General features: G+C 69.1%; 443 protein-coding genes, 8 tRNA genes, 16 pseudogenes and 2 riboswitches (1 of these 469 running past the window's edge). Of the genes and pseudogenes, 201 read left to right on the top strand and 266 right to left on the bottom strand.

Translation table 11 applies throughout. From position 1 onward, the window contains the following. Window positions 1-86 precede the first annotated feature (86 nt). From QRX50_RS49700 to QRX50_RS24485, 4 genes are all read right to left on the bottom strand, one after another. A complete protein-coding gene (locus QRX50_RS49700) occupies window positions 87-512 on the bottom strand; it encodes an alpha/beta fold hydrolase (RefSeq protein ID WP_353074139.1) in 426 nt (141 codons plus the stop codon). 214 nt (window positions 513-726) lie between these two features. Beyond that, the gene (locus QRX50_RS24495; protein ID WP_285974235.1) at window positions 727-1,374 is read right to left on the bottom strand and encodes a nitroreductase family protein; all 648 of its coding nucleotides are present in this window, start codon (window positions 1,372-1,374) and stop codon (window positions 727-729) included. A 59-nt stretch (window positions 1,375-1,433) separates the two neighbouring features. Beyond that, complete coding sequence (locus tag QRX50_RS24490) at window positions 1,434-2,228, bottom strand: isocitrate lyase/PEP mutase family protein (protein ID WP_285974234.1); 795 nt, start codon at window positions 2,226-2,228, stop codon at window positions 1,434-1,436. A gap of 110 nt (window positions 2,229-2,338) precedes the next feature. After that, window positions 2,339-2,887, bottom strand: coding sequence for a carboxymuconolactone decarboxylase family protein (locus tag QRX50_RS24485; RefSeq protein WP_285974233.1), 549 nt, complete (start codon window positions 2,885-2,887; stop codon window positions 2,339-2,341). A 370-nt stretch (window positions 2,888-3,257) separates the two neighbouring features. Between QRX50_RS24485 and QRX50_RS24480 the strand changes: the two genes are divergently transcribed. Continuing rightward, entirely contained in the window at window positions 3,258-4,172 is a 915-nt protein-coding gene (locus QRX50_RS24480) for a DNA-3-methyladenine glycosylase family protein (protein WP_285974232.1), read from the top strand. A gap of 567 nt (window positions 4,173-4,739) precedes the next feature. Here QRX50_RS24480 and QRX50_RS24475 read toward each other — a convergent pair. Further along, complete coding sequence (locus QRX50_RS24475; RefSeq protein ID WP_285974231.1) at window positions 4,740-5,972, bottom strand: MFS transporter; 1,233 nt, start codon at window positions 5,970-5,972, stop codon at window positions 4,740-4,742. A 409-nt stretch (window positions 5,973-6,381) separates the two neighbouring features. On the opposite strand from QRX50_RS24475, the gene QRX50_RS24470 reads away from it, so the two are divergent. Both QRX50_RS24470 and QRX50_RS24465 read left to right on the top strand, forming a co-directional pair. Then, window positions 6,382-6,912: a hypothetical protein gene (locus tag QRX50_RS24470; RefSeq protein ID WP_285974230.1), complete on the top strand. Its 531-nt coding sequence runs from the start codon at window positions 6,382-6,384 to the stop codon at window positions 6,910-6,912. A gap of 39 nt (window positions 6,913-6,951) precedes the next feature. Beyond that, window positions 6,952-7,386, top strand: coding sequence for a nuclear transport factor 2 family protein (locus tag QRX50_RS24465; RefSeq protein WP_285974229.1), 435 nt, complete (start codon window positions 6,952-6,954; stop codon window positions 7,384-7,386). Window positions 7,387-7,562: 176 nt separating this feature from the next. Here QRX50_RS24465 and QRX50_RS24460 read toward each other — a convergent pair whose 3' ends face one another. From QRX50_RS24460 to QRX50_RS24430, 7 genes are all read right to left on the bottom strand, one after another. Then, the gene (locus QRX50_RS24460) at window positions 7,563-9,440 is read right to left on the bottom strand and encodes a transketolase (protein WP_285974228.1); all 1,878 of its coding nucleotides are present in this window, start codon (window positions 9,438-9,440) and stop codon (window positions 7,563-7,565) included. Between the two features lie 146 nt (window positions 9,441-9,586). Further along, the gene (locus QRX50_RS24455; protein WP_285974227.1) at window positions 9,587-10,057 is read right to left on the bottom strand and encodes a cupin domain-containing protein; all 471 of its coding nucleotides are present in this window, start codon (window positions 10,055-10,057) and stop codon (window positions 9,587-9,589) included. A gap of 38 nt (window positions 10,058-10,095) precedes the next feature. Beyond that, a complete protein-coding gene (locus QRX50_RS24450; protein WP_285974226.1) occupies window positions 10,096-10,869 on the bottom strand; it encodes an SDR family NAD(P)-dependent oxidoreductase in 774 nt (257 codons plus the stop codon). Window positions 10,870-11,348: 479 nt separating this feature from the next. Then, on the bottom strand, window positions 11,349-11,975 hold the full coding sequence (locus tag QRX50_RS24445; protein WP_285974225.1) for a TetR/AcrR family transcriptional regulator: 627 nt from the start codon (window positions 11,973-11,975) through the stop codon (window positions 11,349-11,351). Between the two features lie 252 nt (window positions 11,976-12,227). After that, window positions 12,228-13,457: a hypothetical protein gene (locus QRX50_RS24440; protein ID WP_285974224.1), complete on the bottom strand. Its 1,230-nt coding sequence runs from the start codon at window positions 13,455-13,457 to the stop codon at window positions 12,228-12,230. A 490-nt stretch (window positions 13,458-13,947) separates the two neighbouring features. Next, window positions 13,948-15,483, bottom strand: a complete 1,536-nt coding sequence (locus tag QRX50_RS24435; RefSeq protein ID WP_285974223.1) for a GMC family oxidoreductase — start codon at window positions 15,481-15,483, stop codon at window positions 13,948-13,950. Then, entirely contained in the window at window positions 15,480-16,313 is an 834-nt protein-coding gene (locus QRX50_RS24430; RefSeq protein WP_285974222.1) for a DNA-3-methyladenine glycosylase family protein, read from the bottom strand. Before QRX50_RS24430 ends, QRX50_RS24435 begins: the two co-directional genes overlap by 4 nt. 204 nt (window positions 16,314-16,517) lie before the next feature. Here QRX50_RS24430 and QRX50_RS24425 point away from each other — a divergent pair, with 204 nt between their 5' ends. Next, window positions 16,518-17,264, top strand: a complete 747-nt coding sequence (locus QRX50_RS24425; protein WP_285974221.1) for an SDR family oxidoreductase — start codon at window positions 16,518-16,520, stop codon at window positions 17,262-17,264. 64 nt (window positions 17,265-17,328) lie between these two features. Here QRX50_RS24425 and QRX50_RS24420 read toward each other — a convergent pair whose 3' ends face one another. From QRX50_RS24420 to QRX50_RS24375, 10 genes are all read right to left on the bottom strand, one after another. Then, the gene (locus QRX50_RS24420) at window positions 17,329-18,699 is read right to left on the bottom strand and encodes a dihydrolipoyl dehydrogenase family protein (RefSeq protein WP_285974220.1); all 1,371 of its coding nucleotides are present in this window, start codon (window positions 18,697-18,699) and stop codon (window positions 17,329-17,331) included. Window positions 18,700-18,834: 135 nt separating this feature from the next. After that, window positions 18,835-20,193 (bottom strand): NAD(P)/FAD-dependent oxidoreductase, encoded by a 1,359-nt coding sequence (locus QRX50_RS24415; RefSeq protein WP_285974219.1) that lies wholly within the window; start codon window positions 20,191-20,193, stop codon window positions 18,835-18,837. A gap of 161 nt (window positions 20,194-20,354) precedes the next feature. Then, window positions 20,355-21,044: a DNA glycosylase family protein gene (locus QRX50_RS24410; protein ID WP_285974218.1), complete on the bottom strand. Its 690-nt coding sequence runs from the start codon at window positions 21,042-21,044 to the stop codon at window positions 20,355-20,357. Window positions 21,045-21,316: 272 nt separating this feature from the next. Continuing rightward, complete coding sequence (locus QRX50_RS24405) at window positions 21,317-21,478, bottom strand: hypothetical protein (protein WP_285974217.1); 162 nt, start codon at window positions 21,476-21,478, stop codon at window positions 21,317-21,319. Between the two features lie 61 nt (window positions 21,479-21,539). Then, window positions 21,540-21,923, bottom strand: a complete 384-nt coding sequence (locus QRX50_RS24400) for an MmcQ/YjbR family DNA-binding protein (RefSeq protein ID WP_285974216.1) — start codon at window positions 21,921-21,923, stop codon at window positions 21,540-21,542. A gap of 174 nt (window positions 21,924-22,097) precedes the next feature. Beyond that, a complete protein-coding gene (locus QRX50_RS24395) occupies window positions 22,098-23,495 on the bottom strand; it encodes an aldehyde dehydrogenase family protein (protein ID WP_285974545.1) in 1,398 nt (465 codons plus the stop codon). A 97-nt stretch (window positions 23,496-23,592) separates the two neighbouring features. After that, complete coding sequence (locus QRX50_RS24390; RefSeq protein WP_285974215.1) at window positions 23,593-24,354, bottom strand: SDR family NAD(P)-dependent oxidoreductase; 762 nt, start codon at window positions 24,352-24,354, stop codon at window positions 23,593-23,595. Further along, a complete protein-coding gene (locus tag QRX50_RS24385; RefSeq protein WP_285974214.1) occupies window positions 24,351-24,644 on the bottom strand; it encodes an acetone carboxylase subunit gamma in 294 nt (97 codons plus the stop codon). Before QRX50_RS24385 ends, QRX50_RS24390 begins: the two co-directional genes overlap by 4 nt. Beyond that, window positions 24,641-26,635: a hydantoinase B/oxoprolinase family protein gene (locus QRX50_RS24380; protein ID WP_285974213.1), complete on the bottom strand. Its 1,995-nt coding sequence runs from the start codon at window positions 26,633-26,635 to the stop codon at window positions 24,641-24,643. Before QRX50_RS24380 ends, QRX50_RS24385 begins: the two co-directional genes overlap by 4 nt. Before the next feature lie 13 nt (window positions 26,636-26,648). Then, window positions 26,649-28,748, bottom strand: coding sequence for a hydantoinase/oxoprolinase family protein (locus tag QRX50_RS24375; RefSeq protein WP_285974212.1), 2,100 nt, complete (start codon window positions 28,746-28,748; stop codon window positions 26,649-26,651). A 370-nt stretch (window positions 28,749-29,118) separates the two neighbouring features. Between QRX50_RS24375 and QRX50_RS24370 the strand changes: the two genes are divergently transcribed. Then, the gene (locus tag QRX50_RS24370; RefSeq protein WP_285974211.1) at window positions 29,119-29,247 is read left to right on the top strand and encodes a hypothetical protein; all 129 of its coding nucleotides are present in this window, start codon (window positions 29,119-29,121) and stop codon (window positions 29,245-29,247) included. A 218-nt stretch (window positions 29,248-29,465) separates the two neighbouring features. Here the strand turns inward: QRX50_RS24370 and QRX50_RS24365 are convergent, their stop codons facing one another. Next, window positions 29,466-30,083: a TetR/AcrR family transcriptional regulator gene (locus tag QRX50_RS24365; RefSeq protein ID WP_285974210.1), complete on the bottom strand. Its 618-nt coding sequence runs from the start codon at window positions 30,081-30,083 to the stop codon at window positions 29,466-29,468. 224 nt (window positions 30,084-30,307) lie between these two features. Between QRX50_RS24365 and QRX50_RS24360 the strand changes: the two genes are divergently transcribed. Next, window positions 30,308-31,252 (top strand): NADP-dependent oxidoreductase, encoded by a 945-nt coding sequence (locus QRX50_RS24360; protein ID WP_285974209.1) that lies wholly within the window; start codon window positions 30,308-30,310, stop codon window positions 31,250-31,252. Between the two features lie 135 nt (window positions 31,253-31,387). Here QRX50_RS24360 and QRX50_RS24355 read toward each other — a convergent pair whose 3' ends face one another. The 6 genes from QRX50_RS24355 to QRX50_RS24330 all read right to left on the bottom strand — a co-directional run bounded on the left by QRX50_RS24355 (window position 31,388) and on the right by QRX50_RS24330 (window position 37,776). After that, complete coding sequence (locus tag QRX50_RS24355; protein ID WP_285974208.1) at window positions 31,388-34,288, bottom strand: ATP-binding protein; 2,901 nt, start codon at window positions 34,286-34,288, stop codon at window positions 31,388-31,390. 36 nt (window positions 34,289-34,324) lie between these two features. Beyond that, window positions 34,325-35,023, bottom strand: a complete 699-nt coding sequence (locus QRX50_RS24350) for an FAD-binding oxidoreductase (protein WP_285974207.1) — start codon at window positions 35,021-35,023, stop codon at window positions 34,325-34,327. Further along, the gene (locus QRX50_RS24345) at window positions 35,023-35,631 is read right to left on the bottom strand and encodes a sulfite oxidase-like oxidoreductase (RefSeq protein ID WP_285974206.1); all 609 of its coding nucleotides are present in this window, start codon (window positions 35,629-35,631) and stop codon (window positions 35,023-35,025) included. The genes QRX50_RS24350 and QRX50_RS24345 overlap by 1 nt, the downstream gene beginning before the upstream one ends. Window positions 35,632-35,677: 46 nt before the next feature. After that, a complete protein-coding gene (locus QRX50_RS24340; protein ID WP_220242465.1) occupies window positions 35,678-36,112 on the bottom strand; it encodes a DUF5709 domain-containing protein in 435 nt (144 codons plus the stop codon). Between the two features lie 134 nt (window positions 36,113-36,246). Continuing rightward, window positions 36,247-36,894: an RNA polymerase sigma factor gene (locus tag QRX50_RS24335; RefSeq protein ID WP_285974205.1), complete on the bottom strand. Its 648-nt coding sequence runs from the start codon at window positions 36,892-36,894 to the stop codon at window positions 36,247-36,249. Between the two features lie 411 nt (window positions 36,895-37,305). Beyond that, a complete protein-coding gene (locus QRX50_RS24330; protein WP_285974204.1) occupies window positions 37,306-37,776 on the bottom strand; it encodes a hypothetical protein in 471 nt (156 codons plus the stop codon). 251 nt (window positions 37,777-38,027) lie between these two features. Between QRX50_RS24330 and qcrB the strand changes: the two genes are divergently transcribed. From qcrB to QRX50_RS24305, 5 genes are all read left to right on the top strand, one after another. Then, on the top strand, window positions 38,028-39,635 hold the full coding sequence (qcrB, locus tag QRX50_RS24325) for a cytochrome bc1 complex cytochrome b subunit (protein ID WP_285974203.1): 1,608 nt from the start codon (window positions 38,028-38,030) through the stop codon (window positions 39,633-39,635). Continuing rightward, window positions 39,632-40,735, top strand: coding sequence for a transaldolase (tal, locus tag QRX50_RS24320; RefSeq protein ID WP_285974202.1), 1,104 nt, complete (start codon window positions 39,632-39,634; stop codon window positions 40,733-40,735). The genes qcrB and tal overlap by 4 nt, the downstream gene beginning before the upstream one ends. 48 nt (window positions 40,736-40,783) lie before the next feature. Then, window positions 40,784-41,113 (top strand): hypothetical protein, encoded by a 330-nt coding sequence (locus tag QRX50_RS24315; RefSeq protein ID WP_285974201.1) that lies wholly within the window; start codon window positions 40,784-40,786, stop codon window positions 41,111-41,113. 203 nt (window positions 41,114-41,316) lie between these two features. After that, window positions 41,317-41,625: a DUF427 domain-containing protein gene (locus tag QRX50_RS24310; RefSeq protein ID WP_285974200.1), complete on the top strand. Its 309-nt coding sequence runs from the start codon at window positions 41,317-41,319 to the stop codon at window positions 41,623-41,625. Next, window positions 41,618-41,986 carry a WhiB family transcriptional regulator gene (locus QRX50_RS24305; RefSeq protein WP_434533314.1) on the top strand — a complete coding sequence of 123 codons (369 nt, stop codon included), beginning with the start codon at window positions 41,618-41,620 and terminating at the stop codon, window positions 41,984-41,986. The genes QRX50_RS24310 and QRX50_RS24305 overlap by 8 nt, the downstream gene beginning before the upstream one ends. A 19-nt stretch (window positions 41,987-42,005) precedes the next feature. Here QRX50_RS24305 and QRX50_RS24300 read toward each other — a convergent pair whose 3' ends face one another. From QRX50_RS24300 to QRX50_RS24265, 8 genes are all read right to left on the bottom strand, one after another. Continuing rightward, entirely contained in the window at window positions 42,006-42,104 is a 99-nt protein-coding gene (locus QRX50_RS24300) for a BBE domain-containing protein (RefSeq protein WP_285974199.1), read from the bottom strand. Between the two features lie 702 nt (window positions 42,105-42,806). Continuing rightward, window positions 42,807-43,286 (bottom strand): hypothetical protein, encoded by a 480-nt coding sequence (locus tag QRX50_RS24295; protein ID WP_285974198.1) that lies wholly within the window; start codon window positions 43,284-43,286, stop codon window positions 42,807-42,809. Beyond that, window positions 43,283-44,698, bottom strand: a complete 1,416-nt coding sequence (locus tag QRX50_RS24290; RefSeq protein ID WP_285974197.1) for an MFS transporter — start codon at window positions 44,696-44,698, stop codon at window positions 43,283-43,285. Before QRX50_RS24290 ends, QRX50_RS24295 begins: the two co-directional genes overlap by 4 nt. A gap of 200 nt (window positions 44,699-44,898) precedes the next feature. Continuing rightward, window positions 44,899-45,765, bottom strand: coding sequence for an aldo/keto reductase (locus QRX50_RS24285; RefSeq protein ID WP_285974196.1), 867 nt, complete (start codon window positions 45,763-45,765; stop codon window positions 44,899-44,901). A 48-nt stretch (window positions 45,766-45,813) separates the two neighbouring features. Further along, the gene (locus QRX50_RS24280) at window positions 45,814-46,353 is read right to left on the bottom strand and encodes a GNAT family N-acetyltransferase (RefSeq protein WP_285974195.1); all 540 of its coding nucleotides are present in this window, start codon (window positions 46,351-46,353) and stop codon (window positions 45,814-45,816) included. A 138-nt stretch (window positions 46,354-46,491) separates the two neighbouring features. Beyond that, window positions 46,492-46,866, bottom strand: coding sequence for a GNAT family N-acetyltransferase (locus tag QRX50_RS24275; protein WP_285974194.1), 375 nt, complete (start codon window positions 46,864-46,866; stop codon window positions 46,492-46,494). 83 nt (window positions 46,867-46,949) lie between these two features. After that, window positions 46,950-47,459 (bottom strand): hypothetical protein, encoded by a 510-nt coding sequence (locus QRX50_RS24270; protein WP_285974193.1) that lies wholly within the window; start codon window positions 47,457-47,459, stop codon window positions 46,950-46,952. A 395-nt stretch (window positions 47,460-47,854) separates the two neighbouring features. Continuing rightward, the gene (locus tag QRX50_RS24265) at window positions 47,855-48,403 is read right to left on the bottom strand and encodes a DsbA family protein (protein WP_285974192.1); all 549 of its coding nucleotides are present in this window, start codon (window positions 48,401-48,403) and stop codon (window positions 47,855-47,857) included. 86 nt (window positions 48,404-48,489) lie between these two features. Between QRX50_RS24265 and nhaA the strand changes: the two genes are divergently transcribed. The 3 genes from nhaA (at window position 48,490) to QRX50_RS24250 (ending at window position 51,321) form a co-directional block, all read left to right on the top strand. Continuing rightward, window positions 48,490-49,902, top strand: a complete 1,413-nt coding sequence (gene nhaA / locus QRX50_RS24260) for a Na+/H+ antiporter NhaA (protein ID WP_285974191.1) — start codon at window positions 48,490-48,492, stop codon at window positions 49,900-49,902. Between the two features lie 115 nt (window positions 49,903-50,017). Next, entirely contained in the window at window positions 50,018-50,608 is a 591-nt protein-coding gene (locus QRX50_RS24255; protein WP_285974190.1) for a uracil-DNA glycosylase family protein, read from the top strand. 86 nt (window positions 50,609-50,694) lie between these two features. Beyond that, window positions 50,695-51,321 carry a TetR/AcrR family transcriptional regulator gene (locus QRX50_RS24250; RefSeq protein ID WP_285974189.1) on the top strand — a complete coding sequence of 209 codons (627 nt, stop codon included), beginning with the start codon at window positions 50,695-50,697 and terminating at the stop codon, window positions 51,319-51,321. A gap of 46 nt (window positions 51,322-51,367) precedes the next feature. Here QRX50_RS24250 and ctaD read toward each other — a convergent pair whose 3' ends face one another. The 6 genes and pseudogenes from ctaD to QRX50_RS24220 all read right to left on the bottom strand — a co-directional run bounded on the left by ctaD (window position 51,368) and on the right by QRX50_RS24220 (window position 57,782). After that, complete coding sequence (ctaD, locus tag QRX50_RS24245; RefSeq protein WP_285974188.1) at window positions 51,368-53,140, bottom strand: aa3-type cytochrome oxidase subunit I; 1,773 nt, start codon at window positions 53,138-53,140, stop codon at window positions 51,368-51,370. A 276-nt stretch (window positions 53,141-53,416) separates the two neighbouring features. Further along, entirely contained in the window at window positions 53,417-53,743 is a 327-nt protein-coding gene (gene trxA / locus QRX50_RS24240; RefSeq protein ID WP_285971353.1) for a thioredoxin, read from the bottom strand. 102 nt (window positions 53,744-53,845) lie between these two features. Beyond that, window positions 53,846-54,481 carry an ABATE domain-containing protein gene (locus tag QRX50_RS24235; RefSeq protein ID WP_285974187.1) on the bottom strand — a complete coding sequence of 212 codons (636 nt, stop codon included), beginning with the start codon at window positions 54,479-54,481 and terminating at the stop codon, window positions 53,846-53,848. Between the two features lie 276 nt (window positions 54,482-54,757). Next, the gene (locus QRX50_RS24230; protein WP_285974186.1) at window positions 54,758-56,053 is read right to left on the bottom strand and encodes an MFS transporter; all 1,296 of its coding nucleotides are present in this window, start codon (window positions 56,051-56,053) and stop codon (window positions 54,758-54,760) included. 404 nt (window positions 56,054-56,457) lie between these two features. Then, a pseudogene (locus QRX50_RS24225) lies at window positions 56,458-56,615 on the bottom strand (aldo/keto reductase); the annotation flags it as partial. A 135-nt stretch (window positions 56,616-56,750) separates the two neighbouring features. Beyond that, on the bottom strand, window positions 56,751-57,782 hold the full coding sequence (locus QRX50_RS24220; RefSeq protein WP_285974185.1) for an alpha/beta fold hydrolase: 1,032 nt from the start codon (window positions 57,780-57,782) through the stop codon (window positions 56,751-56,753). Between the two features lie 575 nt (window positions 57,783-58,357). Between QRX50_RS24220 and QRX50_RS24215 the strand changes: the two genes are divergently transcribed. The 6 genes from QRX50_RS24215 to QRX50_RS24190 all read left to right on the top strand — a co-directional run bounded on the left by QRX50_RS24215 (window position 58,358) and on the right by QRX50_RS24190 (window position 65,920). Further along, window positions 58,358-58,612: a hypothetical protein gene (locus QRX50_RS24215; RefSeq protein ID WP_285974184.1), complete on the top strand. Its 255-nt coding sequence runs from the start codon at window positions 58,358-58,360 to the stop codon at window positions 58,610-58,612. 11 nt (window positions 58,613-58,623) lie between these two features. Further along, window positions 58,624-60,462 (top strand): hypothetical protein, encoded by a 1,839-nt coding sequence (locus tag QRX50_RS24210; protein ID WP_285974183.1) that lies wholly within the window; start codon window positions 58,624-58,626, stop codon window positions 60,460-60,462. Between the two features lie 748 nt (window positions 60,463-61,210). Then, entirely contained in the window at window positions 61,211-61,375 is a 165-nt protein-coding gene (locus QRX50_RS24205) for a hypothetical protein (RefSeq protein WP_285974182.1), read from the top strand. Window positions 61,376-61,809: 434 nt separating this feature from the next. Continuing rightward, the gene (locus QRX50_RS24200; protein WP_285974181.1) at window positions 61,810-62,217 is read left to right on the top strand and encodes a nuclear transport factor 2 family protein; all 408 of its coding nucleotides are present in this window, start codon (window positions 61,810-61,812) and stop codon (window positions 62,215-62,217) included. A 58-nt stretch (window positions 62,218-62,275) separates the two neighbouring features. Further along, the gene (locus QRX50_RS24195; protein ID WP_285974180.1) at window positions 62,276-63,097 is read left to right on the top strand and encodes an isocitrate lyase/PEP mutase family protein; all 822 of its coding nucleotides are present in this window, start codon (window positions 62,276-62,278) and stop codon (window positions 63,095-63,097) included. Between the two features lie 525 nt (window positions 63,098-63,622). Further along, window positions 63,623-65,920, top strand: a complete 2,298-nt coding sequence (locus QRX50_RS24190; protein WP_285974179.1) for a penicillin acylase family protein — start codon at window positions 63,623-63,625, stop codon at window positions 65,918-65,920. A 238-nt stretch (window positions 65,921-66,158) separates the two neighbouring features. On the opposite strand, the gene QRX50_RS24185 is transcribed toward QRX50_RS24190, so the two are convergent. Continuing rightward, window positions 66,159-67,574: an FAD-binding oxidoreductase gene (locus QRX50_RS24185; RefSeq protein WP_285974178.1), complete on the bottom strand. Its 1,416-nt coding sequence runs from the start codon at window positions 67,572-67,574 to the stop codon at window positions 66,159-66,161. A 762-nt stretch (window positions 67,575-68,336) separates the two neighbouring features. Here QRX50_RS24185 and QRX50_RS49695 point away from each other — a divergent pair. Further along, entirely contained in the window at window positions 68,337-68,564 is a 228-nt protein-coding gene (locus QRX50_RS49695) for a nuclear transport factor 2 family protein (RefSeq protein WP_353074168.1), read from the top strand. Here QRX50_RS49695 and QRX50_RS24180 read toward each other — a convergent pair. Further along, on the bottom strand, window positions 68,559-69,767 hold the full coding sequence (locus QRX50_RS24180) for a cytochrome P450 family protein (RefSeq protein ID WP_285974177.1): 1,209 nt from the start codon (window positions 69,765-69,767) through the stop codon (window positions 68,559-68,561). The two genes, QRX50_RS49695 and QRX50_RS24180, sit on opposite strands and share 6 nt — an antisense overlap. A 491-nt stretch (window positions 69,768-70,258) precedes the next feature. On the opposite strand from QRX50_RS24180, the gene QRX50_RS24175 reads away from it, so the two are divergent. Continuing rightward, window positions 70,259-71,029: a S1 family peptidase gene (locus QRX50_RS24175; RefSeq protein WP_285974176.1), complete on the top strand. Its 771-nt coding sequence runs from the start codon at window positions 70,259-70,261 to the stop codon at window positions 71,027-71,029. Between the two features lie 156 nt (window positions 71,030-71,185). Here QRX50_RS24175 and QRX50_RS50410 read toward each other — a convergent pair whose 3' ends face one another. Then, window positions 71,186-71,896 (bottom strand): hypothetical protein, encoded by a 711-nt coding sequence (locus QRX50_RS50410; RefSeq protein WP_434533312.1) that lies wholly within the window; start codon window positions 71,894-71,896, stop codon window positions 71,186-71,188. A gap of 519 nt (window positions 71,897-72,415) precedes the next feature. On the opposite strand from QRX50_RS50410, the gene QRX50_RS24165 reads away from it, so the two are divergent. The 4 genes from QRX50_RS24165 (at window position 72,416) to QRX50_RS24150 (ending at window position 75,970) form a co-directional block, all read left to right on the top strand. Continuing rightward, window positions 72,416-72,589, top strand: coding sequence for a hypothetical protein (locus QRX50_RS24165; RefSeq protein WP_353074137.1), 174 nt, complete (start codon window positions 72,416-72,418; stop codon window positions 72,587-72,589). 74 nt (window positions 72,590-72,663) lie between these two features. Continuing rightward, on the top strand, window positions 72,664-73,437 hold the full coding sequence (locus QRX50_RS24160; RefSeq protein ID WP_285974175.1) for an alpha/beta fold hydrolase: 774 nt from the start codon (window positions 72,664-72,666) through the stop codon (window positions 73,435-73,437). A gap of 332 nt (window positions 73,438-73,769) precedes the next feature. Then, window positions 73,770-74,852 carry a DUF418 domain-containing protein gene (locus QRX50_RS24155; RefSeq protein ID WP_285974174.1) on the top strand — a complete coding sequence of 361 codons (1,083 nt, stop codon included), beginning with the start codon at window positions 73,770-73,772 and terminating at the stop codon, window positions 74,850-74,852. 344 nt (window positions 74,853-75,196) lie between these two features. Beyond that, window positions 75,197-75,970, top strand: a complete 774-nt coding sequence (locus tag QRX50_RS24150) for a methyltransferase domain-containing protein (protein ID WP_285974173.1) — start codon at window positions 75,197-75,199, stop codon at window positions 75,968-75,970. Window positions 75,971-76,102: 132 nt separating this feature from the next. Here the strand turns inward: QRX50_RS24150 and QRX50_RS24145 are convergent, their stop codons facing one another. From QRX50_RS24145 to QRX50_RS24125, 5 genes are all read right to left on the bottom strand, one after another. After that, window positions 76,103-77,344, bottom strand: coding sequence for an FAD-dependent oxidoreductase (locus QRX50_RS24145; RefSeq protein WP_285974172.1), 1,242 nt, complete (start codon window positions 77,342-77,344; stop codon window positions 76,103-76,105). Window positions 77,345-77,445: 101 nt separating this feature from the next. Next, on the bottom strand, window positions 77,446-78,210 hold the full coding sequence (locus QRX50_RS24140; protein ID WP_285974171.1) for an SDR family NAD(P)-dependent oxidoreductase: 765 nt from the start codon (window positions 78,208-78,210) through the stop codon (window positions 77,446-77,448). Then, window positions 78,207-79,541, bottom strand: coding sequence for a cytochrome P450 (locus QRX50_RS24135; protein WP_285974170.1), 1,335 nt, complete (start codon window positions 79,539-79,541; stop codon window positions 78,207-78,209). The genes QRX50_RS24140 and QRX50_RS24135 overlap by 4 nt, the downstream gene beginning before the upstream one ends. Window positions 79,542-79,574: 33 nt before the next feature. Further along, window positions 79,575-80,588, bottom strand: coding sequence for a terpene synthase family protein (locus tag QRX50_RS24130; protein WP_285974169.1), 1,014 nt, complete (start codon window positions 80,586-80,588; stop codon window positions 79,575-79,577). After that, window positions 80,588-81,934, bottom strand: a complete 1,347-nt coding sequence (locus tag QRX50_RS24125) for a cytochrome P450 (RefSeq protein ID WP_285974168.1) — start codon at window positions 81,932-81,934, stop codon at window positions 80,588-80,590. Before QRX50_RS24125 ends, QRX50_RS24130 begins: the two co-directional genes overlap by 1 nt. A gap of 519 nt (window positions 81,935-82,453) precedes the next feature. On the opposite strand from QRX50_RS24125, the gene QRX50_RS24120 reads away from it, so the two are divergent. Continuing rightward, window positions 82,454-83,314 carry a DODA-type extradiol aromatic ring-opening family dioxygenase gene (locus QRX50_RS24120; RefSeq protein WP_285974167.1) on the top strand — a complete coding sequence of 287 codons (861 nt, stop codon included), beginning with the start codon at window positions 82,454-82,456 and terminating at the stop codon, window positions 83,312-83,314. Window positions 83,315-83,335: 21 nt separating this feature from the next. Here QRX50_RS24120 and QRX50_RS24115 read toward each other — a convergent pair whose 3' ends face one another. Both QRX50_RS24115 and QRX50_RS24105 read right to left on the bottom strand, forming a co-directional pair. Then, window positions 83,336-83,905 carry a TetR/AcrR family transcriptional regulator gene (locus QRX50_RS24115; RefSeq protein ID WP_285974166.1) on the bottom strand — a complete coding sequence of 190 codons (570 nt, stop codon included), beginning with the start codon at window positions 83,903-83,905 and terminating at the stop codon, window positions 83,336-83,338. A 615-nt stretch (window positions 83,906-84,520) separates the two neighbouring features. After that, a complete protein-coding gene (locus tag QRX50_RS24105; protein ID WP_285974165.1) occupies window positions 84,521-85,327 on the bottom strand; it encodes an alpha/beta fold hydrolase in 807 nt (268 codons plus the stop codon). A gap of 634 nt (window positions 85,328-85,961) precedes the next feature. On the opposite strand from QRX50_RS24105, the gene QRX50_RS24100 reads away from it, so the two are divergent. The 4 genes from QRX50_RS24100 (at window position 85,962) to QRX50_RS24085 (ending at window position 88,065) form a co-directional block, all read left to right on the top strand. Next, window positions 85,962-86,411 (top strand): nitroreductase family deazaflavin-dependent oxidoreductase, encoded by a 450-nt coding sequence (locus tag QRX50_RS24100; RefSeq protein WP_285974164.1) that lies wholly within the window; start codon window positions 85,962-85,964, stop codon window positions 86,409-86,411. A 306-nt stretch (window positions 86,412-86,717) separates the two neighbouring features. After that, window positions 86,718-86,915 carry a hypothetical protein gene (locus QRX50_RS24095; protein ID WP_285974163.1) on the top strand — a complete coding sequence of 66 codons (198 nt, stop codon included), beginning with the start codon at window positions 86,718-86,720 and terminating at the stop codon, window positions 86,913-86,915. A gap of 169 nt (window positions 86,916-87,084) precedes the next feature. Further along, entirely contained in the window at window positions 87,085-87,876 is a 792-nt protein-coding gene (locus tag QRX50_RS24090; RefSeq protein ID WP_434533358.1) for an aldo/keto reductase, read from the top strand. A 24-nt stretch (window positions 87,877-87,900) separates the two neighbouring features. Further along, complete coding sequence (locus QRX50_RS24085) at window positions 87,901-88,065, top strand: hypothetical protein (RefSeq protein WP_285974161.1); 165 nt, start codon at window positions 87,901-87,903, stop codon at window positions 88,063-88,065. A 677-nt stretch (window positions 88,066-88,742) separates the two neighbouring features. Here QRX50_RS24085 and QRX50_RS24080 read toward each other — a convergent pair. Next, window positions 88,743-90,206: a sensor histidine kinase gene (locus QRX50_RS24080; RefSeq protein WP_285974160.1), complete on the bottom strand. Its 1,464-nt coding sequence runs from the start codon at window positions 90,204-90,206 to the stop codon at window positions 88,743-88,745. Beyond that, window positions 90,199-90,891 carry a response regulator transcription factor gene (locus QRX50_RS24075; protein WP_285974159.1) on the bottom strand — a complete coding sequence of 231 codons (693 nt, stop codon included), beginning with the start codon at window positions 90,889-90,891 and terminating at the stop codon, window positions 90,199-90,201. Before QRX50_RS24075 ends, QRX50_RS24080 begins: the two co-directional genes overlap by 8 nt. A 134-nt stretch (window positions 90,892-91,025) precedes the next feature. Between QRX50_RS24075 and QRX50_RS24070 the strand changes: the two genes are divergently transcribed. From QRX50_RS24070 to QRX50_RS24060, 3 genes and pseudogenes are all read left to right on the top strand, one after another. Beyond that, entirely contained in the window at window positions 91,026-91,772 is a 747-nt protein-coding gene (locus tag QRX50_RS24070) for an ABC transporter ATP-binding protein (protein ID WP_285974158.1), read from the top strand. Further along, window positions 91,772-94,264, top strand: coding sequence for an FtsX-like permease family protein (locus tag QRX50_RS24065; protein WP_285974157.1), 2,493 nt, complete (start codon window positions 91,772-91,774; stop codon window positions 94,262-94,264). The genes QRX50_RS24070 and QRX50_RS24065 overlap by 1 nt, the downstream gene beginning before the upstream one ends. Window positions 94,265-94,274: 10 nt before the next feature. Beyond that, window positions 94,275-94,397 (top strand): annotated as a pseudogene (locus QRX50_RS24060) (IS701 family transposase); the annotation flags it as partial. Window positions 94,398-95,638: 1,241 nt separating this feature from the next. Here the strand turns inward: QRX50_RS24060 and QRX50_RS24055 are convergent. Both QRX50_RS24055 and QRX50_RS24050 read right to left on the bottom strand, forming a co-directional pair. Continuing rightward, a tRNA-Ile gene (locus QRX50_RS24055) sits at window positions 95,639-95,712 on the bottom strand. Window positions 95,713-96,210: 498 nt separating this feature from the next. After that, window positions 96,211-96,423 (bottom strand): DUF8691 family protein, encoded by a 213-nt coding sequence (locus QRX50_RS24050; RefSeq protein WP_220242519.1) that lies wholly within the window; start codon window positions 96,421-96,423, stop codon window positions 96,211-96,213. A gap of 146 nt (window positions 96,424-96,569) precedes the next feature. Between QRX50_RS24050 and QRX50_RS24045 the strand changes: the two genes are divergently transcribed. The 3 genes from QRX50_RS24045 (at window position 96,570) to QRX50_RS24035 (ending at window position 102,215) form a co-directional block, all read left to right on the top strand. After that, window positions 96,570-99,131, top strand: coding sequence for a winged helix-turn-helix domain-containing protein (locus tag QRX50_RS24045; RefSeq protein ID WP_285974156.1), 2,562 nt, complete (start codon window positions 96,570-96,572; stop codon window positions 99,129-99,131). Between the two features lie 111 nt (window positions 99,132-99,242). Further along, complete coding sequence (locus QRX50_RS24040; protein ID WP_285974155.1) at window positions 99,243-101,651, top strand: winged helix-turn-helix domain-containing protein; 2,409 nt, start codon at window positions 99,243-99,245, stop codon at window positions 101,649-101,651. Between the two features lie 102 nt (window positions 101,652-101,753). Beyond that, the gene (locus QRX50_RS24035; RefSeq protein WP_285974154.1) at window positions 101,754-102,215 is read left to right on the top strand and encodes a DUF7144 family membrane protein; all 462 of its coding nucleotides are present in this window, start codon (window positions 101,754-101,756) and stop codon (window positions 102,213-102,215) included. 8 nt (window positions 102,216-102,223) lie between these two features. Here the strand turns inward: QRX50_RS24035 and QRX50_RS24030 are convergent, their stop codons facing one another. From QRX50_RS24030 to QRX50_RS24010, 6 genes and pseudogenes are all read right to left on the bottom strand, one after another. Further along, on the bottom strand, window positions 102,224-103,492 hold the full coding sequence (locus QRX50_RS24030; protein WP_434533311.1) for an AI-2E family transporter: 1,269 nt from the start codon (window positions 103,490-103,492) through the stop codon (window positions 102,224-102,226). A 309-nt stretch (window positions 103,493-103,801) separates the two neighbouring features. After that, the gene (locus QRX50_RS24025; protein ID WP_285974153.1) at window positions 103,802-104,281 is read right to left on the bottom strand and encodes an ATP-binding protein; all 480 of its coding nucleotides are present in this window, start codon (window positions 104,279-104,281) and stop codon (window positions 103,802-103,804) included. Between the two features lie 122 nt (window positions 104,282-104,403). After that, window positions 104,404-104,739, bottom strand: a complete 336-nt coding sequence (locus tag QRX50_RS24020; RefSeq protein WP_285974152.1) for an MmyB family transcriptional regulator — start codon at window positions 104,737-104,739, stop codon at window positions 104,404-104,406. 79 nt (window positions 104,740-104,818) lie between these two features. Beyond that, window positions 104,819-105,226 (bottom strand): annotated as a pseudogene (locus QRX50_RS49690) (MFS transporter); the annotation flags it as partial. Beyond that, a complete protein-coding gene (locus QRX50_RS24015) occupies window positions 105,123-105,377 on the bottom strand; it encodes an MFS transporter (protein WP_285974151.1) in 255 nt (84 codons plus the stop codon). The pseudogene QRX50_RS49690 and the gene QRX50_RS24015, both read right to left, overlap by 104 nt. A gap of 295 nt (window positions 105,378-105,672) precedes the next feature. After that, window positions 105,673-106,485, bottom strand: a complete 813-nt coding sequence (locus tag QRX50_RS24010; protein ID WP_285974150.1) for a MerR family transcriptional regulator — start codon at window positions 106,483-106,485, stop codon at window positions 105,673-105,675. A 112-nt stretch (window positions 106,486-106,597) separates the two neighbouring features. Here QRX50_RS24010 and QRX50_RS24005 point away from each other — a divergent pair, with 112 nt between their 5' ends. From QRX50_RS24005 to QRX50_RS23995, 3 genes are all read left to right on the top strand, one after another. Next, window positions 106,598-106,930: a nuclear transport factor 2 family protein gene (locus QRX50_RS24005; protein WP_285974149.1), complete on the top strand. Its 333-nt coding sequence runs from the start codon at window positions 106,598-106,600 to the stop codon at window positions 106,928-106,930. A gap of 393 nt (window positions 106,931-107,323) precedes the next feature. After that, on the top strand, window positions 107,324-108,892 hold the full coding sequence (locus QRX50_RS24000; RefSeq protein ID WP_285974148.1) for a TROVE domain-containing protein: 1,569 nt from the start codon (window positions 107,324-107,326) through the stop codon (window positions 108,890-108,892). 135 nt (window positions 108,893-109,027) lie between these two features. After that, on the top strand, window positions 109,028-109,441 hold the full coding sequence (locus tag QRX50_RS23995) for a cupin domain-containing protein (RefSeq protein ID WP_285974147.1): 414 nt from the start codon (window positions 109,028-109,030) through the stop codon (window positions 109,439-109,441). Between the two features lie 64 nt (window positions 109,442-109,505). On the opposite strand, the gene QRX50_RS23990 is transcribed toward QRX50_RS23995, so the two are convergent. After that, window positions 109,506-109,982: an RrF2 family transcriptional regulator gene (locus QRX50_RS23990; protein WP_353074167.1), complete on the bottom strand. Its 477-nt coding sequence runs from the start codon at window positions 109,980-109,982 to the stop codon at window positions 109,506-109,508. A gap of 114 nt (window positions 109,983-110,096) precedes the next feature. Between QRX50_RS23990 and QRX50_RS23985 the strand changes: the two genes are divergently transcribed. Continuing rightward, the gene (locus QRX50_RS23985; RefSeq protein WP_285974145.1) at window positions 110,097-110,990 is read left to right on the top strand and encodes a sigma-70 family RNA polymerase sigma factor; all 894 of its coding nucleotides are present in this window, start codon (window positions 110,097-110,099) and stop codon (window positions 110,988-110,990) included. Beyond that, window positions 110,987-112,372 carry a MocR-like pyridoxine biosynthesis transcription factor PdxR gene (pdxR, locus tag QRX50_RS23980; RefSeq protein WP_285974144.1) on the top strand — a complete coding sequence of 462 codons (1,386 nt, stop codon included), beginning with the start codon at window positions 110,987-110,989 and terminating at the stop codon, window positions 112,370-112,372. Before QRX50_RS23985 ends, pdxR begins: the two co-directional genes overlap by 4 nt. A 451-nt stretch (window positions 112,373-112,823) precedes the next feature. Here pdxR and QRX50_RS23975 read toward each other — a convergent pair whose 3' ends face one another. Continuing rightward, window positions 112,824-113,675 carry an NAD-dependent epimerase/dehydratase family protein gene (locus QRX50_RS23975; RefSeq protein WP_285974143.1) on the bottom strand — a complete coding sequence of 284 codons (852 nt, stop codon included), beginning with the start codon at window positions 113,673-113,675 and terminating at the stop codon, window positions 112,824-112,826. 226 nt (window positions 113,676-113,901) lie between these two features. Here QRX50_RS23975 and QRX50_RS23970 point away from each other — a divergent pair, with 226 nt between their 5' ends. Further along, window positions 113,902-114,654: an SDR family oxidoreductase gene (locus QRX50_RS23970; protein ID WP_285974142.1), complete on the top strand. Its 753-nt coding sequence runs from the start codon at window positions 113,902-113,904 to the stop codon at window positions 114,652-114,654. A 10-nt stretch (window positions 114,655-114,664) separates the two neighbouring features. Continuing rightward, window positions 114,665-115,078: a hypothetical protein gene (locus QRX50_RS23965; RefSeq protein WP_285974141.1), complete on the top strand. Its 414-nt coding sequence runs from the start codon at window positions 114,665-114,667 to the stop codon at window positions 115,076-115,078. Here QRX50_RS23965 and QRX50_RS23960 read toward each other — a convergent pair. The 3 genes from QRX50_RS23960 to QRX50_RS23950 form a co-directional block, all read right to left on the bottom strand. Beyond that, on the bottom strand, window positions 114,987-116,060 hold the full coding sequence (locus tag QRX50_RS23960; RefSeq protein ID WP_285974140.1) for a hypothetical protein: 1,074 nt from the start codon (window positions 116,058-116,060) through the stop codon (window positions 114,987-114,989). The two genes, QRX50_RS23965 and QRX50_RS23960, sit on opposite strands and share 92 nt — an antisense overlap. A 3-nt stretch (window positions 116,061-116,063) precedes the next feature. Further along, complete coding sequence (locus tag QRX50_RS23955) at window positions 116,064-116,354, bottom strand: hypothetical protein (protein ID WP_285974139.1); 291 nt, start codon at window positions 116,352-116,354, stop codon at window positions 116,064-116,066. A 710-nt stretch (window positions 116,355-117,064) separates the two neighbouring features. Next, complete coding sequence (locus tag QRX50_RS23950; protein WP_285974138.1) at window positions 117,065-117,499, bottom strand: pyridoxamine 5'-phosphate oxidase family protein; 435 nt, start codon at window positions 117,497-117,499, stop codon at window positions 117,065-117,067. A gap of 211 nt (window positions 117,500-117,710) precedes the next feature. On the opposite strand from QRX50_RS23950, the gene QRX50_RS23945 reads away from it, so the two are divergent. Next, window positions 117,711-119,309: an FAD-dependent oxidoreductase gene (locus QRX50_RS23945; protein ID WP_285974137.1), complete on the top strand. Its 1,599-nt coding sequence runs from the start codon at window positions 117,711-117,713 to the stop codon at window positions 119,307-119,309. Here the strand turns inward: QRX50_RS23945 and QRX50_RS23940 are convergent. Beyond that, entirely contained in the window at window positions 119,270-119,551 is a 282-nt protein-coding gene (locus QRX50_RS23940) for a flavin reductase family protein (protein WP_285974136.1), read from the bottom strand. The two genes, QRX50_RS23945 and QRX50_RS23940, sit on opposite strands and share 40 nt — an antisense overlap. Before the next feature lie 941 nt (window positions 119,552-120,492). Between QRX50_RS23940 and QRX50_RS23935 the strand changes: the two genes are divergently transcribed. Next, a complete protein-coding gene (locus QRX50_RS23935; RefSeq protein WP_285974135.1) occupies window positions 120,493-120,699 on the top strand; it encodes a hypothetical protein in 207 nt (68 codons plus the stop codon). On the opposite strand, the gene QRX50_RS23930 is transcribed toward QRX50_RS23935, so the two are convergent. Then, on the bottom strand, window positions 120,677-121,861 hold the full coding sequence (locus QRX50_RS23930; protein WP_285974134.1) for a glycosyltransferase 87 family protein: 1,185 nt from the start codon (window positions 121,859-121,861) through the stop codon (window positions 120,677-120,679). The genes QRX50_RS23935 and QRX50_RS23930 overlap by 23 nt on opposite strands. Before the next feature lie 189 nt (window positions 121,862-122,050). Between QRX50_RS23930 and QRX50_RS23925 the strand changes: the two genes are divergently transcribed. Then, window positions 122,051-122,422, top strand: a complete 372-nt coding sequence (locus tag QRX50_RS23925; RefSeq protein ID WP_285974133.1) for a hypothetical protein — start codon at window positions 122,051-122,053, stop codon at window positions 122,420-122,422. Between the two features lie 13 nt (window positions 122,423-122,435). Here the strand turns inward: QRX50_RS23925 and QRX50_RS23920 are convergent, their stop codons facing one another. Both QRX50_RS23920 and QRX50_RS23915 read right to left on the bottom strand, forming a co-directional pair. Then, on the bottom strand, window positions 122,436-123,437 hold the full coding sequence (locus QRX50_RS23920; RefSeq protein WP_285974132.1) for an MBL fold metallo-hydrolase: 1,002 nt from the start codon (window positions 123,435-123,437) through the stop codon (window positions 122,436-122,438). A 20-nt stretch (window positions 123,438-123,457) separates the two neighbouring features. Then, on the bottom strand, window positions 123,458-123,811 hold the full coding sequence (locus tag QRX50_RS23915; protein ID WP_285974131.1) for a carboxymuconolactone decarboxylase family protein: 354 nt from the start codon (window positions 123,809-123,811) through the stop codon (window positions 123,458-123,460). Between the two features lie 82 nt (window positions 123,812-123,893). On the opposite strand from QRX50_RS23915, the gene QRX50_RS23910 reads away from it, so the two are divergent. Next, window positions 123,894-124,817: a LysR family transcriptional regulator gene (locus tag QRX50_RS23910; protein ID WP_285974130.1), complete on the top strand. Its 924-nt coding sequence runs from the start codon at window positions 123,894-123,896 to the stop codon at window positions 124,815-124,817. Between the two features lie 3 nt (window positions 124,818-124,820). On the opposite strand, the gene QRX50_RS23905 is transcribed toward QRX50_RS23910, so the two are convergent. Further along, a complete protein-coding gene (locus QRX50_RS23905; protein WP_285974129.1) occupies window positions 124,821-125,471 on the bottom strand; it encodes a TetR/AcrR family transcriptional regulator in 651 nt (216 codons plus the stop codon). A 159-nt stretch (window positions 125,472-125,630) separates the two neighbouring features. On the opposite strand from QRX50_RS23905, the gene QRX50_RS23900 reads away from it, so the two are divergent. The 3 genes from QRX50_RS23900 to QRX50_RS23890 all read left to right on the top strand — a co-directional run bounded on the left by QRX50_RS23900 (window position 125,631) and on the right by QRX50_RS23890 (window position 128,206). Continuing rightward, window positions 125,631-126,620: an LLM class flavin-dependent oxidoreductase gene (locus QRX50_RS23900; RefSeq protein ID WP_285974128.1), complete on the top strand. Its 990-nt coding sequence runs from the start codon at window positions 125,631-125,633 to the stop codon at window positions 126,618-126,620. A gap of 29 nt (window positions 126,621-126,649) precedes the next feature. After that, window positions 126,650-127,543: an SMP-30/gluconolactonase/LRE family protein gene (locus QRX50_RS23895; protein ID WP_285974127.1), complete on the top strand. Its 894-nt coding sequence runs from the start codon at window positions 126,650-126,652 to the stop codon at window positions 127,541-127,543. A gap of 177 nt (window positions 127,544-127,720) precedes the next feature. Continuing rightward, entirely contained in the window at window positions 127,721-128,206 is a 486-nt protein-coding gene (locus QRX50_RS23890) for a DUF6130 family protein (protein ID WP_285974126.1), read from the top strand. A gap of 8 nt (window positions 128,207-128,214) precedes the next feature. Here QRX50_RS23890 and QRX50_RS49685 read toward each other — a convergent pair whose 3' ends face one another. Next, on the bottom strand, window positions 128,215-128,517 hold the full coding sequence (locus QRX50_RS49685; protein WP_353074207.1) for an alpha/beta fold hydrolase: 303 nt from the start codon (window positions 128,515-128,517) through the stop codon (window positions 128,215-128,217). Between the two features lie 158 nt (window positions 128,518-128,675). Further along, a pseudogene (locus QRX50_RS49680) lies at window positions 128,676-129,053 on the bottom strand (alpha/beta fold hydrolase); the annotation flags it as partial. 423 nt (window positions 129,054-129,476) lie between these two features. On the opposite strand from QRX50_RS49680, the gene QRX50_RS23880 reads away from it, so the two are divergent. Continuing rightward, window positions 129,477-129,911 (top strand): hypothetical protein, encoded by a 435-nt coding sequence (locus tag QRX50_RS23880; protein ID WP_285974125.1) that lies wholly within the window; start codon window positions 129,477-129,479, stop codon window positions 129,909-129,911. Window positions 129,912-129,975: 64 nt separating this feature from the next. Here QRX50_RS23880 and QRX50_RS23875 read toward each other — a convergent pair whose 3' ends face one another. Together QRX50_RS23875 and QRX50_RS23870 are read right to left on the bottom strand one after the other, a co-directional pair. After that, window positions 129,976-130,812, bottom strand: a complete 837-nt coding sequence (locus QRX50_RS23875) for an amidohydrolase family protein (protein ID WP_285974124.1) — start codon at window positions 130,810-130,812, stop codon at window positions 129,976-129,978. 83 nt (window positions 130,813-130,895) lie between these two features. Continuing rightward, window positions 130,896-131,516, bottom strand: coding sequence for a TetR/AcrR family transcriptional regulator (locus QRX50_RS23870; protein WP_285974123.1), 621 nt, complete (start codon window positions 131,514-131,516; stop codon window positions 130,896-130,898). 123 nt (window positions 131,517-131,639) lie between these two features. Between QRX50_RS23870 and QRX50_RS23865 the strand changes: the two genes are divergently transcribed. Beyond that, entirely contained in the window at window positions 131,640-132,047 is a 408-nt protein-coding gene (locus QRX50_RS23865; RefSeq protein WP_285974122.1) for an FAD-dependent monooxygenase, read from the top strand. On the opposite strand, the gene QRX50_RS23860 is transcribed toward QRX50_RS23865, so the two are convergent. Beyond that, entirely contained in the window at window positions 132,037-132,606 is a 570-nt protein-coding gene (locus tag QRX50_RS23860) for a TetR/AcrR family transcriptional regulator (RefSeq protein ID WP_285974121.1), read from the bottom strand. The genes QRX50_RS23865 and QRX50_RS23860 overlap by 11 nt on opposite strands. 133 nt (window positions 132,607-132,739) lie before the next feature. Between QRX50_RS23860 and QRX50_RS23855 the strand changes: the two genes are divergently transcribed. Genes QRX50_RS23855 through QRX50_RS23845 form a run of 3 tightly spaced genes read left to right on the top strand, consistent with a single transcriptional unit; the run spans window position 132,740 to window position 135,725 of the window. Continuing rightward, the gene (locus QRX50_RS23855; protein ID WP_285974120.1) at window positions 132,740-133,930 is read left to right on the top strand and encodes an acyl-CoA dehydrogenase family protein; all 1,191 of its coding nucleotides are present in this window, start codon (window positions 132,740-132,742) and stop codon (window positions 133,928-133,930) included. Then, window positions 133,930-134,955, top strand: a complete 1,026-nt coding sequence (locus QRX50_RS23850) for a phosphotransferase family protein (RefSeq protein ID WP_285974542.1) — start codon at window positions 133,930-133,932, stop codon at window positions 134,953-134,955. Before QRX50_RS23855 ends, QRX50_RS23850 begins: the two co-directional genes overlap by 1 nt. Window positions 134,956-134,957: 2 nt before the next feature. Then, window positions 134,958-135,725 carry an SDR family NAD(P)-dependent oxidoreductase gene (locus QRX50_RS23845; RefSeq protein ID WP_285974541.1) on the top strand — a complete coding sequence of 256 codons (768 nt, stop codon included), beginning with the start codon at window positions 134,958-134,960 and terminating at the stop codon, window positions 135,723-135,725. 2 nt (window positions 135,726-135,727) lie between these two features. On the opposite strand, the gene QRX50_RS23840 is transcribed toward QRX50_RS23845, so the two are convergent. Both QRX50_RS23840 and QRX50_RS49675 read right to left on the bottom strand, forming a co-directional pair. Continuing rightward, window positions 135,728-136,351: a LysR family substrate-binding domain-containing protein gene (locus tag QRX50_RS23840; protein WP_285974119.1), complete on the bottom strand. Its 624-nt coding sequence runs from the start codon at window positions 136,349-136,351 to the stop codon at window positions 135,728-135,730. Window positions 136,352-136,499: 148 nt separating this feature from the next. After that, window positions 136,500-136,625: pseudogene (locus tag QRX50_RS49675) on the bottom strand (LysR family transcriptional regulator); the annotation flags it as partial. A gap of 127 nt (window positions 136,626-136,752) precedes the next feature. Here QRX50_RS49675 and QRX50_RS23835 point away from each other — a divergent pair. Both QRX50_RS23835 and QRX50_RS23830 read left to right on the top strand, forming a co-directional pair. Next, complete coding sequence (locus tag QRX50_RS23835) at window positions 136,753-137,247, top strand: hypothetical protein (RefSeq protein ID WP_285974118.1); 495 nt, start codon at window positions 136,753-136,755, stop codon at window positions 137,245-137,247. Between the two features lie 4 nt (window positions 137,248-137,251). Then, on the top strand, window positions 137,252-137,707 hold the full coding sequence (locus tag QRX50_RS23830) for a pyridoxamine 5'-phosphate oxidase family protein (protein ID WP_285974117.1): 456 nt from the start codon (window positions 137,252-137,254) through the stop codon (window positions 137,705-137,707). A gap of 180 nt (window positions 137,708-137,887) precedes the next feature. Here the strand turns inward: QRX50_RS23830 and QRX50_RS23825 are convergent, their stop codons facing one another. Next, window positions 137,888-138,640 carry a DUF4097 family beta strand repeat-containing protein gene (locus QRX50_RS23825; RefSeq protein ID WP_285974116.1) on the bottom strand — a complete coding sequence of 251 codons (753 nt, stop codon included), beginning with the start codon at window positions 138,638-138,640 and terminating at the stop codon, window positions 137,888-137,890. Window positions 138,641-138,702: 62 nt separating this feature from the next. Here QRX50_RS23825 and QRX50_RS23820 point away from each other — a divergent pair, with 62 nt between their 5' ends. From QRX50_RS23820 to QRX50_RS23785, 8 genes are all read left to right on the top strand, one after another. Then, a complete protein-coding gene (locus tag QRX50_RS23820) occupies window positions 138,703-139,152 on the top strand; it encodes a hypothetical protein (RefSeq protein WP_285974115.1) in 450 nt (149 codons plus the stop codon). Between the two features lie 72 nt (window positions 139,153-139,224). After that, the gene (locus QRX50_RS23815; protein WP_285974114.1) at window positions 139,225-140,115 is read left to right on the top strand and encodes a serine/threonine-protein kinase; all 891 of its coding nucleotides are present in this window, start codon (window positions 139,225-139,227) and stop codon (window positions 140,113-140,115) included. Next, a complete protein-coding gene (locus QRX50_RS23810) occupies window positions 140,048-141,004 on the top strand; it encodes a DUF3558 domain-containing protein (RefSeq protein WP_285974113.1) in 957 nt (318 codons plus the stop codon). The genes QRX50_RS23815 and QRX50_RS23810 overlap by 68 nt, the downstream gene beginning before the upstream one ends. Before the next feature lie 58 nt (window positions 141,005-141,062). Beyond that, window positions 141,063-141,512 (top strand): LD-carboxypeptidase, encoded by a 450-nt coding sequence (locus QRX50_RS23805; RefSeq protein WP_285974112.1) that lies wholly within the window; start codon window positions 141,063-141,065, stop codon window positions 141,510-141,512. 223 nt (window positions 141,513-141,735) lie between these two features. Beyond that, entirely contained in the window at window positions 141,736-141,867 is a 132-nt protein-coding gene (locus QRX50_RS23800; RefSeq protein ID WP_285974111.1) for a hypothetical protein, read from the top strand. A gap of 84 nt (window positions 141,868-141,951) precedes the next feature. Beyond that, complete coding sequence (gene sigJ / locus QRX50_RS23795; protein WP_285974110.1) at window positions 141,952-142,842, top strand: RNA polymerase sigma factor SigJ; 891 nt, start codon at window positions 141,952-141,954, stop codon at window positions 142,840-142,842. 97 nt (window positions 142,843-142,939) lie between these two features. Then, a complete protein-coding gene (locus tag QRX50_RS23790) occupies window positions 142,940-143,398 on the top strand; it encodes a carboxymuconolactone decarboxylase family protein (RefSeq protein WP_285974109.1) in 459 nt (152 codons plus the stop codon). A gap of 160 nt (window positions 143,399-143,558) precedes the next feature. Beyond that, the gene (locus QRX50_RS23785) at window positions 143,559-144,173 is read left to right on the top strand and encodes an FMN-dependent NADH-azoreductase (protein ID WP_285974108.1); all 615 of its coding nucleotides are present in this window, start codon (window positions 143,559-143,561) and stop codon (window positions 144,171-144,173) included. Window positions 144,174-144,192: 19 nt separating this feature from the next. Here the strand turns inward: QRX50_RS23785 and QRX50_RS23780 are convergent, their stop codons facing one another. Next, on the bottom strand, window positions 144,193-144,816 hold the full coding sequence (locus QRX50_RS23780) for a dihydrofolate reductase family protein (RefSeq protein ID WP_285974107.1): 624 nt from the start codon (window positions 144,814-144,816) through the stop codon (window positions 144,193-144,195). A 70-nt stretch (window positions 144,817-144,886) separates the two neighbouring features. Next, window positions 144,887-145,729, bottom strand: coding sequence for a helix-turn-helix domain-containing protein (locus QRX50_RS23775; RefSeq protein ID WP_285974106.1), 843 nt, complete (start codon window positions 145,727-145,729; stop codon window positions 144,887-144,889). A 247-nt stretch (window positions 145,730-145,976) separates the two neighbouring features. Here QRX50_RS23775 and QRX50_RS23770 point away from each other — a divergent pair, with 247 nt between their 5' ends. Next, window positions 145,977-146,732: a GntR family transcriptional regulator gene (locus QRX50_RS23770; protein WP_285974105.1), complete on the top strand. Its 756-nt coding sequence runs from the start codon at window positions 145,977-145,979 to the stop codon at window positions 146,730-146,732. A gap of 186 nt (window positions 146,733-146,918) precedes the next feature. Then, window positions 146,919-147,743, top strand: coding sequence for an alpha/beta fold hydrolase (locus QRX50_RS23765; protein WP_285974104.1), 825 nt, complete (start codon window positions 146,919-146,921; stop codon window positions 147,741-147,743). Window positions 147,744-147,819: 76 nt separating this feature from the next. Here QRX50_RS23765 and QRX50_RS23760 read toward each other — a convergent pair whose 3' ends face one another. Together QRX50_RS23760 and QRX50_RS23755 are read right to left on the bottom strand one after the other, a co-directional pair. After that, complete coding sequence (locus QRX50_RS23760) at window positions 147,820-150,924, bottom strand: discoidin domain-containing protein (protein WP_285974103.1); 3,105 nt, start codon at window positions 150,922-150,924, stop codon at window positions 147,820-147,822. Between the two features lie 106 nt (window positions 150,925-151,030). Beyond that, window positions 151,031-151,597: a hypothetical protein gene (locus tag QRX50_RS23755; protein ID WP_285974102.1), complete on the bottom strand. Its 567-nt coding sequence runs from the start codon at window positions 151,595-151,597 to the stop codon at window positions 151,031-151,033. Window positions 151,598-151,746: 149 nt separating this feature from the next. On the opposite strand from QRX50_RS23755, the gene QRX50_RS23750 reads away from it, so the two are divergent. From QRX50_RS23750 to QRX50_RS23720, 7 genes are all read left to right on the top strand, one after another. Then, a complete protein-coding gene (locus QRX50_RS23750) occupies window positions 151,747-152,340 on the top strand; it encodes a TetR/AcrR family transcriptional regulator (protein ID WP_285974101.1) in 594 nt (197 codons plus the stop codon). Between the two features lie 121 nt (window positions 152,341-152,461). Further along, window positions 152,462-153,388, top strand: coding sequence for an oxidoreductase (locus QRX50_RS23745; protein WP_285974100.1), 927 nt, complete (start codon window positions 152,462-152,464; stop codon window positions 153,386-153,388). 22 nt (window positions 153,389-153,410) lie between these two features. Further along, window positions 153,411-154,799: an alpha/beta hydrolase fold domain-containing protein gene (locus QRX50_RS23740; protein WP_285974099.1), complete on the top strand. Its 1,389-nt coding sequence runs from the start codon at window positions 153,411-153,413 to the stop codon at window positions 154,797-154,799. 4 nt (window positions 154,800-154,803) lie between these two features. Next, window positions 154,804-155,364 (top strand): TetR/AcrR family transcriptional regulator, encoded by a 561-nt coding sequence (locus tag QRX50_RS23735; protein WP_285974098.1) that lies wholly within the window; start codon window positions 154,804-154,806, stop codon window positions 155,362-155,364. 156 nt (window positions 155,365-155,520) lie between these two features. Then, window positions 155,521-155,967, top strand: a complete 447-nt coding sequence (locus QRX50_RS23730; protein ID WP_285974097.1) for a DUF6069 family protein — start codon at window positions 155,521-155,523, stop codon at window positions 155,965-155,967. A gap of 186 nt (window positions 155,968-156,153) precedes the next feature. After that, window positions 156,154-156,561: an SHOCT domain-containing protein gene (locus QRX50_RS23725; RefSeq protein WP_285974096.1), complete on the top strand. Its 408-nt coding sequence runs from the start codon at window positions 156,154-156,156 to the stop codon at window positions 156,559-156,561. 115 nt (window positions 156,562-156,676) lie between these two features. After that, entirely contained in the window at window positions 156,677-157,177 is a 501-nt protein-coding gene (locus tag QRX50_RS23720; protein ID WP_285974095.1) for a hypothetical protein, read from the top strand. A gap of 33 nt (window positions 157,178-157,210) precedes the next feature. On the opposite strand, the gene QRX50_RS23715 is transcribed toward QRX50_RS23720, so the two are convergent. From QRX50_RS23715 to QRX50_RS23700, 4 genes are all read right to left on the bottom strand, one after another. Further along, window positions 157,211-157,828, bottom strand: coding sequence for a TetR/AcrR family transcriptional regulator (locus tag QRX50_RS23715; protein WP_285974094.1), 618 nt, complete (start codon window positions 157,826-157,828; stop codon window positions 157,211-157,213). A 78-nt stretch (window positions 157,829-157,906) separates the two neighbouring features. After that, a complete protein-coding gene (locus tag QRX50_RS23710; protein WP_285974093.1) occupies window positions 157,907-158,569 on the bottom strand; it encodes a 3,4-dihydroxy-2-butanone-4-phosphate synthase in 663 nt (220 codons plus the stop codon). Between the two features lie 56 nt (window positions 158,570-158,625). Next, window positions 158,626-159,147 carry a flavin reductase family protein gene (locus tag QRX50_RS23705; protein WP_285974092.1) on the bottom strand — a complete coding sequence of 174 codons (522 nt, stop codon included), beginning with the start codon at window positions 159,145-159,147 and terminating at the stop codon, window positions 158,626-158,628. Continuing rightward, on the bottom strand, window positions 159,144-159,662 hold the full coding sequence (locus tag QRX50_RS23700; RefSeq protein WP_285974091.1) for an NADPH-dependent FMN reductase: 519 nt from the start codon (window positions 159,660-159,662) through the stop codon (window positions 159,144-159,146). Before QRX50_RS23700 ends, QRX50_RS23705 begins: the two co-directional genes overlap by 4 nt. A 334-nt stretch (window positions 159,663-159,996) precedes the next feature. On the opposite strand from QRX50_RS23700, the gene QRX50_RS23695 reads away from it, so the two are divergent. After that, window positions 159,997-161,052 carry an LLM class flavin-dependent oxidoreductase gene (locus tag QRX50_RS23695; RefSeq protein ID WP_285974090.1) on the top strand — a complete coding sequence of 352 codons (1,056 nt, stop codon included), beginning with the start codon at window positions 159,997-159,999 and terminating at the stop codon, window positions 161,050-161,052. A gap of 48 nt (window positions 161,053-161,100) precedes the next feature. Here the strand turns inward: QRX50_RS23695 and QRX50_RS23690 are convergent, their stop codons facing one another. The 3 genes from QRX50_RS23690 to QRX50_RS23680 form a co-directional block, all read right to left on the bottom strand. Then, complete coding sequence (locus QRX50_RS23690; protein ID WP_285974089.1) at window positions 161,101-161,934, bottom strand: helix-turn-helix transcriptional regulator; 834 nt, start codon at window positions 161,932-161,934, stop codon at window positions 161,101-161,103. A gap of 134 nt (window positions 161,935-162,068) precedes the next feature. Next, complete coding sequence (locus QRX50_RS23685) at window positions 162,069-163,712, bottom strand: thiamine pyrophosphate-binding protein (protein WP_285974540.1); 1,644 nt, start codon at window positions 163,710-163,712, stop codon at window positions 162,069-162,071. Window positions 163,713-163,714: 2 nt separating this feature from the next. Further along, window positions 163,715-164,515, bottom strand: coding sequence for a cyclase family protein (locus tag QRX50_RS23680; RefSeq protein WP_285974088.1), 801 nt, complete (start codon window positions 164,513-164,515; stop codon window positions 163,715-163,717). A gap of 117 nt (window positions 164,516-164,632) precedes the next feature. Between QRX50_RS23680 and QRX50_RS23675 the strand changes: the two genes are divergently transcribed. The 19 genes and pseudogenes from QRX50_RS23675 to QRX50_RS23585 all read left to right on the top strand — a co-directional run. Then, the gene (locus tag QRX50_RS23675; RefSeq protein ID WP_285974087.1) at window positions 164,633-165,580 is read left to right on the top strand and encodes a LysR substrate-binding domain-containing protein; all 948 of its coding nucleotides are present in this window, start codon (window positions 164,633-164,635) and stop codon (window positions 165,578-165,580) included. Between the two features lie 114 nt (window positions 165,581-165,694). Further along, window positions 165,695-165,955, top strand: a complete 261-nt coding sequence (locus tag QRX50_RS23670; RefSeq protein ID WP_285974086.1) for an imidazolonepropionase-like domain-containing protein — start codon at window positions 165,695-165,697, stop codon at window positions 165,953-165,955. Beyond that, on the top strand, window positions 165,933-166,397 hold the full coding sequence (locus QRX50_RS23665; RefSeq protein ID WP_285974085.1) for an amidohydrolase family protein: 465 nt from the start codon (window positions 165,933-165,935) through the stop codon (window positions 166,395-166,397). Before QRX50_RS23670 ends, QRX50_RS23665 begins: the two co-directional genes overlap by 23 nt. Continuing rightward, entirely contained in the window at window positions 166,391-166,537 is a 147-nt protein-coding gene (locus QRX50_RS23660; RefSeq protein ID WP_285974084.1) for a hypothetical protein, read from the top strand. Before QRX50_RS23665 ends, QRX50_RS23660 begins: the two co-directional genes overlap by 7 nt. 108 nt (window positions 166,538-166,645) lie before the next feature. After that, the gene (locus QRX50_RS23655; protein ID WP_285974083.1) at window positions 166,646-166,789 is read left to right on the top strand and encodes a hypothetical protein; all 144 of its coding nucleotides are present in this window, start codon (window positions 166,646-166,648) and stop codon (window positions 166,787-166,789) included. An 81-nt stretch (window positions 166,790-166,870) separates the two neighbouring features. Next, window positions 166,871-166,943 (top strand) — tRNA-Trp (locus tag QRX50_RS23650). Between the two features lie 85 nt (window positions 166,944-167,028). Further along, window positions 167,029-167,101: transfer RNA gene (locus QRX50_RS23645), tRNA-Gly, on the top strand. Between the two features lie 14 nt (window positions 167,102-167,115). Further along, window positions 167,116-167,187: transfer RNA gene (locus QRX50_RS23640), tRNA-Thr, on the top strand. Window positions 167,188-167,221: 34 nt separating this feature from the next. After that, window positions 167,222-167,293, top strand: a tRNA-Lys gene (locus QRX50_RS23635). Between the two features lie 35 nt (window positions 167,294-167,328). After that, a tRNA-Lys gene (locus QRX50_RS23630) sits at window positions 167,329-167,402 on the top strand. 4 nt (window positions 167,403-167,406) lie between these two features. Continuing rightward, a tRNA-Asn gene (locus tag QRX50_RS23625) sits at window positions 167,407-167,479 on the top strand. A 179-nt stretch (window positions 167,480-167,658) separates the two neighbouring features. Continuing rightward, window positions 167,659-167,946, top strand: a pseudogene (locus QRX50_RS23620) (AMP-binding protein); the annotation flags it as partial. A gap of 91 nt (window positions 167,947-168,037) precedes the next feature. After that, window positions 168,038-168,607, top strand: a pseudogene (locus QRX50_RS23615) (aldehyde dehydrogenase family protein); the annotation flags it as partial. A 203-nt stretch (window positions 168,608-168,810) separates the two neighbouring features. After that, window positions 168,811-169,656, top strand: a complete 846-nt coding sequence (locus QRX50_RS23610; RefSeq protein WP_285974082.1) for an ABC transporter permease — start codon at window positions 168,811-168,813, stop codon at window positions 169,654-169,656. A gap of 38 nt (window positions 169,657-169,694) precedes the next feature. Then, on the top strand, window positions 169,695-170,675 hold the full coding sequence (locus QRX50_RS23605; RefSeq protein WP_285974081.1) for an ABC transporter substrate-binding protein: 981 nt from the start codon (window positions 169,695-169,697) through the stop codon (window positions 170,673-170,675). Between the two features lie 14 nt (window positions 170,676-170,689). Next, a complete protein-coding gene (locus QRX50_RS23600; RefSeq protein WP_285974080.1) occupies window positions 170,690-171,502 on the top strand; it encodes an ABC transporter ATP-binding protein in 813 nt (270 codons plus the stop codon). Continuing rightward, on the top strand, window positions 171,499-172,551 hold the full coding sequence (locus tag QRX50_RS23595; RefSeq protein ID WP_285974079.1) for an amidohydrolase family protein: 1,053 nt from the start codon (window positions 171,499-171,501) through the stop codon (window positions 172,549-172,551). Before QRX50_RS23600 ends, QRX50_RS23595 begins: the two co-directional genes overlap by 4 nt. A gap of 145 nt (window positions 172,552-172,696) precedes the next feature. Continuing rightward, window positions 172,697-173,467, top strand: coding sequence for a GntR family transcriptional regulator (locus tag QRX50_RS23590; RefSeq protein WP_285974078.1), 771 nt, complete (start codon window positions 172,697-172,699; stop codon window positions 173,465-173,467). Between the two features lie 29 nt (window positions 173,468-173,496). Further along, window positions 173,497-173,610: pseudogene (locus tag QRX50_RS23585) on the top strand (carbonic anhydrase); the annotation flags it as partial. Between the two features lie 26 nt (window positions 173,611-173,636). Here QRX50_RS23585 and QRX50_RS23580 read toward each other — a convergent pair. The 6 genes from QRX50_RS23580 to QRX50_RS23555 all read right to left on the bottom strand — a co-directional run bounded on the left by QRX50_RS23580 (window position 173,637) and on the right by QRX50_RS23555 (window position 177,067). Beyond that, the gene (locus QRX50_RS23580; RefSeq protein WP_285974077.1) at window positions 173,637-173,828 is read right to left on the bottom strand and encodes a flavin reductase family protein; all 192 of its coding nucleotides are present in this window, start codon (window positions 173,826-173,828) and stop codon (window positions 173,637-173,639) included. A gap of 263 nt (window positions 173,829-174,091) precedes the next feature. Beyond that, window positions 174,092-174,748 carry a (2Fe-2S)-binding protein gene (locus QRX50_RS23575; protein ID WP_285974076.1) on the bottom strand — a complete coding sequence of 219 codons (657 nt, stop codon included), beginning with the start codon at window positions 174,746-174,748 and terminating at the stop codon, window positions 174,092-174,094. Next, complete coding sequence (locus QRX50_RS23570; RefSeq protein ID WP_285974075.1) at window positions 174,745-175,590, bottom strand: CbtA family protein; 846 nt, start codon at window positions 175,588-175,590, stop codon at window positions 174,745-174,747. Before QRX50_RS23570 ends, QRX50_RS23575 begins: the two co-directional genes overlap by 4 nt. Before the next feature lie 21 nt (window positions 175,591-175,611). Further along, on the bottom strand, window positions 175,612-175,821 hold the full coding sequence (locus QRX50_RS23565) for a CbtB domain-containing protein (RefSeq protein WP_285974074.1): 210 nt from the start codon (window positions 175,819-175,821) through the stop codon (window positions 175,612-175,614). Window positions 175,822-175,854: 33 nt separating this feature from the next. After that, window positions 175,855-175,976, bottom strand: a riboswitch (cobalamin riboswitch). Between the two features lie 165 nt (window positions 175,977-176,141). Further along, complete coding sequence (locus QRX50_RS23560; RefSeq protein ID WP_285974073.1) at window positions 176,142-176,663, bottom strand: hypothetical protein; 522 nt, start codon at window positions 176,661-176,663, stop codon at window positions 176,142-176,144. 206 nt (window positions 176,664-176,869) lie between these two features. Further along, a complete protein-coding gene (locus QRX50_RS23555) occupies window positions 176,870-177,067 on the bottom strand; it encodes a hypothetical protein (protein WP_285974072.1) in 198 nt (65 codons plus the stop codon). Window positions 177,068-177,226: 159 nt separating this feature from the next. On the opposite strand from QRX50_RS23555, the gene QRX50_RS23550 reads away from it, so the two are divergent. Continuing rightward, window positions 177,227-177,409 carry a nuclear transport factor 2 family protein gene (locus QRX50_RS23550; RefSeq protein ID WP_285974071.1) on the top strand — a complete coding sequence of 61 codons (183 nt, stop codon included), beginning with the start codon at window positions 177,227-177,229 and terminating at the stop codon, window positions 177,407-177,409. Window positions 177,410-177,418: 9 nt separating this feature from the next. Continuing rightward, on the top strand, window positions 177,419-177,592 hold the full coding sequence (locus QRX50_RS23545; RefSeq protein WP_285974070.1) for a Cif family virulence factor: 174 nt from the start codon (window positions 177,419-177,421) through the stop codon (window positions 177,590-177,592). 111 nt (window positions 177,593-177,703) lie between these two features. On the opposite strand, the gene QRX50_RS23540 is transcribed toward QRX50_RS23545, so the two are convergent. From QRX50_RS23540 to QRX50_RS23525, 4 genes are all read right to left on the bottom strand, one after another. Beyond that, on the bottom strand, window positions 177,704-178,402 hold the full coding sequence (locus tag QRX50_RS23540; protein ID WP_285974069.1) for an SDR family NAD(P)-dependent oxidoreductase: 699 nt from the start codon (window positions 178,400-178,402) through the stop codon (window positions 177,704-177,706). A gap of 164 nt (window positions 178,403-178,566) precedes the next feature. Then, window positions 178,567-179,085 (bottom strand): DUF1269 domain-containing protein, encoded by a 519-nt coding sequence (locus tag QRX50_RS23535; protein ID WP_285974068.1) that lies wholly within the window; start codon window positions 179,083-179,085, stop codon window positions 178,567-178,569. A gap of 79 nt (window positions 179,086-179,164) precedes the next feature. Continuing rightward, window positions 179,165-179,554: a hypothetical protein gene (locus tag QRX50_RS23530; RefSeq protein ID WP_285974067.1), complete on the bottom strand. Its 390-nt coding sequence runs from the start codon at window positions 179,552-179,554 to the stop codon at window positions 179,165-179,167. Beyond that, window positions 179,493-180,092: a hypothetical protein gene (locus QRX50_RS23525; protein ID WP_285974066.1), complete on the bottom strand. Its 600-nt coding sequence runs from the start codon at window positions 180,090-180,092 to the stop codon at window positions 179,493-179,495. Before QRX50_RS23525 ends, QRX50_RS23530 begins: the two co-directional genes overlap by 62 nt. Before the next feature lie 82 nt (window positions 180,093-180,174). On the opposite strand from QRX50_RS23525, the gene QRX50_RS23520 reads away from it, so the two are divergent. From QRX50_RS23520 to QRX50_RS23505, 4 genes are all read left to right on the top strand, one after another. Beyond that, window positions 180,175-181,827 carry a CotH kinase family protein gene (locus QRX50_RS23520; protein ID WP_285974065.1) on the top strand — a complete coding sequence of 551 codons (1,653 nt, stop codon included), beginning with the start codon at window positions 180,175-180,177 and terminating at the stop codon, window positions 181,825-181,827. Between the two features lie 353 nt (window positions 181,828-182,180). Continuing rightward, the gene (locus QRX50_RS23515; protein WP_285974064.1) at window positions 182,181-183,401 is read left to right on the top strand and encodes a phosphodiester glycosidase family protein; all 1,221 of its coding nucleotides are present in this window, start codon (window positions 182,181-182,183) and stop codon (window positions 183,399-183,401) included. Window positions 183,402-183,554: 153 nt separating this feature from the next. Continuing rightward, entirely contained in the window at window positions 183,555-183,992 is a 438-nt protein-coding gene (locus tag QRX50_RS23510; RefSeq protein ID WP_285974063.1) for a VOC family protein, read from the top strand. A gap of 119 nt (window positions 183,993-184,111) precedes the next feature. Then, the gene (locus QRX50_RS23505; RefSeq protein WP_285974062.1) at window positions 184,112-184,687 is read left to right on the top strand and encodes a hypothetical protein; all 576 of its coding nucleotides are present in this window, start codon (window positions 184,112-184,114) and stop codon (window positions 184,685-184,687) included. Between the two features lie 159 nt (window positions 184,688-184,846). Here the strand turns inward: QRX50_RS23505 and QRX50_RS23500 are convergent, their stop codons facing one another. Beyond that, window positions 184,847-185,794 (bottom strand): helix-turn-helix domain-containing protein, encoded by a 948-nt coding sequence (locus QRX50_RS23500; protein ID WP_285974061.1) that lies wholly within the window; start codon window positions 185,792-185,794, stop codon window positions 184,847-184,849. 285 nt (window positions 185,795-186,079) lie between these two features. Between QRX50_RS23500 and QRX50_RS23495 the strand changes: the two genes are divergently transcribed. The 3 genes from QRX50_RS23495 (at window position 186,080) to QRX50_RS23485 (ending at window position 188,510) form a co-directional block, all read left to right on the top strand. Next, window positions 186,080-186,694 (top strand): GntR family transcriptional regulator, encoded by a 615-nt coding sequence (locus QRX50_RS23495; protein ID WP_285974060.1) that lies wholly within the window; start codon window positions 186,080-186,082, stop codon window positions 186,692-186,694. Window positions 186,695-187,105: 411 nt separating this feature from the next. Next, a complete protein-coding gene (locus tag QRX50_RS23490; protein ID WP_285974059.1) occupies window positions 187,106-187,624 on the top strand; it encodes an MFS transporter in 519 nt (172 codons plus the stop codon). 52 nt (window positions 187,625-187,676) lie between these two features. Then, window positions 187,677-188,510, top strand: coding sequence for an AraC family transcriptional regulator (locus tag QRX50_RS23485; RefSeq protein WP_285974058.1), 834 nt, complete (start codon window positions 187,677-187,679; stop codon window positions 188,508-188,510). A gap of 34 nt (window positions 188,511-188,544) precedes the next feature. On the opposite strand, the gene QRX50_RS23480 is transcribed toward QRX50_RS23485, so the two are convergent. The 11 genes from QRX50_RS23480 to QRX50_RS23430 form a co-directional block, all read right to left on the bottom strand. Next, the gene (locus QRX50_RS23480; protein WP_285974057.1) at window positions 188,545-189,483 is read right to left on the bottom strand and encodes a sodium/calcium exchanger protein; all 939 of its coding nucleotides are present in this window, start codon (window positions 189,481-189,483) and stop codon (window positions 188,545-188,547) included. Between the two features lie 56 nt (window positions 189,484-189,539). Then, the gene (locus tag QRX50_RS23475; protein WP_285974056.1) at window positions 189,540-190,583 is read right to left on the bottom strand and encodes a HoxN/HupN/NixA family nickel/cobalt transporter; all 1,044 of its coding nucleotides are present in this window, start codon (window positions 190,581-190,583) and stop codon (window positions 189,540-189,542) included. Beyond that, entirely contained in the window at window positions 190,580-190,900 is a 321-nt protein-coding gene (locus QRX50_RS23470) for a hypothetical protein (RefSeq protein ID WP_285974055.1), read from the bottom strand. Before QRX50_RS23470 ends, QRX50_RS23475 begins: the two co-directional genes overlap by 4 nt. A gap of 2 nt (window positions 190,901-190,902) precedes the next feature. After that, the gene (locus QRX50_RS23465) at window positions 190,903-191,667 is read right to left on the bottom strand and encodes an MIP/aquaporin family protein (RefSeq protein WP_285974054.1); all 765 of its coding nucleotides are present in this window, start codon (window positions 191,665-191,667) and stop codon (window positions 190,903-190,905) included. After that, window positions 191,664-192,308 carry a nitrile hydratase subunit alpha gene (gene nthA / locus QRX50_RS23460; RefSeq protein ID WP_285974053.1) on the bottom strand — a complete coding sequence of 215 codons (645 nt, stop codon included), beginning with the start codon at window positions 192,306-192,308 and terminating at the stop codon, window positions 191,664-191,666. The genes QRX50_RS23465 and nthA overlap by 4 nt, the downstream gene beginning before the upstream one ends. A gap of 2 nt (window positions 192,309-192,310) precedes the next feature. Continuing rightward, a complete protein-coding gene (locus QRX50_RS23455; protein WP_285974052.1) occupies window positions 192,311-192,616 on the bottom strand; it encodes an SH3-like domain-containing protein in 306 nt (101 codons plus the stop codon). Next, window positions 192,613-192,945, bottom strand: coding sequence for an SH3-like domain-containing protein (locus tag QRX50_RS23450; RefSeq protein ID WP_285974051.1), 333 nt, complete (start codon window positions 192,943-192,945; stop codon window positions 192,613-192,615). Before QRX50_RS23450 ends, QRX50_RS23455 begins: the two co-directional genes overlap by 4 nt. 83 nt (window positions 192,946-193,028) lie before the next feature. Next, a complete protein-coding gene (locus tag QRX50_RS23445) occupies window positions 193,029-193,379 on the bottom strand; it encodes a UBP-type zinc finger domain-containing protein (RefSeq protein ID WP_285974050.1) in 351 nt (116 codons plus the stop codon). A 61-nt stretch (window positions 193,380-193,440) separates the two neighbouring features. After that, window positions 193,441-194,265, bottom strand: a complete 825-nt coding sequence (locus tag QRX50_RS23440) for an alpha/beta fold hydrolase (protein ID WP_285974049.1) — start codon at window positions 194,263-194,265, stop codon at window positions 193,441-193,443. A 221-nt stretch (window positions 194,266-194,486) separates the two neighbouring features. Then, complete coding sequence (locus tag QRX50_RS23435; RefSeq protein ID WP_285974048.1) at window positions 194,487-194,930, bottom strand: SRPBCC family protein; 444 nt, start codon at window positions 194,928-194,930, stop codon at window positions 194,487-194,489. 38 nt (window positions 194,931-194,968) lie between these two features. Beyond that, a complete protein-coding gene (locus QRX50_RS23430; protein ID WP_285974047.1) occupies window positions 194,969-197,731 on the bottom strand; it encodes an AAA family ATPase in 2,763 nt (920 codons plus the stop codon). A 374-nt stretch (window positions 197,732-198,105) separates the two neighbouring features. Between QRX50_RS23430 and QRX50_RS23425 the strand changes: the two genes are divergently transcribed. Further along, window positions 198,106-198,612 (top strand): VOC family protein, encoded by a 507-nt coding sequence (locus QRX50_RS23425; protein ID WP_285974046.1) that lies wholly within the window; start codon window positions 198,106-198,108, stop codon window positions 198,610-198,612. A 66-nt stretch (window positions 198,613-198,678) separates the two neighbouring features. Here QRX50_RS23425 and QRX50_RS23420 read toward each other — a convergent pair whose 3' ends face one another. From QRX50_RS23420 to mobA, 7 genes are all read right to left on the bottom strand, one after another. Next, window positions 198,679-200,211: a GMC family oxidoreductase gene (locus QRX50_RS23420; protein WP_285974045.1), complete on the bottom strand. Its 1,533-nt coding sequence runs from the start codon at window positions 200,209-200,211 to the stop codon at window positions 198,679-198,681. Between the two features lie 175 nt (window positions 200,212-200,386). Then, a complete protein-coding gene (locus tag QRX50_RS23415) occupies window positions 200,387-202,294 on the bottom strand; it encodes a molybdopterin biosynthesis protein (RefSeq protein ID WP_285974044.1) in 1,908 nt (635 codons plus the stop codon). Then, window positions 202,291-203,511: a molybdopterin molybdotransferase MoeA gene (locus tag QRX50_RS23410; protein WP_285974043.1), complete on the bottom strand. Its 1,221-nt coding sequence runs from the start codon at window positions 203,509-203,511 to the stop codon at window positions 202,291-202,293. Before QRX50_RS23410 ends, QRX50_RS23415 begins: the two co-directional genes overlap by 4 nt. Further along, window positions 203,508-205,238, bottom strand: coding sequence for an NAD(P)H-dependent oxidoreductase subunit E (locus QRX50_RS23405; protein WP_285974042.1), 1,731 nt, complete (start codon window positions 205,236-205,238; stop codon window positions 203,508-203,510). Before QRX50_RS23405 ends, QRX50_RS23410 begins: the two co-directional genes overlap by 4 nt. Further along, window positions 205,235-208,192 (bottom strand): formate dehydrogenase subunit alpha, encoded by a 2,958-nt coding sequence (gene fdhF, locus QRX50_RS23400; protein WP_285974041.1) that lies wholly within the window; start codon window positions 208,190-208,192, stop codon window positions 205,235-205,237. Before fdhF ends, QRX50_RS23405 begins: the two co-directional genes overlap by 4 nt. A 51-nt stretch (window positions 208,193-208,243) precedes the next feature. Then, a complete protein-coding gene (locus QRX50_RS23395; RefSeq protein ID WP_285974040.1) occupies window positions 208,244-210,046 on the bottom strand; it encodes an aldehyde ferredoxin oxidoreductase family protein in 1,803 nt (600 codons plus the stop codon). A gap of 38 nt (window positions 210,047-210,084) precedes the next feature. Then, window positions 210,085-210,933: a molybdenum cofactor guanylyltransferase gene (mobA, locus tag QRX50_RS23390; protein WP_285974039.1), complete on the bottom strand. Its 849-nt coding sequence runs from the start codon at window positions 210,931-210,933 to the stop codon at window positions 210,085-210,087. Between the two features lie 212 nt (window positions 210,934-211,145). Between mobA and QRX50_RS23385 the strand changes: the two genes are divergently transcribed. Together QRX50_RS23385 and QRX50_RS23380 are read left to right on the top strand one after the other, a co-directional pair. Continuing rightward, window positions 211,146-211,802, top strand: a complete 657-nt coding sequence (locus QRX50_RS23385) for a helix-turn-helix transcriptional regulator (RefSeq protein ID WP_285974038.1) — start codon at window positions 211,146-211,148, stop codon at window positions 211,800-211,802. A 31-nt stretch (window positions 211,803-211,833) separates the two neighbouring features. Then, complete coding sequence (locus QRX50_RS23380) at window positions 211,834-212,331, top strand: DUF3291 domain-containing protein (protein WP_285974037.1); 498 nt, start codon at window positions 211,834-211,836, stop codon at window positions 212,329-212,331. 825 nt (window positions 212,332-213,156) lie between these two features. On the opposite strand, the gene QRX50_RS23375 is transcribed toward QRX50_RS23380, so the two are convergent. Continuing rightward, entirely contained in the window at window positions 213,157-213,387 is a 231-nt protein-coding gene (locus tag QRX50_RS23375; protein ID WP_285974036.1) for a recombinase family protein, read from the bottom strand. A 38-nt stretch (window positions 213,388-213,425) separates the two neighbouring features. On the opposite strand from QRX50_RS23375, the gene QRX50_RS23370 reads away from it, so the two are divergent. The 3 genes from QRX50_RS23370 (at window position 213,426) to QRX50_RS23360 (ending at window position 217,401) form a co-directional block, all read left to right on the top strand. Further along, window positions 213,426-216,245, top strand: a complete 2,820-nt coding sequence (locus tag QRX50_RS23370) for a glycosyl hydrolase (RefSeq protein ID WP_285974035.1) — start codon at window positions 213,426-213,428, stop codon at window positions 216,243-216,245. 125 nt (window positions 216,246-216,370) lie between these two features. Then, on the top strand, window positions 216,371-216,817 hold the full coding sequence (locus QRX50_RS23365; RefSeq protein WP_285974034.1) for a glycosyl hydrolase 2 galactose-binding domain-containing protein: 447 nt from the start codon (window positions 216,371-216,373) through the stop codon (window positions 216,815-216,817). A gap of 398 nt (window positions 216,818-217,215) precedes the next feature. After that, window positions 217,216-217,401 (top strand): integrase core domain-containing protein, encoded by a 186-nt coding sequence (locus QRX50_RS23360; RefSeq protein WP_285974033.1) that lies wholly within the window; start codon window positions 217,216-217,218, stop codon window positions 217,399-217,401. A 131-nt stretch (window positions 217,402-217,532) separates the two neighbouring features. On the opposite strand, the gene QRX50_RS23355 is transcribed toward QRX50_RS23360, so the two are convergent. Further along, entirely contained in the window at window positions 217,533-218,096 is a 564-nt protein-coding gene (locus QRX50_RS23355; RefSeq protein WP_285974539.1) for a dihydrofolate reductase family protein, read from the bottom strand. Between the two features lie 560 nt (window positions 218,097-218,656). Between QRX50_RS23355 and QRX50_RS23350 the strand changes: the two genes are divergently transcribed. The 7 genes from QRX50_RS23350 (at window position 218,657) to QRX50_RS23320 (ending at window position 230,217) form a co-directional block, all read left to right on the top strand. Next, the gene (locus QRX50_RS23350) at window positions 218,657-219,745 is read left to right on the top strand and encodes an IS630 family transposase (RefSeq protein ID WP_285973446.1); all 1,089 of its coding nucleotides are present in this window, start codon (window positions 218,657-218,659) and stop codon (window positions 219,743-219,745) included. 383 nt (window positions 219,746-220,128) lie between these two features. Further along, window positions 220,129-221,724, top strand: a complete 1,596-nt coding sequence (locus QRX50_RS23345) for a DUF3375 domain-containing protein (RefSeq protein WP_285974032.1) — start codon at window positions 220,129-220,131, stop codon at window positions 221,722-221,724. Beyond that, a complete protein-coding gene (locus QRX50_RS23340; protein WP_285974031.1) occupies window positions 221,717-222,487 on the top strand; it encodes a DUF4194 domain-containing protein in 771 nt (256 codons plus the stop codon). Before QRX50_RS23345 ends, QRX50_RS23340 begins: the two co-directional genes overlap by 8 nt. Window positions 222,488-222,497: 10 nt before the next feature. Beyond that, the gene (locus QRX50_RS23335; RefSeq protein ID WP_285974030.1) at window positions 222,498-226,046 is read left to right on the top strand and encodes an ATP-binding protein; all 3,549 of its coding nucleotides are present in this window, start codon (window positions 222,498-222,500) and stop codon (window positions 226,044-226,046) included. Between the two features lie 201 nt (window positions 226,047-226,247). Further along, a complete protein-coding gene (locus QRX50_RS23330) occupies window positions 226,248-227,348 on the top strand; it encodes a DUF3322 and DUF2220 domain-containing protein (RefSeq protein WP_285974029.1) in 1,101 nt (366 codons plus the stop codon). 566 nt (window positions 227,349-227,914) lie between these two features. After that, window positions 227,915-228,082 carry a hypothetical protein gene (locus QRX50_RS23325; RefSeq protein WP_285974028.1) on the top strand — a complete coding sequence of 56 codons (168 nt, stop codon included), beginning with the start codon at window positions 227,915-227,917 and terminating at the stop codon, window positions 228,080-228,082. A gap of 206 nt (window positions 228,083-228,288) precedes the next feature. Continuing rightward, a complete protein-coding gene (locus tag QRX50_RS23320) occupies window positions 228,289-230,217 on the top strand; it encodes an ATP-dependent nuclease (protein WP_285974027.1) in 1,929 nt (642 codons plus the stop codon). Window positions 230,218-230,381: 164 nt separating this feature from the next. Here QRX50_RS23320 and QRX50_RS23315 read toward each other — a convergent pair whose 3' ends face one another. From QRX50_RS23315 to QRX50_RS23300, 6 genes are all read right to left on the bottom strand, one after another. Then, entirely contained in the window at window positions 230,382-231,491 is a 1,110-nt protein-coding gene (locus tag QRX50_RS23315) for a site-specific integrase (protein WP_285974026.1), read from the bottom strand. A gap of 163 nt (window positions 231,492-231,654) precedes the next feature. After that, window positions 231,655-231,879, bottom strand: a complete 225-nt coding sequence (locus QRX50_RS49670; protein WP_353074166.1) for an excisionase family DNA-binding protein — start codon at window positions 231,877-231,879, stop codon at window positions 231,655-231,657. Continuing rightward, a complete protein-coding gene (locus QRX50_RS23310; RefSeq protein ID WP_285974025.1) occupies window positions 231,879-232,415 on the bottom strand; it encodes a recombinase family protein in 537 nt (178 codons plus the stop codon). Before QRX50_RS23310 ends, QRX50_RS49670 begins: the two co-directional genes overlap by 1 nt. A 263-nt stretch (window positions 232,416-232,678) precedes the next feature. Then, complete coding sequence (locus tag QRX50_RS23305) at window positions 232,679-233,401, bottom strand: DNA cytosine methyltransferase (protein ID WP_434533310.1); 723 nt, start codon at window positions 233,399-233,401, stop codon at window positions 232,679-232,681. Continuing rightward, entirely contained in the window at window positions 233,398-233,772 is a 375-nt protein-coding gene (locus QRX50_RS50405) for a deazapurine DNA modification protein DpdA family protein (protein ID WP_434533357.1), read from the bottom strand. The genes QRX50_RS23305 and QRX50_RS50405 overlap by 4 nt, the downstream gene beginning before the upstream one ends. Window positions 233,773-233,935: 163 nt before the next feature. After that, window positions 233,936-235,057 carry a TRM11 family SAM-dependent methyltransferase gene (locus QRX50_RS23300; RefSeq protein WP_434533309.1) on the bottom strand — a complete coding sequence of 374 codons (1,122 nt, stop codon included), beginning with the start codon at window positions 235,055-235,057 and terminating at the stop codon, window positions 233,936-233,938. A gap of 265 nt (window positions 235,058-235,322) precedes the next feature. On the opposite strand from QRX50_RS23300, the gene QRX50_RS23295 reads away from it, so the two are divergent. The 6 genes from QRX50_RS23295 (at window position 235,323) to QRX50_RS23270 (ending at window position 238,425) form a co-directional block, all read left to right on the top strand. After that, complete coding sequence (locus QRX50_RS23295; protein ID WP_285974022.1) at window positions 235,323-235,634, top strand: hypothetical protein; 312 nt, start codon at window positions 235,323-235,325, stop codon at window positions 235,632-235,634. A 35-nt stretch (window positions 235,635-235,669) separates the two neighbouring features. Further along, the gene (locus QRX50_RS23290) at window positions 235,670-235,825 is read left to right on the top strand and encodes a hypothetical protein (protein ID WP_285974021.1); all 156 of its coding nucleotides are present in this window, start codon (window positions 235,670-235,672) and stop codon (window positions 235,823-235,825) included. A 159-nt stretch (window positions 235,826-235,984) separates the two neighbouring features. After that, window positions 235,985-236,236 (top strand): hypothetical protein, encoded by a 252-nt coding sequence (locus QRX50_RS23285; protein WP_285974020.1) that lies wholly within the window; start codon window positions 235,985-235,987, stop codon window positions 236,234-236,236. Window positions 236,237-236,254: 18 nt separating this feature from the next. Beyond that, on the top strand, window positions 236,255-236,389 hold the full coding sequence (locus QRX50_RS23280) for a hypothetical protein (protein WP_285974019.1): 135 nt from the start codon (window positions 236,255-236,257) through the stop codon (window positions 236,387-236,389). Between the two features lie 49 nt (window positions 236,390-236,438). Continuing rightward, window positions 236,439-236,984, top strand: coding sequence for a DoxX family protein (locus tag QRX50_RS23275; RefSeq protein WP_285974018.1), 546 nt, complete (start codon window positions 236,439-236,441; stop codon window positions 236,982-236,984). A 766-nt stretch (window positions 236,985-237,750) separates the two neighbouring features. After that, complete coding sequence (locus tag QRX50_RS23270) at window positions 237,751-238,425, top strand: ATP-dependent DNA ligase (RefSeq protein ID WP_285974017.1); 675 nt, start codon at window positions 237,751-237,753, stop codon at window positions 238,423-238,425. Between the two features lie 8 nt (window positions 238,426-238,433). Here QRX50_RS23270 and QRX50_RS23265 read toward each other — a convergent pair whose 3' ends face one another. The 4 genes from QRX50_RS23265 to QRX50_RS49665 form a co-directional block, all read right to left on the bottom strand. Then, window positions 238,434-238,619 carry a hypothetical protein gene (locus tag QRX50_RS23265; RefSeq protein ID WP_285974016.1) on the bottom strand — a complete coding sequence of 62 codons (186 nt, stop codon included), beginning with the start codon at window positions 238,617-238,619 and terminating at the stop codon, window positions 238,434-238,436. Between the two features lie 254 nt (window positions 238,620-238,873). Next, window positions 238,874-239,377, bottom strand: a complete 504-nt coding sequence (locus QRX50_RS23260) for a hypothetical protein (protein WP_285974015.1) — start codon at window positions 239,375-239,377, stop codon at window positions 238,874-238,876. 1,095 nt (window positions 239,378-240,472) lie between these two features. Further along, window positions 240,473-241,168 carry a hypothetical protein gene (locus QRX50_RS23255; protein ID WP_285974014.1) on the bottom strand — a complete coding sequence of 232 codons (696 nt, stop codon included), beginning with the start codon at window positions 241,166-241,168 and terminating at the stop codon, window positions 240,473-240,475. Next, window positions 241,081-241,629: a DUF3644 domain-containing protein gene (locus QRX50_RS49665; RefSeq protein WP_353074135.1), complete on the bottom strand. Its 549-nt coding sequence runs from the start codon at window positions 241,627-241,629 to the stop codon at window positions 241,081-241,083. Before QRX50_RS49665 ends, QRX50_RS23255 begins: the two co-directional genes overlap by 88 nt. A gap of 1,812 nt (window positions 241,630-243,441) precedes the next feature. Between QRX50_RS49665 and QRX50_RS49660 the strand changes: the two genes are divergently transcribed. The 4 genes and pseudogenes from QRX50_RS49660 (at window position 243,442) to QRX50_RS23235 (ending at window position 245,660) form a co-directional block, all read left to right on the top strand. Next, window positions 243,442-243,756, top strand: coding sequence for a dimethylsulfonioproprionate lyase family protein (locus tag QRX50_RS49660; RefSeq protein WP_353074134.1), 315 nt, complete (start codon window positions 243,442-243,444; stop codon window positions 243,754-243,756). A gap of 257 nt (window positions 243,757-244,013) precedes the next feature. Then, window positions 244,014-244,358, top strand: a complete 345-nt coding sequence (locus QRX50_RS23245) for a hypothetical protein (protein ID WP_285974012.1) — start codon at window positions 244,014-244,016, stop codon at window positions 244,356-244,358. Window positions 244,359-244,681: 323 nt separating this feature from the next. Continuing rightward, window positions 244,682-245,101, top strand: a pseudogene (locus tag QRX50_RS49655) (ATP-dependent DNA ligase); the annotation flags it as partial. A gap of 187 nt (window positions 245,102-245,288) precedes the next feature. Beyond that, the gene (locus QRX50_RS23235; RefSeq protein ID WP_285974010.1) at window positions 245,289-245,660 is read left to right on the top strand and encodes a hypothetical protein; all 372 of its coding nucleotides are present in this window, start codon (window positions 245,289-245,291) and stop codon (window positions 245,658-245,660) included. A gap of 115 nt (window positions 245,661-245,775) precedes the next feature. Here the strand turns inward: QRX50_RS23235 and QRX50_RS23230 are convergent, their stop codons facing one another. From QRX50_RS23230 to QRX50_RS23210, 5 genes are all read right to left on the bottom strand, one after another. After that, entirely contained in the window at window positions 245,776-246,444 is a 669-nt protein-coding gene (locus QRX50_RS23230) for a hypothetical protein (protein WP_285974009.1), read from the bottom strand. A gap of 1,113 nt (window positions 246,445-247,557) precedes the next feature. Then, window positions 247,558-248,250, bottom strand: a complete 693-nt coding sequence (locus QRX50_RS23225) for an alpha/beta fold hydrolase (protein ID WP_285974008.1) — start codon at window positions 248,248-248,250, stop codon at window positions 247,558-247,560. Further along, the gene (locus tag QRX50_RS23220; RefSeq protein WP_285974007.1) at window positions 248,240-248,887 is read right to left on the bottom strand and encodes an alpha/beta hydrolase; all 648 of its coding nucleotides are present in this window, start codon (window positions 248,885-248,887) and stop codon (window positions 248,240-248,242) included. The genes QRX50_RS23225 and QRX50_RS23220 overlap by 11 nt, the downstream gene beginning before the upstream one ends. 857 nt (window positions 248,888-249,744) lie before the next feature. Further along, window positions 249,745-249,954 (bottom strand): Lsr2 family DNA-binding protein, encoded by a 210-nt coding sequence (locus QRX50_RS23215; RefSeq protein WP_434533308.1) that lies wholly within the window; start codon window positions 249,952-249,954, stop codon window positions 249,745-249,747. A gap of 398 nt (window positions 249,955-250,352) precedes the next feature. Continuing rightward, window positions 250,353-250,425: transfer RNA gene (locus QRX50_RS23210), tRNA-Asn, on the bottom strand. 165 nt (window positions 250,426-250,590) lie between these two features. On the opposite strand from QRX50_RS23210, the gene QRX50_RS23205 reads away from it, so the two are divergent. Next, window positions 250,591-250,767, top strand: a complete 177-nt coding sequence (locus tag QRX50_RS23205) for a hypothetical protein (RefSeq protein ID WP_285974006.1) — start codon at window positions 250,591-250,593, stop codon at window positions 250,765-250,767. A gap of 46 nt (window positions 250,768-250,813) precedes the next feature. On the opposite strand, the gene QRX50_RS23200 is transcribed toward QRX50_RS23205, so the two are convergent. From QRX50_RS23200 to dnaG, 3 genes are read right to left on the bottom strand one after another with little or no spacing between them, the layout of a single operon-like run. Continuing rightward, the gene (locus tag QRX50_RS23200) at window positions 250,814-251,578 is read right to left on the bottom strand and encodes a trans-aconitate 2-methyltransferase (protein WP_285974005.1); all 765 of its coding nucleotides are present in this window, start codon (window positions 251,576-251,578) and stop codon (window positions 250,814-250,816) included. A 53-nt stretch (window positions 251,579-251,631) separates the two neighbouring features. Continuing rightward, complete coding sequence (locus QRX50_RS23195) at window positions 251,632-252,153, bottom strand: hypothetical protein (protein WP_285974004.1); 522 nt, start codon at window positions 252,151-252,153, stop codon at window positions 251,632-251,634. Between the two features lies 1 nt (window position 252,154). Next, the gene (gene dnaG, locus QRX50_RS23190; RefSeq protein WP_434533307.1) at window positions 252,155-254,119 is read right to left on the bottom strand and encodes a DNA primase; all 1,965 of its coding nucleotides are present in this window, start codon (window positions 254,117-254,119) and stop codon (window positions 252,155-252,157) included. Here dnaG and QRX50_RS23185 point away from each other — a divergent pair. Next, window positions 254,118-255,056, top strand: a complete 939-nt coding sequence (locus QRX50_RS23185) for a sigma-70 family RNA polymerase sigma factor (RefSeq protein WP_285974002.1) — start codon at window positions 254,118-254,120, stop codon at window positions 255,054-255,056. The two genes, dnaG and QRX50_RS23185, sit on opposite strands and share 2 nt — an antisense overlap. Window positions 255,057-255,060: 4 nt before the next feature. Here QRX50_RS23185 and QRX50_RS23180 read toward each other — a convergent pair whose 3' ends face one another. The 14 genes from QRX50_RS23180 to QRX50_RS23115 all read right to left on the bottom strand — a co-directional run bounded on the left by QRX50_RS23180 (window position 255,061) and on the right by QRX50_RS23115 (window position 268,872). Next, entirely contained in the window at window positions 255,061-255,627 is a 567-nt protein-coding gene (locus QRX50_RS23180) for a carboxymuconolactone decarboxylase family protein (protein WP_285974001.1), read from the bottom strand. A 67-nt stretch (window positions 255,628-255,694) separates the two neighbouring features. Further along, window positions 255,695-256,027 (bottom strand): CPCC family cysteine-rich protein, encoded by a 333-nt coding sequence (locus QRX50_RS23175; RefSeq protein ID WP_285974000.1) that lies wholly within the window; start codon window positions 256,025-256,027, stop codon window positions 255,695-255,697. Window positions 256,028-256,066: 39 nt separating this feature from the next. Further along, window positions 256,067-257,899 carry a glycosyl transferase gene (locus QRX50_RS23170; protein ID WP_434533306.1) on the bottom strand — a complete coding sequence of 611 codons (1,833 nt, stop codon included), beginning with the start codon at window positions 257,897-257,899 and terminating at the stop codon, window positions 256,067-256,069. Further along, a complete protein-coding gene (locus QRX50_RS23165) occupies window positions 257,899-258,987 on the bottom strand; it encodes a serpin family protein (protein ID WP_285973999.1) in 1,089 nt (362 codons plus the stop codon). The genes QRX50_RS23170 and QRX50_RS23165 overlap by 1 nt, the downstream gene beginning before the upstream one ends. Before the next feature lie 217 nt (window positions 258,988-259,204). Beyond that, on the bottom strand, window positions 259,205-260,482 hold the full coding sequence (locus tag QRX50_RS23160) for a deoxyguanosinetriphosphate triphosphohydrolase (protein ID WP_285973998.1): 1,278 nt from the start codon (window positions 260,480-260,482) through the stop codon (window positions 259,205-259,207). 43 nt (window positions 260,483-260,525) lie between these two features. Then, a complete protein-coding gene (locus tag QRX50_RS23155; RefSeq protein ID WP_434533305.1) occupies window positions 260,526-261,167 on the bottom strand; it encodes a YdcF family protein in 642 nt (213 codons plus the stop codon). Between the two features lie 51 nt (window positions 261,168-261,218). Further along, window positions 261,219-261,824, bottom strand: a complete 606-nt coding sequence (locus QRX50_RS23150) for a response regulator transcription factor (RefSeq protein WP_285973996.1) — start codon at window positions 261,822-261,824, stop codon at window positions 261,219-261,221. Next, window positions 261,821-262,954 (bottom strand): sensor histidine kinase, encoded by a 1,134-nt coding sequence (locus tag QRX50_RS23145; RefSeq protein ID WP_434533356.1) that lies wholly within the window; start codon window positions 262,952-262,954, stop codon window positions 261,821-261,823. Before QRX50_RS23145 ends, QRX50_RS23150 begins: the two co-directional genes overlap by 4 nt. Window positions 262,955-263,065: 111 nt before the next feature. Then, window positions 263,066-263,806 carry an ABC transporter permease gene (locus tag QRX50_RS23140; RefSeq protein ID WP_285973995.1) on the bottom strand — a complete coding sequence of 247 codons (741 nt, stop codon included), beginning with the start codon at window positions 263,804-263,806 and terminating at the stop codon, window positions 263,066-263,068. Next, window positions 263,803-264,765: an ABC transporter ATP-binding protein gene (locus QRX50_RS23135; protein WP_285973994.1), complete on the bottom strand. Its 963-nt coding sequence runs from the start codon at window positions 264,763-264,765 to the stop codon at window positions 263,803-263,805. Before QRX50_RS23135 ends, QRX50_RS23140 begins: the two co-directional genes overlap by 4 nt. Before the next feature lie 146 nt (window positions 264,766-264,911). Continuing rightward, window positions 264,912-266,300 (bottom strand): glycine--tRNA ligase, encoded by a 1,389-nt coding sequence (locus tag QRX50_RS23130; RefSeq protein WP_285974536.1) that lies wholly within the window; start codon window positions 266,298-266,300, stop codon window positions 264,912-264,914. Between the two features lie 94 nt (window positions 266,301-266,394). Next, complete coding sequence (locus tag QRX50_RS23125) at window positions 266,395-267,048, bottom strand: class F sortase (protein ID WP_285973993.1); 654 nt, start codon at window positions 267,046-267,048, stop codon at window positions 266,395-266,397. A 75-nt stretch (window positions 267,049-267,123) separates the two neighbouring features. Continuing rightward, the gene (locus QRX50_RS23120; protein ID WP_285973992.1) at window positions 267,124-267,762 is read right to left on the bottom strand and encodes a class F sortase; all 639 of its coding nucleotides are present in this window, start codon (window positions 267,760-267,762) and stop codon (window positions 267,124-267,126) included. 6 nt (window positions 267,763-267,768) lie between these two features. Continuing rightward, window positions 267,769-268,872: a hypothetical protein gene (locus QRX50_RS23115; RefSeq protein WP_285973991.1), complete on the bottom strand. Its 1,104-nt coding sequence runs from the start codon at window positions 268,870-268,872 to the stop codon at window positions 267,769-267,771. Window positions 268,873-269,151: 279 nt separating this feature from the next. Here QRX50_RS23115 and QRX50_RS23110 point away from each other — a divergent pair, with 279 nt between their 5' ends. Together QRX50_RS23110 and QRX50_RS23105 are read left to right on the top strand one after the other, a co-directional pair. Continuing rightward, window positions 269,152-269,547, top strand: coding sequence for an ArsR/SmtB family transcription factor (locus QRX50_RS23110; protein WP_285973990.1), 396 nt, complete (start codon window positions 269,152-269,154; stop codon window positions 269,545-269,547). A gap of 2 nt (window positions 269,548-269,549) precedes the next feature. Continuing rightward, on the top strand, window positions 269,550-269,999 hold the full coding sequence (locus QRX50_RS23105) for a Fur family transcriptional regulator (RefSeq protein ID WP_285973989.1): 450 nt from the start codon (window positions 269,550-269,552) through the stop codon (window positions 269,997-269,999). 7 nt (window positions 270,000-270,006) lie between these two features. Here QRX50_RS23105 and QRX50_RS23100 read toward each other — a convergent pair whose 3' ends face one another. The 18 genes from QRX50_RS23100 to hrcA form a co-directional block, all read right to left on the bottom strand. Further along, a complete protein-coding gene (locus tag QRX50_RS23100) occupies window positions 270,007-270,777 on the bottom strand; it encodes a TIGR03943 family putative permease subunit (RefSeq protein WP_285973988.1) in 771 nt (256 codons plus the stop codon). Further along, window positions 270,774-271,793, bottom strand: coding sequence for a permease (locus tag QRX50_RS23095; RefSeq protein ID WP_285973987.1), 1,020 nt, complete (start codon window positions 271,791-271,793; stop codon window positions 270,774-270,776). The genes QRX50_RS23100 and QRX50_RS23095 overlap by 4 nt, the downstream gene beginning before the upstream one ends. Window positions 271,794-271,922: 129 nt before the next feature. Further along, window positions 271,923-272,345 (bottom strand): YbjN domain-containing protein, encoded by a 423-nt coding sequence (locus tag QRX50_RS23090; protein WP_285973986.1) that lies wholly within the window; start codon window positions 272,343-272,345, stop codon window positions 271,923-271,925. Then, entirely contained in the window at window positions 272,342-273,178 is an 837-nt protein-coding gene (locus QRX50_RS23085; RefSeq protein WP_285973985.1) for an isoprenyl transferase, read from the bottom strand. Before QRX50_RS23085 ends, QRX50_RS23090 begins: the two co-directional genes overlap by 4 nt. Window positions 273,179-273,221: 43 nt before the next feature. Beyond that, window positions 273,222-273,983: a DNA repair protein RecO gene (recO, locus tag QRX50_RS23080; RefSeq protein WP_285973984.1), complete on the bottom strand. Its 762-nt coding sequence runs from the start codon at window positions 273,981-273,983 to the stop codon at window positions 273,222-273,224. A 57-nt stretch (window positions 273,984-274,040) separates the two neighbouring features. Beyond that, window positions 274,041-274,508, bottom strand: a complete 468-nt coding sequence (locus tag QRX50_RS23075; protein ID WP_285973983.1) for a CD225/dispanin family protein — start codon at window positions 274,506-274,508, stop codon at window positions 274,041-274,043. A gap of 121 nt (window positions 274,509-274,629) precedes the next feature. Further along, window positions 274,630-275,859 (bottom strand): RDD family protein, encoded by a 1,230-nt coding sequence (locus QRX50_RS23070; RefSeq protein WP_285973982.1) that lies wholly within the window; start codon window positions 275,857-275,859, stop codon window positions 274,630-274,632. A 195-nt stretch (window positions 275,860-276,054) separates the two neighbouring features. After that, complete coding sequence (locus QRX50_RS23065) at window positions 276,055-276,504, bottom strand: DUF2752 domain-containing protein (protein ID WP_285973981.1); 450 nt, start codon at window positions 276,502-276,504, stop codon at window positions 276,055-276,057. After that, window positions 276,501-276,860, bottom strand: coding sequence for a CD225/dispanin family protein (locus QRX50_RS23060; protein ID WP_285973980.1), 360 nt, complete (start codon window positions 276,858-276,860; stop codon window positions 276,501-276,503). Before QRX50_RS23060 ends, QRX50_RS23065 begins: the two co-directional genes overlap by 4 nt. Window positions 276,861-276,920: 60 nt before the next feature. Beyond that, window positions 276,921-277,820 (bottom strand): GTPase Era, encoded by a 900-nt coding sequence (era, locus tag QRX50_RS23055; RefSeq protein ID WP_285973979.1) that lies wholly within the window; start codon window positions 277,818-277,820, stop codon window positions 276,921-276,923. Next, window positions 277,820-278,155 carry a cytidine deaminase-like protein gene (locus tag QRX50_RS23050; RefSeq protein WP_285973978.1) on the bottom strand — a complete coding sequence of 112 codons (336 nt, stop codon included), beginning with the start codon at window positions 278,153-278,155 and terminating at the stop codon, window positions 277,820-277,822. Before QRX50_RS23050 ends, era begins: the two co-directional genes overlap by 1 nt. Continuing rightward, entirely contained in the window at window positions 278,148-279,497 is a 1,350-nt protein-coding gene (locus QRX50_RS23045) for a CNNM domain-containing protein (protein ID WP_285973977.1), read from the bottom strand. Before QRX50_RS23045 ends, QRX50_RS23050 begins: the two co-directional genes overlap by 8 nt. A 9-nt stretch (window positions 279,498-279,506) precedes the next feature. Further along, entirely contained in the window at window positions 279,507-280,088 is a 582-nt protein-coding gene (gene ybeY / locus QRX50_RS23040) for an rRNA maturation RNase YbeY (protein WP_285973976.1), read from the bottom strand. Then, on the bottom strand, window positions 280,085-281,164 hold the full coding sequence (locus QRX50_RS23035) for a PhoH family protein (RefSeq protein ID WP_285973975.1): 1,080 nt from the start codon (window positions 281,162-281,164) through the stop codon (window positions 280,085-280,087). Before QRX50_RS23035 ends, ybeY begins: the two co-directional genes overlap by 4 nt. A 90-nt stretch (window positions 281,165-281,254) precedes the next feature. Beyond that, a complete protein-coding gene (locus QRX50_RS23030) occupies window positions 281,255-281,611 on the bottom strand; it encodes a histidine triad nucleotide-binding protein (protein ID WP_285973974.1) in 357 nt (118 codons plus the stop codon). 633 nt (window positions 281,612-282,244) lie between these two features. Next, entirely contained in the window at window positions 282,245-282,997 is a 753-nt protein-coding gene (locus QRX50_RS23025) for a 16S rRNA (uracil(1498)-N(3))-methyltransferase (RefSeq protein WP_285973973.1), read from the bottom strand. A gap of 3 nt (window positions 282,998-283,000) precedes the next feature. After that, window positions 283,001-284,167, bottom strand: coding sequence for a molecular chaperone DnaJ (gene dnaJ / locus QRX50_RS23020; RefSeq protein ID WP_285973972.1), 1,167 nt, complete (start codon window positions 284,165-284,167; stop codon window positions 283,001-283,003). A 36-nt stretch (window positions 284,168-284,203) separates the two neighbouring features. Next, window positions 284,204-285,229 carry a heat-inducible transcriptional repressor HrcA gene (hrcA, locus tag QRX50_RS23015; RefSeq protein ID WP_285973971.1) on the bottom strand — a complete coding sequence of 342 codons (1,026 nt, stop codon included), beginning with the start codon at window positions 285,227-285,229 and terminating at the stop codon, window positions 284,204-284,206. 222 nt (window positions 285,230-285,451) lie between these two features. Between hrcA and QRX50_RS23010 the strand changes: the two genes are divergently transcribed. The 6 genes from QRX50_RS23010 to QRX50_RS22985 are packed head-to-tail and all read left to right on the top strand — an operon-like array spanning window position 285,452 to window position 289,076. After that, window positions 285,452-286,024, top strand: coding sequence for a YbaB/EbfC family nucleoid-associated protein (locus QRX50_RS23010; protein WP_285973970.1), 573 nt, complete (start codon window positions 285,452-285,454; stop codon window positions 286,022-286,024). Then, window positions 286,024-286,347, top strand: coding sequence for a type VII secretion target (locus QRX50_RS23005; protein WP_285973969.1), 324 nt, complete (start codon window positions 286,024-286,026; stop codon window positions 286,345-286,347). Before QRX50_RS23010 ends, QRX50_RS23005 begins: the two co-directional genes overlap by 1 nt. Next, a complete protein-coding gene (locus QRX50_RS23000; RefSeq protein ID WP_285973968.1) occupies window positions 286,344-287,597 on the top strand; it encodes a WXG100 family type VII secretion target in 1,254 nt (417 codons plus the stop codon). The genes QRX50_RS23005 and QRX50_RS23000 overlap by 4 nt, the downstream gene beginning before the upstream one ends. Then, the gene (locus tag QRX50_RS22995) at window positions 287,594-288,094 is read left to right on the top strand and encodes a hypothetical protein (protein ID WP_285973967.1); all 501 of its coding nucleotides are present in this window, start codon (window positions 287,594-287,596) and stop codon (window positions 288,092-288,094) included. Before QRX50_RS23000 ends, QRX50_RS22995 begins: the two co-directional genes overlap by 4 nt. Then, a complete protein-coding gene (locus QRX50_RS22990) occupies window positions 288,091-288,588 on the top strand; it encodes a hypothetical protein (protein ID WP_285973966.1) in 498 nt (165 codons plus the stop codon). The genes QRX50_RS22995 and QRX50_RS22990 overlap by 4 nt, the downstream gene beginning before the upstream one ends. Beyond that, window positions 288,585-289,076, top strand: a complete 492-nt coding sequence (locus tag QRX50_RS22985; RefSeq protein ID WP_285973965.1) for a hypothetical protein — start codon at window positions 288,585-288,587, stop codon at window positions 289,074-289,076. The genes QRX50_RS22990 and QRX50_RS22985 overlap by 4 nt, the downstream gene beginning before the upstream one ends. Here the strand turns inward: QRX50_RS22985 and QRX50_RS22980 are convergent. The 4 genes from QRX50_RS22980 to QRX50_RS22965 all read right to left on the bottom strand — a co-directional run bounded on the left by QRX50_RS22980 (window position 289,063) and on the right by QRX50_RS22965 (window position 292,939). Further along, window positions 289,063-289,650 carry a TetR/AcrR family transcriptional regulator gene (locus tag QRX50_RS22980; protein ID WP_285973964.1) on the bottom strand — a complete coding sequence of 196 codons (588 nt, stop codon included), beginning with the start codon at window positions 289,648-289,650 and terminating at the stop codon, window positions 289,063-289,065. The two genes, QRX50_RS22985 and QRX50_RS22980, sit on opposite strands and share 14 nt — an antisense overlap. After that, complete coding sequence (locus tag QRX50_RS22975; RefSeq protein WP_285973963.1) at window positions 289,643-290,470, bottom strand: oxidoreductase; 828 nt, start codon at window positions 290,468-290,470, stop codon at window positions 289,643-289,645. The genes QRX50_RS22980 and QRX50_RS22975 overlap by 8 nt, the downstream gene beginning before the upstream one ends. Beyond that, window positions 290,467-291,333: an aldo/keto reductase gene (locus QRX50_RS22970; protein ID WP_285973962.1), complete on the bottom strand. Its 867-nt coding sequence runs from the start codon at window positions 291,331-291,333 to the stop codon at window positions 290,467-290,469. Before QRX50_RS22970 ends, QRX50_RS22975 begins: the two co-directional genes overlap by 4 nt. Window positions 291,334-291,448: 115 nt before the next feature. Then, window positions 291,449-292,939, bottom strand: a complete 1,491-nt coding sequence (locus tag QRX50_RS22965) for a CoA-acylating methylmalonate-semialdehyde dehydrogenase (RefSeq protein ID WP_285973961.1) — start codon at window positions 292,937-292,939, stop codon at window positions 291,449-291,451. Between the two features lie 157 nt (window positions 292,940-293,096). Here QRX50_RS22965 and QRX50_RS22960 point away from each other — a divergent pair, with 157 nt between their 5' ends. After that, window positions 293,097-294,746 (top strand): PucR family transcriptional regulator, encoded by a 1,650-nt coding sequence (locus QRX50_RS22960; RefSeq protein WP_285974535.1) that lies wholly within the window; start codon window positions 293,097-293,099, stop codon window positions 294,744-294,746. Between the two features lie 28 nt (window positions 294,747-294,774). Then, entirely contained in the window at window positions 294,775-295,146 is a 372-nt protein-coding gene (locus QRX50_RS22955; RefSeq protein WP_285973960.1) for an SSI family serine proteinase inhibitor, read from the top strand. Here the strand turns inward: QRX50_RS22955 and QRX50_RS22950 are convergent. The 3 genes from QRX50_RS22950 to QRX50_RS22940 form a co-directional block, all read right to left on the bottom strand. Beyond that, window positions 295,143-296,705, bottom strand: a complete 1,563-nt coding sequence (locus tag QRX50_RS22950; RefSeq protein WP_285973959.1) for a DUF4153 domain-containing protein — start codon at window positions 296,703-296,705, stop codon at window positions 295,143-295,145. The genes QRX50_RS22955 and QRX50_RS22950 overlap by 4 nt on opposite strands. A 71-nt stretch (window positions 296,706-296,776) precedes the next feature. Continuing rightward, on the bottom strand, window positions 296,777-297,823 hold the full coding sequence (locus QRX50_RS22945) for a HAMP domain-containing sensor histidine kinase (RefSeq protein WP_285973958.1): 1,047 nt from the start codon (window positions 297,821-297,823) through the stop codon (window positions 296,777-296,779). Then, a complete protein-coding gene (locus QRX50_RS22940; RefSeq protein WP_285973957.1) occupies window positions 297,820-298,515 on the bottom strand; it encodes a response regulator transcription factor in 696 nt (231 codons plus the stop codon). The genes QRX50_RS22945 and QRX50_RS22940 overlap by 4 nt, the downstream gene beginning before the upstream one ends. A 230-nt stretch (window positions 298,516-298,745) precedes the next feature. Between QRX50_RS22940 and QRX50_RS22935 the strand changes: the two genes are divergently transcribed. The 5 genes from QRX50_RS22935 to QRX50_RS22915 are packed head-to-tail and all read left to right on the top strand — an operon-like array spanning window position 298,746 to window position 304,050. Continuing rightward, on the top strand, window positions 298,746-300,287 hold the full coding sequence (locus QRX50_RS22935) for an NCS1 family nucleobase:cation symporter-1 (protein ID WP_285973956.1): 1,542 nt from the start codon (window positions 298,746-298,748) through the stop codon (window positions 300,285-300,287). Beyond that, window positions 300,238-301,080, top strand: a complete 843-nt coding sequence (locus tag QRX50_RS22930; RefSeq protein WP_285973955.1) for a nitrilase-related carbon-nitrogen hydrolase — start codon at window positions 300,238-300,240, stop codon at window positions 301,078-301,080. Before QRX50_RS22935 ends, QRX50_RS22930 begins: the two co-directional genes overlap by 50 nt. After that, on the top strand, window positions 301,080-302,462 hold the full coding sequence (gene hydA, locus QRX50_RS22925) for a dihydropyrimidinase (RefSeq protein WP_285973954.1): 1,383 nt from the start codon (window positions 301,080-301,082) through the stop codon (window positions 302,460-302,462). Before QRX50_RS22930 ends, hydA begins: the two co-directional genes overlap by 1 nt. 7 nt (window positions 302,463-302,469) lie before the next feature. After that, window positions 302,470-303,468, top strand: coding sequence for a TIGR03842 family LLM class F420-dependent oxidoreductase (locus tag QRX50_RS22920; RefSeq protein ID WP_285973953.1), 999 nt, complete (start codon window positions 302,470-302,472; stop codon window positions 303,466-303,468). A 39-nt stretch (window positions 303,469-303,507) separates the two neighbouring features. Beyond that, entirely contained in the window at window positions 303,508-304,050 is a 543-nt protein-coding gene (locus QRX50_RS22915; RefSeq protein WP_285973952.1) for a pyridoxamine 5'-phosphate oxidase family protein, read from the top strand. 260 nt (window positions 304,051-304,310) lie between these two features. On the opposite strand, the gene QRX50_RS22910 is transcribed toward QRX50_RS22915, so the two are convergent. The 4 genes from QRX50_RS22910 to QRX50_RS22895 all read right to left on the bottom strand — a co-directional run bounded on the left by QRX50_RS22910 (window position 304,311) and on the right by QRX50_RS22895 (window position 307,358). After that, entirely contained in the window at window positions 304,311-305,531 is a 1,221-nt protein-coding gene (locus tag QRX50_RS22910) for a serine hydrolase domain-containing protein (RefSeq protein ID WP_285973951.1), read from the bottom strand. Between the two features lie 10 nt (window positions 305,532-305,541). After that, window positions 305,542-306,357, bottom strand: a complete 816-nt coding sequence (locus tag QRX50_RS22905) for a siderophore-interacting protein (RefSeq protein WP_285973950.1) — start codon at window positions 306,355-306,357, stop codon at window positions 305,542-305,544. 94 nt (window positions 306,358-306,451) lie between these two features. Continuing rightward, window positions 306,452-306,910 carry an amidohydrolase family protein gene (locus tag QRX50_RS22900; protein WP_285973949.1) on the bottom strand — a complete coding sequence of 153 codons (459 nt, stop codon included), beginning with the start codon at window positions 306,908-306,910 and terminating at the stop codon, window positions 306,452-306,454. A 40-nt stretch (window positions 306,911-306,950) separates the two neighbouring features. Continuing rightward, on the bottom strand, window positions 306,951-307,358 hold the full coding sequence (locus QRX50_RS22895) for an SgcJ/EcaC family oxidoreductase (protein WP_285973948.1): 408 nt from the start codon (window positions 307,356-307,358) through the stop codon (window positions 306,951-306,953). Between the two features lie 96 nt (window positions 307,359-307,454). Between QRX50_RS22895 and QRX50_RS22890 the strand changes: the two genes are divergently transcribed. Further along, window positions 307,455-308,162 (top strand): TetR/AcrR family transcriptional regulator, encoded by a 708-nt coding sequence (locus QRX50_RS22890; RefSeq protein ID WP_285973947.1) that lies wholly within the window; start codon window positions 307,455-307,457, stop codon window positions 308,160-308,162. Here QRX50_RS22890 and QRX50_RS22885 read toward each other — a convergent pair. After that, entirely contained in the window at window positions 308,152-309,072 is a 921-nt protein-coding gene (locus QRX50_RS22885; RefSeq protein ID WP_285973946.1) for an NADP-dependent oxidoreductase, read from the bottom strand. The genes QRX50_RS22890 and QRX50_RS22885 overlap by 11 nt on opposite strands. A gap of 72 nt (window positions 309,073-309,144) precedes the next feature. Next, on the bottom strand, window positions 309,145-310,353 hold the full coding sequence (gene hemW / locus QRX50_RS22880; protein ID WP_285973945.1) for a radical SAM family heme chaperone HemW: 1,209 nt from the start codon (window positions 310,351-310,353) through the stop codon (window positions 309,145-309,147). On the opposite strand from hemW, the gene QRX50_RS49650 reads away from it, so the two are divergent. The 9 genes and pseudogenes from QRX50_RS49650 to QRX50_RS22840 all read left to right on the top strand — a co-directional run bounded on the left by QRX50_RS49650 (window position 310,261) and on the right by QRX50_RS22840 (window position 317,489). Beyond that, entirely contained in the window at window positions 310,261-310,710 is a 450-nt protein-coding gene (locus QRX50_RS49650) for a putative leader peptide (RefSeq protein ID WP_353074133.1), read from the top strand. The genes hemW and QRX50_RS49650 overlap by 93 nt on opposite strands. A gap of 141 nt (window positions 310,711-310,851) precedes the next feature. Beyond that, on the top strand, window positions 310,852-312,543 hold the full coding sequence (locus QRX50_RS22875; RefSeq protein ID WP_285973944.1) for a nitrite/sulfite reductase: 1,692 nt from the start codon (window positions 310,852-310,854) through the stop codon (window positions 312,541-312,543). Then, window positions 312,540-312,698 (top strand): eL43 family ribosomal protein, encoded by a 159-nt coding sequence (locus QRX50_RS22870; protein WP_285973943.1) that lies wholly within the window; start codon window positions 312,540-312,542, stop codon window positions 312,696-312,698. Before QRX50_RS22875 ends, QRX50_RS22870 begins: the two co-directional genes overlap by 4 nt. Further along, window positions 312,695-313,390, top strand: coding sequence for a phosphoadenylyl-sulfate reductase (locus QRX50_RS22865; RefSeq protein ID WP_285973942.1), 696 nt, complete (start codon window positions 312,695-312,697; stop codon window positions 313,388-313,390). The genes QRX50_RS22870 and QRX50_RS22865 overlap by 4 nt, the downstream gene beginning before the upstream one ends. An 11-nt stretch (window positions 313,391-313,401) precedes the next feature. Next, window positions 313,402-314,346 (top strand): sulfate adenylyltransferase subunit CysD, encoded by a 945-nt coding sequence (gene cysD, locus QRX50_RS22860; RefSeq protein WP_285973941.1) that lies wholly within the window; start codon window positions 313,402-313,404, stop codon window positions 314,344-314,346. Next, entirely contained in the window at window positions 314,346-315,608 is a 1,263-nt protein-coding gene (locus QRX50_RS22855) for a sulfate adenylyltransferase subunit 1 (protein ID WP_285973940.1), read from the top strand. The genes cysD and QRX50_RS22855 overlap by 1 nt, the downstream gene beginning before the upstream one ends. Further along, a complete protein-coding gene (locus QRX50_RS22850) occupies window positions 315,605-316,333 on the top strand; it encodes a sirohydrochlorin chelatase (RefSeq protein ID WP_285973939.1) in 729 nt (242 codons plus the stop codon). Before QRX50_RS22855 ends, QRX50_RS22850 begins: the two co-directional genes overlap by 4 nt. 57 nt (window positions 316,334-316,390) lie before the next feature. After that, a pseudogene (locus QRX50_RS22845) lies at window positions 316,391-316,609 on the top strand (cyclase); the annotation flags it as partial. Window positions 316,610-316,706: 97 nt separating this feature from the next. Next, on the top strand, window positions 316,707-317,489 hold the full coding sequence (locus QRX50_RS22840) for an enoyl-CoA hydratase family protein (RefSeq protein WP_285973938.1): 783 nt from the start codon (window positions 316,707-316,709) through the stop codon (window positions 317,487-317,489). Between the two features lie 73 nt (window positions 317,490-317,562). Here QRX50_RS22840 and QRX50_RS22835 read toward each other — a convergent pair whose 3' ends face one another. From QRX50_RS22835 to QRX50_RS22825, 3 genes are read right to left on the bottom strand one after another with little or no spacing between them, the layout of a single operon-like run. Next, window positions 317,563-317,928, bottom strand: coding sequence for a barstar family protein (locus QRX50_RS22835; RefSeq protein WP_285973937.1), 366 nt, complete (start codon window positions 317,926-317,928; stop codon window positions 317,563-317,565). After that, the gene (locus QRX50_RS22830) at window positions 317,925-318,389 is read right to left on the bottom strand and encodes a guanyl-specific ribonuclease (protein WP_285973936.1); all 465 of its coding nucleotides are present in this window, start codon (window positions 318,387-318,389) and stop codon (window positions 317,925-317,927) included. The genes QRX50_RS22835 and QRX50_RS22830 overlap by 4 nt, the downstream gene beginning before the upstream one ends. 11 nt (window positions 318,390-318,400) lie before the next feature. Continuing rightward, entirely contained in the window at window positions 318,401-318,598 is a 198-nt protein-coding gene (locus QRX50_RS22825) for a hypothetical protein (protein ID WP_285973935.1), read from the bottom strand. A 60-nt stretch (window positions 318,599-318,658) separates the two neighbouring features. Here QRX50_RS22825 and QRX50_RS22820 point away from each other — a divergent pair, with 60 nt between their 5' ends. Both QRX50_RS22820 and QRX50_RS22815 read left to right on the top strand, forming a co-directional pair. Continuing rightward, the gene (locus tag QRX50_RS22820) at window positions 318,659-319,624 is read left to right on the top strand and encodes a quinone oxidoreductase family protein (protein WP_285973934.1); all 966 of its coding nucleotides are present in this window, start codon (window positions 318,659-318,661) and stop codon (window positions 319,622-319,624) included. Window positions 319,625-319,784: 160 nt separating this feature from the next. Continuing rightward, window positions 319,785-320,813 carry an alpha/beta fold hydrolase gene (locus QRX50_RS22815; protein WP_285973933.1) on the top strand — a complete coding sequence of 343 codons (1,029 nt, stop codon included), beginning with the start codon at window positions 319,785-319,787 and terminating at the stop codon, window positions 320,811-320,813. A 10-nt stretch (window positions 320,814-320,823) separates the two neighbouring features. Here the strand turns inward: QRX50_RS22815 and QRX50_RS22810 are convergent, their stop codons facing one another. Beyond that, on the bottom strand, window positions 320,824-321,030 hold the full coding sequence (locus tag QRX50_RS22810) for a tautomerase family protein (RefSeq protein ID WP_285973932.1): 207 nt from the start codon (window positions 321,028-321,030) through the stop codon (window positions 320,824-320,826). A gap of 193 nt (window positions 321,031-321,223) precedes the next feature. On the opposite strand from QRX50_RS22810, the gene QRX50_RS22805 reads away from it, so the two are divergent. Next, window positions 321,224-322,675: an amino acid permease gene (locus QRX50_RS22805; RefSeq protein ID WP_285973931.1), complete on the top strand. Its 1,452-nt coding sequence runs from the start codon at window positions 321,224-321,226 to the stop codon at window positions 322,673-322,675. 342 nt (window positions 322,676-323,017) lie between these two features. Here QRX50_RS22805 and QRX50_RS22800 read toward each other — a convergent pair whose 3' ends face one another. Continuing rightward, window positions 323,018-324,067, bottom strand: a complete 1,050-nt coding sequence (locus tag QRX50_RS22800) for an NAD(P)H-dependent flavin oxidoreductase (protein WP_285973930.1) — start codon at window positions 324,065-324,067, stop codon at window positions 323,018-323,020. A 63-nt stretch (window positions 324,068-324,130) separates the two neighbouring features. Between QRX50_RS22800 and QRX50_RS22795 the strand changes: the two genes are divergently transcribed. Then, window positions 324,131-324,577 (top strand): pyridoxamine 5'-phosphate oxidase family protein, encoded by a 447-nt coding sequence (locus QRX50_RS22795; RefSeq protein WP_285973929.1) that lies wholly within the window; start codon window positions 324,131-324,133, stop codon window positions 324,575-324,577. A 46-nt stretch (window positions 324,578-324,623) separates the two neighbouring features. Here QRX50_RS22795 and lepA read toward each other — a convergent pair whose 3' ends face one another. Then, window positions 324,624-326,474 (bottom strand): translation elongation factor 4, encoded by a 1,851-nt coding sequence (gene lepA, locus QRX50_RS22790; protein WP_285973928.1) that lies wholly within the window; start codon window positions 326,472-326,474, stop codon window positions 324,624-324,626. A gap of 117 nt (window positions 326,475-326,591) precedes the next feature. Between lepA and QRX50_RS22785 the strand changes: the two genes are divergently transcribed. Next, on the top strand, window positions 326,592-327,188 hold the full coding sequence (locus QRX50_RS22785) for a class I SAM-dependent methyltransferase (protein ID WP_285973927.1): 597 nt from the start codon (window positions 326,592-326,594) through the stop codon (window positions 327,186-327,188). Here QRX50_RS22785 and QRX50_RS22780 read toward each other — a convergent pair. Then, a complete protein-coding gene (locus tag QRX50_RS22780; RefSeq protein ID WP_285973926.1) occupies window positions 327,185-327,559 on the bottom strand; it encodes a VOC family protein in 375 nt (124 codons plus the stop codon). The genes QRX50_RS22785 and QRX50_RS22780 overlap by 4 nt on opposite strands. Before the next feature lie 22 nt (window positions 327,560-327,581). Beyond that, complete coding sequence (locus QRX50_RS22775) at window positions 327,582-328,445, bottom strand: EamA family transporter (protein ID WP_285973925.1); 864 nt, start codon at window positions 328,443-328,445, stop codon at window positions 327,582-327,584. Between the two features lie 378 nt (window positions 328,446-328,823). Here QRX50_RS22775 and rpsT point away from each other — a divergent pair, with 378 nt between their 5' ends. Continuing rightward, window positions 328,824-329,084, top strand: a complete 261-nt coding sequence (gene rpsT, locus QRX50_RS22770) for a 30S ribosomal protein S20 (RefSeq protein ID WP_285973924.1) — start codon at window positions 328,824-328,826, stop codon at window positions 329,082-329,084. A gap of 457 nt (window positions 329,085-329,541) precedes the next feature. On the opposite strand, the gene holA is transcribed toward rpsT, so the two are convergent. Further along, window positions 329,542-330,513: a DNA polymerase III subunit delta gene (holA, locus tag QRX50_RS22765; RefSeq protein WP_285973923.1), complete on the bottom strand. Its 972-nt coding sequence runs from the start codon at window positions 330,511-330,513 to the stop codon at window positions 329,542-329,544. 148 nt (window positions 330,514-330,661) lie between these two features. Further along, window positions 330,662-330,796, top strand: a riboswitch (SAM riboswitch). 13 nt (window positions 330,797-330,809) lie between these two features. On the opposite strand from holA, the gene thrC reads away from it, so the two are divergent. Further along, window positions 330,810-332,075, top strand: a complete 1,266-nt coding sequence (gene thrC / locus QRX50_RS22760; RefSeq protein WP_285973922.1) for a threonine synthase — start codon at window positions 330,810-330,812, stop codon at window positions 332,073-332,075. Between the two features lie 24 nt (window positions 332,076-332,099). Here thrC and QRX50_RS22755 read toward each other — a convergent pair whose 3' ends face one another. Together QRX50_RS22755 and QRX50_RS22750 are read right to left on the bottom strand one after the other, a co-directional pair. Further along, window positions 332,100-334,484, bottom strand: a complete 2,385-nt coding sequence (locus QRX50_RS22755; RefSeq protein ID WP_434533304.1) for a ComEC/Rec2 family competence protein — start codon at window positions 334,482-334,484, stop codon at window positions 332,100-332,102. After that, entirely contained in the window at window positions 334,481-335,230 is a 750-nt protein-coding gene (locus QRX50_RS22750) for a ComEA family DNA-binding protein (RefSeq protein ID WP_285973921.1), read from the bottom strand. The genes QRX50_RS22755 and QRX50_RS22750 overlap by 4 nt, the downstream gene beginning before the upstream one ends. A gap of 182 nt (window positions 335,231-335,412) precedes the next feature. On the opposite strand from QRX50_RS22750, the gene QRX50_RS22745 reads away from it, so the two are divergent. From QRX50_RS22745 to QRX50_RS22735, 3 genes and pseudogenes are all read left to right on the top strand, one after another. Continuing rightward, on the top strand, window positions 335,413-335,853 hold the full coding sequence (locus QRX50_RS22745) for a nuclear transport factor 2 family protein (protein ID WP_285973920.1): 441 nt from the start codon (window positions 335,413-335,415) through the stop codon (window positions 335,851-335,853). A 46-nt stretch (window positions 335,854-335,899) separates the two neighbouring features. After that, window positions 335,900-336,725, top strand: a pseudogene (locus QRX50_RS50400) (oxidoreductase). A gap of 13 nt (window positions 336,726-336,738) precedes the next feature. After that, window positions 336,739-337,302 (top strand): TetR/AcrR family transcriptional regulator, encoded by a 564-nt coding sequence (locus QRX50_RS22735; RefSeq protein ID WP_285973919.1) that lies wholly within the window; start codon window positions 336,739-336,741, stop codon window positions 337,300-337,302. Window positions 337,303-337,324: 22 nt separating this feature from the next. Here QRX50_RS22735 and QRX50_RS22730 read toward each other — a convergent pair whose 3' ends face one another. Genes QRX50_RS22730 through nadD form a run of 5 tightly spaced genes read right to left on the bottom strand, consistent with a single transcriptional unit; the run spans window position 337,325 to window position 340,558 of the window. Continuing rightward, window positions 337,325-338,173 carry a DegV family protein gene (locus tag QRX50_RS22730; protein ID WP_285973918.1) on the bottom strand — a complete coding sequence of 283 codons (849 nt, stop codon included), beginning with the start codon at window positions 338,171-338,173 and terminating at the stop codon, window positions 337,325-337,327. Window positions 338,174-338,177: 4 nt separating this feature from the next. Then, entirely contained in the window at window positions 338,178-338,906 is a 729-nt protein-coding gene (octT, locus tag QRX50_RS22725; protein ID WP_285973917.1) for a diglucosylglycerate octanoyltransferase, read from the bottom strand. A gap of 3 nt (window positions 338,907-338,909) precedes the next feature. Further along, complete coding sequence (locus tag QRX50_RS22720) at window positions 338,910-339,524, bottom strand: histidine phosphatase family protein (protein ID WP_285973916.1); 615 nt, start codon at window positions 339,522-339,524, stop codon at window positions 338,910-338,912. Next, window positions 339,521-339,937, bottom strand: coding sequence for a ribosome silencing factor (gene rsfS, locus QRX50_RS22715; RefSeq protein ID WP_285973915.1), 417 nt, complete (start codon window positions 339,935-339,937; stop codon window positions 339,521-339,523). The genes QRX50_RS22720 and rsfS overlap by 4 nt, the downstream gene beginning before the upstream one ends. A 45-nt stretch (window positions 339,938-339,982) precedes the next feature. Beyond that, the gene (gene nadD / locus QRX50_RS22710; protein ID WP_285974533.1) at window positions 339,983-340,558 is read right to left on the bottom strand and encodes a nicotinate-nucleotide adenylyltransferase; all 576 of its coding nucleotides are present in this window, start codon (window positions 340,556-340,558) and stop codon (window positions 339,983-339,985) included. Window positions 340,559-341,002: 444 nt separating this feature from the next. Between nadD and QRX50_RS22705 the strand changes: the two genes are divergently transcribed. From QRX50_RS22705 to argS, 3 genes are all read left to right on the top strand, one after another. Continuing rightward, complete coding sequence (locus QRX50_RS22705; RefSeq protein ID WP_285973914.1) at window positions 341,003-343,111, top strand: RecQ family ATP-dependent DNA helicase; 2,109 nt, start codon at window positions 341,003-341,005, stop codon at window positions 343,109-343,111. Window positions 343,112-343,597: 486 nt separating this feature from the next. After that, window positions 343,598-344,887, top strand: coding sequence for an MFS transporter (locus tag QRX50_RS22700; RefSeq protein ID WP_285973913.1), 1,290 nt, complete (start codon window positions 343,598-343,600; stop codon window positions 344,885-344,887). A gap of 70 nt (window positions 344,888-344,957) precedes the next feature. Then, entirely contained in the window at window positions 344,958-346,685 is a 1,728-nt protein-coding gene (gene argS, locus QRX50_RS22695) for an arginine--tRNA ligase (protein WP_285973912.1), read from the top strand. Window positions 346,686-346,740: 55 nt separating this feature from the next. On the opposite strand, the gene QRX50_RS22690 is transcribed toward argS, so the two are convergent. Then, window positions 346,741-347,418 carry an FAD-dependent oxidoreductase gene (locus QRX50_RS22690; RefSeq protein WP_285973911.1) on the bottom strand — a complete coding sequence of 226 codons (678 nt, stop codon included), beginning with the start codon at window positions 347,416-347,418 and terminating at the stop codon, window positions 346,741-346,743. Window positions 347,419-348,031: 613 nt separating this feature from the next. On the opposite strand from QRX50_RS22690, the gene QRX50_RS22685 reads away from it, so the two are divergent. Next, complete coding sequence (locus QRX50_RS22685; protein WP_285973910.1) at window positions 348,032-348,646, top strand: TetR/AcrR family transcriptional regulator; 615 nt, start codon at window positions 348,032-348,034, stop codon at window positions 348,644-348,646. Here QRX50_RS22685 and QRX50_RS22680 read toward each other — a convergent pair. Then, entirely contained in the window at window positions 348,636-349,220 is a 585-nt protein-coding gene (locus QRX50_RS22680; protein WP_285973909.1) for a TetR/AcrR family transcriptional regulator, read from the bottom strand. The two genes, QRX50_RS22685 and QRX50_RS22680, sit on opposite strands and share 11 nt — an antisense overlap. Window positions 349,221-349,278: 58 nt before the next feature. On the opposite strand from QRX50_RS22680, the gene QRX50_RS22675 reads away from it, so the two are divergent. Continuing rightward, complete coding sequence (locus tag QRX50_RS22675) at window positions 349,279-349,983, top strand: SDR family oxidoreductase (protein WP_285973908.1); 705 nt, start codon at window positions 349,279-349,281, stop codon at window positions 349,981-349,983. Between the two features lie 659 nt (window positions 349,984-350,642). On the opposite strand, the gene QRX50_RS22670 is transcribed toward QRX50_RS22675, so the two are convergent. Further along, window positions 350,643-350,957: a hypothetical protein gene (locus QRX50_RS22670; protein WP_285974800.1), complete on the bottom strand. Its 315-nt coding sequence runs from the start codon at window positions 350,955-350,957 to the stop codon at window positions 350,643-350,645. Here QRX50_RS22670 and QRX50_RS22665 point away from each other — a divergent pair. Then, window positions 350,874-351,293 (top strand): aldo/keto reductase, encoded by a 420-nt coding sequence (locus tag QRX50_RS22665; protein ID WP_353074165.1) that lies wholly within the window; start codon window positions 350,874-350,876, stop codon window positions 351,291-351,293. The genes QRX50_RS22670 and QRX50_RS22665 overlap by 84 nt on opposite strands. Here QRX50_RS22665 and proB read toward each other — a convergent pair. From proB to QRX50_RS22640, 5 genes are all read right to left on the bottom strand, one after another. Then, on the bottom strand, window positions 351,208-352,314 hold the full coding sequence (gene proB, locus QRX50_RS22660) for a glutamate 5-kinase (protein ID WP_285973907.1): 1,107 nt from the start codon (window positions 352,312-352,314) through the stop codon (window positions 351,208-351,210). The genes QRX50_RS22665 and proB overlap by 86 nt on opposite strands. Beyond that, entirely contained in the window at window positions 352,311-353,822 is a 1,512-nt protein-coding gene (gene obgE / locus QRX50_RS22655) for a GTPase ObgE (RefSeq protein ID WP_285973906.1), read from the bottom strand. The genes proB and obgE overlap by 4 nt, the downstream gene beginning before the upstream one ends. A gap of 187 nt (window positions 353,823-354,009) precedes the next feature. Beyond that, on the bottom strand, window positions 354,010-354,273 hold the full coding sequence (rpmA, locus tag QRX50_RS22650) for a 50S ribosomal protein L27 (RefSeq protein WP_285973905.1): 264 nt from the start codon (window positions 354,271-354,273) through the stop codon (window positions 354,010-354,012). A 40-nt stretch (window positions 354,274-354,313) separates the two neighbouring features. Beyond that, window positions 354,314-354,628, bottom strand: coding sequence for a 50S ribosomal protein L21 (gene rplU / locus QRX50_RS22645; protein ID WP_009081084.1), 315 nt, complete (start codon window positions 354,626-354,628; stop codon window positions 354,314-354,316). A gap of 181 nt (window positions 354,629-354,809) precedes the next feature. Then, on the bottom strand, window positions 354,810-357,893 hold the full coding sequence (locus QRX50_RS22640; RefSeq protein ID WP_285973904.1) for a translation initiation factor IF-2 N-terminal domain-containing protein: 3,084 nt from the start codon (window positions 357,891-357,893) through the stop codon (window positions 354,810-354,812). 507 nt (window positions 357,894-358,400) lie between these two features. Between QRX50_RS22640 and QRX50_RS22635 the strand changes: the two genes are divergently transcribed. Both QRX50_RS22635 and QRX50_RS22630 read left to right on the top strand, forming a co-directional pair. Beyond that, entirely contained in the window at window positions 358,401-359,843 is a 1,443-nt protein-coding gene (locus tag QRX50_RS22635; RefSeq protein ID WP_285973903.1) for a S8 family peptidase, read from the top strand. A 78-nt stretch (window positions 359,844-359,921) separates the two neighbouring features. Further along, window positions 359,922-360,884: a helix-turn-helix transcriptional regulator gene (locus QRX50_RS22630; RefSeq protein WP_285973902.1), complete on the top strand. Its 963-nt coding sequence runs from the start codon at window positions 359,922-359,924 to the stop codon at window positions 360,882-360,884. A gap of 55 nt (window positions 360,885-360,939) precedes the next feature. Here the strand turns inward: QRX50_RS22630 and QRX50_RS22625 are convergent, their stop codons facing one another. Next, window positions 360,940-362,880: a beta propeller repeat protein gene (locus QRX50_RS22625; protein WP_285973901.1), complete on the bottom strand. Its 1,941-nt coding sequence runs from the start codon at window positions 362,878-362,880 to the stop codon at window positions 360,940-360,942. An 85-nt stretch (window positions 362,881-362,965) separates the two neighbouring features. Beyond that, a pseudogene (locus tag QRX50_RS22620) lies at window positions 362,966-363,256 on the bottom strand (ABC transporter permease); the annotation flags it as partial. Between the two features lie 97 nt (window positions 363,257-363,353). On the opposite strand from QRX50_RS22620, the gene QRX50_RS22615 reads away from it, so the two are divergent. Next, window positions 363,354-364,442 (top strand): IS630 family transposase, encoded by a 1,089-nt coding sequence (locus QRX50_RS22615; protein ID WP_285973446.1) that lies wholly within the window; start codon window positions 363,354-363,356, stop codon window positions 364,440-364,442. 75 nt (window positions 364,443-364,517) lie between these two features. After that, window positions 364,518-364,676 (top strand): annotated as a pseudogene (locus QRX50_RS22610) (LLM class F420-dependent oxidoreductase); the annotation flags it as partial. Window positions 364,677-364,866: 190 nt separating this feature from the next. Here QRX50_RS22610 and QRX50_RS22600 read toward each other — a convergent pair. The 5 genes from QRX50_RS22600 to QRX50_RS22580 all read right to left on the bottom strand — a co-directional run bounded on the left by QRX50_RS22600 (window position 364,867) and on the right by QRX50_RS22580 (window position 370,016). Then, complete coding sequence (locus QRX50_RS22600) at window positions 364,867-365,685, bottom strand: hypothetical protein (RefSeq protein ID WP_285973900.1); 819 nt, start codon at window positions 365,683-365,685, stop codon at window positions 364,867-364,869. Beyond that, window positions 365,682-367,091, bottom strand: coding sequence for a molybdopterin-dependent oxidoreductase (locus QRX50_RS22595; RefSeq protein WP_285973899.1), 1,410 nt, complete (start codon window positions 367,089-367,091; stop codon window positions 365,682-365,684). Before QRX50_RS22595 ends, QRX50_RS22600 begins: the two co-directional genes overlap by 4 nt. A gap of 1,463 nt (window positions 367,092-368,554) precedes the next feature. Next, on the bottom strand, window positions 368,555-368,743 hold the full coding sequence (locus QRX50_RS22590; protein WP_285973898.1) for a hypothetical protein: 189 nt from the start codon (window positions 368,741-368,743) through the stop codon (window positions 368,555-368,557). A 110-nt stretch (window positions 368,744-368,853) separates the two neighbouring features. Further along, complete coding sequence (locus tag QRX50_RS22585; RefSeq protein WP_285973897.1) at window positions 368,854-369,276, bottom strand: site-specific integrase; 423 nt, start codon at window positions 369,274-369,276, stop codon at window positions 368,854-368,856. Between the two features lie 140 nt (window positions 369,277-369,416). Beyond that, a complete protein-coding gene (locus QRX50_RS22580; protein ID WP_285973896.1) occupies window positions 369,417-370,016 on the bottom strand; it encodes a VOC family protein in 600 nt (199 codons plus the stop codon). A 422-nt stretch (window positions 370,017-370,438) separates the two neighbouring features. On the opposite strand from QRX50_RS22580, the gene QRX50_RS22575 reads away from it, so the two are divergent. Then, a complete protein-coding gene (locus QRX50_RS22575) occupies window positions 370,439-370,927 on the top strand; it encodes a carboxymuconolactone decarboxylase family protein (RefSeq protein ID WP_285973895.1) in 489 nt (162 codons plus the stop codon). Between the two features lie 217 nt (window positions 370,928-371,144). Then, window positions 371,145-371,561 carry a tyrosine-type recombinase/integrase gene (locus tag QRX50_RS22570; protein WP_285973894.1) on the top strand — a complete coding sequence of 139 codons (417 nt, stop codon included), beginning with the start codon at window positions 371,145-371,147 and terminating at the stop codon, window positions 371,559-371,561. Window positions 371,562-371,778: 217 nt separating this feature from the next. On the opposite strand, the gene QRX50_RS50600 is transcribed toward QRX50_RS22570, so the two are convergent. Then, window positions 371,779-372,174, bottom strand: a complete 396-nt coding sequence (locus QRX50_RS50600) for a four-helix bundle copper-binding protein (protein ID WP_491700791.1) — start codon at window positions 372,172-372,174, stop codon at window positions 371,779-371,781. Between the two features lie 366 nt (window positions 372,175-372,540). Here QRX50_RS50600 and QRX50_RS22560 point away from each other — a divergent pair, with 366 nt between their 5' ends. Further along, window positions 372,541-373,185 (top strand): hypothetical protein, encoded by a 645-nt coding sequence (locus tag QRX50_RS22560; RefSeq protein WP_285973892.1) that lies wholly within the window; start codon window positions 372,541-372,543, stop codon window positions 373,183-373,185. Window positions 373,186-373,274: 89 nt separating this feature from the next. Here QRX50_RS22560 and QRX50_RS22555 read toward each other — a convergent pair whose 3' ends face one another. Continuing rightward, complete coding sequence (locus QRX50_RS22555) at window positions 373,275-374,093, bottom strand: SAM-dependent methyltransferase (RefSeq protein WP_285973891.1); 819 nt, start codon at window positions 374,091-374,093, stop codon at window positions 373,275-373,277. A gap of 197 nt (window positions 374,094-374,290) precedes the next feature. Then, entirely contained in the window at window positions 374,291-374,482 is a 192-nt protein-coding gene (locus QRX50_RS22550) for a helix-turn-helix domain-containing protein (RefSeq protein ID WP_285973890.1), read from the bottom strand. Window positions 374,483-374,587: 105 nt separating this feature from the next. Between QRX50_RS22550 and pip the strand changes: the two genes are divergently transcribed. Further along, window positions 374,588-375,556, top strand: coding sequence for a prolyl aminopeptidase (gene pip, locus QRX50_RS22545; RefSeq protein WP_285973889.1), 969 nt, complete (start codon window positions 374,588-374,590; stop codon window positions 375,554-375,556). 325 nt (window positions 375,557-375,881) lie between these two features. Here the strand turns inward: pip and QRX50_RS22540 are convergent, their stop codons facing one another. Continuing rightward, on the bottom strand, window positions 375,882-377,060 hold the full coding sequence (locus tag QRX50_RS22540) for a 1-aminocyclopropane-1-carboxylate deaminase/D-cysteine desulfhydrase (RefSeq protein ID WP_285973888.1): 1,179 nt from the start codon (window positions 377,058-377,060) through the stop codon (window positions 375,882-375,884). Between QRX50_RS22540 and QRX50_RS22535 the strand changes: the two genes are divergently transcribed. Next, window positions 377,034-377,936 carry a LysR family transcriptional regulator gene (locus tag QRX50_RS22535; protein ID WP_285973887.1) on the top strand — a complete coding sequence of 301 codons (903 nt, stop codon included), beginning with the start codon at window positions 377,034-377,036 and terminating at the stop codon, window positions 377,934-377,936. The two genes, QRX50_RS22540 and QRX50_RS22535, sit on opposite strands and share 27 nt — an antisense overlap. A gap of 199 nt (window positions 377,937-378,135) precedes the next feature. On the opposite strand, the gene QRX50_RS22530 is transcribed toward QRX50_RS22535, so the two are convergent. From QRX50_RS22530 to QRX50_RS22510, 5 genes are all read right to left on the bottom strand, one after another. Further along, window positions 378,136-378,639, bottom strand: a complete 504-nt coding sequence (locus QRX50_RS22530; RefSeq protein WP_285973886.1) for a DUF6998 domain-containing protein — start codon at window positions 378,637-378,639, stop codon at window positions 378,136-378,138. Window positions 378,640-378,804: 165 nt separating this feature from the next. After that, window positions 378,805-379,281 (bottom strand): recombinase family protein, encoded by a 477-nt coding sequence (locus tag QRX50_RS22525; protein WP_285973885.1) that lies wholly within the window; start codon window positions 379,279-379,281, stop codon window positions 378,805-378,807. A gap of 66 nt (window positions 379,282-379,347) precedes the next feature. Beyond that, a complete protein-coding gene (locus QRX50_RS22520; RefSeq protein WP_285973884.1) occupies window positions 379,348-380,001 on the bottom strand; it encodes a hypothetical protein in 654 nt (217 codons plus the stop codon). A 94-nt stretch (window positions 380,002-380,095) separates the two neighbouring features. Further along, the gene (locus tag QRX50_RS22515) at window positions 380,096-380,443 is read right to left on the bottom strand and encodes a hypothetical protein (RefSeq protein ID WP_285973883.1); all 348 of its coding nucleotides are present in this window, start codon (window positions 380,441-380,443) and stop codon (window positions 380,096-380,098) included. Window positions 380,444-380,928: 485 nt separating this feature from the next. Continuing rightward, window positions 380,929-381,939 (bottom strand): LacI family DNA-binding transcriptional regulator, encoded by a 1,011-nt coding sequence (locus QRX50_RS22510; protein ID WP_285973882.1) that lies wholly within the window; start codon window positions 381,937-381,939, stop codon window positions 380,929-380,931. Window positions 381,940-382,053: 114 nt separating this feature from the next. On the opposite strand from QRX50_RS22510, the gene QRX50_RS22505 reads away from it, so the two are divergent. Genes QRX50_RS22505 through QRX50_RS22495 form a run of 3 tightly spaced genes read left to right on the top strand, consistent with a single transcriptional unit; the run spans window position 382,054 to window position 386,170 of the window. Continuing rightward, window positions 382,054-383,409, top strand: a complete 1,356-nt coding sequence (locus tag QRX50_RS22505) for a lyase family protein (RefSeq protein ID WP_285973881.1) — start codon at window positions 382,054-382,056, stop codon at window positions 383,407-383,409. Then, complete coding sequence (locus tag QRX50_RS22500; protein ID WP_285973880.1) at window positions 383,388-384,758, top strand: cation:dicarboxylate symporter family transporter; 1,371 nt, start codon at window positions 383,388-383,390, stop codon at window positions 384,756-384,758. The genes QRX50_RS22505 and QRX50_RS22500 overlap by 22 nt, the downstream gene beginning before the upstream one ends. Further along, window positions 384,755-386,170: a class II fumarate hydratase gene (locus tag QRX50_RS22495; RefSeq protein ID WP_285973879.1), complete on the top strand. Its 1,416-nt coding sequence runs from the start codon at window positions 384,755-384,757 to the stop codon at window positions 386,168-386,170. The genes QRX50_RS22500 and QRX50_RS22495 overlap by 4 nt, the downstream gene beginning before the upstream one ends. Before the next feature lie 246 nt (window positions 386,171-386,416). Here QRX50_RS22495 and QRX50_RS22490 read toward each other — a convergent pair whose 3' ends face one another. From QRX50_RS22490 to QRX50_RS22460, 7 genes and pseudogenes are all read right to left on the bottom strand, one after another. Next, window positions 386,417-387,223: an IS5 family transposase gene (locus tag QRX50_RS22490; RefSeq protein ID WP_434533303.1), complete on the bottom strand. Its 807-nt coding sequence runs from the start codon at window positions 387,221-387,223 to the stop codon at window positions 386,417-386,419. Window positions 387,224-387,574: 351 nt separating this feature from the next. Continuing rightward, window positions 387,575-388,066 (bottom strand): GGDEF domain-containing protein, encoded by a 492-nt coding sequence (locus tag QRX50_RS22485; RefSeq protein ID WP_285974530.1) that lies wholly within the window; start codon window positions 388,064-388,066, stop codon window positions 387,575-387,577. A 296-nt stretch (window positions 388,067-388,362) separates the two neighbouring features. After that, window positions 388,363-388,713: pseudogene (locus QRX50_RS22480) on the bottom strand (ATP-binding cassette domain-containing protein); the annotation flags it as partial. Between the two features lie 53 nt (window positions 388,714-388,766). After that, window positions 388,767-392,141, bottom strand: a complete 3,375-nt coding sequence (locus QRX50_RS22475) for a phosphodiester glycosidase family protein (RefSeq protein WP_285973878.1) — start codon at window positions 392,139-392,141, stop codon at window positions 388,767-388,769. Between the two features lie 96 nt (window positions 392,142-392,237). Further along, on the bottom strand, window positions 392,238-392,954 hold the full coding sequence (locus QRX50_RS22470) for a maleylpyruvate isomerase family mycothiol-dependent enzyme (RefSeq protein ID WP_285973877.1): 717 nt from the start codon (window positions 392,952-392,954) through the stop codon (window positions 392,238-392,240). 78 nt (window positions 392,955-393,032) lie between these two features. Then, window positions 393,033-393,443 carry a nucleoside-diphosphate kinase gene (ndk, locus tag QRX50_RS22465; protein ID WP_285973876.1) on the bottom strand — a complete coding sequence of 137 codons (411 nt, stop codon included), beginning with the start codon at window positions 393,441-393,443 and terminating at the stop codon, window positions 393,033-393,035. Between the two features lie 79 nt (window positions 393,444-393,522). Further along, window positions 393,523-394,329, bottom strand: a pseudogene (locus QRX50_RS22460) (alkaline phosphatase D family protein); the annotation flags it as partial. Window positions 394,330-394,382: 53 nt separating this feature from the next. On the opposite strand from QRX50_RS22460, the gene QRX50_RS22455 reads away from it, so the two are divergent. Both QRX50_RS22455 and QRX50_RS22450 read left to right on the top strand, forming a co-directional pair. Further along, entirely contained in the window at window positions 394,383-395,981 is a 1,599-nt protein-coding gene (locus QRX50_RS22455) for a recombinase family protein (protein ID WP_285973875.1), read from the top strand. A gap of 359 nt (window positions 395,982-396,340) precedes the next feature. After that, entirely contained in the window at window positions 396,341-397,429 is a 1,089-nt protein-coding gene (locus tag QRX50_RS22450) for an IS630 family transposase (protein ID WP_285967553.1), read from the top strand. A gap of 201 nt (window positions 397,430-397,630) precedes the next feature. On the opposite strand, the gene QRX50_RS22445 is transcribed toward QRX50_RS22450, so the two are convergent. The 8 genes from QRX50_RS22445 to QRX50_RS22410 all read right to left on the bottom strand — a co-directional run bounded on the left by QRX50_RS22445 (window position 397,631) and on the right by QRX50_RS22410 (window position 408,482). Further along, entirely contained in the window at window positions 397,631-400,768 is a 3,138-nt protein-coding gene (locus tag QRX50_RS22445) for a type I restriction endonuclease subunit R (protein ID WP_285973874.1), read from the bottom strand. After that, window positions 400,768-401,928 (bottom strand): restriction endonuclease subunit S domain-containing protein, encoded by a 1,161-nt coding sequence (locus QRX50_RS22440; RefSeq protein WP_285973873.1) that lies wholly within the window; start codon window positions 401,926-401,928, stop codon window positions 400,768-400,770. Before QRX50_RS22440 ends, QRX50_RS22445 begins: the two co-directional genes overlap by 1 nt. A gap of 17 nt (window positions 401,929-401,945) precedes the next feature. After that, entirely contained in the window at window positions 401,946-403,691 is a 1,746-nt protein-coding gene (locus QRX50_RS22435) for a type I restriction-modification system subunit M (RefSeq protein WP_285973872.1), read from the bottom strand. A gap of 788 nt (window positions 403,692-404,479) precedes the next feature. Further along, complete coding sequence (locus QRX50_RS22430) at window positions 404,480-406,849, bottom strand: hypothetical protein (RefSeq protein WP_285973871.1); 2,370 nt, start codon at window positions 406,847-406,849, stop codon at window positions 404,480-404,482. Then, a complete protein-coding gene (locus tag QRX50_RS22425) occupies window positions 406,842-407,627 on the bottom strand; it encodes a hypothetical protein (protein WP_285973870.1) in 786 nt (261 codons plus the stop codon). The genes QRX50_RS22430 and QRX50_RS22425 overlap by 8 nt, the downstream gene beginning before the upstream one ends. Beyond that, window positions 407,624-407,959 carry a hypothetical protein gene (locus QRX50_RS22420; RefSeq protein WP_285973869.1) on the bottom strand — a complete coding sequence of 112 codons (336 nt, stop codon included), beginning with the start codon at window positions 407,957-407,959 and terminating at the stop codon, window positions 407,624-407,626. Before QRX50_RS22420 ends, QRX50_RS22425 begins: the two co-directional genes overlap by 4 nt. Continuing rightward, on the bottom strand, window positions 407,956-408,291 hold the full coding sequence (locus QRX50_RS22415) for a WhiB family transcriptional regulator (RefSeq protein ID WP_285973868.1): 336 nt from the start codon (window positions 408,289-408,291) through the stop codon (window positions 407,956-407,958). The genes QRX50_RS22420 and QRX50_RS22415 overlap by 4 nt, the downstream gene beginning before the upstream one ends. After that, complete coding sequence (locus QRX50_RS22410; protein ID WP_285973867.1) at window positions 408,288-408,482, bottom strand: helix-turn-helix domain-containing protein; 195 nt, start codon at window positions 408,480-408,482, stop codon at window positions 408,288-408,290. Before QRX50_RS22410 ends, QRX50_RS22415 begins: the two co-directional genes overlap by 4 nt. Before the next feature lie 170 nt (window positions 408,483-408,652). Between QRX50_RS22410 and QRX50_RS22405 the strand changes: the two genes are divergently transcribed. The 3 genes from QRX50_RS22405 (at window position 408,653) to QRX50_RS22395 (ending at window position 411,349) form a co-directional block, all read left to right on the top strand. Next, on the top strand, window positions 408,653-409,033 hold the full coding sequence (locus QRX50_RS22405; RefSeq protein ID WP_285973866.1) for a helix-turn-helix domain-containing protein: 381 nt from the start codon (window positions 408,653-408,655) through the stop codon (window positions 409,031-409,033). Between the two features lie 182 nt (window positions 409,034-409,215). Continuing rightward, on the top strand, window positions 409,216-410,349 hold the full coding sequence (locus QRX50_RS22400; RefSeq protein WP_285973865.1) for an NsdA family TPR-like regulatory protein: 1,134 nt from the start codon (window positions 409,216-409,218) through the stop codon (window positions 410,347-410,349). A 157-nt stretch (window positions 410,350-410,506) separates the two neighbouring features. Beyond that, window positions 410,507-411,349 (top strand): IS3 family transposase, encoded by an 843-nt coding sequence (locus QRX50_RS22395; protein ID WP_285973864.1) that lies wholly within the window; start codon window positions 410,507-410,509, stop codon window positions 411,347-411,349. Window positions 411,350-411,392: 43 nt separating this feature from the next. On the opposite strand, the gene QRX50_RS22390 is transcribed toward QRX50_RS22395, so the two are convergent. The 4 genes from QRX50_RS22390 to QRX50_RS22370 form a co-directional block, all read right to left on the bottom strand. Beyond that, a complete protein-coding gene (locus QRX50_RS22390) occupies window positions 411,393-413,708 on the bottom strand; it encodes a hypothetical protein (protein WP_285973863.1) in 2,316 nt (771 codons plus the stop codon). A 788-nt stretch (window positions 413,709-414,496) separates the two neighbouring features. Continuing rightward, window positions 414,497-416,179, bottom strand: a complete 1,683-nt coding sequence (locus QRX50_RS22385; RefSeq protein ID WP_285973862.1) for a GmrSD restriction endonuclease domain-containing protein — start codon at window positions 416,177-416,179, stop codon at window positions 414,497-414,499. Window positions 416,180-416,300: 121 nt separating this feature from the next. Next, window positions 416,301-417,080, bottom strand: a complete 780-nt coding sequence (locus tag QRX50_RS22380; RefSeq protein WP_285973861.1) for a transposase family protein — start codon at window positions 417,078-417,080, stop codon at window positions 416,301-416,303. A gap of 589 nt (window positions 417,081-417,669) precedes the next feature. Beyond that, the gene (locus tag QRX50_RS22370; RefSeq protein WP_285974529.1) at window positions 417,670-417,801 is read right to left on the bottom strand and encodes a MerR family transcriptional regulator; all 132 of its coding nucleotides are present in this window, start codon (window positions 417,799-417,801) and stop codon (window positions 417,670-417,672) included. Between the two features lie 425 nt (window positions 417,802-418,226). Between QRX50_RS22370 and QRX50_RS22365 the strand changes: the two genes are divergently transcribed. After that, on the top strand, window positions 418,227-418,598 hold the full coding sequence (locus QRX50_RS22365; RefSeq protein WP_285973859.1) for a hypothetical protein: 372 nt from the start codon (window positions 418,227-418,229) through the stop codon (window positions 418,596-418,598). A 116-nt stretch (window positions 418,599-418,714) separates the two neighbouring features. Beyond that, the gene (locus QRX50_RS22360; RefSeq protein ID WP_285973858.1) at window positions 418,715-418,840 is read left to right on the top strand and encodes a hypothetical protein; all 126 of its coding nucleotides are present in this window, start codon (window positions 418,715-418,717) and stop codon (window positions 418,838-418,840) included. Between the two features lie 725 nt (window positions 418,841-419,565). Here the strand turns inward: QRX50_RS22360 and QRX50_RS49635 are convergent. Next, entirely contained in the window at window positions 419,566-419,967 is a 402-nt protein-coding gene (locus QRX50_RS49635; RefSeq protein WP_353074164.1) for a transcriptional regulator, read from the bottom strand. Window positions 419,968-420,697: 730 nt separating this feature from the next. Between QRX50_RS49635 and QRX50_RS22350 the strand changes: the two genes are divergently transcribed. Further along, window positions 420,698-421,864 (top strand): NsdA family TPR-like regulatory protein, encoded by a 1,167-nt coding sequence (locus QRX50_RS22350; protein ID WP_285973856.1) that lies wholly within the window; start codon window positions 420,698-420,700, stop codon window positions 421,862-421,864. 12 nt (window positions 421,865-421,876) lie between these two features. Here QRX50_RS22350 and QRX50_RS22345 read toward each other — a convergent pair whose 3' ends face one another. Genes QRX50_RS22345 through QRX50_RS22330 form a run of 4 tightly spaced genes read right to left on the bottom strand, consistent with a single transcriptional unit; the run spans window position 421,877 to window position 424,942 of the window. Then, window positions 421,877-422,650 (bottom strand): ESX secretion-associated protein EspG, encoded by a 774-nt coding sequence (locus QRX50_RS22345; RefSeq protein ID WP_285973855.1) that lies wholly within the window; start codon window positions 422,648-422,650, stop codon window positions 421,877-421,879. 11 nt (window positions 422,651-422,661) lie between these two features. Continuing rightward, window positions 422,662-423,897: a hypothetical protein gene (locus tag QRX50_RS22340; protein WP_285973854.1), complete on the bottom strand. Its 1,236-nt coding sequence runs from the start codon at window positions 423,895-423,897 to the stop codon at window positions 422,662-422,664. 35 nt (window positions 423,898-423,932) lie between these two features. Continuing rightward, window positions 423,933-424,535, bottom strand: a complete 603-nt coding sequence (locus QRX50_RS22335) for a DUF3558 domain-containing protein (protein WP_285973853.1) — start codon at window positions 424,533-424,535, stop codon at window positions 423,933-423,935. Beyond that, complete coding sequence (locus QRX50_RS22330) at window positions 424,535-424,942, bottom strand: hypothetical protein (RefSeq protein ID WP_285973852.1); 408 nt, start codon at window positions 424,940-424,942, stop codon at window positions 424,535-424,537. Before QRX50_RS22330 ends, QRX50_RS22335 begins: the two co-directional genes overlap by 1 nt. 226 nt (window positions 424,943-425,168) lie before the next feature. Between QRX50_RS22330 and QRX50_RS22325 the strand changes: the two genes are divergently transcribed. Then, complete coding sequence (locus tag QRX50_RS22325; RefSeq protein WP_285973851.1) at window positions 425,169-425,756, top strand: NUDIX hydrolase; 588 nt, start codon at window positions 425,169-425,171, stop codon at window positions 425,754-425,756. A 74-nt stretch (window positions 425,757-425,830) separates the two neighbouring features. Here QRX50_RS22325 and QRX50_RS22320 read toward each other — a convergent pair. Then, window positions 425,831-426,598 (bottom strand): annotated as a pseudogene (locus QRX50_RS22320) (alkaline phosphatase D family protein); the annotation flags it as partial. A 106-nt stretch (window positions 426,599-426,704) separates the two neighbouring features. On the opposite strand from QRX50_RS22320, the gene QRX50_RS22315 reads away from it, so the two are divergent. Further along, a complete protein-coding gene (locus QRX50_RS22315) occupies window positions 426,705-427,082 on the top strand; it encodes a hypothetical protein (RefSeq protein ID WP_285973850.1) in 378 nt (125 codons plus the stop codon). A 16-nt stretch (window positions 427,083-427,098) separates the two neighbouring features. On the opposite strand, the gene QRX50_RS22310 is transcribed toward QRX50_RS22315, so the two are convergent. Beyond that, complete coding sequence (locus tag QRX50_RS22310; protein ID WP_285973849.1) at window positions 427,099-427,503, bottom strand: DUF4233 domain-containing protein; 405 nt, start codon at window positions 427,501-427,503, stop codon at window positions 427,099-427,101. Next, entirely contained in the window at window positions 427,500-429,152 is a 1,653-nt protein-coding gene (gene folC / locus QRX50_RS22305) for a bifunctional tetrahydrofolate synthase/dihydrofolate synthase (protein WP_285974528.1), read from the bottom strand. The genes QRX50_RS22310 and folC overlap by 4 nt, the downstream gene beginning before the upstream one ends. 180 nt (window positions 429,153-429,332) lie before the next feature. Between folC and QRX50_RS22300 the strand changes: the two genes are divergently transcribed. Next, window positions 429,333-429,950, top strand: a complete 618-nt coding sequence (locus tag QRX50_RS22300) for a class I SAM-dependent methyltransferase (protein WP_285973848.1) — start codon at window positions 429,333-429,335, stop codon at window positions 429,948-429,950. A gap of 136 nt (window positions 429,951-430,086) precedes the next feature. Next, on the top strand, window positions 430,087-430,971 hold the full coding sequence (locus QRX50_RS22295; RefSeq protein ID WP_285973847.1) for an SGNH/GDSL hydrolase family protein: 885 nt from the start codon (window positions 430,087-430,089) through the stop codon (window positions 430,969-430,971). Window positions 430,972-431,279: 308 nt separating this feature from the next. Here QRX50_RS22295 and QRX50_RS49630 read toward each other — a convergent pair whose 3' ends face one another. Together QRX50_RS49630 and QRX50_RS22280 are read right to left on the bottom strand one after the other, a co-directional pair. Then, window positions 431,280-431,891, bottom strand: coding sequence for an alpha/beta fold hydrolase (locus QRX50_RS49630; protein ID WP_353074163.1), 612 nt, complete (start codon window positions 431,889-431,891; stop codon window positions 431,280-431,282). A 122-nt stretch (window positions 431,892-432,013) separates the two neighbouring features. Continuing rightward, on the bottom strand, window positions 432,014-432,799 hold the full coding sequence (locus QRX50_RS22280; RefSeq protein ID WP_285973846.1) for an alpha/beta fold hydrolase: 786 nt from the start codon (window positions 432,797-432,799) through the stop codon (window positions 432,014-432,016). A 109-nt stretch (window positions 432,800-432,908) separates the two neighbouring features. Between QRX50_RS22280 and QRX50_RS22275 the strand changes: the two genes are divergently transcribed. Then, window positions 432,909-433,781, top strand: a complete 873-nt coding sequence (locus QRX50_RS22275; protein ID WP_285973845.1) for a LysR family transcriptional regulator — start codon at window positions 432,909-432,911, stop codon at window positions 433,779-433,781. A gap of 54 nt (window positions 433,782-433,835) precedes the next feature. Here the strand turns inward: QRX50_RS22275 and QRX50_RS22270 are convergent, their stop codons facing one another. Continuing rightward, window positions 433,836-436,469, bottom strand: coding sequence for a valine--tRNA ligase (locus tag QRX50_RS22270; protein ID WP_285973844.1), 2,634 nt, complete (start codon window positions 436,467-436,469; stop codon window positions 433,836-433,838). Window positions 436,470-436,529: 60 nt separating this feature from the next. On the opposite strand from QRX50_RS22270, the gene QRX50_RS22265 reads away from it, so the two are divergent. Continuing rightward, window positions 436,530-436,838 (top strand): hypothetical protein, encoded by a 309-nt coding sequence (locus QRX50_RS22265; protein ID WP_285973843.1) that lies wholly within the window; start codon window positions 436,530-436,532, stop codon window positions 436,836-436,838. 15 nt (window positions 436,839-436,853) lie between these two features. Here QRX50_RS22265 and QRX50_RS22260 read toward each other — a convergent pair whose 3' ends face one another. Further along, complete coding sequence (locus tag QRX50_RS22260; RefSeq protein ID WP_285973842.1) at window positions 436,854-440,090, bottom strand: bifunctional cytochrome P450/NADPH--P450 reductase; 3,237 nt, start codon at window positions 440,088-440,090, stop codon at window positions 436,854-436,856. A gap of 550 nt (window positions 440,091-440,640) precedes the next feature. Here QRX50_RS22260 and QRX50_RS22255 point away from each other — a divergent pair. From QRX50_RS22255 to QRX50_RS22245, 3 genes are all read left to right on the top strand, one after another. Then, the gene (locus QRX50_RS22255; protein ID WP_285973841.1) at window positions 440,641-441,078 is read left to right on the top strand and encodes a MarR family winged helix-turn-helix transcriptional regulator; all 438 of its coding nucleotides are present in this window, start codon (window positions 440,641-440,643) and stop codon (window positions 441,076-441,078) included. A 172-nt stretch (window positions 441,079-441,250) separates the two neighbouring features. Next, a complete protein-coding gene (locus tag QRX50_RS22250; RefSeq protein ID WP_285974527.1) occupies window positions 441,251-442,585 on the top strand; it encodes an MFS transporter in 1,335 nt (444 codons plus the stop codon). 64 nt (window positions 442,586-442,649) lie between these two features. Next, a complete protein-coding gene (locus tag QRX50_RS22245; protein WP_285973840.1) occupies window positions 442,650-444,962 on the top strand; it encodes an FdhF/YdeP family oxidoreductase in 2,313 nt (770 codons plus the stop codon). Between the two features lie 13 nt (window positions 444,963-444,975). On the opposite strand, the gene QRX50_RS22240 is transcribed toward QRX50_RS22245, so the two are convergent. The 4 genes from QRX50_RS22240 to QRX50_RS22225 form a co-directional block, all read right to left on the bottom strand. Then, the gene (locus QRX50_RS22240) at window positions 444,976-445,374 is read right to left on the bottom strand and encodes a VanZ family protein (protein WP_285973839.1); all 399 of its coding nucleotides are present in this window, start codon (window positions 445,372-445,374) and stop codon (window positions 444,976-444,978) included. A gap of 123 nt (window positions 445,375-445,497) precedes the next feature. Further along, window positions 445,498-446,916, bottom strand: a complete 1,419-nt coding sequence (locus QRX50_RS22235) for an LCP family protein (RefSeq protein WP_285973838.1) — start codon at window positions 446,914-446,916, stop codon at window positions 445,498-445,500. Between the two features lie 55 nt (window positions 446,917-446,971). Continuing rightward, window positions 446,972-447,715: an SDR family NAD(P)-dependent oxidoreductase gene (locus tag QRX50_RS22230; RefSeq protein WP_285973837.1), complete on the bottom strand. Its 744-nt coding sequence runs from the start codon at window positions 447,713-447,715 to the stop codon at window positions 446,972-446,974. Further along, window positions 447,712-448,128, bottom strand: a complete 417-nt coding sequence (locus tag QRX50_RS22225) for a VOC family protein (protein WP_285973836.1) — start codon at window positions 448,126-448,128, stop codon at window positions 447,712-447,714. Before QRX50_RS22225 ends, QRX50_RS22230 begins: the two co-directional genes overlap by 4 nt. Window positions 448,129-448,197: 69 nt before the next feature. Between QRX50_RS22225 and QRX50_RS22220 the strand changes: the two genes are divergently transcribed. Continuing rightward, window positions 448,198-448,860: a GntR family transcriptional regulator gene (locus tag QRX50_RS22220; protein WP_285973835.1), complete on the top strand. Its 663-nt coding sequence runs from the start codon at window positions 448,198-448,200 to the stop codon at window positions 448,858-448,860. Here QRX50_RS22220 and QRX50_RS22215 read toward each other — a convergent pair. From QRX50_RS22215 to QRX50_RS22200, 4 genes are all read right to left on the bottom strand, one after another. Beyond that, entirely contained in the window at window positions 448,857-450,122 is a 1,266-nt protein-coding gene (locus tag QRX50_RS22215; RefSeq protein ID WP_285973834.1) for an MFS transporter, read from the bottom strand. The two genes, QRX50_RS22220 and QRX50_RS22215, sit on opposite strands and share 4 nt — an antisense overlap. Continuing rightward, entirely contained in the window at window positions 450,119-450,649 is a 531-nt protein-coding gene (locus QRX50_RS22210; protein ID WP_285973833.1) for an ArsR/SmtB family transcription factor, read from the bottom strand. The genes QRX50_RS22215 and QRX50_RS22210 overlap by 4 nt, the downstream gene beginning before the upstream one ends. 94 nt (window positions 450,650-450,743) lie before the next feature. Next, window positions 450,744-450,881 carry an MFS transporter small subunit gene (locus QRX50_RS22205; RefSeq protein WP_285973832.1) on the bottom strand — a complete coding sequence of 46 codons (138 nt, stop codon included), beginning with the start codon at window positions 450,879-450,881 and terminating at the stop codon, window positions 450,744-450,746. Next, complete coding sequence (locus QRX50_RS22200; RefSeq protein WP_285973831.1) at window positions 450,881-452,233, bottom strand: L-lactate MFS transporter; 1,353 nt, start codon at window positions 452,231-452,233, stop codon at window positions 450,881-450,883. The genes QRX50_RS22205 and QRX50_RS22200 overlap by 1 nt, the downstream gene beginning before the upstream one ends. Before the next feature lie 122 nt (window positions 452,234-452,355). On the opposite strand from QRX50_RS22200, the gene fdhD reads away from it, so the two are divergent. Continuing rightward, window positions 452,356-453,180 carry a formate dehydrogenase accessory sulfurtransferase FdhD gene (gene fdhD / locus QRX50_RS22195; protein WP_285973830.1) on the top strand — a complete coding sequence of 275 codons (825 nt, stop codon included), beginning with the start codon at window positions 452,356-452,358 and terminating at the stop codon, window positions 453,178-453,180. A 10-nt stretch (window positions 453,181-453,190) separates the two neighbouring features. Here the strand turns inward: fdhD and QRX50_RS22190 are convergent, their stop codons facing one another. Continuing rightward, a protein-coding gene (locus QRX50_RS22190) for a carotenoid oxygenase family protein (RefSeq protein ID WP_285973829.1) crosses the window boundary here: on the bottom strand, window positions 453,191-453,240 show its final stretch. The gene runs 1,309 nt beyond the window's last position; only the last 50 of its 1,359 coding nucleotides appear in the window; the start codon falls outside the window, past its right edge — the gene reads right to left on this strand; the stop codon is at window positions 453,191-453,193.

Raw genomic sequence — 453,240 nt, 5'->3', positions numbered from 1 at the left:
ATACCGTGAAAGAATTTCAGGACAGTTTGACGCGGGGCGAGTCAGAGGTTGGCCGCGAATAGTCTCGTCCCTACACACCGATCCAGTCAGTTGCCGTTCTCCTCCATCATTCTGTTGGCGATGGTGAATGTAGTGTTGGCCGCGGGCACCCCGCAGTAGGTGGCCGATTGCAGCAGCACTTCCGTCGCCCAGAACGGCCCTGCGCACGGCGATGCCCGCGACATAGCGGGAGGCGCCGTCACCGGGGACCGTCGTGTCCCGTTTCGCGACCGGCGACCGCCAGAGTGGACGCGGTGGAACCGAGCCGACGTGGAGACGAGCATGAGCGAGGCGACGCGGTCGGGGTGGTACATCGCGAGCCACAAGCCCGCAGCCCCGCCCATCGAGATTCCGGCATACGCGAATCGCTCGATCCCGAGGTGGTCCGCGAGAGCGAGGACGAGGCCTGCGATGTCGCCGAGGGTGGCGTCGACGCGTAGCAGCTCGGCAGGAGAGCCGCCGTGCCCTGGCAAGTCTTACCGGATCACCCGACGGCCGCGACCCAGCCTCGATACCTGCGGTTCCCACACGGACAGCGAGCTACCGAGGGACGGTCCGAGGATCAAGGGGGGCGCACTGCCCGCACCGTCGCGTCGACGAGACCGAGCCTCGCCTTGGCGTGGTTCCGGATCTCGTCGACGCGTGGCGTAGGCACTTCCGTATCGCCAGGATTGCGGACGGGGATGCTCAGATGAAGGTGAACAGCCGGTCTGCTTCGAAGCGCGAAATCGGGCCCTTGTACGCCTTGGCTCGGTCGGGGTAGCCGAGAGCCAGCAGCACGGTCGTCGTGTGACCGGTTTCGCGGATCTTGAACGCCTTGTCGACGCTGGTCGGGTCGAACCCTTCGAGCGGTGTGGCGTCGACGCCCAGCTCGACGGCCGCCATCATGGTCATGCCGAGCACCATGTAGGTCTGCTTTTCCATCCAGTGGTTCAGATCCTTGTAGGCGTAGTTGCGCAGGTTCAGGAAGTCCCGCGTCATGTACTGCCACATCGCGTTCTTTTCCGGGTCGGGAAACCGGCCGTCGGCGGTCTCCTTGGCGAACACATCATCGAGGTGGCTGTCGGGCACATCCGCCCGCGTGGTGAGAATGATGGTGTGCGACGCGTTCAGGATCTTCGAGCCGTTGTCCTGGAATCGTTCGCCCAAGTTGTCCGCGAGCTGCTTCTTGGCTTCGGCCGAGGCGAGGACGTAGAAGTGGTTCGGCTGGATGTTCGTCGAGGTCGGCGCGGACCGCAGGAACCGCAGCAGTTGGTGAAGGGTTTCGTCCGGGATGGTCTTGCTGCCGTCGAAAGCCCTGGTGAGGTGTTGGCTCATGAGCTTTTCGAGATCCATGTCAATCTGCTTTCTTGTGGCAACCGATAGGTGAACAGCGGTGGTTCGGCGAGCTCGGGCTAGTTCTTGCCGCGGGCGATCAGTTCGCCGATCCGGTCGAAGCCCAGACCCGTGGTGGCGGCCGCGAGGTCTCCGGCGACGAGGGCCTTGGTGGCCTGTTCGAGTGCCGCCATCGCGTTGGCGTAGAGGAACGGCCCCAAACTGATGCGCTTGACGCCGGCTTTCTGCAGCTCAGCGACCGTCAGCACCTTGTCCGAAGGGGACACGAGGACGTTGACCGGCGTGGGCGCGACCGCGGTGACGATCGCCTCGAGTGCGTCGAGGTCGGGCGGGAACGGTGCGAAGACCACGTCCGCACCAACCTCGGCGAAAGCCGTGAGGCGCCGGATCGTGTCGTCGAGATCGGGTCGACCCTGGATGAAGTTGTCGGTGCGCCCGGTTACGGCGATGCGTCCCTTGGCCGCGTCGACGGCGCCGCGCACGCGATGGACCGCCTCGTCGAAGTCGCGGATCGGCTGGTCGGGATCACCCGAGGTGTCCTCGACGCCGATACCGGCCAGGCCGAACTCGACGGCGGCCTCGACGGTCGCCGCGACGTCTTCAGGCGTGTCGCCGTAACCGTCCTCGAAGTCCCCGTTCACGGGTAGTCCGGTGAGCCGGGCGAGCAGCCCCGCATGCTCGAGGTGCTCGCTGCGGGTGACTTCGTGGCGGCCATCGGGCCGGCCGAGCATGGCCGCGAGCGCTGCCGACGACGTCGCGATCGCCTCAAAACCGGCATCCGCCAGCATCAGCGCCGAGAGGCCGTCCCAGGCGTTGGGCATGACGAAGCCACCGTCGCGGGTGTGCAGCGCCATGAATCTCTCATAGAGCTCGGAGCCCGGCATATCGCACCTTTCGTGGATGATCATGGGGCCGTGAGGGGGTTACCGGGCTGTGTGCGCCGCCTTGACGGCGGCTGTGGCGATCAGCCGGGTGTGCCGGCGGCGTCGACCGCGGGGATGTCGATGTCGGTCTGGTTGACGTTGTTGATGAAGTTCGTGAGCAGCGCTTGCACCGCGACGGTGACGATCGCCAAGATCTGCGCATCGGTGTACCCGGCGTCTCGCACACCCGCGAGGTCCTCGTCACTGACCTGTCCGCGGCTGTCGACCACCCGTCGAGCGAAGTTGGCGGCCGCGGCGCGCTTGGGGTCGACCGAGCTCCCGGCGCGGCCCAGAGCGATGTCGTCGCGAGACATACCGCCGAACTCGGACGACACGTACGTGTGCATTGCCAGGCAGTAGTCGCAGCCGTTGGCTTCCGACACGGTCAGCGCGATGCTGTGCCGGGTCCTCGCGTCCAGGACACGGCTCAAGGTGCCTTGCAGGGTCGTGACGACTTCGAGGACAGTCGGGTTCGACGCGATGACCTTGAACATGTCCGGGACGAAGCCGAGCTGCGCACCAACCCCTTCGAGTATCTGCCGCGAGCCGGCGGGGACGTCTTCTGGAGCGGGCGCGTTCAGTCGTGACACAGCGAATCAACCTCCGGTAGGTATGTGAGTGGTCAGCGTCGCGCTCAAGTCGGCTCTTACTGCTCCGAGTTCCGCCACCGCGGTAACCCTGCGCTGCCTGCGGCGTGGCCGGTGGCGCCGGTTGCGTTGGACCTGGTGACGTGCGTTGCGAGGGGCGATTCCGTCGGCGCCGAGTTCCGGACCTTGTCGCGACGAAGAACCCTAGACTGGACTATACAGACCAGACACTCGTGCACGCACGCTCCCCGCTGAGTCGTTCTTACCGCTCAACTGCTCGCTGCTTGACAGTCAACGGACTTGTAAGTCCACTAGTGAGGACACCGCACACCTCATCAAGGACTTTGCTCCTGCGCACCCGAGGGAGGGGATCATGGAGCTGCCGCCGGACTGTTCCCTGCACTGGCAGCCCGCCTTTCCCGTGGATGCGAAGCTGACACTCAAGAACCTGAGGCGCGGCCGCCACGATCCGACCCACCGCGAGGAAGCCGACGGGACCCTGTGGCGGACAGCCCTGGCCCCGTCCGGGCCGGTCACCTACCGGATCCGGCAACAGCGCCTGGACGATCTGCACGTCGACGCGTGGGGGCCCGGTGCCGCGGAGCTCGTCGACAACATCCGTACCGAGCTCGGCGAACACGACAACCCCGAGGACTTCCGACCGGCACACCCCGTTCTGGAGCGGGCCTGGAGCAGGTTGCCCGGCCTCCGCGTTCCGCACACGGGACGGCTGTTCGAAGCCCTCGTCCCGGCAATCCTCGAACAGCGGGTGGTCGGTTTGGACGCTCAAGCCGCCTGGACCCGCCTCGTCGGCGCGCACGGCGGCCCGGCACCGGGTCCGGCGCCCGACCCGATGCGGGTGATGCCTTCGCCCGAGGTGTGGGCGAACCTTCCGATCTGGGAATGGCGGCGTGCCGGCGTCGACCTGCACCGCTCGAAGACCGTCATCTTCGCCGCACGGTACGCGGCCAAGCTCGATCGCGCGGCCGGCGACGCCGCTCGCGCCTACCAACTGATGGCAGCGATGCCGGGCGTCGGGGTGTGGACCTCGGCGCAGGTCGGACACCGCGCGCTCGGCGACGCCGACGCGCTGCCGCTCGGCGACTTCCACCTCGGCCGGATGACCGGCACGGCCCTGCTCGGCCATCCACTGGCGCAGCACGAGATCGAGGCGTTCTACCTGCCGTGGCGGCCGCACCGCTACCGGGTGGTTCGCCTCCTCGAGCTCACTCCGCGCGCGGCGCCGCGGCGCAGCCACCGCGCACCACGCGCCCGGCCGTTCCGCTGACGATTGGCGATTGGCGATTGGCGATTGGCGATTGGCGATTGGCGATGAACAGCCTACGTCAAATGCCGTGGGCACCTGCATTTGATGACTGAGTGACACCTGGGAAAACGACCGATTGCCGGGTTCTCCCGCGGCACCGTGGCCTCCGGAACGGTCCGTGGTGATGTCGATCCGCAAGTGGGTCGCCGAGGCGAGTCGCGACACCGATCTCACGGTGAAGGTCGGCGACACGGACCTGCTTTCCGGCATCGAGGGGAAATGTGGTGCCTCGTTCGTGAAGCGTTTCCCGGCCACGTGGGTTTGCTTTCGATGAGCGAACGCGCCGAGCGCCCCGGGGGGAAGATCACCATCGTGACCCGGCCCGGCAGCGGCACTGGACTCCGCGATCACCCGCTGACTGACCGGCCCGGCCGAACGAGGCGGCACCCACGTCAGCAACCTGTTCGCCAAGTTTGGGCGTCGGCTAACGGACACCAGCCGCACTGCTCGCCGTCCGCGAGGGTCTCACCTCGGAGTCGACCTGACCTGACCGACGGGGTGGGCCGGCCGCTCCGGCGAGATTGTTGGTCACCGTGCCGGCTGTGCACCGGTCGTGCCGGCGTGGGGATTGCGGGCGGCGAGGACGGTGAACACGGTGGCGATGAGGGCCAGGCCGCCGTACCCGAGAGCGATCTGCGGTAGCGACAAGGACGCGGAGAGCCGGCCGGCGATGAGGGCGGGGATCGTCGCGCCGCAGTAGGAGAGGATGTAGACGACCGTGAAGATCGGGGCCCGGTCGGTCACATCGCTGCCCTCCAGCAGGCCGCGGGTGGCGGAACTGATGGCGATGCCTTGGCTGGCGCCGGCAACGATCGTCGCGGCGAAGAACAGCACCAGCGCACCGGTCGCGATCGCCGTGATGATCCCGATCATCCCCGCCAGGAACCCGATCATGCCGACGCGCTGGGCCACCGCCGGCGTGAACCGGCCACCCAGCGGAGCGCCGAGAACACTCGGACCCATGTACGCGGCGAACACCAGCCCCAGAATGAGGGGGCTCTGACTGTGCAGCTGGTCTTCGACCAACGCCGGCACGAAGGCTTGAAAGAAGGCCCCGGTCGCCCAGGTCGCCAGGAGCACCGCCGCCGCGACGGGGAGCAGGTGCCTCACGCTGGCCGGAACGCGGACCCGGGGCCGCAGCGACCGCCAAGCGCCCGGCGTCGGAGTGACAGTTTCCGGACTCACGATGATGAGCGCGGCAGAGACGAGAAGCAGGCCGATCACCACCAGGTAGACGAGATCACGCGGCCACGGACCGAACTGGACCAGGGCGCCGGAACCGATGGCGCCGACGGCGAGGCCGAGCATCACTGTCTGGCTGGCGGCGACGGAGGCCAACCAAGCGGGCCTGGCCGGTGCGGCGTCGACGATGTAGGACGTGAGGCTGCTGCTGGCCACACCAGCACCGAAGCCCATCAGGAGCCGACCGGCGATCAAGATGCCAACGTGGTGCACGTTCAACAACAGCACACAGCCCAGCAGGAGCAGACCGAGGCTCGCGACGGAAGCGGGCCGTCGCCCCAGGTGGTTGGACACCCGTCCCAGCACCAGCAGTGTGCTGAGGGTGGCGACGGAGTAGGCGACGACGGTGATCGAGATGTCGGCGTTGGTGAACCCGTCCTCGGCCCGGTAGATGTTGAACAGCGGGATCGTCGAGCCCACCGCGGCGAACGACGCCACGAGCGCGACCACCGCGGACAAGAACGCCAGGGTGCGTGTTGTCCCCCGCTGCGCGACGCCGGTCTTTGACACGTTGGACATCGAGCCACGCCTTTCTCTTCGTCTGATGTTCTGAACCACGCCGCGGCTTCACCAGGCGTCTCGCTGTGTCTCGATCCAGGAGGGGCTCTCCCGATCCGTGCCGGACCGGTCTTCGACCCGAACGTCCACCCGCGGCGCCAGGATGACGCTGACTGCGGCAGCCGGCATCCCACCCGGCCGCGGATCAGGTAGCTCGACGTCCCTGACGTCGTCGAGCTCCCCCCACGCGCTTCCGGCAACGTCCGTCCATCACAACTTGGACTCTACAGTCCTCTTCACTGAGGCGGATCGGCCCGCGATGCACATGTGACGAGGTTCAAGATCAATTATCGCCGATCGGGGGTTTCGGTTCCGGCCGCGCCCTGCCTAGCATCGAGAGTGTCCGCAGATCGTCCACAAAGGAGACTTGATGGTTTCACAAACCGAGGAACAGTCCGGGTCACGGACACTACGGGGCACGCTGTCCCCGAACTCCATCGCCCGGAGGGAACGGGTGTGGCCGGCCGCCACCGTGTTCGCACGCCTCGCGTTGGCCGCCGGATTCCTCTCGGCCGTCGCTGACCGGTTCGGCGTGTGGGGCCCGCCGCACACCGGGCAGGTCGGGTGGGGCAATTTCGCCGCGTACACCGCCTACACGCACAGCCTTTCCCCCTACGTGCCCAACGGGCTCACCGGCGCGGCCGCGTGGGGCGCGACCGCCGCGGAATCGGTACTGGGCCTGACGTTGCTGGCCGGCGTCCTCGTGCGCTGGTCCGCCTGGGCGGCAACGGCGCTACTGGCGGTGTTCGGCGTGTCGATGGGGTTGTTCCTGGGCTGGGAAGCTCCACTGAGCGCCTCGGTCTTCGCCGCCGCGGCGGCGGCCCTGCTGCTGGCCCTCTCCCCCGTCGACACGTTCGCCTTCAGCTTCGACCGGCTTTTCCAGCGGAAGCGAACCGACTAGGGGACTATACAGTCCAGTCCGCCTGGGTAGGTTCGGATCGTGGCCGATTCACAAGTGAGGGTGGCACCCATGCCTGAGATCAAGACCAACATCTCCGTCGTAGACGACTTCTTTCGAGCAGTCGAACGTGGCGATATCGACACCGCGCGCGCCCTCTACGCCCAGGATGCCGTGATCTGGCACAACGACGGTGCCGGCGAACAAGACCGCGAAGCCAATCTCGCCGTCCTCCGGCTGTTCAGCACGGCCATCCGCGGCCTGCGCTTCGACGTGTCACGCCGGGTCGACGTCGGAGACGGGGTCTTCCAACAGCACGTCCTGCGCGGGCAGCTGCCCAACGGCGAGGAGTCCGCTCTCGACATCGCGATGTACCTCGCCGTCAGCGGCGGCAAGATCACCCGAATCGAAGAGTACTTCGACGTCGCCGGCGTGACCCACATCATCGCTGCTGCCGGCGAATCCGGAGGGGCATGAAACCCGGCTCCCTCACAGCGCTCCGGAGTGCTCCCCGGCGCACTTGGCGGGGCTGGGTTCTGCTCAACATCGCTGCGCCCGGTCGAGGCCGACCGCAGCGACGTTGAGCAGATCCTCCGGTACCCCCTGGCCGTCTCGGCGCATGCTCGAAGCAGCATCCACCTCCCGGCCCGCGTTCAGGCCAGCAGCGCCCGTACCGCGCGGGCGATGTGCGAGGCGGAGATCCCCACCGCTTCCAGCAGTTCGTGCGCCGCGCCGGAGCCGGGCAGTTCCCGCACTGCCAGGTGTTTCATCCGCAGCGGTGTCAGCCCGCTCGCCAAGAGCGCGTCGGCGACGGCGGACCCGAGCCCGCCCTCCGGGTGGTGGTCCTCGGAGACCACGATCCGTCCGCCGGTGGCGTCGGCCGCGGCAATCAGGGTCTCGGTGTCCACCGGCTTGACCGAGTAGAGGTCGATCACCCGCGCGGCGATGTTCTCCCGCGCCAGCTCGTCGGCCGCGGCCAGGCATTCGTGCAGAGTCACGCCGGCGCCGATCAGCGTCACCACGTCGTCGTCGGTGGAACGCAGCACTTTGGCGCCACCGATCGGAAACTCGTCGTCCTCCGAGTACAGCGTCGGGTATCCACCGCGCGTCGTGCGCAGGTAGGAGACGCCGGGACGGTCGGCCATCTCCTTGGTCAGTGCCACGGTGCTCGGGCCGTCGCTGGGGTACAGGACCGTCGAGCCCTGAACCGCGCGCATCATCGCGAGGTCCTCGAGCCCCATCTGCGAGGGACCATCGGCGCCGATCTCGACGCCGGCGTGCGAGCCGACCAGCCGGATGCTCGCGGCGGAGATCGCCGCCATGCGGATGAAGTCGTACGCCCTGGTGAAGAACGCGGCGAACGTCGACGCGAACGGCACGTAGTGGCGCACGCTCAGCCCGACAGCTGCAGCGATGAGCTGCTGTTCGGCGATGTACATCTCGAAGTAGCGCTCAGGGTAGGCGTGGGCGAACTCGTCGGTGTGCGTCGAGTTGCTGACCTCGCAGTCCATGGCGACGACGCGGGGATGGATGCCGCCCAGCCACTTCAGTGCGTCGCCGTAAGCCTTCCGGGTGGCCACCTTCTCGCCCAGTGCGTAAGCAGGTCTCGGTGCAGCAGCACTCGCCGGCCGCAATTCGGGTCGACGATCGAAGGCCGGCACCGGGCCGCGGACCAGCAGATTCCGCTCACCGCCCAGTTCGACGAGCGCGCGCTCGGCCATCTCGGCCGGCAGCGCCTTGCCGTGCCAGCCCTCGTGGTCCTCGACTTCGGAGAAGCCCTTGCCCTTGACGGTCTTGGCAAGGATCACTGTCGGCCGGTCGCCGCCCGCCCCCGCGGCGTGGAGCGCCAGGTCGATCGCCGGCAAGTCGTGGCCGTCCACGGAGATCACCTTCGCGCCGAACGACTCGGCGCGGCGGGCGTAGGCGTCGAGGTTCCAGCCGAGTTCCGTGGGCCCGCGCTGGCCGAGCCGGTTGACGTCGACCAGCGCCACGAGGTTGCCGAGCCGGTAATGACTCGCCTTGTCCAGCGCTTCCCAGATCGACCCTTCCGCCATCTCGCTGTCGCCGCATAACACCCATACGCGATAAGGCAGCTTGTCCAGGTACTTGCCGGCCAGGGCCACACCGACGGCGTCAGGCAGACCCTGCCCGAGCGAGCCGGTGGCGACGTCGACCCACGGCAGGATCGGCGTGGGGTGGCCTTGCAGACGTGAGCCGAAGCGCCGGTAACCGGTCATCAGCTCGTCGTCGGCGATGGCCCCGACAGCCTTGTACACCGAGTACAGCAGCGGGGAAGCGTGCCCCTTCGAGAAGATCAGGTGGTCGTTGGTGTCCGCTTCGGGACGATCCCAGTCGTAGCGCAGATGCCGGCCCACGAGCACCGCGAGCAGATCCGCCGCGGACATGCTGGAAGTGGGATGGCCGGAGCCCGCGCTGGTGCTGCTGCGGATCGAGTCGACCCGCAGCTGCGCGGACAGCTCGGCGACCTCGTCCAGGCTGAGGTCGGTGGCGGGTTGCCGGGTGTCGGTCACAATTCTCTCCCCTCTCCGGGCGGCGACTCGTCACCGACTGTGCTGTCGGTCGCCGTCCCGTGCTGACACACGAAGTCCTCCGTTAGCCGCACGGAGTGGGCAGATCTTCCTGCCGCTGGTGGCTCGCGTCGGGCCGGCACCGACGGCTACTGATGGGGATCGTTGGCCTGGAGCGGGTCTCCGGTGGTGGAGACGTAGACGACCAGCAGCTTGGCGGGCTTGGTCGTGCTCGGATTCGCCGCGACGACGTGGTGGGCGCCGGGCAGTTCGAACCAGTTTTGTCCCTGGTGGTACGTGGTCACTGCCTGGTCGTCGACCTGGCTTCGCACATCGCCTTCCAGCACGTAGGCGTACACGAAAGCCTGACCGTGGCGATGAGACGGCGCGGCGGAGCCCGGCGGGAAGTCTACGATCTGCGACGTGAACGTCTTGCCCTCAGCGTTCGGAAGGGCCTGTTGCAGCAACACACTCACCTGGGGCGACGACACTGCCGTGCTTGTCACCGCGGTGGTGCCCGTCACCGCGGCCGGCGTGCTCTGGGCAGCAGAGCTGCAGGCTGTCGCGCCGGCCAGCGCGGCGACAACCAAAAAACGACCTACGATCTGCGAGGGAACCATGAAAAACCTCCTAGCGCCGAATTTTCTGCTTCCGCGGTTCAGTTGCGCCCGGCCATGACACCGCCGTCGACGTCGACGATCGCGCCGGTCATCCAGCTCGCTTTTTCCGAGAGCAGAAATGACGTCATGTTCGCGACGTCTTCCACGGTTCCGACCCGGCCCAGCGGATGCATGCTCGCGAAGCTGTTCACGGGGTCCTCGAGGTGCGCCTCGGGAACCAACCGGTAGTACGGCGGGGTCCGCACCGCTGCGGGTGAGACCGCGTTGACCCGAATGGCATGCGGTGCCAGCTCGATCGCGAGTGCCTTCGTCAGGGAGTGCAGGCCGCCCTTCTGCACGGAGAAACCGGTGTGCGGCGTTGCCGCGATCCCCTGGTGCGCCCACATCGCGCCTATGTTGACGATCGACCCTCCGTTGCCCGCGGAGAGCATGCCGGCGACGACGGTTTGGGTGATGAAAAACATCGCACGGTTCAGTTCGTTGAATGAGTCGTAGAAGTCTTCGTCGTACTCGGTGAACGGTTTGGGGACGAAGATTCCGGCCCCGTTGACCAGCAAGCTGGCGTCGGCATGTTCATCGGCGATCCGGTTTCGTACTTCGGGAATCTGGGCGCGGTCGGTCAGCTCCGCGGCGATGCCCCATGCCTTACCGTGCTTCGACAGCGCTTCCACCGCCGCTTGCAGCTTATCCGGATTCCGACCGGTGATCACGGCGCTGCCGCCGCCGGCGATCACCTGTTCGGCCGTGGCGAAACCTATTCCACTACTACCGCCGACAACAACAAGCTTGCGGCCTTCGAAGTCTTCGCCCACGAAATATCTCCTTCATTGTCAAGGCGCAATATTGCGTTTACCGAGAGTCCCGAAGCTGACGGCTCAGATGAACCGGCACAAGACACCAGCCGACGCCGGGGCGGCAAACCTGCACCAAGCGAAATCGACGGCAACCGTCCACTCGAGACGGAGACGGTTTCAACGCGGACGGTCATCTCACCGTGCCGGGTACCGCCTACCCGGACGCCGACCGACGGCCAAGATGTCCGCACACTGGCGTCGCAGCCATCAATCGTGGTGACTCCGGCACCGAGCCAGGCGGCAAGCACAGCGTCGCAGCTGCCGGCCGGCAGAGGCTGTTGATCACAGTGTGGACTATACAGTCCTCTCTGCCGCGTGTCATCGAGGTCGTTTTTTTCTCACCGGTTCGGATGGCCGACAGGTCGGCCCGTACGTCGAGCTGACGACGTCAACTACCCACAGATCGTTCGTTTCCGAGGTATCCCGTTACTGGCGATTCACACTTCGAGAGTACGAATGTAGTCGATGGCCATGTCGAGCGCGATGCGCATGGACTTGATGTCCCCCTCGGTCTGCGCGAGCAAGTACCCGCCTTCGAGGGCGCCCATCAAGCCGATGGCGAGCCGTTCGGGATCGGCGTCACAGCGCAGTTTGCCCGCGTCGCGCATCCGCCGCAGACCATCCGCGATCAGGCCGCGCCAGGTTTCGAAGTGGCCGGCCAGAGCAGATCGAGCCCGCTCGTTCTGATCGGAAAGCTCACACGCCAGCGAGCCGAGTTGGCATCCATAAGCCCTGTTGCGCAGGGTGTTCCGCTGGATGATCGCATCACGCCACCGCTCGAGCCCACTGACCGAGTCCAGCCGGCGCAGCTGTTCCCCCTGCGCGGTCAGCAGGTCTTCGGCCTGATGTTCGATCACATCCCGGACCAGCGCGTCCTTGTCGGCATAGTGACGGTAGAGCTGTGACTTGCTGGTACTGCTCGCCGCGCGAACGTCGTCGAGCGTGGTGGCGGCCACCCCCTTGACCGTCATCACGTCCACGGCAGCGCGGACGATCCGAGCCCGGGTCGCCTCACCCCGCGCCGTCAGCCGGACAGGCTTCATTGTGCTCTCCGGTTCCACCACCGCGACAGATTATCGCACCTGCCTGTGCCTGCGTGCCCCGCGATGCAATTCGGCCAACCGCGCCGAAGTCAATCCGCTTCCTCACGCCGCAACCGTTAACCGCCGGGAAACCGACGTGGCGGAGAAGTCCTGCATCCCGACCGACTTACGCCATCAGAGTCCGGTCGAGAAGCGCCGCCTGACTGACTCGTCGAGTGAAGACATCGCCGCATTGTCATTTCCAAGAGATCGGTCTGACCCGCCGCATCGGAGTCAATCACCGCTGTCGACGTCGTCGGAAAGTGCCTTGCGGAGCTGGTTGACCGCCTGGCGGGTCATCCCGGCACGACGGCCCAGTTCGGCGTCGTTGTCACTGTGGTACCGCGCATCGCCCCAGCTGATGATCTGTGCGAGAAGTGCGGCACGGGCGGCTTTGGCACGTTGCAGCCGTTCGACGGCCTCGCGGGCTTGGGTCAGTTCGTCGTCGATCAGGCGGGACCGCAGTTCGTCCCGGTAGGCGTGCGCGACACTTTCGACCCCGACCAGTTTGACCCCGTCCCGCAAGGCGGCGGTGCGCTCGCGCTCGGCGAACATGGAGACGGCTTCGTCGTCGTGGTCCGCGGTCATCCGGCCGATCAGGGTGTGCGCGGGCTCGGCGAACCACCTGGCCGCATCCAGAATCGGCCGGTTGTCGGCCTCGTTGGCGCGGTAGGTGTAGAGCCACGCCCGCGCTCCGTACACCTTCAGCCCGATGCCACCGCCTTCGTCGCACGGCCTCCCGGACTCCTCCCGAAGCTGCGGGTCGAGGTGGTACCGAGACCTACTCAGCACGTCGGCCGCGTCGTCGAGCTGGGTGTCTTCCATCTCGGCCCACTCACCTCGGACCAACCCCGGCACTGCCACGACGGCATCAGCGAAATTGATCAGGCCCGCCAGCGACGTCTCGACACCCCGCGGACCCTGGTGGTATCGGCTGCACGCGGCATCGATCAACCGCACGGCCGCCACGGATTCGGCAGACCATTCGAGGTCGTCGGTGCCGGGCACTCGGAACAGGTTGTCAACCAACTGCTGCGCAAGCGGCACGAGCGAAGCCACGAACGCGTCGCCTTGCTCGCGAGTCAGGTACACCCACGCGGGCGTCGACGGACGCCCCGCAGCGGGGAAATCCACGCGCGTCCAGGTGTCGATGAAGAACATCAGCAACTCCGGAACCGGCCGGGTGGCCGCATTCATGGAGTTGATCGGACTCTCGCCGGGGTACTGCGACTTCCAGACCGCGCGATCCTCATCTCCGAGAACAGGCACGTACACCCGCCAGTCAGCGCAGAAAAACGACATCTCGCCGGTGCGGACATTGAGCAGGACACGCTGGTAATGCCCCACCCACGAATCCGCCTGGGTGGGCAGCGGAGGCAAATCCACATCTTCGGGAACCGGGATGTGCACAATCTCGACCGCATCGGCGTTGCGGGGCACGGCGAATGCGGGGGTGACGCGCATAGTGGGCTTCCTCCTCCCTCAGCGGCTCGGGCAATGAGCTTGTCGTGGAACCGAAAAGGCGCCAATCTGCTTGTCATCGCTCAGGCAAGACGTCAATTTACTTGACATCCACTGCGTGGTGGAGACAATTCCCGACCGCGAGCAGCGCTCACGGAAGAGCTTCCAGCTACAGGTCTCCGGCTGAAGGCTCGGCGTCGCTCATTCCCTTACCTCTCCTGTGTGCGGCTCAGCGGTCGCAGCGGGTGCGTGCGGCGACCCGCGTCATCGGGCAAGTGGTTGGTGTCGGTCCGTCTCGAAGTCTTACCGGCAGCGTTGCGACCTCGTTCGTTGCCCGACTGTCGACCTCGCGCCCAGCGAAGCCTCGCGGCTCGGCCGGCGTTGCGGAGTGAACAACCTCAGCCGACGCTCGCCACGGCCGGCCGCCGCAGTGCGCCGAGTCGACTGCCGGCGTCGCAGCGCTCCCTGTGCACGACCGATCGCGGCGAGAGCGTCAGGACACCGACCCGGCCACCTCGCGGCCGCGGACGAGGTCGGCGGCTTTTTCGCCGATCATGATCGTGGCCGCGTTGGTGTTGACGCAGACGATGCGCGGCATGACCGATGCGTCGGCGACCCGCAGGCCGCGCACACCGCGCAGACGCAGATCGAGGTCGACGACCGCGCCGGGGCCGGTGCCCATCGCGCAGGTGCCGACCGGGTGGAAGTACGTGCCGGTGGCACGGGTGACGAACTCGCGCAGGCTGTGCTGGTCGCGGGCATCCGGGCCAGGGTGCAGTTCCTTCCCGCGCCACGCGTCGAACGGGTGCGCGGCGGCGATCTCGCGAGCCACGGCGACGGCGTCGACGAGGCGCAGCACGTCGCGCTCGGCCCCCAGGTAGTTCGGGTCGATCAGTGGCTGTGCGCTCGGATCGGGCCCCGCGATGCGGACGGCGCCGCGGGCCTGCGGGACGGTCGCCAGTCCGAAGGTGAAGCTGTTCGGCGGAGCCGGCAGGGCCGGTGGGCCGAAGGGGACGTGCATGAACATCAGCTGCATGTCGGGCCCGGTGAGGCTCGGGTCGCTGCGCCACACCATCGAGGTCTCGGCGTGGTTGGTGTTGCCGGGCGGAATCGGCTGTGCGGCCTCGTAGACGACGTTGCACAGTGGGTGGTCGTGGAGGTTGCGACCGACGCCGGGCAGGTCGTGCACGACGTCGACGCCGGCGTATTCGAGGTCGGCGGCGGGGCCGACACCGGAGAGCAGCAACAGTCGCGGTGAGTCGACCGTGCCGGCGCTGAGGATGACCTCGCGGTCGGCGTACACGGTATGGCCGGCGCCGTCCTGCCGGTATTCCACACCGGTGCACTGGTCGGCGTCGAACAGCAGCCGGTGTGCGCGGGCACCGGTCGCCACGGTGAGGTTGGGCCGCGCGTCCCGGATCGGCCGCAGGTAAGCCGCGGCCGTGCTCTGTCGCATCCCGTCCGCGATCGAGAGGTCATGCCAGCCGGCACCTTCACCGTCGGCGCCGTTGAAGTCGTCGGCCCGCGGGTGTCCGGCGGCCACCGCGGCGTCGACGAACACCTGCGAGAGCGGGTTGGGTGCGGCCGAGGGTGCCGGGCGCAGCGGCCCGTCCGTGCCACGAAACCGGGCATCGCGGCCCGGCACGGATTCCATGCGCCGGAAGTACGGCAGGACCGAGTCGTAGTCCCAGCCCGTGCAGCCCATCCTCGCCCACTGGTCGAAGTCGCCGCGGTGCCCTCGCAGGTGCACCATCGCGTTGATGCTGTGCGACCCGCCGAGGGTGTGACCACGCGGCCAGTCGTGTGCGGCCCCGCCGGTGCCGGCCTGCGGGACGGTGCGGTAGCCGTAGTCGACTTCGGTGCCCCAGACAGAGGGCCACGCGGGTGGGTCGGAGATTTCCGCCTTGGAATCGGGGCCACCGGACTCGAGCAGCAGCACGCGACTGTCAGTGTCCTCTGACAGACGTGCGGCCACGACACACCCGGCCGTGCCCCCGCCGACGACCACATAGTCGTAGCGAGCACTCATGAGCCGGCCTCGACCGAGCGGCCGGCAGTCGGTTTCGGGCGTGCTCGAACGAAGCTGCTGTCCATGCCGGCTCCTTCATCTGTATGGTGCAGCTCCCACACGTAACCCCACAGGTACGCCGTCGCATACGACCGATACGGCCGCCATGGCTCACTACGCTGCTCCGCGGCCTTCGGCGTGATCCGCCTGTCCAGTCGATCGAATGTCGTGATCGCCGAGCGCACAGCGAGGTCGCCGGCCGGGAAGATGTCCGGTCGACGCAGGTACCGCATCATGAACATCTGCGCTGTCGAAGGACCGATACCCGCCACGGCCACGAGCTTGGTTTGAATTTCGGTATCCGACATCGCCGCGAGCTTGTCCGGGTCCAGCAGGCCGTCATCGGCGTGTTCGGCAACCTCGCGGATTGCCCTGGCTTTCCGGTGAGACAAGCCGGCTCCGCGCAGAATCCGTTCGTCGGCCGTGACGACCCGCTCCGTGGTGATGGAGCCACCCAGCTGCGTGACAAGCCGGTGGTAGATCGCCAAGGCGGTTGCCCTGCTGAGCTGCCGCGAGGCGATCGCGAACGACAACCATTCGAGCGGAGCGTGGACCTCGACCGGAAGGTGTGACTCGTAGGCATCGATCGGTCCTGTCGACCGCACCCACAGGGCGAGCGAGTCGCCGCGCGAGCCCAAGTACTCGTACGCGGCGCGCTGTTCCTTGGTTGCGCGCTTCCCCGTGCGAGTCATGGTCACGTCACCAGGGTCCCAAATATGGCCCACATAGTCCAGGAACAGGTCACATCGATCCAGCCGCACACCCTCGGGACGCGCAGTGATCCCGCTCATTCCCAAGCCCCCTTCAGCTGAGCCGGGGATGGCGGCAGCCCAGGTACCCGCCGCTGGTCGACCACGCGTGTGGACTATATGGTTCTCTTCGATAATGATGGATACGCGGGTAGCCGTCCTCTGGCACCTCGCGACACCGCCTGAGCTCGGCGCCATGTCGTCGGGCTGTCGTGTCAAGACACCAACTACTGTGGAGTGATCACCATGTCGGCACGTGCAGCCCTGATCACCGGCGGCACCAGCGGGATCGGGAAGGCGACCGCGCAGGTTCTGCACAGCCGTGGCTATCGCGTCGCGGTCACCGGACAACGTCCGGAAAGCGTCGCCCGGGCGCGCGAGGAGCTCCCCGAAGACGTCCTGGTCTTGCAAGCCGACGCGCGCTCGCTCGCTGACACCGACAGGGTGGTGTCCGAAGTCGGCGAACGATTCGGGAGTCTGACCACGCTGTACCTGAACGCCGGCGTCAGCCGGCCCGTGACTCTGGACGTCTGCGACGAAGCGGCCTTCGACGAGGTGTTCGCCGTCAACACCAAAGGGCAGTTCTTCACCCTGATCAAGGCGCTGCCGCTGCTGACCGACGGCGCTTCTGTCATTGTCACGGTGGGAATCGGAGCGACGCGAAGCCTGACCGGCAACAGCATCGCGGCCGGGTCGCACGGCGCGTTGCTGGCCATGATCCCGACGCTGGCCTTGGAGCTCGCCCCGCGCCGCATCCGGGTCAACGCCGTGAGCCCGGGATTCACCGACACCCCCATGACGCGGACCGCGCTCGGCACGGGATCTGACGACGTCCCCGCGACGATGGCGGAGATGGCGGAGAAGAACCCGTTCGGTCGCCTGGGCACGCCTGAAGACATCGCCGGGACCGTCGCGTTCCTGGCTTCGGACGAGGCCGCCTACGTCACCGGGCAGGAGATCGTGGTGTCCGGTGGCGCCGGGTTGGCCATCTGACCGAGCGCACGAGAAGACGAACCTTCAACGGCCGGCAGGATTCCGCATCTTGCCGGCCGTCTCATCACTGCAGCTGACTGACGAGTTTGTCGGCGGCGAGGGTGAGGGCTTCCGTGTAGCTGGGGAACTGGACGATGCCGTCGGCGAGATCGTCGATGGTGAGGTGGTGCCGGATGGCGAGGGCGGCGGTGTTGATCCACTCGCCGGCGAGCGGAGCGACGGCCCAGGCGCCGACGAGTGTGCGCCGCCGGCGGTCCGCGATCAGTGTGAAGGTGCCGTAGGGGTCCGTCTCGTAGGTGTAGGGGCGCGCGATCTCGTCGGCCAGCTGCAGGGTGGAGGCCACGATGTCGATCCCCTGGCCGCGGGCTGACGCGGGGGTGAGGCCCACGGCGGCGATCTCGGGCTGGGTGAACACCACGCGGGGGACGGCGGTGTAGTCGGCGACGCGTGGGCGGCCCAAGATGTTGTCGGCCACCACGCGGCCCTGGTAGGTGGCCACGTGGGTGAACAGCGCGACTCCGGTCACGTCTCCGACGGCCCACAGCCCGTCGCCGGCCCGGCAGTTTTCGTCTACTTCGATGTGCCCCCGGGACCCGGGCCGCACGCCGACGGCCTCCAGGTTCAGGGAGGCGGTGCAGGGAGTGCGACCGGTGGCGTTGACGAGGACATCCGTGTCCACAGTGGTGCCGTCATCCAGCTCGACGACGATCTCTTCGCCACGCCGGCCGGAAACGCGCCGGACGGTGTGCGCTCGGACGCCGGTCCGCACGTCGATTCCATCCGCGGTCAACAGCTCGGCGATCAAGTCGCCCAGTGCCGGATCTTCGCGGTCCAGCAAGCGCGAGCCGCGCTGCACGATGGTGACCTGGCTGCCCATGCGAGTCAGGAAATGGCCGAGTTCGATGCCGGTGGCGCCGCCGCCGAGGAAGGTCACTCGTTCCGGGATCCGGGTGAGGGTGGTCGTCTGGCGGTTGGTCCACACCGGCACGTCGGCCAGACCAGCGATCGACAGGTGGCTCGGAGCCGCGCCGGTGGCGATGACGACGTGGTCGGCGGTCAGCGTGCGGCCCTGGACCTCGACCTTGCCGGGCCCGACCAGGCGCGCGGTCGCCTTGATCACGGTGGCGCCGAGCTTGCGCAAACCGTCGACCTGGCCGGTGTCGTCGAGGTGGCGGACCATGAAGTCGCGGTAGTCACGCAACGTCGTCCACTCCAGACCCGGCCGCGTGAGCCCGGCGGTGCGCTCGGCTTCGGCGCGAGCTTCGGTGGAACGCAGCAGGGTCTTGGACGGGATGCAGGCCCAGTAGGCACATTCCCCGCCGATCAGCTCCTTTTCGATGACCGCGATCCGTTTTCCGCCGGCCAGGAGCCGGTAAGCGGTGGCTTCGCCGCCGGTGCCCATGCCGATCACGATCGCGTCGAAGTGTTCACTCATCAAGACCGCCATCCGATGGGTCTGTCCTGTCATTCCGGTCGTGGTCGAGGCGGGCTCCTCCCCCGTCGCACGAACCAGGCCCGAAAAGACTCGCGCAGCGGCGAACGGGCGATTCTCCGAGGAAAGGGAAACCGCTCAACACGGCGAGGTTCGGTCCTGAGACGTCCGGTTCAGCAGCGCCGCGGGTTCACCGCCGTCGACGAAAGCGTCGCGAGGGTGCTGCACCGACGCCAGCGAGAGGATGTCCCGGCCGAACAACCCGGCGGTCAGCCAGATCACGAGCACTCGGACCTTGCGTTCCCAGCTGGGCACGGCCAGCACGTGATAGCCACGATGCATCAGCCAGGCGATGGGCCCCTTGATCACGAGTCGCCGATACTGGAAGATCCCGTGACCGATGCCGAGCGTCGCGATGGAGCCGAGGCTGTGGTGACGGTAGTTCTTCGGCTTTCCGCTGCGCATGGTCGCGACGATGTTGCGCGCGAGCAGCTTGCCCTGGCGCACGGCGTGCTGGGCGTTGGGCACCGTGCGGGTGCCGGGGATCGGCGAGGTGAGGTCTTCGATCGCGGCGTCGTCGCCGGCGGCCCATGCGTCGGGTACTGGTTCGGCGTCGGTACCGACCCGCAGGTCCGGCCGGGCGACGACGAATCCACGCTCGTCCACCGGGAGGTCGGTGTGCTTTTCCACAACCGGGTTCGCCGCGTTGCCGGCCGTCCACACGATGAGCTCCGAATCGAACTCCTCGCCGGTGGAGAGCACCACGTGCCCACCGGTCATCGACCTGATCTGCGTGTCCAGGTGCACCTGCGCACCACGTCGTCGCAGGAAACGCACGACCCACCGTCCTGGCGAGTCGGTGACCTCGGGCAAGATCCGGCCCGACGCTTCGACGAGGTGGAACCGAAGCTCGTCGCGATGCAGTTCGGGATAGCGCTTCAGCAGCGCGGTCGCCAGCGACAGCAGCTCGGCGAAGCCCTCGACGCCGGAGAACCCGCCCCCGACGAAAGTGGCGGTGAGCAGCTTCTGCCGGTGCGGCCCCGGCGGCAGCACGGCCGCTCGGTCGAACGACGTCAGCAGCCGGTCGCGGATCGCGACCGCTTCCTCCACGTGCTTGAGGCCGATGGCCTGTTCGGCGATGCCCGGCACCGGGAACTTGCGGGTGACCGCGCCGGCGGTGACCACGACGACGTCGTAACCCTGTTCGAACGGGTCCCCGCCGGCGCGCCGGATCGTCACCGAACGGCGTTTGTGGTCGATCGCGTCGACCATCCCGGTGATGATCCGCGTGCGGTGGAGGTGGCGGCGCAGCGACACCGCGGCGTGCCGCGCCTCGATCGACCCGGCCACCACCTCGGGCAAAAACGGCTGATAGGTCATGTACGGCCGCGGGTCGACCACCGTCACTTCGGCCTCGTCCCGGCGCAGCTTCTTTTCGAGTTTCCATGCGGCGTAGAAGCCCGCGTAGCCGCCGCCGACGATCAAGATCTTGCGCATGAGGCCTCTGTTTCTCAAGTCCGCGGCCGAAGATGCCCTGGTCGAACTCGTTGCCCGGCAAGGCATCGAGCCATCGCACCCAGGCCGGGCATCGTGCGCACACCGCTCTGTTCGGGCTCAGTCGTGTTGCCCGATCCTCAGCGCCGTGCCGGCGACAGTTCTTACCCTGGATCTTGGATCTTCCAGCCGGCCTGTGGCGGCACCGCCTGCGACACCTCCCACAGCAGAGCCGCGGCATAGGTGCGGAACGGCGCCCACTGCCGGCCGAACCCTTCGTCCGCGCTGCCACACGCCCAAATCCGCCAGACAAGCTGGGCGAGCACCGGGTCGTCGACCGGCAGCACGTCGGGTCGGTGCAGGCGGCGGATCAGGAACAGGTCCGTCACATCACGGGGGATCCCGTACCGCGCAAGGATCTGCCGGACTTGGCAGTCGTTGCGCCCGACGAGGAGGTCCAGGTCGATGTCGCCGGCCAGCTGCGCCTGCGCGAGCCGCACCAGCCGCTCGGCGTCCGGCCGCGGCACACCCAGTGCGGTCAGCCGGCCGGCACCGAGGTCGGCGACCATCGCCGGAGACGGGTGGCCGCACGATGCACGGCAGATCTGCGTGTACACCGTGGAAGTCGAAGGCGCGCGGAACTGCCTCGCACCGAAGTAGCGAACCAGCGCCGGGAAATGGCCGCCGAGACCGGCTTCCTCCCGATGGCCGAACGGCTCCGGCCGGCCGAACCGGCGCACAAGACAGCGCATGACCGGGTCGCGCCCCGCCAGGTGGTCATAAGCGAGTTCCGACTCCGTGACAGCGGCACCGACCAAGACAGGTATATCCCGCGCGTGCAAACCGACCTTCATCGGACGCCTCCTGCTCACAGTTCAGTCCGTAGCCGGTGGACGTGGCGTTGTCCCACGCCTCGGCATGCCGAGCTCCGCGTTCCAGTCAGCCACACGAGCGCCCAGAACGGACCCGTACCGTCCCCGGGCCGCGCGGAACCCGTAAGTCACGCGGGGGCGCGGAGGACTCAGCCAGGTCCATATAGGACATCAGCGCGCCGGCATCGACACCGCGCGCCCGGATCCGCGCGCGCCGGATCCGGCGCCTCGCTGCTCAACCCGTCATCGCCGGGCTAGCTCCGAACGGTGTCCAGAAGCTCCAGCCACGCCCGGATGAACATCTCGAACCCGTCATCCTCGGCAGCGCGGTGCGCGGCGTCGGTCGCGGGCTCCTCCCCCGTGTCGCCGCAGCCGCCGATCGCGGCCGTTTGCCGGCCGGTGAAACTGTCGATCATAGCTCTCCGTCGCATGCCGAGAGTCGATGCTCGTTGATCCCCAGGAATTGACGGCAGCAGCTCAGGCGCGGCGGCCGTAGATCTGGGAATCCACGGGCCGCTCGGACTTCGGAAGCCCGCCGACCACGAGACGGTAGGAATCGATCACGAGCTCCTTCACCAGCTTCGCGCCGACGGTGCCCCCGCCTTCCACCGTGATCCAGTGCTTCTTGTTCATGTGGTAGCCGGGGGTGATGTCCGCGTGCTGCTCACGCAGGGCGGTGGCGTTGTCCGGATCTGCTTTCACGACCACCACCGGGTGCCCCGGCAGATCGGTCATGAGCATGAAGACCTTGCCGCACACCTTGTAGAGGTCCCAATCGGGGCCGAAACGATGCTCGAGGTCGGCGCCGGGCAGTTCCACACCGCAGTCGCCCGCGATCTTCTGCAGCTTGTCGCCGTCCAAGGTGACCAACTCCTTTGTCGATTCGGCTTCGATCGCCACGTACTCAGCTACCGCGACAGCGGAGGTTCTTACTGCGGAGGCCATCAACCGGGCAGCACCGCGAATTGGATCGGCCCGAGTCGGAGGTGGGCGGATGCGCTCACCCCCGACTCGGGCGCCGGGGTGGTGTCGGAGTCACTCCATCACGACGGTGACCGCTTTGGTCTGGGTGTAGGACAGCAACTCGTCCACTGACTCTTCACGGCCGACGCCGGATGCCTTGACACCGCCGAACGGGAGGCCCCAGTAGTGTCGTGAGCTCCCGTTGATCCACACGTAACCGGCCTCCAGCTCACGGGCGATCCGATGGGCACGGGTCACGTCGCTGGTGAAGACACCCGCGGTCAGTCCGTATTCGCTGCTGTTGGCGATGGCGACGGCCTCGGCTTCGTCTCGAAAGGTCAGCACCGTCAGGACCGGGCCGAAGATTTCGGCCACCGCCGCCGGGTTGTCGGGCGAAACACCCGCCAGCACCGTCGGAGAGAGGTACCACCCATCCGGACCGACGGTGTCGGGGCGACCGCCTCCGGCCAGCGCCTTGCCACCGGCGGTGGTCGCCGCGGTGATGGCGTCGACGGATTTGTCGTACTGGTTACCGGAGATCACGGGACCCATCTGCGTGTCCGCGTCCAGCGGATGGCCGACGCGAATCGACCGGACCTGGTCGACGACCGCGTCGATGACCTGATCGGCAACCGATTCGTGGAGCAGCAGCCGGCTGGTCGAACCGCAGGACTGGCCGGCGGTGGCCGTGTAGTTCATCCCGAACACCGCACTCTCGACCGCTCGATCGAGATCGGCGTCGGGCAGGACGATCAGTGCGTTCTTGCCACCGAGTTCGAGGCTGACGTACTTCACGCCGGCCTCCGCGGCGGAGCGCTGGATCATCCGACCGGTGTCGGGCGCGCCGATGAATCCGATACGCCGGATGAGAGGGTGCGCGACGAGCGCGGCGCCGCTGACCGACCCCCGGCCACTGATGACCGCACAAAGGTCGGGGCCGAAGACTTCGGCGGCCAGCTCCGCCATCCTCAGCGCGGACAGCGGCGTTTGATCGGGAGCCTTGAGCACAACCGCGTTGCCCGCGACCAGTGGCGCGGCGACTTTGGAGGCGGCGAAGAACAGCGGGTGATTGAACGGCACGATTCGGGCAACGACACCGTACGGCTCCTGCAGGCTGTAGTGCAGGTTGCCCGACAACGGGTAGGTGGATCCTCCGAGCTGCAGAGCGTGGTCGGCCATGATGTCCACGATCGTCGCCGCGGCGCCGACGTCAGCCCGCATCACAGGCAGCGGGAAGCCCGCGTCGATCGCGTCGATCGTCGCCAGCTCTTCCTCGTGCGCACGCAGGAGCTCGGCGAAGGCGCGAACCTTCGCCGCGCGGGCGCGCACGGGCAGCTTCGCCCATTGCAGCTGGGCTTCGGCCGCGGCGCGGACGATCTCGTCGACCTCCTCTGCCGAACAGTCGGGTGCGTCGGTCAGGCGCCGTCCGGTCGTGGGGTCTTCGATCTGGTATCGGTTCCGGGTCGGCATCGGGCGGCCGTGCAGGCGCACCTCCCACGCGCGGTCGACGACGGCGGAGAGCTGATCGTGCGGGCTCATGTGACGAGTCCTTTGCTGGTGGGAGAGATCATCGGTGGAGCAACCCGCCGCTGACCGACAGGACCTGTCCGGTCATGAAACGGCTGTCGTCCGAGAGCAGGAACGCGACCACACCGACCATGTCCTCGGGCCCGGCATCCCGGTGGAGGGCTTGCGCGGCGTGCATCGCCTCCTTTTGAGCGGCCGAGACGGTGCCGCGAGGGACCTCGGTGTAGGTGGGCCCGGGTGAGATCGCGTTCACGCGGATTCCGTCGGTGCCCAGTTCGCGGGACATCGAGTACGTCATTCCGGTGACGCCGGCCTTGCTCGCGGTGTAGTGCAGGTACCCGGCTCGCCCCAGCCAGACCGCGTCGGAAGCGACGTTGACGATGCTCGAATCACCGCCCAGGCGCAGGGCGGGAAGCAACGCGCTGGTCAGCAGGAACGGCCCGCGGAGGTTGACGGCCATCAGTCGGTCCCACTCCTCGATCGGGATCTCCCAGAACGGACGCATCACGATCGTGGAGAAGATGGCCGCGTTGTTCACCAGCCCGTGCAAGGCGCCGAACTCGCTGCTGACGAACCGGGCGAAGTCCGAACACGAAGCGGGATCAGCGACGTCCAGGTAGTGGAAGCAGGCCTTGCCGCCGGCGTCTGCGATCTCGGTAGCGACTCTTTCTCCGGCCTCGGCGTTGATGTCGGCGATGACGACGGTTCCTCCGTCCGTCGCGACCCGTTGGGCGTAGGCCCGACCGAGGCCCTGACCTCCGCCGGTGACCACGATCGTGCGGCCCGCCAGTCCTGCGTTCATGCGTCCACCGCCAGGGAGCGGTGCCGTGAAGACGGTTCGTCACCCGGCACGATCTCGGCTTGGAGCTGGGTCAGGCAGGTCGGGCAGAAGGTTTGCCGGAAGACCACCGGACGGTCGGTGAACCGGCTCGCGTTCTCCCGGACGGACGGTCCGGCGGTGGCCGGTGCTGTTTCCCGAACGCGGGCCTCGCGCAGCGGTTGTGCAGCGTCGCCGAGGACCTGCCCGCAGTGCCGGCAAACGACCCGCCCGTCGGGCAGCTGTTCGAGGTTGTCGTCGATGAAGAGTGTCACGCGGTGGCCTCCGTGCGATCGTCGTCCAGTCCGGCGCGGCTGCGCCGGAGTGCGCTGCGGCGGTTTCGGGTGCCCTCGTCGTCCACAGTGCCGTCCGGTCCGAGGACGACGCCGTAGACATCGGCGGCACCCGTCGGGGAGACTTTGTGTGCGAGAACGTCGGCCGAGACCGCGGAAGGGTCGCGCAGCAGTGGATCTCCGTATCCGCCGCCGCCCTGCCAGTGCGTGAAGTACACGTCCTCCTCGCCCAGTTCGGTCTCGTGGTGAGTCGGCAGCACATCAGGTGTACCGCCGAGGTCCGCGAGCGACGCCGGGATGTGTCCCCCGGCCAGGTCGGCGCGCACCGTGGTCGACCGCAGCAGGACGTCGTGCTGTGTTCCGGCGGGCAGTCCACCGGAGAGCCCCCCGGCCAGGGGCAGCGCTTTGCCTGGCGCGGAGACGACAAGATGCACGCCGCCGAGTGGGCTGTCATACGGGATGAAGCAACTCGAAGCGCCGACGCCGCCTCGGTACCGGCCCGGGCCGCCTGAGTCTGCCTCTTCGCGGCGCCACAGGTAGAGCATCGGAAAGCTGAACTCGTTCATCTCGACATCGGCGACGCGTCCCATGGGGATGCAGGCCAGACCGCCGGTGTCCACGCCGTCGGAGTGGGTTCGGGCGCCGAGGCCGCCCGCCATCGAATCGCAGAGCATGGTGACGAAGCCACCCCCGCGTTGGTCGACCCCGGCGAGCAGGGCGAAGTCCCAGGTGCCGCAACAGACGCTCATCAACCGCTCACGGTGCTGCGGGTGAGCGTCGAGCAGGCCGGCGAGACATTCGGTGACGACGTTGGTCGTGGCCCACGCGGAGGCGACCGATGCCTTGCCGATTCCCGCCGGGAAGGTGCAGTTGTTGATCGTGCCGGGTTCGCTGACGATCTCCAGGCATCGGTAGAGCCCGCCGGGTGCCCAGGGGATGTCGCCGCACAACGTGGTCAGCAGAACCGGCATGATGCCACCGCGCAGACCTGCGTACGTGCAGTTGATCAGTCCGTCGACCTGCGGATCGGTGCCGGTGAAGTCGAACGTGAGCCGGTCACCGGTCTTGGTGAGGGTGCACACGATCTTGTAGATGCCGCGGTCGCCGGATCGAGCGGAGTCCTGGTGCGCCACGGAAGTCCACGAACCGTCGGGAAGTTCGGACAGTTTTCTCCGCAGCCGGGTCTCGGCGTCGTTCAGCACGCGGCGCATGACGGCTTTGACCGTGGCGGCACCGTACTTCTCGCACAACGTCCGCAGACGCTCGTGCGCGACGTTGTTGGCGCCGATCTTGGCCCGCAAGTCGAGGGCGACCAGCTTGGGGACGCGCGAGCGTCGCAGGTACATGTCCTCGATGTCATCGCGGATCTCGCCGCCTTCGACGATCTTGACGGGAGGCGTCGGCACGGACTCCCAGAACACGTCGGTGGCGCCGACCGACCAGCTGCCCGGCGAGACGCCGCCGAGGTCGACCTGGTGCGCGACGGCCCCGGTCCAGGCGAACAGTTCACCGTCGATGAACAGCGGTGCGAACAGGCTCACGTCGTTCTGGTGCAGGCCGCCGCCGACCCAGGGGTCGTTGCACAGGAACATGTCACCGGGGCGGATCCCGGGGCGCGCGGCACGGTGACGTAGCGTCCAGTTGGCGGCCATGTCGAGGGAGGCGGCCAATTCCGTGTTGTAGAGACCGACCTGGACGACGTCACCGACCTCGTCCATGATCGCGGCGTCGAAGTCGTTGCAGTCGGTGACCACGACCGAGCCGGACATGCGTTTGAGGGCTTCCCCCATCTCCTCGGTGATCGAGGTGAGGCGGTGGCGGACTACCTCGTAGGTGAGGGGGTCGAGACCGTCCACCACGGACTGGTCGACGTCGTGCAGGCGCACGGCGTCGCCGACGACCCGGCGGGTCTCGGCGGGAGACGTGGGCAGGTTCGCGAATTCCTCGGAACCGGAAACGGGGATGACGGGCATCGGCGCGGTCCTCTCAGGCCTTGGTGTAGCTGATGACGAGGTTGCCGAGCCGGTCGACGCGGCCGATGCAGCCTTCGGGCAGGGCGACAGTCGTGGTCGGGGCCTCGACGATGGCGGGGCCCTTGAGTTCCTGACCGGCCGCGAGATCGCGGTAGTCGAAGATGTCGGCGGCCTGCCAACCGCGGCGCGCGTCGAGGAAAACCTGGCGGGTACTGGATGAGACGGGCGCTGCGGTGGCGACGCCGACCTCACCCAGCCGTGGGCGGATCGGCAGCTCACCGACCGCCTGCGTGCGGTAGGTGATCAGCTGCAATCCTGCCTCGGAGAACCCGGACCCCTTGCCGTACAAGCGTTCGTAGAGTTCACCGAAGGCAGTGGTGACATCCTCCAGGCCGGCGGTATCGACGGCCTCGGCCGGCACCGGTGTCGGGACCTCGGCGAGCTGCATCGTGTACCGGAGGTCGACTTCGTTGCGGTAGGTGACGTTGCCGAACCGCAGCTTCTGCGCGCCCAGCCGATCGTCCAGCTCCGAACGCAGCTGCGCGAACGCTCCGTTGAAGTCCTCGACGGGGTTGGGGAAGTTGCTCGGCGACGACAGCTCGGCGGTGAGCACGATGTCCGACGCGGCCAGGCCGTAGGCGGAAAACACCGCGGCGGTCGGCCCGAGCGGGACCACCACTTCCGCGACATCGAGGTCGGCCGCGTAGCTCGCGCAGTGCATGGGGCCGGCGCCGCCGAAGGCGTAAAGCGCGAAATCGCGCGGGTCCTGGCCGGAAGTGACGACGACTTTGCGGACGAGGTCGGCGGTCTGGGCGTTCTGGATGGCGTAGATCGCGGCCGCGGCGTCGTCGACGGACAGGCCCAGTGGCTCGGCGATGTGCGTCCGCACTGCCTCGGCCGCGAGGTCCTTGGACAGCTTTTTGCGGCCACCGAGGAAGTTGTCCGGGTTGATGATGCCGAGCAGCAGGTCGACGTCGCTGACGGTCGGTTCGGTACCGCCTTCGCCGTAGCACGCCGGGCCCGGCCGTGCGCCGGCGCTGCGCGGGCCCACCCGCAGGTTGAGTCCCGGGTCGACCCAGGCGATCGCGCCGCCGCCGGCTCCGATGGTGTGGACGTCGACCATCGGCACGTTCAGCTGGTACTGGTTGAGCACCGTGCTTGTCGTGGCCACCGGTTCACCGTCGACGACGAGGCCGGCGAGGAACGTGGTGCCGCCCATGTCGGTGGAGATCACGTTGCGATGGCCCAGCGCCTGAGCCAGGCGGGTGCAGCCCACCACTCCTCCGGTCAGGACGGAGCCGATCGTCGTGATCGCCCGCGACGGTGCGTCACCGGAATCGACGCAGCCGCCCGAACCCTGCATCACCAGCAGCGAACCGCCGAAGCCGCGATCGCGCAGCTCTGCCTCCAACGGCCGCAGGTAGTCCCGCAGTCGCGGGCCGACCTGGGTGTTCATGATGGTGGTGGCGCTGCGGGCGTACTCGCGGATCCGTGGGCTCACGTCGCAGGAGAGCGCCACGTACAGCTCGGGTGCCTCCTCGGCGATCAACTCACCCACCCGCCGCTCGTGCGCGTCGTTGCGGAAGCTCCACAGCAGCGAAACGGCGATCGCCTGTGCGCCGGCGGCGACGAGTTCGCGGATCGCGATCCGGGTTCCCGCTTCGTCGAGGGCCACGACCTCGTGTCCCTTGTGGTCGATGCGCTCGTCGATCTCCCGGATGAGCTGCGGCGGCACGAGCGGCTTGGGTTTGTTCGTCAGCACCATGTCCTGGACCTCGTCCGAGCCGAGCCCGGCGTAGCGCCCTTCCAGGTTCATGATGGCGATCGAGTCCGCGTGACCGCGGGTCGTGAGGAACCCGACGGTGGCGACATCTCCCGTGACCAACGCGTTCAACGTCGACGTTGTGCCGTGGACGATGTAGTGGGTGTTGGCGAGCAGAGCCGCGGTGTCGACCTCGAGCGCTCCGGCCAGTTCGTCCAGAACCGTGAGAAATCCCCGGGAGAAGTCCGGTGGGGTCGACGGAGTCTTGGTCGCGGCAACCCGTCCCGATTCGTCCGATGCGAAGGCGTCCGTGAACGTTCCTCCGATGTCGATGCCGATTACGTACGCCACGGAGCGCTCCCTCTACTCAACGTTGACTAGGGCCCCACATCTGGGTGGCTACACGGTAACTACGGTTGACTCTGCTGTCCAGTAACTGTCTCTGTCAGACAGAGTTATATTCGGGCTAGCGCACCCCTGGCGCATCCGGGTTGGCAGCCAAGTTGGTGAATGTCATCAATGGCATGCACTCAGTCAGTCGCTGCGACCGGATCCTCAATGCGGCTTGTGTGTCCACGAGACACGAACAGGTGAACTGCCCACGCCGGAGCTGTTCGGTCAGCGACAGTGTGCCCGGCAAGGCATTCAGGACAGGAGCGATGCGGCCTCGATAAGGTCGCGTTTGAGCCGTCCGCCGATTTGCCGAAGTTCATTGCGCGAAGTGCGACTCAGCGGTATCAAGACGTCCACGGCGAACCGGAAGGGCAAGTTCTTAGACGCGAGCGGCCGCCACGGACGCGTCACGAGCATCGCCTGCCCCGCCGAGGTGCGCCCCGCGGGCATCGCCTGACCCAGTCGGGACGCGCACTCCAAGATTTCCAGAGTCGACTTCTTCAAAGCAGAGCCCTGCGGGTCGCGTCAGCAGCCATTTACCGGCAGGCTGCGCCGCTCGAGCAACCACAGAGCAGGTGAAGGGCGGATCGAGGACTGACAGTGGCTACTGCCACTGACGAGTGACAGGGCTACGAGCAGGACGGCACTGCCCGACCTCTCGGGTTGTATCGCCCTTCACGTCGAGTGGAAGCGAACCTGGCCGAGGGCCATGTCGAGCGAGGCGCGCAATTGATCGGCGTCCTGAGTGGTATGCGCCAGCAGATAACCTCCTTGCAGGGCAGCGATGACGCCGACGGCAAGGACTTCCGGCGCCACATCGGAATCGAGCTCGCCGGCGGCCTGGATGCGCGACAAGGCCGAGGCGAGCAACCCCTGCCACCGGGAAAACGCTGTGGCGAGGGCGAGCCGGCCACGATCGTGGCGGTGAGCGAGGTGGTAGATGAGCGAGCCGAGAGGGCAACCGCCTTGCGCCGCGCACGAATCGAGCAGCCGCGACTGCCACTGTTCGAGGTCCGTGAGGCGTTCGACTGCGTTCAGACTGGGGCGCTGCGCCCGCAAGACGACCTCGAGCTGGGCCTCGACGATCGCCTCCACGATCCGGCCGGAGTCGGGAAACAGCTGGTTGAGCTCGGCCTGAGTCACGCGAGCGGCAGCATGAACACGCGCCGCGGTGAGCGAGCCGACGCCTTCGCGCAGCAGGAGCGTGGTCGCCGCTGCCACGACGCGCGCACGGGGTCCCGGCTCGGAATTGTCGCGACTCGGGCGGGGCCTGTCATACCAGTCGGCCGTCATGGTGGCAACAGTAGCCGCCCTCGTTCCAGTGGGGGACTTCCCCCTGAGCAATCAGGGTCCATATGGTCCACTTCTTACCCGCTGAGGGCAAGACAGTAGATTCGAACCCAACCTCGGCCGCGCGGCCGAGGCACCCGGTCGAGGTTGAGTTCCCCGCAATGGACTGTTAAGTCCACAAAGCGTGGACGTGATCCCAGCACACACAGAGAGGGAAGAGGTTCCGGATGAAGGCGATTGTGGTGACGGACGAGGCCGCGGGAAGGGCCGGGATGACACTGGTGGACCGGCCCGACCCCGACGTGGCGATGCTCGCCGACCTCGCCGGGGCGAACTACGGCGATGTCGTCGTCGAGGTTCACGCCTCGGGCTTCACCTGGGATGAGCTGTCGTGGCCCTCGACCTGGGTCGATCGCCGTGGCCGGGACCGGACGCCGTCGATCCCCGGACACGAGGTGGCCGGCGTGGTCACCGCGCTCAGCTACGGTGCCGCGGGATTGTCGGTCGGTCAACGGGTGTTCGGTCTCACGGACTGGACCCGCGACGGCACGCTGGCGGAGTACGCGATCGTTGAAGCACGCAATCTCGCGCCGCTGCCGGGCGACGTCGACTTCACGACCGGTGCAGGCCTTGTCATGGCGGGCCTCACCTCGTGGCAGGGGTTGTTCGTGCACGGCCGGCTGGAGGCGGGACAGAGCGTTCTGGTGCACGGCGCAGCCGGAGCGGTCGGGTCGATGGTGGCGCAGCTCGCGCGTGAGGCGGGTGCTTACGTTGTGGGCACGGGGCGCGAGGCCGACCGTGCGACGGCCCACGATTTCGGGGTGCAGGAGTTCGTCGATCTGGAGAACGACGCGCTGGAGGACGTCGGCAGTGTGGATCTGGTGTTCGATGTCTTCGGTGGTGACATCGGGTCGCGGTCGGCGGGTTTGGTTCGGGCCGGAGGCACGCTGGTGACGATCGCCGGCCCGCCGGAGACCCGGCCCGCCGACGGCCTGGCGGTCGACTTCGTCGTCGAGGCCGACCGTGCTCAGCTGGGTGAAATCGTGCAGCGGGTGCGAGACGGCCGGGTGCGCACGAACATCGGCACCGTGGCGAGCCTCGACGACGCCGTGGCCGCGTTCAACCCGACCGAGCGGAAAAAGGGCAAGACGATCATCCGCGTTCGCCCCTAACGAGCGCGGACGAAACCGGTTCCGACTCCCCTGCCGGCACCGTCAGCGACGCGACCTCGACGGTGTGGCCCCGCCAGCGTTCCCGCAGGACGTCCCGGCGACGGCTCGTGGTGAGACTCGCGGATCCGCCGAGCCTCACCACGAGCCCTGGCGTGCCCCGCTGCCCGCGAGCGAACCACTGAGTGCGGCCTTCAGCTTCCTTCTCGACGCGATGCCGAGCTTCCCGAAGATCTTGCCCATGTGCCACTCGACCGTGCGTGCGCTGAGGAACAGCTGCGCGGCGATTTCGGAATTGGTGCACCCTTCGGCCGCCAGCCGCGCGATGGTGACTTCCCGGCCGCTCAGCTGTTCCGCCGGCGACGCCACCCTCGCTTCCACGATGGCGCCGGCAGCGACGAGTTCGCGGCGCGCGCGTTCGGCGAAGCCGTCGGCGCGCACGCGCCGGAAGGTCGCCAAGGCCTGCCTCAGCTGGTCGGCTGCTTCGTCACGCCGGCGTTCCCGGTGCAGCCATTCGCCGTAGAGCAGCTGAGCTCTCGCCCGCAGCACGTCCACTTTGCCGCGCTCGAGGTGTTCGATGGCCGCGCGGTAGAGCCGGTCCGCGTGGGCGCCCTGGCTCAGCAAGGCCCGTGAGCGCGCCGCCACCCCGAGCGCCATCTCCGTACCGGTCGCGTCGGCCCGCGCCACGAGTTCCTCCATGGCGTCGGTGGCGATGCGGGTCTCGCCGCAGCGAGCCGCCGCTTCGACACGCTCGAGCAGGCCGTAGCCGTACATGCCGATGTCGTCGTACTCGACGGCCCAGTCGGTGGCGGCCAGCGCTTCGCGGTACTGCCCGAGGCTGTTGTGAAGCACGGCCGCGGCGTATTGCACGATCGGGATCACTCGGCCTTCACCCCGCGCATGGGCGCTGTGCAGGCTGGTCCGCACCAGCTCGAGCGTGTGCTCCTCCTGGCCGCGGTAGGCCGAGAGCACGGGCTCGATGTACTGCGGAGGCGGAGCACCGGTGGCCTGGGTGATGGCGTCGGACTCTTCGAGCAGCGTGGCCGCTTCGTCGAAGCGCCCTGCGTGCACGCACACGCCGGCGCGGTAGGCGAGTGCGACCGGCAGCAACCTCAGCACACCCTGCTCACGCAGGATCTGCACCTGCCTGGCGGCGAGGTCATCCCACGCCTGCTGATCCCACAGGTCCAAGGCGATTCGGCCGACGAGCCCGTACCAGCGCAGCCCCGCGTCCCCGGTGTCGGCGTCGTGGAGGAACTGGCGCACGGCCCGCATGAGCGACGGTGCCGCGGCTGTGTAGCCGTCGGTGAACCGCAGCACCAGTCCGTCGAGCAGCAGGTCGACGGCTCGAGGCGGAGACGGCGCGGGCGGGGCCGACCGCGCGGCGCAGGCCATCCCGGCTGGGCCGTCCTGTGCGCACGTGAGCCGACCGGCGAACACCGAAGCCACCATCGTCTCGAGGTAGGTTTCGCGCGAGAGCAACGGGTCGAGGTCTCGCAGGTGTTCCGCGGCAGACAGCAGCAACGCGGGCGCGTCGCGGCCACGGTTGAGGGAGAAGGCGATCTGCGCGCGAAGCAGCTCGACCTGGGCCTGCCGCATGAGGTCCGGCGGCGCCGCCTGCGCGTACGCGAGCAGCGTCAGCGCTTCGTTCGGAGCCCCGGCGTTGAGCTTCGTGCGTGCGGCCGCCAGTGCGCGGCGCCCGCGCTCGGCGGGATCCGGGGTCAGCTCGGTCGCCTGAGCCAGGAACGCCGACGCCGCGGACATCCCGCCGCGGGCTCGTGCCCGATCCGCCATCCGTTCCAGCTCGCCGGCGACCGCCTCATCGGGAACCGGCGTCGCCTGCCCGCGGTGCCACGCGCGATGCTCGCCATCCCCTCCCGGATCGATCGCGTCGGCAAGCGCCGCGTGCACCCGCCGGCGGTCGGTACGGCCGCCCGCCCCGTAGACGGCGGACCGGATCAGCGGGTGGCGGAACCGGACCCGAGGGCCGATGGTGATCAGCTCTGCCCTTTCCGCCGGTTCCGCCGCCGATTCCGGCACGCCGAGGAGTTCCGCGGCACGCCAGAGTACATCTGACTCCCCCACCGGGTCGGCCGAGGCGATGAGCAACAGGAGCCGGGTGTCCGCCGGTAGTACGGACAGCCGGGCGGCGAAGCTGCGTTCGATGCGTCGCGACATCGGTCGCTCTTCGCCCACCGATCCGAAACTTCCGGCGAACGCGGGCACGTTCGCCGAGCGCGGCAATTCCCGCAGCGCCAACGGGTTGCCCCGCGCCTCCGCGAGGATGCGCTCGCGCACCCGCTCGTCCATCGGACCGGGCACCGTCACTGCCAACAGTGCCCGTGCATCCCGGTCGCCAAGCCCGGTGAGCGCCAGGCCGGGCAGTCGCTCCAGGCCCGCCATGTCCGGATTCTGGTACCCGTCACGGATGGCGAAGATCATCGCCACCGGATCGACCCGCAGTCGGCGTGCGACGATCGACAGCGTCCGTATCGAGGCGCTGTCGAGCCACTGTGCGTCGTCGACCACACACACCAGCGGCTGCTCCGCAGCGACCTCTGCCAACAACGTCAGCACAGCCAGGCCCACCACGAACAAGTCCGGCGGGTTCCCGTTCGTCAGACCGAACGCAGTGGTCAGTGCCGCGCGTTGCGGAGCCGGCAGACGATCGAGCCGACCCAGATGCGGCGCACACACCTGGTGCAGTCCGGAGAAGGCGAACTCTGCCTCCGATTCGGCCCCGGCCACGTGGATGACCTGCAGATCGGCGGCCACCGCGACCGCGTGGTCCAGCAACGTGGTCTTGCCGACCCCCGCCTCGCCGCAAACCACGAGCACGGCGCTGCGTCCCCGCCTGACTTCGCCGACGACCTCGCCGACCACCTCGAGCTCGCGACGCCGGCCGAACAGCGTCGGAGCCGGATCGTCGCCCCTCACCGCGTCTCCCCAACGTCTGCTTCGAATCAGCATTTCGGTGTAGTCACGCACTCCGGTAGATATCGGTGCACAGCCGCGCCTCGTCAGTGATCGCCACGCCACGGCCCCTGGCACCACAACGCGTCGGCAACGGCCGGCTCAGCTGGTCGGACCCCACCTGCTGACGCGGATTCGCTGCACATCGACTCCGACCTCGAGAAGCAGGTTGGTGGCTCCGTCGCAAAAGCCCGCCGAGCCGCACACATAGACCTCGCGGTCGGACTCGACGAGAGGGCGAACATCCTCGGCCGTGAGGCGCCCCACGGGACGGGAGCTGCCCGCGGGCGCTTCGCGGGTGTAGACGACCGTCGTCTCCGGACCGGAGATCTCGTCCGCGTAGTACAGATCGGCGGGCGATCGGACGGACACGACAAGCCGCATCAGGTCGGGGCGGTTCGCGCGTCGCGCAAGCCGCAACATGGACATGAGCGGCACCACACCCGAGCCCCCGGCGAGGCCCAGGATCGGCGTGGCACCGTCCCACGAGAAGAACCTGCCGACCGGACCGCGGACCTCCAGGACGTCCCCGACTTCGACGACGTTGTGCAGAAACCCTGACACCTCACCGTCGGGCAGCATCTCGACCGTGATCTCGATGTCTTCCCCACCGGGGGAGCTCGCCACGGAGTAGTCGCGCTGGGCGTGGTAGCCGTCCGGCGCGGTCAGCCGGACGACGTAGAACTGGCCGGGCCGGTGTGTCCGCGGTTCGGTGAGCCGCAACCGGAAGGTCTTCGCGTGGGAAGCCTCCGGACCGATGGCGGCCACGACGGCGGTCTGCCAGGACGAAGAGGCCGGCATCAGTCCCCCTGGTAACGCTGCTCGAGCCACGGGTCACCGTGGTCGTGGTAGCCGTTTCGCTCCCAGAAGCCCTGCTCGTCCTCGGCCATGAACTTCAGTCCCGACACCCATTTGGCGCTCTTCCAGAAGTACAGGTGCGGCACCAGCAGCCGGGCCGGACCACCGTGGATGTCGTCCAGTGGCGCGCCGTTGACGTCCCACACCACCCAGGCTCGGCCGTCGACCACGTCCTCGATCGGCAGATTGGTGGTGTACCCGGTGTGCGAGCGCGCCATCACGTACGCCGCCTCGTCACGCACCCCGGTGATCTCCAGCAGGGTGTCGATGGAGACCCCGTCGAAGGTCATCCCGAACTTGGACCACGTCGTGACGCAGTGGATGGCGCCTTCGTACCGATCCGGTTCGAGTGCGTGGATCTCGTCCCAGGTCCAGCTGGTCGGCGTGTCGACGAGGCCGTCGATCGTGAAAGTCCAGTTCGCAGTGTCGATCGATGGAGTCGCCTCCGCGTGCAGCACCGGCCAGTCCTTGCCCGCGTCGTATTGACCCGGTGGCAGCCGAGGGTCTCGGCTGGACCGTTGACGCCCGATGAAGCCTCTCGTCGTTACCATGTCTGTCCACCTTTCTCATGCGTTCAGTGCCGGAGAGCTCCAGCACTCATTCCGGGACGATGTGAATGGCCGCTTCTTCGGCGGACGCCGCGGCGCCGTCCACACCCACGTCGGAGGCGAAGAGGTAGGGATACACCTCGTCGGCGTCCGGGTCTTCGACCAGCCGGCCCGCGCGCGCCTCTCCGACCTGGTCGTCGTACAGCTCCCCGTCCGTGTCGGACGCGTCCCCGAGCCCGTCACCCTCATCCGCGACGGGAAAGACGTCCGGCACTTCACGCCGGAGCCGCTTGCCGAGCTCCTCGTGGCCCGCGGCCTCCCGTGCCGTGAGCCCCCAGTCGAAGACCGCGGAGGGCCGTTCCGGCGGCGTGTACCCCTCGTCCAGGACGTCGGACACACCACGATCCACGAGGCTGTCCTCGGGATCCAGAACGCCGTCATCCAGGTCGACACCACCGTCGTACTCGTCAGTGTCGTCGCTCATGGAGTTCTCCCATCCGATCGGCCGCGCTGGTCGCGCGACCCTCACCGAGGTGGACTATATAGTCCGCATTGACGAACTGGCCGGCTTACCCGTGTGGGTCATCCGACAGCGTGTGGCCGCATCGAGCACTGCGGTCAGGAGATGAAGTCGTTGTCCACCAGGTAGGCGCGAATGTTGCGCCGGGCGTCGAACATCGCCTTGTAGATGGCGTTGCGGTTGGTTTCCAGTTTTGCAGCGAGGGCATCCATCGGGATGTTGTCGATGGCCACAGCGACGAAGACGCGGCGTTGGCGTTCGGTCAGTGCGCTCTCGATGGCATGAGCAAGGGCGGCCCGGAGTTCGATGGCCTGCACCTGGTGGGGCGGTTCGTCACCGACGGCGGCCCGAGCGCACTCGGCCGCGTCGTGGTCGAGAGACACTCGGTGGTCTCGCCAGAAGTGCCGGCCGACTTTCGTCGAGACCTCGAGAATGACGAATTTGAAGGCCCAGGTCTTGAACTGCGCGTCGCCGCGGAACTCACCGATCTTGCGGGTGATCCGCATGAGGGCGTCGGCGGCGGCCTGGTGGGCCAGGTCTTCGAGTTCGGGGCCGGTGAGCCGGAGGACCGGCGACCTGCGCGCGGCCTCCCTCCTGGCGATCTTGATGAGCATCGCGTGCAGCCGGCGACAGGCGTCTTCGAATGCCGGGCTGCCAGGACTCAACTCCCGGACCCAGACGGCGGACGCGGGATCGAAGCTCCGTCCATCGAGCAGGACTCGCTCGTCGACCTCCGAGGTGGTCACGTGAACCGGGGTTTCAGTCCGGTGTCAGCGGGGTATGTCGTCTGCACACGGGATACGGCCGGCGTCATGCCGCCCCACCCCCTCTCTCATGACCGTTATCAACATCTGAAATCCCCTGCCACGCCGTCACCGCTACTTGTCCGACAAGCACTGAACCGACTCGCACACCACGCACGGAGAGTCGGCAGACCGAGCCATGGCCTCGGTGTTCGAACCGCTTGGCGCGATGCCGTCAAGCCGGGCCGACGCCATGAGCGTTCGGACAGCTCGTGTTTCGAGGCGCGGCAAGGGCCGCTCCACCTACCCGCGAGCTGTCGGGACTGTCGCTACCTTCATAGCAAAACAGGACCATTAAGTCCAGAAGGTCTCCGACCCTGTGCCGAATGTCCATTGAGAACTGCGCGTTGGGCCTCACGCCGTTCGAAGCGACGACTGACTGTCGGTGTCCCAGCGACGCGGGACACCGCGGACACGGCGCCGTCGGGCCTCGCGCTTCGTGAGGATGCCGGCGGCGGCGAGCGCGCGGACCACCGACGAATGGCCGGCGTTGAGCCGGAACCGGTACCGGGACGCCGGGGTTCGAGCCGTGTCGAGATGTCCCCGAAGGAGTTGCGTCGCCGCCGTGCCGAGCCCGGTGCAGTCGGTCAGGTCGACGGTAACGATCCCGCGGCACAACTCGGTCGCGACGTCGAGCTCCGCGCAGAGCGCCTCGACGGCCGATCGTTCGATCAGGCCGCCGCTGACGAACAGGGTTATCGAGCCGTCGGAGACCACGGCCCTCAGAAGCTCCCTCGGATGATGCACCGCGATCGCGGTTCCCGTCATCAGTGAAGGCTTCTCCGATACCGTTCCCTCCGGAACGCTGTGCTGGCTTGCGAACACGAGGCCCCTCCCCTGTGGGTGATCACCTGTTGGCGGCGACCCCTGATCTCCCCTTACCGCGGCCCTGGGATCACGTCCGGTCGAATGCCCGCAGAGGAGACCGGCCACCCGAGCCGGTTGCGGTCTCAGGGCGGCCGGCCCCGCGGGGGTTCGGCCGTGAAACGGGTCCGGATCCGCGCGCGTAGTGGCAGCCACTCTTTTGGGTCCACCCCCGGGGGTAAGACGCGGCCGATCGCTGCCTCGAACACTGCATGAGCTCACTGACCACGCCGACCATGGGCACGGGCGTGCTCGCGAAGCGTCTCGGGCAGGCCGCGGACAACGCAGATCAGCGGTACAAGCTGGCCAAGGGCCTGCGGCACCAGATGAACAAGGTGTTCCCGACCCATTGGTCCTACCTGATCGGCGAGGTCTCGCTGTACAGCTTCATCGTCGTGATCGCGACGGGCGTGTACCTGACGCTGTTCTTCGATCCCTCGATGCAGGAAGTCACCTACCACGGCAGCTTCCAGAACCTGCAGGGCGTCGAGATGTCGCAGGCCTTCAAGACGACCCTGGACCTCTCGTTCGACGTGCGTGGCGGGCTGTTCGTGCGGCAGCTGCACCACTGGGGGGCGCTGATCTTCATCGCCGCGACGCTCCTGCACATGCTGCGGATCTTCTTCACCGGCGCGTTCCGCAAGCCGCGTGAGGCGAACTGGGTGATCGGCGTGATCCTGCTCCTGATCAGCATGTTCGAGGGGTTCTTCGGTTACTCGCTGCCGGACGACCTGCTTTCGGGCACGGGTGTCCGCGCGACCTTGTCGGGTATCGTCTTGTCGGTGCCGGTCATCGGCACCTGGATCCACTGGGCGCTGTTCGGCGGCGAGTTCCCGGGCGACCAGATCATCCCGCGCCTGTACACACTGCACATCCTCGTGCTGCCGGGGGTCCTGTTCGCCCTGATCGGCGTGCACCTGGTGCTGGTGTGGTTCCAGAAGCACACACAGTTCCCGGGCGTCCGAGCGAAGGAAGACAACGTCGTCGGCATCCGGATCGTGCCCGAGTTCGCGCTTCACGGCGGGTCGCTCGCCGTGGTTACCACGGGTGTCATCGCGTTGATGGCCGGTCTTTTCCAGATCAACCCGGTGTGGAACTTCGGGCCGTACAACCCGTCGATGGTGTCGGCCGGTTCGCAGCCGGACTGGTACATGGCCTGGGCCGACGGCATGCTGCGCATCTGGCCCGCGTGGGAGGTGTACCTCGGGAACTACACGATCCCGGCGGTGTTCTTCTCCGGCGCGATGGGCATGGGGCTGCTGATCAGCATGCTGACCGTCTACCCCTGGATCGAGGCGAAGCTGTCGAAGGACACCGTGCAGCACCACAACCTGCTGCAGCGGCCGCGCGACGCACCGGTCCGCACCGCGCTGGGCATGATGGCGCTCGGATTTTTCCTGGTCATCGAGCTGTCGGGCTTCAACGACATCATCGCCGACCAGTTCGACATCTCCCTGAACGCCACCACGTGGGCCGGCCGCATCGGCGTGCTGATCGTGCCGCCGATCGCCTACTACCTCACCTACCGGATCTGCCTGGGTCTGCAGCGGGCCGACCGCGAGGTGCTGGAGCACGGCGTGGAGACCGGCATCATCAAGCGCCTGCCGACCGGCGGGTTCATCGAGGTCCACCAGCCGCTGGGCGGCGTGGACAGCCACGGCCACGCAGTGCCGCTCGAGTACCAGGGCGCACCGGTGCCGAAGAAGATGAACAAGCTCGGTGCCGCGGGGCGCGCCGTCCCGGGCTCGCTCTGGACGCCGGACCCGCCCGAAGAGACCGCCGCCCTGGATCGGGCCGCCGAACAGGGGAAAACGACGTGACCGAAGGCGAGGACAACGGCCGGCTTCGTGCCCTCACCGAGGCCGGCGTGTCGATCTGGCTGGATGAGCTCTCCCGCGACATCCTGGAGAACGGCGAATTCGAACGCCTGGTGCGAAGCAGTTCAGTGGTGGGCGTCACCACGAACCCGACGATCTTCGCCAACGCCATCGCCCGGAGCAGTCGCTACGCCCTACAGCTGAAACGCCTGGCCGGGAACGGAATCGACGTGACGGAGTCCGTCCGGGCGTTGACGATCTGGGACGTTCAGCAAGCGGCGGACGTACTCCGTCCGATCTGGGAGAAGACCGACGGCGTTGATGGCAGGGTGTCGCTCGAGGTGAGTCCCGAGCTCGCCGGCGACACCGACGCGACCATCGCGGACGCGATCCAGCTGTGGGAGCTCGTCGACCGGCCCAACCTCCTGGTGAAGATCCCCGCCACCCGAGCGGGCGTCCGAGCTGTTTCCGGTGCGCTGGCGGCGGGCGTCAACGTGAATGTCACTCTGGTCTTCTCGCCGCGGCGCTGTGCTGAGGTTGGTGAGGCGTTCGTCGACGGGCTCGAGCGAGCTCGTGAGAACGGCCACGACCTCGCGGCGGTCCACTCGGTCTCTTCGCTGTTCGTGTCCAGGGTGGATACCGAAGTGGACAGACGGCTCGACATCAGGGGCGTCCCCGAAATGCGCGGCCGGGCTGCCCTGGCCAACGCGCGGCTCGCACATGAAGCCCTGGCTGCGGTGTGGGAATCCCCGCGGTGGCACAGCCTTGCCGCCGACGGAGCCCGCCCCCAGCGGTTGCTGTGGGCTTCGACCGGTGTCAAGGATCCGTCCTTTCCCGACACCAAGTACGTGACCGGCCTCGTCACGCACGGCACCGTGTCCACGATGCCGCCCACGACCCTCTCGGCGTTCGCCGATCACGGCGAGCTTGCCGGGGACCGAGTCGTCGGGCTCGGCAAGGAAGCCGCGGCCGACCTCGCGGCCCTCGCCGCTGCGGGTATCGATCTCGATGACGTGTACGACACGCTCGAGAGAGAGGGCGTCGCCAAGTTCGCGGCCAGCTGGCGAGCCCTCCACGCGTCAGCAAGTGCGTTTCTCGGCTGAGGGCCCGCATTCCTCGCTCACACCCACGGTTGTCTCGAAGGGAATCTCATGCCTCGATCGCTGGAGTCGCTCAGCCCGGCCGATGGCGAGCAGGTGGCCAACAAGAACCTGGTGGCCGCACTGACTGCCGGACGGATCGTTTACGACGACGGCGCCGAACAGGTCTTCGACCACGACGGTGCGACCACGTACACCGACCGCGGCCACCCCACACGCGGAGAGTGGTACATCGACGCCGACGGCCGTTTCGCCTCGTTCTGGCCGCCCACCTATCGTGCCTCGTACGACCTTCGCTGGGTTGTCGAGGCCGGCTCGATCGTCGGCCTGAGCTTCACGCATTGCGGAGACGGTTCACAGTTCACCGGGCGATACGCCTGACCGGCCGATCGTCATGATCTCAACCGCCGAACACCAGCGCGCGGAATGCAACCCAAGTTTCCGTCTGCGCGCTGGTGTCCATTGTGCTGCCCGTTTCCCGGCACACCACGACCTACGGGTGTCGCCCACACGGGATTGCCACGGGTGCGTTCATGGTGGCGGGTGTAGTTCACTTCAGTCCTCGACAACGAGAGGTGTGCGCAATGGTGAAAGCCGTCATCGGGGGAACCGTGATCGCCCAGGCAGAACGGGACGACCTGATCTCCCTCGAAGGAAATCTCTACTTCCCCCCTGCGGCGATCCGGCAGGGAAGCCTCCAACCGAGCTCGACTCGATACACCTGTCCGTGGAAGGGCGCGGCCCGCTACTACGACGTCATCACCGACGGATCACAGACCCACGACGCGGCCTGGTGCTACCCCCACCCGCACCAGTCCGCGGTCGACCGCGTCGGAACGGATTTCTCCGGCTATGTGGCGTTCGACTCGCGAGAGGCGGACATCCTTGACTGATCCGATCCTCGCCGCAATCCGTCTTCGGAACACCTGGCTGCGTCTGAACAACCTGACCGATTGGCAGACCACCGCGGCCTGCCGATCCGAAGATCCCGAGGTGTTCTTCCCCTCCCCCACCGCTACGCCGCAAATCCGGCACGCCAAGGCCATCTGCGCAGCGTGCCCGGTCCGCTTGCAATGCCTGTACCTCGCCCTCGGCAACGGGCTCGACCACGGCATCTTCGGCGGGTTCACCGAACACGAACGCAACAGTCTCCTCCGGCGCACTGCCGCCGTCACAGCGAACAAGTCCCTGGCGGCGCAGGCCACTTCCTCGTGCGTCGCCGGCCGTCGGAGGCGACCGCCCCGCTGTCCCTGAACTCGAGTCACGGACCCGGTCATCCGGCGGCGATGTTGTGGTTCAGCCGGAACAGGTTGATCGGATCGTAGGCCTTCTTGACCTCGACCAAACGCGGGTAGCGCTCAGTGCCGAACACTGAACCGGACTCGGGGCCGAGTACCCCGGTGAAGGCGTCCGCGGCTTCCCGCCGGGAACTCCCGCAGTGAGGTCGCCTGTCCCAGTACGGCATCGGGTCTTCGGGGTCATTGTGGATACGGCCGGAGGCTGTGAGGGCAGATCGGCCATCGCGTCGACGGCGGGGGCGACGGCACGCATCGGGGCCGGCAGGCGCTCAGCCTCCGGCTCGAGACCGAGTTGGGCGTAACGGAGGTGGACCACGTTCGCCCCGCGCAGAGGCGCCGGCAGCCCAAGCAGCGGAGGCAACCATTGCACAGCGATCGACGAGGTCGCTTCTTCCGGCAGGCCGCCGACCCATGCCCGCCAGGCGTGCAGGACTTCGACCAGGTGCGCGCCCGCGAAATACAGGGAACCACTGTAGAAGCGGCGGACGGGTAAGAGCTCGAACTCCAGCGCGGTGACCACCCCGAAGTTGCCCTTGCACCCACGCAGGACCCAGAACAAGTCGGGTTCGCTGTCACCGTACGCGGCCGCCGTCGGCCGTCGCTACGTCGACGATGTGGACGTGGTCGACCGCGTAGCCCAGGCTCCGGCCGAGGATCGGGCTTTGCCCCTCCCCCGAGGACGTACCCGGTCACCCCACCTTCGGGGCGGAGCCGCAGGTAACTGAGCGCGTGTACATTGCGTCGCCGAAGCAATCGGTGACGACGCCGTCGCGGGCCTACCCTGATATTCGGCCGATCGACAGAATCGACGTGCGGCGGCGGAATGCGAGTACGCCCAGCAGGACAGTGGCTGCGGCGGCAACCAAGTGGAGCGTCACGGAGGCTTCGAAGACTCGCGCCAAGACGGGTACGCCCGAACGCAGCGCGACCCGGATATTGCCGGGCCCGCCGAGCACGAAATGCCACAGGGCACCCAGGATGAGCGCACCGGCGGCCGAGACGATGACGAGGCCTGCCCCGTCTCGCGCGGCAACCCGGAGGTGGCGCGCGATACCGATCGCGGTGCCGATGATGCCGAACAAGACGAGGAACAACGGCTCCAGGAGAGGCACGCCTCCGGCGAGCAACCCCAGCAGTACGAAGTCCACCAGCACGAGCGCCGCCTGCACAGCGGCCACGGCCGCCATGGCCCGGTCGACTCGCGCGACCAGCCGTGGCAGGCGAAGCACCGCTTTGCCGTTGACTGCGTCAGTCACAGGTTCCTCCTCCAAAAGTCCGGACGGTGAGGGATCGAGAAGGTCGAAACAACTTTTGCGCCCCGCAGCTGTCGGGACAGCGGGTGCGGCAACGAACGGGCGACCAGAGGGCGCCGGTCGCAGGGGGTGTGGTTGCGGAAAACCGCGGCGGCAACCGCGCCGGCGACAAACAGCGCCGCAGCGCAGATCACGCAAGCCAGGCGATAGCCGGGCTGGAACGCCTCGGATTGGGCGTACGAAGCGCCGGTGAGACCGACGAGCGGCGGAAGCGCCGCGATCCACAGCAAGGCGGCACCGCGCGCGACAGCGTTGTTGACCGCGGACGCGACGCCGACGTGGCCTCCCGGTAGCGACGACAGCGCGACAGACGTCAGAGGTGCCACCATCGTGGCGGTACCGAGGCCGAACACGCACTCGAGCGGGATCACCCAACTCCAGTAACCCGTGTCGGGCTTGATCTGCAAGGCCATCAGCGCCGCTGCGCCGCACAACACGGGACCGATGGTCAGTTGCCAGCGGGGCCCGACCCGCGCAGCGAGTTTACCGCTGGAGGGAGACAGCGCGAGGCTGATGATCGTGATCGGCAGAAGAGTGCTGCCGGCCTCGGCCGGGCTGTACCCGGCGACGGTCTCCAGGGCGATCGTGAAGATCAGGGAGAACACGCCGAACGCACCGTAGACGATGAACGTGATCACGTTGATCGAGACGAACGACCTGGACTTCCTCAGCAGCGCCGGCAACATCGGCGATGTCGTTCGCTGTTCGTAGCACACGAACCCGATCCCCGCCGCGACGGCCACGAGCGCACTCGCCAGCGCCCCCGGCCCGCCCGGGTTCGCCGGTATCGCGGTCAACGCGTAGGTCGCCGCGGCCAGGGTCACGAGGGCCAACGCCGAGCCACCCCAGTCCATGCCGGACGACTCGTCGTCGCGGGTCTCCGGAATGTGGCGCATGGTCACCACCAGCACGATGACCGCCACGGGCACGTTGATCAGGAAGATCCACCGCCACGAACCCAGCGACAGCAGCCATCCGCCGACGAACGGGGCGAGAACTCCCGCGATCCCGGCGAACCCGGACCAGGTTCCGATCGCTCGCGGGCGATCACCAGGTGCGATCGTCGACTGCAGGATGGCCATGCTCGCCGGTGCCATCAACGCTCCACCGATGCCTTGCAGAATTCGCGCACCGATGAGCGTGCCCACGTCGGGGACAGCCGCGCACAGGACCGAGGCGAACGTGAACCCGGCGACGCCGAGGAGGAAGATCCGCTTGCGGCCGTACCGGTCTCCGAGCCCACCCGCCAGCAGGATGAGCGAGGCGAGGCTGAGGGTGTATCCGGTCACGGTCCACTGAAGGGACGCGAAGCTCGCACCCAAGTCCCGGCCGATGTCGGGAAGAGCGACGGTCACGACGCTTGAGTCGATACCCGCGATACTCGCGCCGAGGACCGTCGCGACCAGGATCCGTCGACCCTGCGCAGACCGAACCGGAAAGCCCACCGGTGGCGGTAGAGCGACGTCTGAACCGCCCACGGCGAGTACCCTCCCTGTACTGACAGCCAGAATTTTCCGAACCAGTTCACCCAGCGCTTTTCCGGAAGAGATCCCGCTTACGGCCTGGCCACCAGTCGGTCGAGATCATCGACTTCGGGTGCCGTCAGGGAAATGTCGACTGCAGAGACGTTTTCGTTCAGGTGCTGGATGCTCAGCGTGCCGGGAGTGGGGAGGATCGCGGGTGAGCGATTCAAGAGCCAGGCCAGAGCGAGCTGCGCCGGCGAGACACCGCGCCGTCGCGCCAGCTCCGCCAACGGCCCATCCTCACTGGCCAGCGTGCCGGTCGCCAGCGGAAGCCAAGGGACGAACCCGATGTTCGCCGCTTCCGCGTAGTTCAGCAACGGTTCGGCCGCGCGATCGATGAGGTTGTACTCAGCTTGGACCGTGGCGATCTCCGCAAACGTCCTTGCTTCTTCCAGCTCGGCCAACGTAACCTCCGCCAGCCCGATCTGCCCGATCTTTCCTTCACGCTGCATATCCGTGAGAAGCCCGAGTTGGTCGGCTATGGGAGTGTGCGGGCTGAACCCGTGCAGCTGGAACAACGGAACGCGATCGAGCTTCAGGTACCACAGCCGAGTCTCGATCTGTTTACGAAGGAACGAGGGCCGCGGCACCGGTTCCCACTGCCCGTTCGGCGATCGAAGAAGTCCGCCTTTGATCATCAGCAGCAAGTCTTCGGGGAACGGGCTGAGTGCCCGCACAATGAGTTCTTCGTAGTCGAAGGGTCCCGACGATTCGGCGATGTCGATGAGATTCACCCCGAGATCGACCGCTTCTCGGAGCACTCGTGCCGCTTCAGTGGCGTCCTTCGGATGACTCCAGACACCGGACTCACTTATCTGAGCGGTCCCGAGACCGAGCCGGGTGATCGCGTGTCCTCCGATCGTGAAGGTACCGCATCGATCAGGAAGGGTTCCAGGCATGGTCTCGTCTCTTTCACTGTCTTGTGGATTTGTGCCGACATGAATCGGTCAGATGTCCGTGAGCTCACCCGGCCGCTCTCCTTCCGGCGGCGCCACCCTGGCCGGCACGTCGAGGTCGTAACGCCGCAACCGGAACACGTCGAGCCTCGTGTCGTAGTACTTGCCGGTTTGGCCGACCCACTCCATCCCCATCCGCCGCGCGGCCGCCGCGGCGCGTTGGTTCGCCGGGCGTGACACGGCGAAGATCTCGTCCGTGCCGGCATCGAAGGCATAGTGAGCGATCGCGTCACCGACTTCACCGGCATAACCGTTCCCCCACCAGCCACGAGCGATCTGGACACCGATCTCGAAATCGATGTCGTCGGGCGGCAAGGGCAGCAACGAGACCGCACCCACGACGCGTCCACTCGCGAGATCGGTAGCCTTCCACCGACCGACCGGAGGCTCGGTTTCCAAGCCGTCCGCGACCCAGCCGGCAACCAGATCCTGCATGGCGGAGATGTCCGCGACTCGATCCATGGCCGGCGCGAGCCACCGAGAAACCTCTTCGTCGCCGAAGATGCCCAGAGCCGCTTCGACGTCGGGCATCGTCCACGGAGCAAGCTCCAGCCGGGTGGTCCGGATCAGTTCTCCGTCGATGTCGACCGAATGCGACCCCGGAATCAACTCTGCACTCCTCTTCCTCAGCGATTTCCCCGGTTCCGGGGCAGTTCGAGCTTCCGTTGATCAGCGGTCGCGTGGCACGCGATCCGGCACAGCCGCCCGGCCGGGGAAGCGGCTGTCGACAAGCTCTTTGTATTCGGGGTGGTCGGCAATGTAGTCGGCCACGAAGGTGCAATAATTCGTGAGTTTCAGATCTCGGGCTCGCAGATCATCCAAAGCGTGCTTCACCAGCCGCGTCGCGACACCTTGACCACGATGTCCGGGATCGACGATCGTGTGGCTGAACGTCACTCGCCGATCACCGCGCGGGGCGTGGTAGACGATCATGCCGACGACCTGCCCGTCAACCACGGCCTCATACGATCCGCTGTCGACGTTGCGCTGTACATCCATCTCAGAACTCACTTCATTTCTCCTGATGATTTTCTCGAGCAGCACGGCCTGCACCCTCGGTGCATGAAGACCGTTTCCGCGGCGTCAGACCGAGACGCGGCCCGATGAGGTGCGACGCGCGGAGGGTGTCACGACACGTGACGAGGGAGCGTGGACGGCGTCAAGGCGTGACTGAACGGCACGGTCAGGCGCCAGGTGGAGTCTGCGAGTGGCGAACGCGGAACGTCGAACGTCGTGCTCCACGAGCTCTCGGCTGTGCGCCCATCGGAGAAGGTCAACGTCAGCGTGTACGACTGCGCGTCGGCTCCATTGTGGTGCGTGCCGCCACCGCGGCCGGCGAGGTGAAGGATGTCCGGCATCGAACTCAGCAGGATGGCGTTGATGCGGAGCTCGCGCCCCTGCGCCGCCGAGTATTCCGCCGCACAGTTGGCAGCGCGTTCCCCACGCCCGTGGGTCGTGGCGAGCATGACTTCGATCTCGCCCAGCACGTGCGCACTGATCGAGAGCTCCAACCGCACCAGGCCGTCGGACGCGTGGTCGCGGGATCGGCTGCCGTCACCTGTGATGGTGGCGGAGGACAGCCTCAGCGGAAGGCCGGCAACCGACGACCCCGGCATGAAGCCCAGCTGCTCACTCACCGTAGCTGTACCTTTCGCATTTTTACGACGAAGTCCGCACATTCGGCAGCGTTGAGCACCCGACCAGCTCCGTCCTCCGGTCCGCTCATCATGCACCAAAGAGAACTATTTAGTCCAGTCAGGAAGGGGAGCAAGCGTCAGGCTCGCCGCCTTTGTCCAGGCCGCCGCCCGTCGGGACCGTCCGATGTGTGTCACCTGGAGGTCGGGATGCCGCATAGAACTGCGAAAATTGAAACCGGTTTCTCGCTGTTCACCCGAACGACATCTCAGCGACGACAGTGATCGTGTTGTCGATCACGGGGGGCGATCAAGCCCGGTATGGAACCGGACGGTCCACTCCTGGGAGGTGAACTCCGCCGGACGCCCACGGCGAACGCCGCGGCTGAGGCGCCGGGTCAGGAGTTCGGCCGCACAGCCGATCGGAGCGCCTGGTAGCTGACTCGGCCTCGGTACGCACGTCCGTCGATGAACAACGTCGGCGTGCCTCGGACAGCCAACTCGGCACCGGAGGTGTAGTCGGCCACGACGGCGGGACGGAACCGCTGCGCGACCTCACCGGTGACGTCGCGGGCGCCGATGCGAGCCGCGTATGCCTGCAGGTGGACATCCGTCAGCTCGCTCTGGTGGGTCAGCAGCAAGTCGTGCATCTCCCAGAACAGCTCACCCGATGCCTCGGCGGCAAGAGCCGCAGTGAGTGCGTACGGGTGGATCGTGAAGATCGGAAAATGACGGAACACCAGGCGGATCGTGCCAGCCGAGCTGTCGATCAACCTGCGCAGCTCGGGTGCCGCCGCAGCACAGTACGGGCACTCGAAATCCCCGTATTCCACCACCGTCACCGAAGCCGATGGATCGCCGTACACGTGCCGGTCCAGATTGAACTCACTGCGCGTCGTCACCCGCGATCCCTCCGTCACAGAACGGTCCACTCCGGACAGCGGCACTGCGAACCATGGCTGTCTCCAGGCCAACGCCCGATCTGATGGACCGTACACAACCGGATCGACTGCACGTCAGGCATACTCGGGCCGTGAAGGCCGACTCGAGCCGATTCAACGACGGACTCCTCCCCCACCTGCCGTCGACGACCCGTCAGGTGAGCATGCCGCTGCCGTACGTGACCGCCGGCTTCCGCCGGTTCCTGCTCACCGAAGCCGGCAGCGCTGTCCTGCTCCTCGCCGCCACGGTGGCCGCGCTGGTGTGGGCGAACGTCGCGGGCGCGGACTACGACGCGTTCTGGGGCTTGCACGCAGGCGTGGAAGCCGGCGGCGCGCACTTCTCACTGGACCTTCGTGAGTGGGTGAACGACGTCGCCATGGTCGTGTTCTTCACGGTGGTGGGGCTGGAGATCAGCCGCGAGGTGTCCGTCGGTGAGCTGCACGACGTGCGCTCGATCATAGTCCCGGCCTGCGGTGCGCTCGGCGGCCTGGCGTTGCCCGCGGTCCTCTACTTCGTGTTCAACAGTTCCGGCGCGGCCGCAGCAGGCTGGGGCATTCCGATGTCGAGTGACACCGCCTTCCTGATCGGCGTGCTGGCTCTGTTCGGCCCCCGCTGCCCTGATCAATTGCGGCTCTTCTTGCTCACCCTCGCGATCGGCGACGACATCGGCGCGATCACGGTGATGGCGGTGTTCTACACACACCACGTTTCCGTGGTGGCGATCGCGGTGGCGGCGGCACTGGTTCTCGTGCTGTTGGGCCTGCGGAGGCTGGGAGTGTGGCGATTGGCGCCGTACCTCTTGGTCGGCGCCGGGTTGTGGGCGGCCGTCGACGCGTCCGGGGTCCACCCGACGCTCGCCGGTGTACTCATCGGCTTGATCGTGCCGGCCGGCGAGGTCGACAGTCACGCCCGCGAGCGACTCCGCCTCTACGGGCGCGCTGTGATCGAGCGCGCGGACACCGTGCGCGTGCGACTCGCCACCACCGCGATGAAGGCGACACTGTCGGCGAACGAGCGACTGCAGGGAATTCTGCACCCGATGAGCGCGTTCGTCATCATCCCCGCCTTCGGCCTGGCGAACGCCGGCGTGCAGCTCGACGGCAGCGCGCTGCGGGCAGCGTCGACCTCCACCGTGACCCTCGGTGTCGCGGTCGGCCTGATCGCGGGCAACACCTTGGGCATCTCGCTCGGAGCCGGAATCGCGCTGCAGACCGGAATCGGCACTCTGCCCGGCCGCGTCCGCTACAGCCACCTCATCGGCGGAGCCATGCTGGCCGGCATCGGTTTCACGATCGCGTTGTTCATCACCGATCTCGCGTTCGCCGACCCCGGCCTCCAGCAGCAGGCCAAGGTGGGGGTTCTCGCAGGATCACTCTGTTCGGCGATCCTCGGGTCCGTCGTGTTGCGTTTCCTCGGCGAACGTCTCCCCCTGTGCTCCTTCGACGAGCGGTTCTCACTCCCGGAGCTGCCCGAAGGCCCGTGGCGGGACCCGAGCTTGGCCTGAGACGAAGGCATCTCGGTGCCGTCGACCCCCAGCTTGTTGGACCACATAGTCCATCTAGACTGTGGTCCCCGAAAGCCGGCGGCCCGGCCTTCCCGGCAACGAACCTGGAGTGCGGTTGATCGACGACTTGTGTGCGGTCGTGGACGAGTTGACGTCCGACCCGTCCAACGCGTGGGCACGCGACCTCGGCTACCGTCCCGTGTGGGCCGGTTCCCCGGCCTCACGGATCGCGATCATCGGCCAGGCGCCGGGCCGGCGAGCCCAGGAGAGCGGCATTCCGTGGGACGACGCCAGCGGCGTCCGGCTGCGCTCTTGGCTCGGCGTCCGCGACGAGGAATTCTACGACCCTTCGCTGTTCGCCATCGTGCCGATGGATTTCTACTTCCCCGGCAAAGGCAAGACGGGCGACTTGCCTCCGCGCAAAGAATTCGCGCCACGGTGGCATCCGCAGATCTTGTCGAGGATGCCGCACATCACTCTCCGGGTGCTCATCGGCGCGCACGCCCAGCGGTACTACCTCAAGGGCCGATCCGAGGCCACCCTCACCCAGACCGTGCGGTCCTACTGCGACTACCTCCCTGCCGAGTTCCCGCTGGTGCACCCGTCTCCACTGAATTACCGGTGGCACGTGAAAAACTCCTGGTTCACCGCCGAGGTCGTCCCTGAGCTGGCGCGCCGAGTGTCGATCGCACTGGGACGCGGATGATGGTCACGGGATGGCCGACCTGGGCTCGGCCGGCCGCGTCGCATCGCGTGACACCTCCGCGCACGCAGGTACGATAATCTGTCGCGGTGGTGGAACCGGAGAGCACAGAGAAGCCCGTCCGGCTGACGGCGCGCGGTGAAGCGACCCGGGCCCGAATCCTGCATGCTGCTGTGGACCTGATGACGGTCAAAGGGGTGGCCGCCACCACGCTCGACGATGTCCGCGCGGCAAGCGGCACCAGCAAGTCACAGCTCTACCATCACTACGCTGACAAGGACGCGCTCGTCCAAGACGTGATCGAATACCAGGCCGAAGACCTGCTGGCCTCGCAGGGGGAACAGCTGCGCCGGCTGAACTCGATCCGCGGGCTCGAGCGCTGGCGTGATGCGATCATCCAGCGGAACGCTCTCCGCAACGGGGCTTACGGATGCCAGCTCGGCTCCCTCGCGAGCGAGCTTTCGGACCAGAACGAACGGGCACGCTCTGCCCTGGCCGGCCACTTCGAAACCTGGCTCGGCCTGATCGCCGACGGTCTGCGGCGGATGCGTGACACGGGCAAACTGCGCCGTGACGCCGACCCCGAACGGCTCGCCATCGGCTTGATGGGCGCCCTCGAAGGCGGGTACCTGCTCGCGCAGACGGGGCACGACATCAAGCCGATGCGCATCGCGCTCGACATGGCCATCGACTACATCCGTACCTTCCAGGCGTGAGTCGCGGGTAGCGGAAGACCAAAGTGGACCGCCTCACCGGGCACGACTATTGCTCGCCCGAGTTGTCCTTGCTGTGGTCACCCGGCATGGTCGCGTCGACCAGCTTCTGCGAGGGCGCCGCGCCGTGGCGGGGCTTGCCGAAGAAGCCGATCTCGCCTTCGGCGTGCAGGCGCTCGATCATGTGCGGGTAGTGCAGCTCGAAGGCGGGGCGCTCGGAGCGGATCCGGGGCAGTTCGGTGAAGTTGTGCCGCGGCGGCGGGCAGGACGTGGCCCATTCGAGGGAGTTGCCGTAGCCCCACGGGTCGTCGACCGTGACGATCTCGCCGTAGCGGTAGCTCTTGAACACGTTCCAGATGAACGGCAGCGTGGACGCGCCGAGGATGTACGCGCCGATCGTGGAGATCGTGTTGAGCGTGGTGAACCCGTCCGAAGAGAGGTAGTCGGCGTAGCGGCGGGGCATGCCCTCGGCGCCGAGCCAGTGCTGGACCAGGAACGTGCCGTGGAAGCCGATGAACGTGGTCCAGAAGTGCCACTTGCCGAGCTTCTCGTCCATCATCCGGCCGGTGATCTTCGGGAACCAGAAGTAGATCCCGGCGAAGGTCGCGAAGGCGATGGTGCCGTAGAGGACGTAGTGGAAGTGCGCCACCACGAAGTAGCTGTCCGACACGTGGAAGTCGATGGCCGGGGCGGCCAGCAGGATGCCGGTCAGGCCACCGAGGAGGAACGTGACGATGAAGCCCATCGAGAAGATCATCGGCGTCTCGAAGGACAGCTGGCCCTTCCACATCGTGCCGATCCAGTTGAAGAACTTCACGCCGGTCGGGACCGCGATCAGGAAGGTCATGAAGGAGAAGAACGGCAGTAGCACGGCGCCGGTGGCATAGAGGTGGTGTGCCCACACGGAGACACTGAGCGCAGCGATGGCCAGGGTCGCGAAGATCAGCCCCTTGTAACCGTAGAGGGGCTTGCGGCTGAAGACCGGGAAGATCTCCGACACGATCCCGAAGAACGGCAGCGCGATGATGTACACCTCTGGGTGACCGAAGAACCAGAACAGGTGTTGCCAGAGGATCACCCCGCCGTTGGCCGGGTCGAACACGTGCGCGCCCAACCGACGGTCTGCCTCCAGGCCGAAGAGCGCGGCGGTGAGGATCGGGAAGGCGATGAGGATCAGAATGCTGGTGACGAGGATGTTCCAGGTGAAGATGGGCATCCGGTACATCGTCATGCCCGGCGCGCGGAGGCAGACCACGGTGGTGATCATGTTGACCGCGCCGAGGATCGTGCCCAGACCGGACACGATGAGGCCGCAGATCCACATGTCCGTGCCAGGGCCTGGAGTGTGGACGGCCTCCGACAGCGGCGTGTAGGCGGTCCAGCCGAACTCAGCCGCACCACCCGGTGTCAGGAAGCCGGAGACGACGATCAGGCTGCCGAAGAGGTAGAGCCAGTACGAGAACGCGTTGAGCCGCGGGAACGCCACGTCGGGCGAACCGATCTGCAGCGGCAGCACGAAGTTCGCGAACCCGAACAGCACAGGGGTCGCATACATCAGCAGCATGATCGTGCCGTGCATCGTGAACAGCTGGTTGTACTGCTCCTGCGACAAGAACTGGAGCCCGGGTCGAGCCAGCTCCGTGCGGATCAGCATCGCCATCGCCCCGCCGGCCATGAAGAAGGCGAACGCCGTGACCAGGTACATCACGCCGATCTGCTTGTGGTCCGTCGTCCGCATCAACCGAAGCAACGCCGTGCCCTTCGGGGCAACGCGCGCGGGATACGGCCGCGTCGCGATCGACCTGGGCGCAACGGTCCTCATGGTGTCCTCCGGCTGATTGCTGCACTGGCTGGCTTTTCGATCCTGGGCCCGGGGTCGGGCACCGTTCGACGGCACCCGCACCACCGGATCTCCCGGCAGAGCTCGCCTTTGTCGAATCCGGGCGGTCCGTGAGCCCCGGCTCCACTCAGGCGGACCTGCTTCGTCGCCGGGGTCACCACGACCTCGGCGTGACCATACGTGGACTAGATAGTCCTAATCAAGTCGGTGAGGCGACTCACGTAGGCCCGGGTTCTCGGCAGCAGGGCGCGGGCTCGATCAGAGGATGTCCTTCAGGTCGGCCAGCAGAGCCGCCTTCGGCTTCGCGCCGACGATCTGCTTCACCGGCTTGCCACCCTGGAACAGGATCAGGGTCGGGATGGACATCACCTGGTAGTCACGCGCCGTGTTCGGGTTCTCGTCGATGTCGAGCTTCGCGACGGTCAGCTTCTCGCCGTTCTCGGCCGCGATCTCCTCGAGTACCGGAGCGACCATCTTACAAGGGCCGCACCAGGTCGCCCAGAAGTCGACCAGGACCGGCTTCTCGCTGGTCAGGACGTCGTCCACGAACGACTTGTCGGTCACCTTGACGGTGTTGTTGCCCATGGTTTCTCCTTCGGGTGGTCGGTATCGGAGGGTAAGTGGTTGCCGGCGGAGTAGCCGCCGAGAGCGGTTCCGAGACGTTCCGATGTCGCGGACCCGCGCCGATCAGCCGATCACGTTCGACGACTGCTTGTTGTTGAACCGCGCGACGCGCGCCCTGTTTCCACAAGCCTGCGAGCACCACCTTCGCCGTCCGTGGCCGGACAGGTAGTAGTTCGCACAGCTCGGTGCGAGGCATGCCCGTAGGCGCTTCCGCTCTTCGCCGCCGAAAAGCCGCACGGCTTGGAGCGCCACGAGCGAACTCACCGCGATGCCGCCGGGCAGGTCGCCCTGGAGCGCGATCCTCGGCACGCCCGCACCGGGCCACACCAGTGCAGACGACGCGGCCGCACGGGCTGCGGTGTTGTTGAGCAGGTTCACCGCGGCCTGGCGGCCAGGCAAGTCGGACACCACCCCGGCCGGACGCTCGTCCGCTGTTGCATCGGCAGCGAGCCGTCTCAGCGCATCGCGAAGCCGACGCAGGTCGAACGCCGTCTCCTTCACGCTCAACGGGCTTGCACAAGGCAACCAGTGGTCGAGCGACCTCGGACGTTGTTCAAGACGGGGAACGATCTCCCGGATCCACTCGAGTGCACCGTCCGCGGTGGCGAGAGCATCGTCGATACCCTTGCCGCTCCCCCACACGGTGTTCATCAAGTCGATTGGCGGTTCCTGGCCGGCGACCCGTTCGCGGCGCGTCACAGCGCCCAACGCAACGCTGTGGTCGGAGTGTTCGACCAGGAGAACAGCTGGGAGGTCTCCACCTTCCACCGCGGCAGCAGTGGGTGTCGACGGAGACCCGCTGCACTTTTTGCGAGCAAAGCCTTGCCGGCGGAGTGCAATCGCGTGCTCGATGCCGCCATACACCTCTCTCCTCTGCGCTGGTCTTCTTGTCGGCGTCAGCCGATGGTCGGCTCTTACCGCCGACCGGCGCCGACACACCGGCGCCGACCATTCCCCGGCCTCGCCCTGAGGTCCTCATTCCCTGCGGGCGAGCGTCACGAACCGCGTCGCCGTCGCCGCGAGGACAGCGGCGGCCAGGATGATGAAGCCGGCCGTGAGGAACACTGTCGGCAAGCTCGCCGACGTAACCAGAACCGCGCCGAGACCAGACCCTGCCGCCAGGGCTATCTGAAGGTTCGTCACATTGACTGCCGACGCCGCCTCCGGAGTTTCCGCCGCCGCATCGAGTATCCAGACCAGCGTGCCCGGGTTCACGATTCCCCAGAATGAGCCCCACAGCACGAACAACAGCCCAGCCAGCCAGGGTAAGGTGCCCGTGCTCGCAAGCCCGATGACCAATGCGGCCACCACCACCGCAGCCCCGGCGAAGCTTCCGATCACATTGCGCTTGAACAGTGATCCGGCGATGAGCGAGCCAACGATGCCGCCGATGCCGTAGATGACGTACAGCAGGGAGATCACGCCGCTGGACAGATGGGTGTGGTCCATCAGGAACGGGGTGATGTACGTCCACGCGGTGAACTGTCCGATGAACACCAATGCGCCCGCCGCCATTCCCAGCTGTGCCGCCCGCCGTGTCACGACTCCCACGAGATCACGCAGATGCGTACGCCCGTCCGGCGGAATACCCGGCAGCACGAGCGTCTGCGCGATCACGACAAGCAGTGTCGCCGCCGCAGCGGTGGCGAAAGTGAGACGCCAGCCCACGAGGTTGCCGAGGAACTGTCCCGCCGGCAGCCCCACCACTGTCCCACCCGAAATACCCGCCGCGATGATGGTGATGGCGCGAGTGCCGCCAGCGGGGCCCACCAGCTTGGGGCCGACCGGTGAGACCACAGTCCAGAAAGCTCCGAGGGTGGCGCCAAAGAACATGCGGGCGATCAGCACCACGACGAAGTTCGGCGCCACCGCGACGATCGCGTTCGACACCAGCACCGTCAAACCCAGGACGAGGATGACCGAGCGCCGGTCAAATCGGCTGGAGCTGAGGAAGAACAGCGGCGCCGACAAAGCGGCACTGAAACCCGGCACGAGCACCATCAACCCCGCAAGGCCCAGCGAAACATGTAATCCATCTGCGATCCGCGGCAGCAGACCCACCGGCATCGTCTCCGTCATCACGACGATGAACGCACCAAGTGCAATGGCGGCGACTGCCGCCCAGCCTCGCTTGCTCCCTGGCTCTACAGCAGTGACGGCAGCGCGAGCGGCCGCAGGCTGAATCGGGACGGCCGCGGCACACGACGATGCCGACACCACACGCACCTGCGTTGCGCGACGCGTCGGCGTCTCCCCCTCGGTTTCCGTCATGATGCTCTCCCCACTCCTCAGCAGCTCAGCGCAGCTCGACTCCCCACCGGCAATCCCACCGGCGGAGGATCAACACAACTCTGGGGTCGCGCCTGTGCCGCGATCATGGGCTGCGACCGTGCCGCAGCCCATGAAGGAAAAAGAGAGCCGTCGTCCTGACTCGACGCCGGAGCGCGCGAGCTGTTGCCTGGACCTACGGAGTCTCGGTGCACGAGCGTTAGCCACGCCCGTCGCCCAAGATTGTGGGATCGCCAAGGGCCGCCGTGGTCCACACACGTCATGCACGTTCGTTGTCGACGTTGCTGCACAGGCGATCAGCGTCGAGCCCAAGTGGGGTCTTACCACTTCGAAGGAGAGTTCCCCTCGCGGGCGTTGAATACCGCTGCCGTCGTGGGTCCGCCTGGCGCGATGCCGGATTCGGCGAGCGCCTCGCCGACGGCGGCTTCGTTGCCGTACGCGTGGCGGCGTCGATGCTGCGGTAGCCGGCGCCCAGTGCGGTCTTGACCGCGGCCTTCGTCTCGGCGGGCGGTACCTGGAAGACGCCGAAGCCGAGCTGCGGCATTTCGACGCCGTTGTTCAAGGCCCACCCGCTGGTTCGCGCTGGTGGCGCTGCATTCGCCACCAGCGCGAACCTACCGATGTAGACGATTCTCGCAGGTTGCCGGGATCGTTGTCGTTCGTACCTTGGCGGTGAAAGCTACTTCTGCAGGAAGGACTGCAGCATAGCCGTCACTTCCTCCGGCCTCTCCTGCGTCACGAAGTGGCCCGAACCCTTCAGGACTCGTCCCTCGACGTTCACGGCGTACTCACGCCACTGATCGGGGACGAGTGAACCGAAGGAACGCTCACCACCGATCGCGAGGATGGGCATCTTCAACTTGCCCTGAGCCAGGAATTCCTTGTTCTGCTGAACATCTGTGCGGATCCCACGGTACATACTCATGAAGGCCGTCGTGCGGCCGGGCTCCTTCAGGAAGTGGGCGTAGTAGTCAAAGTCCGACGCCGTGAACGGCGACTTATCGCCCGCCACGTACTCAAGCATCATGTCGTGGACGAGGTCACGCTCGTTACCGGCGATGAGCTTTTCCGCGAGGGGCAGCTGGAACAAGCCGAAGTGCCACGCCGCCGGCTGGGCCGGGTCGGCGTTGAGGACGGGGTAACTGTACCAGCTATCATCCGGGATGGTGGCTTCCATCACGGCCATGCTCCGCACTTCCGACCGAAATTGCGCCCCGTAGGCGTAGGCGACCCACTCACCAACATCGTGGGCGATGACCTGGACACCCTTGTTGAGGTTAAGCTGCGTCAGGAGCTGATGCACGTCCCGCGCCAACTGCGCTGTATCATAACCACTCTTGGTGACCTCGGACTCACCAGCGCCACGCATGTCGACTGCGATCACGGTGTGGGTCTTGGAGAGCGCGACCATCTGCTGCCGCCACTCAGACCAATTCTCGGGGAACCCGTGGATCATCACCACAGGCGAGCCCTTGCCGCCCCGAACATAGTGCATACTAAAGCCATTTACTTCCGCGAACTTGGATTGAAAACCAGCAGGCGGTTGAGATTGCGGGTAAGGCGATAGTGACTGCGCCGCCAGGGCGGAATTCCCGTCGTTCTCGCTCCGTGCGGCGGAGCTCGAAGTCGCGGGAATCACGAGCAGTAAGGCCGCCAAAGCCGCAATGAACGCGAAGGGTCTGTTGACCTTTCCTATTTTGATGCCCATCATTCTCCTACTTGGAGTCGGTACTCGTTACGCGTCACCAGACGCACGGGACGATGAAGCGACACAGTCGGCCATGCACGTTCATGCTCGGAATCCGGCCGGACGGAAACGTGCCGTTGGACAAGGCGCCCCTCCCGTTCGTTCGACTGAAAGCTGGAGCCGGCCGCCAGCCGATACCTCGCTTCCACCCGATCGAGCTACAAGACTGCAACCCCATCGAGTTATGGCTCAGTAGATCGCTTCAGACAGTGAGCGCCTGGGGGTAGCGACTTCTTACCCTCAGAACTCGGGCAGCCGAGCCGGCCCGCCTCGGCCTCCATCCGCGACTCTGCGCGGCCGCGATCTTGCCGGCCTCATCGAGGTACCAAACGAAATGATCCGGACAGACCATCGCCACAGTCCGGCGTATCTCGGTCACGGAGGCGATCTGCAGTCAGAGTCAGGGATGCGAGCCGCCGGTGGCAGGAAGATCTGAGCTTTCCGTGCAGCTAACGAAGAGGATCTCACGTGTCAGCAAGGGTGTGGCGACTGGTATCGCACCAGGTCCGCAGTCGCCGCGCGGAGAAAGGGAGACAGTTGTGATCGAGACCCGGCAACCCGTGACTGGCGTCGACCTGGAACAGGTTGCCGAGCTGGCCGCGCAGCTGCGGCCCGACTCGATCCGGTCCAGCACCAGCACTGCGGCAGACCTGCTCGCGGTGCTCACGACGTCGCGCCTGTGCAACGACGGCACGGGCACGGCCCCCGAACTGCTCGCCACGGCGGGGATCGCGGCACCGCACATCCCACCGCAGCACGCGCCCTGCCGGCCTGAGCACGGGCCAAGAAGATGATGCCGCGTTCATTGACCGGAGCTTCCGATGGAATTGCTCCAGCACCGGCTCGGAACCATCCGCACACCCTGGCTCAGCTCGCCCGCCGAGCCGGAATCTCCGAAGGCCGAGCCCGTGGGCTCTACAACACCGACCGGTCGCGGCTGCCCCGCCCGGATCGGTTCGACGCCGATGGCAAGCCGCTGTGGTTCGGCCCCACCATCGACGCGTGGTCTGCGCACACCGGCCGCGCCGTGCCCGACGACTCGCTGTGGCTCTTCTCGGCGCCGGCCGCGACCGAACCCGCGGTCGAGCTGTTGCGGCGCGTCGTCACCGTCAACATCACCGGGCGCACGATGTTCGCAATAGTGTGGGACACCGACCGCGGCCACGTGATCTACCTGCAGCCCCTCGGCGACACTGACACAAACGACAAGGGCTGGATGGCCGTGGGTGCCGCCGACCTGATCGAACCTCTCTGGTGGTACACCGCCGCGGTGATCATGCCGGTGGAAGAACACCTGGCCCTCAACACGCGGTTCTCCCCCTCGGCCTACGTCTATCGGATCACGTCCCGGCCCGCCGTGGCCGGCGAGCCGCAAAGCGAGCTCCGTCGCCGGCAGCACCGCAGCATGGACCGGACGTCGGGCACCGCCGCGGACAGCGCCGTCGAGTGGCAGGCCCACCTCGACCTGGCGGACGTAGCCAAGGTGATCGGCCGGCCGATCCCGTTGTGGATCGAAGGCACTCGGACCGTCGAGAACGCCGAGCGCAGCCTCGCCTGCACCGCGACGTTCACCATCCCCGACACCGTCACCGAGTGGCCCGCCACGCAGAACCGCCTCGAGCGCGCGATCACCGCCAACGTGGCCGAACGGCATCCGGCCGCGTTCGCCGCGTTGACCGCCGACGCTGCCGACCGCCTGCGCACTTTGCGCACCGCCCACGAGAACACCCCGAGCAGTGGCGAGGGCTGGTACCTCGTAGCCCGCCCTGCCCAGCCCGCCCCGCCGGTCGAGCTGGAGCAAGCGCTGACCGCGGCCACCCCGGTCACCGATCTCGACGTCGTCGCCGGCGAGCTGACCGAGTTGCGCACCCTCGAGGGCGACCTCGACGTCGAGGACCCGCTCGGCGAAGTCTACGAGGAAGCCATCGATGCCCTGGGCCGCCAGCTGCGCCTCGCGGAGAAGGGAAACCCCGGCCGGTACACCGAGCTGACCGAGACCGGTACCGCGATCTACAGCGCACCGTGGCGTGGGCCGCTCGTCGACGCCTGGCGCGTCAACCTGACCACCGTCGAACTCGACCAGGCTCGCCACCTGCGCCGGGTGCAGCGCCTGCTCGCTGACGGGTTCGACGAAACCGTTCTGAACGCCTACCGCGATGCCGACGGCCGCTACATCGTCACCGTCCGGCTCACCGGTGGCGACACCTGGTTTCGTGCCGAGTGGCCCACCGCGCTCGACGTCGTCGACACCTGGACCGACGAGACGATCCTCGCCGGCGACGAATCCGGCTCCTCCACCGTGTTTCTTGCCCTCACCTTCACACCCGAGGGCCGGCTGCGCACCGCCCCGGTCCCGATGCAGCCTCGCAACGGGAACGAAGGATTCGGCTACGGCGACGGCTACGACTATGGCTACGGCGGCCCCGCCGGCACCTACATCGCTCTGCTGCGCTGCGCCCTCGGCATCACTGAAGACGAAGCCGGCCGGATCGCCCGCGCAAGCCACGCCACGCGCCGCACAGGCGATGAATCGACGAGCCGGCTGTGGGAGGCGATCTCCACCACGAAGGGGCCGCTGCGCCTTTCCTGGCCCTGGGTTGAGCAGTGTGCCCGCGACGATCGCGAGACTGCAGCCGAGGCATAAGCCGACCCGCGCCCGAACTGGCGATATGTCGCAAAGGCTCAGCGCTGCAGCGTCGTCACCGGGCAGGACAGCAGGGTGCTTGAGACCCGACACTCCCGCATCGAACTCCGCTGCAAAGCGCTGGAACCACTCTAGTTTCGCCTCACCGCAACGAAGTCCCACAAATAGCCCCACAGTCCCGACGTCACATGCGACCTGTAGCAGCTCGGCGAAGCCTTTGACGCCTGAGAAGCCGCCGCCGACGAAAGTCACGGTGAGCAACCTCCGCCGTCGCGACCCGGCGGTAGCATTGCCGCCCGGTCGAACGATGTCGGTAGCCGGTCGCGAATCGCGACTGCTTCCTCCACGTGCTTGAGGCCGATCGCCTGCTCGGCGATACCGGGACCACGCCGCGCCTACGGGGGTCGGTGGGAATGAGCGGGAGTTCTTTCGTGGCGAGGCTGGATGACTCCGCTCGGGCTGCGGCAGCGGAGTCCAGCGGCAAGAGCAGGAGGCACATGAGCCCGCCCCGCGCTGCCGTGCAGGCAGGGCGCAGCTGGGCGGGGTGGCTTGATGCCGGCGCGGGGGGCACCTCTCGGCGGGCTGCACGACCCGGGGCCGAAGACTCGCCGGTGCCCGGCGGGAAATTCCAGGGCAAGTTTTCGCCGAACCACCGAAAGATTCCCCCATGGGTTGACACCAATCGAGGTGACGACGGCGGCCGGCGGTAGAAGCCACGGCCCCTTGGTGATTGGAGCGTGGTAAGCCGGTGGAGAGCACCGAACGGCATTTCGACCCTGACGACCCGGAATACTTCATCGCCCAGCTCGCTCGCGACCGCGAAGCCGCGCCCGCTGAAGCGGCCTCGCCGTCGGTCGAGTCGGACGACGCCAGGATCCCGGCTGATGGCGGCCTGTCCCTGGATGAAAGCTGAGCGAATCCGGGCCCGGCCCGGCCATGATCATGTCTGAGGACCAGCCGTCACGCGGAAACCCGGCTCGGAACTCGGATCGAGGACTGCCGGCGCCGACCGGGCACCGTTTCTCATGCACAGCATCGTCGAAGACGCCGAACTGCCCGGACAGCGGCCCGTTACCGACCTGGCTGAACGGCTTCGCCGGAACCAGCTCGACACCGATGCCCTCGTGCTGAGGTTTTTGGCCGCCGCTGCCGTCGAGCGGGTCGGCCGCGTCTACACCTGGGTCAACAACGCGGGCGTCTACGTCTCCAAGCCATTCACCGGCCACACCGCCGAGGACTACACCACCGTCACCGAGATCAACAACCCCTTTCCCGTGTCCCGTCCCGTTCTCGCCTCGCTGCCCAAGGGCGGCTTGCACGCACCCACTGCTTCCGGGGAGCACCACCGTGAACCAGAACACCGCGAACAACGAGACGATCCTGCGCGGCGTCCTCGACGGCTGGAAGGCCGCCGTCGACAAGCACCAGCCCGACCAGGTGGCCGCCCACTTCACCGACGACGCCATCTTCCAGGGCCTGCACCCCTACAGCGTCGGACGTCCCGGCGTCGCCGCCTACTACGACTCCCAGCCCCCCGGCTTGACCGCCGAGTACCAGGTCCTGGAGACCAGGCGTCTCTCCGACGACGTCGTCCTCGGATACCTGAACGTCGACTTCTCCTTCACCGATCGCCCCACGGTCAACGTCTACCTCAGCATCCTGCTGAAACGGACCGGAACCGGCTGGGCCATCGCCTTCTACCAGGTCGCCAAGCTGGAGCAGAACACCACCGGCGAAGACCCCGACGGCCAGTAACGGCCGAGACCGGACATCGAACGACCGTCAAGCCGCAGAAAGAAGAAAGACCATCACGATGCCTGACACGACGCAACACGCCCGCTATGAACAGTTCCTCGAACTCCATCGCGGCCCCGAGGCGTTCATCATGCCCAACGCCTGGGACGCCCCGTCGGCCCTGCTCTTCAAGGAAGCCGGATTCGCCTCCGTCGCAACCTCCTCGGCGGCCTTCGCGGCGACACTGGGTCGACTCGACGGTATCCACGCCGTCAGCCGCGACAAGCACCTGGCTCATGCCGGGCTCCTCACGTCGGTGAGCGGCCTGCCGATCAACGGTGACTTTGAGGACGGCTACGGCGAGACTTCCGAGGACGTCCGGGCCACCGTCGATGCCGCTGTCGCCCACGGCCTGGCCGGCATCGGAATCGAAGACACCACCGGCGACCCCTCCCAGCCGATTCGCGAATTCGACGACGCGGTTCGCCGCATCGAGGCTGCAGCCGCAGCTGCGCGCGGACGGATCGTTCTGACCGGCCGTACGGACAACTTCTTGTGGGGGATTTCCGACATCGGTGACACCATCCGCCGGCTCTCCGCCTTCGCGGAGGCGGGAGCGGACGTTCTCTACGCACCGAACTTGCCGGACCGGGCCTCCATCACCGCGGTCATCGAGGCAGTCTCGCCCAAGCCGGTCAACGTCCTCGTCAGCCCCCAGGACAGGGCTACCCTCGCAGAACTCCAGACGATCGGTGTCCGCCGGATCAGCCTCGGGGTCGATCCCTACACACACGCCCTCGGAGCAACACAGGCGGCTGCGGCGAAGCTAGCGGAGGGAGACCTGACGGCGCTGGCATCGAATCTCGACTTCGGCCACATCATCGACCTCATCAAGGGTTGACACAGCCACGCAACCGGGCAGCTGCACACTTGCCTCATGCAGTCGGATCGCGACGTGACCTGTTCTGACTGCCCGAGTGACTCGCGCGGATACATCCGGGCGATTAGAGAGCAGAGCCCGGTCAGGCACATTCGATAAGTGGGGAAACACATGACCGAAACCGGTGAGGGGATGCCGACGCACCGCGCACAGCGCACAGCGGGCGCGTGTGGTCATGGCAACGTCGTGTGCTGCGGCCGGCCTGCCGCGACGGGCTGGCGGTGCCGGTGCCGCCGGCGGTGGCCTGCAACTACTCCGGCCGCCTACCGGATCGCCGGTCTCGAGCCCCTCTGCACCCTGCTGCACCCCGAGGTCGCGTGATGCCTCGACCACGTCTTGCACCATCAGCAGGCTCCACGAGGGTGTCGCCCGGCGGCTCGTAACACCGGGCGAATCCGCCGAGCAAGGTCGGAGACCATGCGTTGCAGACAGTCCACTGGCACACCTTCCCTGACAGAGCCGTAAACCCCTTGATGAGAGACAGCCGTGGCACCTGACCGAATTTCCCACACGCTGCCTGGGCTGACGGCGCCCGCGGAGATCGTGGTCGACCGCTGGGGTGTGCCGCACATCTACGCGGCCAGCACCTACGACGCGTTCCGCGCCCAGGGCTTCAACGCCGCCCGCGACCGGTTGTGGCAGATCGACTTCTGGCGCCGGCGCGGCCTCGGCCGGCTGGCCGAGGTCTTCGGGCCCGAGCACGCCGAGCGCGACCGCGCGGCGCGGTTGTTCCTCTACGGCGGCGACATGCACCGCGAGTGGCTCGCGTACGGCTCGGACACCAAGCGCGCGACGACCGCGTTCGTCGAAGGCGTCAACGCGTTCGTCGAGCTCACCCGCCAGGACCCCGAGCTGCTGCCGGCCGAGTTCCGCGAGCTCGGGTACGAGCCGGCGCTGTGGGCACCCGAAGACGTGGCGCGCATCCGCAGCCACGGGCTGTTCTACAACGTCCGCGAGGAGGTCGCCCGCGCTCGCACCCTGCGTGACCTGCCCGCGGACGCCGAAGAGCTGCGCCGGCGCCGCGAACCGTGGCGGCCCGTCGAGATTCCCGAAGGGCTCGACCTCACCGCGATCCCCGACGACGTGCTGCGCGTGTACGACCTCGCCACGACCGCGCCCGTGTTCGCGCCGCCCGCGCCACAGGACCCGCAGGGTGACGTGCTCCCGGAGGGCAGCAACAACTGGGTCCTCGCCGGTTCGCGCACCCGCTCGGGCCGGCCGCTGCTGGCCAACGACCCGCACCGCGCGGCCGCCGCGCTGCCCGGGCTGCGCTACATCGCGCACCTCAACGCGCCGGGCTTCAACGTGATCGGCGGCGGCGAGCCCGCGTTGCCCGGCATCTCCATCGGCCACAACGGCCGGATCGCCTTCGGCCTCACCATTTTCGCGATCGACCAGGAAGACCTCTACGTCTACGACACCGATCCCGCCGACCCGGCGAGCTACCGCTACGACGGCCGCTGGGAACCGATGCGGCGCGTCACCGACACGATCGCCGTGCGCGACGGCGACCCGGTCGAGGTCGAGCTGCTCTTCACCCGCCACGGCCCGGTCGTGTACCAGGACCCGGCCAAGCACACGGCGTTCGCGGTCCGCGCGGCCTGGCTCGAGCCCGGCATGGCGCCCTACCTCGGCGGCATGGACTACATGCGCGCACGGAACTGGGACGAGTTCTCGGCCGCCATGAACCGCTGGGGCGCACCGCCGGAGAACCAGGTCTACGCCGACCCGTCGGGCCGCATCGCCTGGCAGACCGGCGGTCTCACACCGATCCGGCCCAACTGGGACGGCACCCTGCCCGTGCCCGGCGACGGCCGCTACGAGTGGGCCGGCTTCTACGACACCGACCAGCTGCCCGGCGCCGTCGACCCGGAGGCGGGATTCCTGGCCACGGCCAACGAAATGAACCTGCCCGCCGACTACCCGCCCGACCGGCACATCACCTACGACTGGTACGCGCCCTACCGCAAGCACCGCATCGACGAGGTCCTCGCGCAGACCACCGACGCCACGCCGCAGAGCATGGTCGCGCTGCAGAGCGACTTCCTGTCCGTGCCCGCGCGCCGGATCGTGGCGCGGCTGCGGGAACTGCGGACCAACGTCGACGGCCTGGACCTGCTGACCGGCTGGGACGCCGTGCTCGCCCCCGACAGCGCGGCCGCCGCGCTGTTCGAGGTCTGGTACCGCCGGCACCTGCGGCCCGAGTTGCTGGCCCGGGCGCTGGAACCACTGGTCGGGGAGCAGGCCGCCGCGACGGCCACCCGCATCTCACCCGCCGAAGACCAGCTCGCCGACCCGCGCATCGACCTGCAGCTGATCGAAGATCCCGACATGTTCGCCGACGTCGCTGAGAAGACCCTGCCCGCCGCGGTGGCCGAGCTCGAAAAGTTGCTGGGCACGGACCGAAATGCGTGGGCGTGGGGAAAGTTACACGTGGCCCGCGCGCAGCACCCGCTGAAGGCACTGCTCCCTAACCTGTCCGAAGACCGGTTGGTCACGGAACCGCTTCCGCGCGGCGGCAGCGGCGACACCGTCGGGAGCACCGCGTACGGGCCGAACTTTGTGCAGTCGGCGGGCGCGACATTCCGGGTCGTGGTCGACGTCGGCGAGTGGGACTCGTCGCTCGCCATGAACGCGCCGGGCCAGTCCGGCCGCCTCGACGACCCGCACCTGACCGACCTGTTCGCCCCCTGGACGCGCGGCGAAGCCTTCCCCCTGCTCTACAGCCGGGAACGGATCGACGCCGAGGCGGAGACCGTGATCGAGCTGAACCCACCTGCGTGACTTCCCTACGCGAGGTGCGCGACGAAGCCGCCTCGCGTCGGGGTTTCCCGGTCCCCCGCGAGGGGTCAACCTCGCGAACGAAACGAAAGTGCGCGACTCCGTAGTCGCAGTTCAGAGGGCAAAGATCGCTTGACATCCATGGGGCATCAAACTCCCCGTCGTCTGTCGCTGCGAGGTCGTCCACGTCGTGAACACCAGGACCGAGGCTGTGCCCGACTCGCCCTAGCGGAACGCCCGGTCAGGCGGCCGGGATGTTGTGGTTCAGCCGGAACACGTTGGCCGGGTCGTGGGCTTTTTTGATCTCGACCAGGCGGGCGTAGCGTTCGGTACCGAACACCTTTTCCATTTCGGCCGGACTGGTGGCCTCGTCCCGGGAAAGGAAGTTGGCCATCCGGCGCTCCGCTGACCACGGGGCCAGCGCGTCGATCACCGCGGCCAGGCTGCCGCGCATCAGTTCGGCCTGATCAGGCCCGCCGACGCCGAAGCCGAACACGACGAACGGCACACCCCGCGTGGAGACGCTGTTGGCGACGGCCGGCTCCCGATCGAAGGCACCCCCCAGGTACCGGATTTCGACATTGACCAGCTGCGAACCAGACTCAGGACCGAGGACCCCCACGAAGGCCTCGACAGCCTCGGCGGAGAACTCCCGCAGTGAGGTCGTCCTGTCCCAGTACGGCATCGGGTCTTCGGGGTCGTTGTGAATCCGCCGCGAAGCCGTGTAGGGCAGCTCTGACATCGCGTCGAGGACCGCCGGTTCGACAGCGCGCATCGGGGCGAGCAGACGCTCGGCGTCCTGTTCGGACCCGAGGTGCGCGTAACGGAGGTGGACCACGTTCGCTCCCCTCAGCGGCTCCGGCAGCTCGGGAAGCACGGGCAATCGCTGCACGGCGATCGACGAAGTCGCCTCTACTGGCAAGCCGGTGACCCACACGCGCCAAGCGTGCAGAATTTCGGCCAGGTGCGCGCCCGCGAAATACAGGGAGCCCCCGTAGAACCGAGTGACGGGGAACAGCTCGAACTCCAGCGCCGTGACCACCCCGAAATTACCCTTGCAACCACGCAGCGCCCAGAACAGGTCGGGTTCGCTCTCGGCAGTCACCGTGCGCAGCTGCCCGTCGGCCGTCACAACGTCGAGGGAATGCACGTGGTCGGCCGCGTAGCCCAGGCTCCGACCGAGGACTGGGCTTTGCCCTCCGCCCAGCGTGTACCCGGTCACCCCCACGTCCGGCGCCGAACCGCTCAGCGGAGCCAGACCGTGCCGCGCCGCCTCGTCGATGACCTCCTGCCAAATCACACCGGCTGCCACGCGAGCCCTTCGGCGCGCTACGTCGATCGAGATGCCTTTCATCTGTCGCGTCGTGACCAGCACAGCGCCACGCGCAGAGGAAACCACCTGATGGCCCGAGTTCTTCACCGCAACAGGCAACCCCCGGGCCCCGGCAAACCTCACCGCCGCCGCGACATCCGCCGCGCGGGCCGCGCTGACCACAACCTCGGGCTCCAGGGCGGCCAACAAGTTGTACTGCCGGCATTCGTCCGCATAACGCGGCTGCCCCGGGACGAGAACCTCACCGATGACTTCTTGGCGAAGGACGGCCAGCTCCTCAGCTCGCGTGGACGAAAGGGCAGAATTCCAAAGAGTTTCGCGCATAGTTCTTCCGTTTCGTCGGATACCAGGGCGAACTAAATATCAGGGAAAACATTGCGAAATTTCACCGTGCATAAGGGAGGGCATCGAACGCCGAGGGCAGACCGCGCATTGTGCTGGACGACCGTCGTCTCGCGATGATCACGGCGTGTTGCGCCGACACGGAAGTGAACTCGTGTGGTCACTGTGGGCCTAGTTGATCAAGAGCTGACTGACAAAAAGAATACACTAATTCAGCAACAAGATCAGGGGGGGTACCAGGCCAAAGCTTCTACCGCCTACTACCTGCGGGCACTGCTTAAACGGAATTCGGCCGCAAATCGCTGAGACCACTCCGGCTTCCCCTCGCCCAACGACACCTCGACCACCGCACATGCTGAATCTCGGAGGTGCCCGCCGGGGAGCTAGAGGCGTGCACGACCGCACGGCGGCTCCGCTGTGGTGAACTCGACATGGAGCCCGACCCACTCACCATGGCAACCCTCCTCGCGAACTTACGTCAAAGTTCAGCGGACAGCGCCACTGAGCTCACCCAACGCACCGTTGTTCCCTCGGGACCATCATGCACCATAGAGGACCATCTAGTCCAACTAGCTGACCGGCGAGCGTCGGATACACCGTCCGTCGCGCGGCTCCGGGCAGTCTCGCTACTTCTACCGGCCCGACAAACGACCGGATCTGATCCCGGGAGGCGGTAAGAGGCAACCGCGGCCGGCCGCCAACAGTTGATCATCCACAGGGGAGGGATGCCGTGGGGTGTGAGTCATCGCGTATTACGCGGATCGCCGCACGCCAGCGGAACAGGCTGATCTGTTCGCCCCTGACGGCGTCGTCACGGTGTACGAGGGTGAACGGCAGCTTCGGGGTAGCGAAACACTCGCCGCGGGTTTCGCAAGCTTCGGCTGCTACGAAGCGACTACGCACTTCGTCGGGCTGCGGTCTCGGCCGAGGACCGGCCCAGTGTGTAATCGTCCGGTCCGGACACCATCATGAGCCCGTCCGGACCGGCAGGCTCTCCAGGCCGTGCATCAACGTGCTGTCGCGCCACCGGACCTCCGCCGGCGGGACGGCGAGCCGCAGGTGCGGAAACCGCGCGACCAGAGCGGCTATGGCGAGCCGGCCCTCCATCCGGGCCAGTGGCGCGCCCGGGCAGTAGTGGATGCCGTGTCCGAAGGCCAGGTGCCCGGCGGTCGACCGGGTGATGTCGAACCGGTCCGGGTCCGGGAACACCGATTCGTCGCGGTTGGCCGACAGCACCGACAGCAGCACCATCTCGCCTTCCGGAATGGTCCCGCCTGCCAGCTCGATCGCCGAGCCCGCGAACCGCGGCGGCAGGATGTTCACCGGGGACTCGTACCGCAGCACCTCTTCCACGACGTTGTCCACCAACGAAGGATCGGCGCGCAACGCGGCCAGCTGGTCCGGCGAAGTCAGCAGGCACAGCACCGCGTTGGCGATCAGGTGCACCGACGTGTCGTGGCCGGCGATCAACAGCAGCAGCGAAGTGGCGACCAGCTCGTCCGCGCTCAGCCGGTCACCGTCCTCATCGGACACTGCGATGAGTTCGGAGAGCAAGTCCGTCCCGGGGTTGGCCCGCTTGCGTTCGATCAGGGCGGTCAGGTATGCGACGGCTTCGGCGAGCGCTTCGTAGTACCCGTCGCCGAGTTCGGCGTCGTTGATCTCCTGCGACCAGCCCCAGAACGCGGCGCGTTCGTCCTGCGGGATCCCGAGCAGCTCACAGATCGCGAAGGTGGTCAGCGGCACGGCGAACTCGGCCACCAGGTCCACCGGCCGGCCCGGAGTGAACGCGGCGATCAGCTCGTCGATCACCGTCGACAGCGGCGGGCGGAGCCGTTCGACCGCTCGCGGGGTGAAGGCCCGGTTAACCAGCCTGCGCAGCCGCGTGTGGTCGGGCGGGTCGCGGTAGATCATGCTGATGCCCAGCGCCCGGTGCATCAGCTCTTCGCGCGGCGTGAGCTCCCGCTGCTCGGCCGCGGCCTCCTGTTCGGCCTTCGACCGGACGTCGTGGCGGACGCGGCCGTCACCGACGAGAGCGCGCACATCCTCGTAACGGGTGACGAGTACAGCCGCCGCCTGGCGGGCCTCCGAAGCCGGGCACACCGGCGCTGACGCGCGCAGCTTCGCCATGAAGCCGTGCGCGTCCTGCATCGCTTTACCATCCACAACGACCCGCATGCATCCCACCCTAAACTGGTGCACCGCATGATCAACTACCACAGAGGCGCCGTGACCCGATAAGACAGCACGCGAAGGTGATTTCGGGCAGCTCAGAACCGGCAATCGGGAACTATCGGTTATTAGGCCCGGCAGCAGATCAGTACGTTCCTGCGATGCTCTCCCCACGTCAATTCGTACCTCCCGTTACCAACGTCCAGTCAAATAAACCTAGTGCCGTGGACCGGTTGCAGCTCCTCCCCTCGTCACCGCGCCGCTACCCCCGACGCTGGTCGTGAACGACGGGGCGCCATCGTCACGCACGGCACTCTGAAAAGGGTCGGCGCCACCCTCATGTGCCTGACGGTCGAGCACAGCGCGTCTGCACCGCCGTGTGGGTCGGAATTATCGCGAACGGTTGCGCACATCCCTGAAGGCTTCCTCAGGTTGGTTCAGGATTCATTCAGCCACGCCCTGTTACGCTCGCGACCGAATCTGATGGAAGGAAACACATGAGGAAACGAACCCTGACCGCGTGCCTACTGATCGGCGTCACAGCAGCGCTCGAGCTCGCTACGCCGGCGAGTGCAGGCACGTCAATCGTGGGCGGCACTAACGCGACCGAGACCTACACTTTCATGGCGTCCATACAGACCAGGAACGGCGACCAGATTTGCGGTGCCAGCCTGATCGCCTCGCAGTGGCTAGTCACCGCCGGGCATTGCGTGAGTGATCCGCACACGCTCGATGTGGCGGACCCGGCACAATACCAATTCCGGGTCGGGTCGGCCGATCGCACACGTGGCGGGGAGGTAGTCGGGGCTGACCGGTTCATCCGGCACGAGAAGTGGGACACGGACTTGAACAATGATATCGCCTTGGTGCACCTCACGGAACCGGTCGTCGCGGCTCCGGTCGCGATCGGCGCCACACCGAAGGCCGGGACACCGATTCGCGAACTCGGCTGGGGCACGACGTGCGTGACGCATGGCTGCGATGCTCCCGTGATCCTGCAGCAACTGGACACTTCTATCGCCCGCGCGTCGGCCTGCAACGACCCTTTTTTCAATCCTGCACGCCAGCTCTGCACAGACAACAACGGAGGCACCGCTAACGCGTGCCGTGGAGACTCGGGCGGCCCGGCTCTGATCAACCGCGACGGCCGGTGGCTGCTGGTCGGCGCCACCAGCCACGGACAGACCGACGTGTGCACAGAAAAGGCCGGTATCTACACGGACGTGCCATTCTACCGAAATTGGATCAACCAGCGTATCCACTCATAGCGTTCAAGCAAAGAATGCCCTTACATCCATTGCAGACTCTACTTCCGGCGACTATCCCACCCCGCCGCTAAGACGATATCCCCGATGATCACCATCACGACCGACTTCTCACCACGATTCTCGCGATCCCCACCGCGCACCACTGGCAATGAGCAGTCAGTCACGGGGGCGCATTACCGACGCGAAGGCCGCGAGGTTGGCAGACGTGAATTCGCCGGCTGCGGAAACGTGGAGGCCGAGCATCGCGGTAAACGCGGTCAGAGCGTGTAGCGCGATCAGGTCTCCTGCCGAACCGTGGCCGAACGCGGTGGCCGCCGCGTAGATCCGCCCCTCGAAGAGGGCGTCCAACGCAGTCGACACTGCGAACTCATGGTGCGGTGGCACCGTCGCCCCCAGCCGCGACAGCACCCCTTTCCGGATCTGCTCGGCCCTGAGTCGGACGCCCGCGGCCCGAGCCTCGGCGGTGAGGTATGCGGTGAACCGGGTCGCCTCGGCGAGCACCTCACCCACCCGCCCGCTTGCGCCAACCTGACGAATGACCTGAGCGACCCGGTCGACATCGTCCTCGAGGTAGCCGCCGATTAGTTCGAACACCAGCGCCGCACACTGGCGGCGGCACGCCTGCTCACCGATCTTGGCGCCGCCCCCTCGGTCGTTGCCTTCGTCGGTGAGCAGCTCGCCGTCGACGCTACCGGTGACCGCGCCGCCCCCGCCGATTCCGGTCTCGCCCTGGGTATCGAGCAGAGGTTCCGTGCCGACCTGAAGGACCAACGGTTCAAGCTGCCCGCGCGTCCTGTGTACCGCGGCCGTGTAACCGCCGTGGTCCGATCCAAGGATGATCAGGTTCCTGATTTCCTGGGCAGCCACTCGTGAACCTCCGTTCGTAGTGCATCAGCCGGCCATCGACGGCGATGTGAGTCCTGACGCTGCAGAGCGCGGTTCCGAGGCACTCCGTTGCCGCGTTCCCTGCCGGTCAGTCGATCACTGCCGACGAATGTTCGTCGTCGACCCGCGCAAGGGGTCGCGGCCGATCACGACGAAGAAGCCAGTCACGCCAACTCCTCCATGCTCACCTTCTTGTCGGCGTCACTCCACGATCGGTTCTTACCGCCGGCTGACGCCAACGCACTGGGTTGAACCAGAAGCAGAGCCTCATCAGCGCCCGACCAGGCCATATGATTGGAGCGAGCCATGCGCCAGCTCGCACCGCAGATCGATGCCCTGAGCCGCCAACCGTCTCGTAGTGCCGATGGCGAACTCGTGCCGGCTGAAACCGGTCCGGATCTTCTGGTGTGGTGACGGCCACTCTTTTGGGTCTACCCCCGGAGGTAAGACGCGACTGATCGCTGCCTCGAACACTGCATGAGGTCACTGACCACGCCGACCATGGGCACGGGCGTGCTCGCGAAGCGTCTCGGGCAGGCCGCGGACAACGCAGATCAGCGGTACAAGCTCGCCAAGAGCCTGATCGGCGAGGTTTCGCTGTACAGCTTCAATGTCTTGATCGCGACAGGCGTGTACCCGACGCCCGAAAGACAAGACATCGTCCTCGGCGATTGAGTTAGGCCACAATTATAGGAATACCTCACTCAGTAATTTGAACGGAGCAGTTGTCGGTGGCACGACGGACTCTGTTGAGCTTCACCGCGCAAGGACCCGAGACGGAAACGACGATCGTCCTCGTGCACGGCCTCGGCGGACGGCGGGCACAAACCGCCGCTCTGGCAGACGAGCTGAGTCGCGACTCACACGTCGTCTCGGTCGACCTCCTCGGACACGGCTCCTCGCCGGCAGGGGAAGGCGCTCGCGGCATGACGGCACAGATCGAGGCACTCCGTCAGCTCATTGAAGACCTCTCGCCGGCACGCGTAGCACTTGTCGGCCACAGCGCGGGCGGAACGACAGCATTACGCATGACGAACGAGGCGCAGGAGATCGAGGCCGCCTTTCTGCTCGATTCCTCGCTCATTGTCAGCGACGCCGTCAAAGACTGGGCAGATCGCCTGGCGAGCTCACTCGATCGCGACGGCTTTCACAAGACTGTGAACGGCCTTCTCCGTGCCAATCTCGGGGACGAGGCCGAGGCAACGATCGCCGACGAGGTCGACCAAGCCGTCAAAGACACCGACCCCGAGGTCGGTGCCGCGCTCTTGCGCGACGCCGTGGCTTTCGACGCGCCCGATGAGATCCGCCGAAGCCCATCGCGAATATTCTACGTGAGGTCGTCCCGGCCAATCACCGCCGCCCAACTTCACGCCGTGCGACCAGACGTGGCCTTCCATCGCGTCGAGCACGCCGGGCACTGGGTCCAGATGGAGCAACCGAGAAAGGTCGCGGACATCATCCGCAGCCACGTATTCACCTCAACAGGGGCGCCAACTCACGTTGCCGTGCCAAAGCCAGGCTAGCCGTTATCGTAGGCGATGTTGAGAGGCATATTCCGCCGCGGACCAAATGCGGGCGCAGCATGCCTCGCGGTAGAGCCCGCGTGCCCAGCTTCATTCAAACCGGCCGACCCCCTCCGCGGTCCTCACCCCGTCTACCGCGGAGAGTATCGAATCCCTCGCGAACGTCCCTGAATTTCCTGCGCAAAAGCCACATCGATGCCAATTTGCACAAGGATTGCGCCAGGGCAGCCGAATGTACAACCCCGCGTCATCCCCGAGCATGATGTCTGCCCATTCAGGACAGTTGCATGCTGGCGCCGACACACCAAACCGGTCGCTCGGAAGGGAAATCCGTGAACACGACTTCGCCAACCCAGGGGCTCGCGACCCCGGTGATCCGTCAGCGGATCGAATCGATTGACATCATCCGCGCGATCTCCGTGATGGCGATCCTGCTGGTCAACATCGGCGCGTACTACACGAAGACCAGCCCCGGCCACCATCCCGCACCCGTGACGTCTGCGGTGGACACGTGGTCCGGCCGGCTCGTGGACCTGCTGGTGCTCGACAAGTTCCACCTCATCTTCGCCTTCCTTTTCGGAGTGAGTGCGGCGATCCAGTTCGGGAACATGTCTCGGCGCGGGAAGTTCTGGGCGCCGTATCTGCGCCGGATGGCCATCCTTCTCGTGTTCGGCCTGGCCAACGCGTTTCTGCTGCACGCGCCGGACGTACTCACGCTCTACGCGATCAACGGTGCCCTGCTCGCGCTGTTGTTCCGGGCTCCGCAGGGGGTTCTGCTCACCATCGGCTTGGTAGTCGGGCTCGGCGGCGACCTTGGCACTACGACCGTCGCGTTGACGGACCACTACGCGGGCACCGGCATGGGCCAGATGTCGTGGCTGGCGTCGGCGGTCGCGGTCCAGTCGTTCGGACACACGGTACTGGGCTGCTGGGCGCTGCGCGCCGGCCTCCTGACCGACGAACGACGCCTGCCGGTGGTGCGGGCGCTGTTCGCGGCAACGGCCGTCGGCACGGTCGCGCTGTGGGCCTGGACGTTGTCGTTGACCGACGGGAACCTGGCACACGTGCTCGAGGCGAACCTCGCCATCGTGCCGGCCGTCGCGTACCTGAGCGGTCTGGTGCTCCTGCTGCGCTCGGCCCGGCTGCGCGCGGCGCTGCTGCCGTTGCAGCGCTACGGCCGCATGGCGCTCACCAGCTACCTGACCCACGCGATCCTCGGTCTCGTCGTGGTGGGAGCGCTCGCTTCCGCGTGGACGATCCCCAGTTCGGTGCTCCTGCTTCTTTGCGTGCCAATCTGGCTGATCCAGCTGGTGTTCAGTCACGTGTGGCTGTCCCGCTTCGCCTACGGCCCTTTCGAATGGCTCTGGCGCGCGGGCACCTACCTCTCGCGTCCCGCACCAAAGCCCCGGAACTGACTCAGGCCTTGTCGTGCCGGCACTCGACATGGTCGCCGGCGTCGGTGACAGGCCCGTAGCAGTCGACGGTCTCGCGGCCCCGGCGAGCGTTCGACTTGAAGCCGAATGCGATCGGGTCCTGGAGCCTGTCGGTTGACCCGCAGCTCGCGGAAGCAGCGGCCCAAGAATCTCGCCGGTATCGCGGCGCCTGACCTGACCGATCTCTCCGCCGTCGTCAGTACTTCTTACGTCTCCGTGATGTCAACCCCATTGCACGAGAGCTGATCAGGCACGGTTGACCGCCGCTCCTCCCTCGCATCCGGTGCACCAAGATCGAGCGAGGTGAGCGGAGTTAGAGTCGCCAGATGATCACTTCTCCCGGCTACGCACTGACCAACGCGTGGGAGCGTGCCCAGCGCAGGCTCGCGGGCCTCGAACAGACCTACGACCCGACGACGCGCCGGCGCTTGAGTGCGCTCGGGCTCTCGCCGGGCTATAAGTGCCTGGAGGTCGGCGCGGGCGCCGGGTCGATCGCGCGGTGGCTCGGGGACCAAGTGGGCCCGCAGGGCTCCGTGAGCGCGGTGGACCTCGACGTCAGCGCTCTGCGAGACCTGCCGGCGAACGTGCAGGTGCGCCAGGCCGATGTGCGGTCCGACCCGCTGCCCGAGGCGGCGTTCGACCTCGTGCACGCGCGGCTGCTGCTCAACCACCTGACCGAGCGTGAGGTCGTGCTCGACCGGCTCGTCGCGGCGCTGCGCCCGGGTGGCTGGCTCCTGCTGGAGGAGGGCGACACGTTCTCCATCGGCGCGATCGACGAGGACACCGACCACGCCCTCGCGATGCGCGCCTGGTGCGACGTCCTCGCGACCGTCGCCGACGTCGACTTCGGCCGGAAACTGCCGCGGCTGGTGGTTTCGCGCGGGCTGACCGACGTCGGCGTCGAGTGCGAACTCCCGTACGCCGAGGGCGGTTCACTCGGGACGGAATGGCTGGCGCTCACGTTCGACCAGCTGAACGAGCGCGCGGGCGGACATATCCTGGACGCGAAGACGATCGAGCGCTGGAAGGACAAGCTGACGCAGCCCGGGCGGTGGTTCGCCTCGCTCGGCCTAGTGGCCGTACGCGCCCGCCGCCCCTAGAGGTTGGACAATGCTGTGGTCCAGGTGATCACGGCAGGCAGGACGACCGTGGAGCGGTAGACGATGGGCAATCTTGGCCCCCTTCCAAGCACCGCCGGGACATTGAGCAGGTTGAAGCCGAGTTCGACGACGTTAGTGGGTGAGCTCGATCGGCTCCGCTTCGCCGGGCCGGTCACGCTCGAGGCGGCCTTCCAAGGCCGCAAGTGCTTCGGCTTCGGCGTCGTAGTCGTGGAGCCAGGAGAGCGTGCCGGAGTGGGTGCGTAGTTGGGTGTTGCGCGTCGGGAGGGGGCCGGTGGCGTTGTAGAGGGTGCCGGCCGTGCGGGAGTGGCGTTGGATGCGCATGGTGCGAGGACGGCGTAACGACTCGTAGAGGGCGAGTGCAGCGGGCACGTCGGCTGGGGCCGCCTCGGCCAGGAGGAGGGCGAGGGCGTAGGCGTCCTCGATGGACTGGTTGGCCCCTTGGCCCAGGTGGGGCAGCATGGGGTGGGCGGCGTCGCCGAGGAGGGTGAGGTGGCCGGAAGTCCAGCGCGGCAAGGGGGTGCGGTCGTAGAGGCCCCAGCGGAACGTGGTGTCGACCTGAGCGAGTACGGCCGAGACCAAAGGATCCCAGCCGGCGAATTCGGTGCGGAGGGTGGACGGGTCACCCGGGGCGGACCAGGACTCGCGTGAACGAACACCCGGGACACATGAGGAATCCCCGGAGTGGTCACCGGCCGGGACGAAGGCGACGTAGTTCAGCAGGTGGCCGGCGCGGATCGGATAGACCAGGAAGTGCTTGCCGGCGCCCAGCCAGTTGCGGGCGGCGTTGCAGGGCCACTGCGGTACCCGTTCGCTGGGGATGACACCGCGGTAGGCGACGCTGCCGGAGAAGACCGGGGGCGCCGGGGTGGTGACGAATCGCTGGAGGGACGAGTGGATGCCGTCGGCGCCGATGATCGCGTCGGCGGCGACGCTGGGGCCGTGCGCGAAGTGGGCGGTGATGTGGTGGTCGTGCTGGGTGACGCCGACGCAGCGGTAGCCGGTGTGCACCACGTCGCCGGGTAGCTCTGCCGAGAGCGCCGCGATGAGGTCGGCGCGGTGCAGGCCGATGGTCGGGTTGGCGGAGTCTTCACCAATGGTCAGTTTCGTGACGGCCGTGCCGTCGGCTTGGCAGAAGAGGCCGTCGACCAAGGGGGTGCCGCAGTGGCCCAGCCGCAGGCCGAGGCGGTTGAGCAGGCGGTGGCCGTTCGGAGTGAGGCCGACGCCCGCGCCGACTTCGGTGAAGGCCGGGGCCTGTTCGTAGAGGCGGACGTCGAGGCCGCGGCGCAGCAGCGCGAGGGCGGCGGTGAGTCCGCCGATCCCGCCGCCCACCACCGCTACCCGCAGTGGGGTCATGGTTGTGTTCTCCTGAAGTCGATCGGCGCCGATCCCGCCGCAACCGGCAAGGCCATCACGGTTCTGTCCCGGCGTCGAAAGGCGGGCAGTCGAAAGGGGAACTACTGGGCGACGAGTCCGCCGTCGATCGCCCAGGCCTGGCCAGTGACGAAGGACGCGTGGTCGGACAGCAGCCAGGCGACGGCTTCGGCGATCTCGGCCGGGTCGCCCGGCCGGTTGATCGGTTGCATCGCCGCGATCTGTTCTTCGGTCACGACACCGGTCGCGACCACCTGGTGGTACATCCCGGTGCGGACAGTACCCGGGCACACGGCGTTGACCCTGATCCCCTGCGTCGCGTACTCCAGGGCGGCCGCCTTGGTGAGGCCTACCACGCCGTGTTTGGCGGCCACGTAGGCGGACAAGCCGAGACCCATCCCGACCAGGCCGCCGGTCGACGAGGTGTTCACGATCGACCCGCCTCCGGAGGCGAGCATCCGGCGGATCTCCGCCCGCAGGCACAGCCAGACGCCCTTGAGGTTGACGTCCGTGACGCGGTCCCAGTTCTCCACCGTGGACTCGGCGACCGACTCGAACGCGCCGTCGACGCCCGCGTTGTTGAACGCCCCGTCGAGCCGGCCGTACGCGCGGATCGCGGCCTCGACCATCGCGTCGGCATCGTCTTCTCGGGACACGTCGGCTACCACTGGCACTGCATTGCCGCCCTTGGCGGTGACGGATTCCGCGGTCTCGTGACAGGTGTCACCGTTGATGTCGGCCAGCACCAGGTCGGCGCCGTGCCCGGCCAGCACCTCAGCAGCGCTGCGGCCGATGCCCGAGCCGGCACCGGTCACGAGCACCGTCTTCCCCGTGAGCAATCCCGTCACCGGGCACCCACGATCATCGGGAGCTCGGCGAGGCGCACGACGCTCGTCGTCACGGTCTTGGGGCGGAACCCAGCGGGCAGGCTCAGCCGGCTACCCGCCGCGACTGCGGCGACGCTGATCTTCATCTGGATCATCGCGAACGCGTCACCCATGCACTGCCGCCGGCCCAGCCCGAAAGGAACGAACGCGCGCTGCATCTCGGGAGTCGGCCCGTCACCGAGCCAGCGTTCCGGGCGGATCCGCATCGGGTCCGGGAAGATGGCCGGGTCACGGTGCATGGCGGCAGGACTGTAGATCACCTCGGTGCCCGCCTCCAGGTGTACACCGCCGACCGTGACGGGGCGCACTGCTCGGCGCATGAGCATCCACAGTGGATGGTGCAGGCGCAGGTTCTCCAGCACGAACGCTTCCGTGACGCGGAGCTCGGCTAAATCGACGTCACCGTGGAACACCCGGTCAGCCTCTTCCTCGAGCTGCGCCCGCACCTCGGGCGCACTGGCCAGCTCGTAGAGGGCCCAAGCCAGAGTGGTCGCCGGGGTTTCAATCGCCGAGATCAGCAACGTCATGATCTGGTCCCGGATCTCGGTGTCCGTCGGTGCGACACCGGTTTTGGCATCGCGGGCTTCCATCAGCATGGACACGAAGTCACCTCGCCCGCCGCCGCCGCTCTCGCGGTAGGAGTCCACGAGCCGGCGGGCGGCGTCACGGAATTTCGCGCACGCGGCGTCGTAACGCCGGTTGACGGGAAGCGGCAGCTGCGTGAAGAAGTCGGGCAGCACCGTGCGCACCCCGAGGCCTTGCACCAGCGTCGGCAGTTCGTCGCTGCACAGCTGGATGACCTCCCGGGCCAGCGGCGACTGGAACATCGTCCGACCGATGATCTCGCTTGCCAGGACGTGCATCTCATGGTCAGCGTTGAGCGTGTCGCCCGGTTGCCACGCCGAGACGTGCCGACGGGCGATGTCGGCCATCATCCCGGCATAGCTGTCGAGGCGGGCGTGGTGGAAGGCGGGTTGAACTGACCGCCGCTGCCGGAGATGTTCGGTGCCCTGGGAGGTGAACAGGCCGTCGCCGACGTACGGGCGCGCCTTTTCGAAGATGCGGCCGCGGTCGAAGCTGCTCCCCTGTTCGAGCAGCGCGTCGCGAACCAGCTCAGGCGAGTTCAGCAACACGTACGGCCGCGCGCCGATCTTGATCTCCACGAGGTCGCCGATCGAGCGCAGCGCGGTGAAGTAGCCGACGCGATCGGGCCGCAGCAGGGAGAGCGAGTGACCGAGCACGGGCAGCTTGCCCGGAGCAGTCGGGGCTTTGCGGTTCAGGGCTGTGGTCATATCGGATCGCTCCGCGTTCGGAAGGTGGGGTGTTCAGTCGGCCAGGAGGTCTTCGACGTACGAGGCGGTCGTGCCGCGCGTGGGCACCTCGGAGTCGGCGAAGCGGATGGTGTCCGTGCGGTCCCACGTCTCCATGCCCGCGGCCCAGGACTGCTGGTCCCGCACGCACCACATGATGGCCTTCTGTGCTGAAGGTTCGAGGCCGTCCATGACCAGGGGGAGCTCACGCGCCGCGGTCAGGTGGTCTTGTACGCGGGCAGCGATGCGCGCAGCTACAGCGTCCATGGCCCGTTGGGTCTCCAGGTGCTCGTGGTGGGCGAGGACGGTGACGAAGTTGATCGGGTCGTCCTGTTCCATGTGCAACGAGTGGATGTCGTTGATCCAGCACATGATGTCCGCCGTCCCGAGTACCAGCGTCCGGTACTGCGGTGTCCGGTAGAGCTCGTCGGAGATCACAGCGCGTTCGGCCATTTCCACGAGGTCGAGCGTGGGCAGGACGGTGGATGCGTTGCGCCGCACCGAGATGTACTCCGATACCCGCGGGACGGTGCCGGACAACCGGTAGGAGTTCTCGGCCAGGTGCCCGGTGAGCCAGAGATCCAGGTTCGCCCGGAACCGCGCCAGCCAGTACGGAGGACGGCCGGGTAGCGTTCGGCACAGTAGGTCGCGTAGAGCCGCGACGATCGGGTGATCGTCGGCCGGCGTCGGGTGGGTGTCATCGGCGATGACGTGCCGCACGGCATCGACCAGATCCTCGTACCGCCCCACCCGGTTGGTCGTGATCGCGTTGTTCTGCTGGTCGTCGGCGATGAAAAAGAAGCTGTTCCAGTCGGTGATCAGGGACATCGTGTGGAGCGGGACGTACGGGCAAAGCGTGGCCATGATGCGGCCGTAGCCCAGAGCACTGAACTTGGTCACGACGTCAGGTGAGCGCAGCAGGCCGAACTCCTGGCACCACTGCTCGGTCAGCTTCTGCACGCGGTGGGCCTGCGGATGGGTTGCGGTGACGAACGGCAGGCACACGTCGGGCATCTGGTAGGTGTCCACTACGCCGCCGAAACTTCGCGTCGGTGGACCGTCATCGGCAGCTGGCTCGGTCGGATCAGGGCGCTGGCGACCTCACGGACGTCGGCGCCGGGCTCGAGCTGCATCCGCCACCGCGCGCAGATCGTGGCCGTGACCATGGTCAGTTCCGTGGTGGCGAACAACTTCCCGATGCACTGGAAAGCTCCCGCGGCGAACGGGATGTAGGCGCCCTTCGGGATCCGCTTCGCGTTCTCCGGCAGCCATCGGTCGGGATCGAAGCGCGCCGGATCGGGGAACCAGCGTGCGTCGTGGTGCAGCAGGAACGGGCTGTAGATGAGCTCCGCGTCGGCGGGGATGACCGAATTCCCGGCGCGGACTTCCCTCAGCGTGCGCCGGGAGAAGAGCATCGGCGTGCGCAGCCGGAGCACTTCGTCGATGACGCGGCCGAGGTAGGGCAGGTTCGCGAGGTCGTCGTAGGTCGGGGGCCGACCGCCGAGAACGGTGTCGAGCTCGGCGTTGACCCGCTCGGCCACCTCCCGGTTGCGGCCCATCTCGTACATCACCCAACCCAGAGTCGCCCCGGGCGCCTCGACCCCCGTCAACGCCAACGTCATGACCTGGGCGTGCACCTCCTGGTCGGTGAGCCCCTTGCCGTTGTCATCGCTCACGGAGAGCAGGGCGGACAGAACGTCACCCCGGTCTTCTCCGGATTCGCGATAGACGGTGATGGTCTCTTCGATGGCCCGGTTCATCCTCGCCATGGCCCGGTTGAACCGAAGATTGCCCGGCGTCGGCACCCGTTCCCAAGCCGCCGGCAGCACGATGCGCTTGAGCAGGCTGTGGGTGAGCAGCCGCATGCCGTGTTTGATCGCGTCGGCGGTATCGGGGTTGACCGTGAACTTGAACAGGCTGCGGGTCAGCGCAGTGAGGGCCAGGTCGTTCATGACCTCGTCGGCCTCGATGTGCCCGCCGTCGTGCCAGGACTGGGCGGTCTCCTCGGCGGCGGTCCGCATGATCGACGCGTATTCGATGATGCGCTCGCGGCTGAATACGGGCTGCAAGAGCCGGCGCAGCCGGTGGTGTTCCGCGCCGGACGCAGTCGCGATGCCCTTGCCCAGGCCCGGTTCGAGCTTCTCGAAGCACAGCCCGCGTTTGTAGGCGAGGTCACCGGGCACGAGCACGTCACGAGTGGCGTCGGGGTCGGTGACCACGTACACCGGAAACCGGCCGAAGCGCACCTTCACGACGTCACCGTGCCGGGCCAGCGACGGCAGGAATTCCAGGGGCCGGCGAAGAACCGGCACGATGTGACCGAGCAGCGGCCACGCGCCGGGCGCCTCGGGGACTTCACGTCCCGATGAGGTCACGTCCGCGACTGCGGCGCGTTGAGCGACGGAGGACATAGGACTCCCAGTGATCGGACCTTGCACGGAGTAGAGCCGGCTGCGTCATTCGGCAGCGCAGTTCCGCTTGCCCTGAGAATGGGGTTCGGATGGACCGAGTAAAGCAAACGATCACGTGCCCATGTCAAGCCTTTCGGGAGATTCATCAGGGTAAAACCGAACATCGACGCCTGGATTCGCACGGCTTCCCGGCTCGGAACTTGACTTGACATGCAGCCCCTTCCCTCCGATGGCGCCTCAATCACGCTGAGTAACAACACTTTTGGAGTAGCAACGCGTGTTCCACGGACACACAATTCCTTGGAGCCCACAGTTCCCTCCGGATTAATCGCGAAAAAAGTTGAGTTGACTGCGCGCAATGGCGGCCGTGATATCGTCTCCTGGTCTGGTCGGCAGCGCAGGTTCTGCCCGAATTGGCCGCAATGCGTTCTCCGTCACCACGAACCGCGCCTTCGGTTCACTCCCAGCGAGAAGGGATCGATCATGACCGGTTCGCCACCCGCCAAGGCCTACCACGAACTTGTGGCTCGCGTGCTGCCGCAGGCCCGGGCGCAGCGCACGTGGCGCAGCGACGACGGTCCACTGCCGGCGTTGTTCATCAGCCACGGCGCTCCGCCGACACTCGATCATCCGTTGTGGCTCAACGACCTCTACGCCTGGGGCCGGAGTTTTCCCAAGCCATGCGGCATTGTCGTCGTGTCTGCGCACTGGGACAGCGCGCCGCTCGCCATCAGTAATCCGGCCGCGGGAACACCGCTGTACTACGACTTCGGCGGATTCGACCGCCACTACTACACGTTGCCCTACGCAACGCCCGACGCCACCGCTTTGGCCCGGCGCGTCACCGGAGCCGCGGCCGACACCACCGAGGTGCACCAGCACCCGCGGCGCGGTCTCGACCACGGCGCGTTCATCCCGCTCATGGCGATGTACCCGGCGGCGGACGTCCCGGTCGTCCAGCTCAGCATGCCCAGCCTCGACCCGAAGGCGTTGTTCGACCTCGGACAGCGGCTGCGGCCGCTGCGCGAGGAGGGGATCCTCGTGATCGGCTCCGGTTTCATGACCCACAGCTTCGAGGCTGCACGCAACCCCGCACTGGCCGGCCACACCCGCGCCTTCGATGTCTGGGCCGCCGATGCCCTCGCCCGCGGCGACGTCGACGCCCTCATCGACTACCGCGGCAAAGCACCGAGCGCCGACATCGCACACCCGACCGCAGACCACTTCGTCCCGCTTCTGCTCACGCTCGGCGCCGCCGCCAACCCCGGCGCGACCGTCACCACCCGGGTAGAGCGAATGTTCAGCAACAACTCGACGCGTTCGGTGCAGATCGGAGGCGGTTGATGCCGTTCACCGCGACCGCGGCTATTCGCTGCGCTCCAGCAACGTCCGGATCGCCGGCCCCGTCAACCGAGCCACGTCCTCCACCGAAGCGCTCGCCAGTGGATCCTTCCGCGTCACCGCGCGGACCAGGCCGATGCCCAGCAGCCACGCCAACGCGAGGTCGGCGCGCAGCGCGGCATCGGGCTCGTCGGTAAGGGAGGCCAGCGCGTGGCCGTAGGCATCGCCGAGCTGGTCGCGCAGGGCGGCGCCCGCGCCACCGGTGCCGGTTGAGCGCAGGTAGGTCTCGAGGGAGCGGTCGCGGCGTTCGGAGGTGTCTTTGAGGAGGCCGCGCAGGGTTTCGGCGAACAGGTGCTCGGGTGGGATCGCGTCGAGCTGGGCGAAGCCGCCGTGGGTCATCGCGGCCTCGAAGACGGCTTCTTTGCTGCCGAAGTAGCGGAAGAGCAGCGCTTGGTTCGCGCCGGCGCGGCTCGCGATGTCACGCACGGTGGCGCGGTCGAAACCGCGCTCCGCGAACAGTTCTCGGGCGGCGTCGAGCAGCGCCGCTTTCGTGGCCGCGGCGTCCCGTTTCCGGGTGTGCGATTCTGCGGTCATGGCGCCTCCCGTTCGGCAGTGGCGATCACCCGGGCTCCACGCATGGCGGCGAGCTGCACACCCAACCACCCGGTCGTCCCGCCAGCGCCGTGAACGAGCAGCGTCTCGTTCTCCGCAACTTCGAGCAATTCAGAAAGCACCTGCTCCGCAGTCAGAGCCGGCGCCGGGAACGCCGCCGCCCTCCACACCAGGAACCATCGGCGGTGTCAGCCCGACGTCCCACGCCCCCGAACGGACAATGTCATCCCAGTTGCCGACGCCGGCCGCCACAACCTCGATCACCACTTCACCAGACAAGGGCCATCAGGCCCTGGGAGGTCCAACAACCGGACTCGACTACCGATTCACACACTCCAGCCGCAAGCACCATGTTTCTCCCTCTCACTTTGAACAACTTGGGATTCGTTGAAGGTTGCCAGCCTTCCCGCTCGGACAATCTTCTGCGCACGATATGCGGGTCCGTCATCCGTTCGTGCGGCCTTCACCACGTCCAGGGCGTGGACGTGGTCGGCCGCGTAACCCATGCTCCGGCCCAGGATCGGGCTCTGCCCGCCGCCCGGGGTGTACCCGGCCACCTCGACGTCCGGAGCGGAGCCGCTCAGAGGAGCCAGGCCCTCAGATCCGATTCAGGTGGTCCCGAATATTGGCGGCGACGAGTTCGGGACACTCCTCGGGGAGGTGGTGTCCTGCGGCATCGACCACTTCGACGCGCAGGTCTGCGGCGTGCGGTGTGGCAGCACCCAGCATTGCCGGAGGCGTGAACGGGTCGGCTCCGCCGGCGAGCAAGAGCGTGGGTGGCCGAAGCTTGCGGGTCTCCGCATGCCGCAGCATCGGGATGAACTCTTTGTATGCGAACTGGTACATGAGCTGTTCACCGGCGCGCGCGATGTCGGGTTGGCGGAGCACGTCCATGTACGCGGCGACGGCGTCGGCCGGCATCGACGCCCGGTCGGCGACACCGCGACGCAGCCAGGCACGGGTGAAGGACGGGATGTGCGCCAGGACGAAACGGCCGACCAACGGTGTCTCGACGAACGGTGTCCACAAATAGCGCCAGGCGTTGCGGACCATTCGTCGGACATCGAGGTAGGGGTGGAGTTCGTTCAGGGCGACCACGTGGGTTACGCGGTCCGGATCGTCCAGCGCGAGCTGGAAGGCCAGAGCGGCACCACGGTCGTGCCCGACGAGCGCGACCCTGCCCAGTCCCAAAGCGTCGAGAAGTGCCCTCAGATCGTCGACGAGCTCGGCGGTGCGGTAACCACTCCTCGGCGCGTCCGACCAGCCGGCCCCGCGCAGGTCGACCGCGATGAGCCGGTGCGAGTCGCTCAGGAGGGGCATGACGTGCCGCCACATGTACCAGTGCTTCGCCCAGCCGTGCAGCAGGAGGACAGGGGATCCGGCACCCGTCTCGGCGACGTGCATGCGCAGCCGCCCCGTGTCGATGTACCGGTGGCGGACACCCGGGACCTGCAGCGCTTCGGGGATACCTCGTGCCGTCGTGTCAGGCGCCGCGTGCCCTTCTGCGCTCATTCGTGTCCCCTGCCGGCCGGGTCGGCGACCATGAGCGGATCGCCGGTGCCGGAGACGAACGATCCCAGAGCCGTCCGCCCCTGTCCGCCACCGCACACAGCAGCGGACGAAGGACGGATGACAGGCGCCGTTGTGATCATGCCCCCGACTCTAGGAGGGAAGCAGCCCAAATGTGGGGCCACTTGCGCCCACTTCTTGGGGACCAATTACCTGACACCGGTCACCCCAGCCACACTCTTTGTCGCGGATGGCGCGTACGTCTTCATACTGACGGCGGCCTGGCCGGTGGGCGTATCAACTCCTCCTCGCGCAAGCCGACGCCGCCGGTAAGGCGACCGCCGGGCACTCCGTAGACGCCGGCCGCGCGCAAGCTGAAGGACCTCGTCGGCGTCCAGGTGCTCGTTTCCGGCGGCGCGAAAAGGCGCCGTGAGCACGATCTTGTGAGAAGGCCGGTAAGGACGACGCGTTGCGCTGCCGCTGTTACCGAGGGTCCGAAGATGTGTGACGACGAGGAAGGGATGGAACGGTGCCTCTCGAGGGCGAGTACGAGCCGAGCCCGGTGAAGTACGTGCGTGATCAGGTGGAGTTGTATGAGAGTTCCGGCGGGACCGAGGGGACCGTCTCGCCCGACGTCGGGTTGCCGGTCATCATCCTGACGACCCGGGGCGCGAAAAGTGGGAAAATTCGCAAGACGCCGCTGATGCGGGTGGCGCACGAGGGGACGTACATGACGGTTGCCTCGCAGGGTGGCGCGCCGAAGCATCCGGTGTGGTATTTCAATGTCAAGGCCGACCCGCACGTTGAACTGCAGGACGGCCCGGTCCGGCGGGACATGCGGGCGCGTGAGGTCACCGGAGCGGAGAAGGCCGAGTGGTGGGAGCGCGCCGTCGCGGTGTATCCGTCGTATGCGGAGTATCAGAGCAAGACCGACCGGGAGATCCCCGTGTTTGTGCTGGAACCGGTTGACGGCAGCTGACCGGTCTCCGCACGGTGATTTCCGGAACAGTCGCCGTGACGTTGGCGTGAAGCGACCGCCAGCGGCCGGCGATGCGGGGGCGTGCTGGGGCGCGACCCGCGACACCCTGCCCATGCCTCCGGCAGTCCGCGCGGGCCGACCTCCTCGGCGGTTTTCCGGCCGTCAACCCCGACCAGGCGCTGCGCGAGTTCCTACAAAGCACGAACCAGCCCGGATTGGACAGCGCTCCAGTCTACGAATCCACCCAAGCCGCGACCCGAGTGGCCGAGGGTCAAAAAGACACCTCGATGACGCTCAGGAGGAGCGATGGACGAGAAGCCCAGGCCCACGATCCACGAACTTCACGAACTGGTCGATCTCGAACTTGCCGAGGTCGCCAACAGCGTCGACCCCGACTGCGATGACGTGCCAGAACGTGAAGTCTACGAGGCGGAACTACGCAGCTTCCATGACGCTGTTGTGGTCGAGGAGAAGGCGGAGGAGGAACACACCTCCGAAAGTTGATCGTGCGGCACCTACGTTGCCTCCGACCAGGCCGCCGCGACCACCGGCGGTGCCCTGCGCGTCGCCGGCGGGGTTGCGAATTCGATTGTTCCGCGAGGTTTTTCGTTCCTGCAGAAGGGTTGTCGAGTTGACCAGCGTTCCCGTACTGAAGCTGAACAACGGAGTCGAGATGCCGCAGCTCGGCTTCGGCGTCTTCCAGGTACCGCCCGCCGAGACGAAGACCGCGGTCAAGACCGCACTGGGCGCCGGCTACCGCAGCATCGACACCGCCACCGCGTACGGCAACGAAGCCGCCGTCGGCGAGGCGCTCGCCGAATCCGGCATCACCCGCGACGAACTGTTCATCACCACCAAACTGTGGAACAGCGACCAGGGCTACGACCAGACGCTGCGCGCCTTCGACGCCAGCGTCGCCGCCCTCGGGCTCGAGCAGCTCGACCTCTACCTCATCCACTGGCCGCTGCCCGCCCGCGACAAGTACGTCGCCACGTGGAAAGCACTGGAGAAGCTGTACGCCGACGACCGCGTCCGCGCCATCGGCGTCTCCAACTTCCAGCCCGCGCACCTGCGCCGCATCCTCGACGAGGGCAGCGTGGTGCCGGCCGTGAACCAGATCGAGCTGCACCCCTACCTCGTGCAGTCACAAGTGCGCGCCTTCGACGCCGAGCACGGCATCGCCACCGAAGCCTGGAGCCCTCTCGCCAAGGGCGGCGACCTGCTGGCCGAATCCGTCGTCACCGACGTGGCCGCGCGGCACAGGCGCACGCCCGCCCAGGTGGTGCTGCGGTGGCACCTGCAACTGGGCAACGTGGTCATCCCGAAATCCGTCACACCCTCACGCGTGGCGGAAAACCTCGACGTCTTCGGCTTCACCCTCACCGACGACGACCTCGCCGCCCTCTCGGCCCTCGACCGCGACGGGCGCACCGGTCCAGACCCCGACACCTTCGACCTGGTGTGAGTTCTCTTGCCGAAGGGTGCCTGGATGTGGATCGATGTCCTGGTGCTCGCGAGCCTCGCCCGGCGGCCCGTGCACGGCTGCGAACTGCGCCGGAAGGTCGAGGAGACGGTCAGCAGGCGCTGGCGGCGCTGCACACCGGAGCGGTACTGGCTGGGCAGCTTCTGCGCGTTGGCGAGCGCGACGTCGTAGGCCAGCGGCGCGGTGGCGATCGATCTCCTGGACACAGCCCGGGCACAGCACCGTTAAGCGGACTTCGGGTGGGCCAAGGTCGGAGACGTGGCAGATCGCCGTAGATGTTTCATTGCGGTTTGATGCTGGACAGCGATCTACGCGGGCGGGGTAGCGATGGGTGGGCCTGGGAAAGGGCGCATGAACGAGCCGGTGTGGGCATCCATACGGGTTCGGTCACCGTGACCGTACAAGCGCTCGACACCGCACCTGACTCGGTCAACCTCGACGGCTGGGACGAAGTCGGCGAGGTGTCGGTGGATTCGGAGTACGGGGAACTCAGCAGGGTCGATTGGCGGAGCGGCCGAAACCGGCCGCCCCAGCAGGACGGGTGCCTGTGACACATCCGGAAGATTGGCGACGAAACGCGAACCATGGAACCTCGCCGGCCCAATCACTAGACAACACCGCCGAGACTGGGGTTGGCGCAGCCGGCGTTATGGATCCGTCGGTGGAACGGCGTGCCCACGCCAGTTCGAGCGTTGCACGCCGCCGACGGCGCGGGACGGCTCCTTGGCTCAGACCACCGGCCGAGAGCCCCCGGGGCGTCAAGTGATCCTCCTCGACGGGCATGACCACCCGCGGACACACATCGCCCGACCTGGAAATTGCGACGACATACCGACGGTCGGTTCCAATCAACGTGCTGGTCGCGCGGCGGGCAATCGCGCGACCAGGCGGGCGCCGGTTTCCGAGTCGGCCGCCGCCAGGGAACCGCCGTGGCGACGAGCGATTTCCCGTGCCAGCGTGAGGCCCAATCCGGAGCCGCCGGCGTCGCGGGTGCGGGCGTCGTCGAGGCGGGCGAAGCGGTCGAAGACGCGTTCCCGATCGGCCGGCGGAATGCCGGGGCCGTCGTCGAGCACCTCCAGCACCACAGAGGTGCCGTCGCGACCCACGGTGACGGTCACCGCGGAAGTCGCGTGGCGGACGGCGTTGTCGAGGAGGTTGCGCAGCAGGCGTTCGAGTTGCACGGGTTGACCGAGCACTCGCACGGGATCATCCACAAAGGATCGCACGGTCGGGCGGCCGAGCGCGGCCGAACGTTCGGCGACCTGCTCACGCACCACGTCCGCCAGGTCGACCTCCACCGGCGCGACGCGACCGGGGTCGACGGTGAGCTGCAGGAGGTCGGCCGTGATGCGGTGCAGGCGCCGGACGTCGAGCAACGAGCGTTCGGCGACGGCAGGCCAGTCGGCGCGCTCCGGATGTGTGAGGGCGACCTCCAGGCCGGTCCGCAGGTTCGCCAGGGGGCTGCGCAGCTCGTGGCTCGCGTCGGCGACAAATCGTTCCTGCTGTTCGTGGGCGTGCTGCAGGCGGTCGAGCGTGGCGTTGGTCGTGTGCGCCAGACGTGCGATCTCGTCACGCGAGCGCGGCACCGGCACGCGGCGGCCGAGCTGGCTGCCGCTCACTTCGGCGAGCTCGCCGCGGATCGCCTCCACGGGCCGCAGCGCGCGCCCGGCGGCGAACCACGCGACGAGGGCCGTGAGGAGCACGGCCAGCGGCACGAACACCTCGAGGGTGTCGTCGAACAGCGTCAGTGTGGTGAGCGTGTCCCACGGGAGCACGAACAGGTAAAGCGTCAACCGGTAGTGCGTGCTCGAGGCGGCACGCGACAAGCCGGTGTCCACAGTGGACCCCTCACGGCCGATCGGTTCCACCAGGTTGGCCGGCACATCGTCGACGACCGTGCCCACCACGGTGTAGGTGCGGTACTCGCGCCACTGCGGGTGGGTGCCCGGGTGCAGCGCGGCGGTCGTGGTCGTCGTCCACCCGTGCGGCGCGTCGCGAGGGGCCGGCGGCAGCGGCTGCCAAGCGGGATCCAGCCGGGTCAGGTTGCCGCTGTGGACCACGGCGCGGCCGTCGTCGGCGACCACCTCGAACATCGCATCGCCGTTGAGCGCCGCCGAGTCGATCACGCCCAGGCGGTACGCGTCGGCGACCCGATCGAGCTGCGCCCGGGTCGCCCGCACGGCGTTGCGCGACAGCTGCGTCGCCACGAACTGGCGGATCCCCCACCAGCCCAGCCCGAACACCAGCACGCTGAGCAGCACCGCCGCGAGCGCCGTGCTCCGCCGCACCGACTCGGGCCACCACCTACTCATGCGACGCGCCGGGTCCGTCGGCGACCAGCCGGTACCCCACGCCGCGCACGGTGGCGATCGTGCGCCGCCCGAACGGCGCGTCCAGCTTGCGCCGCAACGCGCTCACATAGACCTCCACGATGTTCGGATCCCCCTCGTACGCGACGTCCCACACCTGCCCGAGGATCTCGTGCTTCGCCACCACGTGCCCGTCGTGGCGCAGCAGGCATTCGAGCACGGCGAACTCCTTCGTGGTCAACGCGACCGGCGTACCGCCGCGCCGGCACGTGCGTTTCGCGGGATCCAGCACCAGGTCGCCGAACGCCAGGGCCGCCGCCGGACCCGCCCGGCCGCGGCGGACCAGCGCGCGCAGCCGGGCGGTGAGCACCACGTAGGAGAACGGCTTGCTCAGGAAGTCGTCGGCACCGGTGTCGAGAGCCTCCGCCTCGTCGTACTCGCCGTTCTTGGCCGTCAGCATGAGGATCGGCGTCGTCACCCCACGCTCGCGCAGCGCGGCGCACACCCGGTAGCCGTTGAGCTTCGGCAGCATGATGTCCAGCACGATCACCTGGTACGGGTGCAGCTGCCCCCATTCCAGCCCCGTCTCGCCATCGTGGGCCAGGTCCACGGCGTACCCGTCGGCCTCGAGCCCCCACCGCAACGTCTCGGCCAACCGCTTCTCGTCCTCGACCACGAGCACCCTCATGAACCCGATCTTCCCAGACCCCCGCGCGGGTTCCTGAAGCGATCTTCAGGGTTCTTCAGGACCGCTTCAGCACGGCCTCGCCAAGCTCGTGCCAAGGCACCGAGCGCGGTGCGACGAGGTCGGGGAGAAAACGGATGCAACCAGCCACAGTGGACAGTCCCGTCGCAGCGGGAGTGCGGCGGGTCGTCAAGATCCACGGACGCGGCGACACGGCGGTGCGGGCCTTGGACCACGTGACCCTCGACTTCCCGGCGCAGCGGTTCACGTCCGTGCTCGGCCCGTCGGGCTCCGGCAAATCGACGCTGATGCACTGCCTCGCCGGACTGGACACCGTGGACGCCGGCAGCGTCCGGATCGGACGGACCGAGCTCACCGGGCTCCCCGACTCGGCGCTCACCCGGCTGCGGCGCGACCACGTGGGGTTCGTGTTCCAGTCGTTCAACCTCCTGCCGACCATGACGGCCGAGGAGAACATCCTGCTCGGCCTGCGCCTGGCCGGCCGCAAGCCCGACCCGGCGTGGTTGCGTGTGGTCGTCGACGCGCTCGGCCTGCGGCAACGCCTGCGCCACCACCCCGGGGAACTGTCCGGCGGTCAGCAACAGCGCGTGGCGTGCGCACGAGCGCTGATCGGACGGCCGCAGGTCGTGTTCGCCGACGAGCCCACCGGCAACCTCGACTCGCGAGCCGGTGCCGAGGTACTCGGTTTCCTGCGCGCCTCCGTGCGCGAGCTGGGCCAGACGGTGGTGATGGTGACGCACGATCCCGTCGCCGCCTCCTACACCGACCACGGCGTGCTGCTGGCCGACGGTCGCGTCGCCGCACACGTGCCCCGCCCGACCGCCGACTCCGTGCTGGCCGCGCTGACCGGCCTGGGGGTGTGATGCTGCGCGTCGTCGCCGCGGGGGTCCGGGCCCGGCCCCTGCGTCTGCTGCTCTCCGCCGTCGCGATCGCCCTCGGCGTGGCGTTCGTGTCCGGTTCGTTCATCCTGTCCGGGGCCGTCGGCGCCGGTCTCCGCGACGCTGTGTCTGTCCACCTGCGCGGGGTCGACGCTGTCGTAAGCCAGACCCGCGGCGCGGACTTGGACGACGCGCTGCTCGCGAAGGTGCGTGCAGTGCCCGGCGTGGCCGCGGCGGAGGGCCGCGTGACCGTGAGCGCACCGATCCGCGACGCCTCCGGGCACGCGACCGACGCGGCCGCCACCGCGCTTCCCGCCGACGCCGCGTTGCGGCCGTTCGACCTGGCCGGTGGCCGATTCCCTCAGCAGCCAGGCGAGCTCGCGATGGAAGAAACCACCGCCCAAGGTTTCTCGCTCGGGCAGCAGGTAACGCTGTTCGATCAGCAGGGCAAAGAACACGCCTACACGCTCGTCGGCACCTTCAGCCGGCCGACGGACGCCGGGATCGGGGCCGACGACCTGGTCCTCACACCCGAGGGGCTGCGCCAGGTGGCACCCGGCGCGGAGTTCAGCGAGATTGTGGCGCGGGCGGCGCAGGGGGTCGCCCCGCCACGGCTCGTCGCCGACCTCGACCGGGCGGTGAGCGGCCAGGGCGTTTCTGTGGTCACGGGAAGCCAGGCCGCCGCCGGACTGCTGAGCACGACCGCGCCCGATTCGGCGGGCCTGACGAAGTTCTTCACCGCGTTCGCTGTGCTGGCGATGATCGTGGCCGCGATGGTGATCGCCAACGCGTTCACCATCCTGGTCGCGCAGCGCGCGAACGAGCTGGCACTGCTGAGGTGCGTGGGCGCCGGGAAACGGCAGGTCTTCGGCGCGGTGCTGACCGAAGCCGCCGTGGTCGGGGTGCTGGCGTCCGTCGTCGGACTGTTCGGCGGGCTCGGGGTCGCCGCCGCACTGCAGGCGATCACCGGCTCGCCCGGGGCGCCGGTGTACGTCCCGCTCACCGCGCGGACCGCGGTGCTGGCACTCGTCGTCGGTGTGCTGGTCACGGTGCTGGCAGCCGTGCCCCCGGCTCGGGCCGCGACGCGGGTGGCGCCCGTGGCAGCGTTGCGAAAGCCGGTCGAAGGCCGCCAGGCCCGCGCGGGACGGCCCCGCGCGATCGTCACGGCCGTGCTGTTCGTGGCCGGAGTCGGGGCGGCGGTGGCCGCGCTCGCGGCGGAGACCCAGGATGGCGCGGTGCTGGCCGTCGCCGCGATGGTCGCGTTGCTCGGCGCATTGCTCGCGGTCGGGCCGCTGCTGGCCGGACCCGCCGTGCGGGTACTGGGCGCCGTCACCGCGCCGGTGCTGGGTGAGCCGGCGAGGCTCGCGGCGCTCAACGCCGATCGCAACCCCCGTCGCACGGCCGCAACCGCTGCGGCGCTGACCATCGGACTGGCCGTCGTCGCCCTCGTGACCACGGTGACCGCAGGCGTCGAGGCCGGCCGCGACCAGGGCGTGGAGCAGCAGCTGCGAGCAGAGTTCACCGTGACGTCGGCGGTCAACGGGCAAGGACTACCCGCGGCCCTGCCTGCGACGCTTGCGGCGGTGCCGGGGGTCGCGGCCACGGCGTCGGTCACCGAGTTCACGGGCGATCTCGGCTCGCTCGGCGCGTACGGCATGACCGCTGTGCCCGGTGAAGCGCTCGGCTCGCTGCTGCGGCCGGTGGTCCTCTCGGGTGCGCTGGACCGGCTCCGCCCGGGCGAGCTGGCCGTGAGCCGGCAGCTGTCCGAAGAGACCGGGCTCACGGCGGGCGCGATCGTGCGCACGGATTCGGGGTCGTCGCTGCGCGTCGTGGCCGTCTACGACAGCGTCGACGCGCCGGGCGCCGACCTTGGCCTCGCGTTCGTAGACATCGGTGAGCTGCCGAAGATCGCGATGCCGGACACCGAACACGACGGCAGTGTCCTGGTGAAACTCGCTCCGGACGCCGACGCCGACCAGGCTGCGGCCACGCTTGACCGGGCACTGGAACCGACTCCGCTGGCGAAGCTGAACACGGTCGCGGACCTGGAAGACCAGCTGTCGGCGCCGCTGCGCAGCACGCTCGACCTGTTGTGGGCGCTGACCGCGCTCGCCGTGCTGATCGCGTTCGCCGGGATCGCCAACACGCTGTCGCTCTCGGTCCTCGAACGCACACGCGAATCGGCCCTGCTGCGTGCCCTCGGGCTGACGAGGGGTGGCCTGCGCGCGGCACTGGCAGCCGAGTCGGTGTTCGTCGCCGTGTTCGGCGCCGGCTGCGGACTGCTGCTCGGGATCGGCTCGGCGTGGCTGATCGCCCACGTGGCCTCGACCGACGCCGAGCCCGTGCTCTTCACGCTGCCCTGGGCCCGCCTCGCGGTGCTGCTGGCCGCCGCCGTGCTCGCGGCCCCGATCGCAGCGGCATTGCCGGCCCGGCGCGCCGCCCGGGGCCCGCTCATCGCCGGGATGGCCGAGCAGTGACCTTCGCTGTCCACTTTTCCGGGCTCGGGAGTATGTGTCCAGGCTGGTCGCGGAGCTGGTGCGGAAGAACGGCTCGACGCCGGCCGAACAGGCCGGCGACGTCTCGCCCGACGGGATGCAGCGGCTGTCGCGCCGGAGCGGGCTGAGACATCGACTGCCGCAGAGGGCGGGCGACGGAACAGCCGGAACTGCGCGACCTGTCTCGACGGTGGCCGGCGACGGCTGGTACCGGTGACTCACGCGGATGGCACCTTCGCGCGGCGGCGCTGGCAACTGATTGGTCACCTGGCCCCGGCCTGTGTGAGGAAGACCCATCTTCTTCGAAGAAGCCGCCGGACCAAAACCAGGATTGATTCGGCCCCGCCCCCAGTTCATTCAGCTTGTGCGAGTTTTTTGCATAGTTGCTGAAATCCGCGTAGCTGAAATCGGTGAAGCCACCGGAATTCTTGTCGACACCTGCGTATCCCGTCTGGGACCTTCGCCGATGGTTCGAGCTTGGCTGCGTCGCCGCCGCCGAGGGGGCGGTTCGGCGTTGTGGATGCGCCTCCGCAGGTACCTTGCAGCCCCAGTGGGTCGGCCGCGATGAGCGGCTCCGCAACATAGGCAACCGGGTTCGACGCGGGTCGCAATCCGAGCGGGTCCTGGCTGAGGTCGTCGTGGTACTGCCCGGGCAAGCCAAGGGCATCGGCACGGGTGCGATCGCGGATGGCGACCTCTCGCCCCAGAAACTCGTGCGCCCACCGGGCGGCCGTCTGCTGGATGCCGTTCCCAGGTGAGTACCCGGCAGAACCCGTCGTCGTGCAGCTCGACTTGCTCCACGAGGTGAGCGCCGCTCGAAATGAACCAGATCTCGGCGGTCTTTGTGCACTGGCCGTCCTGGCTGACCTCCCAGCGGCCTTTCGCTCACCAGATGGGACGGGGCTTCTCGGAACACTGGTGACGCCCGAGGCCAGGACTGGCAGGGCCGTGGTGCTGGTACACAGCGGCGGCGTGACGCGGCACGAAGCCGGCTTTTTCACCCGCCTGGCGGCCAGGCTCGCGGAATCCGGCATCAGTTCTCTGCGATTTCGAAGTAGCGTTCGAGTTCTCGCCGGTCGACGTCACGAGCCGGCATCGACGTGTTCTCGTCGTGGAGGTAGTTCACCAGCATGGCGACCCTGTCGAGGTAGGCATCGATCGTCGAGTCAGCGCGGTTCTTGGCCCCCAGATGCGTTCTCCAGTCTCCGACGAGCGCTCTGATGTCCTCGGGGGTCCAGCACCTCCTCGGGCGCCTCAGGCGCAGTGCTAGTTGTTGACACCCCAGCCAAGAGGCTCGCCAAGATCAACTGATTGCCGCGTTTACGCAGGCTGGAGGCACAAAGCAGAGTTGAGAAGTGGGCCGGGTCGGGCTCGAACCGACGGCCAAGGGATTATGAGTCCCCTGCTCTAACCAACTGAGCTACCGGCCCCTAGCTGGCACCCCGTTTGCATTAGCACATGAGCCCCAGTTCGATCCAAAATATCACAGCGCCCCGGGTGGGCCGGTGGAGCAGGCCGAACAGGTTGTGGTTGTGCCGGGCAGTGGGACGCGTCGTCCAGGTTGCGAGGACGTCGCCGCCACGACCCCGCCCCGGGAGGGGTGAGCAATGGACGGAGCACGCTGGGACGATCACTCTCGGGGTGCTCGTGACGAGCCGCCCCGGAGGCGGTCGCCTCGGCCGCGCCGAGGCTGTGCGTCGCCGGGCCAAAGCCGTCACCTTCCGTGACGCACCGGAACGCCGGGACGCCGGTGGCGGCCGGTGTCGGGGCCACAGCGAGCACCGCCGCGGTTCTTCTGCCGGACGTGGCGAAATTCCCTTCGTGAGGAGCAGAACCGGTACGTCGCGGCTCCACCACGGGGTGTCAGCCGGGTGCGCGAAGCTCCCCCGAACGCCGCCACGCGTGAAAAAGCCGTGGCGCCGGGAAAATCACGGGACTTGGTGCATGGAAACCACGTCGAGGCCCAGTACGCGGAACAGGCTCAGCAAGCGATGCAGGCGTTCCTCGTCGGTGACGTGGCAGTAGATGATCGTTTCCGGTGGGGCGGCGGCGACTTCCAGCTCGCCGAAGTCGACGACGGCGTGGGCGGCGCGGTCGGACAGACGGCCGGAGACGCGGAAGACGTAGCTGGACTGCGACACCTGAGCCTCCTGTCTGGCCCCTCGAGCGCCCCTCGCCGTCACGGTCGCGCGTGTGGGGGTGGGCGTCCTCGCCCGTGCCGGATGAGCTCGTGTTCGGGCGGTGGGCGTGCAACAGTGGGTGACGGCGGGGCCGGAGGGAGAACAGGGTGTCCTACAACGAAAAGCCGCGCGTGCCGCGGCGCAAGAGGACTGTGCCCGAGCTGCCGGACGGGTTCGTGTCCCGGCCGCGGCTGCTGAACGCGCTCGATCGCGCGGCGCCGGAAGCCGCCACGATGGTGTGCGCGCCCGCGGGGTCGGGCAAGACTCTGGTCCTCGCGGAATGGCTGCGTAGCGGCGGACTCGGTTCCGCGGCCTGGCTTTCGCTCGACGCCGCCGACAACAACGTGCACCGGTTCCGCTCCGGCCTCCTCGACGCGCTCGCCCCGGCGGCGCCCGGCCTGCACGACTTCGACGCGGACAGCCCGAGTTTCCTGGCCGACCTCGTCGACGCCCTCGACACCCTGCCCGAGCCGCTGCGCCTGGTCCTCGACGACGTGCACGAGCTCGTGGCAACGGAACCGTTGCGCGACGTGGAACAGCTGCTTCGCCTGCGCCCACGTGGGCTGCGGCTCGTGCTGTCGACGCGCTGGGATCCGCCGCTCCCCCTCGCCCGGCTGCGGCTTTCCGGTCGGCTCGCCGACCTGCGCTCCGAACAGCTGCAATTCCGCCCGGACGAAGCCGCGGCGCTTCTGACCGCCGAAGGCGTCACCATCGGTCCCGAGCAGGTCGACCGGCTCGTCACGCGCACGGAAGGCTGGGCGAGCGGGCTGCGCCTGGCGGCCGAAACCCTGAAGGGCGGCGCGGAGTTCACCGGCGCCGACCCGACGGTGAGCGCCTACCTCGTCGACGAGGTCCTCGCGCCGCTGTCCGAAGAGGAGCGTCAGTTCCTGCGCGAGATCAGCGTCTGCGAAAGCGTTTCCGCCTCGCTCGCCACTGCGCTCTCCGGTCGCGCCGACGCCGGCGAAGTGCTGACGCACCTGGAACACCGCACGGCGATGCTGTTCCGCACCGGTGCCGGGCGCCGGATCTACCGCCTGCACACGCTGCTGCGCGCCCACCTGCTCACCGACCTCATGCTGCGCACGCCCCGCCAGGTGCCCGCGCTGCACCGGCGCGCCGCCGAATGGTTGCGCGCGCGCCACCAGGCCGGCGACGCCGTCTCCCACGCGCTGGAGGCCGGCGACGCCGCACTCGTCGCGGACCTGCTGCGCCGCCACGCGCTCGACCTGCTGCTCGCCGGCGAACACGACGTGCTGCGCCGCGCCCGCGCCGCGCTCAGCGACGAGGTGGTCGGCGACGACCCGTGGCTCGCCCTGACCGGCGCCCTCGAATATCTCGACGCCGCCCGCCCCGGCGCCGCACGCGCCCAGGTCACGCTGGCCGAACGCGCGTGGCCCCGAGAGCCCTCGCGCGAGCTGCACGCGTTGCGCGGGCTCGTCGACTCCCGCTTCGCCCACGCCGCGGGCGCCCTCGAAGGCGACATCGACGCCGTCGCCGAGCAGGGTTCCGCGCTCAGCGCCATGACGCTGCTGGAGTCCGGCCAGGCGCTGCTCGCCGCGGGCCGCGCCGTCGAGGCCCGCCGGCCCGTGGAGTCGGCGCTGGCCTTCGCCCGCGCGCACGGCCACGGGCACCTGGAACAGCAGTGCCTCACCGCGCTCGCCGGTGTCGCCGCGGCCACGGGCGACTTCCGCGCCATGGCCGCCCTCGCCCACGACGCCGACCAGCTCGCCGAAACCCACGGCTGGCGCGACACCGTCGCCGGCGCGAAAACCTCGCTGCTCCTCGCCTGCGGCGCCCTGCTGCGCGCCGACGCGTCCGCCTGCCTCGCCCAGATCGACCGCGTCACGGGCGTGCTCGCCACCACCGACGCCCTCGGCCAGGCCGGCCTCACGCTCCTGACCGCCACCCTCGAAGGAACCGCGCGCTTCGACGGCGGGCAGCGCTCGGCCGGGCTGCGCCGCATGACCGACGCCCGCCTCGCCGAAGGCCCCGCTCCCCTGCCCGACGGCGTCGTCGCCCTTGCCGCCGTGTGCGAGCACGACGCCGCCACGCGCCTCGGCCGCGGCGAAACCGCCCGTGACGTGCTCACCTGGGCCCGCGAACGGATACCGTCGGCCGCCGAGATCCTCCTGATCCGCGCCGGCACGCAGGTCGTGCTCGGGCGCGACGGCCACGCGCGCAATCTGTTGCGCCCGCTGCTCGACGGCGCGGTCGACCCGGTGCTGACGTGGACACCGGTCACGGCCTGGCTGCTGGAGGCGGAGATCGCCCTGCGCTGCGGCGAGGACGTCCGTGCGCGCCGTGCCGTCGCGAAGGCGCTCGGCCCGGCCGAACGGCTCGGTGTCCTCCGCCCGCTCGTCACCGCGGCCCCGGAGGTGCTCGACCTGGCGCTGCTCGACGTGCCCGGCGGCCACCGCTTCACCACCGACCTGCGCCAGGCGCGGGCCGTCCGCGGCAGGCAGCCCGACGCCGTCGCGCTCACCGAACGTGAGCGGACGGTGCTGCGCCTCCTGCCGACGGTCCGCTCGCTCGACGAGATCGCCGGAGACCTCATGGTGTCGCCCAACACCGTGAAAACACACGTCCGCGCTTTGTACCGGAAGCTCGGCGTCGGCTCGCGACGGGAGGCCGTGCGTTCGGCCGTCCGGCGTGGTCTCGTGGACAGTTAGTTGGGACATTCGGCCCTTCCCTGGTCACAGCGACGCCTTACGGTCGAAGGCGTGAGTGGAGCCGGCCGGTCGGGGACCAACCGGTGGCGGGTGCCGGGCGCGAAGGTGACAATGCCCTTGCTGCCACCGGATTTCGTGACGCGCCCACGACTGCTCGAGGCGCTCGACGCGGCCGCCGCCAGTCCCGTCACGGCCGTCTGCGCGCCGGCCGGCTTCGGCAAGACCGCGCTGCTGGCCGAATGGGCCACGACCCGCCCGGTCGCGTGGGTCTCCCTGGACCCGGACGACAACGATCCGCACCGCTTCTGGTCCGCGATCCTCTGCGCGCTCGACAAGACGGTGCCCGCCGACAGCCGGGTCCACACCGTCGCGGCGCCGGAAGGCGACAGCCGCGCCGATTTCCTCGCCGAGCTCGTCGACGCCCTCGACGCGTTGCCCACCCCGGTGCGCCTGGTGCTCGACGACTTCCAGGAGATCGTGGACGCCGGCCCGCTGCACGACATGACCACGCTCATCCGCACCCCGCCCGCCGGACTGCGCCTCACGCTCGCGGCGCGCGCCGATCCGCGGCTGCAGCTCGCGCGCCTGCGGGTACAGGGTGACCTCGCCCGCGTCAGCGCGGACGACCTCCGGTTCACCACCGCGGAGACCGCGCAGCTGCTGCGGGTCACTGGCGTGCGCTGCGGCGAGGACGACGTGCGCCGGCTCGTCGAGCGCACGGCGGGCTGGACCGCCGCCGTGCACTGGGCCGCGGTGTCGCTGCGGACCGGGGCCGACGTCGACGCCTTCCTCACCCAGCTCGACGGCGACGACCGCTCCGTGGCCGGGTTCCTGGCCGACGAGGTGCTCGCCCGCCTGCCGGAAGGCGCGCCCGAGCTGCTGCGCCGCATCAGCGTGTGCGACGCCGTGCCGGCCGCCCTGGCCCGCGAGCTGGCCGCGCGCGAAGACGCCGGCGCCGTGCTGGCCGAGCTGGAGCGGCACACGTTCCTCGTCGCGCGCATCGACGACCCCAGCGCCTCCTACCGCGTGCAGCCGTTGCTGCGCTCCTACCTGCGCGCCGACCTCGACCTGCGCTACCCCGGCCTCGCGAGCGAGCTGCACGCCACGGCCGCGCGCTGGTTCGCGAACGAGGACCGCATCGGCGAGGCCCTGGAACACGCCGTCGCCGGCCTCGACCGCGACGGCATCGTCGAGCTCCTCCACGCCCATGCCATCCCGTGCCTGCTCGCCGGCGACGACCACGCCGTCCGCGAAACTCTGGCGCACCTGGATGACGACGTCGATCCCGGCCTGCGCGCCGCCCGCACGCTCGCCGCCATCCAGAGCGGCGATCCGACCAAACCGCCCGATGACCCCCTGCTGGCCCGCCACCGCGCGCTGGCCGAGGGCCGCCGTCCGGACGGGCCCGAACCCACCGAGCCGGGCACCTGGGCCGACCTCGACCGCGCGTGGTCCTCGCTCTACCGCGGCGCGTGGCGCGACGCCACCACGCGCGTCCGCGACGCCCTCGACACCGCGCGCGCCGAGGGCCAGGACTACCTCGTGCTCCACGGCCTGGCCGCGATCGCCGTGGCCGGCGCCTTCGACGGCCACCAGGACGCGGCCCGCGCGGCCGGCCAGGAAGCCGTCGAGCTCGCCGCCCGGCACGGCTGGCCGCGTTCGCCGTGGCTGGCCGTCTGCCGGCTCGTGCTCGCGGGCGACCACCTGCTCCGGCTCGATCCAGCGGCCGCCGCCCGCGAAGCGTGCGACGCGGCCACACCACTGGGCGCCTTCCTCGGCGGCGCGGCGCACTTCGACAGCGAGGACCGCCGCGACGGCCTCGAGACCATGCGCCGCGCCCGCCACGACCTCGGCGAGCTCGCCGCCGGCCCGGCCGCGCTCGTCGCCGTGCTGGAGCACCACGCAGCCGTGTTCCTCGGGGAACCCTTGCACGCCAACGAAGTGCTGCGGTGGGCCCGCGACCACCTCCCCCACACGCACGAGCTGGACCTGATGCAGGCGTGGACCCACCTCGGGGCCGACCGGCCCGACGAGGCCGCGGCCGCGGTGCGCACCCGCCGCGCGGCGCTGCTGCCGACCACCGCCGTCGACATCGAGCTCATCGAGGCCGCGCTCGCCCTGCGCGCCGGGCGCCGCACCGAGGCGCTGCGGACGCTGGAACACGCGCTGGGCCTGGCAGTCGGCGGTGACTTCGTGCGGCCGTTCGCGCTGGCCGACCCGGCCGTGCGGCACCTGCTCGTGGACCACTCGGGCGGCTTCGGGCGGCTCGACGGCTTCGCGGCGTCGGTCCGCGACCGCTTGCGCCGCTTCGACCCCGCTCCCGTGGACGACCGCCTCACCGAGCGCGAGCAGGTCGTGCTGCTGCGGCTGCCGTCACAACGCTCACTCGACGAGATCGCGGCGGACCTGACCGTGTCCGTCAACACCGTGAAAACCCACGTGCGCGCGATCTACGTGAAACTCGGCGTGACCAACCGCCGCGACGCCGTGCTCGTCGCCCGCGAACACGGTCTCGCGTGAGGCTTCATCCGCGACAGATGAGGCCGGACCCGCGCCTTAGTTCGACGCTTTCCGCAAGCCCGGCACGGGCACGGATCCCGCGGACACGAGAGGACTCTCACCATGACCGACACGGGAGCACGAGCGCCGCACACCGAGGCCGGCGGAACCACCGGCCGTTACCCGGACGGCCAGTCGATACCGAGCGGCTGGACCGGCTGGGTCGCCTTCGCCGCGACCATGATGATGCTGCTGGGCGCGTTCCAGGTGATCGAAGGGCTCGTCGCGCTGCTCAACACCCGCTATTTCGTGGTCGACGAGACGGGCCTCGTCGTCTCGGTCAACTACACCACGTGGGGCTGGGTGCACCTCGCGCTCGGGGCCCTGCTGATCGTCGTCGGCATCGGCGTCTTCATGGGCAACCGGGTCGCGCAGATCACCGGCATCGTCCTCGCGGGCCTGAGCGCGATCGTCAATCTCGCGTTCCTGCCGGCGTACCCGCTGTGGGCGATCATCGTCATCGCCGTCGACGTGCTCGTGATCTACGCACTCGCGGTGCACGGCAAGGAGATGCAGAAGCTCTGACGGGGCGGTCAGGCCGGTGCGGGCCCCGGTTCGCCGGGGTCCGCACCGGCGTCCGCACGCGGTTTCACCGTGGGCGGCGCTTCCGTGTCCACGACGGATTCGCCGTCCGTCGCCACCCCGGTTTCCTCGCTCACCGGCTCCGGAGCCGCCGGCGGGGGCCGTTTCCCGATCATGCGGATGAGTGCGTCGGCCCAGCCCGCCGTCGGATCGATGTCCACGAACAGCGCCTTGAGCAGCAGCGTCGCCGGCACCGCGAGGATGGCGCCCAGCGGCCCGAGCAGCCACGCCCAGAACACCAGGGACAGCACCGTCACCAGCGTCGAAAGCCCCACGGAGCCGGCCACGAACCTCGGCTGGATCAGCGACTGCACCACGAAATTCAGCGCCACGTACACCACGATGACGACCAGCATCTTCTTCCAGCCGCCGTCGAGCAGGCCCAGCAACGCGGGTGGGATCACCCCGATCACGAAGCCGACGTTCGGGATGTAGTTGGTGACGAACGCGAGCAGCCCCCACAGGATCGGCACCGGGATGCCGATGAGCGCCAGCGCCCCGCCGTCGAGCACCGCCACGATGAAGCCGAACACGGTGGTCACGAGGATGTAGCTGCGAGTGCCTTCGGCGAAGCGGTGGAACGCGGCGGTGACCCACGGCCGGTCGCTGTCGATGGCGTTCAGGCGCTGATCGGACCACGTGGCCTCGGTGCTGACGAACAGCAGCAGCGCCAGCAGGAACACGAGGTTGGTGAGCACACCGCCGATGCCGGACAGCAGGGAGCCGACGAAGCCCGCGAGCTTGCCGAGGTCCAGCGAAGACGCCACTTCCCGCAGCTGCTGCGGCCCGACCCCGAACTGGGCGAGCTGATCCGTCGCGGATCGCAGCAGTTCGCTCGCGCGCTCCGCGTACTGCGGCAGCAGCGTCGCGAGCTGTGCCAGCGACACGATCACCACGAACACCAGGCCCACCATCACGAGGTAGACCACCGTGACGAGCACGACCGTCGTGAGCCAGCGAGGCCAGCCCTTGCGCAGCAGCCAGACCTGCACGGGGCTCGCGGTGATCACGATGACCAGAGCCAGGAACACGGGACCGACGATGAACGCGATCGCCCGCACCCCGGCCAGCGTGATCACCACCGACGCGGCCCCCAGCATGATCACCAGCACTCGGGGCAGCACGCTCCCGGGCGGGAACGTCGCCGCCAGCGGCGTCGGTTCGGAGCGTTTGCGCTTCGGCTTCGACTCCGTGGCACCGGTTCGTCCGCGCAGCTTCACGAGACCACCTCACCCTCGTCCGGGTTGGGGTGCTGCGGCGGTGCCCCGCGTCGACGGGCGACTCCCCGATGTCACTCCGGTGTGGCCGGACCTGCGCGGCGGCTCCGGCCGGCGGGTCCCGAGGATACGGTCACCGTCCGCACACAGCTCGCGCTTCACCCGCGCAGGATGAGACCTGGGCCGACGCGACGGAAGCGTCGGCGGCGGGGCTCCCGCGGGCGGGTCCGCGGCGCCGCGACACGCGACAGCGACCACGGCGGCCAGGTCACCCTCGGGAGGTCAGTCCGTCCACAGGGGACAGTCGCGGCCTCAGCCGGCCAGCTCGCCGGACCCGCCGCCGTAGGTGGTCTCGCCCGTCCGCCCGGGCCGGGGACACCGGCCGAGGCACGGGATCTGCGCCCACACCGTCTTGCGCTCGAACTCGGTCTCGGGCAGCACACCCCACGTCACCGACAGGCGGTCGACGAGCAGGAGCCCACGGCCGCGCGGGCCGGGCAGGCGCGACAAGCCCATCGTCGGCTGCACGAGGTTGCGGTCGGCCACCTCGACCCGCACGGTGCACGGGCGCAGGCTGTGCCACAGCTGCAGGTGGCGCGGTCCGCCGCCGTGGTCGTGGGCGTTGGCCAGCAATTCGGTGGCGACGAGGAGCACGTCGTCGCGATGCTCGTCACCCAGCGTGTCCAAGTGCTGTGACACCCATCTGCGCATGGTCCGCACCGTCGCCGCCGTGGTGCCGTGCAGCGGCAGCACCCACGTGCCCGGACGGCCGGCACTTCGGGCCCCGGTCAACGCCACCACCTCCCCGATCCGCGGTAAGCGCGCTTCCTGTCGACTTACCCGATCGGGTCACGAATGAATCACTGCAGGTGGCTCCGGTCCCGCCAGGCCATGGCCCACTGTGCCCGCGAAGGTCAGCTCACCGGCACGTTTTCCCTGGCCAGGATCTTGTCGACCGCTTCCGCGGTACCTGTCCCGGGGCTGGGAACGAACGTGAAAAGGTTCTGCCCGCCGGCGCCCTGGGAGGCCAGGTGCTCGACGTAGGGGTTCAGCTCGCCCGCGACCGGGTGGAACATCCGGTTCGTCGAGCGCGGGGTCGCCTCCACGCGGTGGTCGGCCGAGACGCGGCGGAACGGGGAGCTGGTCGCCGACAGCTCGGTCACCAGCCGCCGGGCGAGCAAGTCTTCGGGGTCGCAGCCGACCGCGAGGCGCAGCAAGCCGATCACGAGCAGCACGCCGGAGACGGCCAAGGTCGCCGCCGCGCCCCGCGGCGGCGACCAGGCCCCAGATCAGCGCGCCGACACCCTGGCCGCCCAGGAAGATCATCAGGTACACCGCCGGCGCCCGCGCGCGGACCCACGCGGGCAGCGCGAGCTGCAGCGTGGCGTTCAATGTGGACAGACCCGCCAGCCAGCCGGCTCCGCCCAGCACGAGCAGCACCACGACCACCACCGCGCTCGGCAGCAACGCCGCGGCGAACACCCCGACCACGTACGCGATGGTAGCGGCCCCCAGCAGCGTGTTGCGGCCGAACCGCGCGCGCATCGGCCGCATCAGCACGGCACCGCCCACCGCTCCGAGGCCGAGGGCGTCGAGCAGCACGCCGTAGCCGCCGGAACCGAGGGCGAGCCGGTCAGAGGCCACGACCGGCAGCAGCCCCCCACAACGCTGACGCCGGCAATACGAACACCGAGGCACGCACCAAGATCCGGCGGACACCGGGCGCGTACCGCACATACCGGATTCCGGCCCGCAAGGCGGGCAGCAGAGGTTCCGCCGAGCCGGCCGGCTCGGCGGTGGTGCGCCGCCACCTCAGCACCGCGACCAGGATCAGCAGGTCCGACACGGCGTTGATGCCGAACACCACCGGCCCGGTCAGCGCCAGCACGAACCCGGCCAGCGCGGGCCCGATCGCGCGCGATGTTGACGTTGAGGCTGCCGAGGGGACCGGTCAACCCGCGAAGCCCGGACGGGGACGAGATCGACGCCACGTTCACCGCGCCGGGAGCGGTCCGCTGAACGATTCGCGCAGACTCGGGGCCCGGCCACGCGACGGAGCGCGGCGAGCTGCGGTCCCGGCAGCCGGTCGAGCAGCACGTCCCGCAGCAGCTCCTCGAGGACACCGCACTCCCGCAGGACCCCGTCCACGACTACTTCCCGCGGCCGACGCCACCCGCGTGGTCTCAGACCGGCGAAACCCGGAACACCGGCCAGCCGATCTCCGTGCGCCACGCCCGCGGGTCCGGGTCGTCGCGCGGGCCGCACAGGTAGGTCTCGTGCACGGGACCGGCCACCGCGAGCGCGTGCTCCACCACCCAGTTGCCCAGCCGGCCGTAGGCGACGTCGAGGTCGTCGTGGTCGCCGACGTGCACTGTCACGGCGAGGTCCGTGGCCGGAAGCGTGTGCGGCGCAACGCGGCCGACCGCCGGGGCGTCGGGCACCGGCCGGTAGGCCAGGGCCGTGCCCCGGCCGGACGTGAACAGCTCGTTGTCGTACAGCCCGCCCGGCGGCGTGAAGCCCTCGCGGCCGGCGACAGCGGCGTCCAGTTCGGACATCGCCACGTCGTACCACTGCAGCACGTGGTCGAGGTCCACAGTGGCCTCGATCGCCGCGACGGTCCGCGCGGGGACCGAGCGCAGCTCGACCGCCAGCTCCTCGACGTCGGGCTTCAGCAGCCGCCGCAACGACGTGACCGCGGCGCGCGTGCGGTCCAGCCGGTCCTCCAGCCGTCGCAGGTGGCCGGCGACGAGGTCGGCGCGCGTTCGCGGATCCCCCGCGGCGAGGATGTGTTTCACCTCGGCCAGCGGCACGTCGAGCTCGCGCAAGCGGTGGATCACCTGGGCGTTCGGGATCTGCTCGCGCGCGTAGTAGCGGTAGCCCGTGGCGTCGTCGACCGACGCGGGAGCCAGCAGCCCCGCCTCGTGGTACCGGCGCAGCGTGCGCACGCTCAAGCGCGTGAGCTGGGCGAACTCGCCGATCGTCAGGCCTGACCGCATACCGCCACTGTGCACCCTCTCCCGGGGAGAGGGTCAACTCGGGTTTGGCTCTCTCCCCGGGAGAGGGCCGACGGTGGTGCTGTCATCCCGATCCGAACGAATGAGGCCCAGCATGACCACCGCACTGCCGCAGACCGTCGTCGGCTACCTCGCCGCGCACGAAACCCGCGACGCCGACCGCGCGCTGCCGCACTTCACCCCCGACGCCACCGTCGCCGACGACGGCCGCACCTACCACGGCCCCGCCGAAATCCGCGGCTGGCTCGAGGGCGCCGCGAGCGAACACACCTACACCAGCACGCTCATCGCCACCGAGCAGATCGACGACGACCACGTCGTCGCCACGCACCACCTCGAAGGCGATTTCCCCGGCGGGCAGGTCGATCTGCACTTCCGCTTCACGCTCGACCACGGCCTGATCTCGCGGCTGGTCATCGAACCCTGAAGCCGGTACCGGAAAAACCCCGCGACACCACCGGATCCGCGCGGCTAGAGTAACCGTCAAGGTTCGAGTGTGCCCGGTGCGCAGGCAACGGTTACTTCACTGGTGCTCGCAGGTTCGATTCCTGTACACCGTGGCCGATCTTTCCCGGGCGCACCGAACCGGACCGAAAGCTTCTTCGGGAGCAACAATTTCAGGTGTGCCCGGTGCGCAGGTGACGGTTACTTCCGCTGTCAACGGGCAGGTTGCGGGTTCGAATCCCGTCACCCCGACATATCGGGGTGTAGCTCAATCCGGTAGAGCGGCTAAACGTACCGTGGCCGACTTTTTCTCGGGCACACCTGAAACTGTTGCTCCCTTCCCATGACCACACACACGAACAGAGGGGGTCGACCCATGGCCAAGTTCAACATCCTCGGCGCGCTGCGGGCGGCCCGCTCGCCGATCTCCAGCGAGGCCGTCGCGAGCGGGCACACCTACGAAGGCGGGCCCGGCTACGCACGCGATGCCAAGAGCGAGCTGTTCCTGCTCGCCGTGACCAACATGGTCGGCGAGCACACCTTCTACGAGAGCGCCGAACAGCGCGACACCCGCTACGCCGAGCTCGTGCGCGCCGCGACGCTGGCTGATCCCGAGTGGACGGTCCGCTTCCTCGCGTGGCTGCGCCGGGAAGCGAACCTGCGGACCGCGGCGCTGGTCGGCGCGGCCGAGTTCGCGGCGGCCCGGCGTGAGGCCGGCCTCGAAGGGCTGTCGCGCCAGGCCGTGAACAGCGTGCTCCAGCGGGCCGACGAGCCGGGTGAGCTGCTGGCCTACTGGACCGGCGTCCACGGCCGCGCCGTGCCCAAGCCGGTGAAGCGCGGTATCGCCGACGCCGCCCAGCGCCTCTACACCGAGAGCTCCTACCTCAAGTGGGACTCCGACGCGCGCGGGTTCCGGTTCGCCGACGTCCTCGGGCTGACGCACCCCGGCCCGCGCGTCGGCTGGCAGGACGCGCTGTTCGAGCACGTCCTCGACGTCCGTTTCCACGCCGACCGCGAGATCCCGGCCGCACTGGGGACTCTCGGCGCGCACCGGGAGCTGATGGCGTGGCCGGTCGAGCGACGGCGCGAGCTGGTCGAGTCCGCCACGGCGCCCGAGGCGCTGCGCCGCGCCGGGATGACGTGGGAGTCGCTCGCCGGGTGGCTCCAGGGGCCGCTGACCTCGGCCGCGTGGGAGTCGATGATCCCGTCCATGGGCTACATGGCGCTGCTGCGCAACCTGCGCAACTTCGACCAGGCCGGGGTTTCCGACGAGGTGGCGCAGGCCGTCGCCACGCGGCTCGCCGACCCGGAGCAAGTCGCGCGGTCGCGTCAGCTGCCGATGCGGTTCCTCTCGGCCTACCGCGCGGCCCCGTCGCTGCGGTGGGCGTGGGCGCTGGAACAGGCGATCACGCACTCGCTCGCCAACGTCCCGGTGCTGCCGGGCCGCACGCTGATCCTGGTGGACACCTCGTGGTCGATGACCTCGCGGTTCTCGAAGGACGGCACGCTGAAGAGGTGGGACGCGGCCGCGGTGTTCGGGCTCGCGCTCGGGCAGCGGTGCGAGAAGGCCGACATCGTGTCGTTCTCCGACGACACCCGCGAGTTCCCGCTGCGGCAGCGGGAGTCGCTGCTGAAGGCGGTGGACCGCTGGAGGGCCGACGGGTACTTCCTCGGCAACGGCACCGACACGCAGCTGGCCGTCGGGAAGCACGAGCGCGGCCACGACCGCGTCGTGATCCTCACCGACGAGCAGGCCGCGCACGGCGACGTCGGGCGGTCCGTGCCGGCGGCCACCCCGCTGTACACGTGGAACCTGGCCGGGTACGAGCGTGGCCACGCGCCCAGCGGCGGCCGTTACCGGCACACGTTCGGCGGCCTGACCGACCAGGCCTTCCGGATGATCCCGCTCCTGGAGGCCGGGCGCGACGCCGACTGGCCGTTCTGACTGTCGCGATCGGACGGTGGTCCCGGATGACCACCGTCCGATTGCGACAGTGCTTGTGGCGCGGCCCAACCGGTACAGGAAATCGGACTTCGACTGGACCGGTCACGCGCGCGGACGCGGACCTAACCTCGACGTATGATTCTTTCACCCGGCTCACGCAGCACCTACGACAACCTGCTCACGCGCACCCCGCCGTTCGTCCCGGAGGGCGCGCACTTCATGGTCGGCACCGTCTCGATCCCGCCCGGCGACCCAGGCAGCGGCCCGCACCGGCATTCCGGTCCCGTGTTCGGCTACGTGCTCGAAGGCGAGATCCTCTTCGAGCTCGAAGGCGAGGAGCCCTACCCGATCAAGGCCGGCGAGGCGTTCTGGGAGCCCGGCGGCGAGGTGGTGCACTACCAGGCCGGCAACCTGCGCGAGGACATCGAGAGCAAGTTCGTGGTCTGCATGGTCTGCGCGCCCGACGTACCGATGCTCACGTTCCTCGACGACGACGAGATCCGCGAACGCGACCACCTGCGGCACCCGAAGGCCCGCCGCTCGGCCTGACCGTCTGCGTGGCCTGCTGTCCCCGGCCTGCTGTCTCCGATTCGGAGGCGGCAGGCCTTTCTCGTCAGGCGCGTCCGTAGGCCTTGCGGGCGAGCCGGGCGGCCGAAGGAGCGTGGCTGTCGGCTTCGGCCCGGATGTCGGCGATCGTCTTGGCCGCCAGGGCTTTGCGCCACTGGAGCTCGGCGTGCTGCATGGCCGAGTCGACCGCGCACTTGCGGCGGAACGCGCTCTGCGGCGCCTCCTGGCCCATCCCGTGCTGCCGGATCTCGGTGCACTGGAACGCGAACTCCCGACCCTCGATGGCGGCGACCACGTCCATCAGCGTGATGTCCTCGGGCCGGCGCGCGAGCACGAATCCGCCGCGCGCGCCCGGGAGCGAACGCAGCAGCCCCGCGCGCACGAGGGCTTGCAGCTGTTTGTTCAGGTACGCCACAGGAAGCTCGTAGCTGGCCGCGAGGGACGCGGTGGACACCGGTTCGTCGTCGTCGAGCCACGCGAGCGACAGCAGGACGTGGACGGACCACTCGACACCCTGGTTCATCCGCACGGCCGCCACCCTAGACAATCTGGACCCTGGAAGTCAAGGTTCCGGTTGCGGGCACGGGAGCGCACCTGCCACCATCGGAATCCCCTGCAGCGCACGAGGAGCGGCGAAGTGACCGAAGTGGCCGGTGGTGGACTGACCGACGCGGTGGCGGCGTTCGAAGCCGCGCGCCCGCGCCTGTTCGGCATCGCCTACCGGCTGCTGGGCACGGCGGCCGACGCGGAGGACGTGGTGCAGGACACGTGGATCCGCTGGCAGAGCACGGATCGCGACGTGGTGCGCAACGCCGAGGCGTTCCTCGTCACCACCGCGAGCCGGCTGGCGCTGACCGCCGCGACCTCGGCCCGGGCGCGCCGCGAGCTCTACGTCGGCCCGTGGCTGCCCGAACCGATCCCCACCGCCGACGGCACCGACGTCACGGTGGAGCGCGGCGAGGCGCTCGAACTCGCCGTGCTGGTGTTGCTCGAACGGCTCACTCCGCAGGAGCGCGCGGTGTACGTGCTGAAGGAGGCCTTCGACTACCCGTACCGCGACATCGCCGGGTTCCTCGACATCAGCGAGCAGCACGCGCGCCAGCTGAGCCACCGGGCGCGGGGCCACGTGACCCGTGAACGCGGCGCGCGCGTGAGTCCCGCCGAGCGCGACCGGTTGCTGCGGGCGTTCCTCGCGGCGGCGCAGCAGGGTGATCTCGAAGGTCTGCAGAGCCTGCTGGCCGAGCACGCCGTCGCGTACTCGGACGGTGGCGGCGTGGTCACGGCCGCGCGCAAACCGATCGCCGGCCGCGAACGCGTGGCGCAGTACCTGGTGCGGACGGTCGGAATCCACGGGCAGCAGGTCGACACCTCCGTCGTGGCGGCGAACGGGCAGCACGTGGTGCTCGTCTCGCGCGCCGGCGAACCGCTCGCGGCGTGCTGGGTGGACGCGTCGCCGCTGGGCATCGACCAGGTCTGTTTCGTCGTGAACCCGGCGAAGCTCGCCCGGCTGGCCGCGGCGGTCGCGGGGTGAGCTCGCTCGGGATCGACCTGCACCTCGAGGCGGGCGGCGAACCGCGGGCCCGCTCGATCGAGGCCGCGCTGCGGGAGGCGGTGACGTCCGGGCGGCTGCCCGCCGGCACGCGCCTGCCCGGCACCCGCAGCCTGGCCGACGACCTCGGGATCGCGCGCGGCACCGTCGTCGAGGCCTACGCGCAGCTGGTGGCCGAGGGCTGGCTGGTGAGCACGACCGGGTCGGGCACCCGCGTCGCCGAAACCCGGCTCCCCGCGGCGAAGGCGGTGCCGGAGGTCGAGCCGCGCCTGCTCGACCTCCGGCCGGGGCGCCCGGATCTGAGCCTGTTCCCGCACACGCTGTGGTCGGCCAGCGTGAAACGCACCCTGGCGGCGGCGGGACCGTCCAGTTTGGACTACGGCGACCCGGCCGGTTCACGGCTGCTGCGCGAAGCCGTGGCCACGTACGTGTCACGAACGCGCGGTGTCCGCGCGGAAGCCGAGGCCGTCGTGATCACGACCGGCTTCACCCACGGCCTCGCCTTGCTGGCGCGGGCCCTGCGGGAGTCGGGGCTGTCCGTGATCGGCACGGAGGACCCCGGCCTCGTCCACCACCGGCGCCTCATCCACGGCGCCGGACTCGCGACCGCACCGCTTCCCGTGGGTCCTTTCGGCGCGGACCCTGCCGCGCTGGATCCGGACGTTCGCGCCGTGCTGCTCACGCCCGCCCACCAGCACCCGCGCGGTGTCGTCCTGAGCCCCGATCTGCGCACGGCCTTCCTCGACCGGGCCCGCGCCCGCGACGGCTTCGTCATCGAGGACGACTACGACGGCGAGTTCCGCTACGACAAACAGCCCGTGGGCGCGCTGCAGGCCCTGGACCCGTCCCGCGTGGTCTTCGCGGGCAGCACCAGCAAATCCCTGGCGCCCGGCCTGCGCCTCGGCTGGCTCGTGCTGCCGCCGCGGCTGCGCATCCCGGTCCTCGACGCGCTGGCCGTCACCGGCGCGTCCGTCGGCGCCCCCGGCCAGCTCGCCCTCGCCGACCTGCTCCGGCGCGGCGACTACGACCGCCACGTCCGCCGCGCCCGCGCCACCTACCAGAAGCGGCGCGCCGAACTGGCCACCCGCCTCGCCACCCTCACCGACGTCCCCCTCGACGGCGTCCCCGCCGGCCTCCACGCCCTGCTCCCCCTGGCGTCGTGGCAAGAGGAAAAGCGCCTCGTCGACACCGGCCTCCACGCGGGCGTCCGCCTGCTGGGCCTGCACACCTCGGGCTACTGGCACGGCACCGACCCCCGTGCCGGCCTGGTCCTCGGCTACGCCACCCCACCGCAACACTCGTGGCACCCAGCGCTGGACACCCTGGCCCGGCTGCTGGAGGGCGCCGAGATCGCCGCTTGGTGACCCGGCTGAGGTCGGCGATTCGGCCTGGCGACTCACGCCGGTCCTCACCCGGGGCTGTTGCCACCGGGCCGCGGACCACGCCTGTGCGCAGCGGCGACCGGCGGCCCCAGGGTGCAGCCCTCCGGCCGCGCTCCCGGACAGCGGTCTTTCGCCAGGTCACGCCGACGGGTCCTTCTCCACGCCGGACCGAGCGCACCGGGCCACGCCCTGCGGTGCCCCGCAAACGCCGGCCCGGCTTGAATCCCTCCGGCCAGGCCGGCCACCGGAACGCCAGGCCACACCAGCGCGCCCTTCGCCACGCCAGAGCCGAGCCCACCGGACCGCCCCTGGGCGCCGCCCCGGCGACCGACCCGGAGTTGAAGCCCTCCCCACCACGCTCACGCACAGCCACAGCCGACGCCGGGCCCTGCCGGACTCGAGCGCACCGGACCTCCGCACGCCGAGGCCGCCGTCAGCCCAGCTTGAAACCCTCCCGCCACGAAGGCCGGCTCGGCAGCCAGCCCAGGTCCTTGCGGGCGTGCGTGTTGTCCGCTCCCCGTGCCCACGGGGTGCGGTCACCGTCGGTCCGGGAAGCTGTCGGCGCCCCGACGGAGGCGCAGAACGCGGGGACCCACTCGTAGCCCGCCGCGGGCTCGTCGTCGCAGATGTTGACCGGGCCGGTGGGCCAGGTGAGGGCGGCGAGTGCGGCCGAGGCGGCATCGTCGAGGTGGAGGAAGCTGGTGACGTCGGCGGTGGCCGGGAGGTTGCCGGCCGCGGCGAGCTGGGCCATGAGGGCGCCGGCGGTGTACCAGGTGTCCGGGCCGTAGAGGGTGCCGTAGCGCAGGACCACCCACTCGGGCAGTTCCGACACCGCCGTCTCCAGGGCGGCGACGCCCGACACCGAGCCGAGCCGGTCGGGGGCGCCCGCCAGGTCGAGCGGTGTGTCCTCCGGTGCGGGCGCGGCGCCGGGCTCGTAGGCCCACGCGATGCTCTGCGCGACGATCCGCCGCACCCCGGCCGCCTTCGCCGCATCGACGAGGTTACGCGTGCCGACGGTGCGCACGTGGGCGTTCGCGGCGCGGTCGCCCGAGCCGAGGTCGGTCAGCTGGTGCATCACGACGTCCGGCGCGGCGGCGCGGACGATCTCGGCCAGCGCGGGCGCGTCGTACACGTCGCCGAGCACGGCCGTCGCGCCGAGTGCGGTGATCCGGTCGGCCGACCCGGCGCCGCGGGCCAGCCCGATCACCTCGTGGCCCTCCGCGAGCAGCGCCGGCACCACCCGGCGCCCGACAACGCCGGACGCACCGGCGAGGAAGATCCGCATCTTTCCCTCTCAACGATCTCGTGTGGACAACCCGGTGAGAACCAGTCAACCCGCGCCCACGCCGGACCGGTAGTCCACTTCGCCCCCACGCCGCTGGACCGGTTCACGGCGCCCGGAGGTGTGGATCACACGCCAGCCTGTCACGTTCGCCGGACCTGCGCGGTCTGGGCAGTGATCCACACCGAGACGATCCACACCCGAGACGAGACGAAATGAGGCAAGACCGATGCGAGTGGCTGTCGCCGGCGGGACCGGGCTGATCGGCGCGCTGGTGGTGCGGAAACTGACCACGGCCGGGCACGAGCCGGTGGTGCTGGCGCGTTCGCGGGGCGTCGACCTGACGACCGGCGCCGGGCTCGGCGGGAAGCTCGACGGCTGCGAAGAGGTCGTCGACGTCACCAACATCATGTCCGTGCGCAGGAAGCCCGCGGTCGGTTTCTTCGCCGCCGCCACGCGTAACCTCCTGGACGCCGCCGCGACGGCCGGGGCGCGGCACGTGATCGCGCTCTCGATCGTCGGCGTGGACGACGTCGACCTCGGCTACTACTTCGGCAAGCGCAAGCAGGAGGAGCTCGTGCGCAACGGCCCGGTGCCGTGGACGATCCTGCGGGCCACGCAGTTCCACGAGTTCCCGGAGCCCCTTGTGGACGGTGCCCGTGGGCCGTTCGTGGTGGTACCGCGGGAACTTTCCCAGCCGGTCTCGGCGGACGAGGTCGCGAGCGCCCTGGCCGCGCAGGTCGGGCAGGAGCCGGGCGGCTACGTGCGGCCGCTCGCCGGCCCCGAGCAGCTCCAGATGGCCGACATGGCCCGCCGGCTGGCCAAGGCCCGCGGATCCCGCAAGATCGTGCTGCCGGTATGCCTGCCGGGTGCGGTCGGCAAGGCCATGACCGGCGGCGCGCTGCTCCCGCGCGAAGACTACGCCCGGGGCGAGCGCACGTTCGCCGAGTACCTGCGCCGCGCCGCGAACCGACTGTCCTGAAAGGACTCCCATGAACACCCTCGCCATCCGGGCCACCCTGGTGATCCCATTCCTCGTCACAGTGGTCGTCGGCGGCTGGAACCAACTGTTCCCCGAAAGCTTCTACACGACCTTCCCCACGGTGGACCTGAACCCGCCGTTCAGCGAGCACTTCGCCCGCGACTTCGGCGGCGCGACGCTGGCCATCGCGCTGGTACTCGGCATCGCGCTCGTCAAGCCGAGGACGCACTACGTCGTGCCCGCCGCCGGCGCGTTCTCGCTCTTCGCCGTGCCGCACTTCTTTTTCCACCTGTTCGACACGCACCCGCCGGTGATGTGGCAGGCCGTCGTGCTCACCACCGCCAACGCCCTGGTCGCGATCCTCGGCCTGGCCGCGATCCTGCTGGCCGTGGTGCGCGACCGGCGCGCGGCTGCTCCGGCTTAGCGCGGTACGGGTCGAGTGCGTCGGTCGGCCCGGTGCCGACGAAGCCGACGGCCGCCCGCCACATCTCGCGTTCGTCCGCCAGCCGCGCGGGCAGCGTGAGCCCCATGGCGGTGGCGAGCGGCGCTCGGCCGAGGTCGACCATCGCGCGGACGGCGCCGGCCCACTCGTCCGTGGCCACCACGGCCACCCGGTACCAGACGACCGCCAGCACCAGCAGGCCCACCAGCGCCCCGGCCGTCACCCACGGCAGCTCCGCCCGCCCCACGACGAGGTCGACGGCGGCGGCCACCACGACGAGCACGTGACCGCAGAGCAGGCTGACGAAGAAGTCGACGTTGGTCCGCCCGTCCTCCACCTGCTTGCGGACGGGCTCGGCGACACCGGCGTTGAGCTCGTGCCAGAGCACCTGCGAATCGAGCCGGTACCGGTGGTGGCCGTACTCCTCGAACCGCCGGATCGCGTTGCCGAGCCGCGTGGCGGCGACCTGCTGGTCGTCGAGCGGGTAGCGGTGCAGGCGCTCGGCGAGCAGGGCGTGCCAGACCGGGCCCTTGCGGAGGTCGCGCTCGAGGTAGGGCCCGAGGTCCTCCTGCGCCCGGAACTTCGCCGGCGTCGCCCGATCCTCGGCGGGCAGCCGATCTTCCCGCCGGGCCAACGTCACCGCGTCGACCCGGTTGCGCAACAGGTGCAGCCGGGCGACTTGCCGACGGCGCCGCCGGCGCAAAAGCCAGCCCGGCCAGGCGAAGTAGCCCTCGAGGACGCGGTAGAGCGGCGTTTGCAGTGCCGCCAGCACCAGCCCGAGCACAGCCGTGGCCACCAGCCCCGCGACGGCCGCCCACCCCGCGTCCACGCTCAACGCCCCGATCCGCCTCGGCCCCGGCACCACCGCGAACCCGAACACCACGACGTTGATCAGGCTCGGCAGGATCCACCCGACGAGCAACGCCCGGGCGCCCCCGAGGGCGCCCTGAAGAACCCCGGTCATGCCTTACCCGCGCCCCCGCAGCCGGCGCAGCAACCGCCGCCACCCCGGCTCGCGCACGTCGTCGTAGGGCTCCGGCACGCTCGACCGCCCGCCGCCGCCCCTGCGATCGGCCGCCGCGCCGTACACGTCCGGCCCGAGTGGCGGGCCACCCCAAGGCTGCGGCTGGTCCCACGACGCCTGCTGCGCGAACGCCGGCCCCTCCGGCGGGGCACCAGACCCCGTCGGAGAGTTGTCGACGAACGCCGGCCCCGGCGGCGGCGAGCTCTCCGGCTCCAACCGCCCCTCGTCCCGCATCGGCCGCTGCGCGAACGCCGGCCCCGGCGGCGGTCCGCCGGACGTCGGGCCACCCTCGAAGAAGGCGGGCCCGGGTGGTGCACCACCCTGCTGGGGTTGCTGATACCACTCCCGCGACCTCGGCTCGCCACGCGAATCCGCCGCCTCGACCGGCGGAAAACTCGGCCCCGGCGGCGGCCCACCGTACTGATCCCACCCGCGAGAACTCGATTCGTCACGCCGACCCCCGTCGACCGACGAAAACGCCGGCCCCGGCGGCTGCGCACCGGCGACACCGCCTGCCATCCGTTCCGGCGGACCCGGAGCGGGCGGCTGGTGCGGGAAGACCGGCTCGCCGGGCTGAGTGTCGCGGCCGGAGTTTCCCGGCCACGACCGCGTGCGTGAAGCCTCGGACAGCCCGCCGGACGGAGGGTCGTCGAGGCATGGTGGACCCGGTGGCTGGACAGCCTGTTAACCGCCGCCGGACCACGACGTCGAACCGCCGAGAGGTTCGATGTCGGAGTGAAGCCCGCCAATGGAAGGGGAGCGGGCGTCGCTCCGGGGAATGCCCGACGGTGGTGTCGGCGCGTCAGGATCACCAAACTGCGGTGGGACCTCGTCAGGAACTCCGGAATCTGTGGAACCGTCGTCGTCAGACGTCGTCATCCGCCGCCCCCTGCCGTTCGCGCGAGACAGTTCACCATAGTGGGAAACATCCGCGCGGCCGAGGGTTATGGCGAACAGGCCGGACCCAGATCAGCCGAGAACCAGTGTTGCGGCCGCAGCGAAATCACGTGGTGCTCGCCGAGGTGGGTACGCTCGAACTCCAGGAAGGCCTCGACCTTGTCCGGGGGCAGGTAGCGCGCCACCATTTCGCGAGATTCGGCGTCGGTGCTCGGCTCGTACCGCCTCACCGGGCCTTCCACCGAAACGTATCGGACTGTCGGCGAGGTCCGTTGCGCCATCAGGGTGAAGCGCCCCGTTTCCCGGACCGCGCGGGCTTTCCGCGTGTCCGGTGGTGCGCGCACCCACAGCTCACCTCCTGGCGTGTACTGGTACCAGATGGGCACGACGAGGGGCGCGCGGTCGGGGCGTTCGACCACCGACAACGCGCCGATGTGCGGCTCGGCCAGGAACTGTTCGCGCATTTCCACTGTCAACACCATGACATCGCAGGGTACGCGGGGGGTCCGACAAAAACCGGCACACCGCACGTCGTGAGTCCATTGTGGACTCCATGAACAGTCCGATCGAGACAACCCTTGTAACGCTCATGAAAGCCGTCACGATGGAACTGGGGTAACCCTTTCGCGACGACGAGAGGAACGGGGAAATGACGCTGACCAAAACAGACGACCGCGACCTGACGCCCGCTTCGTGACCGCGTCCGGGCAGGACACCGTGCTGGTCGTGGGGGCCGGACCGGTGGGCTTGACCGCCGCCGCCGAGCTGGTGCGCCAGGGCGCGCGCGTGCGGGTGGTCGAGCAGCGGGCCGAGCCCACCACGCAGTCCCGCGCGGTCGTCGTGCACCCGCGCACGCAGGAGCACCTGGCCGCGATGGGAGTGCTCGCGCCGCTGGAGCGCGAGGCATCCGCCATCACCGCGCTGGAGATCTACGCCGGCCGAGACCCGAAGCAGCCCACCGTGCGGCTGGGCACCGAGCACCTCGCCACCCGCTACCGACGCATCCTCGACCTCGCCCAGCCGCGGACCGAGGCACTGCTCGCCGAACACGTGGCCAGCCTGGGCGTGCGGGTCGAACGCGGCGTGACGCTGGAGGGCCTCGAACAGGACTCGACGGGCGTCACGGCCACCTTCACCTCCGCGGCCGGGCGCGACCGGTCCCGCTACGCCTGGGTGGTCGGCGCCGACGGCGGGCACAGCACCACGCGCACGGCCGTCGGCACCCGAATCGAGGGCGTGTTCGAAGGTCAACATTTTTTGTTCGCCGACGTCGTCGCCGAGTCCGAACGCTCACCCGACACCGTGCGAATGTTCGCGCACCCCGACGGCATCGGCGGCGTGTTCCCGATGCCCGAGGGCCGCACCCGGCTGCTGTTCGAAGTCGAACCCCCGGCGGCCGGCGCGGTCCCGACGATCGCCCGGACGCAAGAGCTCGTCGACCAGCGCGCGGGCGGCGCGTGGCACGTGACGGACGCCCACTGGCTCGCCTACTTCGAGATCCACCACGGCCAGGTACCCCGCTACCGCCACGGCCGCGTGCTGCTGGCCGGCGACGCCGCGCACATCCACAGCCCCGCCGGCGGTCAGGGCATGAACACCGGCATCCACGACGCGGTCAACCTCGCGTGGAAGCTCGCCCTGGTCACCACCGGCCGCGCCGATCCGGCGCTGCTCGATTCCTACCACACCGAACGCCACCGGGTCGGCGCGTCGGTGGTCAAACAGACCACGCGCATGACCGACGTGATGACGGTCAACGGCCCCGAACGCGGGCTGCGCAACCTCGCGTTGTTCCTGGTCGGGCACCTCCCGCCCGTGCGCGAGGAGCTGATCGCCGGCATCGCCGAGGTCGACATCCACTACCGCGGCAGCCCCATCGTCACCGGCCGCGCGACCTCACGACGACACCCGCACCCCGGCGACCACGCACCCGACCTGCCCGGCCTGCGCACCGCCGACGGCACGCCGACCTCACTCGACGAGCTGCTCCGCCGGCCCGGCCACCTGCTCCTCACGAGCGTCCGGGACAACGCGGTGCTCGACGAATACCGCGCGGCCCTCGCCGGCTTCGGCACGGTCGTACCCCTCGGCTCCGGCGGCCTCCAAGACCCGGACGACTCCTTCACCGACCGCTACGGCACCGGCGACCACGGCCTCGCCCTCATCCGCCCCGACGGTTACCTCGGCCTCATCACCCGTGAGGGATCTCCCGAAAAGTTGTCCGAATACGCACAACGCCTGATGCACGGCACTCAGGCTTCGGTGCCCGGTGGTAAGTCCCGCACATCCTGAAACCCGAGCTGCCGGCCGCCACCCGGCGCGGCGGCGAACGGGCTCAGCAGGTAGCCGACGTGGTCCCCCGTGTCGTGGCGCGACAGCATTTCACCGGCGAACCAGGCCGGGCAACCGTCGAGCAACGGCACACCGCGCGGCCCGGAATGCCCGGCGCACAAGGAGAACTTGTCGGCGTCGAAGCCACTGCGCGAACCGAACAGGCGGGCGAGCTCCGCCGCGTCCCGGGTCAGCCGGTGCACGGCGAGCTCCCCACGCCCGCCGCGACCTCCGTCGTGTGGTTCTCCTTCGACAGCCACACCTGAACCGCGGCGGCGAGATGCTGCCCTGCGCCGCGAACCCCACCAGGCACCCGGCCCGCCGCTCGCCGCCGCGGCACGTCACGACGTGCATCGGGTAGTCCAGCTGTCCTGCCCAGCTGTCGAACTGTTCGTCGGCCATGACCCTCCTCGCCGGACGGACAGTCAGCGCAGGGACGCTGCGGGCAGCCCGGCACACGTCCGCGGCCAGCAGCTGGGTCAGCGTCGGAGCGAAGTCGCCGGGGCCGACGATCGACAGCGACGGGTCGGCCCGCTACGCGGCGGCGAGCTCGGTCCCAGGATGGGTGACCTGCCACAGCGTGGCCGCGAGGGCGTTGGCCGCGGTGACGACGTCGATCGCCGCACGGCTGGTCCGCTTGAACTCCACGACATTCTCGACGTCGACGTCGTGCTCCAGGCGGGACGTTGGCGAACAGATCGCACAGCAACCGATCGGCGGCCAGGCACGCGACGAGCACCTCCGCCAGCAGCACGTGCTTGTGCGAGGGGAAGTAGCGGCGCCTCGCCGAGTGGGTGACCGATGCGACGCCACGCTCCCGCGCGAGCGTGCGGGCCGCGTCCACCAGGGCTGCGGCTCGCGGCGGACGGCTGGGCGAGCTGGGCGGACGCGGTCGCTGAGGAGCTTCGCGGCCGCACGGTTTCGCCGGCCGAGCGCGGCGTCCGGCTCGACATCCGGTTCCTCGAGATCACCGACCACCCGGCCGTCCACGCCCTCATCGACGACGTGGCCCGGACCCACGGCCACCTCGACGCCGTGGTTTCCCAAGCCGGCGGCATCTTCGCCCTCGGCACAGCGGAGCAGATCACGATGGCCGGCTTCCGTTTCGTCCTCGAGACGACGGGTCATCGGCAACACCGGCGGCGTGCAGGCGGTCGAGGAGGTCGGTCCGCAGACCCTCGACCTGCTCGGGCAGGAGAACCCGCCGCTGAGGTCCCAGACCGCGCAGTGGGCCCGGGACTTCGTCGCGCCGAAGCTGTCCGCGGACCCGGACGGCCGGAAGGTCTACGAGGCTTCGGAGGCGTACCTGCAGCCTCGCCGGGTAGGGCTTACGGCAGCAGCGGCGGGGTGAGCGCGCGGCGGTGGCGCGTGGCGAACTGCCAACCGAGGAAACCCAGTGCCAGCAACAGGTAGCTGTTGCCGATCACGTGGTCCAGCGGTCCCCAGGACAGCTCGCGGAAGTCGTTGTTGGGCAACAGCGAATGCGGCGCGATGACGAAGATCGCGATCACGGCCGCCAAACCGGCCATCGCGCGGCCGGTCGTGGCGCGGGCGGCCAGGACGATCGTCGCGGGGACGATCCAGACCCAGTGGTGCGACCACGAAATGGGTGAGCACACGAGAACCGCGGCGGCGTTGAGGAGGAAGGCGACCGGTTCGTCGGCCCGGCGCATGGCCGCTGCGGCGAGGAGCAGCGCGGCCAGGGTTCCCGCGGCGACCAGGACGAGCGTGGGCGTCGCGGGGAGGCCGAAGCGGTGGACGGCGCCCTGGATGGTCTGGTTGGTGGCGAAGATCGAGCCGCTCATGCCCGACGCGCCGGTCAGCCCGCCGCCGAACCAATAGGCCGCGGAAGCCCGGGGGGCCACCACAAAACCGACCGCGCCCGCGGCGACGAACGTGCCGAGCGCGGTGCCGAGCGCGCGGAAGTCCTTCTTCAGGAAGAAAAACAGCAGAAACCCGGCCGGTGTGATCTTCACGGCGGCGGCCAGGCCCACCAGCATCCCGCGCGGCAGGCGGGTTTTCGGCCCCAGGCAGTCGATCACGACCAGCGCCATGAGCACCAGGTTGATCTGCCCGAACCACAGCGTCTCGCGCACCGGCTCGAACGCCAGCGACGCCGCCCCGACCACGACCGCGGCCAGCACCGCCGTCCGCCTTCCGGCGCGCGGCCGCACGACGACGTAAACCGTGGCACCCAGGGCGGTCAGCGAAATCGCCAGGATCAGGATGGCCGCGACCGGCGTGGGCACCGCGGCCGGCACCAGGAACAGGATCGCCGCGAACGGCGGGTAGATGAACGGCAACGTCATGCCCGACCGCGTCGGCGGCAGCGGGCCGTAGAGGTCGCGGCCGTGCGCCAGCGCCTGCGCGCCGAGGCGGTAGACCTCCAGGTCCACCGGCCACAGCGTGCACACGATCGCGAGCACGCCCGCCACGAAGACGACCGCCGCCACCACCAACGCCACCACCGCGCCCCGGCGCGCGGCCGCCTCGTCGAACAGCTGTTTCAGCACTCCGGCCGGTGTCGCGTGCCCCCCAGGGCCTCGGAACGTGATCACCCCGTGATCATCCACGGCGCGAGCTCGTTTCACCGAGCCGGGGCCGTTCGTCACCCTGGGAAACTTCTTCGGGCCCGCGGGGTGGCGCCCTCCGCCGGAAGAAACAATGGCACTACGTCCCGGCCACGACACCCAGGAGAGCCCGTGCCCCTTCGCGTCCTGTTCTGCATCGGCATCAACCAGAACTTCTTCGACCTGCCTGCGGACGGGCTGACCACCGGTGCCGTCTGGCAAGCGTTCGTGTCCATGATGGATCAGCTCAAAACCTTGCCGGGCATCACCTTCATCGGCGACTTCGACGACGATTCACACCAGGTCGGCCCGTCCGGCGGCTGGCCGTGGACCTGCTACCTCCTCGCCGACGCCGACACGCAGGAAACGGTCAAGGCCGCCTGCGACCTCTTCCGCTCCACCCCGGTCGGCGACGGCGACGCGAAGCTGTGGCGCTTCGCGAAGGTCGAGGCCCGCGTCGGCCGCGCCCTCACTGTCCGCGACGACGTCGAGCTGCCCGGCTGACCCGGCCGGTGGGTCAGGCCGCGACCAGCCGGTGGACCGAACCACTGCTGCTCGGCACCCAGGCGTCCGGAAACGCCGAGGCCAGCGCGTGCTGGGCGCGCCAGCCGGTGCAGTGGCCGGGCGCGAGCAGCGCCGGCGAGAGCTCGGCCAGCGCGGCCACCGTGGGATCGATGGTCGCCTCGAACGCGCGACCGCCCAGGTGCAGGCCACCGACCAGAGCGTGCAGACGGTCCACTCCGGTGAGCCGCTGGGCCTGCTTCACGATGTTGAGCACCCCGGCGTGGCCACAGCCGGTCAGGACGACCAGGCCCTGGCCGCGCAGGTGAACCACGAGGGCCTGATCGTCGATCACGGCCGGATCGTGCCGCCAGTCGCCGTCGAGCCAGGCCTGGTGCGACGGCGGCATGCCGCGTTCGAACTCCGTCGTCCGCGCGACCTCGCCGGTGATCAGCACCCGGCCGTCGGCCAGGAGCGTCGGCTCGCGCCGCTCGATCACGTCGAAACCCTCGCCGGCCAGCGCCGTCTTGCTCAGTGTCGGGAGCTCGAAGACCTCGCGCCCCGGCACCACCAGTCGGCGCTTGGTCCAGACCTCGGGATGCGCGAGGACCGGCAGCCGCTCACGGCCGAGGCGGCCGGCGAGGCCCGCCAGGCCGCCGGTGTGGTCGAAGTGGCCGTGGCTGAGCACCACACCTTCGACCGCGTGCAGGTCGGTGCCGAGCCGATCGGCGTTGGTGATCATCGCCGACGGAGACAGCCCGGTGTCGAACAGCAGCGTGGCTTCCGCCGCGCCGCGCCGCACCGCGACCAGCGACGAAAACCCGTGCTCGCCGAGCAGGCCGACCTCGGTGCGGCCACCTTCGAACTGCGGGGCGGCCTCGCCGGCGCGCCCGAAGGTTTCCCGGGTGGTGAACGGGCCGTCTTCCAGCAGGCCGTCGTAGACGTTGTCCACGAGCGTGGTGATGCGGACCTCGTCCACCGGTACCAGTGCGGAAGCCGGGCCGGAGCTGTCGAACATGCCTTGTCCCTCCGGCTCGGTCACGCCGTGGCGTGCGAGTGGCCCGCGGAGGAGTCTTCGAACAGTTTCATGGCCAGGAGCCCGTGCGCGACCGCGCCGCCGCCGCGCACGGCGCCGGCGATCAGCACGGCCTCCGCGAGCTCCTCCGACGTCATGCCCTGCTCACGCGCCGCCGCCGTGTGCACGTCGAGGCAATAGGCGCATTGGGTGGTCAACGCGACGGCGATCGCGATGATTTCACGGTACCGGCGCGGGATCGCACCGTCTTCCCGGGACACCACATCCTGGTAGTCCATGAATTTCTTGAATTCACCGGGCGCGAATTTCTTCAGTTTCGCCATGTATTTCATGTCGGCGGGTTCGTGGTAAGCCATGACTCCATGCAATCCCCTGACCACTCCGTGGTCAAAGACCAATCGGCTCAGCGGGGGCCTGCGCCTGATATAGTGCCTGGTCGTGGACCTGAGGCAGCTGCGGTACTTCGTCGCGGTGGGCGAGGAGCTCAGTTTCGCGCGGGCGGCCACGCGGCTGCGGATGTCGCAGCCTCCGCTGAGCCAGCGCATCCAGGAGCTCGAACGGGAACTCGGCTGTTCGTTGCTGGATCGATCGGTGCGCCCGATTCGGCTCACCGATTCCGGTCGTATTCTGCTCGACGAAGCGCGCGATATCCTGGAACGAGTGGACCGAGCCGCGGCGCGCACCCGTTCCGCGGGGCAGAGCCGAATTGTCACGATCGGCGTCGTTTCGGAGGCCGTGGCCGGTTTCGTCACGGGCCTCAGCGGGCATTTTCGCGAGACGGTGAAGGCCCGCTACCCCCACTTGTCCCTGCGCGTGCGGGTGCAGGGGATCGCCAGCCCGGCCGCGGGCCTGCACACCGGCCAAGCCGACATCGCCATCACGCGCTTGCCGTTCGACACCCGCGGCATCGCGACCCACACCCTGGGCGAGGAACCACTGGTCGCCGCACTGCGCTCCGACGACCGGCTCGCGCACCGCACCGAAATCGACCCCGGCGAGCTGAGCGACCACCTGTGGTGCCGGCTTCCCCGCGACGCCGACCCGCTGTGGCGCGAGTACTGGCTCGGTAACCCCAGCGCGTCCGGCGCCGACCGGCAGGGGCCGGTGGTCCATTCGCTCGCCGAGTACATCCAGTGCGTGGCCTGGGAAGGCGCGGTCGGCGTGCTGCCCCACAGCGTCGCCCGGCTGTACCCGGCGGCCGGGGTGAGTTTCGTGCCGCTGGCCGGACAGCCGGACAACCACCTGGTCCTGGCGTGGCCGGTCGACCGGGCCGACAAGGTGATCCTCGACCTCGCGGAGGCCATCGCGTCCGCCACCGCGGCCCACGGTTCGCAGTTTTTCGCACCGCTGCCCCGCGACTGATCGTCAGCGGCGTCGGCGCGACTCGGCCGCCGACACCATCCCCAGCGCCAGATCCGCGTAGTACTCCCCCAATTCCTCAGGCGAATCCGCCCCGTCCAGCCGGTACCAGCGCACCAGGTCGACGCCCAGCGACAGGATCGCACGCACGACCCGGTGCGCGTCGGCCTCCGGGAAGGCACCGGCCGCGGTGCCGTGTGTGAGGGCGTCGTGGAAAACCGCGGTCGACCGGCGGCGCAGGCCGACGATCACGTCGTAGTGCGCAGGGGTCAGGGCGCCCAGTTCGTACTGGCTGACGCGCGCGGCGACGTGGTGGCGGGCGTGCCACGAGACGAAGGCGGCGACGAGGGCGCGCAGGTGCTCCGCGGGGTCGGTGCCGGGCGGGACCCGGTTCAGCGCGTCGAGTGAACTTTTGTGCCCGGCGCGGGTGATCTCGAAGAGCACTTCCTCCTTGGAGCTGAAGTGCACGTACAGCGCGGCGGGCGAGAGGCCGGCCGCGGCGGTGATGTCCCTGGTCGTGGTGGCGTGGAAACCCTGGGCGGCGAAGCAGCGCACGCCACCGGTGAGCAGGGCGCGCGCGGCTTTGCCGAAGCCGGCGTCCCAGAGGCCGGGCGAGTCGTCCGCCAGGTCGGGGAGCGCGGATCGCTGGGCGCTCATCACGGTTCCTTTCCCTCGGTTGCGCTGCCGGGCCGGGCCTTGCTCCGCCCCACGGGGGTGTGTATCGTCCCACACCATCAGCGATTATGACTATGCGCTTAGTCATTGTCCCAGGTAGACGTTCTGCCGCGATCCGCCGTCGATCGGGAGGAGGACACCGTGGACGTGTCCTGCGCGTTCCCCACCGCCCTGGACTCTCCGGACCACATCGCACTCGCCGAGCGACTCGGCTACCACCGGGCCTGGGTGTACGACACACCCCAGCAAAGCCCCGACGTGTGGATGACCCTCGCCCTCGCCGCCGACCGCACCGAGCGCATCAATCTCGGCCCGGGCGTGCTCGTGCCCAGCCTGCGCCACCCCATGGTCAACGCCGCCGCCACGGCAACCCTCGCCGCGCTCGCCCCCGGCCGTGTGGCGGTCGCGTTCGGCACCGGGTTCTCCGGCCGCCGCGCGATGGGCTACGGCGCTGTGCGCTGGGCGTTCATGGAGTCCTACCTCCGCGCGTACCGCGGGCTGCTGCGCGGCGAAACCGTGGAGTGGGAAGGCGCGCGGATGCGGATGCTGCACCCCGACGGCCACGCTCCGGCGCGGCCCGTCGACGTGCCGATCCTGGTCGGCGCGCTCGGCCCCAAGGGCAACAAGGTCGCGAGCGAGCTCGGCGACGGACTGTTCGCCACGCTGCAGACGCCCGAGTTCATGAAGGACTACCCCTGGGTCGCCTTCCTCGAATGGGGCACCGTGCTCGACGAAGGTGAGCCCACCGACTCCACCCACGCGCGCTCGGCCGCCGGCCCGGGCTGGGCGCTGTCGTTCCACGGCGCCTACGAGTTCGGCGGCCCCGACGCGGTGCGCGCCCTGCCCGGCGGGGTGGAATGGCTCGAGGTGGTGGAAAAAACACCGGAGGAACACCGGCACCTCACCATCCACTCGGGACATTGCGTCGACCTCAACGAGGCCGACGGCGCCGCCTGGCACGCCGGCGGCAACTCCACGCTGCGCGAGGTGACGCTGAGCGGAACCCGCGCCGAGGTCCGCCGCAAGATCGACGACTACGCCTCGCGCGGCGTCACCGAGATCGTCTTCCAGCCGTGCGGGCCAGACGTCGAGCGCGAGCTCGAGCGTTTCCTCGACGCCGCCGCCGGCTGACCCGTACCCACACCGTCCCCAGGGGAATCATGAGCCGCGAAACGACCACCGTCCTAGAAGGACTGTCCTATCTGGAGTGCCCGCGCTGGCACGAGGACCGCATCTGGTTCGCCGATTTCTACACCTACCGCGTGTGCTCGGCTGCCGAAGACGGCACCGACCTGCGCACGGAAGCGGAGGTCCCGCAGCAGCCGTCGGGGCTCGGCTGGCTGCCCGACGGCCGGCTCCTGGTCGTGTCGATGCGCGACCGCCTGCTGCTGCGCCGCGAACCGGACGGCACGCTCGTGCCCCACGCCGATCTGTCGGGCCACGTCAAGGGCCACCCCAACGACATGGTCGTCGACGCCCGCGGCCGCGCGTTCGTCGGCGAGTTCGGCTTCGACCTCATGGGCGGCGCCCCGCTCGAATCCGCGGCTCTGCTGCGTGCCGATCCGGACGGCACCGTCACCACCGTCGCGCGGGACCTGTGGTTCCCCAACGGAAGCGTGCTCACCGGCGACGGTGTGCTCCTGGTCAACGAGACCTTCGGCAACCGCGTCACCGCGTTCGACGTCGCCGACGACGGGTCCCTGGCCAACCGCCGGATCTGGTCGCAGTTCGGCGACGTGCCGACCGGCGAGGACCTCCCCGCCGCGCTCGCGCAGATCGTCGTCGGCGCCGACGGCTGCTGCCTCGACGCCGAGGGCGCGCTCTGGATCGCCGACGCCGTGGGCGCCCGCGTGATCCGCGTGCGCGAGGGCGGCGAGATCACCGACGAGATCCCCACGGGCACCGGCGTGTTCGCCTGCATGCTCGGCGGCGGCGACGGCCGCACCCTCTACCTGTGCACCGCACCCGACTTCGACGAGAACGCGCGGAAGAACGCCCGCGAAGGCCGTCTCTCCGCGGCTCGCGTGGACGTGCCGCACGCCGGACTCCCCTGACCTGGCAGGGTTCCAGCCGCGCGGACAGCACGCTTCCGAGTTCCCAGATCAACGATGACTTACAACCACAGCGTCATCCGACGGGCGCGGTGAGCAGGGGCCGGAATCTAACTTGATCTTGTGAACAAACCCCGCACTCGACGTCCGTTTCCGAACACGACGCGGGCGATCGCGATCATGCTCGCCACTCTGGTGGTGGGCGTTGTGGCTTCGTGTTCAACGCCCACCACCCCGGCCGCCACCACCCCGGCCGCCACCACCCCGAGCTCGTCACCCCAGCCGGCACCCGCCGCGGCCGGCTGGTCACCGGCACCCGTCGTGCCGCTCGCCTCGCAGCCGCCGCCGGCGCTGGTCGTGGACAGTCCCCTGCCCGATCAGCTCGCGATGGGACTCGTGGTGATCCGCTACCGAGCGGAGAACCTGCGGATCGTGCCCGTGTACGGACCCGCCGCGCTCGACGTGTCGCCGCGGATCGGCCACATCCACGTGACCGTGGACGACGCGCCATGGCACTGGGCCGACGCGAGCGGCGAGCCGCTGATCCTCCAGAGCCTGCCGCCGGGGCCGCACAAGGTGTGGATCGGGCTGGCGGACCCGACGCACAAGATCCTCGACAGCAAGACGGTCGCCTTTACCGTCCCACCGCACCCCGGCGGCCACTGACCGCGGGCTCAGCCGGCGAAGTCCATGATCAGCCGCGCCAGCTCGTCCGGCTGGTCCTCCGGCACGAAGGCGCCCGAATCGGCGACCGTGACCAGCCGGGCGTCGGGCAGGACAGCCGCGAGGCGGTCGAAGAGCGAAGCGGGAAAGATCCGGTCGTCGGCCGCGCGGACCAGCAGCACAGGCTTGCCGAAACCGGGTAAGGCCTCGGCTGCGGCAAGCGTGTACCGGGGGTGCACGCCGAGGAGGAAGCGCCGCAGGTCCCGGCGGATCTCACCGCTGTCGTAGGCCGGGCGCAGGGAGGAGTCCAGCACCTCGGCGGGGATCCCGCGCTTGGCCAGCGCGCCGGCTGCTGCGGCTGCCGCCGCACGATCGGCAACCGCAGCAGCCGGCTGCCGGCCCAGACCGCGCCGGGCAGGCGCATCAGCCGCGGCAGCGCGTCGAACGGCGCGGGGAAGAACTCCTCGAACGCGTCGCACGGCGTCAGCACGACCCGGCCGAGCCGACTCGGGTTCTCCGTCATGAGCAGCTGCGTCAGGGCGCCGCCGGTGTCATTGGCGACCACGGTGACCTCGGTCAGGTCGAGTGCGTCGAGGAACTCCCCGATCAGCCGGGCGACCCCGGGCGGCGTCGGATCGGCGTCCGCCGCCAGAGGTAAACGGTGCGCGCCGAGCGGACAGTCCGGGGCGAGGCACCGAAACCCCGCGTCGGCGACGATCGGGACGACCTTGCGCCACAGGTTCGCGTTGACGAGCAGCCCGTGCACGAACACCACCGCCGGACCGGACCCACGCTCGGAGTAGGCGACCCGGCCGCCGGGCAGGGTCACGCTCTTGCCGGTGCCGAGCATGCCGGCCTCCTCGGTGCTCGACGGAGCCGGCAGTCCTTTGTGGAACACGCCGGCGCCGCCATGGTCACAGAACCCCGCGCGGCCTTCAACCGGCCTACCCCATTCCAGGGTGGAGGTCAGGCCGGCTCGATGATCCGCTCGTTCAGCGCCTCCCGGTACCGCAGCGCCCGATCCGGCTCGACGACCGTCACCTCCCCGGTGTACACGCGGCGGCCGCTCTTGGACGTCAAGGTTTTAGGTGACATGTCAACTAAAACGCGCAGCAAGTCTCACCGATCGGTAAATAATCATGACGACCGGACTTTCGGCCGACGTGCGCCGGATCACGGATCTTCCTGAATGTCGCCTGATGGAAGGCTTTTCTCCACGGGCCACGTCGGTCTACGATGGACGATTCTCCTGGGGGAGGAGGGTGGGCGAGGGATGTTCCAGATTCCGGCGACCGCGGACATGCGGCGGTGGACGGTCCGGCTGTGCGAGGACGTCGCGGTGTTCGCGTGCACACCGCTGGTCGAGGACCACACGGCGGCGCGTGCGCTGCCGCGGGCCTGGGACGGGCGCGGGCTCGGCCTGCCTGAGCACGACGTCGCGGGGTTCGCCGCGGCGCTGGGCGAGATCATGAAGACGCCGCTGTTCTGGCGGGCCTACCGCGGCACCGCCCGGGGCGCCGAGCAGCTGTGGGCCGAGCCGCACACCGACACCGAGGACGGGTTCGTGTACCTGAGCGGGCCGTGCGGCGAGGCGTCCGACGTCGTCGGCTACCGCCCGGTCTACAGCTTCACCCTCGCGCTGGCCGACCTGCGCGGGCTGCGAATCCGGCTGGCCGCGTACCTGCGCGACAGCCTCGTCAGCGCCTGATCGTCACCCCGGTTCGGCCGGGCGGAGGCCGACCCCACGTGGCCGGTCACGCGCGGGCCGGCTGTCAGGTCAGCCGGTAGACGCGTTCGGCGTTGCCGCCGAGCACCGCGTCGAGCACGCTCGGTGTGAGCCCGAGGTCGGCCACGGCCTTGAGGTTGACGCCGATGCCGGGGGACGCGGGCCAGTCCGTGCCGAAGATCCACTTCGCGGCGATGCGGTCGAGGTCGAACCGGTCGTAGTACTGCGGCAGCTTGCGTGGTGGCAGGCCCGCGATGTCGAGCCAGACGTTCGGCCGGGCCAGCGCCATGAAGCCGGCGACCTCGTAGCTCCAGCCGCGGCCGCCATGCGCGAGCACGACGGTGAGGTCCGGGAAGTCGCGCAGCACGTCGTCCATCAGCACCGGGTCGCCGCGGCGGCCGCTCGCGCCGGGGAACGAGCTGGGACCGGTGTGCGTGATCACCGGGATGCCCCGTTGCTCGCACTCGGCGTACGCCGGGTACAGCTCCCGGTCGTTCGGCGCGAAGTTCCCGTGGACCGGGTGGATCTTCAGAGCCACCGCGCCCAGGTCCAGCTGCCGGCGCAGCTCGGCCGCGACCGGGTAGTGCAGGTGCGGGTTGACGTTGGCGACCAGGCGGAACCGCGTCGGGTTGTACTCGAGAACCGGGAGCAGGTCCTCGGGCGGCTGGATGCCCGTGACCCTCGGGCTGTGCTCGGTGAACAGCAGCGCGCGGTCCACCCCGCCGGCCGCGAACAGCGCGTCGATCCGCTCCGGGACGATCGCGCCGTCGGGCCCGTACACGGACTCTACCTCCGCCCGGTCCGAGGCGGGGCTGAGCCACGTGTTCCACCCGAGCTTCAACGTCGGGAGCCGCGCCAGGTGCACGTGAGCGTCGACGATCATCCGAGCGATCCTGCCAGTCGGGTTCCGGTGAACGATCAGCTGGTTCTACCACGGGATGGTTCCCGAGGGCGCCACGAACCGCGTCAGCCGGCCGGCGCCGAGGCTTCGACCACTTTCGCCGCCGTGCGCAGCCAGCGTTCGAGCTCCTGGGCCGCCCGCGGGTCCGCGGGGTCGATCGCGGCGCGCAGCTCCGGCGACGTGGTGGTGCGCACGAGGCCGACGAGCTGGATCGCGTGCAGCCGGGTCATCGGGGTGGCCGGGGCGTCGCCGGCGAGGTGCTCGGTGACGCGGTCCTCCCACTCCGACCACATGCGCAGCAGGCCGGAGCGCAGCGACACCGAGCCGCCGTACGCGTGGTGGTAGTCCTCGAGGCCGCGGGCGGCGCCGGTCCCGTCGTGGACCGCGGCGATGAGCACGTCGGCCACGGCCCGCGCGGCCGAAGCCCCCGGTTCGCGTGCGTCGAGGCCCGCCAGCAGCGCGTCGAGCAGGTCGGAGTCGGCGAAGACCAGATCTTCCTTCGAGCGGAAGTAGACGAAGAGCGTCTTGACGGACACGGTCGCGGCGTCGGCGATGTCGGCGACGGTCACGTTGTCGTAGCCGTGCTCGGCGAACAGCCGCGCGGCGGCGTCGAGGATCGCCTGGCGCGTCAGCGCTTTCTTGCGTTCCCGCAGCGGCAGGTCGGCCGGCTCGATGCGCTTCACCATCCCGCCACCGTACGCAAAGGGTAAGCGAGTCACCTTATGGGTGAGACTCACCTCACGAACAGTGGGCCTTCAGGTAAGTCACTTACTTTTGTCAGTGAGTTACTGATCGAAGGGAACCGGACCTTGCCCACACCAGAGGCCCTGAAGGAGCTCGACATCGTCATCACCGGTGCCGGCCCTGCCGGACTGGCCGCCGCACGCCTGCGGCACCTCGCCGGCGTCGGCGTCAGGGTGTTCGAACGCGACGCCGACCGCAGCGCCCGTACTCAGGGCGGCACGCTCGACCTCGGCGAGGACGGCGGGCTGCGCGTGCTCGCGGCGGCCGGGCTGGCCGGCGAGTTCACGCGTTTCGCCCGGCCGCAGGGCCAGCGCAACCGACGCGAGCTACTGGGCGTTCCTCGGTTTGAAGGTCGGGCTCGGTTTTCTCGCGTTGCTGTCCGCTCGCTCGTGCCGGCGGGCCCGGCGCTAGCGCGTCAACCGAGCCGGGCCGCCGGCTGCATCGACGACGTCGCGACCAGAACTAACCCGTGACCCCCACCAGCCGAAGCGCGAAGCGGCTGTACTGCCACACCAGCGCGTCCTCGGACTGTTCGCCGTCGGCGCGGTACCAGACCGCGACACCCATGCCCAGGTCGAGGACCGCGTAAGAAGCCAGTCGCACGGAGTCCACCCGGAACACCCCGGCGTCCACACCGGACTGGACGACCGCGCGGAAGCAGGCCTCGTACTCGGCGCGCAGGGCGAGCACGCGGGTCAGGTGCGGCTCGGCCAGGCTGCGGATCTCGCGGGTGCCGACGAAGGCCTCCAGCCGGTGGCGGGCGTGGTAGCGGACGTGGGCCTCGGTGGCGCGGCGGAGACGTTCCACGGGGTCGGCGACACCCCCGACGGCGGCGCGGTGCGCGGTGAGCAGGTCCTCCATGGTCGTGACCATGATCGCCACCAGCAGGTCCTGCTTGGCGGCGACGTGCTTGTACAGGCTGGGGCCGCGGATTCCCACGGCGGCACCGATGTCACCCATGGTGGTGCTCTCGAACCCCTTGCGGGTGAACAGCTCGAGCGCGGCCTCACGGATGTGACCGGATCGGTCCACGCGACCTCCCTTCGGCTAACGTAGGATAGCCGAAGGGCCGCCACTAGGGTGACTGACGCCACCGCATTGTGACACAGCACAAGAACCCGCCTATAGTCACCGGCTAATAGTCATTAGCCGATGGGAGAGCGCCATGGCCGTCGACCTCTCGCCCGGGCCGGAGGTCGCCGACCTCGCCGAGCGCACCGCGAAGTTCGTCCGCGACGTGGTGATCCCCGTCGAAGAAGAGCACAAGGGCGTGGTGCATTCCGACGACGTCCGCCGGCAGCTGCAGCAGGCCGCCAAGGACGCGGGCGTCTTCGCCCCGCACGTGAGCGCCGAGTACGGCGGCCACGGGCTCGACATGCGCGGGCGCGCCGCTGTGTTCGAGGAGGCCGGTTACTCACTGCTCGGCCCGCTCGCGCTGAACATCGCCGCGCCCGACGAGGGCAACATGCACATGCTCGAGGCGATCGCGAGCGACGAGCAGAAGGAGCGCTACCTGCGCCCGCTCGCGACCGGCGAGATCCGCTCCTGCTTCGCGATGACGGAGCCCGCCCCGGGCGCCGGGTCCGACCCGGGCGCGCTGGCCACACTGGCGGAACGCGTCGAGGACGGCTGGCGCATCACCGGCCGCAAGTGGTTCATCACCGGGGCCGAGGGCGCCGGGTTCACGATCTGCATGGCCCGCACCTCGGGCGAACCCGGCCACACCGGCGGCGCGACGATGTTCCTCGTCGACGCGGACAACCCCGGCATGAAGGTGGTCCGGCACATCGACACGCTCGACGAGAGCCTCTTCGGCGGCCACATCGAGCTCGACTTCGACGGCTGCGTCGTCCCCGAGGACGCGGTGCTCGGCGAGGTCGACGAAGGCTTCCGCTACGCGCAGGTCCGCCTCGGCCCGGCTCGGATGACCCACTGCATGCGCTGGCTCGGCATCGCCCGGCGCGCACAGGACATCGCCGTCGCCCGCGCGGCCGAACGCGAGCTGTTCGGCTCGCGGCTCGGCGACCTGGGCATGGTGCAGCAGATGATCGCCGACAACGAGATCGACATCGCGGCCTCGCGCGGCCTCATCCTCCAAGCGTGCTGGGAGCTCGACCGGGGTGGGCACGCGTCGCAGGAGACGGCGATCGCGAAGACGTTCTGCGCCGAGGCGATCTGGCGCGTGGTCGACCGCGCGGTGCAGATCTGTGGCTCGCTCGGCATCTCCGGCGACGTGCTGCTCGGCCGGTTCCTGCGGGAGGTCCGCCCGTTCCGCATCTACGACGGCCCGTCGGAGACCCACCGCTGGGCCATCGCGCGCCGCGTGCTGCGCCGCCAGTCGAAGGCCGTGCGATGATGTCCACAGTGGACGGTCTTGATCTGAAGGCGCTCGAGGCGTTCTTCGCCGCCGAAGTCCCCGGCTTCGGCGGGCAGCTGAGCGCGGAAATGCTGCAGGGCGGCCGATCCAACCTCACCTACGAGCTCACCGACGGCCGCAGTCGCTGGGTGCTGCGCCGGCCGCCGCTGGGCGGGCTCACGCCTTCGGCCCACGACATGGGCCGCGAGTACCGCGTCGTGGCGGCGCTGCGCGACAGCGACGTGCCTGTCGCCCGCGCCGTGGTGCTGGGCGGCGAAGACGTGCTCGGGGTGCCGTTCTCGGTGGTGGAGCACGTCGACGGCGTCGTCATCCGGACCACGGAACAGCTGAACGCACTGACCGACGACGACATCCGCCGCTGCGCCGAGGGTCTCGTCGACGTGCTGGCCCGCCTGCACGCCGTCGACCCGCACGCCGTGGGGCTCGGTGACTTCGGCCGGCCCGAGGGGTACCTGGGCCGCCAGGTCCGCCGCTGGCACGACCAGTGGGCGCGGGTCCGGACCCGCCCGCTGCCCGACATCGAGGCGCTGCACGCGCGGCTGGCCGAGACCTGCCCGGCCGAGAGCGGCGCGTCGATCGTGCACGGCGACTACCGCATCGACAACATCATCCTCGCCCCCGACGACCCGGCGACGGCCCGCGCGGTCGTGGACTGGGAGATGGCGACGCTGGGCGACCCGCTCGCCGACCTCGGCCTGCACCTGGTGTACTCGGACCCCGCGTTCGCACCCGTGCTCGCCGGCGCCGCGGCGTCCACGAGCGAGCGGCTGCCCGCGGTGGATGACCTCGCGCAGCGCTACGCCGAGATCAGCGGCCGCGACCTGGGCCGGCTCGACTTCTACGTCGCGCTCGGCTACTTCAAGATCGCCGTGATCGCCGAGGGCATCCACGCGCGCTACCAGCAGGGGCTCACGCGCGGCTCCGGCTTCGAGTCGGTCGGCGGCGCCGTCGCCCCGCTCGCCGCCGCCGGGCTGCGGGCCGCCGCACGGATCGGCCGGGGGTGACCGTGACCGGGGTGCTCGACCTGTTCCGCCTCGACGGCAAGGTCGCCGTCGTCACGGGCGCCAGCTCGGGGCTGGGCGCGGGGTTCGCCCGCGCACTGGCCGAAGCCGGCGCCGACGTGGTCCTCGCCGCCCGCCGCACCGACCGGCTGGCCGAGGTCGCCGCGAGCGTTCGCGATCTGGGCCGGCGCGCCGCCGTGGTGGCCGCCGACGTCTCGGATCCGGCCGGCTGTGATGCCCTCGCGCAGGCCGCCCTCGCCGAGTTCGGGCGCATCGACGTGCTCGTGAACAACGCCGGCGTCGGCACCGCCGTCCCGGCGATCCGCGAGACGCCCGAGGAGTTCCGCCGGGTCGTCGACGTGAACCTCAACGGCGTCTACTGGGCGGCGCAAGCGTGCGGGCGGGTGATGGCGGCCGGGTCGAGCATCGTGAACATCAGCAGCGTGCTCGCGCTCATCAAGTCCTACGCGCCGCAAGCGGCCTATTCGGCGAGCAAGGCCGGTGTCCTCGGGTTGACCCGCGACCTCGCGCAGCAGTGGTCGGGCCGCCGCGGCATCCGCGTCAACGCGATCGCGCCGGGCTACTTCGCCAGCGAGATGACCGAGGACATCCCCGAAGACGTGCTCCTGCCGTTCGTGAAGCAGCACAGCCCGCTCGGGCGGCTGGGCCGACAGCACGAGCTGGACGCCGCCGTGGTGTTCCTGGCCAGCGACGCGTCGTCCTACATCACCGGCACGACCCTCGCGGTGGACGGGGGCATGTCCGGCCACTGAGCTCAGCGTGCGGCCTGCCGCCCGGCGAGGACGTCACGGGTGGCGGCGACGAACGCGTGGCAGACGGGATCGGTCTCGTCGGCGTGCCACGCCAGGGCGAGATGGCTGGGCGGCAGCCCCGTCAGGGGCACGTAGGTGACACCCGCGCGCGGGAAGTAGGTCTCGGCCACCGCCGCGGTCAGCGTGATCGCGCGACCGGCCGCGACCGCTTGCAGCTCTTCGTCGACGTCGCCGACCTCGACCAGCCGTGGCTTCAGCGCGGCCGGCCGGACGCTTCCCCCGGACCAGAACTCGGCCCACACCGGGTCGGCCGTGCGCCGGACCGCGACGGGGTCGCCGAGCAGCTCGGTCACGTCCACGCTGTCGCGCCCGGCGAGCCGGTGGCGCGACGGCAGCCCGGCGACGCGGGGTTCAGTGCCCAGGACCAGCAGGCGCAGCCCGTGGGACCGGAACGGCGGCCGCACGAACGCGAGCGACGTCGTGCGGCCATGCAGCCCGGCAGAGGGGTCCTCCCAGCCGTGGCGCTTGAGCTCGACCTCCACGCCGCGGCTGCGCTCCCGGAAGCGGTCGATGATCTCGGCGGTCAGGTCGCCGGCCGCGACGCCGTAGAAGCCGACCGGCAGCACCCGCCCATACGCCGACTGCCGGGCCTCGCGTTCCGCTCGGCCCAGGAGCCCCAGAATCTCGCGGGCGTGCTCGACGAACCGCGCCCCGGGCGTCCGTGCACGCGACCGAGCGGGTGGTCCGGTGGACCAACGCGACGCCGAGGTGCCGCTCGATCGCCTTGACCCGCGCGGACAACGCCGGTTGCGACACGTGCAGCTGCTCCGCGGCGCGGGAGAAGTTGAGCGTGTCCGCCACCGCGATCACGTAGCGCAGGTGCCGGGCTTCAAGATCCATAACCCGAAAGTAGTCGATCCGCCGCAGCCGTTCTTTCCCGTCAGGGCGTTCGGGGACCTAGCCTCGAGGGTGTTCGCGAGGGGAGGACGGACCCGGACGGTCGGCCCTCACCGGAGGAGGAGGCCTGATGTCGGTGTCGGACGAGGTGGCGACGACCGCCGTACCGTTGCGCGCGTGGCCGGTCGCGACCGTGCTCGCGCGGCTGGCGCTGGCTGCCGGCTTCCTCTCCGCGGTGGCCGACCGCTTCGGTCTCTGGGGCCCGCTGCACACCGGCAACGTGGCGTGGGGCGGCTTCGCGGCCTTCACGGCGTACACGCACCAGCTCGTGCCCTACCTGCTCGACGGCCTGGCCAGTGCCGCCGCGTGGGCCGCGACCGTCGCGGAGCTCACCCTGGGCCTCACGCTGCTCGCCGGCGTCGCCCTGCGGTGGTCGGCCTGGGCGGCGACGGCTCTGCAGCTGGTGTTCGGGTTGTCCATGGCGTTGTTCCTCGGCTGGGAGGCGCCGCTGAGCGCCTCGGTCTTCAGCGCTTGCGCCGCGGCTTTGCTCCTGGCCCTCGCTCCCGTCCGCGCGTTCGCGTTCAGCCTCGATCGGCTGTTCGCGGCCGCATCCGAAAAGAGGTAGCCCGATGACCGTCCTCGACGACGACATGCGCCGCGTGGTGGCCGACGCGAAGCTGTCCTTTGTGGCCACCGTGCGCCCCGACGGTGCCCCGAACCTCTCACCCAAGGGTTCGGTGAGCGTGTACGACGACGAGCACCTGGCGTTCATGGACATGGCTTCGCCGGGCACCGTCGAGAACCTGCGGCACGACCCGCGGGTCGAGGTGAACTCGATCGACTTCTTCCGCCGCCGCGGCTACCGCTTCCGCGGCACCGCCGAGATCCTCCCGCCGGGCGGCCCCGTGCACACGTGGCTCGCCGACTGGCTGCTGGCCGCCAACGGCCCGGGTTACCCGTTCCACCACGCCGTGCTCATCCACGTCGACGAGGTCCACCCCATCCTCTCCCCCGCCTACACCTTCGGCGGCGCGACCGAGGAGGCGCTGGTCCCGGAGTGGAAAGCCCGCTACAACGCCGAGTGATGCGCGCGGCCGGGATCGACCGCTTCGGCGGCGACGTGCGCCCTCTCGAACTCGACACGCCGGCGAGCCCGGGGCGCCTGGGCGGAGGCGCTTCCCGGGGGCTGTCATCCTGACTCTCGGGTGAGGTTGTTCAGGGCTGCACCGACCGGGCACCGCTGACCCTCTGTCCGGTCCGGACGGTCAGGATCCGTTGGGCCGCACCGAGATCTCCCCGTTCTCCACGCCCAGGTCGAGATGGTGTGCCGCTGCCGGGTCTTGGGGGACGCCGAGGGAGATCGTGCCGTTCTGTTTGGTCGCGGTGATGGCGTAGGGCTGGTTCGGGACGGACAGGGTGAGGGTGCCGTTCTCCAGGTGGGCGGCGATGTCCTGCGGGGTGGTCGCGGCGAGGTCGATACCGCCGTTCGTGCTCTGGGCCCGGATGTCGCTGCCGCCGAGGTCGGTGCCGCGGATGCCACCGTTCTCGCTGCGCAGCGTGATGGGCCCGGCGGTGACGTGCCGGACGGTGAGGTCGCCGTTCTCGGTGGTGACGTCGATGCCGTTGAGCCCGGTGAGGCTCACCGACCCCACCGTGGTCGCGCCGTCGACGGTCACACCGGACGGGACCACGAGCGTGTAGTCCACCGCGCACTGCGGTTCGCAGCCGTTCAACGAGAGCGTGCCGCCTTCGGTCCGGGTCGTCGCGTCGACCGGCCGACCGCTCTGGTTGTGGACGGCACGGTGCACGCTCACCGCCTTGGCCCCGGCTCGGCTGTCGATCTCGACATTGCCCGCGTCGGTGTTCAGGTGCACCGCGGTGATCCGCCCGCCGACCACGGTGTCGTCCTCATAGGACAGCGGGTGGCCCGGCAGCGTGGTCCCGCTGCCACCACTGCACCCGGCGAGCCCGACGCCGACAACCGCGACCACGACCACGCGGCGCAAGAAAACTGACATGGCCCCCATGATCGCCGGAACGCCGGGGACCCCTCCCCGCCCACGGCCGTAACCTCCCCGGCATGAGAGCACTACCCGTGGTCGTCGCCGCGATCGTGGCGCTCGGCACCGTCGCGTGCTCGGGCGGGCAACCGGGTCCGGCCGGCACCACCACGACGGCGCCGTCGTCTTCTCATCGCGTGGACCTCTGTCTCGATCTGCAAGCCTTCAACGAGGCTGTCGGCCCGGCCTTCGACCAGGAAATTCGCGACCTGCGGACGAAAGGCGACACCCCGGAGCAACGGGCCGCGATCACGGCCTCCGTCGAGGGCATGGCCGTGGATCCGGCCACCCTGTCGATCCGCCTGCCGGCGGAGTACGCCAGTGACCTGCGCACGGTCACCGCCGCCGCGGCCGCGGCGAAAGCTCGGCTGGCCGCCGGCGTTCCCGAACTCGACGCGATCAGCCCGCTGACCAGTCCGACGGCGTCGAGCGCGCGCTCGTTGCTCATCGCCGTGTCGCCGGAGTGCTGATCTGCTCTCCGCGCTGGAGGTAAGCACCGGATTACCGTGAACCGGCGCCGGTCCAGCCCCTACACTGTGCGCGTGTCTGCGCAGGTGATCGCCGGGCGTTATCGGCTGGAGGAGCGTCTCGGCGCCGGCGGGATGGGTGTCGTCTGGCGCGCGACGGATGTGGAGCTGCGCCGGACGGTCGCGCTCAAGCGGTCGCTCGACGGTGACGGCCGGCAGATCCGGCGCGAGGCGCGGCTGGGCGCGTCGCTGCACCACCAGCACGTCGTGGCGGTGTTCGACTCCGTCGTCGACGGCGACGACCGGTGGCTGGTCATGGAGTACCTGCCGGCGCGCAGCCTGGAGGAGGTCGTGCGCAGCGACGGTGTCCTCGAGCCGGAGCGCGCGGCGGCCATCGGCGCGCAGATCGCGGCCGCGCTCGGCGCGATGCACGCACGCGACATGGTGCACCGCGACATCACTCCCGGCAACATCCTGGTCACCGAAGACGGCACGGCCAAGCTCGCCGACCTCGGCATCTCCCGCTGGGACGAGGTCACGCTCACCGGCAGCGCCAGCGTCGGCGGCACCGCGGGGTATCTCGCGCCGGAGGTGGCGAACGGCTACGCCGCCGGCCCCGCCGCGGACGTCTTCTCCCTCGGCGCGACGCTGTTCGCCGCCGTCGAGGGCGTCTCCCCTTGGGGCAGCGGGGAGAACGGGCCGTTCGGGCAGCTGCGGCGGGCGGCGGAAGGCAAGGCGGACACCGCGCGCAACTCCGGCTCGCTCGCCCTAACGCTGACGGTGATGCTCGACCGGCAGCCCACGAACCGGCCCACCGCCGCCGAGGGCCGAGGCCCTCCTCAGCGGCGCCCCGACCGCACGGCTCCCCCGCCGACGCCGACCGCGACGGCTGAAACTCATGGCCGCCGGTGTGCTCGGGGCCGTCATCCTTCTGGTGGCCGGTTTCCTCGTCCTCACGCGCAGTGAGCCGCCGTCCGCGAAGGCGACGTCGGACCTCGTCGGCGACCCGCGCACGGCCGACCCGTGCTCGCTGCTGACGGTGAATTCCCTGGCCCCGTACGGCAAAGTCTTCCTCGAACCGAACCTCGGCACGTTCGCCCGCTGCGACCTCGACACCACCCTGGCCGACAGCAGCACGATCGTGACCAGCCTGGAGCTGACCGCGCCGGAGGAGTACCCGCAGGTGCCGCCGGTCCGCGGCCGCCTCGGCGACATCCAGCGCCCGAACGCCGACCCCGGCCGGTGCCGCCGCTACTTCGTCCTGCCCGACCTGCGGCTCGTCACCGTCAGCACCGTCCGCGCCGACGGCGGCGACTCCCCGCAGCTGTGCGCCATGTCCGACGCGGTGGTCGGCGACGCCTACGCACGCGTGGTCCGCGGCCCCATCGCCCGCCGCGCCGAGCCGTTCCCGCCGGCGTCCTTGGCGCGCGTCGACGCCTGCACCCTCGTCGACGACGCCACGCTCCGCCGCGTCGTCGGCCCGGACTACCCGACGGACCGGTACTTCGCGAACTGGGCGTGTTCCTGGGGCGAGGACGCGGAATCCGTGGACCTGTACTACGACCGCCAATGGCCCCTGGCCACCGACCCACCCGACGGCCAGACCCCCACGACCGTCGGCGGCCGCCCCGCGTACGTCGACCCGCACGAAGACGACGGCGACGTTTGCGACGTCACAGTCGGCTACCGCACCTACACACCCACCCTGCCCACTGTGAAGGGCACGCCGGCCCAACGCGACGAGGTCGTCCTCGTGGAGCTCACGGACGAGGCGAACAAGGGAAAGCTCGACGTCATCTGCGCCACCGCGAAGTCGATCGCCGCGGTGGTGGCCGCGCGGCTGCCGTCCGCCTGAGGCTGCGCGCTCAGGTAAATGCGTCGCGACGAGCTGCGGGCGTCGGGCTACTGCGCCGGTGACCGGATCTGCCTTGCTTCGACCTTGTGCCCTGAGGCCCGGAGATCTCGTTGTCATCGCCGCGCTGTCCGGGCCGCTCCACGCCGCCTACGAGCCCGACCTCGACCAGGCGGTGCTCGTGCTCGAACGGATGGGTTTCCGCGTGCGCCGGGCACCTCTGCTCGAAGCGGGGCGGCACCGGTGGTGGAGCGCGGCGACGCCGGCGGAGATCGCCGCGGAGTTCAACGCGCTCCTGCGTGATCCCGAGGTGCGCGCGATCATCGCGCACGACGGCGGCCAGACCGTGCTCGGTTACCTCGACCTGATCGACTTCGCGGCGATCGTCGCCGATCCCAAGCCGATCCTCGGCCACAGCGACATTTCGTTGCTGCACCTGGTGCTCTACGCGCGCACGGGTCTGGTCGGGTTCCACACCGACCTGGCCACGCCCGGACTCGGCGGGCACTGACAGACGGAGTCCGCGCAGCGGAGAGCCGCCCTGGAGAGCCTCTACTCGAAGCTGCTGACCAGCACGGAAGCGATCGGTGCGCTGCCGGCCACGCCGTCGTGGGAGTGCTGGCGCGCCGGGCGAGCCGAAGGCCGGCTGATCGGTGGCGTGATCAACCGCATCGCGCTGGCGCAAGCGACGCCGTTCGCGCTGCCGCTCGACCGGTACGGAGGCCGCCAAGGTCGTGGCCGACACCATCGAGCAGGAAAACCCGCCGCTGCGCGTGACCGCCGGAGTGTCCGCCGCCAAAATCCTGGCCGCGCGCAAAACCGCACCCGAGGCCGAGGTTTTCTTCCCCTACGACATCAGCTGGTAACCGCCGGCGGTGCGGGCTGTCCGGCGATCATCCGGATTCGGATGGGTACGCTGGATCCACGTGCCGGAGGAGGTAACGGTCTGCATGGGTGATGGGCATGCGCCCGGGCGGTCCGAGCAGCAGGACCGGCTCGGCGCCGAGTGGGAGACGCATCGTCCTGCGGTCTTCGGCGTGGCCTACCGGCTGCTGGGGAGCGTGGCCGATGCCGAGGACGTGGCCCAGGACGTGTGGCTGAGGGCGGCCGGATCCGACCTGCACGAGGTCGATGACCTTCGGGCCTGGTTGGTCACGGTGGCGGCGCGACGGTCGTACGACATCCTCAAGAGCGCGCGGTCGCGCCGGGAGACCTACGTCGGGCCGTGGCTGCCCGAGCCGCTGCTGACGGGGCCGGACGCCTCGGAGCCGGTGCTCGTCGACGAGTCCGTCGGGGCGGCGATGCTGCTGATCATGGAGGAGCTGAGCCCGCCGGAGCGGGTGGCCTTCGTCCTGCACGACGTCTTCGGGTTCGAGTTCGCGCGGATCGCGGAAGTGCTGGACGTCTCCGTGCCGGCGGCCCGGCAGCTCGCCTCGCGGGCGCGACGGCGGGTGGGCAAGGCGAAGCAGACTCCTTCGCAGGCACCGAAGGCGGAGCGCGAACGGGTGCTGGCGACCTTCCGCGCCGCCTACGAATCCGGCGACTTGGCCGGCCTGGTGCGGCTCCTGCACCCGGACGCCGTCTACGTCACCGACGGCGGCGGCAAGGTCTCGGCGGCACGCAAGCTCATCCACGGCGGCGAGCGCATCGCCGAGGTGATGGTGCGCGTGGGTCGCCAGTGGCGTCCGGACCACATCGACTTCATCGAGGTGGGCGGCGAGGTCGGCCTCGTGTTCCGCCGGGAAGGCCGCGTCTACTCCGTCGACACGGTGCAGATCACGGACGGTCTGATCACCGCGTACCGCCGGATCCTGAACCCGGACAAACTTTCCCGGGTCTGAGCTGTCACACCCGCCGCCGCTGCCTCGTCTCCCTGCCGAGAACGCACAACGCGCCCGCGCGGCGCGGCTCGGACCACACGAAGGAATCGAAGCAACTGTGACGAACACCCAGCGCGTCAGCATCGACAAGCAGCACCCGGCCGCCTACAAGGCCCTCATCGCCCTGTCGACGGAGGCGGACAACGGCGCCGTCGCGGCCGGGCTCGACCCGCTCCTGGTCGAGCTGGTGCGGATCCGCACCTCCCAGATCAACGGTTGCGCGTTCTGCCTGCGCATGCACAGCCGGGACGCGCTCAAGAAGGGCGAAAACCCGGACCGGATCGCCGTGCTGCCCGCGTGGGAAGAGACCGGCTACTTCTCGGCGACGGACCGCGCCGCCCTCCGCCTCACCGAGGCGATCACCCGCGTCTCGGACGGACACGTCAGCGACGAGGACTACGCCGCCGCCGCGGCCGAACTCACCGAAGACCAGATCTCGGCGGTCTCCTGGCTGGTCACGGTGATGAACGCCTTCAACCGCGTCGCCATCACCAGCCGCTACCACGTCGCCGGCTGACCTCGCCCCCACCAGCCTGCCGGGCGCCGGCAGGCTGGTGGTTTCGGCCGCCCCCGTTCGGGACTCGCGCACGGCACCCGCACCGTCGGGTCCACATCGGACATCACGGCAAACAGCCCGAGCGCGAAATCTCCTCGATCGCAACGAAAGTCACCAGAACATGTCCACGCTCCTGCACATCGACAGCTCGATCTGGCCCGGCGACACGTCCACCTCGCGTGAGGTCACGGCCACCTTTCGCGGAGAGTGGGAGGCCCAGCACCCCCACGGGACGGTGATCCACCGCGATCTGGCGGCCGACCCGCTCCCCCACCTCACCGACGACGGGTTCACCGCCGGGAACGAGGATCCCCTGCGTGCCACCCTGGCCCGCGAGCTCGAACGGGCCGACGTCGTCCTGATCGCCGCCCCGATGTACAACCTCACGGTCCCCAGCACGCTCAAGGCCTGGATCGACCAGGTGATGGTCCCCGGTCGCGTCATCGGCGAGCAACCGTCCGCCGCGGGCACCCCGGTTGTGGTCGTCTCCAGCCGCGGCAGCACTTACCGGCCGGGCACCCCTCGTGATGGCAAGGATTTCGTCGTGCCGTACCTGACGACTCTCTTCGCCACGTACTTCGGCATCACCGAAGTCGAGTTCATCATCCCCGAGCTCACCTCTGCCGTGAAGCGGGCGTGGGGGCCGGAAGCTGTTCGCCGGTACCAGGCGTCGCGGGCCCGAGCACACGAGGACGCCATCACCAAGGCCAAGGAGCTGGCAAGTCGTTTCGGCTGAGCCGCGCGCGGCACCAGAGCTAGCGGCGCACCTTGAATCGCAGGTGCAGCACCCCGTCGCGGGGGATGACCACGTGGGGGTCCGCCAGCAGGTGCCTGCTGTCGATGCTGCCGAAGAAGCGTTTGCCCGAGCCGAACACCACCGGGACGACGTCCATCGCCACTTCGTCCACGAGGCCGGCCGCGAGGATCTGGCCGCCGACTTCGCCGGCGTTGACCGCGACGGTCCGGTCGCCGGCGAGCTCCTGGGCCTTGTCGATCGCGGCCGTCACGCCGTCGACGAAGTGGTAGGACGCCTCCGGGTGCCAGCCCTCGGGCTTGGGCCGGTGCGACACCACGACCACGTGCTCGCCCGCGGGCGGCTTGCCCTCCCAGCCGTTCACGAGGTCGAACAGGTGGCGGCCCATCACGATCACGCCGATCGTCGCCCACGTCGACCGGACGTAGTCCGCCGACGCGCTGGAGACCTTGAAGGCGTTTCCGGCTCCGGAATGGTCGAAGCTCTCCTCGTCCTTGCGGCCGCCGCGTTCGATGATCGGATCGTCGCCGCTGAAGTACCAGTCGTGGAGAGGATCGACGTCGTCCGACTCATCGGCGATGAAGCCGTCCACCGACACCACGTTGTGCATGATCACCGTGCCCACACTCACTCCTCGGTCGCCTCGCGCAGTGCACCGATCTTGCCGTCCGCCGCGGCCGCGTGCTTGTAAAAATTCACTCGGCCGGCATCGGACCGCGGTCCGGAGGGAACTCGCGCTCGGCGGGGATCCGCCGCCGCAGAGCCAGGTACTCCGTAGGGGTGTGGCCGGTGAAGTCCTTGAACTCCCGGCTGAGGTGCGCCTGGTCGAAATAGCCCGCCGTGTGGGCGAGGCCCGGCCAGTCGACCGGCCCCCGCGCGTCCACCGACAGGATCAGCCCGGCGAAGCGGTAAATGCGCGCCACCCGCTTGGGGGTGAGCCCGACATGAGCCTTGAACTGCGCGGCCAGGTGATTGACGCTCACCCCGGCGGAACCGCTCAACGCCTCGACCGGGATCGTCCCGCCGGCGGCCGCCAGGCGCCCGCCGGTGTGCTGAACCAGATCAAGACCGCGCGGCGGGCCCTCGCCCCGGGTCGATCGCAGCTCGTCCTCCACCACGCGCAGCATTTCGGCGGCCGAAGTGAGTTCGCCAAGCCGGTCGCGAATCCGATCCACCGACCGCGGCCACACGGCATCGGCCGGCACCCACCGGTCCCGCAGCTCACGCGCCGCCACGCCGGCGAACGGCGAAATCCCCCACGGCTTGAAGTGCGCCCCCACCAGCCGCACCGCGCTGGGGTACTCGACGAGGAACCGTCTGGTCCACACTCCCGCGACCAACCCGTCGACGACCGGCACCACCGGCTTCGAGGAGTCGGAATCCCGCAGCAGGAACGGCTCGCCCAAGTTGAGGAACAAGTGCGCCGACGGCATCGGCGGCACGGTGATCCGGCGGTGGCGCGGCACCCCGGTCAGGCAGTAGAGGTCGTCGACGAACCGGTCCAGCGGCGGCGCGGGCACCCGGCTGACGTAGTCCATCGATCCAGTGTGGCCGACCGCGCGGCGGATCGCGAGGAACCGGCCGGTCTCCGGAAAGCGGGAAGCGCGCAGCCGGGGACGGCCTTTGCTGCGTCGAATGCGGACCCCTCGCGACTCCACAATGGATCTGCGACGGCCGGCGACAGTTTCGTGATCTTTTGCCACACAAATGTACGCACATTCAATCTGAAGTATGCCCGCACCTTTGACTACCGGTACTGTCGGGCGAGACATCCCGGAGGAGGCCATGGCCCCACGCACGCTGAGCCGCTCCGGCTCCGAGCCGCTCTGGCGCCAGCTCCAGAGCGAGCTGCTGACCAGGCTCGACGACGGTGAGTTCACCGAACAGTTCCCCGGTGAGCTCGCACTCGCCGAGGAGTACGGGGTCAGCCGGCACACCGTGCGCCAGGCGCTGCGGCAGCTGCGCGCGGACGGCGTGGTCGTCGCCGAGCGCGGCCGTCAGCCGCGGGTCGCGCCGCCGGCCGAGATCGCGCAACCGCTGGGGGCGCTCTACAGCCTGTTCACCTCCGTCGAAGCGGCAGGCCTGGCGCAGCACAGCATCGTCCGCACCTTCGACGTCCGCGCCGACGCACTCGTCGCCGAACGCCTCGACCTCGAAGCCTCGACGCCACTCGTCTATCTGGAGCGCCTGCGCCTGGCCGGCGACGAGCCGCTGGCGATGGACCGCGTGTGGCTCCCCGCCGACGTCGCGAAACCGTTGTTGCAGGCCGACTTCACCCACACCAGCCTCTACGGCGAACTCGCCCGCCGCACCGGGATCCGCCTCGACCACGGGCGCGAAGAGGTGCACGCCGTGATCCCCACCGCCGCCGAACGCACCACTCTTGCCTGCGCCCACGACGTCGCGGCCTTCGCCATCAACCGCCTGAGCCACGCGAAAGGCCGCCCGATCGAGTGGCGCCACACCCTCGTCCGAGGCGACCGCTACGCGCTCACGGCCGAGTTCTCCGCCACCGGCTACCGGCTCGTCAGCCAATCCTAGGCGACCGGAACCGGCACCTCCTTCGGTGCGGGGCAATCAGCCAACCGCCCCGAGTGCGAACGCCACTGGACCTCCGGTCGCGCAAGCGTAGTGTGCGAAGAGCAGGTTCGACGCGCTGCGATCAGTGTCCACACGCAACAGATTCACGAGGTATCCGGGAACGTCGCGAGAAACGGAGACAACACCATGCCGACGATCACCACCGACGACGGTGTCGAGATCTACTTCAAGGATTGGGGCACCGGCCAGCCGATCGTGTTCAGCCACGGTTGGCCACTGTCGGCGGACGACTGGGACACCCAGATGCTGTTCTTCCTGCAGCAGGGCTATCGCGTCATCGCCCACGACCGGCGCGGTCACGGCCGCTCGGCGCAGGTCGCCGGGGGACACGACCTCGACCACTACGCCGATGACCTCGCCGCCGTCACGGCGCACCTCGACCTGCACGACGCCATCCACGTCGGCCACTCCACCGGCGGTGGTGAGGTCGTGCGTTACCTGGGCCGCCACGGCGAGTCCCGCGTCGCGAAAGCCGCGATCCTGTCCGCCATCCCGCCGCTGATGCTGCAGACCGACTCGAACCCCGGTGGCCTGCCCAAGAGCGTCTTCGACGACTTGCAGGCGCAGCTGTTGGCGAACCGTTCCGTGTTCTACCGCGCGGTGGCCTCGGGCCCGTTCTACGGCTACAACCGGTCAGGCGCCGAACCCGACGAGGCGATCATCCAGAACTGGTGGCGCCAGGGCATGATGGGCAGCGCGCTGGCCCACTACGACGGCATCGTCGCGTTCTCCCAGACCGACCAGACCGACGACCTGAAGAAGATCACCGTCCCCGTCTTCGTCGGCCACGGTGACGACGACCAGGTCGTCCCCTATGCCGACGCCGCCGTGCTGTCGTCGAAGATCCTGCAGAACGCCACGCTGAAGATCTACCCGGGCTTCCCGCACGGCATGCCGACCGTCCACGCCGAGACGATCAACGCGGATCTCCTGGAGTTCTTCCGGTCCTGACCGCGGTCCCGCCCCGGCCAATCAGCCCACCTCTGCCATACGTCCTCTGTGGACGGTCCCGCAGCAGCTCGCCGGGTCACCGGACGGTCAGGCGCGTCAGGCTTGCCGTCGGGTTGCCGGTCACGTGAACGGCGACGTAGCGCGCTTCCCCGCTGAGCGGGACCGTCGTGGTGCGGCGCCCGACCGGGGTCGGTGCGGCGGTGTAGGTGCGGCCGTCGACGCTCGTTTCGATCGTGAAGGTGGGCAGGCGGCCGCCGGTCCAGGCGAGTTCGGCGGTGGAGAGGGTGTGGAGCGCGCCGAGGTCGAGGACGAGGCGGCCGTTCGGGCCCGGGCGCCAGGAGGTGCGCGGGTCGTCGTCGACGGCGGAGGTCGGGGTGGTCATGCCTGGCGGAAGGGGTTCGGCCGGGAAGGTGGTCGCGCCCAAAGCCAAGTCCGGCAAGGGGTACGGGCGGGTCCGGCGGGCGGTGACCGTCACCGGGTGCCCGGCGGGGAGGACCACCGGCCGCCAGGGTTCGCCCGCCGGCCGCACGGAAAGGACCACGGTGCGGTCGGCGGTCAGCCGGAGGGTGGCGGCGTCGACGACGGTGGCACGCAAGCCGGCGGGCAGGGTACGGCCCACCCCGCGCACGGTGAAGCGCGCTGGTTCGATGCGCGCTTCGGCGGGTGACGCCGACACCGGCAGAGACGTTCCGGTGTCGGTGACGACCTGCGAGCCCCGGTAGAGCGCGACGGCCCCGTCCGTGGCGGGCAGGGTGAGGGTTCCCGACGTCGCCGCGGCGGAGAGGTTGAACAGCACGAGGTGCCCGTCGAGCACGGACACGCGCAGCACCGTGGAACTCGCCGTCGGCCGGGGCGCGCGCGCCGTGGCGGCCAGGTCGCGTGGGTCCGGGTGGCATTCGACGTGCAGGGGCGCGGAATCGCCGTCGGACAGCACGATCCGGTCGCCGGTGACGGTGGCCGGGTGCGGTGAGCCGGACACGACGAACCCGGCGCGGCCGTCGACGTCGAGCCAGCCGCCGGTCGTGCTGAGCGCGGGCAGCGGGTAGGTGCCGGCCGCGGTCCACGTGGTGCCGTCAGCGGAGGTCTCCACGCGGTAGCGACGTCCGGCAGCGGCTTCCCAGGCCACGCGAACGCGGTCGAACCGTTGGGGCGCACCGAAATCGAGCTCGAGCCAGCTGTCGGCGCGCGGGCGGTCGGCGACAGAGACGGCCCAGCGCGTGGTCGCGTCGCCGTCGTTCGCGAACTTCGCCTCCTTGCCCGGTGCAGCCGAGGATGCCGATGCCGTGGCCGTGCGGGCGAGGTCCGGGCCCGACGCCCCGGCGCGCACTTCGAACGCCCACACCGAATACCCGTACGCCGGATCCGGCTGCACGCCGAGGATCCGCACGTATCGGGCCGTCACGGCGGGGAAGGTCACGTCGTCGGTGCGCCCACCGCCCGACGGCGGTGCCGGCGCGACGGGGACGGTCACCGCGCCTTCGGCGGTGCGGTAGGTCCGCTCGCCGGTCAGCCCCGGCACGCCGGGCATGGCGAGGTTGTACACCGACATCACGCCCTCGCCCGCGCCCAGACCTGTGCTGGAGTAGACCGCCGCGCCCGTCGGCAGGGTCGCGAAACCGGCGTGGCCTCCGTCGAACTTCCACACCGCGGCGCTCGCGTCGAAGCCGTCGCGGACCTTCGTCCACGTCGTGGCGTGCCGTTCCCGCACGGCCAGCGCGGTGGACGGCAGCAACATCGGCGTGGCGCCGCTGACGGTGAACAGCCAGTCGTCGTGGTGCGGCTGCCACGCGAACTTCGTGAACCCCGGTTTGCTCACCGCCGCGGCCCACGCGGCCGGGCTGCGATGCGCGAGCAGGCCCGGCCCGTCACCGAAGTCCGCGACGCCGACCGCGTGGGCGTCGAACTCCGCCTGGCTCACCGGACGCACCGGGCCACCGTGGTCCGCGCGCCATTCGTGCAGCAGGTAGCTGATCGCGATCTCCGCGCGCGCCTCCGGCTCGTACTTGGGCTCGCCCGAGAACTTCGTGACGCGATCCGCGGGCGCGTACGCCTGGTACGGCTCCAACCGCTCGGCCAGCTGCGCCTCGGCCCGCGCGGCGTAGCGGTCGCCGAGCACCTGCGCGCGGAACGCCAGCGGGATGACGTCGCGCCCGTACAGGTGCTCGCGGTCGGCGACCATCGGCATGAGCGGCTCACCCGCGTCGCTGGCCATCAGCAGCATCGTGTGCCACAGCAGCTCGCCGTTGGGCTGCGCGGTGAGCACCTCCGGCAGCGGCTGCCCGGCCAGCAGGAAGTGCATCGCGTTGCGGCCGGAGGTGCGCCACAGCTCTTCCTGGTAATGCGGGCCGAAGGAGCCGTGGTTCTCCACCAGGAAGGTGTCGTAGAGGTTCTCCGCCGTGTTGGCCGAGATCGGTACGCCGTCCACGACCCGCGGGTTGGCCAGGTCCGCGGCGGGCAGCGCGGTCTCGTTGCGGCTCCACCGCCCGAACCACTCGCGCCACTGGGCCGCGCGGGGATCCTTCGCGGCCCAGGCCATTGCCGGGGCGAGAGCCTGGGCGTACACGCCCATCTCCTCCAGCTTGGTGTCGCCGACGTGCCCGCCGGCCAGGCCGTTCGGCGTCCAGTCGCCGGACAGCGGGTCGTTGCCCGTGCCGAGCGCCGCGGTGTAGGCGGCCTGCCCGGTCGCGATCTCGTCGAGATTCGCGCGGGTGGCGGCGTCGAGGTCGTTCCACAGCAACCGGCCGGCCAGCTGGAAGTAGGACTGGAACGTGGTGTCGAAGAACAGCCGGCGGCCCCACTCGGTGCCACCGGTGATGACGTTGCTCGCCGCGAAATGCCGGATGGTGTCGACGGTGTGCCGGTGCAGCACCTCGCGCTCCACGCCCGTGACCGCCGCGTCGTACCCGTCGCGCGTGAGCAGGACGGCGTTGCCCAGCACCACGGCGAACGTGAAGTCCTTCGCCGGATAGATACCGGCCGCCGCGTCGAACTGCTGCTCGGCCCAGCGGGTATGGCGCAGCAGCACGCGCAGGTAGGTCGCGGCGACGTCGTCGGGCGCTCCCCCGCGGCGGGCCGGGGCCGCGGCGTCGGCCCTCGCCGCCGGGGTCACCAGGCCCGCGCTCACCAGCGCAAGCCCGCCCGCGCCGAGTCCCTGAAGCACCGCGCGCCGCCTGAGCGCCATGTCCGCCCCCTCGTTGACAACCTTGTCATCACGTCGGCGCCGATTCTGCTTGCCGAGGTGGCGGGCGGGCAATGCCGGACGGCAAACCCGTCCGATTCAGGACAACTCAGCCGGCGTCGGAACCGTTCGCGGCGCGCCCCAGCCGCAGGGCCGAGACGAGGAAGAAGATGCCGCCCAGGGTGGCGTAGCCGGCGAGGGTCGCGAGGGACGCACTGTCCTTTGTGGCCTGCAGCACGAACGAAGCGCCGGCCACGACGGAGATGCCGCCGCTGAGGATCACGGGCCACTGGCCGCCCAGGGTGCGGCGGAGGAGGCCGACGGCGAGCTGCACGAGGCCGGCCACGATCGCCCACGCGCCCCACACGCCGAGGACCGCGGGGATGCCCGACGAGGCCGCGACGGCCAGGCCCACGGCGGCGAGCAGGCTGATCGCCACGTTCACGTACAGGCCCGCGACCGGCTTGCTTCCCTTCGCCGAGCGGGCGTCGACGACGGCCGCGGCGACGTCGAACAGCGGGTAGAGCACGAGCAGCGTGGTGCTGACCGGACCGAGGCCCGGCCCGGTCACGAACAGCAGCGCGGCCCAGACCACAGTGAACGCGAAGCGGATGAAGTACAGGCGCCGCAAGGGTTTCGCGATGCCTACGGGGGCCAGAACGGTGCTGGTGCTCATGGAATGCTCCTTCGAACGGGGCTGCGCCAACTTAGGTAGACAGATCGTTCTATCTCGCGGTGAGGACTATGGCAGCCGCGAAACCGCGTCGTCAAGACCGACCGTTCTATCTGCTACCGTGGAGCCAACGACGAGAGGTGGACGGCGAAGTGTCCGAAGCACGAGCCCGGCTGATGACTTCGGCGACCCGGCTGTTCTATTCGGAGGGTCTCCACTCGGTCGGCATCGACCGGGTCATCGCCGCCGCCGGCGTCACTCGCGCCACGCTCTACCGGCACTTCCCGAGCAAGGACGACCTGCTGGTGGCGTACCTGACGGCGGCCGACCAGGCGATCCGCGCCGACGTCGAGACCGCCCGCACCGGCAAGGCCTCCGGGGCCGACGCCGTGCGCGCGGTCGCCGCGTCGATCGCCGACGGCATCCGCACGCCCGGGTTCCGCGGCTGCGCCTTCCTCAACGCCGTCGCGGAGTATCCCGATCCCGAGCACCCCGTGCACCAGGCCGTGCTCACCCACCGGCAGTGGTTCCTGGAGGTCGTCACCGAGCTGCTCGCGCAGGCCGGCGAGACGGCACCCGAGCCGGCCGCGAGGCACTTCGTCATGCTGCGGGACGGCGCCATGGCCGCGGGCTGCCTCACCGATCCGGCGCCGGTCTGCGAAACCTTCCGCCTCGGCGTCGAGGGAATCCTGAAGTACCGGGACACTCCGGTCGTGACCCCGAAGAAGACCGGGCGGGCTTCGTAAGCCTGGCCGCAGCACGAACCCTCGGCGGTGAGCGCCGCCACTATTGAATGAACATTCATTGACGCCCTGGCGCACCCGTGTCATCGTCTTATTAAATGAACATTCATTAGTGGAGGTAGCCATGCCCAGCACCCTCGCTCCGGCCCACTGGACCCCCGACCGGATCGGCGACCTGCGCGACCGCGTCGCGCTCGTGACCGGCGGCAACAGCGGCATCGGCCTGGAGGCCGCCCGCGTGCTGACCCGCCACGGCGCCCGCGTCCTCCTGGCCGGGCGCAGCCAGGAGAAGCTCGACGAAGCCGTCGCCACCCTGCGCGCCGACCAGCCCACCGCGCGGCTGGACACCATCGTGCTGGACCTGGGCTGCCTGGCCTCCATCGCCGAGACGTCCGCGCGGCTCGCGGACACCGAGACCATCGACCTGCTCTTCAACAACGCCGGCGTGATGAACGTGCCGGAGCGGCGCACGACCTCGGACGGGTTCGAGCTGACCGTCGGCACCAACCACCTCGGGCACTTCGCCCTCACCGCCGGCCTGCTGCCCGCGCTGCGCCGCGCCGAGGCCGCGCGCGTGGTCACCGTCAGCGCGATCGCCGCGACCTGGCGCTCCGGCCGGCTCGACGACCTGATGAGCCTGCGGCGTTACGGCGGGATGAGCGCGTACGCGAAGTCCAAGCGCGCCAACGTTGTCTTCACCCAGGAGCTGTCCCGGCGGCTGGCCGGTACGGCCCTGCGCGCGGTGTCCGTGCATCCCGGCTCGGCCGTGACCAACCTGCAGCGGCACTCCGAAGGCGTGCTCTCCCGGGCGATGATCGCGGTGCTCCGCAACGTGGCCATGGGCTCCCCGGAGGGCGCGGCGTGGCCGTCTCTGTACGTCGCGACGAGCCCCGAAGTGATCAGCGGCGCCTTCTACGGCCCCGCCGGCCGTGACCAGACCTCCGGCACCCCGAAGCCGGTCAAGCTCCCCCGCGGCGCGGACGACCCGGCCGAAGGCGCCCGTCTCTGGGCCGAAAGCGAACGCCTCACCGGCGTCACCTTCGCCCTGTGACCTCCCGAAAGGACCTGATCCCATGACCGACCCGACCTTCGACCTCCGCCTGCAGGCCGTCGACCCCGCTCTCCTCGAGGCCCAGCGCGAGGTGAACGCCGTGCTCGCGAAGATGCCCCACCCGGACGTCCGGACCCCCGAAGGTCTCGCCGCCCTGCGAGCCGGTACCGCCCACAACCCCGGGGCGACGGACCTGAGCCCGACCGAACGCCACGTCGACGGACCCACCGGCCCCCTGCGGCTGCGCGTGTTCACGCCGCCCGAGCCGCGCGCGGTCCTCTACCGCATCCACGGCGGCGGCTGGGCCGGCGGAGCACCGGAGGACGACGATCTCGTCAACGACCGCCTCGCCCGCGCCACCGGCACGGTCGTGGTCAGCCCGGAGTACCGGCTGGCGCCCGAGGCCACCGTCGGAGAGCAGATCGAGCAGACCGTCGCCGTCGCCCGCTGGCTCGCCCGGCACGCGGTCGCGGAGTTCGGCACCGGCCGGCTGCTGATCGGCGGCATCTCCGCCGGCGCGCACCTCGCCGCCGCGACGCTGCTGGCCCTGCGTGACGCCGGCGACCCCGCGTTCGGCGCGTTCGCCGGCGCGTACCTCGACTGCGGCATCTACGACCTGGGCCTGTCCCCCAGCGCCGCCGCGGCCACCGAAAACAGCCTCGTGCTCACCCGGTCCTGGATCGACGGCCTGCCCGACCTCGCCCTCCCCGGCCACACGCCGGCGCAACGGCGCGACTCGCGGCTGTCCCCGGCGCTGGCCGACCTCACCGGCTTCCCGCCCGCCCTGCTGACCGTCGGCGACCTCGACCCGCTGCGCGACGACGCGATTCTGCTCGCCGCCCGCCTGCGGCTCGCCGGCCGCGACGCGCGGCTGGAGATCTGGCCCGAAGCCCCGCACGCGTTCACCAACATGGCCACCCCGCTCGGCGACGTCGCCCTCGACAGCGCCATCGCGTGGATCAACGACCTCCTCGACCCACCGCGCACCGCGCCCGGCCCCGCGGCAGTCGTGCACCGGTTCGTCGCCGAGGTCATCAACGGCGGCGACCTCGACGTCGTCGACGAGCTCTCGCACGACGACCTCGCCTGGCACGCCGGCAGCGGCGGCGACCTCCACGGCCTCGAGGCCTACCAGGCGGCCCTGCGCGCCGCGGTCGGCGGCGCCTTCAGCGGCATGCACCTGACCGTGCACGACACCCTCGTCGACGGCGACACGGTCGTGCTCCGGTTCACCAACAGCGGCACCCACACCGGGCCGTTCCTCGGGGTCGCCGCCACCGGCCGGCACGCCGCGTGGTCCGGCATCGGCATCTACACCGTGCGGGCGGGCAAGATCGCCGAGGCGTGGTTCGGCGAGGACATGCTCGGCCTGCTGCGGCAGCTCAGCACGAATGAACATTCATTAGGATGACGGCATGGCACGGACCCGGGACCCCGAGAGCAAGCGGCGGCAGCTGCTGGACGGCGCGCTCGCCGAGTTCGCCGAGTACGGCATCGGCGGCGCCCGCGTCGAGCGCATCGCCGCCCGCGCCGAGGTCAGCGCCGGGCTCGTGTATTCCTTCTACGACGGCAAAGAAGGGCTGTACGAAGCGGTCTACGACGCGATCGTCGAGCAGGTCGTCTCCGGGATCCCCCTCGACGCGGACGACCTGCCCGAATACGCGGGACAGCTCTACGACGCGGGCCTGCGGCACCCGGACGTGATGCGCTTCGTCACCTGGTACCAGCTCGAGCGCGGCAGCGTCCGGCCCGTCGTCGCGAAGTCCATGGCCGACAAGACCGCGGCGGTCGAGGACGCGCAGCGCCGCGGCACCGTGACCGGTCAGCGGACAGCCGGCGAGCTGCTCGCCCTGGTGCTGACCATCGCGAACATGTGGCAGAACCAGGGCGAAGACGTCCGCGGCCTCGTCCCGGAACCCGAACGTCGCCGGGTCGTCACCGACACCGTCCGGCAGCTGGTGGACCCGGCTCGCTGAGGGCGATCCATCCACTGTGGACGTGCTTGCGCGGTCGGGCACCATCGTCACGGCACGCGAGCATCGCCTCACCCGAATCGGAGGAGCACAGCGGCCCCCGGATGTGTTTCGGTGACGGCGATCGCCCGGGGGCGGGCGCGAGACCGCGGAGCGCCCATGACCGGAGACACGAAGCCCCGGGTCGTCGCGGGGAAGCTGTGGGCCGGTGGCGGCGCGACGGCGCTGGTCGCGGCTCTGGCCGCCATCGTGGTGGTGCTCATCGCGCGCGGCCTGTTCGACGTGCCCGTGCTGGCCCCGGAAGGCGAGGGTGCGTGGGGCGGGGTCGGCACGGTGGCCTACGCCGTGGGCGCCGCCCTCGTCGCCCTCGCGGCCACCGGACTGCTCCACCTGCTCTTGATCAGCACGCCACGCGCGAAGTCGTTTTTCGTCTCGATCATGTTGCTCGTCACGGCGATCGCCGTCGTCATCCCCCTGGGCCTCGACGCGGACCGCGGTGCCCGGTTCGCGACGGCCGCCGGGAACCTCCTCATCGGTCTCGTGATCACGAGCACGCTGTCCGGCGTCGCCGGTGCGGCGGTTCGCGCCGGCCGGCCGGTGCGGTGAGCTCCGTCCCGCGGCGCCGGGGAACCGATCCCGGCGCCGGAATTCACCTCCGCCGGGTGATGCCGCGCAGGGCGGTCGCTGGGAACGCTGCCACCGGGGGACACGGCCGGGAGCCACTCACCCCTGGCTTTCGGTCCGTTGTGGACGGATCTCCCGGTCGTGCGGGTGTCGAGCATCGGAGGCGTGATGGCACTGGCTCAATCGGACTACCCGTTCCTGGACGTGATCTGGACCATGCTGGTGTTCTTCGGCTGGGTGGTCTGGTTCTGGATGCTCATCGTGATCTTCGGCGACCTCTTCCACCGCTCGGACGTCTCCGGCTGGGGCAAAGCCGGCTGGACCGTGCTGGTCCTGGTGCTGCCCTTCATCGGTGTGCTGATCTACCTCATCGCGCAGGGCAAGCACATGGGCGAACGCCGTCAATCCGAGGCGGCGAGCAACCAGAAGCAGTTCGACGACTACGTCCGCTCGGTCTCCGGCGACGGCGACAAGGGCGCCGCCGGCCAGATCGCCGAGGCGAAGAAGCTCCTCGACACCGGCGCCATCAACGCGGAGGAGTACGAGTCCCTGAAGGCCAAGGCACTCGCTCGGTGAGCGCGGGCCGGCCAGGCCCCGCCGGCAGGCCGAGACCGGCGGGGCCGCCCCTCCCCTTGGCGGCGACCGGATGACCGGCTAGGACGGGTTCCGCCAGGAGCAGACGGAGGTGAGCGTGGTCGAGCAGGTGGGCGACCGAAGGGCCGGACGGCGCCGCGCGGCCGGCATCTACGGGGTGATCGTCACCGCCGCCATCCTGACCGCCGTGGGCGGACAGCTCTCCACCCTGTCACTGGCGATCGCGGTCGTGGCCACGCTGCTGATCTACTGGACGGCGGAGGAATACGCGGAACTGCTGGGCGAGGAAGTCGAGGACGGCAGACTGCCGAGCCGGGCGCGGATCGCCGCGGAGCTGCGGGCCACGTGGCCCATGGTGACGGCCTCGTTCGGCCCGATCGCCGCGCTGCTGCTGGCCCGGCTCGCCGGCGCCTCTCCCGCCGCCGCGGCGAACACCGGGCTGGCGGTGGCCGTGGTGGTCCTGACCTACCACGCGTGGTCGGCGGCGCGGGTGGCCCGGCTGCGTGGCGCGGCGCTGATCGGGACGACCTGCGCGGCGGGGCTGCTCGGCGTCGTCATGATCCTGTTGAAGAACCTGGTTCTGGTTCACCTGCATTGACGTCCGGCTCCGGAGACCGTCCTTTGCGGACGATCAGTCGGTGACGCCGGCCGCGTCCAGCAGGGTTCGCGCGGTGGCGACGGCCAGGCCGCGCAGGTCGTCGGCGCCGACGCCGGCGCGGCTGCTGGCCCCGTCGTAGAGGACGGCGAGCTGGCGGGTGAGGAAGCCCGGGTCGGTGGCGTGACCGCGTTCGGCTTCGGCGCGGAAGAAGCCTTCGAGGTGCTCGGTTTTGAGGCGGGCGGCCGCGATGCTCGCGGGGTGGTCGGGATCTTTCAGCTCGAGCTGCGTCACGAGGTAGGCGCAACCCCGGTAGTCGGGTGACGTCGCGAAGGCTTCCAGCTGCTCGAAGACGTGCAGCAGCCGCGCGCGCGGGCTGGAGCTGAAATCGGGCGGGGGCAACAGGAAGGCCGCGTCGTCGCCGATCCGGCGTTGTAGCGCGGCTTCGAGCAGGGCGTCCTTGCTGTCGAACAGCTCGTACATCGACTTCTTGGAGATCCCCGCCCGCCGGCACAGCGCGTTCGCGCCGACGGCGACCCCGTCGCGGTAGAAGAGCTCGATCGCGGCACGCAGGAGCCGCTCGCGCTGGGACTCCCGGACGGCGTTGTCCGAAGATCCGGCCTTCGCGTCGGGTGCGGCGGTCTCGGTGCTCATGACGTCCAGGCTACCTCGCAACGCTTGACGCGAGAAACCGTCCGGTTTACCTTGACCTGCCGGCGGTGCACGGCGAAGTCACCCCGGGTGCCCGCACCGGGGGCACGCGGGCTGAGCCGCCGATCTGGGCGCCAGCACGTCGGCGGCCGACACGACGAGCAGGCCGTGCTCGGCGGCGAACGAACCCAGTTCCTCCGGACCGGCCAGGTCGCCCGCCTCGCGTTGCGACACGATGCCGCTGAGCACCGCGGCTTCGCCCTTGCCCGCGAGCCGTACCAGGTCCAGGGCGGCCTCGCCGCGGCCGGCGCGGTGCGGGGTGCTTGCGCGGGCCGTCCGGATGGGCACGACGTGGCCGGGCCGGGTGAAGTCGGCCGGAGTCGCGGCGGGACTTGCCAGCAGCCGGATCGTGCGGGCCCGGTCGGTCGCGGAGATGCCGGTCGTCCCGCCGGCGAGGGCGTCGACCGTGACGGCGAAGGCTTCCCCTCCGCACGCCGGCGCCCCGGGGTACATCAGCGGGAGCCCGAGGCGGTCGCAGTCCTCGTCCGGCAGGGCGACGCAGACGAACCCGTCGGTGTAGCGCACGGCCTCGGACACCAGGTGCGGTGTGGCGTCCTGCGCGGCGAACACGAGGTCGCCGTGGGTGCCGGCCACCACCACCGGCCGCCCGTGGGCGATCGCGGCGGCGGCCCGCGCGACGCTCACCGTGTCGAACTGGTGGTCTGGTGAAAGCTGCTGTGTCATCGTCGTCTTCCTTCGTAGGTCCGGCTGGACCGCAGGCCCAGCCGGACCCGGGTCGCTCAGCCGACGGCGGGCACCGAGGCGATGCGGTGGAAACCACCGCGGTAGAACAGCAGCGGCTCGGCGCCGTCCTGCGCGTCCGGCGAGCTCATCTCCAGCACGCGGCCGACGACGAGGTGGTGGTCACCCGCGTCGTGCTCGGCGTCGATCTCGCAGTCGAGCCACACGAGGCTCTCGGCGAGGACGGGGTTCCCGGCCGCGGTTTCGGTGTGCGCGACCCCGCTCCACCGGTCGACGCCCTTGCGGGCGAACGCGGAGGCGACCTCCCGGTGGTCGTGGCCCAGCACGGACACGGCGAACCGGCCGATATCCCGGATCAGCGGATAGGTGCTCGAAGTCCGGGCGACACAGATCAGGATCAGCGGCGGGTCCAGCGAGACGCTGTGGAACGACTGGCACGTGAACCCGATCCGCTGCCCGTCGTCCGCGGTCGCGCCGACCACCACGACACCGGAGGCGTAGCACCCCACTGCTTCGCGGTACGGGCGGGAGTCAGCGACGCTCGTCAACGGTCGCGTCACGGGATCCGCACCCCCTCGGCCAGGCGGGCGAGCTGCCCGATCGTGCGGGCGTAGCGCGCGGCCGCCTCGTCGGCGAGTGTGTCCAGCGAGTCCATCGAGGAGGTCTCGAAGTACCACCCGGCTCCCGGAACCACGGCGCCGAGCTCGGTCAGCAGCGGGGCGAGGTGGCTGTCGACACCCATCGCGTGGGCGGGGCTGCCCCCGGTCATCACGGGGATCGCCGTCACCCCGGCCAGCCCGCCCGCCGCGTAGCGGTCCAGGAAGGCCTTGACCAGCCCGGTGTAGGTGGCCTTGTAGGTCGGGCTCGCGATCACCACGAGATCGCTGCCGGCGACGCGCTCGTTCAGCGCCGACATCACCTCCGACGGCCAGGCGAAGATCTCGGCGGAGTGGTCGGACAGATCGATGACCTGCCGGTCCGCGTCGTCCTTCACCAGCCGGTCGAGCAAGGCCTCGGCGACCTGCCTCGTCCGCGAAGCGGGCTTCGGATTTCCAACAACAATGGTGGTTTTCATAGCTGCTCCGTTCGGCCCCGGAAGGCCTCGGGCTTCGTCACGGCAACGCCGACGCTGACGAACTTCCTGCAGCTGGTACGAGATCTTGTGGCCCGTACAGCCCCGTGACAGCTCTTGCCACGAGCCGCGTCTTGGCGCGGAGTGACGATCACATTAGCGCGGAGTGAGAAGCCGTCACAATAACACCCAGGGGTTATGGCCAGGCCGGCGTGCGCACGCAGAAAATGTCGACCAAGTCTTCTCTACGAGAAATGTGGTCACCGTGGACGACACTATGGTCAAGCCGAATCCCATTCGAGACTCGGCCAACAAGCTCAAGCTGAGCATTTTCGGCGTGAACGCCAAAGGTGCCTCTTTCACCCACCACCCCGACCGGTTCTCCGGCGATTGGGACGAGATCAGCCGGCTGGCGAAGCGGGCCGACGAGCTGGGCATCGAAGGCTTCGTCTCGGCGTCGCGCTGGCGCGCCTTCGGTGGCGACAACCATTACTCGGGCGACGTGATGGAAACCTTCGCCTGGGCCGGCGCGATCGCCGCGATCACCGAACGGATCAGCATCATCAGCACGTTCCCGATGGCGCTGATCAACCCGGCGTTCGTCGCCAAGGCCGAGGCGACGGTCGACCTGATCTCCGGCGGCCGCGCGGGGATGAACCTGGTCTGCGGCTGGTTCCCGCCGGAGTTCGAGTTGTTCGGCGTCGAGATGCAGGAACACAACGACCGCTACGGGTACGCCGACAAGTGGATGGAGGCGTTCGACAAGCTCTGGTCCTCCGACGAGGGCTTCGACCTGAAGAACGAGTACTTCGACCTCAAGAACGCCATGTCGCAGCCGCGTCCGCTGCAGTCGCGCCCGGTCCTGCTCAACGCCGGTGGCTCGCCGCGCGGGCGCCAGTTCGCCGCGGAGCACGCCGAGGTGGCCTTCACCATTCCCGACGATCCCGATCCCCAAGCCGTGAAGGCACGCGTCGCGGAATACCGCGAAGAGGCGCGCAAGAAGTTCGGCAAGGAAATCCAGATCTGGCTTTCCGCATACGTCGTGCAAAAGGACACCACCGCCGCAGCCGAGGCCTACGCCCACGACTACATCGTGACGCGAGGCGACGACGTCGGGGTCGCGGACCTGATCGAGGCGAACATCCCCAACGCCAAGACGATGCCACCGGAGAAAATGGCGGAAATGTCGTACGAGTTCAAGGCCGGCTACGGCGCCTACCCCCTGGTGGGTTCGGCGAGTGACATCGCGCAGCGCATGCAGGAACTCTCCGACGCCGGCGTCGACGGCCTGATGCTGATCTGGCTGGACTACGAGAACGGGCTGGAGAAGCTCGCCGGCGAGGTGCTGCCCCGGCTCGAGGAAGCCGGCCTGCGCGCGCCCGCCACCGCTTGAGCGGCTGCCGGGATCGCTTGCCGCACAAGCGATCCCGGCGGCTTCGGGTCAGGACGCCACGAGGTTGTTCTCCTGCAGGTACCGCAGGGCTTCGAGCCGCGAGCGCACGCCGAGCTTGTGGAAACTGTGCTTCATGTGCTGTTTGACGGTGTTGAGCGCGATCCCGAGCTCGGCGGCGATCTCCGCGTTGCTCAGCCCGCTCGTGGCCAGCGCGAGCACCTCGCGCTCCCGCTCGGTCAGTCCCCCGTCGGCTCCCGCGGACGGCGCGGTGCCGGCTTGGGGTGTCCTCGAAGGTTCGGACAGGTCGATCGTGTCGATGTCGAGGTTCGCCGGGACGGGTCCCTCGAGCGGCGCGCCGGGTGCGCGCCGCTCGTAGGCCGCGGCGTTGGCCAGGCCGATCGCCAGGAACTTCGACAGCCGGTGGGCCATCTCCTGCTCCCGGGTGGTGAACGCCGGCCGGCCGGTCCGGCGGGCGAAGGTCGCGGTGCCGACGGGGCGGCCCTCGGCGACGAGCAACGCGTAGAGGCAGTGCTCGAACCCGTAGTCGGCCAGGAGCTGTCCCACCGGTGAGCGCAGGTGGTCGGTACGGCGGCCGTGCAGCACCGCGTCGTGGACCGGGAACTGCGACGTGGTCGAGCGCTTGAAATACGGATTCGCCGGCCCGGAGATGGGCGCGAACTCGATGAGCATCTTCACCGGCGCGCCCGTCAAGGACGCCACCTGGCCCCGGCAGCGGCGGTCGAGCTGGTGGATCGCGCCCGAATCGCAGCGCAGGACGCGGACCAGCTCCGGCAGGGTCCGCTGCTGCACGGTGGCCGCCCGCAGTGAGCCACAGGCGAGCTCGCCGAACCGGGCCACCTCCTGCCAGTCGAGACCGGTCATCGCGTGCTCCCTCTCGCAGGCCGGCGGCTGGTCCTCGGTGCCGCCGCCCCGTTTCGAGATGGTACGTACTCGGTACAAGCGGCGACCCGTTTGCGACCACGATCGTGTCAGCAAAACAAGGGCCGCCGCTGCGCTCAGTGACCGAAGGCCTCGTGCAGCCACCAGGCCCCGCCATCGGAGGTGATCTTGGCGTCGAGGACCAGCGGCCGCCGGGGCGCCGACGACAGCCAGTCCTTGACGGCGGCGAGGTCGTCGGCCGAGCGCACGGTCAGGCCCTCGCAGCCGTGGCCCCGGGCCAGCGCGGCCAGGTCGGCGTCGGGGAAGGTGACGTTGTCCAGCCCCGCGGTCCCGGCCCCGAAGTGGTGCACTTCCGCGCCGTACATCGCGTCGTTGTAGACGACGACCAGCAGCGGAAGCCCCAGGCGCACAGCCGTTTCCAGCTCCGAGAGCCCCATCAGGAACCCGCCGTCGCCCAGCGCCGCGACGGGGACGCGGCCAGGCTGCGCCAGCGCTGTGCCGATCGCGCTCGCCAGCCCCAGCCCGACCGACTGGAACGCCTGGGTGAAGCAGAACCCGTACTCGTCCGGCACGTCGAGGTACATGCTCGGATAGCCGAGGAAGTTGCCGGAGTCGACCGACACGGTCCGCTCGGCCGGCAGCAGCTCGTCGAGCCTCGCCGACAGCGCGCGCGGGTCGATGCGGTCTTCGGTGGAGGCGTCGTCGAACGGGAGCTGGTTCCAGCGCAGGCCCGTGCGGAGGCGGGGGCCGAGCTCCGGCTGCCGGTAGCCCGTCCGCGGCTTCGCGCCACCGGAGCGGAGCAGGGCCGTCGCCGCGCGGGCGGTTTCCGCGACCCCGCCCCACAGCCCGAGGTCGACGCCGCGGTGCCGGCCGATCGCCGCCGGGTCCAGGTCGACCTGGACCACGCGGGCGTCGGCCCCGAGGAGCGCGCCGTGGCGGGTCGTCCACATGTTCAGCGCACACCCGAATGCCACGACCAGGTCGGCCTGGGAAATCAGCTCGACCGTCAGCGGGGAGGCGAAGCCGCCCGAGACGTCGATGCTCCACGGGTCGTCGTGGAACAGCCCGCGGCTCACCGCCGACGTGGCCAGCAGCGCACCCGCCTGGTTCCCCAGCTCCCGGATCGCCTCGCCCGCACCGGGCGTACGGCCACCGCGGCCGACGATGAACACCGGCCGGGACGCCTCGCTCAGCAGCCGGGCGAACTCCGCCAACGGCTCGGGCGCCGGCTGCGGCGCGGCGATCGCGGCCGGGACCGCCCCGTGCTGTTGCTCCGGCAGCTCCAGCTCCTGGACGTCGATCGGGACGTTGAGCACCACGGTCCGCCGCTGCTGCGCGCAGATGGCCAGCGCCCGGGCCACGTCCCGCAGGGCCGTCCGTGGCGAGTCCACCCGCAGCGGTACGGCGCCGACACCGGTGGCGAGGCCGGGCTGGTCGATGAAGAAGTTGGACGCCGGGTCGTCGGCCTCGGCGGTCAGCACCAGCAGCGGGGTCCGGCTCTTGGCCGCCTCGGTGATCCCGGTGAGCGCGTTGGTGTAGCCGCAGCCCTGGTGCAGCGACAGCACCGCGACCTCACCCGACATGCGCGCGTAGGCGTCGGCCATCGTCGCCGCGCCGCCTTCGTGGCGTGCGGCCACGAACCGCGCTCCCCCGGCCACCAGGGCCTGGGTGAAGTGGAAGTTGCCGCTGCCGACCACGCCGAACGCGGCGCGCACGCCGTGCTCGGTCAGGCACCGGCCGATGGCCTCGTGCACCAGCATGGTCACTTCGCTCCGTTCTCGACGAGGGCCAGCACGCGCGCCGGGCTCCCGGAGCCGCCGACGATCCGCTGCGGCGCCACGATCAGCAACGCGCCCGTCGGCGGCAGCAGGTGCAGGTTCTGCAGCTGGGTGATGCCGTACTTGCCCGCGCCGAGCAGGTACGAGTGCACGGGGAACTCGGGATCGAAGCGGAACGCCTGCCCAGCGTCGGTGCCGACGGTCTCGACGCCGAACCCGAAGATCGGGGTCTCCTGCGCCAGCCAGCGCGCGCAGTCGGGATCGACGCCCGGGGTGTGCGGCCCGTCGCCGCCGGCGTTGAGGAACAGCTCCTGGTCGTGCGAGCGCGCGGCCCAGCCGGTGCGGAACAGCAGCCAGCCCCGCGGCAGGGCGCCGTGTTCGCGCTGCCATTCCCCGACGTCGTCGCGGCGCAGCACGTAGTCCAGGTCGGCGGCGGCCACGCGCGTCTTGTCGATCACGACGGCCGGCGCGACCAGGCGGGACGGCGGCACGGACGCGACGTCCTCCAGATCGGCACCGGTGACCCAGTGCCGCGGCGCGTCGAAGTGGGTGCCGACGTGCTCGCCGGTGTGGATGCCGTTCTGGTACGACGTGCGGCCGCGCTCGTCGTACTTCGCCAGCTCCTCCAGGCGGAACCGGGGAATCGGCGCCATGTCCGAGGGCAGGTCGAGCACGGGGGTGTCGGACGAGAGCGGTGCCGTGAGCTCGATGATCGACGCGTCACCGCGAGCGAGGGCGCCGACCAGCGCGGAAACGGATCCGGTGGTCTCAGGCGAGGAAGACATGAATTCATCGTGTGCGCGCGGGCCCCGGCGCACCAATGCCTATCCCGGCCCGGTTATGCCCGCATGGTTATACCGGAGCCGATCTGCTATACCTCGCCGAGCGAAAGGGTGAGGTCAGTGGACCAGCAACGTTTCCTCGACGGCCGCCTCAAGATGCGGCACCTGGTGCTGGTGATCGCGATCGCCGAGAACGGCTCGCTTCTGGGTGCGGCCAAGGATCTGCACGTGACGCAGCCGGCAGTCACCCGGGCGCTGCGCGAGACGGAGTCGATCGTCGGGGTGGAGCTGTTCGTGCGCGGGCCTCGCGGGGTGCGGCCCACCGCGTTCGGCGAGATCCTGCTCGACCACGCGCGGGCTGTGGTGAGCACCATGACCTCCGCGCAGGACCGCATCGACGGGCTGCTGCGCGACGGCGCGGAACCCGTGCGCGTCGGCACGAACCTCGCCGGCGCGTACGTGCTGCTCCCCTCTGCACTCGTCCGGCTCAAAGCCGAGCACCCGACCCTGACGGCGACCGTGGTGGAGGGGCTCGGAGCCGATCTCGACGTCCGGCTCGCGCACGGCGAGGTCGACTTCCTCGTCGGCCGCCCGCCCGCCGGCGCCGCGAGCCGGTTTCACCACGCGCCGCTGTACGAGGAACCCGTGGGCCTCGTCGCGCGCCGCGACCACCCGGCCATCGAGTCCGGGCTCCGGTCCCTGGCGCAGCTGCAGAAGTTCCCCTGGATCCTGCCGGGCCGGCCCACCGCGCTGCGCGACGAGCTCGACGAGCTGTTCGCCCGCCACGAAGTTCCCTTGCCCCGCAACGTCATCGAGTGCTCGACGATCCTGACCATGCGCTCGATCCTGCTGCACACCGACGCGATCACGCCGCTGCCCCTGCTCATCGGCGCCGACGACGACGCCCTCGGCTACCTGCCGATCCGGCTGGAGACCGTACCGCGCGCCATCGGCGTCACCACTCTCGCCGGCCGCGCACCGTCGAAAAGCGCCCAGCTCCTGATCGGCCACCTCGTCACCGAGGCGCAGCGGATCTCTGCGGAGATCGCCCGGCTCGACTTCGGATAACACCCAGGGATCATGGCCGCGGCGCGGCGAACCGGTGATCCTCACCCGAAGGCCCGACGGGGAGGACGGCTCAGCGCAAGCGAACGAAACGGCACGTTCTCTGACGGCGACGCGTTGACCGACGCGAAGACCGGCGCACCGCCCGCCGACCTCGTGGTCGCCGCCGGCGCGATCGCCACGATGGGCGCGCGGCGGCAGATCCTGCTCGACGGCGCCGTCGCGATCCGCGGCACCCGGATCGTCGCCGTCGGCAAACGCGACACCATCCTCGCGCGCTACCGCCCGGACACGCTGATCGACGCTACGAGCGGTTCGGCGTGCTGGAGCTGGCGCCGGTCCTCGCGCATGTCGGGTGGCTGCCGAAGGACGACGTGAAGCGGCTCGGGCGTCGCCGGCGTTCGTCGCCCACTGCCCGTCGACCAGTCTGCTGGGCGGGCAGGGCTGGATGGCCCACGGCGTGATCCCGGACCTGGCCGCGGCCGGCACCGAGCTGGTGCTCGGTACCGACGCGGCTGCGATCAGCCGGTTCCTCGACCTGGTACGGGTGATGTACCTGGCGGCCGTGTGCCACAAGGACGCGCGCCGCGACCACTCGCTCATGCCGGTCACCTCGGTGTTCGAGATGGCGACGGTGAACGCCGCCAAGGCCTTGCGCGCGGCGGACCGGCTGGGGTCGGCCGAGGCCGGCAAACCGCGGACCTCGCGCTGTTCTCCTTGTGCGGCCTGGCTTACCGGCCGTTCCGGTTCGGCAACCCGGTCGCCGACCTCGCCGACCTCGTCGACGCGGGCAGCGGCGCCGACGCGACGACCGTGGTGATCGACGGTGTCGTCGTCATGCGCGACCGGGTCCTCACGACCGTCGACGTCGCCGAAGTGGCCCGGGCGGTCGACGAGGCCGCCGGTCCCGCTCTCGACAAGCTGGGCGGGCACCACGCGCCGGAGTGGCCCGTCGGCTGACGGCATTCGCGCCGGGCATATCGAGGCCGCCGTCGGTGGAAAACACGGTTGACGGCCACAGGCTCGCCGAAGATGATGAATCCACACCGGCAAACGAAGGAGCAGGTCATGACGAACACGCGAGAGCGAGGGACGCAGCGCCGGAATCCGGCCGCCGCGATCGTCGCCGTGCGCTCGTCCGGCCGGAAACCCTTCGGCCGGAACACCTTTGGCTGGACAGTCAACGGTATGACCGTCGGCTCCCCACCGTGATGTGACACTTTCGTCAGGTCGAGGGAGCCGCCCATCGGGAAACCGATCCGGGCGGCTTTCTCTGTTTCGCACGGTCGATTTACCGGTGAGCTTCCGGAGAGAGCGCGGCGGTCTCCAAAACCGTTCGCCGAAGGTTCGACTCCTTCCACCGGTGCTTCACGCCTGGCGTGCCAATGGCGTGTTCTTTGAAACTTTCACAACGGAGCAACACTTTTCACGCCGCGGGTTCGCGGCGTCGCGCGGTCGTGGTGAACTCGGCGGACACGTCGGTCTTCCAAACCGAAGCAGAGGGTTCGATGCCCTCCGGCCGCTCGCAGCAGTAGTTCGCCTCTTCAGCTCACCAGGCAGAGCACCCGTCTCGTAAACGGAAGGACCGGGTTCGAGTCCCGGAAGAGGCTCGTGACACCGGAGGGCGCGCCCTCCGGCCGCACCGGATCGCTGGCTCAACGGCAGAGCAGCCGACTCTTACTCGGCGGGTTCGGGGTTCGACTCCCCGGCGATCCACTCCGTGCCACCGGTCCGAGCGACCCACGGCACGGGGGCCGCTAGCTCAACCGCGCAGAGCAGCCGACTTTTACTCGGCGGGTTCAGGGTTCGACTCCCTGGCGGCCCACCCTTCCCCTGAGGCGCAACAGGCTGCGCACCCGACTGTTACTCGGGAGGTACCAGGTTCGAGTCCTGGCGGGGGAGCTCGTCGTGCCCCGCGTCCCCGTCGGGGATTTGCCGCTTTGTCGACGTTCGGCGGCTGTCGGCGCCGGGACCCTTTCCCGGGCATAACGTTCTACAAAACCTCGACGATCGACGGAACATGCATAGAATCTGCCGAGGCAGGCGGCTCCGACCACGTCCACCCCCCTAAGGCTGGCGCGATGCCGACTGACTCCGTCACACCCCCCACGTTCAACGCGGTCGACTACCTCGTCGCCCGGCACCTCCGCGACGGCCACGGCGCTCGCACCGCCGTGGCCACGCCGTCGCGCACCTTGACCTACGCCGAGCTCGACGGCGAGGTGCGGCGGGTCGCGTCCGCACTGCGCGCGCTCGGCGTGCGCCCGGAAAAACGCGTGCTGACGTGCATGGTCGACGAGCTGGAGCTGTTCACCACGATCCTCGCGAGCATGTACCTCGGCGCCGTCGCCGTGCCCGCCTCGACCATGCTCACGGCGGCGGAGCTGCGCAAACTCGTCGTCGACTCGCGGGCCGGGGTCGTGCTCGGGTCGGCGAAGTACGCCGCCGCGGTCCGGGGAGCGGTCGACGGAGGTGACGGTCGGCAACCCAGCGGACCCCTCGGTGACCATGGGTCCGCTGGCCGGCCTCGCACAGCGCACCGAGGTCCTCGAACGGGTCGCCGCCCTGACCACCACCGCGAAACTCGTGTTCGGCGATCCCGCCCACGTCGACCTCGTCGACGCCGACCCGGTTCGCGGTGCGTTCGTCTCCCCGCTGCTGCTGCGGTGCGACGACACGACCGCGTCGGCTCCGCACGAGGTCGAAGCCTTCGGTCCGGTCAGCACGCTCATGCCCTACGACGGAGCCGAGGAGGCGGTCACGCTCGCCGCGCGCGGGGCCGGCAGCCTCGTGGGCTCGATCGTCAGCCACGATCCCGCGTTCGCCCGCGAGGTCGTCGTGGGCGCCGCCCCTTGGCACGGCCGGCTGCTGGTCCTGAACCGGATGACCGCCGACGAGTCCACCGGACACGGTTCTCCCTTGCCCCACACCGTTCACGGCGGCCCGGGCCGCGCCGGGGGCGGCGAAGAACTGGGCGGAGTGCGCAGCGTGCTTCACCACCTGCAGCGCACGGCCGTCCAGGGCCATCCGGACCGGCTGGCCACGTTCGACGCCTGAAGTCCGGAAGCGCCGTGGCGCCCGGCCACACCACTGAACATCCACAGTGGACAACCACCCTGGCCAGCACAAAACCGAACAAAAGCAAGCCCTGGTCCCACCCCCTGAGAACCCTTGTGCCCGCCCGGACCGGCTCCTATGGTCCGTCAGACGTCTGACGTCTGAGGAGGCAACGGATGGTGGCGAACCGTGTCGACGGCTCGGCCGGACGAACCGAGCGTGACGGACCGGTGGACTCCCAGGACGACCGCGACCGGCGGGCGGACCGGCGCCACCGGTGGGTGGTCCGCGGCGGGCAGTGGGGCGTCGGCGTGCTGATCGTCGTGCTGTGGCAGCTGGCCGGGCAGGTGTTCGGGGCGTTCACGGTGAGCAGCCCGTGGCTGATCGTCCAGCGGATCGTCGAGCTGGTCGGCGGGGGCACGCTGTGGCCGGACCTGGGGACCACACTGGCGGAAACCTTCGCCGGGCTGGCGATCGGCATGGTGATCGGCGTGGCGCTGGGTGTGCTGATCGCGCCGTCGAAAACCGTCGGACGCTGGTTCTACCCGTACATCATGGCGCTCTACAGCCTGCCGCGCGTGGCGCTCGCGCCGTTGTTCATCGTGTGGTTCGGGATCGGCCTGGAGTCGAAGATCTTCATGGTCGTGACCATGGTCGTGTTCGTCGCCTTCTACAACACCTACCAGGGCATGCGCGGCATCGAGCCCGACCTGCTGGAGATGACGCGCAGCTTCCGCGCGCCGTGGACGGCCCGGCTGCGGTGGGCCATCCTCCCCTCGATCGCGCCCTGGATCCTGACCAGTCTTCGGCTGTCGATCGCGCTGGCGCTGATCGGCGCGGTGATCGCCGAGCTCGTCGGCGCGAGCCAGGGGCTGGGCTACTACATGGGTTACGCCGCCAACGTGCTCGACACCACCGGAGTCTTCGCGGGCCTGGTGATCATCACGGTGATCGCCATGCTCGCCGAACAGCTCGTCGCGCTCGTCGAGCGACGGGTCCTGCGTCACCGCGCCACCCGCTGAGGTCCCCTCCGATCACCGCACAGATGAGGACACCACCGATGACCATCCTCTCCCGCGTCACGGCCACCGTGGCCGCGCTCGCCCTGGCCGCGACCGCCACCGCGTGCGGCAGCTCGTCGGCCGGCAGCGGCGGCGACGCCAAGACGATCCGGGTCGAGCTGTTCTGCAGCGGCCTGGCCCCCATCGCCGCCGAGCTCGCGCAGAACAGCGGGATCGCGGCGCAGAAGGGCATCACCATCAAGCCCATGTGCGTCACCAGCGGTTCCACCGCCACCAACGCGCTCATCGGCGGCAGCGCCGACGTGTTCATGGGCGACATCGGGCACGTCGTGCTGGCGCAGAAGAAGGGCGTGAAGATGCGCGCCTACGCCGTGGCCAACGACCGCTTCTCCTACCTCATGGTCGCCCGCAACGACATCGCCTCGGTCAAGGACCTCGCCGGCAAGAAGGTGGCCGTGACCGCGCCGGGCACGCTGTCGGACACGGAAATGCAGAAGGCGGCGCTGGACGCGGGGCTGAACCCGAAGAAGGACCTGACCGTCGTCAGCGGCGGGGCGGGCGCGACGATGCAGGCCGAGCTCAACGGCGGCCAGGTCGTGGCCGGGATGACGAGCCAGCCCGATACGCTGCAGCTGCTGCGGACCGGGAAGTTCAAGGTCCTGTGGCAGGAGCCGGACTACCACTACGTCGACATCGTCGCGATGGCCGACCAGGACTGGGTTTCCGGGCACCAGGACCTCATGAAGACCTTCCTCGCCGCGATGGACGAGGCGTCCGCCCAGGCCAAGGCCAACCCGGACCAGGCGACGACGTGGATGAAGAAGCAGGGCTACAAGATCAGCGACGCCGACCTCAAGACGATCGTCGCCGAGGCCGTCAAGAGCGTGCCCGACGGCCTCAAGGCGCAGGACGCGGTGGTGAAATCCTCGACGGACCTGCTGGTGCGTACCGGTTTCCTCACCGCGCCGGTTCCGTCCACTCAGGACATCTTCGACTACAGCCTGCTGCCCGCGAAGTAGCCGGGAGGACCACGATGACCGAAACGTTGACGTCCTCACCCGAGTCCGTCGCGGCCACGCCGAAGCTCAGCCTGCGCGGGGTCGGGCTCGGCTACCGCACCCCGAAGGGCCGGTTCGTCGCGCTCGACGACGTGACCCTCGACCTCGCGCCCGGCGAGTTCGTGGCGCTCGTCGGGCCCAGCGGGTGCGGGAAGTCCACGCTGCTCAAGCTGATCGCGGGCCTGCTGCCCACGACCACCGGCGAGATCCGGCTCGACGGCGCACCGGTGCCCGAAGGCGTGCCGGAAGGCGTGGGCCTGGTTTTCCAGTCCGACGCGTTGTTTCCGTGGCGCACCGTCGCGGACAACATCCGCTTTCCGTTGGCCTTGAAGGGAGTCTCGGCCGAAGAGCAACGCGCCGAGGTGCGCCGGCTGGTCGAGCTGGTCGGGCTCACGTCGTTCGAGCAGAGCTACCCCAACCAGCTCTCCGGCGGCATGCGCAAGCGCGTCGGCATCGCCCGCGCACTGGCGTACGACCCGGACGTCTACCTGATGGACGAACCGTTCGGGCCGCTGGACGCGCAGATGCGGATCCGCCTCGGCGGCGAGTTCCTCTCCATCTGGGAGAACCTCGGCAAGAGCGTGGTCTTCGTGACCCACGACGTCGAGGAGGCCGTGGCGATGGCCGACCGCGTGCTCGTGATGAGCCGCGGTCCCGGCACGATCAAGGAGGAGTTCCGCATCTCCCTGGACCGGCCGCGGCACTTCCAGGAAGTCCGGTTCGAACCCGAGTTCCAGCGCCTGCAGCGGGCGATCTGGCGAAGCCTGGCCGAGGAGTTCGACGAGTGATCATCGACTGCCACAACCACGTGCTGGCCACCGCCCTGCCGCCGGGCCACGACCGGTTCGTGCGCGAGATGCGCGCGCCCGGGCACCGCCGGGCGGGCCGGCTGCCCGCGTACCGGCCGGCCACGGACGAGGACTGGGCCGGGCTGGAAGGTGACCTGGACCCGATCGACCCGGGTACGCTCGTCGACGACCACGTGAGCGCGGGTGTGGACCGTGCGACCGTGCTGGCCGTCGCGCCCTCGACTTACACCACATACGGCGAACGCGGGACCATCGACCTCGGCCGGGTGACCGATGTGGACGGTCCGCTGGAAGTGGCCAAGAGCAACGACTACATCGCCTCGCTCACCCGGCAGCATCCCGAGCTGATCGGCATGAGCGCCGTGAACCCGAAGTTCCGCGGCGTCGAGTGGGCTCGCGACGAGCTGACCCGCGCCGTCGGCGAACTGGGCCTGCAGGGACTGAAGCTCTATCCCATGTACGACCACTACGCGCCCGCCGACCGCGACCTCGCCTTCCCGATCTACGAGCGCGCGGTCGAGCTCGGCATCGGCGTGATGGTCCACATGGGCACGTCCTCGGCCAAGGACACCGTGCTCGACTACGGCCGGCCCGGCGCGCTCGACGAGGTCGCCCGGCACTTCCCCGACCTGCCGCTGCTGGTGTGCCACGCCGGGTTCCCGTGGGTCGACGAGTGCCTCGCGATGGTGGCCCGCCACGACAACACCTACCTCGACATCAGCATGTTCGCCACGAAGTCCACGCAACGCCAGCTCTACGACTTCCTCCTGCGCGCCCAGCAGCTGGGCTGCCCGCTGTCGCGGATCTGCTGGGGCACCGACTATCCCGGCGGCGGCAAACCGGCCGTCCTGCTGCCAAAGCTCGCGCTCGTCAACGACGTCGCGGACCCCGGCGCGCCGATCTCGCGCCTGGACGTGGCGAACATGGTGGGCGGGAACTGGGCGCGCTTCGCCGGGCTGACCGACTGGAGCGAGCAGGAGACGCTGGAGCAACTTGAGGAGTGGGAACCTCGGTGGCGCGACTCGTGACCGCTCGTGATCACCCATCTGCCTGGCCCAGGGTGGGTTCAGCAGGCGGCGCGAGGTCATTACGCTCGGAGGGTGCCGATCGACTGTGCGTGTCGGCAGCGTTGCCGTACGACGGGCCGTGAGGCCGCCCCGGGGAGGACAACCGATGGTCATGCGTGAGCCGGAGCTGACACCCCTCTCGATCCAGACGGTCGCCGCGGACTCCTACCGGCAGGCCAAGGAGCGGATGCGCGAGGCCATCGCGCGCTACGCCGCCGAGGGCCGCTACCGCCTGCCGTCGGAGGAAGAGTTGAGCACCGCACTCGGCGTCAGCCGCGCGACGCTGCGCTCGGTCCTGCAGTCGCTGCAGAAGGAAGGCCGCATCCGGCGCCTGCACGGCAGCGGCACCTTCATCAACCGCCACACGATCGGCATCGCCGCCAACCTCGCCGAGGCCAGCCCCTTCGTCGACCTGCTCACCCAGGCCGGCTACCGCCCCGCCGTCCGCACGCTCGACCAGCGCCTCATCGCCCTCGACGACGAGCTCGCCACCTCGCTGGAACTCCCTGCCGGCGAGCGCGCGCTGCGCATCGAACGCGTCTTCGACGCCGACGGCAAACCCGCGGTCCACAGCGTCGACCACGTCCCCGCCACCCTGCTTGGCGAACACCCCGAAGACAGCGACCCGCGCCGCTCCACCTTCGAGTTCGTCGAAACCGACACCGGCACGCCCGTCTGCTACTCCGTCGCCGAGATCCGCCCCGTCCTCCCGCCCACCGCGATCGCCACGGCGCTGGGCCTCCCCCGCACGCGCCCCGTCCTGCGCCTGCGCCACACCCACATCCGCGCCGACGAGCTCCCGGTGGCGGTCACGGTGGTGCACGTCAATGACGACTACCTGCGGTTCTCGGTGATCAGGACGTATCTCGACCAGTAGGCGGGCCCTACACCGGCGGCGTGATCACCGAGGTGCGCCAGTCCCTCGCGCGAATCAAGAACAGCCCGTTCATCCCGCGAAAGGACTCCGTGCGCGGCTTCGTGTTCGACGTGGGCAGCGGCAAGCTCACCGAGGTCGGCTGACCGGCCGGGCCGGTCGGGTCGACGCGTCACACCGCCTGCCGGAAACAACTGCGGTGGAACACCAGCGGCGCGCCGTCCCCGGCGTGGGCCACCGAGTGCAGCCGCAGCAGGACCAGCGTGTGGTCGCCGGCCGCCACCGCGCGGTCGATGGTCGTGTCGAACCAGAGGAAGCTCACGACCTCGGCGGCGACGGAGCGGTGCTGCCGGTCGTTGAGCACGCGAATGCGGTGGTGCCGGCCGCGCAGTTGAGGGCGAGTGAGATGGCGCCGCCGGCGATCCCGGCGAAGGCCGTGAACAACACCTGCTGCGGCAGGTGCGGCGCTCCGGACATGAACGAATCGACGACACCGGCAACAGCGGCGACCACCGCGAGGCCGCACCAAAGCGCGATCACCCGCGCTGCGGGCCGCCATCGTCGGTCCGTGCGGTGGGTTGACCCGTTCATGAGCGGACCTGCGACCCGAATGCACTTCGGCCGGAGTCAGGCCAGCACGCAGTCGCCGCATTTCGGGCCGTCGTGGCGCGGCGCGGCGCGGTAGATGAGGCAGCAGCTGCGGCGGCGGAAGCGGCCGTCCTCGCGGGTGGCGGTGTCGGCGAGGGCGGGCAGGGCTTCCAGGCTGTCGCGGAACCGGTTGATCTCGTCCGTCCACTCCGGACGTTCTTGGCGGAGCATCGTGACCGCGCCGTTGAGGGCGGAGGCGACGTTGCCGCGGCGGATGGTCTCCGAGAGCGAGAACTGCGCGAGCGCGGTGTCCAGGCGGCTCAACGGTCCACGCAGGACTCGACGGTCGAAGAGCGCGACCGGGTCGTCGTCGACGGGCTGGGTTTCGGGCAGCGACAACGGAACGGCGCCGCCGATCGTCGGCTGCCACCACGCGTCGGAGAAGTCGGGGACCACGCCGTCGCCCACGGCGAGCGCGAGGGCGGGCGACAGGAGGCGAGCCGCGATGCCCAGGTGCGTCACGGACGCGGCGACCCGCAGCTCCACCTCGCCACCGCCGGCGGCGAGCACGGCTCGGACCTGCGCCACGCGTTCGCGCAGCACCGGTCCGTCGTCGAGGACTTCGGCCAGCGGACGCCACGACGCCGCCGGCTGGTCACCGGCGGCGTGCGTGTCGAAAGCGAAGAACGGGTTCACGCCGCGGCGGCGACCTTCTCCTTGCGTCCGCCGGAGAGCACGCGCTCGGCCAGCGGGCAGAACACGAGCGCGATCGTCGCCCACAGGATGGCCTGCGCGATCACCGAGTAGAAGCGGAACTCGAAGAGCGTGTCGGCCGGGAAGCCGGGATACACGATGGCGCCCGCCGGGTTTTTCAGTGGCAGCGGCGTCTCGGTCGGCTGCACGCCGTATTCGGCGACATTGGCCGACAGGTGACCCAGCGACGGCAGCAGGGCCATCAGGACCCCCGACACCACGATGAACGCGGCGGCCGCGATCAGCGTCGCGTTCCAGGTGCCGAGCTTCGACGCAATGCGGCGGCCCAGCAGCACGGCGCCGGCCAGGAAGATGATCGAGCCCGCGACCATCGCCAGGTACAGGCCGCTGCGCGCGCCGATCGTCTCCGGGTGCCCGATCGCCGGCGGGTTGGCCGGGTACTTCAGGAACGGCACCAGATACAGGCTCAGGAAACCCGCACCCGCGACCAGGATCGCCAGCACGCGGGCCCGCACCTGCCCGACGCGGCCCAGGCAGACCGTGTACACGACCGCGAACAGCAGGCCCATCGCGACGCCGAAGAGGATCATGCCGACGCCGATGCCGACGTTCGCCTGAACGGCGCGGCTGAACACCTCCGCACCTTCGTGGTCCATCTGCATGCCCGCGGCCTCGTTCAGCGCCTCCTGGGCGGCGTCCCGGCCGGACTCGTAGTCGATGGCGGCCTGGATCTGCGACTCCGCGAAAATGCGCGCGAAGACGAACGCGAGCAGGCCACCCAGCGCGCCGGCAAGGAGGCCGCGCAGGATCAGCTTCTGTTCCATGTTCGGTTGTCCGTTCGTGCGTCAGTGGCAGGGGAAGCCGAGGAAATGACGCGCGTCGTGCACGAACTCGTGAACGTGGGTGTCGCTGCCGAACACCGAGGTGGCGCCCTGGTCGATGCCGATGAAGTAGTACAGCAGCAGCGCTGCCGCCACGCTCAGGCCGAGCCACAGCACGGCCTTCGACACGGGCAGGACGACGGGGGTGGAGCGATCGGCCGGAATGGTGGCCATGTCTGGTTCTCCTTCGGGATGACGCGTCCCTTGCGGGTGGAACAGGTGACGGCTCCTCGACCTGACTCGCCCATCAGCTGCACAACGGGCTCACAGTGGCGCGACCGTGCCGGAATCTCACCGGCTTCTCAGAAGCCGTCACGCGCGCAGAACGCTACGGGGGTGGCCTCGGACCCGTCAATCACCCAACACCGCGACGAAGTGTATTTCGTGCCACTTTGTCCGCTTCCAGTAGCGCCTTCACCCGCACGTGCCCGACATCACCACCCCGAAGGAGCAACGTCGCGGCAGACCGCACCACGCTGTCACGGAAACCCACCTCACCCTCCCGCGAGCCACGACTCGAGGCGACGACGCAGCGTGAAGAACAGCACCAGCGCGGCCACGACGATCGCCCCGCCCAGCCACGCCAGGCCGGTACCCCACAGCCCCGTGTAGTGGTACGACCGGGCCGAGTCGGGCACGGCGGCCGCGATCTCGTCGACCCGGCTCTGGTTCCGCTGCTGTTCGGCCTCGGCCAACCCGTCCGCGGCGAGCCGCTGGACCAGCGCGCCGATCTCCGTCTGCTGCGCGGAGGTGAAGCCGGGAAAGTCCAGCGAGCCACCGAACGAGAGCGGCAACGACGTGCAGGCCATCGCCTCGCCGGTGTCGATGCTCAGGTGCACGTCGAGGTACTCGTCGCAGCTGTCACCCTCGTGGGCGAACTCGATGCGGTAGGCGTCGTCGACGTCGCTGCACTGGGCGCGGTGATCAGGAAACCGAAGCCGGGCAGCAACGCCGCCGCCAGCAGGATCCGCGGGGCGACGCGCGCGAAGGTCCGCCGCAGCGGCACGCGGCTCCACATGGCGCCCAGTCTCCGGGCAGCCGGGCGGAACCGGTCCCCGGCGATCATCCCGCTCGCCGCGGACGACGCGCGTTCCCGACCGCATCAGGGGTCGGCTCGAGCTCGGGCGCACCCCGCACCCCGCACCCGCCCCGGCCGAACCGGTCGCTGGTCCGACCACCGACCGGAAGCCGCCGGACCGACCGCGCGTCTCGACGGCGCCGGTCACGCAGCCAGCTCCCCGCGCGCGCCGAGGAGCGCCAGGCAGCTGGCCCACAGCCGCTGGCTGTCGTTGTCGAGCTTGACGAACCTGATCTGCCCCTCCAGCTGCGCGACGATCGACCGCGCGGCCTCCCGGGTGTCGTCGACGTGCGCGGCACCGCGTTCTCGCGCTTCGACGACGACCGCCCGGACCAGATCCACCTGTGTCTCGAAGATCTCCTGCGGCCGCGGGCGAATCGCTTCGGTCTGGTTGCTCAGCTCCGAGCGCCTCTTTGGACTCGAAGAAGTAGTAGAAGCTGCCTTTCACCACACCCGAGCTGGACAACCGGTCTACTACTGAGCGAATCTGCCGAGGTCAATATGGACTACCAAGCGGTCATCACCCGGGTTCTCGACGGCTGGAAGGACGACGTCGACTCGCACCGGCCCGACCGGGTCGCGACCTGCTTCACCGAAGACGCCCTCTTCCAGGGTGCGCACCCCGGCTACTCCCTCGGCCGGAAAGCATCGAGAAGTATTACGACGAACGGCCCGTCGGATTGACGGTTCGTTATGAGATCAGGGAAATCCGGCCCTCGCCAGGGCGTGCTTTCCGCCTGCGTCGACCCGGTGTTCACCCGCCCCGACGGCACCGAACTCCGGTTTCACCTGACCGTGATCCTGCTGCGGCAAGCCGGGGGCGACTGGTTGATCAGCCACTACCACGTGTCCAAGATCGTGGCATGACCTTCGCTCGTGAGAGCCGTCCCTTGTGGACGTTTCGAAGTGGACACCCCCAGGGCCGCGGACAGTGATCGTCCGCGGCCCTGGGGTATCGCGTGGGTCAGTGGCCGGCGCTCAGGCCGCCGTTGACGTTGAGGATCTCGCCGGTGACGAACGTGGCGTTTTCCAGGTAAGCACGCCTTCGACGATGTCGCTGACCTCGGCCATGCGGCCCAGCGGGTGCAGGCCGGCGCGCTCGGCGTAGGTCTCGGGCGGGTTCAGCGCGGTCTTGTGGATCCCCGGAGCGACCGCGTTGACGCGGATCCCGCGCCCGGCGTACTCCACGGCCAGTGACTTCGTCGCCGCCTGCAGACCGCCCTTGGTCAGCATCGACACCGACGCGGGCACCATCAACACCGGGTGGTCCACGAAACTGGTCGTGATCTGCACGATGTGCCCACCGCCCTGTACGAGCATGTGCGGCAGCACGTTGCTCGTGATGTTGAACCAGCCCGCCAGGTTCACCGACACCAGCCACTGGAAGTCCTCGGCCGTGAACTCGGTGAACGGCTTCGCCGCGAACACTCCGGCGTTGTTGATCAGCGTGTCGATCCGGCCGCAGCGCTCGATCGCCGCGGCGACCACCCGCTCCGACGGCGCCGGGTCGGTGAGGTCACCCGGCACCACGCCGGCGTCACCGGACTCCTCGACCGAGCGCACCGTGGCGACCACCCCGTAACCCAGCTTGCGGTACCCCTCCACGATCCCCGCACCGAACCCCTGCGACGCGCCGGTGACCACGGCCACCTTCGGCCCGCTGTTGCCGCCCATCATTTTCGTCCTCAGGTAGTAGACCGGTTGTCCACAACCAGGACTACGCCCCCACAGGCTCGGCCAGAAGACAAAACCACCCACCAGCAAGGCGGAAGCTCCCACGGCGGAAGCAGCGGGCCGGCGACCCGGATCCAGTCCGGGTGGCCGGCCCGTGTGGACGGTCGTTACTCCTTGCCCTTCACCGCGGAGGCCGCCGCCGTCACCTGCTCGGCGCTCTCGCTGTCGACCATCTCCTTCGTGACCTTCGCCGCGTGCAGCAGGGCCTCGTCGACCTCGACGACCCAGCGTTCCTCGAACAGTGCGACGATGCCCGAGCTGTCCGGCGGCAGCGTGTCCTCCACCTCGGCCTTGATCGCCTTCTTCTCCGCGTGCGACAGCAGCCCGCCGATCCCTCCGCCGAGGCCGACGCCCACCAGCGCGCCGGCCAGAAGCGTCGGCGGGAAGATCAGGCCGACGACCGCACCGCCGACGGCGCCCCACGTGGCGCCCTTGCGCGTGGTGTGGAAGTCGTCGTCGACGTGGATCTTGCCGTCGGCGCGGCGGCTGACGAGGATCAGGCCCTTGACCTTGATCACGTCCTCGTGCGCGAGCTGCTTGATCGCGGACCAGTCACCGCGGGCGGTGTCGGGGTCCGAGTAGGCGGCGATGTACAGGTCGACGGGCGCGTCCTTGTGCGAGGCCATGACCGGTCTCCTCCCGAGCTTCTCGGGCGCGAGCATGCCGTCACCCAGCGGGCCGGCACCTCACCCGCACCGGGTGGGGTCACGACGGCGCCGGCGAAACCGGTTCCGCCGCGCGTTCTTCGGCGGCGTAGGCCTCGGCTTCGGCGTTCGCGCGGTAGTCGGCGGTCTCGCGTTGCAGCCGCCGGCGCACCGCGGGCTGCTGCGCCAGCGCGATCGCGAACACGGTCAGCAGCACCCACATCACGACGCAGCTCAGCACGATCGCGATCAGTGGCAGCACGACCGCGCCCAGCCGCTCCGTCAGCGCCCGCGCGGCGAGTACGCGCCAGATCAGCATGAAGTTGACGAGGTAGCCGACGGCGGACGCGACGCCGAACGCGATCAGGAACTGCTTGAGCGTGCCCGTTTTACGCCGCTTCAGCAGGGGTTCGTCGCGGTTCGGCAGCGCGATCGAGAGCACGTTGCCCACGCCGAGCCACAGCAGGATGAAACACACCACCAGCGTGCACGCCCGCGCGAACGCCCCGAACTCCCCGGCGCGCCAGGCCAGCAGGGCGCTGAGCGCGAACCCGATCGGGGTTGGCGCCGCGCAGCGGCACGTGCCCGTCGACGGTCACCGCGTCCGGCTCGTCCTCCCCCGCCCGGATGCGCGCCAGCCGCGCCTCCAGCACGGCCCGCGCCGCGTCCGTCAACGCCATCCGCGCGATCGCGACGGCAGCCACTCCGTCGCGCTCGGCCTGCGCCGCGTCTTCGTGTGTCACGGCCTCCGTGTGGTCCGCCGGCGGGTCGGCGTCGACGTGGTTCTGCCACAGCCGCGCCCATTCCGGCGACAGCCGGGCGGGATCGATGTCGCGGCGCACCTCCTGCCGCTGCTCCGCCGAGGCCGCGCGCGCCTTGCCGATGAGGCGGCGCACGTCGTCCTCGTCCTTCCACTTCGCGGCCATCGCGTTCTTCTCGGCCGCCGCCGGGCGCTGGACCAGCTCCACGAGATCGTCGACCGATGCCATACCCCAATCGTAGAAGCGGCGAACGGGGCAGTACAGGGGCGCTTTTCCAGCCGTACACTGGGGCGGTTGCGGAGGTGGGACGATGAGCGTTCAGGAGCAGCGGGCACTCGATTCCCTGTACGAAATGGACAACGTGCTCACGGTCGACATCACCATGCCCCAGTCCGACTGGGACGCGGTGCGCACCGAGGAGCCGGCCGGCGGGCGGTGCAACTTCGACTGGACCGGCGGCAGCCGATTCACCTGGCGGAAGGCTACTTCGGTCGAGATCTCCGGGACGCGGTTCCCCGCGCGGACGTCGTTCGCCGAGGTGGGGATCAAGAAGAAGTCGTTCTGCGGTTCGTTCAGCAATGACAAACCGTGTCTGCACATCGACTTCGGGAAGTTCCGCGACGCCAACAAACCGTTGATCGCGAACCTCATCGGGTCCCGGTACCTGACGCTCAACAACTCCGTGCAGGATTCCGCTTTCGTGCGGCAACCGCTCGACTACAAGCTGTTCGAGCTCGCCGGGCTGCCACATTCCCGCTGCAATTTCGCGCGCGTCCGCGTGAACGGCACCCTCGTCGGCCAAGGCACCGGCGCGCCGGCACCCGGCGTCTTCGTGAACGCCGAACCGATCATGCCGCGCTACATCGAGCGCAATTTCGGGAACATGAAAGGGAATCTCTACGAGCTGGAGCACAAGGACGACTTCACCGACGCCCGGTTCGACTTCATCGGCGTGGAGGACCTCTCGGAGTTCGACGACAAAGCCGACCTGCGCCTGGCCATCGACCACCTCGCCGCCCACGGGCTGAGCGGGGCCGCCGAGGTGTTCGACCTCGACCAGTTCGTGAAGCTCTACGCGATGGAGTTCTTCCTCAAGCACTGGGACGGCTACACCGGCAACACGAACAACACCTACGCCTACAACGACGTCGAGGCGGTCGCCGCACCCGGCGTGGGCAACGTGAAGTTCAAGCTCATCCCGTGGGGCGTCGACCAGACCTTCCAGCCCACTCGGCACTTCACGGTCCGCACCAGCGGCCTGCTGGCCAAGCTCGTCCACAACGACGCCGGCCGCCGCGCGCAGCTGATGGACCAGATCCGCACCTACCGCGAAACGGTCTTCGGCCGCAAAACCCAGCAGGAAGTGCTGACCCCATTGCTCGAGCGGATGGGCACCGTGCTGACCAGCCTGGGCGTGCCCGACCTGCCGGCGCAGCTCATCACCGTCCGCAAGCAACTGCGTCTCGCCACCTCCGCCGGCTACCTCTGCGCAGGCCTGCCCGGCCCCGACGGCGCCTACGTCCGCGAAGACGCGACCAACGAGTGTCTCCACGCGAGCACCGAACCCATCCCGGCCGCACCCGGCGCGCCCCCGAAGTTCGAGGTCGTCCACCGTCCCCGCCCGGCCACCGTCGAGGACGCCGACCTGTGGTCCTTCGGCCCCCTCGGCGCCGGCACCTCGCTCACCGGCAAGGCCACCGGCCGCTTCCTCCACGCCAGCGCCACGACCACCCCCCTGGGCCACCAGCTGCTCTACACGTGCGCCGCCGACAACGCCAACCACGCCGACGAGTTCACCCTCACCCCGATCGACCCGGTCGCCAACCCGACCAGCTTCAGCGGCTTCTTCACCCTCACCAGCGTCCGCACCGGGCAGGGCGTGGCCTTCGGCGCGGATCCGACGCAGGGCGGAAGTCCGCGGGTGTACCAGGATCCGGCGCCGTCGAGGTTGTACTTCACCTGAGCAGTTCTCGGCCGCCGGACGCCGAGCCGCGGATCATCGCGGACGCCCGTGTGGTGTTCCGCCAGTACTGCTGCCCGCCGTGCTGGACGGCTCTGCACTCGGGCGTCGCCCCGGCGGACCACCCGCACACCCTGGCGGCACTCGGCCGCCGGAGGCCGACAACGGCAGGCTGAGCTCCGCGGTCAGCGTCAGCGAAGAAGCCCAGGCCCCTCGGCCTGGGCTTCTTGCTTGCCGCCGGAATCGAACCAGGAGCCCTCCTGGTGTTCATGCCGGGTTCACGGCCACGGACGGACGGGGTCACCACCGGCCGCAAGAGTGGGCGGGTTCCCGTTCCGGCAAGAAAGGACCTGCCCATGAGACTGCGCAGATCGTTGGTGGCGCTGACGCTGACCGCCGCGGCCGCGACGACGCTGCCTGCGCCGGCGATCGCGGACACGGCCTTCGACGTGACCGGCAGCCAGCAGGTCGCTCCCGGCGTCCGGCTTTCGTCCTTCACGACCGCTTCGGCGAGTGCCGCGACCATCCAGGGCGAGCTGCTGACCGTCGACCTGCGCAACCCGCGCGTCTCCGTGGACCTGCTGCACCCGCCGACGGTGGCACAGGCCGAAACGGTGTCGCAGATGGCGAACGCGCAGGGAGCGGTGGCCGGCGTCAACGGCGACTTCTTCAACAACACCGAGGCCCAGCACCCCGGCGTCGCCTTCACCGACTCCTCCGACGGCCCCGAGATCGCCGATCGGCGCGTCCTCAAGGCCGCCGTCCCCAACGGGCAGCGGTTCGGGCCCGGGATGCCGCCCGGAGTCACGACGGAGGCCGTGCTCGGCGTCGGCGTCGACCGGGTGGCACGGCTGGGCACGGCGCACCTGGACGGCAGCGTCCGCATCAAGTCGGCCACGTACTCGCTCGGCGGTCTGAACCAGTACGCGATCCCGCTCGGCGGCATCGGGGCCTACACCAGCGCGTGGGGCGCGACCTCCCGCGCCCGCTCGGTCTGCGGCACCGACACCAGCCGGGGCGCCGCGTGCAGCACCGACACCACCGAGGTGACGCTCAGGCACGACCGGGTCGTCGCGGTCGGCGGCACCGTCGGCGCCGGCGCGATCACGCGGGACGAGACCGTGCTGGTCGGGCGCGAAGCCGGCGCGGACGCGCTGCGGACGCTCAAGGTCGGCCAGCACGTGGCGATGCAGTACACCCTGTCGACCGGGCGCGGCGTCCCGTTCCGCTTCGCGATCGGCGGCTTCCCGATCCTCCGCGACGGCACCGTCGTCGCCGGCCAGGACGCCAAGACCGCCGCGGTCCGCACCGGCGCCGGCTTCAGCGCCGACGGGCACACGCTGTACCTCGTCGCGGTGCAGGCGAAACCCGGCACCAGCGGCGGCATGACGACCCCCGAGGTCGCCCAGCTCCTGCAGCGGGCCGGCGCCGCCGACGCCGTGAACCTCGACGGCGGCGGCTCGACCTCACTCGTGGCCCGCGACCCCGGCGCGCACACCGTCACGGTCCGCAACCACCCGACCGACGCCGCGGGCGAGCGTTCGGTCGCCAACGGGATCGGGGTCTTCGTCCGCTGACGCTCGCCAGGCCCGGCTGCCTCCGCAGCCGGGCCTTCGCGTGAGGCGAGCGAATGTGACGGCGGACACAGTCGGAGGATGTCGGAACCGCGCCAGGGGCTCCGTCCCAGGGACACGAGCGGCCACAAGGGCCGCGCGACACGGGAGGCAACCATGACGATCCGCCGATTCGACCACACCGGCTTCGTAGTCGAGGACCTCGCGGCTGCCGTCGCGTTCTTCGTCGAACTGGGGATGGAACTGGAGGGCGAGACCAAGGTCGAGGGCGAATGGGTGAACCAGCTCGTCGGCCTGGACGACGTCCGGGCGGACCTCGCCTTCCTGCGCGCCCCGGACGGCCACGGCCGGATCGAGCTGTCGACATTCCGCTCGCCGCTGCCCACCGCGCCCGCGCCGAACGCGCCGGTCAACGTCCCGGGCATCCCCCGCCTCACCTTCGTCATCGACTCCGTCGACGACACCCTCGCCCGCCTGCGCGCCCACGGCGCCGAACTCGTGGGCGAGGTCGCGCGGTACGAGGACTACTGCCGGTACTGCTACGTCCGCGGTCCCGCGGGGGTGATCATCGGCCTGGTCGAGGAGCTCGGCTGAAGCCGCTTGCGCCCCGCAAGCCGGTGTCGCCGCTGAACCGCCGGATCCGTGGCACAACCACGAACCGTGGGGCACGAACGCCTTGTCGCGGTTCAGCGCACACCGAGCAGCGCCGTCCGGTGGCCGCGGTCGGTGCCGTCGTGGTCCCCAGCGTGGTGCCCAGCACGGCGGACCGCGCGTTCGCCGCGTGGACGACCGACCCCGTCCAGCTCACCGCCCCGCAGTCGCTGCCGCTCGCCCAGGACTGCGCGCGGTTCAGCGGAGGCGGCACCGTGACCGCGGCCGACGTGCTCGTCGCGGAGCGCCGGGGCATGGCGACGCAGCTGCTGCTTCGCAAAGGCCCGACCGTGGCCGAATGCGTGAGCTTCGACTCCGAGTCGGTCGTGGGCTGGAGTGCGGTGGCCGACTGGCCGGTCGCGCACCCCACGGGACGGACCGTGGTGGTGGACCTGCTCGACTCCCACGGCTCCGGCGGCGACGCGTTCTCGAACATCGCCGGGCGCGTCGGGGACGACGTCACGAGCGTCGACGTGGTGCGGCGGTCCGGCCAGGTCGTGCACGCCAGTGTCCGGGACGCCTGGCTGACCGCCTGGTGGCCGGGCGACGACGCCCTCGACGTGAGCCCGATGAAGATCGTCGTGCACGCCACCGACGGCGCGGCGGCCACGTTCGCCGCGAACGAACCCCTGTCGTGAGCCGCGCCGGTGGCGTCCCTCCACTGTGGACGCCACCGGCGGATGGCAGTGAGGCTCACCCTCGCGCTCGACGCGCTGGCCACCCGGCTCGGCCGCGGTTGAGGTGGGCGCGCGGGGCCGCCCTCCCTCGGCTCCGCGCACAGGTGGTCCAGGGGCGTCTCACACCAGGACGGTCTTGCGGAACCGGGCGGGTGAGGTGCCGACCGCGGCACAAAAGGCCTGCCCGAACGCCGATTCCGAGCCGTAGCCGACCCGGCCGGCCACGTGGGCCACGGGGTGCTCGGAGCGCGTGAGCAAATCGATCGCGACCATCATCCGGACCGAGGTCACCAGCGCCGCGACGGGGGTTCCCGTGCGCGCGACAGAGCGCCGGATGAACGTGGACCTCGACATCGACGCCATCGCCGCCATGCGCTCGATGGTCCACGGCGCGGCCGGGTCCTCGACGATGCCGGTGATCACGCGGGCCAGTGCCTCGTCGCCCATCGCGCGCCACAGCACCGGGGTGCCGAGCCGCCGTCCGGGGTGGCCGCGCAGGGCCGTGGCGAGCAGGGCCTCGCACAACGACCACACCGGCACACTCGACCCGAAACCCGTTGTCCCGCCTAGGATTTTCGCCACCGCGATCCCGCTCGCGACCAGCGAGACGTGCAGCAACGACGGCAGCAACCGGAACAACAACGCACCCGCCGCGTCGAACCGGAACGTCCCACAGCACAGATCCAGCTCGGGCCGGGCGCCGGGCTGCTCCTCGCACCCGTGCCGCAGGGCCGGAGCCGCCGTCGCCTGGTGCGCTTCGCCGTCCGTGAGCAGCAGCAAGTCACCAGGGCCGAGTTCGACCGCACGAGATGCGGTAGTGACCGTGCAGGTGCCGGCGAGCAGAAAATGGAACGGCACCGCGCCCGGACCGCTGGCTTCGCGGCGAAAATCGACCGGCCTCGGCCCGTGGTGGTGCGCGTCCAGCCCGCCGTCCAGACGCGCCGTTCTCAGGAGCCGGCTCAGTCCGTCCACGGCTCGGCCCCGAACCTCGGTGAACCACTCATGCGCGGCCTTCTCGCCCGCGCCGCGTTCCGAGCGTTCGGCAAAGCCACCGCCGGTTTCGGTCACCCAACGTGATCTCACGCCGCACCGCAGATGGCCACTGTCCCCCGATGACCCTCACCGCGGCCTCGTTCGAGCGGGCCTCGAGTCGGGAATCCTGAGCCTGTACACCTGCTCAAGTTAACGGGCAGTCGAATCGGTTGGTAATGCCAACCTACCAGAACAAGCCGATTATTGCCCGATGATCCCGCTTGTGGAGCCAACCCTTGACGTCGGCCAGGCAAAGCTGCTCGGCACCATGGGCAGGAAAGCCGCACTCACGTGGTGCGCTCCCACGGAAGGATACGCAGAGTGTCCGACATCGCAGACAAGCTGCGGATCAAAGGGGAGCCACCTCCGCCGGCGAGCTCAGCCCCGGCGAGCCACCGCGGGACTCCGTGCTGGCGCAGGGCGAGGGGGATCAGCCGCTCCCCTGTTCGCGAGGCGCTCCGCCGGCTGGAACAGTCGAGGCTGGTCGCCAAGTCGGCGAACCAGTCCTACCGGGTGACGGAGGTCGGCGAAGGTGACGCGGCCGAGCTCGCCGCCCTGCGCATCGCCGACGAGGGCCTGGCGGTGCGCATCATGGTCCGCGACAGGTTGCCCATCGACTCGCTCCTCGGGCTGATCGACGAGATCCGCGCCGCGCCGTCGGGAACCGTCGAGGCCGCCGACGCGGCCTTCCATTCGAAGGCGGTGGCCCTCGCGGGTCTTCCGCGGCTGACCGCGCGCTACGCCGACCTCGCCGACCAGATCCGCCTCATGCTCGTGTCCCGCGATCCTTCACCGGCAATGGACCGGGACACCCTGTGGCGCCATCACGTCGTGCTCTACGAGACGCTTGAGCGGGCGATCAAGTCCGGCGCACCGGACGAGGCACTGCGCGCCCGGGAAGACCACGTCACGCACGTCTTGCCGATGCACCCTTAACGGATCGGGCGCGTACGAGGCATTCGGGACGTGACTGGATCCGCAGGCCGCCGATCTCGAGCGAAGAAGCGCCGATGACTGAGAAGTCACCGATCGCCGAGCGATGCCGTCCAATCAGGACTGGTCGTGATTGAACTCGCCCGCCGGGGTCGCCCCGGCACTGTCCCGGCAACAGTCAGCGAGCCAAGAAGCTGAACATCGCACTCGCAGCGCCATAGCCCGCCCTCCCCGGCGAAGCATCGAACGTACCCAGACGACCGACATCGGAAAGAATCAGGTCCTGCTCGTGTTCCTGCGCATGCTCCAGGGGTTCGGCACGGGGGCGGAGCTGGCGGCCGCGATGATCTTCGTCAGCGAGTCGACCGGCAAGAAGAGCACGGGACTGTCCGGGCGCTGATGAACATCGGCGCCATGCCCGGTTCGGTCCTCGCCGTCGTGCTCTTCACGATCCTCAGCTCCGAGCTGACTCCCGAGGCGTTCAAGCAGTGGGGGTGGCGGATCCCCTTCCTCTTCGGCGCGGTGCTGACCGTTGCCGGGCTCAACGTGACGGGGTTCGTGGCGCAGGCGTTCGGGATGAGCTACCTGAGCACCCAGATCGGGCTCACCTCGACCCAGACGCTCGTGACGACCCTGACGATGATGGGAGTCGGGCTCTTCGCCCTGCTTTTCGGGGGCTGGCTGTGCGACCGGATCGGCGCGATCCGCGTGCTCTACCTCGGCGCGTCGACGACCCGGGTGCCACTGCTGATCAACGGGCGCGCTGACTATACCGGCAACTTTTCGATCGTCACTGCCACGCGATCTCGGCGCGCTGTACCGTCGCGAGCCGTGCGTCGCGTTGTAAGTTGGCTCCGCGAGTACCCGAATCTCCGGAGCGGACAATGGATGATGGGCTCACGTCCCACCACACTCGGATCACGGACGCCCTGAGCCTGTCATCCGGCTCGCGCACCTCCACGGCACCGTCGATCTCCGCTGCCTGATGGCCGGACAGTTCATTGTGGACCACGAGACCGCCGCGCCGGGGGAAGTGCCGTTTTATCTCGTGCTGGACGGACGCTGCGCCGTGACCACGGAGTCGGCCACCGTCACTCTGTCCACCGGAGACCTGCTCCTGGTCTCGCGCGGCGAGGCCCACCAGGTCACGGCACCGTCGGGACGCAGGTTCCGGTTCAGCGACGAATCGGGACCGATCTTCACGACCCGGCGGACGGTCGGCGTGAAGCCGGATCTGGACCTGTTCTGCGGGCATTACCATTTCGACACCGCAGCGGGCGAGTTGCTGTTTCGGCTGCTCCCGGCGCTGGTGCACGTCACGCCGAACGCCGCGGCAACCACACTCGCCGATCTCCTGCGCGGCGAAGCCCGCTTCGCCGGCCCGGGGAGCGCCGCCGTGGTGTCCGCACTGTGCGATGCGATGCTGGCCATGGGCCTGCGCAGCCGCCCCGAACAGCGCCTGGACAACCCGGCCCTGTGGACCGCCATCGGCGACGAGGCGCTGGGCAAGGTGGTCTCGGGTATCGTCGAACGGCCCGGAGACTCCTGGACGATCGAACGGATGGCCGAGACGGCGTCCATGTCACGCTCCACGTTCCTGCGCCGGTTCAACACTCGCACCGGCACCACTGCCGCCACACTGCTCATCACGATCCGCATGATGGTCGCCGCCGACCTGCTGACGAACTCCGACCGCTCGATGGCCCGCATCGCCGCCGACGTCGGATACAGCTCGGAATCCGCGTTCTCGCAAGCGTTTCGCGCCACCGTGGGCATGCCGCCCGCCCAGTACCGGAAAAACTCGGTCAACCACGAGTGACGACCCGCGAGGCGCGGCTTCCCCGGACCGAAGGTCAGCCGCTGCCGGCGATGGTGAACAAGCCGGCGATTCCCAGGCCGTAGAGCGCCACGACGATCCACGAGTCCAGGCCGAGCCGGGCAAGGCGCCGCCGGGGACGGAACAGCAACCCGGTGGCGTAGACGACGGTGAGCAGCATCGCCAGCGCGGTGAGGTAGATGTCGGTGTTGTCCGCTTGCGGCGGGACCGCTTTGCCGGAGAGCAGCGTGGCGAGCAGGAACAGCCCTCCGGACAGTCCGATGTGGTCGGCGATGGCATCACCGCTCAGTTCCAGGAACACGCCGGCGACGAGGGTCACCACGGCTGCCGCGGCGAAACTCAGCGCCGACTTGCCGGTGGTCGTGCCCTTGGCGGTCGCTTGTCGCTCGGTCTGCTGTGTGCTGTGCCCGTGCGGGCGGTCCTGGCCGTCGGCCGCCTGCCCGGACTCGTGCCAGGGAAGAGACTGACCGGCTCGGCGCAGCAGGAACAGCCCGCCAACCCACAGCATGGTGATCAAGACCGGCCCGGGGGCGAGCCGGAAGGCGATGAGGTTGCTCGGCAGCTGAGTGCCCGCGACGACCACGGCCAGCACCGCGACGACCAGGACCGCCTCGAGCACCAGCACCAGCGACGCGGCCCGGTAGGTCAAGGGACGGTGACCGCGGATTCCGCCACCATCGAGAACGGCCAGGACGACGGTCTGGATGGCGAAACCACCCAGGATGTTGCCGACGGCGACACCGACGTTGCCGGACACCGACGCCGAGACGACGATCGCGGCCTCCGGCAGGTTCGTCGCGACCGCCAGCAGGATCAGTCCACCCAGCGCCGAGCCGAGCCGGAGCCGGGTCGAGAGCACGTCGGTCTGGTCGGACAGCTGGACACCGGCGAGCCAGATCACGCCTGCCGCCACCGCGAAGATCAGGAACAAGACCGGCAGCGGCAGACCTGCCATGGAATCTCCTGCACTGTGTGGGCCCCGCGGCGGCAGCCGGGTTCTCCTTGCCGGGCCTAGCGTCGCGCCGGCAGGGGGTCCCGTCCGGACCGGACGCGGCGGTAGCCGGCCGCGGCGGCCCAGACGAGCAGGAACAGCGCGACGACCAGGTAGCCCAAGTTGTCCAGCTCCAGCGAGGCGAACCACGAGGTGACCGCGTCGTGCAGGCGCAGGCTGTCGTGCGTCATCCCGACCAGCTCGACCACACCGAGCGCCAGCGCCACCGCGACCGAGAGCCACGTGATGGTCATCGTGTACCGCAGGGTCCGCAGTGGGTCGGCCGCCGCCCAGCCGTACACCGCGGTCATGAACACGCCGTCGAGCGTGTCGAACAACGTCATCCCGCCCGCGAACAACGCGGGCAGGATCACCACCGAGTACCACGGCACCCCGGCGGCGGCCTTGCTGCCGGCGACCGCGAGCAGGGTGACCTCCGTGGCGGTGTCGAACCCGATCCCGAACAGCAGACCGACGGGGAACATCTGCCGCGGGCTGTGCAGCGAGCTCGTGAGCCGGCGCAGCAGCCGGGCGATGGTGCCCCGGTTGTCCAGCACCCGCTCCAGCTCACCGGCGTTCAGCTCGCCCGAGCGGGCCCGGCGGTAAACCTTGCGCGTGCCCAGCACCGAGGTGAGGTTCAGCAGGCCCACGAAGCACAGGAACAACGCCGACGCGCTCGTGCTGACCGTGGCCAGCACCTGGTGCGTGACCGACGATTCACTGGTCATCGTGGAGGCGAACCGGGCGCCGGCGGCGACCACCAGCGTCAGCAGCAGTACCACGGTGGAATGGCCCAGGGCGAACCAGAAACCGACCGTCGAAGACGCGCGGCGGTTGTTCGACAACCGGCGCGCCGTGTTGTCGATCGCCGCGATGTGGTCCACGTCGAACGCGTGCCGGGCGCCGAGCGCGAACGCGGCCAGCCCCACGCCCAGCCCGAGACCGCCGTGACCACCCACCACCCACAGACCCGCACACAACACCAGCGTCACGGTGCCGATGGCCGCGAGCAGCACAACCAGAAACCGGTTGGCGCCAAGAAAAGCCAGCACAATGCTTCTCACGCCGACACCGTCCGGCCGATGTCGCTGACCCGGACCGAGAACGACTCCCCGAGCGGCTCCGCCGGGAACCCCAGGTCGGCCAACACCTTCAGCAGTGCTCCGGCCATGGTCTTCTCCACCGCTGTCACCCGTTCGTCGATCGGCTCGAACGCGGCAGCATCAGGCGCCCAGCTCACCAACACTCCGCCGCCGTGGTCGGGCGGGCACTCCCGCACCTCCACACCACCGGCCGGACCCCCGCCGTGGATGGCAAAACCCGCCAGCTCCAGCTCACGGCACACCCGGCGCCGCAACGGCGACTCGATCGCCTCCGGCATCGTCACCTCGTCCCCTCCAAGGCCGGGCCGCACAGCTTGCAAGTGCGGGGCTGCCACGCCCGGCGGGCCGCGTGCAAGCCACCCGCGGCGAGCAACGCGCCGGCCATGGGAGCGAGCATGTAGAGCCAGAAGAAGCGGAAGTCCGAACCCAGTACGAACGGGCCGAAGTCCCGCGCGGGATTGAAACTGCCCCCGGACGTCGCGCCGGTCGCCACGATCATCACCGCGATCACCGCACCGATCACCCACGGCGTCTCACGCGGCCGCGGCTTCGACACCAGCCACGACAACACCAGCAGCAGCACGACAGTGGTGACCACCTCACCGACCACCGCGCCCGCTGTGCCCACACCCGGGCCCGGCTGGATCAGGCCATCGGAGACCTCACGCATCCGCCCGCCCCAGCAGAGCCGCGCCACGAGCACCCCGACAACAGATCCCGCGAGCTGGGCCACCGAATACGCGGTCGCGTCCCGAACCGACAGCGCACCCCGCAGCGCCATGAACCAGCTCACCGCCGGGTTGAGGTGCGCACCCGACCGTTTACCGGGCGGCGTCACCGCGAACACCGCGACCGTGCCGCCGACCGCTACGCCGATGACGAGCAGCCGCAGCTCCATCGGCCAGGCCCGCAGCGGGGCGGCCGGCGCCATCGTGAGAGCGATCGCGCTCAGCGCAGCGAGGACCAGCAACGCGGTCCCCGCTGCCTCTGCTGCCCACGCCGTCGGTCCCTCGGGCTTCGGGCGGGGCCGGTCAGCGAGGGTCACGGCTCGCGGGCCGTGGTCACGCCGATCATCGCGTCCCGGGTCACCAGCTCGGCCAGATCCTCTTCACTCCACCCCTCCGTGCCCTCCGGCCGCATCGGAAGCACGAGATAACGCATGTTCGCCGTGCTGTCATGCACCCGGATCGCGACCTCGTCAGGAACCTCGGTACCGAACTCCGCCAACAACGCCCGCGGCTCCCGCACCGCACGAGCACGATACGGACGACTCTTGTACCAATCCGGCGGCAAACCCAGCACCGGACGCGGATAACACGAACACAACGTGCACACCACCAGATTGTGCGTATCCGGCGTCTGCTCCAAAACGATCAGCTTCGTACCGTCATAGTTGTCGATCCCGAACTCCACGATCGCAGCCGTACCATCAGCCAGCAACCGCTCCTTGAACCCCGGATCAGACCACGCCCGCGCCACCAAAGCAGCACCACGAGACGGCTCATGCGCATCCAGCGTCTCGATCATGGCACGGACCTCACCCGCCCCGATCAAACCCTTCTCGACCATCAACTCACGAACCGCCATCTGCAGCACATCAAAATAATCCGGCTCCCCCGCAGCCGCCTCGATCGGCGCATGCGGATCCTCATGCGCGTGCGCGCCTTCATGCGTATGTGCGGCCACGGTCACTCCTGTTCGTTCACGGCGTTCGGGACAGGCTCCAGCCAATGCTCGTAGATCTCGATCTCGACCACATCGGACGGACGGCCCTCGTAATCAGGCCACAACGAACCCTGGTCCAGCCGCACCCGGTAAAGCTGCGTCTCGGTACCCTCGTTCACGCCATACGCCTCCAGCTCCGGATTGATGAACCGAGGCAGCACCCGCTCAACGGTGCCTTCCTTGCCCCGCACATACACCGGCGTCCGGACATGACCCGGCGCATAACGCTCGGAAATCCGCACCGCGTCACCCTTGCCGAATCGGCTCATGCGTCCTCCCCGAGCCGCGCCTTGATCTCGGCCATTTTCTTCCCCAGCTCTTCACTGGTGATGATCTTCTTCTCGATCAGGACCTTCGACGCCGAAACCGCCCACCGCTCGTAGTAGGTGAGCTTGCCGATCATCTCCGACCCGAGATCCTCCACACCACGGCGCTTTTCCTCCGTGTTCACCAGCTTGTGCACATTGAGCACGTTCAGCAGCGCGTGGCAGCTTTTCTCGAACGGCGTCATGTCGTGCTCGGACCGGACCAGCGGGCCCTCGCGCAATCCCCCGAGATCGTGGGGTGGCCGAGCCACCAGCTCACTCTTCTCCGTCAAACCGTTTTTCCCTTCCCTATTCCTGAAACACTCCCGTGGCTGAGGCGAAAACGACATCACCTCAGCCACAGGAGCCAGGAAAATCAACGATGAAGATAGGTTTCCCAGTCGGCAGGCAGCCGATTCGTCGGCGCCGGGACGGGCTGGGCGTCCGGTCGGTGCGTCGGCGCGACCAGCGCGGGGCCCTGGTCGTACTTCACTTCCTCGACGTAGTTCCAGAACCATTCTTCGCCCGGCTCGAAGGTGCGGGCGACCGGATGGCCCGTCGAGGCCGCGTGGGCACTGGCGTGCTGGCTCGGTGAAGTGTCGCAGCAGCCGATGTGACCGCACTGTGCGCATCGGCGCAAGTGCCACCACCAGCCTTTCGGGCTGGCCGCTTCACAGTCCGCGCAGCCGGTACCGCTCGGCGGCACCGTGGGGTCGACCCCCTCCATGCGATTCTCCTTCGCGTCGAATTCCGTGCGCTTGTGCCGCCGCTTGTGCGGAGGAGTCCCGTCAGGACTGCAAGAACTCCAGCAGGTCCGCGTTGATCGTCTCGGCGTGGACGGTCGGCATGCCGTGCGGGAAGCCCGGGTAGATCTTCAGCGTCCCGTTCTTGACCAGCTTCACCGACAGCAGAGCCGCGTCCTCGTAGGGAACGATCTGGTCGTCGTCACCGTGCGCGATCAGGATGGGCACGGTGATCTTCTTCAGGTCTTCGGTCTGGTCGGTCTGGGAGAACGCGACGATGCCGTCGTAATGGGCGTTCGCGGCGCCGTTCATGCCCTGGCGCCACCAGTTCTGGATGATCGCCTCGGACGGCTCGGCGCCGGGGCGGTTGTAGCCGTAGAACGGGCCGGAAGCGACAGCCCGGTAGAACTCCGAGCGATTCGCGAACAGCTGCGCCTGTAAATCGTCGAACACGCTCTTCGGCAGACCACCCGGGTTCGATTCCGTCTGCACCATCAGCGGCGGAATGCCATTGAAAATAGCGGCCTTCGCGACCCGCGACTCACCGTGCCGGCCGAGGTAGCGAACGACCTCACCACCGCCGGTGGAGTGTCCGACGTGGATCGCGTTGCGCAGGTCGAGGTGGGCGGTCAACGCCGCCAGGTCGTCCGCGTAGTGGTCGAGGTCGTGCCCGTCGGTGACCTGAGCGGATCGACCGTGGCCGCGGCGGTCGTGAGCGATGACGCGATAGCCCTGCTGCAGGAAGAACAGCATCTGGGTGTCCCAGTCGTCCGACGACAGCGGCCAGCCGTGGCTGAACACGATCGGCTGCCCGGCGCCCCAGTCCTTGTAGAAAATCTCGACACCGTCGGCGGTGGTGATCGTCGGCATGGTGTGCTCCCTCTCCTTCGACTTGAGACGGGGCAGGCCCGTCGACTCTCGACAACTCTTGTGGCGCACCGACCCGCGAGGGACCGTCAAATGACTGGTCCGTCGACGGTCTCGAACCGCCGATATCAGGCGTTAGCGGACACCGCGGCGCTCAACCGGCGCCGGAAGGGCCGAGCGCGGGCGGCAGTACCGTTTTCCGGGGACAAGCTGGTCGGTTCTCGTCAGAGCGCTTCACACCATCGACGCGTCAACTCGGCCCGGCTCGCTGCCTGGAGCAGGGCCAACGGCCCGCGTGCGGCTTCTTGGAAGCCGATCCACGTTCCTCCGCGGGGTTCGGCCTGCAGGACCCACGCCTGGTAGAAGCTCAGCCCCTCGCTCACGCCGGCCCAACCGAACCGGTTCGGCGATGCGAACTCCCCGACGAACGCGTCGAACGTGCGCGCGGCCGCGACGACCACGAACGGCCGGCCGACGGCCGGCACGCCGGCGGCTTCGACGCGATCGACACCCTGCTGCCACGACGGCCAGTCGCCGACCGCGGCCAGCCGGACGAACGCGTCGACGATTCGGGCCGAGACGTAGCGTTCGTGGCTGACGAAACTGTCGCACCACTCCGGCCCCCATCCCGGTGGCCAGTGGGCATCCGGGAGTCGTCGTGCGCTCATGGTTCCAGAGTGTCGGGCGCCGATTCGCGCAACAACTGTCACATGACTGGCTTGTCCCGTCCCTGCCGCGCATCGTATTCGGTCAGTGCATCACGCAACGCGGCCCGCGAGCTGATGCCCAGCTTGGGGAAAATCTTGTACAGGTGATCGGCGACCGTTCGGTGCGAGATGTACAACCGCTGACCGATCTGCCTGTTGGTCAAACCCGCACCCGCCAGCTCGGCGATCTCGCGATCCTGCGGGGTCAGCGCCGCTGAAACCGCCAATGAGGAATGCCGCGGCAGATCCGTGGCCCGAAGCTCGACCTCCGCCCGCTCACGCCACGGTATGGCGCCCAGCTGGGAGAACGCGTTGCGCGCCAACGCCAGCTGCTCGCGAGCCGCGGTCGGGACGGACATCCGTCTCAGCCGTTCACCGTACGCGAGGCGCACGCGGGCCAGATCGAACGGCCACCGGTCGAGCTCGGTGCCGGACAAGGCGGTCTCGAACCGTTGCCGCATCACGCCGTTCGCCGCTGTCATGGCCAGAATCCCGCCGGCCACCAAGCCCAGCCGCGGCGACAGTCGGCCCAGCCGCGCTTGGCGCAGCGCCTCGGCATGTGCGGACGCCTCGGCCGTCAGCCCCATGGCCAGGCTCGCCTCCACCAGGTCGAACGCCGACCACAGGGCAATGGCTCGATACGGCGCCAGCACGCCCGCCGGGCTGACCCACGCCGCGTGCCGGTAAGCGGCGTCATGGTCACCGGCCGCGATGTCGGCCAAGGCCCGCGCCTGCGCCGCGAGGTGCGTGATTCCGCCGGCCTGGTGCGCCACGGCCCACCGCGACATGCCGTCGGTCAGCTGCCGGGCCGCCGCCACCTCACCCCGCCCCGCGGCCACGAGCGCTCGCACCCAGTGGAAGCTCCAGGCGTGCACCGTGAGGCCATGCCGGACACAGACCGCGAGACCCTCGTCGGCCACCGAACACGACTCGTCCCAGTGGCCCGAGAGGTACCCGTCGACCCCCGAAAGAACCAGCTCGCTCAACTGGCGCCGGACGGGCATCCGGCTGTTCGCGCGGGATCGCGTGCGCCGTTCGCGCGACGAGCGCAGGCGGGACAACCGGTCCGCGGACACCGCGGCCGTACCGATCCGGATGAGCCAGGTCGGGTCCTGGTCGGTGTCCAGGGTGCCGATCAGCTTGTCGAGCGCGGCGAGGTCCGCTTCCGACGCGCGCGCGGGATCGGAGAAGACCGACGCGTTCACGCGCAGCAGCAGCGACGGCTCGGGCTTCAACCGGCAGACGAAGGCCTGGAATGTCTTCCACGCCTCCTCCGTTCCGACGTACCAGCTGATCACCAGAAGGTTCAGCAACGCCTCGAGCAGCACCGGGTCGTCGGCGTCGAACCCGTGGTCACCCTCCTCGATCGCCCCGGCCAACAGCCGATGTGCGGTCGTGAGGTCGCCTTCGGTGTTGATCAGCAGGTGCGCCGCCGCGGCTGCCCCGGGCAGGGAGTGGTTCACCAGGGAACCGTGCCGTCGAGCGTCGTCGAGCAACCGGTTGGCGGTGGTCAGCTCGCCGAGCGCGTCGGCTCCGAGGTAGGCGGCCTCCGCCAGCCGGCGGCTTCTGTCCGCCGGCTCGCGGCTGAGATCCGCGGCCCGGGTCAGCGCCGCGACCGCGCTCATCGCGTCGCCGTGGCTCAGGAGCGTCTTCGCCGACTCTTCCAGGTCTCGAGCGATGCCCGCGTCCGGACCCGCGGCGGACTCGGCCAGGTGCCGCACGCGGCGTTCGGGTGCGTCGACGACGCTCGCGAGCGCGCCGTGGGCCCAGCGCCGATCGCGTTCCGACGACGCTTCGACCACCGCCGCTCCGATCAGCGAATGCCGGAATCGCGGGCCGGTCCTGCTCACCTGCATGAGGCCGGACTCCTCCGCCGGCGCGAGATCATCGAAGTCGCAGTCTGTCCCGCCGGCCCGCCGCAGCAGCGCGACCTCGATCGCGCCACCGAGCGCGAACAGCAGCATCATCAGCCGGCACCGCTGCGGCAGCTCCCGTACGCGCGCGGAGAACAGCTTCTGCAGCCGGTCGGACAGCGGCAAGAACTCGGGCAGTACGGTGAAGTCCTCACGCTGATCCCGGTCGAGGGCCGCCGGCAGTTCCAGCAACGCCAGCGGATTTCCCGCTGCCTCGGTCAGCAACCGATGCCGGACCGCCGGAGCCAGTTCCGGGAAATGACGGTCGATCAGCGTGCGGGACGCCGCGGCCCGCAGCGGTTGCAAGGTGAGCTCGGCGAGGCCGCTGCCTTGGAAGAACCCGCGCTCGGCCGATCGGCAAGCCGCGATGAAGACGATCGGGCAGCCGACCAGGCGGCGGGCGACGAAACTCAGCACCTCGGCGCTCGCCCGGTCCACCCAATGCACGTCGTCGATGACGATCAGGAGCGCCGCCTCGGCCGCCGCGGCCCTCAGCCAGAGCAACGCCGCGTTCGACACCACGAGCCGATCCGGTGCCGGGCCGAGCTCGAACCCCAGCGCGTACCGCAGGGCCGCGCGGTGCGCGCCGTTGAGCGCGTCCATGTTCTCCCCCAGCGGGAGCAGCAGCTGGTTGAGCGCGGAGTAGCTCACCTGCGCCTCGAACTGCACTCCGGCCGCGCGCAAGACGCGCGTGCCACGCGCCTCTTCCCTCAGCGCGAACTCGTCGATCACGGCGCTCTTGCCGGCGCCGGCTTCCCCCAGCACGAGCAGGGCCGCACCAGGCACCACCGGAGCATCGACGAACCGCTGCAGCAGATCAAGCTCACCATCGCGACCGACCAGGGTCACCGGCCAGCATCCCGGCGCCGATGTGGGCGTACGGGAATCGAAACTTTCCAGGCCGGCGCCCCCTGTGAGCAAGCTACTCCCTCTCCCAGCACGCCAATACGAGAGAAAACTTCAGTGATCGGGCCGGCGGCCGATTTCGCTTTACGGCAGGCATCCACGCGACGGTCTGCATCACCACGCGGGGATCTCGCACCGCGTCATCCTCACTCCGATCACGGTGGAGGAATACCCCGGATCGTTCCATTTTCTGTCAGAATAGTTCCACGTCCGCAGGTCGCGGCCCACGCAACCCCGAACACCGCCATTAGACAAGCACAGATCCACTACGGCAGCGTGGAACTGAGGCCATCCAGTCCTGCGGCGCCGGCCGTCATGTGTCCGCGGGAAAGCTGGAAATTCTGGCTCACGAAGATCGTGCCCGCGAACATCGCAACGCCGACAAAAACGGCACTCGACGACGCGAGGCTGATGGTGCGGTTGCGGAACAACCGAAGGGGAATGAGCGGTTCACTCGCCCTGGATTCCACGAACACGGACAGGAACGCGAGCAGAATCGCGCCCACCAGCATGACGACGGTCTCTCACGACACCCACGGATACTGGCCGACCCGAACCCGGCGGCGGTTGACCGGCAGCCGCAGTGTGCGCTGGCGCAGGGCCATCGCGATCAGCGCGAACGGGATGACCGCGTAGAAGTCCTGGCCGCGCGCCGTCGCAACGCGACACTCAGGGCGCTCGACCTGGACGCCGCGATCGACGCCTTCACCAGCCGCGGCGGCGAGCTCGTGTCACCGGTCGCGCAAGCCGCCGGCGGCCGCCGGGTGCACCTGAAAGACCGGGACGGCAACCTGTTCGAGTGCTTCGAGCCGGGAGCCGCGTAGGCCCGCCGACGAGAGCCACCTGGCTGACCCACCCACCGCAATCCCGCGGCGAGTGGGTCAAGGTGGTCATTCCTCCGGGCGGCTCGCGGCGGAGAGGCGGCCGCCGTCGGTGAGCAACCAGCCGGCGACGCGATCCGCGATCATGATGGTCGTGATGTTCGTGGGAGCACTGGGGACGAGCGGCATGATCGAGGCATCGGCGACGACGAGCCCGTCGATGCCGTGCACGCGGCCGCGGCTGTCGACGACGCCCGTTTCCGCGGAGCCCATGGCCACCGTGGAGGTGGGGTGGGCGTAGACGTCCAGCTGTTCGAGAACCGTGCGCTCGAGCCGGTCGTCGGTGACGTCGGGGCCGGGCGTGAGTTCGCGGTCGACGACCCGGGCGAACGCCGGCGTGGTGCCGATGCGGCGGGACAGGCGGACGGCCTCGAGCATCCGATCCTTGTCGCGCGGCGTCGCCAGCAGGTTGTACTCGATGACGGGCGCGCCTTGCGGGTTCCGAGGGTCGAGGCGGACCCGGCCCCGGGCCTCTGGCTGGGTCACCGCCACGGCCAGGACCATCGCGCCGCCCGTGGGACTCGCGGCCGGGTCGAACAGGTGGGTCGCCGAGACGTGCACGTCCAGGTCACCCGGGAGGGCGCTCGAAGACGCGGTCCACAGGATCGCGCCCGCCGCGGGATGCATCGAGTTGGCATCCGGTTTCAGGGCGTAGACGTTGTAGTAGAAGGGGTGCTCCTGCAAGCCGTCTCCGACCGGCAGGTCGGCGAGCACCTCGATGCCGAGCTCGCCGAGGTGGCCGGCGGGGCCGATGCCGGATCGCATCAGGATGGCGGGGCTGCCGTAGGCACCGGCCGCCAGCACGACCGTCCCCGCCCGGTACTCCGTGCCGTCGGCCGTGACAACGCCCACGGCCTTCCGGCCTGCCACGAGCACCCGGTCGACCTCGGTGTTGTCGACGATCCGCAGCCCGGGACGGCTCCGGACGCCGTCGTCGAGGAACGCGATGCCCGTGTTGATCCGCCGGCCGGAGATCACGTTCAGCGGGTACGGTCCGACGCCCTCCGGCGCGGCACCGTTGAAGTCCGCCACCCGGTGGTAGCCGAGTTCGGCCGCGCCGTCGATGAAGGCCAGCTGCGACGGGGTGAGCTCCTCGGGCCGGCGGGTGCGGATCGGAAGGGGACCGCTGTGGCCGCGGAGCTCGTCGCTGCCGTCGACGGTGTTCTCGATCGCCCGGAACGACGGGAGCACCTCGTCCCACGTCCAGCCCTCCAGCCCCGCCGCCGTCCACTTGGCGAAGTCGGCCGGACGGCTGCGGATCGCCACCGCGGCGTTCACCGCGGACGAGCCGCCCAGCGCCTTGCCCCGGATCGCGGGGATGCGCCTGCCCAGCTGGCCGCTGTCCGCGGTGTACCCCCAGTCGTGCCCGTCGGGCCCGCCCGCGATGTCGGCGTTGGCGAGGTCGGCGGGGTAGAGGTTCGGGGGAAAGGCGTGCCCGGCCTCGATGAGGACCACCGAGCGCCCACCCGCGCTCAGCCGGTTCGCGAGCACGGCACCGGCTGACCCACCGCCGACGATCAGGTAATCGGAACCCGCGCTCATCGCCAGGGTCCCGCCGCGAGGATCCGATCGGCGACGAACAGCAACCTGATCAGCACGTGATGACTCCTCAGTTGGATCCCGGCGCGGCTCGGCCCCATGATGGACCGTTTCGGATCGTGTCAGAAAGAGCCGGATATTCCCATGCGCCAGCAGATCGACTTCTGTCGAGATCGACTCAACGGATGCGTTCGCCCGTCTGGGCGCAGGAGTAGCCGCCGAGTTCCTCGACGCGCGCGCGGAAGCCGGGGTCCGCGAGCAGTGTCCACAATGGCGCAAGAAGTTCGTGCGACACGTCCTCGGCCCGCAACACGAGATCGTAGGGTTCCTGTGCGACAGGCACGAAGTCGAGGCCGAAGGCGCGGGCCGCGGCGAGGATGCCCAGCCCGGTGTCGGCGCGGCCGGCCGCGATCGCGGCGGCGACGGCGAGGTGGGTGTGTTCCTCGCGGGCGTAGCCCGGGATGGCGGCGGGGTCGAGGCCGCGGCGGCCCAGTTCGTGGTCGAGCAGGGCGCGGGTGCCGGCGCCGCGCTGGCGGTTGACGTAGCGCACGCCGGGCCGGGCGAGGTCGTCGATGTCCTTGAGGCCCAACGGGTTTCCGGGTGCGACAAGGAGTCCCTGGTCCCGGTGCACGAGCCGGATCACCGCGGCGTCGTCGCCGAGCAAGCGCTGCACGTACGGCAGGGTGTACTCGCCGGTGGCCGGGTCGAGCAGGTGTGAGCCGGCGAGGTGGCACAGCCCGTCGCGCAGGGCGACCAGGCCGCCGAGTGAGCCGACGTTGGAGGAAGCCAGCGTCACGAGCGGGTCGGCGGCGCGCAGAGCCGAGGCGGCGAGGTCGAGCACGAGGTCGTGCGAACCGATCGCGACGATGGTCCGGTCGATCTCGGCGAGCCCGCGCAGCAGCTCCACGCGGACCTCGGTGCCGGCGTGGTGCCCTTCGACGCCGGCCGGGACTACGAGGAGCCCGTCGGCCCGCACGAGCGAGGTGAGCACACCGGCGCCGCGCGGGAGCGGCGTTGCGACGACGTGGTCCTGCACGCGGCCCAGCCGCACCCGCACCCAGTCGTCCATCCCGACCACCGACGGCAGTTTCCGGGCGAGCCGGGCCATTGTCGAGGGGCGTTCGCGGGGCGCGGCGCCTTCGAGCTCGGCCAGCAGGGGCGCGGCGAAGATGTCGAACGTCAACGCCGCTGACACCGGATAGCCGGGCACACCGAGGATCGGCGTGGCCGGTTCCTCGGTGACGGTCCCGAGCACCACCGGATGCCCCGGCCGCACCGCGACTCCGTGCACGGCAACGGTTCCGGCCTCGGCGACGACGCGGGCGGTGTAGTCGTCACGGCCCGCGCTGGATCCCGCGATGAGCAGGACCAAGTCGGCTTCGCGCGCCGCCGTGCCCACGGCGGCGGTGATGGCGGCCGGGTCGTCGGCGACGATGGCGGTGACCCGGGCGTCGCAGCCGACCTCGCGGGCCTGCGCGGCGAGCATGACCGAGTTGGTGTCGGCGATCTCGCCCGGCTCCAGTTCGGTCCCGACGGGCCGGATCTCGTCGCCGGTCGGGATGATCACGACGATCGGGGCCCGGCGCACGGCCAGCTCGGTCACGCCGGCGGCGGCACTGGCGGCGACGTCGACCGGGCGCAGGCGGTGTCCTTCGGGCAGCAGCAGCTCCGCGGCGCTGATGTCTTCCCCGATCGAGCGCACGTGCTGATACGGCGGCACCGCCGTGTGCAGCTCGGCACCTTCGGGCGTGTGGTGGACGTGTTCGCGCATGACCACCGCGTCGTACCCGGGCGGCAGCGGGTCGCCGGTGTCGACGACCTCGAAGTCCTTCACCACCACCGGCGCCGTCTCCGAGGCCCCCACTGTGTCGGCGGCACGCACGGCGATGCCGTCCATCCCGGACGAGTCGAACGCCGGTGAAGACCTTCGCGCCCACACCGGTTCGGCCGTGACCCGGCCGACCGCGGCACCGACGGGGACCCGGACCGCCTCGACCCGGGCCGGGCATCCGGCGGCCGCCCGCGCTTCCCGCCAGGCCGCGTGGGCCTCGGCGGCGGGGACATCGGAGATGAACGGGCTGTTCATGCGTACAGCGTGACATCGACGTCGTGGCCACCGTCGAGCCCCGTGGCCGGTTCGGGGACGACCACGTACCCATCCGCGCGGGTGAGCACCGACAGCAGCGCCGACGGCCCGAACAGCGGCTCGGCGACACCGTCACGCACGCGCACCTGGACCACGTCGAGCCGGCCGGCGGCCGAGGCCAGGTCTCGCGACAGCAGCGCGCGCGTCGAAGGCCGCGGGGGCGGGATCTCGCAGCCGCTGAGCCGCCACAGCACGGGAATCCCGATCTGCCCGAACACCACCAGCGCGGACAGCGGGTTGCCCGGCAGGCCGATCACTGGGACCCCGCCGCACTCGGCCAGCAGCGTCGGCTTCCCCGGCTTGATCGCCAGCCCGTGACACCAGACCTCGCCGACCGCGGCGACGGCGCCCGCGGTCTCGTCCCGGGCCCCGACCGACGACCCGGCCGACACGACCACCAGGTCCGCCCCGGGCAGCACCTGGGTCAGCTTGTCCTTCAACGCCCCGGGTTCGTCCGAGACGATGCCGGCGAGTACCGGTTCGCCTCCGGCTTCGAGCACCAAGCCGGCCAACGCGGACGCCGTGGCGTCCCGCACCTGGCCCGCCGCCAGCGTGGCGGTGTCGGGCGGGACGACCTCGTCCCCGGTGGAGATGATCACGACCCGCGGCCGCGTGTGCACGGACACGGTCACCACGCCCGCAGCGGCCAGCAGGCCCAGGTCCGGGGCCCGCAACGGCCGTCCGCCGGGGACGAGCGGCGCGCCGGTGGCCACGTCGTCGTCGGCGCGCACGAGCCCGCCGCCCGGCGCGACCGGCCGGGTGACCTCGATCGTGCCCGGCATGGTTTCGGCGGTGAACTCCACCATCACCACCGCGTCGGCCCCTTCGGGCAGCACACCGCCGGTCGGCATCGCCACGCAGCCGCCCGGCCGCACGGACACCGTGGGCGCGGCGCCCATCCGTACCGCGCCGAGCAGGTCGAGGTAGGACGGCAGGCCGTCGGAGGCGCCGTAGGTGTCCGCCGCCCGGACCGCGAACCCGTCCACTGTGGACTTGACGAAGCCGGGCAGGGCGTGCGGCGACGGGATGTCCTCGGCGGGCACGCGGTGCAGTGCCTCGGACAACGCGACCGCCTCGACCGCGGTGCGATGCGCCGGACGGAACCCGGCAAGGGCCTCGGCGACGGTGCGGGTGGTGAAGAACTCGCGTCCGCTCACCGATCCGGCTGGTCCTTCGCGCCGTCGGGCTTCGGGTGCGGGCGGGCCGCGGCGCCGCCCTTGGCCAGGCCCAGCACCGAAACGACCGGCCCGAGCGCGACCTGGCCCAGTCCGCAGATCGACGTTTTGCGCATCGCCTCTTCCAGCTGCAGGATCTTCCCACGCCCGGCGTCGTCCAATTCGGAGCGCGAGTCGAGCACGCCGCTCAGCAGCGTGTGCGCCTTGGTGGAACCGACCCGACAGGGCACACACTTGCCGCACGACTCGTTGCGGAAGAACCGCAGCACGTTCGTCGACGCGGCCAGCAGGTCGGTCCCCTCGGCCAGCACCACCAGGGCGCCGGAGCCGAGCATCGTCCCGGCCTCGGCCAGTGAAGCGAAGTCCAGCCGCAGGTCGAGCCGATCGGGTCCGATGAAGTTGGACGACGCCCCACCCGGCTGCACCGCGCCCACCGGTGCGCCGTTCAGCACACCGCCGGCGGTGTCGATCAGCTCCCGCACGGTGGTGCCCATCGGCACGCAGTACACGCCCGGGTTCGTCACGTGCCCGGAGACGGCGAAGAACTTCCAACCCACCGATTCGCCGATGCCCTGCGCCTGCCACCAATCCGCGCCACGTTGCAGGATCACCGGCACGTCGGCGAAAGTCTCCACCGAATTGATCAGGGTGGGCCGGCCGTGCAGGCCGTAGTTGCCGGGGAACGGCGGCTTGTTGCGCGGTTCGCCGCGGTGGCCCTCCATGCATTCCAGCAGTGCCGTCTCCTCGCCGAGGATGTAGCCGCCCGGGGAGACGAAGATGTCCAGCTCCAGCCGGCGCCCGCTGCCGTACGCGTCGGGCCCGATCACCCCGGCCTCGCGCAGCGCGGAGATCTCCTCGCGCAGCACGTGTTCCTCGGGGCCGTACTCGTGCCGGATGAACACCCAGCCCTGCTCGGCGCCGACCACGGCCATGCCCAGCAGCAGCCCTTCCAGCACCAGGTGCGGCTGCTCGGCGAGGATCTGCCGGTCCTTGAACGTGCCCGGCTCGGACTCGTCGGCGTTGCAGATGGCGTACTTCACCGTGCCCGGCTGGGCGCCCGCGACCAGGCTCCACTTCTGCCCGGTCGGGAAGCCGGCGCCGCCCATGCCGCGCAGCCCGGAGTCTTTCAGCGTCGCCACCACGGACTCGGCACTGATCTCACCGGCCAGCAACGCGCGCAACGACCGGTAGCGGCCGCCCACCTCCGAGCCCTTCGAGTAGGGATCGTTCGGCCACGGCTCCTCGCGCCGCACCGGCGACGCGGGCCCGACTCCCCCGCCGCGCGCGGCGGTGACCAAAGTGTCCACTTCGGACACCGGCGCCGGGTGCTCGTTCACCGCGGCCGCGGGCGCGGCGTCGCAGCGGCCCAGGCACGAGACCTCGACCAGCTCGACATCGGTGTCTTCGCTGTACTGCTGCTTGATCTCCGCGATGCGGTCCGCACCAGAGCGCAGCCAGCACGACAGATCGTGGCAGACGCTGATCTGCACCTTTTTCGGCGGTGTGGTGCGGAAGTGCGGGTAGAACGAGATCAGGCCCTCGATCTCGTACCGCGGCCGGCGCACGTCGCGGGCCAGCTCTTCCAGCTCCTCGCGCGGCAGCCAGCCCAGCCGGGCCTGGATCGCGTTCAGCGCCGGGATCAGCGACGGGCCGGGGAACTTGCCCGCCCGCGCCTCGACGCCGGGCACCCGCTCGGGACTCAAGGTCATTCCGCGACTCCTGCCGCCGTGACGGACTCCGTGTGCGCTGCGCCCAGAGCCTCGACCTGGATCGCGCAGAACTTGAACTCCGGGATCTTGCCGTACGGATCGATCTCGTCGATGGTCAGCAGGTTCGCCGCCGCTTCCCGGAAGTGGAACGGGATGAAGCAGTTGCCGAGCTGTTCGCGGTGCGAGATCCGCACCTGCAGCTCGATCACCCCGCGCCGCGACCGCACGCGCGCCCGTTCACCGTGGGCCAGGCCGCGGTCGGCGGCGTCCTTCGGGTGCATGTACACCTCCGGGATCGGGGAGATCGAGTCCAGCGCGAACGAGCGCCGGGTCATCGACCCGGTGTGCCAGTGCTCCAGCAGCCGGCCGGTGTTGAGCACCAGCGGATACTCCGCATCGGGGAGTTCCTTGGCCGGCAGCCATTGCGCGGCGACGAGGTGGGCCAGGCCGTCGTCGGTGTTGAAGCGCTCGTCGAACAGCACCACCGTGCCGTCCGTGTGCTCCGGATCGGCGTTGGGGTAGAGCTTGCCGGACAGGCCGAGGTTGTCGTGGCGCAGGTTCTTGTACGAGGGCATCAGCGCGACCATCTCGTCGAAGATCTCGCTGGGGGCCGAGTAGTTCCAGTCCAGGCCGATCCGCCGCGCGATGTCCTGCACGATCTCCCAGTCGACCCGCGCCTGCCCGGGCGGGTCCATGACCTTGCGGCCCAGCTGCACCCGCCGGTCGGTGTTGGTGTAGCTGCCGTCCTTCTCCAGGTAGGACGACGCGGGCAGGATCACGTCGGCGAACTCGGCGGTCTCGGTGAGGAAGATGTCCTGCACCACGAGGAAGTCCAGCGCTCCCAGGGCTTTGCGGACCTTGTTGATGTTCGGGTCGGACAGGAACGGGTTCTCCCCCAGCATGTACATCCCGCGCACGCCACCGGGCTTGAGCACCGAGCCGATGATCTCGGTGACGGTCAGCCCGCGCTTCGGATCCAGCGTCGTACCCCAGGCCTGCTCGAACCGTTGCCGGGTGCCGTCGAGGTCGACGCCCTGGTAGTCCGGGTAGAACATCGGGATCAGACCCGCATCGGAGGCGCCCTGCACATTGTTCTGGCCGCGCAACGGGTGCAATCCGGTGCCGGGCCGGCCGACGTTGCCGGTGATCGAGCACAGCGCGATCAGGCAACGGGCGTTGTCGGTGCCGGTGGTGTGCTGGGAAATGCCCATGCCCCAGTAGATGACGCCCGCGCCGGCCTCGCCCCACTCGCGGGCGACCTCGCGGATCAGGTCGGCGTCCACGCCGGTGATCTGCGCGGCGCGCTCCGGCGGGTACTCGGCGACGGTGCGCGCGAGCTCGTCGTAGCCGGACACGCGCTCGGCGATGAACTCGCGGTCGATCATCCCGAGCCGGATCACCTCGTGCATGATCGAGTTGTAGAACGCGACGTCGGTACCGGGCTTGACCTGGCAGTAGTAGTCGGCGTGCTCGGCCACCGTGCTGGCGCGCGGGTCCACGTACACGATCTTGGTGCCGCGCCGGCGGGCCTGTTTGAAGAACGAGCTGGCGACCGGGTGGTTCGCCGTCGGGTTGGACCCGGTGATGATCACGATGTCCGCGTTGGCCACGTCGCTGTAAGTCGTGGACACCGCACCCGAGCCGACGCCCTCGAACAGCGCCGCGACCGAGGAAGCGTGACACAGCCGCGTGCAGTGGTCGACGTTGTTGGTCCCGAACCCGGCGCGGATCAGCTTCTGGAAGAGGTAGGCCTCCTCGTTGGAGCACTTCGCCGAGCCGAACCCGGCGATCGCGCCCGGCCCGCCGCTCGCGTGAATCTCCTTGAGCCGCCGCGCGACGAGGTCCAGCGCCTCGTCCCAGGTGGCCTCACGGAAGTGCGGCATGACCTCGTCGTAGTCGACCAGGCCGCCCGGCTTGCGCCGGCCGTCGCGGCCACGCTTCTGGCTCCGGCCGCCACCGCTGCGGTTGCCGCCGCCTCCGCCCCGCCCACGGTCGTTGTCGGCGTCGCCCCGCACGTCCGCGGACAGCGGGCCCTTCGGGTACGACGAGTCGATGCGGATGAGCGGCGTGGTGAGCCGTTGCGGTGAGGCGGCGTAGTCCCAGCCGTAGCGGCCCTTGACGCACAGCCGGCTCTTCGACCCGGGCTGGTCGCGGCCCTCGGCAAAGGAGATCGCGCCGCGCTCGCGGTCGACGTAGTAGGTCAGCGCACAGCCGACCCCGCAGTAGGGGCAGACGCTGTCGACGGCGTCGAGCTGCTCGCGAGGCTGGATCGGGATGAGGTTGATCGCCTTGTTGGTCAGCGCGCCCGTCGGGCAGGCCTGCACGCACTCGCCGCAGGTGACACAGGAGCTGGACCCCATGGGGTCGTTGAAGTCGAATGCGATCTTCGTGGAGTAGCCCTTGCCGGAGCGGCCGATCACGTCGTTGCCCTGGATGTCGTCACACGCCCGCACACAGCGGTCGCAGAGGATGCAGGCGTCGTGGTTGACGCCGATCACCGGGTTGGACAGGTCCGTGCCGCGTCCGGATCCGCAGGGCAGGTCGGTGGTTTCCTTGGCGACGTCGAAGCGGTCGGCCAGCTCCAGCAACAGATTGTCGCCGGTCGTGGTCTGCTTCGGGTCCTCAGCGCGGTCCGGCTGGTCCGACAGCAGCAGTTCGGTGAGGGTCGCGCGATTGCGTTCCAGCTCGGGCGTGCTGGTCTTGACTTCCATGCCGTCCTCGCACGGGCGCACGCACGCGGCGGCGAACACGCGGCCGCCGGTGTCGACCACGCACATCCGGCACACACCGACGGGGTCGTAGCGCTCGTTGTGGCACAGCACGGGAATGTCGACGCCGGCCTGCTGAGCCGCGTTGTAGATGCTCGTCCCCTCGGGCACCGTCACGGAGTGGCCGTCGATCGTGGTGGTCACCGTGCGCACCGCGGTGGCCGGCTCGTCGACTGTCGTCATCATTGACCTCCGTCGCAGGCGAGCGGATGTTGCATACAACATACGCTCGTATAGTCAGGCGTCGAGGAGAAGATCGGGCAAGTCGCTCGCGCGCACCCGTCCTTCCTCATCGAGCCCACGGGCAACGTAATAACTGTCGACCATGGCCTGCAATTGCTGCGCGGTCAACGTCGCGGCACGACCGGACACCAGTTCCAGCGGCGTTTCCAGCATGCGGGGCGGCAGGGTGTCGTCTTTCGCGGTGGCCCCTTCGCGCTGGTTGAACGCCCGCTTCGCGCGCACGATCCGCGCCGCCGTGGCACGCAGTTCGGCCGCGTCCACCGGCCAGCCGGTGACCAGGGACAGCAACGTGGCCCACTCGGCGAACGGGTCCTCGAACACCCCGCGCAGGAACTTGCACAGGATCATCGAATCCATCACCGCGGCCCGGTCTTCCGTGCCGATCGCCGCGCCGACGTGGGCCGCGCCGCCGCGGAACCGGTTCACCTCGCCCGAGAGGTCGGCTTCGTAGGCGCCGGACCGGTTGTGGTCGGCTCCGCGCGCGTTCACCGCCAGTCCCAGCGCCATCGACTGCAGGCTGCGCGGCTCGTAACCCGGCAGCTCCAGGCCCTTGACCTGCGGGGCGAAGCCGATCGAGCCGTGCCCGACGATCCCGGCCGCGCGCCGGGACCCCCGGGCCAGGAGCTCACCCAGCCCTTCCTCGCGGGCGCCGATCGCCTCGAGGGCCCGCAGCAAGGCGGCGCCGTCGCCGAATTTCAGCCACGGCTCGTCGATGAGGCCACGCTCGACGCATTCCATGGCCCAGGCGATCGTGCCGCCGGCCGAAATCGTGTCCAGGCCCAGTTCATCGCACTTCGCGCTGGCGGCGAACACGTCGTCGGGATCGGAGACGCCGCACAGCGGGCCGAGGGCGAACACGTTCTCGTACTCCATCCGCTGGCTGCCGCCGCCCTTGCGGGAGTAGATGTGCTCGCATCCGATCGAGCAGGACGCGCAGCTGTTGCGGGCCACCCCGCGCAGCTCGTGCAGCTCTTCGGCGGCCAGCCTCGGCGCACCGTCGAAGGTGGCCGCGGTGAAGTTGCGGGTCGGCAGGGTGCTGACGGCGTTGAACGCCAGCAGGTTCGCCAGCGTGCCCAGCTCCCGGTACTTGGCGGTGGCCGGGCCGAAACTGCGTCGGCGCAGGTCTTTCGCCGCGGCCAGCACCCCGGCCTGGTCCGCGACCGCCACCTTCGTCGCCGACCGCACGAGAATCGCCTTGAGGTTCTTCGCGCCCAGCACCGCGCCGAGCCCGCCGCGCCCGGCGTGGCGGCCGTCGTGGCTGATCGTCGCGTAGCGGACCTGGCGCTCCCCGGCCGGCCCGATCGCCGCCGTGCGCCAGCCGCGCCCGAACCGTTGCCGGGCCTGCGTTTCGGCGTCGGCCGCGGACAACCCGGCCAGCTCCGGCGCCGGTTCGAGCCGCACTCCGTCGCCGTCGACCAGCAGCACCGACAAGCGCGCGGCGCGACCGCGGATGACGAGGGCGTCGTGCCCGGTCAGCTTCCCGGCGATGGCGAACTGGCTCGACGCCAGCGCGTCGGTCAGCAAGCCGGTCAGGGGCGATTTGGCGACGACGGCGAACTTCGCGCTCGTGGTCAGCGGCGTGCCCACGAGCGACGAGAACACGAACGCCAACGGCGCTTCCGGAGCCAGCGGATCCACCCGCGGCGGCGCGAAGCGGTGCAGCAGCCACGTACCCAGTCCGACACCGCCTAGGTACGCGCGCAGCACGCGCTCATCCAGCTCGCACGTCTCACTGGTCGCCGTGTCGTCACCGACATCGACGATCAGTGCCCGCCCGAAAAAGCCTCCCGGCGTCATGCTTCGACTGTAGGCCCGTTCGAGCGGTCGTGGCACGGTCAGCCGCCGGCGTCCGCCGACAGGAACGCCACCGAATCCCCCGTCACGAGCGGCAGTAACGGATCGCGCGTCACCTGCTCACCGTTCACCGCGGCGACCACGTGCCGGTCCAGCGCCAGCCCGGCCAGCTCGGCTGCCGCACCCAACGTGGCCGCCCTGCCGGTGCGCGGCCGGTGCCCGTCCTTGCCCGCCAGCGCCCCGAACCGCTCGACCGTCACCTCCGGCGCCGGGCGGCGCCGCACCTCGGCGTAGTCCTCCGGCGTGTTCACGTTGAGCACCGACTCCAGCTCCGGGTCGAGCCCCGCCAGCGCCCGGTCCGCGAGCAGCTCCGTGTCCTCGAGCTGGGCGACGGTGCAGTGCTTGAACAACATCCCCGGCCGCAGGTCGCCCTCGCCGATCAGCCCGGTGATCAGCCCGGCCAGCGACGTCCGGTATCCGGCCGCCAGCGGCTGCCGGAACCCCCGGGCCACCGGCATCACCATGTCCGCACCCGTCTCCGCCAGCCCGCGCAGCACTCGCCGCACCCACGCGGGATGCAGCAACGGCATATCGGTCGAGCACACGAACGCCACCTCGGCCCGCTCCGCCACGGCCGCCAACCCCGCCGCCACACCCTGCATCGGCCCGAGGCCCTCGACCGGATCCTCGACAACCTCGACGGACACCGGCAGATCGGGCAACACCTGCCCGGCCGCCGCGACGACCACCACCGGGCCGTCGATCACCCGCCCCAGCAAGGCACACGTGCGGTACAGCAACGTCGAGCCGTGCCACTCCAGGCCCGCCTTGGGCCGCCCCATCCGCGACGATCGCCCACCGGCAAGCACAACACCCGCCTCGGTCTGCATCTGCCGGAGGATAGCCGCGAGTCACGAACGGTGGCGAGAAACAGCCAAGCCGACCGCGATGCCGTCGAGCCCGTGCGGTGCATGACGTCGCGACCGTCCGCATCGCGCTGGACAAGGTAAGTGGACCGCCGGGGTCAGCGGGGCGAGGGCTTCGGCAAGGATTGCCCCGGGCACTCTCTAACAAACATCTCTGTTGTTCTTAGAATGGCTGCGTGGAGGACATCGAAGCGATCGCCATGCTGCAGGACCCCGTCCGGCGGCGGTTGTATGACTACGTGGCAGCCCAGGACCACGAGGTGAGCCGGAACGAGGCGGCGGAGAGCGCCGGGATCCAGCGCACGCTTGCCGCGTTTCACCTGGACAAGCTCGTGGACGCGGGGCTACTGGAGACCGACAGCAGGCGGCTGAGCGGGCGTACGGGCCCCGGCGCCGGGCGGCCGGCCAAGCTCTACCGCAGGTCCGGCGCCGAGCGCCAGTTCTCGGTTCCCCCACGCGATTACCGCACCCCCGCCGATCTGCTGGCCGAGGTCGCCGAGGCCGCCCGCCTGGACACCGAACTGCAGGCCGCCGCTCGGCGCGAGGGGCGAGCCGCTCGCGCCGCCGCGCCGGTCGACGGTCTCGACGCAGCGAAGGTTCTGCTTTCCGCTCGCGGCTACGAGCCTCGCCTGGACGACGACCGGGACGCCTTGCGCCTGGCCAACTGCCCCTTCCACGCCCTCTCCGAGCGGCATCCGGTGCTGGTGTGCGGCATGAACCTGGCGCTGTTGGAAGGGCTGATGGAAGACGCCGCAGGGCTGCAGGTCCGTATGGACCCGCGACCCGGGATGTGCTGCGTCGTCGTCGAGCTCTCTAAAAATAATGTGAGTTGACATAGAAATGCCGTGGTGGTGAGGTGAGGGCATGACGGGACACCACCTCGCCCAGCTCAACGTGGGCACGTTGAAATTCCCCCTCGACGACAGCCGCGCGGACGGCTTCACGTCCATGCTCGACCCGTTGAACGAGGTCGCCGACAACGCGCCCGGCTTCATCTGGCGACTGGTTGAGGACGGCGGCACCGACGCCACCGCGATCCGGACGTCGCTGGGCGACGACGTTCTGGTGAACCTGTCCGTCTGGGAGAGCCGGGACGCCCTGTGGGACTACGTCTACCGCAGCGGCCACCTGGACATGCTGCGCCGTCGGGCGGAATGGTTCGAGCCTCCGAAGGCGCCGTTCCAGGTGATGTGGTGGATCCCCGCCGGGCACATTCCCACCGTCGAGGAGGCCGTCGAGCGCCTGGAACTGTTGCGCGAGCAGGGCCCCATGCCGTGTGCCTTCGGTTTCAGGGACAGCTACCAGCCCGCGGACGCCGACTCGGCACTATGGCGACCGGTGGCCGCCACAGCCAGGACGTAGGCAGATCACCGCCCCACGGAGGAAATCCGCGCCTCCCGTCCTTCTCGTTCACGTTGCCGATACGCCTGCGGACGGCGTCTCCGGGTCCCCACTGGGTTCGGCCCTGTCGACTTTCAGCATGTCCGGGATCGTTCGTTTTTCCTTCAGCTACGAAGATTACGCCCGCTTGCTCGGGTAGCTCAGCCACGAGATCGTCTTCGGCCGGGAGTTTGGCTCCGCGTAGCGCCGGCAGGTGCCAGCCCACCGCCGGGCGACCCGCGAAGCCTCTGGACGGCACAGGTCCTATTTCTCCATGAAACCTTTCAACCCGGGACCTAACCAGGGTTCCCTGGGAATGTCAATGTAGGCCAATTCCGAATCCGCGGAGAGGTTCTCCCTACCAGTAATTCCGTTACCCGTGACGCGACATGTGCTTGACAACGGTCGCGCGAAGGTTGGAAACTAGAGCGACTCGAACTTGAAACGTTTAAATTCTTCGAGCCCTCAACGGAGAGGCCAGTGACTGCGTACGGCACCATCGCGGGTGTGCCGCGCCGACGAAAGGCGCGCGGGCCCGCTGCCGCGGTCGCCTTGTGGCGAGCGCCGCCCGGCGACGGCAGCAAGACCGTTGCACCACACCTTCCACCCCCACCCGCGTCTCGTCGAAGGACAGTTGATGTCCGCGACCCGTGAGCGGCCTCGAGGACCTTGCCCAGGTGCGGTAGGTGGCGGGTCGAGTGACACCGACATCAGCGAGGTCCGGGCAACGGTGTAGCGGCATTCTCCGCCGTCGCCGCGCTCGTCGTACAGCTACTCGGCCAACTGCACCCGGCGGGGCCTCGAGCTTCACTTTCTGCCCGCCGGTGCTGCCACGCGCGCGCGGCGACCAGGCCGTCGGTGGTGGCGTTCGGGCATCAGGGCGTCCTCGAACTTCCTGACCGCGCCGAGGAAGTGGAAGAACATCCGCCCGACCGCGGTGGAGGTGTCGATGCCCTGGTCGAGCACCGCCAGGCCCACCGCGATCGCTTGCCATTTCGTCCGGCCGTACGGCGTCGCAACGCTCCCAGATCCACTCACCAAGCAAAAACCGTTCCCCGCCTGTCCCAGGAGGACCGATGGAAGACAGCAATCCCGGCTTCGACCGTAGAGATTTTCTCAAGATCAGCGGCGGTGTCGGCATGGCGCTGGCGCTCTCAGGTCTGGCCGGTGCCGGCTCTGCCCAGGCTTCGTCGACCAGTGCCGCCGACAGGTTCATCAAGGCGCAGCACGCGCTCCTCGACAACCCGGAAGGCAAGTACCGGCCGGGAACGCGGTGGTGGCTGGCCGAAGGACTGCACACCGACGCGACCATCAAGGCCGACATGAAGACCCTCCACGACATGGGCATCGGCTCGGTGGAGATCGTCTGCATGCCTGAGCCCAATGTGGACAGCGACCTGAGCGGCACGGTCTTCGTCAGCAACACCACGGGCAAGACCCCGCAGCAGATCTACAGCTGGGGATCTGATGAGTGGAAGAACGACACGAAGCTCATCATCCAAGAGGCCAACAAATACGGCATGGGCTTTTCCATGACCAGCGGTACGCACTGGGCGAACGCGAACCTGCCCATCGAAAACCTGAAGTTCGATGACGACGGCGCCGGCAAAGCGCTGGGCTACGCCATCCAGACCACGACCGGCGGCACCGCATTCAGCGGCACCCTGAAGCGCTCACTGATGACAGTGGCCGGAACCGTGCGGCAGGATTTGATCTCCGTAGTCGCAATACAACGAGCAGCAGACGACACCGGCTCGGTCACCGCCGACGGCAGCATCTCCGGCACCATGAGCTACACCGACAAGTCGGTCGTGCTGACCGACAAAGTCACCCTCAACGGCACCCCGGTCGCCCCGAGCACCATGAAAGACCCCACCGGCACAGCACCGTATGCCCTGACCTGGACGCCGCCGGCAGGCACCGGGACGTGGGACATCTACGCGTTCTGGATGCAGGCAACCGGCCAAGCGCCGACACCCTCGGCCACGCAGAACGTGACCATCAACTACATCGACCCAGCCGGCATGCAGGACTTCATCACCTACTACAAGAACCACATCTTCAATGACCACGAGCTGAAAAAAGCCATCATCGACAACGGCCGCGGCGAAATGTACATGGACTCCTTGGAGATCTCGACCAGCAACTCCAACGGCGGCGAATTCTGGGGCTCCACGCTCATGAGCGAATTCCAGAAACGCCGCGGCTACAGCCTCGAACCATACCTACCCTACGTCATCAGGAAGGACGGCAGGGCGGGCTTGACGTCGTTCCTGGTCACTGGGGCCGACCAGGTGACAGTGAACAAGATTCGCAACGATTTCTTCGAGACGATCACCGACATGTACACCGACAATGTTCTCAAGCCGCTTCGGGCCTACCTGAACGACGACATGAACATGAAGCTGCGGGCTGAGATTTCTTACAACGTGGGCTATGAGATCACTACGCCGGCCCAGAGCGTGGACTACGTGGAAACCGAGTCACTCGATTTCGGGAACCAACTGGATTCGCAGCGGACGTTGGCGGGCGCGGCCCACGCTCATGGGTTGCGTTACTCCAGTGAAACCGGGGCGATCAGCGGCGAAAATTACACCTGGCCGCAGGATCGGTTCATGCAGATCATCAACACCCAGTTCGCTTCCGGCGTCAGCCACACGGTTTTCCATGGCTACGCGAGTATTTCCGGTGCCGACTCCAGCGACCCGTCAAACCCATGGGACGGTACGTACTGGCCAGGCCACGAAGGCATGTACGCCCGGTACTCGGAACGGTGGGGCCCACGTCAGCCGGAGTCCACGCAGTACACCGACTACATGCCGATGATCGCACGCACCCAAGCCGTGCTGCAGCAGGGCAAGCCACAAATGGACCTGGCGATGTTGCGCACCGACTACGCCTTCAACAGCGACCACCCCCACCCCGACTTCATGCGACACCGGAGGGCCAACTACTTCAAGGACCTCGAACTCCAGGACAACGGGTACACCTACGAATACTTCGCACCCGAGATCCTGGAGAACAAGAGCGTCAAATACAGCAAGACCGATGGCCTGATTCCCGAAAACGTGGGGTACCAGGCGGTCGTCATCTACCAGGATTCCATCCGGTTGAAGAGCGCTGAAGCGATCTACCAGCTCGCTCGACAGGGTCTTCCGGTTGTCATCGTCAACGGTCTGGTCGAGACGCTGAGCGCGACCAGGAACTACCTGAACCCCAGGGCGGCAGTCCACACCCTCGGCAACGACGGTACCGACGCCGAACTGGCGAAGGTGATGGCACGGCTGAAGAAGCTCCCGAACGTCAAAGAAGTCAGCGCGAACGTTCCCCAGAGCGCGACCAACCCCGACCCGAGCGCCGAGGACTACGAAGAAAAGTACTACTACGGCAAGACCGGGGTCTACGACGCCCTGAAGCGGCTAGGAGTGCGACCGCGCGCCGAATTCGCCACACCGAACCGAACCGTCCTCATGGCCATGCGCAGGACCAAGGACACCGTGTACGTGTGGGCCTACAACTTCATGGAAAAGCGCGGCGACTACTTCAACAATCCCATCGACGCCGAGACCGTGACGACGACCATCAGCGTCGACGCGGTCGGCAAGCCATACCGCATCGACACCTGGTCAAGCGACATCGAGGCACTTGCCCTGTACATGACCTCCGGTGGACGCACCTCGTTCGACGTGACTCTCGTACCCGGACAGACCACGGTGATCGCCATCGACCTGAAAACCAAGACCCCGGCGCCCCTGCGAAGCACCAACGCACCACAGGGCGTCGTGACCGCCGACGGCGTGGCCATTCTCGCCACCAATTCCGGCCAATACACCGCAAAACTGGCCGACGGCACCACTGTGACCAAGAAAATCTCCGTACCGGCCACGTCGACCTGACCAACGCGCCATGGAACCTGGTCCTCACCAGCTGGACACCCGGAGACAAGAAGACCCTGACCGAGGCACGTAAGGGCTACACCACCAAAGAGGTCTACTACACCACAAAGAAGACCGAGATCAACGTGGGCACGACCGGGCTCATCCCCTGGAAGGACATGACGTTCACAGCCCAGGAACCGGCGTCGGTATCGGGTGTCGGCACCTACAGCACCACATTCCGCCTGCCCGGTTCGTGGAATCCCGCAAACGGTGCCTACCTGAACATCGGCTCCACCGATGGCGCCCTGGCCCAAATCTGGATCAACGGAAAGAAGATCCCCGGCTACGACTTCATCGCCGGACGCATCGACGTGAGCTCCGCCCTGAAAGCCGGCACCAACACGATCAAGATCGAGGTATCGAGTTCACTGCGCAACCAGATGAGGGCCCTGGGCTACCCCAACCTGCCCGCCGCCAACACCGTCGCCGGTGCAGTCGCATCGTACGGCCTGCAAGGCAACGTCTCACTCGAGACCTTCACCGTCGCGGTAGTCGAACGCCCGGGTCATTCCAACCAAGCCGGGCAGTGATCTTCCTCCCGCGCTGATCACCACAACCACGGGGGTGGTCTCGACGCTGATGAGCGCCGAGACCATCCCCGCTCCGGCGACGTCGTGCTCGGCAAATGGGCTGATCTGCCGGAGATCTCAAATATTTGGCGGGTGCAGATACGTCAACGGTCGGTCCCTGCCCGCCTGTCCGACATCGGTGAGCAAGGCCCCCATCGAGCGAGCCAGAACGCTGGAGCAAATCTGGCGCGGCGGTACGTTGCCGCTCGACGGCACCGCCGCTGGCAACGTCGGCGTTCTGCCGCACGTCGGTCCGATTTCGACGTTTTCCCCGTACCCGGCTCGGCGATGGGGCGGCCAACCACCATCCGCAGCTTCGTCACGTCCGCACCAGAATCCGGAGCCCGCAGACCAACGGCGTGGTCGAACGGTTCTTCGGCACCCTGAAATACGAGCACCTCTACCGCGCGATCATCGGCGATGGCAACGCCCTCGCTGTCGAACTCGGCCTGTTCCGCCGCACCTACAACACCCCGCGGCCCCACCAGACCCTCGACGACAGGACGCCGCGGCAAGTGTGTGTCACCGGCACGGGGACCCGGTAATCGACCGTCCCGTTGGGGGATCCCTTACCTACACAGCCTGAGATCCGGCGGGGGTGTCACAACCGCCTCGGAACACAGCGCCACGAGATCCTTGGGCGGCCCGAAGCCCGCGCCGATCCGATGTCGGGCACTCAGTGCCTGGTCTCGTACCTGGTCAGGACCACGCCGTCGGGAAACGTCCGGGTCTCCACCAGGGTCAGGTTCACCCAGTTGTCCAGGGCCGTAAAGAACGGCGTGCCGCTGCCCACCAAGACCGGCGCGGTGGCCAGCACGTACTCGTCGATCAGCCCGGCCCGCATCGCCGCTGCGGCGAGCGTGGCGCCGCCGATGTCAATGGGGCCGCCATCCTCGGCCTTGAGCCGGGTGATCTCGGTGACCGCGTCGCCGGTGACCAGGCGGGTGTTCCAGTCGACCGTGCTGATCGTGGAGGAGAACACCACCTTCGGCATGGCCTGCCAACGGCGGGCGAACTCGATCTCCGCCGGTGTGGCGCCAGGCTGCTGGTCGGCGGTCGGCCAGTAGGAACTCATCGTCTCCCACAGTTTGCGCCCATACAGCGCCAGGCCGGTCGCCCCCACCCGGTCGGACCACCACTGGAACAGCTCGTCGCTCGGCGCGCTCCAGCCGAGGTCGTCGCCGGGCGCGGCGATGTAGCCGTCCAGGGTCAGGTTCATGCCAAAGGTCAGTTTCCGCATGGCGTCAGCCTCCCGTGAGTCGGTATTCGGCGTACAGACCAGCACGGCGCGGAAAAATCATCGGTCAGGCCACACCGAGGGCCGGTTGACCACCACGCCGAGCCGATGCTGCGCATGGAAGGGACCCCCACGCACACCCGACGCCGGGGCGCCCGGACCGCCATCACCTTGACCAGCGGTGTTGCAGATACCCGCACGATGAAATCTCACCAGCCGGTGCCTAAACGTACATGTACTGACCCCCAGCCAAATCAAGATCGAACCCGGCCAACTTCTTGACGCCTGACCCCGCCGTCCGCAGCGCCGGGTCGCACCGACGCCCCGCCACACGAACTTTTCTTCACCCCTGTGCCCAGACGACAAAAAAGCCCAGGTCAGTGACCTGGGCTTGGATGCTCCCCCGCTTGGACTCGAACCAAGAACCCTCCGGATAGCTGGAACCTGCGGCTTTTGGTCGATCTCAGTCGATCTAGTGCCTCATCAAGAAACGTTGACGTTGTCATCGTGTCGTGTGGACATCCGGGCCGGTGATCGCGAGGCTGGCTGTGGAGGTGAGGCTGGTGGCGCGTCAGCCGGAGGTGTTCGCGCGGTCGCTGGAGCCGGAGGAGGCCCAGCGGCTGGTCAAGATCACGAGGTCGGCCCGGGATCGGGTGCGGCTGCGACGATCCGGGATTGTGCTGGCCTCGTCGCAAGGCCGGTCCGCGAAGGAGATCGCGGCGATGTTCGCCGCGACCGAAGGCTATGTGCGGGAGGTGATCCACGCGTTCAACGAGTCCGGGTTCGCGGCGTTGTCCCCAAAATGGAGGGGCGGTCGACCTCGTAAGTTCGGTCCGGCCGCCCGTGATCAAATCAGCCGCATCGCCGCCTGCAAGCCCGCCGAGCTGGGATTGCCGTTCACGACCTGGAGCCTGACCAAGCTGGTCGCCTACCTCGCCGAACACGCATGGATCAGGGCGAGCACCGAGACCGTCCGGCAGATCCTGCGCAAGGCAGGCGTGTCATGGCAGGCGACGAAGACGTGGAAAGCCAGCAAGGATCCCGATTTCGTGGCCAAGAAGAACCGCATCCTCGACCTCTACGATCACCCACCCGCCGACGGGCGAGTGATCTGTGTCGATGAGTTCGGGCCGCTGAACCTGCAACCCCGCCCCGGCCGCGGCTGGTTTCCCCGCAGCCGCCCGGCCCGGCAGCGCGCGACCTACACCCGCACCAAGGGTGTCCGGCAGATGTTCGCTGCGCTCGATCTGGCCTCCGGGCAGATGTTCTACCGGTTCCGCGACCGCAAACGCTGGCCGCAGTTCCTCGACTTCTGCAAGCAACTGCGCCGCCGCTTCCCGACCGGGAAGCTCTACCTGGTCAGCGACAACTACGGACCACACGGCAAGGCCGAGGTCCGGGACTGGTGCGCGGCCAACGACATCGAACTGATCTACACACCCACCAACGCGTCCTGGCTGAACTGGATCGAGTGCGAGTTCACCGCGGTCCGCTACTTCACCCTCGACGGCAGCGACTACCCCAGCCACGCCGCCCAGGAAGCCGCCATCACCGGCTACCTCCGCTGGCGCAACCGCCACAGCCACCCCAAACGCCACTTCGCCATCAACTCCAAAATCCGCCGCCCCGATTACCTACCCAACGTTGCTTGATACGGCACTAGCTGGGACATTTGCAAACGTTCACGTCCTCAGTCGACGTGATTCGACCTCGTTCGACGTCAAAAATCGCCCTTAAATCGCCCCTAGTTCGACAACGACCGCCACGACTTCGTCGACGATGACCGTCGAAGCATGCGAATCACAGGGCCTGGGCCGCCGCCCCGCTTCCGAGCAACACCCACGCAAACGGACTCCAGAGCCACCCGTGGCGGGCTGCCGCCCCCCGCTCGCCGGCCAATGGGCTCCCACACCGTGGAGCATCGATGCAACGGGCATCGCGAAAGATCATGCTAATGACGCAACTCCCACCGATTGTCGGTGCTCGTCGTTAGCCTTGGTGTCACCAAAGCTGGGTGCGCTGGACGGGAGGTCCGTTGTCGAGCATCGTCGCCGATCGAGCGCGGGTGATGGCCGCGTTCGAACAACCCACCCTGTCGCTCTTGCACCAAATGCACGCGGCCGTCGTGATCGCAGTCTTCCGGTCGGCGTTCACCCGGGACGCGCCTCTGGTTCCCGCCGCGCGCCTGCACAGCATGGTCGAAACGTTCATGGACGAGCTGCGCCTAGCCGGCGCCACGGACCGGGAGGTCCCGTCTGGTGGTGGCCGGGACCTCTGCCGCAAGTGGGTGTCCGGGCAATGGCTCATCCGCTCTCTCGCGGAGAACGGCGCAGAGCAGTATTCACTCACCTCGCACGCCCAGGACGCGTTGCGGCTGGTGGAGCAATTGACGCGAGAACGTGCGACGTTGTCCGAGCACCGCATCGCCACGATCCTCGACCAGGTCCGGCGGTTCAACCGGATCGCCAACCCTGATCGTGCCGCTCGCGTCGGCATCCTGGACACCGAGATCGCCCGGCTGACCGGTGAGCGCGATCGGCTGCTGTCGGGCGGCGACATGCCCTCCGTAGGCAGTGACTACATGCTGCAGGGATTCGCCGAGCTGACCGAACTGGTCGCCGGCCTACCCTCCGATTTCGCCCGCGTGTCCGAATCGTTCACCGCTCTACGCGACCAAATCTTCGCCTCGCTACGCGAGGAAGACCGTCCGGCCGGCGAGGTCATCGACGAGTACCTGCAGCGGGCGGACACCCTTGAGGAGGCGACGCAGGAGGGACGCGCGTTCATGGGCGCGTTCGACCTGCTTCGTGATCAAGCCCTGGTTGACCAGCTGCGTGAAGACATCACCGCGTTGCTCGATCATCCACTGGCCGAGCGGATCCTGACCGTGTCCGACCGCAGCGAACTGCGGGGGACGGTTTCCCTCATCCGGCAGGGCATGAGCAGGGTGATCGCCGAGCGGGCGCGGGCGACGTCCGCTCTTAGGGAGTTCATCATCACGCACGACTTGACCCGTGATCGCGAACTGGACGCGGTGCTGAGGGCGCTCGAGACCGAAACGACGGCCTGGATGAGGTCAGCCGGACCGCAGGCGAAAGTGCCGGTGGACTTGTTGCCCTCGGAAATCGATGCCGCGGTGCTCCGCGAGCGGTTCCACGACGCCGGGGTCAGCGTGCCGCCGCCTCCACTGGCCGACGTCTCGGATCACCAGCCCGACGAGTTGTCGATGCGGGATTTGATGACACAAGGAGGTCCTTCCCTCGGGGCGTTGAAATCATGGTTGGAACAGCTGGAGATGCCGAGCGGGCCGGCTTCGGGCGGTGCTCTGTTCGGCGGGCTCCCCGATCCGCTGCGTCGCCCGGTGGAGATTTTCGGAGTGTTGCACCTCGCGGCCAACACGGAGCACCTCGCCATCACCTCCACCGTCGAGGCCTACCAGACGGTCCGGCCCGACGGCTCGCGGCGGACGCTGTTCGCACCGCAAGTGGTTGGCTCGGCCGATAATCCCGATGGAACCCACACAGGTGACGAGGACGAGCTTCTCGCTGTAACAGGTACGACGGTTGGCGACGACTCTGCGGGGGTGGACACCACAGAAGGCGACCAGACGGGGGGACGGCAGCGTGCTTGACGACCCAGCCACGAGTTCCAACGGGCGCCACACAATCGGCGAGGAGTTCCCCGACCTCAACAACACCGACGAGGACTCGGAAAGCACCTCGACGCTGGCGCTGTTCGAGGGCGACGACGGCGGGCTGATGTTCGCGCAGCGGAGGGCTCTGGTCCAGCTGGTCAGGGAGCCGTTCATCAGCGCCCAGACGCACGAACGCGAGTGGCGGGCACTCGTCGCCAACCCCCGCCCCATCAGCTCCCGTCTCAACGACATGTTCATGATCCTCGAGTTGGACCTCCAGCGGGAAGTCGCCTTCAAGAGGCAGGCGACCCCCGAGGGAGGCGGCCGCCGGTTCCCCACGCTCTTCTATGATCACGCCTGGCCGCGGGAGGAGACCATCGTCCTGCTGTTCCTGCGCACCCGGTTCCACACCGAGCAGGCGGCCGGAAACGGTCGCGCGTTCGCCGATCGCGATGACATCCACGAGTACCTCGGTCACTTCCGTCCCGCGTCGGCCACCGACAAGGCCGCCGACCGCGCGCGGGTTGAGCGCGCAATCGAGAAGGTATACAAGACGGGCTTGCTCATCGGGCGCAAGACCGCCACCCGCTTCGAAATCGCCCGAGCGATCGAAGTGGTGATGCCGATGACGAAGCTGACCGAACTCCTCGTGTGGCTGCGGCAGGAGAACGGGAACGATCGGGCTACTTCTTCTGAAAACGCCCTCGACCCGCCGACCAGCGGTGTACTCGACACCATGCCCGCCGAGAGCGACGAGTGAGAGACATCCGATGACCCAAGAGCAGGTCCGGGACCTCGTAGCGCTGGAACCCGGAGACCGGCCTGCGCCGGCGACCGTGCAACACCGCTTGGAGAAGATCCAGCTCGTCAACTGGGGCGGGTTCGAAGGCCATACGGTCATCGACATCGATCACGACTCGACGTTGATGTCAGGCGCTTCGGGCAGCGGGAAGTCGACCGTCCAGGACGCCTGGCTCGCGCTCTTGCAGCCGTCTGACACCCCCTTCAACGGCGCCTCGAACGACGCGGTGGGCGGCCGTGCCCGCTCCGCCGAGCAGCGCAACCTGCTGTCCTACCTGCGTGGCCAGACCGACACCACGGAGGGCGAAGACGGCCAGCACAAGGCGAAGGTCCTGCGGGGCGACGCCACTGACACCTGGGGAGCGGTCGGTGCCACGTTCATCGGCGACCATGGACGGCGCGTAACGGCATTCCGCCTCTATTACGCGGGCGCCAGAATCGTTCGGTCCGCCGACGTGATCAGCCGCATGTTCACCTTCGACGGCGCGCTCGACCTGACAGAGTTCGCCAGTCTCACCGGCACCCGGCCGGCGCCGTTCGCTCCGGCGCAAGTCAAGGCGGCGATCCCCGGCGTCCGGCACCACGAGACCTACCAGTCCTTCTCGCAAAACCTCTTCACCCGCCTGGGAATCGGCGCCAACGGCGACGGTCTGAAAGCTCTCCGGCTCCTCGCGCGAGTCCAAGCGGGCCATCAGATCCGAACGGTTGACGAGCTCTACAAGGAGATGGTGCTCGAACGCCCCACCACCTACGACGACGCGGATCGCGCTATCGGTCACTTCAACGCCCTGGAAGATTCCTACCTGAAGATGCGTACCGAGCAGGAGAAGGCGGAGCTGCTCACACCCGTCGTGGAATGGCACCGCGAGCTGCGTGCCGCGGAGGCGGAGATCGAGACGATCGACACCTTCGGTCTCACGCGCAGTGGGGATTCGCCTATCGGGTTGTGGTCTCTGCGCACGGAGGACCGCCTGCTCACTGCGGCCTCCGATCTCAACCGGGAACAGCGCAGGCGCAACAAGGACGAGCTCACGTTGGCGAATCGGGCTATGCGGGAAGCCGACGAGGCGCTGAGAGAAGCGCGAGCAGAACACGACGCGGCTGGTGGCGGAACGCTCCGGAAGCTCGCCCTCGACTTGGAGACCGAGTCCGATCGCCGTCGCGAGCGCGATGAGGAACGGGCCGATCTCGCCAACACGGCCGTCGCGCTTTTCGGCACGCTGCCCGGCGGCCTGGGTACGAAGGACGAGTACGAACAGCTTCGCAGCGCCGCTTCCGAGTTCCTGGAAAGCGCCGAGAGCGCTACCGCCGAACTGCGAGATCGGCGTGACGCCCTCATGCGGGATGAGGTCCGGCTGCTCGACCGGCGACGCGGTCTCCGCGACGAACGCGCTTCTCACGAAGGCAGAGATGGGCGTATTCCCTCGAACCTGGACCAGCTGCGTGAGCAAGTTGCCGAAGCGGCCGGGTTCACTCGCAACGAGCTCCCCTTCCTGGCCGAGTTGATCGACGTCGCGGATGAGCACCGGCAGTGGCGCACCGCGATCGAGACCGTCCTTGGAGCCAGCGCGCGGCAACTCCTGGTGCCTGCCGGACAGCTTCAGGAATTCTCCCGCCTCATCGATCCCATTCCGCTCAAAGGCCGGATCACTTTTGTCGGGGTGCCGCTGCGCGAGTGGGAGCCCTCGTCACCGTCGAGGGCAGATCCGGCTCGCGTGGCGGGAAAGCTGCAATTCAAGGACTCCTTGTTCACCTCGTGGGTGTACGAGCACGTCAGTCACGACTCGCGCAACGCCCTATGCGTCCAGTCTCCCGCCGACCTCGCTGGGCACGGGTACCGAGTCACCGCGGTTGGTCAGACCCGGCAGGGGCAACGCGGCACCCACGGTCGTGCCGACCGGCGCGACATCATCGGCTTCTCAAACGTCGAAGTGCTCGAGGCGATCGACGCGGAACTCGCCGAGATCGCCACCGATCTGGACGCCTTGGCCGGCCAGATCGACCCGGTCGAAGCAGAGCAGTCCACCCTGCGGGCGCGGATCAGCGCGTGTCAAGCCGTGGGGCGCGTCCGCTGGGACGCTATCAACGTGCCTGGATCCGACCGCCGGATCGCCGAGCTGGAGGCGCAGCGAGACAAGATCCTCACCAGCGACGACCGGCTCCGGGCGATGGAAGTGCACATCTCGTTCCTCGACGGAGCGCTAGGCCATGCGCAGCGTGCCGTCTTCGGCCATGAACAACGGGCGGAGCAGCTAGCCAAGGAGCACGGCGCGCTGGCCGACGAGCAAGACAACGTCAGCGGCGAGCTTCAGCGGATCGATCGTGGGCAGCGCGTGATGCTTACGGAAGACCAGACGCTCCGCCTCGATGCAGAGTTCGCCGCGATCGCGGGTGACGACGCCGAGGTTCTGGCCGCTTTTCCGAAGAACTGCGCCGCTCTGAATCAACGGCTGAAGAACGGTCTGGAACAGGCCAGGCGCAAGGTCGCGGAGCTGACCGCGCACATCGAGGACAGGTTCGCCCAGTTCCAGCGGCTGTGGGAGGACCCCAACCTGGGGACGAAGCTGTCCTCCTACCCCGACTACCAGCGCATTTACGACGACATCGAGGCCACCGGCCTGCACAAGCGCCGGGACGAGTGGCGCAGCAAGCTCGCCAAGTGGTCAGGCCAGGACCTCGTGCCGCTTGCACACTCGATGGGAGACGCGATCGACGAGATCGAGAAGCGGCTCGACCCGATCAACAGCATCCTCGGCAACCTGCCGTTCGGCGCCAACGCCAACCGGTTGCGCATCAAGATGAAGAAGCAGGTGTTCGACCACGTCACGACGTTTCGCCGCGAACTGTCCAGATTGTCAGCTCTCGCAACGAAAGAGCTAAGCAACGACGAGCTTGAAACCCGCTTCAAGGATCTCCAGTACTTCATGAACCAGATCCGCACGAAGGACGACGAACGCGGGCTTCCCGTCGCACGCGGTCGCGGCGGTGCCACCCCTCCCGGGGCGGTCGAACGTGATCGTGACCGGCTGCTCGACGTGCGGAAGCACGTAACGATCACCGCCGAGTGCTACGACGTGGCCACCGACGCGCTGATTTCAACGCACTCGTCGCTGGGCGGGAAGTCCGGCGGCGAGTCGCAAGAGCTCATCGCCTTCATCGTCGGCGCCGCACTGCGGTTCCGGCTCGGCGACGAGCTTCGGGAGCGGCCGCGATTCGCGCCGGTGTTCCTCGATGAGGGTTTCATCAAATCCGATGCCGAGTTCGCCGGGCGCGCGGTCCGAGCCTGGCGAGGATTGGGTTTCCAGCTTGTCATCGGCGCACCTCTGGACAAGGTCACCGGCCTCGAGCCGCACATGAACGAGCTGCTCGCCATCACCAAGAACACGCGCACGCACTACTCATTTCTGTATCCGATCAAGGACCGCCAAGCGTTCCGCGAAAGCCTGGCCGCCCTGGCGCCAGCTCACCCGGATCCCGACACACAAGGCAACGGCGTCGACCCCGTCGCCGGGAACTGATCGGAGATCTCCGTGGACCGGGCCGTCGCCGGCATCAAAACACCTCGAACCGCCCTCGCAGATGTTCGGACGCGGCTCATGCGCACCTGGCCCGAAACCGTGCTCAGGGAACAAGGCTGGCGACAGGACCGCGGGGACGGTGATGTCTCCGAAACGATTGGAACTCACGGCGATCCCCCGTCGTGGCCACACCCGTTTCCGTTGGGGCAGCCCGGCGCCGCGAAACTCGCGTCGTCCTTCGGAGACGTGGCCGACCTCGTCGCCGCCTGGCGCAAGCAGGCAGACCAGGACGACCTGACGCTGAGCTGGCGGGGCCGCCGTGTCCACAGCACCGACCAGCAGCTGCCGACACACCTCGTCGTGCCCGACATCGACACCGCTGCCCGCATCACCAGCTGGCGGGAAGGCCTCGAAACCGCGAGGACTCGCGCTCGCGTCCTCCTTGAACAGCACCCGGACCTCCGCGCTGCGCCCACAGTGCTGCGCAAAGTCATCGACTACGACGCGACGGACTTCGACCTTCTCCTCCGCGCAGCCCGCTGGTTCGCCGACCGCGCCGCTGCGGGCACCGTTGGAGTACTCACCCCACGACAAGTTCCGATCGAGGGCCTGCACGCGAAGTGGCTGAACACCCGCCACGCCCTGGTGCGGAGCCTCTCCGGGGTCGACGACCTCGGGCTGCTGCCACCCCATCCACCCCGGCTCCACTTCACCTACCTCGATCCGGCGCACCTCGCCGCGGGAGGTCGCAGGCACGACTGCGCCACGGTCGGTGACCGCATCCAGCTGCCCTACGCACCCCGCCTCGTTGTCATCAGCGAAAACAAGGACACCGCGATCCACTTCCCTCCTCTTTCCTACGGCGTAGCCGTAGAAGGCAGCGGCCGCGGCGGCAGCACCGCGGCGACGTTCGAGTGGATCACCGGTGCCGACGCGGTCATCTATTGGGGAGACATGGACGCCGACGGGTTCGAAATCCTCGACGAGTTCCGCGCCGTTGGCGTACCGGCCCGATCCCTCTTCATGGACCACGCCGCATACGACAGGTGGGAGCCGTACGGCACCGACGTCGACCGCCACGGCAAACCGCTGCAGCCACGGGCTCCGCGTCCGGCTCCGTACCTGACCTCAGCCGAACGCACCCTCTACGAAGACCTCTGCTCTCCAAGCTGGCGCCATCACCGGCGCATCGAGCAGGAACGCATCCCGCTCGACCTGGCAAGGGCGGCCGTCAGCAACATCTGCACACTGGGCGAAGGTGCCGCTTCGCTCGGACCTTCGGAACAGACCCACGCCGGTTAACAAGGAGTTGCCGGTCTCCCAACGCGTCCTGGAAGACCGTGCGGTCGAAGCCCGCGTGATCAAGCGCCGCCGCGGTCCCCGGCACTGGTACGAGACGGTGACGTGGGGGATTGGCAGGCCCGGCCGTGAGCTGCACACGCCGGGCGGACTGTATCTGCTGATCCATGAACTGACCGCTCGCAGCCGCGCGTTCAGCGGCACGCCGTCGTTGTGGTCGATTTGGCGTGATGGCCACCACGCTGGCGCGTCAGGGCCGCAGGAACACACCGGTGCCTTCGTTCGCAAGCTCAGCTTGAACCTTTACTGCTCCGAGTGGGCACAACGACACGGTCTGGTCGCTGACCAGCCGGCCCAGCCCCGCAGACACCTCCAGCGCGGCAACCTGACGCGCGGCCTGGGCAGGCCGATGACACCCCAGCGTCCTCGCCGTCGCTCGCCGACTCGGGCTGTCCAACACGACGTTCCGACGCAACTTCCCCGGCCTTGCCCGAGAACTCGGCGACCAGCGCCGCACGCCGCCCTCATTGATTGGCAACTCGGCAGCGGCTGACGCCCGGCAGCAGACCGTGCAGGAACACAACGCGAAGCTGCGGCGCGACAACCAGACACTCCACGAGCACCTGAACCTGGCGGTCGCGACGATCATGCGCCTCACTTTGGAGAATGCGCAGCTGCGCGAGGAGTTGGAAGCGGCTGCCAAGGTCACCCGGATTACCGCCGTGCACCATGACTGATGGCTGTCGGGGATTAGGGCTAGGCTGCTCGGCAACGCAAAACCCCGGTGCTGCGCACGTGGGGCAAGCACCGGGGTTCACCTTGATTGGCGTCAGGACGATATCCCGAGTTTGACGCGGCCGACAAGACGGCACGTCACGTTGTGAGCCAGCCCACGCGCGCGGTGATCGGGGCGCATCCCCCTGCCCGGAAGGAAAAACCGCGAGTGAGACTGGTCAAAGCCCACGTCGTCAACTATCGCTCGGTCGAGGACTCCGACGAGTTCGTCATCGAGCCGGACGTCACCTGCCTAGTCGGCAAGAACGAGTCCGGCAAAACCGCGACCCTCAAAGCGATCTGCCGGCTCAACCCCGTCGAGCCCTCGGCGGTCTTCGACGAGGAGATCGACTTCCCCGCTACGCAGACTGGCCGGCGTCGGCAGTGGGACGCCAAGGAGCTCGTCCCGGTCATCACCGCGACCTTCGAGCTCAACGACGACGAGTTCGACCGCGTCGCGCGGAAATTTGGCGTCGACGTGCTCCGGAGTCGCCAGTTCACAGTCACACGCGGATACCGGGACACCAGCATCCACTGGGGCTTCGACTTCGACGAGCAGAAGATGCTCTGGCTGCTCTACGAGCAGCTTGACCCCACCGTCAAGCAGACCATGGGCACCGCAGCGATCAACTCGGTCGAGGACCTGACCGAGGCGCTACGCGCCCTGGAAGAGCCGTCCAGCAAGGCGACCAATCTGCTGGCACAACTCGAGGAATGGGGTAGCGAAGGCTGGCGCCTCCTGCACTACCTGATCGCCCCTCGCCTGCCGAAGTTCGTCTACTTCGACGACTACGACTCAATGCCGGGCAAGACGTCGATCCCTGACCTCATCCAGCGTCGCAACGACGGCACCTTGACCCGCGGCGAGCAGGCGCTGGTTAGCCTTCTGCGGATCGCTGGCTCCGACCTCGAGGACTTCCTTGTCAAGGACAACCACGAGCGGCTGATCCGCCGGCAGGAGAACGCCAACGCCAGCATCTCCCGCGAGGTGTTCAAGTACTGGCGGCAGAGCACGGACCTCGGGGTGAAGCTGGAGGTGCTCCAGCCCGAGACTGGTGCCACAGGCGCATTGAACCAGGGTCCGATCCTGCAGATCCGGGTGTTCAACAACCGCCACGGCGTGTCAGTGCCCTTCGACGAACGCTCTCGCGGGTTCGTCTGGTTTTTCTCTTTCCTGGCCTACTTCACGGACCTGGAACACAGCGCCGAGCAGCAGCTGATCTTGCTGCTCGACGAGCCCGGTCTGTCGCTGCATGGCAGGGCTCAGGAAGATCTGCTTCGCCTGATCGACGAGAGGCTCGCACCCAAGCACCAGGTCCTCTACACTACTCACTCGCCGTTCATGGTCTCCGCAGACCACGTGCACCGGCTGCGCACTGTTGTCGACCATGAAGAGATCGGCACTAAGGTCTCCGCTGAGGTTTTCAAGGCTGACGAGGACACCACGTTCCCCCTCTACGCGGCGATGGGGATCGGTATGACCCAGAGCCTGTTCATCGGCGAGCACACGTTGCTGCTGGAAGGCGCCAGCGACCTCATCTATCTCGACGTCCTGTCTGACGCCCTCACCGAGCTGGGCCGCACCGGGCTGGACCCGCGCTGGGTCAAGACCCCCATTGGCGGGTCCGGAAAGCTGTCCACGTTTGTCACCCTGCTGGGCGCGAACAAGGTCGACGTCGCGGTGCTGGTCGACTCCAGCACGCAGGATGTCGGCGCGGTCAAACGGCTGCGCGACAACGACCAGCTTGCCAAGAGGGGCTTGGTGGAGATCAGCGAGTTCACCCAAACCAGCGACGCCGACATCGAGGACCTCTTCGACCCCGCCTTCTATCTGGACCTGGTCAACCGGGCCTACGCCAAGAACCTGGGTGGCATGCCGATCGCCACCACCGACCTCAACACCAAGGATCCTAGGGTCGTCAGGCAGATCGAAAACCACTTCCGCAGCAGGGACATTGCGGGCGGCAAGTTCAGCCACCTCAAGCCCGCTACTACGCTCCTGCGAGAACAGTCCGTGTTGGTTCCGGCGCTCGATCCGGCCACCCTGACCAGGGCGGAAAACCTGTTCGTCCGCCTCAATGGCCTGTTGCCGTCCTAACTACGGTCGCTTTGAGTCAGGCCGCCGTCGACCAGATCAGCGCTGGTTGCCTGACTCGAAGCATCATCGGCCTCCGAGTCGGCCGAGGTGACCTCGCGACCGATCCTCTTCGTCAGCCCGATCACGCTCGCTTCGCCGCGACGTAACCCGACTGGCTCGGACGGTCATTCCTCGCCGGGTGGCAGCATCGCCTCGAGGGCTTCGACGTTGCCGGCGTTGGCGGTCCGGACCTTCCGATAGTGCTTGTTCGCCACCTCGGGGCTGTTGCCCAACTGGTCGGCGATCGCGGTGAGTGGCCGATCAGCTTCGTCAAGAACCATGCCAACCGTTTTGCGGAAGACGTGGCTGGTCACCCAGTCGTACCCGACGGCCACCATCGCCTCACTGACCCGGTTGATCACGTTGGATGGATCGAGAAGGCCCCCCGCAAACGACGCGAAGAGAGGCCCGTCGCCCGCTGTGGCCTTGCGGCGGCGGAACACCGGGATGGACCACTCAGGGATCTTGAGCAGTAGTTCGTCCTCGTTGCCTTTCCGCAGTGGTCTCCGGACGAGGCCGACCTCGTCCACCCGGATGATGTGGTGCGTCACTGCGACGGTCTTGTTGTCGAGGTCGATGTCGGGCCCCAGCAACGCGAGGCACTCGCCGATGCGAACGCCGGTGGCAAGCATGACCTCCATCAGGTCTGGCAGGTCGCGCCACAGCTGTCCGCGGCGCCCCAGCGAGCGCCCGCAGGCATCAACTTGCCGCGTCTGCCCGTACGCGACCAGCTTCTCGTGAAGATCGACGCGCTGGGCCGCGTCGAGTGCTACGACTTTTTTCTTTGGCTTGGTTCTCGACATGCGTCCGATGTCGCGCATCGGATTGTGTTCCAACGCTCCGCGCCGGACTGCGAAGTCGCATACTCCGGAGAGGGCGGATTTCAATGTCTTTGCGGTGTCGTAACTGGCTTTCCGTCGTGCTTCCCTTACGGCGTTGCTGCATCGAGTGACGATGACGTCGTAGCAGTGCAGCTTACCCAGTTTCGGGTAGGCCCAGTTCTTCAGAACGTTCCGATACACGCGCACCGTGCTCGGAGAGACACTGCCCAGCTCTGACTCTTCCTTGAGTTCTTCGAGATACAGCTCGGCAACTTTCTGGAATCGAGTAGACGGGTCTATGTCTCCATCACTGGCCCGATGAGACATTATACGGAGAGCATCTTTGAGGCCGTTGACCGCCAGAGTTTTAATAGGTGACTGGCGCTTGACTCGCACTAGCGACCAGTCCGACATTTTGAACCACGCAGAGGCTCGATAGTGGACTTGCCTTCGGGCATTCTTCGGAAGTCTCTCGACCTTGATTTCGCCGTGCTCACCGACCGGCGTAGGAAGTCTTCCCATGAAACCTCAAAATTTGCACACACTGTTTTCCAGTGATCCAATTATCGACCTGACGTTAGCATCGCTCACACGAGTGCAGGTAGCGTTCGAATTCGAAGTCAGGAATCAGGTAGTACCTGCCAGCCTTCAACGCATTCAAATGGCCATCGTGGATCAGACCAAGAACAGTTTCATACGGCACACCTAGTTGCGCGGCAACTTCAAAAGGCTTCCACACTCGCCGCGGAACCCCTTCTCCTTCGTCACCCGAATACGCCGCGGCCGGTGGACGCGATGCCATCACGGCACCTCTTTCTCGTTGTGGTTGGCGGCGGCTCGCGGGACCGGGGCGAGCAGACGGTGCGGGACCTGCCGCACGCTGGTCGCGGGATCTTGGGCGGCCCAGAACAAGGTCGGGGTGACGAGGGCGCGGTGCGCGGGCTGGTCGGAGAGCACCCACTGCTTGACGGGACGGAATGCTCCGTTCTCGTCGCGGGTGCCGGTGGCCTGGTATCCGGCGTACTTGATGTTGGTCAGGATCGCCGTGATTGCGGTGGGCAGCCAGGAGGTGTGGGTCCCGGGCGGTGGGTAGTGGTTGTGGTCGGCGTCGAGGCGGGTGGTGATGTGCTCGACCGACAGGCCGGTGACCGCGCGCCAGTAGAAGATGGCCTGCACCACTGGGGCGCGGCGCGGGTCCGGGGTGAGGCGGGTGCGCGGTGTTCCGCGGCGGCTGTGTGCTCCGGCCGCGGTCATCGTGGTATAGCCGTACGGCGGATGGTGGATGTTCCAGCCCGCGCGGATCAGGACGGAGATCGCCTCGGCTGAGCGCCGTGTCACCGGGTGCTGGACGAGCTGGGCGGGGAGGGGCGCTGGGTTGGTGGAAGCGCGGTTCGGTGACTGTCGGTGCCGGACGCGGTAGCTGACCGCACGGAGCCAGCGGCGCACGCGCGTCGTGAGGTGGCAGGTCCTGCGGTGGGTGGGCATAGCGACGAGGCCCCTTCAACAGATCGGGCAGGTGGAAGGTCGGCAGCGGATGGAGCGTGGCGCTGCGGGGCCGGGCGCGAGGGGGGTGGTGTCCTCACGCCCCGCAGCGCCACGGGTCAGCAGGGCGAGCGGGCTATGCCGCGCCGTCCGTGCGCGACGGTCGAGGTCTGGGAGGCACCTGACGGGCGGGTCGGGCCGCTACGCGCCCGGGCGGGCGGGTCGGTTCGCGCGGGCCTTCTTGTTGGGCGTGGCGTTGTCCGGCGGGCAGCAGGGCGGACGGTGCAGGTAAGGAACACCCGCTCCCGCCGATGGGCTGCTCCGACGTCGGCGGCTCGTACGCAACGCCAGACCGCGTCACACCCCGTTTCGACCAGCCCACCGAGTACTCGGTCGAGGCCGCCGTTGCGCCAACGCAGCGCGGCAACGTTCTCCACGACAACGAGGCGGGGTCGAAGAACGCGAACGGCGTCCAGGACGGTGTGCCACAGTTCACTGCGAAGGCCTTTCTCGATGCCTGCGCGCCGACCGGCCGCGGAAATGTCCTGACACGGGAACCCGGCGGTGAGCACCTCGACCGGTTCCACCGCAGTGAAATCCACCGCCCGCAAATCGCCCAGATTCGCCACACCGGGCAGCCGGGTCGTGAGGATCCGCGCACCATGCGGGTCGTTCTCGCTGTACCAAGCGATCCGCCCGCCCAGCACCGACGCGACACCGAGATCCAGGCCTGCCACCCCGGTACACAGCGACCCAATCACCGGCCCCTCGGTCGCCACGAATCGCAAGCCATCCCCCGCCTCCACGCCACCGGGTGGGTTGTCCTCACACGACGCGGTCATCCGCGCGCTCCTTCCCGGACAGGACGGCTCGCGCAGCGACGCCGCGCGGAAGGCCGGACAGAGCCGCGGCGCCGCGACGGTGGTGCCGAGGTCGTCGCGCCGGTCTGCTGTGCGGCCGCGCCGTGCCGCGTTGATCGGTGCCGGGGCGCGCTGGGCGAGGGTGCGGTGCAGACGGGTGTGCCAGTCCAGTGCGTAGCGCAGGCAGTTGGACTCGCTGCGATGGGTCGCGGGGTGCAGCCGGGCACGTAGCGGCCGCTGAAACTCCACGCGGCCGAATCGCTGGAGGCGATCCGGTCGCCGTAGCGGGCCAGCCCGCTGGTCTTCACCCCGAAGCAGTGCAACGACAATCCCCGCGCATGCAGGGCTCGCACGATCTGCTCGACCTCGCCGTTCGCCCCGGCCACCGCCGCTAAGTACACCCCGGCCGCGCCACCGCCGCACGCCACCGGTCCACCGGCAGGCAGGACCCGGCAGTCTCGCGAGGTGACGCCATCGGCGCGGGCCGGGATAGCAGGGTGCGCGCGATGCGGGTACTCACGCCCGCACCTGCCGACCTTCGGCGTCCCGGTCCAGCACACCCACGCTCGAGGTCGTGGCGGGGTCGAGCGGGCGGCGCAGGACGATGACGTCCTCGTGCGCGATCAGGTGCAGCGGCAGGCCCTGCTCGCGTTGCTTACGGATGAAGTCGCGCTGGAAGAACGAGCCGCGGGCAACCAATTCCTCGTCAGCGACCCGGGCCAGCAGCGCCACACAGCGTTCGACCGGAACCAAGCCGGCGGCCAGGCCGCAGGCGATGATCTGCGACGGCAGGTCGATCAGTTCCGCGTGCTCGCGCCACGGCCGCGCTGTGATCGCGACGTGGCCGCCGGGGCGCAGCACGGCCGCACATCCGGTGAGGATGCGCGTGAACCCGGCCAGCAGCCGATGGTGCCCGACGTTGGCCAGGTTCCCGCGGTCCAGCACGGAGCCGTAACGCCAGTGAAACTTGTGCACCTTTCCATCCGGCGAGTTTGTCCCCGCCGTCACGACCTGCCCGTGCAGGGACGACCCGTACGGCGGCGAGGTCACCACCAGCGCCACCTGCCCCCGGTACTTCTCCGGCAGCAGCAACGGCAGCTGCCGCGCGTCGCCGCGCACGATCTCGCCGTCGTGGTCGTGACCGCGCTCGCGGGCCAGCGCGAGGTTCGCCCGGGCCACAGCAACCCAGTGCGGCTCGTACTCCACCCCCACCGCGCGGCGCCCGGCGTCGATCGCCTCCACCAGAGTCGTGCCGGAGCCGGCCATCGGGTCGAACACCAGCTCCCCGGGACGGGTGTAGTGACTGATGGCGTGCGCGGCCACGGCCGGGAGCATCTTCGCCGGATGCGCGGTCGACTCGGGCACGTAGCGGCCCTTGCGCTGCGCGGCCGGGGAGGTCTGCGCGGTCGCCCACACCGACAACGGCAGCTCGCCGGCATCGGCCCCACCGATCTCCGTGTCCGGGCCCGCCGGGTCGTGTCCGATCGGGGTGTCCGGCTGCGCCGCACCGGCGTCGCTGGCGGTGTCGAGGGCGTTGATGAGCGCACGTGAGATCGGCACAGTCGGGTCGTCACAGCCGGGGGCGCTCGAGCCCGTCGCGCCGGTGGTGGTCGGTGCGGAGGGACGCAGGGGAGTCATCAGCATGGTGCCTTTCGCAGGAGTGGGAGCGGCCGGTGAAGGCGCGAGCGGGCGCCGTGCGGACGGGGTCACTGGCCGCCTCCGGCGCCAGGCGCATCGCCGTGCGCGGCGGTCGCCGTACCGGACTCGGTCGGCGGTGCGCTGGAGTCGGCCGGTTGCGCGAACACGAGGACATCGCCGTGCGCGCGCCGGTGCGGGGCGGGCAGTCCGCGCACCGTCGCGCGGTGCCGGGCCGGCTCACGCTGATGCCGATCCGTATCCGGTCATGGAACAAGGGGCCAACACCAACCCCGAGCTGGCTGCGGTGATTCGCGCCGTCCCGCCCGCGGCCCTGCGCGCGAACTACACGGCATTCCTCGACGAGCCCGGCGTACACGCTCAGCTGGCAGGTTCGAGCGTTCCGATGCTGATGTACGCGGGCACAGCCGACGTCTGGCACGACCCGATGCGCCAATTCGCCGAACACACAGGCACTCCCTTCCTTTCCCTGCCGGACGCGGACCACCTGGCCGGCTGGCACCGGGCGCACGACATGCTGCCCGAGATCCAGCGCTTCCTCGACGCCGAGCCGGGCTGACAGAACCGGCGTGTCACCCCGTAGTCCGGTCAACGGTGTGGAAGCGGGACCGCCAGATATGGCTGGGCAGTCCGGCCCTGCTGGTCCGGGGCATCGCCCAGGTCGGGCAGGGCACCGTGTCGCTGGTTGCAGACCAGGTCACCCCGCTCGACCTCAAGAGCCTCGCCAGCAGCAGCCGCGACTTCCGCTGAACGAGGACCATCCGGGTGCGTGGCCCACCGTGCTGGGGCAGCCCAGGAGAGGGCACCGCTGCGGCAGCGTCACAGATTGTGATCAGACTTCGACGCGCGCCTTCGGCGCCGACACGTGCGAGGCTGCGATCGTGGGCAAACCGCATGAGGTGTGCGGCATTGTCCGTAGCCGGAAGTGGCGCTCAGGGCTCGCCAGCGCAGCCGCTCACGCGCCGCCTCGGCCCCGGCCGGGCCTACCTGGCCGGCATGGCGCTCGCCAGCGCCGCCGGCTTGGTCGCCGCCGGGGGGTGTCGCCGCCGTGGCGGGGAGGGGCTGCACGGCGCCTGGCCGGCGCTGTGCGGCGTGAACCAGCAGACGCTGCGCCAAACCCTCATCGCCCCTGAGTTGCTCTCGCACGCCACCGCGACGTGACGCTTCCTCGTGTATGGCATGCAACCGCTGGGCGCCTTCGCCTGCGGACTGCTCGGCGCGGTGAGCCTGCGGGAGACCTTGATCACGGACGCGGCCCTGATGGCGCTGGCCACGGCGTCCGCCGCCCGGTTGATGCGAATCCGGCAGCTGTGATCACGCTACGGTGATCACTGAACGCAGGAACCACTCTCAGGAGGGGCGAATGACCGATTCCGACCGGATTTCCTTGTCCGGCAGCAGTTCGCCGATTCGCCGGGAACAGATCGGCACCGACGTCGCGCTCCTGCTGCTGCGCTTGATCGTCGCCGCGACGATGGGCGCGCACGGGCTCGTCAAGGTCTTCGGCCTCTTCGGCGGGCCGGGGCTCGACAGCTTCGGGAAAGTGTTGCAGGGCTACGGTTTCACCCGCGGCCTCGGTCTGCTGTCGTGGATCACGGGTCTCACCGAAGTGGGCGGGGGTGTGCTGCTGGTGCTCGGCCTCTTCACTCCCCTCGCGGCCGCGGGTCTGCTCGGCGTGGGACTCAGCGTGGTCGTTTCCAAGCTCGGCGGCGGCTTCTTCGAGGGCAACGGCAAGGGGTACGAGTTCGAGCTGACGCTGGCCGTGCTCGCCTTCGCGGTCCTGCTCGCCGGGTCCGGGCGGATCGCGTTGGACGTCAACACTCCCTGGTGCCGCACGCCGTTCCGATACGGCCTGGTGGGGCTCCTGCTGGCCGTAGTCGCTTCGGTCGTGATCGGGCTGGCGTTCTGAAGCCTCAGCTGGAGTAAGCCTCCAGTTCCACCAGCCGCGAGTACGCGTGATCGTTCGACTCCAGCGCGACGATCTGCACCTCGTCGGCCCGCACGGCTGGGAAGGTGGACGTCACCGAACCCACCGTGTTGCCCCGGACGGAAGCGACCGGGACCCCCAAGCTGGCCGGCACCGCCGCGCGGGCGCAGGCTGAAGACTCAGCGCGCCGGTCGGAGCGGGGTGCACCGCTGAGCGACCTCGACGGCATCCCGGTGACGGTCAAGGACAGCATTCCGACCGCCGCCCACCAGCTCCGACGCCCCGCTCAGCAGCGACGTCGAAGACCCGACGGCGCCGCCGGCGACTGACTGCGCCTGACTGCCGTCCAGACACCTGCCGCCGCATCGCCGCCCGCTCACACCGGCGGCACCATCCGGTGTCGCGACGTTCTCTTCCTGCCTTGTACTTCCGCTGCGGGGTGTGGTTCGGCGCCACGCGGACGCTGAGCCTCGAACATGCGCGCGAGTCGAAGCCTCGGGGTTTGCGGCTGCATCCCTGGTCAGCGGGATTGACGATGGGCACGCGCCCGTGCCGTCACTGCCGCTGCGGCTCGCTGTTGCCGAGCCGGCCGCCGTGCTGCCTGAGGCCGGCCACGGGTACGAACCCAAGCTCGACGGCTGGCGCTGCCTCATACACGTGCCCGCCAGGGCGGTCCAGTCCCGCACCGGCAGCAGCCTGGCCCGACCGGTTCCCCGGGATCCTCGATGCGGCGGCCACGCTGGGCCGGGTGGTGCTCGACGGCGAGATCGTCGCCTACCGGGAAGGGCGCCTGGACTTCGCGGCCCTGGGCTACGGGCCGCTGCGCCGCCGCTCCGAGGGTGTCACGGTGGTGTTCGTGGCGTTCGACCTGCTCGGCGCCCGCGGCCGCGACCTGCGGACGTTGCCGTACGCACGCCGGCGGGAACGGCTGGAAGCCGTCATCGGCGCGAGCAACGCCGGCGTGCAGCTGATGCGCTCGACACTCGACGTCGAGCTGGCCCGTGGGTGGATCGGCGCCGAGCAGGCCGCCGTCGGCGTCGAGGGAGCCCTCGCGAAGCCGCTGGGCAGCCGATGTCCACTGCGCGGCGGACGTTCGGGCTGGGTGAAGGTCCGCCACTTCGACGACGTCGACGCCCTGGTCCTCGGCCAGACCGACCGGCGGCAGGTGCGGGCGGTCGGGCTCTCGACGACACTGTCCCGGCCGGCGCTCGTGTCGCTCGCGGGCAGGCTCCGGCTCGCGCCCGGCGGCCCCGTCCGGGCATCGGGGGTCGTGGCCGGCTTGCCCGGCAACGAGGACTTCACCTACTGGTCGGTCGAACCCGGTGTGGTGGTCGAGGCCCGCGCGGACTCGGCAGTCGAACTCGGCCGGTACCGACACCGGCTCACCGTGGTAAGGGCGAAACCCTTCACCACCACGCCATGAGCCCCAGGTCAGGAGTTCGTCGGTGCCTCACCGCGTTTCAGGGCGGCAATGGTGGCCCGGATTCTCTCTTCTTCCTCGTCAGCGGCTGAGCCCATGCCGGTGACCCGGTCCATGTGGACGACCAGGAGGGCTTCAAGCCGATTCAGCCATTGGGCGTTCGATTCGCCGGGTCTCTGCTGTACCTGGTCAGCCATGCCCTCAGAGTACGGCTTCGCCCTGACCCGCGAAGCCGTCGGGTGTCCGTGGGACGGCACCGTCATCCGCCCGGGCAGCCAGCTCTCACACCGTCCGCGGCAGGGTCACCCCGGCCGCGGCGACCGCCTCGGCGATCGTCATGCCCTCGGACGGATCGCCCTCCAGCGTCCACTCCAGCCGCACCGTGTAGCGCTGGGCCATCGCCTGCAGGTCCTCGACAATGGTTTTTGGATTCCGCCACCACAAGGAGATGCTAAGCGCTACCCGAGACCCAACTGGAAAATGGTTGAAACCGAGCAATTGGGGAACCAATTGCAGCAAGGGATATCGCGAAGTCTACAGCCAACCGAGAAAGCATTTCTTCGAGATATTTCTTGTTCATGATCTCAACACTTGGATTCGGCACCCAATCCGTCCTCGACAGACAGTGAATTTCCACCAAGTCTGCTTTTGCGATGAACTTTAAGGTTCGCTCGATGCCCTGAGAATACATGTCAAGCTCCGCATTACTTCGCAACCTGATCCGCGCCAAGAGATCAGGCAACTGCTCCATGAAGACAGATAAATCGTATGCAACATCCACAGGCCATTCAACACTGTCGAAACCCTGAATGTGAAACCGGCAGTCAGTGTCCGCGAGCAAGCCGCAGGCCGTCATGACCAGGCTCTCATAGTCATCGTCAACGTCTGAGGAAATCGACATCTCAGAGGTCGGCGATGACGAAGATGGCCGCTCCAAAGTGCAGCGGAATCTCATCGGAACTCCTCCTATCAGGGCTCAACGGGAAACGCCGTATTGTACAGTCCACCCTTGCTTGAGACCAGGGTAACAGCCCTGGCTTGAACAATGCTTCCATCCGGCATAATCACTTGCCCCAGGTCTTCGGGAAGTGGAATCACCCTAGGACCCGCGCCTTCAACGTGCGCCGCCTCCAAGAACGCGGCAGCGGCATCGTTGTCCAGCCATCGGCCTTGCTGATTCCCAGTACTGCGGGCACGGTCAATCAGGCTCCGAGTATTTTTTGCACCGGAACCATGGACACTGAACGTGTGACCGAATATTTTAACACTCTTGGGTGACCAGTTTACGCAGTTCGCGTTGTGAACAAGTACTGGCGTGCTACCTGCGAGCTCGGACGGCGGCGTGATCGTCGCCGGGCGTGTCGAGCAGGTCACCAGGCCTCAGGTTGGTGGCGTCGGTCCAATTGTGGGTGGTGAAGTCGTACCACAGGTGATCATGCAAAACGGACAAATTATTGTAATGCCGCAATCGGGACCGGAGGCAACTCTCTGTCAGTCCTCCAGAGCGCCCCGCGACCGCTACCAACCCGCTGGCGCGTGAGCCCACACGATCCCCCGGCGCCCACAGTCGTCGCTGGGGCCTGCGTGGCAACACCGATCTTGGAGCAAATCTGGAGCAGCGGCACGTGATCAACGGTGATCAACGGTCTCAGGCTGCGCTCAACTGCCAACAACTACATCGCCCGGCCAGCAGGTTCTCCATAACCGCAGGTCAGCGACTTGATCGAACCTTACTGGCAGTGAGGGGGTCAGGGGTTCGAGTCCCCGCAGTTCAGCGAACTTGCGCGACCACCTGCCGCCCGAGCTCGGACCGCACGATCTTCACGAGCCGACGGGCCCAGCGGCGCCTACGCCGAGTAGCGCAGCGTGTCGGCGTAAATCGGCATCTGGTTGCCGACAACGCCGATCCGCTAAAACCTCCACTACGGAGGCGTTCGCGACCGGACGCTCTCGCCGCATCGACCTCGTACGCCCAACAGGCATCGATCCGAAAGAGTTGATCGATCGCAAACGTCAATCATCCCACGACGGCGTCTTGCTGCTGTAGTGGTCAGTCTGGCCGGAGAGCGCTGAGGCCCTCGGGGGATTCTGGAGATGACGGACGAGTCCGTGTCCAAGGCGGCGTGGCACTTGGCGGCGGTTGGCCAACCCACTCGCCAGTCATCTTGTCCCTCGGCGCTGTGCCAAGCAGTGCGCGAAATCCGCTTTCGGTTCCGCAGTCGCGGATGAGTTTCGCGACGTATGCCGGCGTGTAGCCGTAGTCCTTGTGCCGCTCGTCGTACAGACAGTACTTTTCGTCCGTTCTCTCCGGATGCGAGTCACCGACTTGCGGCCGCACGCCGAGCTTCTTCCATGTGATGGTGAACAGGTTCGTGTTGAAGCTGAAGGGGATCTGGTCCTCGACGGCTTTCGCTGCCTTGGTCGGTTTCATCAGCCCGTGTCCGACCACCGAGCGTTTTCGCTCGCGGACTACGACGTATCCCCTCCTGCCAATCGCTTCTACGACCTCGCGTTGGTCCTCCCTAAGATCGTCATAGCGCGTGAACTGTACTGCCAGGGCGTCCGGATCCTTGGGGGCGAGCTCCTGGAGAACTCGCAACCGGAAGTCGCACTTGTGGTCTCGAGCGACCGACTCATCGAGACCGGCGTCGTACTCCGCTATGAAGGTGCGCAGCGGCTCCGGCAGTTGTGACCGCAGCCGCCGCAGCGTTCGCTCGCCTTCGGTGGTGAAACTGCCGATGAACACCGGAAAGCGCAACCGCGTCGCAAGTGAAGCCCCGGCCCCGAATTGGCTCGTAAGCTCCTCTTCAAGTAGTTGAGCAGCAGCGCTTGGCTCTGGCCCCCGACGGCAGCTGTGAGAGCTTCTTGCTGGCGGGCGTACCTGTGCTCGATCTTGTTGCGCAGGCGAATGAAGAAGGTGAGGTTGGCGCGGACCGGGTCCTTGTCATCGGGCCAACGGTGCCGGACACAGGTGGCCAAGTCCCACCGCTTCGGCTCGCCGTCAACTCGATCGAGACGCCGCGCACGCCCCTGCCAACGCCAGTACCGGAAGTCGACGTCGTCACGAGTGAACTCACCGTGCAACAGGTACAGCCAGGCCAGGTGCATGTGGACGACGAAGGCCTCGAACGACCGCGTCTCCGCGGGGTCGTTGTAGAGCCGGACAGCCAGCTGCGCCTCGTCTCGGGACGCATCCACCACCTGCATGAAACGAGGGCGCGGTGCCACCGACGGGTCTCCATTCGTGAAAGCACTACTCGTGGAGAAAGGGGCGTACCTGTTCGAGCAGCTTCGCCGGGTCCGCGGACTCGCCGTTCCTCCACCCCGGGCAGTAATCGTCAAGGTCTTCTTGGTCAGCAATCCCCAAAGCTTTGCCCCTGAGCTTGACCAGGTAGCCATCAACGTCCGGCAGCTGAACGAACCGAATCTCACCTTGGTCGAACACGCTTTCAAGGTCGGCGCTTCATCGCCCGGTGTTACGAATCAGATCCAAGCGGGGTCCAACCAGCGATGACGCCGAGTTGGCCAACTGGACTCACCGCGCGATCGAACCGGTTTGGACGCCGTCGAAACACCACACAACGGTCGTCCTCGACCTGATCAGAACCGCCACAATCTCAGCCACGGAGCCGGAACGCCGGCCCCGACGCCCTCCCAGACTGCATCGAAGACACCATCGAGTGTTCCGGACAGCCCGGCCCGCCGAACGAGATGCGATCCGCAACACCGACATGCAGGCGAGGTCAAGGAGATCACCGGCACGTCGCGCGGTCTCCCAGCGCTGTGGTCGCACCGCTCAGCAGCGACAGCGCGCCTGTGCCACTCCAGGGCTGGGCCGCCGGGCGGTTGACCCGCGTCGAGGCCCAGTCCTCGCCGCCGAAACGACCCGATCACCACACCCACCACCCCACGGCAGGTCACCAGGCCAACGCTGGACCACACGACACAACCTGGCACACGCCAGCCCGAGCGGTCGGAAACACAACAAGACCAGCCGCCACACCACGACACCGCAAGCCCCTGCAACCAGCCGAAAAGACCTTGCCCTGCGTCACCGATCAGCTACCCGAACGTCCGCCGCCGGGCTACCCTGTCGGCAGCGGCAGCCCCGCCGGCCGTCACGAACTTCGGGTTTTTATCGCCCCTAAATCGCCCCTACCCATGGGTAGCAAAAAAGCCCAGGCCTATGACCTGGGCTTTGCTCCCCCGCTTGGACTCGAACCAAGAACCCTCCGGTTTATTGGTTCGAGTTGGTTTGAGTCGACGTCAGTCGATCTAGCTGGGAAGTTTGCAATCGCTCATGCTCTCGATCGACCTCACTCGCCCTCCGTCGACCTGTAATCTCGCCCCGATCTCGGGGGGCGGCGGAGGCGCTGTCGCGGTCACGGCTTGTGATGGTGTGGTGTTCGAGCAGCTCGGAGAGGGCTCGTGGCGGCGCGACTGCGTGGCCGACACATCCTCGACCGCGGTGTTGGTCGCTCGACGCCGTAACCGCTCACCCCCGCTCCGAACACCGCAAACGTGGCCCAATTCACTGGGTCCACAAACGGCTGCACGCTATCCGCGGGGTCGGCCGTGAGCATCCTGCACAGTGCAAGCGCTCTCGTCCGGTGTTCCGCCCGCGCGGTAGTGTTGCGGCCAGACTGCCAGCTGGTAAGGGTTCTTGCCGGCTTTGCGGGCGGCGGCGACCAGGGCGCAGGGCGAGCCGCGATTGTTCGTGGCCAGTGCATGCGTGGCCGGAGGACCGGAAGACCAATTCACCGGCGGTCACAGCGTGGACCCGATGCCGGGCTTCTGCAAGGGCTGCGCCGACCTGGTCGAGATCCCATGAAGCGCCGGGATCCAGCCGGGCGTGCAGCCACGTCATCAGCAGGGCGGTCGACAGGTCGGGCACCCGACGGGTGCTGGTGATTATGGCCGTGGCGCCAGCAGCGAGAAGAGTCCGACCCAGTCCTGCGTCGCCGGCTGGGCCAGCCTCTCGTCGAGCACCTGCGCACGACCGGCGCCCGGCACATCGTCGTGCCTGATCGCGGAAGGCGAACCCGCCCACGGCTGGCAGATCCGGCCGACGAGGTCTACCTGCCGCTCACCGGGGCCCGCTGGTCCACCGACCAATCCCCCTACGTCGCACGCGAACCCGGCACGGCCCTGCACCACGCCCCCGCCCAACCGCACGCCATCCACACCGACGCCGTCCCCCTCCTCGCGCGCTACCTCTGGCGCGGCGACCTCCACACCCGCCCGCCTCATCGACCCACCCCGCTGAAACCCGGCCTCAACACTCAGACGAGCGCGACGACGACCCCGCAGCCGCAAGCGCGAGCTCATACGTGAACGGCCACCAGCTACTTCTCGATCGCCAGAGGGGTTCTGACCCAACTCGGTGTCCCCCGCGCCAGATTCCTGCCCGAGCTCCTCGCCCAGCGGGACCCCCGCCCGGCTCCTGCCCGACAAAACTGGCGCGAATGGTGACCTCCGTCGTGCAACGGATTGAACGATGCGCGCCGTCTCCCCAGCACCGGCGGCCCAGGCCGGTACCGAGGCCACTGGCGAAGAGCCAGCTCGCGCGAACACAGCGGAGGGCGGAAAGCATGAACGTTCCCACAGCTGACGGCACGGTGCGGATGCTGCTGCTCGCCGCTGACGTCGACGAAAGGGGCACTGTTCAGCTCGACACGATCATCCCCTACCACGTCGGTGCCGACGGCATCGTGTACTGGAATGCGCCCTGCGAATCCGGGTTGACCTTCGTGCTGCTTAATCTTGATCCCGCAGGCCTGCCCAGCGGTGTTCTGCACCAGCGGCCCGACGGTTCCGAAGTGCTGCGCACGATCGATGGCTACCGCCTGGAAGTCGGCAACGGAAACGGAGTGGCGGTCTTCGCACCGAACGGGCAGCGTCGATCGGTGACCGGCATCTTCTTGGTCAAGCCCTAGCCGTAGCGCCCGCCTCGCCGGCCGGTAACGGCGGCGACGACCACACGGGTGGTGTGCGCACCGACGGACTCGACCGACGAGAGGCCGACGCGGCTGCCGGCCGCGTGGCGCCGCGACGTCGAGGCCGAACCCCTCGCGGCGCCACTTGACATCGCGACGATGCACCACCGCTTTTGGTCCTCCGCCCCGTACGTTACGGCTGACCACTCACCCTGCGGGCTGGTGACCTGCACTTTTCCCAGCCCGGTTGCTACGCCCGGCTTACGCTCGCGGGCAGGTGTCGCCGGGCGGGGACGGTCCCGCCCGGCGGGTGAGCCGGGAGGGTGCGATGGCTGCGACACTGGCAGGGGCCGAATAGTCGTGGCGTCGGTGCGGCTGCCGCTGGCACAGCCCGCACGGGAGGTGCGGGTGTCTCGTCCTGGCTGGTCCTGGCCTACGAGGCGAGGCTCGACGGGTGGGGCGCGGTCTTGTTCGCCGAGCTCGGGTTGCTGCAGTCGCGCCAGGTCAACAACCTGGCCGACCGCTTCCCCGAGATCGTGCGGGCCGGCGCGCAGCTGGGCGACTTCGTGCTCGACGGCGAGCTCGACGCGCTGCGCGCGGGCCGCCTCGATTTCGGGGCGCTCGCCTCGCGCCCCAGCGCCCGGACGAAGGCTGAGGTGAACATCTACTTCGTCGTGTTCGACGTGCTCGCCGACAGATCCGATGTTGACCTGCGGTCCCGCCCATACCGGGAGCGGCGAACGCGGCTTGAGCAGCTGCTCGCTGGGATCGGGTCGCCGCTGCAGCTGGTGCCGAGCACGACCGACTGGGATGCCGCGATGGCGTGGATGCGGCCAGAGGCCAGCGACGTCGGGATCGAGGGGGGTGGCCAAGCTGCTCGATGCCCGGTACCGGCCCGGCCGGACCGACGCCTGGGTGAAGGTGCGACAGGTGACCGTCGTCGACGCCGTTGTCGTCCGGGTGGCCGGCGACCCGCACGGACCGAACGAGGTGATGCTCGCCCGCCGCGACGCCGCCGGTGCGTGGCGGCAGATCGGCCTGTCCCTGCCGCTGGCGCCTCGGCTGGGCCAGCAGATCGGGGCGCACGTCACGCCCACCGGTGAGCCCGTGGCCTACACCTCGGCCGGCGAGTTCGGCCGGGGGAAGACGCAATACCTGCCGGTGCGGCCCGAGGTCGTCGTCGAGGCCGAGACCGGTCCCGCAGTCGAATCGTTCAGCAGCCCGGCAGCGGCCTCGCGTGCACCGCGCGCGCCCCGATCTCGACGCCGGGGCCTGCCGCCCCGCCACGGCACCGGCGCGTGAGGCCGCTGGTCGAGAAGAAGATCATCGTGCAGGTCGGTGAGCGGCAGCTCGCGCTGTCCAACCTGGACTAGCCGCTGTACTGCAGCGGGTACACCAACGGCGAGGTCGTGCACTACTACTCGACCATCGCCCCGGTCCTGCTCCCACACATCCGAGACCGACCGGTCACGTTCTCTGTTGACTGGACTAGGGCCAGCAAGCCGCAAGCGACGTCGTCCAGAAGACTGATCCCGGGCGACAGACCTTCCGCGACGTCGTCCGCCGCGGCCGAAGGCCGCCCAGCCGCAGCAAGGCCGGGCGTAACAGGTTCAGGGCAGGTCACGGGTGACGAAAGCCGTGAGGTGCGCAACCAAGGTGTTTCTTCGAAGCCCTGCGCGATGTTCGGACTGTGCTGCCCGAGCCGCACGTTCACGACGGAGGGGCACGACTGGTTCGCCGGGCGGTCACTCTCGACGTCGAAGTTCGCGAGCTCGTGGCCGGTCTTGAGTTCGTATACCTCGAACGTGTAGGTCGCCGGGTAGACGTCGCCGCGCGCGATGTCCCACTCGCAGGTGCCGATCGGCGTGGTCCCGCGCTTACGCAGCCCGCTCAGGCACACGATGAGTTGCGCTTTCCCCAGGTCATCGTCGCTGGACCCCTCTTGCCGGGCTCGCCAGTCGTAGGGCAGCGAACCGGAGTCGAAGCCTCCGTACAGCAGGTCGGAAGGCGAAGCGTCGTCGCCCTTCCCCGCCACGACGAGGTGCGGTCCGTGGCCCGCGGACGCCGGCCAGCCCGGGTTCGGCACCTCGATCTCCGTGCCGCACCGGAGGTAGCTGAGGCTTGAGCTCGATGTGACAGTCTGCGGCGCCGAAGTGGGTGCGATCCCGCCCCCGCTGCACCCCGAGATCCCCACCAGCACACCGGCGGCCAGAACCGCTGCCTTTCCGAACCTCACGAAGACATTCAACGGGATACACCCTCCCGGAAGTAAACCGCTGGCGAGCGCTGGCTGGGCACCCACGTGGCGCTGCCGGAGCGCTTGACGCGTCACCGGTGACATGGAGCTGCCTCGCCGCGTGCCGAACGTTTGGCGGGCGCGACGCGCGGGCAGCAGCGTGAATGTCCAGGAGGCACCGTTGGGTGCTAGCCGTGGAGATCGCACGCGCGTAGCGCCGCGCTGCGGGTCCCGGGGTTCCGCAGGCGGGTAGGCAGGCCGGGAACGGTATCCCGGATGTCTCTGGCGCAGCGCCGCACCAGGCGTGGAGAAGCCCGCTCCCCCGACTCCAAGGAGGTGCCTCGCCATGTTGAAGAACCCTGACGTCCAGATGCGCGACGGAGCGTCGGTTTGCCCGCGTTGCAAGGCAGTCAACCAGATTCGCGAAGTCGATTACGCCGTCCGTTGGAACGAACTCCAGGTAGCAGGGGAGGACACCGTCGTCTGATCGCTTGGCGACGGCTCCCACTTCGAGACCGACCATTTCGAGTGTCGAGCGTGCAGCGGCGTCGTCGGCTTGCCGTTCGAGATCACCGCCTGGCAATGACTGCAAGCCCGTCCTGTCATCCATCACCCATGCGAAGGGACGACCGCCGATGAAGCTCAACGTCACCGACGTCAAGTCCACGATCTCGACCGGTTCGACCTCCACAACGAGTACCGCCTGCGCAAGGCCAGCGACGACGAGTTCGACCCGGACTCGCACGTGTACTGCACGCACACCGGCCACCGCCCACCTCGACCCCACTACCCTGGCAGTGAACACGGCGCCCTGGACGCCAACGCCTCGAACCTTGCCGCCATCCGTGCCATCGAGGCCGAGGTCAACGTGGCGATCGTTGCGGCCGGCGGCCGGAGCGCTGAGCTTGGCTGGACGTTCTCGCGCTTCGCCGGGTGTGGCCACCACCAACTGCCGTTGCAGTATTAGGGCGCTGGTGCTGTCTCGATGTTGGTGGCCAGTGTTTCGCGGAGGATGGTGGCGACCACGTGTGGCTGGGACAGGAACGGCGAGTGCGACGTGTCGATCTCGAGGATCTTGCCGCCGATGTGGGCGGCCATCTGGCGCTGCGCCTGGGGTGGGATGGCCTGGTCCTGGGTGCACACCACGAACGTCGTGGGTAGGTTTTCCCACGCCGCCTCGGTCTGTTGCTCAGTGAAGGCGGAGGAGTGCTGCAGCCGCAGGTGGGAGGCTGCCGAGCGCGCGGCTTCCTCGGGCAGGTCGTTGAAGAACACGTTCTCCGGGGTGCGGACTTCGATGAAGCCGTCGTCCCGCACGCGAGACCACGGAGGTTTGCCCGCGCCGAGCACCGACTCGCCCCGGCCGAGGGCGAACGCGCACAGGTACACGACATGCGTGACGTTCGGCAGCCGGGCCAACGCTTGCGAAGCCACCGCCCCGCCGTAGGAATGCGCGCACACCACAACCGGTCCGGGTATAGCCGCCACCGCCGCTCGCAGGACCTCGGCGTCGGCGTACAACCCGGCCGGCGGAGCCGCCACGCTGGGCAATTCCACGGTCTGGACGTCGACGCCGGCCAGTTCGGGCAGCAGGGCCTCCCAGCACCACGAGCCGTGCCAAGCGCCGTGCACGAGTACCAGGGCCGGATCAGCGGACATCGGCGGAGGCGAGCTCGTCTCTGAGGAACTGCGCCAGAGCAGCTGGCTGTGAGAGGAATGGCGAATGGGAGGTGTTCATGCGGTGGATTCTTCCGGCGCGCTGGGCGAACAGGTCCTGGGCAAAGGGCGGGAACGCGTTGTCGGCCTCGCAGATGACGTAAGTGCTGGGGATGGTCTTCCAGGCCACTTCGGTCTGCTTTTGCACATTCGCCGAATACGACGTGTAGCCGAGCTGCGAAACCGCCTCCTGGGCGAGGTCCGGGTCGACATCCCCGTAGAAGATCTCCACGGGATCGAGGGCTTCGACGTATTTCTCGCCGTCCGTGCTGTTGATCTTCCACCAGGCGGCGGGCGTGCCCCCCACACTCGACAGCATGGACTCACCGACGTCGAGCATGAACGCGGCCAGGTAGACGATGCGCTTAACGTTGCTCGCACCCGATAGGGCCTGAGTCACGGGAATTCCGCCGTAGGAGTGCGCGCAGACCACGACGGGGCCGTCGATGGCAGCGACCGCGGCAGCGATCTGCGCCGCGTCTTCGTACATGTCTCCCAGCGTGGCCGGGTCATCACCCGAGCTGGTCAGATCCACTGTGTGCACATCCACGTCTGGTAGTTCATCCACCAGACGCTTCATATGGTCCGATTTGTGCCAGGAACCCGGGACGAGGAGGAGCGAAGGAAGAGCCATGTCAGCTTTCTGAGATTCCCATTAACGGTGAGTAAACGATGATCTGTTCGCCTCTATACTGCCGACCACGCGGCTTCAGTGCCGCCTCTGTCCAGCCAGGAACCACTCAAATCCGGACAGGGAAACTGACAGCAGATCACGGCCGATCGTTGTTTTTTCGGCGCCTGCTACCAAGGAGCTTCTTCGGCGCTGGGGCAGTTCGGGGTTGGCGGGCGTCTCGCGCAGCACTGTCCGACACCGAGTCCACCGCGCGATTGGTCGCGCGTCGAAGCTGGCTTGTCGGGTCTCGCTTCACCGTCGGCGGAAAGGGATTCCTGCCTGTCCGTTGTCGATGTGATGCGCTCGGTGGCCGACTCGGATGTCTCATCGGCGCCCTCGGCTGCCTCTGCGGCCTCATCGTCCTCAGGCGGCGCGGGCCCGCCTTCGGAGCAAGCTGGATATCCATCTGGTTTTCGGGTCCATGTCCAGCAGCAGCGCCCTGGTCAGCAGCGCGAACGGTATGAAAAGCAGTCGCGGACGACTGTTATGCATCCCCGCAGGCCACGAAGATGGCGCGACCACTGCGACGGAGTACGGCCAGACCACCGCCACGCCTTGTCTGGGCAGCCTTGGTCCAGTTCCAGCGCGCGAGGTCTGCAGCTGCCCAGCTCCGCCCGTCATACGAAAGATGTCGATGATCCGCACAGCTATCCGTGCCGGAACCTCAGCTGGCCCCTGGCGAGCGCAGAGCGGATCCTGCGACAGACGATAAGCTGCCCCGCAGATCGTCACTTACACTTGGGCACAAGTATCCGTCGCCAACCTCAGCTTCGTTTCCGCGCAGCCGGCGACCTTCTTTCGCGCACCACGCTTGCGTGTGCCCTTTTCAGCCGGCTCATTGACCCCTGCTGGACCGCCTCGCATGCGGCAACGACCTCGGAGGAGACCCGGCTACGGTCGGATACCGCGTAACCATTCTCGATGGCCCGCGCGCGAATTGCCCTTGAGCGTTCACGATCTGCTGCCGTACCCAACCGTGCGACCCGCCGGCATCTCTAGACTCCAGCAAGCCATCGTGCTGACAGCGGCCGCGGCACACCCTCCAACACGAGTAGCGCGCGCCTACCCAGCAAGCCCACAAGCCAGCGTGGCCAGGACCCGTCAATCGCCCACGTCGCCGACTGTCGCAGAGGCGGCGCTCACGCTCCCCTCAACCTCCGCGACCAGCCCACCAAGCGTTGCGGCACACCCACCCGCTGCTCAATAGGCCAGCGTCAGACCGACGACAGGGAGTTATCTACTCGTTACCGTCAGTCCTACCATCCAAGCCGACGGATGACGGCCAACCAGCGTTGGACCGCGGAACTTTTGTCGCCCTAAATCGCCCTACCCATGGGTAGCAAAAAAGCCCAGGTCTGTGACCTGGGCTTTGCTCCCCCGCTTGGACTCGAACCAAGAACCCTCCGGTTAACAGCCGAATGCTCTGCCAGTTGAGCTACAGGGGATCGTATTCGGTTGTGCACCGGATGGCCGGTGCGATGGAAAGAACTTTAGCGCACCGCCTGCGCCACCCGAACAGGGGGGCCCTCTTCGCGGATCACACCCAGGGGGCGCCGGATTGCTGGACAATGGAGAGTCGGGAGTCCGACGAATGAGAGGCGTGGCCGCTGATGAAGAAGTTCCTGCTGGGCGTGGGTCTGGGATACGTGCTGGGGACCAGGGCCGGCCGGGGACGGTACGAGCAGATCGTGCGCACCTACCGCAAGGTGATCGACCACCCGATGGTCCAGGGCGCCGCGGGAGTGGCGCGGGCCAAGGTGGGCGAGAAGTTCGGCCGGGGGCGCTGAGCCGCACGCGTCCCGCCGAGGGGGCCTGCGAGCGCGCCCGGAACCGTCAGGGGGTGCGCGCCACGAAGAAGATGCGGCGGAACTCGAACCACGTCGTGCCGTCCGCGCGGGGCGGGTAGGCCTCGTCGAGGAGCGGGGCCAGCTCGGCGCGGAAGGCGGCCCAGTCGTCGTCCGGGAGGGCGGCGCGGATGGGGCGCAGGGCGGTACCGGTGATCCACTCCAGCACAGCGTTCTCGCCGGCCAGGCGCTGCATGTACGTGGTCTCCCAGGCGTCGATGAGGCAGCCCGCGTCGGCCAGCAGGGAGGCGTACTCCAGGGGCGACGACACGGCCTCGTTCTCGCGCAGGACCAGGGAGGCCAGGCGCGAGGACCACGCCGGGGAGGCCGCCAGCTCGCGCGTGATGCGGTGCGACGGCGCGCCGAAGTTGCCCGGCACCTGCACGGCCAGCACGGCGCCCGAAGGCAGCTGCGAGGCCCAGCGGCGCAGCAGCTCGTCATGGCCCGGCACCCACTGCAGCACCGCGTTGGAGACGACCACGTCGGTGTCCGGCTGCGGCACCCACTCGCGGACATCGGCGACGTGCGCGTCCACGCCGCGGGCGCGGGCGGCGTCGACCATCTCCGGCGAGCTGTCCAGGGCCTCCAGCGTGGCGCCGGGCCAGCGGCGGCCCAGGTCGAGCGTGAGGTTGCCCGGGCCACAGCCCAGGTCGACGACGCGGCGGGGCGCGTCGGACGAGATTCGCCCGATCAGGTCGTAGAAGGGGCGGGCCCGCAGGTCCGCGTAGTCGAGGTACTTGGCCGGATCCCACATGCGAGCCTCCCGAAAGCTAAACCGTACGCCCGTACTGAGTACGAGCGTACTGCTCACTCCCCGGGGTTGGCCAGCTTCTCGGCGACTTCCCCCGCGATCGCCTCCACCAGCGCCGGGTCGGTGCCCGGATCGGGACGCACCTGGAGCACCGTGCCGTCGCGGCCGGGGACCTTGCGCTGCACGAACCACGCGCCGCCGGTGCCGAAGTCGTGGCGGTGGCGCGAGCGCACGGAGCCGTCGACGCGCAGGCGCACCTGCGGCGGCACCTTGCCCGGCGCCGGCAGCCGGAACCGCACGGGTGGGCGGTCGACGACCACCATCACGGCGCCGACCTTCCCGGTCTCCTCGGACTCCGTGAGCTCGAAGACACCCTCGCCCCACGCGGCCTTGGCCACGAGGTGCCAGAAGACGCGCCGGGGTCCGCCCTCGGACGGGACCCACAAGCCCAGGCTGGTCACCACGAGCTCGCCGCCACCCTCGACACCCGCGACCGCGATCACGTTCTCGCCCGGAGCGAGCTCGCCCGGGAAGTCCGCGGGAAGTCCCCCGCCCATCAGACGGTTCAGCCAGCCCATGTCAGTCCCATCCGGACGCGGCCTGCTCGCGCAGCGACTTGCGGTACTGCTCCAGCGCCACGAGGTCGCCGAACAGCGCGCGGTAATCGTCGGGCGCTTCGACCGGCGAAAGCCGTTGCAGCTTCGACTTGATCTCGCCGATCTGCCGGCCGACGAGGCTTTCCTGCACCCCCGCGAGCACGCCGGAGATGTAGCGCGAGTCCACTTCACCCAAGGCGCGCAACGGTTCCACGGCCAGCTCGCTCAGCACGCGCCGCACCGTCCCTTCCGGACAGTGCTGCCTCGCGGCGTCGAGCAGGGCCGAGCCGGTGAGCCCCGACGCGGCGCCGCCGGCCTTCAGCAACGCCAGGTGCACGGCGACGTACACGGGGTGCGTGAACGCCTCCTCCGGCAGCGAGTCGTACTCCGGCCCGGCGACGGCGGGCTGCTGCAGCGCGGCCTTGAGCGCCTCGCGCTGGCCCATGAACCGCGGGTCGCCCGGTGCGGGCCGCGGCAGGTCCTGCTTCTCCGGCTCGGGCGCGGGCGCCTGCCGGGACGCGGGCTGACGCAGCTGCGGCGTCTGGCCGCCGCGCTTGGCGGTGGCCCCGGCGGCGCCGCGCACGCGGTTCACGACCTGCGCCACGTCCTGCCAGCCGACCCACCAGGCGAGCTTGGACGCGTACCCGTCGCGGCTCGCGCGGTCCTTGATGGCCGCGACCATCGGCACGGTCTTCTGCAGCGCCGAGACCTGGCCGTCGACCGAGTCGAGGTCGAACTGCTTGAGCGTGCTCTTGATCACGAACTCGAACAGCGGCGTCCGGCGCGCGACGAGATCCTTCACGGCCGCGTCGCCCTTCGCGATGCGCAGCTCGCACGGGTCCATGCCGTCGGGCGCCACCGCGATGTAGGTCTGCCCGGCGAAGGTCTGGTCGCCCTCGAACGCCTTCAGCGCGGCCTTCTGGCCCGCCGCGTCGCCGTCGAAGGTGAAGATGATCTCGCCGCGGAAGGCGTCGTCGTCCATCATCAGCCGGCGCAGCACCTTCATGTGGTCTTCGCCGAACGCCGTGCCCGACGACGCGACGGCCGTCGGCACGCCGGACGCGTGCATCGCCATCACGTCGGTGTAGCCCTCGACCACCACGACCTGGTGGCGCTTCGCGATCTCGCGCTTGGCCTGGTCGAGGCCGAACATGACCTGCGACTTCTTGTAGATCTGCGTCTCGGAGGTGTTGAGGTACTTCGCCTCGATGCGGTCGTCGTCGAACAGCCGCCGCGCGCCGAAACCCACCACGTCGTTGCCGACGTCGCGGATCGGCCACACCAGCCGCCGGTGGAAGCGGTCCATCGGGCCGCGCTGGCCCTCCTTGGACAACCCGGCCGCGAGCAGCTCCTTGACCTCGAACCCGCGGTTGAGCAGGTGCTTCGTGAGCTTGTCCCAGCCGCCCGGGGCGTAACCGCAGCCGAACTGCTTGGCCGCGGCGGCGTCGAACCCGCGCTCGGAGAGGAAGTCACGCGCGGTGCGGGCCTCGTCGGTCACCAGCTGCTCGATGTAGAACTCGCTCGCCGCCCGGTGCGCTTCGATGAGCCGCGCGCGCGTGCCGCGGTCGCGCTGCACACTCCCGCCGCCGCCCTCGTAGTTCAGCCGGATGCCGACGCGGTCCGCCAGCCGCTCGACCGCCTCGACGAACGAGACGAGGTCGATCTTCTGGATGAACTTGATGACGTCGCCGCCCTCGCCACAGCCGAAGCAGTGGAACGTGCCGTGAGTGGGGCGCACGTTGAACGACGGGGTCTTCTCGTTGTGGAACGGGCACAGCCCTTTCAGGCTGCCGCCCCCGGCCCGCCGCAGCGCGACGTACTCCCCCACGACCTCGTCGATCCGGTTGCGCTCACGCACCTCCGCGATGTCGCTCTCCCGAATCCGTCCTGCCACGGTCTCCACAATAGTTCTCCCTCCCCGGTGGCTTTGCGGCACACTCGGCCTCATGGGCACAACGACCGCATTGGACGACTATGCGACGCAGTTCGCCGCCCACCGCGGGCACCTCGTCGGGGTGGCGTACCGGCTCACGAGCACCCGCGCGGACGCGGAGGACGCCGTTCAGGAAGCGTGGCTGCGCCTGGCCTCACTCGACGAGGCCGGGCGCGCCGGCATCCGCGACCTGCGGGCCTGGCTGACCACCGTCGTCGGCCGCATCTGCCTCGACCGCTTGCGTTCGGCGCCGGCGCGGCGCGAGCAGTACGTGGGCCAGTGGCTGCCCGAACCGATCGTGACGCCGTTCGGCGCGCCGGTGAGCGAGGACCCGCTCGAAGCCGCGGTGCGCGACGACGGCATCCGCATGGCCGCGCTCGTGGTGCTGGACAAGCTCACGCCCGAGCAGCGCGTCGCGTTCGTGCTGCACGACGCGTTCTCCGTGCCGTTCGCCGAGATCGCCGGCATCCTCGGCTGCTCACCCGACGCCGCCCGCCAGCACGGCTCTCGGGCGCGGCGCGCGCTCGAGAGCGCCGACCCGCCGCCGCGCGCCGAGCTGACGGAGCAGCAGCAGGTGCTGGAGAAGTTCGTGACCGCGCTGCTGGCGGGCGACATCCGGGCGATGGCCGAGGTGCTGCACCCGGACGTCGTGCTCATCGGCGACTCCGACGGCAAGGGCCGCACCACACGCCAGATCATGGTGGGCGCCGACAAGCTGTCGCGCTTCTTCCTGGGCCTGATCCGGAAGTACGAGCCCGGCGTGATCAGCCGTGGCGCGCCGATCCTCGTCAACGGCGACCTCGGCCTGTGGCTCCCGCCGATGCCCGGGCACGACGGGTTCCTCTCCGTCGACGAGCATGTCCAGTCCATGAGCCTGCGCGACGGCCGCATCGTGGCCATCTACGACATCGTGAACCCCGACAAGCTCACGCACATCACGCGCCCCGCCTGACCGGTCACGGCAACGGCACCTGGCACGCGTCGCCCGAGGTGAAGCCCTGGTCGACGATGCCGAGCGCGCTGTTCATGCGCGCGCGGGAGTTCTCGAGCGCGATCTGGTAGCTCAGCTCCAGCACGCCGGCGCGGCCGAACTCGGCTTCCAGCTCGGCCACCTGCTCGTCGGTCACGCTCACCTGCGCGCCGGACATCGCGTCGGCGTAGGCCACGGCCAGCCGCTCGGCGCGCGAGAACGCGGGCGAGGTCGCGTAGTCGTCGATGTGGCGCAGCCGCTCGATGTCGAGGCCGTCGTGGCGCTGCAGCATCGTGCCGAAGTCCACGCACCACGAGCACCCGATCCGCGTGGCGACGCGGTACACCGCCAGCTCGCGCACGTCGGCGGGCAGCCGCTTCGACGCCTTCTCGGCCATCAGCTCGTGGACCACGGCCGCGCGCAGCAGGCCCGGGTGGTGGGCCACCACGGCCATCGGCTCGGGCACGGCGCCGAAGCGCTTCCCGGCGAACCGGTAGAACAGCTTCAGCAGCGGGCCGGCCTCGGTGGTGCGCTTCGCCGGGATGCGGGGCATGGTCGTCTCCTCTTCGTCGGTGCTGACGGAGGAACGAGACGGACGCCTCGGGTGTGACAGCTGAGCGTCAGCTTCGACGCCAGCAGTTCGGCCGCCACCAGTAGAGCCGGGTGCCATCGGCCGGCCAGGGCGCCCCGTGGTCGCCCCGAAGCTCGAGGTTGTCGACGGCGAGATTGAGGAGACGCCAGCCGTCGTCGACAGGTCCGGACGCGGCCGCTGTGCCAACGAGGCCGGTGAAGCGGCCCTCCATCGCACCGAGTTCGGCGTAGGCGTGCTGCGACTCGATCAGCGACGGGCGATTCGCGCCGCCGCTCCAGTCAGGCCACCGCAGCTGGATCGCGTCGTCTTCCCAGAAGCACACGGCGCAGATCGCGTGGGAGCCCGGCTGCTCCTCGAACACGAGGTGTCCACAACACGGGCACGGGTACCGAGGCATCCGCTAACCGTGGGCCGTGATCGCACGCACGTCCCAGACCCACACCCCGTCCACGAACTGCGCGGGCTTGCGCAGCAGCATCTCGACGGTGGCGCGGTAGGCGTCGGCGTGTTCGCGCGGGATGAGGACGAGCACGCTGGCGTTCCAGTAGCGCAGGTCCTTGATCGTCTGGTCGCGGTCGGCGTCGGTGACGGGCTGGACCTCGCCCGAGTCGCGGACGCGGTCGAGCAGGGTCGACGTGGGGACCTGGTAGGAGCCGTAGCGGCCGCGTTTGTCGTCCGGGCCGCTCGGGCCCACGAAGTAGCCCTCGGGCATCGCGTAGCCCAGGCCGGCGTCCATCTGCCAGTGCAGCGGCTCGGACTCGCCCGAGCCGGGCAACGGCACGGGCACCACCGTGCCACCGGGGGCGACGAAGGTGCGCCAGGTGCCGTCGGCGAAGAAGGCCGGCGTGGGCGGGCGGTCCTTGACCAGCAGCTGCGTCGGCGCGATCGGGAGAAGCACGGCGATCACCGCGCCCACCCAGAGCAGGCGCAGGGGCAGCCGGGGCCGGCCCTCTTCCGGGTCCGGCAGGGTCTCGGCCGTGGCGAACACGCGCTCGGTGGCGATCGCCAGCAGCGCGCCGATCGCGGGCACACACGCCATCGCCAGGCGCGACTCCAGCAGCGACTCGAACAGCGGCAGGTCGGCCAGCAGCTGCCACGGCCCGGCCACGCCCGTGTCCACGTGCACGGCCATGAGCTCGACACCCATCGACAGCCAGGCCATGAGGAACATCGCGATCGCGAGCGAGCGCGCCACGACCTCGCGCCACAGCCAGATCGTCACCACGACCATGAGCGCGATGAGCGGCCAGCCGAAGAACGCGTTCTCCTCGGTGCGGTTGATCGACACGTCGGCCGCGGCGTCGGGCTGGCCGGCGACCGACTGCGTGGCGAACCGCGTGAACGCGGCGAGGTCGTTGCCGACCGGGCCGTGCTCCAGGCCGGAGTAGCTCTGCGGGCCGAAGAACTGCCACCACAGCGGGAAAGCCACCAGCACGCCGGTGATCACCACGGCGAGCCCGCCGCCGAGCAGCAGCGGGCGCACCATCGCCTTGATCTCCCGCGGGCGCGACGCGAGGTACGCGACGGCGAAGATCACGAAACCCAGCGCGAAGATCAGCAGCGGCTCTTCGCCGAGGAAGATCTGGTACGCGGTGAGCACGCCGAGCCAGATCCCGTTGCGCACGAGCTTTCGGCCCTGCGCCAGGTGGATCACCTTCACCGCCAGGAACGGCAGCACGAACCACGCGACGAAGTTCGGGTGCGCGTTGCCGTGCGAGATCATCGACGGCGCGAACCCGGCCACCGCGCCGCCGATCGCCGCGGCCGCGCGGTGCCGGACGAGGTGGCGCGAGAACACCCAATACCAGGCGGCCGCGGTGCCGGCGAGGCTGCCGGTGAGCGCGATCGCCCACGTGACCGTGGGACCGAACGCGAGCGTGATCGGCGTGAGCGGGACCCCGACGCCGAGCATGGCCGTGTTGGCCATCATGTTCACGCCGAGCGGGTAGTTCTGCAGGCCCGAGTTCAGCGGGTTCTGCAGGTGCAGCACGGATTTCGCGGTGACGTCGAAGAACCACTCCCACAGGTTCTGGTCCGACGCGCTGTTCCACAGGTAGCCCGTGCCCAGGTCGCCCCAGAGGCCGCCGTACAGGATGAACGCGAACGCGAGGAAGGCCGCCACGATGCCGGCGTCGGCCCACGAAGGGCGCGGCTTCGGCGTGGCGGCGGGCTCGGACGGCCCGGGAACCGCGGGGATCAGCTCGGTCCTCGCTTCCGGTTGGAAAAGACTCACTACGGGCGCACCACCCGCGCGAAGAAGTACACCGCGCCGGTGCCGGCGTGCCGGACGAGCAGGAGGAACGGCCGGTCCACCGCGACTTCGAGCGGCTCGGCCGTGGACAGGGACAGCGTGCGCATCTGGATCGCCGTGGCGGCCGCGCCTTCGAGACCCTGCTCGTCGAGGCGCAGCACGGCCTGGTGCACCACGCTGTCGACCCACAGCGGCCGCGTGGCGGTGAGCCCGGTGAGGTCGGCGTCCTGCGTGAACACCTCGCGCACGCCGAGGGCGCGCAGGGCACCGTCGAGGTCGGTGCGGACGTCGAGCTTGATCTGGGGCAGCGAGAGGCGCACCTTGCGGCGTTTCCGGCCGGCGAGGAGCTGCTTGAGGCTCGCGGTGCCGAGCGCGGCCTCGGCGGGTGCGAGATCGCCGTCCGGGAGCAGGACGACGGCTTCGACGCCGCCCTGCGCCGGCAGGCTCACGACCTGCCAGCCGCCGGCGTGGTGGTAGCCGACGGTCTCTTCGAGGTGCATGGTCGGCACCCGACGGGTGGCCCCGGGGCTGTGGAAGTCCGCGGGGGCGGTGGCGCCGTCGGGGAAGGGGTGGCGCCAGGCGGTCTTGAGGTATAGCGCGTTGACGAGGCTGGCGCGGGTATCGGCGCTGATCGTGCCCGAGGGCAGCAGCTCCGGGATCAGGCCGTGGGTGATCCGGTCCACGTCGGTGTTGATCAGGCCGCGCGCGGCTTCGGGATCGGTGGTGAAGGGCGCGGTCTCGGCTTTGCCGCCGGGCCAGGTGACGAGCTCGTCGACGAAGGCACTCTCGACGGTGATCGCGTCGGACGCCCAGAGTGTGTTGGCGACGGCCAGCTGGGCTTCATCGCCGAGCGTCGAGGCGTCGCGCAGCACGATGGCGTGCGCGTCGAGGTCGACGTCACTGGTGGCCAGGAGCTTTCGCAGCTCCTCGGCGGTCCGCCCGCGCGCCGCCCGGGCCGCGAGGCCCAGCGCGCTGGCCGCGGAGTACGGCGAAAAACACGCGTCACCCCCACCCGCCGCTGCGGTGCGTCCCAGGGCGAGCGTGAAGTCCAAGTGGCTGTCCACGGCCATGCGGCGACCGTACCCGACCGGGTGGTTCCGGCGGCACCGAACCGATCAGCCGCCCCCCGCTCTGCCCCTCAAGCACCCTAATGCGGCGTTCGGTGCGCTGAATCGGGCACGTGCGCGCGGCGCCTCCGTTGAGGGTGGCGGCGGAGGCATGGATGGAGCAACCAACGCCGCATCGGGGCGGGGTGGGCAGCAGACGAGTGGTCGGGAGAGCGGGAGCTCAGGCGTGCCGCCCCACGTGCCAGCGGTGCCATTCGTGGGCCTGCGCGTCGGTGAGCGAGGCAACCTGGTCGACGACCACCCGCAGGCGCGCGGCGTCGTCGGCCGCGGCGTGCCACGGGGGCACGAAGAGCGGGTCCAGGGACTCCGGGGCGCGGCGCAGGAGAGCGGCGACCAGCTGCGCGATCAGCTCGCGCTGGCCGTCCTGCATGGCGAGGCGGCGGCGGTCGCTCATGACATAGCGCAGAGCCAGGGCCTTGAGCAGCGCGACCTCCGCCGCGACCTGGTCCGGGACGGCGAGGCGGGCGCCGTAGCGCAGCAGCGGGCCCTCGCCGTAGACGCTGCGGGTGCCGGTGACCGCGGCGGACGCGAAGCGGCCCACGAGCTCGCTCGTCAGCTGCTTCAACGCCACCTGGGCGCGCAGCGAGCCGTCCGGGGCGGTGCCGACGAGGGCGGCCACCACGGGCAGGTCGAGCAGCTCCTTGGCCGCGCCCTCCAAAGTGGACGCCGACAGCGTGGAGAAGTGCCGCGCCGCGGCTTCCGCGACGGCCGCGCGTTCGTCCGGATCCGCCAGCACGCTCAGCGAGATGCGTCCTGCCAGTACACCGTCCTCGACGTCGTGGACGGAGTAGGCCACGTCGTCGGACCAGTCCATGATCTGGGCCTCGAGGCATCGCCGCTCGCCCGGTGCCCGGGAGCGCACCCACTCGAACACGGGCACGTCGTCGGCATACACGCCGTACTTCTGCTGCCCCGGCCGGCGCCGCCACGGGTACTTCGTGGTCGCGTCGAGGCAGGCGCGCGTGAGGTTGAGGCCCGCCGCCGCGCCGGCTTCGTCGAGCGACTTCGGTTCCAGGCGCGTGAGGATGCGCAACGTCTGCGCGTTGCCCTCGAACCCGCCGCACGCCTGGGCGACGTCGTCGAGCGCCTGCTCGCCGTTGTGCCCGAACGGCGGGTGCCCGATGTCGTGCGCGAGCCCGGCCGTGTCGACGAGGTCCGGGTCGGCGCCCAGCTCCTCGGCGATGCCGCGCCCGATCTGCGCGACCTCCAGCGAGTGCGTGAGCCGCGTGCGCGGCACGCCGCTGACCTCGGCCCCCTCGCCGGGGCCGACCACCTGCGTCTTGCCCGCCAGCCGGCGCAGCGCGGCCGAATGCAGCACGCGGGCGCGGTCGCGCGCGAAGTCGCTGCGGCCGTCCGGCCGCGCGCCGGCCAGCGCCGCGCCCTTGGGTGCCTCGGCCAGCACCCGGGCGCGGTCGTACTCGGAGTACCCGTCGCTCACCCGGCCAGCTTAAGCGCGGCCACCGACAATTCCCCGGGGAAGTTCAGCCCATGAACGTGTCGAACAGCTCGTCGGCCGGCGATTTCGTGAGCTCGTAGAACAGCAGCGCGCCCGTCTCGCGGAAGATGTAGCGGACCTGCGTCACGCGCTCCTGCACGATCGGGCCGCTGTGCGTCGGCGCGGTCCACGCGTCGAGGCCGAGGTCCGCCGCCATCGTCCGCGCGCGGTAGGAGTGCCACGGGTCGCTCACGAGCACCGCCGTGTGCCAGCCGCGCGCCTGCACCTGGTCGGCCACGGCCCGCAGGCTCCGCAGCGTGTCGCTGCCCTCGCCGACCGCCAGCGTCGCGGACGCGGGCACGCCGTGCTGCGTCAGCCACCGCGCGCCGGCCGCGGCCTCGGTGAAGTTGTCAGCCGCCTTCTTGCCCCCAGCGGTCACCACGGTCTTCGCGACACCCGCGTCGTAGAGCTGGCGCGCCTTCTCCAGCCGTGCGGTGAAGATGCCCGACGGCTTGCCGTTGTACTGCGCGGCCCCCAGCACCACGATCACGTCGGCCGGCGTGCGGTCGTTCTCGCGCGCGACCTGCCACACGCGAAACGCCGTACCGCCGACGACGGCGAGCACCACGAGCACCGCGCCGAACGCGATGCGGCGCAGCCAGTTCGCCCACGTGGGTGGTGTTCTCATGCCCGCCATCTTTTCAGAGCCGCACGCGATTCCGGCGCAGGCACCCCGGCGTCACAGCCAGCCGCGTTCCTCCGCCAGCCGCACGGCCTCGGCGCGCGTGCGGGCGCCCGTCTTGCCGATCGCGGCCGAAAGGTGGTTGCGCACAGTGCCTTCCGAGAGGAACAGCGCCTTCGCGATGTCCGCGACGGTGCTGCCGTCGCGCGCGGTCGAGAGGACGTCGCCCTCCCGCCCGGTGAGCGGGCTCGCCCCGGTCGCCAGCGATTCGGCCGCCAGCGCGGGATCCACCACCCGCAGTCCACTGTGGACTCGCCGGACGGCCTCCACGAGCTGCTCCGGCGGCGCGTCCTTCACCACGAACCCGGCGGCGCCCGCGGCCATCGCCCGCGCCAGGTACCCGGGCCGGCCGAAGGTCGTGCAGATGATCACACGGCACGAGGGCAGCGCGGCGTGCAGCTCCGCGGCCGCGGCGAGACCGTCCTTGCCGGGCATCTGCACGTCGAGCAGCGCGACGTCCGGCGCCGCCTCCTTCGCCGCGGCCAGCACCTCGTCGCCCGACCCGACCTGCGCCACGACCTCGATGTCGGCCTCCAGCCCGAGCACGGTGGCCAGGGCTCCGCGCACCATCGCCTGGTCGTCGGCCAGCAGAACGCGGATCACGCAAGTCCTCCCGCGGGTTCGGCACGCACGGCCTGGACGGCCGGCGGCTCAGCTTCCGGAACCTCCGCCCGGACCACCCATCCTCCCCCGGGCCGCGGCCCGCTGTGCAGCGTCCCCCCGACGCCGCCGACGCGTTCGGTGAGCCCGCGCAGCCCGTTGCCCTGCGCCGCTTCGGCCCCGGCGCCGTCGTCGGCCACCTCGAGCCAGTCGCGCCCGAACCGCACGCCGACGCGCTCGGCCCCGGAGTGGCGCAACACGTTGGTGACCGCTTCGCGCAGCACGTATCCGAAGGTGCTCTGCAGCTGTGGCAGCACGTTGTCCACGGCGTAGGGCAAGTCCGCCTCGATCTCCGCCGCCCGCAGCGCCGCGCGCGCCCCGGCGAGCTCCGCGGCCAGCGACACCTCGCGGTACTCCGACACGGTCAGCCGCACGTCCGACAGCGCGCTGCGGGTCAGTCCCTCGACCTCGCGGATCTCCTCGACCGCGCGCCCGACGTCGCCGGAGCTCTCCAGCACCCGCCGCGCCAAACCGGCCTTCACCGTGATCGTGGTGAGGCTGTGGCCCAGCAGGTCGTGCAGGTCGCGGGCCACGCGCTGGCGCTCGTTGGCCACCGCGAGCGTGGCGATCTCCTGGTTGGCCAGCTCCAGCCGGCGCACCGCCCGGACGAGGTTGGCCATGAAGAACATCGCCAGCGTGATCGCGCCGACCGAGATCAGATCACCGCCGTCGGTTTGGATCCGGCCGTCGGCCAGCAGCACCACGGCCACCGCACCCAGCGCCAGCGTGTCGAGGATCGCGGCCCAGCCCGCCGGGAAGAGGAAGGCGAGCGTGGCCGTCGCGTAGAGCAGGATGTACGGGCTCGTGTCCACCAGCAGCGTCGCGAGCAGGCCCAGCGCCAGCATCACGGCACCGAACGTGAGCTTCACCTGCCGCGGCTTGCGGAACACCGTCGGGAAGACCACGTAACACGCGCCGTAGCCGTAAACCAGCAGCGCCATCAGCACCCGCGTCCACAGCGGCTCGCCACCCGTGGCGAGCTCGCGGGTGACCGGGACGAGGAAGGGCAGCAGGAAGAGCACCGCGAAGATCGGCCAGCCGATCTTGTTCGGACCTCCCCGGTGCCCGATCATCGGGTCGTCCCACCACGAGGACCGGTCGCCCAGCGCGAACCGGAACCGGGTCTGCGCAATCGACGCGGGCTCTTCCTTCGTCCGCTGCACCGTCGTTCCCTCCCGTCCCGGTCAGACCCGGGCGCTGTCCTTACGGTATCGCCTGATCACGAGCGCTCCGAGGACCACGGCCCAGCCCGCCAGCACCGCGACCGCGGTCGGGAAGCTCACGAGCAGCTCGTTGGTCACGGCCGGGCGCACCAGCCCGATCAGCCAGTAGGTGGGCAGCAGCTGCGCGACGTCGTGCATCCACGAGGGCATGCTCTCGATCGGGATCCACAGGCCGCCGAGGAAACCCATGCCGAGCATCACGATCATCGAGATGGGCTGCAGCGACTCCGGCGTGGCGAGCTGGCCGAGCAGCAGGCCCAGCAGCACGAGCGGGATGGTGCCGAGCCACAGGCCGGCGATGATCCGCAGCCAGTCACCGCCGCCGAGGTGCACGTGTTCGATGAAGATCGCCACGAGTGGCACCAGCAACAGCGCGGGCAGCCCCACGAGCAGGCCGGACACGGCCTTGCCGCCGAGGTACGAAGCCCCCGAGAGCGGGGTCAGCCGCAGCTGTCGCTGCCAGCCACTCGCGCGCTCGATCGCGAGCCGGGCTCCGTTGGTCGTGGCGGCGGCGAACATTCCGAACGCCATCATGTTGACCATGACCACGGCCACGATCGCCGCGTGGTCCGGGTCGCTCGCCTTGGTGAAAACGTTGGCCTGCAACAAGAACATCAACACCGGGAAAGCGACGACGAAGATGAGGAACCGCATGGAACGGAACAGCCGCTTGATCTCGACGGCCAGGTAGGACGGGTTCATCGGGCTGCTTCTTCCGGTTCGGTGTGGTCTTCCGCGGTCAGCGAAAGGAACGCGCCTTCGAGGCCGACGGCGCTGATCTCGATGTCGTGCACGGCCGGCACGGCGGCCATCAGCGCTCGCAGCGTGGCGTCCGAATCGCTGCTGGAGATCGCGGCGCGCTCGCCGCGCAGCTCGAAGTCGGTCACCGCGGGCAGCGTCGCCACGAGACGTTCGGTCTCCCCGGTGGCATCCGGCAGCACCGCGCGGATGGTGCGGCCGCCGGCCAGTGCGCGCACCTGCGCGACCGACCCGTCGGCGACGACCCGGCCGGACCGCATCAGCACCACCCGGTCGGCGAACTCCTCGGCCTCCTCCAGGTAATGCGTCGCGAACAGCACCGTGCGGCCGCTCTCGGTGAAGGAGTACATGGATTTCCAGAACTCGCGCCGCGTGCCCACGTCCATGGCCGCCGTCGGCTCGTCGAGCACCAGCAGATCGGGGTCCGACACCAGCGCGACGGCGAAGCGCACCCGCTGCTTCTGCCCGCCGGAGAGCTTGTTGGCCCGCCGGTCGGCGATGTCGTCGATCCCCGCCTGCCGCAGCGCCTGCTCGAGCGGCATCGGCGTGCGGTGCAGCTTCGCGACCATGCGCACCGTCTCGCGCACGGTCAGGTCGTCGAGAAGAGTGCCGCCCTGCAGCATCGCCCCGATCATCCCGGCGCGCACCGCGTCGCCCGGCGTCTTGCCGAACACCGTGACCTCACCCGCGTCGGGCTTGCTGAGCCCCAAGATCATGTCGACGGTGGTGGACTTGCCCGCGCCATTCGGCCCGAGCAGCGCCACCACCTCCCCCGGCGCGATCGTCAGCTCGACCCCATCGACGGCCCGCACCTCGCCGTAGTGCTTCCTCAACCCGCTCAACCGAACGGCGGCCCCCGCCGCGACGTCCCGCGTCCCGCGCGTGGCCTGTGTGGTTTCCATGCCTTGAAGACTGCCGGGATTGGGGCGTGGGTCCGCAGGCCGAGCGTCACGTCGTGACCGTGACAGGTGTCAGGGGTCGCGGCCCGGCCCGACAAAGCACAACGGCCCTCCCCCGTGATCCGGGGAAGGGCCGTGTACGAAAAGTGTCAGCAGCCGAGCAGCCGAGGCGCCAGGTACTCCACGACCTTGTCGATCGCGATGCGTTCCTGGGTCATGCTGTCGCGTTCGCGGACGGTGACGGCCTGGTCTTCGAGCGAGTCGAAGTCCACGGTGACGCAGTACGGGGTGCCGATCTCGTCCTGGCGGCGGTAGCGGCGGCCGATGGCCTGCGCGTCGTCGAAGTCGACGTTCCAGTGCTTGCGCAGGGTGGCGGCGAGGTCGCGGGCCTTGGGCGAGAGGTCGGCGTTGCGCGAGAGCGGCAGCACCGCGGCCTTGAACGGCGCGAGCCGCGGGTCGAGGTGCAGCACGGTGCGCTTGTCGGTGCCGCCCTTGGCGTTGGGGACCTCTTCCTCGTCGTAGGAGTCGACGAGGAAGGCCATCATCGAGCGGCCGACACCCGCCGCCGGTTCGATCACGAACGGGCGGTAGCGCTGGCCCGAGGCCTGGTCGAAGAACGACAGGTCCACGCCCGAGTGGTTCGAGTGCGTGGTGAGGTCGAAGTCGGTGCGGTTGGCGATGCCCTCGAGCTCGCCCCACTCCTGGCCCGCGTTGAAGTCGAACCGGTACTCGATGTCCACGGTGCGCTTCGCGTAGTGCGAGAGCTTTTCCTTGGGGTGCTCGAAGTGGCGCAGGTTCTCCGACTTGATGCCGAGGTCGGTGTACCACTTGGTGCGCTCGTCGATCCAGTACTGGTGCCAGCGCTCGTCCTCGCCCGGCTCGACGAAGAACTCCATCTCCATCTGCTCGAACTCGCGCGTGCGGAAGATGAAGTTGCCCGGCGTGATCTCGTTGCGGAAGGACTTGCCGACCTGGCCGATGCCGAACGGCGGCTTCTTGCGCGAAGCCGTCTGCACGTTCAGGAAGTTCACGAAGATGCCCTGCGCGGTCTCCGGGCGGAGGTAGTGCAGGCCTTCCTCGCTCTCGACCGGGCCGAGGTAGGTCTTGAGCATCATGTTGAAGTCGCGCGGCGCGGTGTACTTGCCGCGCGTGCCGCAGTTGGGGCACGGCACGTCGGACAGGTCGTCCTCCGACGTCGCCTTGCCGGTGCGGCCTTCGTAGTCCTCGGCGAGCTGGTCGGCGCGGAAGCGCTTGTGGCAGTGGAGGCACTCGATCAGCGGGTCGGTGAACACGTTCACGTGGCCCGAGGCGACCCACACCTGGCGCGGCAGGATCACCGACGAGTCGAGCCCGACCACGTCTTCCCGGCCCTGCACCATGGTCTTCCACCACTGGCGCTTGATGTTGTCCTTCAGCTCCACGCCGAGAGGCCCGTAGTCCCACGCCGACCTGGTGCCGCCGTAGATCTCTCCCGACGGGAAGACGAAGCCACGGCGCTTGCACAGACTGACGACGGTTTCGATGGTGTTGGCGGGCACTCCACGCTCCGGACGCATGCGGGGACGGTTATCTGACTAAGAGGTCCAGCGTATCCGGCCGCCCCCGCGGCCCTTCCGGCGAGGTGAGCAGGGCTCAGGGCCGGCCCGTCAGCGACGCCGTGACGACCCGGTTGTCGTCGTAGCCCTCGGTGCCGCCGACGTAGTCGCCGCCGCACGTGACGAGCACCAGTTTGTGGGGCCCGTCCGGGGAAAACAGCTTCGCGGACTCCGCGGCGAGCCCGGACTTGTGGATCGTGCGGACCTCGTCGACGCGGTAGCTCCACTTGCCGCCCGAGGTGTCGGTGACCGTCACGGCCTGGCCCTGCTCCACCTGCCACAGCTGGTCGAACGGCCCGGTGCGGCCCTTCCAGTTCACGTGCCCGGAGAACAGCGTGACGCCCTGGTCGGCGCCCAGGCCCGAGCCCCACCACGCGGCTTCGGCGAGGCTCTGCGGGATCACCAGCGCGCCGTCGTCACCCACGGGTTCCTGCACGAGTTTCGCGGTGCCGCCGCCGGGCAGCAGCACGGTGCCGGGCGTCTGCCCCGGGTCGGCCTGCTTCTGTGCCGACTGCTGCGCCGCACCCGCTCCCGCCGCCGGTACCGGTACAGAAGCCGCGCCGCTGGCGAGACCGGGTTCATCCTTTCCGGTGAAGATCAGGAGGGCGACGACGAGCGCCGCCACCACCACGGCCCCGACGGCGCCCAGTACCCACTTGGTCCTCGCGGGCCGTTCCTGTGTCCCTTGCATCGTGCTCCCTGCTCCGGTGTGTCGTGCGCAGGAAGACATGCCGCGGGACGCGGGCGGGGTTGCACCCGATCGTGCTCAGTCCGGACGCGAGACCAGGTTCGCCGTGACGATGCGGTTCTCGTCGTAGCCCTCGGTGCCGCCGACGTAGTCGCCGCCGCACGTCACGAGCACCAGCCGGTGCGGCCCGGACTGCGCGAACCACTGCGGCGCCTGCTCCGGGAGCTGCTCCTTGCGCACGGTCGCCGCACCGGTCACGCGGTAGAGCCAGCGCCCGCCCGAGGAGTCGACGATGCTCACGTTGTCGCCCGTGCGCACGCGCCACAGGTCGTCGAACGGTCCCTTCGTGCCGGCCCAGTTGACGTGACCGGACAGCACGGCCGCGCCCTGCTTCGAGCCGAGGCGCGCGCCCCACCACGCGGCGTCGCCGAGGCCACGCGGGATCGGCAGGATCCCGTCGCGCGTCACCTCGGTGCGCACGAGCCGGGCCTCCGACCCGTCGGGCAGCCGGACGCTGCCGGGCCGTTGCACGCCCACGGCGGCGCCGTCCGCGGGCAGCTCGGCGGGCGCGCCGTCCTCCCCCGGCAGCGAGCCGGGCGGCGGTTCCGCCGCGGCGGCGGGCACGGGCGCGGGGCCCCAGGTCAGCACGACCACGCCCGCGGCCAGCGCGAGCACGGCGACCACCGCTGACACGACGGCCAGCGCGGTGCGCAGCACGGGGACCTACTCGCCGCGCGAGCGCGCCGTGCGCCGGCGGCCCAGCCCGATCGCGAGCCCGCCGAACACCAGACCGGCGACCAGCAGGCCGAGGCCGAGCGGCAGCCGGTAGTCGCTCGACGGAGCGGCTGCGGCCGTACCGAGATAACCGGCCGGGACCTCGGTGGGCACCGGCGGCTGCGTCGCCGTCGCGCCGTTTCCGCTGCCACCGGACACGGCCACGAAGTTCTTCGGGATCGAGCAGCTCACGCCGCCGAGCACCAGCGTGGTGCTCACGTCCGGCAGCGGGTCGCCCGACTCGTTGCGCACGTGGGTGGTCACGTCGACGCGCCAGCCGGCCTGAGCCGTGACGTCGCCGTTGCGCCAGCCGTCCTGCCTGATCAGCTGGTCGAACGAGGACACACGGGACACCACGACGTCCGAGAGCGACTTGGTCGCGTCGGCCCCCTCGACGGCCCTGGGCGCGCCCAGGCGCAGGTTCTTCACGCTCAGCGAACCCGAGCCCGCGGGCATCGTGACCTGCTTGAGGGTGTCGTCCTCGCCGCGCACCCAGAGCCGGGTGAGCGTGGTGGTGCCGGTGACCTTGTTCGGGGCCGAGCAGTCGGCGGCGCTGCGCGCGTTCTCCAGCACCAGCATCGTGTTGTCGACCGGGCGGGCCTTGCCGCGGGCGTTGTCGCGCAGGGCGTAGTTGGTCTCGGCGACGGCCGCCGGCACGTTCGTGGCCTGCAGGGCCGCGACGACGTTGTGGTCGCGGCTCGCGATCCCGGCCGGGTACGGGCTCGTGGGCGCGTCGCCGAACTTGCCGAGGTCGATCTCCCAGTTGCCGCCGAAGGTCGAGCGCTCGCCGTCGTTCTTCGGCACGGCCACGCGGTCGGCCGAGAGCTTCGACTGGCCGGGGGTGAGCGGTGACCGCTGCGTCTCGGTGATCAGCGAGCCGCCGTGCTGCGGGTCGGAGCCCAGCCGCACCGACGCCACGTTGGCGAACGACACGGGACCGGTCTTCTCGTCGACGGCCTTCACGGTCTGCGTCGTCTGGGCGGCGGCCACCGGAGCGAGCGCGGGCAACGCCGCCACCGCCAGGATCGCCGCCTTCGTCACGAAACGAGTCATTGTCTCCCCACTGCCTCCGCCTCGATTCGGGCGGATCGTCAGCGTACGAGAAGCGACGAAACGCCCCGCGTCAACCTTGCACCGTCGGCCACCGGTTGCGAAGCCGAAGTGCCGATTCCTGACGAACTCACCCGATCGGGTGAGGCTGGTGTGAGTGACGGTGACCGACAGGAGCCACGGAGGGGAACACTACGATGACCGTGACCGTTGTCGACAATGACATCCGACTTCGGAACCCGCCGGCTCGTCCGGCGGCTTCGCGCGCAAGGGGAGGCAACGATGGCACCGGCCAGCACAGGCGCTCTTTCGGCCGGCACCGGCACGTCCGGTGACCCGGCGACAGCGCCGGCCGGCCCGATCGAGGCTCCCGCATCGGGTCCGCTGGGTCCGTCGGGCTCCGCGCTCGCCGACGCCGGTGATCTGCTGCGCGCGCTCGCCGCCCCCGTCCGGATCGCCATCGTGCTGCAGCTGCGCGAGGCCGACCGGTGTGTCCACGAGCTGGTGGACGCCCTCGACGTCGCTCAGCCGCTGATCAGCCAGCACCTGCGGGTGCTGAAGACGGCGGGCGTGGTGCAGGGTGAGCGCCGGGGCCGGGAAGTCGTGTACCGCCTGGTGGACGACCACCTGGCCCACATCGTCGTCGACGCGGTCACCCACGTGCAGGAAGGGAAGTGACCATGACCTCGACCCCCCACTCGGCGGCCCCATCGGCGCCCACCCCGAACTCCAACCCGGCCCCGGTGCCCGGGCGCCGCTCGACCAAGCAGCGCGCGGCGGTGGTCGACCTGCTCAGCACGGTCGACGACTTCCGCTCCGCGCAGGAGCTGCACGACGAGCTGCGCAAGCGCGGCGACGGCATCGGCCTGACCACCGTGTACCGCACGCTGCAGTCGCTGTCGGAGGCCGGCGAGATCGACGTGCTGCGCACCGACTCCGGCGAGGCGATCTACCGCCGCTGCTCCACGCACCACCACCATCATCTCGTGTGCCGCGTGTGCGGGCGCACGGTGGAGGTCGAGGGCCCCGCCGTGGAGCGCTGGGCCGAGAAAATCGCCTCCGAGCACGGATTCTCCGAAATCAGCCACACCGTGGAGATCACGGGCACCTGCGCCGAACACGCGGGCTGACGCGCCCTCAGTACTCGTACGGGTCCTTCGGTGCGGCGATCCGCTCGACGGTCGCCGGCACGAAATCGGGCGTGTACGAGTTGTTCTCGTTGGCCGTGCCGGGCACGACCTGCCCGGTGACCCGCAGCCAGGTGTCGCTCGGGAACCGGTCGGCGCCGCCGCCCTTCAGGTGCACGGTGACGGGTGCGGCGTCGGCGGCGCAGCAGCTGATCACCAGGCGCGCGAGCAGCGTGGTGCTGCCCTCGTGCACGACGAACCCGGACATGCCGATGGTGCGGCCGTTCATCGTCCCGTTGGAGTCCCAGCCCGCGCGCGTGACGACCTCGTTCATCGCCAGCTCCACGACCTTGCCCGCCGGCAACGGCGGGAACGCGGCCGCGGACGTGGTCGCGGCGCTCTGCGGCACGCGCGCCGTGGTGCGCGTGACCGAGTCGGCGCCGAGCGCGGGCGGGGCCACGAGGAACACCGCGAGCACGGGCACCACCAGCAGCCAGGCCGAGCGCGCGGGGTGGGCATGCCCGTGGCCGTCGTCGACGTGGTCGTGGGCTTCATGACCGGCCGGTGAGGACTCCGGCGCCGCCGCCTTCACCGTGGCCCGCGCCGCCACGAGGTCACGCAGGATCGCGACCGCGCCGAGCACCAGCATCACCACGCCGCCCGCGATGATCCACGGCTGCTGCGCGGGCTTGACGTAGCGCAGGTAGTCGCCGTTCACCGCGATCTTCACCAGCGCCCCGCCGAGCAGGATCAGCAGCACGTTCTGCGTTTCACGCCTCATCGCGCACCCCCCAGCAGCAACGCGCCCACGACCGTGCCGCACGCCAGCGCCACCACGAACGTCACCGGCGCGAACCGCACCGCGAACGACTTCCCGAACGTGCCGGCCTGCAGCGCGAACAGCTTCACGTCGATCGCCGGGCCGACCACGAGGAACACGAGCTTCGGCAGCAGCGGCACCGCCGTGAGCGAGGCGGCCACGAACGCGTCGGCCTCACTGCACAGCGCGAGCACCACGGCCAGCACCGCCATCACGATCACGCCGACCACGACCTGGTCCGCCAGCACCCCGAACCACTGAGCGGGCACGAGCACGTTGAGCGTCGCCGAGATCAGCGCCCCCAAGACCAGAAATCCGCCGGCCTCGACGAGATCCGTGCGCGCCGTCTCCGCGAAGACCTTCCAGCGCTGTCCCGGCTCGACGTCGGGCAGCCGCCGCAACGCGCGTTCGGTGATCCACGAGAGCTTGCCCCAGCGGGCCCAGATCCAGCCCATCACCATCGACGTCGCGAGCGAACCGAGAAAGCGCGCCAGCACCATCTCCGGCCGCCCGGGGAACGCGACGGCCGTGGCCACCAGCACCACCGGGTTCACCGCGGGCGCGGCCAGCAGGAAGGTGAGCGCCGCGGCCGGCGCGACCCCCTGGCCGATCAGCCGCCGCGCCACCGGCACGGACGCGCACTCGCACCCCGGCAGCGCGACACCGGCGAGCCCGGCGACCCCCACCGCCGCGCCCGCGCGCTTCGGCAGCACGCGTTCCAGCACCCGCGCGGGCACGAACGCGGCGATCGCACCGCTGATCAGCACGCCGAGCACGAGGAACGGCAGCGCCTGCACACACACGGCCACAAACACCGTCGAGCCCGTGCGCAGCGCGGGCACGTCGAACAGGTCCTGCAACCGGCCCTGCGCGAGGATCGCAACGAGCAGCACCGCGCAGAGGATCTCGATCGAGCTGACCCGGATCCGCCGCGCGCGCCGCTTCTGCTCGGGCGCGTTGTCGACAAGGGTTTTCACGAGGCCCGATGATGCCAGTCGGCACCGTCGCAATCCCAGCGGGACACAGCGCGAGGGGACCGCTCGGACCGATTTCGGCCCGAATCCGCCGTTCGCGCCCCCGTCAACCGGACAAGCAGGGCGCGAACGTCAGTCCTGGCCCAGCCCCGGCAGTTCCGTCCGCAGCTGCGACGCGGTGGAGACCACGAGCATCAGCAACGTGCCCAGCGCCGACGGGTCCATGCCCTCGGCCGGGAACGCGTAGCGCAGTGTCACGTCGACCCCGCTGTCGGTGTGGCCGACACCGAGCGTGCCGAACAGGCCCTGCCCCGCGCGTTCGGCCACGGCGACGGCGATCGCCGGGTTGTCGGGCAGGTCCCACGCGACCACGCAGGTCAGGCTCAGCACCGTGAGCCCGTCGGCCAGGCGCGTGGCCTGGATGACGCACGGAACCTCGGCGTGGCGGAAGGTGATCGCGCCGTCGTCGTCCACGTGCACGTCGAGGTAGCGCTCCAGGGCCTCGCGCGCGAGCGCGAGCAGCGCGGCCGTGTCGGCCGCCTCGGAAGTACTCACGACGCTTCCCCGGCCGCGCGCTCGGCTTCCGCCTGGTCGACCGCGGCACCGAACCGGCGGTCACGCTTGGCGAACTCGAGGCACGCGTTCCACAGGTGCATCCGGTCGAAGTCGGGGAAGAGCGTGTCCTGGTAGACCATCTCCGCGTACGCCGACTGCCACAGCATGAAGTTCGACGTCCGCTGCTCGCCCGAGGGCCGCAGGAATAGATCGACGTCGGGCATCTCGGGCTGGTACAGGTACTTCCCGATCGTGCGCTCGTCGATCTTGTCCGGGTTGAGCTTGCCCGCGGCCACGTCCTGGCCGATCCGGCGCATCGCGTCGCCCAGCTCGGCGCGGCCGCCGTAGTTGACGCACATCGTCATGTTGAGCCTGGTGTTGTTCTTGGTCTTCTCTTCCGCGACCTGCAGCTCCTTGATCACGCTGGCCCACAGCTTCGGCCGCCGCCCCGCCCAGCGGATGCGCACGCCGATCGAGCCCAGGTAGTCGACCTGGCGCCGGATGGTGTCGCGGTTGAAGCCCATGAGGAAGCGCACCTCCTCCGGGCTGCGCTTCCAATTCTCCGTGGAGAACGCGTAGACCGAAAGCCACTTCACGCCGAGCTCGACGGCGCCGCTGGCCACATCGATCATCACGGCCTCGCCGCGCTTGTGGCCCTCGATGCGGGGCAGGCCGCGCTGGTTGGCCCAGCGCCCGTTGCCGTCCATCACCAGCGCCACGTGCTTCGGCACGAGATCCTTCGGGATCTCCGGTGGCCTGGCTCCCGACGGGTGCGGCTCCGGTGCCCGCAGCTCGTACCCCGACGCCCGGACCTCGCGTCCCCTGCGCAGCACTTCGCGCCTCCTGGAAGAGTGAAAATTTCCTACGCGCAAGACCCTACTTGGCCGGTGTCACGGTCTCCCGGGCACGCCTTTCGACCAGTGGAAGAGAACGCAGCTGGCGTTCGAGGTGCCACTGCAGGTGAGCCGCCACCAGGCCCGACGCGTCACGCCGGGTCACACCGTGCGAGGCCTCCGCCACCGGCCATTCGCCGTGCAACAGGGCTTCGAGCAGGGTGAGCACCTCGGGCGCGGGGTGCACGGAACCCGCGATGCGGCAGTCCGGGCACATCGAGCCGCCGGCGGCCACGTTGAACGCGGCGTGCGGGCCGGGCAGGCCGCAGCGGGCGCACTCGGTGATGGCGGGCGCCCAGCCGGCGTAGGCCATGGCCCGCAGGAAGAACGCGTCGAGAACGAGGGAGGCGTCGCGTTCGCCGCCCGCGAGCGCGCGCAACGCGCCCACGACCAGCAGGTACAGCTTCAGGACCGGCTCGCCCTCTTCGGCCGAGAGCCGGTCGGCGGTCTCGGCGATCGCGCTCGCCGCGGTGTAGCGCTGGTAGTCGGCGACCAGCGGCAGCGCGAACGCGTCCACGGTCTCGACCTGGGTGATCACGTCGAGCGTGCGGCCGGTGTAGAACTGCACGTCCACGTGCCCGAAGGGCTCCAGCCGGGCCCCGAACCGCGACGAGGTGCGGCGCACGCCCTTGGCCACGGCACGGACCTTCCCGTGCCGGCGGGTCAGCAGGGTGACGATCCGGTCGGCCTCACCCAGCTTGTGCGTGCGCAGCACCACTCCGGTGTCGCGGTAGAGGTTCACCACCCCGACATCGTCCCACTTCCGGGCGACGCCGGGGCGGTGACACCCTGGTTCAGCGCGTCAACAGCCGTAGTAACCGGTGCAGTACGTGGTGACCGTGGTCGCCGCGACGATCCCGATGATGAGGAACGTGATCGCGAGCGCGTAGCCGATGCCGCCGACGATCGTGGCGATCAGGCACAGCGTCTTCGTGGTCTGCGACGCCTGCTGGGCCATCGCGTAGTTGCCCTGCATCTTGAAGGTGCGGACCTCGTTGGACTTCATGATCGCGAAGATCGCGAGGATCCACATCAGGAAGATGCAGCCGATCGCCCAGCCCTTGTACTCCTTGATGGCGTTGATGTCGCCACCCGGCGGCATCCCCATGCCGGGGCCGTAACCGGGCTGCCCGAACGGCGCCTGCTGGCCGTACTGACCCTGCTGGCCGTACTGGCCTTGCTGGCCGTAGGGCGTCGGCATCGGGCCGGACGGCGTGCCATACGGCTGCTGGCCGTAGGGCGGCTGCGGCTGACCGTACGGATTGGTCATGACTGGTTCCCCAAACTCCTCGTGCTTCCGGCGAGCTCCCCCCGCCGCGGGTCTTGCTCCGCGCCCCTGCCCGATCGAAGCCGCGGCCCGGCGATGTCGATCAGTGCAGCAGCTTCGCGGGTCAATGCTGCGGCGGCTGGCCGAACTCGCCCGGCTGGACCTTCTGCGTCTCTTCGGGCTGCGCGGGCGCTTCCACGGCCGGCGAACCCGGCTGCAGCATCTGCGTGCGCTCGGCTCCGTCGAACGCGCCGCTCTCGGGCTGCGCGGCGGCGCCGCCCGGCTTGAGCATCTGCGTGGGCTCGGCCTGCTCGAACGCGGTCGCGCCCGGCGACTCGGCGACCGGCTGCACGAACCCGCCATTGGCGGGGGCACCTGGCTGGCCGAAGCCACCCGACGGCGGCTGGCCGAACTCGCCCGGCTGACCGAAACCGCCGGCGGCCGGCTGACCCGGCTGCCCGAACCCGGGCTGCGCGCCGAACCCACTCGGCTGCTGCCCGAACCCGGCGGGCTGCTGGGCGAACCCACCCGGGTGCTGGCCGGCGGGCGGGAACCCGCCACCGAAGGGCTGCTGCTGGCCGAAGCCCGGCTGCCCGAATTGGCCCGCGGGCGCGGCGTCGGCGGGCACCACGATCGTGCTGACGATCTTGTCCGAGAACGTCTGCGACTTGTCGTCCCACAGCGGCCACAGGTAACCGAGGCCGCAGAGGAAGCCGTCGAGCACGTGCGCGAGGTCGCGCAGGAACGCCATGCCGGCGCCGATGGGCTGCCCGGTGGCCTCGCTGACGAGCTTGATGCCGACGACGCGCTTGCCGAGCGACTGCCCCGTGTTCCCGGCCGTGATCCAGCGGTTGTAGATCTGCCAGCCGATGTTCCCGAAGATCGCGAGCCCGTAGATGATCGCCCCGGCGCTCCACGAGGCGATGGAGACCAGCAGGGCGATGATGATGGCGGCGAGGAACGGCCCGAAGTCGATCAGGTAGGCGCCGGCGCGCTGGCCCCAGTTCGCATAGGCGCCCCCGCCGGGCGGGCCGTACGGGTTCGGCTGACCGAACCCACCGGGCTGCCCGAACCCGGGCGGCTGGCCGAAACCACCGGCGGGCGGCTGACCGAACCCGGGCTGTCCGAAGCCCGGCTGGCCCTGCGCGTCCGGCTGGCCGAAGCCCGGCTGCGCCTGACCCGGCTGTCCGAAACCGGGCTGTTGCCCGAAACCGCCGGACTGCTGGGGGAACCCGCCCGAAGGCGGTTGCTGGCCGAAGCCGCCGGGTGCACCGAACGGCTGCTGCCCTTGCGGTTGTCCGAAGGGCGGCTGGCCCTGCGGCTGCCCCATGGGCCGGCCGTAGGGATCGGTCATCGTGTTCTCCCCCTCGCTCGTCCTGACTCGCGCGCGGTGGCACGCGAGAACCGGCCGAGTCCGATGAGGACGGGCCGGTGCGCGGGAGCGTACCTGGTCCGGACGCGGTCGGCCCACGTAGGCGTCCGCACCGGGTGGCAGCCCGAAACCCGTACGACGAACGGGAAGCGAAGACGGTTCCGGCGGAAGGAAAACTCAGACCGACAAGCCGGTGAACGGCGCGAAAGGCAGGTTCCGCACCACGAACCAGATCGCGAACACCACCGCCACCACGAGCGGCGTGCGGCGCCAATGCAGCCACGACCGGACCGCCCGGCCGCGCAGCCGCCCGACGGTCCACGCGACACCGCTCCACACGAACAGCGCCACGAACACGAGCGCCACCGCGTTGTAGTGCACGGCGCCGGCGAGGTCGCCGTGCATGAGGCTGTAGGCCATCCGCATGCCGCCGCAACCCGGACAGTCGATGCCGAAGAGGAACTTGGTGGGGCACACCGGCAACGGCCCGCCCGGTGTCGTCGGATCGCCGAGCCACACGGCCGCGCAGCACACGCCGAGCCCCGCGACCACCGCCGCCGGGCCGGCCAGCGCCCGCGCCGTGGCTCGCGCGCCCCGCGCCGGGATTCCCGTGTAGACGGTGCTCACGACGACCAGAACCCGGCGGACGTGCCCGCGATCAGGAACACGAACAGCACCACCAGCAGGTACGCCACGATGCCGATGGGAATCGCCAGTGCCGACCACATTGCCCACTTGCCCGCCTGGTCCGCGGCGTGCTGCGCTTCGGCGAAGCGGCCCTGGTACCACAGGGAGTTGACCTCGTTGGCCTTCACGATGGAGACGATCCCGAGGGGCAGGCAGCAGAAGATCGTGGTGAGGATGCCCCACGCGAGCCGGTTGTCCGGCGGCGGCGGGAAGTTCGGCTGCGGGCCGCCGTAGTAGTACGGGCCGCCGGGCGGCGGCGGGTACTGCCCGCCGGGTGGCGGGTACGGGCCGGTCATCGAGTCCCCCTGCTGTCGGTCGTGGGCGAGAGTGCTGACGCTACCGCCCGCGGCCGCCGGTCAAAAGCCGAGGCGGCGCAACTGCTTCGGGTCGCGCTGCCAGTCCTTGGCCACCTTGATGTGCAGGTCGAGGTACACCTTCGACCCCAGCAGGCCCTCGATCTGCTTGCGGGCCGCGGCTCCGACTTCACGCAGGCGTTCACCCTTGTGCCCGAGGATGATGCCCTTCTGGCTGGGCCGCTCCACGTACAGGAACGCGTGCACGTCCACGAGGTCGTCGCGGCCTTCGCGCGGCAGCATCTCCTCCACCGTCACGGCGATGGAGTGCGGCAGCTCGTCGCGCACGCCTTCGAGCGCGGCCTCGCGGATCAGTTCGGCCACGAGCGTCATCTCGGGCTCGTCGGTGAGCTCGCCGCCCGGGTAGAGCTGCGGGCCCTCCGGCAGCCGCGCCACGAGCAGGTCGGCGACCGTCTGCACCTGAAAACCGTCCACAGCGGACACCGGCACGAGGTCGGCGAACTCCATCACGCCCTGCAGCGCCAGCAGCTGCTCGGCCACCTGCTCGGGCTTCACCAGGTCGGTCTTCGTGACCACGCCGATCACCGGGGTACGCTGCGCGATCTTCGTCAGCTCCGCGGCGATGAACTTGTCGCCGGGGCCGATCTTTTCGTTGGCGGGCACGCAGAACCCGACGACGTCCACTTCGGACCACGTCTCGTGCACCACGTCGTTGAGCCGCTGGCCGAGCAGCGTGCGCGGGCGGTGCAGCCCCGGCGTGTCGATGATGACCAGCTGCGCGTCCTCGCGGTGCACGATGCCGCGGATCGCGTGCCGGGTCGTCTGCGGCTTGCTGGAGGTGATGGCGACCTTCGAGCCCACGAGCGCGTTCGTGAGCGTCGACTTGCCCGCGTTGGGCCTCCCGACGAAGCACGCGAAGCCGGAGCGGTGCGCGCCGGCCATCAGCGCAGCACCTCGACGACGTCGCCGTTCGGGTCGGCGAGGATGATCGGCGCGGTCTTCGCGACGTCACGCACCGCGTGCACCGACGCCTCCTGCACCAGCGCGTCGCCCGTCACCACGGCCGCCGCCTCGAGCCCTTCGGCGCCGCTCGACAGCGCGGCCGCCACAGCGGCCTGCACGGCGGTGAGCTTGAACGAGGGCTGGTCGACAGTCACCGCGGTGTACGTCCGGCCGTCGGTGTCGCGCACGGCCGCGCCCTCCTCGGCGCCGACGCGGGCGCGTGACGACCGGGCCAGCGTGACGAGCTTCTGGTCCTCGGCCTCGAGGTCAGGCATGTTCGACTCTCCTGTCGCGTTCTTCGGGCTGGGGCACCCGGGTGCGCCGGCGCGTGCCGGACTCGGTCACGGCGTCCGCGTCGGCCGGGTGGACGACGACCGACGTGATCCGCATGCGGCCGCGGCGGTCCTTGCCCCCTTCGGCGAACAGCCGAAGACCGGCGACCTCGGCTTCGGCCCCCGGAAGGGGGACCCTACCCAGTCGTTCCGCGAGCAGCCCGCCCACGGTCTCCACGTCGTGGTCTTCGAGGTCGATTCCGAACAGCTCACCGAGGTCGTCGACGCTCAGCCGCGACGACACGCGCACCGCGCCGCCCTCGAGCTCCTCGACGTCGGGCCGCTCGTCGGTGTCGGACTCGTCGGTGATCTCGCCGACGATCTCCTCGAGGATGTCCTCGATGGTCAGCAGGCCCGCGGTGCCGCCGTATTCATCGACCGCGATCGCCATGTGGTTGTGCGTGCGCTGCATCTCCTTGAGCAGGTCGTCGAGCCGCTTGGAGTCGGGCACGAAGCTCGCCGGGTTCATCACCTGGTCCACGACGGTGCTCGGGCCGTCCGGATCCATGTACGCCGGCATCAGGTCCTTGATGTTGACCACGCCGACGATGTCGTCCACGGACTCGTCGATCACCGGCACCCGCGTGAACCCGGTGCGCAGGGCGAGCGCGAGCGCCTGGCGCACGGTCTTGGTGCGCTCGATCCACACGATCTCGGTGCGCGGCACCATCACCTCGCGCGCGATCGTGTCGCCCAGCTCGAACACCGAGTGGATCATCTCGCGTTCGGAGTCCTCGACCACGCCGCGTTCCTGCGCGAGGTCGACCAGCTCGCGCAGCTCGACTTCGGAGGTGAACGGGCCTTCGCGGAAGCCCTGACCGGGGGTGATCGCGTTACCGATCACGATCAGCAGCCGCGAGAGCGGGCCGAGGATCGAGCCGAGGACCCGCACCGGCCCGGCGACCATCGTGCCGACGCGGTAGGGGTGCTGGCGGCCGATGGTGCGCGGCCCGACGCCGATGAGCACGTAGCTCACCACCACCATCACCACGGCGGAGACGAGCACAGCGAGCCACAGCTTGCCGAACCAGGCGAGGAACGACACGGTGACGAGCACCGTGGCCGTGAGCTCGCAGCCGAGGCGCAGCAGCAGGAGCAGGTTGATGTGGCGGCGGCGCTCAGCGACGACGGCGGCGAGCTGGCGCGCACCGGCCCGGCCGATGCGCACGAGCCCTTCGGTGCGGGCCTGCGAGACGGTGCTGACGGCCGCGTCGGCCGCCGCGAACACTCCCGCCAGCAGCACGAGCGCCACCGCGACGACGAGCTGTGTCGTGGGACTGCCCATGATCGCTGCCTAGGGGGTTTCCTCGACCGGTTTCGCCGCGGTCGGGGTCGTCGCCGCGTCCGGCGTGTCCAAGCCCGCGATGCCGAGCACGCGGTCGTCGGCGTTGCGCTGCGCGTTCTTCCGGTTCAGCTCGGCCACGGCCGACTGGAACTCCGTCAGGATGCGCTTCTGCAGGCCGAACATCTCGCGTTCCTCGGCCGGTTCGGCGTGGTCGTAGCCGAGCAGGTGCAGCACGCCGTGGACGGTGAGCAGGTGCAGCTCGTCGATCAGCGCGTGGCCCGCGGTCTTCGCCTGGTCCTTCGCGAACGCCGGGCACAGCACGATGTCACCCAGCAGTGCCGGCGACGCGTCGGGTGCGTCGGGGCGGCGCGACGAGTCGAGCTCGTCCATCGGGAAGGCCATCACGTCGGTGGGCCCGGGCAGGTCCATCCAGCGTTCGTGCAGGTCTTCCATGACTTCGAGCGTGACGAGCAGGATGGACAGCTCGGCGAGCGGGCTGACCTCCATCTTGTCCAGGGCGTAGCGCGCGGCCGAGACGACCGACGCCTCGTCGACGTCGACACCCGACTCGTTGGCGATCTCGATGCTCATCGGCGGTTGCCCTTCCAGCCGCCCTGCTGCTGGTCCTGGGCGTCCTGCACGGCCTGCCACTTCTCGTACGCGTCGACGATGTCGCCGACGAGCCGGTGGCGCACCACGTCCTGGCTGGTCAGCTCGGCGAAGTGCAGGTCGTTGACACCGTCGAGGATGTCGCGGACCACACGCAGGCCGCTCTTCTGGCCGTTGGGCAGGTCGACCTGCGTGACGTCACCGGTGACCACGATCTTCGAGCCCATGCCGAGGCGCGTGAGGAACATCTTCATCTGCTCGGGAGTGGTGTTCTGGGCTTCGTCGAGGATGATGAAGGCGTCGTTCAGCGTGCGGCCGCGCATGTAGGCCAGCGGCGCGATCTCGATCGTGCCCGCCTGCATGAGGCGTGGGATCGACTCGGGCTCGACCATGTCGTGCAGCGCGTCGTAGAGCGGGCGCAGGTACGGGTCGATCTTCTCGTTGAGCGTGCCGGGCAGGTAGCCGAGCCGCTCGCCCGCCTCGACGGCCGGGCGCGTCAGCACGATGCGCGTGACCTGCTTGGCCTGCAGCGCCTGCACGGCCTTGGCCATCGCGAGGTACGTCTTGCCGGTACCGGCGGGGCCGATGCCGAAAACGATGGTGTGCTTGTCGATGGCGTCGACGTAGCGCTTCTGGTTGAGCGTCTTGGGCCGGATCGTCTTGCCGCGGCGGGAGACGATGTTGAGGCTCAGGACCTCGGCCGGGGAAGCGTCGCCGGAGGACAGCATGCCGATGGTGCGGCGCACCGTGTCGGGGCCGACCTGCTGGCCGCCGGTGGCGAGCTGCACGAGGTCGGCGAAGACGCGTTCGGCGAACGCCACGTCGGCGGGCGCGCCGGTGAGAGTCACTTCGTTGCCGCGGACGTGCACGTCGGCGGCGAGGAGCTCCTCGGCGACGCGCAGGTTCTCGTCACGCGAGCCGAGCAGGCTCAGCACGGCGGCTTCGGGGATGGGGAAGCGGGACTGGGCCACGGGGGTGGCGTCCTCGTTCTTCGACTGCGCCGCCTTGCCGGCGGTGGCGTCGGGTCGGGCGGCTCCACCCTGTGCGGTTCCGGCCACGTGGCCTCTGGCCTGCTTTCTGCTGCTTCGCCTGACGGACTTCTGACGTTGCCGATGCTACTTGCTCGCGACTCTCCACCGCAGGTCGGTTTAGGCGTGGCGCCCGAACAATCCGAGCTGCTCCCCGCCCAGCACATGCGCGTGGACGTGGAACACCGTCTGTCCCGCGTCGCCGTCGGTGTTGAACACCACGCGGTACCCGGACTCCGCGATGCCCTCGAGCTCCGCCACCTTGCGGGCGCTGAGCACCACCGCGCTCAGCAGCTCCGGATCCGAAGCGGCCAGCTCGCCCACGTTGCGGAAGCGCTTCTTCGGCACCACCAGCACGTGCACCTTGGCCTGCGGATTAATGTCCCTGAACGCGAACGTCTTGTCGTCCTCGTACACGACGTCCGCCGGAATCTCCCCGGCGATGATCCGCTCGAACAACGTCTCCGCATCACTCATGCGCCCACCCTACAAAGCCACCCCGCCATGATCGGCGCCCACCGCACCGCGGGGCCCCGGAGGTCCTGGCCGACCCTGCAGACACGGCCACCGACCGCACCCTCGGAACTCCAGCGCCCTCCCCAACCACGCAGACACGGCCACCGACCGCACCCTCGGAACTCCAGCGCCCTCCCCGACCACGCAGACACGGCCACCGACCGCACCCTCGGAACTCCAGCGCCCTCCCCAACCACGCAGACACGGCCACCGACCGCACCCTCGGAACTCCAGCGCCCTCCCCAACCACGCAGACATAGCCACCGACCGCACCGTCGGGGCTCCGGGGGCTCGGCCCCCGGACGATACGCATCTCCTCGGATGGCGAAGAAGATCCAAAGGATCTACGAAGACAACCGACGACGAGGAGATGCCGCGGGGGCGGTGGGCCCTGGGGGTCGGCCCACCGCGCCGCCGCGGCGCCGCCGGACCGAGGGGGGAGGTGCCCGGCGGGGTTCTTCGGGTACGCGCCATCGGGGGTTACCCACCCAGTGGCGCGCCGAAACTTGTTGCGCGTTGGTGACGAGCGTAGCTGCTCGGAGTGTGATCGCGCCATGACTCGCCGCAAAATGTGGCCGCTTCGGTGTTCCCGGGTCACTTCCAGCGGCCGGTCAGCGCGCCGAGGGCGCCGAGGGCGACGGCGGCCGCGGTGGAGGTGCGCAGCACAGTCGGGCCGAGGCGCACGGTGGTGGCGCCGGCGGCTTCGAGCGTGGTCAGCTCTTCGTCGGTGATGCCGCCTTCGGGGCCGACGACGAGCAGGATGTCGCCGGTGTCGGGGAGGTCGATCTCCGTGAGGCGGCTGGTCACGCCGGATTCCAGCACGAGCGTGCGGGACATCGTGGCGGCCAGCTGGGCGAGCTCGCGGGTGCCGACGGGCTCGATCACCTCGGGCACGTGCGCGCGGCGGGCTTGTTTGGCGGCGGCGCGGGCGGTCGCGCGCCAGCGGGCCAGTGCCTTGTCGCCGCGCGTGCCGTCTTCCCACTTCGCGACGCTGCGGGCGGCGCGCCACGGCACGATCGCGTCGGCGCCCGCCTCGGTGGCGAGCTCCACGGCCAGCTCACCGCGGTCGCCTTTGGCCAGCGCCTGCGCGACGTGGACGCGCAGCGCCGGCGGCTCCTCGGTCCAGCGTTCGACGACCGTCAGGGTGAGGGAGGCGTCTCGCCCGGCCTGCACCGCGTCGACGGTGCAGCGGGCCATGGCGCCGGCGCCGTCGGAGAGCACGAGCTGCTCCCCCACGCGCAGCCGGCGCACGGTGGCGGCGTGCCGGGCTTCCTCACCGTCGAGCACGGCCGAGCCGCGGTCGGGCACAGCGGTGGCGAGGAAGACCGGCAGCGTGGTGTCGGGCACGGCTCAGCGGTGCTTCGTGCGCAGCTTGGAGAACAGGCCGCCGTGCTTGCTGCCGTTGGACGCCAGCGTGGGCACCTCTTCGCCGCGCTGCTGGGCCAGCTCCACGAGCAGGTCGCGCTGCGCCTCGTCGAGCTTGGTCGGCACCACCACGTCGATGTGCACGTGGAGGTCACCGCGGCCGTCGACGCGCCCGGAGGAGCGCAGCCGCGGCATGCCCTTGCCGGTGAGCACGAGCTCGGTGTTGGGCTGGGTGCCGGGCTCGACGTCGAGCTCGTAGTCGCCGTCGACGAGCGTGCTGATCGGCACGGTCGCGCCGAGCGCCGCCGTGGTCATCGGGATGCGGAAGTTGCAGTGCAGCTCGTTGCCCTCGCGCACGAACACCTCGTGGGGCAGCTCGTCGATCTCCACGTACAGGTCGCCCGCGGGGCCGCCGCCGGGGCCGACCTCACCCTGGCCGGAGAGCCGGATACGCATGCCGTCACCGACGCCCGGCGGGATCTTCGCCGTGACGTTGCGGCGCGCGCGGATGCGCCCGTCGCCGCCGCACTGGCGGCACGGGTCGGGGATGACCTCGCCGAAACCACGGCAGACCGGGCACGGGCGGGCCGTGACGACCTGGCCGAGGAACGAGCGCTGCACCGACTGCACCTCACCGGCGCCACCGCAGGTGTCGCACGTCTTGGTGGTGGTGCCCTCCGCGGTGCCCGCGCCTCGGCACAGGTCGCAGACCACGGCCGTGTCGACGGTGATCTCGCGGTCGGCGCCGGTGGCGCACTCCTCGAGCGTGAGCGCGAGGCGGATCAGCGCATCGGAGCCCGGCTGCACGCGGCTGCGCGGTCCCCGGCCGCGGCCTCCGCCACCACCGCCGGCGGCGCCGAAGAACGCGTCCATGATGTCGCCGAGCCCGCCGAAGCCGGCGAACGGGTCGCCGCCACCACCGCCGCGCGCGCCCGAATCCATCGGGTCGCCGCCGAGGTCGACGATCTTGCGCTTCTGCGGGTCGGAGAGCACCTCGTAGGCGGTGGTCACCTCGCCGAACTTGTGCTGCGCGTCCTCCGACGGGTTCACGTCGGGGTGCAGCTCACGGGCCAGCTTGCGGTACGCGCGCTTGATCTCCTGATCCGACGCGTTCTTGGCCACCCCGAGGATCCCGTAGTAGTCCCTCGCCACGTTTTTCTGCCTTCTCCTTCTGCTCTGTCCGGGCCGTCAGCGGCCGGACAGGATCTGCCCCACGTAGTTGGCCACCGCGCGGACGGCCGCGATGGTGCCCGGGTAGTCCATCCGGGTGGGTCCGACGATGCCCATGCCTCCCAGCAGCATGTCGTCCCGGCCGTAGCCGATCGACACGACCGAGGTGCTGCGCATCTGCTCGTCTTCATTTTCCTCGCCGATGAGGACCGTCACCGCACCGGGGTTGCGAGCCGCGGCCAGCAGCTTGAGCACGACCACCTGCTCCTCGAGCGCTTCGAGGACCTGGCGCAGCGACCCGGGGAAGTCCGCGACGTTGCGGGTGAGGTTGGCCGTGCCGCCCAGCACCAGGCGTTCCTCCGGGTGCTCGACCAGCGACTCGACCAGCACCGTGCAGATGCGGGTGAGGCTGTCGCGCAGCTCGTTCGGCGCCACTTCGGGCAGCTCGGCCACCCGCACGGCCGCCTCGACGAGCCGGCGCCCGGCCAGGGCGCCGTTGAGCACGGTCCGCAGGCGCAGCACGTTCTCCTCGGTGAGCACGTCGCCGAGGTCGACCGTGCGCTGGTCCACCCGGCCCGAGTCGGTGATGAGCACGAGCATGAGCCGCGCCGGCGTGAGCGGGACCACCTCGAGGTGGCGCACCGCCGCGTTGGTCAGCATCGGGTACTGCACCACCGCGACCTGCCGGGTCAGCTGCGCGAGCAGCCGCACCGACCGGCGCAGCACGTCGTCGAGGTCCGTGCCCGAGTCGAGGAACGACGTGATCGCCCGCCGCTCGGCCGCCGAGAGCGGTTTGATCTCCGAGAGCTTGTCCACGAACAGCCGGTAGCCCTTGTCCGTGGGGATCCGCCCCGCGCTCGTGTGCGGCTGGGTGATGTACCCCTCTTCCTCGAGCGCGGCCATGTCGTTACGCACGGTCGCGCTCGAAACGCCCAGGTTGTGCCGCTCGACGATCGTCTTGGAACCGACCGGCTCCTGGTTCGAGACGTAGTCGGCCACGATCGCGCGCAGCACCTCGAAGCGACGCTCGTCCGTGTTCGCCACCGGCACCTCCCTGCTTTCGACCCGCTACTCACAACGAGTTTACGGAAGCCTGAGTGCCCGGCGCTCAACCCCGCGGACACGGTGGTGTCTCGGCCGCCTGCGGGTGACCACTGCTTCAAGGTAAATGAATGGCAAATAGCCATTAATAACGGCGAACCGGACAAATCAAATCTTCGCTTGCTAGGGGAACCGTTAACCGGTTTGCTGCCTCAGAAGAACGTGGTGGATCCCCAAGAGCCGAGGGCAGTCGTGGACAATAACGGGCGCGCACCCGAAATCGCCGAAATCGGACAGCGAGCCGCGGAGGCCCAGGAGCGCCTCAAGCGCGTCGCCGCCACGGCGACGAGCAACGACGGCGCGGTCACCGTCACCGTGAACACGAGCGGAGCCCTGCAGCAGCTCAGCTTCGGCCCCCGCGCCGACGAGATCAGCCGCAGCGCGCTCGCCGCCGCCGTCGTCGCCACGGCGCACCGCGCCCAGGCCCAGGCGGCCCAGCAACTGCACGCCATCATGGCCCCGCTCATCGGCGAAAACAGCGACGCGATGAAATTCCTCGACGAGCAGATTCCCACCCCGGAAGTGCCCGAGGAGACGCCGGCGCAGCCGGAAACGCGACAATTCTTCAATCGGGATGAGGATGGTGGAGCACCGCCGCCTGCTCCGCCTCGGCCGCCGGCTCCTCCGGCCCCGCCCGCGCCCCCGGCCCGGCCTTCGCGCCCGGCCCGGCCCCCGGCCGACCCCTCCGATGACGACGACTACTACAACGGCGGCTCGATCCTGGGGAGGGGCTACTGATGGCAGGCACGCAGCAGGTGAATCTCACGGCGTTGCAGACGCACAAGGGTGAGGTGCAGGACATCGCGGGCGGAGTCCACACCGCCGCCGACGCGACGGCGTCCGGTCAGGCCTTGAACGACTGGGCGTTCGGCATCGTCGGACAGGTGTTCGCTCTCCCGTTGCAGACGTACCTCTCGTCGGCGACGGAGTTCATCGGCCTGGTCGCTACGTGCGCCGACGGCATCGCCGACAAGCTCCAGCAAGCCCACGACCACTACGACACGAACGAACAGAACACGAAGGACAAGGTCAACTCGTTCGGCAAGGAGCTCCCGGCATGACCGAGACGCAGGAGAACCCGCTGGTCGCGACCACGGAGCCGACGAGCGGGCTCATGACCCAGATGGGTTCGTCGAGCAACGAGTTGGACAACCTCAACGCTCAGTACGCGGGCAGCGGCATCTTCAGCGACGCGGCCTCGTCGATCACCGATTTTCGCAACGGTGACTGGCTCAACTTCGGCATGGACGTCGCCACCGACGGTCTCGACCTGCTGGGTATGGCGATGGACCCGCTCGGCTCGCTGGCGAGCGCCGGGGTCGGCTGGCTGATCGAACACATCAGCTTCCTCAAGGAGGGCCTCGACAAGCTCGCGGGTAACCCCGAGGAGATCACCGCCAAGGCCGTGACCTGGACGAACATCTCCAAGCAGCTCTCGGCGAGCGCGGACCAGTACGAGCAGGCCGCCGCGAAAGTGGCACCCGACTTCCAGGGCTCGGGTGGCCAGGCCTACCAGAAGTCGGCGCAGGGTTACGTCGCGGTCCTTCGAGGCGCCGCAGGGCAGGCCACGGGCGCCTCGGGCGCGATGAACGTCGCGGGCGCGCTCGTCGGTACCGAACGCGGGCTGATCCGCGACATGATCTCGTCGTTCGTCGGCGAACTGATCATCAAGGCGCTAGCCGCCCTCGCCGCGTCGTGGTGCACGTTCGGCGGCACGATCGCCGCCTTCATCGCCGACACTCTCGTCGAGGGCGGCATCCTCGCGGAGAAGATCAGCAGCCGGATCGCGCAGGTCGTCGCGAAGCTCGACAAGCTCGCCGAGAGCGCCGGCAAGGCCAAGGGCGCCATCGAGGAAGCGTCCAAGGCGCTCCAGAAGCTCGGCAAGGTCGCCGACAAGATCTCCGACAAGAGCCTCGACGCCGCGGTGAACCTCGAGAAGAAGGGCGGCGAACTCAAGGACGCCGCCCACGCCAAGACTGCCGCCGAACGCGCGGAGGGGTGGAAGGAAGGCACGGCGGACAAGCTCTTCCCGAAGACCGAGAGCGAAACGAAGTTCGGTGAGAAGTACTCCGAAGACGGCCGCAGCTTCCTCAAGCCCTCGGAGTGGGGGAAGGGCGACGGGGTTCCGGATTGGAAGGACGCGGACACTCTCGGCGTCGGCACCGAAGCACGTCGGCAGGCGAACGAGCAAGCCGATCGCTACCACGAAGGATCCGAAGCCTACGAGGAAGAACACAAGGAAGAGTCCGAAGGCGGCGAAGGCGAGAAGGCCGGCGCGCCCGAAGGCGGCAGCGAGGAAAAGCCCGAGTGAGCGACAAGAACGTGGACCAGGCCGAAGTCAACCGCTTCAACCGCGAGGGCCGGCTCCACCCCTCACAGTGGCGCAAGGTGCTCGAATTTAACTTCTGGTTCGCCGTGGTCCTCCTCGTCGCCGGTGTCTACGCACTGGTGCGCATTCCCGGCTACCAAGAGGGGTACGGCTACATGTTCGCCGTCCCGGTCATCGTCATCATGCTGCTGCTCCTGGCCTTCTGCGTACGCCGTCTGCTCTTCCTACGCAAAGGCACGATCACGACCTTTACGGGCTTCACGCACGACGCCGCGCTGAGCCGACCGCTGCCGAAGAACTACCCGATCCTGCTTTACACAATCAAAAGCCAGGGCGGCAACCCGATGCACACTGTCGCTTTCAACGGCCTCAGAAGGTCCATCGACCACGACGTCCACGCCAAGTTCCACCCCGAGCACGAGAACACGATCTGCCTCACCCCCAACGGCAAGGTGATCGTCAACGTCATCCCCTCGTGAAAGCCGATCAGGCGGAAGTCGACCGCTTCACCCGCGACGGCCGACTTCATCCCGCCCAGCGCTGGGCCGTCATCAACATCGTCTTCTGGCTCGTGGTGATCGTGTTCGCGATCGGCATCCTCGCCCTCGCCACGCTGCCCTACGGCACCATCGACATCACCGTCGCCGCAGTGGCGATCGGTGTCGGCTTGGCGTTGTGCGCCGGCTACTGCCTCTACCGGCTCAGCATCGTCCGGCGCGGCAAGGTGGTGACCTTCACCGGCTACACCCACGACGCCGAGGAGCACCGCCCGCTCCCCCCGGCAGAGCGCTACCCGATCCTCGTCTACACCGAACGCAGCCGAGGCAACAATCCGTACTACTGGGCCCGCTTCGACGGCCTCCGCCGTCCCCTGCTCCCCGACGCTCTCCACGCACGGGTCCAGCCGGATCAGGAAAACACCATCGTGCTGATCCCCAACCGGAAACAGATCATCAACGTGATCCCGTCGTGAAAGCCGACCAGGCCGAAGTCGACCGGTTCAACCGCGAAGGCCGACTGCACCCGTCACAGCGCTGGAGCATCATCGACATCGCCTTCTGGCTCGTGGTGTTCATGTTCGTGATCGGCGTCCTGGCGCTGGCCACGCTTCACTACGGCGCCACCACCATTACGGTCGCCGCGGTGGCCATCGGGGTCGGGATGGCAGCGTGCGCGTGGTACTGCCTCTACCGGCTCAGCATCGTCTGGCGCGGCAAGGTGGTGCTGTTCTCCGGTTATACGCACAACGCCGCAGACCACCTGCCGCGTCCGCCGCCGGAGCGCTACCCCATCGTGGTCCGCTCCGGACACATCCGAGCCGGCTGGAACTACTGGGCCGACTTCGACAGCCTGCGCCGTCCCATTCTCCGTGGCCTCCACAAGCGGGTCCGGCCGGACCAGGAAAACACGATCGTGCTGATCCCCAACCGGAAACAGATCATCAACGTCATTCGCGCTTGAGCAATCCCTCCAGCGCCGCCGACGAGATCGCGTCCGCCTCGGCGAACGTCAAAGGCGCGTGCCCCGTCAGGCGGCGGAAGATCAACGGCCCGAACAACAGGTCCGTCGCCGTTTCGGCGTCCACCGTCGGCGAGGCCAGGCCACTCTCCACCAACCGCTGCCACAAAACCGAAATAGCCGCCCGCCGACCGTCCAAAAAGAACTCACGAAAGTACGGAGCCGCCGAAGGGTCGGTCACGCACGCGGCGAGCAGTTGCGCGAAAACCTCCCCCTTCGCCCCCGCGTAAAAGGCGCTCACCTGTCGCACCTGCTCGACCAGGTCTGCCCGCGGATCGCCAGTAGAAGGCAAAGGAAGGGCGTCCGCCATCTCGCGGCCGAAGGCCTCGGCGGCCAGGGCGGTGCGGCTGGGCCAGTGCTTGTACAGCGTCGCCTTGCTGACGCCGGAGCGCAGGCTGATCGCGTCGACCGTCGCGGCGGGGAGGCCGCCCTCGCCCAGCAGGGCGCGCGCCGCTGCCAGGGCGGTGGCGTGGGCGCGCGCGCTGCGAGGGGAGAGCGGCCGGGTCAGCTCAGTCATGGTCCGTGGAGACCGAAAGTTCGCGCCAGCGCGAAAGTTCGTCGCGGACGAAGTCGAGCTTCGCCTCGACGCGGGCGACGGAGTCGGCGCCCAGCTGGATGCGCAGGGGCGGCGAGGAGGAAGCGACCACCGAAACGATCGCCGAGGCGGCCTTGGCCGGGTCGCCTGGCTGGGCGTGGTTGCGGGAATCCGCCGTTGCCCGCGTCGCGCCGACGGTAACAGCGTAGTCCGCGATCTGGCCCTCGGCCCGGTGCAGGCTCGACGAATCGAGGAAGTCCGTGCGGAAGAAGCCCGGCTCGACCACCGTCACGTGCACGCCGAGCGGCGCCAGTTCTCCATGCAGTGCCTCGGAAAGCGCCTCGACGGCGAACTTCGTCGCCCCGTACACGCCCCAGCCCGGGCCGGTCGTGAACCCGCCGACCGAGCTGATGTTGACCACGTGCCCCGAACGCTGGCGCCTAAGCACGGGCAGCACCGCGCGCGTCACGGAGAGCAGCCCGAACACGTTGGCGTCGAACACCGCACGCACGGCCGCGTCCGACGACTCCTCCACCGCGCCGAGCAGGCCGCGGCCGGCGTTGTTCACCAGCACGTCGACGCGCCCGAACCGCTCCAAAGCAGCACCGACAGCCGCGGCAGCGGCGGCCTCGTCGGTCACGTCGAGCGCCACCGCCAAAACCGAGGGGTTGCCCGGAAACTCCTTCTCCACGGCCGACGCCTCACGCGCGGTGGCCACCACCTGGTCACCCCGCTCCAGCGCCGCCCGCGCGATCTCGAGGCCGAAACCCCGAGACGCGCCGGTGACGAACCAGACGCTCATCGAGAAGCCGCCGCGCTCAGTGCCGCGAACTCGTCGTCGGTCAGCTCGATCTCGGCCGCCGCCACGTTGTCCTCGAGGTGGTCGACGCTGGACGTGCCCGGGATCGGCAGCATCACCGGCGAACGCTTGAGCAGCCACGCCAGCGCGAGCTGGGAAGGCGACGCGCCGTGCTCCTTCGACACCTGCGAAAGCGGGCTGTCCGGGCCCGCCAGGGAACCCGTGGCCAGCGGGAACCACGGGATGAACGCGATACCCGCGGCGGTTACGTGGTCCAGCAACGGCTCGGAGTACCGGTCGGCCAGGTTGAAGCGGTTCTGCACCGAGACGATCGTGGCCGTCTTCTGGGCCTCGACGAGATCCTCGACCGAGACCTCCGACAGGCCGATGTGCCGGATCTTCCCCTCCGTCTGCATCGCGGCGAGCTCCCCGACCTGGTCCGCGACGGGCACCTTCGGGTCGATGCGGTGCAGCTGCAGCAGGTCGATGCGCTCGAGGCCGAGGTGGCGCAGGTTCAGCTCCACCTGCTGGCGCAGGTACTCGGGCCGGCCGACGGGGATCCACTGGTTGGGGCCCTGCCGGGTGAAGCCGGCCTTGGTGGCGATCACCAGGTCGTCGGCATACGGGTGGAGGGCCTCGCGGATGAGCAGGTCGGCCACGAACGGACCGTACGAGTCGGCGGTGTCGATGAGGTTGACCCCGAGCTCGACGGCCCTGCGCAGCACGCGCACGGCCCCCTCCGGGTCACGCGACTCGCCCCATACACCGGGGCCGGGCAGCTGCATCGCGCCGAACCCGAGCCGCACGACGGGCAGATCCCCGCCGATCGCGAACGTGCCGGACGACTTCGCGGGCTGTGCTGACATGGAACGTTCTCCTTCAAAAGTGAACTGAACGTACAGTTCACTTTACGCCCGTTCCGGCGAGCCCGCCAACCTGACCCGGGTGCAGCACCCCGCGAAGCTGCCCCGGGCCAGGAGCTCAGGTGTTCTTCGGGAAGCCCAGGTTCACCCCGGCGTGTGAGGTGTCCGGCCAGCGCGAGGTGACCACCTTGGTGCGCGTGAAAAAGTGGAACCCCTCGGGCCCGTACGCGTGGGTGTCGCCGAAGAGCGAGTCCTTCCAGCCGCCGAACGAGTAGTACCCGACCGGCACCGGGATGGGCACGTTCACGCCGACCATGCCCACCTCCACCTCGTTCTGGTAGCGCCGCGCGGCCGCGCCGTCGCCGGTGAAGATCGCGGTGCCGTTGCCGTACGGGCTGGCGTTGACCAGGCCGAGCGCGTCGTCGAAGCTCGTCGCGCGCGCCACGGAGAGCACGGGGCCGAAGATCTCGTCGGTGTAGACCGACATCCCGGGCCCGACGCGGTCGAACAACGTCGGGCCGAGCCAGAAACCGTCCCCGTCGATCTCGATCCCCCGGCCGTCCACCACGAGCTCGGCACCTTCGGCGACGCCGGCGTCCACATAGGACGTCACCCGCTCGTGGTGCGCCTTCGTCACCAACGGACCCATCTCCGACTCGGGTTCCCGGCCATCGCCGACGCGCAGCCGGGACATCCGCTCGGTGATCTTCGCGACCAGCTCGTCGCCGACCGGGTCGACGGCCACCACCACCGACACCGCCATGCACCGCTCCCCCGCGGACCCGAACCCGGCCGACACGGCGGCGTCGGCCGCGAGGTCGAGGTCTGCGTCGGGAAGCACGACCATGTGGTTCTTCGCCCCGCCGAGCGCCTGCACGCGCTTGCCGTGACGGGTGCCCGTCTCGTAGACGTAGCGCGCGATCGGCGTGGAGCCGACGAACGAGATCGCCTTCACGTCCCGGTGTTCCAGCAGTCCGTCGACTGCGGCCTTGTCGCCGTGCAACACGTTGAGCGCGCCCGCGGGCAGCCCGGCCTCGGCGAGCAGCTCGGCGATGAACAGCGACGCCGACGGGTCCTTCTCACTCGGCTTGAGCACCACGGTGTTGCCGCACGCCAGCGCGTTGGGCACGAACCACAGCGGCACCATCGCGGGGAAGTTGAACGGCGAGATCACGCCGACCACGCCCAGCGGCTGCAGGATCGAGTACACGTCCACGCCGGTGGAGGCGTTCTCGCTGAAACCGCCCTTGAGCAGCTGCGCGGCGCCGCACGCGTATTCGACGTTCTCGATCGCCCGCGAAATCTCGCCGGCCGCGTCGGACTCGACCTTGCCGTGCTCGCTCGTGATGATCTTCGCCAGCTCGTGCTTGCGCGCCGACAGCAGCTCGCGGAACGCGAACAGCACCCGCGTGCGCCCGGCCAGCGACGTGCCGCGCCATCCCGGCAACGCGGCCGCGGCGGCCGCCACCGCCTGGTCGACCTCGGCCTGGCCCGCGAAGTCCACCTTCGCCCGGACCTCGCCGGTCGCGGGGTCGTACACGTCACCGGTGCGCCCGGCCGCGCCGGTGTACGGCTTGCCGTCGATCCAGTGGCTGATGCGGTCGGTCACGACGTCGGCTCCTCGCGTTGTGGTCACTGTGGGGTCGCTGTCCACCCCGAGTCTCGGCTCGCGCGCCACGCGGACGCCATCGGCAACGTGTACGGAGTCCCGCGCCCGGCCGTACAGTCTGTGCCTGCCGGTGTGCGAAAAGAGGGGCGAAGAGCGGATGTACCCGACCGTCTCCGAGGTGCTCGCGCTGCCGGCCCTGCGCCAGGGCCGGCCCCACGTCGTGGCGGGCAGCGCCGGGCTCGACCGGTCGGTGCGCTGGGCGCACGTGGCCGAGGTCGCCGACATCGCCCATCTCCTGCGCGGCGGCGAGCTGGTGCTCACCACCGGCGTCGCGCTGCCGGACGATGGCCCGTCGCTGACCCGCTACGTCGCCGACCTCGCCGAGGTGGGCGTGGCCGGCGTGGTCGTGGAGCTCGTCCGGCACTGGAGCGACCGTCTGCCGAACGCCCTGGTCGAGGCGGCCGAGCACCGCGGCCTGCCGCTGATCACACTGTCACGCGAGACCCGCTACGTCGCCGTGACCGAGGCCGTGAACGGGCTGATCGTCGACGCGCAAGTGGCCGAGCTGCGCGCGGCCGAGCGGGTGCACGAGACGTTCACCGCGCTCACCGTCGCGGGCGCGGAGCCCGGGGTGGTGCTCGGCGAGGTCACGCGGCTGACCGAGCAGCCGGTGGTGCTGGAGACGCTGGCCCACGAGGTGCTCGCCTACGACGCGGCCGGCACGGACCCGGCCGAGCTGCTGACGGGCTGGCCGGCGCGCTCGCGCGTGGTGCAGCTCGGCGAACGCACGGGCTACCACGCGAACGCGGGCTGGCTCGTGACGGTGGTCGGCGCCCGCGGCCACGACTGGGGCCGGCTCGTGCTCGTCTGTGCGGAGCCCCCGCCGCACCGCCACCGCGTGGTGGCCGAACGGGCGGCGTCGGCGCTGGCCGTGCACCGGCTGGTGGCCCGCGACTCCGACACGCTGGAACGCCTCGCGCACCGGGCCGTGGTCACGGAGCTGCTGGCTTCGCCGGCGGCGTCGGCGGAACTGCTCGCGCGGGCCTCGGCGCTGGCCGTGCCGCTGACCGGGCGGCGGCTGATCGGCCTCGCGGTGCGCCCGCGCATCACCGCCACCACGCGGCAGTCGCTGTCGACCCCGTTGCTGCTGCGGGAGCTGGCCGAGGCGACGGCGTTGGCGGCGCGCCGGGCGAAGGTATCGGCGCTCGTGGCGACCGACGAGACAGGCGTGCGGGCGTTGCTCGCCCTTTCGCCTGAAGCCCACGCCGATGCCGTGCTGCAGCGGCTGGCCGCCGACATCCACGAAGCCCGCGCGAGCGCGCCCGCCGTGCTCGCCGTCGGCACGACCGTGACCGGGCCCGCCGAGGCCCGGCGGACGCTGGTCGAGGCCGCGCAGGTGGCCGCGGCCGCGTTGACCGAAGAAACCGAACGCCCCCTGCACCGGCTGCGCGACGTGCGGCTGCGCGGCCTGCTGCACCTGCTGGCCGACGACGAGCGCGTGACGTCGTTCGCCGCGCGCGAGCTGGGACCGCTGCTGCAGCGCGACGCCGCTTCGGGCAGCCGGCTGGTGCAGGCGCTGCGGCACTACTGCGCCCACGGCGGCAACAAGTCGGCGGCGGCCGTCGCGGCCCACACCTCGCGCACGGCTTACTACCAGCAGCTGGCGCGGATCGAGCAGGTCCTCGGCGTGCGGCTGGAAGACCCGGAGTCGATGCTGTCGCTCTACGTCGCGCTCCTGGCCCACGACCTGACCGGTGACCCCACCCTTTCGGGGGAGGAAAACTCACCCGGACGTGCAGCACAGTGATCAGCTTCCGGCTGCCGATAGCCGAAGTATGGTGTTTTCTTCTTTCGCTCCGATCGCCGCGTGTGTGCTCGGCCTCAGTGGTGTCGCGGCCCCGCAGCTGCCCGCGTCCACGCTCCAGCTGAGCCTGCACGAGACGACGGGCCGTCTCAGCTCGGTTTCGCTCACCTGCGACCCGGCCGGCGGCAGCCACCCCAAGTCCGACGCGGCCTGTGCCACCCTCACGGGCGCCGACGGCGACATCGCCCACATCAAGCCGCGGCTGCAGCGCTGCACGATGATCTACGCGCCGGTCGACGCCGCCGCCTTCGGCACGTGGCACGGCAAGCCCGTCACGTTCCACGCCACGTTCTCGAACAAGTGCGCGGCCGACGCCCAGACCTCGGGTGTGTTCGGCTTCTAGCAGTGTCCCGGCGGCGGTAGCTCGACGTCCAGAGCCCTGGCCCGGCTGAGGTTCCAGCCGGGCCAGCTGTCGTCGTCGAGCCGCAGCAGCATCGGCCCGAGCACGCAGTCGGCGTCCGGCAGGCGTTCGGCGACCACGGGGAAGATGTCGGTGGAGAACCCGCGCAGGTAGGCCAGGTCGAGCGATTTCCCGTGCTGCGCGCGGTCGAGGTTCGCGCCGGCGATGAGCGCCTCCGGATTCGCGACGGCGAGCGCCAGCAACGCGCCGGCGGCCGTCGCGATGGCCGCGCGCGGCAGCCACGACGAGCACAGGGTGACCAGCGCCGCCCCGACGAGCAGGAACACGCAGCCGAGCCAGAGCTCGCAGACCTCCACGAGCAGACGCAGCACGGTGAAGCCGTAGGCCTGCTGGTACGTCCACATGCGACTGAGCGCGGACACCACGAGCACGAGGCTCAGCGCCGCCAGCGCACCGAGCAGCACCCGCTGCCGCAATCGTTCCGCGGCCGTCTCCCGTGGCGCCCAGCGCAACGCCAGCGCGATGATGCCGAGTGTGAGCGCCGTGCACGCACACAGCTGCCAGAAGCCGCCGCGCGCGTATTCGGCCGACGTGAGGCCACCGGTGCGCAGCACGTAGTCCGTGCCACCGAACAACTCCACGATCCGCACCACGACGTAGGCGGCGAACAGCGCCACCAGCGTCGCGAGTGGGACCGTCCACAAGAGACTGTCGCCCTGGGCCTTGCGGTTGCCGTCGGTCGCGCGGCGCGGTGGCGCGGCCAGCACGTAGTACGCCCCGGCTGTGCCGAACGTGCCGGCGCAGAACAGGAATCCCCACTGCACGGCCGAATCCGCGCGCAGATCGGGAACCAGCGCCCCGACGAAGTGCGCGAAGGTCGCATCCGCGCTCGTCAGCAACGGCAGGAACACCGCCAGCACCGCGGCCGCTCCGAGCGCGGCCCCCAGCACGCGACCACGCTGCGTTCCCCGGCCCCTCAACCCGCGCGCGACCCACGGGATCGCGTGGAACGCCTCCAGCGGCACGGCGAGCGCGTCGTAGAGCGCCGAGTTCACCGACCGCGGCCCCACTACCGCCAGCGACCCGGCCACCAGCGCGGCCACGACGCACAACCCGAACAGCCACTCCGACGCTCGCACCGCGCCGACCGCCACCAGCGCGAGCGCCAGCGCCGCCCACGCGACACTCGCCCGCCGGGTCGTCTTCTCCGCCCGGGCACGGCGATCCACGACCACGATCAACGCCGTCACCACGAGCGCCGCCAGCAGCCACCCGATCCCGGGCCGATCCAGGGGTACCAGCGTCGCGGTCACCACGCCGGCCACCGCGACGGCCGGCAACACCCCGGCCACCATCGGCACCACCGCCGACTTCGGCACAGGCCCCACCAGCACCGGCGTGAACGGCTCCGCGACGGCGACGCCACCTCCTGAGCCAGCGGCCCCCGCGTCCGCGGCGGGTGGGGCAGCCCCCTCGACTGCCCCACCCGCCGCGTTCTCCGGCGGTACCGCGTGGGCCGGTCTCGGTTTTTCCTCGGTCACGAAAACAGCCTCCGTGTTCGCGTTAGCAAATCTTCGAGCAAAGCAGCTCCCGATGGGAAGCGCCAGGAAGATCAGGCCGGCAACGTCACGCGGATCCGGCACCCCGGCGCCGCGCCGGGCCCGGCGCCGGCCGCGGGTTCGACCACGGCGATGGTCCCGCCGTGCAGCTCCACGACCCAGCGCGCGATGGCCAGGCCGAGGCCAGTCCCGCCGCCACCGGCGCGTTCACCGCGCGTGAAGCGCTCGAAGACGCGGTCGCGGTCGGCGGCGGGGATGCCGGGGCCTTCGTCGCGGACCTCGATTCGGGTCTCCCCCGCGGTCACGACCGCGCGGACCTCCACCGAACCACCGGCTGGACCGTGGCGAGCCGCGTTCTCCAGCAGGTTCACCACGACCTGGTACAGCCGCTCCCGATCCGCCCGCACGCACGCACCCGGGGGCGACACCGACACGTCGAAGCGCACGCCGCGCCCCGCCGCCGCGGCCATGGCCTCCGCCTCGGCGGCGACCTCGGCCAGCAGCTCCTCCAGGTCCACGCGCGAAAGGTCCAGCGACAGCGTGCCGGCGTCGATGCGCGAGAGGTCCAGCAGCTCGGTGACGAGCCGGCCCAGCCGTTCGCTCTGGTGCAGGGCGGTGCGCAGCGTCGCGGCGTCGGGCGACGAAACGCCGTCGACCAGGTTCTCCAGCACGCCGCTCAGCGCGGTGATGGGCGTGCGCAGCTCGTGCGACACGTTCGCGATCAGCTCGCGCCGCTGCTGGTCGGCGGTCGCGAGGTCGGCGGCCATCTGGTTGAACGCCTGGGCGAGCTCACCGACCTCGTCGCGCGCCGTCGCGCGGATGCGGCGCGTGTAGTCGCCCTTCGCCATCGCGCGCGCCGCCGCCGTCATCTCGCGCAGCGGGCGCGTCATGCCGTGGGCCAGGATCTGCGACGTGACCAGGGCGATGAGCATGGCCGTGATCGTGGTCGCGGGCGGCAGCCAGCCGATGCGGGACCAGAAGAAGAGGAACGCGATCGCGCCCGCGGCCAGCATGAGGATCGCCAGCTTGAGTTTGATCGACCGGATCGGGTCGAGTGGCCGCGGCAGGAAGTCGACGGCCCTCGACAGCAGCGCCTTCACGCCGGCACCTCCAACGCATACCCCACCCCGTGCACGGTGCGGATGAGATCCGCGCCGAGCTTGCGCCGCAATGCCTTGATGTGGCTGTCAACCGCGCGGGTGCCGGCGCCGCCTGTCGGCACGTCCCAGTCCCACACCTCGCTGAGCAGCCGTTCGCGCGGCTGGACCGCTCGCGGCCGGCGCGCGAAGTGCACCAGCAGGTCGAACTCGATGGGCGTGAGCTGCGCGGGCACACCGCCGCGGGCCACCCGGCGCTGGTCGATGTCGATCTCCAGGTCGCCCAGCACGATCCGCTCCGGGGCCGTGACCTGCGCCGACCGTTCGACCCGTCGGAGCAGGGCGCTCACCCGGGCGCTGAGCACGCGCATCGAAAACGGCTTGGTCAGGTAGTCGTCGGCACCCACGCCGAGGCCCACGAGCAGGTCGGTCTCGTCGGCGCGGGCGGTGAGCATGAGCACCGGCACCGGCCGCCGCGCCTGGATCCGGCGGCACACCTCGAGCCCGTCGAACCCCGGCAGCATCACGTCGAGCACCACGAGGTCCGGGCCGAACTCGGCTTCGCCCGCCACCGCGGCCGGACCGTCGTGGGCCACGTCCACGGTGAACCCCTCGGCCCGCAGCCGCGCCGCGATCGACGCGGCGATCGTGAGGTCGTCCTCGACGACCAGCACCCGCCGTCCCCCTCTGTCCATGCCGCTGACTCTAGGGAACCGGCGTGGAGACCATCCGGGTGAGCTGTGGAGATCTTGTGGAGAACTGCCGCCGTGTTTCGTTCACTTTGCGCAGAAGATACCGGCAGATTGTGACGCACGTCATGCACCGCCGGGCGGCCAAGCGCAATCGACAGTCTGCGCCGAGCGCACGCGAAGAGTGAACAGTCTGCCTCTGCCACCCGCCCTCGACCGGCGCGCAGGATTCCGCAATGGAGCCGACGACACGCGAACACGCCGACGGCCGCGTGGAACTCGCCGATGTGCGGTCCCTCGCGGGCAGCCGGTTCTTCAACGAGGAACTGGCCCCCGTCCCAGTCGCCAAACGCACCTGGACGACGTACAACTACTTCGCGCTCTGGATGGGGATGGCGCACAACATCCCCAGCTACGCCCTGGCCGCGTCGCTCATCGCGCTCGGCATGAACTGGGTCCAGGCGCTCATCACGATCACCATCGGCAACATCGTCGTGCTCGCGCCGATGCTGCTCAACAGCCACGCCGGCACGAAGTACGGCATCCCGTTCCCGGTGTTCGCCCGTGCGTTCTACGGCCTGCGCGGTGCCAACCTGGCCGCGCTGCTGCGCGCGTTCATCGCGTGCGGCTGGTTCGGCATCCAGACGTGGGTGGGCGGCGAGGCGATCTACGTGATCGTCGGGCGCCTCGCCGGCTCCGGCTGGCGCGATTCCACTGTGATCCTCGGGCAGCACTGGACACTGTGGCTGAGTTTCGCCGTGTTCTGGATCGTGCAGATGCTGATCATCTGGCGCGGCATGGAGGCGGTGCGCAAGTTCGAGAACTGGACGGCGCCGCTCGTGTCGGTCGGGTTCCTCATCATGCTCGGCTACGTGCTCGTCAAGGCCGGTGGCCTCGGCCCGATCCTCGAAGACGGCGGCAAGCTCGGCTGGGGCCCGGACTTCTGGAAGGTGTTCGCGCCGTCGCTGATGGCGATGATCGCGTTCTGGTCCACGCTCTCGCTGAACATGCCGGACTTCACGCGCTTCGGCGGCAGCCAGCGCAAGCAGGTGCGCGGGCAGATCCTCGGCCTGCCGACCACGATGACTTTCATCGCGATCGTCGCGATCCTCACGACGTCGGGCGGGCACGTGCTCTACGGCGAGGACATCTGGGACCCCGCGCAGCTCGCGGACCGCTTCTCCAGCCCGGTCGTGGTGGTCGTGGCGCTGGCCGCGCTGGTATTCGCCACGATCTCGGCGAACCTGGCGGCCAACGTCGTGAGCCCGTCCTACGACTTCTCCAACGCCTTCCCGAAGCGCATCACCTTCGCGATCGGCGGCCTGATCACGGGCATCCTCGGCATCGCGATCCAGCCGTGGCGGCTCTACTCCGACCCGAGCATCTACATCTTCGCGTGGCTCGGGTTCTACGGTGGCCTGCTCGGCGCCGTCGCCGGCGTGCTGGTGGCCGGCTACTGGGTGGTGAACCGGACGCGGCTTCGCTTGCGCGACCTCTACACACCCGATGGGGTGTACTGGTTCCGCGGGGGCTGGAACTGGCGCGCCCTCGTCGCGACGCTGGTGGGGGCGGTGCTCGCCGTCGGCGGAGCCTACGGCGGCCCCTTCCCCGCGGACGGTCTCATCCCGTTCCTCAAACCGCTCTACGACTACAACTGGGTGATCGGCTTCGCCGGCGCGTTCGTCGTGTACTGGCTGCTCGCCCTGCCCGTGAAGAAGGAGGAGACAAGTGAGCGACCTGGTTCGAGCCGGATTGATCCAGCAGCGGTGGACGGGTGACAAGGACTCGATGATCGCGAACGCCGTCGACGCCATCGGCAAGGCGGCCTCGCAGGGAACTCAGGTCGTCTGCCTGCAGGAGCTGTTCTACGGCCCGTACTTCTGCCAGATCCAGGACGCCGACTACTACTCCTACACCGAGGGCATCCCCGACGGCCCGACCACGAAGCTCATGCAGGAAGTGGCCGAGCGCCACGGCGTGGTGCTGGTGGTGCCGATGTACGAGCAGGAGCAGCCGGGCGTCTACTACAACACCGCGGCGGTGATCGACGCCGATGGCAAGTACCTGGGCAAGCACCGCAAGAACCACATCCCGCAGGTGAAGGGGTTCTGGGAGAAGTTCTACTTCCGGCCCGGCAACCTCGGTTACCCGGTGTTCGACACGGCGGTGGGCCGCATCGGCGTGTACATCTGCTACGAGCGCCACTTCCCCGAGGGCTGGCGCGCGCTGGGCCTGGCGGGGGCGAAGATCGTGTTCAACCCGTCGGCGACGAGCCGCGGCCTGTCGGAGTACCTGTGGCGCCTGGAGCAGCCGGCGGCCGCAGTGGCGAACGAGTACTACGTGGGCACGATCAACCGGGTCGGCGTGGAACCCTTGGGTGACAACGACTTCTACGGCCAGTCGTACTTCGCGGACCCGCGCGGGCAGCTGGTGGGCGAAGCCGCTTCGGACACCGAGGAGGAGATCGTGGTGCGCGACCTCGACATGGGCCGGCTCGCCGAGGTGCGTGACCTGTGGGCGTTCTACCGCGACCGCCGCCCGGACAGTTACGGACCCCTGACGGAGGCCTGATGACCACGCTGATCAAGGGAGGTCAGGTCGTCTCGCCGTCGGGCGCCGTGCTCGCCGACGTGCTGGTGGACGGCGAGCGCATCGCCGCCGTCGCCGCGCCCGGCGTGCTCAGTGCCGACGAGACGATCGACGCCACCGGCAAGTACGTGCTGCCGGGCGGGATCGACGCGCACACGCACATGGAGATGCCGTTCGGCGGTACCCATTCGGTCGACACGTTCGAGACCGGCACCACCGCGGCGGCGTGGGGCGGGACGACTACGATCATCGACTTCGCCGTGCAGGCCAAAGGCACGTCGTTGCAGTCCACGCTGGACAAGTGGCACTCGAAGGCCGACGGCAACTGCGCGATCGACTACGGGTTCCACATGATCATGTCGGACGTCAACGACTCCACGCTCAAGGAAATGCGGTCCTGTGTGGACGCGGGCGTCGGTTCGTTCAAGATGTTCATGGCCTACCCGGGTGTGTTCTATTCGACCGACGGCGAGATCCTGCTGGCGATGCAGCAGGCGCGTGAGATCGGCACGACGATCATGATGCACGCGGAGAACGGCATCGCGATCGACCAGCTGGCCGCGCAGGCCGTCGCGGCGGGCCGGGTGGACCCGGTGCAGCACGGCCTCACGCGGCCACCCGAGCTGGAGGGCGAGGCGACGTCGCGGGCCATCGCGCTCGCGGCCGTGACGGGCTCGCCGCTCTACATCGTGCACCTCTCGGCGGCGCAAGCGCTTGCGGCCGTGGCGGAGGCGCGCGAGGCCGGGCAGAACGTGTTCGCCGAGACGTGCCCGCAGTACCTGTACCTGTCCATCGAGGACCTGGCGCGGCCGGGCTTCGAGGGCGCGAAGTTCGTGGCGTCGCCGCCGTTGCGGGAGAAGTCGCACCAGGCCGACCTCTGGCGGGGGCTGCGGACCAACGACCTGTCGGTGGTGTCGACGGACCACTGCCCGTTCTGTTTCAAGGACCAGAAGGAGCTGGGCCGCGACGACTTCCGCGCGATCCCCAACGGGATCCCGGGCGTCGAGCACCGGATGGACCTGCTGCACCAGGGCGTGGTCGCGGGCGAGATCACGCTGGGCCGCTGGGTCGAGACGTGCTCGGCGACACCGGCGCGAATGTTCGGGCTGTATCCGCGCAAGGGCGTGATCGCGGCCGGTTCGGACGCGGACATCGTGATCTACGATCCCGCGGCGAAGCAGACGTTGTCGGCTTCGACGCATCACATGAACGTGGATTACTCGGCGTACGAGGGCTTTTCGTTGACCGGGAAAGTCCACACTGTCCTGTCGAGGGGCCGGGTCGTGGTGTCGCCTGCGGGGTTCAGTGGTTCCGTCGGCCACGGGAAGTTCCTGTCTCGCGGGTTGAACCAGTACCTGAATTGAGGGGCAGATGGATTTCGGGATAGTGCTGCAGACAGACCCACCGGCGTCGAACGTCGTGCGGCTGATGAAGGCCGCCGAGGACCAGGGGTTCCGGTACGGCTGGACGTTCGACTCGGCCGTGCTGTGGCAGGAACCGTTCGTGATCTACTCGCGGATCCTGGCGGAGACGTCTTCGCTGGTGGTGGGGCCGATGGTCACCTCGCCGGCGACACGTGACTGGTCGGTGATGGCGTCGACCTTCGCCACGCTCAACGACATGCACGGCAACCGCACGGTGTGCGGCATCGGCCGCGGCGACTCGGCGCACCGGGTCGTCGGGAAGCCACCGTCCACTTTGGCCACGCTGCGCGACTGCATGCGGGTGGTGCGTGACCTCGCCGAGGGGCGCGAGGTCACGATGAACGACACCGCCGTGCGCATCCCGTGGGTCCGCAACGGGCGGCTGGAGATGTGGATGGCCGGCTACGGGCCGAAGGCCCTGAAGACCGTGGGCGAGCACGCCGACGGCTTCATCCTGCAGTGCGCCGACCCGGCCATCGCGCGCTGGACGATCGGCGCGGTGCGCGAGGCCGCGCGCGCCGCCGGGCGCGACCCGGGTGGCATCACGATCTGCGTGGCCGCGCCCGCGTACGTCGGCGAAGACCTCGCCCACCAGCGCGAACAGCTGCGCTGGTTCGGCGGCATGGTCGGCAACCACGTCGCGGACCTCGTCGCGCGCTACGGCGATTCCGGCCCGGTGCCCCACGAGCTCACCGACTACATCCGCGCCCGCACCGGCTACGACTACAACCACCACGGCCGCGCCGGCAACCCGTCCACCGACTTCGTGCCGGACGAGATCGTCGACCGGTTCTGCCTGCTCGGGCCCGCCCCCGCGCACATCGCACGCCTGCAGGAACTCGCGGAACTGGGCGTGAACCAGTTCGCCCTGTACCTGATGCACGACGAACGCGAGGAGACGTTGGCCGCGTACGGGAGTCAGGTCGTCGGGAAGCTCTCCGCTTAGGGATTGTCGATTCCCGGTATCGCCGTCCGACGCGTAGGCATGACTGAACTCATCCGAACCCGCAACCTGGACATCTACGGCCACGCCGAACTCCCCTGGAGCCGTCCCCTCGAGCTGCTCAGGTCCGACACCCCCACCGCCGACCTGGCTTTCTTTCTCACCACCGTCCGCCCTGACGGCCGCCCCCACACGGCCGGCGTGGGCGCTGTCTGGGACTCCGGCACGCTCTACTTCGTGAGCGGCCCGGGCACCCTCAAGTCCCGCTTGCTGGCCGGCAACCCGTGGTGCAGCTTCGGCGTCCGCCTCACCGGTGTCGACCTCACCTTGGAAGGGTGGGCATCCCGCGTCACGGGCCCGGACACCCTCGAACGTCTCGCCGCCGTCTACCGCTCCGTCGGCTGGCCCGCCACCGTCAGCGAGTCGGCTTTCACGGCTCCTTACAGCGCCCCCAGCGCCGGCACTCCCCCGTGGCACCTGTACCGGCTCACCCTGCGGCGCGCTGTGGGGGTCGCCTCGGCAGAGCCTCACGGAGCGAGTGAGTGGACGTTCGCAGGGCCGGAAGCCGCCGGCCCAGGAGCGTGACCAAGACGGCGAACACAGCGGCCACCACAACGACGAGCACGACGTTGCGCAACGCCGTATCCTTCGGACCGAAGACGAGCCACGCCGCGATGGTCGCCCAGGGCGACACGTAGTGGAACCCGTTCCCCGCGACCAGGGCGGCGCCCGCCTGGCCTCGCATCCGGCACCACCGATCCCCCGCCCCGGGAAAGCCTGTGCCGGCAGCTAACCAGGCAAACCCGGGACGGCAGGGGTGGTTTCACTCCCTCAGGCAATCGACCTCAGTCGACGATCGCCTGATACACCAGTTGCCGCAACTGCTGCCGGATCGGATGTGTGCTCGACGGAAGCAGCTGCGTGTAGAACGCCACCGTCAGATCCTCCACCGGGTCCACCCAGAACGCCGTCGACGCGGCGCCGCCCCAGGCATATTCGCCGGGGCTGGAGAGGGTTTTGGCTTTGACCGGGTCTTCCAGCACGGAGAAGCCCAGACCGAAGCCGAAGCCGTCGAAGGGCATCTCCGCGAACAGCGGCCGCCCGAACGCTTCCAGGTCCACGTGGCCCGGCAGGTGGTTGCTCGCCATGAGGTCGACCGTGCGCGGGCCGAGGATCCGGGCGTCGTCCAGTGCGCCGCCGCGCAGGAGCATCTGCGTGAAGCGGTGGTAGTCGGCCGCGGTGGATACGAGGCCGCCGCCGCCCGAGAACGAGTCCGGCCGCGAAACGCCGATGGAGCCGAAAGCCTCGTTGCGGGTGGGCAGCTTGGTCCGCGGGTGAGCGACGTACAGCGCCGCCAGGCGGTCCGTGTCCTTCGTGAAGAAGCCCGTGTCCGTCATGCCCAGTGGCCCGAAGATCCGCTCCGCGAAGACCTCGTCCAGGGGCTTGCCCGCGAGAACCTCCACGAGACGGCCGAGGACGTCGGTGGACACGGAGTAGTTCCATTCGCTGCCCGGCTGGAAGACGAGGGGGAGCTCGGCCAGCGCGCGGGTGCAGGCGGCGAGGTCCAGACCCGGCGGGGTGCCCCATTCGAAGCCCGCGGCGCGGTAGATCGTGTCGATGGGGTGCGTGTGGTGGAAGCCGTAGGTGAGACCGCTGGTGTGGGTGAGCAGGTGCCACAGGCGGATGGGCTCGGTCGCGGGCACCGTCATCGGGCTCAGTGCCGAGCCCTTCACGTACACCTGCGGCGCCGCGAACTCCGGGAGCCAGCGGGAGATCGGGTCGGTGAGGTCGATCAGGCCCTCTTCGACGAAGGTCATCGCCGCCACCGAGGTGATCGGCTTGGTCATCGAGAAGATGCGCCAGATGGTGTCGGGCTCCACGGGGGCGCCCGATTCGACGTCCCGCTTGCCGTGGGAAGCGACGTGGACGATGCGCCCGTGCCTGCTCACCACCGCGAGGTAACCGGGCAGCCGCCCGTCGTCCACATAGGCGTCGAAGTGCCGGTCGATCCGTTTCAGACGGTCAGCGTCGAACCCCGCCGAAGACGGGTCGGTCTCCACGTTCATGCCGGCGACATTACGCCCTTTCGCGCGCCCGCTCGGCCGCCTTCTCCTCGCGCCACGCCTCGTCGTTCTTGCCCTCGCGCCAGTAGCCGGAGATCGACACCGACTCCTTCGCCACGCCGCGCTCGGCGAACAGGTAACGCCGCAGCTCGCGCACGAAGCCGGCCTCGCCGTGGACGAACGCGTGCACGTCCTCACCCGGCCACGGCAGCGCCTTCACGGCGGCCGCGAGGTCGGCGCCGGAGGATCGGTGCAGCCACGTGATCTGCGCGTCGGCCTTCGTCACCAGCGGCTGCTCCTCCGAGGCGTCGGACACGAGCAGGAACACGTGCGCCCGCGCGCCGGCCGGCATGACCTCCAGCGACGCGGCGATGGCCGGCAACGCGGCTTCGTCGCCCACGAGCAGGTGCCAGCCCGCGTCGGCGCGCGGCGCGTACACACCACCGGGGCCCGAGAGCAGCAGCTCGTCGCCCGGCTGCGCCCGCATCGCCCACGGACCGGCCAGCCCCTCGTCGCCGTGCACCACGAAGTCGAGCACGAGCTCGCCGGCCGCTTCGTCGTAGGAACGCACGGTGTACGAACGCATCCGCGGGCACTGCTCGCGCGGGAACTCCGCGCGGATGCGCTGCAGGTCGAAGGGCTCCGGGTACTCGACGCCCGGCACCTTGAAGATCACCTTCACGTACGCGTCGGTGAACGCGTTGGGCTGGAAATCGCGCAGGCCTTCGCCCCCGGCCACGATCCGGATCATGTGCGGGGTCAGGTTCTCCTTGCGCAGAACCGACAAGCGCACTCCCGGGTTCCCCTTGCGCGCCGGAGCTTCGACCATCGGACACCACCCATTCACTAAGGCTTACCTAATCCGGCTTCCACCGTACGCGCCCCTCCCCCGTCCCGCCTAGCGGCATCGGTCACGCGGCGGCTCAGAGAACGGCAAGCCCCTCGACCACGACCGCGCCTTCGTGCAGGATCGTCCAGTCCCGGCCGCGGTCCATCTCCACCGCGCTCGGCGGCGTCTCCCCGTCCACCAGGACGAGGTCCGCCCGGTCGCCGGCGGCCAGCTCCGGGCGGTCCGGCACCCCGGCCAGGCGCGGCACGTCGTGGCTCATGATCGAGGCCCCGCCCATCGTCACCGCGGCCAAGGCCAGCTCGATGTGCTCGTCCCGGCGGAACCCGCGTGTGAACGCCAGCTGCCAGGTCCGGTCCAGCAGGTCGCAGTTGCCGTACGGGCTCCAATAGTCGCGCTGCCCGTCCTCCCCCAAGCCGATCCGCACGCCGGCGGAAACGAGGTCCAGCAAGGAAAGCTGCCCGGCGGAAGACGGCGCCACCGTGGTCATCGCGACGTCCAGCTCGGCGAAGTCGTCGATCACCCGGCGGCTCACCGACTCGGAGACCGTAGCGCGGCGGTCCGGCAAAACCGCGTCACGCCGCCGCGCGCGGATCGCTCACCCGGGTGTTCTGGAACGCCGTGATCAACCAGCCCGTTTCCGAGCGGACCAGCACGAACGTCACCGTGCTCTCCCGCCCCTGGGCCACGGCGTCGCCCCCGTCGAGCGCGGAACCGCCGCCGGACACGACGATGGCGACGTCCTCGCGCGGGAACCGCACCGACGCGTCGCCGGGTCCCCCGATCTTCGATCCGCGCAGCGGCCCCCCGAACAACGCGCGGTGCGAGCTCTCGATCAGCTCCCGGCCGGGCAGCTGCATCCCGAAGAACGTCACGTAGTCGGCGTCCTCGGTGAACAAGCTCGCGTACGCGGCCGCGTCGCCGCTGTTCCACGCGTCGGCGAGACGGCCGAGCACGGCGAGGACTTCTTCTCGATCGGTCATGGTGAGCTCCTTGTCGAACGGCGTTCGCTCTAACGAACACCGTTCTATCGACGAACGGCGTTCGAGTCAAGGCCCGATTCGTCTAGGCTGCTGTCCATGACCGTCCCGCCCCCGCCGTGGCGCCGTAGCCCGAGCCCCCGCCGGCGCGCCGAAAAGCCGTTGCTGTCACGGGATCTGGTGGTGAAGACGGCGCTGGACCTGCTCGCCGCCGAGGGCTTCGAGGCCGTGTCGATGCGAAGGATCGCTCAGCAGCTGGAGACCGGGCCCGCGTCGCTCTACGCGCACGTGGCCAACAAGGAGGAGCTCGACGAGCTCATGCTCGACGCGGTCCTGGGCGACGTGCCGGTGCCGCAGCCGGATCCCGCAAACTGGGCCGAGCAGGTGAAAGAGCAGGTGCGGCACCAGGTCCGCGCGATGGTCGCCTATCCCGGCATCGCGAAGGTCGCGTGGAACACGCCCGTGCCCGTCACGCCCAACTCGCTGCGCCAGGGCGAGGCGATGCTCGCGATCCTGCGCGCCGGGGGCCTGGATCTGAAGCAGGCGGTGTTCGCGGGCGACGCGTTGAGCTTGTACGCCAAGGCGTATGCCTACGAAGCGAGCAGCTGGACGTTCGGCGACTACGACGAGGCGGAAGTCGCCGAACGCGGCCGTCAGATGGCCGACTACATGCGGTCCCTGCCGGCCGGTGCGTTCCCGAACCTGTTGTTGTCCGGGCAGTTCTTCACCGGCGAGACGAGCAAGGACCGCTTCGAGTTCGCCCTCGCGATGTTCGTGGGCGGACTGCAGAGCCTCGTCAGGGCTTGAGCACGATCTTGCCGCGCGTGTGGCGCTGCTCCAGCTCACGGTAGGCGTCCTGCACCCGCGCCAGCGGATAGGTGGCCGCGACGGGCACCTCCAGCAGGCCCTTGTCCACGAGCGCGGCGAGGTCGCGCATGACTTCCGCGGTCGCGGCGGCCATGTTCCCGTCGGTCTTCACGTTGTACTTCTGGGCGGCGGCGAAGTCGATCACGGTGTCGATCCGTCCTGTGTAGACACCCAGGCGCAGCGCGAGCTCGACGTACCCGTCGCCGTAGGTGTCGATGAACGCGTCGACCTTGCCGCCGGTGATCTCGCGGATGCGCTCTTCGAGGCCCTCGCCGTAGGCCACCGGGAGCACGTCCTGCTCCTTCAGCCACGCGTGGTTGGCCTCGCTCGCGATCCCGACCACGGTCGCGCCGGTGAGCTTCGCCAGCTGCACGACCAGGGAGCCGACACCGCCCGCCGCGCCGGACACCACGAGGGTGTCGTCCTCGCGCAGGCCGGTCGCGCGCACGGCGGCGTACGCGGTGGTGCCGGCGACGAACAGCCCGCCCGCCGCTTCCCACGACACGCCGCTGGGCTTCGGGGTCAGGTTCTCGGCGTTCACCAGCACGAACTCGGCCTGGCTGGACCGCGTGTGCACGAAACCGATGACCTCGTCGCCGACCTGGATCTCCTCCACGTCGGCACTCAGCTCGGCGACCACGCCGGCGAGGTCACTGCCCTGCCCGGACGGGAACGTCGAAGGGAACTGCCGCGCGAACACGCCTTCGCGGATGGCGGCTTCACCGGGGTTGATCCCGGCGGCTCTGACCTCCACGAGCACCTGACCGGGGCCGGGCACCGGACGAACGACCTCTTCCACTCTCAGGACGTCGATCCCGCCGTGTTCGCTGTACCTGACCGCCTGCGGCATGCGCGACTCCCTCGCTCGTCGATACTTCGACCAACGAACCATCCGCCGGGTTTATGCCCGCTGAGCGAAAATTCAGCCGGCCAGGCGACGAACCACACCGTCGGCGAGCAGCCGCCCGCGGTCCGTCAGCACGGCACGGCCGCGACTGTCCAGAACGGACGGTTCCAGGAGACCTTCCGCCGCCGCGGCGCGAGCTTCTTCGATGCCGGCGGCGTCGAGTGCGTCGAGCGCGAGTCCTTCCGCGACACGGAGTTCGAGCATGATGCGTTCGAGGTGCCGGTCCTCTTCGGTGAGCAGCTCACGGCCGGCTTCGGGACTGTTGCCCTCCGCCAGCAGCGACGCGTACTTGGCCGGGTGCTTGACGTTCCACCAGCGCACACCGCCCACGTGGCTGTGCGCGCCGGGACCCGCGCCCCACCAGTCGCCGCCCTGCCAGTAGCCGAGGTTGTGCCGGCAGCGGGCCGCGTCGTCCGTGGCCCAGTTGGACACCTCGTACCAGCGCAGGCCGGCGGCCGAGAGCACGGAGTCGATCATCTCGTAGTCGGTGGCCAGCACGTCGTCGTCGGGCGCGGGCAGCTCGCCGCGGCGCACGCGGCGGGCGAGCGCGGTGCCCTCCTCGACGATCAGCGCGTACGCCGACACGTGGTCCACGCCCGCGGACAGCACGGCGTCGAGCGAGGCCCGCAGGTCCTCCGGGCGCTCGCCGGGCGTGCCGTAGATGACGTCGAGGTTCACGTGCTCGAACCCGGCGGCCCGGGCCTCGCGCGCGGCGTCCACGGGCCGGCCGGGCGTGTGCACGCGGTCGAGCACCTGCAGCACGTGCCGCGCGGCCGACTGCATCCCCAGCGACACTCGCGTGTACCCGGCCGCCCGGATGCGTTCGAAGAACTCCGGCGAGGTCGACTCGGGATTGGACTCGGTCGTGACCTCGGCACCGGGCGCCAGCCCGAACGCGCCGCGCACGACCTCGAGCACCTCCGCCAGCCCGTCCGCGCCCAGCAACGACGGCGTGCCCCCGCCCACGAACACCGTGTCCGCCGCCGGCGGCTCCCCCAGCACCCGCGCGGCCAGCTCCAGCTCGCTGCGCAGCCCGTCGAGCCACGACTTCGGCGACGCCGCCGACCCCAGCTCACCGGCGGTGTAGGTGTTGAAATCGCAGTACCCGCAGCGCGTCGCGCAGAACGGCACGTGCACGTAGACCCCGAACGGCCGCCGCCCCAGCCCCTCCAGGGCGCTTTCGGGCAATCCGGTCTCGGCAGGCAGCTCGGCTACGTCAGGCACGACGTCCATTGTCCCTCGCACCGCACCGGTGCTCCCCGCACCCTGCTCCACCCGGGCGGAAGTTCGGCCGCCGAACGAACCACACCGTCGCCCGAACCGGCCCTGACCGCATCCCAACAGCTGCCCGAAACATCCGCCCCGCGCCGCAAAACCGCAGGCAGCGAGCACCGCTCACCCACAGCGGCGGTCCACACGCAAGCCCCGCGCCCGGGCCCTCCCACCATCCGGACGCGTTTGAACCACGTTCTGAACGCGTGGTTATCTGGGCCGGTGAGTCCTGCCGGTGTCCTTCTCGTGGCGCGCCGCCACGTCGACCTTCTGCGGGTCGCGAGCGCGCTCTGCCGACCTGCCCGCTGACTCCCGACGCCCGACCCAGCCCACCACGCTCAGCCCACCGAAGCTGGACCGCAGGCGCCGGACCCGCCGCGATCCCCCGTTGCCCGCCATAAAGCGGCACGACTTCAGCGGCGTCCGGAGCCACGAACCGGAGGACTCCTCATGGCCTCACCCACGCGCGAAACCCCCGCGAAGAGCCGTCCGCGGCAGAAGCGCGGCGAGGGACAGTGGGCGCTCGGCTACCGAGAGCCGCTGAACCCCAACGAGCGGTCGAAGAAAGACGACAACCCGCTCAACGCCCGCGCGCGCATCGAGAACATCTACGCCCGCGGCGGCTTCGACTCGATCGACCCCGGTGACCTGCGCGGCCGGTTCCGCTGGTTCGGCCTCTACACCCAGCGCAAGGAAGGCATCGACGGCGGCCGCACGGCCACGCTCGAGCCCGAAGAGCTGGACGCCCGCTACTTCATGATGCGTGTGCGCCTCGACGGCGGCATGCTCACCACGCAGCAGCTCGCCGTACTGGCGGAGATCTCGCAGACACACGCGCGCGGCACGGCCGACATCACCGACCGGCAGAACATCCAGTACCACTGGATCCGGATCGAGGACGTGCCTACGATCTGGCAGAAGCTCGAGAACGCGGGCATGACCACCATGGAGGCGTGCGGCGACAGCCCCCGCGTGATCCTCGGCTCGCCCGTCGCCGGGATCGCGGCCGACGAGATCATCGACGGCACGCCCGCCATCGAGGAGATCAAGCGCCGCTACATCGGCGACCCGCAGTACGCGAACCTGCCGCGCAAGTTCAAGACGGCGGTGTCGGGCCAGGCGGACGTGGCGCACGAGATCCACGATGTCGCGTTCGTCGGCGTGAACCACCCCGAGCACGGCCCGGGCTTCGACGTCTGGGTCGGCGGCGGCCTCTCGACCAACCCGATGATCGGCCAGCGCCTCGGCGCCTGGGTGCCGCGCGACGAGGTGCCGGACGTGTGGGAAGGCGTGATCAGCGTCTTCCGCGACTACGGCTACCGCCGCCTGCGCTCGCGCGCCCGCATCAAGTTCCTGGTCAAGGACTGGGGCGCCGCCAAGTTCCGCGAGGTGCTGGAGGAGAAGTACCTCAAGCGCCCGCTGCTCGACGGCCCCGCGCCCGAAGTGCCGCCCGCCCCGATCGACCACGTGGGCGTGCACCGGCAGGTCGACGGCAAGTTCTACGTCGGCGCGGCGCCCGTTGCCGGCCGCGTGAACGGCGAGACGCTGCTGGCCGTGGCCAAGGCCGCCGAACGCGCGGGCTCGGCGCGCGTGCGCCTGACGCCGCAGCAGAAGCTCGTGGTCCTCGACGTGCCCGAGTCCGAGGTGCCGGGCCTGGAGACCGAGCTCGCCGAGCTGGGCCTGCACACCAAGCCCTCGCCGTGGCGGCGCAGCGTGATGGCGTGCACCGGGCTGGAGTTCTGCAAGCTCGCGATCGTCGAGACCAAGGCCCGCGCGCTGGCGCTGGTGACCGACCTCGAGAAGCGCCTCGCCGACGTCCAGGGCGACCTGGAGAACCCCGTCAGCGTGCACCTCAACGGCTGCCCCAACTCCTGCGCCCGCATCCAGACCGCCGACATCGGGCTGAAAGGCCAGATCGTCACCGACGCCGACGGCCGCCAGGTCGAGGGTTTCCAGGTGCACCTCGGCGGCGGGCTCGGCCTCGACGCCGGGTTCGGCCGCAAGCTGCGCGGGCACAAGGTCGTCGCCGACGAGCTGGTGGACTACGTCGAGCGCGTGGTCCGCGCCTACCTCGACGGCCGCGAGCCCGGCGAGCGGTTCGCGCAGTGGGCCGGGCGGGCCGACGAAAGCCTGCTGCAGTGACCTCTACGGAACGGGCGGTGCCCTACTATTGCCCGTTCTGCGGTGACGAGGACCTGCGCCCCGCCGAGGACGGCGGCTGGCTCTGCGGTGCCTGCCGGCGCGGGTTCTCGGTGAAGTTCCACGGACTGTTCCTACCGGAGGAGACGCTCGGATGACGGCCACAGCTGACTACCGGACCCTGGCCGAACGCGCGGAGAAAGAGCTGGCCCAGGCCACGGCGGAGGAAGCCCTGCGCTGGACGGTGGAGCAGTTCGGCGACGACTTCATCGTCGCGTCGAACATGCAGGACGCCGTGCTCATCGACCTGGCCACCCAGGTCAAGTCCGATGTGGACGTTTTGTTCCTCGAGACCGGTTACCACTTCCCGGAAACGATCGGCACGCGCGACGCCGTGCAGACCGTGTACCCCGACGTGACGATCGTCAACGCGCAGGCCGAGCAGAGCGTGGCCGAGCAGGACACCGAGTACGGCAAGGACCTGTTCGCCCGGGACCCCAACCAGTGTTGTTTCCTGCGCAAGGTCGTGCCGCTGCGCGACACGCTGGCGAAGTACTCGGCGTGGGTCACCGGCGTGCGCCGCGTGGACGCACCGACGCGCGCGAACACCCCGATCGTCACCTGGGACGAGCGCAACGGCCTGGTGAAGGTCAACCCGCTCGCCGCGTGGACCGACGACGAGTTCAACGGCTATATCCGCGACCACGGCGTGCTCGAGAACCCGTTGGTGTCGGTGGGTTATCCGTCCATCGGCTGCGCGCCGTGCACGGCGAAGGTCGAGGCCGGGCAGAACCCGCGCAGCGGCCGCTGGGCCGGCCAGTCGAAGACCGAGTGCGGACTGCACGGCTGAGGAAGGGACCGATGACCACTCTGACTGTGCCCTCTGGGGCCAAACCCCAGACCCCGGCCGCGATCGCGTTCGACAATCTCGCCGCACTGGAATCCGAGGCCATCCACATTTTCCGTGAGGTGGCGGGTGAGTTCGACCGGCCGGTGATCTTGTTCTCCGGCGGCAAGGACTCGACGCTGCTGTTGCACTTGGCGATCAAGGCGTTCTGGCCGGCGCCGGTGCCGTTTCCGTTGCTGCACGTCGACACCGGGCACAACTTCGACGAGGTGATCGCCTTCCGCGACCACGTCGTCGAAAAGCACGGGCTGCGCCTGGTCGTGGCGAAGGTGCAGGACTGGATCGACGACGGCCGCCTCGAAGAGCGCGCCGACGGGATGCGCAACCCGCTGCAGACCACGCCGTTGCTGGACACGATCGCGGAGAACAAGTTCGACGCGGTGTTCGGCGGCGGCCGCCGCGACGAAGAACGCGCGCGGGCCAAGGAGCGGATCTTCAGCCTGCGCAACTCGTTCGGGCAGTGGGAGCCGCGCCGGCAGCGCCCGGAGCTGTGGAACCTCTACAACGGCCGTCACCGGCCCGGCGAGCAGGTCCGCGTCTTCCCGCTGTCGAACTGGACCGAAGCGGACGTGTGGAACTACATCGCCCGCGAAAAGGTCGAGCTGCCCTCGATCTACTACGCCCACCAGCGCGAGGTCTACCAGCGCGACGGCATGTGGCTCACCGAAGGCCCCTGGGGCGGCCCCCGCGCCGACGAGCAGGTGCAGGAACTGTCCGTGCGCTACCGCACCGTCGGCGACGGCTCGTGCACCGGCGCGATCGAGTCCACCGCGGTGACCGTGGCCGACGTGATCGCGGAGGTCTCCGCGTCGCGGCTGACCGAGCGCGGGGCGACGCGGGCGGATGACCGGATGTCGGAAGCGGCCATGGAAGACCGCAAGCGGGAGGGCTACTTCTGATGAGTTCGCTGCTGAGGCTCGCCACGGCGGGCAGCGTCGACGACGGTAAGTCCACCCTGGTCGGGCGGCTGTTGTACGACACGAAGTCGGTGCTGGCCGACCAACTCGACGCGGTCACGCGCGCGTCGGTGGACAAGGGACTGTCCACACCGGACTTGTCGCTGCTGGTCGACGGCCTGCGCTCGGAGCGGGAGCAGGGCATCACCATCGACGTGGCCTACCGCTACTTCGCCACCCCACGCCGCTCGTTCGTCCTCGCCGACACCCCGGGGCACGTGCAGTACACCCGCAACACGGTCACCGGCGCCTCCACCGCGCAGCTCGCGGTGCTGCTGGTCGACGCGCGCAAGGGGGTCGTGGAGCAGACCCGCCGCCACGCGGCGGTGCTGGCGCTGCTGGGCGTGCCGCGGCTGGTGCTGGCGGTGAACAAGATCGACCTCGTCGACTACGACGAAGAGACCTTCTCCGTCATCGCCAAGGAGTTCACCGCCCACGCCGAATCTTTGGGCTACGAGCACGGCTCCGTCGTCACCATCCCCGTCTCCGCACTCGAAGGCGACAACGTCGCCACCTCCTCCGAGCGCACCCCCTGGTACGACGGCCCGGCCCTGCTGGAACACCTGGAAACCGTGCCCGTGGCACCGGACCCGCACGAGGCGGCGTTCCGCTTCCCCGTGCAGTACGTGATCCGGCCACGCACGCCCGAGCACCTCGACTACCGCGGCTACGCCGGGCAGATCGCCGCCGGCACCGTCCGGCCCGGCGACGAGATCGTCGTGCTGCCCGCCGGGCTGCGCAGCACGGTCGAGCGCATCGACACCGCCGACGGACCGCTGGACGAAGCGGGCGCCGGCACGTCCGTGACGCTGCTGCTGGCCGACGACCTCGACATCTCCCGCGGCGACCTCATCGCCGTGGCCGATCGTCAGCCCCGCGTCACCGACGAGCTCACCGCGACGCTGTGCTGGCTCTCGTCGAAGCAGCTCAAGCCGGGCGCGCGCGTGCTCGTGAAGCACGGCACGCGCACGGTGCAGGCCAATGTCACCGAGCTCACCGCGCGCTTCGACGAGCAGACGTTGTCCAGTGTGGACGATCCGGAGTCGTTGGACCTCAACGACATCGGCCGCGTCGAGCTGTACCTGGCCGAACCGCTGGGCGTGGACGACTACACCGACAGCCCGCGTACGGGCGCGTTCCTCGTGATCGACCCGAAGGACGGCGACACGCTCGCCGCCGGGCTGGTCGGCGAACGGTTCCCGTGACGGCTCCCCTCGTTCCCGTCGCGCACGGCAGCCGCGACCCCCGTTCGGCTGCGACCGTGCGGGGGCTCGTGGAGCGCGTGCGCGTGCAGGCACCGGGGATCGAGGTCTACGAGTCCTTCCTGGATCTCTCGGAACCGCGGGTCACCGACGTCCTGCGGAGGCTCTACGCACAGGGGCACCGCGCCGCGGTCGTGGTACCGCTGCTGCTCGGCAGCGCGTTCCACGCGCGGGTGGACCTGCCCGCGCTCGTCACCGAGGTCAAGGCGGAGTGCCCGGGGTTCGACGTGCGGGTGTCCGAGGTGCTGGGCGTGGACCCGGTGCTGGAGCGCGTCGCGCTCGCCCGGCTCTCCGGCGCCGGCCTGGGCCCGGGCGACGGGGTCGTGGTGAGCGCCGTCGGTTCGTCGAACGCCGGGGCCAACTCGGCCGTGGCCGACCTCGCCGTCCGCTGGGAAGGCGAACTGGGGCTGCCGGTCACCGAGGCGTTCGCGAGCGCGGCGCAGCCCGACGTACCCGCCGCGGTGGCGCGGCTGCGGGCGCGGGGCGTGCGGCGGATCGTCGTCGCGTCGTGGTTCCTCGCGCCCGGACTGCTGCCGGACCGCATCGCGGTGCACGCCCGCGAGGCCGACCGAGCCGTGTTCGTCGCCGAACCGCTGGGCACCGACCCGCGCGTGGCGGCCGCCGTGCTGCACCGCTACGCGGACGTCGTGACCCGGATACCGCTTTAGTAGCACGCTCCTGCGCAGGTCAGCACATAAAGCTGAATCCGATACGCGTTTTGGGCGGGCCCGATCGCGGGCGGCGCGACGTTCGAGCTGCCGGCCGTGACCGTGCACCTCACGGCGGGCGCGTCCGGCACCATCGAGACGAAGCTGGCCGGCACCAGCTATGCCGACCCGGGCCTCACCTTCACCGCCGTGGTCAACCAGCTGATCGACATCTCGGCGCCGACCGCGTGCTTCCCGTCGCCGAGCCCGGTCTTCACGACCACCGCCATCGGCTGACCCGCCGGAGGTTGAACACTGTCGGGGGCCGCCCCGTCCCGGCGGCCCCGGACGCACGTCACAGCGGTCTCGCACACGCGTGTGCGATCGTGGTGCCATGGCTGACGAACTGGTGCACTACGACGTGGTGGGCGGCGCCGCCACGATCACCCTCGACTCCCCGCACAACCGCAACGCCCTGTCCGCGCAGCTGCGCCGCGAACTGTCCGAGTCGCTGGACAAAGCAGTCGCCGACGACGCCGTGCGCGTGGTGCTCCTGACACACACCGGCCCGGTGTTCTGCGCCGGCATGGACCTCAAGGAGGCCCGCGGCGCCGGAGCCGGCGCCCAGGGCGTGAACGAGTTCCCGAAGATCCTCGACCAGCTCTGGACCAGCCCGAAGCCCGTCGTGGCGCGCCTGGCCGGCCCGGCCCGCGCCGGCGGCATCGGCATGATCGCCGCGTGCGACATCGCGGTCGCGGTGCCCGAGGCGACGTTCGCGTTCTCCGAGGTCCGCATCGGCGTGATCCCGGCCGTGATCTCGCTGACGGTGCTGCCGCGGCTGAACCCCCGCGCCGCGCACGAGCTGTTCCTCACCGGCGACGTGTTCGACGCGCAGAGGGCCGTGGAGATCGGGCTGCTCAACGCCGCGGTGCCCGCCGCCGAGCTCGACGAGACCGTGGCGCGGTACCTGAAGTCGCTGACGCTCGGCGGCCCGAAGGCGTTGGCAGCGACCAAAACCTTGCTGAGCAAGCCGCGGCCGGCCACGCCGTCGGAAGGCTTCGCCGCGATGAACGAACTGTCGGCCGGCTTCTTCGCCAGCGAGGAAGGCCAGGAAGGCATTCTCGCCTTCGCCCAGAAGCGCAAGCCGAACTGGGTCCCCGAAGACCACACAGACTGAGCCCGGGCCCGACCACCCCAATGCGGCGTTGGTTGCGTTGAGCGCACCCAAAGCCGCATTGGGGTGCGGGGCGTTACGAGTCGGCCAGAACGACCGTCAGCTGCCAGGAATCCGCTTTGCCGTCCACCGGGCCGAGCGCGCGCTGAGCGTCGGACAGCACGCTGCGGATCGCCAGGTAGTTCTTCGGTTCGGCCTGGCGCAAGGCTTCCGAGCCGCGCCAGATCAGCACGTGCTCGCCCGCGGGCAGCCACGACAGGTCCGTGAGCATGTCGTACAACGCGTCGAGGTTGCGGCCGAAGTAGTCCGGGAAGGACATCGCCTTCGCGATCGCGTCGAGCGTGGAGGCCTTGTCCACCGTGCCGCCGTTGACCAGGTGCGGGTACGCGCCCCGCGCGAAGGCCTCGTCCGCGGCGGCCTTCGCCTCGTCGGCCGGCGTCACCGGTTCGGGTCCACGACGACGAACGACGCGTAGTGGTCGTCGGTGTAGAACAGTTCCTTGGCCTGCCCGGTGACCAGGCGGCGCGGGCCGCGGTCGGGGCTCTTCGGCGTGGTTACCGTGAACTCGTGGTAGTAACCCGATTGCTTCCGCGGCAGCACTTTCTCACGATTCTCGAACACGACGTTGTCGTTGCGCGGATAGGGGTACGGCCCGCCTGCCTCGATCAGCTTCCACGTGTCGCGCGCCTGTGAAGGCAAGCCGGACAACGGTTTCACCGGCAACCCGGAGTCGCCGCCGGGCAACTTCGCGGCGACGCCCGAAGCACCGGCCGGGGCGGAGCTGCTCGGCGTGGCGGGGGCCGACGAGGACGAGTCCCCGACGTTCTCCTTCACGAGCCAGCCCGCGAGCACCAGCACGAGGAGACCGACGAGTGCGGCGGTGATCCGCCTACGGTTGACCATGGTGAGTGAGCCTAAGAGGGCGGGTTGTCGTCGTCGCGGGCCGGGCCGAACCAGCGCGCGAAGCGGCCCACCAGCTTGTCGATGACCCACGCGAAGAGCAGGCACAGCGGTACGACCACGACCATGACCAGCACGAACTGGACGGGGAACCAAGCCTGGGCGAGCCACAGCTCGACCCCGTCCCACCAGTCGGCCAGCCCGTTGAACACGGGTGTGAGCCTACGCGCGCCAGGCTGCGTCGGCGCGCCCAGGGGCGGTAGGTTGCTGCCATGTTCGCCGTATACGCGAAGGAACCCAACGCCGAGGCCCCGCTCGACTCTCTTGTCGCCGGCGAGCGGCCCGAGCCCGAGGTGCCCGAAGGCTGGGTCCGGGTGCACGTCAAGGCCGCCAGCCTCAACATGCACGACCTGTGGACGCTGCGTGGTGTCGGCATCAAGCCCGACCAGTTCCCGATGATCCTGGGCTGCGACGGCGCCGGCACGCTCGACGACGGCTCCGAGGTCGTGCTCCACTCCGTGGTCAACGCCCCGGGCTGGCAGGGCGACGACACGCTCGACCCGAAACGCACCCTGCTGACCGAGAAGCACCAGGGCACGTTCGCCGAGCAGGTCGTGGTGCCCGCGCGCAACGTGGTGCCCAAGCCGGCCGGCCTCACCTTCCCCGAAGCCGCGACGATGGGCACGGCGTGGCTCACCGCATACCGGATGCTGTTCGTGAAGTCCGGCCTGCGCCCCGGCCAGACGATGCTGGTGCAGGGCGCCTCCGGCGGCGTGTCCACGGCGCTGATCGCGCTCGGGCGCGCGGCGGGCTTCCGCGTGTGGGTGACCGGCCGCAGCGAGGAGAAGCGCGCGGTGGCCGAAAGCGTCGGCGCGCACCAGACGTTCGAGTCCGGCGCGCGGCTGCCCGAGCGCGTCGACGCGGTGTTCGAGACCGTGGGCAAGGCCACGTGGGCGCACACCCTCAAGTCGCTCAAGCCGGGCGGCATCGTGGTGGTGTCGGGATCCACGAGCGGCCCGGACCCGTCGGCTGATCTGCAGCGCGTGTTCTTCCTGCAGCTGCGCGTCGCCGGCTCGACCATGGGCACCCGTGACGAGCTGGCCGACATGCTGAGCTACCTCGACCTCAAGGGGATCAAGCCCCGGATCGGCACAGAACTACCCCTCAAAGACGCCGCGGACGGCTTCCGCGCAATGCTCGACGGCGAGACCGCCGGCAAGATCGTCTTCACCCGCTGAGCCGACAGAACTCCTCCGGCCTGGGCTTTTCCGTCACGGATCAGCCCAGGCCGGTGCTTGTACGCCGCATTCCGTTAACCGTCAACACCCCGAGTTCGCAATCGGCTTGTTACCCCCGATGTTCGACCAGAACTCGACCTTGAACGGTTAACCTGTAGACATGACCGCATCGAAGCGGCCCGCACCCGCTGTCCGGGGCGGCCGGCCCAGCAGCGAACCGGATGCCGTCCGGGTCTCCTTCCGGCGCTTCGCCGGAGTTCGGACGCGGGTGCTCGAAGTCGGTCCACCGGTGGTGGGAGCCGAGGCGCCCAAGCGGCCACGCAAGCGTGGCACCGAAAAAGCCTGCGCACCCCGGCTGGTGCTGCTCCACGGTTACTGCGACAGCGCCGACACCTGGCGTCCCGTGCTGGCCGAGCTCGCGGCCGCGGGCATCGCGGCCGTCGCCGTGGACCTGCCCGGTTTCGGCGACGCCCAGCCCCTGCGCCCGGGCCCAATGCTCCCCCAGCTCGACGCGTTCGCCGCCGCCGTGGTGCGCGAGCAGGCCGTGCTCGGACCTGTCGTGCTCGCCGGCAACTCCCTCGGCGGCACGCTCAGCCTGCGCGCGGCGCAGAACCCGCGGCTGCCGCTCGTCGGCGTCGTGTCGATCGCCGCGCCCGGCTTCGTCGACTCGTGGCTCGTCCGCACGGTCGCGCGCAACCCGTTGCCGCTGCGGCTGTACTCCGCGCTCCCCCTGCCCGTACCCGGCTTCCTGGTCCGCGCGGTCGCCGAGCAGGTCGTACCCCGCCTGCTGTATGCCGACGCGGGCACCGCCGACGCCGGCCAGGTACGCCGCTTCACCACGCTCTTCCCCGACTACCGCGCCACCACCTCCCGCCTCGAGCAGGCGCGCCAGCTCGTCACCGAACTCGCCGACGCCTACCAGCTCGACCGCGTGCACGCCCCGCTCCTGGTCGTGGCCTGCGGCAAGGACAAGCTCGTCTCCTCGGCCGCCGGGCGCCGCCTGCACACCCTCGTGCCGCACAGCCGCCTCCTCGTCCGCGAGGACTGGGGCCACTGCCCTCAGCTCGACGACCCTCCCGAGATCGCCGAGCTCCTCACCTTCTTCACCGCCGGCGCCGTCCGCTCCGGCGACGTGCAACGCCCGGCCCGCGCGGCTTCGCAGGCCGCGGAGGACACGGCAGCCGGCTGAGGTCCGGCGTTCAGTCGCCTTGGAGCTGAGCGAGGGTGAGCACGTGGTCGCCGATGCCCCAGCCGCCGTCGGCGACCTCCTCGACGAGGACCATCGTGTTCGGGCGCGCCTGCTCGCCGTAGATCTCGGCGTACAGGTCGGTGGTGCGGTGCACGATCAGTTCCTTCTGCTCCGGCGTGAGAGATCCGGCGGGCACCTTGAAATTCGCGAACGGCATGCTGCGCTCCTTCGTGGTCGTTCTTCCCCGATCGTTGTCGCGCGCGCCGCGCCGAACCAGGGATCGCTTGTCCGTGGATCAAGTGAGATCCCGCCCACTTTCGAACATCGGTGACACAGCGGACACGGCCTAGTACGGTGCGCTGCCAGAGCCCGTGATCCGGGCTCGGTTCACGACGTATGAGGAGACATCGATGTCCGCTCCGCGCAGCCTGGGAACAGGGTCCGGCATCTTCCGGCGCAAACCGATCGAGACGATCGAGAGCGGCGGTGACGGGCTGCAACGCACGCTGGGCCTGCGCCAGCTGACGGCCATCGGCGTCGGCGGCATCATCGGCGCCGGGATCTTCTCGCTGGCGGGCGCGGTGGCCAACCAGACGGCCGGCCCCGCCGTGCTGATCTCGTTCCTCATCGCGGGCATCGCGAGCGCCGCGGCGGCGTTCTCGTACGCGGAGTTCGCCGGCCTGATCCCGCGCGCCGGCTCGGCCTACACCTACGGCTACGCGGTGCTCGGCGAGATCGTCGGGTGGTTCATCGGCTGGGACCTGCTGCTGGAGTACACCGCGATCGTGGCGGTGGTGGCCATCGGCATCTCCGGCTACTTCAACGACCTGCTCGGCTTCCTGCACGTCTCGCTGCCGCAATGGATGTCGGGCGCGCCGGGCACGGAACCCGACGGTGTGGCGCACGGCTCGTACGTGGTGAACCTGTTCGCCGTGGTGCTGTGCCTGCTCATCGCGTTCATCCTCAACCAGGGCATGAAAAACGCGGCGCGGTTCGAGACGCTGCTGGTGTACCTCAAGGTCGCGCTCGTGGTGCTGGTGATCGTGGTCGGCGCCTTCCACATCAAGACGGGCAACTACAGCAACTTCTTCCCCTTCGGCATCAGCGGCGCGTTCACGGGTGCGGCCACCGTCTTCTTCGCGGTCTTCGGATACGACGCCATGTCCACCGCGGCCGAGGAGTCGAAGGACTCCCAGAAGCACATGCCGAAGGCGATCCTCTACTCGCTCGCTATCTCGATGGTGCTCTACGTCTTCGCGTGCCTCGTGCTGACCGGCATGGTGAACTTCAAGGACATCGACCCCGAAGCGGCGTTCTCCAGCGCGTTCGCGTCGGTCGGGCTGGGCTGGCTGGGCGCGGTGATCGCGGTCGGCGCCATCATCGGCATCCTGACCGTGCTGTTCACGTTCCTGCTCGGCGCCACGCGCGTCGGCTATTCGATGAGCCGCGACGGCCTGCTGCCCAAGTGGTTCGGCAAGACGCACCCGGTGCGCAAGGTGCCCACGCGTACGACGTGGATCCTCGGCGTGGCCTCGGCGATCATCGCCGGGTTCCTGCCGATCGGCGAGGCGGCCGAGCTGACGAACATCGGGATCCTGCTGGCGTTCGTGGTGGTGTGTATCGCGGTGATCGTGTTGCGGTACAAGCGGCCGGACCTGCCGCGGACGTTCCGGACGCCCGGGATGCCGGTGGTGCCGATCATCGGGGTGGTGTTCTCGATCTGGTTGATCACGTTCTTGAAGCCGGAGACGTGGTTGAGGTTCGCGATCTGGTTCGCGATCGGGATGGGTGTGTATTTCGGGTACAGCCGTCGGCATTCGGTGTTGGCGCGTGGCGATCAGGGTGAGTCCACTTCGGACTGAGGTGTGGTGAGTTCGGCTCGGCGCGCGGAGCGCACCATTGCCGGAGGTGGGGGTGACGGGCACCCCGATTTTTAGTGTTTCTACGGTTCTGGGCCACTGTCAAGGCGGGAAAGCGTGCCGTGCCTTGACAGTGGCCCAGAATCGTGAAGGGCGCGAGGATCGAGGTGCTGGGTGGGGGCTGGGTGCACTTCGGGTTGTGTTGTCCTGTCACCTTGGGCGGTGGGGAAAGCACCCCAATGTGGCGTTCGGTGCGCTCAACGCAACCAATGTGGCGTTCGGTGCGCTCAACGCAACGAACGCCGCATTGGGGTGGGGTGGGGTGGAGGGGGCGCGGGGGTGTTGTCAGCCCAGGCGGTCGAGGCGGGCGGCGGCCGCCTTGGCCTCGGCGCGCAGGCGTTCCATCACCGAGGCGGCGGATCCGTCGTCGGCGAGTGGGTAGGTCTGGCCGGCCCACAGCGACATCGCCTCGGGGTCGTCGGCGCGGGCGGCGGCCGCGCGGATGGGCTTGCTGATGTGGTGCAGCTGCGGGTATGCGGCGGGCGCGTGGGCCGAGAGGTCGCTCAGCACGCGGTTGACCAGGCCCCGCGCCGGACGGCCGCTGAAGGCGCGGGTGAACGCCGTCAGCCGGCCCGCCTCCGCGAGCGCCCGGCGTTGCGCGGACGGCGTGCCGGCTTCCGGGGTTTGCAGGAAGGCCGTGCCCAGCTGGGCCGCCGACGCCCCGGCCGCGAGTACGGCCGCCACGTCGGCGCCGTGCACCAGCCCGCCCGAGGCGACCAGGGGCAGGCTCGTGCGCGCGGAGATCAGGCGTAGCAGGGCCAGCAGGCCGTACTGCTCACCGCCGGCCGGGTTTGTCGCGTCGTCGGTGAACAAGCCGCGGTGCCCGCCCGCTTCGAAGCCCTGCACCACGAGCGCGTCGGCGCCCCGAGCCGCCGCGAGGTCGGCTTCGTCGGGGTTGGTGACGGTGACCGCCACCTTGCCGCCCGCCTCGTGGACCCGGTGCACCTCGGCGGAAGTCGGCGCGCCGAACGTGAACGACACCAGCGGCACGCGGTGGCGCACGACCGCGTCGAGCTTCGCGGGGTACTCGTCGTCGTCCCAGCTCGGCTCGCCCGGCTCGACGCCGTAGCGCAGGGCCTCGGTGAGCATCCGCTCGCGGTGGGCGGTGACGTCCACGGTCGAACGGCTGCCCGGCACGAACAGGTTCACGCCGAACTTCCCGCCGGTCAGGTCGGCGGTGTGGGCGATCTTCGCCTCCAGCGTCTCCGCCGACAGGTACCCCGCGGCGAGGAAGCCGAAGCCGCCCGCGGCCGTGACCGCCGCGATGAGCTGAGGTGTCGTGGGGCCGCCCGCCATCGGCGCCACGATCACGGGGAACTCGAGGTCATCGAACATGCGCCGAGCCTAGTGCGGGGTGAGCCGGGAAGACGCGCACCCACCACGGCGTTAGTGTGCGGCATGACCGCCGATCTGGAGCACGTCCGCGCGCTGTCCTTGCAGGAGAACGGCCTCGCGACCATCTCGACCACCCGCGCCGACGGGACGGTGCACTCGTCCGTCGTCAACGCCGGGGTCTTCGACGACCCCGTGACCGGCAAACCCGGCGTCGCCCTCGTGGCGATCGGCGGGGCCCACAAGCTCAAGCTGCTGCGCACCACCGGCCACGCGACACTCACGTTCCGCCGTGGCTGGGACTGGGTGTCGGTGACCGGGAAAACCCACCTCATCGGCCCCGACGACCCCGACGCGGCCTTCGACCCGGCCGGCCTGCCGACGTTGCTGCGCGACGTCTTCAAGGCCGCCACCGGAACCCACGACGACTGGGCCGAGTACGACCGCGTGATGGCCGAGGAGCGCCGCGTCGCGGTGTTCGTGGCGGCCGAGAAGATCATCGGCAACCGCTGAAACCCGACGGCGAGCCCGTGCTGTCCGGCGCGGGCTCGCCGGCCGGCTACTTCTTGGCCTTGCCGCTGTCCTCAGTGGACAGAGCCGCGACGAAGGCCTCCTGCGGGACCTCGACCCGGCCGACGGTCTTCATGCGCTTCTTGCCTTCCTTCTGCTTCTCGAGCAGCTTGCGCTTACGCGAGATGTCACCGCCGTAGCACTTGGCGAGCACGTCCTTGCGGATCGCGCGGATCGTCTCGCGCGCGATGATGCGCGAGCCGATCGCCGCCTGGATCGGTACCTCGAACTGCTGGCGCGGGATCAGCTCGCGCAGCCGCGTGGCCATCCGGTTGCCGTAGCCGTAGGCGGCGTCCTTGTGCACGATCGCCGAGAACGCGTCCACGGTCTCGCCCTGCAGCAGGATGTCGACCTTCACGAGCTCGGCAACCTGGTCGCCCGCCTCTTCGTAGTCGAGCGAGGCATACCCGCGCGTGCGCGACTTCAGCGTGTCGAAGAAGTCGAAGATGATCTCCGCGAGCGGGATGTTGTAGCGCAGCTCGACGCGGTCCTCGGACAGGTAGTCCATGCCGAGCAGGACACCGCGCTTGCTCTGGCACAGCTCCATGATCGTGCCGACGAACTCGCTCGGCGCGAGGATGCTCACCTTCGACACCGGCTCGTGGACCTCGGAGATCTTGAGCCCGGTCGGCCAGTCGGACGGATTGGTGACCACGACCTCGCTGCGGTCCTCCAGCACCACGCGGTAGACCACGTTGGGCGCGGTGGAGATCAGGTCGAGGCCGAACTCGCGCTCCAGGCGGTCGCGCGTGATCTCCAGGTGCAGCAGGCCGAGGAAGCCGCAACGGAAGCCGAAGCCCAGCGCGACGGACGTCTCCGGCTCGTAGGCGAGCGCCGCGTCGTTGAGCTGCAGCTTCTCCAGCGCCTCACGAAGCTCCGGGTAGTCGGAGCCGTCGACCGGGTACAGGCCCGAATAGACCATCGGCTTCGGCTCGCGGTAGCCGGCCAGCGGCTCGGTGGCGCCGTGCCGCTCGGACGTGACGGTGTCACCGACCTTCGACTGACGGACGTCCTTCACCCCGGTGATCAGGTAGCCCACCTCGCCGACGCCGAGGCCCTTGCTGGGCTTGGGCTCCGGCGAGATGATGCCGACCTCGAGCAGCTCGTGGGTCGCGCCGGTGGACATCATGCGGATCTTCTCGCGCGGGGTGATCTTGCCGTCGACCACGCGGATGTAGGTGACGACGCCGCGGTAGGTGTCGTAGACCGAGTCGAAGATCATCGCCCGCGCCGGGGCGTCCGCGTCGCCGACCGGCGCCGGGACCTGGCGCACGACCTCGTCGAGCAGCGCGCCGACGCCGACGCCCGTCTTCGCTGAGACCCGCAGCACGTCGGTGGGCTCGCAGCCGATGATGTGCGCGAGCTCGGCCGCGTACTTGTCCGGGTCGGCCGAGGGCAGGTCGATCTTGTTGAGGACCGGGATGATCTGGAGGTTGTTCTCCAGCGCCAGGTAGAGGTTGGCCAGCGTCTGCGCCTCGATGCCCTGCGCGGCGTCGACCAGCAGCACCGCGCCTTCACACGCCTCCAGGGCGCGCGAGACCTCGTAGGTGAAGTCCACGTGGCCGGGCGTGTCGATCATGTGCAGCACGTGGTTCTGACCGTCGACCTGCCAGGGCAGGCGGACGTTCTGGGCTTTGATCGTGATGCCGCGCTCACGCTCGATGTCCATCCGGTCGAGGTACTGCGCGCGCATCGCCCGTTCCTCGACGACGCCGGTGAGCTGCAGCATGCGGTCCGCCAGCGTCGACTTGCCGTGGTCGATGTGGGCGATGATGCAGAAGTTGCGGATCAGTTCCGGCGGCGTGAAGGTGGTATCGGCGAACGTCTTGGGCGCTGTCACTCGTGTGGTCCTCGGGAAAGGTCGGGGATGGCCACCTCCTATCGTCCCATGGACCTCCGGGTGCGGTTGGGGGTCATCCCCGATGCGAGCGCGCCGGGCTCGTGGTGACCTCGAAGGATGAGCACTCCACACCCTCCCCCGGGGACCTTCGACACCGCGTTGGACCGGGCGTTCGGGCACCCCAGCGGCCTGCTGGGCCGCGTCGGCGGCCGGCTGATGTCGCGCGCCAACGCAGCCACCGAGCACCGGCTCGTGGACCTGGCCCGGCTGGAACCCGACGAAACCGTGCTGGTCGTGGGCCCCGGCCCAGGCGTGGGCCTCGACGCCGCGAGCCGCCTGGCGGGCGAGGTCGTCGGCGTCGAACCGTCGGCCGAGATGCGGGCCTTATGCCGTGAACGCTGCGGCGACCGCGTGAAGCTGCGCGACGGCGCCGCTTCGTCGACCGGCTGCGCCGACGCTTCCGTCGACGTGGTCCTGAGCGTCAACAACGTCCAGCTCTGGGACGACCGCGCGGCCGGCTTCGCCGAGCTGTTCCGCGTGCTGCGCCCCGGCGGCCGGCTGCTGCTGTCCGCGCACGAGAAGTGGCTGCCGGTCCCCCGCCACGATCTGGCCGCTGAGGTCACCGCAGCGGGCTTCACCGACCTGCAGACGTGGACGTGGGAGCCCCCGGGCTTCGCGGCCCTGGCGGCGCAGCTGCGGGCCCGCAAGCCCTAGCGGGAGTCCCTCCGCAACGGGTGGTCAGGCGGAACCTGCACCAGGACGATGCGCAGGCCGTCCGGGTCGGTGAGCCAGGCCTCGTCGAGCCCCCACGGCTCGCGGCGCGCCCCGCGGACGGGCGCGACGCCGCGCGCGGCCAGCTCCTCGAGCGTCGCCGGCAGGTCGCGGACCTGCAGCCACAGGTCGACGGCCGCCGAAGGTGTCGCGTCGTTGCCGCCCACGACCTCGATCGAACCACCGCCCGCGAAGAAGACCGTGCCACCGGGGAACTCGCGCTGGATCGCCAGCCCGAGCGTGTCCCGGTAGAACGCGGTCGAGGCCTCCAGGTCGCGCGGGTGGATCAGCACCCGGCTGCTCAATACGTCCATGCGTCCTGCCTACCCGAGTGGCTCAGGCCACCGCAATCGCGACGATCCCGGCCAGCACCACCAGCGAGCCCACCAGCCGGCGCGCCGCGTTCCGCTCACCGAGCACGAACCACGCCGCGAGCCCGCCCAGCACGATCGACAGCTCCCGCGCCGGCGCGACCAGGCTGACCGGCGCCATCCTCAGCGCGTACAGCACCAGCAGGTACGCCGCGGGCGAGGCGAGCCCGACGATCAGCGTCTCCTTCCGGTGCTCGCGCCACAGCTTCGCGACCTCGGCCCGGTCACGCAGGGCCGCGGGCGCCAGCAGCACGCTCTGCACCAGCGCGCCGACGCCGAAGTACACGAGTGGCGGCACCGCGAGCGTCGTCACGGAGTGGGCGTCCCAGAGCGTGTAGGCCGCGATGGTCGCCCCGGTGAGCACGCCGTAGAACACGCCGGCGCGGCGCGCTTTGACGTCGGCCTTGCTGCCGCCGAGGCTGATCACCAGCACGCCCGCCACCACGAGGAACGCTCCGACCAGGCCGAGCACACCGGGGTGCTCGTGCAGCACGAGCACCGCCGCCAGCACCGACAGCAGCGGCCCGGTGCCGCGAGCGAGCGGGTAGACGATCGACAGGTCGCCGACGGCGTACCCGCGCTGCAGCACCGTGCCGTACGCCACGTGCAGCACGGCCGTGACCCCGGCGGCGAGCAGCCACGTCCACTGTGGACGCTCCTTTTCGACCAGGAGCGCGGTGATGACGACGGGAAGCAGCACCACGGCCGACACGGTGTAGTACAGCCACACGAACCTCGGCCCGCCGAAGGTGACGCGCTTGGCCGCGAGGTTCCACCCCGCGTGCACGACGGCGGCGATGAGGACGAACGACAGAGCTGTGGTGTTCACCGGACCCCTTCGGGTCTTCCGCGCACGCGGAAGGCCGGGTCCTCCAGGCTTTTGTCCCGTCAGATGAACGGCGGGCGTCGGGCCGCGCCGATGGTGCCGCTCGGACCTGTCCCGCCGGCCCTGGTTGTCGGTGTCACGGGTGGTGCGGGTGTCGCGCGGGCCGGCAGCGGAACCCTAGGCACTACGGTCTTCACGGTAGCCGAACCGATCACTCCGGGCCGCCCGAGGGGGCCGCGAGCTGGCCTGTTAGGCTTTCCCGTCGTTGCCGTGCGGCATTCCGTCAGGGAGGAAACCCGGCCGCGCTTGTCTTCACGCCAAGCGCCCGGAGCCACTTCGACGCGGCAGCGACCTTCACCGAGACGAAAGCAGGACGCCTTCATGGCCAACATCAAGTCCCAGATCAAGCGCATCACCACCAACGAGAAGGCCCGTCAGCGCAACCTGGCGATCCGCTCCTCGGTGAAGACCGCGATCCGCAAGTTCCGTGAGGCCGCCGACTCCGGCGACAAGACCAAGGCCCTCGAACTCCAGCGCGACGCCGCCCGCAAGCTCGACAAGGCCGTCACCAAGGGCGTCATCCACGCCAACCAGGCCGCCAACAAGAAGTCGGCTCTCGCGAAGCGCGTGAACCAGCTCTGAGCTGATCGCAGCAGCACCCTGCCAGACCTGGAAAAGCCCGGTGACCGCCTGGTCGCCGGGCTTTTTCGTGCGCTCCCCCGCATCCCCGGCGACGGCCTGCCCGCCAGGCCCGGGTACTGAGAAGGCCGGTCGGCGGCCAGTCCACCGGCGCCTGGCCTCGCGATATGTGCGCGGCAGGTGGCCTTCCAGGTCACCTCTCGCCACAGCAGGCCCCGTGCGCGCCGACCGCACCACACGCAGGCCCACCCCAGCGGTGGCTTCGTTTCACGCACCTCGCCACTGCGCGCCGGCCCCAGGTCGGTCGCGGCCCAGGGTCAGTCGCGGCGCAGGGTAATCGCGGCGCAAGGTCGATCGCGGCGCGGTGTCGATCGCGGCGCAAGGTCAATCGCGCCCCGGCGCCCCGGTACGGCGGGTTCGGCCTCGCCGTTGGGTGGCTCGGACTCCCGGGTGGCAGGGGTCAGCGTTCGCCCTTGGCGGCGACGACCTCGACGACCGCGCGTTCCAGGGCGTAGTCCGCGTCGGCCGCTACGCCCTTGACCTCGGCGTTCAGACGGGCGACCACGCGCATCGCGGTGGCGAGGCCGTCCTGGCCCCAGCCGCGCGACTGGCCCTGCGCCTTGCGGATCTTCCACGGCGGCATGCCCAGCTCGCCGGCCATCTGGTTCGGGTTGCCGCGGCCGGCGGCGGAGACGCGGGCGATCGTGCGGACTGCGTCGGCGAGGGCGTCGGCGACCAGGACGTGCGGCACGCCCAGCTGCATGGCCCAGCGCAGCGACTCCAGGGCCGCCGCGCGGTCGCCGCCCACGGCCTTCTCCGCCACGGCGAAGCCGGTCACGTCGGCGCGGCCGGTGTGGTAGCGGCGCACGGCCTGCTCGTCGATCACACCGCCGGTGTCAGCGACGAGCTGCGTCGCCGCGGAGGAGAGCTCGCGCAGGTCGGAGCCGACGGTGTCCATCAGCGCCATCACGCCCGCGGCGTCGATCTTGCCGCCCACGCGGCGCACCTCGTTGCGCACGAACGACTCCCGATCGGCGGGCTTCGTCAGCTTCGGGCACTCGGTGATCTCCGCGCCCGCCTTTTTCAGCGCCGCCGGCAGCGCCTTGGCCGCTTTGCTGCGGCCGCCGCCGTTGTGCACGACCACGAGCACGATCCCGTCGGCGGGCGCCTTGAGGTACGCCATCACCGCGTCCGCCAGCTCCTGCGAGATGTCCTGCGCGGAGTCGAGCACGATGACCCGCCCCTCGCTGAACAGCGAAGGACTCACCAGCTCGGCGAGCACAGGCGGTGTGAGTTCCGACACCCGGTTGCGCGTCATCTCGGCCGTCGAGTCCACGGCCCGCGCGGCGTCCAGCGACGCGCGGACAGCCCGCTCGATGAGCAGTTCTTCCTCACCGAGGACGAGGTGGAGCGGCGCGGGTGCGGTGGTCACTCCGCCATCTTCTCACCCGCCCGGCCCCGGGCTCGCTCCGGTGATGTGCGCCGCCACCGTGGCATGAGGTGATCGCCATGTCGTACGGTGTACCCGAGGCGGCGCCCAGCTCCACCAGATTCGCAGCGGCGCGCCGACAACTGAACACCGCTCATCCAGAGGGGCAGAGGGAACGGCCCGACGAAGCCCCGGCAACCGGCGTACAGCCTGTCTTCCCGAATTTGCGGGATAGCTGACGACCACGGTGCCAATTCCGGCCCGCGTTTTGCGGGGCAGATGAGGAAAGGAACCTCGCGATGACCGTTACCCTCGGCACGACCTCCACCAAGAAGACCCTGGACCTCGGTCCGGCCGTCGAACTGGTGTCGAAGGAAGAGGGCCACCGGCAGCCGCTCGCCCCGGAGTTCGTGTCCGCGGAGGACTTCTCGCCGCTCGAGGTCGCCTACGACTTCGGCCGCGTGCGCCGCGAAGACATCGAGGCCGGCCCCAAGAACATCTGGCGCTACAAGAAGCTCCTTCCCGTCCCCTCGACCGTCGAGGAGATCCCGAACACCGAACCCGGCGCCACCCGCCTGGTGAAGGCCGACCGCCTCGCCAAGGCGCTGGGCCTGAAGTCCCTGTGGGTCAAGGACGACACCGGCAACCCCACGCACTCCTTCAAGGACCGCGTGGTCGCCGTCGCGCTGGCCGCGGCCCGCGAGTTCGGCTTCGAGGTCCTCGCGTGTCCCTCGACCGGCAACCTGGCCAACGCGACGGCCGCCGCCGCGGCCCGCGCCGGCTGGCGGTCGGTCGTGCTGATCCCGAAGTCGCTCGAGCGCGCCAAGATTCTCACCACCGCGGTCTACGACGGTGATCTGATCGCCGTCGACGGCAACTACGACGACGTCAACCGCCTCGCCACCCAGCTCGCCGGCGAGCACCCGACGTGGGCGTTCGTCAACGTCAACGTGCGCCCCTACTACTCCGAAGGCTCCAAGACGCTCGGCTACGAGGTCGCCGAGCAGCTCGGCTGGCGCCTGCCAGAGCAGATCGTGGTGCCGATCGCCTCGGGCTCGCAGCTGACCAAGGTGGACAAGGGTTTCCGCGAGCTCGGCCAGCTCGGCCTCGTGGAAGCCAGCCCCTACAAGGTCTTCGGCGCGCAGGCCACCGGCTGCTCCCCCGTCTCGGCCGCCTTCCGCGCCGGCCACGACGTGGTCCAGCCCGTGAAGCCCGACACCATCGCCCGCTCGCTCGCGATCGGCAACCCCGCCGACGGCCCCTACGTTCTCGACGTCGTCAACCGCACCGGCGGTGCGATCGAGGACGTGAGCGACGAGGAGGTCGTGGAGGGCATCCGGCTGCTCGCGCGCACCGAAGGCATCTTCACCGAGACCGCCGGCGGCGTCACCGTCGCGACCGCGAAGAAGCTCATCGAGACCGGCAAGCTCGACCCCGAGGCCGACACCGTGCTGCTCATCACCGGCGACGGCCTCAAGACGCTCGACGCGCTCGAAGGCCGCATCGGCCCGAAGGCGACCGTGCCCCCGTCAGCCGAGGCCGTGAGCAAGGCCCTCGGCCTCTGACCGCCGGGCCCGCGGGCCGCTCCCCTAGCGGGGCGGCCCGCGCGGCTCACCCCGGCGCGCCACCGCCGGCCCGCCGTTACCGGGCAGCACGGCTGTGTCACCGTCCACATCGGTTCGCGTCACGAGCACACCCAACGTGCCCAGCACGTCCACTGTGGACTTCGCCGGGTGCCCGTAGCTGTTGCCCGCGCCCACGCTGATCATTGCCGCCCGCGCCTCCACCGCCTCGAGGAACTGGGGCAACGAGTAGCGCGAGCCGTGGTGGGGAACTTTCAGCACGTCGGCGTGCAGGTCCACCCCTTCGGCCAGCAGGTCGGCCTGCGCGGCCAGTTCCACGTCTCCGGTCAGCAGCACCCTCCCCGCCGCCGTGGTCGCACGAAGCACCACGGAACTGTTGTTGATCATCGTGCCGTCCTGCAAGGCGGCGGCACGTGCCGTGACGTAGCGCGGCCCGAGCACATCGAGCGACAGCCCCGGCCAGTCGAGCCGCTGCCGGTCGCTCAGCTCCAGCAGCGGCACGTGGTGCGTCGCCGCCTCCTGCGACACCTGCTGCCACGCCCACGCCGGCGCCCGCCCAGGCCCCACGGCGATCGCTCCCACGGCCCGGCCGTCGAACACCGACGACAGCCCGCCGATGTGGTCGGCGTGCAGGTGGCTGAGCACCAGCAGCGGGATCCGCTCCACGCCGAGCCGCCGCAGGCACTCGTCCACCGGCCCCGGCTCCGGCCCGGTGTCCACGACCACCGCCCGCCCGGGCTCCGCCGTGGCCAGCACCACGGCATCACCTTGGCCGACGTCGCACTCCACCATCGCCCAGCCCTTCGGCGGCCAGCCGGGCGAGAGCACCCGCGGCGGTACCACGATCAGCAGCACCGCCACCAGCCCCATCGCCACCACCAGCCGCGCGCGCCGGAACCGGAACGCGACCACCACCACGAGCAGCACCCCGGCCGCACACACCCCGCCCCACCAGCCGCCCGGCCACGTGAGCACCGCACCCGGCGCACGAGCGCCGTGCCGCGCCACGGTGATCAGCCAGCGAGCCTCCGGATCGGCCAGGTGCACCAGCACGTGCCCGGCGCCGGGCCACCACGGCCCGACCACCGTGGCCAGCACCCCGAGCACCGTGACCGGCGCGACGACGGGCGCCGCCAGCACGTTGGTCACCACCGACACGAGGCTCACCGTGCCCGCCATGCCCGCGATCACCGGCGCGGTGACCACGAACGCCGCCAGCGGCACCGCGATCCCTTCCGCGTACCCCGGCGGAATCCCCCGGCGCACCAGCGAATCCGCCCACCGCGGCGCCAGCAGCACCAGCCCCGCGGTCGCGAACACCGACAGTGCGAACCCGAAGTCCGCCGCCATCACCGGATCCCACGCGACGAGCACGCACACCGAGAACGCCAGCGCCGGCAACGCGGATCCACGACGGCCCATCGCCAGCGCCAGCAGCGCCACCCCGCCCATCACCCCGGCCCGCAGGACACTCGGCGCCGGGCCGACGAGAATCAGGAAGCCGCCCAAGCACAATCCCGCCGCGACAGCCGACAGCCGCGGCCCGACGCGCAGCAACCGGCACAACAGCAAAACGGAGCCGCAAAGGATCGCCAGATTTCCGCCGCTCACAGCCATCAAGTGCGTGAGCCCCGACTCCGTGAACTCCTGCTCCACCTCCTCTGGCAACGCACTCGTGTCACCCAAGACCAGACCGGGCAGCAGCCCCGCCGGTTCCTCCGGCAACACCGCGCACATGTCGTGCAGCCCCGCCCGCAACGTCGCGGCCACCCGCTGCCACCACGGCGCCCGCGTGACCCCGACCGGAGCGCCCTGCAGGTAGACGACCGCCGCCGTCAGCTCACCCCCGCGCGCCGGCGCCAGGCGGCCCGACGCCGTGACCTCCTGGCCCGGCAGGAGAGCACCCCACGCGGCGACCGGCGCGAGCAGCAGGACCCGGCCGGTGGACTCCACCGGCCGACCGTCCACAGTGGCCGATTCCACCTTGGCGTCGATGGCCACTGATCGCGTGCCCGCCTGCTGATCGGCGTAACCGGCACTGTGGATCGGCCGCGGTCGCTCGGTGACCTCGACGCGGATCGTGGCGGTCACCCCGTGCGCTGCGGCTTGGCCGAGTGCGTCCTGCTCCGCTCCCCTGATGCGCCACGCCGTCGGCAACGCCACCACGAGCCCCAGCACCAACAACGCGCCGGCCGCTCCGAGCCACCGCCCACGCCGCCGCGCGAGCAACACGGCCGACAAAACCGCCGCCACAACCCCGAAAACCTCGGCCGCCCACCACCCGAGCCGCAGTCCCGCCAGGGTGCCGCCCCAGGCCGCCAGTGCTGCCGGGACGAGCCGAAGGTCGTGGTCACGCCACGACGGAGCGGCCTCCGACCGGACGAACATCATCCGACTGTCACCTGCTCGCGCAGCTTCTCGAACTTGCTTTCGCCGATGCCTTCGACATCACGAAGTTGTTCGACGCTGGAGAAGCCGCCGTGCTGGGTGCGCCAGTCGATGATGCGGCCGGCGGTGACCTCGCCGACGCCGGGCAGGGTGTCGAGCTGTTCAGGCGTGGCCGAGTTGAGGTCGAGCTTGCCCGGCGCCGCGCCGGCACCCGCCGGGGCCGAGGAGGCGACCGTGATGCCGACGGCGAGCTGGTCGCCGTCGGTGAGCTTGCGGGCGAGGTTCAGGCTGGAGAGATCGGTGCCGGGGTCCGCGCCACCGGCGGCTCGCACCGCGTCGGCCACGCGCGAGCCGGCCGGAACGGTGACGAGGCCGGGCGCACGGACGTGGCCGATCACGCTGATCACCAGCTTCGCGGACGTCGAAGACGCCGGTGCCGCAACGGAAGGGTGCGCCTTCGCGCTCGGCAGCGACGGCGCCACCTCCGTCGCGGGCGCCCCGCTGAACACCGCGAACCCCGCGGCGATCAGCACGGCCACGACCACGAGCCCCAGCGCGACGAGGACTCGCGGGCTTTTCAGCACGCCGGGCAGACCGGGGTGGGCCGGGTCGGCGCCGCCGGGCAGCCAGCGCCGGACCAGCCGGCCGCCGGGCCCGACGGTGCGTGGGCCCGCCGCCAGCTGGTCGGCCAGCCAGGCGAGCCTGGCGTTCACGGGAGTGCCCGGATCACGGGCGGTCTGCTCGAACACACGTGCGACGCTAGGCGCTGATCGACATCGGCCACCAGGCCCAATCCGGCAACCTGTGGATAACTCACCCCTTGTGGATAACTCGGCCTCCGCGACGCCGGAACGCCGGTTCCGGTCGACCCGCGATGCCATGCTGTCGCCCATCGCCGCCCTCGACGGCGCTCCACAGGAAGGGCTCCACCATGACGAACGAAACCGAGATCCGCGCCCTGATCGAAAACTGGGCCACTGCCGTCCACACGGGAAATCTCGACGGCGTCCTCGCGGGCCACTCCGACGACATCGTGATGTTCGACGTCCCGCCGCCCCACGAAGGTGTCCGAGGGATCGATGCGTACCGCGAGACCTGGCCGCCGTTTTTCGTCTGGCAGGCGGAAGGCGCGACCTTCACCATCCTGGAGCTCGACGTGACCGCGGGCGACGACGTGGCGTTCGCCTGGGCACTCCTGCGCTGCGGCACCCCTGCTGATCCACCGGGCCACCGCCTGCGATTGACCATCGGCCTGCGCAAGGACCACGGCCGCTGGGTGGTGACGCACGAGCACCACTCGTTCGCCGCCGTCGACGGTGACGCTGCCGGTAACGACTCCGGTGGAATCCGCCCGGTTGAAAGTGAACTATGACTCATGATAAACCTGAGTCTCAGTTCACTTTCAGGAGGTGGTGGTCATGGCCGCCAAGGTCGCCCTGGTCACGGGCGCGTCGTCGGGTATCGGAGAGTCCACCGCGCGAGAGCTGCTGGAGCGTGGCTACACGGTCTACGGCGCCGCGCGAAGGGTGGCGCGGATGGCGGGCCTGGCCGAACGTGGGGTGCAGACGCTCGCGCTGGACGTGACGGACGAGGAGTCCGTGGAGAAGGTCGTGGCGGCGATCGTCGCGGAGTCCGGCCGGATCGATCTGCTGGTGAACAACGCCGGCTACGGCTCGTATGGCGCCGTCGAAGACGTGCCTTTGTCGGAAGCCCGCTACCAGTTCGAGGTGAACGTCTTCGGCGCCGCGCGGCTGATCCAGCTCGTGCTGCCCGTGATGCGAGCGCAGCGCTCGGGCCGGATCGTGAACATCTCCTCGATTAAGCGGCAAGATCCACACCCCGCTGGGCGCCTGGTACCACGGCACGAAGTTCGCCCTGGAGGGGTTCTCCGACGCGCTGCGAATGGAGGTGCGGCCCTTCGGGATCGACGTGGTCGTGGTCGAGCCCGGTGGGATCGCGACGGAGTGGGGCACCATCGCCGTGGACCACATGACGGAGGTCTCCGGCGAAGGCGCGCATTCGAACCTGGTCGGGAAGCTGGCGAAGGGCATGAACTCGGGCCTCAACGCGCGGATGATGTCCCCGCCGTCCGTGATCGCGAAGACCGTTGCCAAGGCGGCGACGGCTCGGCGCCCGCGCACACGTTACGCTGCGGGTTTCGGCGCGAAGCCCTTGATTTTCCTGCGCCGCGCCCTGCCCGACCGCGCTTTCGACACCCTGATCACGAGGGCACTCGCGAGCTGACCCCGGAGAACCGATGGAGCCGTCCCGCCCGCTGCGTGCCGACGCGGTGCGCAACCGCACGAAGATCCTCGACGCGGCGCGGGAGCAGATCACCCGGCTCGGCCCCGACGTCCCGATGGACACGATCGCCGAGGCCGCGGGGGTCGCCGTGGGCACGTTGTACCGGCACTTCCCGACGAAAACCGACCTCGTCACGGCGGTGATCGGCGAGCACAGCGAACTGCTCACCGAAGCCATCGAGGCGGCGGCCGAGCGGGTGGCGGGCGGGGCCGGCGCGATGAGCGCGATCTCGGCGCTCGTGAGAGACATTGTCGAGGCGGCGGCCGCCGACCGGGCGGTCAAGGCTGCGGCACAGAACGTCGGCGCCGAGTACCTCACGCCCGACCAGGAGAGCCGCAGCCGCGTCGCGATGACGCGGTTGATCGAGGCCGCCCAGCGCGACGGCCGGCTGCGGGACGACGTGACCGCCGACGACTTCTACCTGCTCATCCTCACGGCGCCGACGGACGTCGAGCCGGCGGTGCGAGCGCGGTGGCTGCAGCTGTTCCTTGCGGGCTTCACCACCGGCAAGGACTGAAAACCCTTACCTGCCAACAAGCTCACTGCTCCCGCTGCACGACCACGCCGAGCACGCCCGGCCCGGTGTGCGCGCCGATCACAGCGCCGAGCTCCGAGACCACACACCCGCCGGCGCAGCCGGGCACGGCTTCCTCCAGGCGGTTGGCCAGCTCGACGGCTCGTTCCGGCGAGGCGAGGTGGTGCACGGCGAGCTCGACCGGGCCCTCGCCGGCCGCCTCCACGGCGAGCTCGACCAGCCGCGCCATGGCCCGGTTCATGGTCCGGACCTTTTCCAACGGAAGGATGCGCCCTTCGGACATGTGCAACACCGGCTTCACCGCGAGTGCCGTGCCCAGCAGCGCCGCGGCGGGCCCGATCCGGCCACCTCGGCGCAGATGCTCGAGGGTCTCGACCACGAAGAGCGTGGACGAGCGCCCGGCGGCATCGACCGCGGCCGCCTCGACGTCGACCGCCGACTTGCCCGCGGTGGCGGCCACCGCGGCGTGCAACGCGGCGAACCCGAGCCCCATGGCCGTGGTGCGCGAGTCGACCACGCGCACGAGGTCCGGACCGACCTCCTGCGCGGCGAGCACGGCGGCTTCCCACGTGCCGGAGAGCTCTTTGGACAAGTGCACCGACACCACGGACTCGGCGCCGTCCTCGAGCGCGGCGCGGAAGACGGTCGCGAACTCGGCGGGCGTGGGCCGGGACGTGGTGACGATTTTGCGCTCCCCCAGCGCTTCCGCGAGGGCGGCGGGGCCCATCTCGGTGCCGTCGTAGGAGACGGCGCCGTCCACGAGGACGTGCAGAGGCACCACACGCACCGAGTGCCGGTCGGCGAAGCCCTCCGGCAGATGGGCGGTGGAGTCCGTGACCACGGCGACCGACACGCCGTCAGCCTACGTGGCCGGGGCGCAAAGTCGGTGTCATCAGCTTCGCCATGGCCGTGCCGACTGCTTCGTGCCCCGCCCAGCCCCAGTGCATGCCGTCGGGGTTGCCGTCGCCGCCGAGCACGTGATCACCCACGACGGCGGAGAGATCGAGCAATGGCACGTCCAGCCGCTCGCCCCACGCGGCCATCGCGGCGGCCGCGGCGGGGCGGGCGGTGTGGACGCGGCCGTACGCGTCGGCGCGGTGCACCGACGGCAACATCCCGAAGATCGGCAGTTCGGGCCGCAACACGCGCAACGCCTCCACGGCGAGGTCGAGGTAGTGCACGGTCAGCTTCGCGGGCAGCACGACCGGCCGGCCCCGCAACACGACGGACAGCCGCGGCTGCGCAGCCAGATACGCGCCGCGCACGACGCGGCGCACGCCGTCGGGACGGAGGTAACGCAAGCCGGTACGGAGGTAGGTCGGCAGCGGCGACGGGAGCGTGTCCATGCTGCCGATCGCCAGCACGACGGCGTCCACGTGGTGCAGATCGGCCCACACGCGCGGGTCTCCGGTCATCGACCACCACACGTCGCGCGCGGTCCAGCCGATGCCGGCGACCAGGTCGGCGCGCCCGTCGAGCGCGGTGGCTGCAACGTTGGGCCACAGGCGTGATTCGTCGGCGGCGCAGGGACCAACCGGTCCGTGGAAGCTCAGCGAGTCACCGAAGACGAGCAGGTGCGGGCCCATCGATCAGCCGGTGATCCCCGCGTTGTACGCATACAGCCGCCAGGCGTCGTCGCGGCGGCCGAGCTCCACCCAGTGGCAGTTCATGATCCCGCCGAGCGACGGCCAGATCTCGATCGGCAGGCCGAGCAGCTTCGCCGTGAGCGCCACGATCAGACCACCGTGCGAAGCGAGCAGCACCGACTCGCCGGCGCCGGAATTGGGCTGCAGCAGGTCGTTCACGACCTCGCCCGCGCGCCCGGCCACGTCCACTCGGGACTCTCCGCCCGGCGGCGCCCACGCGGCGTCGGTGCGCCACTTGTCGCGCTCACCGGGATACGCGGCGTCGACCTCGGGGCCGGTCATGCCCTGCCACTCGCCCAAGTGCGTCTCGCGCAGGCGCTTGTCGATGCGCAATGGCACGCCGATCGCTTCGGTGAGCACTGTGGCCGTGTCGGTGGCACGGTGCAGATCCGACGCGATCACGAGGTCGGGCGAGAACCGCGCGAGCGCGGGAACGGCGAAGCGCGCCTGGTTCCAGCCGACCGGGGTCAGCGCGGAGTCGAGGTGTCCCTGCATGCGGCCGGCGGCGTTGTAGTCCGTTTCGCCGTGCCGCCAGAGCAGCAGCCGCTTCAGGCTCACGCGTCCAGACCGTCCGCGCTGTCCGCGGCGGCGTCGCCGTCGGCCGCGGCGCGCTCGAGCCCTTCGACCTCGATGCGCGGGCAGTCCTTCCACAGCCGCTCCAGGCCGTAGAACGAGCGCTCTTCCTGGTGCTGCACGTGGACGACCACATCGACGTAGTCCAGCAGCACCCAGCGGCCCTCGCGGGCCCCTTCGCGGCGGACCGGCTTGTGCCCGCCGATGCGCAGCTTCTCCTCGACGTTGTCGACGATCGCGCCGACCTGCCGCTCGTTGGCCGCGGACGCGATCACGAAAGCGTCGGTGATCACGAGCTGGTCGGACACGTCCAGCACGACCACGTCGCTGGCCAGCTTGTCGGCTGCCGCGTGCGCGGCCGCGACGGCCAGCTCTCGTGCCTCGGACGTCGCTGCCACAGTGCTCCTTCAGGGTTCGGGGTACGCCCGGACGAGGGTACCCGGTCACTCACCTCGGTCTTTGCGGTACAGGTCCTTCTTGGCGATGTAGCGGACCACGCCGTCGGGCACGAGGTACCAGACGGGCTCGCCGCGCTCCACCCGTTCGCGGCACGCGGTGGACGAGATCGCCATCGCCGTGACCTCGACGAGGCTGACCTTGCCGCTCGGCAGGTGGTGGGAGTTGAGGCGGTAGCCGGGGCGCGTGACGCCGATGAAGTGCGCGAAGTCGAACAGCTCGTCTGCCTTGTGCCAGGTGAGGATCTGCTCCAGCGCGTCGGCGCCGGTGATGAAGAACAGCTGGTCGTCCGGGTACTCCTCGTGCAGGTCCCGCAACGTGTCGACGGTGTAGGTCTGGCCGCCGCGGTCGATGTCGACGCGGCTCACGGAGAACACCGGGTTGGACGCGGTGGCGATCACCGTCATCAGGTAGCGGTCCTCGGCGCGGGTCACGACGCGCTCGGACTTCTGCCACGGCTGCCCGGTCGGGACGAAGATGACCTCGTCCAGCGCGAAGCGCGACTGGACCTCGCTGGCCGCGACGAGGTGACCGTGGTGCACGGGGTCGAACGTGCCGCCCATGACCCCGATCCGGCGTGGTGACATAGCCGGTGAGCCTATACGCGCGGGCGCGCGAGGGCTCCCCGTTCCGGCTGCGACCTACCTACTGTGCTGCTCGTTACCAATCCGGCCACAGCCACGGCGGGAACGGTGCCGGACGCGGCAGGGTCCGGTTGGGTGCCCGCCTGCTTTCGGCCGGATCGGTAACGTGCGAACCCGGCCTACCGGCTCCCCAGGAGGAGGCCGGGCCGCGCGCCACGCTCCGGCGGTCAAGGGGGCATCGCCGGGCGACCGGACACCTCCCCCGAGAGGCACCGGTTGCCGAGGAGAGCCGGGAACGCGGGGAGCCTTACGCGAGTCTCATTTGTGACTTGAATCACATAACTGCGGGTATCCGGTCGCGAACGGTCCGTTCGTGCCGCGTCCGGCTCCCGTTTTGTCGGCCGCATGGGGTAGACCGGGGACGTGGACACCACCGAAGCCCTTCGCGAGCGTGCCGAGATCCTGCTGCGGTCGCTCGCCGGCGAAACCGCGACCCTGCGCGAAGACCAGTGGACGGCGATCGAGGCCCTCGTCGCCCACCACCGGCGCGCGCTCGTCGTGCAGCGCACCGGGTGGGGCAAGTCGGCCGTGTACTTCCTGGCCACGGCCCTGCTCCGGGAGCGGGGCGCCGGCCCGACCGTCATCGTCTCGCCCCTGCTCGCGCTCATGCGCAACCAGATCTCGGCGGCCGCGCGCGCCGGGATCCACGCGGCGACCATCAACTCGGCCAACGCGCAGGAGTGGGACCAGGTGCAGGCCGCGGTGGTCGCCGGCGACGTCGACGTGCTCCTGGTGAGCCCCGAACGGCTCAACAACCCCGATTTCCGCGACGCCGTGCTGCCGAAGCTCACCGCGAGCGCCGGGTTGCTCGTGGTGGACGAGGCGCACTGCATCTCTGACTGGGGCCACGACTTCCGGCCCGACTACCGCCGGCTGCGCACGCTGCTGGGCGACCTGCCCGACGGCGTGCCGGTGCTGGCCACCACGGCGACGGCCAACGACCGCGTGGCCACCGACGTCGCCGACCAGCTCGGCATCGGCACCGGCGGCGACACGCTCGTGCTGCGCGGTCCGCTCGACCGCGAGAGCCTGCGGCTGGCCGTGGCCGAACTGCCGACGGACCAGGCGCGCCTGGCCTGGCTCGCCGAGCACCTGGCCGAGCTGCCCGGGTCCGGCATCATCTACACCCTCACGGTCGCGGCGGCCCACGACGTCGCGGCGCTGCTCGGCGAGCGCGGTTACCCGGTGGCGGCGTACACGGGCAAGACCGACCCGGCCGACCGCCAGGCCGCGGAAGACGACCTGCTGGCCAACCGGGTCAAGGCGCTCGTGGCCACGTCGGCGCTCGGGATGGGCTTCGACAAGCCGGACCTCGGGTTCGTGGTGCACCTGGGTGCGCCGTCGTCGCCGATCGCGTACTACCAGCAGGTCGGGCGTGCGGGCCGTGGTGTGGAGCGCGCCGAGGTCGTGCTGCTGCCGGGCCGCGAGGACAAGGCGATCTGGGCGTACTTCGGCTCGCTGGCGTTCCCCGACGAGCTGCGGGTGTCGCAGGTGCTGAACTCGCTCGCGTACGCCGACCGTCCACTGTCGACAGCCGCGCTCGAGCCGACCGTGGAGCTGTCGCGTTCGCGGCTGGAGATGGTGCTGAAGGTGCTCGACGTCGACGGCGCGGTCCGGCGCGTGCGCGGCGGCTGGGAGAGCACGGGCCAGGAGTGGCAGTACGACCGCGACCGCTATGCCCGGGTCGCGAAAGCGCGCGAGGCCGAGCAGTCGGCGATGCTCGGCTACATCGCCACGACCAGCTGCCGGATGGAGTACCTGCGCAGCCAGCTCGACGACCCGGACGCGGCGCCGTGCGGCCGTTGTGACAACTGCACCGGGCAGCACTGGGACACGGCGGTGTCGGAGGAGGTCGTGGGCGCCACGCGCGAGCGGCTGGACCGGCCGGGCGTCGAGGTGGCGCCGCGCAAGCAGTGGCCGAGCGGGATGAAGGGGCTCGACGTGCCGCTGTCGGGCCGCATCGCCGCCACCGAGCAGGCCGAGCCGGGCCAGGTGCTGGGCCGCCTCACCGACGTCGGCTGGGGCTCGCGGCTGCGCGAGCTCGTCGGGCCGGGCGCGGTGGACGACGTGGTCCCGGAGTCGGTGTTCCAGGCTTGTGTGAAGGTGCTCGCCGCGTGGCCGTGGACGGAACGCCCGACGGCCGTGGTGGCCGTGCCTTCGGCGACGCGGCCGGTGCTGGTGGCGAACCTCGCGGAGCGGCTCGCCGCCATCGGCCGCCTCGAACACCTCGGCACGCTGGACTCCGCCGGCCCACCCCCGCGCCAGGCCAACAGCGCCCAGCGCCTCGCCGACCTCTGGCAGCGCCTCTCCCTGCCCGACGATGTCGCCACCCGCGTCGCCGAGACCCCCGGCCCCATCCTCCTCGTGGACGACGTCATCGACACCGGCTGGACGATGACCCTGGCCTCCCGCCTCCTCCGCAAAGCGGGCGCGAAGGCGGTGTTGCCCTTCGGTTTGGCCAGCACCTCCTGACCCCGCTCGCCACGGCGGCCCACACGCACGGGACGACCAACCCGCGGGCGACAGCCGCCCCACCGCCACCGCCGGCGGCCACGGTTCGGCAAGCGGGCGCGAAGGCCGTGTTGCCCGTGAGTCTGGCGAGCACCTCCTGACCCGCGCACGACCCGACGAGCTGCGCGGGGACGGTGGCACGCAGAGTCGGACCCCGTCCGCACCGGTGATCCGCGCGTGCGGGGCAACCAGCCCGCAGCCGAAAGCCGCTCCGCGACCACCGCCGCCGCCGGCAGCCACGGTTCGGCAAGCGGGCGAAGGCGGTGTTGCCCTTCGGTTTGGCCAGCACCTCCTGACGCGGAAACCACCCGGCACCACGCCCCCGCGACCACGGTCCAGACCACCGACGGGGCCCAACCAGAACCACTTCCGCTCGGTGAAGAACTACCGATCTCCGGGCATTTCTGGCACAGTGCCCTTCCACCCGAGCGGGACGTGGAGGTCGCCATGGCCGGATCGACGGCGGAGGTCGCGACGAGGCACCGGTTGCCGGTGCGGAAGTTGTTCGCCGCCAGTGCCGGGAACGCGCTGGAGTGGTTCGACTGGACGATCTACGCGACGTTCAGCATCTACTTCGCGGGCGCCTTCTTCCCCTCCGGCAACGAAGCGCTGGCGTTGATCAACACGTTCGCCACGTACGCGCTCGCGTTCTTCTTCCGGCCGCTGGGCGGGGTGCTGCTCGGGCGGTTCGCGGACGTGCGCGGGCGCAAACCGGCGATGATCCTGACCATCGCGCTCATGGCGGGTGGGTCGGTGGCGATCGGGGTGCTGCCGACGTTCGCGCAGGTGGGTTGGCTGGCGCCGGTGCTGTTGCTGCTCGCGAGGGTCGCGCAGGGGCTTTCGCTGGGAGGCGAGGTGTCGAACGCGTCGGCGTACCTCGGGGAGATCGCGCCGGCGAAGAGGCGCGGGCGGTATTCGTCGTTCTTCTACATCTCCACCGGGTCGGCGGTGCTGATCGCGACCGTGCTGGGGTTCGTGCTGGCGCGGACGTTGGACAAGGCGCAGCTCGCGTCGTTCGGCTGGCGGATCCCGTTCCTGCTGGGCGGGGTGCTGGGTCTCGTCGGGCTGTGGTTGCGGCGCAGTCTCGCGGAGACCGAGCTGTTCGAACAGAAGAAGGAGCAGGCGCGACGTGTCGAGCGGCCGTTGCTGACCACGCTGACGCACCACCCCAAGGCGGTCGGGCAGCTCGTGGGCTTCACGATGCTGTCCACGCTTTGCTACTACACGTTCTTCAGCGCCCTCACCTCCTTCGCCGTGAAGACGCGCGGGGCGAGCGACGTCGACGTGTTCCTCGCGCTCTCGATCGCCACCGCGCTGTTCGTGGCACTGCAGTACCCGATGGGCGCGCTCGCCGACCGCGTCGGGCGCCGGCCGCAGCTGCTCGTGTGGTCGGGCGCGACGGCGCTGGTGATCGTGCCGCTGTCGTTCCTCGTGCGGCCCGGGCTCGGCGGGCTGCTCGTGGTGTTCTGCGTGGGGCTGGGCCTCTACACGGCGATGACGTCGCTCGCACCCGCGATCATGAGCGAGCTGTTCCCCACCGAGCTGCGCGGATTGGGCATCGGGGCTTGGTACAACCTCACCGTCGCGCTGTTCGGCGGGACCGCGCCCCTGGTGCTCAGCGCGCTGTCCGCGGCCGGCGCGGCCACGGCGTTCTTCTGGTACGTCGCCGGCGCCGCGGCCATCGCGTTCCTCGTCGTGCTGCGCCTGCCCGAGACGAAGGGCAGCGAACTGCGGTAATCCCTTCGAGCCCGCTCCGGCCGAGTCGCTACGCTGCGGCGAATCGACTACGCGAAGGAGGAGGGACACCGTGCGCAAGCCCGAGGTCAGTGAGGAACTCGCCCGACGCGTGGTGGACGCCCTCCACCGCGCTCTCGACGTCGACATCGCCCCGGCCGAAGCGCTCATCGCCGTCTCGACCCGCGACGGCGTGGACTACCAGTGCAATCTCGCGATGAGCCTGGGCAAACGCCTCGGCCGCCCGCCGCGCGAGGTCGCCGCCGCGATCGTCGAGCACCTCGAGATCACCGACCTCGCGGAGCCGCCGGAGATCGCCGGCCCCGGCTTCCTCAACTTCGTGCTCCGCCGCGAATGGCTCGAATCCAGCGTCAACGCGCTCGGCAACGACCCGCGGCTCGGCGTCGAGCCCGCCACGGAACCGCGGCGCATCGCGCTGGACTACAGCAGCCCCAACGTCGCCAAGGAAATGCATGTCGGGCACCTGCGCTCGTCGGTGATCGGCGACGCGATCGTGCGGCTGCTGCGCTTCGCCGGCCACGAAGTGCTGCCCCACAACCACCTCGGCGACTGGGGCACCCCCTTCGGCATGCTCATCGAGCACCTGCTCGACGAACCGCCCGCCGGACCCAGCGGCATCGGCGACCTCAACGAGTTCTACCAAGCCGCGCGCCGGAAGTTCGACTCCGACGAAGCGTTCGCCACGCGCTCGCGCGAGCGCGTCGTGAAGCTGCAGGGCGGCGACGCCGAGACACTCGCCACGTGGCAGGGCCTCGTCGACGAGTCCACGCGCCACTTCAACGAGGTCTACCACCTGCTGGGCATCACGCTCACCGACGAAGACATCTACGGCGAGAGCTTCTACAATCCCTACCTCGCCAAGGTCGTCGACGAGCTCGAGGCCGACGGGCTCACCGAGCTCAGCGACGGCGCCGTCTGCGTGTTCCCCGAAGGCTTCCACAACCGCGAGGGCGACCGGCTGCCGCTGATCGTCCGCAAGCGCGACGGCGGTTACGGCTACGCGGCCACCGACCTCGCCACCGCGAAGTACTGGACCACCGAACGCGGCGCCACCGACCTGCTCTACGTCGTCGGCACGCCGCAGGCCCAGCACTTCGCGATGCTCTTCGCCGTCTGCCGCGCCGCGGGCTGGCTCGACGGAGTGCACGCCGAGCACATCGGCTTCGGCTCCGTGCTCGGCGCCGACGGCAAGGTGATGCGCACCCGCGCCGGCGAGACGATCAAGCTCGCCGACCTGCTGGCCGAAGCCGTCGCGCAAGCCTCCGACGTCGTCGCCGAACGCAGTGAGCTCAGCGAGGCCGAACAGCGCGAGGTGGCGCGCGCCGTCGGCATCGGCGCGGTGAAGTACGCCGACCTCTCCGGCGACCGCGAGCGCGACTACGTCTTCGACTGGGACCGTATGCTGGCCAAGGACGGCAACACGTCGGTCTACCTGCAGTACGCGCACGCGCGGATCGAGTCGATCCTCGCGAAGGCCGGCGACCCGAGCACAGGCGCGCCGGTGACCCTGGCCGAGCCGGCCGAACGCGCCCTCGCCCTCACGCTGCTGCGCTTCGGCGAAGCGCTGCGCTCGGCGACCAGCGCGTACGCGCCGCACAAGCTGTGCACCTACCTCTACGAAACGGCCGTGACGTTCTCCCGCTTCTACGAGCAGTGCCCGGTCCTCAGCGCCGAGACGCCGGAGCTGCGAGCCTCGCGGGTGCAGCTGGCCACGCTCACGTCGCGCACGCTCGTGCTCGGCCTGGAACTGCTCGGCATCGAAGCACCGCGGAGGCTCTGACCGCGCGGGGTTGAGGCACGCTGTGTCTCAACCCCGCAGTCTCGATCGCGCTGTCTCAACCCCGCAGCTTGGCCACCGCACCCATCGCGCGGAACATCCCCCGCGTCATCGTCCGCCCGATCCGGCTCTCCGACGCGAACTGGTCGGCACTGCGCGCCGAGGCGCGGACGGCCTTGAAGCCGTACTTCCGCATCTCCCGCTCGTAGTCGGCCAAGTCGCCGCCCGTGCTGAGGGTGCGGCACAGCAGCTGCGCGTCGCGCAGTGCGGTGTTGGCCCCGATCCCGCGGAATGGCGTCATGCTGTGCACGGCGTCGCCGAGCAGAGTCACCGGACCGGTCTCCCATGGCTTGACGGGAATCGACGTGAGGATCGGCAGGTGGCTCACCGAACCGTCGGGTGACCCCTCGACCAAGCGGACGAGATCGGGGTGCCAGCCCCGGATCAGTTCCAGGACGGTCGCGCGCAGCCCACCACCGTCCAGTTCGGACAATCCGGCGGGGAACCGCCGGGTCCGTGCGCCGTAGCCCCACATCACGTAGCTCCCGGTGTTCTCGAACAGCACCGGGTCGACGTCTGCCGTCTCGTCGTTCACCGCGACCTTCGGGAACAAGTGCGGTGCGGTGAACATCCCGCAACCCGGCGGCGGCAGCACGTAGTTCGGCCCGGCCGTGAAGCGCCCGAAGTCACCGCTGACCGGGTACTTGCCGGCGATGACGACGACCCCGGTATCCACCCGCCGCGAGTGGGCAGGAGCTGGGCGCGGACACGAGAGTTCGCGCCGTCCGCGCCGATGACGAGGTCGGCCTCGGCCGTCGTGCCGTCCGCGAAATGCAGCGTCACCGCCTTCGGCCCGGTCTCGTACCGCACGAACTCCTTGTCGTACCACAGGATTCCGTCGAGTCCGGTCGAGAGCTCCTGATGCAGGGAGATCCGGCTCACGGAGTGGTGGGCGGTGGCCGGATCCGCCGCGGCGGGTTCGCGCATCACCGCGAGCTCGCGCAACTGCTCCGTGACGAAGGCGAACTCGTGGGCACTTTCCCCTGTCGCCGCAAGGAATCTCTGCCACGCGTCGGGCGGCAGGCACTCGTGCAACGCGGCCGCCCCGTGCGGATCGATGTGCACGCGATAACCCTGCAGTCGCTCGGTCCGCGTGCGGCTGCGTTCGTACACCGCCACCTCGACCCCGGCCCGCACCAGGCCGTGGGCCAGGCACAGGCCACCCGTCCCGCCCCGACGACGGCAACTCGCAAGTTCATGGTCTTCCCCTCTCGGACCACTCCATAATTATCCGTATGGATGATTAAGTCAACCGTGAGGATGATTGAGTCATCGACTAGGCTGATCCCGTGCCCGAGAACAGCCCCCGCCGTGCGCCGCGCGAACGTCAGCGCGACCCCGAGCGCACGAAGGCGCGCATCCTCGAAGCGGCCAAGGCGGAGTTCGGCAGTAAGGGCTACGCCGCGGCGCGCGTCGGCGAGATCGCCGCGCGCGCGGGCGTGAACAAGCAGCTGATCTCGTACTACTTCGGTGGCAAGGAAGGCCTGTACACCGAGCTGAACCGGCCGGTGTTAGACAGCTTCAGCACACTGGCCGCGCCGGATCGCGAGCTCGCGGACGTCGCCGCCGAGTTCGTGCGCTCGGGCCTCGCCGACGCCGACCTCGGCCGGCTGTTCCTCTGGGAGAACCTCACCGACGGCGAGCCGGACGCCGTCGGCGTCGAAGCTCAGCGCGCGTTCCTGCAGCGCCAGCTCGACTACGTCCGCGCCCGTCAGGAGGCCGGCGACTTCCCGGCCGACGTCGACCCGGCAGCACTGATGCTCGTGCTGATGGCTGCGGCCAGCGCGTCGCTCGCGTTCCCGCGCGTGGCCCGCGCGCTCACCGGCCAGGACCCGGGCTCAGCCGAGTTCGCCGAGGACTACGCGGAGCAGCTGGCCCGCATCGTGCGAGCACTCAAGCCCTGACGATCAGCGCCACTAGTTCGTCGGCCAGCTCCGGGCCCACCGGGGTGCGGGTGGCGAGCAGGCGATACCAGAGGGTGCCGAACACGACGTCGATCAGGGTTTCCCGGGAGACGCCGGCGGGGAGCTCGCCGCGTTCGGCCGCGCGGTCGATGATCCGGCCCAGCACCTCGCGGCGGCGCAGCAGGAAGTCTTCGCGGAAGCGGTCGCCGAACGCGGGGTCCACCTGCGCCTGCGCCATCAGCGCGCGCAGCGTGTCGCCGACGGTCTGCTTGCCGCCGAGCGCGAACGTGTCGCGCAGGAACTCGCGCAAGTCCGCCGCGAGGTCGCCGTGGTCGGGCACCGGCACGATCAGGTCGGCTTTGCTCGCGAGTGCCTCCATGAGCACGTCCGCTTTGGACGGCCACCACCGGTAGACGGTCTGCTTGCCCGAGCCGGAGCGCGCCGCGATGCCTTCGATAGTCAGGCCGGCGTACCCGACCTCGGCGATGAGTTCCAAGGTCGCGACGAGGATCGCGTCGCGACTGGCGGCACTGCGCTTGCGGCCGGGGCGGCTGCCGAGGGGCTGGTCGGTCACGAGAACCGATGGTAGCTTAATTCGAGACGAGACGTTACGGTTCGAAATAGGAGACCACATGAGCAACAGCACGGCCCTCGTCGCTGGGGGCACCTCGGGCATCGGGCTGGCGACCGCGCGCAAGCTGCGCGAACGCGGGTTCGACGTCCACCTCACCGGCCGCGGCAAAAAGCGGCTCGACGACCTGGCGGCCAGCGACCCCGGCCTCACCGGCCACCAGGCCGACGGCGGCGACGCGGCCGCCATGGCCGCGCTCGCCGAGACGATCGGGCGGATCGACGCCCTCGTCGTGAGCCTCAGCGGCAGCGAGGGAATGGGGCCGATCGCCGACCTCGACCTGGAAATGCTGCGGCGCGCCTTCGACGCGAAGTTCTGGGCGCACCTCACCACCATCCAGGCGGTACTCCCGAGACTCGCGCCGACGGCGTCGATCACGCTGGTCACCGCGATCACCGCGCGCACCGGCATGCCGGGCACGACCGGACTGGCGGCGATCAACGGCGCCCTGGAGGCGGCCGTCAAACCGCTGGCGACGGAGCTCGCGCCGATCCGGGTCAACGCTGTGTCACCTGGGGTGGTGGACACGGCTTGGTGGAGCGGCTTCCCGGCCGAGCAGCGCGCGGCTCACTTCGCGCAGGTCGCTTCCGTCCTGCCGACCCGGCAAGTCGCGTCGGCCGACGACGTGGCCGAAGCCGTGGTCTTCGCGGCCACCAACCGGACCACGACCGGCACGGTCTTGGAAAGCGATGGTGGGCGCGGTTGATCACGCTCTGACGCCGCGGCGGGACTTGAGCCGTGGTCACGACTCAAGTCCCGCTGTGGCGCGGGTTTCCAGTGAGACGGTCACCGGAGAGCAGCCTGCACAGCTGGGAGGGGCGCAGGCTCCTACACCGCAACACGCTCGGCCGGCCCGGAGCCACGCCTGCTCGGCGCCGAACAACGCCTGCAACGCAAGCGGGATGCCCAGCGCCAAATACCCGCTGACCGGGGTCGCCTGGCGCCGCCGGCCCGGCGTCCCGCGCCAAACAGCTCAGCCGCGGACTTGCCAGAGGGCCCGGCTCGAGCCGGAGATACCGCACGCAAACGAGACGACGAGCTGCTCGACGAGCCCCGCGCCCGAACGCCGACTGACCGGGCCCGGCGCCATCAACCCGGCATCTCGCGCCAACACTCGACCGCCCCACCACAGCCCGGCGCCGCCCCGGCTCGACACCGAAGACCTCCAGCAACTCAAAAGAGAACCCCTCTGCGTGGCGAGCCCGACGCCAACCGGCAGAAGCAGCACCGTCAGCCCCGCAGCCCGCGCCGGCGCCGGCGCTCAGCCGCCCCACCACAGCCACAACAGCCACGCGCAACCAGCGCCCGCCAAGCGCCGGAGACCGGCGAAACCTCACCCGGCGTCGACCGGCCGAAGCAGCACCGTCAGTCCAGGGTGTCGCACCAGGGCAGGCTCAGGCGGCCCACCGCGGCGACGACCGCGGCGCGCAGCCGAGCGGGGTCGGTAGTCGCTGAGGACCGCAGAGCGCCGGGGTACAGGATCGCCGTGTGGTGGAGGGCCCAGATCAGGGCGTAAAGGTCCGCAGCGTCGACGACCTCGGCGACGCGCGGCGCGGGCTCCCCCGATTCTCGCCGGAGAACATCGCGGCCAACCTCGTGCTGGTGGACCGGGTTCGCTCGCTCGCCGAGGAGAAAGGCGTGGCGCCGGGCCAGGTCGGGCTGGCCTGGGTGATGAGCCACGACGTCGTGCCGATCCCGAGAACCAAACGCCGGAAGTACCTCAACGAGAACGCCGCAGCCGCGGACGTGTCGCTCAGCGAAGCCGACCTCGCCCGGCTCGAAGCCGCCGTGCCACACGCGGGCCGTCGCCGGGGATCGCGACACGCCCGCAGGGCTGGCCAAGACGAACGGCTGAGGAAGGCCCGGTGCCGCCGGAAAACGCGGGGGCACCGGGCAGACGTCGTAGCGAAGTTCAGCGACGCAGTGTTGGTCAACGACGCAGCGGCACGAGATCGTCCGCGTGGACGACCTCACGTCGGTGCTCCACGGGAACCTCGTGACTCGACCGCCCGATGAGATCCGGCAGCTCGCTCGCGTCGAACGCCACCACGCCACGAGCGACCGGGACGTCCTTGGCGTCGACGAGGTCCACGACGTCGCCCGCCTCGAACTTGCCGGTCACGCCGGTGATGCCGGCCGCCAGCAGCGAACGGCGGCGCAGGATCGCGGCCACCGCACCGTCGTCGAGGCGAAGGCGGCCGGACGAGTCGGCGGCGTAACCGAGCCAGAAACGGCGTGCGGACAGGCGGGTGTCGGCCGGGGCGAAGACCGTGCCGACGTCGGCCGCGCCGAGGGCGCCCGCCGCGTCGACGGCGGCCGCGAGCAGCACGGGGATGCCGGCGCCCGCGGCGGTGCGGGCGGCCGCGAGCTTCGAGACCATGCCACCCGTGCCGAGGCCCGAGGAGGACATGCCGACGGAGATGCCCTCCACATCGGACTCGCTGATCACCTCGGCGATCTTGCGCTTCGCGCCGTCGCGGGGGTCGCCGTCGTAGAGGCCGTCCACATCGGACAGGAGGATCAGCGCGTCGGCGCCGATGAGGTGGGCGACGAGGGCGGCGAGGCGGTCGTTGTCGCCGAAGCGGATTTCCTGCGTGGCCACGGTGTCGTTCTCGTTCACCACGGGCACCGCGCCGAGCGCGAGCAGCCGCGAGAACGTGCGCTGTGCGTTGCGGTAGTGCGCGCGGCGCACCACGTCGTCCGACGTCAGCAGCACCTGGCCGACGGTGAGCGAGTACCGGCCGAACGACTCCGCGTAGGCGTGGGCCAGCGCGAGCTGCCCGACACTCGCCGCCGCCTGCTTCGTGGCCAGGTCACGCGGGCGCTTGCCCAGCGACAGCGGCGCGAGGCCGGCGCCGATGGCACCCGAGGACACGAGCACGATCTGGCAGTTGCGGGCCACGCGCGCCGCGATGGCGTCGACCAGCTCGTCGAGCCGCTTGACGTCCAGGCCGCTGCCGGCGGTCGTCAGCGCCGACGAACCGACCTTGACGACGAGCCTGCGGGCTTCGGCGATCTCGACGCGCGTCCCGCTCACCGGTCCAGTTCCTCCAGATCGTCGTCGAGGTCATCCGCGAAGTCGGCGTCATCGGAGTCCGTGCCGGAGAACGACTCGTCCTCCCCGGTCCCGTCCCGACGGATCCGGCGGGCTTCCTTGCGCTCGGCCGCGCCGATGCGGTCGTTCTTCTCCAGCCGCACGTCGGTACCACGCCCGGACAGGTGCACCGCGACGCTGGGCGACGACGGCTCCCACTCGAACTGCACGTCGCCGATCGTGACCGGGCTGCCCGGCTTCGCACCCTTCTTCGCGAGTGCGTCCTCGACGCCGAGACGGTTGAGCCGGTCGGCGAGGTAGCCGACGGCCTCGTCGTTGGTGAAGTTCGTCTGCCGGATCCAGCGCTCGGGCCGCGCGCCGCGGACGATGAACGCGCCCTCTTCCTCCGGGTCGGCCGAGACGGTGAAGCCGCTGTCGTCGATGGCCAGCGGGTGCAGCACGATGCGCTGCTGCTCCAGCACCGGCTGCGCTTCGCGGTACTCCTCCACGACCTTCGCCAGCGCGAACGTGAGCTCCCGCAGGCCCTTGCGTGAAGCCGTCGAGACCTCGAACACCTGCAGGCCGCGGGCCTCGAACTCGGGTCGCACGAACTCCGCCAGCTCGGCGGCTTCGGGCACGTCGATCTTGTTGAGCACCACCACGCGCGGGCGCTCGTCGAGCTTGCCGCCCAGGCCCGGGGTGTACTTCGCGAGCTCCTCTTCGAGGGCGTCCACATCGGACACCGGGTCGCGGCCCGGTTCCAACGTCGCGCAGTCGACCACGTGCACCAGCACGGCACAGCGCTCGATGTGGCGCAGGAAGTCCAGGCCCAGGCCCTTGCCCTCCGACGCGCCGGGGATCAGGCCCGGCACGTCGGCCATCGTGAACACGGTGGAGCCGGCGGTGATCACGCCGAGGTTCGGCACGAGCGTGGTGAACGGATAGTCGGCGATCTTCGGCTTCGCGGCCGAGAGCACGGAGATCAGCGACGACTTGCCCGCGCTGGGGAAGCCGAGCAGGCCGACGTCGGCGACCGAACGCAGCTCCAGCACCAGGTTGCGCGACTCGCCGGGCTCACCCAGCAGCGCGAACCCGGGGGCCTTGCGGGCCTTCGACGCCAGCGCCGCGTTGCCGAGCCCGCCGCGGCCGCCCTGGGCCGCGATGAACGTGGTGCCGGGCGACACGAGGTCGGCCACGAGCTCGCCGTCCTCGGTGAAGACGACGGTGCCCGACGGCACGCGCATCTCCAGCGGTTCGCCGGCGGCGCCGTTGCGGTTGCTGCCCTGGCCCATCTTGCCGCTGCCGGCGCGGGCGTGGGGGCGGAAGTGGAAGTCGAGCAGGGTGTGGACGTTCGAGTCGACGACGAGCGTGACGTCGCCGCCGTTGCCCCCGTTGCCGCCGTCCGGGCCGCCCAGGGGCTTGAACTTTTCGCGGTGCACGGAGGCACAGCCGTTCCCACCGTCGCCGGCGGTCAGGTGGATCACCGCGCGGTCCACGAACCGGGACGCCATGGCAACTACCTCTTCCCTACATACATAAAAAAAGGCACGAACACGCTGGGTCTGCCAGCGGCCGCACCGTGGGGGTCCGGGAGCTCGAGGCCCCCGGGTGAAATGAAACGAGCGACGTGGTCCGCGTATTCCGCGGACACACGTCGCTCGTACGCTCGGTCGTACGCGTCGAAGAAGCCGAGAAGGCTCAGGCCTCGACAGCGGACGGCACGATGTTGACCGTCTTGCGGCCACGCTTCGTGCCGAACTCGACCGCACCGGCGGCGAGCGCGAACAGCGTGTCGTCGCCGCCACGGCCGACGTTCACGCCGGGGTGGAACTTGGTGCCACGCTGGCGAATCAGGATCTCGCCGGCGTTCACCTCCTGGCCGCCGTAACGCTTCACGCCCAGCCGCTGGGCGTTGGAGTCGCGACCGTTGCGGGAGCTGGACGCACCCTTCTTGTGAGCCATCGCTCAAGCCTCTTTCTGAAGTCTACGAAGATCCGAAGAACTACTTGGAGATACCGGTGACCTCAACGCGGGTCAGCTTCTGCCGGTGACCCTGGCGCTTGTGGTAGCCGGTCTTGTTCTTAAACTTGTGGATCCGGATCTTCGGACCCTTGGTCTGCTCCACGACCTTGCCGGTGACCGAGACCTTCGCCAACGCGTCGGCGTCCGTGGTGACCTCGCCACCGTCCACGAACAGCACGGCGGGGAAGGTGTGCTCGGTGCCCGGCTCGCCCTCGAGCTTCTCGACCTCGACGACGTCGCCGACGGCCACCTTGTACTGCTTGCCGCCGGTCTTGACGATCGCGTACGCCGACACGGAAGTCTCCTGCATTAACTCGGCCCTGTAACTACTAGGCAATCGGGTGGGGGGCTGGCGCGGACGGCCCGCCCGAAGGCGGTCCAGGTGCTCGCGCAGCGACCTGCTCTGGTGGCAGGCCGTACTACAGGTTACGTGAGGTTCCCCGGTGGATGGACACCGGGGTCCCCTACGTGGTCTTTCAGCTCTGCTCCGAGGCGTGCACCGGCGGACCCGCCGGGCGCGACGCCGCCCGGCGCGACCGGCGCCGGGTGGGTCGCGTGGCCGGAGCCGGCACGTCGACCTCGGATTCGGTCTCCGAAGTCTCCTCGGCCGCCTCAGCGGTCTTGGTCACCTCGGTCTTCTCAGCCGGCCGAGAAGCTTCCTCGACGGGCGGCGCCGGGGTCTCGGCGGCCGGGGCCGCCGTCTCCTGCGCCGTCTCCACCGTCTTCACGGCCTCGGCCAGCGGCTTCGGCTCGTCCTCGACGTGCGGCTCCGGCTCGCCCTCGTGCTCACCCTTGTGGGACGCCACCTTCGACGCGTTCGCCATCGCCTGCACGGCCGAGACCACGGACTCGCGCTGCTCGGGCGTGGGCGCCGGTGCCGGCTCCACGACCTTGGCGTGCTCGGGCTGCGGTTCCTCGCCCTTGCCACGGCCACGCGAACGCCGGGAGCTCTTGGTGTCCCCGCCGCCGCCACCACCGTTGCCGTGGTTGTGGCCGTTGTTGTTGCCGCCGCCGTTGCCGCCGCCGGTGCCGCCACCACCGGTGCGCTGCGGCTCGGTGGACACGATGACCCCGCGGCCCTTGCAGTGCTCGCACGGCGTGGAGAACGCCTCGAGCAGGCCCGTGCCGATCTTCTTGCGGGTCATCTGCACGAGACCCAGCGACGTGACCTCGGCGACCTGGTGGCGCGTGCGGTCGCGGCCGAGGCACTCGGTGAGGCGCCGCAGCACCAGCTCGCGATTGGACTCGAGCACCATGTCGATGAAGTCGATCACGATGATGCCGCCGATGTCGCGCAGCCGCAGCTGGCGGACGATCTCTTCCGCCGACTCCAGGTTGTTGCGCGTCACCGTCTCCTCGAGGTTGCCGCCCGAGCCGGTGAACTTGCCGGTGTTGACGTCGATCACCGTCATCGCCTCGGTGCGGTCGATGACGAGGTAACCGCCGGAAGGCAGCCAGACCTTGCGGTCGAGCGCCTTCGTGATTTGCTCGTCGATCCGGTGGTCGGCGAACACGTCGCCGGTGCCGGTGTAGCGCTTGAGCCGGTCGGCCAGGTCCGGGGCCACGTGCTCCACGTACGAGTGGATCGTGTCGAAGGACTTGCCGCCCTGCACCTCGAGCTTGGCGAAGTCCTCGGTGAACAGGTCGCGCACGACCTTCACCAGCAGGTCGGGCTCCTCGTAGAGCATGGTCGGCGCGCCGCCCTTCTTGGCGGCACCGGCGTCGGCCTTCTCCTTGATGACGTCCCACTGCACCTTGAGGCGGCGGACGTCGCGGTCGAGCTCCTCCTCGACGATGCCCTCCGACGCGGTGCGGATGATCACGCCCGCGTCCTCGGGGACGATCCGCTTGAGGATGTCCTTGAGGCGGCGCCGCTCGTTCTCCGGCAGCTTGCGCGAGATGCCCGTGGCCCCGCCGGCCGGCACGTAGACCAGGAAGCGGCCGGGCAGCGAGATCTGCGTGGTCAGCCGGGCGCCCTTGTGCCCGACCGGGTCCTTTGTGACCTGCACGAGCACGCTGTCACCGGTGGACAGGGCCTGCTCAATCTTGCGTGCCTTGCCCTCCAGGCCGGCGGCGTCCCAGTCGACCTCGCCGGCGTAGAGCACGGCGTTGCGGCCGCGGCCGATGTCGATGAACGCGGCCTCCATGCTCGGCAGCACGTTCTGCACGCGGCCGAGGTAGACGTTGCCCACGATCGAGCCGGTGCCGGCCGAGGTGACGAAGTGCTCCACGAGCACGCCGTCCTCGAGCACGGCGATCTGCGTGGAGTCGCCCTTCTCGGCGACGACCATCGTGCGCTCCACCGCCTCGCGGCGGGCGAGGAACTCGGCCTCGGACAGGATCGGGGCACGGCGGCGGCCGGCCTCGCGGCCGTCGCGGCGGCGCTGGCGCTTGGCCTCCAGGCGGGTGGAGCCGCGGACGCTGCGCACCTCGTCGCGCGCCGGGCGCTCGGGCTGCTCGGCCTTGGCCTGGCGCACGTGGGTGACGGTGTTGGGCGGGTCGTCGGTGGTCGCGTCGGACCCGTCGTCGTCCCCGCCCTTGCGACGGCGGCGACGGCGCCGGCGGCGGCTGCCGCCCTCGCCGTCGGAGTCGCCGTCGGCATCGGCTTCGCCGGACGCGTCCTCGGACTCGGCCTGCTCACCCTGCTCGGAGTCGGCCTTGTCGGCCTGCTTCTCGGGCTTGTCGGCCGGCTTGTCGTCCTGCTTCGCCGAGCCGCGCTTGCGCTCCGGCTCGTCGGCGGCCTCGTCGTCTTCGGCGCCGCCCTCGTCGCCGCCCTTGCCCCGGCCACGGCCACGGCGGCCGCGACGACGTCGGCGCCGACCGGCCGCACCGTCCTCGTCGTCGTCGGAGCGGTCGTCGGTGTCCTCGCCCGTGGTGTCCTCGGCCTGCTCGTCCTCGGCCGGCGCCTCCTCGGCGACCGGCTTCGGGCCGACGCCGAACACCGGCTCGGGCCGGCTGCGCGCGGGCCGCTCGCCGGCGGGCTCGGGCTCCGGCGGCAGGAAGACCGGCGACGGCGCGGCGAACACCGGCACGTGCACCGGGCGCTTGGCCTGCGCCGGCTCCTCGGCCTCGACCTCCGCGGGCGGGTCGCTCACGACGACCGCGGGCACGGCGGCCCGGCGGACGCGGCGGCGCGGCTCGCGCTGTGCCGGGGCGGCCTGCTCCTCGGCGGGCTGCTCGGTGACCTCGGTGACCTCGGGGGCCTCGGCGGTCTTGCTGGTCTTGGCGCTTTCGGCGCTTTCGGCCTGGACGGGTTCGGGCTGAGCCGGCTGCTCAGTGACCTGGGCGACCTCAGGGGTCGTGGTAGCCGCGGGCGTGCTCTCGGCCGGGGCGAGCGCCTCGGCCACCTTGACGGCGACCTCGCGCGTCACGCTCGACTGCGCGCTGCGGGGGCTCTCGCCCAGCTCGGCCAGCTTGGCGAGCAGGTCGCGGCTGCTGGAGCCCAGCAGCTTGGCCAGCGCGTGCACGCGAATGCGCGGCGGCAGCTCCCCGAGCTGGCTGGTCACGGGTGCGGCGGTATTCCCGCCGGTCTGATCGGCGGGTGTTTCCGCGTTCGACATGTGTCTCCTCCGCCCCCGGGCGCGTCTGCCGGTTCTCACCGGTCACGACGCGGCCGCGCAGGGGCCCTTTCTGTTCCGTGCCCGCCGTGGTGGTGACCAGCGGCGGGAATCCTTGCGTGGTAAACCGTGCGGTCCACCGGGTTCGGCGAACCGGGCACGGTCAGGTCTCCTCGGCGGCGCGCCGGCCTGGCTCCGACCCCTCGCGGGCCAGCCCCACCACGTCGAGCTGCCCGGCCTCCCGGGGGCGACGCGAATGGTGCCGGTCCGGCACTCCTCCGGACCACTCACGACGCAGGCAGGATGCCCGTCGTCGAGGCGGTCGACGTGAGTATCCCACACCCCGGGGTGCACCCGGTGTAGTCGGTGCCTTGCGCAGCCACCCGGGCGTGCCGAGGTGGGGCGAACTTGGCCGTTTCGCTTGTCCCGCCGCCCGAGCCTGGTTACCGTGCGGCTCGGGCACGCGTGCGCGCGGGTGCCCGGCGTTTCCTGCATCCGGTAGGAGGTCCGGTGTCCCTGCTGGCGCGGCCGCTGCGCGCGGCCGTGTGCCTCGTCGCGGCGCTCTCCGGGTGCCTCGCCGCCGGGCCGGCGAGCGCGGACGCGCCGAGCTGCCACCCGTCCGGGCGGACCTTGCGCTACGTCGTCGCCTTCGACCGGGGCACCTCCGAAGACTCCGCACACGATCAGGTCGAAGCCGCCTGCGGTCACTCGTCCGGGTACTACCCACAGATCGCCGTCGGGGTCGTCACTTCGGACGATCCGGACTTCGGATCGCACTTCGGGCTTGACCGCGCGTTCAGCGCACAGGGCACCCGGCTCGCGACGCAGCGCGCGAGCGGCGAAACCGTGCCGCCGCAGCCCGCGCGGGCCGAGCTGCACTTGAGCGACCCGGCGCAGGTGTCGACGGCCGACCTGTCGGGTGAGCAGTGGGACATGAAGCTGGTGGGCGCGCCCTCCGCGCACCAGGTGAGTGAAGGCAGCCGTGACGTGGTGGTCGGCGTGCTCGACTCCGGCGTCGACCCGCGCCACCCCGATCTCGCCGCCGCGATGGATCCCGCCGACTCCGCCGGCTGCCTCACCGGCGTCGCCGACCCCCGGCCGGAGGCCTGGCAACCGACGACCTCGGTGCACGGCACGCACGTGGCCGGCATCATCGCCGCGGCCGACGACGGCAAGGGTGTGACGGGCGTCGCGCCCGGCGTGCGGATCGCGTCGGTGAAGGTGATCGACGACCGCGGCTACGCCGATCCCGAGGCCGCGGTGTGCGGGCTGATGTGGTCGGCGGCGCACCACCTGCCCGTGACCAACAGCAGCTGGTTCGTGAACCCGTGGTCCCTCTCGTGCGTGCGCGGGGACGACCGCGGCGTCGTCCACGAGGTGCTGGCGCGCGCGGTGGAGTACGCCACGTCGGCCGGGACGCTGAACGTCGCCGCGGCGACCAACGAAGCCGTGGACCTGACGCCGTCGGCCCACTCTGGCGTGCGGACCGCCGGGGCCGCGAAGTGCGAAGCACTGCCAGCCGGCCTTCGCGACGTGGTGGCGGTGTCGGCTGTGGGCGCGGACCGCGTGAAGGCCGGCTACAGCTCGTACGGCCTCGGTGTGGTGGATGTCACTGCCCCCGGCGGCGAGGCCGGGCGCTGCGTGGTGTCGACCGTGCCCGGGGGCTACGCGCCGCTGTGCGGCACGTCGATGGCCGCGCCGCACGTCGCGGGCGTGCTGGCGCTGCTGAAGTCGGCACACCCCGGCATGTCGGCTGCGGACCTGCGCCACGCCCTGCACACGCGCGCCACGCCCATGCCGTGCCCCGACGACTACGACCTCACCGGCGATGGCACCCAGGACGCCTACTGCGCCGGCTACGACAGCTACAACGGCTTCTACGGCCACGGCCTGGTCGACGCACTCGCGGCCGTGACCCCTCCGGAGGCGGGCCCGCCGAACCCCGCGCGTTAGGCCCCGCCCGTGATCGTTTCGACACCTCCCCCGGGTTGGATACCGGACGCAGTTCGCCGACGTGCGCAAGGAGGTTCGGTGCTAGAAGCGCTCGGCCTGACCGCCGACGAGGAGCGGGTGTTCCGAGTGCTCGTGGGCGGCTACCGCGCCACGGCCGGCGAGGTGGCCGCGCGGCTGGGGCTCGCCGTGGCGGAGGTCGAGCGGGTTCTCGGCTCGCTCGTGGCCAAGCGCCTCGTGAGCCGCACCGGCGAGCACTACGTGCCGGCGCCGCCCGATGTCTCGCTCGGGCCGTTGCTGCGCCACGGCCAGTCGGAGCTCGAGCGCGCCCGCTCCGCCGTGACGGAGCTGGCCGAGCAGTACCGCGACAGCGCGCGGCGGCGTGATTCGTCGCGGCTGGTCGAGGTCGTCACCGGTGCGGAGGCGATCCGGCAGCAGGCGCTGAGCCTCCAGCGCGACGCACGTGAGGAGGTGCTGTGGTTCTGCCGCGAGGCGCCCATCGCCATGCCCGCCGCCGAGAACGACGAGGAGTTCCGCGCCCTGGCCCGCGGGGTGCGCTTCCGGGTGCTCTACGAGACCGCGCTGCTCGAAGAACCGGGCGCGATCGCGGGCCTCGCCGAGGGGATCCGCCTGGGCGAACGGGCTCGGACCATCGCGAAACTGCCCGTTCGCCTCGCCGTGGCCGACCGGGCGCTCGCGCTGTGCCCGCTCGCCGACGACGAGGCCACGGGCGAACCGACCGCTGCGCTCGTGCTGGGCAGCAGCCTGGTGACCGGGTTGGTGGCGCTGTTCGAGAGTTACTGGGAACGCGCTTCTCCCCTGCGCATCGACGGCGTGCTCGCAGACGCTCCGCTGTCGGCCGAAGAGCGCCGGCTGCTGTCTCTGCTCGTCGGTGGCGTGAGCGACAAGTCGATAGCGAAGCACCTCGGGGTGAGCCACCGGACGGTCCAGCGGAGGTTGCAGGACCTGATGCAGCGGGCCGACGCGCAGAGCCGGATGCAGCTGGCGTGGCAAGTCGCGAAACTCGGCTGGCTCGACGGCTGAATTTCCACTGAGGACACGGGGCCGGGTGTCCTCAGTGGACACCCGGCCCGGTGGATCACCGCAGGGGCAGGCGGTAGACGCCCGCGCCCGTGCCGGCGAGGAGCCAGCGGCCGTCGGCGGAGGGCAGGAGGGTGCGGACGTCGCGGTCGGCCGGTTGGGTGGGCAGCGCGGCGAAGTGGCGGCCGCCGTCGTGACTGAGGAGGACGCCGGCGCCGGGTTCGTACTTGTCGGCGGAGGAGACGTACAAGGTGCCGTCGCGGGTGAAGCTGGCGTCGGAGTAGCCGGCGGTGCCGAGGCCGGCCGCGGAGCGGAACGTGGCGCCGCCGTCGGTGGTGACCTTGACGAAGCCGGCGCCGGTGACCACGACGTGGCGGGCGTCGCGCGGGTCGACCGTCACGTGGGCGACCTCGCCGTCGAAGAGCTTCCGCGCGGTGGCGCCGCCGTCGGTGCTGCGGTAGAGGCCGGTGACGTCGCCGATCCACACGGCACCGCGAGAGCGCGGGTCGACGGCGATCGACTGCACGCCGTCGAGGCCGGCGAGCGCGTGCTGCGTCAGCGTGCGGCCGCCGTCGTGGCTCGTGTAGACGGCGGGCGTGAGGTAGCTGCCCGCGTACACCGTGCTGGGGTCGCGCGGGTCGACGGCCAGCGCGCGGGAGTTGCCCGGCACGATCGCGAACTGCTGCCACGTCGTGCCGCCGTAGCCGGAGCTTTCGACGGTGAAGCAGTCGACCTCGCAGTAGCCCTGCCGCACGCGCAGCACGGCCTTCGCCGAGACGGTCGCGAGGGCGCCGACGGAGTTGCCCAAGGTGTCCGGGGCCTGGCCGGTCCAGCCCCAGTCCTGGTAGCCACGCGGGAGGTGCGCCGCGAACGGCGCCGTCGAACGATAAGTGCCACTGCGCGTGGCCGCGACGAGCGCCGGTCCGACGCTCGCGAGCGCGTTGACCTCGGTGTCGGGCACGCCGATGCGCCGGAACGTCACCGAGTCGCGCGTGGTGAAGATCCCGGCGGCCGCGGCGACGACCTGCTCGCGCGGGCGATCGGGGAAGCTGCCGATCTCGGAGTAGAGGTCGATCGCGCCGGTCGCGGCCGGGCGGTCGGTCCACGTGCGGCCGCGGTCGCGGCTGACCCAGACGTCGCGGGCGCCCGCGCTGCCGTCGGGCCGCGGTGAGGCGATGGACTGGACCACGAGCTCGCCGGCGGGGGTCAGCCCGGTGAACGCCATCGCGTCGTCGGCGCCCCACGGACCGATCAGGGTGCGGAACGTCCGGCCGCCGTCGGTGGAGAACACGGCGCTGCCGAGCACACCCGAGCCGACCACGATGCCGTCCGCCGCGGCCAGGTTCGAGAGGTACGGCGTGCCGGGCACCGAGAGCTTGCGCGGCGCGCGCGGGTGGCCCAGCGCGTTGTCCACGACGTGGATTTCGCTGCCGGTGGCCAGGAACAGGTGATCACCGTCGAGGGCGAGGTCGGTGACGCCCGCCGGCGCGCCCGGGAGCTTCGCCCAGTGGCGGCCGTGGTCGGTGCTGGTGAGCACGCCGTCGTCACCCGCCGCGAACACGTCCTCGCCCGAAGGCGAGACCACCACGGACGCGAGCAGGCCGGGACTCGTGGCGACCGCACGGAACGTGCGCGCCGCGTCGTCGCTGCGCAGCACCTCGCCGGTGCCCGTGGCCGGATCGGTGGCGGCGACGTAGACGACGGACCCGTCGCGCGGGTCGGCCGTGATCGCGGTGCCGCCGGCGCCCAACGGACCCGGGGTGGTCCAGGTGTCGCCGTGGTCGTCGGTGCGGTAGACGGCGCGGCCGCTGTCGGGCAGCACGTACAGCCGCGCCGGGGCGTCGGGCGTGAACGCGAGGTGCCCGCCGGTGCTGTTCGGGCCGACGAGCTGCCACGGCTGTGCGTGGGCGGGCTCGGCCGAAGCAGAAACAGTGGGGACGGCCAGGGCGAGGGACAAGCCGGCGGTGAGCGCGGCCAGCTTCAGAGGTCTTCCGTGCATCCGGTCAGCCTGGGGCAGCCCGGGCGCGGCGTCACGATCTTCGCCGTGACCGAAATACGACAGGTCGCACTTCGGACACCCCGCGTCAGGTCAGCAGGAGCTTCGCGATCCGCCGCGTCGACCCCCAGACCCCGATCGCCGCGAGCACCAGCAGGTAGGCGAGGTTGCCCGCCATGCTCCACGAGAAGAAGCCGGTCGCGAGGCCGTGCATGAGCTCGATGCCTAGGTACAGCGGAAAACAGCGGACCACCCACTGCAGCGCCTCGGGGTAGACCGTGATCGGGAAGAACGTGGTGGAGAACAGGAACATCGGCATCAACACGAGCTGGATGTAGTCGAACTGCGACGTCGACTTCAGGTAGCTCACGAGCGTGACTTTCAGCTAGTGCCTCATCAAGAAACGTTGACGTTGTCATCGTGTCGTGTGGACATCCGGGCCGGTGATCGCGAGGCTGGCTGTGGAGGTGAGGCTGGTGGCGCGTCAGCCGGAGGTGTTCGCGCGGTCGCTGGAGCCGGAGGAGGCCCAGCGGCTGGTCAAGATCACGAGGTCGGCCCGGGATCGGGTGCGGCTGCGACGATCCGGGATTGTGCTGGCCTCGTCGCAAGGCCGGTCCGCGAAGGAGATCGCGGCGATGTTCGCCGCGACCGAAGGCTATGTGCGGGAGGTGATCCACGCGTTCAACGAGTCCGGGTTCGCGGCGTTGTCCCCAAAATGGAGGGGCGGTCGACCTCGTAAGTTCGGTCCGGCCGCCCGTGATCAAATCAGCCGCATCGCCGCCTGCAAGCCCGCCGAGCTGGGATTGCCGTTCACGACCTGGAGCCTGACCAAGCTGGTCGCCTACCTCGCCGAACACGCATGGATCAGGGCGAGCACCGAGACCGTCCGGCAGATCCTGCGCAAGGCAGGCGTGTCATGGCAGGCGACGAAGACGTGGAAAGCCAGCAAGGATCCCGATTTCGTGGCCAAGAAGAACCGCATCCTCGACCTCTACGATCACCCACCCGCCGACGGGCGAGTGATCTGTGTCGATGAGTTCGGGCCGCTGAACCTGCAACCCCGCCCCGGCCGCGGCTGGTTTCCCCGCAGCCGCCCGGCCCGGCAGCGCGCGACCTACACCCGCACCAAGGGTGTCCGGCAGATGTTCGCTGCGCTCGATCTGGCCTCCGGGCAGATGTTCTACCGGTTCCGCGACCGCAAACGCTGGCCGCAGTTCCTCGACTTCTGCAAGCAACTGCGCCGCCGCTTCCCGACCGGGAAGCTCTACCTGGTCAGCGACAACTACGGACCACACGGCAAGGCCGAGGTCCGGGACTGGTGCGCGGCCAACGACATCGAACTGATCTACACACCCACCAACGCGTCCTGGCTGAACTGGATCGAGTGCGAGTTCACCGCGGTCCGCTACTTCACCCTCGACGGCAGCGACTACCCCAGCCACGCCGCCCAGGAAGCCGCCATCACCGGCTACCTCCGCTGGCGCAACCGCCACAGCCACCCCAAACGCCACTTCGCCATCAACTCCAAAATCCGCCGCCCCGATTACCTACCCAACGTTGCTTGATACGGCACTAGTTACGCCGACAGCTTCGCTCCCCTTTCACCAGGTAGGAGCACCCGATGCCCGACCAGAAGAACATCCGAGCAGGGTCGCACCGACGTACCGTTCAGTGTTTTCGGCGACGGCTCCGCCGAAGCCGGCGTGGAGCGCTACACGTTCCTGCTGCCCACGCTGCCCGAGGCTGAGACGCTCACCGCACTCGACGAACTTGCCCGGCTGGCGGCAGATCACCGGTGAACCGTGGCTCGATGAGCGCATGAGGTTCGGGATCTTCAGTTCGTCGCGGACGAGGGCATCCGTCCCGGCGCGCTGTTCGTCGGGGAGCACTCGCACATCCCTGCCGACCTGCAGTCGCCGTGCCCGGCGGGTGGTGAGCTGCCGCGGCTGTACTACGGATGTACGACCCGTTCGTCACCGGCGAGATCTACTAGCGAGGACTGCGCGCTCCCTCAGCGACGAGTTTCTTCGCCAGGTCGATCAACGCCTCGGGAGACGTGAGGGACACCTGGCATGGCCGGCCCTCTGTCCGGGTGCTGGTCACGAGGTCGAGCAGGCCGCCATCGGCTCGCCATTCGACGTCGGCCAGTTCGCGCCACGGCGTGCGCAGCCACGCTCCTGGTCGGTCGCCAGCCGGGTGGTATAGGGCCGCCGATGTCGCGACGACAGTGACCGGGGCGGAGGGCCCCTCCGCGACGAGAAGGACGCGTTCTCCTTCTTCGAACATGGCTCGTACAGGCGCCAATGCCGCGCGAACCGCAATACCGCTGACGTACAACCGGATCACATATGCCACCGCACTGGCTGCGAACATGACCGCGACCACCAGCACCCAACGAGCAAGGTAGGGCTCTTGCGTTTGACCGGTGGCCGCCTGATACGCGACCGCGCCCTGCTCGATGATGCCCGGCAGAAACAACAAGAACGTGAGCGCGGTGCCGAGGACGGGAATGCGGATGTAGTTCAGCGCGGGCACACGAGGCGGCGTTGAACTGCGACGATGTCTGCGCACAGCGCCCAGCAGGGAGGTGGACGAAATGTCCAGCAGGGCGTACACGGGGAACAAAATGAGGTCGTGCGCCACGACGGCCGCGAGGAACCAGATCAGCGCCAACGGCCACAGGCGGTCGGTCACCTCGTGCGTTGCGGCGAATCCGGCCAGAGCGAAGCAGACGATCAGCACCAGCAGGTGCAGGGGATTGTCGCCGTAGAACCCGCGGACGCGGGAAAGGACGGTACGCATCGTCATCGGCTCCGGAACTCGATGGACCGGACCCATTTCGTGCAGTGCACCCCGGGCAGGGCCGGCACGATGACCCGTGCCGGGAAGCCGTGGTCCAGCGACAAGTCGGTGCCGTTGACCCGCAAGGCCAGCAACGCGTCGGGGTCCAGCACCTGGTTGGCCTGCAGCGTGGCACGGCCGAACGAGCCGGTGTCGATGGACTCGACCATCGCGCTCTCCGGAGCCGGCACGCCGGCCGCTGCGGCCAGGTCCCGGAGCCGGACCCCTGACCAGTCCTGCGTCGCGGACCAGCCTTCCACGCAGGCGATCGGTAGCGTGGCGGCGTGCTGGCGCATCGCGCGGAGTTGAGTACGGTCGAGCTGGACCGGCCGTGGACCGCCCAACAGCGTCAGCCGCCACGCCGGGCCCGTGTCCCTGGCCGTGATCTGCGCGGCGACAGCGGTTTTATTGACCTGGAAGTCGTTGGGCCCGTCGCCGTAGGATCGCCCGCGAGGCAACAGCAGCGCCCAGCTACGGGTGAATCCCCCGATGGTCTGCCCGGCAGTGAGCACGGCGACCAGCAACGCTCCTCCGCCTACTAGCCCGATCGCTCCCCTGCGGCTGATCGTCGCCGGCGCAGGGGCGATGGGAACCAAGTCGCTGTCGACGACTTCAGGCCGGGTGTCGGCGCGAGTCGTACGCAGTTCCACTCGCAGGGACCTCGAACGCAGCGCCCTGACCATCTTCGGCAACTTGATCACGACGTGGGAGACGAATGCCCCAATGAACACCCAGGCCCCGACGTAGTGCGCGCGGTAGAAGCTGAACCCGAATATGTAGTCGTACTGGATGTTCAGCACACCAGTGGCGATCTCGAAGAGGATGCCACCTACCAGCAGCAACAGTGACAGCCGCTCCAGCAGCTGGGCGATCGAGCGCGACGGCGGCCAGGCGAACAGCTTCGGCACCACCGACCAGAGCTTGGCCAGCACCACCGGGATCATCACGAGGCCGAGCCCGACATGTAGGCCCTCTGTCAGCCGGAACAACCACGACGGCCGGGTCGGCCAGTCGAAGAACGGCAGGTGCATCCAGCCGACGTCGACGGGGAACGCTTGCCTGAACTGGGGGCCATAGGCGATGTAGTCCAGCAGCCCCGTGAGGATCACCACCGGCAACATCGCCAGCAGAACAGCACCGAAGATCGACGTCAGCCATGGCCCGCGCAGCGGACTGCGCCAGGCGCGGGTCCGGCCGAGACCAGGTGGCCGGCGCTTTCCGACAGCCCGCCAGAAGGCCGCGGGGAAGCCGTACTCGACGTCCTCCCCGGGCGGCTCGGTCGCGAACCGGTCGACTTCCCGAGAGCTGGAAGGCCGGGGCGAGCTATTTGCCATAGACGACAGGCAGAGGCTTCGCACCGCCGCCGCCTGCACCTCCCTCGTTGGATTGAGCTTTCATTGGTTTTCGACATCGATCGCCCTCGGCGGGCATTGGCGCTGTCCAGTGCGCTTCGACAGCGAAATCTCATGGATCAAGTGCGACCAGTGGGTCGGGAACACCTTGTTCATCTGGCAGGCCCTGGGCGAGCTTGTACCGCTGATCCGCGGTGTCCGCGGCTCTTCCCGGACACTCCGCGAGCATCCCCGCGCCCTTCGTCGGCATGATCAGTAAGCTCATGCCAAGTTGGTGGCACAGACCCACCCCCGTCTTACCCCTAGTAGGCGGCTCTGGTGCTGACCGAAGCTTGGAAAGCACCGGCGCTTCCGGTCTGCGGCACCTCTGCGTTTCGGATTCTCGTCCGTGCGTCAGTGGAGGGCGGCGGGAGACGCAGCCGTGTACCTCGCCACGGACCCGGGCGAGCACGATCATCTGCGTGGCTTGACCGGGGTTGCTGGGCCAACCAGGTCGCCGGCGCCAAATCCGAGCACACCCGCCGCTACGAGACCGATCTGGCCCAGTGGCAGGTCTACTGCCTGCGCAACCGCGTCGACCCCCTGCGGCCCGCCGCGCCGACCTCGACGACTGGCTGGTCACCCACCTCAGCCGCAAGAAACCGAGGGCGATCAACGCCCGGTGCTAGCGCTGGAGTACCTGACTGGAGAAACGAAGTGCTCAACCGCGATGCCGGAGCGGACGCGCGGCGACAGAACCGCGCGCAACGGTGATCACTTCACGTCCTTGTTGGTCGCCCAGCGCCAAGCCGTCCTGACGACTTCCGCCGCTGACCTGCGGATTTTGGCTCAGCGCCAACGGCTGGACCGCTGCTACTCAATCCCGGAGTTCTTTCGTTGTGGGGCTGGATGCTCCCGCTCCCGCCGCGGCACTGGGAGTCCGGCGGCAGGAGCAGGAGACACATGAGCCCGTCCCGCGCTGCCGTGGGGAGGGGCGCAGCGGGACGGGGGTGGCTTGAGGTCGGCGCGGGGGTCGCCTCTCGGCGAGTGGCGCGACCCGGGCCCGAGGACTCGGCGGTCTGGGAGGGCAGTGGGTGGAGCCTGGGCACACCGCCGCACCGACAATCACTTCCCACGCTGTCCGTCCCCGGATATTCCACAGTGGACGTGAGAGGTACTCCCAGCCGTCAAGAGGGGTCCTCGGAGATCTCGCGGAAGATCCAAGGGAATAGCCTCTGACCAGGCCCCTAGTCCCGTCGAAAATCGGACGGATATGCCTGACCAGCATTGATCAGTCGTTGCTGGCGCGGTGGTCGGCGAGGACGTTGCGGACGGTGCCGACGGACACAGCTTGGTGGCGGGCGATGCGTATTCGGTTCCCACCCCGTGATCGCGTGGACGGCGGCGGTCGGTGAGGGAGTCGAGTGCTCGAGCGACGTCAGTGATGGTCATGAGCGGATCGGTGTTACCCGCGCCCCAGATGTAACCTCTCGTGCGCATTCCGGCTACGCGGTACGCCGCGGCCCGGCAACCGCTTCCGCGTACACCCGGTCGAGCTGGTGCAGGCGGATGTGCCGGAGCGCTTCGCCGAACGTGCAGGCGTTGTACCAGAACCAGTCACACCCGTCGCACTGGCAGTGCCAGCGGTCGCAGTGGCCGCAGTACTTGTTGCTGGCGTGGTGGTGGTTGCTCATAACGTCGCTTCTTCCGGGCTGAACGGGACTCGTTCAGTCTGGCGGGCGGACGGTGTCCGCGTCGTCACGGCGAGCGGGCATTTGCCGGGCCCGGGTGCCGGGAACGTGCTCTACCGGCAGGCCGGTATCAGCCCGCAGCGCTGGCCTGCTCCACGAACGGGAGGGCCTCCTCGATCCTCGTGCCGTCCGCGTGCAGGCTGTTCCGTGGTCTCGTGTCCGCTCGGGCGCTCACCGGATGACTCCTGCGTCGACGGGACGGGGGGTTCGCCGGCGGTGATGAGGTCGGCGAGGATCCGCGCGGCGCGGCCGGCGAGGTGGTGGCCTTGTCCGAGGTAGGCCTCGGTGGGCGCGAGAGTGGCGTGGCCGAGGTCGCGGGAGATTTGCCGGATGGGGATGCCGTGGGCTTCGGCGGCGATGGAGTAGAGGTTCCGGGCTGCATGGGGGTGCACGGTGTCGGCGATGGTCCGGACGGCGACGGCGTGTGCCCGGACCGTGCTCGAGGCCGAACCGCGGCGCAGCAGGCTGCGGCACAAGACCTGCAGTGTCGGTGATCTGCTGCGGTGCCAGTCGCCCTACTTTCGGCTCGGGTCAGCTTCGGGAGTGTTCCCGGCCGATGAGGACCACGGTCTGGCCTGCGAGTTCCCACTTCGCCATGATCGCCTCCGCCTCCGTCTCAGGTCGGCAGTTGCGTGCCGGTCCGTTCGGCGACCATGTACTCGGCGTACCAGTCGGGCCAGTTCACGTCGCGCTCGCCGGTGCGCTTCTCGTGCTCACCGTGCGCGGCCTCCGCGCGGCGCAGAGCGGCGGCCAGGTCGCCGGCCGACGAGAACGCCGCCTCCGCCGGGTCCACCCGCCGCGACAGGCTGCTCGTGATCTCTTGCAGCAACCACTGGTTGCCGTCCGGATCGGCGAACGTCGCCCGTGACCGGTACGTCCCGCAGTCCGGATCGACGCCCGTCTCCCGCCCGTCCGGCCCGTCGTGGAAGATCTCCCCCACCTCGACCCCGGCGGCCACCAGCGCGTCCCGCGCCGCCACGATGTCCGCGACGACCAGGTACGCCTTGCCTGAGCCGGGCTCGGCGTCCGTCAGCCCGTCCCCGAACTGGACCGAACAGTCCGACCCATGCGGCGTGAACTGCACGACCGCAGGCGGCGTCACGTCCAGCCGCCACCCGAGCCGCCCGTAAAATTCCTTCGCGCGCTCCACGTCGGCGACGGGAAGCACCAGTACCTCGACCTTCATGTCGACGCGCCGCACGTCCTCAGTGGTCATCCATCCTCCCGATGAGACAAGCGCCCACAGTAGCCGCGAACCGTGCTACTGCCGCCACATACCCGACCCGGCACCCAATATAGAAAGAAGCTACTGGGGTGGTCTTGGCTGGTGAGCGCCGGCTCGGCGGGTGGAGAAGCAGTCAGCGCTGATTCAGGACCGCGGTCAAACGGAAGCAGGTGTCGAGCATGGGCTCGCGGCCGTCGAGCTCGACGCGGCTGATGGTGCTGATGGGGCTGCCGCCGGTTACCGGGCAAAACCCGGCCATCTCTCAGCTGAACTGATCCAAGCAGAGCCATCGCCGGCACCCGAGCGACCTGGTTGACATCAGTCCGCACCCGAAACCATGAACGGGACCCTAGAGTCCATCCACGGGTCTAAAGTCGGACTGGGAGATCACCGTGACCGACAGGAGTAACGAGATGACCGACGGGACCGTTCGGAACCGGCGGGCCGACAGCTCAGCCAACGAGGAGCTCGCCAAACTGGCTCGCCACGGCGCTGATGCCTTCGGTTACCGAGCCGAGTTGCGCATCGATCGCCAACTTGCCCAGCTCCTGCGCCTGAGGGTTTCGCAGCTCAACAACTGCGTCTATTGCCTGAACCTCCACTACGAGGCAGCACGCGCCGCCGGCATACCCCGATCGGTCATCGACACCCTGACCGCTTGGTGGGAGACCGACTTCCACGACGACGCAGCACGCGCTGCCCTCGCCTACACTGAGGCGCTCACACGCGTCGCGGACGCGACCATTGCCGGTGGTTTCGGTGCCCGGCACGACACTCTCACCGAACATTTCTCGCCCGAGGAGATCCTCGAGATCATCGGGATCGTCATCAACATGAACGTCTGGACCCGGCTCAAACTGGCCGAAGGCGCCGTTCCCAACCTGACCGCGCGAGCGAACTAGCGATCTCACCGCAGTCGTCAACTCCGTCGTGCCGGCGACGCCGACGGCCGGCACTGCAGACGGCCGCACTGCCTTGGCTCCTTGGATGATCGTGTAGGACAGGTCGTCGCTGTCGCGTTGTTCGTCGGGTCGTCGTCCGGGGACGGTGTTGAGATCGATCTCCGGTGGTGGCTGGTAGCCGGTCATGGCGTCGAGCAGTCGCAGGAAGGCGTCTTCGGTGACGACCGGAACCCCGAGGTCTGTTGCTGACGCTGCCGGTGACACGGATGCCCACGGACGCGCAGCGGATGTCCTGGCCGCAGGTCAAGCTCTACCTCGCGCGCGCCGGCTACACCTCCGGGCCGATGTCCGCGCCAGCGTCAACGGCTCCGGCGGCCCGCTATCCTACGACGCCGCCCACCACCGCTGGAACGGCTACTGCACCGCGGTCGGGCTGGACATCGAGATCCACCACCTGCGCCACGCCCACGCCCACGCCACCGAGCTCATCAACTCCGGCGTCTCCATCGAGGTCGTTCGCCGCCGGCTCGGGCACGCCTCCACCGAAACCACCCAGATCTACATTCTGCTGGCCGACCAGGTCGCCGACGCCGACATCCGCGCCGCCCGCCGCCGACGCGAACGCGCAGGCTGATAGCAGCCGCGTTTGCACTGCTCAGCAGCTATTCCGTTGGATATCCCGCGAGATGTCCGGGCACCCCACCATGTGGCGGCTGGGGCACTGACACACCGTCGGCAGGGACGATGCTGGCCGAGATTTCGCGGTCGATGATCATCGCCGGTCATCCTCACCAGCGGGTGAGGAGTCAGACTCAGAGTCGGCTCCGTGTGTCCGGGTCCGAACGCCGCCCCTATCCGGAACCGGGAAGCGCCGCCAAGAGCCGCCGGCACGCTTCCTCACACCGCCGGCACGCCTCGGCGCAGATGCGGCAATGTTCGTGGTGCGCAGCGTGCAGCTCGCATTCCTCGGCGCATGCAATACAAGCGGCAAGGCAGGCCTCGACGGCTGCCCGAGTGACGGTCAGGTCAACAGCTGTGCGACGCGACAGGACGGTTGCCGTGGCGGCACACAGGTCAGAACAATCGAGATCTGTGCGCATACACTTGACCAACGAGACGATGTCAGGCTCCGCCATGCAGGCATCGGCACACGCAGCGCAGGCCTGGAAGCAGGCGAGGCATTCTTCGATGCACTCGATCAATACGTCATGGTAGGCCGGTCGGGAACCCGAGTGGGCGTCGGCCATCTGTTTGACAACCAAGGGCATGGTGCGATCCGTCCGTCGTCTTGAGCTGGGTTCGGTATAGGGCAGCGAGGCAACCTCGCAGAATACTGTGACGCCGGAGGCCGCTGATCTTACAAGGTCAAGCCTGACGAGGCACTGGCGACTGAGCGCCACGATCAGCTCGGCACTCCAGCTTGATCAGGGTTTCGCCGTCTCAGAAACAATCGTTCGCGAGACACACGTGGCTGATCGGCGTTTCCGCAGGAGCGATCTGTAAAGGTTGCCGTGTCCGCGCCAATGTCACGTTCTCGGGGGTTCACGGCTTGGACGATGCGGATCGGCTACAGGCCGTCGTCTGGCCCGCAGTCCCGGCTACCACCAGCACACTTGACCAAGGGATTACGACTTGCCCAGGCGCTTTGTCCTGCTCATGCCACGGCGGTCGCCGCGTTCGGCCTGACCGCATGCGGCACCCACGCGACGCCCGCCACCCACGCGCCGCCCGCCACCACGCCCCACTTCCGCCCCGAGATCGTGCCCATCACACCGCCGGAGGCCGCACCGGCGCCTGGGGCGGCGGCCACCTACCTGGCGAAGAAGGTCGGGGAACGAGTCGGAATCACCAACAGGGACGGCAGCAATGCGGTCGACTTCTGGATCACGAAGATCAGCGTGGACCCGAAGTGTGACCCCTACAGCCATCGCGCGGTGGGCATGGCCACGGTCGTCCTGGACGTCACCGTGAAGACCTACACCGACAAGGTCGCGGGGCGACGCTTAAGCCCGTTCACGGTCCTACCCGGCAGGATCAATCCATTCTCGCTATCGACCACTGGCACGATCGGCACGAGAGTGATCGAGACGGACATGTGCGTGACGCCGCTGAAAAAGCTGCCGTCGACGTACATGCCCGGCCACGCCTACACGGGGCAGATCGCGTTCGCCACGCCATACAACACCGGCAAAGTCCAAGTGACCCAGAGCTCCGGTTACTTCCCGAACGGCAACATCGGGTGGGAGTGGTCGTACTGATCATCGGCTGACCGGCAGGGCTGCGGCCGGTCGGCGAAACCCAAAAGGGGCAGCGCGGTCACGTATCTGCGGCCGCGTCAGCGGCTCGGTCAGGGTTTGCGGCCCACGGCTGCGAGCAGGCAGTGATCGGAGAGTTTGAGTGGCTGCATGCGGGGGCCCGCGGGCCACCAGTCGGCCGGCTGGACCAGGCCGGGCTTGAGCAGCTCGAGTCCGGCGAGCATGGTGTTGATCTCGGCGCGGGTACGGAAGTGGATCTGCCCTGAGGAGGCGCCTTGATATACGCGTTCGATGTTGCGGGCGACGACGCTGTACTCGTCGTCTTCGGGGTCGAGGGCGTGGCTGAGCACCACATACGATCCTGACGGCAGGGCGTCGAGGTAGTCACGCAGCACGGCGGCCGGGTCGTCGGCGCAGAAGTGCAGGCTCATCGAGTGGATCAGTGCGAGGGGTTTGTCCCAGTCGAGCTCGCCGCGCACGGTCTGATCGGCCAGCAGCGTCGTGGGCTGGAAGATATCGCCGCGGACGATGTGGGTTTGCTCGTTGTCGGCCAGCAGCGCCCGGCCGTGGGCGAGCACCACCGGATCGTTGTCGACGTAGACCACGCGCGCGTCGGGGTTGGACCGTTGTGCGACCTCGTGGACGTTCTCGGCGGTGGGTAGCCCGGAACCGCAGTCGAGGAACTGGTCGATGCCGATGTCGCGAGCCAGGAAGCGTACGGCACGGATCAGAAATTCTCGAGCGACGATGGCGAGTTCGGTCACCTCGGGTGCTACGGCTTGGACCTTGCGCAGCATTTCCCGGTCGACCTCGTAGTTGTCTTTGCCGCCCAAGCCCGCGTCGTAGACCCGGGCGGTACTCGGCACGGTCGGATCGATGACCATCGCAAAGTCGTCGTCGAGCTCGCTCATGAGCAGCAACTTACCGCTAAGCGGTTGCGCTTCGACTCTGACCGGTGGCCACCGCAATGAGGAACCTGGGTGTCATCCGCGCACTCTGGGTTTCTCGCACGCGAAGGCTTCGCGTCTGCCCCGGCCGGCATGGCCGGGGCACCGGGGTCCCCGTAGTACCTGCTGAAAACCGGGTGAATATGTCTGACCAGCAGTGATCAGTTGCTGGCGGCGCGGTGGTCGGCGAGGACGTTGTGGACAGTACCGACGGACAGCTTGGTGGCGCGGGCGATGGTGCGAATGGACTCACCGTCGGCGTGGCGGGCGAGGATGATGCGGCGTTTGTCGGCGTCGACGACGCGGGGTCGACGCCGATCCGGCCGCGTGCCCGCGCGGCGTCCCGCAACCAACCGTTTGTTGAACGTTCGGCTGTCTCCTCGTCGTGTTGGGGAGTGTGCGATCGGCGTGGACGGTCTGGCTTCGCGGGCCGGTCGTCCCGGCTAGTGTCGTCGCTCGTGATCGATGACGTGAAGGTGCGGTCCTCCGGACTTCTTCCGGTTGGTGACGGGCATGAGATCTACTGGGAGGAGTCGGGGAACCCTGACGGGATCCCTGCTCTGTACTTGCACGGAGGCCCGGGTGGGGGGCTCGGCACCGGCAAATACCGGAACAAACTCGATCCGGAGCGGTTCCGCATCATCGGTCTGGACCAGCGAGGCTGCGGACGTTCAAGGCCGCTTGTGACGACGGCCGGCTACCGGCTGGAAGACAACACCACGTCCGATCTTGTTGCTGACATCGAACGGGTCAGGGAGCATCTTCACGTCGGCGAGTGGCTGCTCAACGGTGTGTCGTGGGGTTCTACGCTCACCCTTGCCTACGCCCAGGATCATCCGGAAAGGGTGCTGGGCCTTGTTCTCATTGCAGTCACCACGACCGACCGGTTTCAGGTGGACTGGATCACCGAGACAGTCGGGGCTGTTTACCCCGAAGCGTGGGACCGGCTGGCGACGCATGCCGAGCAGGCGGGCATCGGTTATCGCCGACACGAGGGCCGTCTCGTCGAGGCATACGCCCGTTTGATGACCGACGCCGACCCTGAGGTTCGTGACGCGACGTCCCGAGCGTGGATGGACTGGGAAGATCACCACATCTCGATCGGCTCTGGCCATGTCCAGCCACGCACCGGCTGGAGCGATGATCTCCGTGTTTTCGCCACGCTCGTCACGCACTACTGGGCCAACGACGCGTTCCTGAATCCGCCGATTCTGCAGCGAATGGATCGCCTGCGTGGCATCCCAGCCACCCTCATCCACGGTCGGCGCGACGTCAGCGGCCCGGCGGTCATCCCCTGGTTGCTGCACCGTGCCTGGCCCGGCAGCGAGCTGATCATCGAAGAGAGCGAAGGCCACGGCGGCGAGCTCATGGTGAAGGCATGGCGCTCGGCCAATGACCGCCACGCCGATCGTATCGAGTCACGTTGACGAGTAAGGAGCGACGGCGATGGAACTCAGGCCGGATCCCATTTACGGAGAAGTGGATGTCACCGCGACCGCGAGAGAACTGGCGTGCTTGGCCGGCGCGATTGCCGTCGGGACCGAGTTCATCAGCGCCGCGTCCACTTCTTCGCCCCGCGGCCACACCCTGACGGGAATTGAAGTCAGGACGGCCTCCTGACCTCACTGAGAGGAACTGAGAGCAGAGGCCTTCGGGCGGCGCGTCGCCGCTGAGATTCCACTCCATGCGCACCGGGCAACTGCCCGGGCCCGTTCCGCCGTCCAGGGTGATCGTGGCTGACGGGCAGCGGGCTCAGTCGGCGATGTGGCCGACGACTTGCGGGATTTCGAACAGGTTGCCGGTGTCTCCGGTGTGCAGGAACGCGACGTTGCTGCCGGCGGGGATCCGCCGGCTGCGGGCGTGGTCGAGCAATCCTGCGAGTCCCTTGCCGGTGTAGACAGGGCCAACGAAGACGCCCTCTGCTCGGGCCAGCTCGCGGATGGCCGCCGTGCTTTCGGGGGACGCGACGGCGTAGTCCTCGCCGATGAAGCGCTGATCGATGTCGATCTCGGCGCGGATCGTCGCGTCGTCGGGCACGGGCGCACCCAAGGTGGCCAGAACCGCCTTGGTCCGTTCGACGATCACACCGGCGTTCATCCGGTCTTCGTCGTTGACCCTCTGGATGGAGATCGACCGGAACTTCACCGGGTGGCCCAGGCTCAGCTTGGCTGCCAGCATTCCCGGCAGCGCGGTCCCGGTACCGATCGTGTGGTAGACGTAGTCGAGCTCGACCCCCGCGGCATCGGACTGCTCCAGCATCTCCCGGAACGTGAGGGCGTGCGCGATGAAGCCGTCGGGGTGTGCACCGCCGGTTCCGACGACGAGGACCTTGTGCCCCTGCGCCTCGAGTTCGGCCTTGCGCACCGCGATGGCGTCGGTGATCCGCGCGGCCTCCTTCGGAGAGTGCCATTCGTTGCCGGTGACGTTGATGACGTGGGTTTCGACCCCCATCGTCTTGTTGAGCAGGTAGTTGCCGCGGAACTCGCGGAGTTCACCCTGTCGGGACACGTTCCGCGTCAGAACCAGGATCGGCGTGATCCGTGCGCTCAGGCAGGCGGCGGCGAACTGCAGCCCCGAGTTGGTCAGATACGCGCCCTGGGTGATCACGTGCGTCACCCCGTCCTCGATGGCTCGCCCCAGGATGAACTCGGCCAGACGCATTTTGCTTCCGCTGATCGCACTGGGGCCGGCCAGGTCCTCGCGTTTCAGGAAGAGGTTGATCCCGTACGCCGCCGACAGGTTGGGCACGGCGTGGAACGGAGTCGGGTAGAACCCGACCCGACGCCGGGGGAGCTTGTCGATGGCGGTGTCGAAGTGCGTGAAGTCCATGCCTCCAGCGTCGGCCACACTCCGGATTAGCACAAACAATGATCTCTTCTCGGCCGATAAGCTACTCTTATCGTCATGCCTTGGCTGTTCGATCCGCGGCATCTGGTGACCCTTGCGGCCGTCGTGCGGCTCGGCTCGTTCGCCGCGGCCGCGCAGGAGCTGGGCTACACCCAGTCCGCGGTCTCACAGCAGGTCGCGGAACTGGAACGACGGATCGGTACGCGAGTCGTGGTCCGGCGTCCCGTCCGTGCGACCGAGGCCGGAAAAGTCCTTCTCGACACTGAGGCCGCGATCACCACCTCGATGAGCCGCGCTGCCACCGAACTCGCGGCGCTCGCGGACGGAACCGTCGGCGAAGTGCGGCTCGGCGCGTTCATCTCCGCGGCAGCCTCGATCGTCCCTCCCGCGCTCGCCCGCCTGCGCGCGACCCGTCCGGCAGTTCACATCACCCTCCGCGAACTCGAGCAGCGCGAAACGCACGCGCTGCTGTTCCGGAGCGAGATCGACCTGGCCATCACCTTCGACTACGAACACGCTCCCGAGCCAGCGCCCGCCGGGCTCAGGCAAGAGCACCTCATCGACGATCCGATCATGGTCGTCCTGCCCGCCGGTCATCCCCTGGCCGCAGCCGACAGTGTCACCCCCGCCGACCTGCCGTCGGACGCATGGATCAACACCGCGGTCGACGTCCGCGACTTGGCAGCCTCACCCATCGGCGCCGACCGGGGAAGCGGACATCGTCTGGACTTCGACGGCATGGACTTCCGCACCGCACTCAACCTCGTCGCGGCAGGCCTCGGCGTCGCACTGCTGCCGCGATTGTTGGTGCTGGACGTTCCCCCGAGCGTGGTGGTTCTCCCGATGCGGCAGCCCACCATCGTCCGTCGTCTCTACACCTGCCGACTCGATACCAGAGGCGTGACCGCGCCGATCAGACAGCTCGAGACGTACCTGCGGGAAGCCGCAACGGAACTCTGAAACGACGCACTCCAACCCTCACTCGTCACCCGCACCTCATCCGGCACTGACCTCCGAGTGGGCGCGATGGATGGTGGCTGTCGCCGGGCAACGCGGGTAGCGAGCTCTGTCCCGCTTCATCGTGTCGCCGCGGCCCAGGCACCGCTGATCGGTGTTTCCGCAGGACGAGGCTGTAAAGCTGGCCGTGTCCACGCCAATGTCACGTTCTGGGAGGTCGCGCCGACAGGACGGCGCTAAATTGTGTCGTGACGTCTGTGCCGAGCCGCGCACCAGCGGTGATCGAGACCCGGTGCCCGTTGATGTGCGCCGAGTACTGGCTGGCGGCCTCGATGTCGGCGGCCGGCACCTCGCGGGCCCAAAGCACGTTGTAGGTGGAGCTGTCGACGGCGATCAAGACGGCGACGTCGAAATCGAAAGAACGGAAGGGCGCGAAGGACGCGCCTCGGGTCTCCTGGTGGATGGTTCTGGCCTTCACCCGGACCCGCCGCCCGTCCGCAGCCCGCAGGTCGTAGGACGTGACCGAGTTCGGGGCCAGCTCCCCGTCGTAGACCCGCGCGGCGAGGCACTCGGCATAGTCACCCAGCGGCGCCTTCTGAGTCCTCACCACGCCACGCCGGCGCAACTCCTGCAGGATCGCCGCGTAGTGTCCCAGCAATTCCGGAACAGACTGTCCGCGCAGGCCGTACTGGCTGTCGGGATCCATGCTCGGACACTACGCGCCCCGGAGACCGATTCACCGAAGATACGGGCAGGGGTGCTGATCAGCATCGCGGCCCGCAGCGGCCAACCGACGGCGCTGCCCCGACCCGACCGCCGGGTTGCCGACTAGCTCGCCGAAAATCGGGCGTATATGGCTGACCAGCGGTGATCAAACGTTGATGGTGCGCTGCTCGGCGATGACGGTGTGGACGGTGCCGATGGACACCTTGGTGGCGTGGGCGATGGTGCGGATGGACTCGCCGTCGGCGTGCCGGGCGAGGATGGTGCGGCGCTTATCGGCGTCAACGACGCGGGGCCGGCCGCCGGTGCGGCCGCGGGCGGAGTCGAGGCCGTTGTGGGTTTTGCCGACGTTGTCGCGGCGGCGGTCTTCGGCCAGCGCGAGCGCCAGGTCGAGGATGAGATTGCGCTCGGTGTGCTCGTCGACGGCGATGCCCTCGAGGACCTTGACGGCGATGCCGCGGGAGCACAGGTCGTTGAGCACGAGCAGGCCCTCGAGGAGTTTGCGGCCGAGCCGGTCGACCTCCTGGACAGTGAGCATGTCCCCGGTCCGCATGTAGTCGATCGTCGCGGTCAGCGCTGGACGGGCGTCGACGGCGAGCTTGCGACTGATCTTCTCCTCGAACACGCGCTCGCAGAACGGATATCACAGGTTATCGGTAGTAGGAACCCACAAACCCGAACGGAGAACGATTCAACGTTTCACTGCTCCAGGTTCGACGTTCGTCCGTGCAGTAACCACGGGGAACTTGACCCTCCAGTTCGCCCGCAATGGTGCGATACCCCGACAGAATCGCACTGCTTCGGTCACGGTTCTCGACTGGAGCTGCTGCTCAGCTCTCTCCTTCGCGTTGGTGAGCCGAGCGCGTTCGCGCTCGACGCGCTGCACTTCCCGGTTTGACAGCAGGGTGCGACTAACCGTGTCGATCGGCGCGAAGATCTTCGACAGATAGAACCATTTTTCGGCTGCGCTTCCGCGGCTGCGGGCCGCCTCCTCCTCAGCCTCGATCTGTCGCCTCCGCTCGGCAGCGCGCGCATCGACGACTGCATAGAACGCCTTCTCCCATACGGACGGGTGCATCATCGGCGGCAGCCGTTTCGCCCGGGCTCGGTACTTCGACCAGTCGGCGCCCTGCCAAATCTCGTAGGACATCTCGCGCGCCGGTCTGATCGTCTGGGCGAAAAACTCGTGGGCGCGCTCGTACCCCCCGCCGGCAAGTCGCAGGAAGGGTTGCAGCGTCGATGTGGGGAGCGGGGTGGTCAGCTCGACGGCACGTTCCAGTTCACTCATCTCTCGTACGCCGGTCTTGATCGCGGCGAGCACGTCCGGGCTGTCGAAGTCCGCCACCTCGGATCAGTCGGTGAGGTTGGTGTGAGCGGCATGGTGCTCGGCCGGGAAGATGTCGCAGTTCGGAAACTGGACCTCGTGCCCGGTGGCGCCCTCATCGACGACTGAGCACACCGGCACTCGACCAACCCTGGGAAACGCCAACGTGACGACAATCCACGATTACATCGACGATGCCCACATCCAGCAGCTGCACGACTTCCTCACCAAGCGCGGATGGGACCTGTCCGAGCACGTCGAGTGAGACGAGCACGACCGGCCGGACCATCCTGAGCCGGAATGGCATTTTCCTGCCACGTTCCAGGGCATCGCGATGCACGACCTGAACGACGTCAGCCCCGCGCACCTGACCTGCAGACTGCGCGGGGCCCACGGCCCGTGCATCGTCATCGGTACTGCCCGCAACCACCATGGCTGCGATCGCCACGATGTCCGCGAACACTCTCAGTCATCAACGCCGAGCTCGACCTCGCATCCCGCAGTACCGAGCCCAACCGCCCACGCGGCGCGCCGGGTGGATTACCGCCGTTCACAGCGGTGCACCCGACCGCGTTGCCAGAGTGTCCGGACCACTACGCGCTCCAGGCGGTGGTCGGATGATTGAGCCTCGAACCGCCCCTCTCATCCCCTCTGCATCGCATGTAGACAGTGACACCGGCCGCGAAGGCGCTGCTCGATTCGATGGGCATCAACAGTCCGCGACTGTTCCCTTGCGCAGCCGGCAGCTGCTCACAGGACGGACAGTGGCGGCGAGGATTCCCGCTCCGCTCCGGTGCCTTGCCGACGCCCCGGACCACGCCGGACAGCACCGTGGTCTTCGCCTTGCCGGCGAGCTTGAACGAGAGCGCGCCGCGCGGTGAACTCGACCAGCTCGCAGCGGGGAAGTAGGCATCACGGCCGACCCGCCGCAAGACGGAACCGTCCAGCTCAGGTTCTCGGGGGGGCTGTCGAGGCGCGCGTGATGATCTCGATGGGCTCGGAGATCACCGCGGTCACGTCCTGCTCCGGCGTGGTGTTCATCAACGCCCGCAAGGCTTCTCGCCCCAGCTCGGCCAAGGGCATGCGGACTGTGGTCAGCGGCGGCTCGAAGCAGTGCGCGAGCGGCAGGTCGTGGATCGCGATGACCGAGATCTCGCGCGGCACCCGCACACCGGCTGCCCGGGCGCCGTTGAGCGCGCCGGCCGCGGAGGCGACGTTGGCGACGACCACGGCGGACGGCCGGTTCGGCTGGGCCAGCAGTTCACGCATCGCCTGCTCGCCACCGTCGGTGGTGTAGGAACCGGAAACGATGGCGCAGGGCGTCAGCCTGCGCGAGCTCATCGCGTCCTTGAACCCCGCGAGCCGACGGCGGGCGCTGTCCAGTGTGTCCGGGCCGGCGATGTGCGCGATGTCCCGGTGGCCCAGTGCCACGAGATGATCCACGGCCAAGGCGACCGCGGCCGGGTCATCGAGGAGAACGTACCGGTCGTGCCCCGGGATCCGCTGGTTGAGGGAGAGCCAGGGCAGCCGTTCGGCCGACGGAGGCAGGAGCGTCGCGGCGACAGGTGCCGCCACGAGCAGCCCGTCGATCCGGCCTGCCTGCAGCAGTCCGAGGAAGTGCTCGGCCCGACCGGACCCCGGCCGGGCGCTACCGGTCACCAGCAGCAGGTCGTGGTGATCGGCCTCTTCCTCGATGGCCGTCACGATTTTCGCCCAGATCGGATTCGCGAAATCGGGGATGACCAGGCCGAAGGTCGAGGTCCGGGCGGTCCGCAGGCTGCGGGCGATGGCGTTGGGCTGATAGCCCAGCTCCGCGACCGCGGCCATCACCCTGGCCCGTGTCGCCTCCCGGATCTTGAGGGTGGCGTCCTCGTTCAGTACCCGCGACACCACGGCCCGGTCCACTCCGGCCTTGGCGGCGACGTCCGCCATGGTGGGCCGTTTGCTGTTCCTGATCATCCGCTCCTGTCCAGTACTCCGATGCCGTCATCGTACTGATGTCTTGACACCTCGTCGCCAGGCAAGTTCAATCGTGTGACTTCAGCAGTCAATCGATTGAACGATGGAGCTTACGTGCACACGGGAACCACGCCCTTCGACCTGCTCGGCCGGCTCTGGGGTGACGACACCATGGCTGCGGTCTGGTCGGAGCGAGCGACCGTCGAAGCCTGGTTGACTGTCGAAGCCGAGCTGGCTCGCGCGCAAGCGGCGGCCGGGGTACTTCCCCAGGCCGACGCCGAGCTGATCGCCGAAGCGGCCACCATCACCGGGCTCGACACCGAAGCCCTGTGGGCGGGGGCACGCAACGTCGGCTATCCGATCCTGTCGCTGGTGCGTGCCATCGCGGCCAGGCTGCCGGACGGCCCGAACGGCCGGGTGCACTACGGCGCGACCACGCAGGACATCATGGACAGCGGTTTCGCGCTGCAAAGCGTGCGGGCCGCCGACCGGCTCGATGGACTGCTGGGCGACCTCGGCGACGCCGTCGAGGCGGTCATGACCGCCCACGTGCACACCGTGATGCCGGGCCGGACGCACGGCCAGCAAGCGGTCCCCACGACCTTCGGGGCGACGCTGGCCTCTTTGCTCGCCGAGCTCGCCCGGCACACCCGCCGCGTGCGCTCGGCCCGGGCCGCGGTCGGCGTGATCTCGCTGTTCGGGGCCGGCGGCACCAGCGCGGCGGCCGGGCCGACGGCCCCGCAGGTGCGCCACGACCTGGCCCGGCGCCTCGGCCTGCGCGGCAGCGACGTGCCCTGGCACGCGGCGCGGGATTCGGTCGCCGAGTTCGGCACGCTGTGCGCGGCGCTGTCGGCGACCTGCGCCCGGCTCGCCCGCAACGTCATCGACCTCGGGCGGACGGAGATCGGCGAGCTGGCGGAGGCGGCCGGAGACCACCGGGGAGCCTCCTCGACCATGCCGCAGAAGGCGAACCCGATCCTGGCCGAGGCGGTCATCGGCATGAGCGCTTCGAGCGGCCCCGCCGCGTCGGCGCTGTACCGGGCGATGGAAGTGCCGCAGGAACGCGCGGCGGGCGAGTGGCAGATCGAGTGGCATGTCGTGCCGCAGCTGGCCTGGCTGGCCGCGAGCTGCCTGAGCGCGTCTCTCGAGCTGGTGACCGGACTCCGGGTCGACGAGGCGGCGATGCGCGCCAACCTCGACGCGGACGGCGGTCTCATCATGTCCGAGGCCTACATGTTCGGTCTCGCACCGCAGCTCGGCCGCGAAGTCGCCCACGACGTCGTCTACGCCGCCGCCCGGCAGGTGCGCCGGCAAGGCGGCGCACTGCCCGAGGCCCTGCGCGACCAGCTGGCCGAACGCGGCCTCGACCCCGAGGTCGTCTCCACGCCGATGAGCCCGGGCGGCTACGTGGGCGACCCCGAGCTCATCTGCAGGGCCGCCCGCGACGAATGGCGCGCCACCCGGGCTTAGCGCCCACTCCCCCAACCCCCGAACTCAGCGAGGAGGACGTGAACATGAGCGCCGGAACCCCAGTGGAGCAGACCAGAACCAAAGGTCCACTGTGGAAGAGCCTGGGCTTCCAGGTCGTGCTGTCCCTGGTACTCGGCATCGTCGTCGGAATCATCTGGCCCGGTTTCGCCGCCTCCCTGAACTTCCTCGGCACGATCTTTCTCAACCTCATCAAGACGGCGGTCGCGCCGCTGGTGTTCCTGACCGTCACGCTCGGCATCCTGGCCGCGGGCGACGTCAAGCGAATCGGCAAGGTCGGCCTCACGGCCATCATCTACTTCGAAATCGTCTCCACGATCGCCCTCGGCCTCGGCCTGTTGTTCGGCAATCTCTCCCGAGTCGGCGAAGGCACCGGCCAGCTCAGCACCAACGCCAGCGCGGCTCAGGGCGCGGCGAAGGCCACGAGCCAGGCCGCGCAGTCGCACACCACGTTCATCGACTTCGTGACCAAGCTGTTCCCGGACAACTTCCTCGGCGCCTTCACCGGCGGAAACCTGTTGCAGGTACTGGTGATCGCCTTGATCTTCGGCTTCGGTCTGCTGACCCTCGCGCCCGCCAAGCGGGAGCCCGTCGAGACCGGGCTGAACACGATCTCCACCGCGTTCTTCCGATTCATCTCGGTTATCATGCGGCTGGCGCCCATCGGCACCTTCGGCGCCACCGCGTACGCGGTGGGTTCGAACGGGACCGCAGTCCTCGTGTCGCTCGCCTATTTCGTGGTCTGCGTGTGGGTTGGCATCATCCTGTTCATCGGGATCGTGCTCGGCGCGGTGTGCGCGATCTTCCGGATCAACCTGTTCGGGCTGCTGCGCTTTCTCAAGGACGAAATCCTGATCACCCTGGGCACTGCTTCGTCGGAGAGCGTGCTGCCACGCCTGCTGGAAAAGATGCCCCGCTACGGCGTGTCCAAACAGGTGGCGGGGCTGGTCCTGCCCACCGGCTACGCGTTCAATCTCGACGGGACGTCCATCTTCATGTCGGTCGGGGTCCTTTTCCTCGCCAACGCGTACGGCGTGCCACTGAGCCTGGGCCAGCAGCTTTCCATCCTCGCGGTGATGTTCCTGACCTCCAAGGGCGCGGCGACCGTCTCGGGTGGATCGTTCGTCGTGTTCGCGGCGACGGTGACGACGACCGGTGTCCTTCCGGTAGCCGGGCTGGCACTGATCTTTGGCGTCTACCGGTTCATCTCGATCGCCGTGGCGACCTCGAACGTCATCGGCAACGCCGTCGCCACCGTCGTGGTCGCCAAGATCACCAAGGAGTACACGCCGGCCGGAGAGCCGGCCGGCCGGCCGGAAGTGGCGGCATGACCGGCGACGAGCGGGTGGAGAGCGACGCCTTCGGACCCGTGGAGATCCCGGCCGGGCGGTACTGGGGCGCCCAGACCCAGCGCGCGCTGGGCGTCTTCGAGATCGGCCAGGAGCGCTTCCCGGCGGCGCTGGTGCGCTGCTTCGGCCTGCAGAAGCTCGCGGCCGCGCGAGCCAACCGGAAACTCGGGCAACTGGAACCCGACGTGGCCGAGGTGATCGAGATCGCCGCCCGGGAGCTGTGGGAGGGCCGCTTCGACGACGAGTTCCCGCTGCCCGTCTGGCAGACCGGCTCGGGCACCCAGACCAACATGAACGCCAACGAGGTGATCGCCAACCGCGCCAACGAATTGCTCGGTCACCCGCTCGGCACCAGGGCACCGGTCCACCCGAACGACCACGTCAACCGTTCGCAGTCCTCCAACGACAGCTTCCCGACCGTCATGCACCTGACCGCGGTGAGCGAGCTGCGAAACCGGCTGACGCCGGCACTGGCCGGGCTGCGCACGACGTTGGAGGCCAAAGCGGAACAGTTCGCCGACGTGGTCAAGATCGGCCGAACGCACCTCATGGACGCCGTGCCGATGACCGTGGGCCACTCCTTCACTGCGTTCGCCCGCCAGATCGGAAACGCGATCGAGCGCATCGAAGCGACGATGCCCCGCCTGCGGGCGCTGCCGCAGGGCGGTACCGCGGTAGGCACAGGACTCAACGCACCCAACGGGTTCGACGCCGCTTTCTGCGCCGAGGCCACCGCATTGACCGGTGTCGCGTTCCACGCCGCCGAAAGCAAGTTCGAGGGAATGGGGGCGCACGACGCACTGGTCGAGGGACACGCGGCTGTGAAAGTCGCCGCGGTGTCGCTGCTGAAGATCGCCAACGACGTGCGGCTGCTCGGCTCGGGCCCCCGGTGCGGGCTCGGCGAACTCGTCATCCCCTCGGACGGGCTGACGTCCTCGATCATGCCGGGCAAGGTCAACCCGACGATCGCCGAGGTCCTTGCGCAGGCCGCCTTGCAGGTCATCGGCAACGACACGACGGTGTCCATGGCCGGCGGCGCGGGCACGTTCGAACTCAACGTCGCGAAACCGGTCCTGATCCACAACGTGCTGCAGTCCATCCGGATCCTGGCCGACAGCGTCACCGTCTTCGACGCCCGGCTGGTGCGCGACCTCGAAGTGGACCGCGACCGTCTGGCGGTCAATGTGGACGGCGCGTTGCTACTGGCCACCGCGCTGAACCCCGTGCTCGGCTACGACCAGGTCGCCCGCATCACCGCCCGGGCCCGGCGAGACGGCATCACCCCGCGCGAGGCCACTGTCGAACTCGGCTTGCTCACCGCGCAGGAATACGACCGCCACGTCGATCCCGCGGCCATGGCACGCCCGCACCGGCACCCCACGCCCGGAGCCTGACCCGGACCGGCTTTCGGGCCACCTCACACCAGTCACCACCCACGACCGCGCGGGATTCCAGCCCGCCCTCCGCCCGTACCCCTTCACGCGCGGTCAAGCCTGCACCGCTCGGCGATGACGATCGAGCATCCGGGACAGAGCAGAACGGAGGGAACCCACCGTAGCTGCGGACACCCAGCGCTACGGTGCAACGCGTTTTGCCGCCATCGACAGCAATTCTGCCGACCCTGGCAGTAAGAGCGCGTCTCATTTGGCGAGTTTCTTGTAGCAGGTGATGGTGGCGGCGAGGGTGAGGAAGGCGAGGAAATGGCCGGCATCGCGCTCGTAGCGGATGGTGAGTCGACGGTAGCCGAACAGCCAGGCGATGGCCCGTTCGATGACCCACCGGTGTTTGCCGAGCTTGTCCCTGGATTCGATGCCCTTGCGGGCGATGCGCGGGAGGATTCGGCGTTGGCGGAGCCAGTCGCGCAGGGCTGGAATGTCGTAGGCCTTGTCCGCGTGGAGCTTGGCTGGTTTCCGGCGCCGGGGTCCCCGGCGGGAGCGGATCGCTGGGAGCGCGTTGACCAGGGGCTTGAGTGCGTGGCTGTCGTGGGTGTTGGCCGCAGAGATTCCGACGGTCAGGGCCAGGCCTGCCCGGTCGGACAACACGTGGATCTTCGAACCCGGTTTGCCGCGATCAACCGGGCTCGGGCCGGTCAATCCGCCCCCTTTGGCCCTGAGGGACGCTCCGTCGAGGACCGCGCGAGACCAGTCGATCAATCCCTGGCCACCCAGTTCGCCCAACACCGCCTGGTGCAACTGCCGCCACAACCCGGCCTCGGTCCACTCGGTGAACGTCCGATGCGCCGTGGGCACCGACACGCCGAACGAGGGCGGCAGGTGTCGCCACGCACAACCGCTGGTCAGCACGAACACGATCGCCGTGAACACCGCCCGTGGATCCGTTCGTGCACGCCCACCACCCTGCGGACGCTCTTTTGCTGGTGGGATCAGCGGTTCCACCAGTGCCCACAATCGGTCAGGCACCAGCCGTTGCGACAGCGAGTCGATCACAGCTCAAGATCATCACAGGATCACCGGGAAAACCCAAACGAGAAACGCTCTAAGCCATGAACGGCGACGGCGGTCAAAGACCGGACCGAAGGCGCACGACGATCCGCCGTACCGGATGTTTGGCGTATGCGAAATAGCGGGGACATCAGGGCAATGTTCGCGGCTGCAGCCAATATGGCATCCCCGAATCGGGGCTGTATCACCAGATCTCTTCCCGAAGCGCTTGCTTAGAACCGGACGTGGGCGTGGATCCGCGAACCTAATTGGCGCGCGAGGTCAGCGCGGTTGGCCGAAGAGGAGCGTCAGGCCCACCTCGACTCGTTCTCAGCGACGGCTTGCGCAGGTAGACACTCATCGACGCCTCCCCCCATCAGATGCGACGCCGACCCGATTCCGGCCGTTGCGCTTCGCCCATTCCAGTGCGAGGTCTGCACGTTGCTTAAGCTCACTCAGCTCGACACCGTGTTTCGGCGACACTGCGACGCCGATCGACACGGTGAACCCTGCGCCCATCTGCCGTTGCTTGTTGATCACGCGTGGCCTGCCACCGGCAGGGTCCTCGATCTCGACGCTCGAGGTGCCGAAGGCCTCGCGAATCCGCTCGGCGATGACTACCCCCTCGTCTTGGCCCGTCGCAGGCATAAGGATGACGAACTCCTCACCACCCCACCGGCAGGTCATGTCGTGCTCGCGGGAGATTGACTGCACCACGTCGGCGAGTTGCGCGAGAACTTGGTCTCCGCCAACGTGTTCGAGATTGGTGTTCGCCTGCTTGAAGAAATCGACATCGAGGAGGAGCAGAGTCGTCTCACGCTCGGCGATGCGGTCGGCGAGGAGACGCAGGGTCGCAGTTTGGTCGAAGCCGCGCCGGTTGAGTAGCCCCGTCGCGAGATCGACGCGCTGACGCCAAGGTCAACAGCCTCACCGACGACCACTGCCTGCTGAGCATCACACCAGAAGTTGATGTCCTTGCGCTGCGTTACCGGGGCTCTCAGAGAGCTCCTTCTTCTTCGACTGCCGGATACCGCTCAAGACTCGCAACACAGCCCTTACACTACCTCTGACCTGGCCAAAGTGACCAACGGTCGTTGTTACTCGGACTCATCCATGTAGTGCGTGGTGACGATCAGCGTGGTGCCGTGTGCCCGCGACAGCCCGAAGTACCGCCCGTAGAGGTGCAGGTTCTGCCGCACGGTGAGCTCGACGTCGAGGTTGTCCTCCTGCGGCACCACGCCCAGGCGTGCGCGGATGCGCGGCCCGTCGACGTCCGGGTCCATGCCCAGCACGCGCAGCTCGCCGTCGGTGCGCGGCGACACGCACGCGATCATCCGCATCGTCGACGACTTCCCGGCGCCGTTGGGCCCGAGGAAGCCGAACGCCTCCCCCGGCCGCACCTCGACGTCGATGCCGCGCACCGCTTCGAACTCACCGAACCGCTTCACCAGTGCCTTCGCCTGCACCAGTGTCGGTTCCGCCGTTACCTCTGCCACCCGCACGACACTAGGCGCAGGCACCGACAGTTTTCGACCGGTTTCCCGATCGGTCAGCGGACGGTGACCGTCAGGTCCCTCGAAACGCCGTTCACCGTCACGGAAATCCGCGCGACACCCGGGTGCAACGCGGTGAGCACGCCGCTCGCCGGGTCGTAGGACACCACGTCCCACGGTGCCGGACGGCCCGCGCCGATGTGGGCCAAGAAGCCGCTCCAGTCCGCGCTCATCGGGTAGGCGACCGGCACGGCGCGGCCCGCCTGCATGAGCGTCGCGGTCAGCTGCGCCTTCGCGCCACGCCGCAGTGAAGCGGGACCGGACAGCGACAGCGTGTCGACGTTCGGCCGCGTCTCGAAGCGCACCGGCTGATCCTTGGCCGACGGGTCGACGCGCACCAGCGTCCAGCCGACGAACCCGCCATCACCCGGCGCGGCCGCGGGCGTCTTGCCCGAGTTGCCGTTGACCAGGTACGGCACGCCGTCGGTGCGCGACAGGCTGAACACGCCGGCGTGCGACGCGATCGCCGCGGCCTGCTTGCCCGAGGACTGCTCGAAACCCGTGAGCCACGTCTGCAGCAAGTCGGCTTCCTTGCGGTCGCCCAGCTGCGAGTTGCCCGTGGGGCTCGGGTCCTTCACGGGGTGGTGCATCGCGACGACGACGCCGCGGATCGACCGGTCCCGCGCCGCCCCGTCGAGCGCGTCGCGCAGCATCCGCACCTGGTCGAACCCGCCGGCGCGCAGCGAGCCGCGCGAGGAGTCCATGAGCACGAGCCGGATGCCGTGCACGTCGACCACCTGGTGCGTCATGCCGAACTCGGCCTGGAAGTTGGCGAGCGCGTCGCCGCCCTCGGCTTCGTGGTTGCCGGGCACGTAGTACCACGGCACCTTCCCGTCGAGCTCCTCGGTGATCACCTTGCGCGCCAGCACGAAATCGGGCGCCGTGCCGCGGTCGACGAGGTCGCCGTTGATCAGCACGAGGTCCGGTTTCGCGGCCACGGCCTCCCGCATCGCGCGGCGCGCCTGCGCCACCAGCGGGCCGCCGGGCGCGTCGGCGGTGAACTGCGCGTCGCTGATCACCGCGATCCGCAGGCTGCCGGTGCCGAGCGTACCGTCGGTGACCAGCGCCGGGTCGTGCGCGGCCGGGTCGGCGGGCACGGACGTGGACGGCGCGACCTCGAAGGTGAGGTCGTCGAACCCGACGTGACCTTCGTACTGCTGGTCCGGCACGTTCTCCACGGCATAGAAGCGGGTGAGGCGCTGACCGTCCGGCAGCCCGGCCGGCACGGCGGCGGTCACGTACTTCCAGCCCGTCCAGTCGACGCTGAGCGAAAGGTCCACAATGGACGCCACGTTGGCTTGATCGTGCAGCTCCGCGCGCAACCAGGCGCCCTTGCCATCGCCGTTGACCCACAGGCCGATCTTTTGCGTGCCGGCCGGCACGGGCAGCGGCGTCGCGGCGGTCACGTACGCGGCGCGCGTGGCCGTGGTGCCGGTGAAGCGGTAGTCGAGCGCGACGCCTTGGCCGCCGTCCCGCCCTTCGGCCGGGGACAACGCGGCTCCGACCACCGCCGGGTACACGCTGGCGCTCCAGCCGGCCGGACCGTCCAGAGGAGACGCCACCTGCGGTTCCGTGCCGACGGAAGCGGCGAGGTGCTCGGTCAGCCCGCCCGCGTGGACAGTGATCACCGAAGCGCCCGAAGCGGCCTTGGCCGTGACCTCGAACCCGTCGGCGGCGGGCTTCACGTCCACCACGGCGGGGTCGAACTCGAGCTTCACGTCCCGCGGCTCCACCCAGGTGCCGTAGCCGTCGGCATCGTAGCCGAAGACCTGGAACGTGCTGTGCGCGCCCGCGCCGGACAGCGCGACCTGCGCGGTGCTCGTGCCCAGCCGTACCGGCGCGCCCAGCACCGACACGGTCGTCTTGCCCGAGGCCTTGCCGTCGCGGGCCATCACGGAGACGTCTTCGCGCGCTTCCGGGTGCTTGCGGTCCGCGTGGGCGGTGAGCACGTTGTCCGTCACGGTGGCGCGGCCCGGGTCCGACGTGCTCCACCGCGGGTGCGCCGCGACGGCCGCGCCGGTCTCGTCGTGGCCGTCGGCGACGAGCACCCGCGACAGTCCGGAAAGGACTCGCGTGGCGTTCTCGGTGTTCTGCGCGGGAGCCGGCGCGAAGCCGGTCAGCCGGCCGCTGCCGGGGACGGTCTTGATGCCGATCCCGTTGGGCACCAGCCGTTCCCCGCCGTCGGACGGGGCGTTGCGAACGCTCGGCGCAGCCTCACCCTCGCCGCGCGCGAGCAGCGTGGAGGAGCCGCCGCCGTCGAGGTTGATGGCGTCGTCGGCACCCAGGCCCTTCAGGCGGCGGCCCAGCTCGGCCTCGGTCATGCCGCGGCTGTCGGCCTGCCGGCCGTCGACGGTCATGAGCCACAGGTGCTTGCCGTCGGCGGAAAAGCCGACGCCGGTGCGCGGGGCGAGCGTGGTGTCGTCCACCGGTTGCAGCTGGCCGTCCTTCAGCAGCGCCTCGTTGCCGCCGACGGCCACGGCGATCTTGCCGGCGTCCGAACGCGGCGCGTACGAGACGCCGACGTGGTCGCCGATCTTCAGCGTCGCCAGCGTGTCCGCGCCCGCTTCCCGGCCCAGCAGGAGCGTGCTGCCCGCGGGGATCGGCCCGTCGGCCGGCTGCGTGCGCACCTGCGTGACCACGCCGTCGCGCACCTCGACCTCGGCCACGCGGGCGGCGCCGGCCACCGAAGTGGCGCGCGCGGAGGCACCCCACAGCGGGGTGTAGACACCGAGCGCGTCCTTGCCCAGCACGGGGCTGTTGAAGTTCGTGGCCGGCACGCTGCGTCCGTCCGGCAGCCGCACCGAGGCTTCGAGGAAGATGTCGGCCAGCTTCGCGCGGCCCTCGCCGGTGATCGCCGCGGTGGTGTTGTGCCCGGTGGCCGGCGCGGTCTGCAGCTGCCCGTCGGAGATGCCGACGCCCTCGGGCGCGCCGGTGGCGTTGATGTCGAAGAAGTCGCCGTTCACCCCGGCCACCGCGCCGGTGCGGGCCACCTGCTGCGAAAGCGGCGTGCGTGCGGAAACCGTGCCAGGGCTCAGGTACGTCGGCTTCAGCACTTTGCTGGTGAGGTCGACGCTGAGGGTGTCGCCGCGGATCCAGCCGGCCGGGTCGAAGCGATCGAACTGCGTGAGCTGCAGCCCGGGCGCGATGGCCGAGGTGGCGCTGCCGGTCTCGAGGCCGTCGTCGGTCGTCGCGGCGGCCGTGACCGGGGCTTCGCGGGCCGACGACGCCGCGGGCGCGCCCTCCACCGGCCGGGGGCCGAGTGGCGCGGCGAGCGGATCGCCGTACGCCGGCGCGGAGACGGCGGTGGCAAACAGTGCGCAAAGGGCGCAGAGCAGCACGGAGCGTGACTTCTTCACCAGGTACCCCAGCATCGAGTGAGTGACTTCGCCCAGCAAAGTGGAGCAGCCCGGCCGGCGGAAGGATTCGGGATGAACGCCGCCTGAATGGCTCAGAACGGGCGGTTCCGGTCAGGGGGTGAGCGGGGATTTCAGGAAGGCGCGGGCCAATTCCTCGTCACCGGAGAGGCCCGGCGTGACGTCGCCGCGCTTCCACAGCAGCGTCAGCAGATCCTGCGCGGTGGCCTCGACGGTGGCGGCGGGCGCGCCTTCACCCAGCACGGGCGGCTCCCCCGGCACGACCGTCCACTCGTGCCCGGTGTCGGTGGCGCGCAGCCGGAGCGGCGCGGCCAGCGGGGGCACGGCGTGCCAACGGGTGACGCGCGGCAGCAGCGCGCCGAGGACCTCGTCGACGCCGTCGGCGGCCACGATCGGGTCGAGGACCGGTGTCGTGCCCGCGCAGCCGTGGAGGTCGATGAGGTGCACGGCCGTCTCGTGCAGCTGGCGGTGGAACCAGAAGGCCTTGGTCTTGGGCGTTCCGCCGAAGTGCCAGCACTTGTCGGCGGGGTCGGCTGCCTCGAACTCGGCGAGCAGCACCGCGGCGCTCTCGGCGTACCACGCGGCCAGGTCGCCGGGCACCTCCGAGGCGGCGCGCTGCTGCGGCTCGCCGGTGCGCACGATCTCCGCCGACCAGCGGTGGATCTCGCCGAGGTGGGTCACGAGGTCGGCGCGCGTCCAGTCGGCGCAGTCCGGCACCGGCGCGTTCGCCGCACCGTCGTTCGCGGCCTGTGCGAACTCGGTCGTGAGCGTGCGCAGGTGCGCCAGGCAGTCCTCGGCGGACAGGGTCATGACACCTCGAAAGTGTTGGCGGAAAAGGGAAAAGCCGGAGCGCAGCCACTCGGCTCCGCCCCGGCTTTCAAGCCCGGCTCACAGGTCCGGGAACCACAGCTTCAGTTCACGCTCGGCCGACTCCGTGGAATCGGAGCCGTGCACCAGGTTGAACTGGGTCTCCAGCGCGAAGTCGCCGCGCAGGGTGCCCGGCGTGGCCTTCTCGACCGGGTCGGTGCCGCCGGCCAGCTGGCGGAACGCGGCGATGGCGCGCGGCCCCTCCACGGCGATCGCGACGAGCGGACCCGACGTGATGAACTCCAGCAGGTCGCCGAAGAACGAGCGTTCCTTGTGCTCCGCGTAGTGCTCCTCGGCCAGCGAGCGCTCGACGGTGCGCAGCTCGAGGGCGGCCAGCTTCAGGCCCTTGCGCTCGATGCGCGAGACGACCTCGCCGACGAGGCCGCGCGCGACGCCATCGGGCTTGACGAGGACCAGCGTGCGTTCAGTCACGACGGTGTTTCTCCTTGTGCGATTCGTGTTATCGGGCGCGAGCCTAGCCGACCCGCGCGTGCGGCCGGTTTCGGCGGGGTCAGCGGCCCTGCGGGTGCAGGGTCTTGGACCACAGGGACTTGCCGGTGGCGTCGCGCAGGTCCACCCGCAGGTCGCCGCTGCCGCCGTCGACGTTCAGCTCCCCGAAGTGCTGGAACCCTTGCGCGGGCGAGGAGTTCTGCGTCACCGGGGCGTGCACGAACACCGCTTCGGGCCCGAAGGTCGGGTCGATCGCGCTGGGGCCGAACGCACCGGCGTTGAGCGGGCCGGACACGAACTCCCAGAACGGGTCGAAGTCCTTGAAGGCCGCGCGGTCGGGCGAGTAGTGGTGCGCGGCGGTGTAGTGGACGTCGGCGGTCAGCCACACGACGTTGCGCACGCGCCGGCGCGAGATCTCGCGCAGCACCCACGCCAGCTCCGTCTCGCGACCGCCGGGCGCGCCCGGCAGGTTGTTGGCGACGGCCTCGATGGCCGTGCCGTCCGGGACCACGAGCCCGATCGGCATGTCCGCCTGCACGATCTTCCACGTCGCAGTGCTGCGGTCCAGCGCGTCGGCGAGCCAGCGCGCCTGCTTGTCGCCGAGGATGTAGCCGGGCTTGGTCTGGTCCGCGGTGTTGGCGTTGCGATAGGTGCGCATGTCGAGCACGAACACCTCGACGCGGCTGCCGTAGCGGAAGCTGCGGTACACCCGCCCGTCGACCGCCCTGCGGCTGTCGATGGGGTGCCACTCGTGGAACGCCTGGTACGCACGCGGGGCCAGCACGTCGAGGCGCTTCTCGGTGTATTCGGGACGGTCGTTGAGGATCTCGCCGGGGTACCAGTTGTTGAGGACCTCGTGGTCCCACCAAGGGCGTCAACTGACTACACTGGGCACGTCGTCTACCAGCGAGGATACCGACCATGAGCGCACCGACACCCCGGAAGCGGCGCAGGTTCAAGAAGCAGGTCAGCGCGCGAATGCCGGCCGTCCCGTTCACGCCGGACGGCGACGCGGCGGTGTGTTACGCCCGCCAGTCGCACTACACGGACGAGAGTACGTCCAGCGAGGTCCAGACGCGGGACACGCACCGATGGACGAAGGCCTACGACATCCCGGTCGTCGCAACCGTGGAGGACTTGCACGTCTCGGGTGACCTCGAACCGTACCTGCGTGACGGGTTGAAGCTCTGGCTGTCGGACGCCCCACCGAAGCCGTGGAAGACGCTGGTCGTCTCCAAGCTGGACCGACTCGTACGGAACGTCATGGACGCACTCAGCTTGCTGGAGTGGCTGAGGGCACGCGGGAAGCGGCTGATCTGCATCGCAGAGGGCATCGACTCCAGTAACTCGATGTCAGAGTTCATGATCACCCTCATTGCCGCGTTCGCTCGCATGGAGCGAGAACGTATGCAGGAGCGGTTCCGCGCGTCGAAGGCAGCACTCAAGGAAGCCGGCCGCTGGGCGGGCGAAGGTCACGTCTACGGCACGATGCCAGTGCAGCTGCCAGGCGGGGGCTGGATCCTGGGGCTCGACCCGTTCGCGGTCAAGATTCTCCAGAGCCTCTCGAAGATGGCTCGAACGGGAAGCAGTCTTGCGGCTATGGCCCGCTGGCTCAACGAAAAGCAGGTCGTGACCCCACGGGACAGGCAACTGCAGCTGGCAGCGGAACGGCGAGGGGACGATCCCGCCACAGTCGAGCTGAAGGGGTACGAATGGAAGGGCAACACGCTCGGCCGCCTGTTGACCGACCCAAACCTTGTGGAATTCGGTATCTTTGAACCCGCCGACCAGGCAGAGATAGTCGCCCGACTAGCAGAAAAGTCGAAGCGGAAGACACGCGGTAGCAATCAGCCGTACGAATTCTCCGGAATCCTCGTGTGCGCGGAGTGTCTTGAGTCTCTTTGGCACCGCATCGCAGTTCGCAAGCGAAAGCGCAACGACGGTACCACGATCGAGTATGAGTACCGATACTGGCAATGCCCAACACGCAAACATGGCCCAGCGATGCAGGCGGAAGCAATAGAAGAATTTGCCACGCAGGCCTTCTACAAGATCTTTGCAAAGGTCCCCGTTCGAGAGCGTGTCGTATTGCCGCCGACCAGCCATGCAAACGAGATTGCGAAACTAGAACGAGAATACGGCAAGCTGATGTCCGGAGTCGCCCGCGCCAAGTCGCCAGAAGACCGACGCCGAATCATGGATGACGGGGACAAGATTCTATCTGATATCGACACACTGAGGGCCCTTCCAGCCGACCCAGGCGGCGTGCAATGGGTTCCGACCGACCGCACCTGGCAGCAAGAGCTGGCAGAACTGTCACCGGAAGACCGTCGCCTCAGGTGGCTCGAAGTGGGGTTCGCGTTCGCAGTGCAGAAGAGGTCGGACGGCACGTGGTCGGCCAGTTGGCGCCTGCCGGAAGGCTGGCGGGAAGCCATGCCGGAAGTAGCCGAATGGTACGACCGGACCGCCAACGCTGGCGAGACGATAGAGATCACAGACTTACTCGACCGGAAACAATAGGGGAAAACGGCTCATTCGCACGTGTGTAACCACGGATCAGGCCACTGCTTGCCGACGGCCGTCACCTCGACCCCGCCAGGTGGCCGGCCGGACGATGGCGAGATCATCATCGCACTGCTGCGCACCGATCTGTTCGCGCCCGGCCATGCTGGGTCTCATACTTGCTTGCATCGGCCGTGCTCGAGCAAGGCGCAACCGGCACGCGCAACACGTCGCCAGGAGCCCCTCAGACCGTCAAATCCGGCCGCCAGACGATCACAGAGACGGTCTAGTGCCTCATCAAGAAACGTTGACGTTGTCATCGTGTCGTGTGGACATCCGGGCCGGTGATCGCGAGGCTGGCTGTGGAGGTGAGGCTGGTGGCGCGTCAGCCGGAGGTGTTCGCGCGGTCGCTGGAGCCGGAGGAGGCCCAGCGGCTGGTCAAGATCACGAGGTCGGCCCGGGATCGGGTGCGGCTGCGACGATCCGGGATTGTGCTGGCCTCGTCGCAAGGCCGGTCCGCGAAGGAGATCGCGGCGATGTTCGCCGCGACCGAAGGCTATGTGCGGGAGGTGATCCACGCGTTCAACGAGTCCGGGTTCGCGGCGTTGTCCCCAAAATGGAGGGGCGGTCGACCGGCTAAGTTCGGGCCGGCCGCCCGTGATCAAATCAGCCGCATCGCCGCCTGCAAGCCCGCCGAGCTGGGATTGCCGTTCACGACCTGGAGCCTGACCAAGCTGGTCGCCTACCTCGCCGAACACGCATGGATCAGGGCGAGCACCGAGACCGTCCGGCAGATCCTGCGCAAGGCAGGCGTGTCATGGCAGGCGACGAAGACGTGGAAAGCCAGCAAGGATCCCGATTTCGTGGCCAAGAAGAACCGCATCCTCGACCTCTACGATCACCCACCCGCCGACGGGCGAGTGATCTGTGTCGATGAGTTCGGGCCGCTGAACCTGCAACCCCGCCCCGGCCGCGGCTGGTTTCCCCGCAGCCGCCCGGCCCGGCAGCGCGCGACCTACACCCGCACCAAGGGTGTCCGGCAGATGTTCGCTGCGCTCGATCTGGCCTCCGGGCAGATGTTCTACCGGTTCCGCGACCGCAAACGCTGGCCGCAGTTCCTCGACTTCTGCAAGCAACTGCGCCGCCGCTTCCCGACCGGGAAGCTCTACCTGGTCAGCGACAACTACGGACCACACGGCAAGGCCGAGGTCCGGGACTGGTGCGCGGCCAACGACATCGAACTGATCTACACACCCACCAACGCGTCCTGGCTGAACTGGATCGAGTGCGAGTTCACCGCGGTCCGCTACTTCACCCTCGACGGCAGCGACTACCCCAGCCACGCCGCCCAGGAAGCCGCCATCACCGGCTACCTCCGCTGGCGCAACCGCCACAGCCACCCCAAACGCCACTTCGCCATCAACTCCAAAATCCGCCGCCCCGATTACCTACCCAACGTTGCTTGATACGGCACTAGCACCGCCTGGGTCGTATACCGCCAGGCGAACGGCGCAGGGAGAAGAGTCACTCTGCGCACTGGCGTTGCCCACACGGCAATATTCCCCCATGGCGAGGAGCCATCGAACCTCGTTCCCCGGTGACGGTGGTGTTGCGGTCGCTGTAGCTGTTCAACTGATACCGTGCGGTCCCCTGCCGGGCCAGGCTGCTCACACATCCGTCCGCTGATCGATCGCGGCCTCGTAGAACGCGTCTGCGAGTGCCACGATGACGGCGCTAATGCCAGGCCCGTCGCTGAAGAAGTAGTCGGCCATGGTGTTGTGGGCCTCCTGGTTGTCGACGACCGCCTCGGTGACCGCTGCTTGGAAGTCCTGTGACTCCATGAACTGCTTCTTCGAGTTCACTTTGGTCTGGTTGACCAGGTTCGGGTAGGCGAGCAGCCGCTGCACCAGTCCTTGCACGAACTCGCGGACCTGGGACTCGGAGAACGACTCGGCGCCGAAGAGGTCGTTCATCTTATCGATGACGACCTGGAGCGCGACGTATTTCGGTTCTTTTCGTGCCCCAGTGCCCGCAGCGCTGATCCCCTTCAGCTCGCCGTCTCCGGTCAGCGAGATGTCGACCGCGGTGCCCTTGTTGTGTTTGACCCGGACCAGGACCACGTCGGAGAGATCGACTTCTGCGGTCCAGGACGAGTCTGCGATGACCTTCTCCAGGAGCCTCAGGAAGATCGACAGCATCTCCAGGTGCGTGTCGCCGTAGTCGATGATCTGGCTCATGAAGTCGTAGAGCCGGACGTAGGTCGAGACGTCCTTGCGGAACAGGTCGAGGGCGTTGAGGGTGACCTTGTCATCAGCCTCGATCGCGGCAGCGTAGCGGCGCGCGAAGTCGTTCTTGGCCGGGCTGATCGCAGCCGAGAGTGCGTTGTTGCCTTTTCGGGCGACCCACAGTCCGGCGACCTCGCGCACCTGCTCCGGCGTGTATATCCCGGCCTGGGCGAGCTTGTTGGCGAGGTGAATGACGATGTAGGGGTCGGTCTCGTTCTCCAGGGTGGCGTTGGTGAAATACGGCTCGAACGCGGTTCGGATGTCCTCGGGCTTGTTCACGAAGTCGATCACGAACGTTTTGCGTTTCTGTTCCCCGCCGGCCGTGCGATGGGTGCGGTTGAGGCGGGAGAGCGTCTGCACGGCAGTGAGCCCGGGGAGTCTCTTGTCGACATACATCGCCGAGAGCAGCGGCTGGTCGAATCCGGTCTGGAACTTGTTGGCGACCAGCATGATCTTGTAAGTCTCGCCCTTGAATGCGGCGGCCAGGTCCGAGCCGGCTCCGGGGTTCAGGTTGGCCTCGGTGAACTCGTCGTCCTTGCTCGGCTGCGGCCCCCAGTCCGAGGCCCATTCCTCGTCGTCGGCCATCGTCACCGAACCGGAGAAGGCGACCAGGGTGCGGTAGTTGTATGAGGAGTCCAGAGCGGCTCGTTTGGTGATGTAGGCGTCGATTGCCTTCTTGTACTTCACTGCGGCCTTGCGGGAGTCGGTCACGACCATCGCCTTCGCTTTGCCCTCCAGCAGGTGGGCGACGTTGGCGTGGAAGTGCTCGACGATGATCTGCACCTTCTGGCTGATATTGGTCGGGTGCAGCTTGACCCACCGCATCAGCCCCTTGCGCGCTGCGGCTTCCTCCACCACCACGTCACCGTCGCCGCTTTCGGCCTGGCCGGCGATCTGCAGTGCGGTGTCGTAGGACTGGTAACCCCTGAGCACGTCGAGGATGTAGCCCTCCTCGATCGCTTGCCGCATCGAGTAGAGGTGGAACTCGACTGGCTTCCCGTCGGGGCCCTTACGGCCGAAGAGTTCCAGGGTCTTGTTCTTCGGCGTCGCGGTGAACGCGAAGTAGGAGATGTTTTCCGACTCGGCCCGCTCAGTCATCTCTGACGCCAGGACTGTCTCGACGTCGACCTCGCCGCCGTCTTCGATCTCCTTGACTTCCTCCGCGGTCAGCACGGCCTTGAGTTTGGAGGAGGTCTGACCGGACTGCGATGAATGCGCCTCGTCCGCGATCACCGCGAACCGCCGCCCCTTCAGCGACGAGTCGGCCCGGATCTCATCCAGCGCGAACGGGAAGGTCTGCACCGTCACCGCGATGATCAGCTCACCGTTCTTCAACGCGGACGCCAGCAGCCCGGATTTCGACTTCGCCCCCGCCTTGCGGACGTCTTCAGGGCTGATCGTCGCGACGATCTTCCCTGACCCGTCGATCTGGCGGATCGCCTCCTGGAGCTGCCCGTCGAGCACTGTGCGGTCCACGACCACGATCACCGAGTCGAAGACCTTCTCGTCGTTCACGTGCAGCCGTGCCAGCCGATGCGCGGTCCAGGCGATGGTGTTGGTCTTCCCCGAACCTGCCGAGTGCTCGATCAGGTAGCGTTGGCCCACCCCCTCCTCGCGCACCGCGGCCACGATGTTCGTTACGGCTTCCCACTGGTGGAACCGAGGGAAGAGCATGCTCGTACGCCGCACCGACGTCCCGGTCGCGACATCCCACTCCTCCTTGGTCTCCACGATCATCAGACGACCGATGATGGTGAGCCAAGCGTCCTTCTCCCAGACCCGCTCCCACAGGTACGCCGTCGCCGACCGCCCGCGCTGGCCCGGCGGGTTCCCCGCGCCACTGTCGTGACCCATGTTGAACGGCAGGAAGTGGGTCTTCTCGCCCTCGAGCCGAGTCGTCATTGCTGCTAGGTCGTTGGAGACCGCGAAATGCACCAGCGCCCGATGCCCGAACGACAACAGCGGCTCGGGGCGTCCGTTGGTCAGCGGGTGACGGTCCTTGCGGTACTGGTTGATCGCCTCATCCAGCGACTGGGTGAAGTCGGTCTTCAGCTCCACACTGGCGACCGGGAGCCCGTTGACGAAGAAGACCAGGTCGATGCTGCGCTGATCGGCGGTGGAGAAATGCACCTGCCGCATCACCCGCACCCGCATCGCCGCGTACTGCTCATTGGTGGTCGCGTTCAGGCTCGTCTCGGGACGGAACTGCGCCATCTTCAACCGGCCACCGCCGATGTACTGCACCCCGTTGCGCAGGATATTGAGCGTCCCGCCACCATGTTCGAGAGGCTTGTCGAGCGCCGTGGTCAGCACGTCGACGAACTTCGCCTGCGACCCCGCCGCTTTCAAGGCCTTCTTGTAGGCCGCCTGCTGGGTCTCCTCCAGCCAGGCGAGCAGGTCCTCAGGAAAGAGCGCTCGCTCGCGGTCATAGCCGGTATCATTCGCCGAGTACAGCCACCCGTGGCCGGCCAGGTACTCGCAGATCTCGGACTCGAAGACGACCTCGTTGTGATCGGCCATCACGCCATCTCCCGTACGTCAATCTGCCCTGTCACCGCCGCCGTAATTAGCGCCGCCCGTCGTTCCTTCGAGAGCTCGATGAACCGCTTAGTCTCGGTGATGAGCGTGTCGATCTTCGCCAACCGGCTAGCGAGGTCAGCGGCCGCGTTGGGATCAGTAGGCAGGTTGATGTCGAACCGCGCGAGGTCCTTCATACCGAGTGTGGGCTGAATGCTGTCTCCGCTCGTCGCCAACTCAGCCTGATACAGGAAGTTGTTCGATCCGAGCCAGGCGCACAGGAGGGGAGCCACAGCCGGGTCTTTGCAACGTAGTACTGCCACCGCCCGCGCCACGTTCGCGCCCGCGAGCCAGTGAGGTGCGAGCGCAGCCTGTCCCATCTTGCCGACAACGCCGAGAAGCACTTCGCCGCCGACGATCTTCGTACGGGAATACTCGTCCGACTGCTCCGGCACGATCGCCAGCATCGGCCGCTCCGGGGTGAGGTTCAGAAGGTCGCCGACCCGAACAAACGGAACACCCTCCGCCTCGTCTACGTACCTCGGCACCAGCACGCCGTACGACGGGCGGGCCGCCAGCAACCGTCCGACCTTGGTTACCTCGGTTGAGGGGCCGGCATCGAACGCTGCGGAGAGGACTGCAGCACGCCGCTCGCGGAGCATCTCGATCAGGCGCTGCTGCTCCTCGATGAGCGTGTCGATGCGGGCGGTCTCGCGGTCGAGGTAGTCGGCGATGGCGCGCTGCTCGTCGTAGCCGGGAATGTAGGCATCGATCGTCTTCAGGACCGAGAACGGCACCTCCGTGGTCCGAACGTTGGCCTGGTCGCCTGCGCCGATCCCCCGCTCGCGCTTGATGAGCTCCTCGGTGAACCACGATGACTTCATTAGGTAGGCGATGAAGTGCGGGTCCGTTCCTTCGCGCGGTCGCATGACCTCGTAGTGGTAGGTCACCAGACCGTCCTCGGCCGCGACGCCCATGGCGCCGGCGCGGATGCTCATCTTGTTGAAGACGATGTCGTTGGCCCGGCACACCTTGTAGTTGTCGAGGGACTCAGCCCGTGGGGGGGCGTCCGTCAACTCACTTCGCCGGATGACGCCCCGCGTCTGGGATACAGACATGAGCGGAAGGTCAATGCCGGGGATGCGCTCGTCGATCTTCTCCATCCCGTGTCCGAAGCGCGTCACTGCTCTACCTCACGCAGGAGGTCGAGGATCTTGGCGACCTGCTTCTCCAGGTCGGCGTCGATCTCGGCGAGGGGGCGAGGTAGGACGTACTTGTAAAAGTGGCGGGTAAAAGGGATCTCGTAGCCGGTCTTGACCTTGGCCCAGTCGATCCAGGCGTCGGGGACGTGCGGCTTCACCTCGGCGTCGAAGTAGGCCTGGATGACCTCGACCTTGCCGGCCGCGCCGGCGGTCGAGCCGCCGTGGGTGAACGGGACGTTCTCAGTGTCGCGCTTCTTCGGGTCCGGCTTGGGCTTGCCCTTGCGGTCCACGATTGGCTTCCCGTCGTGGTCCAGCAACGGGCGCTCGACGGTGATGGTCCAGTAGCCGAACTCGTCGTTGCGCAGTGCCTTGGAGTAGTCAGGGTCAGCGGCGGTGAAGTCCGCGTACAACTTCACGACCTCGGCGCGGTCGGCGTCGCTGATCTCGCGGCCCTTGGAGCCGAGATTCTTGCGCATCTTGGTCCAGAACGACGAACCGTCGATGAGCTGGACCAGGCCCTTCCGGTCGGGGTGCTTGGTGTTGTCGAGGATCCAGATGTAGGTGGCGATGCCGGTATTGAAGAACATGTTCGTCGGCAGCGCGACGATCGTATCGACCAGGTCGTTCTCCAGCAGCCACTTGCGGATGTTGGAGGGGCCTGATTCGGCGGCGCCGTTGAAGAGCGGCGAGCCGTTCATGACGATGCCGACCCGGCCGCCGCCGTCCTCGGGGGCGCGCATCTTGTGGGCCAGGTGGAGCAGGAAGAGCATCTGCCCGTCCGAGGTAGCAGGGAGGCCGGGGGCGAACCGGCCATAGGGGCCCGCGGAGTCGCGCTCGTTCGTGACTGTCTTGGCGTACTGCTTCCAGTCGACGCCGTATGGCGGGTTGGACATGCAGAAGTCGAACTGGCGGCCCTTGAACGCATCATCGGTCAGGGTGTTGCCGAAGGCGATGTTGGTCGCGTCATGGCCCTTGGCCAGCAGATCGGACTTGCAGATTGCGTACGACTGCGGGTTGTACTCCTGACCGTACAGGCTCAGCTTCGCATCGGGGTTCTGCGCGAGCAGGTGCTCCTCGGCCAAAGCGAGCATGCCGCCGGTGCCCGCGGTGGGGTCGTACAGCGTGCGGACGATGCCCGCCTCGGTCAGGTCGACATCCTTCTCGGCGAAGAGCAGGTCGACCAGCAGCCGGATCGCGTCCCGCGGGGTGTAGTGATCACCGGAGGTCTCGTTTGCGGCCTCGTTGAACTTGCGGATGATGTACTCGAACGCATCGCCCATGTCGGCGTTCGATACCTTGCCCGGATGCAGGTCGATGGCCTTGAAGGACGTGATGACCTCGCGCAGCAGCTCCGCCTTCTCTAACGCGAGGATCTCCTTCTTGAAGTCGAAGTACTCGAACACGTCGACATCGGGCGAGAATCGGTCGATGTAGTCGGCCAGGTTGTCCGCCAGCCCGTCGGCGTCAGCCAGCAGGTTGGCGAACGAGTAGTTCGAGGTGTTGTAGAACGGCCGGCCGGTGGCTTTCTTGATTTCGATCTTGAGCCGGTTGGGGTTGTCGTACTCAGCCGCCAGCGCGCGCACCGTCTCACGGTCGGGCTCAAGGATGCAGTCGAGGCGGCGCAGGATCGTGAGCGGGAGGATCACGTTGCCGTATTGGTTGGGACGGTAGGGGCCCCGAAGCTGGTCGGCGATCGACCAGATGAAGCTTCCAAGGGTGCTCACAAGGCTCCTTACGAGGCTCGCTCGACGATGGGTGTCGGACGCCAGCGCGAGCCCGTGCGCGCCGTCCGAACGGACAACTTACAGTCCGCGGCAGCCGGTGCGTCGCAAGAACACCCATGCGCATCACGGTATCCTGCGTGCCACGAGGCCGGCAGAGACGATGAGCGGTGGAAACGGCGATCTCCAGCCCTTCAGAGACCCAGGCGCAGTCGCGAACCAGGGGCGACCAGGCCTTCGCGCTGCGAGCCACCCTCGCCGAGCAAGTGCGGCGTTTCTTCGCGGCCGTTCCCACCGTCATCGTCTCCGAGCCAGCGCAGCGAAGAGCGTGTTACACGGGCGGCGGCGTCAGTTCGTCGCAGATCGCACATACCCTGGCAGTCAGCTGCGCAAAGTCCGCACCATCGACAGCGACCCATAGCTCGCCGTCCGGCCCCACCACGAACATCGCCGCACCTTGGCGTGGTTCAGCACGGCCGTTAACTCGTCGGGGTGCCACATCGCCCGGATGGTTCGGCACAAGCGGTCCCGAGCGGTCTACGCCCCGATCGGGGTGTCGGGCGGCGGCGCTCTGCCGAGTGCGCCGGGGCTGATCGGTGGCTGACCGGTCCCCGCCGTCCGGGTTATCGGGACGATCACCGACCGCTGTACCGTCCCCGTACGCTCGGCCATCACCGGTACGTCGGTTGCCCTCCGGCTCGTGGTGGTGAGTGTGGACATGGTCGCTGCCTTTCGGGTGGTGGTGCGCAGGGCTCTGCAGTGCGTGGGTCGCGTGATCGGTCAAAGGGCTGTCACCTCCCCTCATCCGGCTCAGGCGGAGCCGGGGAGGGACCTCGGTGCGCGTCGGAGCTACCGGATTTTTGGCCCGATTCGCGAGCTTGTCGGTCGCGGCTCCCTGTACTCCCTGAGCCAGATTTACGCTGGTCAGCGCCGCTACTTTGGCGCAGGGACCCGTCAGGGAGAACTCCCTGCGTCCCTGCCGGGTCCCCGTCCGGCTCCCTGCCGTGCCGGTCCCGGTCGGCGAGCGCGGCAGCGACGTCCTCGGCGCGGACCACCTTGTTGCCGTCCGACTTGACGGGCGCGATCCCGTACACGGCGAGTGCGGCCGTGAGGTCCCGGAAGGTCCACCCCTCATACTCTCCGAGGTTGTGCCGGGCTAACCGGGTTAGGATCACCTGTGTCCGGACGCGGCGCTCCCCGTGCAACACGGCATCGATGTCGGCCAGGTGGTCGACCACCGGTGCCGCTTCAATCTCCGGCAGCGCGGTGGACTCGACCGCGCGGCCCATCTCCTCGATCAATGCCACAGCTCGCGCAACGACCGGAGTCACATCGTCGGCCCCGTCCTCGAACGGGACGTAGAACGTGCGGACCAGCTCGAACGTCTCATCGGTGATGCCGACCGCGACGCAGGTTCCCCGGTCGGTGTTGATCCGTAACTCGGTTGCCCGGATGCCGGCCGCGTATTTTCCGGAGCCCAGCAAGCCGTCGTTGGCGACCTGGTCGGCCACGGAGAACGCGACGCCGCACGAGACGTTACGGGTGATCTCCCTAGGGATGCTGTCCTTGGTGGGTGACTGGGTGGCCAGCAGCAGCACGATGCCGTACTTGCGTCCTCGCTTGATCAGCCGGACGGCCAGCTCTGCGGCCTTCTTGCCGAACTTAGGGTGCTGAAACAGTTCGTGACACTCATCGATCCCGCACACGAGTGGATGCAGCTCGAGCCCGCGCTTGTCAGCAAGCTTGCGCGACACCTTCGGCGGCCGGCCCGGCTGCTTGCCAAGGATTTTGCCGCGCCGCTCCATTTCGGTCAGCAGGTCCGCCAGCGCCTGCGTCGCCGCTTCGGCCACGCTGTCGTCCATGCCCATCCGGTAGCGGGACAGCCGGGGACGGAACGGCTCGAAGTCGGGCGACTCGCCCATCACGAAGGCCCACAACTCGGCCGTCGGGTCGAGTGCCGCGCCGAGAAGCAGTGTTCGCAGCGCGGCCGACTTCCCTTGTCCGGGACGGCCACCGACCAGCCAGTTGACTCCGAGTAGTGGCGCGTTGATGACCACGCCTCGCTGCGACAGTCCGAACGGGACCCCGTCGAAGACGTCGACCTGCCCATCGTGAATCAGCGGCCACGCGCCGGCCCCGCCCCGCAAAACGCCCTTGTCGGCGATCCACAGGTCAAGGATTCCGTCCTCGTCTCCCTTGGTAGGCCAGGTTTCCAGCGACGCCCGCCCGAGGTTTGCGGCCAGCTTCGAGCGACGAGCGGCCACCATGTCCGCGGTCACCCCCAACGGCAACCGGAGCTGAGCGAATGTGCCGTCACCGTCCTTACGGGCAGCCACGGTGTAGACCAGCTCGCCGCCGTCGCGGTAGAACCGGTCCAACGGGCTGATGCCGAGATGTGCCAGGGCCTTGGAGATCATCCGTTCGTCAATCCAAGAGTCGGCATCGTCGCGGTCCGGCCGCACCAGCCAGCCCACGCCGGGGGTCCGGTCACGGCCTTCGAACGCTGCTGCCACGGCCCAAGCCACCGGCAGTACGATCAGCAGCAACGGCACCACGGTCACGAGCACCGACCGCATGGCTTCCAACCCCGTGTAAACACTCGCCAGCCAGGGCCACATTTCCGCGCGATCCATCACCGAGTTCACGAGCCACAGCACTGCTGCGACGGGAGCAGCAAAGCGCAGCATGATCACGCACCGCCGGAGGAAGATCCCGAGTTTCGCCCACCGCGCCGTGGCATCGGAGCGGATCAGCTCCTGCGCGGCCCGACGTGCTTCGGCATCCCCGGCCAGCCGAGCGCGTCGAGCGTCCGCGCGCAGATCTGCATAGGTAGCCCAGGTCCAGAACTTGACCAGCCACCGCCAGTTCCCGCGCAGCACGAACCACACCAATCGGACAACGTCCTGCGGTGCCTTCCGCAGTCGGTATGCCGCCACCGACCGCGCCCGGACCACCGGCGCGGACCGCCACAGCCGACCCGCCGCCTGGCGCAGGGACAGCAGCGACCGGCCGAACCGGGTCGGCGTCGCCCGGGGGCGAGGCTGGGGCAACGTGTCGTCGATCAGCTCACCGTCGAGTACCGGCCCGACGTGTTCGACGTCTCGCCCGCCACAGTGGGCCAGCGCAGCGCCGTCGTGCCCTTCCCGATTCGGCTCAGTCATGGCCCCGCACCCCCTCGCCGACCTCGGCGGACAAGGCGGCCGCGAGCCGCGGGGACAGACCACGGGAACACCCCGTGACCCCCCGCACCCACGCCGGGGTGATCTCCACGCCGGGTGTCCAGGCGTCTCGGACGTCGGTGAGGTACTCGGCGAACAGCTTTCGCCGAGCCGGTGGTTCGCTACGCGTTACCGCTGGTTCCGGATCGGCCGGTTCATGAACGCTGGCTTCGTCGGTGGCGTTCATGAACGCCACCGCCACGGCGTCCGTGAGCTTGTCCCGCAGATCCGTTACTGCCTCAGCCGCGACGAACACGACCAGTGGCGGCACCGAGTGCAGCACCACCCCCTCCGGCGAACCAGCCGCCCACGAAGACCAGGTGTTCATCACGTACGTCGCTGCCAGCGTGAGCCACTTCGCCGCCCGCACCCACGGTCCGGTGCGGACCTGGTACCGCGCGGTCACCTGCTCTGCTCGCAGGATCGCCAGAAGGACCAGGCACACAGTCGGGTCCAGCAGCCACGCCGTCAGCCAGGGCAGCGATCCGAACGCGGCCCCTGCGGCGGCGAACCACTGCACGTTGGCTGTGGTGAACGCCAAGCCGAGCACAATCCCGGCCCAGCACAGCCGATCCACCTGTGCCCGAACGCGCTCCACTCGCAGCGCCACCACGTCGGGATGGATCTGCCAGCGGCGGACGTCGGCTGCCTCGGCGGCGTCCTCGGCCAGCCGCTGCGCCCGCCCCGGCGCCGCCGCAATTGCCTTCTGGTTCTCGTTCATCGGCGATCACCACCCCGGCGACGGGTGGTGGTGTCCAGCGACGTGACTGTCAGGGCACGCGTCAGGACGTATGCCGTGATCAGGTCCGGCACGCCGAGAACGACCAGCACCAAGGCCGGGTTGTGCACGTGCGTGATCACCAGCCACTGAACGCCCGTGAACGCAGCGCCCGTGAACAGCACTCGCCCGGCCAGTGACACCACAGGGGAACTCGCGCAGGCGGCCTCCGCTGCCCGGCGCGCCTTGCGGGCGCTGTAGCGCCACACCATGAACAGAACGAGCAGTGCCCCGGCGCCCGCCAGAATCTGCGTGGGGGTGAAGTTGACGGTCATCGCGCCTCACCACCTTCGCGGCGGTGAAGCCACACCGGGTACAGGGCACGCCGATCGGTGTCCGGCAGCGCGCCCCACACTCCGACCGTGTCCGGCCCGGCCGTGCGCAAGTCGAGTTCTCGGCACTCATCGATCACCGGACACCCTGCGCACATGCCGGCGGCCAATTCCCTGTCCGGTGCGCAGTCGCCGCACAACCGGGGCAGGTCGGTGCGGTCGAATGCCCAGAAACACAGACCGTCCCTGGTCACTACCGCGATCAGCACGTCGTGTGGCACGTCGGCATACCGATCGAGTCGGGCCGCCATCTCCTTGTAGTCGTATTCGGTCATCGCGCACCGCCGTCCAGCACACGCCGCAACTCGGCGGCGGCGACGACAAGCCGGGAGCGGCGACGCTCCGCGCGGAGCGTGCCGACTCGGATGGCGCGGTGCACTTCGTTGCGGTCGACGCCGAGAATCCACGCGGCTTCGGCCGGGGTGTAGAACGCCGGTCGACCGGCGTCAGGAGTCTTCTTAGTCATTGAATTGAGTCCCTTTGAGTCAAGAACGATGATTTAGTCGAAAAATCAGAGCTGATTTAGTCGCACAAAGGCGTGAGAATGGTCCGAACGCGCGACGGAGTGTTGATCTCCGAGCCGGTCGGCTCCGTCAAGCACTAATGTCGGCGATGAGGCGGACCACGGAGGAATGGGTGTCGGAAGACTGGGCGGCGGTCGCGAGGGCCATCAACGAGCGCGTCCAAGAGCTCGGCTGGAAGCAACGCGAGCTCGCCGAACGCTCGCAGGTCTCTCAGGCGATCGTCCGCGAAATCCAGAACCACACCGTGGAGCGCAAGCGCAGTGACCGGACGCTTGAAGCGCTGGCCTTGGCGCTCGGCCTGCACCCCCAACACCTGCTCGCCCTGCTGCACGGCCGCATACCGCCAGCTCCAGGCCAGCCCCGTGAGGACATGGAAGACGCCGTGTCGGCGCGGCTTGCCGTGATTGAGCGCCGACTGTCCGACATCACTGAACAGCTCGCCGCGCTGCGAGCGGACATCGCCGACGTACTGAGCCGGCCGAACGGGCGCTAGGGGTCCTATGTTCCGCGGCGTCGAATGCTCTCGTGCCCGGAGCACCAGGTGGTTTTCGTTTGCGTTCATGCCTCAAGGAAACGGCAGCGCGGCACCATTTCGCAGATGGCTGAGGTTAACCACAATCCCATTAACTTCAATTAACTACGCAGGTCAGAGCCGTTATCCGCGAGAAGTTGCCAATGGCTGAGACCAACCTTCAGGCAGTCCGCAAGCATCTCGGCTACAAGGCCGATGAGGTCATCAGGATGCTGCTCCGCCGCGCCGACACGCTCGCGGTGCCTGTCATGTCGGCAACGAGCCTCAAGACCAAGCTCTCGCGCTGGGAGAACGGACGAGAGGCGGTCAGCCAGCCGTACCGTCGGCTCTTCCGTGACATCTATGGCCGCACCAGCGAAGAACTCGGCTTCCCTGAGGAGGAAGCGAACGACGAAGCAGACGAACTGATCTCGCGGCTCGCGCTTGCCCGCTCAGTTGACTCAGAGATCGTCGAGGTCTTCAAGCGACAGGTAGATCAGGCGCGGCACGTCGACCGACGTCTCGGCGGCCTGTCACAGCTCGACCAACTGCGCAGCAACATCGACCAGCTTCAAGGCTTGCTTGGTTTCAGCACGATGAACGGGCAACGCCAGGCACTGGCCGGCGTCCTGACTGAGGCATCGGCGCTGGCTGGCTGGGAAGCGCTCGACCGCAATGCCATCCGGCAAGCGTGGGAGCATCACGAGACAGCCAAGGCTGCCGCGCGTGAAGCAGGGTCACCCATCCTGCTAGCGCATTCGACCGCGCAACAGGCGTTCATCCTCATTGACCTTGGCGAGGTCCAAGCAGCCGTCGGACAGCTCGCGGAGGCACGTGCGCTTGCGGACCGCTCGGCACCGCCCGTGCTGCGCGCGTGGATGGCAGCAGCTCATGGGGAAGGCCTTTCGGCGGCGGGCCAGCGAGACGACGCGCTGCGAGCGTTCGACGCGGCGAGCGCGCACCTGCCAACCGACCCCGTGGACCCGGCGTTGCCGTTCCTGTTTCTGGGCGGCGCGCACCTCGATCGGTGGCGTGGCAACGCGTTGAGCAAGCTCGGCGAGCCGGATGCGATCCAGCAACTCACCACGGCTTTGCCTCTCGTACCGCCGGACTTCGTTCGTGCCAGGACAGGCATGCTGGTTGACCTGGCATTCGCCTACGCGGCGGCTGGTGACCGTGACGCCACGCTCGCCCACGCGCGGCAGGCCCGGCGGCTTGCCGCGCAGATCAAGTCCGATCGGCAGCTGCACCGTCTCAGTGGTCTGATCTTGCCGGGGAGCACTTCCAGTGTCGCATGACAGCACTGGCCGTTCAAGGCGTGCAAAATCGCAGACATCGTCTCGCCCGCTGCTGCACTACCCGGCCGCGTACCGGCGCGCTGGCGGTCTTGTGGGTCGGGCCTGTAGGAGGAGGCCGCGCCGGGCGGATCATGTTCCTACTTGCTGCGCGTTCCCTATGCCATGGGTGCGGCTGCCTGGGCGCGGGCCACGCGCGCCGCCTCGTCGAGTTCGTGGGCATCGACCACGGTCGACGAGCTGTGGGCCCGCGGTCCGGCTCTACCGCGAGTCTGATCCGAAACCGGTGATCCGCAAGCTGGCCGAGCAACTCGGCGTACACCACGAGGCGCTGCGGAACTGGATACGCCAGGACGAAGCCGACCGCGGCGAACGAGCCGGTCAGCCGACCAGCGAGATGGCCGAGGAGAACAAGCAGGTCGGGTCCACTCGGCAGGATCGGCGGGCCACGCCGGCGCCGGATCTGGTCAACCGGGACTTCACCGCGGTCGAGCCGAATCGGTTGTGGGTGGCCAACGCGACCCGGATTGTGACTGGTCAGGGGGTGTTTTGGCTCGCTGCTGTCCGGGATGCGTTCTCCAACCGAATCGTGGGTTGGAAGTGCTCAGATCGCTGCGACACCGAGCTGTTGCTCGGCGCGTTGGAGTATGCGGTGTGGTCACGGCAGGTCCGGGAAGGCCAGTTGATCCACCATTCGGACAGAGGATCGACCTATACGGCGTTCCGGTTCTCGAATCGGTTGGCGGACAACGGGATCACGCGGTCGATGGGAACGGTCGGCGACCGTTACGACAACGCGTTGATGGAAAACTTCTTCTCCACGCTCAAGACCGAGTTGGTCTATCGAACCAGTTGGCGGACAAGAGAAGAAGCCGAGAACACCCTGTTCGCCTATATTGATGGGTGGTATAACACCCAGCGGATACAGAAGCAGCTGGGCTGGCGCTCGCCCGCCGAGTACGAGGCCAGCTACCATCAACCGGTCCCCGCCCGAACCAGATAACTCGCTCTCCGGCCGAACGGGAGAACCTCACTGCGTGATTCGGCTACTGATTGGTCTTGCGCACCGCACCGGTGAAACCAGCGATGAACAGGGTCGCGAAAGCCCAGGCCAGCAGCCGTAGGACCCACCCAGCCACCGCGAGACCCTCGCCGGTCGCGCTGCTGGTGGTATCACAGCGTGCGCGGGCTCCGGTCGAGACCAGCGGTGTGCCCAGGTCTAGCCCAACTCCCACGCGTTCGACGAGAGTGCAACCAACTGGAGTTGAGCTGGGTGGCGTTCGGATCTGTACCAACCCGCCATGCCCTCCCAGAATCGCGGCGACCGTGGCGGCGAGTATGAAGGTGGCGAGCAGACCAAGGAGCGCTCGCCAAGGTTGGTAGCCGTAGCCGAGGAGGACTCCGGTAAGTCGGCCCCACGTGCGTTCGACTCGTCCGGTGAGCGCGCCTCGCTGAATTTGGTCACGCCGTTGCTGGATCAACACCCGTCGCGCTTCTCGGTCATGTCCCGCCGCCCGCTGTGCCGTCGCCAGCTGCTGATACGGCTGGGCAGAATAGGAAGGGGTGGCCTCGCTCAGCAGGCGCAGCCAGGAGTGAGGCGAGATGCCTCGCGGCAGTCCGGTATAGACCAAGCCGTCAAGGCTCAGTCGAGCCTGCGCGCGGCGGTCATGTTCCAGCCTCGTCGGGCAGAAGTAAAGGGCGCCGCCGACTCGAAGATTGTTTAGAAGCAGCACCACATCCTCCCCGCCAGCGGTCGCTGAGAACTCGCCGATTAGGCGTACGTCCGAACCAGTCTGTAGCCCGAGGGCGTTGAGGGCTGGTCCGGAATCGTTGTGCAGGGTCGCCCCGTCGCAGTTCAGTTGGCCGGTAATTCGGGCGCCGGACAGCCGTACTGCCCCGTTCTTCCCGGCGCCGGTCGCTGAGAACTCGTCACGTAGGAACACGTTCCCGTTGACATGCAGCCCGTCGGCATCGAGCGCTGGACCGGAGTCATTGAGAAGGGTCGCCTTGTAACAAAGCATTTGACCGACTTTCGCGCCAAGCAGTTGCACGGTGCCGGACTCCCCGGCGCTGGCCGCCGAGAACCCGTGGTATAGAAGCACCCCCCTGTCCGCCTGCACCCCGTCGGCGGAGAGAGCGGGTCCGGAGTCGTTGTGCAGGGTTGCCTCGCCGCAGTTCAGTTGGCCGGTAATTCGGGCGCCGGACAGCCGTACGGCCCCGTACTTCCCGGCGCCGGTCGCTGAGAACCCGTCACTTAAGATCACGTTCCCTTCGGCCCGCATCATGTCGGCGTGAAGGGCGGGTCCAGAGTCGTTGTGCAGGGTCGCCCCGCAGCAGTTCAATTGGCCCGCGATTCGGGCGCCGGACAGCCGTACAGCCCCGTACTCCCCGGCGCCGGTCGCCGAGAACCCGTCACTTAAGATCACATTCCCCTCAGCCTGCAGCCTGTCGGCGTTGAGGGCTGGTCCGAAGTCGTTGTGCAGGATCGCCCCGGCGCACTCCAGTTGGCCGGTGATTCGGGCGCCAAGCAGGCGTACCGCCCCACTCCCAGCGCCGGTCGCTGAGAACCCGTCACATAGGAACACGCTCCCGCCAGTCTGCAGCCTGTCGGCAGCAAGTGCCGGGCCAACGTAGTTCCGCAGCGTCGCCCCGGCGCACTCCAGCTGGCCGGTGATTCGGGCGCCGGATAGCCGTATCGCCCCAGACTGTCCGAATCCGGTCGCCGAGAATCCGTCGGCAAGCACCACTCGGTCGGCGACCAAACCGTCGGCATTGAGGGCTGGTCCGAATTCGTTGCGCAGAGTCACTCCGGCGCAACTTACCTCACCTATTTGAGCACCGTTTAGCGCGATACCAGCCAGTTCACTAGTGGCTGTCACTGTTGTCTTATTAAGGGTGAGCTTGGTTGCGACCGCCCGTTCCAATGAGAGGGGCACTTTTGTGGGGTGCTCAACCCGGCAATGCGACAGGGCAACAGTCGTTAGATGGCTGTCGTTCGCGGAGCAACCCTCTTCCAACAGGCAGTCGATCATAGCAAGCGCGACTGTGCTGGTGATGTTGTCGAGGTCCAATCGGCCGGCGATGCGGGCGCCACGCAGGCGCAGGCCGCGTGGGTCTGCATCGGCTGCCAGCCGGCCAAGCATGATGTCGCGCACCACCCATGCCCGAATCGTCTGTTGTTCTCCCCAAGTCCGTATGGCACTCTCGTCCACGCGACCACTGTCGGTCAGGTCAAGATATTCGCCACGCTCAACATGATCAACCAAGTCACGCTCGACAGACGTCAGACTGCCGCGCGCGCCATTTCCCAGTGCCACATCCTGAAACGTTACCGACGTCGATCGGTAGGTCTGGCTCGGCATCCTGCGGCACAGCAAGCGCGCACTCCTGAAGTTGATCAATGACGGTCTTGATGCCTGCGAACGCCCGTCGGCCAAGTGCATCAGAGCCAGCCCAGCCAACTGCCGGATCAGCCTGATCGGCGACAGACACGCCGAAAGGGGCCCGAGCACCCTTATAGGGCGGGTGTCGCAGGTTCGAATCCTGCAGGGGGACCCTACGAGACCAGCGAAGATCGCCCATTTACCAGCAGAAACGCTGGTAGATGGGCGATCTTGCCATATGCAGCTGCGTGCCAGACCCGAGCTTGCTTAAAGCGGCCGGTTGTGCCGAGGACGTGCCGAAGTAAGCTCCCCCTCGATGTATGCCTAGCGCACGTTGCACCTGCTCGCGCGCCCGGACCGCCTGGCCATCGAGCAGGCTGGCGTAGACCTCCTGGATGACCACCAGAGAGTTACCAGCCCAGATCGCCGCCTGGACGGGGTCGGTGCGGGCAGACCGAGTACCTACCCGCCGGCCCCGAACTAGTCGTCGAGGTCGCAGCGAAGCCTCCGTCGAGACCGTCACCAACCGGCTACGCCCCCGAGCACGCCGGTTGCGAACAGATTTCTGACCTATAAGGCTGAGCATTATCGCTCACGTCGCGGCAATTATCGGCCGAGGAATGCCCTTGCCAACAGCCTCCATCAGAACCGCAACGGCCGCCTCAGCCTCGGTTAATCGCTTCTCGGAATATTGACGCAGCTGCTGTCGCGTCGTCACCGTCGCGACAGCAGCTGCACTGAAAGTACACGAATAGATTTAGAAGCCGTTAGGCGGATGGATCGACATCTTCGTCGTCTTGTCTATCTTGATCAGCTTCACCGGCGGGAGGAATTGGCACGCCGTCGGTCTCGCCTGTCAAGAGGACCGCACGCTGCTGAAGCTCATGCGATCGAAGGCGGAGAAACTCATCATAGTCATCCTGCAACGCCGCTTCCAGGGCGGCGGGGGGCACGAGCGACTTCGCGAGCCGCGCCTGAAGCTCCTCTTTACCCATCTCGTTTTGAATCATATTCAGATACTCGGAAGGTGCTTTATCGCTAATCTTGATATTGCTATCCGAGGTGAGCATAATGATATTGGCCACCTTATTTGCCGGGGGCATCACGGCTTTAGATTGCGCGATATAATTGCGGGGGAAGAAGTGGTGGAATTCCTTATCGTTCGCCCACGAAAGTGACTTGCCGACATCAATCCGCTGTCCCGTCAGCAGGTCGACGGGCTTCTCGTGCGCCAGCATAATCGCAAGCATCTTTGACGTAGCACTGTTTGATCTAAAGTCTCGAAGTCTCCACACGGACTCTTGGGGTGGCACACTGGAGTTAGCAATTTCGGCGGCACCCTTGGCAAAAAACTGCACTGCCGCTAAATCCGATGCCATGTTTCCAGTGTTCCAACCACCGAAATAGCTGGAAAATGTAGTCTTCCAGAACCAACTGCGTATTGCGGCGTACTGTGAGGTTGTTGGAGACTTTATGAGGCGGAAGATCTCGGTTAGCACAGCAAATTGGTTGGTGTACGGAAGTGCCGAGTTGCCAGGTACGCCAATCTGTGTTGATAGGAAGTCGGCAGCCTTCAGCGCGGCTTCCTTTGTGTCTTGAGTGACTGCTTTGAGTTTCTCGACCGATAGGTCGCGCAGTGCGTCCATGTCCTCCGACGAGAAGCCAAAGCCCGCAGAGGCGGCGACACCGCGCAGAATGGTCTTATGATCTAGGCCGCCGAAATGCTTAGGATCGAGACCCTGGAGGATATTATCAATCTGGTCTACCAAGTCAAACTCTGGCGACCAGGTAGCTGCCCGCATAAGGTCTACTACCGTTAGTCGCGTTCCTGTGCTGTTGATCCGCTCAAAAACGGGCCCGACATCCTTGAGTGACATGTCGCCGAGGGTGACGATTGCTGTTTGGTAGTCGGTGAAGCGGTCGAAGAGTGATTTCGCTTCGTCCTGGAGCTCAGAAGGCAATCCGACTGTTCTACTGAAGTAATCGGACGGTTTCGAAAGCCTTCGCGTCGGGATTATATGGAGAGGCGGTTCGTCGAGTGAAGAGAGGTGTAGGAAATTTTTATTCTTTAGATCGTACGCGATATTCCATACGCTATCCGCCTTGCTTCCGTTCCAGTATAGAGCTCCGCAGATCGTTGAAAGTCGCTGCTGCCCGTCGAGGAGATAGTTCACTGGATAGTCCGGCTTACGTTCGGATATTGTCAGGTCGGCTATTGATCTCTCGCTGGTGAGGACTTGACGCGACTGCCAGAGGAGCATGCTGCCAATTGGGTAGTTTCGCCTTATGGAGTCAAGAAGTTCCAGAATCTGCGCACGCTTCCACACAAAGTTTCGTTGAAATCGCGGAAGTAGGATATCTCCATCGAGAACCCGCTGTGCGAGTTGCGTGATACGTTCAGGCGACGGCTTCGGGTCTCTAAAGGCAGGCCTGTCTTGACTGTCAGTCATATAGAGACCTTAGTGTAGATCGTCAACGGATTCGAGCACATTGAGCGACCGACTTAAGGTAACCTCTGACTAAGGGATGTCTCGTAACTGACCGTGTGGTTGGTGGGGCTGGTGTTGTGGATCAGTCTGCGAGGTGGATGTTGTGGAGGTGGGCGATGCCGGAGACTGTGTCGTTGAGGGTGCTGGCGGCGCGGCGGTAGTCGCGCAGGATTTTCCAGCACTTCATCCGGGCCAGGGCGTGTTCGACGCGGGCACGGATTTTGCGGTGGCCGGCGTTGAGGTCTTCTTTCCAGTCTGGGAGATCGCTGCCGTCATGGGGTTTGCGGTAGGGCATGATCACGGCCGGGTTGCCTTGGTAGCCGCCGTCGGCCATCACCGGGCGCCCCGCCAACTCCTGCTCGATACCGGAGTCGTGGTAGACGGTGCAGTCATTGCGGTTACCCGGATGCGCGTCCCCGGTGGCGATCACCAACCGGGTGTCCGCGTCGATCGCGACCTGCACGTTCGCCGAGTACCGGTAGTTCTTCGAGGGCGCCGCCAGCCGGTGATCCCGCGTCGGCACCAAGGTGCCATCAACGATCGCCACCGAGTCGATCCGCCGCTTGCGGACCGGAGCCAGCGCCAGCAGCGGGCCAATCGTGTCGATCACCCGGTGCGCCGCGGAATGCGACACCCCGAACAATGGTCCGATCTGTCGCATCGTCAGGTTCGTCCGCCAGTACGTCGCCACCAGCAACACACGATCAGCCAGATCAAGACGCCACTGACGACCAGGACGACCATCAGCAATGTCGTCACCACCACGCTTCGCCACGACCCGCACCAACTTCCGGAACTGACCCGGCTCCAACCCCGTGAACGGAACAATCCACTCCGACCGCGACGCCGAGATCACCTGCACCACACCATGATCAACCAACACCCACAACCGACCCACACCGGGTTACGAGACATCCCTTAGGTGCAACATGGTGCCGATCTTCGGCAGTCTGAGCCATCAGAGTCGCTGGCTCGTCGCGTCGTCCCGACCTCCCGTTGTTCGTCCTCTGCCTCCCCCGGCGGCCAACTTGCTCCATTCGCACCAGCCCCGGTCCGGGCACGATGCCAGTGTCGCGAGGACTGTCCGAAACGCCCGTTAAGTTCGCTTCCTGCGGCGCCGCGGCAAGCTCCTCCCGAGGCCGCAAGAAGGGGCGCCCGTTCGATTCGATGGAGGGCGTTGTGCCGAGGACGTGCCGAAGAAATCCCACGACGGCTCTCGATCCGCCGAGGCACAGCTCAGGACGTCGCTGTATGCATGTTCCCAAGGCGGTGCTCACCACTTCACGTCTTCCTCCCGCTCGTCGATCCAGCGATCGAGGTCGGCCCGTCAGATCCGGAGCCCCCCGTGCGGAAGCTTGATGCCCCTCGGTTCACGCCTCTTCATGCGCCACTCGTAGAAGGTGCTCCGGGCCACTCGTAGCTCGTCGCACACCTCCATGACCGTCAGCAATCTACTGGGGCGGTTCATGCTGCTCCCTGCGAAGTCGCGCTACGAAGTCGTCGACAGCGAGAACCGGCACGCGTCGATTGCGACCGATGGTCACCGATTCAAGCTGGCCTGACCTCAGTAGCTCGTAGATCACACTGCGGCTAATCGCCAGCCGGTTGGCTGCCTCTTCGACCGTTAGCAGGACCCGCTCCTGGACGGTCGGTAACTCGCGTAGCTTCTGCGCGACTACCTCGCCGAGCAATGCCGCGAATCGGCGGACGGAAGCATCCGAAATGTCTAGGTTGCCGACGCTGATCGTCAGCTGGTCTCGATCTCCATGCACGGTCTTCTCCGTGAAGTGGCGCTCAGCGTGCGCGGCAGACCCGCCGCGGCCGTGAGGCTAGCGCTCATCCGAGGGTCGCGCACCTGGGCACGTCGCCTGACGCCAAGAGTTAGTAGCCGATCTCGCCTCGCCGAGTGCAAGGTCGGTCACGTTGGTGGGGCGCCCCTAGCGGACAGACCCGACGAGCGCCCCGACCGCACCCCCAAGCCACCCGGGCTCACACATGCCCTACTTCCGTGCAGAGCCCGCTCGACCCGATCGCCGCGACGATCTTCTCGGCCGCCGGCGAAGCGCAAAGCCTCGCTCCTGACCACGGTCGCGCGGTCCTTGCCCTGCGCGAGGTCATCACACACGTCCCGCCCACGCAGGATCGCGCGGACCCGGTTCTCGACGAGGCCAGGGTCGATCGAACGGAGCGCCTCAAGGTAGGTCCGCCCCACCGCCAAAGCCCGCGGCGAAGCGAAGCCGCGGGCGCCGCCGGCGCCGGTGCGGACGGCTGGCTGGCTGCCGCCGCCAGCGACAAGGACCAGAGCACCGAAGATCACGAGAAGTTTGCGCACGGTCGCTACAGCGTGATTCCGCGTCGTTTCGTTACGGAGTCGAGGTGATCCGCCTTGCCCGGCCCCATCCAACGAGGAACGCCGCAAGGTTCGGGCGCTGCATGCCGTCGGCCGCAACCGCAACCAGATCGCCGCGGAGCTCGGCCCCGTTCGACCGATCCAAGGTGGCCGACGCGACCGAGGCGAAGGTTCTCGATACGAAAGCGTGTCGCGTCAACCTTGCCGTCGGGCTGCTCGATCCGCGCCACGCTGTGGACGCTGGAAAAACCGTGCGCCAGGAGCTGAGCTAGGTTTTGCCGACCGCACCGGCGAATCCTGCGATGCAGAGGTTCGCGAAGCCCCAAGCGAGCAGTCGTAGTACCCGGCCGAGCGCGGTGAGGGTCTGACCGGTGGCGTTGTTGGCGGTGTCATAGTGTGCGCGCTCCGGTTGAGATCAAGGGTGTCCCAAGGTCGAGCGCCGGGCTTCTCGGTTGTGTCCCGCCGCTCGCTGCGCCGCGGCCGACTGCTGGTACAGCTGGGCGGCGTACATGGGAGTGGCCTCGCGCAGCAACCTCAGCCACGAGCGGTCGAGATACTTCGCGGCAACCCGGTGTAAGCCAATCCGTCGACCGCCAGGCGGACATGCGCGTCGTCGATGCGCTCTAATCTCGTCGGATCAAAGGCTCAATCAATCCGGCGAAGTCCGTCTAGTACTCGTTTCATCAAGTCGGTATCCGGCTGCACAACTGGCCGCTGCACATACAGTCTCCGCTTAAGGGCACCACCAGGGGAACGCTTTGGCAGCGCAAGAAGTCCGAACATGACTCCATCTTGCAGAGGATCGGGTGCCAACCGCGTACGTCGAACCCCATACATGACACCGGTATCTTCGGTGAGAATCTCCCATTCAATGCGTTGACTAATTTCGAGCACCGAACGTTGATTATGACAGAGAAGGCGGCTGCGTCGCCTTCGTTTCCCACTCTTTCCAACTGACGCACGGCCGATTAAGGTGTCCAGAACCTTTACAAGGAGATTAGGCCTGGTCATGACGATTGCCGTTCGAGCTGGACACCTCTGTAACGGGCAGTGAACGCGGCGCTAACGCGCGAGTGGCAGATAGCACCTCTGAGGCCGTCGCAGCGAGGCGATGCCATCCAGATAGATGCGCGTCCAGCCGATCAATTCCACGTTTCGATATCAGCCATTCTGATCGTCGACCGTCGACCCCTGATCTGGTAGTCACGTAACCTGCCTTACGCAGGGTGGACAATTGCTTCGAAAGTACAGACGGTTCCAGTCCAAGCTTCACCCGCAACGTGGCGTATTCACACCAATTCCGGTCGACCAGAATGACGACAATTAGCAGCCGAACAGGCGGGATCAGAATCGGATCAATCCCCTCAGTGAAGCCTTCGACGTGCACGAAACGAGCCATCATACACTTCCCGTCAACTCGCGGGGACAGGAATATGGCGCAAACATTCCATACAGGGCATTCCCTCGGGCGCATTCTTGATTTCCAGCTCTCCGGGGCCGAAATCTGCACCACAGAAGGCGACGAGCCGGGATGGCGTTTCACCACGAGGGACATCGAATGTATGCACGACTCTTCGCGTTTCTCCGACCAACCCGCGCACGGGACGCGCAAGAAACACAGGTCCTGTCACTGCGCGCCGCCAACGGCAGCCGACGTCGCGCCAAAGAGGCGCGCGCCATTGCACATGCGGCGCCGGACGCGGGACCACAGCGAAGGCGCGGACCGTTGGGCATGGCGAGCGTGCCCATCCGAAGCCGGCACCCGGCTTCGTACGAAGACGTACGTCCGGCACGTCGCGCATGGCGCACCAGGAGCCTCCAGCATGGACCCCACGGTGACGACGTGCCCGCAGACGGCCCGATACTGACCGCAAGACCTCATGCGGCGCGCTCGCACGAACTCCGCGTCGGTAATCGCGTGGTCGCGTCCATCGTTCGTGCTGCGGTGCCACACAATGTAGAGCCGCGCCTGATCGGATGCCATCGTCCAAGTCCCTCCCCGCCGGCACGCTTCACAGCCGGAGTCAACGTGTTCAGTAAGCTGATATAAGCGTGTATGGTGAAGCTATTTCAGCGGAAGGACGCCGGTGGGCCAGTGACGGGCCAGTCCGGGGCCACGGGGTGGAGACATGGCAGTAGCCGATGAGCGAGCACGACAACCACGTACGCTGCTCGAACAGAAGATCTGGGAGCGCAGCCAGTCGTTGTCCGAGTTCGCCGAATCCGCGGAATCGTTCGCCCGTCAGTCCGGCGAGCCAGGGACGCTCAGCGAACGCAACCTCAAGCGGCTGGTTGCCGGACGCCGAACCGACGGCACCCTGGTCGGCCGCCCTCGCCCCGCCACGGCGCGTCTGCTCGAACGGATCTTCGGAACCAGCATTGACGAGCTTCTAGTACCGATCGAGCCGACTACCGCCAGCGCCGATACCGTCGGACAGGAGCTGCGGTCAGCTATCGCGACTGCCAAGCGGATCGATACGAGCGTGGTGGCAATCCTGCGTGACCAATTGGCGGCGGTGCGACAGCTCGACCGGAAATTGGGGGCTACCGCTGCGTATCACGAAGTTGCGGTCAAGATTGACCAGGTGACGCAGCTGCACTCGTACAGCCTGTCCGCTGGAACTCGCGCTCAGCTCGCCGCGTTGCTCGCGGAATTGAGTGCGCTCGCCGGGTGGCAAGCACTCGACCAAGGCCGGGTCTCAACCGCGTGGAACCACTACGAACGCGCAAAACAGGTGGCGCATGAATCCGACGATGCTGCTTTCGCCAGGCACGTTGAAGCCGAACAGGCTTTCGTGCTGCTAGACATCGGGCACGCGATCGACGCCGTCGACCTGCTGGCCGCGACCGAGAGCGACGCCCGGGGAGATGGCAGTCCGCTGCTGCGTGCGTGGCTAGCCGCTGCCCACGGCGAAGCACTCGCAGCCAGCGATAGGCCTTTGGAAAGCCTCCGCGCGTTCGACCGTGCGGAATCGTTGCTTCCGGCCGGCCCGTCGACGGATGACGGTCCATACCTTGTTCTGGACTCTGTGCACCTCGCTCGCTGGCGTGGGAACGCCCTCGCTCGCATCGGCGAGGCGGACGCCGTAAGCGTTCTCGACAAGGCTCTACGAGGTCTGGATCCGACCTTTACACGCGCCGAAGCGGGGCTCCGCGTTGATCTGGCCACCGCTCTTGCCGTCGCAGGAGAACACGACGAAGCGAACCTTCACATCACCAAAGCACGTGACTTGGCAACGGAAATTGGCTCAGCGCGCCAGCTGCGGCGGCTAGCACGTCTGCCTGGCAAGTGTTAGTAACGGCCGGGATCAGTCGTCCAGTCCGCGCATGGTGGTTTCCAGGGTTGCTGTGACGTAGTCGGCACTGCCTGGGCCACACGAGATGATGTCCTCGCCGTCGACACCGTTTTGAAGCATCGTCAGAACCCGTCCGTGATCAACCGTGTCGATCGCAGTCAGCGGATAGCTCGACGAACGCTGGCCATTCACGCGGCTGGCCACGTAGAACTGGTGCATTGCACTGCGGGGCGCGGCCATCAGCTCGCGAAGCTGCCCGGCAGCATCAGGCGCGGTGTAGTCGCTGGTCGTGTCCAAGTCGAACGACTCGGACACTGAACCCGCACCGTATTCCGCGCGAGGTACCCGGATCTCTCCGATCGCGGCGGGACGGGCGTTGGGCAGGGTGTCGACGACCGCCCGGCACAAGCGCCCGGTCGGGATGCGCACCAGCGTCGCCTGCTCGTCCTCAACGGTGATCAGCAAACCCGTGCGTCCAGCGACGACCGCCAGCGCTCCGGAAGTCTGCCCGTCACGAGCACCGGAGAGGCGATAGCACTCCGCGTCCGCGGTCGAAATTGCCCACAAGACGTCTCGGAAATCCCCCGTAAGCCGCTGCCGGCGCAGGTCGTAGAACCCGGGCTCGGCAAGGATCTGCCGCGTGAGATCGTCGAACGTGGCTGATGCGTCGTCTTCCAGCCACCACTCGACCACACCCAGCACGGGGTGCGCCGCACCGATTCGTTCCCACTCCCACGCCCTGGCCAGAGCCGCGCGGGGCACCGTCACCGGTTCGTCGATGAGCATGCGGGTAGCCGTTATTTGCCGATCACCGGAGGAACGGCTTTACCGTCGTATCCGAACAACGCGTTCGGGTCCGGTTCCAGCAGGTACGAGGCGGACTTCTTCTCCTTGTCCTCCTCCTTGCTGCCCTTCCCGGCACCAGCTGCGCCCATCGGCATGCCGTTAGCGCCGCGAGCACCGCTCGCGGCTGCTCCGCCTCGCGTCACCGGTTCTTCCACGGCACCACCAAGCCGGCCCGACCCAGTCGAGCGCCCCGGCCCGCCAGGGCCACCGGTGCGCGGATCCGCCCCAGGTGTTCCAGGCACTCGTCCACCGGCACCCGGCTCGCCCAGGCCAGCCGCGCCACCGGCGAAGCCGCCGCTGAAGCCGGGGCCCCCGCCGATTCCGTTCCCCGGGCCATAGGAGGACGACCCGCTTCCGCCCGGACCGCTCGGCGTGAACCTGGTCGCGTCACCGGCACCCGTACCGGGGTCAGTTGGCGGGACAAAGCCTGCCGAGTGCGTGCCGTCGCCACCGCTCCCCTGCGCGGCGGGCAACTGCTCGTTGCCGACTTGGCCCCGGCCATTGCCGGTGTTGTCCTGCACTGGCTGCGACACGAACGGGTTGTTGTATTTTGATCGCGACGACCCGCCATCCAGACCCGACGAGTGCGGCTGGAATGTCGAATGCCCGATGTTCGCTGCCTGCTGATTCGTTGAGGCAGAAGGATTCCCGACCGTGAAGTCACCTTGCGCATCGGGCATCTGGCCGTATTCGGTCGGCATGGCCTGTGCGTGTCCGTCGCTGGTCGAGGTGAAGCTTTGATAGATCTCGTTGTTCCGCTGAACCGCCGCGTTGCGCTGGTTGATTTGGTCCTCGGCGTCGGTGTCCCACGGGGTTGCCACGTCGACGAAATCCCGCGTCGGGGGCCAGTCGGACACTTCCTGTAACGAGTCGCGAGTGGACTGGAACGCATGACTCTGATCGGTCAAGGTGCTCTGGCTGCCGGACAGGGCGGATGATGACGAGGTCGCCGCTTCCGCCAAAGGCTGCAACCCAGCACGGGCCGCGTCGCCGCTCTGCCCGGACCATGCGGCTTCCAACCGGGCGACGATCGCCCGCGTATCCGAGTCGATCCCCTGCTGCTGCGAAGCCTGCGACATACTCACGTGCTGAGCTTCCCCCAAGCTGCCCAGGCCCGGGCCGTTCTTCACCCGCCGCACCAGTTCACCGGGCAGGATCAGATTGCCCTCTTTCTGCTGCTGGTCCATCCACGACTTGAAAACCTCAGCGGGCCCACCGGACATCAGGCACTCGCCTTCAACGTGGTGATTGCTAGATCCGCAACTTTCCGTGCGTCATCACAGGGATCACCCTTGCCCACGGCAGAGTTGGCGAACTGGACATCGGCCTCGAACGCCGCATTGTCAGCGATCCCCACCGCGACACCGCACGCACCACTTGAGCGGTCATCAGTCGGGCCGTAAGCGACGACCGGGTACCCCTGTACCGGAGCCAGAACCTTGAAGAAGCCACGGCCTTGCGTCGCGTACACGTCGGCCAACCCGTGTTTCCAGGCATAGACGAATTGGATGCCGATGAGGGATCCGCGATCAATGTCATGCCAGCCGCACGACTTGGCCGCACCGGTATCTTTCGCAGCCTGGTCACGCGTCGGCGTATTCGTGAACAGGCCGTCGACTTGCGCAGAGGTGAGGGCGGCACACGGGTCACCCTGAATTAGCGACGCAGGCAAAGGGGCTTCAATCTTTGGGACCGCTGGTCCGGTGCTCGACGGGGAAGAGGGGCTCGGCTCTGGCGTGCCCCCTGTGGCTCCAGAGCACGCGGCAATTAGGGATGTAAGCGCCAAGACACCCACAACGCCACCGAGTCGAGACACACGAACCATCAGAAGTGACCTCCGTCGCCCTTGGAATTCACGGTCTGCGCGGCCTGCTCGTCGCTGGCCTCATGAATCCCGAGCGCCTTTTCCATTTTCCCAATGAAGACGCCCACAAAATCACGTTGGCGCTTCAGCGCTTCCTGATAGGCGACACCTGATTTGTTGCACGCCGCCGTGTTGCGCAGCGACGCCGGGTCGTTGCCTGGAGACTGGATCGACCACAGCGGCCTAGCCTGGTACAGCTGATCAGCTATCCGGTCCTGGAGCTTCTTGAGGTTCCCGAGTTCGGTGGTCATGGCGTCTCGGTCAAGGGCAAACGCTCCACCAGCCGACCCGCCGCCGGGGGCACCTCCGCCACCTTCGCCGGCCACCACGAATCTGGCAGCGTTCAACGCCTGCTCCTGCCCGGCCACTGCAAGCCTCCCCTGACATACCGTGGGCTCGTACCTCACACCGATAGTAGCCAATCGGCAACAAACCGTCTCCAGAACGCCGAAGATCACTCCCGTGACCGTCCGCACCCGCTCTGACCAGGCTGTACAGGGCTGGATCGGCCATCAGCGAGGTGCGTCCAACGTACGTTGAACGTCCATCGGATGGGCGTGCCATGGACATCGCCAGCCCCGTAGGGTGCTGGGCGTGACTGACGAGCTTGGGGCATGGAAGACCTTCGGTGAGCGGACTGTCTACGACAACAAGTGGGTCCGGCTCGGCCTGGCCGACGTGCAAGCGCCGAACGGCGAACGCTGGGACTACCACGTGGTGCATCTGGCGAAGATCGCCATCGGTTTAATCGTGGACGACCGGGATCGCGTGCTCATGCTCTGGCGCTACCGCTTCCCCACTGACCAATGGGGCTACGAACTGCTCGGGGGTCTGGTCGAAGAGGGTGAGGAACCGGCCGCCACAGCGGCCCGCGAGATCCGCGAAGAGAGTGGCTATCAGCCGCTCGGCGAGGCCGAACACCTGATCAGCTTTGAACCGTTGCCCGGACAGGTGACCGCAGGCACCGAGGTTTATCTCTGGCGGGCTGCCGAGAAGGTCGGCGAACCCACGGATACCGAAGAAGTCGGCAGGCTGGAATGGGTTCCGCTCAGCCGGATACCCGAACTGGCGCAGCGGCAAGAACTTCTTGGCGCGGGGGCGCTGGTGCCGTTGCTCTACTACGTCGCCACACGCGGCACCGGAGGAGCCGCCGGGCAACACCAGTCGACCGAGCCCGCATAACCATCAGCTAGTCCGCGAACCGATGACAGTCGGGTTCTCGCTGGTCGAGCGTGCTAGCGTGTTGTCAGTTGACGTACTTGGTGGTCGTCCCACTGGACGTAACTGGGGACCTGCGCGGCGAAGCGCAGGAAGTTCTTGTCCAGGCGGTTGTAGGAGTGCTGGCCGCGGAACTCGTCGAGGGTTTCGGCGACCTTCGCCTTCTCCGGCGTGACGATGTTGGGCCAGGTGCCGCCGTCGCCGGGGAGCGTGACGGTCTCGGTGAGCGGCCCGTCGGCGTAGACGGTGTCGCCGCTGTGCAGGAACAGGTCGGGGCGGCGGTCGGCCATGGCGGAGAAGATGGTCATGCCGCCCAACGCGGGGTTGATGCCGTAGTTCTGGCCGGCGACGTCGCCGCTCCACAGGATGCGCGTGTCGCGGCGGCCGACGGGCGCGGTGGCGAACCGGCCGGTGACGGGCTCGCTGGACGTGCGGCCGTCGAGGTCCACGGCCGTGACGCGGTAGTGGTACTCGGTCCCGGGCTGCAGGCCGGCGACGCGCACCTTGCCGGTGCCGCCGGTGTCGGGCGTGGTGACGTCCCCGGTGACTCTGCGGGCGTGGCGGAAGGACTCGTCGCGCGCGATCTCGGCGACCAGCCGCGCCGGCCGGTCGGCCCGCGACCAGATGATGCCGGACCCGGTGGTCACATCACCGGACGCGACGCCGTGCGTGAGCACCGGCCGCGCCCGGCGCACCAACGGCGCGGCCGAAACGCTCTCGGGCAGGAGCAACGCCCCACCGACAACGGCCGACGCGGCGAAACCGGCCTTGAACAGGGAGCGGCGGGAGTGGGTCGATTCGGTCATGCCGGACGTTGTATCCCGCTGTGACGGCTGGTCGGACAACTCCTGGCGACGTGACGGTGAACTGGGTCGGCGCTGCTGCCGGCCCGACGGAATAGGCTCGGCCCGGATGGCTGCCTTCGATCCGAGTGCGGAGCTCTCCGCGGAGCTGGATTTCAGGCTGCTCCGGAACACCTTTGTCACGATGTTCCGGGGTCCCGTGGTGCCGCAGGACGAGCACGAACCCGGTCGCCCCGAGGTCGGTGCCGTATTCACCCGCGGCGACGTCGCGCAGGCAGTCGTTGACAAGTTCGCCGGCGCGCAAGCCAGCGTCGCCCGTGCCGTGCTGGACATCTTCGCGGATCAGGCGCGCGGTGCCCTGCTGGTCGGGCACCGGATGATGTGCCTGGTCCAATCCGATGATCCGCGCCTGAGTTTTCCCGCGGTCGGAGCGACGCCGGTTTCGTGGAACGACGCGGAGCGGCTGGACTCCCAGCGCGGGCTTTAGCCGTCCGACCCGAGCCTCAGCTGTTCTGCGAAGGCTGCTGCTGCTGACTCGGCAACGTCCCCGCCGCCATCCTCCGCGCCACTTCGCGGCGCAGGTACAGGAACCACACGAACGCCGCCAGGAACAGCACCCCGATGATCGCGATCGCCGGCAACACGAACGCCATGGCGATCAGCGCGACCTGCAGCACCAGCACCACCGGCACCGCCCACGCGTGCTTGAGCAGGCCGCACAGCACGAGCAGCGCCACGGCGATGCCGATGACCGCCCAGCCCGTCGCGGACGTGATGCCGCCGCCGAGTTTGTTGACGACGGGCAGGGCGAGGGCGACCGTGATGGCTTCCATGATCAGCGTGCCCGAGAGGACGCCGCGGAAGCCCTTCATGGGGTCCTTAGGAGGCGGCGGAGGCGTCTCGCTCATACCGGTTCCTTCCCGAAGAGGGTGCGGGCCTCGCCCGCGGTGACCACGGAGCCGGTGACCAGCACGCCGCCGCCGGCGAGGGGTTCCTCCGGGTCGTCGGACTGTTCGACGAGGCCGATGGCCGTCTCGACGGCTGTCTCCAGGTCGGGCTCGGCGAGCACGCGGTCCTCGCCGAAGATGGAGATGGCCAGTTCGTTGAGGTCCTCGAGTTCCATCGACCGCGGGGCCGAGTTGCGGGTGACCACGACGTCCGACACCACCGGCTCGAGCGCGTCGAGGATGCCGCGCGCGTCCTTGTCCGCCATCACCGCGACGACGGCGACCAGTCGGCGGAAGGCGAACTCGTCGGTGACGGTGGTGGCCAGCGCCTGCGCGCCCATGGGGTTGTGCGCCGCGTCGAGGAGCACGGTGGGGGCGGCGCGCACGCGCTCCAGCCGGCCCGGGTTCTCGACCTCGGCGAAGGCCTCGCGCACGGCTTCGAGCACCAGCTGGCGCTCCTTGCCCGCACCGAAGAACGCCTCGACGGACGCGAGCGCGAGCGCCGCGTTGGCCGCCTGGTGGGCGCCGTGCAGGGGCAGGAAGATCTGGTCGTACACGCCGCCGAGGCCCTGCAGCTTCAGCATCTGCCCGCCGACCGCGACCTCGCGCTCCAGCACGCCGAACTCGCTGCCGGCGCGCGCCACCGCGGCGTCGACGTCGACCGCGCGCTTGAGCAGCACGTTGAGCACGTCGGGGTCCTGCTCGGCGATCACGGCGACGGAGCCGGGCTTGATGATCCCGGCCTTCTCGCGCGCCGCGTCGACGGCCGTCGGGCCGAGGTACTCGGTGTGGTCGAGGCCGATGGGGGTGATCACGGCGACGTCGGCGTCGGCGACGTTCGTGGCATCCCACGCCCCGCCCATGCCCGCCTCGATCACGGCGGCCTCCACGGGCGCGTCGGAGAACGCGGCGAACGCCATGCCGGTGAGCACCTCGAACTTGCTCATCGCCACGCCGTCCTCGCTTGCGGCGTCCACCATGTTCACGTACGGCGCGACGTCGCGGAACAGATCCACGTACCGCGCGGCCGAGATCGGGTGCCCGTCGAGCGCGATGCGTTCGGTGACCAGCTGCAGGTGCGGGCTCGTGTACCGCCCGACGCGCAGGCCCATGCGGGTGAGCAGCGCGTCGATCATGCGGCTGACCGAGCCCTTGCCGTTGGTTCCGGCGACGTGCAGCACGGGGTAGCCGCGGTTCGGCTCGCCCAGCAGCGTGACCAGCGCCTGGATCCGCGCGAGGCTCGGCTCGATCTTCGTCTCGGGCCAGCGCTGGTTCAGCTCCGCCTCGACGGCCATGAGCTCCCGGCGCGCCTGGGGCCCGTTGGGGTTCTGCGCCGGCTCTTCGACACCCTGGTCGTCGAGCTCGTGCAGCTCCGCCTCTTCGGCTCCGAGCAGGTCCGGCACCGGGCCGGTCGCCAGGTTGTCCCCCAGCTGCCCGATCCCGCCGATACCCCCGCGGGACCCACCGCCGACGGTGTACGCGGCGTCCGGCGCGTCCAGGTCGGGGTCGATGTCGTCCGATTCGTCGTGCGCCCGCGCCCCCAGCTCGTCGACCCCGGCGAAACTGTCCGGGTCCGCGAGATCGGGCCGCCTCTGGCCGGCCTCGTCGATCTCCTCGAACGGCCCCTGGCCGTCCGCATCACCTCGCGGCACGCACACGCTCCCTCGACGACGGGCTTCACCTGACCAGACGAGTCTACGTGCGGTGAGTTGCCGGGCGTCGGGCCCGTGTCGGTAGGGGTGACCTGCGGGTTCGGCCGTGGGCGCAGCGTTGCTGGTTAAGTCGGGGGCATGCCGTTCAACCACAACCACCGCTACCACCCGCTGCTGCTGAGCCTCGTGCCGCCGGAGGCGAAAAGGGCACTGGACGTCGGATGCGGACAGGGGCGGTTCGCGCGGCGGTTGGCGGCCCGCGGGCTCGACGTGGACGCCGTGGACGTGTCCGAGGAGATGGTGCGGATCGCCACCGCGCTGGGGTCTCCGGGGCCGGGAAAGGTCGAGGCGAGAAAGGGCGACATCGCGAACGACGACCTCGGGCAGAACGCCTACGGCTTCATCTCCTGCATCGCCTCCCTCCACCACATGCCGTTCGACACCGTGGCGAAGCTCCGCGACGCGCTGCACCCCGGCGGAGTCCTCGCGGTTCTCGGGCTGGCCCGACCCAGCACCCCCGGCGACTACGCCGTCGAGCTCGCCTTCGCGCCGGCCAACGTGGCCGCGCGGCTGGTCGTCGCGGCGGGCGAGTGGCTCAACGGCGGCCCGGACCCGACGCCGGAACCACCCGTGGACCTGAAGTTCCCGACGATGAACGAGCTCAGGCACGACGCGCAAGAGCTCCTTCCCGGCAGCACGATCCGGCGGCTCTCGTTCTGGCGGCACCTCCTGACCTACCGGAAACCGTTGTCCTGACCCGATTCCCGCCGCGTCACACCACTGGCGGGTGAATCCCGGGGCCGGCCACCCGAACGGCGGCAGGCAACCCGCGAAGAGCTGGTTACACGTGAGAAGAGTCCGTGAATTCGGTTCGGAGAAACGGGGCCTTCCCATGCGTACCACCCGGCTCGTGTTCGCCGCGCTGGCGGCCGCAACAGCCGTCACGACAGCCACCGCCACCGCGGACGCCGCGCCGCGGCAGGAGTACTACCGGAATTACGTCGCGCTGGGCGACTCGTATACCGCGGGGCCGCTGATCCCCGCCCAGCGGCTGGATCCGCTGGGGTGCGCGAGAAGTTCGTCGAACTACCCGTCGATCCTGGCGTCCGCGCTGCGCGTGGAAAGCTTCACCGACGTCAGCTGCTCGGGCGCGGACACATCGAACATGACAGCCGCCCAGAGCGTGCCGCTGGGCGTGAACGCACCGCAGTTTTCCGCGCTGCGCCTGGACACCGACCTCGTGACGCTCGCCATCGGCGGCAACGACTCCGGCGTCTTCGGCACCCTCATCGGCACCTGCCCGGCGCTGCGTCCGACCGACCCGAGCGGCAACCCGTGCGAGCGCCACTTCACGGCCGGCGGCGTGGATTCCATCAAGGCCGCCTTGAAAAACACGCAGCAGAGCATCCGGACGGTGCTGACCGGCATCCACGCGCGTTCCCCGCGGGCGAAGGTGCTCGCCGTCGGGTACCCGCGCATCGCGCCGGCGTCGGGTTACTGCCCGAGCGTGCTGCCCTTCGCCGACGGTGACTACGCCTGGCTGTCCAGCGTGGAAGAAGCCCTCAACACCGCCATCGAGAACGCCGTCGAGGCCGACGGCAACGCGTCCTATGTGGACACGTTCACCCCGTCGGCCGGCCACGACGCCTGCGCGCCCGGCGGCGCCGCGTGGATCAACGGCCAGGACACCCTGCTCTTCACCGCCGCTGCCTACCACCCGCTGCCCGAAGGCATGGCGGGTCTCGCCGGGGTCATCCACCGGCAGCTCGCCGGCTGACCCCCGGACCGCGAACGAGCGGGGGCGGCGGTCACCCGCCGGCCCCCGTCGCTCGTGGACACCCCTCCCTCGGCACCGCAGAGTCTCGCAACCGTCACACCGGAGTGTCAACTCAGGTTACTAACTTGCATAATCACGCCAACTGAGATGAAAATCAGCAGGCGAGACCCGCGCCGCCGGCAACCGGCGCAGCCAGGACCGGGCAGGCACCCACCTCCAGTCAAGTGCCGGCCCGGCCCGCCTCGGCCCGGATCTCTTCGGCTTGAACCGCGAAGTCCAGGAGCACCTTCGCGAACTCCCCCGGCAATTCACCGGGCGCGCCGTGCCCGGCCGGCAGCTCGATGTGGTTCGCGTACGGGATCGCGGCCAGCAGTTCCTGTTGCTGCGCCGCCTCGATCAACCGGTCGTACGCGCTGGACAGCGCCAGCGTCGGCGCCGTGATCGAGCCCAGCACCGGCCGGAGGTCGACGCCGCGGTCGGCCTCGATCTGCCGCGCCGTCCCGGGCTGGATCACCAGCTGCGCCACCAGGTCCTCGTTGGCCTCCGGGGTGGTCGTGGCCCAGTAGCCGGGCCCGAACGCCATCAGCGGCAGCATTCCGCGCGAACACGTCGGTGCCGTGGTCGAGGAGCGCGAGCCAGTAGCGGAACTCGGCGTCCTGCCGCGGGTCGGTCTTCGGCCAGGCGGCGTGGAGCACGGCGGAGCGCACGCGCGCCGGGTGTGTGCCCGCCAGGTGCGCCGCCACCACCGCGCCGAGCGAATGGCCGGCGACGTGGAACGTGGTGAGCCCGGCGTCGTCCGCCGCGGCCAGTGCTTCGGCCGCGAGATCGGCGATCGAGACCGGGCCACCGTGGTCGACGGTGCTGCCGGAACCGGAGAAATCGGGCGCGACGACCGTGAACGACTCCCGCGCGAGCTCCACTACCGGCGCCCACTGTTCGTGCGACGCCGCCGTGCCGTGCTGCAGCAGGAGCCCGGGACCGGAGCCGGTCACGGCGTAGTGGACCTCGGCGGTTCCGCCGGTCAGGGTCACGCCGACCACGGTCACGCCACCACGCGCAGGCTCGCGAGCACGTCGCGCAGCACGGCGGTGAACGCGACGGGGTCCTCCTGGTGCGGCAGGTGCCCGCAGCCGGCGACCACGTGCACGCTCGCGCCGGGGGTCAGGGCGGCACAGGTGCGCGCCACTTCCACCGGGATCTGGACGTCGAGCTCGCCGTGGACGTACGCGATCGGCACGCTCAGCTCCGGCAGCCGCGGGCGCGGGTCCCAGGTCGCAGACTCGCCGATGAGCGGGTCGATGTAGCCGGCGGAGTCGACGATCTGGCGGATCGTCCAGTCGACGAGCGCCGCGCTCGCGGCGGGCGCGTACCAGTTCGCCACCCAGCTCGCGACGAGGCCGGGCCGGTCGGCCAGCAGCGCCGCGGTGACCTCGTGGACCTTGTCGCGCATGCCCTTCGACGGCCAGTACCCCGGCCCGTCCACGGCGACGACACCGCCGACGAGGTCCGGCCGCACCAGCGCCAGCTCGGTGCCGAACACCGCGCCCATCGACGAACCCACCACGGCGGGCTTCTCCAGCCCGAGCGCGGTGATCACCTCGACGAGGTCGGCCACGTTGCCGGCGATGGTGTTGCCGGCCGCCGGGCGGTCGGAGCGCCCGCACCCGCGCCAGTCGAGCGTGACCACGCGGTGGTCGCGGATCAGGTCGGGCAGCTGGGACTGCCAGACGCGCCCGCTCGTGCCCCAGCCGTGCAGCAGGAGCACGGCCGGGCCGGCGCCCTCGTCCTCGTAGTAGAGCCGCGTGCCGCGGACCTCGACGAATGCCATCGGATCTTCCTTTCTTCCGTTCGCCTCCGAGCCAACCGCGACGGCGAGCGGCGACCAACGACCGGACCGCTCGTAGACTCATCACGAACGCTGATGAATGGGGCCGGGGATGGAGCTGCGTCAGCTGAGGTACTTCGTGGTCGTCGCCGAGGAGCTGCACTTCGGGCGCGCGGCCAAGCGCCTCCACATCGTGCAGCCGGCGGTGCGCCGGCTGGAGCGCGCACTCGGCACGGAGCTGTTCGAGCGGACCACTCGCACCGTGTCCTTGACCGAAGCGGGCGAGCGGTTCCTGCCGCACGCGCGCGCCGTGCTCGCCGCCGCCGACCGCGCGGCCGACGCCGTGGCCGACTTCCGCGCCGAACGCGCCCGGCTCGTGCGGCTGGGCACCAGCGACGGCCTCGGCGACCGTCTCGACGGCTTCCTCGCCGCGTTCACCCGCCTCCTCCCGGACGCCCAGCTGGAACTCGTGCACGCCCCCACACCGGTCCGCCTCCAGCAGATCCGCGACGGCGCCCTCGACGCTGCCTTCCTCCGCGGCGACTGGCCCGCCGACGGCCTCGACCTCGCTCCCTTGTGGACGGACGAGGTCCTCGTCGCACTCCCCGCGACACATCCCTTGGCTTCGTTGGACACCGTCGACTTCGCCGACTTGGCCCCGTTGCCCCTGCGCCTGAGCTCCCCCGAACGCAACCGCCCGCTCCACGGCCTGGTGCTCGCGTCCTGCCGCGAGGCCGGCTTCGAACCCGTGCTGGGCAAGGAGTTCACGAACGCCCAGGACACCCTCGGCACGCTCGGCCTGGGCCGTCCCCAGTGGACGGTGTTCTACCGCGCCCACGCCAACCTGCTGCCCGTACCGGGCGTCACCTTCCGCCCGCTCCGCAACCCGACGCCGCTCATGCCCACGTACCTCGCCACCTCCGCCGATCGGCGGCTGCGGCCGGAAGTCCTGGCGCTGATCGAAGCCGGCCGCGAGCTCGGCTGAAACGAAAAGTGGCGCCCGGCGCAAGAAACACCGGACGCCACCGTCGAGCAAACCTCACGAAGCCGGCAACGCCGCCAGCCGCGACTCGATGCGCTCGATGTCCGCCGCGGCGGTGGCGCGGCGGGTCTTGATCTTCTCGATGACCTGTTCGGGCGCCTTGGCGATGAAGGACTCGTTGCCCAGCTTGCCCTCGGTCTGCGCGAGCTCCTTCTGCGCCACACCCAGGTCCTTCTGCAGGCGCTTGCGCTCGGCGGCGACGTCGATGGTGCCGGACAGGTCCAGCTCCACCACGGCCACGCCGCCGGCGAGGGCGACCTCCAGGGAGGCGCTCGCCGAGAACTCGGCGGCGGCCGGCGTCAGGCGCACGAGCGACCGGATGGCGTCGTCGTGGCCGGAGACCTCGGTGAAGCCCGCGCCGGACAGGCGGGCGGCGACCTTCTGGCCCGGCTTCAGGCCCTGGTCGGCGCGGAAGCGGCGGATCTCGGTGACGAGCTTCTGCACGTCGGCGATCCGGGCGTCCGCGTCGGCGTCGGCGTAGCCGGCCGGCGCGGTGGGCCAGGAGGCGATCACGAGCGACTCACCGCCGGTCAGGGCGGTCCACAGCTTCTCGGTGATGAACGGGATGAACGGGTGCAGCAGGCGCAGCACCGTGTCCAGCACGTGGCCGAGCACGGCACGCGTCGACGAAACCCGCGCCTCATCGCTTTGGTACAGCTGGACCTTCGCGAGCTCCAGGTACCAGTCGCACAGCTCGTTCCAGGTGAACTGGTACAGCGCGCCGGCGACCTTCGCGAACTGGAAGTCCTCGAACAGGCCGTCCACTTCGGACACCAGCGCGCCGAGGCGGCCGAGGATCCAGCGGTCGGCCTCGGTCAGCTCGGAAGCGGCGGGCAGAGCCGAGGAGACCGACGCCCCGTTCATCATCGCGAACTTGCTGGCGTTCCACAGCTTCGTGCAGAAGTTGCGCGAGCCCGCGGCCCACTCGTCGGCCAGCGCCATGTCCGCACCCGGGTTCGCGCCGCGCGCGAGGGTGAAGCGCGTGGCGTCGGCGCCGTAGGCGTCCATCCACTCGAGCGGGTCGAGCACGTTGCCGCGCGACTTCGACATCTTCTTGCCCTGCGCGTCGCGGATCAGCCCGTGCAGGTAGACGTGGTCGAACGGCTGAACGCCATCCATTTCGTGCACGCCGAACATCATCATGCGCACGACCCAGAAGAACAGGATGTCGTAGCCCGTGGACAGCACGCTGGTCGGATAGAACTTCGCCAGATCGTCCGTCTGATCCGGCCAGCCCATGGTCGACATCGGCCACAGGCCCGACGAGAACCACGTGTCCAGCACGTCCGGGTCCTGCGTCCAGCCCTCGCCCGACGGCGGCTGCTCGTCCGGGCCCACGCACACGACCTGGTCGTCGGGGCCGTACCAGACCGGGATCCGGTGGCCCCACCACAGCTGGCGCGAGATCGTCCAGTCGTGCATGTTGTCGACCCAGTCGAAGTACCGCTTCTCCAGCTCCGCCGGGTGGATCTTCGTGCGGCCGTCGCGCACCGCGTCGCCCGCGGCGCGGGCCAGCTCCTCGACCTTCACCCACCACTGCAGCGAGAGCCGCGGCTCCACCACGGTGTCGCAGCGCGAGCAGTGGCCGACGGCGTGCACGTACGGCCGCTTCTCCGCCACGATCCGGCCCTGCTCCCGCAGCGCCGCCACGATCGCGGGCCGCGCCTCGAACCGGTCGAGCCCCTCGAACGGGCCCCGCGCGATGATCTCGGCGCGCTCGTTCATGATCGTGAGCATCGGCAGGTCGTGCCGGCGGCCGATCTCGAAGTCGTTCGGGTCGTGCGCCGGGGTCACCTTCACGGCACCGGTCCCGAACTCCGGGTCCACGTGCTTGTCGGCGACGATCGGGATCTTGCGGCCGGTCAGCGGCAGCTCGACCTCGGTGCCCACCAGGTGGGCGTAGCGCTCGTCGTCCGGGTGCACGGCCACGGCGGTGTCGCCCAGCATCGTCTCGGCGCGGGTCGTGGCCACGACGATGGCGTTGTCGCCCTCGCCGTAGCGGATCGACACGAGCTCGCCGTCGTCCTCGCTGTGGTCCACCTCGATGTCCGACAGCGCCGTCTGACACCGCGGGCACCAGTTGATGATGCGCTCGGCGCGGTAGATGAGCCCGGCGTCGAAGAAGTTCTTGAACACCGTCTGCACGGCCTTCGACAGGTTCTCGTCCATCGTGAAGCGCTCGCGCGACCAGTCGACGCCGTCGCCGAGACGCTTCATCTGGCCCAGGATCTTGCCGCCGTACTCGGCCTTCCACTCCCAGACGCGGTCCACGAACTTCTCGCGCCCCAGGTCGTGGCGCGAAAGGCCTTCGCCGGCGAGCTGGCGCTCGACCACGTTCTGCGTCGCGATGCCCGCGTGGTCCATGCCCGGCAGCCACAGCACCTCGTAGCCCTGCATGCGACGGCGGCGGCTCATCGCGTCCATCAGGGTGTGGTTGAGCGCGTGGCCCATGTGCAGGCTGCCGGTGACGTTCGGCGGCGGCAGTACGATCGAGAACGGCGGCTTCTCCGACGAAGCGTCGGCCGTGAAGTACCCGGCCGCTACCCAGCGGTCGTACATGGGTGCTTCTTCGGCGGCCGGGTCCCAGGCACCCGGAAGGTCGGTTTTCTGCTGCGGAGCGTTCTCGGTCACAATGGACAAGTCTACGAACCCGCTCCGGCGGGTTTGCTCAGGGGGAAAGGCGGTGCACGGATGACACGACCGGAAGATCCGGACGACCGGATCGAGACGCACCCGGACCTCGTCGATCCGAACTGGCGCAAGCACGCCGAGCTCGACGCTTGGCTGGGTGCCAAGAAGGAGATGAAGAAGCGCCGCAAGCGCGAACGCCGCTCCGGCGTCTCGGCGGGCTACGGCCACACCTCCGCGCCGAGCCGCTGGCCGGGCGTGCTGGCCCTGACGATCCTCGTGCTGCTCATCGCCGGCGCGATCGTCGTGCACCAGATCCAGGGCGTCGGCGTGAACGAGACCTCGATCTTGGAGCTCTTCGGCCTGTCGTAGCCCTCCCGGCGGCCGTCAGCCGCCGCCCCAGATGTCCTCGACGTAGCGGTTCGCCGCGCGAAGCCCGGCGAACCACGCCTGCGCATCGGCCTCGCCGGCGCCCGTCCTCTCGGTGAACAGCGTGGTGAAGGCCGCTCGGACACCGGGCGCCATCGTGGCAGCGTTGCCGCACACGAACACCGCCGCGCCGTCCTGCAGCAGCCGCCACACCTCGTCGCCCGCGGCCGCGATCTCGTGCTGGACGTACTTGCGCCCGTCGACCGGGGCGCGGGAGAACACGACGTGCAGCTCGGCGACCCCTTGGCGGTCGTATTCGCGCAGTTCGTCGGCGTAGAGGAAGTCCTGGTCCGAGTTGCGGCAGCCGAAGAACAGCAACGACTGGGCGATCGGCACGCCCTGCGCTCGCATCGCCGCCCGCTCCTGCAGGAAACCGCGGAACGGTGCGAGCCCGGTCCCGGCCCCGACCATGATCATCGGGATGTGCGGGTTGTCCGGCGGCCGGAACTCGATGGTCGGGCGCCGCACGAAGACGAACACCGTGCTGCCGTCGGGGCTGCCCGCCAGGTAGTTGGAGCAGACACCCGAGAAGGTGGTGCCGCCGCCACCGCGCACGGGGGCGCGCAGCACACCGGTGGTGATGCTGGCGACCTTCGCGTCGGTCAGCGGCGAAGACGAGATCGAGTAGTAGCGCGGCCGCAGCGGGGGCAGCAGGTCGAGGTAGACGCCGAACGGCACCGCGCAGGCGGGGAACTCCTCCAGCAGGTCCAGCAGCGACCGGCGGGGTGTGAAGACCCGCTCCTGGTAGCGGGCTTGGGACGGCTCGTCGTCCCCGGCGAGCGACTCGAGCTCGGCGCGCTGGGCAGTGTCCTCGGTGTAGCCGGCGAGCACCTCGATGCCCGCCCGGGTGGCCACGTCCTGCAGCTCGACGCAGCTGGCGAGGATGCCGAGCAGCGGCGCGGGCTCGTCGACGGGCAGGTGGGTGTGGTCTCCGCTGTGCGGGATGATCGTCGCGTACATTCCCCCGTCGAGCTCGAAGCGCAGCATCACCCGGCGGATCAGATCGAGGTGGTTGCGCGGCAGCACTCCGAGGTGGTCCCCGGCGCGGAAGTCGGCGCCCTCGGGCAGCGCCACCTCGATGTGCTTGGTGGACCGCCCGCCGCTGGGCGGGTACAGCTCGCGGTTGACCCGCACCAGGGCCGGCCGGGCCTGGTAGGACATGATCACCGGGTTGTTCAGCTGGCGGTTGACCAGCTTGATCGACAGCCGGGGGCCGGTCGTGGCCGGCTCGGCCGCGCTCTCGGGCAGGCCGGCGCTCGCGGCCACGTCGGCCCAGAGCCCGTGGTGCCAGGTGCGGTACTGGGCGTCGAAGTCGCCGTTCGCATTGCCCTCGCCCCGGGAGTGCAGCCGGGTGGCGCCGTGCGCGGCCAGCTCGGTGTCGATCAGCGTCGGCACCGCTTGGTACGTGGCCGCCCACTCGGTGTTGCCGCAGCCGAACACGGTGTAGGTCAGCCCGGCGGCGGCGTCCTTCGCGGTGCCGGCCCGGCGCAGCCACTCGCAGAACTTGCCGGCGTTGTCCGGCGGCGTGCCGTTGTAGGACGACGTGACGATCATGGCCGTGCCCGGGGAAGGCAGCGCGTCCGTGAGGTCGTCGAGCGCGCTGAGGGTCACGGTGTACCCGCGCTCGGTCCCCTCGCGGGCGAGCCGCGTCGCGATGCCTTCCGCGGTCCCGAGGTTCGAGCCGTAGGCGACGAGCAGCGGGGTCTTGTGCGCGTCCGGAGCGAACGCGACGCGCGGGGCGGGCGCCGCGGAGGCGGATTTCGCCGGTGCCGCGGGGGCGCCGCCGGGCCGGGTCAGCACGAACCCGGGGCGAGGGCGCACCTGGATGTGCATCTCGTCGGGCTTGATGGTCAGCGTCGTCTTCGTCTTGAGCTGGTAGTCCAGGTGGTCGATGAAGTCGAAGCGCTGCACGAGCATGCCGAGCACGAGCACGGCCTCCTGCATGGCGAACTGCCGGCCGATGCAGGCCCGCTGCCCGGTGCCGAAGGGCTTGTAGACGTGGGGCGAGAGGGCCGCGAGCCGCTCCGCGGCCATGTGGTCGGGGTCGAACTCCTCCGCGTCGTCGCCCCACACGCTGCGGTCGCGGTGCAGCATCGGCGTGAGCACGGTCAGCGGGAGGCCGTGCTCGACCAGGTACCGGTCGCCGATCACGGTCTCCTCGAACGGCGTGCGCGTGAACCCGGGCGCGGTCGGCCACAGCCGCAGGGCCTCACTGAGCACCTGCCGGAGGTAGACCAGCTTGTGGATCTGCTCGTAGGTGGGCTCGGCGCCGGTGCCGAACACCTCGTCGACCTCGGCGCGGGCGCGGGCCAGCACGTCGGGGTTCTTGAGCAGGTAGTAGATCGCGAAGGACAGCAGGCCGCTCGTGGTCTCGTGGCCGGCGATCAGGAAGGTGATGCACTGGGCCCGGATGTTCTCGTCGGGCAGCCGCTCGCCGCTCTGCTTGTCGACCCCGTTGATCATCTGGCCGAGCAGGTCGTCCTTCCTGCCTGCCTCGCCCGCGGCGCGACGTTCCGCGATGAGCTTGTCCACCAGGTCGTTCATGAACGCCTGGTCCTCCTCCAGCTGCCGCTGCGCGTGGATCCGCAGCCGGGTCTGGATGGGCAGCCGGCGGGCGCGGGCCTGCGACTCGGTGAGCGTGCGGATCATCGCCGCGACGAACGGGTGCCGGGTATCGCGGTAGAAGGAGTTGAAGCGGTAGCCGAACCCGCACAGCGCGATGGTGTCGAGCGTCAACCGGGTCATGTCGGCCGGCACGTCGACGTCCTCGTCCGGGTTCAGCCGCTCCCACTTGTCGACCAGCTGGCCCGCGATGTCCAGCATCATCGGCACATAGTCGCGCATGGACTGCAGGCTGAAGGGCTTCATCAGGATGTTGTGCGCGCGGTGCCACAGCGGATCGTCCGTCTCGGCCGTGAACAAGCCGGTTGAAGTCGCCGTACGCCGCACGTTCGCGAGGCCGCCGCTGACCACCTTGTCGAAGCGCGCGTCGTCGCAGATCTCCTCGACCAGCGAGGCACCGGACACGATCAGCCGCACGCCGCCGGGTGTGGTCAGCCGGAAGATCGGGCCGTACTCCCGGGCCATGCTCATCATGCTTTCGAACGGGCTGTGGGCGTCGATGTCGAAGGCGTTGCCGACGATGGGCAGCGCGCGCGGGCCGGGAACTTCGTCGATGGGGGTCCTGGTGGTCATGGCGTTCGCTCCTTGAAGAGGTGCCCGGAGGCCGCCTGCGGCGCGCGCGGCATTTCCCGGTTCTGCGCGTCGGGGAGGCTCGCGATGAATTCACGCGTGGCCATCGTGTGCCACAGGAAGACGATGCCCGCGAACGGCACAATGCACGGGCCGGCGATCCCAATGCACTGGAACCGCCGTCTGCGCGGAAATTCGCGTACCGGTTGTCCGGCACGGTCAGTCCCGGCGCCGGTGCGCCAGGACCTGCGCGTACCCGGGTCCGCGTCCGGTCTCCGCGGCAGCGCGATCCTCATCGTCCTGCCCGAATCAAGGGGTGTCAACAAGCGACGATTGCACTGGAAACGACGTGAAAAACACTGAGCAGAACCAGCTCGTTGCCCATCGGAAAAAGGCGTTACCGCTTCCGGTGGCGTTCGTTCACTACGTCCCGAGCCCTCCCGCTTTCCCCGCCCGCGCCCGCCGAGACCGCGGAGACCTCCGTCACCGGGTGTGGCCAACGTCGCCCCCTCGCGGGATGCACAGGACAGACTACACAGCTTAGACTGTGGATATGGCCACCGTACCCGCTCCCGTCGCCGAATCCGCAGGTTGGCTGCGCGGCGTCGTCGCACAGCTGCACCGCCGGCTGCGGCAGGTCGACAACGCCGACAGCCTCACGCCGTCGCAGTCGGCGGCGCTCAACCGCCTCTACCGCGAGGGCCCCGCGACGCAGGGTGAGCTTGCCGCGGCCGAGCACGTGCGGCAGCAGTCGATGGCCACCACGCTCTCGGCGCTCGACTCGCTCGGCTACCTCGCCCGCTCGCGCGACCCCGCCGACGGCCGCCGCACGGTGCTGTCGGTGTCCGAGCTCGGCGCGAAGACCGTGCAGGGGATCCGCCAGCACCGCGACGAGTGGCTCGCCCACGCCCTCGCGGCCGAGCTGACCGCCGAAGAGCTGGAGACGGTGCGCCAGGCCCTGCCCCTGCTGCAACGCGTCGCTCAGCACTGACCCCCAGCAAGCCCGGCATCGGCGCCGGGACCCGAACACCGACGTCAGCGCGGACGCCGGGGAGGACACCCGACCATTCCCCCGACATCTTCAGGACGAAGGAACCGTGACCACCACCGCAACGCCTCGGAAGGCACCGGCCAAGTTCGGTGCCAAACTCGTCACCCCGCTGGTGGCGAGCGCGGTGCTGAACCCCGTCAACTCCACCCTCATCGCCGTCGCGCTCGTGCCGATCGGGCAGAGCTTCGGCGCGGGGCCCGGCAAAACGGCCTGGCTGATTTCCGCCCTCTACCTCGCCACCGCCGTCGGCCAGCCCGTGGTCGGCCTGCTCGTGGACCGCTACGGCGCCCGGCGCGTGCTGCTCGGCGGTGCGTCCGTGGTGATCGTCGCCGGGATCGCGGGCATGATCCCGATCTCCGTCGAGTGGCTCACCGGCGTGCGCGCGGTGCTCGGTATCGGCACCTGCGCCGGCTTCCCCGCCGCGATGGCCGTACTGCGCAAGCGGGCCGACGCGCTGGGCCAGGGTGTGCCCGCGCGCGTGCTGTCGCTGCTCTCGCTGTCGTCGCAGACGATCATGGTCATCGGCCCGACGCTCGGCGGCGTGCTGATCACGCTCTTCGGCTGGCCGGCCATCTTCGCCGTGAACATCCCGCTCGCCGGCGCGTCGCTGCTGCTGGCGATCTTCTGGGTGCCGAAGGACACACCGGTGCGTGACGAAGCCACGAAGCCGAAGCCGATCGACGTGCTCGGCATCGCCTTGTTCTCGCTGTCGCTGCTGGTGCTGCTGTGCTACCTGATGGCGCCGGGCATCGGCGACCTGTGGCTGCTCGCGGCGGCCGTCGCCGTCGGCGCGGCGTTCGTGTGGGTGGAGCTGCACACGCGGGTCCCGTTCATCGACCTGCGGATGCTCGTGGCCAACACCCCGATCCTGCGCACCTACCTTCGCCAGGCCCTGAGCTTCATGGTGATCTACGCGATCATGTTCGGCTACGTGCAGTGGCTCGAAGAAGGCCGCGGCTTCAGCGACGCGATCGCGGGGGCGCTGCTGCTGCCGATGTCGGTCGTGGCCGTGTGCGCGGCGGCGTTCTCGGGCCGCACGACGGGGATCCGCGCGCGGCTGGTGGTGGTCGCCGTGGCGCTGCTGATCGGTTCGGTCGCGCTGCTGTTCGTCGGCGACACGACGTGGCTGGTCGGGCTGCTGGCCCTGGTCGCGGTGTTCGGGCTGGCCCAGGGCCTCACGAGCGTCGCGAACCAGACCACGCTCTACCGCGAGTCGCCCGCCGAGACCATGGGCACCGCGAGCGGCCTGTTCCGCACGGCCCAGTACCTCGGCGCGATCGTGGCCTCGACCGTGATCGCCCAGTGCTACGGCGTGCACGCCGACTCGGCCGGGCTGCACCACCTCGGCACCGTGCTCGTGGTGATCAGCGCGTTGCTGCTGGTCGTGACGGGCGCCGACCGCGGGCTGAAGCTGGCCGAACGCCGCGAACGAGCTCGTCAGGCCTGAATTGTCGACGTGAAATGCGCTACCCGGTGTTGGACTGTCGATCATCGAGGCGGACGATGGACGGATGCACCGTGATGCGCCGAAGAAGGACGTGGACGAGGCCGACCTGAAGGTGGGCAAGCCGAAGAGCTACGCGGCCGGCATTCCCGGCGTCGCGGTGTCGCTCCGGCGGGGCGTGGAGCAGATGGGTGTCACCCGCACCGCGCTCGCGCTGCGCCTGCTCAACCAGCGCGCGGGCTTCGACTGCCCGGGCTGCGCGTGGCCCGAGCCGCGCGAGGTCGACGGCGAGAAGCGCAAGCTCGCGGAATTCTGCGAGAACGGCGCGAAGGCCGTCGCGGAAGAAGCCACGCGCCGCCGCGTGGACCGCGAGTTCTTCGCCACCCACGCGATCGCCGACCTGCGGGACAAGACGGACTACTGGCTGGGCCAGCAGGGCCGGGTCACCGAGCCGTTCGTGCTGCGCGAGGGCGCCACGCACTACGAGCCGATCTCGTGGGACGCCGCGTTCGACCTCGTCGCCGGCGAGCTCAACGGGCTGGCGAGCCCGGACGAGGCGGTGTTCTACACCTCGGGCCGCACCAGCAACGAGGCCGCGTTCCTCTACCAGCTTCTCGTGCGCTCCTACGGCACCAACAACCTGCCGGACTGCTCGAACATGTGCCACGAGTCGTCGGGCGCGGCGCTGGCCGCCAGCACCGGCATCGGCAAGGGATCGGTGACGCTCGCCGACATCCACCACGCCGACCTGATCGTCGTCGTGGGCCAGAACCCGGGCACCAACCACCCGCGCATGCTCTCGGCGCTGGAGACGGCGAAGGGCAACGGCGCCAAGGTCTTGGCCGTGAACCCGCTGCCCGAGGCCGGGCTGATGCGGTTCAAGAACCCGCAGAACGTGCGCGGCGTCGTCGGCGAGGGCACCCCGCTCGCCGACGAGTTCGCGCAGATCCGCCTCGGTGGCGACCTCGCGCTGTTCCAGGCCGTGGGCCACCTGCTGCTGCAGTGGGACGAAGAGGCGCCGGGCACGATCGTCGACCAGGAGTTCGTGAAGTCCTCGACTTACGGGTACGAGGACTGGGCGAAGAACCTGCTCGAGATCGACTGGCCCGAGACGGAGAAGGCCACGGGCCTGCCGCGCGAGCAGATCGAGCGCGTCGCGCGGATGATCGCCACGTCCGAGCGCACGATCTACTGCTGGGCCATGGGCCTCACGCAGCACAAGCACGCGGTACCCACGATCGCCGAGATCGCGAACCTCGCGCTGGCGCGCGGCATGATCGGCAAGCCGGGCGCCGGCCTGTGCCCGGTGCGCGGCCACTCGAACGTGCAAGGCGACCGCACGATGGGCGTCTGGGAGAAGATGCCCGAGTCGTTCATGGACGCGCTCGACCGCGAGTTCGGCATCACCGTGCCGCGCGAGCACGGCTGGGACACCGTCGACTCGATCCGCGCGATGCGCGACGGCCGCGGCAAGGTCTTCTTCGCGATGGGCGGCAACTTCGCCTCCGCGACGCCCGACTCCGACGTCACGGCGAAGGCGCTGAGCTCGTGCTCGCTCACCGTGCACGTGTCGACGAAGCTCAACCGTTCGCACGTCGTCCACGGCACCACGGCGCTGATCCTGCCCACGCTCGGGCGCACCGAGCGTGACGTGCAGGAGTCGGGGCCGCAGTTTGTGACCGTCGAGGACTCGATGTCACAGGTGCACGCTTCCCGCGGCCGCGTGAAGCCCGCTTCCGAGCACCTGATCTCCGAGGTCGCGATCGTGTGCCGGCTGGCCGAGCGGGTGCTGGGCGCGGACCACGCTGTGCCGTGGCGCTCGTTCGAGAAGAACTACGACCTGATCCGCGACCGCATCGCCGCCGTGGTGCCGGGCTGCGAGGACTACAACCGCCGCGTGCGCGAGCCCGACGGGTTCGTGCTCCCCAACTCACCGCGCGACGCCCGCGAGTTCACGGGCACGGCGACGGGCAAGGGCACGTTCACGGTGTCGGAGTTCGAGTACCCCGAGGTGCCGGCGGGCCGGGTGCTGCTGCAGACGATGCGCAGCCACGACCAGTACAACACCACCATCTACGGCCTGTCCGATCGCTACCGCGGCATCGAGGACGGCCGGCGCGTGGTGTTCGTCCACCCGGACGACCTGGCCGAGCTCGGCATCGCCGACGGCGAGATCGTGGACCTGGTCTCGGAGTGGCGCGACGGCGACCGCCGCGCGCCCCGCTTCCGCGCCGTGTCCTACCCCACGGCCCGCGGCTGCGCGGCGGCCTACTTCCCGGAGGCCAACGCGCTGGTGCCACTGGACTCCGTCGCGGAGAAGTCCAACACACCGGTGTCCAAGGCCGTCGTGATCCGGCTGGAGCCGCACCAACACTCCTGACGCTCCGGTCCGGTCACGCGGGGGTTTTCCGGCGTGACCGGGCCGCGGTGGCCAGCAGCACGCCGAGGGCCGCGCCGAGAGTGTTGAGCAGCACGTCGTCGACGTCGGCGCTGCGGCCCACGAAGTACTGCACGATCTCGATCACCACCGAGAGCCCGGCCAGCGCCGCGATCACGGCGGCTTTCCGGCGCGTGACCACGCTCGCCAGGAAACCCAGCGGCACGAAGAGCGCGATGTTGCCGGCGTTGTTGATCAGCCCGAGGCGGCCGTTGGCGTTGCGGGCCTCGTCGACGATCCCGGCGAGCGGCACCAGGTTGACGTTCTCCGGTGGGCTGAGGTGCCCGGGCCGGAGCGTGAGGGCGAGCACCACCAGAACGGCGGCGGCGAGCAGCCAAGGGGCCCAGGATCGCATCGGTCCAGTCAACCAGCTCCGCCCACGCGGCCGTCGCCCCGGCACGCCGGTCCGGTCCGGTCCGGTGACGGTCGGGCGGCGATCGCCGTCGATCGGTCAGCCGGTGCCGGGGCGAGTGCGCCGTCAGTTCACGCAGTTCTCCCCGGCACTGGTGATGGGTGCGTCTCCCGCGCCGGCCGCCGCGCCGCCGCCCGACGACGTGCCCGGCCCGGCGTAGACCTGGCCGAGTGTCACCTCGATGTGGCCGGCGGGGACGTCGGCGGACTCGGCGGTGGCGAGGCCCCCCAGGAGCTCCGCCACCGCCTTGCCCTGGGTGGCCAGCGCGGCGCCGTACCGGACCAGTGAGGTGCGGCGCGCGGCGGCGTTGCCGGTGGTGCCGGGCGCGAAACCCTTGTCCTTCAAGACGTCCGAGACGCGCTGGGCCAGACCACTCGCGTCGCCCGCGTTGGCCACGTCCACCACCACACCCGAAGGTGCTTGCGGTTTCGAGGAAGCCGGGGGCGCGCCGATCAGGCTCGCCGCGAACTGCTTGACCTGCGCGGGATCCACCTGCACCGCCGTCGTGCGCGGGTCGCTTTTGCTGTAGCGGTAGTCGGGGTCCACGATCGGGACCGTCGAGAACTGGATGCCACCGCCGGAGATCCCGCGCATCTGGCCGACGAAGTCGAGCAGGTTCCAGGAGTCGTCGAGGACCACGGACTTCTTCACCGCGTCGATGAGATCGCTGACCTTGCCCGGGTTGGAGAGCGTGCCCGCCGAGAGCACCTGGTGCGCCAGCGAAGCGAGGAACACCTGCTGCCGGACCACGCGGTCGATGTCGCCGCGGGGCAGCGGCTTGCGCTCGCGCACGAAAGCGAGCGCGGCGGCACCGGAGATCTTCTGCGGCCCGGCCGGGAAGTTCGCGCCGGAGTCGCGGTCGGACGATGCCTGCTTCAGGCACACCTCGACGCCGCCGACGGCATTGCTGATGTCGTAGAAGCTCAGCAGGTTCACCTCGGCGAAGTGGTCGATCGTCACGCCCGTGAGGTCCTCGACCACCTGCCGCGTGGCGCGCCGCCCGGCCGTGAGCGACTCCTGCTCGATCTTGTCCTTGTCGGTCTCGCCCGCGGCGCGCAGCTTCGCGGCCTCCGCGAGCTTGGCGCGCCCGAACGCCGCGTTGATCTTGCCCTTCTCGCCGCCCGGCAGGGTCACGTACGAGTCGCGCGGGATCGAGAACGCCTTGACCGTCTGCGTGCCGTTCGGGATCCGCAGCACGATCAGGGTGTCGGTGAGGTCGTCGCCGTTGGGCCCCGCCCGCAGTTCACGCAGGACGTCCGCCGGGAGCGGGTTGCCCTTCTCGTCGGTCCGTGAGTCGCGGCCGACGAGAAGGATGTCGAGCGACCCGTCGGTCGGCTGTTCACCGGGTCGGGGCTGCTTGCCGGCGTCGATCACGCTGCTGCGCGTGACGTCGTCGAGTGAGCTCAGCGTCGAATACCCGTAGGCCGTGCCGGCGAACACCACCAGCGCCAGCGCCGAGACGACGATCTTCCCTGCGATCCGCACGCCCTACCGACGCTTTCCCGCTGCCGTCTGCTGCACGCGTGACCCAGTTCACAGCTCAGCGCAGGTAGGAAGCGCCGTTCAGGTCGAGGATCGCGCCCGAGGCCCAGGTCGCCTCGGCCGACGCCAGGTAGACCACCGCGTTGGCGATCTCCTCCGGCTCCGCCACCCGGCCGAACGGGCTCTGCTCCCGCACGGCGTCGGTGATCCGGTGCGCGACGCGTTCGGTCGCGGTGAACCCGGGCGCCACCGACGTCACGGAGATCCCGTGCGGCGCCAGCTCGATCGCGAGTGACTGGCCGAGCGCGTGCAGCGCGGCCTTGCTCGCACCGTACGCGGGGTGCTCGGGTTCGCCGCGGAACGCGCCGCGCGAGCCGACGTTCACGATCCGCCCCGGCGCTTTCCGCGCGATGAGGTGGCGGGCGACGTGGAAGGAGATGTTGGCGGCGCCCATCAGGTTGACGTCCAGCGTGCGGCGCCAGACTTCCTGCCAGTGCGCGTAGCCGATGGTCGCGACGGGCGTGGAGGTCTCGGGTGTCGTGCCGACGGCCGCGTTGTTCACGAGCACGTCGACGCCGCCGAGCAGCTCCTCGGCCGCGTCCGCGATCCGTTGTGCCGCTTCGGGATCACCGAGATCGCCGCCGACCAGCGCGTGGCCGTCGCCCGGGAGCGCGGCCAGCGTCTCCTCGGCCGCCGCGGCGTTGGATCCATAGTGGACGGCCACCCGGTCACCCCGGGCGGCGAAGGCGTGGGCGATCGCGCGGCCGATGCCGCGGGAGCCGCCGGTGACGAGGACGTTCACTTCGCGAACAGCTGCGCTTCGTCGCGGAACGCCTTGAACTCCAGGGCGTTGCCGGCCGGGTCGTGCAGGAACATCGTCCACTGCTCCCCCGGCTCGCCCGCGAACCGCTGGTACGGCTCGATCACGAACTCCGTGCCCGCGCCGCGCAGACGGCCGGCGAGCTCGTGGAAGGAGTCGACGTCGAGGACGAGGCCGAAGTGGGGCACGGGCACGTCGTGGCCGTCCACGGGGTTGCGACCGGCCTCGGCTTTCGCGCCGGGCACCACGTGCGTGACCACCTGGTGGCCGCGGAAGTCCCAGTCCACCCACGCGTCCGAAGAACGGCCCTCCGCCAACCCGAGCACCCCGCCGTAGAACGCGCGGGCGCGGGCGAGGTCGTCGACCGGGATGGCGAGGTGGAACGCGGGGCGCATGGGCTCTCCTTCGGCTCGCGGTGGCTCCCTCACCTTGATGTGCCCATGTCCGAATGTCAACATTGACCGATGGAGCCCCTTCAGAAGGCCGCCCGGCGCGGCCTCGCCGAAGAAGCGGCCGACCGCGTGCGCGACGCGATCTTCGCCGGCCACTTCCCACCCGGCGCGCCCCTGCGTGAGGTCGAGCTCGCCGCGTCGCTGGAGGTCAGCCGCGGCTCGGTCCGCGAGGGTCTCGCCCTGCTCACCCGCGAGGGCCTCGTCCGCGGCGGCTGGCATCGCCCGACCACGGTCGTCGAGGTGACCGCGGTGGACGTCGAGGAGGTGTACTCCGTGCGGGCCGCGCTCGACCGACTGGCCGCTCGCACCGCTCGGGCGCGGTCCACTGTAGACGATCTGGCCGCCTTGGACGACCTCGTTTCGGCGCTGTCCTCCGCCGTCGGCTCCGGCGCGGACGGCCCCCGATTGCTGGCGCTGGACATCGCTTTCCACGACCGCGTCTACGCCGCCGCGGGCAACCGTCGCCTCACGGAGGCGTGGGAGGCGGTGCGTTCGCAGGTGTTCCTGTTCCAGCTGCAGCGCGTGTCGCTGGGGGGTTCGCAGTACCGCTCCCACGTCGTCGCCGAACACCGCGAACTGGCGGCCCTGATCCGCGACGGCGACGCGGCCGAACTGGACCGCGTCGCCGCCGACCACGTGGACTCCGCGCGGAGCCGCCTGCTGGCGGAGCTCTAACCGTCCACTGCGGACGCCAGCGCGGCTTTCACCTTGGCGTTGCTGGTCATGCTCATCGTCACCACGGTCATCGTCAGCAGGACCGCCGCGGCGGCGAAGTACGGGGTCCGCAGGCCCGCCGCCGAGGCGAGCCAGCCGCCCAGCAGCGCGCCCAGTGGGCCGGCCGACAGGGAGACCAGGCGGGAAGCCGCGGCGACCCGGCCCATGAGCCGGCCCGGGACGATCGCCTGGCGCAGTGACCAGCCGAGCACCATGGTGGTGGCCATGCCGCAGCCGCAGAGCGCGAACATGGCGCCGGCGAGCCACGGGTTGTCCGCGAGCCCGAAGACGAGGATCGACGCGCCCTCCACCACGGCCGTCAGGGTGAGCGCCGTGCCCGTCCCGAGGAGTTTCTCGAGCGGTCCCGCCACAACCATGGCGCCCAGCAACCCGCCGACGGCGTCGGCGGCGAGCAGGAAGCCGTAGCCGACCGCGGACAGGCCCAGCGTGTCCTGCGCGAACAGCACCAGCACCGCGCCCACCGCGCCGAACGCCAGGTTGCCGACCGCCGGCCGCAACGCCAGGCCGAGCAGCAGCCGATCCCGGACGACGTATCGGAATCCTTCCCGCGCGTCCGCCCACACGCTGCGGCCCTCGACGCGCTCGGGCACCGGTGTCGAGGGCAACGTCCGGATCAGCAGCGCACTCGCCACGAACGACACGGCGTCCGCCAGGAACGGCACTGTCCGCGCGAGCGCGAACAGGAAGCTGCCCACCGGCGGCCCCGCGAACTGCCCGGCCGCCGTCGACGCACCCCGCAGCCGCCCGTTGGCGCGGCGCAGCAACGTCTGGTCGCGCCCGAGCAGGTCCGGCAGGTAGGCCTGCGAGGCCACGTCGAAGAACAGCTCCCCTACACCCAGCAGGAACGCCAGCACGAGCAACTCCGGGATCCCCAGCGCCCCGACCGCCCCCGCCACGACCGCAAGGGCCAGCAACGCCGCTTGCCACAGATCGGCGACCCACATCGTCCGCCGCCGGTCCCACCGGTCCACCAGCGCGCCCGCCACCAGCCCCACCACCAGGTGCGGCAACACCATCGCCACCGACACCAGGCTGATCACGACGGGATCCTTGCTCAACGCCACGGCGAACAACGGCAACGCCGCCGCATACGCCCCGTCCCCCAACGCCGACACCGTCGCCGCCGTCCACAACCGCGCGAAGGCGGGCGGCATCTTCGGCGCCGCAGCCGAGCGCCGGAACACCCGAACCATCCCGGTCATCGCGCCGCCCCTTCACCGGGTCGGAAGAACGCCACCGCGATCGTCGCCGCGGGCTCGTCCGGTTCGCGCGCCGCCTGCATCTCGTCCAGCAGCTCGCCCAGCCGGCGCTCGAACTCCGCGTAGCGTGACTCCCCGAGACGCAGGTGCGACATGCGCACGTACCGCGCCCCCTCCGGCGCGGTGGCCAGGTCGTCGATCGCGTGCTGCAGCAGGACGTCGCGTTGCCCGGGCGCCGGATCCGGCAGTACCACGGTCTTCGCGACCATCCCGTAGTACCGCTCGATGACGCCACGCACCTTGCGCGTCCGCACCACGTGGATCAGCCCGGCTCGCTCCAGCACCCGTACGTGATAACTCGAACTTCCCTTCGCCAGGTCCAGGCGCGCGGCGATCTGCGTGATCGTCGCGGGCCCGTCGCGCAGCACCGCGAGCACGCGGTGGCGCACCAGATTGTTCACGGCACGCAGTTGTTCAGTGGTCCGCACCTCGACGCTGCCGGAGGGCGGAACGTAGTCGTCCCCAGTCACGAGGATCAATGGTCAACGACTCTTGACCATTTGTCCAGTGAAAAACCCCCGGAAAGATCCAGGGGTTCTCACTGAAGCGAAAGCACGCGTCCGATCAGCCGCCGAACAGGTCGATGACCTTGAGGATCAGCTCGTAAACGCCGTACACGAACGGCACCAGCACCCACAGCCACGCGACCACGAGCAGCACGGTGCGCCCGGTCGAGCGCCCTTCGACCTCCGGTGTACTCATCACGCCTCACTCCCCACCTGGGTGCTCGCCACGGGCTCGTGGAACTTCGCCTTGACCGGTCGCACGAACTCGTTGGCGATGAAGCCGACCACGAGCAGGCCGATCATGATGTAGAACGACGTCGCGTAGAGGTCCGGACCACTCTTGCCCGCGGACTTCTCGCTGTCGGCGATGCCGTCGACGATCAGTGGCCCGAGCACACCGGCGACCGACCACGCGGTGAGCAGCCGGCCGTGGATCGCGCCGACCTGGTAGTTGCCGAACAGGTCCTTCAGATACGCCGGCAGCGTCGAGAAGCCACCGCCGTAGAAGGACAGGATCAGCATGGCGCAGAGCACGAACAGCAGCTTGGACGAGTTCGTGGTCAGCGCGATGATCAGGTACAGCACCGCGCCGAGGCCGAGGTAGAAGCGGTAGATGTTCTTGCGCCCCACCAGGTCCGAAACGGACGACCACACGAAGCGGCCGAGCATGTTGGTGAGCGAGAGCATCGCGACGAAACCGGCGGCGGCGGCCGTGCCGACCGGCGCCGAGGTGCCCTTGAAGAAGTCCGTGATCATCGGCGCGGCCTTCTCCAGGATGCCGATGCCCGCGGTCACGTTGAGGCACAGCACGATCCACAGGCACCAGAACTGCGGTGTCTTGAGCGCGTTGGCGGCCGAGACGTTGTGCGTGGAGATGAGCTTCTTGGTCTCCAGGACCTTCGGCTCCCAGCCCGCGGGCTTCCACCCGTCGGCCGGCACGCGCACGAGCAGCACGCCCATCGTCATGAACACCGCGTAAACGATGCCGTGGATCAGGAACGCCACCGCGATGTCGCTCGCGGCGGGCGAGGTGCCGAGCATCGCCGAGGACCACGGCGAGGCGATGAGCGCGCCGCCGCCGAAGCCCATGATCGCGATGCCCGTGGCCATGCCGGGCCGGTCGGGGAACCACTTGATCAGCGTCGACACGGGTGAGATGTAGCCGATCCCGAGCCCGATGCCGCCGATCCCGCCGTAGCCCACGACCACGAGCCAGAACTGCCCGGTCGCGACACCGAGCGCCGCCACGAGGAAGCCGGCGCCGAAGCAGATCGTCGCCACGAACATGGCCCAGCGCGGGCCGTTCTTCTCCACGAGCGTGCCGCCGAACGCGGCCGAGAGGCCGAGCATCACGATGCCCAGCTGGAAAGGCAGCCCGGACTCCGTGCCCGAGAGGTGCATGGTCTTCTCGAGCGGGGTTTTGAACACGCTCCACGCGTAAGCTTGACCGATCGAGAGATGTATCGAAAGCGCTGCCGGAGGGACCAGCCAACGGGTCCAGCCAGGCGGTGCGACGATACGAGAGCGGGCCAGGAAGCCGAGGGCCATCGTCAGACTCCTCCGAACTGTGAGGTGATGCTGGGAATGTATTACTTGTTCCCCGACGTTGCATCGGCTGGGTGTCGTAGATCGTCTGCGCACGTCTTCAAAGGCCGTTGAAAGGTGGACAGATGGGCAGGGTGACCGTGCGGCGGCCGGTGCGGAGGATTTCCTCGACCGGTGAACGTCGTCGCCCCGACTCGCTGGCGGCCGAGGAGCCGTTGGAGATCCGCGTCGGCGGCAAAGCACTCGCAGTGACGATGCGCACTCCCGGTCACGATGTCGAGCTGGCCCACGGCTTCCTGTTGTCGGAGGGCGTGCTCGGGTCCCGTGAGGACATCGCGGCCGCGCGCTACTGCGACGGCGTCGACGACCAGGGGCGCAACACCTACAACGTGCTCGACGTGACACTCGCGCCCGGCGTGGCACCTCCGGACGTGGGCGTGGAGCGCAACTTCTACACCACGTCCTCGTGCGGCGTCTGCGGCAAGGCCGCGCTCGACGCCGTGAAGCTGAAGAGCCGCTTCTCCCCTGCGGACTCGCCGTTCGAGGTGAAGACCGACGTGCTCGTGAAGCTCCCGGACACGTTGCGGGAACAGCAGAAGGTGTTCAAGTCCACCGGCGGGCTGCACGCGGCCGCGCTGTTCACTCCGGACGGTGAGCTCGAGGTCGTGCGCGAGGACGTCGGGCGGCACAACGCCGTCGACAAGGTGCTCGGGTGGGCCCTGCAGGCCGGCCGGATCCCCGCGCCCGGCTGCGGGCTGCTGGTCTCCGGCCGTGCCTCGTTCGAGCTGGTGCAGAAGGCGGCGATGGCCGGGATCGGCCTGCTGGCCGCCGTGTCCGCTCCGTCCTCTTTGGCCGTTGAGCTGGCGGAGGAGAACGGCATGACGCTCATCGGTTTCCTGCGTGGCGACAGCATGAACCTCTACACGGGCGATCAGCGGGTGCTGACGTAGGCCGTTCGGGCTAGCCGATCGGCACCCAGTTGCCGTGGAAGCCGTGGGGCACCCGATCGG

The sequence above is a fragment of the Amycolatopsis sp. 2-15 genome (assembly GCF_030285625.1).
In the GTDB taxonomy this organism is placed as follows: Bacteria; Actinomycetota; Actinomycetes; order Mycobacteriales; family Pseudonocardiaceae; genus Amycolatopsis; species Amycolatopsis carbonis.
The sequence above is the reverse complement of the archived record's forward strand: the minus strand, read 5'-3'. Positions and strand labels throughout refer to the sequence as shown.

What these genes read in the sequence shown, in the direction of transcription:
- QRX50_RS24165 (WP_353074137.1), top strand. Translation starts at nt 72,416, where the DNA reads ATGGGCACGGGCGTGCTCGCGAAGCGTCTCGGGCAGGCCGCGGACAAC.
- QRX50_RS49665 (WP_353074135.1), bottom strand. Translation starts at nt 241,629, where the DNA reads ATGCAGGTGGTGGATGCGTCCCGAGACGAGGCGCAGCTGGCTGTCCGG.
- QRX50_RS23180 (WP_285974001.1), bottom strand. Translation starts at nt 255,627, where the DNA reads ATGCCCCGCATCCCGGCGAAGCGCACCACCGAGGCCGGCCCGCTGCTG.
- QRX50_RS23200 (WP_285974005.1), bottom strand. Translation starts at nt 251,578, where the DNA reads ATGTGGGATCCGGCCAAGTACCTCGACTACGCGGACCTGCGGGCCCGC.
- QRX50_RS24310 (WP_285974200.1), top strand. Translation starts at nt 41,317, where the DNA reads ATGGTGAAAGCCGTCATCGGGGGAACCGTGATCGCCCAGGCAGAACGG.
- QRX50_RS23405 (WP_285974042.1), bottom strand. Translation starts at nt 205,238, where the DNA reads ATGACCTTGAGTCCCGAGCGGGTGCCCGGCGTCGAGGCGCGGGCGGGC.
- QRX50_RS22575 (WP_285973895.1), top strand. Translation starts at nt 370,439, where the DNA reads ATGACCGACGGGACCGTTCGGAACCGGCGGGCCGACAGCTCAGCCAAC.
- QRX50_RS23715 (WP_285974094.1), bottom strand. Translation starts at nt 157,828, where the DNA reads ATGAGCACCGAGACCGCCGCACCCGACGCGAAGGCCGGATCTTCGGAC.
- QRX50_RS23540 (WP_285974069.1), bottom strand. Translation starts at nt 178,402, where the DNA reads ATGATGGGCGGCAACAGCGGGCCGAAGGTGGCCGTGGTCACCGGCGCG.
- QRX50_RS22940 (WP_285973957.1), bottom strand. Translation starts at nt 298,515, where the DNA reads ATGGACAGAGGGGGACGGCGGGTGCTGGTCGTCGAGGACGACCTCACG.
- QRX50_RS22200 (WP_285973831.1), bottom strand. Translation starts at nt 452,233, where the DNA reads ATGGCCCTCGGCTTCCTGGCCCGCTCTCGTATCGTCGCACCGCCTGGC.
- QRX50_RS24430 (WP_285974222.1), bottom strand. Translation starts at nt 16,313, where the DNA reads ATGAGCGGGATCACTGCGCGTCCCGAGGGTGTGCGGCTGGATCGATGT.
- QRX50_RS24230 (WP_285974186.1), bottom strand. Translation starts at nt 56,053, where the DNA reads ATGACGGAAACCGAGGGGGAGACGCCGACGCGTCGCGCAACGCAGGTG.
- QRX50_RS24005 (WP_285974149.1), top strand. Translation starts at nt 106,598, where the DNA reads ATGACCACCGCACTGCCGCAGACCGTCGTCGGCTACCTCGCCGCGCAC.
- QRX50_RS22780 (WP_285973926.1), bottom strand. Translation starts at nt 327,559, where the DNA reads ATGGACGTATTGAGCAGCCGGGTGCTGATCCACCCGCGCGACCTGGAG.
- QRX50_RS23165 (WP_285973999.1), bottom strand. Translation starts at nt 258,987, where the DNA reads ATGGCCGTGGACAGCCACTTGGACTTCACGCTCGCCCTGGGACGCACC.
- rpmA (WP_285973905.1), bottom strand. Translation starts at nt 354,273, where the DNA reads ATGGCTCACAAGAAGGGTGCGTCCAGCTCCCGCAACGGTCGCGACTCC.
- QRX50_RS22885 (WP_285973946.1), bottom strand. Translation starts at nt 309,072, where the DNA reads ATGCCGCAGGCGGTCAGGTACAGCGAACACGGCGGGATCGACGTCCTG.
- QRX50_RS22280 (WP_285973846.1), bottom strand. Translation starts at nt 432,799, where the DNA reads ATGGCATTCGTCGAGGTCCGCGGCACGCGGCTCTACTACGAGGACGAG.
- obgE (WP_285973906.1), bottom strand. Translation starts at nt 353,822, where the DNA reads ATGGCGTCCCGGTTCGTGGACCGCGCGGTGATCCACCTGACCGCCGGC.
- QRX50_RS23835 (WP_285974118.1), top strand. Translation starts at nt 136,753, where the DNA reads ATGTCGGTGTCGGACGAGGTGGCGACGACCGCCGTACCGTTGCGCGCG.
- QRX50_RS24070 (WP_285974158.1), top strand. Translation starts at nt 91,026, where the DNA reads ATGCAACCAGCCACAGTGGACAGTCCCGTCGCAGCGGGAGTGCGGCGG.
- QRX50_RS24495 (WP_285974235.1), bottom strand. Translation starts at nt 1,374, where the DNA reads ATGGATCTCGAAAAGCTCATGAGCCAACACCTCACCAGGGCTTTCGAC.
- QRX50_RS24065 (WP_285974157.1), top strand. Translation starts at nt 91,772, where the DNA reads ATGCTGCGCGTCGTCGCCGCGGGGGTCCGGGCCCGGCCCCTGCGTCTG.
- QRX50_RS23305 (WP_434533310.1), bottom strand. Translation starts at nt 233,401, where the DNA reads ATGACCGCGTCGTGTGAGGACAACCCACCCGGTGGCGTGGAGGCGGGG.
- QRX50_RS23265 (WP_285974016.1), bottom strand. Translation starts at nt 238,619, where the DNA reads ATGGCTGACCAGGTACAGCAGAGACCCGGCGAATCGAACGCCCAATGG.
- QRX50_RS22390 (WP_285973863.1), bottom strand. Translation starts at nt 413,708, where the DNA reads ATGCCGAGCCAGACCTACCGATCGACGTCGGTAACGTTTCAGGATGTG.
- QRX50_RS22400 (WP_285973865.1), top strand. Translation starts at nt 409,216, where the DNA reads ATGGCTGAGACCAACCTTCAGGCAGTCCGCAAGCATCTCGGCTACAAG.
- QRX50_RS22440 (WP_285973873.1), bottom strand. Translation starts at nt 401,928, where the DNA reads ATGGAGAAGATCGACGAGCGCATCCCCGGCATTGACCTTCCGCTCATG.
- QRX50_RS23740 (WP_285974099.1), top strand. Translation starts at nt 153,411, where the DNA reads ATGACCGACCCGACCTTCGACCTCCGCCTGCAGGCCGTCGACCCCGCT.
- QRX50_RS23755 (WP_285974102.1), bottom strand. Translation starts at nt 151,597, where the DNA reads ATGAGCACCAGCACCGTTCTGGCCCCCGTAGGCATCGCGAAACCCTTG.
- thrC (WP_285973922.1), top strand. Translation starts at nt 330,810, where the DNA reads ATGACCGTTACCCTCGGCACGACCTCCACCAAGAAGACCCTGGACCTC.
- QRX50_RS22580 (WP_285973896.1), bottom strand. Translation starts at nt 370,016, where the DNA reads ATGACCACTGAGGACGTGCGGCGCGTCGACATGAAGGTCGAGGTACTG.
- ybeY (WP_285973976.1), bottom strand. Translation starts at nt 280,088, where the DNA reads ATGAGCATCGAGATCGCCAACGAGTCGGGTGTCGACGTCGACGAGGCG.
- QRX50_RS23855 (WP_285974120.1), top strand. Translation starts at nt 132,740, where the DNA reads ATGGCCGTCGACCTCTCGCCCGGGCCGGAGGTCGCCGACCTCGCCGAG.
- QRX50_RS24075 (WP_285974159.1), bottom strand. Translation starts at nt 90,891, where the DNA reads ATGAGGGTGCTCGTGGTCGAGGACGAGAAGCGGTTGGCCGAGACGTTG.
- QRX50_RS49635 (WP_353074164.1), bottom strand. Translation starts at nt 419,967, where the DNA reads ATGGCTCGTTTCGTGCACGTCGAAGGCTTCACTGAGGGGATTGATCCG.
- QRX50_RS22415 (WP_285973868.1), bottom strand. Translation starts at nt 408,291, where the DNA reads ATGACCGAATACGACTACAAGGAGATGGCGGCCCGACTCGATCGGTAT.
- QRX50_RS22970 (WP_285973962.1), bottom strand. Translation starts at nt 291,333, where the DNA reads ATGTCAGCACAGCCCGCGAAGTCGTCCGGCACGTTCGCGATCGGCGGG.
- QRX50_RS22895 (WP_285973948.1), bottom strand. Translation starts at nt 307,358, where the DNA reads ATGACCGATCGAGAAGAAGTCCTCGCCGTGCTCGGCCGTCTCGCCGAC.
- QRX50_RS24090 (WP_434533358.1), top strand. Translation starts at nt 87,085, where the DNA reads ATGCCGCAGCTCGGCTTCGGCGTCTTCCAGGTACCGCCCGCCGAGACG.
- QRX50_RS24440 (WP_285974224.1), bottom strand. Translation starts at nt 13,457, where the DNA reads ATGCGCGTCACCCCCGCATTCGCCGTGCCCCGCAACGCCGATGCGGTC.
- QRX50_RS23445 (WP_285974050.1), bottom strand. Translation starts at nt 193,379, where the DNA reads ATGGAGGGGGTCGACCCCACGGTGCCGCCGAGCGGTACCGGCTGCGCG.
- QRX50_RS24150 (WP_285974173.1), top strand. Translation starts at nt 75,197, where the DNA reads ATGATCACTTCTCCCGGCTACGCACTGACCAACGCGTGGGAGCGTGCC.
- QRX50_RS23745 (WP_285974100.1), top strand. Translation starts at nt 152,462, where the DNA reads ATGCCCAGCACCCTCGCTCCGGCCCACTGGACCCCCGACCGGATCGGC.
- QRX50_RS23295 (WP_285974022.1), top strand. Translation starts at nt 235,323, where the DNA reads ATGGAACAAGGGGCCAACACCAACCCCGAGCTGGCTGCGGTGATTCGC.
- QRX50_RS24425 (WP_285974221.1), top strand. Translation starts at nt 16,518, where the DNA reads ATGTCGGCACGTGCAGCCCTGATCACCGGCGGCACCAGCGGGATCGGG.
- QRX50_RS23810 (WP_285974113.1), top strand. Translation starts at nt 140,048, where the DNA reads ATGGCCGCCGGTGTGCTCGGGGCCGTCATCCTTCTGGTGGCCGGTTTC.
- QRX50_RS22475 (WP_285973878.1), bottom strand. Translation starts at nt 392,141, where the DNA reads ATGCTGGGGTACCTGGTGAAGAAGTCACGCTCCGTGCTGCTCTGCGCC.
- QRX50_RS22975 (WP_285973963.1), bottom strand. Translation starts at nt 290,470, where the DNA reads ATGAGCGTCTGGTTCGTCACCGGCGCGTCTCGGGGTTTCGGCCTCGAG.
- QRX50_RS22915 (WP_285973952.1), top strand. Translation starts at nt 303,508, where the DNA reads ATGACTGAACTCATCCGAACCCGCAACCTGGACATCTACGGCCACGCC.
- nadD (WP_285974533.1), bottom strand. Translation starts at nt 340,558, where the DNA reads ATGGGCGGCACGTTCGACCCCGTGCACCACGGTCACCTCGTCGCGGCC.
- QRX50_RS23915 (WP_285974131.1), bottom strand. Translation starts at nt 123,811, where the DNA reads ATGGCTTACCACGAACCCGCCGACATGAAATACATGGCGAAACTGAAG.
- QRX50_RS24410 (WP_285974218.1), bottom strand. Translation starts at nt 21,044, where the DNA reads ATGAAGGTCGGTTTGCACGCGCGGGATATACCTGTCTTGGTCGGTGCC.
- QRX50_RS23140 (WP_285973995.1), bottom strand. Translation starts at nt 263,806, where the DNA reads ATGAACCCGTCCTACCTGGCCGTCGAGATCAAGCGGCTGTTCCGTTCC.
- QRX50_RS24365 (WP_285974210.1), bottom strand. Translation starts at nt 30,083, where the DNA reads ATGACGGCCGACTGGTATGACAGGCCCCGCCCGAGTCGCGACAATTCC.
- QRX50_RS23030 (WP_285973974.1), bottom strand. Translation starts at nt 281,611, where the DNA reads ATGAGTGATGCGGAGACGTTGTTCGAGCGGATCATCGCCGGGGAGATT.
- QRX50_RS23950 (WP_285974138.1), bottom strand. Translation starts at nt 117,499, where the DNA reads ATGGTGTTGACAGTGGAAATGCGCGAACAGTTCCTGGCCGAGCCGCAC.
- QRX50_RS23570 (WP_285974075.1), bottom strand. Translation starts at nt 175,590, where the DNA reads ATGGAACAGAAGCTGATCCTGCGCGGCCTCCTTGCCGGCGCGCTGGGT.
- QRX50_RS23370 (WP_285974035.1), top strand. Translation starts at nt 213,426, where the DNA reads ATGGAAGACAGCAATCCCGGCTTCGACCGTAGAGATTTTCTCAAGATC.
- QRX50_RS22890 (WP_285973947.1), top strand. Translation starts at nt 307,455, where the DNA reads ATGACCGTCCCGCCCCCGCCGTGGCGCCGTAGCCCGAGCCCCCGCCGG.
- QRX50_RS22240 (WP_285973839.1), bottom strand. Translation starts at nt 445,374, where the DNA reads ATGCGATCCTGGGCCCCTTGGCTGCTCGCCGCCGCCGTTCTGGTGGTG.
- QRX50_RS23135 (WP_285973994.1), bottom strand. Translation starts at nt 264,765, where the DNA reads ATGGAAACCACACAGGCCACGCGCGGGACGCGGGACGTCGCGGCGGGG.
- QRX50_RS23535 (WP_285974068.1), bottom strand. Translation starts at nt 179,085, where the DNA reads ATGGCCTCGCACAAGGACGCGCCCGTCGACCTGTACATCGCCGCCTAC.
- QRX50_RS23680 (WP_285974088.1), bottom strand. Translation starts at nt 164,515, where the DNA reads ATGTCTTCCTCGCCTGAGACCACCGGATCCGTTTCCGCGCTGGTCGGC.
- QRX50_RS49670 (WP_353074166.1), bottom strand. Translation starts at nt 231,879, where the DNA reads ATGGCATCGCGTCCACCGGCCGCGGCGTATTCGGGTGACGAAGGAGAA.
- QRX50_RS23355 (WP_285974539.1), bottom strand. Translation starts at nt 218,096, where the DNA reads ATGCGGAAACTGACCTTTGGCATGAACCTGACCCTGGACGGCTACATC.
- QRX50_RS23275 (WP_285974018.1), top strand. Translation starts at nt 236,439, where the DNA reads ATGACCGATTCCGACCGGATTTCCTTGTCCGGCAGCAGTTCGCCGATT.
- QRX50_RS23225 (WP_285974008.1), bottom strand. Translation starts at nt 248,250, where the DNA reads ATGTCCGCTGATCCGGCCCTGGTACTCGTGCACGGCGCTTGGCACGGC.
- QRX50_RS23115 (WP_285973991.1), bottom strand. Translation starts at nt 268,872, where the DNA reads ATGACTCGTTTCGTGACGAAGGCGGCGATCCTGGCGGTGGCGGCGTTG.
- QRX50_RS22855 (WP_285973940.1), top strand. Translation starts at nt 314,346, where the DNA reads ATGAGTTCGCTGCTGAGGCTCGCCACGGCGGGCAGCGTCGACGACGGT.
- QRX50_RS23525 (WP_285974066.1), bottom strand. Translation starts at nt 180,092, where the DNA reads ATGGCATCGGTCGACGATCTCGTGGAGCTGGTCCAGCGCCCGGCGGCG.
- QRX50_RS22495 (WP_285973879.1), top strand. Translation starts at nt 384,755, where the DNA reads ATGACCGGCGACGAGCGGGTGGAGAGCGACGCCTTCGGACCCGTGGAG.
- QRX50_RS22820 (WP_285973934.1), top strand. Translation starts at nt 318,659, where the DNA reads ATGTTCGCCGTATACGCGAAGGAACCCAACGCCGAGGCCCCGCTCGAC.
- QRX50_RS23600 (WP_285974080.1), top strand. Translation starts at nt 170,690, where the DNA reads ATGACCGAAACGTTGACGTCCTCACCCGAGTCCGTCGCGGCCACGCCG.
- QRX50_RS24280 (WP_285974195.1), bottom strand. Translation starts at nt 46,353, where the DNA reads ATGCCCGACGTCGAAGCGGCTCTGGGCATCTTCGGCGACGAAGAGGTT.
- rpsT (WP_285973924.1), top strand. Translation starts at nt 328,824, where the DNA reads ATGGCCAACATCAAGTCCCAGATCAAGCGCATCACCACCAACGAGAAG.
- QRX50_RS22590 (WP_285973898.1), bottom strand. Translation starts at nt 368,743, where the DNA reads ATGAGCAACCACCACCACGCCAGCAACAAGTACTGCGGCCACTGCGAC.
- QRX50_RS22385 (WP_285973862.1), bottom strand. Translation starts at nt 416,179, where the DNA reads ATGACTGACAGTCAAGACAGGCCTGCCTTTAGAGACCCGAAGCCGTCG.
- QRX50_RS22640 (WP_285973904.1), bottom strand. Translation starts at nt 357,893, where the DNA reads ATGTCGAACGCGGAAACACCCGCCGATCAGACCGGCGGGAATACCGCC.
- QRX50_RS23380 (WP_285974037.1), top strand. Translation starts at nt 211,834, where the DNA reads ATGACGGGACACCACCTCGCCCAGCTCAACGTGGGCACGTTGAAATTC.
- QRX50_RS22905 (WP_285973950.1), bottom strand. Translation starts at nt 306,357, where the DNA reads ATGGTCGAAGCTCCGGCGCGCAAGGGGAACCCGGGAGTGCGCTTGTCG.
- QRX50_RS24085 (WP_285974161.1), top strand. Translation starts at nt 87,901, where the DNA reads ATGTGGATCGATGTCCTGGTGCTCGCGAGCCTCGCCCGGCGGCCCGTG.
- QRX50_RS23730 (WP_285974097.1), top strand. Translation starts at nt 155,521, where the DNA reads ATGACCGGAGACACGAAGCCCCGGGTCGTCGCGGGGAAGCTGTGGGCC.
- QRX50_RS23205 (WP_285974006.1), top strand. Translation starts at nt 250,591, where the DNA reads ATGAAGAAGTTCCTGCTGGGCGTGGGTCTGGGATACGTGCTGGGGACC.
- QRX50_RS50600 (WP_491700791.1), bottom strand. Translation starts at nt 372,174, where the DNA reads ATGGCCGACGCCCACTCGGGTTCCCGACCGGCCTACCATGACGTATTG.
- QRX50_RS23420 (WP_285974045.1), bottom strand. Translation starts at nt 200,211, where the DNA reads ATGAGCGCGGGTTCCGATTACCTGATCGTCGGCGGTGGGTCAGCCGGT.
- QRX50_RS24035 (WP_285974154.1), top strand. Translation starts at nt 101,754, where the DNA reads ATGACCGACACGGGAGCACGAGCGCCGCACACCGAGGCCGGCGGAACC.
- QRX50_RS23920 (WP_285974132.1), bottom strand. Translation starts at nt 123,437, where the DNA reads ATGTTCGACAGCTCCGGCCCGGCTTCCGCACTGGTACCGGTGGACGAG.
- QRX50_RS24345 (WP_285974206.1), bottom strand. Translation starts at nt 35,631, where the DNA reads ATGGTAACGACGAGAGGCTTCATCGGGCGTCAACGGTCCAGCCGAGAC.
- QRX50_RS23605 (WP_285974081.1), top strand. Translation starts at nt 169,695, where the DNA reads ATGACCATCCTCTCCCGCGTCACGGCCACCGTGGCCGCGCTCGCCCTG.
- QRX50_RS23590 (WP_285974078.1), top strand. Translation starts at nt 172,697, where the DNA reads ATGGTCATGCGTGAGCCGGAGCTGACACCCCTCTCGATCCAGACGGTC.
- hydA (WP_285973954.1), top strand. Translation starts at nt 301,080, where the DNA reads ATGACCACGCTGATCAAGGGAGGTCAGGTCGTCTCGCCGTCGGGCGCC.
- QRX50_RS23480 (WP_285974057.1), bottom strand. Translation starts at nt 189,483, where the DNA reads ATGGCAGGTCTGCCGCTGCCGGTCTTGTTCCTGATCTTCGCGGTGGCG.
- QRX50_RS22555 (WP_285973891.1), bottom strand. Translation starts at nt 374,093, where the DNA reads ATGAGCGAGCTCGACGACGACTTTGCGATGGTCATCGATCCGACCGTG.
- QRX50_RS23280 (WP_285974019.1), top strand. Translation starts at nt 236,255, where the DNA reads ATGCAACCGCTGGGCGCCTTCGCCTGCGGACTGCTCGGCGCGGTGAGC.
- QRX50_RS23220 (WP_285974007.1), bottom strand. Translation starts at nt 248,887, where the DNA reads ATGAAGCGTCTGGTGGATGAACTACCAGACGTGGATGTGCACACAGTG.
- trxA (WP_285971353.1), bottom strand. Translation starts at nt 53,743, where the DNA reads ATGGGCAACAACACCGTCAAGGTGACCGACAAGTCGTTCGTGGACGAC.
- QRX50_RS22265 (WP_285973843.1), top strand. Translation starts at nt 436,530, where the DNA reads ATGACACGACCGGAAGATCCGGACGACCGGATCGAGACGCACCCGGAC.
- QRX50_RS23490 (WP_285974059.1), top strand. Translation starts at nt 187,106, where the DNA reads ATGCCCGGTTCGGTCCTCGCCGTCGTGCTCTTCACGATCCTCAGCTCC.
- QRX50_RS24315 (WP_285974201.1), top strand. Translation starts at nt 40,784, where the DNA reads ATGCCTCGATCGCTGGAGTCGCTCAGCCCGGCCGATGGCGAGCAGGTG.
- QRX50_RS22675 (WP_285973908.1), top strand. Translation starts at nt 349,279, where the DNA reads ATGAGCAACAGCACGGCCCTCGTCGCTGGGGGCACCTCGGGCATCGGG.
- fdhD (WP_285973830.1), top strand. Translation starts at nt 452,356, where the DNA reads ATGGGCAGGGTGACCGTGCGGCGGCCGGTGCGGAGGATTTCCTCGACC.
- QRX50_RS22810 (WP_285973932.1), bottom strand. Translation starts at nt 321,030, where the DNA reads ATGCCGTTCGCGAATTTCAAGGTGCCCGCCGGATCTCTCACGCCGGAG.
- QRX50_RS23195 (WP_285974004.1), bottom strand. Translation starts at nt 252,153, where the DNA reads ATGGGCTGGCTGAACCGTCTGATGGGCGGGGGACTTCCCGCGGACTTC.
- QRX50_RS24135 (WP_285974170.1), bottom strand. Translation starts at nt 79,541, where the DNA reads ATGACCACAGCCCTGAACCGCAAAGCCCCGACTGCTCCGGGCAAGCTG.
- QRX50_RS24420 (WP_285974220.1), bottom strand. Translation starts at nt 18,699, where the DNA reads ATGAGTGAACACTTCGACGCGATCGTGATCGGCATGGGCACCGGCGGC.
- QRX50_RS24220 (WP_285974185.1), bottom strand. Translation starts at nt 57,782, where the DNA reads ATGATGGGCATCAAAATAGGAAAGGTCAACAGACCCTTCGCGTTCATT.
- QRX50_RS24120 (WP_285974167.1), top strand. Translation starts at nt 82,454, where the DNA reads ATGACCGGTTCGCCACCCGCCAAGGCCTACCACGAACTTGTGGCTCGC.
- QRX50_RS22340 (WP_285973854.1), bottom strand. Translation starts at nt 423,897, where the DNA reads ATGGACCAGCAGCAGAAAGAGGGCAATCTGATCCTGCCCGGTGAACTG.
- QRX50_RS22470 (WP_285973877.1), bottom strand. Translation starts at nt 392,954, where the DNA reads ATGACCCTGTCCGCCGAGGACTGCCTGGCGCACCTGCGCACGCTCACG.
- QRX50_RS23830 (WP_285974117.1), top strand. Translation starts at nt 137,252, where the DNA reads ATGACCGTCCTCGACGACGACATGCGCCGCGTGGTGGCCGACGCGAAG.
- QRX50_RS22420 (WP_285973869.1), bottom strand. Translation starts at nt 407,959, where the DNA reads ATGACCGTCAACTTCACCCCCACGCAGATTCTGGCGGGCGCCGGGGCA.
- QRX50_RS24470 (WP_285974230.1), top strand. Translation starts at nt 6,382, where the DNA reads ATGGTTTCACAAACCGAGGAACAGTCCGGGTCACGGACACTACGGGGC.
- QRX50_RS23045 (WP_285973977.1), bottom strand. Translation starts at nt 279,497, where the DNA reads ATGGGCAGTCCCACGACACAGCTCGTCGTCGCGGTGGCGCTCGTGCTG.
- QRX50_RS23145 (WP_434533356.1), bottom strand. Translation starts at nt 262,954, where the DNA reads ATGATCGGGCACCGGGGAGGTCCGAACAAGATCGGCTGGCCGATCTTC.
- QRX50_RS23975 (WP_285974143.1), bottom strand. Translation starts at nt 113,675, where the DNA reads ATGCGGATCTTCCTCGCCGGTGCGTCCGGCGTTGTCGGGCGCCGGGTG.
- qcrB (WP_285974203.1), top strand. Translation starts at nt 38,028, where the DNA reads ATGAGCTCACTGACCACGCCGACCATGGGCACGGGCGTGCTCGCGAAG.
- QRX50_RS23760 (WP_285974103.1), bottom strand. Translation starts at nt 150,924, where the DNA reads ATGGCGCTCAGGCGGCGCGCGGTGCTTCAGGGACTCGGCGCGGGCGGG.
- QRX50_RS23770 (WP_285974105.1), top strand. Translation starts at nt 145,977, where the DNA reads ATGGCCCCACGCACGCTGAGCCGCTCCGGCTCCGAGCCGCTCTGGCGC.
- QRX50_RS23820 (WP_285974115.1), top strand. Translation starts at nt 138,703, where the DNA reads ATGAGAGCACTACCCGTGGTCGTCGCCGCGATCGTGGCGCTCGGCACC.
- QRX50_RS23765 (WP_285974104.1), top strand. Translation starts at nt 146,919, where the DNA reads ATGCCGACGATCACCACCGACGACGGTGTCGAGATCTACTTCAAGGAT.
- QRX50_RS23260 (WP_285974015.1), bottom strand. Translation starts at nt 239,377, where the DNA reads ATGAGATTCCGCTGCACTTTGGAGCGGCCATCTTCGTCATCGCCGACC.
- QRX50_RS24350 (WP_285974207.1), bottom strand. Translation starts at nt 35,023, where the DNA reads ATGCCGGCCTCTTCGTCCTGGCAGACCGCCGTCGTGGCCGCCATCGGT.
- QRX50_RS24185 (WP_285974178.1), bottom strand. Translation starts at nt 67,574, where the DNA reads ATGCGCGAAACTCTTTGGAATTCTGCCCTTTCGTCCACGCGAGCTGAG.
- QRX50_RS24010 (WP_285974150.1), bottom strand. Translation starts at nt 106,485, where the DNA reads ATGCGGTCAGGCCTGACGATCGGCGAGTTCGCCCAGCTCACGCGCTTG.
- QRX50_RS23105 (WP_285973989.1), top strand. Translation starts at nt 269,550, where the DNA reads ATGACCTCGACCCCCCACTCGGCGGCCCCATCGGCGCCCACCCCGAAC.
- mobA (WP_285974039.1), bottom strand. Translation starts at nt 210,933, where the DNA reads ATGCAGACCGAGGCGGGTGTTGTGCTTGCCGGTGGGCGATCGTCGCGG.
- QRX50_RS22510 (WP_285973882.1), bottom strand. Translation starts at nt 381,939, where the DNA reads ATGATCAGGAACAGCAAACGGCCCACCATGGCGGACGTCGCCGCCAAG.
- QRX50_RS24340 (WP_220242465.1), bottom strand. Translation starts at nt 36,112, where the DNA reads ATGAGCGACGACACTGACGAGTACGACGGTGGTGTCGACCTGGATGAC.
- QRX50_RS23070 (WP_285973982.1), bottom strand. Translation starts at nt 275,859, where the DNA reads ATGACCGATCCCTACGGCCGGCCCATGGGGCAGCCGCAGGGCCAGCCG.
- QRX50_RS22875 (WP_285973944.1), top strand. Translation starts at nt 310,852, where the DNA reads ATGGCCTCACCCACGCGCGAAACCCCCGCGAAGAGCCGTCCGCGGCAG.
- QRX50_RS23905 (WP_285974129.1), bottom strand. Translation starts at nt 125,471, where the DNA reads ATGAGCGCCCAGCGATCCGCGCTCCCCGACCTGGCGGACGACTCGCCC.
- QRX50_RS23880 (WP_285974125.1), top strand. Translation starts at nt 129,477, where the DNA reads ATGTTCCAGATTCCGGCGACCGCGGACATGCGGCGGTGGACGGTCCGG.
- QRX50_RS24490 (WP_285974234.1), bottom strand. Translation starts at nt 2,228, where the DNA reads ATGGCGCTGCACACCCGCGACGGTGGCTTCGTCATGCCCAACGCCTGG.
- era (WP_285973979.1), bottom strand. Translation starts at nt 277,820, where the DNA reads ATGGCCGGCGCGCACCGCTCCGGCTTCGCGTGCTTCGTCGGGAGGCCC.
- QRX50_RS24390 (WP_285974215.1), bottom strand. Translation starts at nt 24,354, where the DNA reads ATGAACGCAGGACTGGCGGGCCGCACGATCGTGGTCACCGGCGGAGGT.
- QRX50_RS22625 (WP_285973901.1), bottom strand. Translation starts at nt 362,880, where the DNA reads ATGCACGGAAGACCTCTGAAGCTGGCCGCGCTCACCGCCGGCTTGTCC.
- QRX50_RS23610 (WP_285974082.1), top strand. Translation starts at nt 168,811, where the DNA reads ATGGTGGCGAACCGTGTCGACGGCTCGGCCGGACGAACCGAGCGTGAC.
- QRX50_RS23520 (WP_285974065.1), top strand. Translation starts at nt 180,175, where the DNA reads ATGAGCGTTCAGGAGCAGCGGGCACTCGATTCCCTGTACGAAATGGAC.
- QRX50_RS23775 (WP_285974106.1), bottom strand. Translation starts at nt 145,729, where the DNA reads ATGGACTACGTCAGCCGGGTGCCCGCGCCGCCGCTGGACCGGTTCGTC.
- fdhF (WP_285974041.1), bottom strand. Translation starts at nt 208,192, where the DNA reads ATGATGACGACAGTCGACGAGCCGGCCACCGCGGTGCGCACGGTGACC.
- QRX50_RS23485 (WP_285974058.1), top strand. Translation starts at nt 187,677, where the DNA reads ATGGCCGGACAGTTCATTGTGGACCACGAGACCGCCGCGCCGGGGGAA.
- QRX50_RS22425 (WP_285973870.1), bottom strand. Translation starts at nt 407,627, where the DNA reads ATGAACGAGAACCAGAAGGCAATTGCGGCGGCGCCGGGGCGGGCGCAG.
- QRX50_RS22500 (WP_285973880.1), top strand. Translation starts at nt 383,388, where the DNA reads ATGGCGCGCCACCCGGGCTTAGCGCCCACTCCCCCAACCCCCGAACTC.
- QRX50_RS23735 (WP_285974098.1), top strand. Translation starts at nt 154,804, where the DNA reads ATGGCACGGACCCGGGACCCCGAGAGCAAGCGGCGGCAGCTGCTGGAC.
- QRX50_RS24285 (WP_285974196.1), bottom strand. Translation starts at nt 45,765, where the DNA reads ATGCCTGGAACCCTTCCTGATCGATGCGGTACCTTCACGATCGGAGGA.
- QRX50_RS22245 (WP_285973840.1), top strand. Translation starts at nt 442,650, where the DNA reads ATGCACCGTGATGCGCCGAAGAAGGACGTGGACGAGGCCGACCTGAAG.
- QRX50_RS23100 (WP_285973988.1), bottom strand. Translation starts at nt 270,777, where the DNA reads ATGAGGCGTGAAACGCAGAACGTGCTGCTGATCCTGCTCGGCGGGGCG.
- QRX50_RS23245 (WP_285974012.1), top strand. Translation starts at nt 244,014, where the DNA reads ATGAACGTTCCCACAGCTGACGGCACGGTGCGGATGCTGCTGCTCGCC.
- QRX50_RS22310 (WP_285973849.1), bottom strand. Translation starts at nt 427,503, where the DNA reads ATGAGCGAGACGCCTCCGCCGCCTCCTAAGGACCCCATGAAGGGCTTC.
- QRX50_RS23125 (WP_285973993.1), bottom strand. Translation starts at nt 267,048, where the DNA reads ATGCAAGGGACACAGGAACGGCCCGCGAGGACCAAGTGGGTACTGGGC.
- QRX50_RS23455 (WP_285974052.1), bottom strand. Translation starts at nt 192,616, where the DNA reads ATGAGCCGATTCGGCAAGGGTGACGCGGTGCGGATTTCCGAGCGTTAT.
- QRX50_RS22700 (WP_285973913.1), top strand. Translation starts at nt 343,598, where the DNA reads ATGGCCGGATCGACGGCGGAGGTCGCGACGAGGCACCGGTTGCCGGTG.
- QRX50_RS24145 (WP_285974172.1), bottom strand. Translation starts at nt 77,344, where the DNA reads ATGACCCCACTGCGGGTAGCGGTGGTGGGCGGCGGGATCGGCGGACTC.
- QRX50_RS22785 (WP_285973927.1), top strand. Translation starts at nt 326,592, where the DNA reads ATGAGCACTCCACACCCTCCCCCGGGGACCTTCGACACCGCGTTGGAC.
- QRX50_RS23895 (WP_285974127.1), top strand. Translation starts at nt 126,650, where the DNA reads ATGAGCCGCGAAACGACCACCGTCCTAGAAGGACTGTCCTATCTGGAG.
- QRX50_RS23300 (WP_434533309.1), bottom strand. Translation starts at nt 235,057, where the DNA reads ATGACTCCCCTGCGTCCCTCCGCACCGACCACCACCGGCGCGACGGGC.
- ctaD (WP_285974188.1), bottom strand. Translation starts at nt 53,140, where the DNA reads ATGAGGACCGTTGCGCCCAGGTCGATCGCGACGCGGCCGTATCCCGCG.
- QRX50_RS24095 (WP_285974163.1), top strand. Translation starts at nt 86,718, where the DNA reads ATGGACGAGAAGCCCAGGCCCACGATCCACGAACTTCACGAACTGGTC.
- QRX50_RS22795 (WP_285973929.1), top strand. Translation starts at nt 324,131, where the DNA reads ATGACCGCCGATCTGGAGCACGTCCGCGCGCTGTCCTTGCAGGAGAAC.
- QRX50_RS24405 (WP_285974217.1), bottom strand. Translation starts at nt 21,478, where the DNA reads ATGATCGACAGTTTCACCGGCCGGCAAACGGCCGCGATCGGCGGCTGC.
- QRX50_RS23435 (WP_285974048.1), bottom strand. Translation starts at nt 194,930, where the DNA reads ATGAGCGCACGACGACTCCCGGATGCCCACTGGCCACCGGGATGGGGG.
- QRX50_RS22865 (WP_285973942.1), top strand. Translation starts at nt 312,695, where the DNA reads ATGACGGCCACAGCTGACTACCGGACCCTGGCCGAACGCGCGGAGAAA.
- QRX50_RS22745 (WP_285973920.1), top strand. Translation starts at nt 335,413, where the DNA reads ATGACGAACGAAACCGAGATCCGCGCCCTGATCGAAAACTGGGCCACT.
- QRX50_RS23995 (WP_285974147.1), top strand. Translation starts at nt 109,028, where the DNA reads ATGATTCTTTCACCCGGCTCACGCAGCACCTACGACAACCTGCTCACG.
- QRX50_RS23685 (WP_285974540.1), bottom strand. Translation starts at nt 163,712, where the DNA reads ATGCTGGTGCACGAGGCCATCGGCCGGTGCCTGACCGAGCACGGCGTG.
- QRX50_RS23075 (WP_285973983.1), bottom strand. Translation starts at nt 274,508, where the DNA reads ATGACCAATCCGTACGGTCAGCCGCAGCCGCCCTACGGCCAGCAGCCG.
- QRX50_RS24115 (WP_285974166.1), bottom strand. Translation starts at nt 83,905, where the DNA reads ATGACCGCAGAATCGCACACCCGGAAACGGGACGCCGCGGCCACGAAA.
- QRX50_RS24415 (WP_285974219.1), bottom strand. Translation starts at nt 20,193, where the DNA reads ATGCGCAAGATCTTGATCGTCGGCGGCGGCTACGCGGGCTTCTACGCC.
- QRX50_RS23110 (WP_285973990.1), top strand. Translation starts at nt 269,152, where the DNA reads ATGGCACCGGCCAGCACAGGCGCTCTTTCGGCCGGCACCGGCACGTCC.
- QRX50_RS23155 (WP_434533305.1), bottom strand. Translation starts at nt 261,167, where the DNA reads ATGAGAACACCACCCACGTGGGCGAACTGGCTGCGCCGCATCGCGTTC.
- QRX50_RS24175 (WP_285974176.1), top strand. Translation starts at nt 70,259, where the DNA reads ATGAGGAAACGAACCCTGACCGCGTGCCTACTGATCGGCGTCACAGCA.
- QRX50_RS24000 (WP_285974148.1), top strand. Translation starts at nt 107,324, where the DNA reads ATGGCCAAGTTCAACATCCTCGGCGCGCTGCGGGCGGCCCGCTCGCCG.
- QRX50_RS22800 (WP_285973930.1), bottom strand. Translation starts at nt 324,067, where the DNA reads ATGTTCGATGACCTCGAGTTCCCCGTGATCGTGGCGCCGATGGCGGGC.
- QRX50_RS23825 (WP_285974116.1), bottom strand. Translation starts at nt 138,640, where the DNA reads ATGTCAGTTTTCTTGCGCCGCGTGGTCGTGGTCGCGGTTGTCGGCGTC.
- QRX50_RS24040 (WP_285974155.1), top strand. Translation starts at nt 99,243, where the DNA reads ATGCCCTTGCTGCCACCGGATTTCGTGACGCGCCCACGACTGCTCGAG.
- QRX50_RS22960 (WP_285974535.1), top strand. Translation starts at nt 293,097, where the DNA reads ATGTACCCGACCGTCTCCGAGGTGCTCGCGCTGCCGGCCCTGCGCCAG.
- QRX50_RS23970 (WP_285974142.1), top strand. Translation starts at nt 113,902, where the DNA reads ATGCGAGTGGCTGTCGCCGGCGGGACCGGGCTGATCGGCGCGCTGGTG.
- QRX50_RS23315 (WP_285974026.1), bottom strand. Translation starts at nt 231,491, where the DNA reads ATGTCGGACTGGTCGCTAGTGCGAGTCAAGCGCCAGTCACCTATTAAA.
- dnaG (WP_434533307.1), bottom strand. Translation starts at nt 254,119, where the DNA reads ATGAGGCCGAGTGTGCCGCAAAGCCACCGGGGAGGGAGAACTATTGTG.
- QRX50_RS22205 (WP_285973832.1), bottom strand. Translation starts at nt 450,881, where the DNA reads ATGAGTACACCGGAGGTCGAAGGGCGCTCGACCGGGCGCACCGTGCTG.
- QRX50_RS22455 (WP_285973875.1), top strand. Translation starts at nt 394,383, where the DNA reads ATGAGCGCACCGACACCCCGGAAGCGGCGCAGGTTCAAGAAGCAGGTC.
- QRX50_RS23510 (WP_285974063.1), top strand. Translation starts at nt 183,555, where the DNA reads ATGACGATCCGCCGATTCGACCACACCGGCTTCGTAGTCGAGGACCTC.
- QRX50_RS24360 (WP_285974209.1), top strand. Translation starts at nt 30,308, where the DNA reads ATGAAGGCGATTGTGGTGACGGACGAGGCCGCGGGAAGGGCCGGGATG.
- QRX50_RS24380 (WP_285974213.1), bottom strand. Translation starts at nt 26,635, where the DNA reads ATGCCCGTCATCCCCGTTTCCGGTTCCGAGGAATTCGCGAACCTGCCC.
- QRX50_RS23335 (WP_285974030.1), top strand. Translation starts at nt 222,498, where the DNA reads ATGACCCAAGAGCAGGTCCGGGACCTCGTAGCGCTGGAACCCGGAGAC.
- QRX50_RS22600 (WP_285973900.1), bottom strand. Translation starts at nt 365,685, where the DNA reads ATGACGATGCGTACCGTCCTTTCCCGCGTCCGCGGGTTCTACGGCGAC.
- QRX50_RS22805 (WP_285973931.1), top strand. Translation starts at nt 321,224, where the DNA reads ATGTCCGCTCCGCGCAGCCTGGGAACAGGGTCCGGCATCTTCCGGCGC.
- QRX50_RS22410 (WP_285973867.1), bottom strand. Translation starts at nt 408,482, where the DNA reads ATGACTAAGAAGACTCCTGACGCCGGTCGACCGGCGTTCTACACCCCG.
- QRX50_RS23785 (WP_285974108.1), top strand. Translation starts at nt 143,559, where the DNA reads ATGTCCACGCTCCTGCACATCGACAGCTCGATCTGGCCCGGCGACACG.
- QRX50_RS23550 (WP_285974071.1), top strand. Translation starts at nt 177,227, where the DNA reads ATGGACTACCAAGCGGTCATCACCCGGGTTCTCGACGGCTGGAAGGAC.
- QRX50_RS23415 (WP_285974044.1), bottom strand. Translation starts at nt 202,294, where the DNA reads ATGAACAGCCCGTTCATCTCCGATGTCCCCGCCGCCGAGGCCCACGCG.
- QRX50_RS22755 (WP_434533304.1), bottom strand. Translation starts at nt 334,484, where the DNA reads ATGATGTTCGTCCGGTCGGAGGCCGCTCCGTCGTGGCGTGACCACGAC.
- QRX50_RS23440 (WP_285974049.1), bottom strand. Translation starts at nt 194,265, where the DNA reads ATGCCGACGATCACCACCGCCGACGGTGTCGAGATTTTCTACAAGGAC.
- QRX50_RS22840 (WP_285973938.1), top strand. Translation starts at nt 316,707, where the DNA reads ATGGCTGACGAACTGGTGCACTACGACGTGGTGGGCGGCGCCGCCACG.
- QRX50_RS22350 (WP_285973856.1), top strand. Translation starts at nt 420,698, where the DNA reads ATGGCAGTAGCCGATGAGCGAGCACGACAACCACGTACGCTGCTCGAA.
- QRX50_RS22225 (WP_285973836.1), bottom strand. Translation starts at nt 448,128, where the DNA reads ATGCGCCCCGCGTTCCACCTCGCCATCCCGGTCGACGACCTCGCCCGC.
- QRX50_RS22260 (WP_285973842.1), bottom strand. Translation starts at nt 440,090, where the DNA reads ATGACCACCAGGACCCCCATCGACGAAGTTCCCGGCCCGCGCGCGCTG.
- QRX50_RS23700 (WP_285974091.1), bottom strand. Translation starts at nt 159,662, where the DNA reads ATGAAAACCACCATTGTTGTTGGAAATCCGAAGCCCGCTTCGCGGACG.
- QRX50_RS23515 (WP_285974064.1), top strand. Translation starts at nt 182,181, where the DNA reads ATGAGACTGCGCAGATCGTTGGTGGCGCTGACGCTGACCGCCGCGGCC.
- QRX50_RS23050 (WP_285973978.1), bottom strand. Translation starts at nt 278,155, where the DNA reads ATGCCTGACCTCGAGGCCGAGGACCAGAAGCTCGTCACGCTGGCCCGG.
- QRX50_RS23960 (WP_285974140.1), bottom strand. Translation starts at nt 116,060, where the DNA reads ATGACCGGGGTTCTTCAGGGCGCCCTCGGGGGCGCCCGGGCGTTGCTC.
- QRX50_RS22295 (WP_285973847.1), top strand. Translation starts at nt 430,087, where the DNA reads ATGCGTACCACCCGGCTCGTGTTCGCCGCGCTGGCGGCCGCAACAGCC.
- QRX50_RS24475 (WP_285974231.1), bottom strand. Translation starts at nt 5,972, where the DNA reads ATGTCCAACGTGTCAAAGACCGGCGTCGCGCAGCGGGGGACAACACGC.
- QRX50_RS23965 (WP_285974141.1), top strand. Translation starts at nt 114,665, where the DNA reads ATGAACACCCTCGCCATCCGGGCCACCCTGGTGATCCCATTCCTCGTC.
- QRX50_RS23850 (WP_285974542.1), top strand. Translation starts at nt 133,930, where the DNA reads ATGTCCACAGTGGACGGTCTTGATCTGAAGGCGCTCGAGGCGTTCTTC.
- QRX50_RS24455 (WP_285974227.1), bottom strand. Translation starts at nt 10,057, where the DNA reads ATGGTTCCCTCGCAGATCGTAGGTCGTTTTTTGGTTGTCGCCGCGCTG.
- QRX50_RS22920 (WP_285973953.1), top strand. Translation starts at nt 302,470, where the DNA reads ATGGATTTCGGGATAGTGCTGCAGACAGACCCACCGGCGTCGAACGTC.
- QRX50_RS22530 (WP_285973886.1), bottom strand. Translation starts at nt 378,639, where the DNA reads ATGGATCCCGACAGCCAGTACGGCCTGCGCGGACAGTCTGTTCCGGAA.
- QRX50_RS22830 (WP_285973936.1), bottom strand. Translation starts at nt 318,389, where the DNA reads ATGGTCAACCGTAGGCGGATCACCGCCGCACTCGTCGGTCTCCTCGTG.
- QRX50_RS23870 (WP_285974123.1), bottom strand. Translation starts at nt 131,516, where the DNA reads ATGGTGAAGCGCATCGAGCCGGCCGACCTGCCGCTGCGGGAACGCAAG.
- QRX50_RS22910 (WP_285973951.1), bottom strand. Translation starts at nt 305,531, where the DNA reads ATGAACGTGGAGACCGACCCGTCTTCGGCGGGGTTCGACGCTGACCGT.
- QRX50_RS23710 (WP_285974093.1), bottom strand. Translation starts at nt 158,569, where the DNA reads ATGACACAGCAGCTTTCACCAGACCACCAGTTCGACACGGTGAGCGTC.
- QRX50_RS23060 (WP_285973980.1), bottom strand. Translation starts at nt 276,860, where the DNA reads ATGACCGGCCCGTACCCGCCACCCGGCGGGCAGTACCCGCCGCCGCCC.
- cysD (WP_285973941.1), top strand. Translation starts at nt 313,402, where the DNA reads ATGACCACTCTGACTGTGCCCTCTGGGGCCAAACCCCAGACCCCGGCC.
- QRX50_RS23890 (WP_285974126.1), top strand. Translation starts at nt 127,721, where the DNA reads ATGCTCGCCACTCTGGTGGTGGGCGTTGTGGCTTCGTGTTCAACGCCC.
- QRX50_RS23545 (WP_285974070.1), top strand. Translation starts at nt 177,419, where the DNA reads ATGAGATCAGGGAAATCCGGCCCTCGCCAGGGCGTGCTTTCCGCCTGC.
- QRX50_RS24395 (WP_285974545.1), bottom strand. Translation starts at nt 23,495, where the DNA reads ATGCCGACCCGGAACCGATACCAGATCGAAGACCCCACGACCGGACGG.
- QRX50_RS22300 (WP_285973848.1), top strand. Translation starts at nt 429,333, where the DNA reads ATGCCGTTCAACCACAACCACCGCTACCACCCGCTGCTGCTGAGCCTC.
- QRX50_RS23470 (WP_285974055.1), bottom strand. Translation starts at nt 190,900, where the DNA reads ATGCCGGAGGCGATCGAGTCGCCGTTGCGGCGCCGGGTGTGCCGTGAG.
- QRX50_RS22395 (WP_285973864.1), top strand. Translation starts at nt 410,507, where the DNA reads ATGCCATGGGTGCGGCTGCCTGGGCGCGGGCCACGCGCGCCGCCTCGT.
- QRX50_RS23000 (WP_285973968.1), top strand. Translation starts at nt 286,344, where the DNA reads ATGACCGAGACGCAGGAGAACCCGCTGGTCGCGACCACGGAGCCGACG.
- QRX50_RS23395 (WP_285974040.1), bottom strand. Translation starts at nt 210,046, where the DNA reads ATGACGCCGGGAGGCTTTTTCGGGCGGGCACTGATCGTCGATGTCGGT.
- QRX50_RS24080 (WP_285974160.1), bottom strand. Translation starts at nt 90,206, where the DNA reads ATGAGTAGGTGGTGGCCCGAGTCGGTGCGGCGGAGCACGGCGCTCGCG.
- QRX50_RS22735 (WP_285973919.1), top strand. Translation starts at nt 336,739, where the DNA reads ATGGAGCCGTCCCGCCCGCTGCGTGCCGACGCGGTGCGCAACCGCACG.
- QRX50_RS22345 (WP_285973855.1), bottom strand. Translation starts at nt 422,650, where the DNA reads ATGCTCATCGACGAACCGGTGACGGTGCCCCGCGCGGCTCTGGCCAGG.
- QRX50_RS22215 (WP_285973834.1), bottom strand. Translation starts at nt 450,122, where the DNA reads ATGACCGGGATGGTTCGGGTGTTCCGGCGCTCGGCTGCGGCGCCGAAG.
- QRX50_RS23725 (WP_285974096.1), top strand. Translation starts at nt 156,154, where the DNA reads ATGGCACTGGCTCAATCGGACTACCCGTTCCTGGACGTGATCTGGACC.
- QRX50_RS22980 (WP_285973964.1), bottom strand. Translation starts at nt 289,650, where the DNA reads ATGACTGAGCTGACCCGGCCGCTCTCCCCTCGCAGCGCGCGCGCCCAC.
- QRX50_RS22255 (WP_285973841.1), top strand. Translation starts at nt 440,641, where the DNA reads ATGGCCACCGTACCCGCTCCCGTCGCCGAATCCGCAGGTTGGCTGCGC.
- QRX50_RS23185 (WP_285974002.1), top strand. Translation starts at nt 254,118, where the DNA reads ATGGGCACAACGACCGCATTGGACGACTATGCGACGCAGTTCGCCGCC.
- QRX50_RS22220 (WP_285973835.1), top strand. Translation starts at nt 448,198, where the DNA reads ATGGAGCCCCTTCAGAAGGCCGCCCGGCGCGGCCTCGCCGAAGAAGCG.
- QRX50_RS22935 (WP_285973956.1), top strand. Translation starts at nt 298,746, where the DNA reads ATGGAGCCGACGACACGCGAACACGCCGACGGCCGCGTGGAACTCGCC.
- QRX50_RS23005 (WP_285973969.1), top strand. Translation starts at nt 286,024, where the DNA reads ATGGCAGGCACGCAGCAGGTGAATCTCACGGCGTTGCAGACGCACAAG.
- QRX50_RS22335 (WP_285973853.1), bottom strand. Translation starts at nt 424,535, where the DNA reads ATGGTTCGTGTGTCTCGACTCGGTGGCGTTGTGGGTGTCTTGGCGCTT.
- QRX50_RS22815 (WP_285973933.1), top strand. Translation starts at nt 319,785, where the DNA reads ATGACCGCATCGAAGCGGCCCGCACCCGCTGTCCGGGGCGGCCGGCCC.
- QRX50_RS23690 (WP_285974089.1), bottom strand. Translation starts at nt 161,934, where the DNA reads ATGACCGGTCTCGACTGGCAGGAGGTGGCCCGGTTCGGCGAGCTCGCC.
- QRX50_RS24435 (WP_285974223.1), bottom strand. Translation starts at nt 15,483, where the DNA reads ATGAGTGCTCGCTACGACTATGTGGTCGTCGGCGGGGGCACGGCCGGG.
- QRX50_RS23955 (WP_285974139.1), bottom strand. Translation starts at nt 116,354, where the DNA reads ATGCGGGACGAGGGGCGGTTGGAGCCGGAGAGCTCGCCGCCGCCGGGG.
- QRX50_RS23655 (WP_285974083.1), top strand. Translation starts at nt 166,646, where the DNA reads ATGACGAACACGCGAGAGCGAGGGACGCAGCGCCGGAATCCGGCCGCC.
- QRX50_RS22315 (WP_285973850.1), top strand. Translation starts at nt 426,705, where the DNA reads ATGGCTGCCTTCGATCCGAGTGCGGAGCTCTCCGCGGAGCTGGATTTC.
- sigJ (WP_285974110.1), top strand. Translation starts at nt 141,952, where the DNA reads ATGGGTGATGGGCATGCGCCCGGGCGGTCCGAGCAGCAGGACCGGCTC.
- QRX50_RS22275 (WP_285973845.1), top strand. Translation starts at nt 432,909, where the DNA reads ATGGAGCTGCGTCAGCTGAGGTACTTCGTGGTCGTCGCCGAGGAGCTG.
- QRX50_RS22430 (WP_285973871.1), bottom strand. Translation starts at nt 406,849, where the DNA reads ATGACTGAGCCGAATCGGGAAGGGCACGACGGCGCTGCGCTGGCCCAC.
- QRX50_RS22955 (WP_285973960.1), top strand. Translation starts at nt 294,775, where the DNA reads ATGGTGTTTTCTTCTTTCGCTCCGATCGCCGCGTGTGTGCTCGGCCTC.
- octT (WP_285973917.1), bottom strand. Translation starts at nt 338,906, where the DNA reads ATGGGCCCGCACCTGCTCGTCTTCGGTGACTCGCTGAGCTTCCACGGA.
- QRX50_RS22540 (WP_285973888.1), bottom strand. Translation starts at nt 377,060, where the DNA reads ATGCCGCGGATCGAACAGCCAAGGCATGACGATAAGAGTAGCTTATCG.
- QRX50_RS22535 (WP_285973887.1), top strand. Translation starts at nt 377,034, where the DNA reads ATGCCTTGGCTGTTCGATCCGCGGCATCTGGTGACCCTTGCGGCCGTC.
- QRX50_RS24195 (WP_285974180.1), top strand. Translation starts at nt 62,276, where the DNA reads ATGCCTGACACGACGCAACACGCCCGCTATGAACAGTTCCTCGAACTC.
- QRX50_RS23565 (WP_285974074.1), bottom strand. Translation starts at nt 175,821, where the DNA reads ATGGCCACCATTCCGGCCGATCGCTCCACCCCCGTCGTCCTGCCCGTG.
- QRX50_RS24180 (WP_285974177.1), bottom strand. Translation starts at nt 69,767, where the DNA reads ATGCGGGTCGTTGTGGATGGTAAAGCGATGCAGGACGCGCACGGCTTC.
- QRX50_RS24480 (WP_285974232.1), top strand. Translation starts at nt 3,258, where the DNA reads ATGGAGCTGCCGCCGGACTGTTCCCTGCACTGGCAGCCCGCCTTTCCC.
- QRX50_RS24105 (WP_285974165.1), bottom strand. Translation starts at nt 85,327, where the DNA reads ATGCACGTCGCCGAGACGGGTGCCGGATCCCCTGTCCTCCTGCTGCAC.
- QRX50_RS23875 (WP_285974124.1), bottom strand. Translation starts at nt 130,812, where the DNA reads ATGATCGTCGACGCTCACGTGCACCTGGCGCGGCTCCCGACGTTGAAG.
- QRX50_RS22445 (WP_285973874.1), bottom strand. Translation starts at nt 400,768, where the DNA reads ATGGCCGATCACAACGAGGTCGTCTTCGAGTCCGAGATCTGCGAGTAC.
- QRX50_RS23990 (WP_353074167.1), bottom strand. Translation starts at nt 109,982, where the DNA reads ATGAACCAGGGTGTCGAGTGGTCCGTCCACGTCCTGCTGTCGCTCGCG.